The sequence below is a fragment of the Bacillus sp. GM2 genome, assembly GCF_056155945.1.
Genome location: NZ_JBRKSZ010000008.1, coordinates 344705 through 790000, shown reverse-complemented (window position 1 = coordinate 790000; position 445296 = coordinate 344705). Strand labels below are relative to the sequence as shown.

Here is a 445296-nt window from a genome sequence, read left to right as displayed (position 1 = left end):
TCGGAGGCGGACTAGTTGGTTTTGGTCAGTTAGAATACGTTTTACTGGATTTGGTTTTGCGATATTTTGCTTCTGACTTATTGAAATGTATAAAAGCAGGCTTAACGCCTGCTTTTACTGCTATACCCACTCATATAAAACGTTAATTGCGACTTCTAAGACAAGAAGGAACAACATATAACTCCCGTACTTTAACGTATCAGGTTCATGCTGTTTTGAGTCTTTAAAAGTCCATATAAATAATGCTGCAACGCCTATAATGGCCACGATTTTGCTAAGCGTTAATAATGACATGACGACCTTCCTTTATATTGAAAATTCATTTATCATCTATCTTCTACATTTATAATTAAGATCCCTTTTAGCTGTAAAAACTTTCTCTGCTATTCAAACAAGCCCTCTGTCATCCGAGTCAGAGAGCTTTTTTGAACATGTTTAAAATCCATTTAAAATAGAGAAGATCCGATTATTCACACTGCCAAAAGACTTAATGTTGTTTTGGATGTTTGAAAATAGGATGACGTACCTGCTTCCTGTCAGACTGAAGCTGTTTAATATGTTATAGCCGGGCATGACACCGTGGCTTGAATAGCTTCCCGGCGACACATAAAAGCCCATGCCGTATGTTGCTTTATTCGGTGTAAACATTTTCATAAAACTTTCATTGGAAATGATTTTTCTTTCGTAAAGCGCCTTATCAAACAAATACATATCATAAGCGGTCATATAAATATCACCGGCCCCGTAAAGCTGTGATAAATCCGGCATGTCAGGCGTATAAAGCTCTTTTTTCGGGTTTAATTTATACCCTGTCGACGGATTTGACTCTTTAGCAAATGTTTTATAAAAGCCTGCGTGTTTCATACCGGCAGGTTTAAAAACGTGCTTTTTGATGTATTGGTCGACTGGTTCACCGCTTACCATGGACACAATGTATGCCAGAACCGAGTAATTGGAGTCTCTATAATCCCATTTCCCAGTTGGGTATTTTACGCCCCGTTTTTCGATATCTTTAATTAAATCTTCCGGTGAAATATATCCGTGACCTTCTTTGTGTCCCCTAATCCCTGATGTATGTGTCAAGAAATGATAAAGGGTGATCTTTGAACCGTTTGGAAAGTCAGGAAGATACTTAGAAACAGGGTCATTTACTGACAGCAATCTTTTTTCCTCAAGCTGTAAAATTGCCGTTGCAATAATTGCTTTTTGTGATGACCCTACATAAAAGACGGTGTCCGGTGTATTGGGGACCATTTCCTCGCGGTTTGCATATAAATACCCTTTGCTTGTCACAACTTTTCCGTCTTCTACAATTAATGCTGTGCCGCTGAATCCAATGCTTTTTAAATATTGATCCAATTGAGCATTATCATTTTTTGTGATGATAGGGTTCTTTTTTGTTTCGTTTTGATTTGTCTTCTTCTTTGCTTCAGGCTGTTCTTTTTTTTCAGTTGCCTGCAGTTGGTTTTCCTGGTGATCTCGCATACCGCTTGGAAGTGCAAGATAAATTAATCCACAAACAAGCAGAAAGGAAAATATGATGAGCCTTCTTTTTGTTTTCTGCTTTTTTCTTTTCTTTATTCGCGTTCTGTATGTTCTTGCCATGGCGGGTACTCCTTCTTTTATATGTGACGTATTTACTGACGCAATAACCCCTTAAAAAGTTTCTTCAAAATGCTAATATTTTCATACATGGACTCGAATAATGCCAAAATTTACATATTGTTTACACTTGATTAGGAACAAACGTTCGTATAAAATAAAGATGAGAGGTGAGACGATGAATAAGCTGTTGTATCGTTCAATGGAAGACGGTTTTCCGGTAGAAATCATTTACATGAAAGAAAGCAGTTTTTCTAAACGGGCGATTCTCGTGAAAGAAATTAAAAACGGTTATGTGAAAGCATTTTGCTTCCAAAAACAGCAGGTTAGAATATTTAAGATGGAGGCCATTTTAACCGTGTTCCCCTATAAAAAAAGCTCAGCTCATTATGCCTAAAAGCTGCTTCTTCATCTTGCTGTCTTCTTCTGTATTCCCTTCCTGTTTTGATATTCCATCTTTTGTTATAATGAATGTAAATTCGATTTAAAGAGAGCGGGCGTTTTACATCTATGCTTCAGACGATCAATAAAACACTTGGTAAGATTATGCCTTTACTGACGCCTTTAAGTGTTGTCAGCGGGGTGTTGCTTGCGGATTACTTAAATGGGCTGGCGGGTCTTGTGCCGTGGATTTTTGCATTCATGACGTTTGCCGGCAGCCTTGGGGCAAATTTTCAGTCGCTGAAAACAGCGATGGTTCATCCCTTGCCGATGCTTCTCGCTTTATTTGTTTTACACTTATTTATGCCTGTTCTGGCATGGAGCACGGGGCATCTTGTGTTTAGCGGAGATTCATTGACGATTACAGGGCTTACCCTCGGTGTTGTCATTCCGACGGGGATTACGAGTATGATTTGGGCTGCCATGTATAAAGGAAACATCGGCTTAACCCTATCGATTATTTTAGTGGACACGATTCTTTCGCCTTTCATCGTTCCGTTCAGTCTTTCCATCCTGGCCGGGGCGCATGTTGAAATGGATGTAATCGGTATGATGAAAGGTTTAGTCGGAATGATTGTGATTCCTTCTTTATTAGGAATGCTCGTCAATCAATTTTCAATACCGGAGCGGACAGCGCGTTTAAGCGCAAATTGCGCTCCATTTTCGAAAATCGGGTTAGCCGCCGTGGTGGCGATTAACAGTTCAGTGGTCGCTCCTTACCTGAAAAACGTCGATTTAAAGTTTTTAACGATAGCCGTTACGGTTTTTTTGGTGGCATTTACAGGCTACCTGACAGCTTGGCTGATCGGTCGGCTGATGAAACGGCCCCAGGAGGAGATCGTGGCTTTAATTTTTACCGGAGGAATGCGGAATATTAGCGCGGGTGCTGTTTTGGCCACCGGGTTTTTTCCGCCGCAAGTGGCGGTGCCCGTTGTCATCGGCATGCTGTTTCAGCAGATCCTGGCTGCGCTATTTGGGCATTTGCTTGCAAGAAGCGAGCTGAAAAAAACGTATCATTTGGACAAAAAAACGGGTCTGCCCTCATAGTTGGCAGACTCAAACCTTACAGGAGTGAAAAACAATGAAAACCAATAGAGTAAGTGTGATGATTTGGACTTTAATTTCCGCATTTTTGTTTTGTTCTTTATTAGTGACAGCTTCACTTTCTCCGCTCGCTCATTCAGGCCCTCATGCTAATGAGTTTGGCACTTTGGGGATGTGGGCGGCAATCGGAACCGTTTTGCTCTTTTATATCCTGCCCCTCGCTGTTTATATGGCCGGGTTTGATGCGATGAAGTTTGTAATGGCTGTTCTTTGCGTAATTGGATTAATCATCATGCTGACCATGATTCCAGTGGTTATGTTGATTGGCGCTGTTGGCGGATATGCTTCTGCTTTATTGGGCGTCGCAGGCCTTTGCATTCTGTTAGCGATCGTGAATGTGATTTGGTTAGTCGCCGCTTTTCGCAGGCCGTCAGCGGTTTCTTCTTTTAATATTTAAAAACCGCTTTCCCGCGTTGTGTTCAAGTTCGCCAAGTTCCTTTTGCGATCAGGTGGACGTTGCCCCCGACGTGAATCTCTGTGCTGTTTTCCGTTGTGTGCGCTTCAATAAAAAGGAGGGAAGGCCGGTTTATTTCAAACCCTTGTTCAGCCCTTATACTGAGCTCATTTTGATTAAAATAACCGTGATGCAGTAAATATCCTGCGAGATCCCCGATTGCGCTGCCTGTTGCCGGATCTTCGGGAACGCTGAGACAGTCGCAAAAAACTCGTGTATTGATGTGACTTTGTTCATGATAGGTTTCCGTAGAAAAAACGAGCAGACTGGCTTCTGTTTCTTTCATAAAAGCTTCAAACTGCTCCTTGTTGATTTTGCATTTTTTTACTGCACTTAGCGAATTTAACGGGACGATAACTGCTGGCAGACCTGTGGAAACCTCTTGTATCGGGAAATTCGAATCCATATCACATGTGTCGATTCCGAGTACCTCTGCCATCATTTCTTTATTAAAAGTTCGTTTAAATACAGGCGGATTTTGCTTCATCCAAATGATCTGATCTTCACCTTTGTCAAACGTCACCGGTATTGCGCCTGCTCGTACATTTAAAATGACGTTTGAAGATGGTTCAGTTTCGATTTCATTTTTAATGATAAACGCTGTGCCCAGCGTCGGATGTCCTGCAAACGGAATTTCTTTTTCCGGGGTGAAGAATCGGACATCATACCCGCCGTTTTCCTGTTTTCCTAATATAAATGTTGTCTCGGAAAAATTGATTTCCCTGGCTATTTTTTGCATTTCATCACTTGATAGGTTTTTTTCTGTTTTAAAAACAGCGAGCTGGTTTCCTGTATATTTTCTTTCTGCAAACACATCCACAAGGTAAAATTCCATCTGATGTCTCTCCCCTTTAAAATGACCTTCCCGCCCTAAAGGCAGTTTTACATATCTTACATGAGATGAGAATCATTGAACAGTCTAAAAAAATAAAGAAGAGCGGATCCCGCTCTTCCTAATAAAGCAAATATTTCTTTCTGATATTCATAAACCGTTTTTGCTCTGCTTCGTATTTTTTGACGATTTCATCAATTGAAGCGCCTTGTTCAATCATGGTTTTGACCCATCCGTTCCCGATTAGACGGTTGAAATTTCCAGAAGGGAGGAATTCAAAGTCGTCCGGGTAGAGGTCATGGACGGTTTTGATGATCGCGATACCGGTATTTACAGGCTTAAAAGCGGACCTGTTGGTCACGTAAAGTTCCACCCCGTGGCACAGTTTATTTTGATGCTTGGAAAATGTCGGAGTGAACGAGGCGGCTCTGAATCGGACGCCAGGAAGCTTCAGACCGTTTAACTTTTCGGCGAGCTCCGTACTTTTCATGTAGGGCGCACCAATTAATTCAAATGGCTTTGTCGTGCCCCTTCCTTCTGACATATTGGTTCCTTCAATTAAACCTGTGCCCGGGTAGACGATGCTCGTATCCGGGGTCGGCATGTTCGGGGACGGCAGGACGAAAGGAAGACCAGTGTCTTCAAAGAACATCTGCCGCTTCCACCCTTTCATTTTAATGACGGTTAAATCGGCGCCGATGTTAAATTCATCATTAAACAGCTTTGCCAGTTCTCCTGCGGTCATTCCGTGCTTTAAAGGAATGGGATACATTCCGACAAATGAAGAATAATCCGGATCAAGGACAGGTCCTTCAACTTTTAAGCCGCTTTGCGGGTTTGGCCGGTCAAGAACCATGAATGGAATGCCGTTTTCTTTTGCCGCCTCCATCGCATATGCCATTGTGTAAATGTAAGTGTAAAACTGCGTTCCGACATCCTGGATGTCAAATAGCAGGACGTCAACGTTTTTCAACATCTCCGGTGTCGGTTTTCTCGTATCTCCGTAAAGGCTGTAGACGGGGAGACCGGTTTTTTCATCAATATAAGAGTCAACCTTATCGCCGGCTTGAGCGTCTCCCCTTACACCGTGCTCTGGACCATAGAGAGCGGTCAGTTCAATACCGGGGGCTTGTTGAAGCAAATCGATGCTGCTTATTAATGCTGAATTGACACCGGTTGGATTTGTGATGAGACCGACCCTTTTTCCTTTTAATATGCTTTTCTTTTTCATGATCACTTCAATACCCGGTGAGACCTTTGCCCTCTTTTCTTTGTCCGGAAAGGCCGCTGCTGCGGTTAATGTACTGAAGACAAACATTCCCGCAAGCAGCCAGATCGCTTTTTTTCTCATCATGACCCTCCTTTGTGAAGCGGCTTGCCGTTTTTAATATTCAACCCGTAGCCGAACGGGTAAAGGGTTTCTCCGGGGCGTGTGACCGAAGGAATGTCTACGGGCAATGTTCCTTTAGGCTTTGCCTTTCCGAAGATAACTTCCACCCCGGCCGGGATATTCGGCTGCCTGAAGCGCCCGTTTACATAGCCTTTAAAGCCGTATACTGCGATCACGGCAGAAGCTTCTTCAAAATTTGCCGTGTCATAAGGGTTTCGCAAGCTCATTAAGACAAATTTTTTCCCGTTTGCCTGAGCGTATTTCATGGCGGCGCGCGGAAAAGCAGTTGCCCACTTGCTTGAGTCTTGAATGCTGTCATCAATGACACCGTCATTTACAACAGGATCGTTTTTGATGACATATGATCCTGTGATGACATAATCGGCTTCGTCAATTTTCTTTTGAATCTCTTCATCAAACGTTTTTTCTGCAAATCGATATTCGACCACCTTAATGTTTTTCTTTATTTTGCTGATGGTTTTGGCGATTGCTGCTGTTTGCTCTTCGTATGGGGCGAGAATGAGGACGGTGTCTCCTTTTTTCGGTTTGAATGGCAAGGTGCTTTTGTCGTTTTTAAGGATGGTGACGCTTTCTCTTGCCATTTTCCTTTCGGATTTCACGTGTTTGTTGCTGCCGACTGTTTTCAAGGCGTATTTGATTTTTTTCTGAAGCGGTTCTGAGCCGGTGTGATCGATGATACCCCGGTTTATTTTTAATTGAAGGATTCGCTCCACCGACTGATCGATTTGTTCGATAGGGATCTCACCTTTTTTAACGGCTGCCAGAAGAGCTTCGAATACACGCGCCAGATTTTTTTCAGTCTCAAGCGATGTGACTTGCGCGGGCATGAGGGCGATGTCGACTCCTGCTTTGACAGCCATGACGACGGCTTCCTCCTGTCCGAAATTATCAGAAATGGCTTTCATATTTAAAGCGTCTGTTACGACAACGCCCTTAAAGCCGAGATCTTTGCGGAGAAGGTCTGTCATGACTTTTTTGGAAAGTGTTGCAGGCACCATGATGTCCTCGCCGTCTTTTTTGCTTTTATAGGTTGTATTGTCAAAGGCGGGGAACTGGACATGCGCTGTCATGATCATGTCAATTCCTGCATCGATCGCTTTTTGAAATGGCACAAGTTCAACACTTCTCAGCCTTTTTTCATCATGCGGAACAAGCGGCAATCCGTAATGACTGTCAACCACTGTATCGCCGTGTCCGGGAAAGTGCTTTGCTGTAGCGATCATTTGCTCGTCCTGCAGGCCTTTCATCATCTGGATGCCGAGCTTTGAAGTCAGCTCAGGCTTGGAACTGAAAGAACGAACACCGATGACAGGGTTGCCGGGATTGTTGTTAACATCAAGTACAGGACTGAAGTTCACATTGATGCCCAGTGATGATAATTCTTTTCCGATGATTTTTCCTGATCTGAAGGCGTTTTTGCTGCTTCTCGATGCTCCGACTGCCATATTGCCGGGCAGGTTTGTGCCTGATTCGAGTCTGGTGACAATCCCGCCTTCCTGATCGATCGTGATAAAGAGCGGAATGTCAGGACTCGCTTTTTGCAGGCCGTCTGTTAACCGTACAGTCTGCTCTGTGCCTGTGACGTTTTCAGCAAAAAGAATGACGCCGCCGAGCCGGTATTTTTCAATGATTCCCGCGACTTCGTCATTCATTTTCGTTAATCCTTTGGCGTTCGATTCCCCTTTTTTCTTCCAGTTTCTAAAATCAGGCATCAGCATTTGTCCGATTTTCTCTTCAAGCGACATGCTGCTGACCATTTGTTTGAGGTGTTGTTCAGGCTGCTGTTTCGCTTCTGCTTCGCGAGTGGCGGGCTGCAAAGCGAGAGACGATAATAGCAATGCAATCAACGCGCATTGAAGAAATCTTTTCATATAAGGGGTCGCCTCCTATTGGTGATGTAACGCCTCGTAAATAGCTGTAATGACGCTGCCGTACTTTCCGGTTGCAAATGCATCACCTTCGAATTGATTCGGGTTTTCTTTAGGATCGATGACAGGAGAGTGTTTTTTATTGGTTAACAACACAATGCCGATTTGATACACGGGATCGATGATAGTAACGGTTCCCGTCCAGCCGGTATGGCCGTATGCCTTGCTGCTGGCGTGCTTGCCGAACATCCACTCCATATCGGTATTGCCGTTAAGCCGCCATCCTAGTCCATATGTGGGATTTGTTTTTGACGGCTCAGTAAATTGTGAAATGACCGAACGGCTGAATAGCTGCTGTTTCTCGTAACCGCCGCCGTTCAGCATGACTTGAAGGAGCACTGCTGTGTCGTCAACAGTGGAAAACAGGCCGGCATGCCCAGAGACGCCTTCCATTGAATAGAACGCTTTTTCATCGTGGACTTCCCCTTGAAGCGTGTAAGTTCTGATATTTGGAAACGAGATGGTGCCGTCTCTAGTGTTTCCCATTCGTTCCGTAGCTGCAAAATGCGATGGTTTAAAGCCCTTTTGGAGCGGATTAAACAAAGTATGCCGCAACCCGAGAGGCCGGTAAAATTGGTTTTCAACAAAGGTATCTAAACGCTCGTTTGTGACTTTTTCTATGATCAGCCCGAGGAGCATATAGTCGATGTCACTGTAAATTTGTTTTGTGCCGGGTTCATATGACAAGGGGGTTTTGACAAGATATTCAAGCGTTTTGCTCCGTGACTGAGAGTAGAGGTGTCCGGCTGCTTTCGGGTCGTAATAGTTCCAGCTTGCAGGGAAGCCTGCGTTATGGTGGAGCAAATCAATGACGCGGAGCCGGTTTTTTCCCTTTACATCGTCTTCCGGGTGATCTTTGAAATCAGGAAGATAATGTGAAATGTTTTTGTTCAAGTCAAGCTTTCCGGTGCTCACTAAATGCTGCAAGGCAAAATTGACGGCATACATTTTTGTATTGGAGGCGAGGTCAAACATCGTGTTTGCTTTCATTTTTTTTGGATGTTTGAGCGTCGAGAGGCCGTTGTATTTCTGCTTGTAGCCGTATGCTTCTTTTTTGACGATTTTTCCGTCTTTTATCAAAATCAAGGCAGCCCCGGGAAAGCCCGCTTTGACATCCTGTTCGATCAGACGGTCCACGGCTTTAAGCTTTTCCGAAGAAAAACCGGCTTCTTCAGGCGTTTTCGCCTTCGTTAATACGGGATATGTCAGCAACCCTGTTGTCTCGTTCGCAATTGCAGTCTGTGCTGATGACGGAAGCGGGAAAAAGCATGTCAGCAACAATAGGGACGATGCTGCAGCGCTGATCATAAACTTTTTCAGCTTGCTTCACTCCTTTCTGTCAAAAAATGCATAGTGGGAATTTTAAACAAACGTTTAATCAAATTCAACTGCCATATCGTCTTTAAAACCAAAGAGATATGTTAAGGCAAAGCCGGCAGCATAGGAAATAAACAAACCGAGAATATACAAAAGAACTTGGTGGGTATGGACTAAAAATGACAAAGGAAGACCTGATACGCCTATCGATTCGGTCGCGATTTTGAAATACGCTTGAAAGGCTCCACCTACTCCGGCGCCGAGGCACGCGGTTAAAAACGGACGTCCGAGTGGAAGAGTCACACCGAATATGAGCGGTTCACCGATTCCGAGCAGGCCTGACGGCAGTCCGCCGGCAATGGCTCTTTTGAGCTTTGCTTTTTTTGTTTTGAATTAGATCGCAAAAGCGGCGCCTACTTGACCTGCGCCCCCCATGGCCAAAATCGGCAGCAGCGGGTCATCGCCGATTGAATGGATTAATTCCATATGAACGGGTGTCAATCCTTGGTGCAGTCCGGTTACGACGAGCGGAAGGAAGGTGGCCCCCAGTACAAAGCCGGCGATAATGCCGCCGAGATCTAAAATGGCGAGAAGTCCTGACGTTATGGCGTCGGATATCAAGCCGCCGACAGGCATGAAGACAACGTAAGTGACGATTCCTGTGATGAGAAGGGAGACTGTAGGTGTGATGATGATGTCGAGTGAATGGGGTACAAGGCGCCTGACCCGTTTTTCGAGAAAAGCGATAAAAGCAGCTGCGAATAAAATACCGATTAAACCGCCGCGTCCCGGCAAAAGCGCTTCACCGAAAAGCGAAATATCACCAACGGCCGGGTTAATGATTAAAATACCGGCTAATCCACCGAGTGCGGGGGAGCCGCCGAATTCTTTCGCCGTATTGACCCCGACCAGGATGCCCAAATACGTAAATAAACCTGAGCCTATTACCGTTAAAATAATGGCGGTTTGTGACGTTTCAGCAAGCCAGCCTGCTTGGATAACGGCTTTGGTGATTCCGGTAATCAAGCCTGAGGCGACCAAAGCGGGGATCAGCGGTATAAAAATGCTTGCGATCCGCCGAAGAAACAACTTAAAAGGCGTCGCATTTTTCTTGGAAACCTCCGCTTTATGTTTGGCTGCGGATTGTTTTAAGTCAACGTGTTCCGCAGATTGAAGCAGCTTCCCGAACTCGTCTGATACGTGCTGTACGACGCCAGTGCCGAGGATAATCTGAAGCGTTTCCTCCTCAACGACGCCAATCACGCCTTCAAGCGCTTTGATTGAGCCGATGTCGGTTTTTTGACTGTTGACAGGCGTGATGCGCAGGCGCGTCATACAATGGGTATAATCTGCGACGTTAGACGGACCGCCGATGTGTTGTAAGATCAGTTTTGCCAGGCCGGCATATTTTTTCTCATCGCTCATTTTATATCCCCCTTTTTTACAATTCGCTCATTCCCATCATGCGGATGGCCGCTTTTGTTTGATCAATATATTGAATGATGTCCTCGTAGCGCTCCGCGGCCATGCCTAAAAACAGAATGTCAATCATGTAAAGCTGAGTTAAACGAGAGGAGGTGGCGGCGCTGCGAAACGGCGCTTCATTTGAGCATGACGTATACAGGGCGATATCGCTTAATGAAGAGACAGCAGACTGTCCAAACCGCGTCAGTCCAATGGTTTTAATGCCATGTTTTTTGGCGAGTCTGACTGCATTGGCGATTTCATGCGTTTCTCCTGAATGAGATATGGCAAACAGAACGTCATTCTCGCCGGCATTGGCGATTAATGTCGCGACAAGATGCATATCACTAAAAGCGGTAGCTTTTTTATTGATGCGCAAAAATTTCTGCTGGGCATCTTGTGCGACGATTCCTGAAGCCCCGATCCCGCAAAAATGAACCGTTTCTGCGTTGATCAGTATTTGAATCGCTTTTTGAAGATCTTCGTGGTCAATGTTTTCAAAGGTATCGCGAATCGCCTGAATCGAATTGCTGGTTGTTTTTTGAACGATTGAATGGAGCGGCTCCTGCGGTTCGATATCGCGGTATCCCTGATCAGACGGTTTCATTAAATCGCCGGCGACCCTCATTTTTAAATCTTGAAAGCCTTTCAGCCCCAGAGATTTGCAGAGCCGTATTGCCGCCGCCCCGCTTGTCTTTGCCGAAGAGCTCACCTCTTGAATGGTGCCGTTTACGACCTCGTGTGGGTTTTTCAAAATGTATTCGGCAAGTTTTCGTTCAGATTGCGGCAATTTGTGAAGCATATTCTGAATGATTTCCAATCCTCCTGCAGCCATTGTTTCTTCCTTTCTTATTTAAGATTTTTCATAAATGGATAGGGCCTTTTCAATATCGCCTTCTGATTTCTCCAGCAGTTTTTCTGCAGCGGCTGCATCTTCGTTTGTTTTCAGCATGATGATGGCGGTTTTGACTTGGTTATTGGACATTTCCAATGCTTGCGCCGCTGTTTCTTTTGGCATACCTGTGACCGTTTGGATGATGCGGATCGCCCGCTCCTTTAATTTGTCATTGCTTACTTTTACATCTACCATGAGGTTTTCATAGACTTTCCCCATTTTGATCATGGCCGCCGTTGAGATCATGTTTAAAATCATTTTATGAGCGGTTGCGGCTTTCATTCTCGTCGATCCGGCAATGACTTCAGGGCCGACGACTACTTCTATGCTGTGATCTGCCGCCTGGCTGATCGCCGAGTTTTCATTGCATGTCAGCGATATGGCCTTGGCACCTGTTTTCTTGGCATACTTCAGGGCGCCTAGGACGTACGGAGTTCGGCCGCTGGCGGCGATTCCGATTACGGTATCATTGTTTGAGAGGTTAACGGCTTCTAAATCCCGTCTGCCAAAAGCCTCATGATCTTCAGCGCCTTCGACGGCATTGTACAAAGCTTTTTCTCCCCCTGCAATGATGCCTATGACCGACTCGGGAGATATGCTGAATGTCGGCGGGCATTCAGCTGCATCAAGTACGCCGAGCCTCCCGCTTGTACCGGCACCGATGTAGATGATCCGTCCCCCTTTCTTTAACGACCCGACGGCGTAGTCAACGGCGGTCTTAACATCGGGCAAGACTTCTTGTACAGCTTCGGCTACCGTTTTATCTTCATCATTCATGATTTTCAACATATCGATCGTTTCTGCCTGGTGAATGCGCTTGGATCTTTCATTGCGGCGTTCGGTTGTTAAGGAACCTAAATGGCTGTTTTCCATCGACAAATCCTCCTGATCATAAAATGCATATATTTCTTAATTTTCAGTATATTATGGCTGGAATATAATTTCAATGACAAAAGATAAATATTAAAATTTTGTTTCAATTAGGTTCTAAACATCTGAACGCCGAAATAAAATAAAGCGCAGATGAACTGCGCTTATGTCCTGGTACTACAGCTCGTCTATTTGATGTTCGGAAATCACACGGAAGCCTTCTTTTTTCAGAAGTGCCGACGTAAGGCCGTTGCCGGCTATTTTTTTGCTTGAGAAACTTCCATCGTATATATGGCTGCTGCCGCAAGACGGGCTGTTTTCCTTCAGCACGATCGTATCAGCCTTGATTTGCCTTGCCATCTCCAATGTTTGATATGCCCCTTTTATATATAGGTCTGTTACGTCATTTCCCGATTGTGTCTTGATCACCGCTTTGCCGTCTAAAACGTCTTCTCCCGTCCCGCCTATAATTTCGGCCGGTTCCCTTGGTGTTTGAAATCCGCCGAGCAGCTCGGGACAAGCCATCACCGCTTTTTTTTCTTCAACGAGCTTATTGATTTTTTCGACATAGCTGTGCGAACCGTTATAGCGGCATTCCACTCCGGCCAGACATGAACTTACCAGTATCATTATTCGGTCCCCTCTCTTGCACATCAGATAGCCCTATTTTAAACAAAATTTCCGCGCTTTTCTCAATCTCTATGAATAAAAAATTTGAAAATAAAAATTTTAATTTACCTCTTTACAAATGGGGAGGAACCTGTATATAATAACTTTTGTCAGCTTTACGAGAGCTGCTTGAAACACGGTGATGGCCCGTTGGTCAAGTGGTTAAGACACCGCCCTTTCACGGCGGTAACACGGGTTCGAATCCCGTACGGGTCACCATTCTTTTTTGGACGGCACGCTGGGAAAAGGAAGGCATGCTAAAGGGCGCAACATTCTGTTGCAACGCGCACTTGTACTTCAAAGGCAAGGAAGGCATGCTAAAAGCGCAACGTCCTGTTGCAACGCATGCACTTGTACGTCCTGTACTTCGGAGGATTAGCTCAGCTGGGAGAGCATCTGCCTTACAAGCAGAGGGTCGGCGGTTCGATCCCGTCATCCTCCACCATTTTTCGAAGCGGTTTTAGACACAACCGCGCCGGTAACTGCATAAGATACCGTATCATGCCGGTCTAGCTCAATTGGTAGAGCAACTGACTTGTAATCAGTAGGTTGGGGGTTCAAGTCCTCTGGCCGGCACTGTTTTTGGAGGGGTAGCGAAGTGGCTAAACGCGGCGGACTGTAAATCCGCTCCCTCAGGGTTCGGCGGTTCGAATCCGTCCCCCTCCACCATTATTGGGCTATAGCCAAGCGGTAAGGCAACGGACTTTGACTCCGTCATGCGCTGGTTCGAATCCAGCTAGCCCAGTTTTTGGACATCCTGTTCGGATGTCCTTTTTATTTTGTCTTTTTTGTATAACTATTCAAAAAAATGTCTTGTTGAGTCAATTCCGAATCGGAAGGTACAATGAAGGTCTGAAAGGGGGATATCATATGTTAAAACAGCAGATTTCAATGATCGGCGTGCCGATGGATCTTGGACAGCTGAGGCGGGGAGTCGATATGGGACCGAGCGCGATTCGCTGTGCAGGTGTTAATGAACGGCTGGAATGTCTTTGTCAGGATATTGAAGACCTCGGCGATATGACGATCGGGCAAAGAGAGGATGAGAAAGAAGGCGGGGAGCCGGCATCTGAAGAGCTAAGAAATTTGAAAGCGATTACAAAAACGAGTGTAAAACTTGCTGAGACTGTCGGTAATATCGTAGCTTCTGGCGCTTTTCCGCTCGTGCTGGGCGGTGACCACAGCATTGCGATCGGAACGCTTGCCGGCCTTGCGAAGCATTATCAAAACCTGGGTGTGATCTGGTATGACGCCCATGCCGATTTAAATACAAAAGAAACGTCTCCCTCAGGCAACATTCACGGCATGCCGCTCGCCATCAGCCTGGGAATCGGCCACGAAGGGCTGACCGCCATCTATGGAAAAGAAGCTAAAATTAAAGCGGAGAACATCGTCATCATCGGTGCGAGGTCACTTGATGACGGGGAAAAAGAATTGATTCGCGACAAAGGGATCAAAGTATATACGATGCATGAAATCGACCGCCTCGGCATGACAAGGGTGATGGAAGAAACGATAGACTATTTGCGAGGCAGGACGGACGGTGTCCATCTGTCACTCGATTTGGACGCGCTTGATCCGAACGATGCACCGGGTGTCGGAACTCCGGTAGCAGGAGGCATCAGCTACAGGGAAAGCCATCTGGCTATGGAAATGCTTGAGGAATCGAAGCTGATTACGTCCGCCGAGTTTGTCGAAGTAAACCCAATATTGGATGAGAAAAACAGGACGGCGGAAGCGGCTGTAGCCTTAATGGGATCGCTGTTTGGCGAAAAGCTGCTTTAGGTGCAGTTGAAGAGCGGCTTCAGGCTGCTCTTTTTTATGATAGAAGTCTCAACTTCATAATATTTATGATGTATAATAATTTTAAGCTAATATTAAGCGCATGAACCCTGTCAAAGCATCTACACCCTGCCAAAAATTTGATAAACTATTTTTATGAATTTAATGAAACCTTATAAAAACCAATTCGTATACATAAAGACCGGTGAAGGCAGAGGTTAGATAAATATGGAAACAATGATTAAAAAAAGAATCAAACAGGTGAAAAAAGGCGATCGTAACGCATTTGCAGACATTGTGGATATTTACAAAGACAAAATTTATCAGCTTTGCTACCGTATGCTCGGCAATGCGCATGAGGCGGAAGATATTGCGCAGGAAGCGTTTATCAGAGCATACGTGAATATCGACAGTTTTGATATCAACCGGAAATTTTCCACATGGCTTTATCGAATCGCAACCAATTTGACCATCGATCGTATCCGTAAAAAAAAGCCGGACTATTACTTGGATGCAGAGGTGGCGGGGACTGAAGGACTGACGATGTATTCCCAGGTTGCGGCGGATGTTGCGCTTCCAGAGGATGAAGTGGTTTCTTTGGAGCTGCACAGCACCATCCAGGAAAAAATCTTAAGGCTTCCCGATAAATACAGGACGGTCATCGTATTAAAGTACATTGATGAGCTCTCACTCATTGAGATCAGTGAAATCCTTAATATTCCCGTAGGTACGGTAAAAACGAGGATACACAGGGGCAGAGAGGCTCTCAGAAAACAATTAAGGGATCTTTAAGTGGGGTGATGAAATGAGCTGTCCGGAGGATATTGTTCAGCTTATGCATAAATACCTTGACGGAGACATACTGCCGGAAGATGAATCGCAATTAAAAGAGCACCTCCAATCATGTGAAGGCTGCAAAAAGCACCTTCATGAAATGGAAAAATCCATCGCTCTTGTCCAGAGCACGTCGCATCTTACAGCTCCGGCGAACTTTACAGCCGATGTGCTGGCGAACCTGCCGAAGGAAAAGCGGACGGCATCGATCAACAGGTGGCTTAAAGCCCATCCGTTTTTAGTGGCGGCAGCTTTATTTACAATTTTGATGGGCGGCAGCTTTTTCTCCAGCTGGAAAAACGATCAGGATTTCAGCGTATCCAGCCAGCCCAATCTCGTAGTAAAAAACAACACGGTCATCGTACCTGAAGGCGAAGTTGTCAAAGGCGATGTGACCGTGAAAAACGGAAAGCTGATTATAGAGGGCAAAGTCGACGGCGATGTCACGATTGTTAATGGCGAAAAATATACGGCTTCAGCAGGACAAGTCACCGGTCAGATCCATGAGATCAACGAGATGTTCGACTGGATGTGGTATAAGATCAAATCGACCGGAAAATCGGTTTTGGGCATGAAGGAGTCTAAAGAATAGAGCAAAGCGGGCGAATGAGCTTTGCTCTTTTTTTATGAGGGGCCGCCATTTCACTTGGAAAATCAATTTGTGCTATAATAGCCCCTGTATATATAAAAATAATAGATCATACCATTTTGAAACATATTAACCTTACTAATGACTGAATTCTTGGAGGACGAGGAAATGGCTTTTGAGGATATCCCTTTCTTGCAGTACCTCGGCGATGCCGTTGATATTCTCCTTGTTTGGTACGTAATATATAAATTAATGATGGTCATCCGCGGGACAAAGGCGGTTCAGCTTTTAAAGGGAATCGTGGTAATTGTTCTCGTCAGGCTGGCCAGTCAATATTTAGGATTAAGCACCCTGCAGTGGCTGGTTGACCAGGCGATCACATGGGGGTTCCTGGCGATTATTATCATCTTCCAGCCTGAATTGAGGAGAGCGCTGGAACAGCTGGGGCGGGGGCGCTTTTTTTCGAGGAGCGGAACACCTGAGGAAGAGCAGCAGCAGAAAACGATTGATGCGATTACAAAAGCGATTAAATATATGGCGAAACGCCGGATTGGCGCGCTTCTGACAATTGAACGGGAGACGGGAATGGGCGATTACATAGAAACGGGGATCCCTTTGAATGCAAAGGTCAGCTCTGAGCTATTGATCAACATCTTTATTCCGAACACTCCGCTTCATGACGGAGCCGTGATTATGAAAAACGATGAGGTTGCTGCAGCTGCCTGCTACCTTCCGCTTTCTGAAAGCCCTTTTATTTCAAAAGAGCTTGGAACGAGGCACAGAGCAGCAGTGGGAATCAGTGAAGTGACCGACAGTCTGACGGTTGTTGTATCCGAAGAGACGGGCGGCATCAGCGTCGCCAAAAACGGAGACCTTCACCGTGATTTATCGGAAGAGGCATTGAAAAATATGCTTGAAGCGGAATTTAAGAAAAATTCGCGGGAAACTTCCTCAAATCGCTGGTATTGGAGGGCGAAGAAAAATGGATAAGTTCTTAAACAATCCCTGGGCTGTCAAAGTTGTCGCGTTATTGTTCGCGTTTCTTCTTTACTTTGCGGTCCACAGCGCTCAGGCGCCGACTCCGAAGAAACCAGGTGAATCGTTTTTCCCGACATCGACAACAGACGAAGCGACGCTCACCGATATACCGGTCAAATCGTTTTATGATGATGAAAACTACGTCGTAACAGGCGTGCCGCAGACGGTGAATGTCACGATTAAAGGGCCGACCGGAACCGTCAAGAAGGTCAGACAAGTGAAGGATTTTGAGATTTATGCCGACATGCAAAACCTGAAAACAGGCAGGCATAAAGTCGAGCTGAAGGCCAGAAATGTTGCCGACGGCCTCACTCTGACCATCAATCCATCGGTGACAACCGTGACGATCGAAGAAAAAACGACGAAGGAATTCCCGGTCGAGGTTGATTTTTATAATAAAAACAAAATGAAAGACGGCTACACGCCGGAGCTGCCGATCATCAACCCGAAAAACGTCAGCGTCACCGGCTCAAAAGCCGTGATCGACAGAATCCAGAACATCAAGGCGACGATCAATTTAGAGGGCGTCGACCAGACGGTTGAAAAAGAAGCCAAGCTTACAGTATACGACAAGGACGGAAATGTCCTGCCGGTTGAAGTCAGCCCTTCCGTCGTTAAAATCACCGTTCCGGTGACGAGCCCGAGCAAAAAGATTCCGGTCAAAGTTGACCGGAAAGGCAGCCTTCCGGACGGCATCAGCATTTCCAGCCTCGATATAAGTCCGGGAGAGGTGACCGTCTACGGGCCGCAAAATGTTCTTGATTCGTTAGAATTTGTCGAGGCCGACGAGATTGATTTAAGTAAAATAAAGGATGATACTGAATTGGAAGCCGGCATTAAAGTGCCGGACGGCGCTAAAAAGGTGTCACCCGAAAAAGTGAAAATCAAGGTGAAAGTTGACAAGGAAGAAGAGAAAAAACTGAAAAACGTTTCAATTAAAACCGCGGGGCTGAATGACAGCCGGGATCTTGAATTTCTCGATCCGAAGTCAGGCAAGCTGGATATCACGGCAAAGGGCTCGACAGCCGCGATCGAAAAACTCCAGCCTTCCGACGTCGAGCTCTATGTCAATGTGGCGGATCTCGATGACGGCGAGCACAATATAAAGCTGGAAGTAAACGGTCCGCAGAACATGACATGGTCGCTGCCGCGGCAGAGCATTCGAGTGAAAATCTCATCTCAAACAACCCAAAACGAAAAAAATAATGGTCAGGATGAAAAAGAAGAGAATCATTCTGAAAAGGATTCACAACCTTCATGAATCAAAAAGGAGCGATATTAATGGGCAAGTATTTTGGTACAGACGGTGTAAGAGGCGTGGCAAACAGTGAACTTACACCTGAGCTGGCCTTTAAAGTCGGACGCTTTGGCGGATATGTCCTAACAAAAGATAAGGAGCGTCCCAAGGTTCTGATCGGCCGTGACACGCGCATTTCAGGGCATATGCTGGAAGGGGCCCTTGTAGCAGGCCTTCTTTCGATAGGAGCAGAAGTCATGCGTCTCGGCGTGATTTCGACGCCCGGAGTCGCATATTTGACGAAGGCTATGGACGCGGAGGCGGGTGTGATGATTTCCGCTTCCCACAACCCTGTCCAGGACAACGGAATTAAGTTTTTCGGCGGCGACGGCTTTAAGCTTTCCGATGAACAGGAGCTTGAAATCGAGCGTCTGATGGATCAGCCGGAAGATCACCTGCCAAGGCCTGTAGGCGCTGATCTGGGCATGGTGAACGACTACTTTGAAGGCGGACAGAAATATTTGCAGTTTCTTAAGCAGTCTGCTGATGAAGACTTCACAGGCATTCATGTCGCGCTTGACTGTGCGCACGGGGCGACATCTTCGCTGGCGACCCACCTGTTTGCCGATCTTGACGCAGATGTATCGACGATGGGGACTTCTCCGAACGGATTAAACATCAATGACGGAGTCGGATCAACCCACCCTGAAGCCCTGGCAGAATTTGTGAAGGAAAAGGGAGCTGACGTCGGCATGGCGTTTGACGGGGATGGCGACCGCTTAATCGCTGTCGACGAAAAAGGGAATATCGTAGACGGCGATCAAATCATGTACATATGCGCGAAGTACTTGAAGAGCGAGGGGCGCCTGACGGACAATACCGTTGTCTCCACGGTGATGAGCAACCTCGGTTTCTACAAAGCGCTTGAAGCGGAAGGCATTAAAAGCGTTCAGACAGCGGTCGGCGACCGCTATGTAGTGGAGGCGATGAAAAAGGGCGGATTTACCCTCGGCGGAGAACAGTCGGGACACTTGATTTTCCTTGATTACAATACGACAGGCGACGGACTGCTTTCTGCGATCATGCTGATGAACACGATTAAAATGACAGGCAAGCCGCTGTCTGAGCTTGCGGCAGAGATGCAGAAGTTTCCGCAGCTCCTCTTGAATGTGAAAGTAACCGATAAACATAAAGTAACGGAAAACGAAAAGGTAAAAGCGGTCATCGAAGAAGTTGAGAAGGAAATGAACGGTGACGGCCGCATCCTTGTGCGCCCATCCGGCACCGAGCCGCTTGTCCGTGTCATGGCTGAAGCGAAAACGAAGGAGCTTTGCGAGAAGTACGTAGGCCGCATTGCAGATGTCGTGAAAGCTGAAATGGGAGCAGAGTAATTTTCCGCAGAAGACTGAAGAACGAGACATGCTGATTTCACATAAGATAAAGGGAACCGTTCAATCTTGGAAAAAATGTGAACCATTTTGAAAAATGTTTGACGGTTCCTTTAGCGTATAGTAAAATCAGCTTGTCTTGTTTAATTTATAAGGAAAGGCAGGGCAGAAAAATTTTTATAGTTATAGCGCCCGGACTAAGCGTACGGATGAAACAGCTTAGTTGACGAGGATGGAGGTTTATCGAATTTTCGGCGGATGCCTCCCGGCTGACCTCAAAGATCACAGCCGCAAGGATTTCCTCAAACCAAAGAGGCGACTCTTTGAACAAAGGGAAATTGCATGATCTTCCATAAAAAACATGTAGGAGGGGACGATTGAAAGTCCCCGCCTGACAAGCAGACTTTCTTCGTCTCCTGCCTGCGACTTTAGGAGGAAGAAAATTATGTGTGGTATTGTAGGTTATATTGGCCAGCTTGATGCAAAGGAAATTTTACTTAAAGGTTTGGAGAAGCTGGAGTATCGCGGCTACGATTCAGCTGGAATCGCTGTAGCGAACGAAGACGGCGTACACGTGTTTAAAGAAAAAGGACGGATCGCCGATCTTCGCGCAGCCGTTGATGCAAACGTGAAGTCACAAGCGGGAATCGGACACACGCGCTGGGCGACTCACGGAAAACCGAGCCGTCTAAACGCTCATCCGCATCAAAGCGCATCAGGCCGTTTTACACTTGTTCATAACGGCGTCATCGAAAACTATGTTCAACTGACGCGCGAATATTTACACGATGTAACCCTTAAAAGCGATACGGATACAGAGGTTGTCGTTCAAGTGATCGAGCAATTCGTCAATAACGGCCTTGACACAGAAGAAGCGTTCCGCCAAACGCTCATGCTGCTCAAAGGCTCTTATGCGATTGCATTATTCGATCATGAAAACAAAGAAACAATCTATGTTGCGAAAAATAAAAGCCCGCTTCTTGTCGGCCTTGGAGACAATTTCAATGTTGTCGCGTCTGATGCGATGGCGATGCTTCAAGTGACAAACGAATACGTGGAGCTTATGGATAAAGAAATGGTGATTGTCACAGACAAAAAAGTCGTGATCAAAAACCTCGACGGAGAATTGATGTCACGTGCCTCATATATTGCAGAGCTTGATGCGAGCGATATCGAAAAAGGCACATACCCTCACTACATGTTAAAAGAAATCGATGAACAGCCGCTTGTCATGCGGAAAATCATTCAGACGTACCAAGATGAAAACGGCAAGCTCTCCATTCCTGGAGACATTTCAAACGCTGTTGCTGAAGCCGACCGCGTCTATATCATCGCCTGCGGAACTAGCTACCATGCAGGTCTTGTCGGCAAGCAATTTATTGAAACATGGGCGAAAGTTCCGGCTGAAGTCCATGTCGCAAGCGAATTCTCTTACAATATGCCATTGCTTTCTGAGAAGCCGCTGTTTATCTTTATTTCTCAAAGCGGAGAAACGGCTGACAGCCGCGCGGTTCTCGTACAGGTGAAAAAGCTCGGACACAAAGCGCTGACATTGACCAACGTACCGGGATCCACGCTTTCCCGTGAAGCGGACTACACGCTTTTACTGAATGCCGGCCCGGAAATCGCGGTTGCGTCAACAAAAGCATATACGGCGCAAATCGCAGTTCTCGCTATTTTGGCAGCCGTGACTGCGGAGAGCCGCGGAAAAGCACTCGGCTTTGATCTTGTCAAAGAGCTCGGCATCATCGGAAACGCGATGGAAGCCCTTTGCGACCAAAAAGACGAAATGGAAATGATCGCACGCGAATACTTGACGGTAACACGCAATGCTTTCTTCATCGGCCGCGGTCTCGACTATTTCGTCTGCCTCGAAGGATCCCTGAAGCTGAAAGAGATTTCTTACATTCAAGCTGAAGGCTTCGCCGGCGGCGAATTGAAGCACGGTACAATCGCATTGATCGAAGACGGCACACCGGTCATTGCCCTTGCGACACAAGAGCACGTCAACTTAAGCATCCGCGGAAACGTCAAAGAAGTGACAGCCCGCGGCGCCAACCCTTGCGTGATCTCGCTGAAAGGCCTGGAAGAAGCAGACGACCGCTTCGTCCTTCCGGAAGTGCATCCGGAGCTTGCGCCGCTCGTCTCCGTCATCCCGCTGCAGTTGATCGCATACTATGCTGCGCTGCACCGCGGCTGTGATGTTGATAAGCCGAGGAACTTGGCGAAGAGTGTGACGGTGGAGTAGGAGTCGTTTGAAATAAAAATTTGTACCCCTCTTGGATTGGATGATCTGGAGGGGTATTTTTATGTTTGAAAGAGGAATAAGTCTTATCAAAAATCGAAGTGCGCTAGATTGTAAGTGAAGCGCACAGCGGAATGCCGGGGCGGTTTGGACGATGCTCGTATATATACTTATCTTTTAAGGAAGTGTAACCATGAACAATGAAACGTACATTGAAGTTAACAGAACATCGCAGCTTATGAATAAAATGAGAAAATTTACAGTGCTGATTGATGGTGTCGAGGCTGGAAAAATCAAAGATGGCGGGAGACTGCGAATTGATTTGGAGCCTGGCGAACATGAGATCCAAGTGAAAATTGATTGGTGTGTAAGCCAAGCTTTGAGGTTTACTTTAGATGAAGGAGAAGTGTTAAAGTTTAGATGCGGAAGTCCGGTTCGTGGGTGGAAGATGTTCTTCGGACTTTTTTATGTATTGGCCGATCCAGAGAAATACTCGTTTATTGAACTGGAAGAATAGGCGATTGAAAGACGGCCTTGGTCTTCATCATCCCTATCAAACGCTGCACCGTAACAACCTGACTAGGAGTGTGACGGTGCAGTTTTTTTATCCGAGGATGAATATGAAGCGGTGTCAATGATGGAAAAAAGCCCTATCCTATTTAAAACACTTTATTTCTATAAATCCGAATCGACAGAAGCCATGAACACCCATACAGCGTAATAATTGATATGGCAACGATCAGATAGAGAAAAGTATTTTGTAAGGTTAGAAGCATGTGAATGAACTCTCTAATTTGATCGTTCAAATTTTGGACGAAAAAGTTAATCGTTAGCATATATAAGCCAAATGCAGCAATAGAAGCAATCACGAGATAGTTGCTTTTGAATTTATAACAGAATGGCAGCATGAATGAAGCAGCTGTCATCACAATGGCAACCATTAGCAAGATGTCTTTCCAGATCGTAAATTCCCGGTGAATGATGAAGTGTACGATAAATATGGCTGCAGCCACCATAGATGTAAAGAGAACGACGACAATATACTTTGAACTGACAATCTCCTTCCGTGTATAAGGCAAAGAATTGAGAAGGATATGTATAGAAGACTTTTCATCTATTGAAAAGGCATACATCGATATAACGATACTAAATACAACCCCAACCCAGATTGGAGAAATATCTAACATTAAATAAACACATAATACCAAAAACGAAGCCGCCAATGTTTTTTTCTGTAAGACAATGTCCTTACGTATTAAGTTGAACATGCTGCTTTAGCTCCTTTCTTCGTATAAAACATAATATCTTCCAGAGTCGGTTTTTCAATTAACACCATATCCCCAAAAATGTTTTCTGTTCGTGATTTATTCGCAGTCAATGCTTCAAATCCATGAGTTGATTTTCGAACCGCTATAAACTCCTGTTCGGTCTCCTGGTCTAACAACTCCATGCCGCCTTTTACAATTGCATATTGTTCTTCAATCTCGTAAAAGTCCTTTGTAAAGATATGCTCTCCTTTATGAATGAACGTGATATAATCTGCAATCTTATCTAAATCAGTTGTAATATGAGTCGAAAAAAAGATCGTCTTATCCCCATCTTGCATGAGCTGATGCAAGATATCCAACAGCTCCCGGCGGAAAATCGGGTCCAGTCCGGACGTCGGTTCATCCATAATAATTAATTCCGCACGATGGGACAAAGCGACGGCTAATGATGCTTTCATCATCATCCCTTTTGAGAATGTCTTGATTTTATTAGTGAGCGGCAAGTTAAATGTGTTCACATAATCATTAAATACATGTTCATCCCAATTGACATAGGATCTTTTCACAATATCCTTCATTTCAGCCAACGTTAAATGTTCATAAAATATGTTGGAATCAAATACAAAGCCAATTCGTTGTTTAATTTCCTTCTCATGCTCCTTGTAATTCAAGCCAAATACCGTAATCGTTCCGCTGTCAGGCTGCAATAAGTTCATGATCAGTTTAATCGTTGTCGATTTCCCCACGCCATTTCCGCCGATAAATCCGGTGACAAAACCTTTTTTTACATTCATTGAAAAGTCCTTTAGTTGAAAACCATCGAACGATTTATGAACATGCCGGAGTTCAATTACATTGTCCATCATTCTTCCTCCTGATATAAAATGGTAAGCAAATCTTTTAATTCTGTAAGGGGAACGCCAATGTCTTTGCTGTTTTTTATCGCTGCTGTCAACTGCTCTTCAATTGCTTTCATTTTTCCTTCTTTCATCATTTCGTCATTCTGATCTGATACAAAAGAGCCTTTCCCGACTACGGAATAAATGAAGCCATTCTTCTCAAGTTCTTCATAGGCGCGCTTTGACGTAATAAGACTAACATTCATGTCCTTTGCCAATTGGCGCATAGAAGGCAGCGGCTGTCCCGGTTTCAATTCATTCGCAAGAATATGATCTTTAATTTGGGTGTAAATTTGTTCATAAATGGGTTGCTTTGAACTATTCGAAATTATAATTTTCATTTCAAAACCTCTTTTGATTATATACAATATATACAATATGTACAATATGTACAATATACACAAAGATTGACTGAATGGCAACGATTTTTTTATGTACTCTTTGAATAACGGGAGTGAACTGTCAGCCAGGAAATGATATGAAGGATAAAAGGGCACCATACATATTGACAATTTGCGATATGAAGATATAATGATTGGTATGGAACCTATTGAAATTTTCAAAGCTTTATCAAATGAATCAAGGCTGCAAATTTTGCAATGGCTGAAGGAGCCTGATCGTCATTTTGAACCCCATGAAGGGATTGATATGAACACAATCGGGGTATGTGTCAGCCAAATCACAGACAAATTGAAAATGACGCAATCAACGGCTTCCCAATATCTCGCCATTCTTTTAAGAGCCGGCTTGATTAAGGCGGAACGAATCGGAAAGTATACGTACTACAAAAGAGACGAAGAGGCCATCAGAAAGCTTGCTGACTTTCTTAAAACAGAGATATGAGCATTCAAAAAATAAACATCATCAAGAGGTGTTTATTTTTACGCCATACATATCGACATATTCCGATGTGTTTATTTTTTTTGATTTACATATCGTTATTTCGTGATATGTAAATATATAAAGCGATGAAGGAGCGAACGATTATGTTTAGTGCTTGGAAAATTTATATTTTAGCGATCATCAGTTTTTTGGTAGGGACCTCAGAGTATATTATTTCCGGGATTTTGGATCAGATCGCCCACACACTCGGGATAACTTTAGCTGCCGCGGGCCAGCTGATTACGATCTTTTCACTTGTGTATGCAGTTTTCACACCGGTTCTCATGGCGTTGACGGCAAGTATGGATAGGCGCAAGTTAATGATGTATGCTCTCGGTTTGTTTGTGATAGGAAATATTCTGGCCTTTACCCTGCCTGGCTATGGCTGGTTTGTTGCAGCGCGGGTCATTATGGCATTGGGGGCAGGCATGGTTGTGGTCACGGCATTAACGATTGCCGCCAAAATCGCACCGGCGGGTAAACAGGGCAGTGCAATTGCTACAGTGGTCATGGGGTTTACCGCTTCTTTGATCATAGGTGTTCCACTCGGAAGAATGACGGCAGAAGCATTAGGCTGGAAGTCTGTATTTGGAGGAATTGCTTTATTGGGATTCATCGCAATGATTGTTATATTCTTAATCTTGCCGCATACTGAAGGCGATAAGCCCGTCCCTTTGCTTCAACAGCTTTCTCTTTTAAAGAACCGGAAAGTAGCAATGGGGTTATCAATCACTTTTTTCTGGCTCGGAGGATATTCCGTAGCATATACTTATCTGTCTCCTTACCTTCTGTCCGTTTCAGGGATAAGCGGCAATTTGCTAAGCGGCTTTTTGCTTATATTTGGAATCGCCAGCTTGGTTGGATCGAAGTTTGGCGGATATAGCACCGATAAATGGGGCGTTCCCTTTACACTCATTGGCGGGATGACACTGCATATCATCGCACTGATTTTGCTGTCGCTTGTCACCCATTCCTATGTCGGAGTACTGTTGATTCTCATATTATGGTCGTTTGCCGCATGGTCTACCGGCCCGACACAGCAATATCACTTAGCGACGCTCGAACCCGAATTGTCAGGTGTATTGCTCGGCATCAATCAATCGATGATGCAATTCGCCATGGCCGCAGGTGCAGGAATCGGAGGGATTTTTGTAGAAAAAATATCGCTGGCTTCTATTACATGGTTTGGGGCACTGGAGGTTACGATTGCGATTGTTGTTGTTTTGGTGACTTTCAGTTCGCATGCTAATCAAAGGGCTTCGAATTTAAAAGAAATAAATCAATAACGATGCCTTGATCAGCTTTGAAGGTTCCATGGTTTAGTTGAGGGTATTAACACACATAGGGTAAAGAATGTTCTTCCAAGCTAAGGCCGTAACATTCTCAATTTTAAGGTTGAAACTATACACTCGTGTCATTTATAATTGGAATATAAAAATGACACATGTGTATAGTTTTTGTTTGTGTTCTAAAAGGAAGGTGACATCTTTATGGCTCCGAAAGTCGATGAAGAATATAGGGAGGAAAAGAAAAGAACACTATTAAAAGCGGCAACAAAAGTATTTACAAAAAACGGCTATATTCACACTACGATGCAGGATATTATGGATGAGGCCAATGTTTCCAGAGGAACCCTTTATAATTACTTTGATAATATTGACCATATTTTTATGGAAGTTCTTAAATTAGACGATAAGGATCAAATTGATCTGTTTTTAGATGAGGGTCCGTTGTGGCCGGCATTTAAACGCTGGATTGGAGAGATGCAGACTCAAATTGAAGCAGTCGATCAATCGTTAATATTTGCTAGGGCCGAATTTTTCTTATCGTCAAAGTTTATGAAAAATAAAGGTGATTTTCCTTACATATCTGAACGCTATCAGCAAACAGCTGATGCTGTTGAAGAAGCTATTCATAAAGGGGCGGAACTGGGTGAATGTCAACCTAAGCTGCCCCCGTCATTGATTTCGCGATACCTCATTTCGTTCATTAACGGTTTAATGCTGGATACCTTTCAATTGGGGAATGAAAAAACAAAAGTAAAGGAGCAACTGTCTGTATTGCTTTTTTCTCTTGAACAAATGATTAACCCGCTGGAAAAGGAGTGAATCGTCATGCTATTCGAATCTTCCAAAGTTAGGCTGAGAAAAGTTACGGTAGAGGATGCAGAGCTTTATCATATATGGAGAAATGATATAGAAGTGATGCGAAATACAAATCCTTTTTTAGATATCTATTCCATTGAAGCAACGAGAGACTTTATTGAACAAGTGATTCTGGGCTCCAACACAGCCAAAAGCTATATGATTCTCGAGAGGGTAAATGAAAAACCGATTGGCATTACATCATTAATAAATATTGATCATAAGAACAGAAATGCTGAATGTATTATCGACATTGGAGAGAAGGATTTTTGGGGTAAAGGCTACGGAAGAGAAGCTTTGACCTTGCTGTTGAACTACGCATTTTTAGAAATGAATCTGCACCGGGTTTATCTTAGAGTGTTTTCATTCAATAAAAAAGCGATTCGTTTATATGAGAAACTAGGATTTAGCCATGAGGGAATCAGCCGGGAGGCGCTTTTCAGGGAAGGGGTATGGCATGATATTGTGCATATGGGTCAGTTGCAAAGTGAATATTTAAACAACATGGATAGTCAGACCAGTAAAAATGAGAAAGCCCCTTTGGTGTAGGCAGCCAAAGGGGAATTTTTATATCCAGAAGAACTTCCTAACATTAAATGCCGTTGCCCAGGTTTTGGAATATATGACAAATCGAGGGTTCAGCCATATGTTCGCCTAGTTTGTTATAGTCTAACAACGTTAATGAGTATCGTTTAGCTGTTTAAAATCCCCAAATAAGCCTTCCAAGGCCCGACATCGTCCTGATATCGCTTCGCCAGCACTCTTGCGATTTGCGAGATGTGAGTGAGATCGTGGGCAACCCATGTTGAGATCTGCTCTCTCAGCTTAACGATTCCGAATTCGGGGTGCACCCCCGTTTGTTCGAAGTCGGTTTCAGGATTAATGATCTGCCGCAATGTTTTCAGATTCGCCCGTCTGATTTCAGCAAATTCGTTAAGCAGCTGTTCCATCGTTTTCCCGTCGTTTTGATTCAACTGGCTGAAGCGGTCGAACGTCGGAAAAGGTTCCGTTGCTCCTTTTGTCACGATCATTTTGATCCGCGGCAACCAATTGTTTTTTTCTCCTTCAATCAGATGGCCGACGACATCAAAGGCGTTCCACGTGTCTTCGCCTTCATCGCAGCTGATCCAGGGGTTTGATAATCCGGTCAGCAGCTGACTCAACGTTTGTGGTGTGCGCTCTAGGATTTCGATTGCTTCCTCGAGTTGAAAGTTCATGTGAATGACCTCCTTTCATAAAAGTTCACGTCAACTGCCGCTCAGCAAACTCCCGATACAGCGCATGCGAAGCAATCAGCTCGTGGTGCCGCCCCCGCCCTGTAATCTCGCCTTTTTCGATAAATATAATTTGGTCCGCGTTCACGATTGTCGATAGCCGGTGGGCGATGACGAAGGTGGTGCGGCCTTCCATGAGGCGGGCAAGCGCCTGCTGGACGATGGCTTCTGATTGGCTGTCGAGGCTGGCTGTCGCTTCGTCCATCATTAAAATTTTCGGGTCGCGCAGGAAGGCGCGGGCGATGGCGATCCGCTGTCTCTGGCCGCCGGACAGCTTGACGCCGCGTTCACCGACTTCCGTATCAAGCTGCTCTGGAAATTGTTTAATAAATGTGTCGGCATACGCCATTTCCGCGACTTTCCACAGTTCTTGATCGTCAATGCTGTCGGCGTGATCCAAGCCGTAGCACAAGTTCTCACGGATGGTGCCGGACATCATCGGGCTGTCTTGAGATACGTAGCCGATCTGGCTGCGCCACGATTTCATCGACAGCTTGTTGATCGGTGTTTCCCCGATGTTAATGGCCCCTGAGTCCGGTTCGTAAAATCGTTCCAAGAGGCCGAACATCGTCGTTTTTCCGCCGCCGCTCGGACCGACAAATGCAATCATCTGCCCGGGATCGACGTCGAAAGATACCTCCCGCAAGACAGGCTCGTCATCGCCGTAAGAGAAAGATACATTCTCGACACGTATCGGCAGATTGGAGATATCCATCTCAAGTCCTTCCTAGCCTTCTTCCTCTTCAGTATGCAAAATCTCGATGATCCGCTCTGTTGCTCCTTTTGCTTTTTGCAGCTGAGTGAAAAACATTGTGAACGATGTGATCGGGAAGATGATTTGAAACAGATAAAGCAAAAAGGCGATCAGCGAGCCTGCCGACATCGTCCCCTCAGAGACGCGGATGCCGCCGTAGCCGATGATGGCGACGATCACAATCATAATGACAAGGTGCATAAACGGGGAGACGAGCGCAAATATACGGGCTTCCTTGAGGCCGTATTGAAAGAGCTTCGAAATGCCTGATAACCCTTTCATTTTTTCTGTATGCTCGGCGTTTGATGCTTTCATTAATCTGATTTCGCTTAATGTCTGCTGGACATGTCCTGTGAAGGAAGCTGTTTCATCCTGCAGCGTTTTGGAGATGCGCTGCATTTTCATGCCGAGCGGGATCATGATGAAGGTCGTGATCGGAACGGAGATCAGCATGAGCAGTGTCATTTTCCAATCCATGATCAGCAAAATGATTACCGATCCGACAATGGTGATGATCCCGGAAACAAACTGCGGAAAATGGTCGGAAATCAAGCTTTCAACAATGCCGGTGTCATTGACAACGCGGCTGACGGTTTCACCGCTCGTCTTTTCGTCAAAGTAGCGGACAGGCAGGCGCAGCAGCTTGAACCACATGCGCTCGCGCAGGGAAGCGACCACTTTTTGCCCGGCGTAGGAAAGAAAATAGGTCGAAAACCCGTCGCAGACCGCTTGAACGATAAAAACGAGCGCAAGGATTCCCGCTAAGGCCAGATTGATCGAATTGGCGGAAAAGCCGTCAACCATTTCTCTTGTCAACAGCGGAATGGACAGGCCGACCAATGTAGTGACGAGGCTTGCGGTCAAACCGACGGTTAAAGCCAGCCTGGGTACGCCGGATGTGAGAATCATGGAGAAAAACGGTTTCATGCTATTGTTGTTTTCTGTTTTCATTTGATAAACTCCTTATCGATATAATGTCAAAGAAGTGGATGGCGCAAGCTGTAACTCATCATATTACGATTTAAACAGCAGAAAGTTCCCGATCATTGCCGATTTTAGCTTCATGCTAAAAAGATTGACAGGAGAGATGATTGTAACTATTATTGTTACATATGGTTGATGGAATATAAGAAAGGAAGAAAAACATGACGATAAATATTAAAGTATACTCCGATTATGTCTGTCCATTTTGTTTCCTCGGAAAAGACCAATTCGAAAAAGCGATCGAAGGCAAAGATGTGGAAGTCGAGTGGCTGCCATTCGAACTGAGGCCGCGTCCATCTGAGCAGCTTGATCCGTTAAATGATCCATCAAAATTGGCAATGTGGGACGGCGCTATTAAGCCGCGAATCGAGGCTTGGGGCGTCAACATGAAGCTGCCGAATGTCTCTCCGCATCCTTATACAGATTTGGCTCATGAAGGCTATCACTTTGCAAAAGAACACGGTAAAGCGAAAGCGTACAATGACCGGGTTTATCAAGCCTTTTTCCAGGAAGATCAAAATATTGGCGACATCGACGTATTAACAGCGCTGGCTAAAGAAGCCGGACTGGATGAGCAGGCTTTTAAAGAAGCTTTAAACTCCAGAACATATCAGGACGTGCAGCGGACGGCGCTCCAACACGCTTACGAAGAAGCCGGCATCACGGCCGTTCCGACATTTATCATTGGCAATGAACGGATAGCCGGAGCCGCGGCAAGGGAAGTGTTTGAACAGGTGATTGAAGAGGAAAGACGAAACATTTCTGCTGATGTTTTGCAATGCGACATTGACGAGAAGTCTTGTTAACAAACACCAGCATACTTGGAACCCTTTAGATAAAAACAGTCTAAAGGGTTTTTTTCGCAGGTGGACAAATCATTGATTGGTGCAAAAGGGGGGAATTTGAATCAGAATAAAGAGGGAAAAAATAAAGTTAAGACAAGTTTAAATAAAGGTGAAAAATCACATATGAAAATATGAAAATAGGATCAAATCATTTACATATATTATTAAATATGGTATAGATTATATTGACATCAGTGTTATTACATATATTAGAATTTCATCATTTTTCAGGAAAGGAGGTTATAAAGATGGAAACGAAAAATAAGGACTTTGTAAGCAAAGTATCTGAAGAGGAATTAAAGAACTTAGCTGGAGGAAATGATGAGATTACTCCGCAAAGCACTGTTGTTTGTGTTAGCTTAAGAATTTGCAAATGGAGTATAAAGTACTGTCCAAGTTTTAAGAGAAAATGCTGGATGTAAAGTTCTGAATATTCTATCATATCACTGCCAATATAGAGAGTTAGAGATAACTCTCTATTTGGTCAGTGAATTTTTCTAAGAAGGGATTGGTTATATGGGAAAAATATTTGATCTTGATATTAAAGAAACCGTTCAAAGCAAATCATTGTATCCTTCAGAAAGAAGAAAAAAGACCGATGCCGATACACCCGTTAACGAGCTACTTTTAAATGAAAAATCAGGCGAATGGGTTCATCTGTGGCAACAGTATGGGGGTCATGAAGAATGTTTTAAGTCATATTTAGATGAAGAAAATATGTTCAGTGAATTTCAATCCTTCTATTCGGATTTTTTTAAGCTGTCTTTTGATTATTTGGAATCTAAATTAGACCAACTCAGTAAACAATGTGATTTGTCTATGATATGCGATATCGCAAATTTAAAAAAGAATATCATGTCGTATATACAAGAGCATGTAGGGTATTTAGGCATTAGAGCTTTAATACAAGATATAAATGAAGAAAGAGAAAAAGGAAGACTTGAAGGAGAAAATCCCAAGGAACGATATGAATATTACGTAAATCATTTGTTGTCAACCAAGGAAAAAAGGCTCGAAATACTTTGCCAATTTCCTGTCCTAACAAGAGTTTTGTGCGAATTTATATTAAATCATATAGACAGCATTACTGAAGCTGTTATGCGTTTTTCAAATGATAGGAACGAAATATTGGAAAAATTCAATTTTAAAGGGGAAGACAAGCTAGCATCTTTATCTTTGCAATTAGGCGACTCCCATAACGATGGCAGAAGTGTCATGGTGCTTCACTTTGAATCAAATAAAAAAATCGTTTATAAACCTAGGCCCCTCTCAGTTGATTTACACTTTCAGGAGCTTTTGCATTGGATAAATAATAAGGGGGGATGCAGGAATTTAAGAACATTAAAAATTTTAAGTAAAAACGAGTATGGGTGGCAGGAGTATGTAGAGTATAAACCCTGTCAATCTAATAGTGAAATTTCCCGTTTTTATGAAAGGCAAGGTGAATATATCGCAATATTATATTTGCTTAATGCCACCGATTTTCATTTTGAAAATTTAATTGCATGCGGGGAACATCCTGTATTGATTGACCTTGAAGGATTAGTGCAAAATACGGAAAAAGACTTGCAGGACGAATCTTCAGCATATAATATTGCATTCAATAAGTTAATAGACTCAGTATTATCTACAGGGATGCTACCTGTTACATATATTAAATCAAGTATATTAGGGTTTGATATTAGCGGCCTTGGCGGAGATGAAGGTCAGCCGACTGGACAACATACTTTTACTGTGAAAAATGTTCAAACAGATGAGATCAAGTTAGTTAAGGCTGAGGCTTTTTCGGAAGGCAGTAAAAATAAGCCCTTTCTTGATAGTGAGAAAGTGGCATCAGCTTCGCAGTTTTCTTCTGAAATTATTAAAGGTTTTCGAGACATCTATTCATTATTTCTTCACCATAAAAAAGAGCTATTGTCTTCAAACAGTCCGTTGAGCTGCTTTAAAAATGATCGAGTAAGGGTCATTTTAAGAAGTACACAAGTTTATTCTACCTTTTTAGACTCGAGTTATCACCCGGATTACTTAAAAGATGGATACAGCAGAGAACGGCTTATAAATATTCTATGGGTTGGCGGGAAAAGCCGGCCGGTACATCAAGATGTCATCATGTATGAATGCAGAGATATCATAAAAGGAGATATTCCTTATTTTTATTGTCAAACTAATTCAGTGGATTTGTATCATCCATTGGGTAAAGTGAAAAGCAATTTTTTTGAAAAGTCGAATTTTGAATGTCTAATGAAAAAAGCAAAATCGTTAAATAAAAGTGATATGGAAATGCAAATCGAATTTATTCAAAACTCTCTCGCTGCCCAATACCCGCACTATAATGACTCCCATAACAACACGAACAATAAAACCTATGCTTTTCATGATCAAACAACAGGCTATTCTCCTGAACAATTTTTAGATGTTGCAGAAATAATAGGCGATGAGATGAAAAAACACGCCATTTTCGGAAAGGAAGATGATGTTACATGGCTGGGGATCAATCAAAATTATAATGATCAACTGGCTTTTAGTCCGCTTGAATTTGATTTATATGATGGTTTGCTTGGAGTAGGACTGTTCTATGCGAACTTATATCATGTTACTAAGAAAGAGGACTATAAGAATATTGCTGACAAAGCATTGAATTCAGCCTTAAATTACGCGGAAAACTATCCATTAGAATTTCCGTTATCGGCCTTTTACGGTTATGGAGCATACGCATATGTACTAAGTAATTTCTCTTTTATTTTCCATTGCCGCGACTATTTAACACAAGCAAAAAAAATGCTGAATAGAGTTTTAGGCTCAATAGAAGAAGATCAATCGCTTGATTATCTAGGTGGTTCTGCCGGCCTGATCATAGTATGTATACACCTTTATAAAAGAACAGGAGAACCTTATTTATTGGATATTGCGAATAGGTGCGGGAAGCTGCTTGTGAACAAAAAAGAGCAGCAAATGAATGGTGCCGGATGGCGTTCAAATCAGCTTGACAAGCCACTTTCAGGACTTTCTCATGGTTCTTCAGGATTTACATGGGCCCTAATGGCATTATATAAGTTTACAAAAAATGAGGATTTCAAAAAAGCATTCATGGATTCCATGAATTATGAAAAATCCTTATTTAATAAAAAGGAAAAGAACTGGTTGGATTTACGGGATAATACCGAGCGTAATGGAAATTCCATGTGGTGCCATGGAGCGGCTGGAATTGGAATGAGCCGAATTATGATGGGCGATTATACGAATAATGTTGAGTTGCTGGATGAAATTGATGCGGCAGTCAATCAAACATTAAAAAGTGGATTTGGCATAACACATAGCTTATGCCATGGAGATTTAGGTAATTTAGATTTACTTCTTTTGGCAGCGAATAAATTCCAAAGTGAAAATTTAAAAGAAACAGCATTAAAAATTGGCAGCGATGTCGCCTGCAGCATTACCGAAGGGAATGTGAGGTTTGGGACTGTTTCAGGTGTCAAAAATCTAGGTTTAATGCTTGGACAAGCAGGTATAGGCTATGGTTTATTAAGGCTTGCTTTCCCGGAAAAGGTCCCTTCAATATTAACCCTTCAAATGAACGGGGGGGACTATAATTGAAAACCAGAATAAGAGTGCCGCTTAAAAGACAAATTGCTCAAACTGATTGTGCTTTATGTTGCCTAACCATGATAGTGTCTTATTACAAAAGCCATGTTGGTTTTCATGAACTGAAAGAAAGGCTGGGCGGCGGACGCGACGGAGTTACCCTCTTCGCTCTATCCAATACGGCCACCGGGATTGGATTTTCCGCAAATGTACTAAAAGCTGATCGTATCAGTTCGATTACTTCACCAGTTATTGTGTATTGGGATCATTTCCACTACGTTGTATTGGAGAAAATAAACAAAAAGGGCTACCATGTGCTTGATCCCGCATTAGGACGATGCACGTATTCAGAAGAGGCTTTTCTTGAACATTTTTCAGGTTATTATCTAGCTCTTGAACCTAATGAAAACTTTATACAAGTAAAGCCTAAAAGTGTATGGCTTCCCTATTTAAAAATAACTTTGGAAAAACCAAAATTACTTTTTTCTATTTTGGTATGGTCCCTGTCTATTCAATTGTTGACTGTTTCCATGCCGATTATCACTAAAATTGCAATAGATGAAATTGCCATTCCGAATCATTACGAATTTCTAACTGTTTTTTTCATTAGTATTTTTGGTTTGGTTATATTTAAGGGGATTATTTCTTACATGCGAGGCCGCTTTTTAACTAATTTAAGGTTGCATCTGGATTGGAGGTTGATGAGCAGGTTTTTTAGACATTTAATTCATCTGCCGTTTCAATATTTTCAGTTAAGGTCATTTGGCGAAATTGTTTATCGAGCCAACTCCCATATTATGATACGAGAGCTTTTTTCTCAGCAGACCATCATGAGTGTACTAGATTCAACTCTCGTTCTTATTATACTGGGATACATGGCGATGACTTCGCCTTGGTTAGCAGGTTGGGTGATTGCCTTTGGTATAGTAAACATATTATTGTTGACTTTTACTCAAAACGCAATTAAACAACGCGCTGAGGAAGAACTCTCTGAGCAGTCCAAATTCCAAGAAGTTCAGGTAGAAACGCTCTATGGAATTTTCGGAATTAAAATGGCCGGAGTTGAAAAACAAGTTTTACATCAATGGGAGCATTTGTTTAAAAAGGTATTGTATGCATTCAAAAAAAATGAATATTTTTCTAATACCATAAATTCGTACATAGTTAGTTTAGAGCTGGCTGCACCTTTGGTTATTTTAGGATTGTCATTACATCAGGTTCAACTTGGAAACATAACCACCGGCTCAATGGTGGCGATCTACTCATTGACAGGAGTATTTTTTGGTTTGGTTTCTTCTTTAGTTGAAACAGCAAAAAGCATGATCACTATGGACACCTATTTGCAAAGAATTAACGATGTGTTGGAAGCGCCAGTGGAAAAAACACCAAAAAACTCAATTAGACCAAAAGAATTAACTGGAAATATTAAACTGGAAAATGTAAGCTTTTCATATACCCAGTATAGTAAACCTGTACTTAAACATATTAGTGTGGAAATAAAAGCGGGGCAAAAAGTCGCTATCGTTGGTCCTTCAGGTTCTGGCAAAAGTACTTTGGCACGTATGCTGCTTGGTTTATATGAACCTACTGCCGGCAAAATCTTTTATGATGGAATCAATTTATTCGACTTAGACAAGCAATGGCTGCGTAGAAATATTGGTGTCGTACCACAAGATGCGACTCTTTTTAATAAATCCATTCTTCATAACATATCTGTTTATGATAAGAATCCTTCTATGGATAAAGTTGTTAAGGTGGCTAAAATTGCACAAATACACGACGAGATTATGGAAATGCCAATGGGTTACCACACTCCCGTATCAGAAATGTCGATGAATATTTCAGGTGGTCAAAAACAGAGAATCATGCTGGCGAGGGCTTTATTGCAAAGCCCTTCAATATTATTGCTGGATGAAGCAACCAGTTCTCTTGATAACTTAAATGAAAAGGTCATAGAACAACATTTAAATGAATTAAAGTGCACGCGCATTGTCATAGCTCACAGGCTAAGTACGATTAAGGATGCAGATCTCATATTAGTGCTAAAAGACGGAGAGATTCAAGAGATGGGCAACCATTTACAATTAATTCGCAACCAAGGATTTTACACCAAATTGTACAATTCAAACAATGACCAAGCGATTGTGGGAGGAGGCTAAAACAGTGAATGATTTATTTGATGAAATAAGAGATGAGTCGATTAATATTGGGGGGATTGATGGTTATAAATTCGGCTTCTTAAAAGAGATATTGCGAAATAAAAGATTTGTATTTCTTGGTGAAAGCAGCCATTGCGTCAAGGAGTACATTGAGGCGAAGGCAAGCTTGATCAAATATCTGCATCAGGAATTAGGATTTCGTATTCTTGCTTTCGAAAGTGAATTGGGAGATTGCAGCATAGGAAATTATCTTTCAGAAGAACTTAGTGCCAAAGAAAATATGTCCGGTTCCATCGGGAAAGTTTGGCAAAACGAATTTATGCTTGATTTGTTTGAGTATATGAAGGAAACTCGACAGCTGCAGCCTTTGCATTTAACAGGCGTTGATGTTCAGCAGAGCATGGATAAGCACTTTTCCTCCTACATGCGTTCGCATTTGACAGGGGATCTCAGGAAAATGTTTGTAACATTTGATACGCGCACAAATGAGATGCTCGATAAAGATTATATGTTAAAGCGGCGTTTTAGGAAAACAGTAGAAGAAATTGAAAGCATAGGCCAAGAACTGATAAGGGAGCTTGAAAAACAGACTTTCCCCTCTGCTATGCTTCGTGATGTCGTGTTACAGACGATGAAAAACAGACTCAATTATTTTAAGGCGAATTTTACAAAAGGTTTTTCAAAATTGTTTGAATATCGTGATGAATTAATGGCGAAGAATCTTGAATTTTTATCTCAGCATGTTTATCCTGATGAGAAATTTATCATTTGGGCTCACAACCTTCACATCAAAAAACAAAGCAGCGTCAATCGGTTTTCACCATATCGATCATTTGTAGAAAACCTTCCGCAATTTATGAAAGAGGACAGTTTTGTTATTGGTCTTTACGCGGGAGAAGGAAGAATGGGTGACAACCAAGGGGGCGATCATCCTATCAAAAAAGTTAACAAAAAGCACATGGAGTGGCTGCTCAGCAATTCACCCCATCCCAATTTTTTTATACCATGCACTTCAAGGTGGGGGGGAAAAAAGTGGAAGGCTTTTGAGGGAGGGGGCCTTCGTATTTCTTTCAAGCCGGTTCAACAGTATGACGGGGTTTTATTCTTTAAAAAAGTAACCCCAGCAGTTGTTAATGTTGAATAGGATGTTGAGGGGATAAGCATAACCTCTAAGGTGAAGATCTCTGCCTTGTTGGGAAAAGAACTTTTTCGTTATAGCTGGTGGCGGCCAAAGGGAGGCAAACTGAAAGCTGTTTTTTTGGTTTTCATCGAATGGTGAATGGGATTATTGCATGGAGTGCACAAGTCAGACCCAGGATAATTTCCTGGACGTATAACTTTTGGTAAAGGCGTTTATCAGGACACCCATGAAAAGATATGTTCGGCAGATGAGGAAGGGAATGCTGTTCCCGAGATGCCGGAGATGGTGGTTGAGGAGAAATTTGAAGAACTCCAAAGGTATGCAAAACTGGTAACGAGTTCCCCGTTTCTTGAGAGGAAGATCTTCAACAAATCATGATAAAGGGATGGCCGAAGGCTTTTCTTCACAGCTGGATCGCCTTGAAGACTACCTGAAAGCCATTCGCTAAAAGAGGGAGGATATATTGATGGCGTTTCTAGAGCATTTCATATAACCGTGTATTCGCGGACCTCCTCATCACCTTTTTCTATAACCATTAAAAAGAGGAGGTTTATATACATGCGTACAGAGCAGGAAATCATCGATTTGGTGCTGAAGGTCGCACGGGAGGACAGCCGTGTCAGAACGGTCGGCATGAACGGTTCGCGGACGAATCCGAACGTCCCGAAAGACCCTTTTCGCGATTATGATATAGTCTATGTTGTAACAGATATGAAGTCTTTTCTCGATCAGCCGGGCTGGGTGGACGTTTTTGGGGAGCGGATCATCATGCAGACGCCGGAAGCGATGGAGCTGTTTCCGAATGAGCTTGGCAACCGCTTTTCGTATTTGATGTTATTTACTGACGGCAGCCGCATTGATTTGATTCTTGTGCCTCTTGAAGAAAAGCTGGAATACTGCCGGGAAGACGGATTGACCGTAATCCTGCTTGATAAGGATCAGGACCTGCCCGTTATCCCGCCGCCGACGGATCGGGAATATTGGGTGCAAAAACCGTCCCCGCAATGCTTCGCCGACTGCTGCAATGAATTTTGGTGGACATCGACATATGTAGCCAAAGGGTTGTGGCGGCAGGAAATTCTTTATGCACTCGATCATTTAAACCTTGTCAGGGCCATGCTGCTGAAAATGCTCGAATGGAAGGTCGGTTTTGAAACGGGCTTTTCGCTGAGCATAGGCAAGAATGCAAAGTTTCTTGATCGCTATGTTGATCAAAATACGTGGGAAAGGCTTTTGGAGACGTATCCGCCAGCTGATTATGAGCGTGTATGGAACAGTTTGTTTAAGATGTGGGATCTGTTTGAAGAGACAGCGGCAGCAGTCGCTGAACATCTGGCTGAACAATATCTTTTTGCAGAAGCCGAGAAAGTCAAACAGTACGTGAGACGCGTTTAGCAGCTGAAACCTGATGCAAAGGTAATTGACTAATCAGATGATGGCCGCACTCCCGGCAGGTGAGCCGGGAGTGTGTTTTTTGCGGAGGTGAACGGAATGTTCAGTATTAAAAAAATGCTGCAGAACCATTATGGAATCGACAGTGTGAACATTTCTCCCGAGCAAGGCGGGTGGACAGCACTTGCTTATCAAGTAACCGACGGTGAAGCGGCTTTCTTTTTAAAAGTGTATGATAAAAATAGGGCATCGACAGCGAAATGGACAGATCTAATCGATGATTACATCCCCGTTCTCAAGTGGCTGGGGGATCACACCGCTCTCAACGGGAAGCTGCCTGTGCCGCTTTTAACAACAACTGGAGAATACAAGTGCGAAGATGATGATGCGGTTTATGTGCTTTATGAATACATCGCCGGGGAAACCATTGGAGGCCGGCCGCTCGACAAAGGCTGCGCGGAGAAGCTCGCCAGCATCATAGCGGAGCTGCACCGATATGACGAGACGATCCCGCTGAAGACAGAAGGAATCAAAGAAAACTATGATATTTCGTTTTTAGGCAAGATGAAACAATGGCTTGATCACCTCCCTTGTGAGCTGGCGACACTCATTCAACCCTACAGCGGAGCAATCCGCGAGATGATGGAGTCAGCCTTATCTCTGGCGGATGATTTGAAATGCAGCGGCAGAAGATTGGCTTTGTGCCATACAGATGTTCATGGCTGGAATTTGATGATGAAAACGGGCGGGGAATTGATTCTGATCGATTGGGAGGGCTTGAAACTGGCCCCTGTTGAAGCAGATCTGATGTTTTTTGCCAATCAGCCGTATGTACAAGAGTTTTTGCGGGTTTATCGCGAGATTCATAAAGGGTTTGAAATTGATCAGAACGCTTTGCGGTTTTATCAGATCAGGCGAAGACTGGAGGACATATGGGAGTTTACAGAGCAGCTGGCGTTTGACATTCAGACAGAGAAAGAAAAGGCAGAGACGATGAGCTTGCTGAAAAACGAGCTTGAGGCCATAGAGGACAGCAAGATCAACTACTAAAAAGCTAAACGGAGGAACCCCTGTGAAAAATTATCGTACTTTATTTTTTGATGTGGATGATACACTACTAGACTTCGGTGCGGCGGAAAAGTCAGCACTGCGGAATCTTTTTCAGGAACAGCAAATTCCTTTAACAGATGAAATAGAAGCGAATTATAGACGTATCAATCAAGGTTTATGGAGGTCGTTTGAAAAAGGGGAGATAGACCGCGGCCATGTGGTGAACACACGCTTCTCCCTTTTATTCAAAGAATATGGTCTAGAGGCTGACGGCGTTTTGCTTGAGGAGAAGTATCGCAGCTTCCTTGAAGAAGGGCATCAGCTGATAGACGGCGCTTTTGAATTAATTGAAAGCCTGCAGGATCAATATGATTTATATATCGTAACGAACGGTATTTCAAAAACGCAGTATAAGCGTCTGCAAGCTTCAGGATTATACCCGATGTTTAAAGGGATTTTTGTTTCAGAGGACACCGGTTTTCAAAAACCGATGAGAGAATACTTTGATTACGTTTTTGAACGAATTCCTCATTTTTCTGCCGATCAAGGGCTGATCATCGGGGATTCATTGACAGCGGACATAAAAGGGGGGCGGCTGGCCGGATTGGATACATGCTGGATGAATCCGGGCATGATAGCAAATGACACTGGTATTGTACCAACCTATCAAATACAAAAACTTGATGAGTTGTATTATATTTTAAACATTGAAAAAGAATCGGCCGCCGGCCATTGTTTATAAGGGAAAACGGGCGCATTTTGATTGGTTATTCAAGATGCGTACTGCTTTTTTATATTGTAAGAATATTCTTTATATTGGGATAGTTGTTTCTTAATAAATAGATAGAGTAAAATTTGTTTTCCTGGAAAAAACAATTGTATTTTTGGAGGGAATTTATTATGATGGAATAAGTGAATTTTGAGATATATACTTAATTGGAATTATCAGATTTTTATTACTACTTAATACGAGGAAGATGCTTTGTCATCATATAGTTTTTGGGTGACATCAGCCGTGTAAGAGGAGGAAAAGAAGTGGCGAACAAAGAATTGAAGAGAGGCCTGGGCGCGCGCCACATCCAAATGATTGCGCTTGGCGGCACTATCGGCGTCGGTTTATTTATGGGATCTTCTAGCACGATAAAGTGGACGGGACCTTCCGTCCTGCTTGCTTATGCCATTTGCGGAATTTTTATTTTTTTTATTATGCGTGCAATGGGGGAAATGCTATATATAGAGCCAAGCACCGGTTCATTTGCGACATTCGGCCATCAATATATACATCCGTTGGCTGGATATATGACCGCGTGGAGCAACTGGTTTCAGTGGGTGATTGTTGGGATGTCCGAGATCATCGCCGTCGGGGAGTACATGAAGTACTGGTTTCCGGATCTGCCCGCTTGGATACCGGGCATTATCGCAATGGCGATTCTCGGTGGAGCAAACCTTGTCTCTGTTAAATCATTTGGTGAGTTTGAATTTTGGTTTGCGATGATTAAAATCGTTACAATTGTATTAATGATTGCAGCGGGGCTCGGGATTATTTTCTTTGGATTCGGCTACGGCGGACAAGCGATCGGGTTTTCAAACCTTTGGTCGCACGGCGGTTTCTTTACAGGCGGCTTCTCAGGATTCTTCTTTGCGCTGTCACTGGTCATCGCCGCTTATCAAGGGGTCGAACTGATAGGAATTACGGCGGGGGAGGCAAAAGATCCGCAAAACACGCTGAGACACGCGATCCAAAGTATTATTTGGCGTATTTTAATTTTCTATATTGGCGCCATCTTCGTGATTGTCACAGTCTATCCTTGGGATGAGCTGAATGCAATTGGAAGTCCGTTTGTATCCACTTTTTCGAAAGTCGGAATTACGGCGGCAGCCGGCATTATTAACTTCGTCGTCATTACGGCGGCAATGTCCGGCTGCAACAGCGGCATTTTCAGTGCGGGCCGCATGCTTTATACATTGGGAGTAAACGGCCAAGCGCCAAAATTCTTTACGAAGATTTCCAGAAATGGCGTGCCGTTATACGGGACGATTGCCGTCCTGATCGGTTTGGCAATCGGCGTCGTTTTAAATTATATTGCGCCGCCTAATATTTTTGTGTATGTATACAGTGCGAGCGTGCTCCCGGGGATGATTCCGTGGTTTGTCATTCTGCTCAGCCATATCGGATTCAGAAAAGCAAAAGGAGCTGAAATTGACAAACATCCGTTCAAAATGCCTTTCGCCCCAGTGACGAACTATTTGACGATTGGTTTCCTGCTTATGGTACTGGTGGGCATGTGGTTCAACAATGACACACGCGTGTCTCTGATTGTCGGGGTTATTTTCCTTGCGGTTGTTGCCGCCAGCTATTATGTGTTTGGAATTGGCAAGCGTGCCTCAGCTGATGGGAATAAATAATGAAATTTTTAAGGGCTTGGGGCTGTCGAGATGTTATTGGCAGCCTTCTCAGGCGCTATGCTCAAGAACCAGCTCCTGGTTCTTTTTTTATAAGCTTGGCTGTGTTTCAATACGGGCGTCAATGATGGGCGGAAACCCGCCCACTCCGGCGCGCCTCTGGGTGCCATTTCAAGCAACGGCATATCCAACACCGGGTCCGAAAGATGTTGTGATTCATGAAGACGCCAAGCCACACAGTAAAGTCTTATGAAAAGGTATAAGGGAGATCTTTTTCCCTCCAAAAGAAAAAGCCCGCAGAAAACAGGAGTGTCTCTGCAAGCTGAAAAAAAGCTGCTATGTGAAAAGGTTTGACGCGATACGTGTATCGCCCTCATAAGGACATTGAAGCGATCAACACAATCAATAAATTGATATGGATCCTATGAGAAGCGCGCATCCTGTCATCACGATGACAGCGAGCACCGCCCACTTTATCGCAAATTTTTGATGATCGTCGATGGAAACCCCGACAAGCCCAACAAGCAAATGTGTTGAAGGCACAAGCGGGCTCAGCATGTGAATCGGCTGGCCGATGATGGAGGCTCTTGCAATTTCGACCTTATTAACACCGTATGCGACAGCGGTTTCTGATAAAATCGGGAGCACTCCGTAAAAATACGCGTCATTTGGCATTAGAAAAGTGAAAATGCCGCTTGTTAAGGCTACAATCATCGGAATAAAGCCGCCCATTTGTTCAGGAATCATAGATGCAAGCGAAATCGCCATTTCATCTACCATTTTTGTGCCTGTTAGTATTCCGGTAAAGACCCCTGCGGCAAATATCATGGAGCCGATAGCCAATACATTGCTCGAATGCGCCGAAATTCGCTGTCTCTGATGATCGAGGTTTGGATAATTGACAATCAATGCGAGGCAGAACGCGATAATAAACAGAACGGTCAAGCTTACTTTTCCTGATATAAGAAGCCCTATCAATGACAGCGTCAACAATAAGTTGAACCACCAAAGCTTCGGACGCTTCCACTCATCCTCCGCAGCAGCGGCCGTTTCATTGGCACCAGCCGGATGTTTGAGTTCAATCACGCCGAGGCGTTTTCGCTCCGCTTTTCCGAGCATATACGCAACTCCGATCATACAAAGCATGCCGCTTGCGATGACAGGTATCATCGGGCCGGTCAATTCAGCCGGGTCAACTCCGAGCGCACTCGCTGCCCGCGGTGTTGCGCCTCCCCATGGAATCGTATTCATAATCCCCATGCCGACTCCTGCGATTCCCGCTAATATAATCGGGCGGATGCCAAGCAGCAAATAGAGCGGGAGCATCGCGCTCGTTGTAATCATATATGTTGTTGATCCGTCTCCGTCCAATGCGACTAGCATCGTGAGCACCGCAGTGCCGACGACGATTTTTAACGGATCGCCTTTGACCATTTTTAATATTTTTGTGACCATTGGATCAAACAGGCCAGTATCAATCATAATCCCGAAATATAAAATTGCAAACATAATCATAACTGCGGTTGGCGCGACTTGCTGAATCCCAGAAACCATCATGTCGCCGACATCGCTGAATCCGAATCCGGCGATCAGCGCAAACACTATCGGTGTCAAGACCAATGCCGTCAGAACAGAAAGCCGTTTTGTCATGATCAATACCATAAACACAAGCATCATGAAAAAACCTAAAATTGCTAACACAGTTATCCCCCTCTCATATGAATCCGCTTACATTTTTTTCTCTCCGGTTCCCCTTAAGCCTTGCCTTTTTGTCATCATATGAGAAGAACTTTCTGAAGTAAATAATTTGGTTTTTATGTATTTTTAATTTTTTAAAACCATTTTGTTCTTTTTGACCATTTTTAAGTACATAAAAAAAGTATTCCGCAGACGCGAAATACCCGGTTAATCCCCAGCCATGATGTTTTGATAAAATGCTGATTGCTCCTCAAGGAATCGTTTCGTCTCCTTGCTGTTTAAATAATAGCTTTCCCATTCCTGTTCATTTATTTTCTGCTTCCATTCCGGCGAAGATGTGATCTTTTTAAACACTTGATCCCAGTAGGAGATTTCTTCTTTGGTCATATTTTTCGGGCCTAATACACCTCTCCAATGGGAAAATACAAACGGGATGCCCTGCTCTTTCCACGTCGGTACATGCGGATAAGCGGGAAGCCTTTTGTCTGAAGTAACAGCCCCAAGTGTGATGCTGCCGCTCCGTTCATATGTTTTAGCTTCTGATAGAGTCATTGAAGCGGCGTCAATTTCATGTCTGATAAGCGCCTGAATGAGCTCTTCGCTGCTTTCATACTGTAAATATTGAATGTTAAAAGGGTCAACTCCGTACATATCGGCCGCCCTGACGAATGACAGCTGGTCATCATTTCCAAGTCCGGGGGAAAAACCGATTTTTACCTTGCCGGGATTCTTTTTGATCTCATTCAGCAAACCCTTTCCGCTCTTTATTTCCGCTCCTTTTGGAAGAGCGATCGTCTGCCATTCTTTTGCAAGAATCGCCAGCGGGGTGAAATCGTCTGTTTTCAGTTTGCTCTGTCCGAGAATGTAATTGCTGAGCATTAAGCTGGATGTCATGCCGATGGTGTACGTATCGCTGTTATTTATATACTTCCAGCCTTTGTCACCTCCGCTTCCGGGTTTATAAACGATCTTCACGTCGCTTTTTATCACTTGTTTTTGTTTAAGGACTGATTGTATCGCCTGAGCCGTTAAATCCCAGCCGCCGGAAGGCTCAGCAGGTACGACGATTTCAACCGGCCCTTCCGGGGGACGCGGGGCGGACGATTGTCTTTCATCTCCCGAAATTAAGATCGATAGACATATCAATATGATCGCAAAGTTTTTCATGTTTATTCATCCGCCAAATAGTATTTTCTCTCCGGTCTGCCGATAATTCCATATTCCAGCTCAGCGCACGCTTCTTCTTTTGACACGAGATATTCGGCATAGCGGCGGGCTGTTGTACGTGAAGCCCCCATTTTTTCACCGAGTTCTTCGGCTGTCATTCCTTTGGCTGCGTCTTGCAGAACATCCCTGATTTTTTGCAGTGTAATCGAATTGATACCTGTCGGCAAATCCTCAGCTTGACGGGATCCGCTGGAGCAGCCTCCGAAGATTTGGTCAATCATTGATTGGCTGACCTGTGGCTGAGAAAGCAGTGTTTGCCTTTTTTTCTTATATTGAAGCAGCACCTGTTTGAATTTTTCGGCAGTCACAGGCTTAATCAAATAGTGCGCAATTCCTGCCCGGAGCGATTCCTGTAAATGACATGTTTCGGTTGCTGCTGTGATGATCATGATATCCACTTCCGGAAAGCGGTTTCGGATGACAGGAATCAATTCTGTGCCTATCTCATCCGGCATGTAAATATCCAATAGCAGCAAGTCGGCCTTTTGGACCTCGAGAATTTCCATTGTTTCTTTGGCATTGGCCGCTTTACCGATAATGTTGAATCCATCAAGCTGTTCGATCAATCTTTCATGAATTTGCGCTACACGGAAATCATCCTCTGCGATCAGGATATCAATCAAATGGATTCCCCCTTTCGTGTTTGCTTCTCCTTCGGTATAAAAACGGTAAACACCGCTCCGCCGCCTTTTTGATTGGACACTTCTATCCAACCGCCGAGTTCACGTAAAGATTCCTTTACGTTGGCCAGCCCGTAGCCTCTCTTCATTCCCTTTGAAGAATATCCTCTTTCAAAGATGGCTTTCATCTTATCAGGCGCCACGCCGCATCCTGTGTCAGACACTTCTATGACAATATCGCGGCCGATGTCCGTGATGAAAAATGAAACAAGCCGCACATTTTGCTCAGCTACGGCTTCGAAAGCGTTATCAATTAAATTCCCGATAATCGTAATGAGATGAGACATCCCGATATGCTCAGGAAGCGGCTCAAGCGTGCTGTTTTCATCAATGGACAACTTAACTTTTTTCTCTGAGGCCTTTCCCATTTTGCCCAACAGGATAGCCTGCACCTGCTGTGAATGAATGTTTTTGAATAAAATGTCGTGCTGTTCATTTTGAATGGCGTATTCCTCTTTAATCAGGTCGATCGCTGCTTCATACTCACCTAGCTCAAGCAGACCTAGGATCACATAAAGCTTATTTGAGAATTCATGTGTTTGCGCGCGGAGATCTTCAGAGTATTTTTGCACCTCTGTCAGCGTGTCAATGAGCCTTTTTAATTCGGTCTTTTGACGGAAACTTACGACAATTCCGTAAGTTTGCCCGTTTTGGAGCATCATTTTTGTATTTAAAATAAAGACTTGATCGTTGACGCAGACCTCCTGATTCAGCAACATCTGCTCCTGATGAAGGACAGACATTAGTCCGGCTCCGGGCATGATGTCATCAATTGGCCGGTTGACCACAGGTTCGGGAAGCTTAAGCATTTCTGATGCCGATACGTTCATCATTGTGACGACTCCTTCGCGGTTGGTGGCAATGATCCCTTCTTTAATCGCACGCAGCATCGCATTTCGTTCACGGTAAAGAGATGCGATCTCTTGGGGGTCAAGGCCAAGCGTATCCCTTCTAATGCTTTTGGCAAGAGCGGCGGCACCCGCAAATCCTAAAAGCAAAACGAGAACAGCCATGAAGCTCAATTTTCTTACATTCTCTTTAATGCCTTGTTCTGTCTCGTTTAATAGAAAATCAACAGACACACTGCCGATGACCTTGCTGTAACCACTTTGTTCCTGGATAATCGGCGCACTTCCTCTGATCACTATGCGGCCATCGTTTTTTGTTTCAGAGATGTGAGAGCCGCCGAACAAGATCTTTCTGCTTCTTGTCAGCTTCTTTTCTCCTCTCTTTTCCGAGGCGATTTTAATCTCTCCCTTTTCGTCGAGGACATAAATAGTATAGGCGTCAGTCTGTTCTTTCATCTGTTCAATGACTTCTTGCGCCTCTTCCTTATGCCCGCGCTTCTCTTGAAAGAGCTCTTTTACCGGAGGCATATAAGAAATGGTTTTTGCAGTCTGAACGGCAAGCTGTTCGGACTGTTTTCTTCCTTCTTTTGTTTGCTGAACGGCAAACGTGACTGTCAGCAAGCCGATTACTAAGATAAGCAGTGCTGCAATCAAGCCCATAATTTTTGTTTGCAGAGAAAAATTTACCCGTTTTTTGACCACAGGCACCAGCCGTCCTTTCTACCAAAAATCATACCACTTTTTATTCGGAAATTTTGGCATTTTTAAAAATATCCTTTGCAAGATAACGAAAAAGCCCAAGTATATCTTATAAGTGATGATTTCATAATGCAGGATCAGGCGTAGGACAGTGTGCTGTTAGTTTCTTAAGCTGGGATCCGGTTTTATTCCACATATAGGTCTAAATCCAGAAGAAAGTCTGCCTCCGGCCACAAGACGGAGCTTCGCATGACGATTGAAGGAAGCAGCTGTCCTCGCGAACACCGCCCCGAGAATAGCTGCTGGCTCCTTGTGTTGTTGTCATAAATTGAAAAACCATTGATTCACACATTGAGACGGCCCGTCTGCTGCTGTTGACTACTAAAACACCTCACCAAACATGCGCTCAATAATATTCAACAGTACAACCCCCGGCAGTTTACGGCGTTCCACAGCCGGTCGAGCTTTGTAAAGAACCCATTTAATGGAAATCGAGATGACGTCCGTTATAGAGGATATTCATCGGTCGAATCGATCATTTGAATAAAGTTAAGGGCAGATGGAGATAGATGGTCTTCCGTCCTTACACATAGCGAAATCGGGTTCTTTATTACGGCTTTATCAACATGAACCTTTGCGATGTCTCCGCGGGCGATATATTCGTTTACTTCAAGAGCGGATACGAATGTTACACCGTATCCTTCCATAACCGTTCTGATTGTTTCGTTTAATCCGTTTATTTGTACACCCATATTTGGTTTTCCCGCGTTATGCAGGTTGCACAGCGAAATCAATTTTTCCCGCGAAAAACTTCCTTCCTCGCGAAAGACGAAAGGTTCTTTTACAATCTCCTCTAATGCCACGTGTTTTGAGGCGAATTTATGTTTTTGATTGACTACGAATAACATGTCATCTTCCAAAAGCAGCGTTCCTTTTAAGAAGGGGCCGAATTCCGTTGTCCCGCCGATCAGGCCAATGTCCGCTTCGTAGTTGATCAGCTGTTCACAAGCTTTTTGAAAATTCGTTGTCGTGATTTCAACTTCCGTTTTCGGAAATTGCTGTTTAAATCGGCTGAGCCATCTTGGCAGCAAATAATTGGCGGGGAGGAAGGTGGAGGCAATACGCAGTTTTCCAATTGACCCTTCCCTTAACTGCTCCACGTACGATTCAATTTCTTTTTCAAGTGAAAACAGCCGCTTGGCCTGTTTTGCAAGCTCTGCGCCGGACTGTGTCAGCAGGATCCCTCTGCCTTTAGGAACGAATAAGGTGCAGTCGATCTCGCGTTCTAATTTCTTAATTTGCGAGGTGACGGCGGGCTGGCTGATACTTAACTGTTTGGCGGCTTGAGTGACACTGCCTGTTTCAGCGACCGAATAGAACAATCGCAGTGCATGGAGATTCATATTTCACACCTCTATTTATAAATAAAAGTTATTAATACTAGATAAAGATATATTAGAGTTATCTAAATACTTTTACTATTATAAAGTTGAAAAACATGTATTACAAGAAAGGAGAAATTGTTATGAGTACGCTTATCTTAAATAAAACAGCTTATAGCAAGTCTCCGTATGATGTATGGCTGAAGGGACTGGATGAACCGGTGGCGATGCTGACCTCAACCGATCGTGCGGATGAATGCAGGAATTATGATGTGATCGAAGCATTTGACGATTATCCGGTTAATGGATGCATCGAAATGCGCGCTTTGGAGCTGAATGAAACGTATCACTTTAAAACGATTATTGCATCCTCGGAATTTGATATGCTGAGGGCGGGGAAGCTGAGGTCGCTTTTGGGGATAAAAGGGCAGTCTTACAAAAGTGCTCTGCTGTTCCGCAACAAAATATTAATGAAAGAGCAAGTAAGAAAAGCCGGTGTGAAGGTTCCAGATTTTAAGAAAATCGACTCGGCGGCCGACTTATATAAGTTTGTTCAAACTTTCGGTTTTCCTGTGGTCGTTAAGCCTATTTACGGATCGGGGTCTGTTGATACAACCGTTTTAAGGAATCGGCAGGACGTGTGGAATTTTCTTGCGAAAGGTCTTCCCGATCATCTGGAAGTTGAGTCGTTTATCGAAGGGGATATGTATCATATAGACGGCCTCATCCTTGATGAAGAAATTGTCCTCAGCTGGCCGTCGCGTTATATCAACGGGTGTCTGGCGTTTCAAGATCATCAGTTTTTAGGCAGCCTCCAGCTTGAATTGAAAAATCCGCTTACCCGGCGGTTGACTGATTTTGTTCAAAAAGCGCTTGCTGCCCTTCCTGTTCCGAATACCACAACATTCCATGCTGAAGTGTTTCATACACCAGATGATGAACTGGTGTTTTGTGAAGTGGCCAGTAGAACCGGCGGCGCTATGGTCCGTGAAGCAACTGCGCAGACTTTCGGTTTTGATATCAATGAAGTGTGTGTTAAAGCGCAATGCGGCCTGGAATTTCATATACCGGAGGTGGACAACAATCCGGACCGCCTAAGCGGCTGGCTGTTGATTCCGCCGAAAGACGGCGTGCTGAAAGAAATCAAGCCTGCGCCAGCCGCAGACTGGATAGCGAAACAAAATATATCCGCTCAAGCCGGAGACAGGTTCCACGGCTCGTCTTCCAGTGTAGACGCAATTGCAAGCTGTTTAATTATCGGACGCACAGAAGCCGAATTGAGAGGCCGTATCAGCCGGCTTGCAACGTGGTTCCATGATCATACCGTATGGGAAAAGAATTCGGATGTTTGCGCAATTTAAAGCATTCAGCCGCCTTCATCCGTTGATCCGATTTTTGCTGATAGGCACGCTTGTCACGAAGGCGGCTAAGTCGATGACAACCCCGTTTTTGGCGCTCTATCTCCATATGAAAACGGGAGCCGATTTTGGAACCATCGGGCTTGTCATCGGTTTAGGCTATTTTTCAAGCACTGTAGGAGGGGTAGTCGGAGGAGCGCTTTCAGATAAAATCGGCAGAAAAAAAGTGATGCTTTCATCCATTTTCATCTGGAGCTTTGTATTCATTCTTTTTGGACTTGTTCATGATTTCATGTGGTTTTTATTGCTGAATATTTTAAGCGGGCTTTGCCATTCGTGTTTTGAACCTGTGTCAAAGGCTTTGATGGCTGAGTTATCAGAACGGGAGATGAGATTCCGCATTTTCTCTTTGCGGTATTTGGCCATCAATGTTGGAGCTGCTGTCGGCCCTTTACTGGGCGCTTATTTTGGTCTTGCCAAAACCGGAACGCCGTTTATCATCACAGGGCTGGTCTATTTTGGCTATGCCATACTTTTGAGCTTGATGATGATTCGGCTGACCACGGTGAAAGAGACAAAAATCGCTCCTGAAAAAGTCCAGGCAGGTTCAGTTTTGAAGACGTTAAAGCAAGACAAGGCTCTTCGATTATACATAGCCGGCGGCATCCTTTTTTTGTTCAGCTATTCGCAAATGGAAAGCACTTTGCTGCAGTATTTAAATAACGACTTTGCAAACGGAGTTAAAATATTTTCGACTTTAATCACGTTAAACGCGGTGACGGTCATCCTTTTACAAGTGCCGCTCACCCGTTTATTTGAGAGGTATAAATCCTTAACAACAATATCAATTGGAACCGTTTTTTGCATTTTGGGGAATATCGGTTTTTCTATCGCAAATGGCTGGATTGTTTTTATGCTTTCGATGTTTGTTCTGACAATCGGCGAAATTTTATGTTTTCCTTCAATGAATGTCCTTTTGGACGAGCTGGCTCCGGATCATATGAAGGGCGCGTATTACGGCATGCAAAACTTATACAACATCGGTGAGTTTTTAGGGCCTTGGCTGGGGGGGATGATGCTTGCCTTGTACGGGGGAAAAGCCGTCTTTCTTATTGCTGCGTGTTCAGTCTTTTTGGCTTTAGGCGCTTACCATGTGGGAAGGAGAAAGTTTTTATCTGCACAGCATTATGGTGTATCGCCTTTTTCTTATTGAAAATTTAGGCCGCTTATGCATGAATCATTAAGAATTACCCAACCTAAAAGGTAAAAAAGGAGTATGAATCATGGACACAACATTGGGCTACCTCCGTGAGTCACTGTCGAATCACCTTGAACACGGCATAGGACAAAACATTTACAGAAAAATCGTTTCCGGGCGATATGCCAATGAGGAAGAGTTTGTCGAGCACTTGGAGGAGCGGGAAATGGAATTTCTGAATCAAGTGCTTGAACATGAGATGAAATATGCGCTGAATGAACAGGACCATAAACGGACAAGAGAATTAAACGAAGTGTATGAACTGCTGTTTTGAAAGGCGGGAATGATCAATGGGTGCAATAGAGCGGAACGGATACACGTTTGAACCGGAATACAGCGTGACCAGACAAAACGGTGCGATCCATGTATACCGGCGCGGCCGGTTTGTCGAGGAGATTCCCTTTGAGTTTCACGGGGAGTTTCCAGAGCATGATTTAATTGAAGAGCTTGTCAATCATTATTGTTATGAAAATAAAATATAAGGCTTGAAGAGGCTGCCGACCGGGCGGCTTTTATTTTTGGATTTTTATATCTATAATCCGCTTGCAGTTTTTTAGAACGGCAGCAGAAAAGCTGCCATAAATATGACAGCTCATGCATCGCTATTTTTTCTTTTCGTCGTAGTATTGAACAGGGTACATGGATCCTTCCGATACCATTTTGTTATCTTCGATATCATGCGGAGACGGGTGTCCTGCTTTTTCAACCGGGAATGAATCTACGTTGTGTTTTTCCGAAAAGTAAGGGATCTTTTCTTTGACGTTTTGCAAGTACGATTTCAGTTTTTGTCTGTTTGTTTCGTCTTTGAGCATATATGCGGTGACTCCGGCGACAACGGCGAGACCTGAGATCAGATTCTTTTGCTTCATGGTCATAACCCCTTTCGATTAGGTGTTTGCAAATGTTATTCCCATGATTGCCGCCGGTTAAACCAGCTGATCGAGCGCTTCGTCTATATTCGTCGTCGGCTGCCTGCAGGCGAAATTTTCACAAATATAGACAGTCGTTTTGTTATCGACTGCTTTGTATTCGGCCGCAAAGTCGGCAATCCCTTTGAAATCGTCAGGCGATTCTGCGGCGAGGACGGCATAATTCGGCTGGAAGGCCTGCTGCAAAGCGCTTACGATCTTCTGTCTGTCCGGATCATTCCGTTTTCCGAGCACAACGATTTCCTTTTGCGGCATGAATTGGCTCAGCAAACCTTGGAGAAAGTTTGTATGGCCGCTCGGATAAGCAGAGACGTCTCCATGGAAGGCAGCAAACATTTTTGCCGCTTGATCATGGAGCGACAAGTCGCCAGTCAGCCTGCCCAGCCGGGACAGCTGCACGGCCAGGACGCCGTTTCCGGACGGGAGGGCGCCGTCGTATACTTCTTTATCCCGCACGATCAAAGCCTCGGCATCGCTTCCCGTAAAATAAAAACCGCCGTGCTCTTCATCCCAGAACAGCCCCTTCATGTCTGCTTCGAGCTTTTTGGCTTTTCGCAAATCGGTTAAATCAAGTGATGCTTCATACAATTCGATGTAGGCCCACAGCAGGAAGGCGTAGTCATCGATAAATCCTTTATTTTTCACCTCGCCGTCACGGTAGCGGACCATGATGCGACCGTCTTGAATCAATTTATTCTCGATAAACTCGGCTGCAGCTCGCGCCATCTCCAGGTATTCGGGCGCATTGTAGACTTTCGCCGCTTTGGCAAGACCCGCGATCATCAGAGCGTTCCAAGAAGTCAGCACTTTATCGTCGACATGAGGATACGTTCTTTCCTGACGTTTTTCAAAAAGCTTTGTTCTCGCTTCTTCAAGCTTGTTCTGAAGCTCTTCATCTGTCAGCGCGAATTCATCCTTGATGTCTTCCAGCCTGGTGTAGATCAAGTTTGGAATATTATGGCCTTCAAAATTCCCTTCTTGCGTGATGTTGTAGACCGCGCAATACAATTCGCCAAGTTCATCTCCAAGCGTTTCAAGGACTTCTTCTTTTGACCACACATAATATTTGCCCTCTACGCCTTCCGTGTCGGCATCAAGCGCTGAATAAAAAGCGCCTTTCTCATCGGTCATTTCGCGGCGGACAAATGTGATGATCTGCTCGGAAATCTGTTTATACCGTTCGTTTTTCGTGATTTGATAGGCTTCAGTATATGCGATCAGCAATAAAGCATTATCGTAAAGCATTTTTTCAAAGTGGGGAACAAGCCATTCGTCATCTGTCGAATAGCGGGCAAACCCGTAGCCGACATGGTCGTAAATGCCGCCGTTCGCCATGCTGTCCAACGTTTTCATCACGCTGTACAGCGCGTTCTCCTCGCCGCTGTATTGATGATAGCGAAGCAGAAATGTCAGCATATGGGGGATTGGAAATTTCGGCGCGCTGCCGAAACCGCCGTACGCCGCATCAAAGCTGTTGATCAGCTGCTGATACGTCCGCCTCAATATGTCTTCGCCGAGCGAATCGCCGGCATCGCTTTTCGCTTTGATTCTCAGGTTGTTGGCCGCTTTTTCGGCAATATCTTCAACATGCTCCCGGTTTTTCGCGAAGGTATCGGAAAGCTGCTTCACCACCTCAACAAACCCCGGACGGTTAAAACGGCTCGTCTTCGGAAAATATGTACCCGCATAAAACGGCTTCTGATCAGGGGTTAAAAACACATTCAGCGGCCAGCCGCCCTGCCCCGTCATCATCTGGCGGATCGTCATATAAATCGAATCCACATCAGGCCGCTCCTCGCGGTCCACTTTAATGGAGACGAATTTCTCATTCAGAAGCTTCGCAACTTCTTCATCTTCGAAGCTTTCATGAGCCATGACATGGCACCAAACGCAGGTATAATTTACTTCTTATTTTGAGGATTCCTTATTTTGAAACCCTTTTTCGGTCGATAACGTAGACTTTTAATAACATAAGGTTTTGTTATTGATTCTGGAAGGAGAATTAAAATGGATTACATCTATAAGGAAAAGAAAAATGGCAATCGTATAATATCAATCAGAGATAAATGGGAGAATGCTCTTATTGAATTTGAGGAAAAAGGTAATCAAATTGATATAGTAATCAATTATCGTAACGAGAAAACAACTAAGTTTTCGCTACCAATTGAGACTTTTGAGAAAGTGTATCAGGATATTAAAAAATAAATAGGAGAGACAGATAATGATAATAATTCGGTTTGAAAATTTTACTCGCACATCATAAGAATATAATTGCGTTGCAAATGAATTTTTTTATTTTTAACGACTTTCCTCATCTTTGTTCTGTAGTTAATTTTAAGGTGAGTGTTGTCAATAGAACAATAATGAAAAGGAAGGTAATATAAATTATGAAGTTAAGAATAAACTATGTAGTATTATTCATTATGTAATCTGAAGGGTTCTTTATAGCAGGTTTTGCATTAGAGAATGTCCTTGATTATTCATTGGTGATTGGAATCATCTTACAGATCATATTTGTTATTTTTTCCTCAATTTTAGCAATAAAAAAACAAAAGAATACAAACAGGACAAAGTAAGTAATTGCCGTGTTATTTAGTTAAGAGATGAATTAAGTTACGCGGCATCTATTGCAATCGAGTTAGGTTTTTATGGGTGGCAATGTCGAAGGTAAATGGTAAGGGGGTAAGAATGTCTTTTATTACAATAATTGAAATTATCTTAGTGTGATAACAGTATTGGGGTTATTTTCATGTACTTTTAAAAGGCAAAAAAGTGTTAATGATGATGTTGTTTTTAGTTATGCTAGATATATGATTTATTTGTTTGTAGCTGAAGTTGCAATATATGTCATATTTCAATTGTTTTAGTAAAGTTAGACCTTTTAAGGACTAACTTTTAAACCTTTTCAACTAACCTGTATCTTTTGCAATTTACACGCTTATAATAGATGAATACCTATATCATCGGGGGGAGAACCATTGAACGTACAAGCGTTTTCTGTGTTTAGTCGAAGAGTCCTAATTGTTCAGCAAACGGGTCTTTTAAGAAATGTTATCTAACGACGCTTGTGCAAAAATAATATTGTTGTTTAATTTACAATAAAGTCATTTAAAAAATAATATTAGTTGTTTAAAAATCCTTATTCCACGAACGGAGCAGGTTAGTGGAAGCAATAGTAATTTAGGTTTGACTGGGAAAATTGTCGATGATATTAAAAAAGACACCGAAGTGTCTTATGTTTTTCAAATTAAGCATACCGATAAATTGAAATTTAATTACTTAACATTATGCTTATCATGGGAGCGAGGTATTTTATCGGTGAGTGTATACAAACCATGTAATGCTTGCTGTTAATAATGCTGACGAAATCAAAGCTGTAAGAACACTATATGTTTGCCAAATAAGTATCGTTGACCAATCGAAAGCACAGCACAGTATACCTAGGGCAATCGTAGCGATCAGGAAAATAACTGTTACGATTATTCTCTTTTTTGTCATTGGCTGCCGCTCATTCGTTTTCCTTCTGTGTAATCCTAAGAGAAATAGGAGAACGGCCAATAGGCAAAGAATAATAGTGATAGACGACAAAATGATATCCAAAAGCTGTGTGCCGCTTATTTCATATGACTGAGTTAGATTACCGTCTAATATATCTTTAATTTTTAGTACCAGGTTTATATTGGTATTTGCGCCGTTGCTCAGCAAGCAGACGGCTGTTTGTTCATTTAGCAGTATGACTACTTCGGTTCTGAAATTTGGATTGCCCCCAGTGTGTTCTATAATCGTTTGGTCGGCGTTTACCGACCAGCCTGCCGCATAATACATATCGTTGACAGCCGAAACAGACCTATCACCCCTATGTGATTTTTCGATAACCGTGTGAAATATTTCGGGTATGTCCTGCACAATACCCATCTGTATGCCCATCCAACGCGCCATATCTTTTGTATTAGAAATGATGTAGCCTGCGGGCTTATTCCCAGCATAATCCGGAGCTTTAAATGGAGTTGTCATAAAAAAGGAAGAACGGTAGCCCTGTGCCAACTGTCCAGTGGCTTGAGCATCTTCTTTATAAACATACGTCTGGTGAAGACCTAACCGCTGAAATACCTGTTCCCTCATAAAGTCTTCATAGCTTTGTCGCGACACAATCTCAATAACCAAGCCCAATACGTCATAATTAACGGTTCCATAGTTATACTGTTCACCGGGAGGGAACGCCAATTCAGCATCTACGAGCATTTCCACAGTCTTTTGCAACATATCCGGTGTATTGCCTTGTGGAATACTTTGAGTATGCCTAATATTTGTTAGACCACTGGTATGGTGAAGAAAGTTATTTAGTGTAAGGCTTTGCATATCAACAGGTTTCCCTTGATACTTTAACGTAAACCAAGGTAAATATTTTTGGACAGGGTCAGTCATTGAGAGCAGCCCTTGCTCTTCCAACAGCATAATACCCATACCGGTAAAAGCTTTACTGACCGAGGCTAACTCATAGAGTGTATTTTCACTTGCAGACAACCCCTTTTCACGGTCAGCATACCCTGAAGAAAAGTAGAACACTTCATCATCAGCAAGTATTGAGATTGACATTCCCGGCACACCTGATATACGAGAGGCATCATCTAGCAACGCTTGTATTGCCGCAGATTTCGAATCAGACAACGCATAACTTTGTGTTGCGAATCCTGAGAATAATATAAATATCGTTAATACAAAAACAATAATCTTTTTCATAAACTCTCCTTTCCGAAAAATTATAATAGAATAATATAAATAACCTACTTTTACAAATACTAAACTAAATTTGTTTTATATTTCTATTAACCTATATAATATCAATTAATTGGGAAGAGTTACACTTAACGAACAGATGCGTTAGTTCAATAAGAAAAACGATCTTCAACAATCGGGCGCGATTGTTGAAAAGAATTACAAGGGTGATACATATTACACATGACTAATATGTATCACCCTTTATTTTTTATGACTTTTTGCGTTTTAGGTATTGATAATGTAAATCAGGGGATATAATTTTTTAGTTTGCTATGATATGTAAGATTAAAATGAAATGATTTAACATGAATTGTTTATTGGTTATTTTAAGAGTCATGGCACCAATGACAACAGCTGTATCCAATACTTACCAATATCGGTTTGTTTTCTTTTTTTGCTTTGTTGAAGGCTTCTTCTCCCCACGGGTGCCAGTCAACAGGATTGTGAGCGTGTTGAAGTAAGTAAGGAGACTTCTCAGCGATTAGTCTATTGGGTTTGTTGTTAGTTGGCATGGAATCACCTTCTTTCTATACAAATTTTTATTCAGTATTGTCTATACATTATTTAATATACCAAAAAACAAGAAGCTTTTGAGGTAATCTCTTCTTTTTTTTATGGATCTTCGGAATATACAGTGGCTAATGGCTTAATTAAACTATATTATAATCAGAATATTTTTAAAAAATAACTTGAAAAACATTTTAAATCGAATTACCTTATCTAAGAAAGGAGGACTAAAATTTGAAAATAACTATTGAAGAATTACCTGAATCAAGGATTGCTTATTTCAGAAATGTTGGGGAGTACGGTGAAAAGCAAAACAAAGAATTAATGGAGACTTTTAAAAAGTGGGCAAAATTGAATGATGTATTTGATAATTCTACAATTTTAGGCATACCGCAAGATAACCCAGAGATTACTCCTAAAGAGGAATGTCGTTATGATGTTTGTGTTGTTATAAATAAAGATTTGAATGTGAAAAAACCAGCTCATGTTGGAGAATTTTCTGGTGGGAAATATGCTGTTTTCTTGCTTGACCATACAAAAGAGGCAGTCAGAGACTTTTGGGGCAATATTTCTTCTGAGATAGAAAGAAATAATCTATCAATAAGAGAACAACCAATTATAGAAAGATATACTCCACAAATGATTGATAATCATTTGTGTGAAATATTAATTCCTATACAGTAAGGAAGCAGGGACATTTCTTTCCCACCTTCTATTTAAAGCGGACAACATTAGACCTACTATGTATTTCAGATCTAACCGCAATTGAAACACCACAAGTGAATGACACATATATGATGTTTGAAGTTTAAGCAGTGGTCCCACTTGAACGTTATCCTGAGCGTGGGTTTCGACATGTCTGAGGAAGATATTAAGGGTCATAGGTTAGAAAAAAGTTTTCAAACTAAGGTTTCTAAAAATTTGCATTAAATTTATTAAAAGGCAGCCGAAACTGGTTGCTTTTTGTGGTTATTTTAAGAGACATGGCACCAATGACAAGTCGAATAGCCGATGCTGACAAGTACCGGCTTGTTTTCGCGCTTTGCTTTTTCAAAGGCTTCTTCGCCCCACGGGTACCAGTCGACGGGGTTGTGTGCATGCTGGAGTAGGTATGGCGACTTCTCGTTGATTAATCTGTTCGTTGGCATGGGATCACCTGCTTTATAAACGAATTTTTATTCATTATTGTCTTTACATGATTTAATATACCAAATATCAAAAGAAGAGGTTTCTAAGGTTAACTTCTTCTATTTTATTTTATGGAAAGAGAAGCAGACCAACTGTTATTAAAAGAGCTCAGTTAATTCTTAAGATTTTTCGCCCCTCTTTCTTCAGGTTTTGAATTTAAAGTATGATTATAAATTATTCAAAACAAAGGAATGAGACAAATTGGGGCTATATATTGACGGAGAAATAGAAAAGCAGAAGAACCCCTCGCGCCGAAGCGTCTTGTTTGCCATTTTGGTTGTTAATCGTTGCCGATAACGTACTTGCATGCGGTAGTGCACGGACGATAATGCTATGCCGAAGCGACATACCGAATCAATGAAAAAATTCAATCAAGGCGTCGCCGCCCACCCCAATTAGAATCCCTGCTGATTCCGATCGGTGACGGACTGACCGTGTCGCAAGTCAAGAAATAAAAGCACATCATCTGACTAGTTACTGATTCGGTGACTAGTTTTTTTAATGCCCGCAATGCCGCCACAATCTAAAATCGGAATATGATAAATTCAGTTCATAAAATGTTGAAGGGGACATGCCCTTAGCAAATTGACAAAAGGTTCTTTTGTAGTAAAATTCAAACTATTCATAAACGAAAGGAACCGCCGTGATTGAAAGCGGGGACAAATTTTAAATAAGAAGGTGTTGAGGTGGCGGGGTATTCTGAACGAACGGTTGAGAGTTACATAGATTCTCCGGATCGATTAAAGAGATTGTACAAAAGAGTATTATTCATCGTGAGTCTGTCGCAGATTTTCGGCGGTGCGGGGCTGGCTGCCGGGATTACGGTAGGCGCCCTGTTAGCAAAGCAAATGCTTGGGACGGATGCGTTTTCAGGAGTCCCTTCTGCCTTATTTACTTTAGGATCGGCAGGAGCCGCTTTCGGCGTCGGGAGACTTTCTCAGCGTTACGGGCGCCGCACGGGCTTAACCGCCGGCTTTATGGTCGGCGGGATCGGCGCAATCGGGGTCGTTGCTGCGGCCGTGATCAACAGCATCATATTGTTGTTCGTTTCCCTGCTTATTTACGGAGCGGGCACAGCGACAAACTTGCAGGCGCGGTATGCCGGCACTGACTTGGCTGATAAAAAGCAGCGGGCTAAAGCGATCAGCGTCACAATGGTGATGACAACATTTGGAGCGGTTGCGGGCCCCAATTTGGTGGATGTCATGGGGAAATTTGCTTCGATCATCGGCGTTCCGCCACTTGCGGGACCGTTTATTTTATCGGCGGCAGCTTTTATTCTGGCAGGGCTTGTGCTTTATATTTTGCTTCGGCCGGATCCGTTGGAGATCGCCAAAAAAATCGAAACCTATAGACAAGAAAATAAATTAGCAGACGAATCGAAGTCTGCCGGTGCTTCGGACGATCAAAAGGGGATTACAATTGGTGCCGCTGTTATGGTGCTTACCCAAATTGTGATGGTTGCGATTATGACCATGACGCCCGTTCATATGCAGCACCACGGACACAGCTTGGGAGATGTCGGGATCGTGATAGGTTTTCATATCGGTTCAATGTATCTTCCGTCACTTGTCACAGGGATTCTTGTTGATAAAATTGGCCGGACAGCCATAAGCATCGCCTCAGGGGTGACCCTGCTGCTCGCTGGTGCAGTGGCGGCGCTGGCTCCCAGCGATTCGCTCGTTTTATTGATCGTTGCCCTTTCGCTGCTTGGATTGGGATGGAACTTTGGATTAATCAGCGGAACTGCACAAATTATCGATTCGACCGAGCCTTCAACACGTGCGAAAGTGCAGGGAACGCTTGATGTTTTGATCGCATTGGCGGGGGCTTCCGGCGGGGCTCTTTCCGGAATGGTTGTCGCTCATTCAAGCTATGCCGTGTTATCCTTGGCGGGCGGGCTGTTATCCTTGGCTCTGATTCCAGCCGTCATTTGGCCGCGAAGAAAAACAAATACTCAAAAAGGGTAGGAAAAGGTCTATCGGATTCGGGGCCTATCGGACATCGCCGCCGGGCTTTCTTAATTTAAAAACGATGAAATCGGGGCACCTGAGATCTTCTTCAAATGAAGGGTATTTTTTCAGCATCTCTTTTGACGGTCTCGGTTCCTCGACCGCTTCTAATTGAAAGCCGGCTTTGATGATCGTATTGATATAGCTTGTCAGTGTTCTGTGAAAAAGAAACATTTTCTCCTCGCCGCCCAGCGGCTGCTCATATGCGCCTTCGTAAAAATACCGATCAACGTTCCAATGGAGCTTTTGGCCGTCTTTGGTTCTTTCCCATCCGCTTTCCGGGGTGACGAAACAAGGGTGTAATATTGAAAAAATAAAGCATCCTCCATCTTTTAATAACCTGTGCATTTCCTGAAACGCTTTTTCATCATTTGCGAGGTCTTGGATGACCATATTCGATATGATGATATCAAAGCTTTGCTCATCTAAAAAATGCAAGTCCTCACAATTGCCGTGCCGATAATGAATGTGCAATCCGTCCGGCGTTCTTTCCTTGGCGATCTCAAGCATTCTTGTCGAATAGTCAACCGCCGTTACAACTGCTTCGCGGGCGGCCAGCATTCTGCTTAAATATCCTTCTCCGCACCCGGCATCCAGCACTTTTTGATTTTTCACCGTTTCAATGAGAGAAAAGATGACGGGGTTCAAAAAGACTTCTTTATGTATATCGCCTTGTTCAGTATGGTTTGCAGCATAGCTATCTGCAAACCGGTTCCATCTTTGAATGGCTTCTTCAGTGGCAGCGTTTTTTCTCATATCACTTCCTCCTTTTGACATGATCATACCACAAACCATATTACGTTTTAGCCAGGTTAAAGGACATTCCTGTTGACAAAGCAGCCTATTTGTAATTATGATAGTTACATCAAGTGTAACGAAATTTGTTACAGATCAAGATTAAAACATTCAGGAGGAATTCGAATATGAAAATGCTAGTAACGGGGGCAACCGGAAAATTAGGATCGAAAATTGTGGAAAAGCTGCTGGAAACTGTACCGGCGGATCAGCTGGCGGTCAGCGTGCGCAATCCGGAAAAAGCGGAAGCGCTGCGGGCGCGCGGGGTCGATGTGCGCCACGGGGATTTTGACCGCCCGGAAACATTGGAATCCGCATTTCGAGGCATTGACCGTCTGCTGATTATCTCTGCCGATGGAGACAATGAGACGAGAATCCGTCAGCACGGCAATGCGGTAGCTGCCGCAGAGCGCGCCGGAGTTCGGTTTATCGCTTATACGAGCATTGCGAATGCCCGCGAAAGCAAAAACTTCCTTGCGCCGACTCACAAAGCAACTGAAGAAGCGATTTTGCAAACGGGGATTCCATACTCCTTCTTGCGCAATAACTGGTACTTGGAAAATGAAATGTCGAGTATTCAAGGCGTTTTGGCGGGAGCCCCTTGGGTGACATCAGCAGAGAATGGCAAAGTGGGCTGGGCGCTGCAGCAGGATTACGCGGATGCAGCGGCAGCGGTTCTGTCCGGCGAAGGCCACGAAAACACCGTTTACGAACTTTCAGGCAAACTATTAACTCAGGAAGAAATCGCTTCAGCCCTTGGGGAAGTATTGGGCAAAGAAGTTCCCGTTCAGCATGTTGACGATGCTGCCTATCGCGATATCATGAAAAATGCGGGTGTGCCGGATTTTCTGATTCCGATGGTTGTCGATATCCAAAAAGGCATTCGTGAAGGCACACTTGAAGTCGAAAGCGATGATTTTGAAAAAGTGCTCGGCCGTCCGCTCACGCCAATTAAAGAAGGATTGGCTCAAATCGTTGCAAGAATCTCAGAAGCGAAATAATGATCAATAGGATTCGAAAGAGTGATGAACAGAATTACAGTGTTCATCACTCTTTTTTTAAAAGATAGATCAAAAAAGACTCGCCACAATCACCGCACATACTTTATAGCCTAAGTTACTTTTATTAAAATAAGTAAAATATCGACTGAATTCCAGAGCTAATGATGAAGGAATAAAAAGACAGGCATGTGCGGCTGCTTGAGAAGAAAAACTGAAAGCTGATGGCAGCGCATGAATTTGCAGTGTGTATTAACTTGTAAAGAGCCTCGATAGTAGCCTCTGTTTGGATTGCGGCTCATCCATCATCCCCCGCGACAGTTTCACTATTAAAACTCACAAATATGCACCTGACCGTTATTTGATTTTCCTTTGCTGTATTAAACCTATGGCCACAAGCATGACAGTGCCGAGTAAGGCAATCGGAAGAAACCACCCGCCAAATCCGCTTCCCCAGTCTAAAGCGATTGACACGGATTCAATTAATATGAGAGAAAAAATGATTAAGCATGCATTTTTTAAGCGGTTGATCAACTTTCGGCTGAGCAGGTAGAAGTGTTCAGCGTTTGTTTCATTCAGGCGCTTTGGATGATTGTGAATCTCAGGGTGCTTTTCTAGGAACTGCATGAACAGAAGGATAATTAATCCGATTCCCGGCAATATGAAAAGCTCCCATTTTGACCCCCAGCGATCCACTTCACCGAGTGCGTTGTAATGTGCAGGCACCTTTTCGGGGAGCGATCCCCAGACAGCGGCCAATAGAATGATCGATCCCAGGTAAAAGAAATAGCCAAATGCGTTCCAAACCCGTTCCCCTTTTGTCTTTTGAATGTTGATCTTAGAACCGTCGGCTCTGTTCTGCATATGTACCCCTCCTTAGTTTTAAATACGGTTTGACCTATGAAAAAGTTCGGGATTTTCGCCAGCTGGAATGGGGTATATTTGCGGTGAGTCCAGGCAATGTTAAGGGAATGTAAATCATCAGCCGGCAATGTTAAGTTATTGTAAATTTTCGATTTGAATCGTTTACATAGGCTTTAATCTCCATCATAATCATAGTGTTTGGTTTGTAGATTTATGTCGAATTAGGGGGGCACGACTTTGGAAATAGATGTGCAGAAATTGCTTTTTGAATTCATTGGAGGTCTCGGGATCTTTCTTCTCGGTATTAAGTTTATGGGAGAAGGACTTCAAAAATCAGCCGGAGATAAGCTGAGAGACATATTAGATCGTTTTACAAGCAACCCTCTGATGGGTGTTTTGGCAGGTATGATTGTCACGGTTTTAATTCAAAGCAGTTCCGGCACGACCGTTATCACTGTCGGTCTTGTCAGCGCCGGCTTTATGACCCTCCGCCAGGCGATCGGCGTCATTATGGGTGCGAACATCGGAACGACGGCCACAGCCTTTATTATCGGCTTTGACGTTGGGGCATATGCGCTTCCGATCATCGCCATTGGTTCATTTTTGCTGTTTTTCTTAAAGAGCAAAAAATTTCAGAACATCGGACAAATTCTGTTTGGATTTGGTGCGCTTTTCTACGGCTTGGAATTAATGAGCAGCGGGATGAAGCCGCTCCGGACGGTTGAAGCTTTTCATGATTTAACAGTCAGCATGAGTGCGAATCCTATTCTCGGCGTGCTCGTCGGCACCCTTTTCACCGTTCTCGTCCAAAGCTCAAGTGCAACGATCGGGATCCTGCAAGGGCTGTTTGCCGATTCATTAATAGATCTAAACGGCGCTCTGCCTGTATTATTCGGAGACAATATCGGTACGACGATTACCGCTGTACTGGCATCTCTTGGCGCCTCAGTGGCAGCCAAACGGGCCGCGGCCGTTCACGTATTGTTCAACCTGATTGGAACAGCGATTTTCCTGATCTTGCTGAAGCCGTTCACAGCTTTGATTTTAATGCTTCAATCCTCTTTAGGGCTGGACCCTAAGATGGTGATTGCGTTTGCCCACGGGATCTTTAATACGTCGAATACGCTGATTCAGCTTCCGTTTGTCGGCATATTGGCTTTGATCGTTACGAAGCTGATTCCAGGCAAAGATTCGGTTGTGGACTATAAAGCAACACATCTTGATCCGCTGTTCATTCAGCAGTCTCCTTCAATTGCGCTGGGACAGGCGAAAGAAGAAGTATTGCGCATGGGTGAATTTGCGGTAAAGGGACTTGAGGAAACAAAAGAGTTTTTTAATACAAAACAGGCAAAACATGCGCAAAGCGCTTTTCAAATAGAAGATGCGATCAACAATTTGGACAGGAAGATAACCGATTACTTGATCGAATTGTCCGCCACTACGCTTTCTGAACAAGAATCTGAAGAACATCATATGTTAATGGATACTGTCAGAGACATTGAAAGAATCGGCGATCACTTTGAAAACTTGGTTGAGCTTGGTGAGTACCAGCAATCCAACAGGGTGAAAATTTCCGAAGCGGCAATGGCTGATTTAACGGAAATGCTTGACCTGACCATTTCCACTGTTAAGGAGTCCATCACCGCTCTTGGGGAAAATAACGAAGATGCCGCAAGACGCGTAGTCGAAAAAGAAAATCAGATTGATAAAATGGAACGCAAGCTTCGCAAAAAGCACATTCTTCGCTTAAACGACGGATTATGCAGCGGACAAGCCGGCGTGATCTTCGTCGATATCACCAGCAACCTGGAAAGGATCGGCGACCATGCCGTCAATATTGCTGAAGCTGTTTTAGGCGAAGAAAAGCATTAAAAAACCGGGAGTCATTCCCGGTTTTTTATTTTGTAGGCCTTTTTTATTACGGTATGACATATTTACTAAATTGTGAGCAAAAAGGAAGAACATTCTTCTTCTGGAGACGCAAATCAAGTATAATAGTTTTATTCTTTAGGAGGTATTAAGATGCAGAAATACAGAAGAAGAAACACAACGGCCTTTACGGTTATGTCATATTTCACATTTTTTGCGGGGGTCTTTTTGTTCGGTATCGGCCTTTATAATGCGGACAACCTGCAGCTCAATGAAAAAGGCTATTACTTAGCTGTGATGATTTTAGTGGCGGTCGGCGCGATTTTGACGCAGAAAGTGACGAGAGACAACGCCGAGGACAATGAAATCATTGCGGAGCAGGAGAGAAGACAGAATTTGTCTAGTGGTGAGTAAGTATAAAAAAAAGGCATCTTTAGGGATACCTTTTTTAATTTGAAATATTTTTATATTTGTTTTCCAAAACGAAGTCAATCATTCCAATAATTTTTGTATGGTTCGATTTTTTTCTAAAGTGTAAGAAGTTTTGATCTTTGTTTCTTTGCGATTTAGTGATCGTGCCGAACACCCAGATGGAGCTGGCTAAAAGTAATATTGTTAATATCAAAGGAAAAAAATTATGCTCGATGTCATATGAAATGGAAACGACTTGACCAGAAAATATAGCAGTTATAATGCTGGCGGTGAAGGAGCTGTAAAGCGAAGCTTTGATCACATGGCTGATTTTTAGCGTAGGACCCGAAAAATAAACTTTCAACCGGTTTAACGTGGATAAATCTTGTTTTTCGAGGTATGCCATCAGCTCTTCATCGTTTTCAGATTTCGATAACAATAGAGTTTCAGCCGTTTGTTTTGTTTCTTCGAATAATTGTTTGTCTGTTTGCATGTCTTTTGCCCTTCTTTTTTATTAGATTGATAGAGAATCCAGGCAGAGGTGAATGTTCCTCTGCTTTCTAATTAAATTCTTTTTTAAAACGTTCATCTAAAATAAAATCAATCATACCCGTGATTCTGGAATATTCCGCTCTTTTTTGAAAGTGCAGAATTGTTTGCACTGGTCCTTTTCGCGAGGAGATCAGCATCTTGACGATCCAAACCAAAGAGAACATCAGATAGAACATGAAGCAGAATGAAAAAAACCTTGAAAGATCATGGGTGAAGGTGGAGACTTGACCAGATAAAAAGGCCGCCATAATTACAGCAGTCATACTGCTAAAAAAAATGCCCTTAATAAAATACGTTAATGTAAAACTTGGATTTGAAAAATAGATTTTTAGCTGATTTAATGTAACAGAATCTTGATTTGCAAGGTATGTAATCAGTTCTTCGTCACTTTTGTGAGACTCAAGGAGTTTGGCTGTTTGTTCAGCTTTTTCAAATAATTGTTTTTCTTTTATCATTGGAGTGTCACTCCTACTTCATAAAAAAACATGAGAATTTTATTGGTGCGGTATATTTTTCAATGCCTTTTTGTATTTTTGTTGTAAAACATAATCAATCATTTTTACGTTACGTGCAAACTCGGCTTTCTTGGAAAAGTGTGTAATAAATTGAATCGGCTTTTTTTTCAAGGTGACAAGCTGTTTAAGCACCCAAAATATACACCCCGCAAATATGACAGCTAATATTAGAATGGAGATGCCGGAAACGAAAGGGAATATCGAAGCTGCTTGACCAGAAAGAATTGCAGTTATGAAGGTAGCCAATATTATACTGAAAAATGCTGCACTGATGAAATAATGAAGTGCAAATGAAGGATCTGAGTAATAGACTTTCAGTTGATTTAAGGTTAATGAATCTTGTTTAGCGAGAAAGAATAATAACTCTTCGTCGCTCTTATCGCGGTAAGTTTTAAGGGTTTTGGCTGTTTTTTGCGTTTCAATGAATACTTGTTTGTCTGTGTTCAATGTTGATACCTCCACGATACTTTAATTTTGAAAAACTGAATAAATACATTATATTATGTATTTATTCAGCTTTCATTAAATAAGGAAATTAATGAGATATTAGTTATCTAAATATCACAGCAGACACTGCCGCGCCAATAGCGATTTCAGATGCTGAGTTCCAGCTAATTACACCAGCTGTTGTTATGATATTTCTTCCAACTGTAACCCCAATTGTTCCTCTTTTTACTATTGACATAAAAAAATACGGAAATTGACTCCTTCATAGCGAAGTCAATTTCCGTATCTTGTTTATCTCAACAGCCCCAAGCTTCCTGTCAGCCGCGCAACTTTTTTCTTATCGCCGCAAACGCCGATTCCAAAATAGTGGTAATCGGAAGCTGCGGTGCTTTGAAATGTTTCAATATATGCTTCATATGTATGAATGCCTTGCGCTACATCGGTGAAATCGACCGTCAGAATATCGTTGAATTCGTCGGTCAACAGCTTTTGTCTTAATTGATGAAGCAGCTCGGCGTTGCCTTTTAAAATGGGGATTGGAAGTTTGACGATACCCAAATGGTCGATTCCCGAGCCGTCCGTTACATTTTCTCCGAGCAGGCCGGGTTTGTTTTTGCCGAGTGCAGCCCCCAGGATTGCAGCTGTATTGGCAATTAGCCCGAGCGGCAGATTTTCATCGATAATCAGTGCGCATTTTGTTTCTTCTATCAAATTTGTTCCTCCTTCAGCTGCGGTTTTGGTTTTGTTTCAGAAATATAAAGACCGGCCAATGTGAGCGCTCCTCCGCAAAAAGCAACCCATGTCAGTTTTTCTTGCAGAATGACGACGGATGCGGCAATGGTGATGACGGGTACCATATAGATATAAGCGCTCGTTTTTACCGCCCCAAGCACACCGACCGACCAGTTCCATGTCACAAAGCAAAGCGCAGATGCGCCTGCGCCTAAGAACAGGATATTCAGCCAATTGGCGGGGGAGGCGAAAGGGCTTGCGTCGAAGCGGAAATCAAATAGAAACAGAGCGGGAACCATGAATAGCAAGCCGTACAGAAAGATCCGCTGTGTGCATTGGATTGTATGGTAACCGAATGTGCTGATTTTTTTCATTAAAATGGCATATGCCGCCCAGACGAATGCGGAGGCAGCAGCAAGAATGTCGCCGAGCGGATTCAGCTTGAGCATGATTTGTCCGTTAAAGAAAATGAGCGCAAGTCCTGTAAAAGCGGCGGCGGATCCAATGAAGAAGCGGGGTTCCAGCTTTTCGCCCGAAAGGAAAAAATGCGCCAAAACCGCGGTGATCATCGGAATAACCGCGACGATTATGCCGGCGTTTGAGGCGTAGGTAAGGGTAAGCGCGATGTTTTCCAACAGAAAATAAAGCGTCACCCCGCATAAGCCTGCTCCCGCAAACAGCGCTTCCTGCCTCCAGCTCCGGAATGTGAGCACATGCGGATGCACCATAATCAGCACGATCAATCCGATGAGAAACCGGTAAAACAATATATCTATGGGCGCAAAATCCTCGAGCAGCACCTTTGTCGAGACAAAAGTGGTACCCCAGATGATGATTGTGATGACAGCTGCGAGGTGTCCGGCGGTTTCGCGTCTTGTCTTCATCCTTTGATCTCCTGCCTGTCATATTCAAAGATTTTCATATATTGTTTCGGCGTCAGCCCGACCTGCCGCTTGAAAAATTTCGTCATATGGCTCTGATCGCTGAAGCCTGTTTGGAAAGCGGCATCGATTGGTTTGACGCCTTCTTCCAACAGCTTTTTCGCATGATTGATACGGACGGTTTCCAAGTAGCTGTAGGGGGAAATTCCTTTCTGCTTCGTAAACGACCGCAGGAGGTGGTACTTGCTCCAGCCTGCCAGCTTGCTTAAATGTTCAAGCGTAATGTTTTCCTGGTAATGGGATTCCAAATAACCGCACACCGCTTTGACTTCGTCGGACGGTTCAGGCGTATTTTCGAGAAACGCGACATCAGAATACGTCCGAATCAACTCCTCGAGAAGGTTGAGAAAAAGCTCCTCTTTTTTCAAGGCTTTTACTTTCTGCAATATTTGAATGTGAAGCTCCTTCAAGCTGGCGTTCAGCTCATGACGGAACAAGACATTCTCCGTGAAATATGGGAGGCTGTCGGTCCCGGTGATCTCCTTCACAAATCTTCTCATAACATCAGGCATCACATTTATGCAGCGATAATCGAGCGCCTTTCCGTCAATCTGCTCGCAACTGTGCGTGTCATAAGGATTGAAAAGCACGAGATCGCCCTGATTAATGATGTATTCTTCTCCCTTGCAAAGCAAATAGCGCTGCCCCTTCTCGATAAAACCAATCACAAAATACTCGTGAAAGTGATTCGGAAACTTCTGCATAATGCCTTTAAAGCGGTAGGCTTCAACATTCAGATCAGGGTCCAGAAAAAGCGTGCGGGTTTCATTTCGCATGTCGGGCCTCCTTGGTGTGATGATGTTTAAGTTTATCATGTTTTTGGGAGATTTCTTGTATGATGTTGCTTAATGAAAAAATCGTATTTTTTGTGAAAAGAATGAGCAATTTGAAGCTGTCGTGGAATGGAATCAGAATGGTGAAGATCATAAGGAGAGGGTGAAACTGACAGCAACTACAGGGGCATAAAAATTGAACCATTGTAACTTTTAGTGTAATATTACACCAAAAAGAACGTCGGAGGTTCCTCCATGGATAAAGAATACATAACCGAACTCATTTCTTCCAAGTTAAGATTAATCCGTGCGGAAAGCGGCTATACGCAGGAGAAAATGGCGAACGTGCTCGGGATGTCGAAGAAAACGCTCGTGCAAATTGAAAAGGGCAGGTCGGCAGCGGGGTGGGCGCATGTTGTCGCGGTATGCGCGCTTTTTCGGAACAGTGAAGTGCTGCAGGCCGTGCTCGGGGATGAGCCCCTTGAGGTGGTGGAGACTGTCGCTCATCGAAGCATCGACAGACCAAAAGGGAAGACGCTTGGCGGAAAAGTGTGGTGGCGGGACATTGAGAAAAAAGGCGAGTTTCGCCTTCAGCAAAACTTGATTTCTCACCATTACCGCATTTTGGATTCGTATGACGACCTATGGTTCAGCACGTTTGAAAAACAGGATGCTGTTGCGCGTTTGGACGAGCTGTTAAATGAACAGGACGGGGTGGAATGAAGAAAAAGTTAAGTCCTCTGAATTTGCCGGTCTTCATTCCTCCAAGACAAGACATAGTGAAAAACACTGCGTGTCTTGTCTGCGGAATCGGACGTGAGAACAGTTTTCCATCCGCCTTATTCTCACTCCAGCACATCATCAAGCAGCTTCCACATCAGCTCCCTCCGGTTTCCTGCGCCCGTCTTCAAAAAAATCGATTTCAAGTGGTCTTGAACGGTGTAAGCCGATATATGCAATTCGTCTCCGATGGCTTTTGTTGAAAGTCCGCGGATGACCCGGTAAACGATGTCTTTTTCCCGGTCGGACAGGCTGTAGGCTTCTGCTATCAGCGGTATGGTTTCTGCCGGTGAAGCAGGCTCGAATGAAACGGCGATCTGGCCTGACGGGCCAAAGCCGTCTAAACGGCTCGCTTTAATGGATAGGCAGGAATGACCCGGAATCGAGATGACTGTTTTTGCCGGATCGGCAGTTTCGGCCGCTGCCCGCGTGCAGACGGCCCGGACAGGTCTCGGCACGGCATCGCTGCCGATGCTTACCCAGCCGCGCAAGATGTTCAGCCAATGGAGGGCTGCTCGGTTGCATGGCAAGGGCTGCAGGTCTTCCGACAAAATCAGAATGCCTCCGACATGTTTCATGTGAAACATGTCTTTTTTTGACAGATGGTGTCTGAATTGCTGAAGGTACCGGCCGATAAGCGGTGCGAGTGAAGCAAGCAAGCTCTTATCCTTTTCTGTAAACAGCGGCTGTCCTCTTTTCCTCAACAGGGTAAGGTGTTTGAGCTTGAATGGGAAGGAAGAGAGTCTTGCTTAAAGGAGAAAGAAACCGGTGAGCGATTTGTGATATCGTTTGACATCTTGTTAGAAAGTGAGATGATAAATATTAGAAAATAATAGAAGGAGTGGGGAAATATGCAGCCTGAAGATATTGTCAGAAGCGGTCCGAACCAATACGTTTGCAGAGAGGGGATCGCGAAAGAACTGCCGTCATTTGCGAATACATTCGAACGTCCCGTCATCATTACTGGGGTCAAATCGTTTAAAGCTTTTACGAGTTATACGACGCCTCCAAACAATTGGAAAGTCGTTCAGCATACGGGCTGCAGTTCCCTAAATAAGATTAAAAAAGCAGCAGAAGAAGCAGAATCGGCAGATGTCATCATTGGGATAGGCGGGGGAACCGTCTTAGATACGGCGAAGGCAGCCGCCGATTTGTTGGACATTGAAGTCATGACGATTCCGACGATCCCGGGAACATGCGCGGCAAGCACGCCGTTAAGCGTCATCTATGATGATGACGGCAACTTTTCGGGCGTCCAATATCATAAGCGCTCCAGCTATTTGACGCTGGTCGATCCGCTTCTTCTCCTCTCTTCGCCGGTCGCTTATGTGAAAAGCGGAATCGGTGATACGCTTGCGAAATGGTATGAGGCCGAAGCGATCATCAGAAATACGGCCGATTCGCTTTCCATCATGGTTCAGACAGGGCTGAGGCAGTCTGTCTATATTCGGGATATTTTGTTGACAGAAAGCCTGAAAGCCATAGAAAGTCTTGAAAAAGGCGAATCCTCCTCATCTTTCGCAAATGTCCTCGAAGCGGTCATCGCGCTGGCTGGCACAGTAGGCGGATATGCGGGCCGCTACGGAAGAATGGCCGGAGCCCATGCCATTCACAACGGCTTAACGTTCATCCCTGAAACCCATCGTGTACTGCACGGCCAAAAGGTAGCCTACGGGATACTTGTGCAGCTTGCTTTAGAAGGGCGGACAGATGAAATCGCCGAACTCGTTCCCTTTTATGAAGGGCTCGGTTTTCCGAAAAGACTTAGCGATTTAGGCATTTTAGAAAACGTTGAAGAGGCAAAACGGACCATCGCCGCCCATGCCGTGCTTCCGGATGAATCTTTATGTTTGATGGGTTCTTTTCATGAAGCTGATGTGATGGCGGCGATAGAGTCGCTTGAATAAACCTGATAAATAAAACAAAATCAGCCATCCGTTACAGGATGGCTGATTTTGTTAAATTTCAACTTTCACATCGGCGTTTTTCTTCAGTTTTTCAACCTGCTGTCCGAGTTTTTCCTGTCGTTTTTGCTGTTTGAGCATGTCTTGGATTTGCTTCTTGACGTCGTCAAACGCAGGTGTGTTTTTCTGTCCGCTGTCTTTTTGCTGTGCGGCAAATTGATCATAGTAATCTTTGATTTCTTTGTCTGTGACCTGATCTGCCGGCAGTTCTTTGTCAATATATTTTTCTGTTTTGATGCTGTCGGCAATGTCGCTTTTCAGCGTGTTCATGTTTAAGCCGGCTTTTTTGACCGCTTCCTCAAAATCTTGATCGTTTTTATACTGCTTTTTGCTTTCGTCCAGCTGTTTTTCAATTTCTTTCTCAGATGCTTTGTAGCCTTTTTTGTCCGCTTCTTGAGTAATTAAAGCCTGTCCGACGAGGCTGTCGATCGCCTGCTTTTTGATTTGCTGTGCCGCATCTTTTGAAGTCGGATCCTGTCCTGTTTGCTGATACTGCATTTGTGCGGTTGATAATACACTGTTATAGTCCTTGCCTGTGATCTTTTCATCGTTAACGACAGCCACTGTTTTTGTTTCATCGACCTTTTGCTGATCAAGCTTTTTCTGCATGGCTTTCATTTGCTTTTCTTGATCCTGCTGCCCGCTTTGAGCTGTTTTTGCTTGATCTTTTGTCTGGGATTGTTGATCATCATGATTTGAAGCGCAGGCGCCCAATACGACAGCCAATAATCCAATCATGAGAGATGATATGCCTTTTTTCATAATATATCTCCTTTCTTCAAACAGAAGTGATTCTTAAAATGACCTTTAGTGGGCATTCTAAACGATCGTCTCTGAAAAAGAAACCATTTGGAATCAATTTTCCAAAATGTAATCGAATTGAAAGGAGATCGTAATGTAATGGCCGAGTTCCGGTTTACTTGATATGCTTCGGATCAAAGCCGTAGACTTCGAAGTCCTTCGCAAAAATCTCCTGCACCAACTCTTTTGTTTCGTCATTGTAAAAGCTATCAAAAGTCGGTAACACCCAGTCGAAGGTTGATATGGTCAAAACGGTGTCCGCGAACTTTCCTTTTTTAAGCATAGTATCGGAAAGATGGTGCGGTGATTTCGACAGCTGGGTTATCGGAGATTTCAATAATTTGTATTTGTTTTCAATCTCTCTGATGTGCGCGCTGAATTGCTCGAGGTAAATATAATTGGTGACAAACTCTTCTTCTCCTTCGAGATACTGAGGACCAAGGTGCCGGTCAATGGCGCTGATATCCGGCCCCAAATCTTTTAAATGATGCAAGAATTGGGTGAAAGACAGCCCTGTATTCATGTCACTGTTGAACAGACAGATAAAATTCGGGGAGCAAATCGCCGCCAGAAAGGAACTGACTGCTCTCCGGAAAGGATTGCGCACAAGCTTGTAAGTGTCCTTTTTTCCCTCTCTTAATTCTGCCAGAAGATCCTTCACATAATCCGGCTGCTGCGTATAGATCGTATTTCTGTAGTGATGAACCTCCCCCGCGCATCTTTGGCCAACATCTTCAAGCAATCCGTTTTGGAAAAAGAACCAACGATTCAGCGTCGTGCAGCCGCTTTTTGGAATCCAGAACAGAATGATCGGAAAATCTTTCGCAAAAAGAGGGGTATAAAGGTAAATCAAGCGATTCAGTCTCTCATCTTCAAACATGCAGAACACATCCACTTCTTTCTTTGTTTTGGTCCGCCTGAGACAGCGGTTGCCTTTATACACAAAGTATGCCGTCACCAATGAATTGATAGGGCGATAATATGAATATATTTCAAAATGATAAGATCCGACAGATGGTTCCTTATTGACCCATATATAGAAAAATAAGTTTATGATTTAAAACAATCTTATGATACTAGAGCATGCCTGTACAGTTATATTTAATGGAACTTTCTGTTTCACTGCATGCTCCGCCTGAGGTAACATGAAAATGAGAAATGCCTGGGAGCGTTCTGAAAGATCAGATGCTCAAGGAAAATAGAATAAAGGGAGGGTCGCTCATGCAGATTCGCATGTCTGAATATCACGTTCCCGACCCCGAATCGGGTCCGTACGGGATCGCCGTATGTACAAACGGGCGCATTTGGTTTACTGAACAAAAGGGAAACCGGATCGGTATGCTCACAGAGTCCGGAGATTTCACCGAATATACGATCCCGACGGAGAGCGCGGGCGCCTCGATTATCACTTCCGGGATTGGAGGCGAGCTATGGTTTACGGAGTATAAAGCGGGGAAAATCGGAAAAATGACGCCTCAAGGGGAAATAACCGAGTATGCCCTTCCTCCAGGTACTGCCCCGTTTGGGATCGCCGTAGGCTGTGACGATGCCATGTGGTATACCGATATGGCCGGACATCAAATCGGCAGGCTGTCATCTTCAGGCAAAATAACGGAATATAAACTGCCCAAACCGGGAGCCTTCCCGTCATTTATTACAAGGGGAGCAGACGATGCCCTCTGGTTTACACAAAATCAAAGCGGCTTCATCGGACGAATAACGGCAGATGGAGACATCAGCGAGTATCCGCTTCCTGGAGAACAATCCGGACCGGTCGGAATCACTGCTGGCCCGGACGGAGCTTTGTGGTTTACAGAAATAAACGAAAATCAAATTGGGCGAATAACGGTCTCAGGTAAGATCAGCGAATACCCGCTTCCGACAGCCAATGCCCGCCCGCACGCGATTACCCCCGGCGGCGATGGTGCCCTGTGGTTTACGGAATGGGGTGCGGGTCAAATCGGCCGCATTACAGTCAACGGAGATATTACGGAATATCCAATCCCGACGGCCGATTCTGAACCGCACGGGATAGCGGCCGGACCAGCCCAATCGATCTGGTTTGCAGAAGAGTGCGGCCGTATTGGGAAAATCTCTATTCTTGATTAAAAAACGTCCAGTTTGCTGGACGTTTTTTTTATAAATTATTCCGTTCTCGTTTCCATTCTGCGGTTGGGCGAGCCAAGGCCTTTATTCATCAAGTAAAAATGGAAAATGTATTCACCGATTGCCATAGCGACTGCTGAAAAAAACGCGGCCAATGCAGCGCTGCTTGCAGCCGTTCCCATCGCAAGAGCCATCAGCCAAACGATAAGAAAAGCGACGCCTAAATCGGCTAAAGTGGCCGTGATGTTATTGGTCTTCGGCAAAATAAACAAATCACCCAGCAAATAGGATACCGCGCCAAGAACAATCGTGATGAAGAGGGTGTTTTCAAAACTGAAACTAAACCCGAGCCCGAGAACAAGGTACAGAATCACAATTGTCATGATGCCTTTAATGGCAAGGGCTTTCACATGTTCCATAACAATTCGCTCCTTTATACGGGATTTTAGTTTTTCTTTTCCTCGTATTCAGAAAATGAAACATGCAAACTTGCTTTTTTAACGGGCTCAGACGTTTTTCCGCTATTCTTTCTGTTTCTTGCATAGTAGATGATATAGCATAACGCCATAAATGGAACGCCGCAAAAAAGGGCTATTCTTTGGTTCGGATCAAAGGCAATGCCGATGCATGATGCCAGACATAATAAAAAAGCGGCAATCGGTACTGCCGGATAAAACGGTGTCCGGTATTTTAAGCCGTCTGCGGTGTTTCCTTCAGCCAAAAAGCGTCTGCGGAACATGAACTGCGAGGCTGCAATGCTCATCCAGACGGCAACAACGGCAAAGCCTGAAATCGATACAAGAACAATATAGACGGAATCAGGCGCAAAAACGCTGGAGAGCAGCGACAGAATGCCGCCGATCATGCTGAAAATCAGCGCGTTCAACGGGATTCCCCGTGAAGTCAGCTTTTGAAAAACGGGGTGTAATGTTTTTTCTTTTGACAGTGACCAGAGCATCCGGGAGCAAGCATATAAGCCTGAGTTGGCCGCGGAAAGCAGAGCCGTCAGAATTACAAAATTCATAATATCGGCCGCGTATGGAACACCGATACGGTCAAAAACGACGACGAACGGGCTTTTGATCACACCGGCTTCTTTGACCGGAATGAGGCATGAGAGCACGAAAATCGTTCCGATGAAGAAAAGCACCAGTCTCCAGAGTGTTGTCTTGATCGCTTTTGGAATGTTCTTTTCCGGTTCGGCGCTTTCTCCGGCGGCAATCCCGATCAGCTCCGTACCCGAAAACGCAAAATTCACGGAGAGCATCGCCATAAAAATTGGAAGGAAACCGTTCGGAAAGAGCCCGCCTTCTCCTGCAAAGTTTGAAAGAAGCGGTGCGGAGTCTGTATTTTGTATCGGGATAATGCCGAATATCGCCGCTCCCCCTAAAATAATAAACAATATAATGGCAAGCACTTTAATGCTCGAAAACCAAAATTCAGATTCGGCAAAAAATCTCACTGAGACAGCATTGAACACGAAAATCAGTGCAGCGAAAACCGCGCTCCACATCCACACCGAAGTATCGGGGAACCAGCGCTGCATTAATAACCCGGCAGCGGTAAATTCCGAACCCAGCGCGACAGCCCAGGTCAGCCAGTAAAGCCAGGCGACGGTGAATCCGGTCCCCGGCCCGATGAATTTGGAGGCGTACATATGAAACGATCCGGTGACAGGCATGGCGACCGCTAATTCGCCGAGGCAGAGCATGACAAGGTAAACGATCAGAGCCCCGACTAAGTAGGCTAAAATCGTTCCGGCAGGACCCGCCTGTGAGATCGTATAACCGGAACTTAAGAAAAGACCCGTGCCGATAACGCCTCCCAAGGAGAGCATGATCAGGTGTCTCGTTTGCATTTTTCTTTGAAAGTTCTGACGATTGCTGTTTGACTGTTCCATCATACCTCCAGCTTTCTCGCCCAGTCGGCGACGGCTTTTATGTCTTCAGGTGTTGTTCTGCAGCAGCCGCCGATCAGCTTCGCCCCTTGGTTGTACCAGCTGCGGGCGCTTTCTCCGAAGGAAGCTTTGCATGCCGCACCATGCCATGTTTTTGTCTCCGGATCATACTGTTCACCGGAATTCGGATAGACGATAATCGGTTTAGCTGTATGCTTTTTGATGCCGCCGATGAGCGAAGAGACATACTCCAGCCGCGTACAGTTTACGCCAACTGCCGCAACCTGGTCATGCTGATCGAGCCATTTCGCGCATTCGCCGGCTTTCGTGCCGTCGCTGATATGGCGTCCGTCTTTAGCGCTGAAACTGATCCACGCATGTGTGTCAGGGAATTCTTTCAATAAATGAACGATTGCTTTTGCTTCTGAAAGGCACGGTATTGTTTCACAGGCCAAAATATCGGCGCCCGCTTCGATTAAAGCGCTCATTCGCCGCCTGTGAAAATCGGCCAATTCGTCTTCTGTGACGTCATAATCCCCCCGATATTCGGAACCATCCGCTAAAAAAGCGCCGTAAGGGCCTACTGAAGCGGCTACAAACGGTTTAGGCCGGCCTTCGCGGTTTTCCGGCACTGCCCAAAATTCATCGCGTGCTACTACAGCAAGACGTACAGACTCCCGGATGAGGTGGAGCGCTTCTTGTTCACTGAGGCCGCGTTTTGTGAAACCCTCAACCGTCGACTGATAGCTGGCTGTAATCGCGCAATCGGCGCCCGCATGGAAATAATCCAGATGCACTTGTTTGATAAGCTCGGGGTTTTCGATGAGCATTTTCGCAGACCACAGGCTGTCGTTCAAATCACAGCCGTACCGTTCAAGCTCGGTGGCCATCGCGCCGTCAAGTGTGATGATAGGAAATTGTTCTAAAATCGATTGGATCGGATTTGTCATCTCATTGTTGAGGATCTGTCGTTTGAGACCCCGGCCTCCTTTTTTAGAGTTTTTAAAAATATATGAAAAATAGTTTAAAAGACTTCAGTAGCTTTTGTCAATCTACCAAAAATCAATTTTTACTAGTAGCTTTTGTCGTTTTCTATTTAGGGTAAAACCGTCCGCCGCCGCATATTTTTTTTAAAAAAACAGATAAGGGGTATCAGATGGATGAAAAAACTGATTATCAATGCTGATGATTTTGGATATTCAAGAGGCGTGAACTACGGAATTATTGATGCCTATAAGCTGGGGATTTTAACATCAGCGACGTTCATGACAAATATGCCGGGCACAGGTCACGCGGCCCGGCTGGCTCGCGAATCGCCCGGACTTGGGATCGGCGTACATTTGGTGCTGACCTGCGGAAGGCCGCTTTTGTCTGACCACCGGACGATCGTCGATGCAAAGGGGAATTTTCGCAATCTCGCATTTTACCAAGGTGCTTTTACAATTGATACTGATGAAGTATACCGCGAGTGGAAAGCGCAGATTGAAACATGCATCAACATGGGCTTGGAACCCGATCATGTGGACAGCCACCATCACATCAACGCTTATCCAGACATCTCAGACGCATTTTTGACGCTCGCCAAAGAGTATAGCCTGCCTGTCAGACGCAATATGGAGAGTGCCATGATCACGGAAAAAGGAGTGAAAACAACAGACTCTTTTTCACCTGTCCTCGAAGCGGCTTTAAAGGACGAAGAAGCCGTCTCTGAACTGTTTGAAGAGCATGATACCGTGGAGGTCATGACCCACCCGGCATACCTCGATAAGGAGCTTTTGACGAATTCTTCTTATACTTATCCGAGAGTGGATGAACTTGAATTTTTAACCGATCCGGACGTTGTCATCCGTTTGAATAAGCTTACTGATGTCCAGCTCGTATCATTTAGGAATTTGACATAAGGAGAATGCCGGAATGAAACATATTCTTCAGCTGCTGGGAAAGTCTTTGCTGATTCCGATTACCGTTCTTCCGATCGCCGGCCTGCTGCTGCGGCTTTCTGCGGAAGATATGCTGAATATACCGCTTTTTCAAGCGTCAGGTGTGATATTGAACAATATGGATGTCCTGATCGCGATCGGCATCGCCATGGGCTTTGCCCGTTCAAAAGATAAAGGGATTCCTGCGCTGACAGGATATTTGGCGATTACCGTATTAAAAGAGGGGCTCGGCATCCTGAATCCCGACCTTGATATGAGCGTCTTCGGCGGGGTGCTCGCCGGCCTGATGGCGGCTTTCATTTATAACCGGTTTCAACATACGAAACTGCCAAGCATGTTTTCATTTTTTGGCGGAGAGAAGTTTCCGATTACGATGATCGTATTGGTGACGATTCCGGTGGCCGGCTTTTTTTCGGTCGTCTGGCCTTATGCAGAAGCGGCGATCGACACTTTTAGCCAGTCGCTTGTAGATCTTGGCGCTTTCGGGGTGTTTGTGTTCGGATTTCTGAATCGGTTTTTGCTGCCGTTCGGCCTTCACCATGTCATGAATACGTATATTTATTTTGGGCTTGGGCGCTATGAGGCGGCATCCGGAGAAGCGGTGACAGGGGAAATTACGCGGTTTTTGAATGGAGACCCGACAGCCGGCTACTTTCTCGGCGGCTTTTTTATCACGATGATGTTTGGCATTCCGGCGATCGCTTTGGCAATCGCGCATGCAGCCAGAACGAGAAAAAAAGAAACGAAAGCGCTCATGTCTTCCGGAGCAGCCACATCGCTGATCACCGGGATTACGGAACCGGTTGAATTCACGTTTTTATTTACTTCGCCTTTATTGTACTTTCTTCACTCGGTCTATACGGGACTTGCCGGAGCGGTGCTCTGTTTGCTGGGGATTCGTCACGGCTTCTCATGGGGAGCGGGCGCCATCGATTATTTGCTGAATCTTAATTTATCAGACGGCGGATTATGGATCATACCGGTCGGCCTTGCCTTTTTTGCTCTCTATTATGTTACATTTTACTTTGTGATTATAAAGCGAAACGTTCCGGTGATCGGAAGGGAACAGGAAACGCCTGAAGGAAACCGGCTGCATCAGTCTATGGCTGCAGGCATACTTAAGCATATCGGCGGCCGTGAGAATGTCGTGACTTGCGAAAACTGTATAACCCGTTTGCGAATGAAATTAAAAGACACATCCTTGGCGGATGAAGCGCAATTAAAGCAATTAGGAGCGCACGGTGTGGTCAAAATTGACCGGCATCATATCCAGATTGTGATCGGAACGGCTGCTGGGGATGTAAAAAAAGACTTGCAGAACTTGATCGGGGAGACTCCGCCGGATTAAAAACTGGAGTTGATTGTTCCGTACCTTTTGGGGAAAATCTCGAATCTGCGAAAAATAAGCTTGCACCTCCAGCAGCGTGAGGCTTTATGATGTGTATAAATCGTCAGTTGGAGGGGAAATTCATGGGAAAAGATGGGTATTATTCAATCGGTGTTTTTTCAGAAATGACAGGGACATCCATTCGGACGCTCCATTATTACGATGAAATCGGCCTGTTGAAGCCTGAAAAACAGCCGGAAACAGGCCGCCGTTTCTACACAGACAGAGATGCGAGAGATTTGCAGAAAATCACATGTTTTAAGTTTCTGGGGTACAGTCTTGAACAAATTCGCGCTTTCATGAAGGATGCATGCTTCGATGCCGGTCTGATTGAGGCGCTGCAGGAGCAGAAAAAGGTGCTGGAGGAGAAAAAGGAGCATATTGAAACAGGGCTGAAAGCGATCAACAGGACAATCGGTCTTCTGGAGGAGGAAGAGGAAATCGACAGTTCTGTTTTCATGAGCCTGCTGAACAGCATCCAGACTGAGAAGGAGCAGCGCATATGGCTTGAACAGCAGGTGTCCAAACGTTTTGCCGATGATGTATTCGGCAAATCAGAAGATGAGATGGCCAAATTGGATCAAGAGTATGTTCGTTTATCTAAAGAAGCCAAGCGGCTCATGGGAAAACCGGTTGATGACCCCGAAGTGCAGAAAATGGCGGACCGATATATGAAGACGAGTTTGGAATTTGTCGGAGAGGACGTGCTGTCGGCTTTAGGACAGATGGAGACAATCGAATCGCAGCAGCTGGCAGAGAAGTTTTCTTCACCTTTTACAAAAGAAGAGGAAGAGTGGCTGCAGCAGGTGTTCGAATATTACATGATTCACAACGATTTCTGTCCCGAAAACGGCCGATGAAAAAAATCCGTCGGAGCTTTTAATGCAAAAGCTCCGGCTCAATTTTCGCCGTTTCATTATCAAGCGAAACATGCAGTTCATGGTTTTGATTAACCGAAGCGAAAAAGATTTCATCCATTCGTTCAAGCCCTTTCTTTTTCAGCTGGTTTTTGAGCCAGCTTTCCGTTACATTCAATTGGTGAAGGACAGATGTGTACACTTTCCCTTCAACGATGACCGGATATGAAAATTTGCCGCTGCTTTTTTGAATTCCCATATCTTCAGCCGTGACTTCCATTTTATTTGGCTTTTTGTATACCGTTAAATTTCCGTTCGCCTCTACAAACGCCATTTCTACGTCGCTGACATTGAAAACATCTTTTTCACGAAGCATCTGCAGAATATTATCCACCGAATATTTGATTCGTTTCAAATTGCCAACAATAAACGTTCCATTTTTGATGACGATGGTCGGTTCAAATGTAATCAGACGTCCCAGCTTTCTGTTTTTGATCATGATTTTTGAAGCGATCCTCTGCAATAGTGCAATCGCAGCCACCGCAGCGGCGGTATGCAAATGTTCAATCCTCGGATCGGCTATGTCCGCTCCGACGACGGCTCCCAATGTAATAATAATTAAAAAATCAAACACAGGCATTTCCCCGATTGAGCGTTTTCCCATAAACAGTGTGACAATTAATAAAAGCGGGAGGATGGTGAAGATTCGCCCGTAGACAACCAAAATTTCTTTCACAGTTTCCATTTTCTTTCTTCCTTTTTGTAGCCTTTTGCCAATTCAAGGTTGACGGCCGTCATTTTCGAGTTGAGGTCATGATATGGATAAGAATCGCTTATTTCAGGAAGCCGGTTGGCATCCTCCTGGTTTGAAATCACACGACCCGCCGAAACAAACCGTTTTGGGGGAATTGTAACACCGATTACTTTTGCTCCCGGTTCGATCACCGTATTCTCTTGGATATAGGCATCAAAAACAAGGCTTTGCATTCCGACAAAAACATTGTTGTCTATTCGTACGGGGCCGTGAATTTGACATTGCGGGGCGAGTGATACTTTCTCGCCTATGTAAATGGAATACGATTCACGATCCTTAAAAACGGAATGTTCAGTAACAGGGTTGTTGTATTCATAGTTTTTCATACCGTGCAAAACAACACCGTCCTGGATATTGCAATCATGGCTGATGAAGATTTTTAATCCCGTGTCTCCTCTGATCGAAGAGAAGGGCCCGATGAAAACGTTGCGTCCGATGACCACACTGCCGATGACCGAGGCGAAATGATGGATGTATGAGGACGCATCAATATCCGGAATATCTGCTTCTTGATTAAATGACGCGGTAATATTGGGGCTGACATTGTCTTGGATCAGCAGCTTTTCAAGAAACTTCCCGGCGAGTGACGAAACCGTTAACCCGAGGATGAGTTTGTTGCTTAATTTCATATGACCTGCCTCCTTTATTCAGGTAGTCTGTCTAAAAAACGGGATAATATTTATGGGCGGCGGTCTGAAACTAAAAAAGAGGATATGGGGAGATAACGGCTAATAAAGCAATGGAATAGGTTTTAGGAAGCGTTCAAGACGATTACCATTTTCATCTCTGAAAAAACAAAGGAAATTCGCGGTCAGCTTGCCCTGGCTGACTCCTCGCCAGAGCTCTATTTTAAGGGAGGTTGAAACTTTGAACCTATCTTTGGCAGTTGCATTAGTTATATCTGTGTTTTTAAATATATTTCAGCTGGCACAGCTCAAATTCAACAACCGTAAAAACGTAAATTGGAATGAGAGTACAAAAAGGCCGCTCAACCCCTTTACTGCCATCCTTTGGACTTATTTCGCCATTATCATTCTTTTGATGTTGGCTGCATTAGTAACCGTTATCATACAGCTTAACGAATAATATTAGCGGCGCATCTGAATGCTTCTCTTCTGCTGCCGGCTTTTTATTATTGCCACAGTCATAACGAAAAATGCGCAGAAATTGCAAGGAGAAAAACCGATGAAAACGGGATCGCTCGCTTTGGCACACAAGGAAACGATTGCCCCGAAGGGATCTATTTTAAATGAAGAGACGTTCGAATTTGAAACTCAAAAAAGATGGGCAAATCGTAAAGCATGCGGTAGAAAATCATAAGGAAGAGACAAATACCGCAGCTCCTCCTGCCAAAAAGGATAGAGACATTGGACATGTCAAAAAACAGGAGGCAACCCGCTGCCGAATACAGGAAATAACGGCCTGTACCGTGCTTTACTCATTGGACCCATCCTTCTTATTATCGGACTTGCTATGTTTGTTTTAAACCGCAAAAAGACTCAAAATCAAAGTGCGTAAATATTCCTCAACAGACAGCGTTACGGCTGTCTTTTTCGTTTGCAGAACAGCATTTCGCCCGCGGCGCCTGCGGAAACGCCGAGCATATAAGCCAATAAATCGCTCCACAAAAATCCATAACCGAGAATGAGTCCGCCGAGCGGAACGGCTCTGATATCGTCAATCCATGGAGCGTGATACAGCTGGCTGCATTCGATTAAAATACAAAACGCCAGCGCAATCAGCGCCACTGAAGCTGTCTTCGTGTTTTTGAACAGAAAGCCTGCGCCGAAGAAAATCATCAGCGCCCACAGCGCATCCCCTAAATAGGCATTCACGATGTCCGGCAGCATATCGGCCGTCTTTCTTGAAGCAAGCCCCGCCGCCATCGCTGCGAATATCAGCGCAAGCCGGCGGATACGGCTTCTTTTCATATTCATGACTGAACCCCGTTTCTGCCAAAGCAGATTTAAGTAAACTTCGGAGACATGACGGATACAAGAGGTTAAACGTTTTATTATTTTGGGCGGTTTAAAATGAACGAAAAAAGCCGCCGTACCCGGCGGCTTGTGTTATATCGCATTTTTGCTTTCGGCTTTTTGTTCGGTGCCGGAGCGTTCCCAGCATTCGACGCCTTCATGGTTTTCAAGAACATCTTTATAAAAGACCGGATCTTTGCCCGCTTTTCGCTGTTTCACATAGTCTTTCAAGGCGGCAAATGCCACTTTTGACAGCAGGAAGATCGCGATTAAATTGACGATGACCATCAAGCCCATGAACAGGTCGGCCATATCCCAGACAAGCTGTACTTTTGCAACACAGCCGAAGATCACCATTCCGAGCACACCGATTCTGTATAGTAATAAGACTGCTTTGCTTTTGTTTAAGAAACCGATGTTTGTCTCTCCGTAGTAATAGTTTCCGATCAGCGCGCAGAAACCGAATAACAGGATTAAAATTGCAAGAAATCCCGACGCCCACGGTCCGACGTGTTCGCTCAGAGCGGCTTGCGTCAGCGGAATTCCGCTCAGTCCCGGCTGCTTATAAGCATCAGAGAACAAAATGATCAGGGCGGTGCTCGTACAAATGATTAATGTGTCCGTTAATACGCCGAACGCCTGGATCAGCCCCTGCTTGACGGGATGGCTTGTCGTTGCCGTTGCAGCAGCATTTGGCGCGCTTCCCATACCCGCTTCGTTTGAGAAAATTCCGCGTTTGATCCCGTGCATCAGTGCCGCGCCTAATGCTCCGCCCGCTGCCTGCTCAAATCCGAACGCATTTTTCACGATCAGTGCAAAAACGTCGGGCAGCTGCGAAATGTTTGTCAAAATGACGAAAAAAGCGACGCCGATATAGAGAACAGCTAAAAACATGACGATATATTCGGACAGCTTCGCAATCCGCTTCACGCCGCCGAAAATGATCGTTCCAAAAACAGTGATCAAAATGACGCCGAGCATGAAACGGTCCGTTCCAAATGCATTATTGAACGCGACGCTGATCGTATTCGATTGAACGGAGTTGAACACGATCCCGAATGACAGGGTGATTAAAACCGCAAACAGGGCGCCCATCCAGCGTTTTTTCAGCCCTTTTTCCATGTAGTAGGCGGGGCCGCCGCGGAATCCGTTTACATCTTTCACTTTATAAATTTGCGCCAGCGTGCTTTCGACAAAGCTTGAAGCTGAGCCGATAATAGCAATGATCCACATCCAGAAGATCGCTCCGGGGCCGCCGAGTGCAATCGCAATCGCGATTCCCGTAATATTTCCGGTGCCGACCCGGGCCGCCATGCTGATGCAAAACGCCTGGAATGGCGATATATCGTTTTTGGAACGGTTTGCCGCGCCTTCCTTTAAAACGCGGACCATCTCTTTCAGCATCCGAACCTGCAAAAATTTCAATCTGAACGTAAAGTATACTCCGACCGACAGAAGCAGCACGATTAATAGTTTTGACCAAAGAAAATCGTTTATAATTCCAATGACATACTGAAGAACTTCCTGCATGTTCTCACCTCTTAATTCATTATCTTCAAAAAATACTCAGATCCCACTCCTGTGCCAATTGTTTCAAAAGCATTCCGCCCGTCATGCTGTTGCCGTAATCGTCAATCGCCGGACCGTAGATGCCGATGCCGCATCCATGCTGAAAAGGCTGTTCCCTTTTCATGCTGGCGGGCACCGCGCACATGATTCCGCCGGAGACGCCGCTTTTTGCCGGAATGCCGACAAAGGCCGCGAATTTTCCTGAAGCATTGTACATTCCGCATGTCAGCATTAAAGCTTTTGTCAGCCTGGCAACATCCTTCGGGATCACCTGCTCCTGGCGGAGAGGGTGATATCCGTCATTTGCGAGAATCATGCCGATCAAGGCGATGTCTTCAGTGCTTCCTTCCATGGAGCATTGCTTCAGATAGACTTCAAGCGTTTCTTCCACGTTTGCTTCGAGAAAGCCGGTTTCCTTTAAATAATGGGCCAATGCTCTGTTCCGATGGGCGGTTTGCCACTCTGACCGAAATACTTCCTCATTGATTTCAAGCCGTTTTCCAATCATTTTTTCAATGACTTCATGAAGCGACTCCATTTTTTCCAGTGCCGATTCACCGGGTAGGATCGACGCAACGGTCAGCGCTCCGGCGTTGATCATCGGGTTAAACGGCTTTCCCGGCTTGTGCATTTCAAGGCGGATGATTGAATTGAACGCGTCTCCCGTCGGTTCTACATCAACACGGTCTAATACGTAAGAAATCCCTTTCGTCAAACACGCTGCGATAAAGCTGATCACCTTTGAGATGCTCTGGAGTGTGAATGATACGTCCCAAGTTCCTGCTTTGATCACCGTTTGATCAGAACCGATCACACAGATGCCGAGCTGGTTAGAGTCGATTTTTCCTAAAGCGGGAATGTATTCGGCGTTGCGTCCGCTTGCGGAAAAAGGACGGTAATGTTCGACCAAATCTTCAAGGCGGGATTGCCAGAAGCGGGCGTCATAGCGTTCTTCCAATACTTCATTCATCGAATTTCCTCCAATCTGACCTGTTAAAGCTTGCAGGTTTGCTGAAAAAATACGAGGCTCTAAAAAGCGGTGATTTGGGCATGGCGGCAGAAGGCAAAGGGGTATAAGCCTTTGCCGCACAAGTTGTTTTAAAGCCTTTTCTTTCCTGGGAAAAAGGGGTTTGGGTTGCACAAGGGAGTGAGTTGCGGGAAAATATAAGCGTTTTCAAATAGAGAAAATATACATTCAATTTATAATAGAACCTACATAAACCTACAAAAAGCGACAAAAATAATTAAAAAATAAGCCAATTGATTTAAAAATCAAATCGACTGTGGGTAAAATGGGAGTTGCGGAAAACGTGCGGTTAAAGTCAAAATAAAGCAACACGCTTTTAATGGAGGATCAGCATGATAGGTGGAAATTGGGGAAGCGTGATGAAAAAGGCGGCCCGGCTTGTAAAGAAAGACGGCTATATCTTAACAGTGATGATGTTAACGGTTCCGCTCGCAGGAGAGCTGAAGTTTTATCCGTTGAACGAGACCTTCCGGGTCAGCTTCGGCGTTCCGACTTTTTTCTTTTTTTTGCTGCTGCTGCGGAATGTCCCGACTGTGCTGTCCGGCTTTTTAACGGGAGCGGCCGTCGTCGGGTTTCGGGTGCTGCTTGATGCATTCGGCCCGGGGCAGATCGATTGGTTGTCATCCTTTTATCACCATTATCCGACTTTTTTCTTTTATTTCACATATGCGTTTCTATTCTACTTGGCAAAAGTGAAGCGATTTCAATTTCGCCCGCTCTACATCGGGTTTCTGGGCTTCGGAATCGAACTGATCGCCGATGGAGCCGAACTGGCCGTTCAATATATGATGTTCGAATCTACCGTCACCCCGGGAAAGATCCGCGACATGATGGCGATTGCTTTTTCCCACAGCTTTATTGTGCTGAGCTTTTTTAATGTCATGAAGCTGTATGAAACGCAATCGCGGGAAAAGCAGATCCGCGAACAAAATGAGCACATGCTGATGATCGTTTCAAATTTATATGAAGAAACCGTTCATTTGAAAAAGACGCTGAAGAATACTGAAGAGATTACGAACGAATCCTATCAGCTGTACAGGCTCTTAAATAGACAGAGCGATAACAATTCCTCTGTCCGGCAGATCAGCCAGAAGGTGCTGCGCCTCGCCGGTGAAATCCACGAGGTCAAAAAAGACAACCAGCGCATTTTCGCCGGACTTTCAAAACTAATTTCGAAAGAAAGCTTCAGAGACTACATGGCGGCAGAAGACCTGGTCCAGCTTGTGACCGGCATTAATCGAAAGTATGCCGAATCGCTCGAAAAAGACATTGACTTTCACTATTCGATAGGCGGAGAACATCCGAAATACCACGTGTATACCGTATTATCCGTGATTAATAATATTATGGCGAATGCGGTGGAAGCGATTCAAAAACAGGGCTCCATCCGCCTCAGCCTCTATAGGCGCGCCGATGACATGCTGGAATGCCGCGTGGAAGATGACGGACCTGGCATTCCCGAGAAAGTCGGGGATGTGGTGTTTGAGCCGGGATACACGTCAAAATATGATGAATTCGGAACCCCTTCAACCGGAATCGGTTTGTCTTATGTGAAGGAAACTGTCGAGGAGCTCGGGGGGAGCATTCGATTTCGGAGTGATGCAAGCGGTGTTGTGTTTACGATCAGACTTCCGGTTCAACAATTGATTCAGAAAGGGTGAAGGCCTGTGCGTTTTTTTATTGCAGATGATGACCGTGCTGTGCGATCGATTTTAAAACAAATCATTGAAGACGAAGATTTGGGAGAAGTGGCCGGAGAAGTGGAAGACGGCTGCGATTTGGAAGGCCACGTCCTGAATTTGCAGCAAATTGATATTTTATTTGTCGATCTTTTAATGCCGCTCCGCGACGGAATTGAGACGGTTCGTCATCTGCATGGCGCTTTCTCAGGGAAGATCATCATGATTTCCCAGGTGGAATCGAAGGAAATGATCGGTGAAGCCTATTCTTTGGGGATTGAATATTATATACATAAACCGATTAACCGCATTGAAATCCTGAACGTCATTCAAAAAGTCAAGGAACGCATCGAACTGGAAAGGTCGATCCATGATATACAATCTTCGCTGAACCGGCTTGTGAGTCTCGGCGGCGGACGAAAAAACGGCTTTAGGGAAAAAAGCATTCAGGAAACGGGTGAATTTCTCCTTTCTGAACTCGGAATCGTCGGGGAGAGCGGATCCCAGGATTTACTGGCCATCCTTCAGTATTTGTTTGATGATGAACAGACCTCACTATATGAAAAGGACTTTCCGCCGCTCAAACAGATTTTTCATCAGATTGCCGAGCAAAAGCTCGGGCCGGCTGCTTCACCCGTAGAGGTCAACAGGGAGATTAAAGCGTCCGAGCAGCGGATACGGCGGGCGGTCAGCCATTCGCTAAACCATTTCGCATCACTCGGTTTAACAGACTTTTCAAATCCGCGATTTGAAAGCTATGCGTCCCGTTTTTTTGACTTTACCGTCATCAGCAAAAAAATGAAAGAGCTGCAGAAAGACTCTGCCGCCGCCTTGCCGTCCGCCCGCGTCAACACGAAGAAATTCATTCAGGTTTTCTTTTTGGAAGCCAAGCGGTTGAGCGAAAGCGCCGGAAAAAGGGGTTAAAAAGAGCTTCCTCACCTAAGAGGAAGCTCTTCTGCATGCCGGTTACCCAGCGTATTCTCTTTTCAGCAGCGAAAACATGTATACGTCAATCAGTCTTCCTTTCGCTTTCTCGTAATCTCTTAACAGTCCTTCCTTTTGAAAGGATAACGAGTTGAGGAGTTTGATTGAAGGCGTGTTTTCGGGCTCTACCTTCGCTTCGATTCGGTTGAGATTCAAGCTTGTAAAGCCGTAATCGATCAGCTTTTGAACAGCTTCGGAAGCAAAGCCTTTTCCCCAATGATTTCTCCCTAAGTCATAGCCGATTTCAGCTCTCCCGTTTTCCTGGTCGATCATATTAAAGCCGCACGTCCCGATGACTTCATCCGTTTCTTTTACAACGATCGAAAAGCGGTTTGCCTGCCCTTCAAGGCTTAAATCATTGATCATTTGGATCATGTCCCGCGCTTGTGAGACGTCTGTAAAAGGCGTGATATTCATATGCTTTGTGACTTCCGGGTCTGACCAGTATTGACAGAGGACATCTGCATCCTCAAATTCCATTTTTCTCAAAGTCAATCTTTCTGTATAAAGGGTTTCCATGATCTTGCCTCCAAGTTCCGTTTTATTTAGGAAGGTGAAAGAACCATTCATCGATCTGCGCATCATTCATGTTCATAGAATAAAATGTAAACTGTTATCGGGAAACGGAGGGATAAATCCCTTTTTTATCTAAAATGGAAAGTGCAATTTCGGCAGCAGAGCTTCCGGCGGCCCGTTTTTCACCTTGAATATGAACAGCAAAGAAAAAAGTATTATCGGCAGCTTCTACATACCCGATAAACCAACCGGCATGGAGTTCCCCGTTGATAACCGAGGTTCCGGTTTTACCAGATAAAACCCTGCCATTTGATTCTTCTAAACGTATCGAATCTTTCACAGTTTGAATATTAGACTGTTTAAAATCAAATTCGTTATCATAAAACTTTTTTAATATATTGACCTGTTCAAGTGGGGAAATTTGAAGAGAGCCATCCAGCCAATAATCGGCCGGGTCTGAAAAATCCTCATTTCCATAATGTATAGATTTGAGATAATGACGTAAATGATCCTCCCCAATTTGCCGGTCCAGTTTTTGAAAATACCATGTTGCGGAGCTGCTCATCGCAGAGAATAAATCCTGGTCTTGATTCCATTCTTTATACGGATATTGAGTCCCGTCCCAAGTCATGTGAGAGTCGTTCTTCGTGATGATCCCGGATTCCAGTGCGAGCAATGCGCTAAACACCTTGTAGGTGGAAGCAGGTGCGAATCTGGAGGTGCTTTCTTTCCTATTGTATATTGTATACTTTTTCCTATTAGAATCAAACAGGACAAAGCCCCCTGAGGCTGAGAATTTATCAAAAAAGGTGCTGTAATCTTCGTATTCTACATTGGTGCCGGGTAAAAAGCGTGTTTCTTTTTGCATGGCCAATATAGACACAGAAGGAGTACCGGCTAATATGGCTCCAAGAACAAGGGTGAACACTAAGGCGCTTTTCGCCTTTAGCAAAGGTGATGCCGTCTGGAAGTTGACAACTGTAACAATCCGTCTTTTGATATGTTTGTATGAACTGCTGAATTCAGAAGCGGCTAACAAAGACGATGTTCTTTGCTTAAGTGAAGTGAATTTTAAAATCACCTCGCCATATTTGATGTGCAATTTTTTATCAAGCGTTTTTAATACGGCAAAGTCGCAAGAAATCTCCATCTCCGTTTTCGCTTCCTTTGATAAATACCACACGAGAGGATTAAACCAATAGACGATTTTCAACAGGCAAAGAAAATAGTTGATGAGCATATCTTTTCGTTTGCAATGGTACAGTTCATGAAGCAAAACACATTTCATTTCGTCGGCAGAAAACATTGAAATATCTTTTGGCAAGATAATATATGGACGAATGACCCCAAATGTAATGGGGGATTTTATCAATGGGGAACTGCCCAAAATGACTTTTTGATGAAAGCGTATTTCCTCTTTACATGTACGAAAAAGGGTTAATAGCTCTTTGCTGTTAACAATTTGCAGGCTCTTTTTTATTTTGCCGATTTTTAGATTGCTATAAAGAGTAGCTATAAGCATAACAGCAATACCCAATATCCAAACTGCGAAAAAGGCTGAATCTATCATTTTGAAAGACGATTGTTCAATCGACATCGAAAAGTCCTGCACCCAGTTTACATGTTGGCCGATTGCTTCTGTCGTCTTGTCTGTGGAGTGGGTTTGGGATAATGCCGATTGAGCTCCTCCTAAATTCAGAATCCAGTCAAAATGATGGCTTTTTAGAAAATGAAAGGGGATAAAAGGAGCGATCAAAGCCAAAAGAGAAATCACGCTAAGATGATAGTGGGTGCCTACAGTGATTTGAGCCTTGAGCAGTTTTTTAATGAGTATGATGATAGAAAAAAACAGAGACAATAGAATTTGACTAACTAAAAAGGGAATAAAGAAAGAACTGCTCATTTCATTCCTTCTTTCTGTTCTTATGTTCTTCTAATATTTGATACAACTCATTAATTTCTTCACCTGACAGCTGATCATTCTCCAAAAAGTTTAATACCATCGAATTAAGAGTGCCATTGTAAAACCGGTTTAAAAAACTGTGACTCTTCACCTCTATATAATCACTTTCGTCTATATTTGGTGTGTAAACGAAAACCCGTCCTTCTTTATGGTGGTTTAATGCTCCTTTTTTAATGAGGCGCAGCAGCATAGTTTGGATGGTTTTAGGGCTCCATTCACTGGTTTTGGATAACTCTTTAATCACCTCATTGGTATTGATCGAAGAATGCTTCCAGATGACTTTCATCACTTCTAATTCCGCATCAGAGATTTGAGGTATTTTTTTCATTTTAATCATCCTATACTTACAAATGTAATACTCTCATTATAGGTTTGCCATTTTAAGAAGTCAATTTAACTGGAGTGAACATGCTGTTTCTGCATTTTTAATTCCATCACTTCCCGTCCGTTCATTTGTCCCTGGTGGAAACGAGGTCATCATTCCGCCGGTATTTATGTCCTTTTCGATTTTTATTCGTTCCGAAAAAACGGTTGCATTTAAATCTTACATGTGTAATACTTTCAAAGACTACATTTGTAAGATTTGATGTTTGAGTCGGCTGAAAGATCGTACGTACCAATTATTCTTTCGTGTTCATTCAAGTCATAACACAGCAGGCATGGCGGAAAGACTGCTTCATTTGTCTATGTTTTAGGTGTAATGGGCACAGCTGGTTACGATCAATCAAATATTCAATCGAAGGGAGACGATTTTGATGAAATTATCGTTCAGTACTTTAAAACTGAAAAAGGCTGCAGCAGTGTTGATTTTCTCTTGCGTCGCGCTTGCAGGATGCGCTAACAATCAATCGAATGCCTCGCAACCTGCCGAGAAGAATGAAAAGACGGAGATGAAAGATGATTTTGCAAAACTTGAGGAGCAATTTGATGCAAAACTCGGGATCTTTGCATTAGATACAGGTACCAACCAGACGGTAGCGTATCGGCCGGATGAGCGTTTTGCTTTTGCTTCGACGATTAAGGCTTTAACTGTAGGGGTGCTTTTACAACAGAAATCAATAGAAGATCTGAACCAGAGAATAACATATACACGTGATGATCTTGTAAACTACAACCCGATTACCGAAAAGCACGTTGATACGGGAATGACGCTTAAAGAGCTTGCGGATGCTTCGCTTCGATACAGTGACAATACCGCACAGAATCTGATTCTAAAACAAATTGGCGGACCTGAAAGTTTGAAAAAGGAACTGAGGAAGATTGGTGATGAGGTTACAAATCCCGAACGATTCGAACCAGAGTTAAATGAAGTGAATCCGGGTGAAACTCAGGATACCAGTACAGCAAGAGCACTTGTCACAAGCCTTCGAGCTTTTGCTCTTGAAGATAAACTTCCAAGTGAAAAACGCGAGCTTTTAATCGATTGGATGAAACGAAATACCACTGGAGATGCCTTAATCCGTGCCGGTGTGCCGGACGGTTGGGAAGTGGCTGATAAAACTGGAGCGGCATCATATGGAACCCGGAATGACATTGCCATCATTTGGCCGCCAAAAGGAGATCCTGTCGTTCTTGCAGTATTATCCAGCAGGGATAAAAAGGATGCCAAGTATGATGATAAGCTTATTGCAGAAGCAACAAAGGTGGTCATGAAAGCCTTAAACATGAACGGCAAATAAAAACAATTGCGATGAATTCCGTCAAAACATCATCTTACATAAAGTCACTTGGTGAACAAGCTCATATCATTGTCCGGCAATGGTGTGGGCTTTTTTTGTTTTCTCTCTTTAAAGATCATGTGAAGAAAAACGGGAAAATCGGTCTGCGGGAAAGGACCGGGTTTTTGTCGAAATCATAGGCGAATGGGTTGGATTGTGACAAAATTCGACACATCTACAGGCGGTGCGACTTGATGGACCATCAACCGCGCCTCTCCTCTTGTTTACAATACTTTACAGTTCGTTAATAAACTCTGCCTATAATAGAACCCGATCAATCATTTGTATAGAGAGGGGTAATACGAATGACACATGAAGGACCGCTGGAGGAATGGATGAAAAAGCTGAGCGAGGAAAGCCTCAAGGACAATACGTTTGACCGCCGCCGTTTTATTCAAGGGGCCGGCAAAATAGCCGGGCTTTCGCTCGGACTTGCAATCGCGCAATCGATGGGGGCAATGGAAGTCAATGCAGCACCGACATTCTCCGAATATCCGTTTACACTTGGCGTTGCATCGGGAGATCCGCTTTCTGACAGCGTCGTATTGTGGACGAGGTTGGCTCCCGATCCGCTAAACGGGGGCGGGATGCCGAATGAAGCTGTATCCGTGAAATGGGAGATCGCGGAAGACGAACGCTTCCGCCGTATCGTCAAACGGGGAACCGAAAAAGCGACACCTCACCTTGCACATTCGGTACATGCCGAGGTATCCGGACTGAAACCGAATCATGTGTACTATTACCGCTTTAAATGCGGCAACCAGCTGAGCCCCGTCGGCAAGACAAAAACGCTTCCGGCGGCAGGGGCAGATGTGGCTAAATTCACATTCGCTTTTGCTTCATGTCAGCAGTACGAACACGGCTATTATACCGCCTATCAGCATATGGCGAAGGAAAAGCTCGATCTTGTTTTTCATCTCGGCGACTATATTTATGAGTACGGTCCGAATGAATATGTTTCAAAAACAGGCAATGTCAGAACACACAGCGGTCCTGAAATCATGTCGCTGCTTGATTACCGAAACCGCCATGCCCAATATCGTTCAGATGCAAACTTGAAAGCCGCACATGCCGCCTTCCCGTGGGTTGTCACATGGGACGACCATGAAGTGGAGAACAACTACGCGAATGTCATCCCTGAAAAAGGCCAGTCAGTAGAAGCGTTTATTAAACGGCGCGCCGCCGCATACCAAGCTTATTACGAGCATATGCCGCTCCGCCGCAAATCCCTGCCGAACGGTCCTGATATGCAATTGTACCGGAATTTTTCCTACGGCAATCTGGCGGACATTAGCGTGCTTGATACCCGTCAGTATCGCGATGACCAAGCCAACGGAGATGGCAATAAGCCTCCTTCTGATGAGTCGAATGATCCGAAGCGGACGCTGCTTGGAGCCGAACAGGAGGCTTGGCTGTTTGACAACCTGAGTCGTTCCGGAGCACACTGGAACATCATCGCACAGCAGATTTTCTTTGCGCAATGGAACTTTGGGACAAGCGCGGCGCCGATTTACAGCATGGATTCGTGGGACGGATATCCCGCTCAGCGAAAGCGGGTGATCGACTTCATCAAATCTCAAAAACTGAACAACATCGTCGTCCTCACCGGTGATGTGCATGCCAGCTGGGCAAATAATCTGCTCGTTGACTTTGACAATCCAAAATCGGACATCTTCGGCGTGGAATTCGTCGGGACGTCGATTACATCTGGAGGAAACGGCGCTGATAAAAGAGCGGATACAGATAAGATTTTATCGAACAATCCTCATATAAAGTTTTTCAATGATTACCGCGGCTATGTGCGCTGTACGGTCACACCGGAAGAATGGCGGACAGATTACCGCGTGGTCCCATATGTGACAGAACCGGGTGCCGCGATTTCGACAAGAGCTTCCTATGTTTATCATAAAGACTACACAGGGCTGAAACGGACCGCTTCCAACATTGTGCCTGGAGGCGTGAAGAAGTCAAACGAAGTCGAAGAAGACCGCTTCCTCGCACATACAAGAGCCCATCAGAAGCAAGTGAAGCAAAAGGAGAAAAAAGTAACCCAGTAATCAATGAAAGGATGACAGCAAAATGCTTTCAAATATCGGTATTCCGGGTCTCATCCTGGTTCTGGTAATTGCGCTGATCATTTTCGGGCCTTCAAAGCTTCCGGAAATCGGCCGGGCTTTTGGAAAAACGCTGACCGAATTCAAAAGCGCGACAAAGTCTTTAGTATCTGCCGATGACAATGAGATCGGACAGGGGTCTGATGCGAAGAAGCAAAACGATCCATCGGCACGATGATCAATAGAGCGGGCGGGTGAACCCGTCTGTTCTTTTTTCTGTTTAGCATGTGAAGGGGAGGAAGGCGAAGGTGAAAAAAAGGGAAACACATTTGATTGCCCATCTTGAAGAGCTGCGCCAGCGAATCATTAAAACGCTTCTTACGTTTATTCTGTTTCTCATCACCGGCTTTTTGTTTGTTCAGGATATCTACGACTGGCTGATTAAAGACCTCGATGAAAAGCTTGCTGTACTGGGGCCGGGGGATATTCTTTGGGTTTATATGATGATTGCGGGGGTGCTGGCGGTCGCTGCCACCATACCGGTGGCAGCTTTTCAGACATGGCGGTTTGTGGCGCCTGCGCTGACCGACCGCGAACGGAGGATGGCATTATTTTATATTCCGGGTCTTTTCACTTTTTTTATTTTGGGGATTGTATTCGGTTATGTTGTGCTCTTTCCGCTCGTTCTTCAGTTTTTGATCGGATTATCCGCCGGCCATTTTCAAACGATGTTTACGGCAGAGCATTATTTTCGCTTTATGATGAACCTGACACTGCCATTCGGGTTTTTGTTCGAAATGCCCCTCATCGTGATGTTTTTAACGAGCCTCGGGATTTTAAATCCGGCCAAGCTCAGTAAAATGAGAAAAATTTCTTATTTTGCGCTGATTGTCGTATCAGTTGTGATCACGCCGCCCGATTTTATCTCGGATGTGTTGGTGATCGTCCCGCTGCTTGTATTATACGAATTAAGCATCTCTTTATCGGCGTTTATTTACCGGAAAAAAACTGCTGCGCAACCAGGGGCTGAGGCCTAAGGCTGAAGACGGACCGTGTCTTCAGTCTCTTTTTTTTGCTTGAAATAAAAAAATCAGAAAATAATGATATTGACAATTTGTTTATTTGTCTTACAATTAAACAAAAAGATGAATGGAGGGATTTTCTAAAAACAGAAACATCGCATTTCAACTGAATGACAACGCTTTCTCAGGAAATGAACGACAGGGGGATGACGGAGATGAGTCAATTACGGAAGGCGCCGGAAGGCATATTAGGTTTCCCGGTGGCACCCTTCAACAGGGAAGGAAAACTGGAGGAAGAAGCACTTTACGAAAACATCCGCTTTTTATTGGATGAAGGGCTTGAGGCGGTTTTTATCGCTTGCGGCTCAGGAGAATTTCAGTCTCTCAGCGCAAAGGAATATGAGCAAATGGTCGAAATTGCCGTCTCGGCGGCGGGCGGGAAGGTGCCTGTTTACACAGGAGTGGGCAGCAACTTGAGCACCGCTTTGGAATGGGCGCGGATTTCCGAGGAAAAAGGGGCCGACGGCTATCTGATTCTCCCGCCATACTTGATACACGGAGAGCAGGAAGGCCTCTATCAGTATACGAAAACAATCATTGAAAGCACGGATTTAAACGCCATCATTTATCAGCGAGACAATGCGGTTTTGACGCTTGAACAGATTCAGCGGCTGACCGATCTCGAGCAGCTTGTCGGACTCAAAGACGGCATAGGGGATATGGCGTTGAATATCAGTTTGTCGTATACGATAGGAGACAGGCTGGGCTGGCTCAACGGAATGCCGATGGCTGAAGTCACGATGCCGGCTTATGCTCCAATTGGCTTTACGTCGTATTCTTCGGCGATATCCAATTATATTCCTCATATTTCAAGGATGTTTTATGAGGCATTATTAAACGGCAACGACCAGCTTGTCAAAGAGATTTATGAGCATGTCATCATGCCGATTAACGAGATCCGCAAACTTCGGAAGGGCTATGCCGTGTCTTTGATCAAAGCCGGTATGGAAATCATGGGCCTTCATGTGAAAAACACGGCGAGACCGCCGATCGTTCCGGTGGAAAAAGAACATTGCCGGCAGCTCGAAAACATTCTGAAAAACGCGATGGCGCGTTATCCGAAAACGACCGCTGCCCTATAAACAAAAGGAGGAATTTGAAGATGTCTGTTGCAGCTGAAAATAAAACGTATTTTAACTTTATCAACGGCCGCTGGGTGAAGGCTGAATCGGGCGGGATGGAACAGTGCTTGAACCCGGCAGATACACGGGATATCGTCGGGCTTGTGCAAAAGTCTTCGATTGCGGATGTAGACTGGGCGGTTGAAGCGGCCAAGCAGGCCAAAAAGGCTTGGAGAAAGCTGTCGGGAGCGGAGCGCGGTCAATTTCTTTACAAGGCTGCTGATATCATGGAACAGCGCCTCGATGAAATTGCCGAGTGTGCGACGCGTGAAATGGGGAAAACACTGCCTGAAGCAAAAGGGGAAACAGCGCGGGGAATCGCGATTCTCAGATACTATGCCGGAGAGGGGATGCGGAAAACAGGCGATGTGATTCCCTCGACCGACACATCCGCTTTCATGTACACCGACAGAGTGCCGCTCGGCGTCGTCGGCGTCATCTCGCCGTGGAATTTTCCCGTTGCCATCCCGATTTGGAAAATGGCGCCTGCCCTCATCTATGGAAACACGGTCGTCATCAAGCCGGCTACAGAAACCGCAGTCACCTGCCTTAAAATTATCTCGTGCTTTGAGGAAGCAGGGATTCCGTCAGGCGTGGTCAATGCGGTGACAGGACCGGGATCATCGGCCGGCCAAAGGCTTGCTGAACACCCGGATGTGAACGGAATTACGTTTACAGGGTCGAACCAAACCGGAAAAATCATCGGCCGGACGGCGTTTGAAAGAGGGGCGAAGTACCAGCTTGAGATGGGCGGCAAAAACCCGGTGATCATAGCAGATGACGCCGACCTTGATAGTGCGGTTGAAGCGGTCATCAGCGGAGCGTTCCGGTCGACGGGTCAAAAGTGTACGGCGACAAGCCGCGTCATCGTCTTAAACGGTGTTTATAACCGGTTTAAAGAAAAGCTGCTTCAACAAACGAAAGAAATTACAATCGGCGACAGCTTAAAAGAAGATGTCTGGATGGGACCGATTGCGAACAAACAGCAGCTTGACAACTGCCTGTCCTATATTGAAAAAGGAAAGAAAGAAGGCGCGGACCTCATTTTCGGCGGCGAGAGGCTGGCAGATGGAAAATACGAAAACGGCTATTATATCAGGCCGGCCATTTTTGACAACGTCACTTCCGGCATGACGATTGCCCAAGAAGAAATTTTCGGCCCGGTCATCGCTTTAATCAAGGCGGATACACTTGACGAAGCTTTGGAGACGGCCAATGACGTCAAATTTGGCCTGAGCGCTTCCATTTTTACGCAAAACATCGGCCGGATGCTGTCATTCATAGATGAAATCGAAGCGGGGCTCATTCGCGTCAACGCCGAAAGCGCCGGTGTCGAACTGCAGGCGCCATTCGGAGGTGTTAAACAATCGAGCTCGCATTCACGGGAACAGGGGGAGGCAGCAAAAGAATTTTTTACAGCCGTGAAAACCGTATTTGTCAAACCGTAAATCAATCGTTTCGGTACAAATGAATAAAGGAGAAGATGCTATGAAAAAAAATCGTGCAGCCTCCCCCCATACCGCGGGGAAAAGAAGTTCTGTCCGCTGGTTTGTCGTGTCTATGCTGTTTCTCGTCACATCCATTAATTATGCCGACCGTGCGACACTCTCGATCGTCGGCGATTCTGTGCAGCATGAGCTTGGGCTGAGTTCGGTGGCGATGGGGTATGTCTTTTCCGCATTTGGCTGGGCGTATGTTGTCGGCCAAATTCCCGGAGGCTGGCTGCTTGACCGCTTTGGGTCGAAAATCATCATCGCCGCCAGCATCTTCTTTTGGTCATTGTTTACCCTTTTGCAGGGAACGCTTGGCTTTTTCGCCGCGGGAACGGCCGTTATCCTTTTATTTGCGCTCCGGTTTCTCGTCGGTCTGTCAGAAGCGCCGTCCTTCCCGGGCAACGGCCGGGTGGTGGCTTCCTGGTTTCCAAGCTCTGAACGCGGAACAGCATCGGCGATCTTCAACTCGGCGCAGTACTTTGCACTTGTCATTTTTTCACCGCTGATGGGGTGGCTCGCCCACTCATTCAGCTGGCATACGGTTTTTGTCATTATGGGTGCTCTGGGGATTGCGATGTCGTTTATTTGGCTGAAAACGATTTACGAACCCAAAAAACACCCGAGAATCAATGCCGCCGAACTGGCGTACATCGAAGAAGGCGGCGCGCTTGTCTCGATGGATGAGGGAAAGAACGCGGAAAAGAAGGAAAAGGAGTCGCAATGGCCTTACATTAAGCAGCTTTTAAGAAGCAGGATGCTGCTCGGGGTGTATATCGCCCAATACTGCATCACAACGTTGACCTATTTCTTTCTGACCTGGTTTCCGGTCTATCTCGTTCAGGCACGCGGTATGTCGATCCTTGAAGCGGGTTTTGTCGCATCGCTTCCTGCAATCTGCGGATTTTTAGGAGGATTGCTGGGCGGGTTCGTGTCAGACTTCCTTTTGAAAAAGGGCTGCTCGATAACGGTTGCCAGAAAAACACCGATCATCCTCGGCATGCTGATGTCCTGCTCGATGATCGTATGCAACTATGCAGATTCATCTTGGCTGGTCGTTTCCATCATGTCGCTTGCCTTTTTCGGAAAAGGATTTGGCGCGCTGGGCTGGGCGGTTGTGTCAGATACCTCGCCAAAGGAGTGTGCCGGCTTGAGCGGCGGCATCTTCAACACCTTTGGAAATATTGCGTCCATCACGACGCCGATTATCATCGGATATATCGTGAATGCGACAGGCTCATTTAACGGAGCGCTTGTGTTTGTCGGTGCCAACGCGATTGCCGCGGTATTAAGTTATCTGTTTCTCGTCGGGCCGATCAAGCGCATCGAACTGCAGAAAGAGGAAGACCCTGCGGACACCACTTTATCCATATGAAATGTAAGCGCTTTAACAAGAGGGAGGCTAAATCGATATGAATACAAACATCCATGTAAAAGAGGAGCAAGCATCGCAAACACCGTCAATTGCTGATATGAAGGTCATACCCGTGGCAGGGCGCGACAGTATGCTTTTGAATTTAAGCGGAGCTCACGGCCCCTTTTTCACACGGAATATCGTGATTTTAAAAGATTCATCAGGCGCTCTCGGTGTCGGCGAAGTTCCGGGCGGCGAACGGATCCGCCAGACGCTGGAGCAGGCGAAGCCGCTTGTCATCGGTCAGCCGCTCGGCGCTGTTCAATCGATTTTGCAGTCTGTCAGGCGTCGTTTTAAAGACCGGGATGCCGGAGGACGCGGGATGCAGACCTTTGACCAGCGGACGACAATACACGCAGTGACCGCATTGGAAGCGGCTTTGCTCGATTTGCTCGGGAAATTTCTCGGCGTCCCTGTAGCGTCGCTCTTGGGGGAAGGCCAGCAGAGGGAAAAAGTGAAGATGCTCGGCTATTTGTTTTACATCGGCGACCGAAAGCGCACAACGCTTCCCTATATTAGTGAGCAAGAGGCAAGTGACGATTGGTTCCGCCTCCGCCGCGAAGAAGCGTTGACACCCGGGGCGATCGTCCGTCTTGCTGAAGCAGCTCAAGAACGATACGGTTTTCATGATTTTAAATTAAAAGGCGGCGTCCTTTCGGGAGAAGAAGAAATCGAGGCGGCATCCGCTTTGGCAAAACGGTTTCCCGAGGCGAGAATCACCCTTGACCCGAATGGCGCGTGGTCATTGGAAGAAGCGATTGCGCTTTGTAAGGGAAAACGGGATGTGCTCGCCTACGCGGAAGACCCTTGCGGAGCGGAAGCCGGATACTCGGGTCGGGAAATCATGGCCGAATTCCGCCGTGCGACAAGCATTCCGACAGCGACGAATATGATTGCGACAGACTGGCGGCAAATGGGGCACGCGATACAACTGCACGCTGTTGATATACCGCTGGCAGATCCGCATTTCTGGACGATGCAGGGATCTGTCCGCGTTGCCCAAATGTGCCATGAATGGGGGCTGACGTGGGGTTCTCACTCCAATAACCATTTTGACGTCTCATTGGCCATGTTCACCCACGTTGCCGCAGCAGCTCCCGGTGACATCACGGCGATTGATACGCATTGGATTTGGCAGGATGGACAGCGTCTGACAAAACAGCCTTTTTCAATTGCTGACGGATATGTCCAAGTTCCTGATCAGCCGGGGCTCGGCATTGAAATCGACATGGAACAGGTGGAAAAAGCAAATGAACGGTATGAGAAAATGAAAGCAGGCGAGCGGAATGATGCCGTTGCCATGCAGTTTTTGATTGAAAATTGGCGTTTCGACCCTAAACGTCCTTGTCTTGTTCGTTAATTGCGGAAACAGCGGTTTGAGAGGCCCCTAGCCGACATTGTCATACGCGATATTTTGTCTTACAATATGAACAACTGAAAGGGGGCCCACAGTCGTGGAAGAAGATATGGAAACATTGCAGGTCGAATCAGTCAATCGCAAGACATTGGCGAAACAGGTTGTAGAACGAATCGTCCATTTATTATCAAGCGGCCAATTGAAACCGGGGGACAAACTGCCGACGGAGATCGAGCTCATGGAAAAACTGAATGTGAGCAGACCCGTTCTCCGCGAAGCTTTAATATCACTCGAAACGCTCGGAATTATTAAAAGAAAAACCCGGGACGGCACGTATTTTAATGATAAAATTGGCATCCAGCCGTTTTCTGTCATGCTGGCTTTGGCGGTTGATAATTTGCCGGCCATTATTGAAGCGAGGATGGCGCTGGAACTCGGGCTTGTCACGATCGCCGCAGAAAAGATCAATGACAGTCAGCTCGAAAGGCTGCAGGAAACGATCGATATCATTGCAAACAGCACGGATAATCATTATGGAGAAGCAGATAAAGAATTTCACCGGATTATCGCTTTGAGCGCGAACAACCCGGTGCTTGAGGGCATGATTCAATCACTCTTGATCACACACGCCAAAATCGACAGCCAGATTCCATACAGGGAAAGGGACCGGACTGTCGAATATCATACGAATATTTTGAAAGCCCTTCAACAAAGGGACCCATATCAAGCCTATCACCATATGTATGAGCACTTAAAATTTGTACGTGACAAAATACTGAATGGTCTTCGTGATGAAAAAAACAATCATTAAGTTGTTTGACAGCGCTTTCTAACATGTGCCGCAGCGGGAGAAGGGCTGTGGAAAGGCGCTGATCGAAAAGGGGAGTTGATCAATACTTATGCTTGTCAATCAAACTGAAACCCCGCTGTACATTAAGGTGAACGAAAAAGACAATACCGCAATCATCGTCAATGCCGGCGGACTGCCGAAAGGGACGGTGTTTCCTTGCGGGCTTAAACTGCAGGAGCGGATACCTCAAGGTCATAAAGTGGCTTTAACGAACATTACACAGGGCGGAGCCGTTATTCGCTACGGTGAGGTTATCGGCTATGCCGTCAAACCAATCGAAAAAGGCGGGGGGATTTCCGAGTCGCATATCATGCTTCCGGAAGCTCCGCCGCTCGATGAACTGCCCATCGCCAACAAAGTTCCAAAACCCGCTCCCCCTCTTGAAGGGTACACATTTGAAGGATACCGGAATGAAGACGGGAGCGTCGGCACGAGAAACGTGCTTGGCATTATGACAAGCGTGCAATGCGTCGCAGGCGTTCTCGATTACGCAGTTAAACGAATTAAAGAGGAACTGCTTCCAAAATATCCGAACGTTGACGGTGTCGCTGCATTAAATCATCAGTACGGCTGCGGTGTGGCGATTAATGCGCCGGAAGCCAAAATCCCGATCCGAACGATTCAAAATATCGCCAGACACCCTAATTTCGGCGGGGAAGCGATGGTGATCGGACTCGGCTGCGAGAAGCTCCTTCCGACGAGGATAGAGCCGGAAGGAGACGCTGAAAACATTCTTTCATTGCAGGAACGGCGAGGGTTTGAGCAAATGATACAATCGATTATGGAAATGGCCGAAGAGCGCTTAAAAAGGCTGAATGAACGGAAGCGGACAACATGTCCCGCTTCAGACCTGGTGATTGGCCTTCAGTGCGGTGGCAGCGACGCTTTCTCAGGAGTGACCGCAAACCCCGCGGCGGGATATGCGGCCGACTTACTCGTCCGGGCAGGGGCCACGGTTTTATTTTCGGAAGTCACCGAAGTCCGCGATGCCGTTCATCTCTTAACACCGCGCGCTGTCAATGAAGAAGTCGGCCGCGCCCTGATTCGGGAAATGGCTTGGTATGACCGCTATCTGGAAAGAGGCGAATCAGACCGAAGCGCCAATCCGTCGCCAGGGAACAAAAGGGGCGGGCTGGCAAACGTGGTTGAGAAATCGCTCGGCTCGATCGCAAAATCGGGAAGCAGCCCGATCAATGCCGTACTCGCGCCAGGTGAAAGGGCTGTACAGAAGGGACTCACTTTTGCAGCGACACCTGCAAGCGATTTTGTATGCGGCACCCTGCAACTGGCTTCGGGCATGCATTTGCAAGTATTTACAACCGGAAGAGGAACGCCGTACGGCCTTGAAATGGCTCCGGTTATGAAAGTGGCAACCCGGCAGTCATTATCAGAAGATTGGCGCGATTTAATCGACGTTAACGCCGGACGGATCGCAACAGGTGAAGCTTCAATAGAAGAAGTCGGCTGGGAAATTTTCAGGACGATCCTTAACGTCGCAAGCGGAAGGAAAACATGGGCGGAACATTGGGGGCTCTCCAATGACTTGTGTTTGTTCAACCCCGCGCCTGTGACTTGATCGAAAAGCACCTTGATAAGGTGCTTTTTTAATTGTGAACTCGTTTTTAACAAGAAGTATAAAGTGGTTCTTTTTTCATATTTCCTCTTTGGTAAACTAAACCGCAGTACCTTTCGGAATCTTGGCGCATCAACCATACTGCCTGTTTTTTCAGAGGGCCGGCATACGATTTGCAGGGTGGTGATTCTTATTTCCTATTTATCTAATTTATTCCATGTTGTAACATAAAAAAGTATCATTTTCAAGCATGTCATTCGCATTAAAATGAAGTGCTTGCAGCTTAACTTAAAAGCCCTTGGAGGTTTAATAAAATGAAAAAGATGATGATATTGTGTTTTTCTATAATACTAATCTTTACAGGAGGATGCAGTATGAACGACAGCCAAAACGGCAAGAACGGCAATCAAGAAGAAGCGGTCAAGCCGAAAGATATGGACCCGAAAGACCTCCCGCAGGTTCCGGCGTTCCAGGATGAGAAAACAAGAGAATACATGGCATCAACAAAGGAAGTCGAGCCGGGCTATTATTTGCTTGAGTCTAAACTGAAAGGGTTTACGATGTTGTTTCCGGAGGATGGGGAGTATGAAGCAGAGCTATCCTCAAATAATGGAAAGAACATAGAGAGCCTCGCCTTTAATAGCTATGACAAAAAAACAAATATTGTTCTTAATGCTCAAGTTAAGTATTATTCTCAGCAATCGTATGTTAATAAACCCAAAACGATGCTTGAAATTATTAGCGGACAGAATGGATACAAAGGAAAATACCAAAAAATCGATCAGTCCGGAAAAGATATATATTTTGCTCATATGAAAGAGGTATTTGATGATATAGATCGAAAATACAATTTTTCATATAGTTATTTTGGTTATGTAAAGTCTACAGAAGAGGACTATTTAGGTGTTGAATATAACTTTACATTTGCATGCCATAAAGAAGATCAACCATGTTCCCTCTCAGAAGAAAAAGCGAGAAAAACCGCAAAGAAACTTGTTAATTCAATAACCTTCAGTACAGAAGGGGAAGAATAATGAGGAATAAAAATTTATTTGAAAATGAGAATGTGAAACTGCGTTTAATAAATTTAGAATACAGCTATAAAGAAAGATTTGCATCTGAAAATACAAATGAAGTGAAAAAAGCTAAAGAGGACTTTGTCGCTGATGTACGCAGAATCTATAAAGAAGAAACAAATAAAGAACTTCCCAAAAATATAAAAATTTATACCTCAAAGGAGATCTTACAGAATAAAGATTCTTCTGTTAAAAGATCAGGCTATGATGGTACTGCTATATATATTCAAGATAAAACTCATGACACCAATCAGCTTCAAATAATTTCTCAGGGAAGTGCTGATAATGAGGACTGGGTATATAACTTTTCAGGTCTTTTTCTGGGAATGGATGATAGTCAATACAAAGCAACTAAGGAATTTACCATCGAAACAAAGAAAAAAACGCAAGATGTAAAAAGTCTAAACACTTATGCAATGGGACATTCTCTTGCAAATAATAACCAAGTGCTAGTTCAGTTGGTTGATGGTGAATTTGATGAAGTTTATGGAGTGAATGGAGCGCAAATCAGTGTTGACCATATTTTAAAAGCAGACTATAAACTTACTAATTATCTTAAAAGAAAATTCAGCACAATAAAAATCAGTGAAATTCCTAAAAATGATCTAAAAAAAGCCATCATCAAATACTACAACGACAAAGGCGTCACAGCCAACATCACCCAGCGCATTTCCAGTGACGATCCGCTCTACGGTGTCAGCGGGAAGGCTGATTTTATTACGTTCGGCGATATGAAGATGACGAACACACACCCGGATATAAAAGGATTCCGAAGTGTCATTGATCATATTCCTGATGAAGATGTGAGCAAACTGAAAGGGTACTTTCAAAAATATGCTGCTGATTATCGAAAGGGCGGCATTCAGGGGTTTACTATGGAAGCAATCGGCGTAGATATGGATTTTTTAAACGGAATAATGAATGAAGAGGGTACAGCTCAGCAAATAGCATATTGCTTGAAACATCCGGCCCGCCTCTTGAATATGGTGGGTGCACTTGATAAAAAGCTGCCAGAGTTTAAAGCATTTTTTGCGAAAGTCAAGGCCTACAGCGGCCCTGTTCTCAATCAGCTTGAAGCAAACGGTTATATTGATGAAGCGAAAAAAAAGACCATTCAAAAAGACATTGCCGAAGTAGAGCGACTGACAGGAAGGCTTGACGTTTTATATGAAGAGATCAAATTTCTTGTCGACTGGAAGACTGTCATATTTACTCTAAATAATAGACAACTCTCTCAATCACTAATGAAAAATTTAATCGAATTTTATTCAACTTATAAAGCATTGGAAGAAGCCTTAGGCAAACTGGATCAAGACACAAAAGACCTTCTCAATCTTATTGGCGAAGGCCACAGCATCACCCCGCTTCTAAACGCCCTATCCAAAAAGAAAGGCATCAGCTACAAAGGAGGAGACATCTATTTTTCTAAGAAAGGCAAGGACGGAAAAGAGATAAAGGTCAATCTGTCATCTGCCATCAGGATTTACCAGGCGGGGATGGCTGCCATTTCAAAGATTGAGGCTGAAATTGAACGCTACCAACGTATTTTCCACCATGAAATCCACGATCATTTCGCAATTAAAAAATCTGAGTTGACAAAAGCCATTCATGACATGGAAGCCAATCCTTCCCGCTACCAATTCGACATTCAGTTCAAGCTCGCCTCAGGCTTCGCCGGATCAAACGGAAAGCTGAATAAAATCGTCGTCCACGACTCGTACCACACGGCCCCGCTTCCTCAGTGCGACGGCGTCGTCAGCGAATTAAAAAAACAAACCTCCAGCAAAAAGAAATTTGTAAAAAGCATTCGCGCCAGCATTGAAAAATTGTTCGATGAAGATGAGCAAATTTCGGCGCTGTTTGATTTTAAGGCATAGGGGAGGGGGATTAAGATGGTAAAATCGTTATTGGAGGAAACTGAAACAGTTTCAGCGACATATATGTTTTTAAGCAGTATTTCAGCAAAGGATAAAGCGGCCCGGCTGAACGCGCCGCTGAAAAGCGTTTTAAAAGAACTGAAAGAATTTGATAAAGTGCTAAAAAGCGAAATCGAAGGGCAAAAAGGTATGATGATCACGAAAATTAAAGAAGAATTAGATCACAAAAGTGAAAACCGCAAAACCGTCATCACCCGGATGAAATCAGACAACGAGCAGTTTGCAAACAGTTATCATGACATGATTGAAACTTTGCGGAAGCAAAACGTAACACTTTACTATAAAAAGAATAAGCCCCTTGATCAATAAAAGATGACCCCTGACATCAGAGGTCATTTTTTTGTTCCAATGACTTGTGTTTGTACAACCCCGCGCCTGTGACTTGATCCGTGTTAGTGGGAAAGTAGATTGGTATCAGTCAATAGATCCGGAAGCTACAAGAGGATTCAACTAGAAATATAAATAATTTTTGTAAAAAACACACGTTTTTCAATTACAATGAGTGTAATTGCACGTGTGTTTTTATGTTGAAAAGGATAGGTGAACAAGATGCAGCGCATATTGCTTATTGAAGATGATCATTCGATCAGTGAAATGGTCGATCATTATTTAACAAAAGAAGGGTTTGAGGTCGTGCTTGCTTTTGACGGAGAAGAGGGTGTTCGCTTGTTTCAGCAGGGCAATTATGATGTGATTCTGCTCGACATCATGCTTCCTAAACTGAACGGGATGGATTTTCTGAAATTGATCCGTGAACAGAGCAAGGTCCCGGTTTTAATGATTTCTGCAAAAGACGGGGATGTCGATAAAGCGCTGGGGCTGGGTTTTGGTGCGGATGATTATATTGCCAAGCCGTTTTCGATGATCGAACTGACTGCAAGAATAAAAGCCGCCATTCGGCGCGCAACGCAGTATTCCGCCAGTGAGCCGGCAAATCAAAAACTAGTACGTATTCACGAGCTTACGATTGATATAGAAAATGTATCCGTACAAAAAAATGGTGAACCGCTTCAGCTGACATCAACGGAATGGAAGATGCTGACCTTGTTTGTGACAAACCCTAAAAAAGTATTCACAAAAGAACAAATCTATCGTTCGGTTTGGAATGAGGATTATTTTGGCGATCAAAATATTATTAACGTCCATATGAGGCGCTTGAGGGAAAAGATAGAGGATGATCCTTCCTCTCCGCAATATATTAAAACGCTTTGGGGCATCGGTTATAAATTAGGAGAGTTTTAGCATGACAATGTTATGGATTGGCATGCTGATGATTTTGGCGTCTCTCAATATCGTTCAATATAAAATGAAAAAACAGCGGGACCAAAACTTGAAGTACATCACGGAAAAGCTCAGTATGATGCTAAATGAGCAGGCGGCTGATCAAATTTTATTAGGAACGGATGATAAAGTACTGCGGGATCTGCTCGTGCAAATGAACCTGTTTGTTGAGGAGCGTCAACGCATAACAGCCCGCTTTGCAAAAACGGAGCAGTCAATGAAACGAATGCTGACCAATATGTCCCATGATCTGAAAACCCCGCTGACTGTTGTGCTCGGATATATCGAGGCGATTCAAAATGACTCGGATATGGCGGAAGAAGAGCGTGAAAGGCTGCTGGAAAAACTTTATCAAAAAACAGGCGAAATCATTCAGCTGATGAATTCTTTCTTCGACTTGGCCAAACTCGAATCAGAAGATAAGCAAATACTGCTCACGAAAATACATATCAACGAAATATGCAGAAAAAACATTCTCCAACACTATGATGCCGTTCAGGCAAAAGGTTTTAAAGCTGTCATCGACATCCCGGATACCCCGGTTTATGCACATGGAAATGAAGAAGCGCTTGACCGGGTTCTGCAAAACCTTTTATCAAATGCGATTCAATATGGTGCAGATGGAAAGCTGATCGGATTGTCCCTTACATATGATGACACGCAGATTGTTATTACGGTTTGGGACCGTGGGAAAGGGATTGGCGAGTATGATCAGCAGCGGGTGTTCGAAAGGCTGTACACCCTTGAGGAATCGAGAAATAAAGCGTTCCAGGGAAGCGGGCTCGGCTTAACAATTACAAAAAGGCTCATTGAGAAAATGGGAGGGGGCATCTCTCTCCAAAGCAAGCCGTATGAACGGACAGCGTTTTCCATCACGCTAAAACGAATGACCTATTAGCAAACGTAAGAATTTCTTAAGAAACAAGAAATAAAAAAGACAGCGTCCATCGCTACAATAGACACATAGCAAAGACAGGAAAGGGGAAACAGAGTTGACTTACATCGTACAAACAAGCGGGCTTACCAAGACATTCAAAGGTCAAGAAGTTGTGTCAAATGTAAGCATGCATATACGAAAGGGAGAAATATACGGTTTTCTCGGCCCGAACGGAGCCGGGAAAACGACCGTCATGAAGATGCTGACGAGCCTCGTAAAACCGACAAGCGGGGAAATCAATATTCTCGGGCATAAGCTGACAAATCAATCATACGAGATTCTCGGCAAAATAGGCAGCATGATCGAATACCCGATTTTTTATGAAAATCTGACAGCCAATGAAAATTTAAATCTGCACTGTGAGTATATGGGATATCACAATAAAGCCAAGATTCAGGAAGTGCTGGACATGGTGAATTTAAAAAATATCGACAGCAAACCTGTCAAAACATTCTCGCTTGGTATGAAGCAGCGTCTTGGAATAGCGCGTGCCATTCTTACCAAACCCGACTTGCTCATCTTAGATGAACCGATTAATGGCCTTGATCCCATCGGGATTAAAGAAATCAGAAACTTATTTCAAGTATTGAGCAAAGAATATGGAATGACATTGCTCATCTCAAGCCATATCCTGAACGAAGTAGAGCAGATTGCAGATACAATCGGAGTGATTCGGGACGGCAGGCTTGTTGAAGAAGTATCGATGGAAAGCGTAAGAGGCCGGAACACAGAGTACATTGAACTCGTGACCCCGAATCAATTGCGGGCTTGCTTTGTGCTTGAACATGAGCTTCAGATTGCTAATTTTAAAATACTAAATGATAAAACGATCCGAATTTATGATGCCGAAGCTTCTCAAACAGCCATTTCTAAAGCTCTGATTTTAAATGATATAGAAATTGAGTCCATGAATAAAAAGCATACTTCGCTTGAGGACTACTTCCTCAGCTTAATCAACGGCAATGCGGCCAGCGCACAAGGAGGCGGAGATGCTTGCTGAATTTATTGAAAATCGAAATGAAAAAGATGAAGCTTGGCTGGTATGTACGCGGAGCCGCCTTTGCCAATTTTATCATCCTCGGTTTTCTGTGGATGGTGACCTTCACAGAAGGCAAGGATACGTTCCAAACGATTGATGAAACATTTCTTGTGATCGGCACTTTCGTCAGAGCGGTTTTTATCATTTTCGGAGCCGTGCTGATTTCAAAATTAATCATTTCAGAGTTTAAAAACAAGACAATACTTGTGATGTTTACGTACCCGATCAACCGAAAAAAACTGCTGGCTGCTAAACTGCTGATCGCAGCCGGGCTGACTTTCATTACGATATTGATATCAAATGCATGCGTTGCCGCTGCTTTTTTTCTGCTGAATTCAATCTATGGGGTCATCCCCGGCGAATTAACAGCTTCTATGGTTTCTCAGCAGGCTCTGAAAATGATCGTTTTTGCTTTTGGCGCCGCAGGAACGAGTTTAGTGCCCATCTTTTTCGGAATGCGGAAGCACTCCGCTGCGGCAACGATCATTTCGTCTGTCGTGATCAGCATGTTGATCAGTTCCACAAGCCCGGACTTTTCCATTTCTTCAATTGTTTATATTCCTTTATCTCTGGCCGCTGTCGGTCTGATTTTTTCCTTTTTGGCAGTAAGGCGGATCGAAAAAATAGATGTATTTTAACGGAGTTGAAGTTCAATGCTGAATTTAATTAAATTGGAGTTTAAAAAAACGAAACTAGGGTGGTATTACAAAGGTGCAGTGATTGCAAATCTATGTATACTCGGTTTTTTGTGCCTGATCGGATCGGAGGAAAAAAATCTTACTCAAGACCAAATGGCGATGGCTGACGCGGGATCCACGCTGCTGCTTCTCGGAACTTTTGTAAGGTCTGTGTTTATTGTCTTTGCAGGCGTGCTGATTGCCAAACTGATCATCGGAGAGTATAAAAACAGAACCATCACGGTCATGTTTACATATCCGGTCAGCCGAAAAAAACTGATCGCCGCAAAACTGCTGCTCACCGGCGGATTGACCTTCTTGACAATGATCGTGTCCGAACTGATTCTTGCGTTTATTTTCTCGCAGCTCAATGATATCTATCAATTCAGCCCGGAAAAACTGACGCTGCAAGCCATTGGAAATGAGATTGGCAGTATGCTCATTTACGCTGCTTCTTCGACAGGGTTGAGTTTTATTCCATTATACTTTGGGATGCGCAAACAATCCGTTCCTGCCACTATTGTGACATCCTGCATTTTGATTGCGCTGATCGGTCAGCAAAGTCCTGGATTCTCAATTGCATCTATTATTTATATTCCTGTTTCATTGGCTGTAATCGGGATTGTTATTGCGTTTTGGTCGATCCGAAAAATTGACCGGGAAGATGTATTATAATGGATCAATTATATAGTGAAGGTGCAAATTGACGGATTCCAGGCATTTACCTATACTTGAAGAACTGAAACAACAAGGAAAACGGGTGAACATGTCATGGAATTTGAAATTCGCTATATTTCTTTTTACGTCATTCAGGTCGACGGCAAGGATGAGCAGGCCAACAAGCAATATAAACATTTTCAGACGCTGGATACAGAGGAATTTGAAACCAGCGAACTGAAGGATTTCTTAGACGGGGAATTGAAAAAAATCGTGAAGCGGAAAGCCGAACGCCATCCGAAATCAGAGCAGGTGCCGACGAAAATCGGCCGCTTCATCACAGAGCCGGGGCATGAGCTTGATTCTAATCCGAACTACAATCTGTTTCACAAAACAAAACTGGCGGAGACAAAGGAAGAATTCAATGAGCTGAGCGAACAGTTCGTCCGCACATACCTCGACACGAGCGCCGTCAGGGGAGGCGTTTTTTTGGTGGCGACAGCCGTACCGCGCAAATACTTCGATGATACATTTGTCTTTGTCATGAAGTGCGACTTTGAACCGAAGGTCGCTTCGATCGCCGATGAATCATCGCTGATCCGCAAGGTCGAAATGGCGATCACGACGAAAAACATGAAATCGATCCAGTATCCGCACATGCCTGAAGAGGGCATGACAGAGGAAAGCGAAGTGAAAATCCACCAGGCCTCGCACGCCCGCTACTTTGAAGACTTCTTAAAATTCGTCGAGTACGGCGAGTCGATGCCGGAAATCATGAAGTCCCAAGTGATGAACATGGTGCAGGAGCATGTGTACGAAGCATTTGAAGACAAAAGCGAAGAACTCCAGCAGTTTGAACATGATCTCGAAATCTGGGAAGCGAGCGAAAAGCGGGAGATTCAGGAACGCCTCGACACCCATCAAGTCATCGAAGCCTCCGCCCAGATCGTTGAGCATATGCCTGAGGCAGAGCTGAAAATGAAGCTGGGAGCAACCGAGATTAAAGGACTGCTGGCTGAATTCGGAGATTCGATCCACCTTGCCAAGGTAAACGGGCGCTATGTCGCGCTGATAGAAGCCGAGACGATTTCCTTTGAAAAGGGCAGTTCTCCGGTGGAATTTTATAAACCTGAGGGACTGCATGAGGTGATTGAGCGGATACGGAATAAAAGTGACAGGGAAGATTAGAAATAAGGAATGGCATCCGTTTTTTCGGATGCCTTTTGATTTTTCATCAAAATTGATGAGGGTGCTATGTAAATTACTGTTTAATAAGGTTAATATAAACATAATCAAGCCGATATAGGGATTATAGAAAGAATTGAGGAGAGGTACCCAATGCGTCTCAATCGTCAATACATCCGTACACAGCTGATGATTCAGAATATGTTGAAAAGGAATGCGGCTGATACAACTGTAAAAAATGTCTCTTCCGATATCACTGCCTTTGCGAAGAAGGCCAGCAGTCAAGCGGGAAGACCATCGAAGGAAAGTTTGAGTAAGCTGAACTACTCAAAGGACAGTATTGTGAATCATGCCGAAGCTTTCAGGCGGGCATACAAAGCAGCAAATGATCAAACTGTGGAAGAAACGAAGATCAATGCCCAAAACCCCTATGAGTCAGAAAGTGATATCAGGAAAAAAATCTTAGATGAAAAATACAGCAAAATCAATGCAATGAACAAAACGAAACCTGATCCTTTAGGCTATATTAAGGATAAATACAAAAATTCCAATTCCCCTTATTTCAGAAATGACCTGTCGGCAGCAGAAAGACAAGCTGCATATGACAATGAAACTGAGTGGCTGTTCAAAGGAAAAGCGCAAAACTATAATATGCAGGATGCCGCGTTTCGAAATGTGAATTTTAATGGGGAAGTAGAGGCGGAGAATGAGAAAATATATCAGCGCAGCCAAGTCAACAAACAGCTTCAAGCGCTGCTGGATCAATATCATATTGCCATTCCTGCGGATACGGCGCTCACCTTTACAATTTCACCGATTGATTATCAAGTAAAAGTGAGCGGAACAGATGATGAGCAGCTCATCCATCAACTTGAACATATATTGCAATCAGGAGAAAACAGCAAACAGTTATTTCTGCATATCATGAAAAGCTTGAGCAGCGATTCAGCCCAATATTCCAAAGAAGCGCAGCAAAAATATCACACGGTTCGCGAGATATATGAGGTGACAGGCTATCACCTGAAGGACTTGGAAGTGGTTGATGGCCGATATGTAACACCTGACGGCCGTGATTTGTTAGATGTGTATAAAGAAGAGCTGGAGAAGGACCCTGTCCAAAAGAAAACGGCTCATTTCGCAATCGCTCATTATGGAGCAGAGCTGAACAGACTTGCAGAAGCCGGATATGATTCTGTTCCGGATTTTATCTTATCTATTGACTACAGCAACGGATCTTTGCGGGATACAGGGCAAAAGAAAAGCTATGGAACCGGGGATACGGCTTGGCTAAGAGAATTAAAGCGCCGAACGGGTGTTAATTATTAGTTAGGCAGGAACATATGGGTTTCCTCTATCAGGTTGATTTTCTTAATAATTGAATTTTGCGTTGCGGGTCACCCTGCCACCTGTTAAAATAAGGATAACTTTAAAGAACGGAGGGATTTCCCAAATGGCATACATCAGATTCCGATTGAACTTTGTCCTCGCTAACTAAATCGTGAACAAAGTCTCTGCCTGTGTGCAGGGTAATCGGGATCAGTCTGCCTGTTTTTAGGGGACCCTTTATGCAATAACAGAGGGAGAGGCGCGGATTCCAGCGCCTCTTTTTTTGCCTTTAAAAATAGCTGATCTGAAGCTTGCCTTCAAGTTTATTTGTCATATCTTTTTCCGTTTACTTTCCAGCGCAGGCAGACGACCTGTGCTTTTTTTTTATTAAAAACCTTCAGTAAAGGGGAAAATCGTATATGACAATTGTAAATGAACAAATTGAACAAATATTAAAACTTGCGGAAAAACACGGCCTTCGGCTGAAACGAAAGCATGCGGAAATCAACGAGTCCGGCATGGATTTTCAAGTCGTCTTTGCCGAAGATGAAGCAGGCAAGAGATGGGTGTTGAGAAAACCGCGGCGCAACGATGTGATTGAAAGAGCAGTGTATGAAGGGAAAGTGCTGAAGCTGCTGCAAAACCATCTTCCCGCCGCTGTGCCGGATTGGCGCATTCATACTCCCGAACTGATTGCATATCCGGAGCTTCCGGGGGTTCCTGCCGCGGTCATTGACATGGAGGTGAAGAATTACGTATGGAACATGGATCATGAGCCTCCGGCTGAAGCCTTTGTCAAGTCATTGGCGAAAACGCTCGCGCTATTGCACAGCATTGATCATAAAGCCGCAGAAGAAGCGGGCATGCATGTGATGAATCCGGATGGCGTCAGGCGGTCAAAAGCAGAGCAGATGGAACAGATCAAAAGAGAGCTCGGGGTTAGCGGCGAGCTCTGGGAAAGATGGCAAAAGTGGCTGTCCGACGACTCGTATTGGCCTGAACATACTGCGTTTATCCACGGCGACTTGCATCCCCCGCATATTTTAATTGACCAGCATCAGAGCATAACTGGGCTGTTGGATTGGACGGAAGCGAAAATCGCCGACCCGGCAAAAGATTTTCTATTATACGAGACGATTTTAGGAGAAGCCGAAACCGCCCGGCTCATCTCTTATTATGAAAAAGAAGGGGGCCGGGTCTGGCCGCGGATGAAAGAGCATATTACAGAATTGCAGGCCGCCTATGGCATTGAAATCGGCATGTTCGCCCTGCAGACAAAGCAAGAAGAGCACTTGAAGATGGCGCTGGACGCGCTTGGGGTCAGACAATAAAAAAAGGGCTGTCGATTTCGATCGACGGCCCGTTTTCACATCATAATTTTTTCAATCATAGCAAAAAAAACCTTTTTTTCTTCTTCTGACAACTTGCCGAAGAGCTTGTCGATCAAAGCCTGGCGGTTTTCCACCATTTGTGCGGCGATCCTCGTTCCTTCTTGCGACAGTTCGATCCAGACGGTGCGCCGGTCATCGTTATTTCTCGATCTGATCACAAGGCCCTCTTTCTCCAAATGGTTCAGAGCTGTTGTCGTTGCTGATGGAGACAGGGCGACCTCCTGTAAAATTTCCTTTATCGTACATGTTCCGTGTCTGTAAATGATACGCAAAATAAACCCTTTGCCGCTCGTGATACTTTTCGGAATCGTTTCTTCGTCCAATTTCTTTGAAGACCGCAAATATTTCGTGAAAGCATGATCCAATAGATTCGCTTCAATCCGATGGTGATTCATGAAGGTTTCCTCATTTCCGACATCGTGTAGTAGATCAGCCATTTCATGCTGACCAAACAAACATAGGTCCATTTTATCATAAGCGAATGCTCCGCAAAAAACGATTTTATGAATTTTAACATGAGCCATTTAATTTCTTTTATTATCAATTCATAAAGATAATAATTCTATTATGAAATAGTTTTACAATGGATATATTTTGTTTTAGAATGAATTTGTGCGTCACATAATCTCACCAGGTTTTGTGAGAAACAATGAAAATTTGGAGATGAAAATTTTGAGTACACTTCAGCAATTAATCAATCATCATATGGAAACGTCAGATGGGTTGGAAGCATTGTCCGGAGGAGATCGAACGTTTACGTTCAAAGCGTATCATCAACGGGTGAACCAGCTGGCTCATTATCTGCTGGAGGAGGGTGTTCAAAAAGGAGACCACATCGCGGTTTTATGTAAAAATAATCATCATTTTCCCGTCATTTTGCTGGCGTCTCTTAAAATCGGGGCGACAGTCGTGCCGTTAAGCTGGCAGCTGACATCGTATGAATTAAAAGGAATCTTGAACAACTGCCGGCCGAAGGTGATGTTTTATGACTTGGAATTTGCCGATATACTAACGCCGCTCCGCGAACAGCTTCAGTTCTGCCTGATGATTGAAGCGGGTGCGGGAATGAACACGACTGAACAGTTTGAGAGCTTATTTAAAAACAGGCCGCTGGAGGTGGAGGCCGACCAGGTGACTGAGCATGATTTGGCTTTAATGCTGTTCACCTCGGGCACGACCGGAAATCCGAAAGGCTGCATGGTCAACCACGGCAGTCTGGCCGCATACTTGACAGAGGTGAACGTGAAATCGAAACAGCTGAAAGGCACGCGCTTTTTAGCGAGCCATCCGCTTTATCATATGAGCTCGCTCAACCATGTTTTTCAGGCGGCTTTTGAAGGAATTGGCCTTCATTTCTTATGGGATCCCGAACCGTTTGAAATCCTGCAGGAGATCGAGAAGAAACGCATTCATATGATGATGGCGTTTCCTTCCGTCTACACTTACATGCTGGAGGAAATGAAAAGACATCCATTCGACCTGTCATCAGTGAAAATGCTTGTCTCCGGCGGCACCAAGGTGCCGGCGCGGCTGATTAAGGAGTACAATGACATGGGAATCCTGATGGTGCAGGGGTATGGCAGCACAGAAGCATGGACGGTCAGCGTATGGCGGCCTGACATGGGCTGGGATAAAGTCAATTCAGCCGGCAAGCCGATTCCGCAAGTCAGCATAAAAATCGAAGACCCTGATACACATGAAGAGCTGCCAAGAGGCGAAGTCGGAGAAGTCGTCGTCAAAAGCCCGTATGTTTTTGAAGGGTATTACCAAAATCCTTCCGCCACGCAAAAGGTGCTGAAAGACGGCTGGTTTTATATGGGGGACTCCGGCAAACTTGATGAAGACGGATTTTTATATATTACCGGCCGGTATAAAGACGTCATTGTCTACGGAGGCGACAACATTTATCCTGACCAGGTGGAGGAAATCATCGATCAAGTGCCCGGAGTCGTTGAATCGGCCGTCATCGGCGTCCCGGATGAAATGTACGGGGAAGTTCCGAGGGCGTATGTAGTGAAAAACGAAAGCTCCGGCCTCAAGAAGGAGGACATTATCGCGTATTGCAAAGAGCGCCTGTCCGACTATAAAATTCCTGAGATCGTCTTTACCGACAGCCTTCCGAAAAACAGGCTCGGCAAAATCGTCAAAAAGGATCTGCGCGAACTGGCTGTCAAAGGACAGTGAGCGCAGTAACAGAAAGCTTATTCAGCAGTGGATAAGCTTTTTTTTGCGGATTTCTTGCACCGGCTGCCGTTTTTTGTAACGTTTTCCAATGCTAAACCCACTACAACAGTAGGAGGTGTTGACAATTGAAATCGAAATGGAGTGCGATGGTGATATGGACCGGTCTTTTATTGCTGACCGGATGCGGAGTGCACAAGGAGGCCGATCCCCCGCCCGTCAGATCCGCGCAAAAAACGGACGCCTCGTTATCTGAAGCTGAACAGCGGTTTGCGCTTGCATTGTTTCAAGACATGATAAAAGAGGAAGGGAGCCGGAAAAACATCTTCCTCTCGCCTTACAGTATTCACCAGGCGCTTGTAATGACGGCAAACGGTGCCGCGGGAGACAGCAGAAAGGAGCTGCTCGGCACTTTAAACCTCAACCAGACAGATATGGCATCGATCAACAGGATGTCACAATCTGTGAACCGTTCGCTAGAAACGCTGCCTCACGGCGAATTTTCGTCGGCCAATTCGATATGGTCCAAAAGGGAGCTGAAAGAAAGCTTTCAAGACGCGATCAAAGGCCTTGGCGACGCCTATCAGCTTCATGATGATCCAAATCGGGCAGCAGAAGAAATCAACGGCTGGGTCAAAAAGAAAACGAAAGACCGCATCGATCAGATCGTTGACAAAGTCTCGTCGAATACGATTGCCTACATCATCAATGCCGTCTATTTTAAAGAAAGCTGGAAGCATCCATTTGATCCTCACATGACAGCGGAACAGCCATTTTATTCAGCGGACGGCTCCGCAAAAAAACACCCCATGATGACGCAGACAAACCGCTTTCCTTATCTGGAAAACAAACATTTTCAAGCCGTCAAGCTTCCCTTTCAAGACGAAGGTCTGTCATTAGCTGTTTTTCTGCCGAAAAAAGCGGCAAATCTTGAACAGCTTATGGCTGGCATGACGTATGATCAATGGCGCACCCTGCAAAAGGACTGGACGGTGAAACAGGTTGAGCTCAAGCTGCCGCGCTTTTCATTTCAAACAGACTATATGTTAAATGAACCGCTTAAACGGCTTGGAATGAAAACCGTGTTTAGCAGCGCGGATTTTTCAAATATGTTTTCCGGACATGGTGCCGCTCAAATTGATAAAGTCAGACATAAAACATTTATCAAAGTGGATGAAGCGGGTACCGAAGCATCCGCGGCAACAGCGGTTGAAATCATCGAATCAGCTCCCGTCCCTGAAGTGACGATGACTGCAGACCGCCCGTTTTATTTTGCGATTGTTGATGAAACATCCGGAATGATCCTTTTTGTGGGCAGTGTGGCAGAGCCGGCGGATGATTAAACCTGTTAAAAATTCTATAATTTGATTAAATATCATTAAACTTCCAGTTTTATTACCGATATTAGGAAGGGAGTTCCTTTATGGTGATGAATAAACGGGAGGCAAGGACAAATGAAAAAAAGTTTGTTTCTGTTCGTGTTCAGTGTGTTTTTGATGGCGGTTCCAGCATTTTCGGCTTCGGCAAATGTTTACGAAGATGAGTATGAACCCAACAATTCTTTCGCTGAGGCTTATGATTTAGGGTTGTGGAAATACAAGACGATTTCGGCGACGATTCACAGCGAAAGCGATAAAGATTATTATAAATTTTACGCGACAAAGGGAGAACAGCTTGCCATTCACCTAAAGAACATCCCGGCAAATACAGATTATGACCTTTACTTATTTAAAGATGCTTACGGCTATCCTGCAGTAGGATCTTCTGAAAGAACGGGAAACCAAAATGAAATCATCCGCTTGGATGTTCCGGAGACAGGCCGATACATTGCGGTCGTTATGTCTAAAGACGGTTCATATGACGGTTGGGGATTTTACAGACTTGAATTTATCGACAGAATGAAGAGCGGTGCTTATACGGCGAATTTGTCTCCATCAGCCATCTCAAGCCCGGGACAGGGAGTCGTTTCTCCGGTTGCCGCCGTCAATCTTGCCAATGTCTCGGCCATTCCCGAAGGAGCGACTGTGAAAAGCGTTTCCGCCGAGGGAACCATTTCTCCGAGCCTTGGACACACTTACAGGGAAGTTCTGAACAAGGATGAAGGCGTTTGGCACACATCAGTTTCCGGCGGCACACTGTTTCCGGATCTAAAGCCTGAACTTGCGCTTCCGGTCAAAACGACATGGAATGTGAGATACTATTCGCTCGCTTGGAGCAGTTCAACATGGAGATCGCCGCAGTTGAAGATCAATTATCAATACGATTCAACACACGGCTGGTAAACAGATCCAAATTCCGGCCGATATAAAAAGTAATAGAATGTAATTGGCATGAAAGGAGCTCCCATGAATATTAGAGACAGGGTAAAACTTTCGCTTTATTCCGAGCAGCTGATGAAGCCTGCCGCCGCAGAGATGCCGGCCAAGACCAAAGGCTCCAAGAGGATGGCCGCCAGTCAAACAGACACCCTCTCCATCAGCAAACAGGCTGAAGCGGCTCAAAAAAATGCACCGTCATTACGATCACAAATGAACGGCGTTCAATTTGAGATCTATAATCTTTATGTGGACAGGCAGCGTTTGAACAGCCAGATCGATGAGACGCTGCGCGAGAGCGGAATTTCTCTTTCCGAGAGTGAGCATCTGACATTGCATGTTGACGGACATAACCGGATTACAGTTGAAGGCATCGAAGACGAACAAAAAAGAACCCGGATCGAAACCGTTTTAAATGACAGTGATAAACGGTTTGGCGCGCGTCTGTTGAGCCATGCGGAACTGATCGGTGAACAAAATGGAACGCCGTTGGATAAAGAAGCTTATGAAAAATGGCATGTGAATGAGTTTTTGAAAACGATTGCCGGTCTGTCTTTGGCTGATGTCAGTTTGGATGAAAAAGGAGAGCTTGAAGGCGGAAATGAGAGGCTCATCAGAGTGATTGAATCTGCCAAAGACCCGAAAAGCGACTTGGAGAAGAGCTTTCAAAACATGCTGAAGAAGCTGAAGAATGTTCTGGCGAAAGGGCCGGACACCATTGCGGACAGATCGGCTTCTTTCGGCTATGCCGGCGGAACGCTCATCGATCTCAATGTATCAAAAGGATTCTCCGCGGGCCAGCTGAACGAGTGGCTGGATGATCCGTTTCTAAAAGAAGTCTTGCTGAACAATTCTTAAAAGACCTGGCAAAGCGATTTTGCCGGGTTTTTTGTTTGTATAAAAAATTGCGCAAAAAAATTTAAAATTTCGCATTGACCCTTACGTTGCGGGATACTTTATAGTCAATATCGAAGGGAGGTCAGATTAATGAAAATGAAAGTAAAGGAAGTGGCCGACTTAGTCGGCATCAGTGTGCGCACACTGCATCATTATGATGAAATCGGATTATTAGCTCCATCGGAGACAACCGAAGCCGGATATCGGCTGTATTCAGATGACGATCTGGAAAAGCTGCAGCAAATCCTGTTTTTCAGAGAGCTTGACTTCCCTTTAAAAAAGATTAAAAGCATTCTTGAGAACCCTTCATTTGACAGGAATGAGGCGCTTCAGCTCCATCGCAAAGCGCTGCTGGAGAAAAGAAGCCGGCTTGACCAAATGATTGCGACAATCGATAAAACGATCCAATTCGCGAAAGGAGAAATCAACATGACAAACGAGGAAAAGTTCGCGGGATTTGATTTCAGTCAAAACCCGTATGAGGAAGAAGCACGGGAACGCTGGGGCGATGAAGCCGTCGATAAATCGAAGACCTTTATCGAATCAATGTCCGAAGATGAACGAAAAAAAATGGAACAGCAATATGATGCCATTTACAGAAAAATCGCCGCCCTCAGAGAAGGCGCCCCTGACTCAGAAGAAGCGCAGGCGGCTATAAAGGATTGGTACGACTTTCTGAACAATAACACCGGCCACAGCTATTCGCTTGAAGCTTTCAAAGGTCTGGGACAAATGTATGTCGCTGACGAGCGCTTTACGAAAAACATCGATCAATACGGCGCCGGCTTGGCGAAGTTCATGTGCGACGCCATGACGGTGTTTGCTGACAGGAATAAGGAATAATCGCTGGAAACCGCCTGATAAGGTTGTGAAATGACCTTTTAGGCGGTTTTTTTAATTTTAATGTGAGCTATTCCTTTTGGGCAATAGCCTGTGCTCACTTATTTGATTTGCAGGGTAAATGCTGTGTTTGATTTGTGTCGAATCTTCTAATATGTTATTATATCGTAAGTCGATATATCGTAAGGCGATGTAAAATAAGGAGGCGAATGATTTGAATACACACTTTACCGGGATGTTATTTGTTTTGAGCGGAATTTTTTTATTAAATTTAGCGATTTTATCAGGAATAAACGGTGTATGGTGGGGACTAGCTCTTGGCGGCAGCATCATTTTCAATCTAATAGGTGTTGTACTGCTCATGAGATATATAAATGAAAAACGCCATACTTAAAATGAGGTGCGAAAAGTGAAGAAAAAAACGGTGGAAAGCTATTTACCGCTTACGCAGGCTACGTATTACATATTATTGTCATTAACTCAACCACTACATGGCTACGGCATTATGCAAAGGGTTGAGAGCATGAGTGAGGGTGAGGTCAAACTAGGGCCTGGCACTCTTTATGGTGCATTAAGCAAACTCGAAAAGCAGGGGCTCATTAGAAAGGAAGGCGAATCCGGCGATAATCGGCGAAAGCAGTATATTTTAACGAATGAAGGATGGCAGGTGATTGAACTCGAATTTAAACGCCTATCCAAATTAGTGGCGATCAGTCAATCTATTTTTCAAAAAGAGGGAGATACAAGTCATGAGTAAAAAAAGAAAGCGTAAATTCCGTTTTTTTCTTGCTTGGCAAGACCGGAAGGAGGAGAACTGGCTGAATGAAATGGCAAAACAGGGGTGGATGTTAAAGTCCTTCTTTTTATTTATCTATATATTTGAAAAGACAAAACCAAGCAATACAGTATATCGGCTCGACTATAAGACAACATCAAACCTGGATCAGGAAGAATATATTCATATATACGAGGATGCAGGCTGGAAGCATGTGACACAGTTTTTAAATTGGCATTACTTTGCGGCTGATCCCAGTCAAGTTCAAACAAATGCGATTTATACAGACCGCGAATCTGAAGCAGAAAAATATAATGGCTTACTAAAAGTGCTGTATGCTGCATTTGCCAGTGTATTTCTCAGCTTGGGACTACCGCTTCTCGTCATAGGCATCCCTGGATATTTTTATTGGATAGCAGCATTCAATCTCCTTGTTTTGTGTCTGTTGACCGTGTGTATATTAAAGGTTCGTAAAAAAACAAGAATTTAATGCTGATTGACACTTGCTAATTTTCAGAGTAATATATTTTTTACAAATCATGTACGGTTAAACGATATTGAGGAAGAGCAAGTACGTGTCAGAGCATGGGTTTAAGAGAGTCGGTGGCTGGTGTGAACCGATGCCCTTCTGACGCCGAATGGGCTTCTGAATCGCTTCGCTGAAACGGACAGTAGGCGAAGCCGGGATAGTTCTCTCCGTTATCAAGAGAAGCGTATCGAAAGGGCTGACTGTTCCCTTTCCGTATGTTCCAAGCGAATCGTTGATGCGATTAATAAAGGTGGTACCGCGAGACCCTCGTCCTTTTGTGACGGGGGTTTTTTGTATTTTTAAGGAGGTGGTGGCCATGGAGGAAGGCTGGCCGGAGTGGCCGCATCATGTTAAACGGAAACGGAGGTGTGATGGTAAATGGTGATTGCAACGGACGATTTGGAAACGACATGTCCAAATTGCAATGGAAGCGGAAGAGAAGAGCCGGAGCCTTGTCCAAAATGTTTGGGAAAAGGTGTGATTTTGACGGCCCAGGGAAGCACATTGCTCCATTTTATAAAAAAACATATCCACGAATAAAAAGGACGGGTGATACGAGTTGAGTCGAGCAGAGAAGAGTACAGCTGAGCAGAGCGGCCATATTCAAAGCGGCGTTCGAAAAGCGGCCGGGGTCGTTTTTATGGTCTTTGGGACGATGTGTTTTGCTTCAAAATCCATTTTTGTCAAATGGGCTTATGAACAAGGTGCACAGCCGGAAGCGGTGCTGTTGTACCGGCAATTATTTGCGGCGCCGCTGTTTTGGTTGATTTTTGTTGTGTATCGTTCAAAGCTTCCGGCTAAACCAGAAAAAGCGGAGATTTTTAAAGCTTATGCGGCCGGATTGCTTTGTTTTTTTCTGTCGCCATTGCTTGATTTTATCGGCCTTCATGATGTTTCGGCAATCGTTGAACGGATGATTGTGATGAGCTATCCCATGTTCGTATTGATCATCACTGCCTTTGTAAATAAAAAAATGATCTCGGGTCAAACGTTTGCTGCCATCTTGCTTGTGAATGCCGGGCTGTTCTTGGCTGTCGGCGGATGGGATGTGCAAGCATTTGAAGCGAACCTGTCAGGAGCTTTTTTGATCTTATTGTCCGCTGTCGCCTATGCGGTTTATCTTGTTGTGGCGGGAAGCCTTGTCCGTCAAATCGGCGGGATTCGGATGAATGCCTATGGAATGTCGGCGGCAAGTCTTGCGATGGCCGGTTATGCGCTGTTTCGCGCAACAGGAAAACAGCCGGGAATCCTGCTTTCTTATCCTCCCGCAATGTATGGTTTTTTTATGATCATTGCGGCGGTGACGACGGTCATTCCTTTTTTATTCATGCTGGAAGGCATGAAGCGGATAGGAGCGGAGCGGGGAGCCGTCATTTCTATGATCGGCCCCGTTCTTACCATCTTCGGAGGTGTTTTGTTTTTAAACGAACGTTTAACATCCATTCAGTGGCTGGGGTGCTTCCTTGTGCTCCTGACCATCAGTCTGCTGGAATACCGGAAATAGAAAAAGGGATTTATATCCCTTTTTCTGTATGCACTTAAATACATAAAGATCGTTTACTCAGTGTCGCCTGTTTTCATGACCCATGAGACGAAGTAGCGCACGAAAGCCTGCCATAGCTTCATCCGTCGGCCTGTATCATCAGTCTAAAAAGTGCTTTTCCAATGTGCATCGGAGCTTTGTCAGCGGCATCAAAAGCGGATACAAAACGTATACCAGCAGTGCTGTTGCACCGACCTCAGGAGATCCGTCTCCAAATCAATGCGGATGAAAAGTGTAATCTGACCGCCAATACACAATCGATCAACCATGCACCCGCTCTAACCCAAAAACCAGCGTATTGCAAAATGTATAACACCCTCTGTCATAAATGGATGATAAAAACACAGAACTAACCATTTTATAGTCTTTTTTTCTATTTGTCCTCTTTTATAAAATTTTACTTTTCAGCTAAATCATACTGATTTTCATTATCGGATTTCCCCCTCCTGAAAGTTTTGATAAAATAAATAAGTTGTAGTATAAGATACGGAGGTTTAAACGTGGGAAAAGTAAAGAGAAATATGCCTTGCCCCTGCGGCAGCGGGCTGAAATATAAAAAATGCTGCGGCAAAGCGGAGGGAGCGTTTCCGGCTGTCGCGGTGCAGGAATTGAAACAAATCCAGAAAGACGTCATGGAATTCGCTTTTACGGAACATAAAGACACAATCGATCAATTTCTTAATCAGTATTCTTTTCTGTCAGACTTGGAACAGTCTGCACAAAAGATATGTGTTTTTAACCTGGGCGTGTGGGGAGTATTTGCCCGCCCGCTGGCAGATGGAGGATTGACGATTTTTGAAGACTTTTTACAGAAAAAAGGATCTTCGATTCTCAGATCGCAGACAAAGGAAGCCGTTCAATCGTGGAAAGACCTCTCCCCTGCGTTGCTGCGTGTGAAACATATAACAGATGGCGGCATTCGCTTTGAGGATGCTGTAACGAATGAAGAGCTGACCGTGAGGATGAATGTGAAACGGGAAGGGCCTTTTGTAGGCGAGTACGTGCTCGGCTTTCCGATCAAGATCGGAAGCCATACCGAGTTCTTCTTGCAATTCACCATCTATCCTGCAAAAATGGCGGATGCTCTCAAAGACAGGCTAAGCGAGGCTTTGAACCGTTTTACAGAAGAAGGCGGGACGAAAGAGCAGCTGATGAGAGAGGATTTCCATCATGTGTTAATGCATCTTTGCCGGCAGGAAGAGAGTACACCGTCTGAACAAGTGTCCGAAGACATCGAATGGGCCAATGAGATGGAAAAAGAAACAGCGCTCGTTTTTGAGAAAGGTATGCTTGACGAAGGACATTCTGAACCATTTGTGTCCTGGGCGGTCGGCCTTTGGAAATCGTATTGTGCCAAAAAAGCACCGGTCATCAAAAAAACAGAAGCCTTTGCAGCTGCTTTGGAGTATTTTATCAATACGATCTCCAAATCGGAAAAATCGATATCCCAAGCAAAGCTTGCAAAAAAATACGGCGTCAGCGCTTCGACCGTATCGAATCGTTTTAAAGATATTGAAGCCGTCCTGCAGGATGAACTTGACCATCATCTTGAGCTTATGCCATCTTAAAAAAGCTCACACAACTGCTAAACCTTCCGGGGAACCGGAAGGTTTTTTGCGTTTGATTCTGATTAAATCTTGAGAAAGATATTTTAAGATATCGGTACGATCAGATCAAACAAGGAGAGATTATGATGAGTACAATTCTACTGGAAACAAGGCATCTTCAAAAAAAGTTCGGAAGATCGCAAGCGGTCTCAGACGTCTCATTGTCAGTTGAAAAGAACAGTATTTACGGATTGCTTGGACCGAATGGAGCAGGAAAATCAACGACTTTAAAACTTTTAACCGGAATCTTAAACCCAACTGCCGGGGATATTTTGTTTGAGGGGCGGCAATGGAAAAGGTCCGTATTAAAAGACATCGGTTCTTTAATAGAATCCCCGCCTCTGTATGATAATTTAACAGCCTACGAGAATGCCAAGGTGCATGCCGCATTATTGGGCCTTCCAGATGCGAGAATAACAGAGGTGCTTAAAACTGTTGATATGCATCATACCGGAAAGAAAAAGGCGGGGCAGTTTTCTATGGGGATGAGGCAGAGGCTGGGGATCGCCATCGCTCTTTTAAATCGCCCTAAACTACTCATACTTGATGAGCCTACTAACGGTCTTGATCCGATCGGTATACAAGAGTTGAGGGAACTCATCAGGTCATTTCCCGAACAGGGGATGACGGTCATTTTATCAAGCCACATTTTATCGGAAGTCGAGCAGATCGCAGACCATATCGGGATTATCAGCGGAGGGTATCTCGGATATCAGGGGAAAATCAATAAGGGAGACGATCTTGAGCGGCTTTTTATGGATGTTGTCAAATCAACGCGGGAGAAAGAGGGCGGAGAAAAGTGATCGGATATTATGTAAAAGCGGAAAACCTGAAGTTTAAAAGAACATTTTCGAGAAAAATGATCTTCATTGTGCCTTTGATTAATATTTGCTTCGCCTTTTTAATGAATCCGGGATTTTTTGTAGCAGGTACGTATAATTGGTGGTCTGTCATCTTAATGCCGGTCATGATCGCCTTGCTTTGTGCACAATCACACCAGAAAGAAAAGAAAGCGTCGAATTATAACGGCATTTTTTCTTCTCCTGTAGATTTGCATCAGATTTGGTATGCAAAAATAAGCGTCATTGCGCTCTATTCTTTAGCATCTCAAGCTGTTTTTTTAGGATTCATGGTTGGGATGCAGTTTGTCATTCCTCAATTTTCGAGCATTCATTTGACAGTCATTGCCGCGAATCTGCTGCTTTGGCTCACGACACTATGGGAGATCCCCGTCTGTTTATGGATAGCGCGAAAGTACGGGTTTATATCTGCCGTTTTGTTCAATATGCTGGGCACTATCATATTGGGCATCATGTCGGCATCAAGCCCTTTTTGGTGGCTGAATCCTTGGAGCTGGCCGATCAGGGTCATGTGCCCGACAATTGGCATCCATCCAAACGGTGTGCCTCTTGAGAATGGCGATCCTTTAACGAGCTGGGCAGTCGTTCCTCCGGCTGTTGTTCTATCTGTTCTGTTATTTGCTATTTTGGCGCGTCTGACTAGGCGGTCTTTTTCTCCTGCCGTTGATCGCAAATCGATAAAACGGGAGGCGGTTTAATTTGTTGTTATTTTTCAGATGCCTGGCGGCTGATTTTCAAAAAACAAAGCGTACGTCTTTTATTTGGCTTCACTTGAGTGTTCCGGTTATCTGTGCGGGTGTTTTTCTGCTTTATTTCTATAACAGACAGCCCGATCTATATCAATTATATCGCACGTATTTTGAAGCCATTGCGATTGCATTGCCGCTTCTGATTGGAATTGTGTGCGGAATGACGGCTTCCTTAGAGGAGCAGGCAGGCCGTTTTCAAGTGCTGTTGGGCGGCACGGCTCCCAAATTAACGGCTTATTTAAGCAAAGTCACGCTGCTTCTGATCATGAACATTTTTGCGGTATTCTTGGCTATTGGACTCTACTTATTGGGGCTCAGAGCTCTTTTTCATGTGCCGAACCTGCCAAGCTCCCTTTTTTTAGAGGCTGGGGCATGGCTGGCAGCCGGAAGTGTCACACTTTATTTCATATACTTTTTGATCAGCTGTACATTCGGAATGGGGGCTTCGATTTTAGCAGGCGGGGCAGGCCTTTTGATGACAGCGCTGATGAACACGGGATTGGGCGATGTCATTTGGAAATATAATCCCTGGGCATGGGGAATCAGGCTGACAGGGTATAAGGGGATTGACCGATTTGTCCAAATTGATCCGTCTCTCCGCTCTGTTCTAGATGGGGAAATCAAGCAGGGGGCTTTCATCATGGTGTTTGCTATAATAGCTGTATTCGCTCTAAGCATCATTTGGTTTATCCGCTGGGAAGGAAGAAAAGCTTTTGAATAATGAAAAAAGGGTGGTCAGCAAGTGGCGAAAATTTTGGCAGTAGATGATGAGAAAGATATTCTTGTACTCATACAAAATATTTTGCGCCGCGATCAGCATCAAGTTCATACGCTAAGTCAAGTTAACACCGAATCTCTCGACGTGTTTTCAGGGTATGATTTAATTTTGCTTGATGTGATGATGCCGGGGATGGACGGGTTTGAATTATGCGAGAAAATCCGGCCGCTGGTAGATTGTCCGATCCTGTTTCTCACCGCTAAGACGGAGGAAGAGGCCATCGTTAAAGGCCTCCTGACTGGGGGAGACGACTATATTTCAAAACCCTTCGGCGTTCTTGAGCTCAGTGCAAGAGTAAATGCACACCTGAGAAGGGAAAGAAGAGAGAAATACGAGACTAAACGGGTGATTTCCGGTTTTTTATTTCACTTTGACAGCAAAGAAGTATTTATTCATGATCAAAAGCTGAATTTAACAAAAAATGAATTTAAAATATGTGAGCTATTGGCTCAGCATAAAGGACGAACCTTTACAAGAGAAGAAATTTATGATCATGTATACGGGCTGGAAGGCAATGCTTTATATTCGACGATAACCGAATTTATCCGCACGATTCGGAAAAAATGCAAAGAACACAATAGAGATCCGATCAAAACGGTATGGGGCGTAGGATACAGATGGGAATAATCCGCAAAAAAAAGACACTGCGCAGAGAACTGATCAAATATATGCTCACTTTGAGCTTCAGCCTGATCGCGATCACGGCTTTATATGTTTTGGTCAATATGATAGGAATGAATGCAGGGCTGTTTTATCCTGCCAACTACAATGAAATCGAAGCTGAAAAGCTTAAGCCCAGGCTTCAATCGGCTGAACAGATAACGGAAGACATGATACCGGATACAATGCTGTACGCCATACTGGACAAAAAGTCGAAACAAAAGACAGCGGGAAACATGAAAGAGACGAATCTTTCGATTGTACGGAAAAAGATAGAGAGCAGGCCTTATGTCAGCTTTAGTCAAAAAGGCTATATGATTATCGAACGCAAAGACGAGTATTGTGTATTGGAGTATCCTTTGCGCGCTGAGTTTCGGTCTCCACTGCTGAGACGGTTTCTCCCGAACTATGAGCTGACAAGCATATGCATCATCGTTCTTCTTTTAATTACGGTCGTTTTTACGGTGACAACCCGATTTGCAAACAGATTAAAAGAACATTTTCAAACTTTAAACACCATTGCCGAGCAAATTAAAAAACAGAATTTAAATTTTACTCCGGAGTTCTCGAATATTAAGGAATTTGATCATGTAATCAGTTCCCTGATGGACATGAGGAATGCCCTCCAAGCCTCCCTACGGGCGCAGTGGCATTTAGAGAAAACGAAAAAAGAACAGATCGGCGCATTGGCTCATGATATTAAAATTCCAATGACCATCATCAAAGGAAATGCGGAGTTGCTGAGCTTATCTCCGCAAAATCAAGAGCAGTCGGAATATATCAGATACATCCTTGACGCGGGGCAAAAAATCGATCAGTACATTGACCAATTAATCCATCTCTCAAAAACTGAGGAAGCATTACATACCGAGTACAGAGAAGGCGCTGTGAAAACGCTAGTCGAAAGTGTTCTCCATGAGACTGAAGCATATATAGGGAACAAATCGATTGACATTGTGTTGAAGGAGCAGAACCTTGAAGGAAAAAAAGCAGTGTTTGACAAACAGCTGCTTCACCGAGCGTTGATGAACATCATGACGAACGCCGCAGATCACACACCAGAAGGCGGGAGAATCGATTTTGAAGCTGTGTGTACGGCTGATCAATTGATTTTCACAATCACTGACAGCGGAAAAGGGTTTTCTCAAGACGGCCTGCAGAAAGCTGCCGAGCTTTTCTATATGGAAGATAAAGCCCGGACATCGAATGGTCATTACGGGATGGGACTTACCTTTGCACTTCGTGTTGTTAAGCTTCATCAAGGCGATTTGGCGATTAAAAACAGCGAAGCAGGAGGCGGACAGGTACAAGTGACCATCCCCCTCTGAGACCAGATCATCATTTCCATATCTCGTCATTCTCATAATCAAAAACCTTCCGGCATCGGCCGGGAAGGTTTTTTACGGTTCTCCAAGTTCCTGTTTCAAATATTGGTACAGCTTTGTATCAGCCTGTTTCAGCGGAAACGCCGCGGTTTTGCAAAGGATGCCGAAGGTTACGCTGATCGGGTCATCGTCGATAAACCGGACAATCGTTCCGGGAGGAGGAGGGGAAACGATGCTTTTCGGAATCAGGGCAACGCCGAGTCCTGCGGCAACATAGTTTTTCAAAGCTGTCATGCTTCCGATCTCCATCGTGTTCATTTGGCTCCCCGGCAGCTCTTGAAACGCGATTTCGACTTTCTTCCGGTAGGTGCAATTGTTGGCCGTAATCAGCAGGCGGTGCTCCCTAATATCTTTCAGATGAATGCGTTCATTGTTTCCGGCGGGGTGTCCCTCAGGGAGCAGCACTACGAGTTCTTCAGCATAAAGCGGTTCAAAATAAAGATCTGTTCCCATTGCCGGAGTCGAACAGACGGCAAGATCCAGGCTTCCTTGAACCAGCCGTTCCCCCAATACCGACGAGTTGGCGATATCAACGGAAACCCGGATCTTCGGATAATCCGCTAAAAATCTCCCCAAAATCTGGGGCAATTCACAGCTCGCGATCGGTTCGACCGCTCCAAGGCGGATATTTCCCCCTTCGCCAAGCAATAAGTCGGCCATATGATGTTGAAGGTGATCTATATCCTTGACAATATGTCTGCTTTCTTCAAAAAAAAGCCTGCCGGCTTCAGTCAGACGGAATGTTTTCCCCCTCTCGAGCAAACGAATGCCGAGGTCTTCCTCGAGCTTTTTGATTTGCATTGTGACCGTGGACTGCGCATAATTCAGTTCTTCAGCCGCGCGGTTAAAGCTTCCGCAAGCCACGATTTTATGAAACGTCTTTAACGTTTTGAAATCCATCCCATCACCTAAGTTCAATAAAATTGAATGAAACCTTCAAATGATTCAATTATACAAAATGATATAACCGTTATACACTATTAAACAATACAAAGGAGGAATGAATATATGCCATTTGTCAGGATGGATCTTTTAAAAGGAAGATCAAAGGAAGAGCTTCGCCGGATCAGCAGATCAGTTCACCAGGCGATGACGGAGGCGATCGATGTTCCGGAAGACGATTATTTTCAGGTCATCACCCAGCACGATGAGGAAGAGTTCTTTTTCGATCCTAGCTATATGAACATCAAACGGACGAAGGATTTGATTTATATTCACATCACAATGAAAGAGAGACCGATCGAAAAAAAGCTGGCTCTGTACCAACGCATTGCAGAGCGTTTGCAAAAAAACGCCGGCATCCGCCAAGAGGACGTCATGATCATTGCAGCCGAAAACGTGAAAGAGAACTGGTCGTTTGGGAATGGAACAGCACAGCTTGCATCAGTTGAAAGGGAGCGTTGAAAAATGGAAATGAAAAATAAAACAGCCCTTGTCACAGGAGGCGGCACAGGGATCGGCAGAGCGGTATCGCTCTCTTTGGCAAACCGAGGGGCAGCGGTTGTTGTCAACTATTCGCGTTCCAAAGCGGAGGCTGAAGAGACGGTTGGAATGATTGAAAGTCAAGGCGGCCGCGCGCTCGCGGTGAAAGCCGATGTTTCTAAGATCAGTGAAGTTCAAGACATGTTTGATCGGGCGGTGGGCGAGTTCGGTACCGTCGATCTGCTCGTCAACAATGCAAGCATCACCAGGCATATCGAGCTTGATGACTTGGAAGGGGCTTCTGAAGAAGTCTGGGATGAACTGTATGCGGTAAATGTCAAAGGGATGTTTAATTGTGCGAGAGCGGCGGCACCTTTTATGAAGCGAAATAAACAAGGCGCCATCGTAAATGTCGGCAGCATCGCCGGGCTTACCGGTTCAGGCTCTTCGTTACCCTATGCCGTATCAAAAGCGGCGGTCCACGGTCTGACGAAATCATTGGCGCATGCGCTTGCTCCTGATATTAGAGTCAGCTGTGTGGCACCGGGCGCGGTATCAACGAGATGGTGGGAGGGGAATGAAGAGAAAATGAAGCGGCTCAGCCAAAAGCTCCCGCTTGAGCGGATAGCGGAACCGGAAGATATCGCCTTGCTCATTTGTGCGCTGCTCGAACAAGAAACAGTTACAGGCCAAATCTTAACGGCTGACTGCGGTCAAACATTATAGCGATTATAAGCCTATTATCCTATTTCTATATGAAACCATTTACCTTATGATAAATCATATCGAAATAGAAAAAAGAGGGAAGAACGTATGAGGCGTTTACAATCGTTAGAAGCCATTGAAAAAGTAAAAAACGGGGATTATCATGTTTTGCGGGATGCCGAATGGCTGAAGTATCTCGTTTTAACTGAAGAGCAAAATATCAACCTGGAGCGGATTTCTTCGCTAGAGAACATGCCTCAGAATCCCGTTTTTCTTTATGTTGAACAGACGCTCTCCATTTTGGAGAAAGCTGACATTCCTGAGCTGGAAAAAGAAATCATTGAAGAGGTTCTCATATGGAGTGAAGCGGCTAAGTGCGGCCAGCCTCATAAAAGAAAGGAATGGCGTGAAAAAGGTTTTCAGCTTGCGATCCATAATATCGGGTCGGCGCAGATTTATGCTGATCGAAGACAGGCGTACATGCCGGAACGGCAGGATATTGAAGAACTCATCCATATTTTGATTGTGACGCATGGACTCGTCGGACAGTATATCCGCGGGGAAACAAGGTATCGCCAATTCACTCCTCTTATCGATTGGATTGAAACATCTGAACTTCAGCACATCGATATCAGGCGGGTTCTATACGTGCTGAACAAATGTATCATTGAAGCGGTATCGCCGGCGCTTTGGGATTCGATAGAACGAGACGTGAACCGGGTAATCGGCCAAATCTGCACAGGAGAAAGAAATAAAGACTGGCCGTTTGCGGAAAGGATCAGAAAACTGCGGGGACAAGCGCTCGATTCCGGTGAAGACAGCAGCCGGTACGAGCGGTTTTTGAGGGAGCATTCGGCGGAAGATACGCTGAGACGCTTCTTTCAGCGGATTGATTTATGGTATGTGGAATCCGCCTTGTCATCATTCAGTTTTGAAGAGTTTGTCAAAATCTTTCTGCTCGTGCTTCGTTCTGTCAACCCTTTATCAGTCAAGCACATCAGCTTTGAGCCGCTGATGAAGGACATGTACCGTGATTACCAGGGTGTGAGGCATATAAATGTTTATAAAAAACGAATTATCGAAGCGTGCTTAAAAGAGATGTCGATCAGCGATTTGCTTTACGGCGAGGTGCCTGTAAATGAACACGTTTCGCTTGCTGTTCAGCCGTTTGATCAGGCTTCTGAGATTGTCGGCGTCACGTTTTCATTTTCGCAGGCAGGACTGAAGCTGATTGAATTTTGCCAGGAAGCGGAGAAATCGCCTTTATATGAACGGGCGATCGTGCTGCTTTATGATTTTTTTGAGTTTCGCAAGGATTCGTTTGACCGGCTGCAAAATGAAGCGGCTTATCTGTCTGATATGAACGGTGCTGAAGATTATAAAAAGAAGATTGCCGATTATGCCGTTGGAGAAAGAATGCTCGACATCGGAGCCGGAGGCGGCGTGATGCTTGATTTGCTGACAGACCAGCATCCAGAAGCAGAGGTCATCGGAATCGACCTTTCCGTCAATGTCATTGAGGAGCTCCAAAAAAGAAAAGTGCGCGAACATAAGCCCTGGCATGTGAAACAGGCTGATGCATTGAACCTGCCTGAGTACTTTGAGCAGGAAAGCGTCGACACCATCGTATTCTCATCGATATTGCACGAATTGTTTTCATACATTCCGTATGAAGGGAAAAAATTTAATCATCTCGTCATTGCCCAAGCGTTAAAAAGCTCCTTTGACATTCTGAAGCCGGGAGGCAGAATCATCATCAGGGACGGAATCATGACCGAAAACAAAGAGGAAACGCGGCGGATACGGTTTAAAGACCCGGATGGAATGGATTTCTTGAAGCGGTATGTCCATGATTTTAAAGGGAGAAAGGTGCAAATGCTTGAGGCTGAGAAGGACGCGGCTGTACTGTTTGTGAATGATGCAATGGAATTCCTCTATACATATACATGGGGAGAAGAAGCCTATCCGCATGAAGTGCAGGAGCAGTTCGGCTATTTTACGCCGTCTGAATTCCGCCGCTGTATCGAGAAAGAATTAGGGGAACGTGCGAACATTCTGGTGTTCGAACACTATGTGCAGGAAGGATATGAAGAACACCTTTACCCTAAAATCGAGCTGACAGACCGGCTCGGCCGGCGTGTGCCGCTGCCGGACAGCACTTGTTTTATTGTAATTGAAAAAAAGCACCTCTAGGGTGCTTTTTTTAGTTGTTGCTTTTAAGGAAGCTTGAGAAGTATTGTTCGGTCTTGTAATTATCAGCATCAATTTTCCATTTGTCATTTTTTGATTTTTCAAGTTTGACTTCAACGGTTTTCTCACTTGAAGTCGCCTCTGCTTTTTTGATTTCTTCACTCATGATGTCAATCGCAGGATTGATCAATTCATCTCTGGACATGAAGTCTTTGCCGCTGTCTTTCACATAGTCTTCCAGTCTTTTCTTCACTTTCTTTTGGACATCTGTATTATCGATTGGCGTAACGGTTGCCTCAACAGTTGCTTCATCGCCTGAAATTGATTTTGTAACTGCTTTGACTTGAGATTTTTCTTGATAGGCGTTTTGGATGGCGCTGATCAGTTTATTCAATTTCTTTTTATCCACATCTTCTTCATCATAATATCCTAAAGAGCGAACGATAGATTTTTGAGCGCCTTCAAGGTAATCGGTAACGACTTCACGTTTGTTTTCGTCGACCAGTTTATCAAAGTTATTATTGTCTTTGCCGAAAATCGTTACGTCTGTGTAAGCTAGCAAAGCTTTTGCCGGATCTTCAAGTTTTTTGGCCGTTTTCAGTAATTCGTCGCTGCCGCCGTCGATCTCGAATTTGACAGGATCGGCTTTATTTTCACCGTACATGTCAGGTGTGTATTCAAGCTGAAACTTTTTGCCTTTTTCAACGATGTAATAGATATTTCCGTCGACTTCTTTGTCAGAATTCAGCGTCGAAGAGCGAAGCCTTTTGTTTCTTTCATCATATACGCTGACGTCCGACATTTTTGAGTCGCCTTCGTAAAGGCTGAATTGGCTTTTATCAACCATTAATGGTTCTTTCCCTGTATTTTTCACGGAAACATTGATCTTTAGTATAAGTTCATTTTCGTGCAGGTTTGTTGATGAATCATCAGGAAGCGTATATTCGGAGCTTAGGATTTTAACTTCTGCATTATCTGCTTTTTTCGTATCTTCTTTCTCTCCGCTCGCGCTTTTGCTGCCTCCGCAGGCTGTTGACACGACTGCTACAATCATCAAAAGCATCATCAGAAAAAACTTTTTACTTCGCATGGTCTGTCTCCTTTTTATTATTTTTTTCAATGTTATGTAAATGAAAAGAATGAGGCGGCCAGGGCATAAAGGCCCTTCATCGGGACAAATCTTACTCAAGTCCCGGTCATTTCATTTATCTAACAGTGAAAATTTGATTATAATTCTTCCTTTTTCCTTAGTTTCTTTAAAAAAACAGAAACAACATCACTCATTTTAAGGTTTGAAGAATCATTAATAAATAGGTGTTAAATACTAATTTTGGTCAATGATTTGCAGGATTAGGCATGTTTTCAAACTTTGGATAGTAAGAAGAGACTAAAACTAATGACATGCACTTCGGTGCATTTAATTGAGGTTTATCCATTTTTTACTTTAGATCCTGGTCAGATCAGGTTAAAAATATAAGTATTTTGTTTAGGAGACGCCCTTATGTTGGTGAATTTCAAATTTGGGCCATAGTGAATAAAAAGTCCCGTTTTCGGGTTTCCTTAACCTGAGCTTAAAATTTAGTAGATCAATTGTCTTAGAAACGGCGGTTTTGATGGTGTAAGGCTTTTCTATAGTCAGAGAGATGGAGGCATATATGGGGGAATGCAGCCGGGGGCACCGGCTGCATATTGTGGACCGGATGTTTACTTAATACCAATTATCATAGCGATAACAATCGCAGCGGCGCCGATGATAATCCAGCCTGCGATCAGCTTCCAGACAAACTTGACCCAGCGTTCATAAGGGACGCCTGCGATTGACAGTGAAGCCATCAATACGCCGGAGGTCGGGATGATTGAGTTGGTGATCCCATCTCCGTATTGATAAGCGAATACGGCAATCTGACGTTCGAATCCCAATAAATCGGCCAGAGGCGCCATAAGCGGCATCGTTGTGGCTGCCTGTCCGCTTCCGGATGGAATAAACGTGTTAATCGCGATTTGTACGGCGAACATGCCGATGGCGCTGATTTCATTCGGAAGCGAGCTGATTGCTGAAGCAAGGCTGTTGATGATCGTATCGATAATATGTCCGTTTTCCAATACGATGACGATGGCACGGGCGAAGCCGACGATCAGCGCTCCGTATACAACCTGTTTCATGCCGTCGACAAACGAATGGAAGGTGTTGTTGATGCCGCGTCCTCCCGCAAGACCGGCGGCAAAGCCGATGATGAGAAAGCCGGCCGACAGCTCGCTTAAAAACCATCCCCATTGAAAAACACCGAACATATTGATGCCGAAGCCCAATGCTGTAATCAGCAGGACGAGGCCGTGTCTTCCGGTGAAGGAAAGATCAGCGTGTCCTGCGGCTGTCTCTTCATTTATCTCTGTTTCGCTTCCATACATCAAACCGGTATTCGGGTGCGCTTTGACTTGTTGAGCATAACGCATGACATAAAAAATGGAGAAACCGAGCATGGCGGCATAAACGGCCAGTCTATAACCGAAGGCGCTAAACACCGGGACTTCCGCAATTGTCTGTGCAATTCCGACTGTGAACGGATTCAACATGCCGCCGGTGAACCCTGCAGCCGCGCCTAGAGAAATCATCGCCAGCCCTGTCATTGAATCATAGCCAAGCGCTCTCGCAACAGCGATTCCGATCGGAATAAAAATAATCGTCTCTTCAGACAAACCGATCGTTGCGCCTCCGATGGAAAAGACGAACATGGTGACGGGGATCAGGAGGAAGCCGCGTTTCTTCAAGCGCTGCACGAGCACATGGACACCGGCGCGAATCATACCGGTCTGATGGATGATGCCAAAAGCTCCGCCTATTAAAAAGATATAAAAAATAATATCCGCCGATTGAATCATGCCCTCCGGTATGGCTTTAAACATCTCGAAAAAACCGACCGGACCTGCGTCAGTCTGCTTGTAGCTCCCTTGTACGATAACCGTTTGGCCGTCTTCTTCAACCCGCTTAAATTCTCCTGATGGAATGAAGTATGAAGCCAGTGCAGCTAAAATGATAATGAAAAAAATCAAAGCATAAGTATGTGGGAAGTGCAGTTTTGTTTTCTGTGGGGTGCCATTGCTCATTCCGTTCGTCTCCTTTATAATGTATTAATATTCAGATAATTATATATTTAAACATTTTGAGGATATGAGCTTTACTTTGTCAACCCTGGAAAAAACTTTCGGTAATCGAGAAGGGAGAACCGTTATGAAAAAACAAATTGAGAAAGAGATCGAAAATATTCGTGAAGAGCTGCTGCATATCAGCCAGTATATAGGCAATCATCCTGAACTGGGGCACGAAGAATTCAAAGCTTCAAAGATTCTGTCCGAGGAGCTGAAAAAACACGGTTTTCAGGTGGAATTAGGTACATGCGGCCTTGCGACGGCGTTTACGGCCGAGTTTGACAGCGGCCGTCCCGGTCCTTCCATTGGATTTATGGCTGAATATGATGCATTGCCTGACCTTGGCCATGCCTGCGGGCACAATTTGATCGGCACGATGGCGGTCGGCGCCGCAATCGGCGTCAGCAAAGTGATTGCATCGTGCGGAGGAAAAGTGTATGTTTACGGAACTCCTGCGGAGGAGACGAAAGGCGGAAAAGTAACCATGGCCGAACAAGGGGTTTTTGATCACTTGGACGCCGCTATGATGGTTCATCCGTATTGCAGGCATGAAAAAAGCGGGACATCGCTGGCGATGGATGCGATCCAATTCGAATTCTTCGGAAAGGCCTCGCATGCGGCGGGAGCACCTCACGAAGGAATCAATGCGCTCGATGCCGTCATTCAGACATTCAACGGCATTAATGCGCTCAGACAGCACATTCTCCCTGATGCCCGGATTCACGGGATTATTCCGGAGGGAGGGAAAGCGGCGAATGTTGTGCCGGATTACGCGGTTGCCCAGTTTTACGTCAGAGGAACGGAACGCGCTTATGTCAATGAACTGCTCGATAAAGTGAAAAATTGTGCAAAAGCGGCCGCACTTGCGACCGGAGCCCGGCTTGAGAGCTCTTTTTATGAGCTGTCTTACGGTGATTTGAAAACAAATGAAACGCTGTCAGACGCTTTTACACAAAACATGATCGAGTTGGGCGTCGATCCGGATTCGATTCATGAAAAAGCGGACGGAGGAGGTTCGGTTGATATGGGGAATGTCAGCCAGATCGCGCCTTCCATTCATCCTTATGTGCAAATTTGCGATGAGCCGTATGCGTGCCACACACCCGAGTTTCGTGAAGCGGCCATGAGCAGCCGGGGGTTCGAAGGCTTGATGCTCGGCGCAAAATCTATGGCATTCACCGCATATGATGTGCTCATCAATGAAGAGCTGCTGAAAAAAATAAAGGAAGAATTCAACCTTTTAAAGGCGCTGGCCTAAACGGATGATCCGAAAACGATCAAGTCCTGTTTTGATGAATATTGACGAGAAGCCGCCGGGGAGCCCGGCGGCTTCAGCGTGTCGACAAACCCTCGCATTCGTTGTCAGGCCTGCGCGCCGGTGCCTAGGAATTACAAACATTGGCTGTTCTAGACTGCAAGGATTGCGTTTCACGCTGAAAAGATGACAAAATCCCAAAACTAACAGTCGTTTACAGGTCGAGCGATAAGCGGATCATATCGATGCAGCGCATGCCGTTTTCGTATATCGGCTTCTCGTAATGTCTCAGGAAAAAGTTCCGGTCGATGCCGGTGATTCTAAATCCGCATTTTTGATAGAGCGCCAGCTGACCGATGCTTGAATTCCCGGTTCCGATTTCAATCGTCTTAAATCCTTGAGCTTTCGCTGTTTCAATCGCATGCATAACCAATTGTCTGCCGATTCCTTTTCCCTGCAGATCTTCTTTGACGGCGATATTGACGAGCTCTGCCGTTTCAGGCCTCGTCGGCAGCAGCACATAGACACCGGCAATCCGGCGGTCGATTTCGGCTGTATAGCACTGTCCCCGTTTGAGGTAATCGTTAACCAGTTTTTCGGAAGGGTCTGCCGTCAACAGCAAATCAAGCGGCGGCTCATGTTCTGGATGCAATCTCCGAATGTTCATTTCACTCATCTCCTTTTGATCTAAACAGAAATCGTTGAAATCCCCAAAAGGCTCATGCACAATAGTAAGCACAAGCGAACAGTAAAGTGAGGTACTGATATGAATATATCTGACTATGTAAAGCATGACGCGGTTGCTTTATCTAAGCTTATCAAACATGGGGAAGTAACGGTCAACGAATTAATCGACGCTGCTTTTTCCCGTCTTGAAGAAGTCAATCCAGAACTGAATGCAGTCATTCGGACAAGAAAAGAGCAGGTCAAAATTGAATCCAAACAGCTTGACATCAGACACCAGCCGTTTGCCGGGGTGCCGATTCTTTTAAAGGACATTTCCCAAGCGTTGAAAGGGGAGCCTCTCACAGCCGGCGCCAAGCTGCTTTCATCTTATAAACCAAAGCGCGATTCGAATTTCGTCGCGAAATTGCGCGGCGCCGGTTTTTTATTTCTCGGACAGACGAATACACCCGAATACGGATTAAAAAATATTTCTGAGCCTGAATTGTATGGGCCGTCGCGAAATCCTTGGAACACTGATTATTCACCCGGGGGTTCAAGCGGCGGTTCTGCGGCTGCGGTGGCGGCCGGAATCGTTCCACTTGCAGGGGCAAGCGACGGGGGAGGCTCCATCCGGATACCGGCTTCCTTTACCGGACTATTCGGTCTGAAACCGACCCGGGGCAGAACGCCTGTAGGACCGGGCGCCGGACGGCAGTGGCAGGGGGCATCGATCGATTTTGTGCTGTCCCGTACGGTCAGGGACAGCGCGGCGCTCCTGGATATTCTGCAAACCATTCAGCCTGAAGCCGCTTTTCAAACGCCTTTATTTCCAGGTCAGTATGAAGAGGATATGAAAAAAGGGCTGGAGCGCCCTTTGAAAATCGCATTCTCTGTAGAATCACCCGTCGGAACGCCTGTCAGCGATGAAGCCAAACAAGCCGTCCGCCGCACCGTTCGATGGCTGGAAGCGCAGGGACACCATGTCGAAGAGCAGACGAACGGCGTTGACGGAATCCGGTTAATGGAGAACTACTACTTAATGAACAGCGGTGAAATTTCCGCGATGATTCTTGGAATGGAAAAAACGCTTGGAAGAGCGATCACTGTTCAGGACGTTGAAATTGTCACATGGGTGCTGAATGAAGCAGGCAAAAAAGTGTCGGCAGCCGAATTTACAGCAAGCCTTGCTTCCTGGGATCGAGCAGCTGCACAAATGGCGGCGTTTCATGAGACCTATGATCTGTATGTGACCCCGGCAACGGCTTACCCCGCTCCAAAGGTCGGCGAGCTCACCCATACCGAAAAAGAAGCCGAAGCTCTCCTGAAAGTGAGTGAGCTGGAAAAAATCGAGCAGCAGTCGCTGATTTATCAAATGTTTTTGAAAAGCTTGACATATACACCATTCACACAGCTTGCCAACTTAACCGGACAGCCTGCAATGAGCGTCCCGGTCCATCTGACAAATGAAGGTTTGCCGCTGGGTGTTCAAGTGACGGCTCCGAAAGGAAAGGAACATTGGCTGCTGCGCACCGCCCATTTATTAGAGCAATCAGACTTATGGATCGGAATGAAAGGAAATCCAATGCTCGGCAGTCTGTAACCGTATAAGAGAGGACCGCCCGTTAATCAGGCCGGTCTTCTTTTGGATCATACAGTTTTTCGAGCTCGTCAACCAATGTTCCGACATACGCAACTGCCTGGCGTATCGGTTGATCCGTCGACATGTCAACACCCGCGTGTTTCAACAGGTCCAGCGGTTTCATTGTACCGCCTGTTTTTAAAACGTTCAGCCATCTCTCGACGGCAGGGCGACCTTCTTCTTTAATTTGCTGCGAGACGATTGTCGATGCTGTCAGCCCGGCTGAATAGGTGTAAGGGTATAACCCCATGTAGTAGTGCGGCTGACGCATCCATGTTAAACCTGCCCCTTCATCAAGCTTCACTCCGCTGCCCCAGAATTCGGACAGCACGGCGGTGGTTTGTTCAGACAGTACGGAAGCGGTAAGTGCGCACCCTTGTTCGGCGAGTTCGTAGACTCTCCGCTGATATTCCCCTTCAAGCAGATGGGTGACAAAATTGTGGTAATACGTGCCCATCAATTGGTTGATGACCCAGCGCTTCATTTTCGGGTCATTTGTTTTGGAAAACAAATGCTGGGCGAGAAGCATTTCGTTCATTGTAGAAGGCGCTTCGATGAAATATAGAGACGGTCTGACATTCATGATGCGCTGCTTGCGGTTTGCCAAGTAGAAATGACCGGCATGACCGAGTTCATGGGCAAGGGTAAAGGCGTCCCGCATCGTATCCGTCCATGTCATCAAAATGAAGGGATGCACTCCGTACGGACTTGAACAAAACGCACCCGTGGATTTGCCGATGTTGTCAGCGAGATCAACCCACCGCTCAGTCAATGCGGTTTCCATGACTTCCGCGTACTCGGGTCCCATCACTTGTAAAGCGTCCAAGATCATCCGGCCGGCCTGTTCGTAAGTCGTCTTTGGACTGAAGTCGTGATCAAGCGGAGCCTGCAAATCGCAGAAGCGCATGTCGTCGAGGTCTAATACGCGTTTTTTCAAGGCGGCATACTTGCGCATATGAGGTGCAAGTTCGTTTTTAATCACATCAAGCTGGTTGTGGTACATTTCGAGCGTGACGCTTTGCGGCTGAAGAAGCATATCGGTGGCGGATTGATATCCGCGAAGCCTTGACATGCCGACCTGTTTTTTGACTTCTGTTTCATAGACGGCGGCGATGGTATTTTTGTATGTTTGCAGGGTATTTGTAAAGGAGTCAAAGGCGGTTCTGCGAATATGCGTATCAGGAGAGAACATGTATTTTCCTTCATATAACGCGAACGAATTGGCCAACTCATTGCCGTTCCGGTCCTGAATCGGTGAAAATTGCATATCTGCAAGCTTCGCCATCCCGAAAATTTTGTACGGTGCATCATGCACTTCGCCTAAAACGGCTAACGCTTCCTCTGTTTCGGGAGCAAGCTTATACGGCTTGCGCTCCATTATCTCGGACAGCATTTTGCTGAAAGGCTCCAGTCCTTTCTCATTTTTTATGTACGTCTCCACTTGATTTTCGGGGAATTCGAGAATTTCCGATTGGATAAATGAAAGCCCGGCGTTTAGTTTTGCTTGAAGTGCGGCCATCCTTGAAGCGTCGGCTTGGTTGACGGGGTTTGTCAAATCTTCGGACTTTCTGAGGTGAGTATAGGCGGCGGCCCGGACTAGGCGCTCTAGCAGTTTTTCCTGCAGCATTAAACAATCGAGCAACACGTCAGCTCCTTCGTGAAGCCTTCCTTTAAATGAGCCGATGGATACGAGATCTTCCTCAATTTTCACAAGTGCGTCTTCCCAAGCTTCATAAGAAGGAAATAAATCAGTAAGATTCCAAGTCAGTTCCTGCGGCACCTCAGAGCGCTTCGGTCTTTTTTCTGCCACTTTTTCCAATGTACAGCCTCCCCTTGAAAATATTTCGTGTTTCTAATTAATTATATAAAAGACGGCAGCAGAATGAAATAAAAAACGACGGTTTCTAATGAAACCGTCGTAAATCATCCATTATTGAGCATTGCGGTTTCGTCCGCCCATACTTCTCATGACAAGACTGACGATGAAAATCAAAATGATCGCACCGATCAGAGCCGGAATGATATTAAATCCGCCGATCATCGGACCCCAGCGTCCCAAAATCATGGAGCCGAGCCATGAACCGATAAATCCCGCGATAATATTTCCAATGATTCCTCCGGGTACATCACGTCTGATAATGAGGCCGGCCAGCCAGCCTAAAATTCCGCCGATGATCAATGACCAAATAAATCCAAACATTGAACAAAACCTCCTTGTTTTTTAGACATTTTCAGCCTTATACCTATCTTTTGGAATTCGTGAATAAATATACAAATTTTCTCTAAATGAAACCATTCGGGCGAACAAACGTATGGAATACGGACACCTGGAACAGGCATAAGACGCTTAGATCAAGAGAGGAGAGTAAAATGAGACAGCCTATAAAGGAATTAAAAGGCTTTCGGGCATTTGCCCTGGAAAAAATGAAGGAGTGGAACGTTCCCGGAGCCGCTGTTGCAGTCATTAAGGAAGACGAGATCATCATGGCGGAAGGGTTTGGATTCAGGGATAAAGAACGGAAATTAAAAGTGAACCCGGAAACGGTATTTGCGATCGGTTCCGCTTCCAAGGCATTTACAACGGCGGCGATGGCGGTTTTGGCTGATGAAGGGAAAATGGAATGGGACAAGCCGGTAAGGGAATACCTCCCGGAGTTTAAGATGTATGATCCGGTGGCAACCGAACGGATGACTCCCCGTGATCTGGCGTGCAATCGTTCGGGCCTCCCAAGACACGAAATGATGTGGTACAATTCCTCCTTTTCAAGGGAAGAGCTTTTCAGACGGCTCCGCTACCTTGAGCCGAATCTGGATTTTCGATCAAAATGGCAGTATCAGAACCTGATGTACATGACGGCCGGTTATCTTGCAGGAAGAATAGCGGGAACGACATGGGAGGAGTTTGTTCATGAGCGGATTTTCAAACCCTTGCATATGACATCCAGCAGCTTCTCGGTCGAAGATATGCAAAAGCTTTCCGATTTTGCCTTTCCATATCAAGAGAAAAACGGAACAGTTGAAAAAATTCCTTTTCGCAATATCGATGTGATCGGGCCGGCTGGATCGATCAATTCCAATGCCTTGGATATGGCAAATTGGGTGCTGCTTCAGCTTGGCAGCGACAAATTCAGCGGTGTTCTATCAGAGGGAAGCCTTCATGAGCTGCATACGCCTTGCATTTCCTGCGACTCCATTCTTAAAGCGAAGGAACTCCCTGTCTGCAGCTATGGGCTCGGCTGGTTTGTTGAACCGTACCGTGGCCGTCATATGATTCATCATGGCGGAAATATTGACGGTTTTTCATCGCTTGTTGCTTTCATGCCTTATGAAAAAATCGGGATTGCCATTTTGACAAATATGAACGGCAGCTTTCTCCCAAATGTTCTGGCGTACAATATTTTTGACCGCTTGCTTGGATTGGAAGAGATTGATTGGAACGGCCGGCTGAAAGGCGAAGCGGAAAAAATAATGAAAGCGGCTTTAGGCGTGGATCGAACCGCGGATCTTACCAAAATTGAAGGAACGAAGCCTTCTCATGACCTGAAGGACTACACAGGTGTATACGAGCACCCCGGCTACGGTGAAATCAAAATAGAGTGTAAAGACGGTATGTTACAGGCGCTCTTCAATTCGTTTGTGATGCCTTTGAAGCATTATCATTACAATATATTCGAGATGAAAATGCCGCTCACGGAGATGGCGATGCTCTCATCTTTCAGCGCTGATATACACGGACATATCAGCCGCCTTTCCGTACCGTTTGAAATGGCGGAAGGCGCTGGAGAAATCGAATTTGTCAGGAAGCCGGATCAGCGGTTGTACGATCCTGAATTTCTTGCTTCTTTAACGGGCGAATATGCATTGGAAGACGGAACAGATGTCGTTGTGTCTTTCAGAAACAACCGGACGCTCTGGGTTTCATTGCCCGGTCAGCCTGATTACGAACTTGAGCCTTACCGTGAGTTGACATTTCAAATCAAAAACCTGCCGGGTTTCAGCGTCCGGTTCGAAGCCGGCGATTCCGGACAGGTAACAGGTTTGCGCTTCATCCAGCCGAATGGAGAATTTCCTGCTGTCCGGAAATAGCAGCAGAAGACATATTTCGATTTATTTCCCGAGAAATATACCAAATGTGAGCCGCCTAGTCACTCCTGGACGGCTTCCAGCAATAAATCCGCCAGATGAACAGCTCTCACTTGGTTTGTAAGCCCAGCTCGTTCAATGCCGAGCTTCATTTGCAGCAGACATCCGGGATTAGCTGTAACGATCGTAGCGGCCCGGGTCGCTGCTGCTGCTTCCATTTTTGTATCGAGAATTTTCATCGACATTTCGGATTCGACAATGTTATAAATACCGGCTGATCCACAGCAGCTTTCGGCATTTTTCATTTCCTTGAATTCAATGCCGTTGATGCTGCGAATAAGGTATCTCGGCTCAGCGGAGGTGTTCATGACATTTCGCAAATGGCACGAATCTTGGTAGGTGACGATTTGCTGCGGCAGTTCAAGGGATCGCTGATCAAAGTTCAGCTCCAACAGGACGGAAGAAAAGTCTTTCAGTTTCCCTGTAAAAACCGCTGCCCGTTTCCGCCATTCAGAGTCATCTTTCAGGAGATGATCATATTCCTTTAAAAATGCTCCGCATCCCCCTGCATTTGTCACGATAAAGTCCGCGTTTGAATCCTCGAATGCCTGAATATTTCGTTTTGCGAGCAGGACGGCCTCAGACTTTTCGCCGCTGTGTCCGTGGAGGGCACCACAGCAGGTCTGCTGTTCGGGAATGATGATCTCGCAGCCGGCCAGCCGCAGCAGCTCGATGGTTGCCATATTCGTATCTAAAAACAACGTATCCATGAGGCAGCCCGAGAAAAAGGCGGCCCGTTTTTTTCTCTCTCCGATCGCAGGGAGCAGGTGCGGCCGTTTTTTCAGCTGTTTCATATCGGGAACTTTCGGCAAAACAGCCTCCATTTTCGCGAGATGGTCCGGCAAAAGACGAAGTAAGCCCGATTTGCGAATCACATTTTGCATGCCGGAACGCTGATACACGCCGAGTATTCCAGTCAGCGCCCTGATTCTGTTTTGGTGGGGGAAAAGCCCTTTGAATACCGCGCGGCGAAGCACTTTAACCGGAAGGGTGTGTTTTTTGTTCTGCTGAATAATATCCCTCGCTTCTTCAAGCAAGCGCCCGTAGTTTACGCCTGAAGGACATACAGGTTCACACGCCCGGCAGCCGAGGCAAAGCTCCAGTGACCGTTCGACATCCTCATCAGGCTCAATCGCCCCATCGACGACCGCTTTCATGAGCGCGATGCGTCCGCGCGGTGAATGGCTTTCCTGAAAACCGGATTCGATATAGGTGGGGCATGACGGCAGACAAAAGCCGCAGCGCATGCAATTCAGCAGCTCTTCCTCGTCCATTCTTTTTTTAAACTGCTGTTCAATGACCTTTCTTTCGTTAGCTGTCGTCATTTTGTCACCACCACCCGCTTGCGGGAGTCTTTCGCAAATATCTTCCCGGGATTCATGATGCTGTTAGGATCCAGCGCCTGTTTTACCGCCTTCATGGCGGCGATTCCCGCTTTGCCCAGCTTCAGTTCCAGATAAGGAGCTTTCATTTCGCCGACCCCATGTTCTCCGGTGATTGTTCCTCCCAGCTCAACCGCTTTTTTAAAGATGTCTTCAAAAGCCTGTTCGACCCGTTTCATTTCTTCACTGTTTCTGACATCTGTCGTACAGGTCGGATGAAGGTTGCCGTCGCCTGCGTGCCCGAATGTACAAATCGATATTTTGTGCTTTTCGGCGATCGTATTAATTGCTTTTACCATTTCGGCAATTTCAGAGCGCGGTACCGTGGCATCCTCCAGAATGGTCGTCGGCTTTAAACGGGCTAAAGCGGAAAGTGCGGTGCGGCGGGCCTCCCGAAGATTTTCCGCTTCAGCTTCTGTTTGCGCGGTTTGAACGGACACAGCATTTCCTTTTGTGCAAATCTCTTCAATCAGGGCAATGTCACGGCGGACTGCTTCCTCGGTGCCGTCCTGTTCGATCAGGAGAACCGCTTTGGCATGGACGGGAAGGCCGATTTTCGCGAAGTCTTCGATCACCTGAATCGTGGGCTGATCGAGAAATTCGAGCGTCGTCGGAATGATTTTGTGTGCGATGATATTTGAAACCGTTTGGGCTGCAGAGTCGATATCTTGATAGAGGGCGAGGACGGTTTTTTTTGTTTCGGGTGCCGGGATGAGTTTCAATGTTGCTTCAGTAATGATGCCGAGCGTTCCTTCAGAACCGACGAAAAGACGCGTCAAATCATAGCCGGCAACGTCTTTGGCGAGTTTGCCGCCAGTGCGGATGATATCCCCGTTTGCGAGAACGACTTCAAGCGCCATGACATAATCGCGTGTCACTCCGTATTTCAGCCCGCGGAGGCCGCCCGAGTTTTCATTGATGTTGCCGCCGATTGTCGAGATCTTCATCGAGCTCGGATCGGGCGGATAAAATAATCCCTTTTCTTCAGCGGCGTGAATTAAATCAAGCGTGATCACGCCGGGCTGAACGGTTATCGTTAAGTTTTCTTCATCGATTTCTAAAATTCGATTCATATGCTTAAACAGGAGGACAATTCCTCCTTCAGTCGGGCATGTGCCGGCGCAAAGATTTGTACCTGAACCTCTCGGCACAATCGGAATGCGGTGCGTGTTGCAGATTTTCACGATTTGCGATACTTCTTCTGTGCTGCGCGGGGCTATGACCGCGTCAGGCATCGATTGAAACTGGGGTGTCGCATCATAAGAATAGACGAGCCGTCCGGCGTTCGAATCGTCATAATTGACAGAGCCGACAATTTCAATCAACTGGGATTTCACTTGTGAGGAAATCATGTATGATCACATCCTTTACCAATTATTATACAAAAACAAACGCTTTCAAAAAATCATTCTTTTAAACTTCAAAAAAAAGAACCCGTTTTCAAAGAAAACGCGGTTCTTTGCAGGAGGCATCAGGTTGCAAGGCTGATTGCCTGATTCAGCACTTTTGCACCGTCCATCATTCCATAAGCCATTTGATCAATGACGGCCACGGGCGTATGATAAGGCTCGGCACGCTCTGTCATTTGCCCTTTTAAATACCGGACCTGCGGACCAATCAGTATCACATCAATTTCATCCAGATGACTTGGCAAATCTGCCTCCGCATATGCATTAATTTCGGCCTTCAATGAACGGTTTTTCGCTTCTTCCCTCATTTTTTTGACCAGTATACTCGTAGACATTCCAGCTGAACATACAAGTGCGATCTTCATTTTTCTCTTCCTTTCTGAAGCTCTTGATATAAATGAATCAATTCTTTCGCCAAATCTTTTACAGTCATGGCTGTCATTAAATGGTCCTGCGCATGGATTAATAATAGATTGGGTGAAAGGCCTTCGCCTTGTGCTTCTTTTTGCAGAAGGCGGGTTTGTGCCTGATGAGCTTGGCTCAGCTCCGATTCTGCTTCTTGTATTTTTTGATATCCGGTTTCCCATTCGTGTTGTTTCACAAGCTGCAATGCTTCCATTGCAGAAGAACGCGCATTTCCGGCGTGAAGAATGATTTCAAATGAGACCTGTTCCAATTGTAGTGTATCTGCCATAACATTCACTCCTTACTTATTCGTTTTCTGTCTGGTGCAAGGCGGAACGTTCTGCTGCTTTTATAAACGGGAGGTAGAGCAGGGTGGCCAGCACCAGGTTGAAGATTTGCAATAAGACTCCCCGGACTGATCCTCCGGTGACGAGATACCCGCTGACAATCGGCGGCGTTGTCCACGGAAGGATCGCGACAGTTTTCGGGACGAGACCGGAAGCCAAAGCGACATATGACGTAATCGTTAAAATTAATGGAATCAAGATAAACGGAATGAACATGATCGGGTTTAATACAATAGGAAGTCCGAACAGAACGGGCTCATTGATGTTAAAAAGGCCGGGTGCGAGAGACACCTTCCCGATCGTTTTGTAGTGCTTCGATTTCACGGCAATTAAAATGCCGGCAAGCAGAGCCAATGTCGTTCCCGATCCCCCCATAAATACGTAAGAATCGAAGAAAGGCTTTGTCACAATATACGGCACTTCAAAAGCGCTCATTCCTTGCGAGAATAAGTGTTGATTTTCCTGAATAAGCGGGAGGTAGACGGATTCCATGATCGGCCCGAGGATATTTGTTCCATGCAATCCAAAGAACCAGAGCAAATGATTCAAGAAAGTGAAAATCAAGGCTGACCCAACCGTGTTGGAAAGACCTTGAAGCGGCTCTTGAATCGTGCTGAAAACAAGCTCATGGATGCTTTGTCCCGAATAATGAACAATCAGAGCATTACATAGCCCGGCAGTGGATAAGATGACGGCAGCCGGCAATAGAGCATTCAAGGATTTTGTGACGCCGTCAGGCACTCCTTCAGGCATTTTGATTTTCCATTTCTCATTTTGTGAAAACAGCCGGAAGACTTCCGTCGACAGCAAAGCCACGATTAAGCCGACGAACAGGCCTTGTGCTCCCAGCCAAGTCATTGAAAAGCCAAAGTCTTCAGTGGTCGGCGTAAGCACGGCGAATGCGCCAATCCCGATTAATGCGGCAGACAGGCCATCTGTGTGATAGGACTCGGCCAGCTTAAAGCTGACAGCCGCAACGGCTAAAAGGCTCAACAGAGCAAAAGAGCCATTCCATATCGCCCCGCCGACAGCAGTCCATCCCTCTCCGAACAGGCCGGTCATAAAGTTTTGAAACGCCGGTATTGGAAAATTATTAACCAGGATGGCGAGGGAACCGATGATAATAAGAGGCATAATGGCGATGAATCCGTCGCGTATTGCAATCAGGTGTCTTTGGGAACCGATCTTTCCGGCGATCGGCATGATGTTTGCTTCGATGAATGCCATCATTTTATTTTGTTTCATGTTCACAGACCTCCTCAAAAAATTGCGGGAGGTAACGTTTATGCGCCTCGAGCATTTCATCCAGTACCTTTTGAGCTTTGTGATCAGAGGAGACCAACGGATTGGTGATCATGGCTGAATATGCCGTATTGTAGTCGCCGGTGACCGCAGCTTCAATCACTAATTGTTCAAATTTTTTCATCAGGCAGATCGGCCCGCAAATGGCAGCAGGCAGTTTTCCGACGGTCAGAGGAATCGGTCCGCTTTTTGTAATGACACTGTTGACTTCGATCACCGCATCATCGGGAAGGTCTGGTATGCTTCCTTTATTCAGTGTGTTCACGGTCTGAATATCCATTGAATGATGATAAAGCGAGTTCATTAATGAGCAGGCTGATTCACTATAGTAAGCCCCGCCGCGGCCTTCCAGTTCTTTAGGCTTCTCATGGATCTCGGCGTCTTTGTATCTCTCAAACAGCTGCCGCTCCACTTCCATGACGGTTTCCGCTCGTGTTCCGTTGTTATTGTACGCTTCGATATCTTTTGCGAGCGCATCTTCATGTTGATAATAGTACTGATGGTACGGGCTCGGAAGCATACGTAAAGACCGCAGAAATTGGCGATTCCACGGCAACGCCGCAATATTGGAGGGCGAGTAGCCGAGGTGATCATTCAACAGATGCTCAATCGTCTCTTCCGTCCGGTCGATGCCGTCGATCCATACCCTTTTTCCGAAAACAAAATGGTTGAGGCCTGCGAATTCAATCATGACGCGGTTCACATCCACGCCGAATATTTCTGCAATGCTATTTTTCATGTTGTAAGGAATATTGCATACCCCGACGACCTTTTGATGAGGTCCGTGCTTCAGCAAAGCTTCCGTCACGATGCCGGCCGGATTGGTAAAGTTGATCAGCCATGCTTCGGGACAAATCTCTTGGATATCGCGAGCGATATCCAGCATGACGGGGATTGTGCGGAAAGCTTTAAACATGCCGCCGGCTCCGTTTGTTTCCTGCCCGATCTGACCGTGGCTGAGCGGAATTTTTTCGTCTAAAGCTCTCGCCTTCAGTCCGCCGACTCTGATTTGAACCGTGACGAAATCGGCACCTTTCAACGCTTCTGCCCGATCTATTGTATGGCTCAGTTCGATGGGAACCCCCGCATGCCTGATCATTCGCTTCGCGAGTTCTGAGACGATGCGAAGCTTTTCTTTGCCCTCCTCGATATCAACAAGTACAATCTCATTCACCGGAAATTGATGTTGCCGTTTGATGATGCCTTCAATGATTTCCGGTGTGTAGCTGGATCCTCCGCCTATAACAACTACTTTCAGCGCCATAATCCCCCTCCTTAATTCTCTTTTTATGAAAGCGCTTCACACAATTGAAACTTAACATGTCATAACAAATTTGTCCATACATATTTGTTATGACAAATTGTTTTTTTGGGAACCTTTTGTGTTATTCTATAATTACGAACTCACCCCAAAGGAGAACATGTATGGCGAACCAACCACTCCACAGTCAAATTAAACAAGATATTGTAGATAAGATTGAAAGCGGTTACTATCCGCCTGGCAGCCTGCTGCCGACGGAGTCCGAGTTTTGCAAACTGTATGATGTCAGCCGGACGACGCTGCGGACCGCGCTGAATCATTTGCTTATGGAAGGGGCCATTTACAGAAAGCAGGGAAAAGGGACATTTGTCGCCAAAGGAAAAGTAAAGCAGATCTTGAGCTCCAGCAGCCTCCGCTATGCAGAGCAATTGAAGGCTCAAGGCTTTAAACCGAAAATCAAAGTTGTTGATTTGCAAAAAATAAAGCCGGCTGAAAAAATCCAAACCCGCCTCGGAATCGACGCTGAACAAATGGTCTATCAAATCAAAAGAATCCGCTATGCTGACGATGAAGAAATCCAGTTTGAAACAGCCTATATCAGAACGGATCTCGTCCCAGAAGTAACGGAAGAAATGGCGAATATTTCACTTTACCAGTGCATCAGCAGGCAAGGAAACAACATAAAAAGAACAGAGGAACAAATCAAAATTGTGATTTCTGATGAGGAGATTGCACAACATTTAAATATTACACAAGGCACACCTTGCTTCCAGATATCGACGCAAACATTTTTGGCGTCTGAAGAAGTCGTTGAGTACTCTATGGCCTATTTTCGCGGTGACCGTGTTGAGTTCTTCATTGAACGTGATTATGGACAAAGGGGGAAATGAAAAATGAAATCTCTAATCATAAATGCGGATGATTTTGGATTTTCAAGGGGAGTCAACCTTGGAATCATTGAAGCTTTCCAGCACGGGGTGCTCACATCGACTACGCTCATGGTCAATATGCAAGAAGCGGAGCATGCCGTCGAACTCGCACGGCAAAATCGTAAACTCGGAGTCGGCGTCCACTTGACATTGACGGCCGGGCGCCCGATTCTCGGCGGACTGCATACGATAACGGATGAAGAAGGGAATTTTCGCAAGCTTTTGTACTACCAGGGTTTCTTCGACATTGACCTTGATGAAGTATACCGAGAGTGGAAAGCGCAAATAGAGAAAGCTTTGTCTTTCGGTTTAAATCCGACACATATCGACAGCCATCATCATATTCATACATACGGAAATCTCCCAGAGGTGTTTGTAAAGCTTGCGAAAGAGTATGACCTGCCATGCAGAAAGGTCAATCATGATCATCCTTCACTGTGGAAGGGTGTAAGGTCGAACGATGCTTTTGAGCTGAAAGTCGACCGATTGAAGGATCTTTCGAGCTTCTTTCGTGATTATCAAGACGCAGCAGTGATTGAAGTGATGTGCCATCCGGCTTACGTCGATACATGTCTGCTTGAAAAATCGTCTTTCCATTATCCTCGGGTATATGAACTTTCACTGCTGACGGAACCTTCTCTTAAATCGGTTTTGCAACAGTGTCCGGATATTCGCCTTACGTCTTACGCTAGTCTATGAAGAGGCTTGAGGCGCCGCTTCTATTCCTTAAATGGGGTAGAAAGCGGCGGTTGTGTAGTCAATTCTTCAGGTTGACAGTTCAGAAAATTCTGATTAATATAAATTTGTTATGACAAATTTAGCGAGCCTTTCACCATGAATAAGTCTTCTTTTATATGTGAATGTATAGACATCTATACGTGTTTCACCTGCACAACCAGCTCTCCCAAACGAACACGCCGAATGATGTCAAACCCGATTTTGTAAGCGTTTTCCCTTGTTGACTTCTGTGCAGCTGCAGCTATCAGATGACAAGGAAAAATATAAAACAAGCAAAAAAGGCGGTGAGGAATAGGAGATTTCTAGTTTTATGGTTTATCAAAAAAATTGGATGAAAAGGAGATGAACATCGTGTTGGTCAACAAAAGCAAAAAGTTTTTCGTTTTTTCTTTCATTTTTGTCATGTTGCTGAGCTTGTCATTTGTAAATGGGGAAGTTGCAAAAGCCGATTCCGGAAAAAACTATAAAATCATCGGTTACTATCCATCATGGGGGGCTTACGGAAGGAATTTTCAAGTTTGGGATATGGACGTTTCGAAAGTCAGCCACATTAATTATGCTTTTGCTGATATTTGCTGGGAGGGAAGGCATGGGAACCCCGATCCGACAGGTCCCAATCCCCAAACATGGTCATGTCAGGATGAAAACGGAGTGATCGACGCGCCAAATGGAACAATCGTAATGGGCGATCCCTGGATTGACGCGCAAAAGTCAAATCCCGGGGATGTCTGGGATGAACCGATCCGCGGCAACTTTAAACAATTGCTGAAGCTGAAAAAGAGCCACCCTCATTTGAAAACGTTCATCTCGGTCGGCGGATGGACTTGGTCTAACCGCTTTTCAGATGTCGCGGCAGATCCTGTGGCAAGGGGAAATTTCGCCGCTTCGGCCGTTGAATTTTTAAGGAAATACGGGTTTGACGGGGTCGATCTTGACTGGGAATATCCGGTCAGCGGAGGATTACCGGGGAACAGCACACGGCCGGAAGATAAAAGAAATTACACGCTGCTCCTGCAAGAGGTGCGTAAAAAACTTGACGCTGCAGAAGCAAAGGACGGCAAGGAATACTTGCTGACGATCGCATCCGGCGCAAGTCCGGAGTATGTGAGCAACACTGAGCTCGATAAAATCGCTCAAACCGTGGATTGGATTAACATCATGACCTATGACTTTAATGGCGGATGGCAAAGCATAAGCGCCCATAATGCGCCGCTGTTCTATGATCCAAAAGCGAAAGAAGCAGGCGTTCCAAATGCTGAGACCTACAACATTGAAAACACTGTGAAACGCTATAAGGAAGCCGGTGTCAAAGGGGACAAATTAGTGCTTGGAACACCGTTCTACGGAAGGGGCTGGAGCGGTTGTGAATCCGGCGGCCACGGAGAATATCAGAAGTGCGGACCGGCGAAAGAAGGGACATGGGAAAATGGAGTATTCGACTTTTCAGATCTTGAAAAGAACTATGTGAATCAAAACGGCTATAAAAGGTATTGGAACGATCAAGCGAAAGTGCCGTTTTTGTATAACGCGGAAAATGGCAATTTCATCACTTATGATGATGAACAATCATTCGGCCACAAAACGGATTTTATTAAAGCAAACGGATTAAGCGGAGCGATGTTCTGGGATTTCAGCGGCGATTCCAATCGGACGCTTCTCAATAAATTGGCAGCCGATTTAGATTTTGCGCCGGACGGAGGTAATCCGGAGCCGCCTTCATCGGCACCTGTGAATGTGCGTGTAACCGGAAAAACGGCTACAAGTGTCAGCCTGGCGTGGGATGCGCCGAGCAGCGGAGCAAACATTACGGAATATGTCGTGTCATTTGCAAGCCGGTCGATATCTGTAAAAGAAACATCAGCGGAAATCGGCAACTTGAAGCCGGGTACGGCCTACTCATTTACAGTTTCAGCAAAGGACTCGGATGGAGTGCTCCATACCGGACCAACAGTAGAGGTCACGACGAATTCTGACCAGGCATGTTCATATGACGAATGGAAAGAGACGAACGCATACACGGGCGGAGAGCGGGTTGCATTTAACGGAAAAGTGTATGAAGCGAAATGGTGGACGAAAGGCGACCGGCCGGATCAATCCGGTGAATGGGGCGTATGGCGGCTGGTCGGAGGCTGCGAATAAGAGAAAGTCAAATGGATAGAAAACGATAAAGAGAGATTTGGGAAACAGCTTCTCACGTCTCTCTTTATAGACAAAGGAGTCTGAATAAACATGAAGATAGCCGCTTCATCTATTTTATCCTGTGTGCTGCTCCTTGCGCTTTTTATCCCGAACCGGCATATTTCCGCAGAGACTTCAAACGAACAACCGGACTGCCGTCCTGAAGGGCTTTGGGACTCAGGCGTTGAACATGTGCCGTATTGCGATGTATACGACCGGGACGGCCGTGAAAAGCTTGCCAATCAGTTAGACCGGAGAATCATCGGGTACTTTACAAGCTGGCGGACTGGAAAAGGCAATCAAGATCGTTATTTAGTAAATGATATCCCATGGAATTACTTGAGCCACATTAATTATGCGTTTGCCCACATCGGGGAAGATCATCGGATTTCAGTCGGAGATGAGACAGATGAGAAAAACCCGTCCATCGGGATGACCTGGCCGGAGCATCCCGATGTAAAAATGGATCAAACCTTGCCGTATAAGGGGCATTTTAACCTTATCCATCAATATAAAGAGAAATATCCGAATGTAAAAGTGTTGGCGGCTGTCGGCGGTTGGGCCGAAACCGGCGGTTATGTCGACAAGGACGGGAAGCGGATTCCAAGCGGCGGCTTTTATTCGATGACAACGAATGGAGACGGATCTGTAAACCACAAGGGTATTCACACCTTTGCGGAATCGGTCGTTGCGTTTCTCAGAAAATACGAGATCGATGGAATCGATATTGACTATGAGTACCCTTCATCGATGCAGGATGCAGGGAATCCGGCAGATTGGAACATTGCCAATCCGAGGCGCAACGGGTTAAATAAAAGCTTTGAGGTATTGATGAAAATATTAAGAGAAAAGCTTGATCAAGCGTCTGCTGAAGATGGAAAGTACTACATGCTGACCATTGCAGCGCCATCATCGGCATATTTACTGAGAGGGATGGAAACGTTTAAGCCGCTTCGATATGTCGATTATGTCAATATCATGTCTTACGATCTTCATGGAGCCTGGAATGAGTTTGTCGGACCGAACGCTTCTTTATTCGATAACGGTGAAGATGCCGAACTCAAGCATTCCAACATATATACTACGCCGGAATACGAAGGGATCGGATATTTAAATACTGACTGGGCTTACCATTATTTTAGAGGAGCTATGGAATCGGGGCGAATCAATATCGGTGTTCCTTATTATACGAGAGGCTGGAAGAATGTGAACGGCGGAGTAAACGGGCTGTGGGGAACATCCAAAAGCGCAGATTGTCCTCAAGGACTCAGGCAATGCGGTGACGGAGCAACCGGAATCGATAATATTTGGCATGATAAAGATGAGCAGGGGAATGAAATTGGAGCAGGGACAAACCCGATGTGGCACGCCAAAAATCTTGAAAAGGGCATTGCCGGTTCTTATCTGGAAAGGTATGGATTGAGCAAAGCTGATTTGACAGGCGCTTATCAAAGGCATTATGACGCGTGGCTGGCAGCGCCTTGGCTTTGGAATCCAGAAAAGAAAGTGTTTCTATCGACAGAGGATGAGGAATCGATCAAAACGAAGGCGGATTATGTCGTTGATAAAGGAATCGGGGGTGTTATGTTTTGGGATTTGAGCGGTGATTATGACTGGTATCCCGAACGAAACGGCAATAAAGGAGAATACGATATCGGCAATACTTTAACGAGCACGCTGTATCACAAATTCTCGGATACAACACCATACGATAACCGGCTCAGCACATCGCCTTTGCCTGATGAATCACTGGATGCAGACATAGAGTTGACGAACTTTCCATTAGGAGATCAAAATTACCCGATCCACCCGGTCATGAAGCTGATCAATAACAGCGATGTCACGATTACGGGAGGTTCTGTTATCGAATTTGATGTGCCGACATCCACTTCCCCTCGGTTTGGAAGCTGGAGCGGCGATCAAGTTGAAGTGATTGCTAAAGGGCATACGGGACCGAACATTGGCGGACTGACGGGAGATTTCCACCGCATCAGAGTGACTCTATCAAGCTGGAAAACGATTAAACCTGGTGAGGCAGCGGAGTTTCAGCTTGTCTATTATTTGCCGATCAGCGGTCCTTCAAATTTCACGATATCAATAGATGGCAAAAAGTACACGCTTAAAGGGAATTAAGTTTTCAGCCGTAAGATATAACAGCCCCTTCCAAAAGGAAGCGGGCTGTCTTCGTGTGTTATTGGGCGCTGTTTTTCCAGTTGGTCAAATTGTCGAACACCTCTTTTGTAATCCGGGTGCCCCTGTTGTACGAAGAGCCGCCGTATACGCCATTTGTGTGGACGGCAAGCGAGCATGGACCGCTGCAGTTCGTTCTTGAACTGCTTTGTTCGAATACCGGTGAACCGCTTTGTCCTCCGTACGTGTCCATTGTATACTGCAATTTATACGTTTCGGAGATGGCAATCGGTCCTGAATGCTGCCATTGTGTGCCTGTTGTTTTATCGCCTGGATAACCGCTGATGGTAACAGTTGTCCCGACAAGTGATGAAGTGGTGTACGAGTATCCGAAGTATCCGACAGTATTGCCGATCGGTTCGCTTAGTTCAATTGCGCCGTAATCGTAGTTGGTGTTCCCGCTTCTCCATCCTGACGGAATAAAGTAGCGCGTTGATTTAACAGAGCCGTAAGGATAGCTTGTCCCGTTCCGTCCCGGCGAAACAGTAGCTGTCCCGGCAAATGTACCGCTTGATGTGTCATAGATGCAATGTCCGGCTGTTGCGACGGTTTTCGGACCGATCATCCATCCGGTGCACGAACCGATGCTGCTTGAAATATGAACGATCGCTCTGTACGGATATGCGGTTGTGTTGGTGACCCTTGTCCGATCATCAGGACCAATCACTGATTTAATGCTGTAAGGAGCTTTTGCGGAGGACTCTTTTGCCGTTTTTTCCTTTGTTTCATTCACTTTGCCGGTGCCTGTAAATGCCTTTGAATACGAGCCGTATTGATCGCTTTTCATGTTTGGATCATAGGTAACCGATGTTTCCGCTTTGTATGAAGGATCGCTTGAAATAGGAGTATGAGGCGATGGTGCGGCTTGGGCCGGGTGGATACCTAAAGAATAAATAGAAATACCAATGAGACCTGTGATCAAACCTCGTTTAACACTCTTTTTACTGACCAAATTGTATCACTTCCTTATTTTGTTGTAAGTACAAGTTAGATATTAACAAAATAATTCTGAATTTTCCATATAATTAAAAAAGATCATACTAAAGGTGTGAATTAGCATTTTGTTTGATCATATTGATACCGGGTAATGTACATGAAGAAAAGAAATTGAGGGGGATTTAGGTTGTATAGTGATTTAAAAGGAAAAACAGCAATTGTGACCGGTTCTTCAAAAGGTATAGGCAAGGCGGTTGCGGAACGATTTGGAAAAGAAAAAATGAATGTGGTTGTCAATTATCACAGTGATCGCGAAGGCGCACGGGAAGCCGTCGACAACATTCAAGCAGCGGGCGGAAACGCCCTTGCGGTAGAAGCTGACGTATCTTCTGAAGAGGATATAAAAAAGCTGATTAAATCAGCAGTTGAACACTTCGGCTCACTTGATGTCATGGTCAATAATTCAGGATTTAACGGCGCAGGCGCCTTCCCGCACGAACTTGAGCTTGATGAATGGCAGAAAGTGATCGACGTTAATTTAACCGGTGCGTTTCTCGGCGCACGCGAAGCCTTAAGATATATGGCGGACCGCCGCATGAAAGGAAGCATACTCAATATATCAAGCGTTCATCAGCAAATTCCGAGGCCGAAAAATGTTCATTACTCCGCTTCAAAAGGCGGAATGAAGCTTTTGACAGAAACGCTTGCCCTTGATTATGCGGACAAAGGAATCCGCGTCAATTCGATCGCGCCGGGAACGATCGCGACCGAAAGCAATGAAGACTTGGAGGGAAGCCGCAAGTCGGCACAGCTGAAAAAGATACCGATGAACGAATTTGGTGAGCCTGAACAAGTGGCTTCCGCAGCGGCATGGCTTGTGTCGAAAGAAGCCGCTTATGTAACGGGCGCGACTTTGTTCGTTGACGGCGGTATGACACTGTATCCGTCACAGCTGGAATAGCAAGCGTGTTTTTCAGCTCCCGTTCTGCCCTTTTTCGAATGGCAGAATGGGGGCTTTTTTATTGTGCTACCTTTTATATCCTGTTTTTGTATATAATAGTTAAAAAGACGAGTTTAATAGCTTTAATGCTATTACAACATTAAATAAAAGGAGATTAAGATGCAAAACCATGTCGTTCACATTGCCTTTGGCGAATCTGCCGGCGGCAGTATCAACATGATGCTCAAACAGACGGGAGGAACTCAGAAAAAACGTCTGATCGTCCTTCCTGAATTATTTTCCATCGGGCCGCTTCAAAACCTGGAAATCAAAGAAGGCAGGGTCAATCGTTATGAATGGTTGAAAACATATCTCAATGACCGATTTCACGAGCTTGGAGAGATATACAGCCGTTTTGAAGATGCGGTTTCTGCATTAAGCCGTATTCAGGAGCAAGCCGCCGTCTTTATGTGGACGGGCGATCATGCACATGAACAAACGGGCCTGAGATTTGTACATCATATCCTTCGGCAAATGAACCTGGCTGTTTTCCATCTGAATACGTCGAAGTTCTTTCCTCATACTCGAAGTTCTGGTGAGTTGAATGATGAAGAATTGAGATTCATTTATGAACAAGGGGATCAGTCGGCTTTGACAGCCGCTGAAAGACGGGGCCTTGCGGAGGAATGGACAGCGCTGTCTCAGCAGACAAGCGTGTTGCGAGTATGGGAAGACGGCAGAATCAAAAGCGTGAAAGAGGACTTTTATGATTCGTTCATCATCGGCAAGCTCGCACAGCTTCAAAAAAACCGTTCAACAAACACCTTTATCAACTGTCCCCGCCTGATCGGCGAAATCATTGGTCATCTGGAGGAAAACATCGGAGATGAATTCATCGAGTACCGCATTTTAGAGCTGATCCGCAAAGGTATTTTTGAGATGGAAGGCGTACCAAAAGGAATGAGGTATTTTAGCATCAGGTTAAAATCGCCATGTAAGTTCACCAGTTAAATCCAATTATCTCAATTTTCATGAAACGATTAATGATATATTTCGTATACATAAGGAGATGAAAATGAAAGAGAGGTAGACAGGATTTGGTTCGTGACCAGTTAAAGCAAAAAGCGCAATCCATTAGTAAGGTTCCCTCGCATTATCAGCTCATGATCGAAGATTACGGAGAAAAGGATGAAAAAGAGAGACGGGTTTTTTTCGTCTGGCAGGACGTTGAAGAGCCGGAGCGGGACATTTCGGTGGAGTTAGATCATCACGGCCGCTTAATCAATTTGACAAAAGAGTATGAACCGGTGATCGAGGAATCTCTTTCGGAGGAAAGGCTGCTGCAAATCGCCCTTCAGTTTACAGAACAGCATTACCCGAGTGCGTCTTATGAATTTGTTTTCCATGAAAAGAAGGAAACAGAACAATTCGTCCGTTTTACGTATGTTCAGACTGTCCTTGATCTTCCGCTGCCGCAAACAGGTTTTTACGTCAAGGTCGCCAAGAACGGAGAGGTGATGGAGTTTCGCTATAACGGCGGAACAAGCTCTTTCTCCATTCCAAAGCAGATCGCTGATAAGGAATCGGTGACAGCCGATTATCTTAAACATATTCAATTCGAATTGGCGGTCGAAAAAGTCCGCAGTGAGCTTTATGAAGGGGGAGATGATCGCCCGCATCTCATTTACGAAGCAGACTTGCCGTTTTTCAGCTATCCCGCCGATATCACGGAAAAACGCCAGATGAAGCCTGCGGCTGATGACGAGGAAGAAGAAGACACATTGCCGCTTCCTGTGCTGCCTGAGGCTGACCGTCATGCTGATATCGATGACATGATCGGCTTTGCTCCCTCGATGCGGAAAATCCGTGAAACCGATATGGGAGAGTCAATTGGAACGGTATGGCGCCTGGGAAACGATCCTGAGCCGAGAGACCGGAGTATAGCCGGCTACTTTGAAATAAGGAACCAAAATACGTTGAAAATCGTGAAAGATAAAAAGTCAGGGAAGCTCAAAGGGGTCGCTTCTTTCATCAAATCAGAAGGACAGTTTTTCTTGAGCGAGGAAGACTGCTTGAAACGGGCGCTGCAATTTTTGTACAAGCTTTATCCCGGTGCAGATCAGCTTTTTCGAATGCATCCGGCGGAAAATGACGGGGGCAGGCAAAACGCTTTTTTTCAATTTGATCTTCAATACAAAGAGGTGCCGTTAAGGCTTGGCTCTGCCAATATCAGTATCAGCCGGACAACCGGCAAGGTCGTCGGTTATCACGGTCCGGAAATCGAGCCGGAAGCGCTGGCCGATCTGAGTCCTTCGCCATCCATTTCAGAGGCAGAAGCGAAAGCCGCTTTTGCAGCGGCATTTGATGTGAAACTGCAATGGGAAAGGGATTACAGTCGGGAAAAGGATGACTTCTACAGGCTTATTTACCGGCCGGTCTACCCGTACTTTATCGATGCCCATGACGGAAAGGCGTTTATGAGCAAAAACATGTAATAAACGGCGGCTGGCTGAGGCGCAAAGGCCCCTGGCCGCCGTCTCTTGTAAGATCAGGTGTCGTCCTCTGTCCCAGTGGAGATCGGATGGTCGGGGTAGCTGATCCAATCGCTCCAGCTGCCGGCATACAGCTTCACATTTTCAAATCCGGCTTCTTTCAGGCCGAGCACATTTGGGCAGGCTGATACGCCCGATCCGCAATAGACGACAATTTCACTGTCCGGGTCTAAAACAGCATAGTGCTGTCTGAGTTGTTCTTTGCTTTTCCATAATCCGCTTACGGTCAGATTGCCTTTCCAAAAAAAGTTTTTGGCCCCGGGAATATGGCCGGCCCGATGATCGAGAGGCTCGGTTTCCCCGGTGTATCTTGAAGGATCGCGCGCATCGATCAGAATGGAGCCTTCTCTGCCGATTCGCTTCAGTACTTCTTTGGCATCGAGCAGTTCGTTTTCTCTGAGCGCCGGCTTAAATTCGCGCTCGCTAGGACGAGGATCCTCGGCGTTCACCTCGTAGCCCGCTTTGATCCAGTTGGACAGTCCCCCATCCATGATATAGACGCTGTCATGCCCGAGATAGTGAAGCTGCCACCAAAAGCGCGCTGCAAACATGCCGCCGCTGTCATCATAAACAACGACATCTGTTTGCCGGTCAATGCCGATTTTTCCAAGCTTCGCGGCCAGAAGGTCAGGGTCTTGAAGCGGGTGTCTGCCGCCGTGCTCTTCCGGGTTGCGCGACAGATCTTCTTTTAAATCAATGAAAACGGCTCCGGGCACATGGCCTTTCGTATACGCTTTTCGGCCTTCGTCCGGTTTTGTCAAATGAAACCTCACGTCGACAATAACTGTTTGGTCCGTTTTTTCCATTAATCGTTTGTATACCCATTCAGGGCTTTTTAATACTGACAATTCACGATCCCTCCGTTCCCCTTTGTTTTTTCTTGGGTTCTGATAATAGAAGAATAGCTTTCTTTCATGGGCAATGTCAAAGATAAATCCCGAAATCGTCATCACCTAAATGAAACAGAATATGATAAAGGTGACGACATCATGGGGGTGACTAAAAATGGCAGTCGTTCAGGCTTCTTCTAAAGATATCAGTCTTTTGGCAAGACTTTTGAGAGCGGAGGCTGAAGGCGAAGGCGTGCAAGGTATGCTTATGGTCGGAAATGTCGGAATCAATCGCATCAGGGCAAACTGTTCCGACTTTGTGGGACTTCGCACCATTCCGCAGATGATCCATCAGCCGCATGCCTTTGAAGCCGTGACGCACGGTTATTTCTATCAAAGGGCGCGGGAAAGCGAAAGGCGTTTGGCACGCAGGGCGGTCAACGGGGAGCGGCTTTGGCCGGCAAAGTTCAGTTTGTGGTATTTCAGACCGGCGGGGGCGTGTCCCGCACAGTGGTACAATCAGCCGCATGTCGGCCGCTTTAAATCGCATTGTTTTTACGAGCCGACAGCGGAAGAGTGTGAGAATGTCTATAATACGTTCTAACAAAAACATCCCTTTTCAAAGGTTTTTGAAAAGGGATGTTTTTCGTTCAAAATAATTCTGCCAGTCTTTCGTAAGACTGCTTCTTATCTTCAAACCGGTAGACGTTAGTTAAAATCATAAACTCATCTGTTTGATATCGTTCAGAAAGCTCGAGCAGTTTTCTTTTGACTGTTTGAGGAGACCCGATCACCATACGGCTGCGGTTTTGGGCAAGCTTCTTTTTATCGGCAGCTGTGTAAGCGGCCGATTTCGCCTCTTCAATGCTTGGGACAAGGCTGTCCAGCCCTTTTTCAACCCGGAGAAGCCATAAATCTTGGCTCAAGCAGAGCTCCTCGGCTTTTTCATCGGACTCCGCACAAACGACGAAAACGGCGGCCAATGATTGGTGGCGTTTAAAGAAAGGGGAAGGCCGAAAGCTTTCACGGTATGATTGAAAGGCGTTCTTTCCTCTCGCGGGAGAGATGAAATGGCCGAATACGTATCCCGCTCCCATGCTACCGGCCAATTTTGCGCTGTTTTCTCCCAGGCCTAAAAGCCACACCTCCGGGGGCGAATCCGTCAAAGGGGAGGCTTTAATTCCGAAGTAATCATGTCCGGAAGGCACGGAATCAGTCAGAAAGCTAACCAAGTCTTGTAACTGTCTCGGGAATTCGTGCAGGCTTTTATGAACCCCGTCTGTCAGCGCCAGCCTCGTTTTAGTTGTGCCTCCCGGAGAGCGGCCGATCCCCAGGTCAATTCTCCCGGGATAAAGGGCTTCAAGCTGCCGAAAGTTTTCAGCCACTTTAAAGGGACTGTATTGGGGCAGCAGAACGCCGCCCGAACCGACGCGAATATTCGCCGTCTTTGCCGCAATGTGTGCGATCATGATTTCTGGAGCAGTGCTGGCAAGCCCCCGTGTGCTGTGATGCTCGGCAAACCAATACCTTTTGTACCCCCATTGATCCGCAAGTTCCGCCAGCTCTGCAGAATGCTTTAGACCTGAATGCGCATCCGAGCCTTTTGATATAGGAACCTGGTCAAGAATGCTGAGCTGCATCAATTGTCACCGGCCTTCCTTTCGTTTTCTTGTTCAGTAAGACAAGCATATGAAAAACAGCAGATAGGGTCAAATCGAAGAGAATACGAGAGACAAAACATGATTAGTCAAAACATGACACCGTTGAAACAAAAACGAAATATAAATGTAATATAAATTGGCGCCTATTGTCGAAAATAGATGGTATAATAACGTCTGTACATTAGAAACGGATATATAAATCATAGGTCATAAGATTCATTTTTTAATAATGTTCAATCGAATTTACATAATGAAAAAACAAGAATACATAAAGGAAAGAGGAGTAGAAAGTGAAGAAAAAGGTTTATACTTTTGGTTTAGCGTCGATTCTCGGAACAGCTAGTCTATTTACCCCCTTTATGAACAACACGGCATCGGCAGAAACATCTCAGCAAAAACAAGAAATTCAGCAAAAGCGTTCTGAAGTGAATTCAGGCATCGAGAGCAAGCGGAAAGAAATCGCCAAGCTGCAAGACGAGCAGAAAAAGCTTGAAGGTAAAATCCAAGAGCTTGATAAAAAAGCACTTGAAACAAGCAACAAAATCGAAGACAAAGAAAAAGAAAACAAAAAAACGAAAAAAGAAGTGGAAGCTCTGAAAAAAGAAATCAAAGAAACCGAAAAACGGATTGAAGAGCGTTCAAAAGTGATTAAAAATCGCGTGCGCAGCCTGCAGGAAAACGGCGGATCCCAAAACTATTTGAATGTCCTTCTGGGCGCACAAAGCTTCGGAGATTTTATCACTCGTGCAACTGCTGTTTCAACAATTGTTGATGCGGACAAAGACCTGCTTGACGAGCAGGAGAAAGATAAAAACAAGCTTGAAAAAGCAATGTCTGATTTAAATACAAAACTGGACGAAATCCAAAAAACACTAGCCGATTTAAAAACGCTTAAATCGGATCTTGATAAACAGCTGAAAGAACAGGCAAACCTTTCTAAGCAGCTGCAAACGAAGCAAGCGGCAGCAGAATCAGAGCTGAGCGATCTGAAAAAAGAAGCGGGCTCTCTGACAAAAGAAGAAGCCGCTCTTGAACAAAAGCTTAAAGAAGAAAGAGCTGCGGCGGCTGCAGCAGCAAAAGCGAAAGAAGAATCTGCGACGGCTGAAAAGTCTGATTCAGGATCTTCATCAAGCTCAAATTCAGGTTCAGTCAGCAAATCTGACGGATCGTCCAACAGCGGTTCTTCAAGCAGCAAGAAAAGCAGCAGCCCGTCAAGAAACTACTCTTCCGGTTCTGTTGTAAGCAGCAATGGAAACGCGATTGAAGCTGCCATCAGCACAGGTTCAAGCATTGTCGGCAGATCTCCGTACAAATGGGGAGGCGGACGTTCACAAGCTGATATCGACAACCGCCGCTTCGACTGCTCATCATTCGTACGCTGGGCTTATGCATCAGCAGGCGTAGAGCTTGGATTCGGTGCGACAACAAGCACGCTTGTCGGCAAGGGACGAGCTGTCAGCGCGTCTGAAATGAAGCGCGGAGACTTGGTCTTCTTTGACACATACAAAACGAACGGCCACGTGGGCATTTATCTTGGCAATGGCACATTCCTGAACGATAACAGCTCACGCGGGGTATCCGTCGATTCTATGAGCAACCCGTACTGGAAGAAAGCTTTCAACGGAGTTGTAAGACGGGTCGTTGAATAAAATATTATACTGAGACAAACGCCGTTCCCGATCGGGAGCGGCGTTTTTATTTTACAGCGGCAAGTCGCGCTTTTTAAAAATGAGAATGCTGAGTGCGAAGGCGGCAAAACCGACTGCGGCGAGAACAAGAGACACTTGAGCGATGTCCGTGCTTCCGTTCACAATATCGCCCGGTCTGAATAAAGAGAAAACCGACAGGCTCCTCAGCCATTCTGTTTTTTCGCTTAATTTGCCTAGCAAGTCGAAGCTGAAGAATAAGAACGTGATGCCTCCGGAAAGTCCGAGGGCTCTTTTTTCATCATTTGAAATGGCCGAAAAGAGGAACGAAATGCCGCCGACTGCAAAGAAGAGCAGAAAGCCAAGCAGGTTCAGAACGAGGAACCTTGACACATTAAAATCGTAATCACCGCCCAGCATCAAATGGTAGCCGGCCAGTCCGGCCGCTGTCGTCACGGCCATAATGATCAAAAGACCTGTCGTTAAGACGGCTGCTTGGGTGAAAGCCACTTTTCCGCGCGTTGTCGGCGCAGACAGAATATAGGCCATTGACCCTTGATCCACCAGCTTTGCCAAAAGCTTTGTCGACAGCATGACAGAGAAGATCGATAAGATCACGATAAAGATTAATCCGTAATATTCTCCAGATATAAAATCTTCAAGATTCCCAAGTCCGTTTTCAAACCCAAAAGCATTGAGAAAGCCTTCCGGCATCGATTTAATCATTTTCTCAATATCCTCCGCATTGCCCGCGATGCTTGGATAAATGCCCAGTATCAAAAGGATATAAAATGCGGAGCCTACTCCGTAGCTCATGATTCCTTTCATGTTTGTTCTCATCATTTGTTTGTACAGGGAGAAGTTCATTTCACTGTCCCCTTTCTGTCATAGTAGTTCATGAAAATCTCTTCAAGGCTTTGTGAAGAAGCATCAATGTGCCGAATGTGATATTTGGCGGTTTCTTTAATAAAATGATCATGGTTCCCTAAAACGGCCACTTTGACACGATTATCCGTCCGGGATTCGATTTGCAGACCTGAATTCATGAAGGCGAGAATATCGCCAGTGTTTTCAAATGTAACTTCAAATACCTTTCGCTGCATCGACTGCAGTTCATGTATATCTTTGACGGCAATGATGATGCCGTCTTTTATAATGGCGGCTCTGTCACAGGTTCTTTCGATTTCCGGAAAGCTGTGGGAAGACATTAAAAACGTCGTTCCTTTCGCTTTTTCTTCGAGCACGATATCAATAAACACTTTTTGCATCAGCGGATCGAGGCCTGAGGTCGGTTCATCAAGAATGATGACTTCAGGGCTGTGCATAAAGGCAGCAACAATCCCGACTTTTTGCTTCATTCCTTTCGACATTTTTCTGATCGGCGTATGAACATCGAATTGGAGCCGTTCGATGAGTTCATTGCGCTTAGCTGTATCTTTTAAACTGTGCATGTCTGCCATGAAATTGAGAAATTGTTTTCCCGTCATTCCTTCGATAAATGCAATCTCTCCGGGAAGATAGCCGATATGCCGCTGAATGTCGCCTTGATGATTTCGAACGTTCATTCCGTTTACTTTGATATCGCCTTGATCAGGCTTCATAAACCCCATGATATGTCGAATGGTCGTCGATTTTCCGGCTCCGTTCGGCCCTAAAAACCCAAAAACTTCACCTTTTTGAACATGAAATGAAACATCAAATATACCTTTGCCATTGGAAAACTTTTTCGTAAGCCGTTCAACTGTCAGCATGTGACACCTCCAAAAATAAAAATTATGAAATAATAGTGATTGAAAATTACATAATTTATTTTAAGTTCTTATGAACTTTTTTGTCAACGGAAATTAGTGAAATATTTTTATGTTATAATTTCATTAAGAAAGATACGTAAGGATGGTTATATGAACGGATTTGAAAAAAGGGCTTTGCTGATTAAAGAGAAGATCAAAAAGACGGCTTTGGATATGCTCAAAACATGGGAGCCAAAGCGCATCCGGATAACCGATATCGCAAAAGAGGCAAATGTTTCGCAGGTGACGATCTATAATTACTTTGGAAGCAAAGAAGCGCTCCTGAAAGAGGTTTTCAAAGACTATATCGATCAGTCCATCAGCGATTTTGAAGAATATATGAACAAAGATATTTCTGTTAAAGAAAAGATTGAATTGATGATTTTGCAGAAAAGGGAAGCCAATAATCAAAAATTTGCTTTAACGGTCGTCAAAGAGGTGATGATCGAAGACAGTGAAATCATGGATTATGTAAAGCGGCAATACGATGAAAAAATCATTCCCCTTATGCTCCAAATGATTGAAGAAGGTCATCGGACAGGCGAAATCTCTCCCAAGATCACCGCGGAAGGCTTTCTCATCTTTATGAATATGATCATTGAACATTCAAAAACTCTGGGTGAAGCCTTTGAAAAAAACAGGCAGTTTACAGAGGAAATGATGCATATTTTCTTTTACGGCTTGTGCGGCAGACCGTAGATGTGCTTTTAGAATAAAATTGTCATCTCTGTCATTTCTGTGAACCGCTGAAACAATTTCCTTGCTTTTCCGTATATAAGGCAGATACAAAAAACGAAAGGATTTACTAAACGATGAAGCACTCCTTTTTCTTTTTTATGTTCATTGCCTTTTTTCTCGTCACAGGTTTTTCTGAAGCAGGCAAATCCTTTTCGATCGAGCGGGCTGATATACGCGCGACAGTAAAAGAAAACGGTGATTTAAGCGTAGAGGAAGTTTACACATACGATTTTAAAGGCTCTTTTGAAGGGGCGACAAGATCGTTCAGCGAAGAAACCGCGAGCCGCTTGAAGAATTTTAAAGCCTATCTCCTTCCCGATCACCAGAAAAAAGGCGATCAAGCCATCCCGTTGAAGACAAAGAAAGAAGACGGGACTTATTATGCTTATTCGGCATCAAAGGATGAAACAAAACATGTGATGTTTCGCTATGTGATCGAAGATGCCGCCCAAAAGTTTGAAGACACGTCGATTTTGATTCATTCATTTTACCAAAAGGCAAATACGGATTTCGGCCGGGTAAAGATTGAAGTGCATCTGCCTGATTCGGTAAAGGCACGGGATATTCATGCGTTTTTGCGTGAAAAAGGAAACGGAAAGATTACGAAGGTGAACGATTCATCAGTCATCTATGAGACAGGACTCTATCGCGCAGGCACGGGCTTGGAACTGAGGATATATTTTCCGCAAAGCGCCTTGAAAGAGGCGGTCCGGCACCCTTCTTATCAGACAAAGGATGAGCTGCTGAAGGAGGAGAGAGACGAGGCGAAACGCTACGCCGATCGGGATGAACGGATTGCCGGCGCAGACAGGATGATTTGGATATTTTCGGGGATTGTCGGGTTCATGGTCATCATGGCTGTCATGCTTTCGTTTTTGAAGAAGAGACGCCGTGCCATGCTTTCGTTTGAAGAACTCGAGTCCTTTGATCCTGTACTTGTCGCTTTTCTTTACAAAAAAGGCCGTTTCACAGACCGTGATCTCCTGGCCGGCATGCTTTCGCTTTATCAGCGGGGACTGGTCACTATCCGGAAGGTGCAGGCGGAAGAAAGGTTTCTTGACGATCCTGAGGCGCCTGATGACACATACCAATTCGAATTTTCCGGGAGCAAGGCGGATTTGCCCAAGCCTGATCAGCTCTTAATTGAAAAACTCTTTGAGCAAACGGGCAGCGATACCTATATGTTCAGGCTGGATTCCCTCAGCGGGCCGACTGAGGAGGAATGCAAGCATAAGGAACAGCTGGGCAAATATGAACGAAAGAGAATCATTCTTCAAAACGTGGTTCAAAAATGGACGGAAAGTGTCAGACAAGCGCCTGAATTCAGGGAGCTGTTTCAAGAAAACCGCTGGCTGAGAATGCTGTCGCTTTCACTGCTTTCTGTCCATACCGGACTCCTGCTCTTTATCCTGTATGCAGACGTGGTGCATCAGGCCGGATTCATGGCGGCTTGCGTCATATTTGGCTTTGCACTGTCGGCGGGCATTGTTCTTGCGAAATCAAAGCTGTATACGATTTTGTTTTTGGCCGGCTTGTTTTTAGCATCTGTGTTTATCGACAGCATTCATACTATTTTGTATTACGGCATATGCGTCGGGCTGTCTATCTTATTGATTGCCCTCATTCCGGCCGTAAAAGAAAACGGGTACGCTTCCATCTGCCGAAGATCGATTCTTTCTTGGAGAAACCATCTGAGAAAAGAAGATTTGTTTTCAGGGAGAAGCCTGTCTCAAAACGAAAAGACGATGATCTATGCAATTGTGCTTGAAGTTGAGGATGAATCTGCAGGATGGTTCAATCAATCAGCAAACAGGCTTGATTACGCTTCCCCTGTCCTTGGTATGGCCGCAGCAGGCTGTTTGCATTATCCGTTTTACAGCTGGCAGCTGCCGTCTTCGCAGGAGCATGCCGGGGCATATGATGCGGGCGGTCCCGGAGCGGGCGGGGGCGACGGGGCAGGAGCTTTTTAAGCAGAAAAGGGGCTTGTCGCAACCGATAAGGCCCCTTTCTGCTTGTTTCCCCGCTCTATCTGATCCCGCATTCGCTGCTCAGCGGTTTTGGTTCTGCGGTGACAGGTTGATGTCTGTACGCTTTTGCAAAGCCGAACAACGGCATGTTATGGTAAAAAGCCTTATCATCGCTACTATTGTCGTCTATATTTTGACGAGGATGAAAAGATGATAAAAAAATATCGAAAAACCGCGAAACTTTCCCCTGAATCTTTCCGTATATATAGTTAAGCAGGTTAAATAATGATTCATTGGTCTTGTAGTTGTGAAGATATGAATCACGCTGGCGTGATAATTGGATCTATCAAACTCTTATTCTCATCCAGCACTGTGATCTTGAAAGTCATGATTCAACGGAGGAGTGAACAGTTTGGCTATTTCTTTAGAGAAAGGTCAGCGGATTGATTTAACAAAAGGGAAAGCGGGGCTTTCGAAGATTTTGGTCGGTCTCGGCTGGGACCCGGTTGCGTCCGGAAGCGGCGGTTTTTTTGGAAAGCTGTTTGGAGGAGGAACCCCGAATATTGACTGTGACGCATCCGTGCTGATGCTGGAAAACGGAAGAGTCACGGAGAACAAGAACGTCATTTATTTCGGAAACTTGAAGAGCAGATGCGGCAGCATCGAACATACCGGAGATAATCTGACAGGGGAAGGCAGCGGAGATGATGAACAAATCATCGTAGATTTGCAAAAAGTTCCTTCGCATATTCATAAGCTTGTCTTTGTCGTGAATATATACGATTGCGTGAAACGAAGCCAGCATTTCGGAATGATCGAAAATGCATTCATACGCATCGTCAATATGAACGATCGCGTGGAGATGGTCAAATACAATCTGCGGGACGATTATTCTGGACGGACAAGCCTGATCGCGGGGGAGATTTACCGTGACGGCGCCGAGTGGAAATTCACCGCAGTCGGAGAAGGCACAAACGATACGAGCATTACGGAAATCGTCAAACGCTACGCCTGACATTTATAAAAGAAATGGGGAGATAACATGGCAATTTCATTAGCGAAAGGACAAAAGATCGATTTAACAAAAACAAATCCCGGATTGTCGAAAGTCGTCGTCGGCCTTGGCTGGGACGTCAATCAATATGACGGCGGCGCTGATTTTGACCTGGATGCGAGCGTATTTCTGCTCAATGCAGAAGGCAAATGCGCTTCTGAAAAGGACTTTATTTTCTATAATCAGACCGAAGGCGCAGGCGGAGCTGTCATACATACAGGCGATAACCGGACAGGGGAAGGCGAAGGAGACGATGAGCAGGTAAAAATCAATTTGAATGCAGTGCCTGCCGACATTCAAAAGATTTCTTTTGTGATTACGATTCATGAAGCGGAAGCGCGCCGCCAAAACTTTGGACAGGTGTCAAATGCTTACGTTCGCGTGATCAATGAAGACTCGAATGAAGAGTTAATCCGCTATGATCTGGGTGAAGATTTCTCGATTGAAACAGCGCTGATTACGGGAGAGCTGTACCGTCACGGAGAAGAATGGAAATTCTCAGCGATCGGCTCAGGCTATCAAGGCGGGCTGGCGAGGATCGCCACCGATTTCGGCCTGCAGGTCGGCTGATTTTGACGATCCGGACAGCAGTCGCCGCCCTGGCGTCCGTTTGTCCGGTGCCTGACATTTCTTAAAGGAGGTCCTATCGATGGCGATTCAATTATCTAAAGGACAACGGATCGATTTAACGAAAACGAACCCCGGTTTGACGAAAGCGCTGATCGGTTTAGGCTGGGATACAAACAAATATACCGGCGGCGCCGATTTTGATTTGGATGCGTCGGCTTTTCTTGTCGATCAGAACGATCGTTGCATCAATGAACGCGACTTCGTCTTTTACAACAACCTCGAGCATCCGAGCGGCGCCGTGATTCATACGGGTGATAACCGGACAGGGGAAGGTGAAGGCGATGACGAGCAAATCATCGTCGATTTCTCAAAAATACCCGCCCATATTGAAAAGATCGGCATCACGGTGACGATTCACGAGGCGGAAAGCCGCAGCCAAAACTTTGGACAAGTCTCAAATGCGTTTGTCCGGCTCGTTGATGAATCAACAAATGAGGAGCTGCTTCGCTTTGACTTGGGAGAGGATTTTTCGATTGAGACAGCGGTTGTTGTTTGCGAATTGTACCGTCACGGAGCCGATTGGAAATTCAATGCCATCGGCAGCGGATTTTCCGGCGGATTGGCATCGCTTTGCCGCAACTACGGCCTGCAAGTCTAGTTTTGCCGGCTGAATCACGTTTGCGTGGTTCAGTCTTGCTTTTTCATCATTAGGAGGTAACCAAAGTGGATTTATTTCATCATATTATGTCAGTTTACGCCTCATTTTTCGATTGGGAAATGTGGGTGGAAGTATTAACGGACCCCGTTTCCTGGGGGCTGATCGGCTCGCTGGTCGTGCTGGAAGGGCTTTTATCGGCGGATAACGCTCTCGTTCTCGCCGTCATGGTAAAGCACCTACCGGAAAAACAGCGCAAAAAAGCGTTGACGTACGGTTTAATCGGAGCCTACTTCTTTAGGTTTCTATTCATTGGACTTGGTATGATCCTGATTAAATTCTGGTGGATCAAACTGCTCGGAGCCGCATATCTGGCATGGCTCGTCATCAAGCACTTCTTCATCGGTGAGGGCGATGATGAAGCAAACGCCATCAAAAAAGACAGCTGGATGGTACGCGTTTTCGGGGTATTTTGGGCGACTGTCATTTCTGTAGAACTCATGGACCTCGCATTTTCGGTGGACAGCATCCTGGCGGCATTTGCCGTATCTGAAAAGGTATGGGTGCTTCTGATCGGCGGCATGCTCGGCATCTTAATGATGAGAACCGTTGCGAAATTCTTCCTGACGCTGATTGACAAAGTGCCTGAACTGGAAGCGACGGCATTCGTTTTAATCGGGATCATCGCACTGAAAATGGCTGCGAGTGTATGGCATATTGAAATGCCGCACAGCGTCTTCTTTATCATTCTGATTATCGCTTTTGCCGTGACATTCATCATTCACTATATGAACAAGCAAAAAGCTGTGAAAGAGCAAACGGCGGCGTCAAAGGAAGAATAACAAACTGCAAAACATAAAGGGGGGAGTATATCTGCTCCGCCCTTTTTTACATCAAAGGGGTGTATGATTCTTATTCAAAGAAGGTGACCCATATGCAATACTTTGATTTTTTATCCGCCTCTCAAAAAGAAGATGTCTTTTTCAAACTGCCGGGTTCGGTTACAAAAGACTCTCCGAAGCACATTCTGGAGCATGCGCTTGGAGCTGCGCTTTATGTTCCGGGGAACCGAAAAGATATAGCAGATGTCATGATCAATAACAAGTATCCTGAGCTGTGCTCGGTCGTTTTTTGCCTTGAAGATTCGATCGGCGATTGTGAGGTTCTCCAGGCTGAAAACAATCTTGTCAGTCAGGCCGACAGGATTTACCAGGCGCAAAAACTGCAGAACATCAGCGGCGATGTGCTGCCGCTGATGTTTATCCGGGTGCGGGAACCGGAGCAAATGCTCGAATTGGGCAACAAGCTCGGCCGCGCGCTTCACTTGTTTACCGGATTCGTATTTCCGAAGTTTTCGATGCTGAATGCGGAGCACTATCTTGATACTTTAACGAAACTGTCGCAAGAATCCGGCATTGTGCTGTATGGAATGCCGATCTTTGAGACACCCGATCTGCTGGCAATGGAAACGAGGGCGAAGGCGCTGCAGGAATTAAAATCAACGCTGGGCTTTTACCAAGATATCGTTCTGAATATCAGGATCGGCGCGACTGATTTGTGCGGTCTGTACGGGATAAGAAGAAAACCGGAAACGCCGATTTATGACGTTTTGGTCATCTCTGATTTCATCAAAGATATCGTCAATTATTTCGGCTTGCAATTCGTGATTTCGGGGCCTGTCTGGGAGTATTTTGAAGATGCTTCGCGAACGGTTCAGACTTTTGGGCCGAATTGGGCTGATGCGGGAGAATCTTCGCTTGAGATCAATCGGTATATAGACGGATTGATCAATGAAACGCTTCTTGATCTGGCCAACGGCATTCACGGCAAGAGCGTGATTCATCCGTCACAAATAAAAGCGGTCCAAAGCCTGCACGTTATATCAATGGAAGATTATCTGGATGCCCTGAGCATCGTCGAAAGTGCCGACGGCACCCGAGGCGTTGTGAAAAGCTCTTTTTCAAATAAAATGATCGAAATCAAGCCATACCTCAGCTGGGCCAAAAAAATATTATTAAAGGCTGAAATCTACGGTGTATATCATGAAAACCGCAGCTATACAGACATACTTAGAGCGTCCAAACCGCTTTCAAATCTTGGATCGTTCGGAAGTTAGGCCGGGCCGGGTGATGAGAAATGGGCAAAGCGCCTTTGCATCACTCCGGTCTCAAAAATAAGAGCCGCAGACGGCATTATATATTGTGAATATTCTCAGGAGAAAACAAATGAATGTTTAGGATGAACAGCCATGATGAAAATAGTCGATCTCACGAGCAGCGAGATTCTTAGTTCCCAGCAGGCTTGTGAAGAGTGGGGGATTGATTCGTCTACGCTCCGAAAGAGAGCGCATGATTTTCCTGCAGGAACAATCCGAAAGTTCGGGACAACCTATGCCGTAACAAGAGCGGGCATGTGTGCCGTATTTGGACGGAAAAGTGACACTGACTCAGAAGAAAGGGGAGACGGCTGAGCGCTATGAATCAAGAGATTAATATTCAAAACGCCCTGGTCAATGATGATGAATGGAAGCAGATCATCAAGAAGCCGCTGCCGGAGAGAACCCCGTATGAAAAAAACGGACATCTGACGATAAGCCGTCTGGCGGGACGGATTCTCGGAACGCCGCACGATGAAACGGATTACTACATATATCTCCATGAGCTGTATGAGTCCGGTGATGTGCATGTGTTAAGCGAGACGCTTGATAAGACCATTTCTCCGGAAAGGTTTCAGGCCATACAGCGCATCCATATGGTCAATCAGAAAGAAAATGGGCTTTCCGTCAATCGGTTTGCCGCTTTTCTCGACGGGGAGCAGCTCATTCCTAAGCACCCTGACGCCGCTATGCACCGCCATTTAAGGAAGGCACTTATCGAAGTGCTGCAGATGTTTCAGTCCTTTCATGAAAAAGGATTGAACGATCCGGATTTTCGCCGGGTCCTCCTCGACCTTGTCAAATGGATGGGCAATCATTTGGAGAAGTGGCTGAAAGAAGCCGACTGCGAAAATGTGATGCCGAAAGTGGTTTGGTATGGGGACACCACAAAAAGCCAACGGTATTTTTTATACTATTTGATGCTTGTTGGATGTGATGTGCTGCTGTTTCATCCGGAGGGAAAAGACGAATTTCGCCAGCTTGATCCCGAGCAAAAGCTTTCTTTTGTCTTCACATACCCGGGCACGTCTGCATTAGAGCCGTTCCCGACGGAAAAGCCTCAGCGAAAATCAACGGTGGCGTACCGTTCTGCGAAGGAGCTGGATACAGTTCTGCACAATGAGGATTCGCTCATGTACAAACCTTGGCAGTTCAGGGAGCATACGCCGGTCTCCGTGACTTTGAAGACCACGTATGATGAACTGTTTTTAATTGCGAAGGAACGCGCCTTTATCAGACCCGATTTTCAAGCGTCTCAATCAACGGTCAACATTCCGAACTTATTCGCGATGGTCATGGGCGTCTCCAGCAATGAAAAAGAGTACTGGGACCGTCTGCAGACGCTGACGGAGTATAAGGAGTCGCATACGATCCGGAGCTTCCCATTTACAAAGGAAGAGACGTCCAATTATCAATTCCATTACAGCCATGCGCTTGATCAAACGGGGATGATCGATCCGGACCGTTTGATGGAGAGCAATATATGGCGCTACAAGCATTTGCCTGAGGGAGTGCAGCGCGGCATTGCCCAAGCGGTTTCCAGGCTGTGCAAAAGCCCGAAGATGCTGGCCTTGAACAATGAAAAATCAGCCGATGTGCAGCTGTATTTGTTTACCCAGGCGGTACAGCTTCCGGCAGCGCTTTTGAATATGATTCAGACATTTGACTATTCACAGACAGTGCCGAAGCTGATCTTGTATCACACTGAACAGACGGGAACACTCACCCGTTCAGACGCGGCCGCCTTGCTTTTGTTAAATGAAATCGGCATCGACATCATCATCTATAATCCGCCGGGCTATAAGTGTATTGACCGCTATATCGACGGACAGCATTTCGATACCCATTGGCTTGATGACATGTCCTTCAACCAGGAGTTTAAAGAGCCGTCAATCGTCCGGAAGTTCATCAATAAAATCTTTTAAGGAGGGAGCCACTCTGATGGCAAATCCAAATGAAACAAGCATCATCAATATCAGCAAAGAGGAAGAGATCACGATTGAAAAAGCGGAAGACATCCGTGCCAAACTCCGCCGGGAGCCCGATGTGCAAGCTCTGACTCGGCAAATTGACGTAAAAAACCAAGTGGAGCTTTTAGAATTCGGAAAAGAGCCCGCTCTTGAAATATCCAAGTTCTCAGACCGCATTCTCTCTATGATGAGAACGAACAGTGTGACAGATTCAGGTGCGATGTTGACGCAGCTCGGAAAAATCATGGACCGCTTTGACAAGAATGACTTTGAAGAACAGAAAGGCCTGCTTTCCAAGTTATTTAAGCGCGGCAACAGCATGATCGAGAAAATATTCAAAAAATATCAAACGCTCGGCGGTGAAATCGAAAAAATCAACGTCGAAATTTCGAAATATAAAGATGAAATGACAAAATCGACCGTGACGCTTGATGAAATGTATGAAAGCAACCTCAATTACTATGTGGAGCTGGAGAAATACGTCGTAGCCGGCCAGATGAAAATAGAAGAATTGCAGCAGCTCATCCCTGAATATGAAGCGAAAGCGGCCAGCGGTAACCAAATGGCGCAGATGGAGCTTGATACGCTTCGAAACGGCATTCAAGCGCTGGAAGAACGGGTGTATGATCTCGATATGGCGCGGATGGTCGCGATTCAAACCGCGCCGCAAATCCGCCTGCTCCAGCGCGGAAACACAAAGCTGATCGGAAAAATCAACTCGGCATTCATCATTACGATTCCGATTTTCAAAAATGGCATCATCCAGGCCGTTACCGCCAAGCGCCAAAAGCTTGTCGCCGATTCAATGAGCGAACTCGACCGCCGCACTAACGAAATGCTGAAGCGGAACGCGGAAAATATTTCGAGCCAGTCCGTTGAAATCGCGAGAATGTCCGGAAGGCCGAGCATCGATATTGAAACGATCGAACAGTCTTGGAATACAATTGTCAAAGGCATGCAGGAGACGAAGCAGATTGAAGATGAGAACAAACGCCTGCGCGAAGAAGGGGCAAAACGCATATTGGAACTTCAGGACAATATGAAAAAAGCCGCTTTAAACGGTTAAAAAGGATAGTGAAGAAGCCGTCCGCCAGATAAGCTGGCGACGGCTTCAAATATACAAAAAATCACCGCCATGATAGGCGGTTTTTTATGTTATGCTAGAGAAAGAGAATTTCATGGTAAAAATTATATAAACATGAAGGGGATGGAAGTGTATGACCGCTTTATGGCTGGCATTCGGCGGCGGTTTCCTGTCGTTTATTTCTCCGTGCTGCCTGCCTTTGTATCCATCATTTATTTCCTACATCACCGGGATTTCGGTCAGCGATTTGAAAGACCGAAATGCAAAGCGCATCAAACAATCGGTGATGATTCACGCGGCGGCTTTTTTGGCCGGTTTTTCTGTGATTTTTTACATATTGGGTTTCTCCGCCAGCTCGTTTGGCCTGCTGTTTTTGCAATACCATAACTTGATCCGCATGCTGGGCGGAATATTTGTCGTCGTCATGGGCCTGTTCCTCCTCGGCGTTTTCCGGCCGGCTTTCATGATGAAGGAGCGGCGCCTTTCGTTTAGAAGAGGAAAAATAGGCTTGTTGAATTCAATGCTTGTCGGAATGATTTTTGCGGCGGGCTGGACGCCATGCATCGGACCTATATTCGGAACGATCGCATATGCAAATTTTCAGAACCCTGATTTTGGGAGCGCATTCATGATGATCACCGCATATTCTCTAGGTTTTGCCATTCCTTTTTTACTCATGGCGTTTTTTATCGGAAACATCAGGCCGCTTATGAAATATTCGAATATGCTCATGAAAATCGGCGGCGCGCTGATGATCGTCATCGGCATCCTGCTTTATACGGACAACATGATATGGGTGAATATCTGGTATTCGAATTTGACGAATCTTTTTTGAACAATATTATGTGAGTAAAATTGTGAAAAACAGCAAAATCGCGTTAAATAAACTATGGATGAGCATCGCAGGTATAATCGATTGTGTTTTTTCGTATGTCCAGGCAAACACAAGCCCTGTTGCAAAGTTAACGGCCAGGGTGTTATATGTGGGGATGTGAGCGATCATAAAGAGAGCGCTGCTTGCAACAAGTGCCCATACAACCCCGAATTCAGCCCGGAACCAGCGGTAAAGAAAGCCGCGGTAAAACATTTCTTCATAGATGGGAGAAACGATGCAGGCAGAAGCGAAAGACATGGCAATGTTTAACCATGAAAGATCGGCAGTAATCGTTTTTGTTTTTGTATTTTCGTAGCCTGCGCCGAACCAAGTCAGGATTTCCATAATGGCAGACGTCATCACAATTAAAAAAACCGTCCATCCCGCTATTTGAATCCAGTATGCAGGGGCGAACCGGGAGATTCCGATTTCCCGCCAGGACAGGCGGTCAGGCTTTAAGGCGATATCGTACAGGCTTAAAATAAAAGCGGCCGCCATTGCAATACCCATCAACATGGCTGAAGGCATGCCTTCGCCCAAAAGCAAATCCAAAGCGTTTTTTAATAGATACTCAATGAAAATCGGAACAGCTGCAAATGCGATTAAAAGCAAGCAGACCAGCTGCTTTTTGTTCCAAGGATTTTTCCATTCCATCACAAAACCCTCCTGTTTTTAAGATAAAATCATTTTAAATCGTGACGTAACGTAATCTTCAAGCGATATTTTGGGAGGGAGATATGGTGAAAGAAGAACTGACAACCGGGCGGGTGGCGAAGATGATGGGGATATCCGTAAGGACGCTCCGCTACTACGATCAAATCGGTTTATTAAAACCGAGCACGACACTGTCAAATGGGCGAAGGCAATATTCGAAGGAAGATATGTTAGAACTCGAAAAAATTTTGATCTTGAAATCTGCTCAATTTTCATTGGAGCATATCAAGACGTTAAGGTATCAATTGGATACCATCAATATCATTAAAATGCATAAAAGGCGCCTGAACTCGGAGATTGAACAGCTGACGAAGAGCCTGCAGCATACAAATACTTTGCTGAACATGTATCAAATCGAAGGAAGCTTGAGCTGGGAAGACCTTCTCAAGCTCGTCAGGCAGCCCCGGGATAAACCATGGAAGGAATCGTTCTCTGAAGAGGAGGCTGAGATTTTAGCAGAGAGGCTTCCGAAGGCGGAAAATGACGATTTTATCACAAAGCAATGGCTCTCCATCATCAAGCGGATTAAGCTGTGCTTAAAAGAAGAGGTGCCGCCTGAGTCTGAATGGGGAAAGCAAATTGCGGAGGATATCATGTGCCTGTCTGATCATTCATTTAAGGGACATGAGGACTTAGCCGATCGATTTTGGGAGGTTCGCAAATCTGAAGAGCCAAACGGGCTTTATCCGCTCGATAGCGGGATACTGGAATTCGCGGAAAAAGCGCTTGAATCTCCATCTCATCATTCAGGAGGATCAGGGTGACTTTTCACATGAGTCACGGTCCGGGCAGGATAACCAAAGGATCAAACAAACTTTGCCGAATAGAAAACCGCCCGAAAAGAATCGAGCGGCTTCCTTTATATTCGAATTGATTTCTCCTCGGTTTTCCACTGTTTTTTCCATCCGGCCTGAGCAAGCAAAAGCAGTCCGAGTGCCAAAAATGCGATAACGGTAAAGGTGAGGAATCCGCTTGAATACGTACCCGTGATTTGCTTCAGCGTTCCGAGAATATTCGGGAGGAAGAATCCGCCAATTCCCCCCGCAGCGCCCACGACCCCCGTTACCATCCCGATCTCTTGCTGAAATCGCTGCGGTACAAGCTGGAATATCGCGCCGTTCCCCATCCCGAGGCAGCCCATGCCGATAAATAATGCGGCTGTGACAACGCCAAGAGACGGGAGCATACTGACTGAGAACATGCACAGAGCCACCCCGATAAAGAGGAATTGCAGCAGACGCACGCCGCCGACTTTATCGGCAATCAAACCGCCGACAGGGCGGAGGCAGCTTCCCGATGCAACGACGATTGTGACAAATTCGCCGGCTCTTACCGCCGGAACGGCATACTGGGATGCAAAAAAGTAGCTTAAAAAGTTGGACAAGCCGACAAAACCCCCGAATGTCACGCTGTAGAGAAGGCAAAAATACCAAGTGTCCCTTTCTTTGAAAACAGCAAAATAGTCTTTGAGCGGTTTAGGCGCCGGCTGATTCGGAGGTTCTTTTGCCATAAGGAAATAGCTGAATAACACGAGTGTCAGAGGAATCAGCGCCAATCCCATGACGCCGTTCCACCCCACTTGCTCCGCCAGGCGAGGACCGAATAGCGTAGCGAGCAGTGTTCCGCTGTTTCCCGCTCCGGCGATCCCCATGGCAAGGCCTTGCAAGTGCGGCGGATACCAGCGGCTCGCCATAGGAAGGGATGCGGAAAAGCTTGCGCCTGCCACACCGAGTAAAATTCCGATGATATACAGCTCGGCGACCGATGAACCGAACTGCCACCCCCATATCAGCGGAATCATCGTCACCAGCATTCCGCCAATAGCCGTTTTTTTCGGTCCGAAACGGTCGGTTAAAATGCCGAGCACAATCCGGAAAAACGATCCGGCCAAAGTAGGTATGGCGACAATCAATCCGACCTGTGAAGGCGATAAATCAAAATCAGCCGTAATATAAACACCAAGCGCCCCCAGCAACACCCAAATCATAAAGCTGACATCAAAATATAAAAAAGATGACAACAAGGAAGGCGCGTGTCCGCTCTTCCTCAAATCCGCCAATTTCAATTGCAACACTCCCCATCCGATAGATTCTAGAATTTATCATGACAAAATAGAATAGGGTTGGCAGTATTTTTGTCAGCTTTACTAACAAACTAAAAGATTGAATATTTAAAATGTTAATTTGGATGGCATTATACCCGGCGATGATTGAATGTTGCTGAAGATTAGAGGTGTTATGACTGTTGAAAAGGGGAAAGATATATTGGAATGGGCCTGATGCACTTGCAGATAAAACAGTCTTTTGCAGCACGTTTACCAATTTTTCTTTAGCTGTAAGGAATATTTTTACCAGAAAATGTACAAATTTAAGGAAGAAATATGTGGAGACACAAAATAGACATAAATAAAAATGTATATCACTTGAAAAAGTATGTGAAGTATTGCACAATATTAATGTGAAGAATTTCACAAACAACTTAGTTTAAAACAAACGGCAAAGGAATGATGAGTCATGAGAAACCAAAAAGTCAACCGTACAGTTTTGATCGGTGCGGGTTTTGTTGGAAGCAGTTATGCATTTACGTTAATTAACCAAGGTATCACAGACGAACTTGTGATCATTGATTTAAATAAAGACAAAGCAATGGGCGATGTCATGGATTTAAACCACGGTAAAGCATTTGCCCCGCATCCTGTGAAAACATGGTACGGCACATATGAGGACTGCAAAGACGCCGACATTGTCTGCGTATGCGCCGGAGCAAACCAAAAGCCGGGTGAAACCCGTCTGGATCTTGTCGAAAAAAACTTGAGAATTTTCAAAGGAATTATCGGAGAAGTCATGGCCAGCGGTTTTGACGGCATCTTCCTTGTCGCTACAAACCCGGTCGACATCTTGACTTACGCAACTTGGAAATTCAGCGGACTTCCGAAAGAACGCGTTATCGGAAGCGGTACAACACTTGATACAGCCCGCTTCCGTTACTTGCTCAGCGAGTATTTCGGTGTCGCTGCCCACAATGCGCACGGCTACATCATTGGTGAACATGGAGATACAGAGCTGCCTGTGTGGAGCCACGCGAATATCGGCGGAGTTCCCGTCAGCGACTTGCTGAAAAGAAATGAGAAATACAAAGCGGAAGATCTTGATGAACTGTTTGACAATGTCAAAAACGCCGCTTACCACATTATCGAGAAAAAAGGTGCGACATACTACGGAGTTGCTATGAGCCTCGCGCGTATCACGAAAGCGATTTACCGCAATGAAGAAGCGATTTTGACCGTGAGCGCACATCTTGAAGGCGAATTTGGGGAAAATGATGTTTATATCGGAGTTCCGGCGGTTGTCGGCCGATGCGGAGCGAGGGAAATTATTGAGCTCGACCTGAATGAAAAGGAAAAACAGCAATTCAAGCATAGCGCAGGTGTGTTAAAAGCAATTTTAAAACCGCATTTTGAACTGCAGGCGTAACTGAACATCATGAAGATACTAACATCATGAAGATTGCGAGATGATGAAAATGTGGCAACAGATATACGATCCGTTTGGGAATCTGTTTATCAGCGCTTTTGCCGCCATTCTGCCGATTCTTTTCTTTCTCCTTGCATTGACCGTGCTGAAGATGAAAGGAATCATCGCGTCATTTTTGACGCTGGCGGTCAGCTTTATTGTAGCGGTGTTCTTTTTTCACATGCCGGCTGCGAAAGCTGTCTCCGCCGTTTTACTTGGAATTGCAAACGGCCTTTGGCCGATCGGATATATTGTCCTGATGGCTGTATGGCTTTACAAAATTTCTGTCAAAACCGGAAAGTTTAAAGTGATCAGAGCGAGCATTGCCGGGATTTCGTCTGACCAGCGGCTTCAGCTATTGCTGATCGGGTTCAGTTTTAACGCCTTTTTGGAAGGCGCGGCAGGCTTCGGCGTGCCGATTGCGATCAGCGCCGTTCTTCTTGTCGAGCTTGGTTTTAAACCTTTGAAAGCAGCATCCCTATGTTTAATTGCGAATGCGGCATCCGGCGCCTTTGGAGCGATCGGAATTCCGGTCATCACAGGAGCGCAGATGGGAGGCTTGACACCGGTTGAGCTTTCCAGAACGCTCGCTTTGATGCTGCCGTTCATCACTTTCTTTGTCCCGTTCCTGCTCGTTTTCATACTGGACGGGTTTAAAGGAATAAGGGAAACGCTGCCGGCTCTCCTTGTATTAAGCGGAAGCTATACGGCGGTGCAGACTTTAACGATGATTGCATTGGGGCCGGAGCTTGCAGACATTTTGGCCGCTTTAATCAGCATGGGAGCGCTGGCGCTGTTTTTGAAAAAATGGCAGCCGCGTCACATATACAGAGAAACCGGGAATGAACATGAACCCGCTGAAAAATATCATGCAGCAGACATTATGAAAGCCTGGTCTCCGTTTTATATCTTGACCGCTGTCATTGCGGTGTGGAGCCTGCCTGGTTTCAAAGGGCTTTTTCAGGAAGGCGGATGGCTGAAACAATCGACGATTTTATTCAATATGCCTTTTCTTCACCGGGAAGTGCTGAAAACGCCGCCGATAGCCCCGGCCCCGGCACCGCTTGATGCCGTGATGAAGCTTGACTTCATTTCAGCGACGGGTACGGCGATACTGATCGCCGTGATCATCACGATTGTGCTGAGCCGAAACCTCAGTTTCCGCGGAGGACTTTCCAGTTTGAAAGAGACGGTCAAGGAACTGTGGCTTCCCATTCTGACCATTTGCTTTGTGATGGGTTTCGCAAACCTGGCCAATTATGCCGGATTGAGTTCAACCATCGGACTGGCGCTCGCCAAAGCAGGGGATATTTTTCCGTTCGTCAGTCCCGTATTGGGCTGGATTGGCGTGTTTATCACAGGTTCAGTCGTCAGCAACAATGCATTATTCGGCCACCTGCAAGCTGTCACCGGAGCGCAAATCGGGACAAGTTCAGCGTTGCTGCTTGCCGCCAATACCGCGGGAGGCGTGATGGCTAAGCTGATCTCACCGCAGTCGATTGCGATTGCAACAGCCGCGGTTCAAGAGACAGGGCAGGAATCAAAGCTTTTCAGCCGAACCGTTAAATACAGCTTGGTCCTGCTTTTCATCATTTGCATTTGGACGTTTGCACTTTCAAAGCTTGGCATATAAAGAAGAGCCTTTTCCCATAACCGGGAAAAGGCTTCAGCGTGTCGAGAAACCCTCGCATTCGTTGTCAGGCCTGCGCGTCGGTGCTCACGAATTCCAACATTCGCTCCGCTCCGATGCTCGGCCTTCCTAGACTGCAAGGGTTTTCAATCACGCTGAAAGGTAGACAAAATCACAAAACTAAAAGTCGTTTTGAGATTTTGTCTACAATCTGAAACCTTTTCCCATAACGGGAAAAGGCTTTTTAAGCTGTTTGATCTATCATGTCCTCTTTTTGAATACATTGTACAAGTTATCCGCGGAAGGAGGACGCGATATGTTAAACATCTTCCTGAGTTATGTGTTGTTGGGCTTGTCTTTGGCCGCACCTGTCGGCCCTGTGAATGCGGCGCAGATCGACAGGGGTATGAAAGGCGGCTTCTTTCATGCCTGGCTGTTTGGACTTGGCGCTGTGACGGCGGATGTCTTATATATGGCTTTAATCTACTTTGGAGTCGCTCAATTTTTGACAGCGCCATTTTTAAAAACGTTTTTATGGCTGTTTGGTTTTTTTGTTTTAACCTATACAGGGATCGAGAGTCTGGTCAAGGCGAAGGATGTATCGCTGATGAGAGGTGCGGGAGAGAAAGGGTCATACCACAAATCTTTCTTGTCTGGGCTGGTGATCTCCCTTTCAAACCCGCTGAGCATCATGTTCTGGCTCGGCATTTACGGAAGCATTTTGGCGAAAACGGTAGAGACGTACGAATCATACCAGCTGCTGATCTGCAGTTCAGGCATTTTAATCGGGCTTTTTCTGTGGGACTTGGCCATGTCTTTTCTTGCAGGGACATTCAGAACATTTTTAAGCCCGCGGATGATCCAGGCAACGACTTGGCTCGCGGGCATCAGTCTGATTGTTTTCGGATGTTACTTCGGCTACCAGGGGATGCTCGAACTGCTGAAGGCGGGAGGCTGATTATGTCTGCCCGTTTTTCTGTTCCTGATGGGCCCACCTTTTTTTCATCAGCATCGTCACAACAGCAATAACGGCAAGAAACAGAAGGCTCACAAAAAAGCCGGGCCTGCTGTTTTTTTCAAATAACGTACCCGAAACGGCAAATAAAATCAGGACGAGTGCTGTGACAATCTGGACATTCCCTTTCATTTTCGGTTTTGTGAGCTTTTTGCTGGAAAGCAGGATGAACATCCAGTTATAGAGCAGCATTAAGCTGGCGGCCGTCGTCATATGTTCATAAAGCTGCTTCGGCAAAAGCAGCGACAGGACGATGGAAGCAGCGAGAACGAACACCGTCAAGCCGAGTGCCGGCCACGATACTTTCGCCTTTTCTTTTTTCGCAAAGCAGGCGGGAGCATCACCATTTTTCGCCATTGTTCCCATCAGTGTGGTGACAGCAAACAAGGAAGCAGTCAGCGTTGAAAAACCGGCGATAATAAAAATGCCGTTGAAAATATCCATGATCAAATCGAGATGAAAGTCTTTTAATGACGTAATAAACGGGCTGTTCTGTTCGGTAAATGTCCCGCGGGGTACAAGGAGCATGGCCAGCCCGATCGATGCGACGTAGATCACAGCAAGGATTATGAGCATCAGGCTGCCTGACTTTGATGAATCTTTCGGGTCTTTTAAGTGAATTGCCATCAGACCCATGACTTCGATTCCACCATAGGCGTAAAATGTGTAAATCAACCCCGTCCACAATCCCATGAAGCCGAAAGGAAACAATTCGTGAACCCGGTCAGGAAACTGTACTTCAGGCGTTTTCCCGGGCAGCAGCCCGCACAATGCCAAGACAGCGATGATGATAAACATTAAGATGGCCGCCGTTTTCAACACGGCCAGTATGTTTTCCGTTTTTTCAAAACTGCTGCGCCCTGTGAAAATGACGATCAGTCCGAGAATCGCATAAATGGAGGCGAACACCCACAACGGAACCTGGTTAAACCAATGGCGTGTAAACAGGGAGATCGCCGTCAGCTGACTCCCGATAATCAGCATTTCCGATGACCAGTAGACCCAGCCATTGCTAAACCCCGCCCAATTGCCGAAGGCCTCCCTGGCATAAGAACAAAAAGACCCTTCAACAGGATGATCCGCCGTTAATTTCGCCAGCTGCTGAAAGACGAGAAAAGTGCCGAGGGCAGCAAGAAGAAAGGCGGCTAATACGGAAAAGCCGCTTTTCTTAATGGCGATGCTTGAACCGAGAAAAAACCCCGTTCCAATTGTGCAGCCGACTCCGATCATGGAGAGCTGCCACCATTTTAAATCTCCTTTTTTCGCTTGTCGTTTCATCGTTTCAACCCCTCTAAATCTTCTTGTTATTTTGCCAGGGGACGCCTTTTTTATTCACGAAGAAAAGAGGGAGGAAAGGCTCTCTGCGCACCTCAATATTCACTTTGAAATAAAACATATGCTATAGTTAAAGACATAATCATTACGGTTCATTCAGTCAAAAGGAGGAATGACGGATGACTTTACAAGAAAAAATCATGCAGGAACTGAATGTAAAGCCTTCTATCGAACCGAAACAGGAAATTGAAAAAAGGGTCGGTTTTTTAAAAAGCTATTTGAAAAAAACGGGTGCCAAAGGTTTTGTTTTAGGCATTAGCGGAGGACAGGACTCGACATTGGCGGGCAGGCTTGCCCAGCTGGCTGTTGAAGAATTGAGAGAAGAAGGCGTTCAGGCGGAATTTATTGCGGTCCGCTTGCCTTACGGCGTTCAGCAGGATGAAGATGACGCCCAGCTGGCGCTGAAATTTATCCAGCCGGACAAATCTTTTGCTTTTGACATTGCTTCAACTGTAGGCTCATTTGCTGCTCAATATCAGTCAGTCACGGGAGAGGCGCTTGCCGATTTTCATAAAGGCAATGTAAAAGCAAGAGTCCGGATGATTGCCCAATATGCGATCGGGGGTCAAAATCAGCTGCTGGTGATCGGAACAGACCATGCTGCAGAAGCTGTTACCGGATTCTTCACAAAATACGGAGACGGAGGCGCAGACCTTTTGCCGCTGACAGGATTGACAAAGCGCCAGGGCAGACGCCTGCTGGAAGAACTGGGAGCGCCTGAGCGGCTTTATACGAAGTCTCCGACCGCCGATTTGCTTGATGAAAAACCTCAGCAATCCGATGAAACAGAGCTCGGCCTGACGTATGATAACATCGACGACTACCTTGAAGGAAAAGCTGTCTCCAGCGAGGTGGCAGAGGCTATCGAAAAACGCTATAAGGCATCCGAGCACAAACGCCAAGTCCCTGCTTCAATGTTTGACGACTGGTGGAAATAGCAAAAAAGAGGCTGACTTCAGCCTCTTTTTTATTAACAGGCACCCTATATCATTCCAGCTGGATTTGTCATATAATTAAGATATTTGATTCCTTTATGCAAGGAGGAGTATAAGCTGGAAATGAATGCCGCAATGAGAGATAAGAATATCGTGCTGATCGGGTTTATGGGCGTCGGGAAAACAACCATCGGTCAGCTTCTGTCAAAGAAATTAGACCGCGACTTTATCGATATCGACCAGCAGATCGAAAAAGACTTTCAAATGACTATTCCGGAGATGTTTAAACAAAAAGGGGAAGCGTTTTTCAGACAGACTGAAAAAGAATATATTTTTCAGATGTGCGAACATACAATGGGCAGCATCGTATCTTTAGGGGGAGGCGCTTTCCAACAGGAGGACATCAGAAAGAAGTGCCTCGAACACTGCTTTGTCATCTTTCTTGATTTAACATGGGAGAGTTGGAAGCAGCGGATGGATCTCTTGATTGAGAACAGGCCGGTTCTTCATAACCGCTCAATCGAAGAAATGAAACAGCTGTTCAATGAGAGAAAGAGCATCTATGCATTCCACAACTTGAAAGTGGAAACAGATAACCGGTCTGCCGAGGAAACGGCCGACTACATTGTGGAGATACTTGGGCTTGGTCAGTCTTAAACAAACGTTTAATTAAGCTGTTTCTATCGCTGTGTAAATATACTGGAATAAGCAAAGAGCCAATGATTTGTCTGATCATTGGCTCTTTCGGTCTTGTTTGACCGTTTGGCTCATGCTATCCGCCCCTCCGCCATAAAAACGGGCAGGCCAAAGAATGCACGGCAGCCACTTCTCTGGATAAGATATTTTCTGGCTCTGCGACCGCAAAAAAGTCGCTTATTGCCGGATCGAGCACTATAATGTAAATAATAAAACGATAGACTGGCGGTGCACTTATCATGAAAGAGCGAATTCAAGAAGAACTGAAAAACATTGAAGCGACATATGGTGTTAAAATCCTCTATGCGGTTGAATCGGGCAGTAGGGCCTGGGGCTTTCCCTCACAGGACAGTGATTACGACGTTAGATTTATTTATGTCCATCAAAAAGACTGGTATCTGTCAATTGATGCAAAGCGCGATGTGATTGAACTGCCGATTGACGATTCTCTCGATATCAGCGGCTGGGAGTTGACAAAAGCGTTAAGACTGTTTAGGAAATCAAACCCTCCGCTTCTCGAATGGCTTTCCTCGGGAACGGTTTATTATGAAGCCTATTCGCTGGCGGAAAAAATGAGGCAGCTGAAAAGCCGCGCCTTTTCTCCAGTCTCCTGCATGTATCATTATCTCAATATGGCATCAGGGAATTTCCGCCACTATCTGCAGCGGGAAGAAGTGAAAATCAAAAAATATTTTTATGTGCTCCGCCCAATTCTGGCTTGCCAGTGGATTGAAAGCCGCCGGACGGTTCCTCCGATTGAATTTCAGGTTTTGCTTGACGAACTTACGGAAGATGGACCGCTGAAAACGGAAATCCATCAGCTGCTTGAAAGGAAAAAGAAAGGGGAGGAGTTCAATCTTGAACCTCAAAACCCCATTCTCCACGCATTTATTGATCGTGAATTGGAGCGGCTTCAGACGGTAGCCAAAGCCTATAAAACGGATCATGAAGATCTGACGCAGGAGCTTGACCGGGTGTTTAGAGAAACGCTAGACGAGGTGTGGGCATAACATAGTATTCCCTTTAAGTATTCTTAAAGGGTTTTTTCTTTGCATTCATAGGGAAATGGTTGAGTATAACAGAAAGCGTTTTCAAACAAAGTGGCGCGGAACGGCAGAAAGGGCATTCGCAAAAAGGGGTTCGCCGAAAACGCATCCTGTTCTTTACCGAAGTTTCTTCCTAATTCTATTGTCGTATACCATACAAGTTTTAGGCAGAAAGTTTCTGAAAAAATCCCAGCAGATGTAAAACATTGTGGAAAAACCACAAAAATCGTCAGCTTTTTTGTTTTTTCGAAATATTGTGAATCGACCCTTAGCTCTTATAAAATTAAGAATATAAAGAAATATTTCATGAGATGGCGGGGTGTGAGTAATGGAAGTGATAACAAGAGACTTTTTCCTATTCTTATCTAAAAGCAGCATCCTGAATCGCCTGGCGAGAAATTGGGGGAGTTCCGTCGCGACCGGAAAAATTATCGGAGGAAAAGATTTTGAAGCTTCAATTCCGATTATTAAGGAGCTGAACGAACAAGGGTTGACTGTCACAGTTGATCACTTGGGCGAATTTGTAGACAGCAGGGAAGTCGCAAGGGAACGCACGCAGGAATGCATTCGGACCATTCAGCTGATTGCTCAGGAACAGCTTAATTCACATGTTTCATTAAAGATGACGTCACTGGGGCTCGATATTGACCTTGACCTTGTCAGGGATAATATGACCAGCATTCTGGAATGTGCCGAACAGCACAAAGTGATGGTCACAATCGATATGGAAGATGAAGTGCGCTGCCAAAAGACGCTTGACCTCTTTAAGGAGTTCAGGCAGAAATACGAGTATGTCAGCACGGTCCTGCAGGCTTACTTGTACCGGACCGAACAGGATTTGGAGGAGCTTAATCCGTATAATCCGTTTTTCCGTCTTGTGAAGGGAGCTTATAAAGAATCGCCGCAAGTGGCGTTTCCTGACAAAAAAGATGTGGATGAGAATTACAAAAAGCTCATTAAAAAGCAGCTGCTGAGCGGCCATTACACAGCCATCGCAACTCATGACGACAAGATGATTGATTACACCAAAGAAATTGCGAAAGAGCATCAAATCGGCAAAGACCGCTTCGAATTTCAAATGCTGTACGGGATGCGCAGCAAAACTCAGCTGGAACTGGTGAAGGAAGGCTACAATATGCGCGTGTATCTTCCTTACGGAGACGACTGGTACGGTTACTTTATGAGACGGCTTGCCGAACGGCCTGCCAACATCGCTTTTGCGTTTAAAGGCATGACGAAGAAATAAAACGATAAAAAGGGGAGATTAGCATGACAACACCTTACAAACACGAACCATTTACAAATTTCGGGATCGAAGAAAACCGGAAGGCATTCGAAAAAGCTCTGGAAACGGTAAATAACGAATGGCTGGGTCAGTCCTATCCTCTTGTTATCGATGGAGAAAGGTATGAAACGGAAGACAAGATCGTATCGATCAATCCTGCAAACAAAGAAGAAGTTGTAGGCACTGTATCCAAGGCTACTCAGGATCATGCGGAAAAGGCCATTCAGGCGGCTGCGAAAGCGTTTGAAACTTGGAGGTACACAGATCCTGAAGAAAGAGCGGCTGTTTTATTCCGCGCGGCTGCCAATGTGCGCCGCAAAAAGCATGAGTTTTCTGCGCTTTTAGTCAAAGAAGCAGGGAAACCTTGGAATGAAGCGGATGCGGATACGGCAGAAGCGATCGATTTTATGGAATACTATGCGCGGCAAATGATTGAGCTTGCGAAAGGAAAGCCGGTTAACAGCCGTGAAGGCGAACGCAATCAATATGTGTACACACCGACTGGTGTTACGGTTGTTATTCCGCCTTGGAACTTCCTCTTCGCGATCATGGCCGGAACGACGGTTGCGCCGATCGTGACAGGAAACACGGTTGTTCTGAAGCCCGCAAGCGCAGCGCCAGTCATTGCTGCCAAGTTCGTTGAAGTGCTCGAAGAAAGCGGACTTCCAAAAGGAGTAGTCAACTTTGTCCCTGGAAGCGGAGCTGAAGTCGGGGATTACCTGGTGGATCATCCGAAAACAAGCATCATTACGTTTACAGGTTCAAGGGAAGTCGGAACGCGCATTTTTGAGCGCGCAGCGAAGGTTCAGCCTGGTCAGACACACTTAAAACAAGTGATTGCTGAGATGGGCGGAAAAGATACGGTCGTCGTTGATGAGGACTGTGACATTGAATTGGCTGCACAATCAATTTTCACATCTGCCTTCGGCTTTGCAGGCCAAAAATGTTCAGCAGGTTCACGTGCTGTCGTGCATGAAAAGGTATATGACGAAGTATTGAAGCGTGTGATCGAAATTACGGAGTCCAAGAAAGTCGGAGAGCCTGACAGCGCGGACGTTTACATGGGACCTGTCATTGACCAGGCATCGTTTAATAAAATCATGGACTATATCGAAATCGGAAAAGAAGAAGGCCGTTTAGTCAGCGGAGGAAAAGGCGATGATTCAAAAGGGTACTTCATCGATCCGACGATCTTTGCCGATCTGGATCCGAAAGCCCGGTTAATGCAGGAAGAAATTTTCGGACCTGTTGTTGCTTTCTCGAAAGTCAGCAGCTTTGATGAGGCGCTGGAGGTTGCCAACAACACCGAATACGGCCTGACAGGCGCGGTCATTACTAAAAACCGCGACCATATCAACAGAGCAAAACAAGAATTCCATGTCGGAAATCTGTATTTCAACCGCAACTGTACAGGGGCGATCGTCGGCTACCATCCGTTTGGCGGTTTCAAAATGTCGGGAACCGATTCTAAAGCGGGCGGACCTGATTATCTTGCACTTCACATGCAGGCGAAGACGATCAGCGAAACGTTTTAAGGTGTAAGAAAAGGGGTTAAACAGGGGGACGAAGGCAGCCTTTCATAGGCTGCCTTCAAAAAAAGAGAAATTAGTCTAAAAATTTAGATAAACGGCAACTTGGGGGGAGATTCTTATTCAGAACGTACAATTGATCATTTCCATCGTGATTTACATGGTAGGGATGCTTTATATTGGGTATTACGCTTACAAACGGACAGCAAACCTCTCAGACTATATGCTTGGCGGACGAACGCTCGGGCCTGCTGTCACGGCGCTCAGCGCCGGCGCATCAGACATGAGCGGCTGGCTTTTGATGGGGCTGCCGGGCGCCATGTTTGCAACAGGCCTGAGCGGTTCGTGGATTGTCATCGGACTCGTACTCGGCGCTTGGGCGAACTGGATATTTGTAGCGCCGCGTCTAAGGTCATACACCGAAGTAGCGGGCAATTCAATCACTATCCCTGCATTTTTAGAAAACCGTTTTCATGACAAATCAAAGATCCTGTGAATATTTTCCGGAGTCGTCATTATTACCTTTTTTACGTTTTATGTATCATCTGGAATGGTTTCCGGGGGCGTTTTATTTAACAGCATATTTAATTTGGATTACCATGCAGGGCTGTGGATCATTTCAGGCGTTGTCGTGGCCTACACGCTTTTCGGCGGGTTTTTGGCAGTCAGCTGGACGGACTTTGTCCAAGGCATCATTATGTTTGTCGCGTTAATTCTTGTTCCGATTGTGACGGTCATTCAGACGGGAGGACCTGGAGAAGCCTTCAGCGAGATCCAGTCGATCGATCCAAACCTCCTCAATATTTTTAAAGGTACGAGCGTCCTCGGCATCATCTCCTTGTTCTCATGGGGCCTCGGCTATTTTGGACAGCCTCATATTATCGTGCGCTTTATGGCGATATCCTCCATCAAGGAAACGAAGAAAGCGCGCCGGATCGGCATGGGTTGGATGATCTTTTCAAGTGCGGGCGCACTGCTGACCGGATTGCTCGGTATTGCGTATTACTCGAAGAATGGGCTTCACTTGGATGATCCGGAGACCATCTTCATTCAATTGGGTAACATCCTGTTTCACCCTCTAATCACAGGATTTAATCTCGGCGATTTTGGCAGCGGTTATGAGTACAATTTCCTCCCAGCTGCTTGTGACATCAAGTTCTCTAACTGAAGATTTATACAAAACACTATTTAAGCGCTCTGCATCTGATAAAGAACTCGTCTTTTTCGGACGGCTTTCGGTTTTGGCGGTTTCCATTGTCGGACTCTGTCTCGCCTGGACAAAAAACAATACGATTCTCGGTCTTGTCAGCTATGCTTGGGCGGGTTTCGGAGCGTCGTTCGGCCCCGTGGTCATCTTAAGTTTGTTTTGGAAGAGGATGACAAAATGGGGGGCGCTTGCCGGAATGGTTGCCGGAGCGCTTACCGTCATCATTTGGGCGGAAGCCGGGCTTTCCGATGTTCTTTATGAAGTGATTCCGGGCTTTGCCGCCAGCTTGCTGTTTGTGTTTGTCGTCAGTCTATTGACGTCAAAACCGGAGCAGCAGGTGCTTGATGAATTCGAGCAATACAAACAAACGCTGTAACGATGACGGAGATGGGGAACCATTCTCCGTCTCTCTTTTTATAGGCCTTCTCCCCCTTCTAACAGGGGATTGATCCCATTTTTTTAAAAGTCGCATATAAGTCTATACAAGAGTGTAAAGGAGAAGTATGATTAAGTTAAAAACGAGTAGGAGAAAGGATATGGAAGAGCTATTAGAACAAGTTGTTTCTCTTTCAAACATTAATGAGATCATTGACTTTATCAGCGGGGAGCTGAAAAAGCCGGTCATACTGGAAAGCGCAGATTTTTTCTTATTAGCTTACAACTCCTATTATATTAACCATTTTGATGCAGCAAACCAGCAAACGATTTTCTCCAAAAAATGTCCGCTGCCGATCTTTGAAAAGTTCGTCGAAGAAGGCATTATTGATCAATTGAAAACGATTCCGACTCCTTTTCGGGTAAAACAGATTGAAGAAATCGGCTTAAACCAGCGGGTTGTCGTCAGCGCCAAGCATAAAGACGAAATAATGGGCTATATCTGGGTGCAGGAGATTGAAGACAACCTGTCTGATGAAGAGCTTGATTTCTTATATCAAGCTTCCTTTCATGTCGGGAAGATCATTTATAAGAAAAAACGCCTCAAACAAGAAAAAGAAGAACAGGCGGAAGAGCTTTACAAAAAGGCAATTAACGATCAGTTTCAAACGGAAAAAGAGCTGAAGGCCGCCGCCGATAAAGCGAACGTCGTCCTGCCGGCCGTGTTTACCGTCATGGTGCTTCAAGTCGTTGACGGGGAGGATGAACTGCTCGAAGATCTAAAGGAAACGATCCGGTCTTATTTAAACCTGAAAGACAACATCAGTCACGTACTGGAGGATCATTCGAATATCGCAATCATTGTCGGCAGTGTGTCGCGCAAGCGTTCCGCGCTGGCCGCTGCCTCAGAACTGATCAACCGTCTGTTGACCCATTTGCGCTCGCAAATGCTGCCTCTTATTTTAATCGGGGTCGGCAATGAGTACAGCAGCCCGCTGTCCCTTGGCAGAAGCTACAGAGAGGCGCTCCAAGTGACGAAAGCAGCGGAAATCACGGGAAGCCAGGAACACATTCCCTATGAATACCAAAAGCTCGGGCTTTTCAGGTATCTTGATCAAATCGCCGCAAAAAACGATCATCTGCAATATTTAAACCCGGACCTTCAGCTGCTGAAAGAAAAAGATAAAGAAAGCCACACCGAATTTTTGAGAACGCTTGAAATTTATCTCGTCAACAACTGCAAGGTCAAGCCATCCGCAGAACAGCTGTTTATCCACCAAAACACGCTCAACTACCGTATCAAACAAATATTGGAAATGACATCGATCGATCTCAATGATTTTAATACTAGATGTCAATTGTTTATCGATTTAATGCTGATGAAGAAAGCAGGCTACAAATCGTAAACAGAAAAAGAAAAGCCGGTGCATGAAGTGCCGGCTTTTAATATGTCCGATAAACGTAAGGATCTTTCGGCTCTTTTATAGGAGACCAATCCTTCACCTTCATCACAGGAATCGTAGATTTGAAAGGCTGATAGTATTCGGAAGACAGCGTTCCTTTTACATGGAGCCACTGATCGTCTTTAATATTCGTATGTTCAGGGAATTCGACCAGCATACCGTAGACTCCCGAGTCGGCGATGCAATGAATGATTCCGAAGCGGAGAACAAACAGCTGTTTATCATTGATCGCTTCCCCTTTAAAGGCAAAACCGTCGAATTCGATCGTTCGGTCAAGGAATTCTCCCGGATATTGATAGATCGTTTCCATGCCCTTCAAAAAATCATCGTCTTTTAATGAAATATGCTGTTTTCCTTTATAATTTTTCAGCGCTTTATTCATCAATTCATCGTACCCTTCCTCGCCGTAGTAGATGCTTGTATCAGGGCGCAGGTACTGGGTTTGGGCATAATGCTCCGGCTGTTCGATCGCTTTGAACGAGAAGCCCTTCGACTTGACGATATTGGAATCAAGCGTCGCTGCCGGCAGAAAAAGTCCGGTGCATAAAGGGAAGATGAACACGAAATAAATGAACATCCTTTTCAGAAAAGGCTTATCTTTTTCATGATCGTGATCATGGCCGCATCCGCAGTCGCGGTCACATCCTTTTTCGTCTGAGCCTTTCATATAAATGTAGAATTGCACCGCTGTCAAAATGGCCAGAAGAAAAATAGCGATGTATGAAAGGTAAGCATATTTCATATTAATATATTTTGTCAGATTGCCGGATGCATGAAGATGAAAAAAGAAAAACGTAAACAACATTAAAATGAATGTGCGAAACATGTTCTCACCCCTTTACCAACAGTGATCCGGCTAAGACAATAACGGCGATGTAGGCGACTAAGACAAACACAAAACGTTTTTTAAAGATGCCGAGCATCATCAGCAGATTTTTAATGTCCACCATCGCTCCGAATACAAGAAAGGCGATAAGTGAGCCGAGTGAAAACGTGCTGCTGAAAGAAGAAGCAATAAAAGCGTCGACCTCTGAACAAAGGGACAGCACAAATGACAACCCCATCATAACAAGGGATGAAGACACATCATTCTGCCCGATCGCCAAAAGAGTCGATGTTTTAATATACGTCTGCATCGCTGCTGCGACAAATGCGCCGATGATCAAATATTTTCCGACTGAGAAAAACTCGTCAACTGCATGGCGGAGCGTCCCGCCGAGCTTTTGCAGGAAAGACTGGCTCTCATGGACATGGTGGTGATGTCCGTGCGTCCCGTTTTCGATCAGCTGATTCCCTTTAAATTGATAAGAGATGATCAGCCCGGCAATGAGAGACACCGCAATCGCCAACCCGCCCCGGTAGAACACGACATCCCATTTGTTTCCGAAAGCGATGAATGTCGAGAATAATACAATCGGATTGATGATCGGGGCCGTCAGCATGAAGGCGACCGCCGCATGAAGCGGCACTCCCTTTAAAAGCAGCCTGCGGGCAATCGGAACGATGCCGCACTCGCAAGCCGGAAACAATACCCCGGCAAATGTTCCTGACAAAACGGCGAGAAATCGGTTTTTCGGAATGATTTTCGCCATCATCTCCTCCGTCACAAACATTTGAATCAAACCTGATATAAAAACCCCGATCAAGACGAACGGAATCGCTTCTATTAATATACTGATAAATATTGAGTTCAGCTGCAGAAAGGATTGTGAAGCCACAAAAAAACCTCCGCGCAAATCCATATTTTTAGTTTCAATCTAGCATTATAACATAAATTGAAAAAAGCGGTTTTGTGTGGCGGGGGTCAGATAATGGGAGGCGCATGAGTAACAGAATCAATACACAGCCTTGAAAGGGAATGTTATGATAAGAATATTCAAAAAATGAAAAGAAGAGGGGAAAGAAAAGATGCAGCAGCCTTATGATATGCCGCTTGAACAGCTTTATCAGTATAAACCTGAACGGACGGCACCGGCCGATTTTAAAGAGTTCTGGAAGGGTTCATTGGAGGAATTGGCAAATGAAAAAGCGGGACCGCAGCTTGAACCGCATGAATATCCGGCTGACGGGGTAAAAGTCTACTGGCTTACATACAGAAGCATCGGGGGAGCGCGAATTAAAGGCTGGTACGCAGTACCCGACCGCCAAGGGCCTCATCCTGCGATCGTCAAATACCACGGCTATAACGCAAGCTATGACGGAGACATTCACGATATTGTCAATTGGGCTCTTCACGGCTATGCGGCATTCGGTATGCTGGTCCGCGGACAGAACAGCAGTGAAGATACAGAGATCTCTCATCACGGACATGTACCCGGCTGGATGACAAAAGGAATCCTCGATCCGAAAACATATTACTACAGAGGGGTCTATTTAGATGCCGTACGAGCAGTCGAAGTGGTCAGCGGTTTTGCTGAAGTCGATGAAAAGCGGATCGGGGTGATCGGGGCAAGCCAAGGAGGCGGGCTGGCCGTCGCGGTTTCGGCGCTGTCCGATATTCCAAAAGCAGCCGTGTCAGAATACCCTTATTTAAGCAATTTTCAACGAGCGATCGATACAGCGATCGACCAGCCATATCTCGAAATCAACTCCTTTTTCAGAAGAAACACCAGTCCGGATATTGAGCAGGCGGCCATGCATACCCTGTCTTATTTCGATGTCATGAACCTTGCCCAATTGGTCAAAGCGACCGTACTCATGTCGATCGGACTGGTTGACACCATCACTCCGCCATCCACCGTCTTTGCGGCTTACAATCACTTGGAAACGGATAAAGAAATAAAAGTGTACCGTTATTTTGGACACGAATACATCCCGCCGTTCCAAACCGAAAAGCTGGCGTTTCTGAGAAAGCATCTGAAATAAATAAAAGCGAACACCCGGTGAAGACGGGTTTTTTTTATGTCTTGATTTAAGAATATATCGTATTATAAGATGTAATTAGAGAGGGTGATGAAAGTGAATACGGAACAAACCATAGAAGTGATGAATCAGAACTGGACGGATATTTACTACCATCTGCACATGAAACATGATGATCAATTGTCTCACCAAGCGGTTCGGATGCTTCAGCATATCGAAAAAAACCGCTTTGTGACCATTGGCCATTTAGCAAGATTGTTGGATGTCTCTCATAATACGGCATCAGAACATGTGAAAAGACTAATACAAAAAGGGCTTGTACAGAAAAACAGGGACAGCAGCGATGAACGCAAAGTCTACGTCACGTTAACGCCTGAAGGTGAAGAAGCAGTGAAACGGCATACGAGACTTAATCCGAAAAAACTGCAAAAGGTGCTGGAGCAATTAAATGAGGAAGAAGTCGAAATGGTTAAAACAGCATTTTCCTTGTTAAGCCGGGAGGCAAAATCATGTTTTTAATAGTAAAAATCGGGGTTTCTGCAATATTGATTGCCATTATAACCGAGATTGCACGAAAATCGCCTGAAATGGGCGGAATGATTGCGGCTTTGCCGCTTGTCAGTCTGCTGAGTTTATTTTGGCTGAGTGTACAAGGGGAATCTTTAAAGCATTTAAGCCAATTTGCGAAAGGCGTGCTATGGGGGTTTCCAGCCACAGCGGTTCTTCTTTTGATCGTGGTTTTGAGTTTAAAAGCATCATTCCCGGTTATCATTTCTGTTGTATTTGGAATATGCGGATGGGGCGGGTGTTTAATGCTGCAAAAGGCTCTCATCCATGCAATATTCGGGTGAAAGGCGGGTTGTCCTTTGGTATAAGGAGCTGCCTGTGCTGCCGCACAAGCAGCCTAAGAAGGTCCGGCGGGGGGATGGAACGGAATAACATTCCGGTCCGAGTCTACCACGTATAAAGCCTGGAGTAGTAAATCATCCTCGCCGGAAAAGGAGCGTCCCGGTATGCTCCGTCCGGCGGGATGGATGTCGACAGAAATCGGAAATAATTGCTCCCGAGTATTTTTAAGTTTATCGGATAAGTCTGGACGGTTTCAGGAGCGAGTTCGTAGGAGAATGCTTGAGCTTTAGTTTGACTGATCATGAACTCTTGATATTCTCCATTTTGAAAGTAATATAAATAGCCCTTTAAACGATGCGCTTCCTGGTTGACCAAAGAGATATACAGACCTTCTCGGCCGGATTTTTCAACGGGGTTTCCTGCTTTGTCAGACAGGTAAATCAATCCCGTTTGAGATGCGCTTCCGCTGTATATTTGACAGTTAACGGGTTCAATATAAGCAGGGTGTGCCGGCAGCCGGTCAGGATGCGGAGCATGTGAAATCAATTCAAAATAGTAGGGCGCTACATAGTCGGCATCCCGATTCCATTTGCAATCGCACTCAGCCTTTGGATCGAACATGAAGGTCTGGGTGATGATATAAACGATATGTCTGCCCGCGGGCACATGCTGGAGCCTGATGTTGATTTCCTTGGACGAATGAGCGGGAACGATGAATGGAAAGGTTTGCGAGGGCCGGTCATTTCCTTCAAAGAAGACGGATATATGAATTCGGTCTTCCTCATTCGCATGGTTGCAGTAGACGTATGAGGCTTGGAAATGGCCAGATGAATCGGTTTGATAGCTTACTTTGTTTCTGTCGATCGTATAAAGGTTTTCTGCGTGAAAATGAGTTGATCTGAGGAAATGAATAATACCGCCTCCGTTTCACAGTATAGTAAGCCGCCGGAGTACCCGGCAGCTTCATATTATTTTTTGATATAAACCTCTGTCCGCTTTTCCAGGAAATCCTGGAGCAAAGCGATCCCCGAGCAAATGGCCCAGTAAATCAAGGCAACTAAAATGTACATCGTCATATAGTCGAATTCCCGTCCGCCGACGATTTTTGCCTGCTGAAACAATTCAGGCACGGTGATCATGGCGGCCAGGGAAGACGCTTTAACGAGATCAAGCATCACGTTCGCAAGAGGCGGGAGCGCAATCCTAACCGATTGAGGGACAATCACGTGGCGCATCGTCTGCCAGTAGGAGAATCCGACCGATTTTGCAGCGTCCCACTGCCCTCTGTCAACGGACGACAGGGCCGAGCGGATAATCTCGGCAATGTATGCGGCGCTGTTGATGCTGAAGCCGATTAAGGCAGCAGCCAAAGCCGTAAATTGGATTCCGATATAAGGAAAACCGAAATAAAGGATAAATAGTATGACAAGGATCGGAACGCCTCTCATAAACGAGATATAGATTCTTGCCGGCCAACGAAGCAAAGCGAGCCCGGACATGCGCCCAAGCGCGATGAAAAAACCGAGAATTAAACCGGCAAACATGCTCGCAAAAGAAATGAAAAGCGTATTCCATATGCCTTGCATCACATAAGGAAACGATTTCGCAGCCAATTCTGCATTAAAAATATACTCCCATTGAATAGAGCCCAATTTAAATCCCTCTATTTATTCACATCGACATCGATATAGTCGATATCCTGCTTTTTCGAAACATCGGCACCGCCGAAAAACTTTTTCGAAATCTTTTTGATTGTGCCGTCCTTCAGCATTTCATCAATCGTTTTGTCGAATTGTTTTTTAAGTTCAGTGTTTCCTTTTTTCATGATCATGCCTTGCTGATGCGGATAGTATTTAAGATCGGGATGAATTGTCAGATCCAGATCAGGCATTGCGGCGAGCGCGAGCTTTTGAAGGTAGTAGTCGTTTAAGATGACGTCGGTTCTTCCATTCGCTACATCCTTTAAAAATTGATCATTTGTCGCGTTGTCGTAAATGACTTCCTCTGCTCCGTATTTGCGTGCGATATCCATGTAAACTGTCGTAGCTGCACCAGCGGCTTTCTTTCCTTTTAAGTCCTCAAGCGTGTGGATGCCTGATAAGTCTTTTTTGCGGACGATAGCCGTTCCGAATGAATATTTATAAGGCGTAGAGAACAAAAACTTTTCTTTGCGGTCGTCTGTCATCGTAATATCGTTGGCGGCAGCGTCTACTTGTCCGCTCCCCACCGCAGTCAGCATGCCGTCAAAGCCCATTTCTTTAAATTCGACATCCAGGTCGAGCCGTTCAGCCGCTTCACGGATGACTTCAACTTCGTAGCCGGTCAGCTTGTCCTTGCCGGAATCAGTGTCATGATATGAAGTGGGGTAAAGGGTTCCTGAAGTCGCTACCACGATCTTCCCTTTTTCCTTTATCTCATCCCAGGCCGTTTTTTTGTTTTCAGCCTTATTTTGAGCTGTGCTGCATGCAGCTGTTATAAGAGCAAGCGCCAACACAGTTATCAACAATGTAATGCGCTTATACGTATGCAATTTATTCACTTAAAACAATCCTCCTATTCCTTTAGTCAAGTAAACCATAGCACTGAAGTAGGGATTAGGCAATAAGATAATTAGTATTGGGAAAAAATAAAATGATTGATTGTGCAACCTGCTTTACTTTTTAAGGTGAAAGATGGAATCATAAAGGTATTGGCAAATTGAAACATAAGGAGGATAAGAAAGATGAAAAATATTTTAATCATCAACGGGCATGAAGCCTATCCCCATGCAAGAGGACAGCTCAATCACACTATTTTTACAGCGATGGCGGACAAGCTGAGCGAAAAATATGAAGTGAAAAAAACAGTGGTGGCAGACGGCTATCAAATCCCGGAGGAACACGAGAAATTCAAGTGGGCTGATGCCGTTATTTATCAGACGCCTGTTTACTGGTTCAGCGTTCCTGCTTTATTTAAAAAATATATTGATGAAATTTATGAGTACGGGCTTTTTTATCAAGGGTCTGAAGACTACGGAAGAGGCGGACTGTTTACCGATAAAAAGTATATGTTTTCAACCACATGGAACGCGCCGAAGGATGTATTCTCCAAGGCGGGGACATTCTTCGAAGGTAAAAGCCTTGATGAAGCGCTGTTTCATTTGCACAAAATGCAGGAATTCATCGGCATGAAGCCTTTAAAAACATTCTCTGTCCATGATGTAATCAGCAATCCGCAAGTGGATCAATATTTAGCTGATCTGGACGCCCATTTAAAAGAAGTATTTTCGATTTAAGTAAAGAGGTTTGTGCACAAGCGCAGACCTCTTTTTTTCGTTACCCTCCAAGAAAACGTGATACAGTTGAGTAAAAGCAAAGCAGGGGGTGTCCGCATGTTTTTAAAAAAGCTGACTTTACTTCGGGAAGGAGTTCCTTCTTATGCAAAATATCCATTTTCAATTCCTGCTATTCAACATTTAAAAGAACTGACGTTTCAAAAAAACGTAACATTTTTTGTCGGGGAAAACGGATCGGGCAAATCGACGCTGCTTGAAGCAATCGCAGATAAATGCGAATTTAACACAGCCGGCGGGGGAAGAAATAACACATATGAAGTGTACGGCTCCGGATCGGCTCTTGGAGACTATATCAGATTGTCGTGGCTTCCCAAAGTAACAAACGGCTTTTTTCTGCGCGCTGAATCTTTCTATCATTTTGCCACTCATATTGATGAAGTGGATATCACGGGATTTCGAAGCTACGGAGGCAGATCTCTTCACGAGCAGTCGCACGGCGAATCTTTTTTATCGCTTTTCAAGCATCGTTTTAAAGAAAAGGGGATTTATCTTCTAGATGAGCCTGAAGCGGCCTTATCTCCGGCAAGACAGCTGGCATTCTTGAAAATCATTCATGATTTGACGAAATCCAGCCAGGCTCAGTTTATCATCGCTTCCCACTCCCCCATTTTATTAGGGTATCCGGAAGCCGAAATCTTTAGTTTTGATGGTGAACAAATCGCTGAAGTGAACTATGAGGATACGGATCATTACACTTTAACCAAGTATTTTCTTCAGCACCGGGAAAAGCTTTTGGCGGAGCTGTTTTTAGATGACGTTTGATCTGAAACGCGTTTCATAGGATATGATAAGGAGCATCCGGATCAAAATATGAAACAGGAGTTGAGCTATATGATTCATCAGCGACTACGCCCATTTCCAGATCATTTCCTATGGGGATCAGCATCTGCAGCCTACCAGATCGAAGGAGCCTGGAATGAAGACGGCAAGGGGCTTTCGGTTTGGGATGTGTTCACAAAGATTCCCGGAAAAACGTTTAAAGGAAGCAATGGAGACATTGCGGTCGACCATTACCACCGTTTTAAAGAAGATGTTGCTTTAATGGCTGAGATGGGGTTAAAAGCATACCGCTTTTCAGTCAGCTGGCCGAGGATTTTTCCGCAGGGCAGGGGAGAAGCCAATGAAGCGGGTTTGAGATTTTACGATGACTTGATTAATGAGCTCCTTGCTCATGATATTGAACCTGTTTTGACGCTTTATCATTGGGATCTTCCCCAGGCTTTAATGGATGAATACGGCGGCTTTGAATCCAGAAGAATTATAGAGGATTTCAATGCGTATTGCGTTACGCTCTATAAGCGGTATGGAGGCAGGGTTAAATATTGGGTGTCCCTTAACGAGCAAAATTACAACTTTAATCACGGCTTTATCACAGCGATGCATCCCCCGGGTGTGAAGGATAGAAAACGCTTCTATGAGGCTAACCATATTGCATTTCTAGCGAATGCAAAGGCAATCGATTCTTTTCGCCGGTATGTTCCCGATGGAAAAATCGGACCGAGTTTTGCTTATTCGCCTGCATATCCCCTCTCCAGCCGTCCGGATGATATCCTCGCCTTCGAGAATGCCGAGGAATTTACAAACTATTGGTGGCTTGATATGTACTGCCGGGGAACATATCCGGACATCCCTTTAAAGTATCTGAAGGAAAAAGGCTGGGCGCCGACAATTGAAGATGGGGATATGGAGCTTTTAGCAAAAGGAAAACCCGATTTTGTCGGTGTGAATTATTATCAAACCATCACATATGAAATGAATCCTCTTGACGGGGTATCGGAAGGAAAGATGAATACGACCGGCCAAAAGGGAAGCAATCAGGAAACAGGCATGCCGGGTTTATACAAAACAAAAAGGAACCCTCATCTTGAGACATCGAATTGGGATTGGGCCATTGACCCGATCGGTCTAAGAATCGGACTTCGCAGGATTTCCAGCCGCTATGGGCTTCCGCTTTTCATAACGGAAAACGGGCTGGGGGAATTCGATAAGGTTGAAAATGACGGCACGATTCATGATGACTACAGAATTGCCTACTTGCGTGCGCACCTTGAACAATGCAGACAGGCTTTAAACGACGGAGTCGATTTAATCGGCTACTGCAGCTGGTCATTTACAGATTTATTGAGCTGGCTGAACGGCTACCAGAAAAGATACGGTTTCGTTTATATTAACCGTGATGAAGAGAATGTAAAGGACTTGAAGAGAATTAAAAAAGACAGCTTTTACTGGTACCAAAACGTCATTCAGACAAACGGGGAAGAGCTTTAGGAGGGGCGCCGGATGAAACCGGCGCCTTTATCCGTTGTTCAAGCCTGTTTAAAATCGAGAAGATAGGTGATCTGTGCAGTGCCGCTGTGATCAGGCATTATTGTATAGCATGTCAGCTGATAGGCGCCTTGCGGAATATCGCATGTCAATTTCTTGGATAGGACGCTTGCAATTTCTACCCCGTCATAAAGCACTTCGAAAGGAACGGTGACGCGCCTGTTGAAGGAGGGCACCTGTTTTTGGGCATTCAAACGGACTTCTACTGAAGATGCCGTGTTTTCGAGAGCTTCAAACGAGACCGCGTGCTCTCCCGTTGTATATCCTCTTTTAATATCCTCGTCTGTCCAATCCATAACGGGCGGCTTTCCGCCTTTCTGATAAACGGTAAACTGATGGTATGACATCGTCATTTCTTGTGCTTCCCACTTTTTGATCAAAGACCGTACCCCCAGTGTTAATTAATCTTGAAAAGTACTTTCGTCCCGTCCGGATAATCGCTTACCTGATTGCCCACCCAAGATCCTGCTCCACGGTTATCAGACGGGCTGATATACTCGACAGAAGCACCTGTTCCGCCTTCTTCGCACATGGCCATCGGCCACTCGTCGCGGTCATAGCCTGATTTGGAAGGAACATCTTTCAATGAATCCTTTCGGCGTTCGGCGGCTCCGTCCCTGTCGATCGTACAGATTTCGGAGTGCCCTTTTTTGATAGCCTTTCGAATGTGTGCGCCTGTTTCAGGATAGCGGTCCGAAGGAAAAATCAGCACTTCATCGTAGTTTGAGCCGTTTTGCCGGCCCGAAGGCTGGTGTTCTGAAGTGAAAAAGTCGCCAGATACAATACCGATGATCACGACGGCGACGGCGAGCAAGGTGATCAGCAAAGATTTAATCTTGTCCATTCTTGTTGTCCTGCTTTCTTATGTTAAATCATTCGGCCGCAGTGGACCGGAAGTAAATACAACTTTATTATCGTAAAAATGATTTGAGAAATAAAGGGGAGATTAATAAGTTTTTCCTCTTGAAATGCTGAGTTTCCGTCTATCAAATCGCTTTTTTTAAAATTTTGCCGGTCGTTTAGAAAGTTTTAGAGGTTCAAAATTTAAATTTTTCATATGAAAGAAAAACTTTCAGGCCCCCTTTATCAAGCCTTTCTGCGCGAATGATATGAAATACAAGACAGAAAAGGAGCTGATCGAGTTGCTTCGCAAGCTATTGAAGGCACTTCAAAACGGCAAAAACCGACGATACAGCAGCAGCGATTACGGACGGAAATCATACAAAAAGTACAGCAGCAGCGATTATAAAAGAAAAGGGTACGGTCATCGCCATTACAAAAGAAAGCACAAGAAATTTTTCGGCAGCAGCTAAATCACGTGAAAACATTGATAAGATGGCTGTTTGACCGCCCGCTCAAAAAAGGAACCGTCTTGGAGGGGAGATATCGAATCAACCGTGTGCTCGGGATGGGCAACTACGGCATCACATATCTTGCCGAAGAACTTGGAAGATCCGGTTTCCGCGTCATCAAGCAGCAGAGAAAAACAAAAGCATGGACATCAGCCGGCCGGCGGTCTTTCAACCGCGAGGCTGAAATTTTGCGGGAATTGGATCTGCCTGCCGCGCCCCGTCTATATGAGGTGCTTCGAGCGGCCGGCGAGCGGTTTATCGTAATGGAGTATATTGAAGGAAAAACGTTTGAAGATTTGCTCTTTTATGATGGGCGTGTCTTTGATGAACAGCAAACGATCAGCATATTGAAGGAGGTGCTTCACAGCGTTTCACTTCTTCACAGCCGGGGGATTATTCACCGGGACTTGAGGATCCCAAATTTGATTGTGAATCGAGGAACGATCCGCATCATAGATTTCGGACTGGCATGCCGCCTGACTGAGAGAGAACGCGTTGATAACCGGCACCCGGAAAAAAAGCTGATGCGTGCAGTTTCAGTCAAAAGTGACTTTTATGCGTTAGGGCATTTTGCATTGTTTCTCCTGTACTCCGGTTTTACCCCGTCCGACGAGGAAGAAAAATGCTGGGAAGAAGAGCTCAGCATATCGTCTGGGCTTAAATCTGTTCTGCGGAAGATGCTGCAGATTGATCTCCCGTATGAGCGTGCAGAAGACATTATCGGCGATTTGATTTCCTGTACGGCGGAAAAGAAGAAGCTGCCGTTTTAACGGCAGCCCTTTTTCCCTGCTATTTCATTTTGACTTCACCGATGAGCTGATGCAAATCTTCAGCCAGTTTGGAGAGTTCATTTGCAGAGGCGGTGACTTCTTCCATAGCCGCAAACTGCTCTTCTGTCAGACCTGCGACTTGTTGTGAATAATCAGATGTTTCGTGAACTTCTTTTGAGATTGCTGTAAATGATGTTGTGATGTTTTGAATGCTTTGCGATATATGCCGGGCGTCGGAAGACAAGTCGGAAATTCTTACGCTGAACTCTTCCATTAAGCCGTCAATAGATTCAAATGTCCTTTTGTTCTTTTCGATCATTTTGACGCCGTTGACCGCTTCCGTTTTCACTGTCATGATTGAATCGGTTGTGGTTGCGATTTCTGATTGAATCCCTGAAATGAGGTGGGAGATCTGATTGGCTGATTGCTGCGACTGTTCGGCAAGACGGCGAACTTCTTCCGCAACGACGGCGAATCCTTTTCCGTGTTCTCCTGCTCTTGCAGCTTCTATTGAAGCGTTCAAAGCGAGCAGGTTGGTTTGATCGGCAATCTCCGTGATCGCTTTTGAAATGCTGCCGATTTCATATGATCTTGTATTTTAAGCATTTCAATGATTTCTCCGCTTTCATGGACCGATTGATGCATCGTGTGAATTTGCCGCATCGTTTCGGAGATATCTTTTGCCCCCTGTTTTGCTTTTTTGCGGGCGTATTGGCTCTTTTCATTCAGGATCGCAGCGTTTTCTGATATGTTTTGAATATCGGCGGAAACTTGTTCAACGGCTTGTTTGCTGCCTGCTATCCCCGATGTCTGCATTTCCGATGAACTTGCGATATGCTGGACGGCTTCGGTGATTTTCTCAGAAGCGAGGCTTGTTTCTTCAGCTCCAGATGTCAGCTGATCAGAAGCGGCAGCTACACTGTGCGACGACTGTGAAATTTTTTGCATCAGCCGGTTTAGGCTGTCATTCATTTGATTGAAATGATGTGACAAGTCGCCCAGTTCATCTGTCGAATCATCCTGGATCTCGGTTGTCAAATTGCCGCTGCCCGCCTGTTCAAAAGCATGAGTCAGCATTCTGAGCCTTCCGCCTATCCTTTTGGTGAAAATGAGGACAAGCAAAATGGAGATGATGATTGAAGCAGTCAGAACGATAGCAAAAATTTTCAGGAACGATTGAAGAGTGCTTGTGATCATATCCTGGTCGGCCCCTGTATAAAAGATGCCGATAACTTCACCGCTCTTGTCTTTGATCGGCATATATGCCGTTTGATATGTTTTTCCCGCTACATCTGCTTTTCCATAAAAGTTTTTTCCTTCTTTTAAAACCGCATTTGCTACCTCCGAAGACACTTTCGTTCCGACAGCGCGTTTTCCGTCTACCGTCACATTTGTAGATACGCGCGTGTCATATTGAAAGATGGTGACAGTGTCTTTCGTATCATTGCCGATTTGGTCGACGAGTTCTTCATTTCCGTTGATAAGGGTCGAACCTTTGTAGAGCCTGTCTTCTTTGACTTCCCAATCACCTTCAAGAGATTCATTCAAATAACGGTAGCTCAATTTCAAATCGCTTTTGGCTTTCTCTGTCGCCATCTGTTCTAACTCTTTTGAAAGCTCTTTGATAATGAAAATCCCGAGTGCTGACGAAAAGATCAGAATAACGGCTAACACGAGAAGATTAATTTTCGTCCCCAATTTCAGCTTAAATCGCTTTCATGTTTCACCTGTATACAATATCGGTTAAAACGGAGGCGTGTTGACAAAATGAAAAAGAAAACCCCGCTTGTGAAAACGGGGTTTTGGACAATCTGAAAGCCTAAAGTTCCTCTGCTTTTTCGGCTTTTCCTGTTTCATACTGTTTTTGTTTATTTGCGATGTAGCTTCTTGCCTCTTGATGCATGCGATGTTTCATTTTATAGACTTCACTGTTTTGATAGATATGTGAATTGTAGTTTAACGGAGACGCATTTTTCCCTTTTCCTGTTGCGTCGATTAAGGCGGAATAGTCGGTCTGGATCATTTGCTGAATATGTTCAGAGGCCGAGTATTCTCTTTTGAGCAGTCTATCAAGATCTTCGACAGCCTTGATTGTGTCTTTTCTGTTTTGGTTTGCAGCGTCAAGCTGCTGTTTGATTTCATCGGATGAGAACGGCTGTAGCGATATTAAATCATCTATCTGTCCTAAAATATTCGACAGCTCTTGCTGCTGTGCGGAGACCATGTTTTGAGAGTGAATGTGGACATTTGCAAGCTCCTGTTCAAGAAATTGAACATCAACGAACGTATCCTCTGAAAGTCCGGCATTTTCGGCAGCAGAAGATACACCATTCAGAAACTGAATCTGCATATCGGTTAAATCCAGCCAGCCGTCTACGACTCCTGATAGGTCTCTGTAAAACGCTTTAATGGCATCGGCGCCTTTTCCTTGAAACTCATCAAGTTCTGCGACGCTGTTTAACGCTTTTTTTAAGCTGACGAGCTGTTCTCTCAAATTTTTATATTCATCAGATCTTTGCTTCATAGCTGAAATTAGGGTTTCCGCTTCGTAGACTTTCATTGGAAATCTGCCCTTCCTGCGACTTATATAGTACAGAGTGTACCACTTTGCCACAGGGAATTGGGCAATAAATCCTGAATATCCATGAAAATGAATCTTTATGATCAAATCTGCGAGACGTTTAGGTTTTTTGTCGCAACAGATGATCTTTGCTTTAGTAGTTAATTAGTCCTCTTTATGACAGGAATGTGTCGATGGACCGAAGAAAAGCTGAACACCAAAAATGTGAAATACTGTGAACAACACAATTGAAAATGTGATTTTATGGTATCTTAAAATAAAATATTAAACAAAAAAGACTTGGAATATTGTAATTAAACATAATTGACTACTTTCTCATGCTTGATTAGTATGATAGTAAAATATTTTAAAAAAAGGATATTTTTAAAAGGGGAGATCGGGATTGAATGAAGAAGGTTACCGGCTTGGAATTGATATTGGAGGAACTTTTACCGATCTTACATTGTTAAATCCGGCGGACGGAAGCATGACCGCAGTTAAAACGCCGACCGTTCCCGAAGATCCGGCCCGAGGAATCATCAACGGCTTGGCTCTCTTGAAAACTCGGGGTGTCCAGCCTTCAGAAATTCATCACTTTGTACACGGCATGACAATCGGTTTGAACACATTATTACAACGCAAAGGGGCTGATATTGCTTTATTCGTAACCGAAGGTTTCCGTGATATTCTTTCGCTTCAGCGTCTCCGGCTTCCGGTACCCTACGATTTTAGATCTAGAATGCCGGAGCCCCTCATTCCTCGGAAAAACGTGTTTCCCATTCAAGAAAGAATGCTTTATGACGGCTCTGAAAAGCTGCCGCTTCATATGGAAGATATCGATGAGGCGGTTGGACAAGCTTTAAGAAAAGGCTTAAAAGGAATCGTTGTTTCTTTTTTGCACAGCTATCGGAATCCGCTCCATGAACGCCAGGCTGCCGAACGGATCAGGCAAATAGCGCCCGAGCTTGAGGTGGCAACGTCTGCGGAGCTTTGGCCGCAAATGAGAGAATACGAACGAACGGTTATGTCCGTCGCAAATCTATACATCAAACCGAATATCCATCACTACTTTGGAACGCTGAAAGAGAGGCTTGTCCAGGAAGGAATATCGGCGCAGCCGTTTATCACCCAGTCCAACGGAGGACTGATGGACATTGAATCGGCTGCCGAGGCACCTGTCAAAACGCTTTTTTCCGGACCGGCAGCGGGGGTCATAGGATCCATCAGAACGGCGGAAGCCGCCGGCGAGGCCAATATCATCACCTTTGATGTCGGAGGAACCAGCGCAGATATTTCGATTGTTGAAAAAGGAGAGCCGACCTTTACCCAGTCAAATCAAATCTCGGGATTTCCGATTGCGATTCCATCTGTAGCAATGTATTCGATCGGTGCCGGCGGAGGATCGGTGGCATGGATTGACAGCGGCGGTCTCTTGAAAGTAGGGCCGGAGTCAGTTGGCTCTGATCCGGGGCCGGCCTGTTACGGAAAAGGAACAAAGGCCGCACTTACAGATGCGTTTCTTATATGTCATTATTTAAACCCAAACAGGTTTGCAGCAGGAAATATGAAACTGTACCGGGAAAGAGCCGAAAAAGCGCTCCTCCCGGTTGCCGAGTATTTAGGCACAGATGTGGAGCAAGCCGCGGATAAGATGATTCAAGTTGCGCTTGCCAATATGTACACGGAACTAAGCAATGTCATGGAGCAACACGGGTTTGACCCGCGTGAATTCAGCCTTATGGCTTTTGGAGGCGCAGGCCCGGTTACTGCTAATTTTTTGGCTGAGGAAATTCAGGCCAAAAATGTGCTGATCCCGCCGCATCCGGGAACTCTATCGGCTTTGGGCGCACTGACGGCTGATTTTATCTACGATGCTGTATGTTCAAGACAGGTGCTGCTTGAGCAAATAAAAACGGCTGAGTTAAAAGTGGAGTTTATGAGGCTGCAAGAACAGGCGGAAACATGGCTGCGGAAACAACGGGCGGACATGGTGACTGAAGCCTCTCTTCTTTACTTGCTTGATGCCCGTTATAAAGGTCAGGCGTATGAAATTGAGCTCCCTGTTTCACCGGAATGGCTGGAAGGCGAAAGTACGAGTGAAATCGCAGACTCCTTTCATCTCTTACATGGGAAGCAATATGGACACAGCGATGGGAAAGCAAGCATTGAATTGATGAATATGCGCGTCCGCATTATAGGCAAGACGCCGAAACCGCCAGGCGGAAAAGGATGTCAAAGTAATCTGCCCGAAGCTGAACCTGTCAGCCAAAGAAAGATCATCATGAAAGGCGGTACATATCAAGCCTCCGTATACCGCCGTCCAGATTTAAGGAGCGGGCAGAGAATAAATGGGCCGGCCATTGTTGAGCAGGACGATACAACGACGCTGATTTTGCCAAATTGGAGCGGGAAAACCGATCATGCCGGAAATTTGATCATTGAACGGAAGGAGAGCTGACCATGCGCACAGATCCTGCCCGGCTGGAAATGATGAGAAGCTACTTTAACGCGATAGCCGCGGGAATGGGGCACGTTATTGAACGGACGTCCTTTACCACATTTGTAAAAGAATCGGCTGATTTCGCTACTGCGCTTGCGACGCCGGAAGGGGAGTTTTTCGTTTATCCGAAAACGGTCGGCGTCACGATTTTTTTAGGGCTTTCATTAAAACGGGTCATCGAAGAAAGCGGCCCATTTGAACCGGGAGATATTATCCTCACAAACGATCCTTATACAACGGACGGATTGGCGACCCACTTGCCTGATATTCATGTGGTGAAGCCGATTTTCTTGGAGGGCGAGATAATCAGTTACGCGTGGTGCTTTGTCCATTGCAGCGATGTCGGCGGCCTTGTCCCGGCAAGCATTTCGCCGACCGCGACAGACATCCATCAGGAAGGCCTGAGAATACCGCCGGCAAGGATTTACAAAAAGGGGAGAGAAAATCGCGATATATTGAAGGTTTTGCGGGCAAACAGCAGGGTTCCCGACTTAAATGAAGGGGATATTCATGCGATGGTGGCCGCGGTCAATACGGCGGAGAATCGATTGACAGAAATGGTCGGAAAGTTTGGAAAAGAAGCGGTCCAACAAGGAATGGATGATTTGCTCGAACAAGCCGCGATGAGAGCCGGACGGGTAATCAGCAGGATTCCGGAAGGTTCATACAGTTTTTCAGATTATCTTGATGACGATATGGTTTCTGACGTTCCGATCCGCTTGGCTGTTACGGCAAACGTCTCGGGAGGGGAGATCACATTGGACTTTTCAGACTGTGATCCTCAGGTGAAGACCGCATTTAACCTTGTCACCAATGGAAGCAAACATTCATTTCTATATCAGGGCCTGATCAACTATATCATAAGTGAAGACCCGTATATTCCGATTAACGGGGGGCTGACACGGCCGATCCAAGTTATCGCTCCAAAGGGTACGCTGGTTCATCCGGAATATCCTGCGGCGGTCGGCATTCGTCATTCGATCACGATGAGACTTTATAATGCTGTAATGGGCGCATTGGCAAAGGCGCTTCCGAAAGCCGTGCCTGCAGCAGGCGCCGGTCAGTCAGCGATTGTCGTACTGTCGGTTCCCGATGAATCAACTGGCAGCAGGAAGATGTCGGTGGTCGAACCGATGGGAGGCGGAGGAGGCGGCCAGCATGACATGGACGGAGCAGATGGAATTGACCATGCCTCCGGATTTTTGAAAAATACGCCGATTGAAAGCCTTGAACAGCACATCGACATCCATGTTCGCCGCTATGAATTGATCAAAAATACAGCCGGAGCCGGTTTTCACAGGGGAGGCCATGCAATCGGGCTGGAGTTTGAAGCGGCGGCACCAGAATCAATTGTGACCGCAAGAGGGATGGAGAGGATGCGTTTTCATCCGTGGGGGCTCGCCGGGGGAACGGCAGGAGCGCTCGGGCGGGTGCGCCTTTATCCTGATCAGCCTCAGGAGAAAACGATGTCGAAGATCGATGTTCTAAAGCTCAATAAAGGGGATGTTATCAGCATTCATTCACCAGGCGGCGGAGGCTGGGGAAATCCCTTCCGCCGGGAAGCTGAATCGATTTTAGGAGAAGTTGAAGCGGGCTTGCTGAGCCCGGAAGCGGCATATCATCAATACGGCGTTGCTGTAAAAGAAAACGGCGCTGGCTCCTTCATTATTGATCTGGAAGAAACAGCTGAAATCAGAAAAAAGAAAGCAGGCGAACATCGGAAACAATGGGATTTCGGAATCGCCAGAGAAGAATACGAACGGTGCTGGACAGAAGAAGCCAGCAGCACATTGGCCCGGCTTCTGCGACAGCTTCCGGCTCATCAAAGGTCACATGTTAAACATTTAGTCCATCGTTATTTCTCAAAAGAACATAACGGTCCGATCAGTAAAAGCGAAGTTGCGGCCGCTGTGGAAAAACTGGCTGGAAAAAATAACACGGGAATGGTGAGATGACAATGAAAAGTAAAATTTCTGCTTTATTTATTCTGTCTCTTGCAGCGGTGCTCCTCCTTTCGGGATGCGGCGGAAACGGAAGTCAGGAAAGCAAACAATCAGATACAGTCGTTATCGGCGTCTATGGGGGCGATTGGGAAAAACATATCAAGCCGAGCCTCGAATCTTTTGAAAAAGAAACAGGACTGAAGGTCAAAGTTGTCGCAGGGACAGACTCTGAGTGGTTCACAAAACTCAAGGCATCGAATGGCAGAAATGCTCCCTATGATCTCTTAATTCTGCAGCCGGACACGATTCACAGAGCGCAGTCGGCGGGATTGCTGGCACCGATCGATCAGGAAAAGGTTCCGAATGTCCGCGATCTGTACCACTCTGTTCAGAAACGCTTCACCGATGATGGAAAGCAGTATGCGGCCGGTTTCAGTATGGGACAGCTTGGAATTGTCTACCGAAAGGATCTTGTACCACAGGAGCCTAAGCGCTGGACGGATCTTTGGAACAGCAGCTATAAAGGTCATGTCGCCATATCATCGCCGGCTTATTCGGCGGGGCTTCAGTTTTTTGTAGGATTAATCAATGCCCAGGGCGGCCTGGAGTCAAACGGGAAAGACGTGGATAAAGCGTTCAACAGCTTGGCTGATTTAAAGAACAACATAACGGCCTATCCCGATAATCCAGGCTCGATACAAACGCTTCTGGAACGTGGGGATGCATGGGTTGTTCCGTTTTGGGACGGCCGCGCTTTTTCTTTGCAGGATGCAGGTCTTGACCTGGGATTTGCATATCCCGAGGAAGGTGCAGTCGCAGCAGTTGCAAGCTGGGCTTTAATGAAAGGAAGTCCTAATCAGGATAATGCGTACAAGCTGTTAAATCATCTGCTCAGTCCAGAAGTGCAAGGAGATTTTGCCGATAGAACGTTTTACGGCATGGCCAATAAAAAAGTGAAATACAGCGATAAATTAAAAGGGAAGATCAAAGTAGGGGAGGATTATTACAGGAATTTAAAATGGGTTGACTATGAAGTCGCGGCAAAAGATCTAGGCGATTGGACAAATCGCTGGAATCAAGTACTTGGCGGAAAATAGGTGACAAACATGAGCGCAATTCAGATTAGGCATGTCAGCCGGCATTTCGGAAACACCATCGCATTGGAAGACGTACAGCTTGAAGTCAAAGAAGGGGAGTTTTTCTCCCTCCTTGGTCCGAGCGGCTGCGGAAAGTCAACGCTCCTGAATATTATTGCCGGGTTCCTTGAACCGACGTCAGGTTTTGTATATATAGGAGGACGAGATGTAACTGATTTGCCGCCATACGACCGACATATCGGAATGGTTTTTCAGGATTATGCTTTATTCCCGCATCTCAGCGTTTTTGACAATGTTGCATACGGCTTGAAAGTCCGAAAATGGCCCCGCCGCAAGATTGAAGAACGGGTGATGGAATGCCTCGCTCTTGTCAGGCTTGAAGCGTTTGCTAATCGCATGCCCCATCAGCTGAGCGGGGGTCAGCAGCAGCGGGTGGCGATTGCCCGGGCATTGGCCGTTCAGCCGTCTGTGCTTTTGCTAGACGAGCCGCTGAGCAACCTGGATGCGAAACTTCGAAAAGAAATGCAGACGGAGCTGCGCAGCATCCAAAAGCGCGTCGGCATTACAACGATTTTAGTGACGCACGACCAGGAGGAGGCTTTAAGCTTATCGGACAGGATTGGAATTCTCGGATGCGGGAGGCTTCAGCAGCTCGGCACTCCGTTGGACGTGTACCGCACGCCTGCCAATCAATTTGTGGCCGAATTTATCGGACAGGTCAATTTACTGAAAGCGCGTGCGTCGAAGATACAGCCTTCATCGGGCGGCTATGGATACGAAACGGTCGATTTCGAAGTGTATGAAGGCGTTCCGCTGACATTTGAAATCAACCAGGAACTCTCAAAAAAAACTTCTGTATTGTTCATGGTGCGGCCTGAGAGGATCTCAGTTTCCTTCGAGAAGCAAAAGAACAGGCTGATTGAAATGCCTGCAACAATTACCGAAGTCAGTTACGCCGGGCATGATCTCAGGCTGAAAGCCGCTGTTTCCAAAGGAGTATGGATCATTCAGGCGCCCGATCCTCAATTCCCTAGATTGCCGAAGGCGGGAGATCAAGTGTATCTTTCTTTGGAGCCGGGCGATTTTGTTCCGCTGGATGTTAAGGAGGATGCAGATGAGGGCTGTTGAACAAAAACGGTTTTATTGGTTTTTGCTAGTTCCTGTCCTTTTATTTCTCGGTGTTTTTCTTGTTTTGCCGCTTGTTCTGCTGCTGTTATTAAGTTTCAGAGACGTGGACGCTATGATGAATACGCTCGATACGTATAGTTTTTCTCAATATGTCGAGGTGTTCTCTTCAGACGTTTATTTGAAAACAATCGGTATAACAATTTGGACGGCGTTGAAGACCACTGTTTTATGCCTTGTGATGGCGTATCCGGCGGCATATTTACTCGTTAAGGCGCCAACCGGCAGGCTGCGGGCTTTGTTTTACATTTTGCTTGTTTCCCCTTTATTGACCAGTGTTGTCATTCGGACGTTTTCCTGGATTGTGCTGCTTTCGCAAAACGGGATCGTCAACGAGGCGCTTATCAGTATGAAGATGATTGAAAAGCCCCTGCCGCTTTTATGGAATATGAACGCAGTCATCATTGCATATGTCCAGGTTATGCTGCCGTTTGCAGTACTGCCGCTTGCCAGTTCTTTAAGCGAAGTGAAACCTGATCTTAAATTTGCTTCGATGAGCCTTGGAGCGGGCAGGCTGCGGACATTTTTTTTCGTTACCTTGCCGATGACGGTTCCGGGATTGCTGACAGGAGCAATGATCGTGTTTTCGCTTTCTGCCGGAAGCTATATTACGCCTCTTCTCGTCGGGGGAAGGATGCAGCCGCTCCTGCCGTTGTCCATCTATCAGCAGGTCATGCAAGTCTTTCATCTTCCTCTTGCAGCCGCAATGTCGATTACTTTATTAGCCGTTGTCAGCGTGGTTATTGGAATCCTTGGCATTTTCCAAAAGCGTTGGGAGGCGAGAATAAATGGGTAGGCGATTGCGACGTATGCGCAGGGGAAAATGGATTGATGCGTGTGTTTGGACAGCGGGTTTATTGGTATACTTCTTTTTGGCGCTGCCCGTCTTCGTGATCATACTGTCGGCATTCAGCCCGGACGAATATCCGAAGTTCCCGCCATCAGGCATCTCGCTGCGCTGGTTTGCCGGAGTTTTCAGCAGCAGCGGCTGGATGGAATCGATTTGGGTCAGCTTTATGCTGCTTCTCGTTGTAACGCCTCTTGCGGTGATCCTTGGAACAGTTGCAGCCTATGCATTGGCGCGGCTGAACTTTCCGGGAAAACAGGCGATTCAGGCTTTTGTTTTATCGCCGTTGATGATTCCCCAAATCGCATTAGGCGTATCATTTCTCTATTTATTGACAATGATTGGGGTAAACGGCACGTTTGCCGGGCTGGCCGCCGGGCATATGCTGATCAGCCTTCCGTATGTCGTTCGGACGGTCGGAGTCAGCATGGCAAACGTGGATCAGAAGCTTGAACTGGCATCCATGAATCTCGGCGCAGGTCCCTGGCATACCTTTTTTCATGTCATCTTGCCGCTTATTAAACCGGGAATCATTGCGGGAGCCGTTTTTGCCTCTGTAACGTCATTCGGAGAAATATCAATCAGTCTGTTTGTTTCTTCACCGGCTGTCACGCCTGTACCGGTTCGTACATTCAGCTATATTGACCAGACATTTGATCCGAGCGTTCATGCGATTTCGGTTATTTTTATCACGGTTTCAGTGATTGCGCTGATCATCATCGAACGGACGATCGGGCTCTCAAAAACCATGTAGCAGGCGAAACTCAGCCTGCTTTTTTGTATGGAGCATCGGAAGTATTTCAAGATACCGTTCAGAATGAGACAGTTCAGCAAATTTAACATTCTGCTTCAATGTTTTCGCAAGCCGGTTTGTCTTTTCTCGTCAGTTTAAACGGCCTGGTAAAAGAAACGTTTTAATTGAATGAACATTGTAAAAGGAAGCGCCGAAGCTTTAACAGGCCTTCATGATTTATTTATGAAGTCCATGCTGTTTTTTTAATATTTTAATATACTCTTTATCTAAGATTTGGAATTTTTTGCGGGTTTAAACGATTTTTTTCGTTTTCCCGCATATTTTTTTGTCAATTTCGGGATCGCGCATTAACATTCATGTACAACATTCGGTATCCCGCATGAAACTTTTCACCTATTTTTCGGTGAAAAAAACAAAATTTTCATTTAAAGTGAACTGTGAGCAGAAAATGAATTTATATCAAGAAAAGCAGATAAAGGCAAACCTGCGGAAACGCAGGGACGCAAAGCCATGGCCTAAGGTGCTGACGGTGCTACGGTTGACAGGTTGCCGAATAAACAGGGAGTTCGCCCGTTTTTATTCGGGCGGGCTCTTTTCTTTTTATTTCCAATATAATGTTTTATTGGAAACGACAAATCTGTGACAGCGTTTTTCGCTCATCGCAAAACCGCAACATTGCATTGCGGCTTGGCTGTTCGCATCGTCATACATAACAAGAGATAAAGGAGGAATAAAGAATGGGAAACACATTTTACCCGCTGACACATGCTCAAAGGCGAATTTGGTACACGGAAAAGTTCTATCCCGGTACAAGTGTTTCAAATTTGAGCGGCTTTGGAAAATTAAAATCTGCATCCGGAATCGATTCCGGGTTATTGACTGAAGCGATTCGCAAGTTTGTTCGTACGAATGACACGATGCGATTCAGGCTGATGTTTGAAGGAGAGGATGAGCCGAAGCAGTATATAGCGGAAGACGAACCTTTCCAAATTGAATATTTTGATGCTTCAGAAAGCGGAGGAGCAGACGGCGTTCTTAAATGGGGACAAGCTGAGGCGCGCCGGCCCCTGCCTTTGTATGACAGTCCGCTGTTTAAATTTGCCGTTGTTCGCATTAGTGAAGAAGAAAGCTGGTTTTTTGCAAAAGTTCATCATATCATTTCCGACGGCATTTCTATGACGATCCTAGGCAACCGGATTACAGATATTTATTTGAAGCTTGCCAAAGGGGAAACCGACCTTGAACCTGTACAGTCATCATTTACGGAACATATCCAGAGCGAATTGGAGTATGAAAATTCGAAGCGTTTCCAGAAGGATAAAGCATATTGGAACGCACAATATGAAGCGATTCCGGAGCCCGTATCGTTAAAAGCGAGCGATACGTATCAGATCCAATTGGATGCAGCCCGCTTTTCAAAAGAGATTTCCCCTGACCTGTATAAAAAAATTCAAACGTATTGTAATGAACACAACATCAGTGTACTCTCCCTGTTCCTATCCATTCTGCACATCTATATGCACCGGGTAACCGGACAAAAAGACGTCGTTCTCGGAACATTTATGGGTAACCGGACAAATGCAAAAGAAAAACAGATGCTCGGGATGTTTGTGTCGACGATTCCGATGAAAGCCTCCATTGAAGTACACCAAGACTTTAGTGCATTTGTGCAGGAAAGAATGAAGGACCAGCTGAAAATCATTCGGCATCAAAAGTATCCGTACAATCTGCTGATTAATGATTTGCGGGAAAGACAGCCGCATGTCAGCAAATTGTTCGCCGTCTCACTGGAATATCAGGTTATGCAATGGCAGCAAAAAGAAACGGTGTCGTTTCTTACCGAGCCGATTTTCAGCGGCAGTGAAGTAAACGATATTTCCATTCATGTGAAAGAGAGATGGGATACCGGGACGCTTGCGATTGATTTTGATTACAGGGAGGAGCTTTTTACTTCGGAAGAAATGGCCGTGTTATATGAACGGCTGATGACGCTGCTTGAAGATGCCCTGCTGTCTCCGCAAAAAACAATCGCTGAACTGGAGATTGTTCCCGCTTTTGAAAAAGAGCGGCTGTTAAAGCGTGCATCAAGCCAAACCATTGCATATGACAAGAACATGACCCTGCACGGTTTATTTGAACAAAAAGCAGCCGATCATCCCGAAAAAACAGCGGTTGTATATGAAGGACAAAAACTTTCGTACCGGGAGTTGAATGAACAATCGAGCCGCTTGGCAATGGCGCTTCGGAGAAGAGGCATCGGGCCTGATGCTCCGGCTGCGATAGTGATGGAGCGGTCAGAGCTGGTCATCACGGCGATGCTGGGCGTTTTGAAAGCCGGCGGAGCTTATGTACCGATCGATCCTGGATTTCCGGAAGAAAGAATCCGTTTTATGCTGGAGGATTCAAAGGCGAAAGCGGTTATCACAGACAGCGGGCTGACTTTTGAAACGGCTGAAACGGTGCAGTTCAGCGAAGCGCTTTCTGAATCGCGGGAAAACGGCTATCCGTCTTCAGCGGCAGGCGCCGGGCACCTTGCATACATCATTTATACTTCCGGTACAACGGGCCGTCCAAAAGGCGTCATGATTGAACACAGGCAGGTCCACCACCTTGTCAGAGGACTTCAACAGGCCGTTGGTACATACGATCAGGATGATTTGAAACTGGCGCTTCTGGCTCCATTTCATTTTGATGCTTCCGTTCAGCAGATTTTTACGTCTCTATTGCTCGGGCAAACGTTGTACATCGTACCGAAAAAGACGGTTTCCGACGGACGCGCTTTATCGGATTATTACCGCCGGCATCAAATCGATGTGACAGACGGTACACCGGCACATTTGCAGCTTTTGGCTGCGGCTGATGATCTTTCAGGCGTCAAACTGAGGCATATGCTTGTTGGAGGAGAGGCTTTATCAAGGGTTGCGACGGAAAGGCTGCTTCAGTTATTTGCAGAAACAGCTGAATCCGTGCCTGCTGTTACGAATGTTTACGGACCGACGGAAACTTGTGTGGATGCCTCTTCTTTTACGATTACAAACCGCACAGATCTTCAATACGATACGGCCTATGTACCGATTGGCCGGCCGATAGGAAATAACCGTTTTTATATTTTGGATGAAAACGGCGCACTCCTTCCTGATGGCGTCGAAGGGGAATTGTATATTGCAGGAGACGGAGTCGGGCGAGGCTATTTGAACTTGCCTGACATGACCAGAGACAGGTTCTTGAAAGACCCGTTTGTATCCGGAGGTCTCATGTATCGAACAGGGGATACTGCACGTTGGCTTCCTGACGGTACAGTTGATTTTATCGGCCGAAGAGACGATCAAGTGAAAATCCGCGGCTTCCGGATCGAGCTTGGCGAGATAGAGTCGGTGCTGCAAGGAGCCCCTGCTGTCGAAAAAGCAGTTGTCCTCGCGCGGCATGAAACCGGCGGCAGCCTTGAGGTTTGCGCTTATGTCGTTCCGAAACAAGGCGGAAAGATTCACATTCAGGGACTGAGGGAGCACTTATCCAAACACCTGCCTGATTATATGATCCCTTCCTGCTTTGTCGAGCTTAATGAAATACCGCTGACGGCAAGCGGAAAAGTCGACCGGAAAGCGCTGCTTCGCCATGAGGTGTCTGTCAGCGGGACTGCAGAATATGCGGCGCCGAGAAATGAATGTGAAGAAAAAATGGTGGGTATATGGCAGGAAGTGCTCGGAGCTGAACAAGTCGGAATCCACGACCAGTTTTTTGATCTGGGCGGCCACTCTCTCAAAGCGATGACCATGCTGGCAAAAATTCATAAAGCTTTCGGAGTCGAAGTTCCGTTGCAAGTCCTATTTGAAAAGCCGACAGTAGCGGCGCTGAGCGGCTTTGTTTCTGAAGCCGAGAAAGACGGATTCGCGGTAATTGAACCGGCGCCGGAAAGTGACGATTATCCTCTTTCATTGGCGCAGCAGCGAATCTATATCGTCAGCCAGCTGGAGGGTGCCGGAGTCGGCTACAATATGCCGGCCGCGGCGATGCTTGAAGGCACTCTTGACTCTGGGCGCCTTGAAGCTGCTTTTCAAAAACTGATTGATAGGCATGAGGCGCTGCGTACTTCGTTTACAGTTGTGGATGGCGAGCCGAGGCAGACCGTTCATCAAAGGGTTCAGTTCAAGATTGAGAAGGTTAAGGCGGAAGGCAAGCAGATCGAACAAATCGCGAAATCATTTGTCCGCCGCTTTGATCTCGCCAAAGCTCCGCTGATGAGAGCGGGTCTCGTCAGCCTTGCAGACGGCAGACATCTGCTGTTGTTCGATATGCATCATCTCGTATCTGACGGCGTGTCGATTTCGATCATATTGAATGAACTGGCCGCGCTGTATAACGGGGAGGAATTGCCGGAGCTGCGTTTGCATTACAAAGATTATGCCTTCTGGCAAAGGGCGCAGGCACAAGAAGGCTTTCAAAAAGAAGAGGCCTATTGGAAAAGCATGTTTGCCGGCGAGCTTCCCGTACTGCAGCTGATGACGGACGAGCCGAGGCCGCCTGTTCAAAGCTTTGAAGGAGACAGGGTATCCGCAGTCCTGCCAAAAGACCTGAAAGAAAAATTAGCCGTGCTGGCAGAGCAAAACGGCGCGACATTGTACATGGTCATGCTGTCTGCGTACAACATGCTTCTTGCAAAGTACTCCGGGCAGGAAGATGTGATCGTCGGGACGCCGGCGGCCGGCCGCAGACATTCCGATCTGGAAGGAATCATCGGCATGTTTGTCAATACGCTGGCGATCCGTTCAAAAGTGGACCCGGGCAGAACGTTCGCAGACTTCCTGAATGATGTAAAGAAAACGGTAATCGATGCTTTTGAGCATCAGGATTATCCGTTTGAGCGGCTTGCGGAGAAGTTTGGCGCATCGCGCGATTTAAGCCGTCATCCCATCTTTGACACGATGTTTATTTTGCAGAATGCATGGGAAGACATTCCGCTGCTCGGCGATTTGCACCTCTCGATTTATGAAACGAACTTCAATATTGCAAAATTCGACTTGACGCTGCAGGCAAAAGAAGAGCATGGAGAATTGATTCTCGATTTGGATTACAGCACGAAGCTGTTTAAAAAAGATACGGCTGAAAGGATGCTGAAAGCATACTTGAACCTTCTGGAGGACATGGCGGCTGATCCGATGCTCAGGATCGGCGAGTACAGCCTTTTGACAGAAGAAGAAACGAATCGCCAGCTCGTCGCGTTCAACCCCGCGGCAAGCGATTATCCGCGGGAGAAAACGATCGTTCAGCTATTCGAGGAACAGGCTGCAGAAAGAGGCGGTTATCCCGCCCTGCAATTTGAAGACAAAGTATGGTCATATGATGAGCTCAATCGGAAAGCGAACCAATTGGCAAGGCGCCTCCGCAAAAGTGGCGTGCAAGCCGGCACGACGGCGGCCATTCTTACGGCCAGGTCGGCTGAAATGGTCATCGGCATTCTCGCTGTGCTGAAAGCCGGCGGGGCTTATGTGCCGATCGATCCCGATCATCCGGAAAAGCGTGTGCAACATTTCTTCAAGGACAGCGGAGCGGCGGTTCTTTTAACGCAAAAGGCGATGAAGCCGCTCGCTGAGGCGGCGGAATTTGGCGGCGACATCCTATTTGTTGAGGATGAAAACCTTTATATGGGAGATGCGTCTGATTTGCGCCTTCCGATTTCTCCGGAAGCAATGGCAAATCTAACGTACACATCTGGAACGACAGGGACGCCGAAGGGCAATATGGTCTCTCACCGGAATATTTTGCGTACTGTAAAAAACGCGAATTACTTGGAAGTGATGGAATCCGATATCGTTCTTTCGATTTCAAATTATGTGTTCGACGCCTTTATGTTTGATGTGTTCGGTTCATTGCTGAACGGCGCCAAGCTGGTGATAGCTCCAAAAGACACGATTCTTGATATGAGCCGGCTCGCACATGTACTGGAAAAAGAAAAGATTACGATTTTAATGATCACGACCGCATTATTCAATCTGCTGACAGACATGCGGCCGGACAGTTTGAAGGGACTCCGCAGGGTTCTGTTCGGCGGCGAACGTGCATCTGTCGATCATGTCAGAAGAGCCCTGAAGACAGTTGGCAGAGGGCGGCTGCTTCATATGTACGGTCCGTCTGAGAGCACGGTCTTTACAACCTACCATCCAGTCAATGAAGTGCCGGACGATGCGCAGGCTATACCGATCGGAAAGCCTGTCAGCAATACGGAGGTTCTGATTCTTGATTCATTCGGCAATGTACAGCCGGCAGGGGTTGCGGGAGAATTATGCGTCGGCGGAGACGGCCTTGTCCGCGGCTATTTTAACCGCCCTGAACTGACGGCTGAAAAGTTTACGGCGCATCCGTTCAAAACCGGCGAAAAGATTTACCGGACGGGTGATATGGCGAGATGGCTTGCCGACGGATGCCTCGAATTTATCGGTCGGATTGATCATCAGGTCAAAATTCGCGGACAGAGAATCGAGCTGGGCGAAATCGAGCATCATCTCCTAACGCATGACATGGTTCAGGAAGCCGCTGTTCTTGCTGTTGACACCGGGGCGGGAGATCAAATGATCTGTGCATACTTTACGGCTGATCAGGAGCTTTCGAGCCAAGAGCTTCGCCGACATGCGGCAGAAGGTCTGCCAGGCTATATGATCCCGTCTGTGTTTATGCAGCTTGATGAGCTTCCGCTCACAGGCAATGGAAAGATCGACAGAAGGGCGCTGCCTGAACCGGATATCGCGCAGGCCGCGCAAAAGGAATATACGGCGCCAAGGAGCGGCACAGAAGCGCAGCTTGCCGATCTTTGGCAGGAGGTGCTCAATGTACCGAAAATCGGTGTGCATGACAATTTTTTTGAACTCGGCGGACACTCTTTACTCGGAATGACGCTCATCGCCCGCATCCAGCAAGAGATGAATGTTGACCTGCAGCTGAAAGACTTGTTCCAGGCGCCGACAATCGAAAGCCTGGCCCAGGCGGCGGCAAAATCTGAGAAAAAATCTGCCGTTTATATTGAAGCGGCGCCGGACCGGGAAACGTACCCCGTTTCGTCGGCGCAAAAACGGCTGTACGTTCTTCAGCAGATTGAAGGCGCTGAGAAAAGCTATAACATGCCGGCCGTTCTCCAACTTGAAGGAAAGCTTGACCTGAAGCGCCTGGAGTCTGCCGCGCAAATGCTGATCAAGCGCCATGAAGCGTTCCGCACGACGTTTGAAATCAGGAACGGCGAACCTGTTCAGCGGATTTGGGAAGCTGCGGAATTGACCATTGATGTCATCGATGCAGATGAACAAGAAGCGGAAAAGCTGATTAAAGAGTTCATCAGGCGGTTTGATTTAACAAAGGCTCCGTTATTTAGAATGAGCATCATACGTGTCACGGAAGAAAAACATCTTTTGCTTGTCGATATGCATCATATCATTTCCGACGGCGCTTCCGTCAGCGTGCTGATCGATGAGATGACAAGGCTTTATGCGGGAGAGGCGCTTGAACCGCTGAGGATTCAGTATAAAGACTATGCTGTATGGCAGCAGCACTTGCTCACTGAACGGCACCAAATGCAGGAGGAATACTGGCTCAAGGAGCTTGACGGCGAACTGCCTGTTTTGACGCTCCCGACAGACTATCCGCGTCCTTCTGTTCAAACGTTTGAAGGAAGCCGTATCAGCTTTTCTCTGAAACCGGAGCTTGTCCAGCAGCTCAGAAGACTGGCCAAGGAAACGGAAAGCACTTTATACATGGTGCTCGCTGCCTCATACAGTACGTTTTTATCGAAACTGAGCGGACAGAGCGAGGTCATTTTCGGCTCTCCGGCTGCCGGGCGGCCGCATGCAGATTTGAGCCGTATCATCGGCATGTTTGTCAATACGCTTGCGATAAGAACGCGTCCTGAAGGAGACAAGCCGTTTTCTGCATTCCTTGAGGAAGTAAAAGAAACGACGCTCGGCGCATTTGAGCATCAAGATTACCCGTTTGAAGAACTGATCGAGAAGCTGAACATCCAGCGCGACATGAGCCGAAACCCGTTATTTGATGCCGTCTTTTCAATGCAAAATGCCGATTTGAAAGACTTGTCAATGGAAGGAGTCACACTTAAACCGTATGATTTTGCCCATCAGACTGCGAAATTTGATCTGACGTTGACAGCGGCGGAAGAAGACGGACTTCTCGTTTTTGAAATGGAATACAATACAGCTCTCTTTAAGCGCGAATCGATCAAACGCTGGAGCGGGTACTGGGTCAACCTGCTCGAAGCGGTTGCCGAAACCCCGGATGCAAGCCTTTCAGACCTTTCGCTTCTGGATGAAGCGGAAAAACGGCGGATCGTCCAAAAGTGGAATGAGACGAAGCTCGCTGTGCCGCAGGACAAAACGGTCCATGAGCTGTTCGAAGCGCAAGTCCTCCGCACGCCTGACCGCGGGGCAGCGGTGTACAACGGCGTGAAGTGGACGTACAAAGAGCTGAACGCGCGCGCCAACCGTCTGGCCCGCCTGCTGATTGAAAAAGGAGCCGGTCCTGAGCAGCGGGTCGGAATCATGGTGAAGCCTTCGCTGGAAATGGCGGCCGGCGTACTTGCGATTTTGAAAGCGGGAGCGGCCTATGTACCGATCGATCCCGGCTATCCGGCCGAGCGGATCGGATACGTACTGAAAGACAGCGGTGCAGAACTGCTTCTGACGCAAACAAACTTAGCCGTACCTGAAGAATTCAGCGGTGAAACGCTTCTTCTCGATTCGATGCTGAGCGAAGAAATCACAAATGATGATGAAGTGAACCCGCAGGCAGGTACACAGCCAAACAACCTGGCATACTTGATTTACACATCGGGCACGACAGGCCAGCCGAAAGGCGTCATGGTCGAACATCAATCGCTCGTGAACTTGTGCTATTGGCATAACGATGCATTCACGGTCACCGAACAGGACAAAAGCGCGAAATATGCCGGCTTCGGCTTTGACGCTTCCGTCTGGGAGATGTTCCCGTACTGGATCGCCGGAGCGGAGCTTCATATCATTGATGAAGCGATCCGGATGGACATTACGCGTTTGAATGAATATTTCGAAGAGAACGGAATAACGATCACGTTCCTGCCGACACAGCTGTGCGAACAGTTCATGGAGCTCGACAACCAGTCGCTGCGCGTGCTGCTTACGGGCGGAGACAAGCTGAAGCGGATCGAAAAACGGAACTACACGCTCGTCAACAACTATGGGCCGACGGAAAACACAGTCGTTGCGACGAGCACAGCAATCGATCCTGATGAAGGCATGCTTTCGATCGGAAAGCCGATTGCCAATACGCGGGCGTATGTGCTTGGACAAAACAACGAAGTTCAGCCTGTCGGCGTCGCTGGCGAGCTGTGCATCGCCGGCCGCGGGCTTGCGCGCGGCTATCTGAACAAGCCGGAGGAAACGGCGAAGCGTTTTACGGAAGACCCGTTTGTGCCGGGCGAGCGCATGTACCGGACAGGGGATGCGGTCAAATGGCTGGAAGACGGGCGGCTTGAGTACATCGGCCGGATCGACCAGCAGGTGAAAATCCGCGGCTTCCGGATCGAGCTTTCTGAAATTGAAGTCCAGCTCGCGCGGCTCTCTGAAGTTCAGGAAGCAGTCGTCACCGACATCGAAGACGCCTACGGCAACAAAGCGCTGTGCGGCTATGTCGTTGCGGACGAACAGCTTGATACAGAAAGCCTCGCCCGTAAGCTGGGGCAGACGCTTCCGGACTACATGGTACCGGCGTATTGGGTGCAGCTTGATGAGCTTCCGGTTACGGCGAACGGAAAAGTCGACCGAAGGGCGCTGCCTCAGCCTGACGTCGAAGCGCAGACAGCCGAATACAAAGCGCCGCGCACAGAAACGGAACAGCTGTTGGCGGACATTTGGCAGGATGTTCTCGGCATAGACCGAATCGGAGTCACGGACAATTTCTTCGCGCTCGGCGGGGACTCGATCAAAGGAATTCAAATGGCAAGCCGCCTTCAGCAGCACGGTTGGAAGCTGGAGATGAAGGACTTGTTTCAGCACCCGACGATCGGGGAGCTCAGTGCTTATGTTCAAGCGGCTGACGATCAGCCGATCGATCAGAACCCTGTCGAAGGCGAAGTCACACTGACGCCGATCCAGCGCTGGTTCTTTGAGCGCAAATTTACGAACGAGCATCATTGGAACCAATCAGTTATGCTTCACGCCCCTTCAGGGTTTGACCCGGAAGCGGCAGGCAAGGCTTTAACCAAGATGATCGAACACCATGATGCACTTCGCATGGTTTATCAGCGAAATGGAGACGGGATTGTTCAGTACAACAGAGGGCTGGAAGAAACAGCGGTTCGTCCTGAAGTCATCCGCTTCAATGAATCGGGTGCTGAACTTGAAGCTGCCGTGTTAAAGGAATCAAACCGGATTCAAAGCAGTATCAATTTAACCGAAGGCCCGCTTTTGAAAGCGGCGATCTTTGAGACGGATCAAGGCGATCATCTTCTCATCGTCATTCATCATCTCGTTGTGGACGGAATTTCATGGAGAATCCTCCTTGAGGATTTCGCCGCCGGGTACGCCCAAGCTGAAAAAGGGGAGCCGATCATTCTTCAAGAAAAGACGCACTCTTTTGCTGAATATGCGGCTCGCCTGAAAGAATACGCAAGGTCAAAAGCTTTCGCGAAAGAAATCGGCTATTGGCAGGAAGTCGAGAAGGCGGAGACGGCATCGCTCCCTAAAGATGATGAAGCAGAGGACAAACGGATGCACCATACGAAAACGGCTGAGTTTTCTCTCTCGAAAGAAGAAACAGAACAGTTGATGACAAAAGTTCATGAAGCATATAACACGGAAATGAACGACATTTTGCTTACGGCGTTGGGCTTGGCGCTGAAAGAGTGGACCGGGCAGGAAGACTTTATCATCTGCTTGGAGGGACACGGCCGGGAGGACATCATGGAAGGCTTGAATATTTCCCGGACGGTCGGCTGGTTTACAAGCCAGTTCCCGGCGCTGATTCAACTGCGCCATTCCGAAGATATCGGCTATCAAATCAAACAGATCAAAGAAGAGTTGCGCCACATTCCGAATAAAGGAATCGGCTATGGCATTTATCGCTATTTGACCGAAGAAGGCAAAAAGGCGCAGCCGATCAAGCATGATATCAGCTTTAACTATTTGGGCCAGTTTGCAGAGATGGCGGATTCGGGTCTGTTCACGAGATCAGCTTTGCCGTCCGGCGATCCGCTCAGCCCGGAAACGGAAAAACCGAATGCGCTAGACATCGTCGGCTATATCGAAAACGGCATTTTGACAATGTCAATTGCCTATCATTCACTCGAATACAAAGAAAGCACCGTCGCCGCTGTCGCCGCAAGCTTTAAAACTTATTTGCTGCAATTGATCGATCATTGCTTAGAGCTGGATGGAGGCGAACTGACCCCGAGCGATCTTGGAGATGACGAACTAACGCTTGAAGAATTAGATAAACTGATGGAAATTTTCTAACAAAAAAACGAGGTGCCTTATGGGGAAACAAAAGATTCAAAAGGTGTATCCTTTGACACCGATGCAGGAAGGAATGCTGTACCACGCAATGCTTGATCCGGAATCTTCCTCTTACTTCACACAGCTGGAGCTTGTCATAGACGGGGAATTTGATTTGGGGATCTTTGAAAAAAGCGTGAATCAGCTCGTGCGTTCATACGATATTCTCAGAACGGTTTTTGTTCATCAGCAATTGCAAAAACCGCGCCAGGTTGTCCTGGCTGAACGGCAGGCAATAGTGGAATTTGAGGATCTTGCGGACTTGGATGAGGAAAGGCAAAAAACCCGCATTGACCGGTATAAACAAGAGGTACAGGCGGCCGGGTTTAATTTGGCGAAAGACATGCTGTTTAAAACGGCGGTCTTTCGGCTTGACCGGAAAAAATACCATCTCGTCTGGAGCAACCATCATATCGTGATGGACGGCTGGAGCATGGGGATATTGATGAAACGCCTTTTTCAAAACTATGAAGCGTTTCGAGCAAACCGGACGGTTCCGCTTGATCAGGGAAAACCGTATGCGGACTATATTAAATGGCTCGGCCGGCAGGATAAGGATGAAGCGGCATCCTACTGGGAACACCGCCTTTCGGGTTTAGAAAGCCCGAGCGTCATTCCCGGCGGAAAAACGCGGCCGGATTCAGGATCGTACCGGAACGAGGAGTTCACGTTTGTTTGGGACAAAGACATGGTGGATGCTCTTCAAAAGGCGGCAAACCGCTATCATGTCACAGCTCCCAATCTTTTTCAGGCGATTTGGGGAACAGTGCTTGCCAAATATAACAGAACAGATGATGTGGTGTTCGGCACAGTGGTGTCCGGGCGCCCGTCGGAAATTGACGGAATCGAACATATGACAGGGCTGTTCATCAACACGATCCCCGTCCGTTTAAAGATCGATAAAAACGCATCGTTTGCAGAGCTGTTTAAACAAGCACAGCAGCATGCAATTGACGCGGAACGGTACGACTATGTCCCGCTATATGAGATTCAGAAGCAATCGGCATTGGCCGGCCGCTTGATCAGCCACCTTGTCGCGTTTGAGAACTATCCGCTTGATAAAGAGCTGGAAAGCGGAACGATCCATGAGCGGCTCGGCTTTTCCATCAAGGCTGCCGGAGCTTTTGAACAAACGAATTACGACTTTAATTTGATCGTTTATCCGGGAGCGGAGTGGACGATCAAATTGAAATACAACGGCGAAGCTTTTGACGCGGCTTTCATTGAGCAGGCCGCAGGGCATTTAACGAGACTTGCAGAAGAGGCGATTGCAAATCCCGAATCAAAAGCAGGCAGCGCCGACATGTTATCAAAACAGGAGCAACAAACGCTGCTCGCTTTTAATCGAACGAAAACCGGTTATCCAAGAGAAAAGACGATTCCGGAGCTGTTTGAAGAACAGGTTGAAGCGTCTCCTGACAAAACGGCTGTTGCCGCTGACGGAAGAAGCCTGACTTACCGCAGGCTGAATGAGAAAGCCAATCAGCTCGCGAGAAGGCTGAAAGCAAGAGGCTTGATGCACGGAAATGCCGCCGCCATTATGATGGAGCGGTCGCTTGAAGCAGCCGTCAGCATGCTGGCGGTACTGAAAGCAGGAGGCGTGTACGTACCGATCGATCCCGGATATCCTGAAGAGCGGATTCGCTTTTTGCTCGAAGACAGCGGAGCAAAGATCGTCCTTACAAAAGACAGTACGCAGATTTCGCTGGAAGGGTATGAGGTACTCGCCGCAAATGCGGTGGATGCAGAAAAAGAAGATGCCGCCAACCTTGTACATGCCAACAAACCCGGAGATCTTGCCTATTACATTTATACATCCGGATCGACGGGCAAGCCGAAGGGCGTGATGGTCGAACACCGCAATATCGTCCGCCTTGTCAAAAATGCGGGCTACATCCCGCTGAAGAGCGACGTGAAGATGGCGCAGACGGGGGCTGTCAGCTTTGACGCCAGTACATTTGAAGTGTTCGGCGCACTGCTAAACGGGGGAACCCTTTATCCCGTCCCGAAAGAGACGCTCCTTGATGGAAAGCGGTTCAGAGTGTTCCTGGAAGAGACCGGAATCACAACAATGTGGCTGACTTCGCCTCTTTTTAATCAGCTCGCCCAGCAGGATCCGGGAATGTTTGCAACCCTAAATGATCTGATTATCGGCGGAGATGCCCTTGTTCCTGGAATCGTCAACAGAGTTAAACGCGAATCGCCGGAACTCTCGCTTTGGAATGGATACGGACCTACTGAAAATACAACATTTTCGACGTGTTTTTTCATCGATCAAGCATATGAGAGAACGATCCCGATTGGAAAGCCGATCGGAAATTCAACCGCCTATATCGTTGATGAACACGGCGCGCTTCAGCCGATCGGCGTGCCCGGCGAGCTGTGTGTCGGCGGAGACGGGGTGGCCCGCGGCTACTTGAACCAGCCTGAGCTGACAGATGAAAAGTTTGTCGGCGATCCTTTTGCCGAAGGGAAGCGGATGTACCGCACGGGCGACTTGGCAAAATGGCTTCCCGACGGGAATATCGAATTTCTCGGGCGGATCGATCATCAAGTGAAGGTTCGCGGCTTCCGGATCGAATTAGGCGAGGTTGAAGCGGCTTTGGCCCGCCTTGAGGGAATTTCAGAAGCGGCTGCTGTCATTCGGGAAAACAATACCGGAGAAACCGAGATTTGCGCCTACTACACTGCAGTTGGCGCGAGGCCGGCCGCACAGCTGCGGACAGAGCTGTCCCGGTCGCTTCCGGAGTATATGATTCCGGCTCATTTGATCGAACTCGACAGCATGCCGCTGACAGCCAACGGAAAGGTTGACAAACGGCAGCTGCCGGCTCCTATCGCTGAAGAGACTGACAGATTCGAAGCGCCGAAAAATGAAACGGAGAAAATTCTGGCGGCAATCTGGGAAGAGATTCTCGGCATCAAGCAGCCGGGAATCGATGACAACTTCTTTTCCATCGGCGGACACTCGCTGAAGGCGATGATGCTGACAGCCAAAATACAAGAGCAGCTCCAAAAAGAAGTGCCGATCAAAGTATTGTTTGAAAAACCGACGATCAGAGAGCTGGCCGAATTTCTTCAAGGGGAAACGAAAGAGAAAACCGCTCCGATTGCGCCGGCGCCGTCCCGTGCGAATTATCCGGTGTCATCCGCCCAACGGCGCATGTACATCCTCAATCAGCTCGAAGAAGCAAGCACGAGCTACAATGTGCCGGCGGTTCTGCTTCTGGAAGGCGAATTGGATAAGGAGCGTCTGGAAGACGCGTTTCGGGCCTTGATCAGCCGCCATGAAACATTGCGGACATCGTTCGAATTAATCGATGGAGAAATCGTTCAAACCATCCATCAAGACGCAGTTTTTCATCTGACGGAATCAGTGGCGGAGGAAGCGGAAGCCGAAGCGGCGATCAGAGAATTTATTCGGCCGTTTCAGCTGAATAAGGCGCCGCTCGTCCGGGCGGAGCTTGTAAAGCTTGAAGAAAAGCGCCATCTGCTGATGATCGATATGCACCACATTATTACGGACGGAAGCTCCACCGGCATATTGATTCGCGACCTGGCCAGCTTCTACCACGGTGAAGAGGCGCCTGCTCCTAAGCTCCACTATAAGGATTTCGCTGTGTGGCAAAACGGGCCGGAGCATCAGGAGAAATTGAAAGAACAGGAACAGTATTGGCTCGATATTTTCAAAGGCGAGCTGCCTGTTCTCGATCTGCCGTACGATTTTCCGCGGCCTTCAAAACGCAGCTTTGAAGGCGACCGTGTCGTCTTTGGAATCAATCGAAAACTGACGGCAGACGTTCAAAAGCTGCTTTCTGAAGCCGATGCGACACTTTATATGTTCCTGTTGGCCGCGTTTAATATTTTGCTGTCCAAGTATGCGTCTCAGGAAGATTTAATCGTCGGATCGCCTGTGGCCGGCAGAACCCATCCGGATCTGCACAACATTCCGGGCATGTTTGTCAATACGCTGGCGCTCCGCAATCGTCCCGAAGGGGAAAAAACGTTTAAGGAATTTTTGCAGGAAGTCAAAGAGACAAGTCTTCAGGGCTTTGCCAAGCAGGACTATCCGCTTGAAGAACTGATTGAAAAACTGCCATTGCTGCGGGATACAAGCCGGAATCCGCTGTTCAGCGTCTTTTTCAACATGCAGAACATGGAAATCCCGACGCTGAAACTCGGAGATTTGCAGATTTCGTCTTACTCGGTGCGCCATCGCACAGCGAAGTTTGATCTGTCGCTTGAGGCCGTGGAGCATGATGGGGAAATCGGTTTGAGCTTTGACTATGCCGTATCCTTATTTAAAGAAGAAACGATCAGGCGCTGGAGCGGCCACTTCTTAAATGTGATTAAAACAATCTGCGAAAATCCCGGCATTAAGCTCCGGGACATCGAACTGCTTTCAGACAAAGAGCGCGGACTTCTCCTGGAAGAAGTGAGGCGCAGCCGGGCAGAACGCCTAGAGGAGCGGCCGTTTCATGTACGGTTTGAAGAAAAGGCGGCCGAAATGCCTGATCAGCCGGCTGTTGTCTGCGGGGAAACAATCCTCACATACCGCGGGCTAGATGAAAGAGCAAATCAAATTGCAAATGTGCTGCGAAGTGAAGGCATCGGAAAAGACGACGTTGTCGGCATTATGCTGGATCGTTCTGCAGAGGTCGCCGCGGCAATTCTCGGCGTAATGAAATCAGGGGGCGCTTTTTTGCCGATTGATCCGGAAATGCCGACGAGCAGGATTCAATATATGCTGGAAGACAGCAAAGCCCGCTGGCTCTTAACAGAACATTCCCATCAAGCTGCTCTCGCAGATTGGTATAACGGGAGATTGATAGATGTCAGAAAAGACACGCTGATGGCGAGCAAAAAACGACCGCATCCAACCACGGACGGAGCGAGTCTGGCGTACATCATCTACACATCCGGAACGACGGGCCGGCCGAAAGGCGTCCAGCTCGAACACCGGAATCTGGCAAACTACGTTTCCTGGTTTATCAGTGAGGCGCGCCTGTCAGCTTCGGATAAAACGATGCTTTTGTCTTCCTATGCGTTCGATCTCGGATACACGAGCCTTTTCCCGGTGCTGCTTGCCGGAGGAGAGCTGCATATCGTCCCGAAAGAAACGTATACAGAACCGGAGGCATTTACTCATTATATCGGTGAACAAGGGATCACATATATTAAGCTGACGCCGTCGCTTTTCCATACGGTCGTTCAGCCGCAAAGCTTCGCTTTGGCAAAGGGGCTTCAGTCATTGAGATTGATTGTACTAGGGGGAGAAAAAATCAATCCGAAAGATGTGGCGCGGTTCCATTCCCGCTATCCGAACACCAGATTCATCAATCATTACGGTCCGACGGAAACGACGATCGGAGCCATCGCTAAACCGGTCGAGCCGGACATGATCGGACAATTCGCCGAGCGTCCGACGATTGGACGGCCGATTTCGGGCGCCGGGGCACTGGTATTGGACGCCTCCCGCCGGCTTGTTCCCGCCGGAGCAGCAGGCGAGCTGTATATAACGGGAAGCGGGCTTGCGAGAGGATATGTGAACAACCGGGAACTCACGGCTGCGAAGTTTATCGAAAATCCTTACACACCGGGCACATTCATGTACCGGACAGGGGATCTCGTCCGCCGTCTTCCGAATGGAGAGATTGAATTTTTGGGGCGGACGGATGATCAGGTGAAAATCCGCGGCTACAGAATCGAATTGAAAGAAATCGAAGAAGCCTTTATCGGACTTGATGATATAGAGCGAGCGGTCGTTCTTTCCTTTACGACTGACTCGGGGTTAGACGAACTGTGCGCTTATATTCAAGCGAAACGACAGCTGCCGGTTTCCGAACTGAGAGAGCGTCTTTCCGAGCGGCTGCCGTCGTATATGATCCCGTCATACTTCGTAACAGTGGATAAAATGCCGCTTTCGGCAAACGGAAAAGTGGACCGCAGCGCGCTCCCGGAGCCGCAAAGTCTAAACGGACGAAGCGATTCGTATAGAGCGCCGTCAACCGAAATTGAAAAAGCCCTCTGCGGCATTTGGGAAGAGGTGCTTGGCGTTCGGAAGGTCGGACTTGACGACAATTTCTTCGATCTTGGCGGACATTCATTAAAAGGAATGATGCTGACAGCGGAAATCCAATCCAGGCTCGGAAAAAAAGTACCGTTAAAAACGTTGTTCGATTGTTCGACCGCCGGCTTGCTCGCCCGCAGTATTGAAGCATCCGAAGGACAGTCACAACAAAGCTCGATTCAGCCTGCCGAAAAACGCGACTGGTATCCGGTTTCATCCGCTCAGCAACGGATGTATGCCCTCCATCATTTTGAAAAGAACGGAACGGGCTACAACATGCCGTCTGTCCTCATGATGGAAGGTGTACTTGATACGGATCGTTTAAAACGGGTGTTCGCCGACTTGGTGAACCGCCATGAATCATTGCGAACCGCATTTATTGAAATCGATGGCCGTACCGTTCAAATTGTCCATGAAAAAGCGGACATTGACTTAAAGGTTATTCATATTCGTGAAGAGGATGCAGAAGCGGAAATCAACCGCTTTATCAGACCGTTTGATCTTAGCACCGCTCCGCTGATCAGAGCCGAGCTGCTTTCTATCAGCTCTACGCGCCATCTGCTTTTGATTGATACACATCATATTATTGCGGACGGCGTTTCCAGAAGCCTTTTCGTCAAAGAAATCGCACAGCTTTATAAAGGCGCTTCGCTCCCTGAGCCGAAGCTGCACTACAAGGATTATGCGGTGTGGCAGCAACAACCTGACCAGCAAGAAAACATTCGGAAACAGGAAGATTTCTGGCTGCGTCAGTTTAAGGAAAGCGTTCCGGAACTCAGCCTTCCGCTCGACTTCCCGCGTCCTCCTGTCCAAAGCTTTGCCGGGGACCGTGTTCACTTTAAAGCATCAAAAGACGTTGCCCTTAAAATCCGCCGCTTGACGGCGGAAACGAACACGACGCTGAATATTGTGATGCTCGCCGTTTTTAACCTGTTTTTAAGCCGTCTATCCGGCCAAAACGATATTGTCGTCGGTACAGCGGCAGCGGGCAGAACGAATGCTGATCTGAAAGACATGCCGGGAATGTTCGTCAATTCGTTGGCGCTGAAAAACCATGTGCCTGATCAAGCATCATTCAGCGAGTTTTTGGAAGAGGTCAAAAACAACAGCCTCGCAGCCCTCGACCATCAGGACTATCCGTTTGAAGAGCTAATCGCCAAGCTTGATTTACCGCGCGATATGAGCCGGAATCCGCTGTTCAATGTCATGCTGACAACGGAAGATCCTGATAAAGAGACGCTCGATTTAGACGGTCTGACAATCAAGCCGTATGAGATTTCACATGCCGCTGCCAAGTTCGACCTGACACTTGGGGCTTTTGAAAAAGATCATGAAATTGGTCTTCAGTTCGAATATGCAACAGATTTGTTTAAGAAACAAACGATCGAGCGCTGGAGCGGATATTTGCTTAATCTGTTCGAAGCGGTTGCCGAAAATCCGGATGCCCGCCTTTCAGATATTTCGCTTCTGGATGAAGCGGAAAAACGGCGGATCGTCCAAAATTGGAATGAGACGAAGCTCGCTGTGCCGCAGGACAAAACGGTCCATGAGCTGTTCGAAGCACAAGTCCTCCGTACGCCTGACCGCGGGGCAGCGGTTTACAACGGCGTGAAGTGGACGTACAAAGAGCTGAACGCGCGGGCGAACCGTCTGGCCCGGCTGCTGATCGAAAAAGGGGCCCGCCCTGAACAGCGGATCGGGATCATGGTCAAGCCTTCGCTTGAAATGGCCGCTGGCGTGCTCGCAATTTTGAAAGCGGGAGCGGCCTATGTGCCGATCGATCCTAGCTATCCGGCTGAGCGGATCGGATACGTGCTGAAAGACAGCGGCGCAGAGCTGCTTTTGATGCAAACAAACTTAGCCGCACCTGAAGAATTCAGCGGTGAAACACTTCTTCTTGATTCGATGCTGAGCGAAGAAATCACAAAAGACGATGAGGTGAACCCGCAGGCAGGTACACACCCAAACAACCTGGCCTACTTGATCTACACATCGGGCACGACCGGCCAGCCGAAAGGCGTCATGGTCGAACACCAGTCGCTTGTGAATTTGTGTTATTGGCATAATGATGCATTTGCGGTCACTGAAGAGGACAAAAGCGCGAAATATGCCGGCTTTGGCTTTGATGCTTCCGTCTGGGAGATGTTCCCGTACTGGATCGCCGGAGCGGAGCTTCACATCATCGATGAAGCGATCCGGATGGATATTACGCGCTTAAATCAATACTTTGAAGAGAACAAAATAACGATCACGTTCCTGCCGACACAGCTGTGCGAACAGTTCATGGAGCTGGACAACCAGTCGCTGCGCGTGCTGCTTACGGGCGGAGACAAGCTGAAGCGGATCGCAAAACGCTCCTACACGCTCGTCAACAACTACGGGCCGACGGAAAACACGGTCGTCGCGACGAGCGCGGTGATTGACCCTGATGAAGGAATGCTTTCAATCGGAAAGCCGATCGCCAATACGCGGGCGTATGTGCTCGGACAAAACAACGAAGTCCGGCCTGTCGGCGTTGCGGGTGAGCTGTGCATCGCCGGCCGCGGGCTTGCGCGCGGCTACTTGAACAAACCGGAGGAAACGGCGAACCGTTTTACGGAAGACCCGTTTATGCCGGGCGAGCGCATGTACCGGACGGGGGATGCGGTCAAATGGCTGGAAGACGGACGGCTTGAGTACATCGGCCGAATCGACCAGCAGGTGAAAATCCGCGGCTTCCGGATCGAACTTTCTGAAATCGAAGTCCAGCTCGCGCGCCTCTCTGAAGTGCAGGAAGCTGTCGTCACCGACATCGAAGATGCCTGCGGCAACAAAGCGCTGTGCGGCTATGTCGTTGCGAATCAACAGCTTGATACAGAAAGCCTCGCCCGGAAGCTGGCACAGACGCTCCCGGACTATATGGTACCGGCGTATTGGGTGCAGCTTGAAGAGCTTCCGGTTACGGCGAACGGAAAAGTCGACCGAAGGGCGCTGCCTCAGCCTGACGTCGAAGCGCAGACAGCCGAATACAAAGCGCCGCGCACCGAAACGGAACAGCTGTTGGCGGACATTTGGCAGGATGTTCTCGGTCTGGACCGAATCGGAATCACAGATAATTTCTTCGCGCTCGGCGGAGACTCGATCAAAGGAATTCAAATGGCAAGCCGGCTTCAGCAGCACGGGTGGAAGCTGGAGATGAAGGACTTGTTTCAGCATCCGACGATCAGAGAGATCAGTTCGTATATTGAATGGGCCGATGCTAAACCGATCGATCAAGGACCTGTCGAAGGGGAAGTCACATTGACGCCGATTCAGCGCTGGTTCTTTGAACGCAAATTTACGAACGAGCATCACTGGAATCAGTCGGTTATGCTTCACGCGCCTTCAGGATTTGACTCGGAGCTCGTCGAACAGACATTGGCGGCATTGACAGAGCATCATGATGCCTTGCGCATGGTGTATCAAAAGAAAAACGGCCGCCTCATTCAATATAACCGCGGGCCGGGCGACCGTTCGTTCGCCTTTCGAGTGGTTGACCTTCGATATGTCACCGACATTAAAACGGAAATCACCGCCCAGGCAAACCGTCTTCAGGCAAGCCTTGATCTCGAAAACGGGCCGCTTGTAAAAGCTGAACAGTATCAAACTGCGGAAGGCGACCATTTGCTGATCGTCATTCACCATTTGGTGATCGACGGCGTGTCATGGCGGATCCTGCTGGAAGACTTTGAATCAGGCTACTCGCAAGCCGCACAGCAGCATGACATTGTCTTCCCTGACAAAACCAATTCGTTTAAAGATTGGGCAAAAGAGCTTGAGGCATATGCGCAAACTGAACGCTTTCTTAAAACGGCCGATTATTGGCGCAGCCTTGAACAAGAGCGCATTTGCGAGCTGCCGAAAGATCGGGCTGCCGCAGAAAGAAAAGCGGAAAACACTTCTGCTGTTACGTTTGAATTAAGCGAAGCGGAGACGCGTCTGCTGCTGACGAAAGTGCATGAGCCGTATGGAACGGATATCAACGACATCCTGCTTTCCGCCCTCAGCCTGACGATCAGAGAATGGACGAACGGCTCCAATATTTGCATCAATATGGAAGGACACGGCAGGGAGGAAATCATTCCGGGGATGAATATTTCGAGAACGGCGGGATGGTTTACCGCACAATATCCGGTTATTTTAAAAAGCGAAGCAGCGGCAGGATTGCCTGAGACCATTAAAAACGTCAAAGAAACCATTCGGCGCATTCCTGACAAAGGAATCGGCTACGGCATTCTTCGCTACTTAACAGACCGGAAAAAATCCGGTGCCGATTTCTCGATCAAGCCTGACATCCGCTTTAACTACCTGGGGCAGATCGACAGGGAGGTGCAGACCGATTTCTTCGGACCTTCTTCTTATGATATGGGCAGACAGGTTTCTGAAAGGTCTGAAGCACTCTATGCGCTGAGCTTCAGCGGCATCATCAGCAAGGAAAAATTCATCCTGTCATGTTCATTCAATACAGAGGAATATGACAGACAGACCGTACAAGGGCTGATGGACAGATTCAAAGCTTCCCTAACGGCATTGATCGACCATTGTACAGCTAAAGAGGAGCGCGAATTTACACCGAGTGATTTTTCTGCCGGCGATCTTGAGATGGAAGAAATGGGCGACCTGTTTGACGTCCTTGAAGAAAACTTGAAATAAACACCGAGGACTTGCCCGCTTGTTAAGCGGGCGAGCCTATGAAAGGGGGATACGATCTTGAGCCAGTTCAAAAAAGAACATGTCCAGGACATATACTATTTGTCGCCGATGCAGGAAGGGATGCTGTTTCATACGCTGCTGCATCCGGGGCAAGGCTTTTATATTGAACAAATCAGCATGCAGGTGAAAGGCTCTTTTCAAAAAGATATATTGGAAAAAAGCATGAATGTCATCATCGGCAGGTATGATATATTCCGAACCGTTTTCGTTCATGAAAAAATGAAACGTCCGGTTCAAGTCGTTTTAAAGGAAAGGTCATTTCAGGCAGAAGAAATTGATCTATCAGGACTTTCTGAAGCAGAACAAAATGAGAGAATCGAAGATTATAAACGAAAAGATAAAGAAAAAGGGTTTAACCTCTCAAAAGACATTCCGATGAGAACCGCGGTTTTTAAAAAGGGACAGGACCGTTACGAATGGGTGTGGAGCTATCATCATATTCTTCTGGACGGATGGTGCTTCGGCATTGTCGTACAGGAACTGTTTGAAGTGTACAACGCGCTCCGCGAAAACAAGCCATACAGCCTCGGGCCCGTCAAACCTTACAAAGACTATATTAAATGGCTTGAAAGTCAGGACAAACAAAGATCGCTGGCTTACTGGGAACATCATTTAGACGGATTCGAAGGGCAGACGACGTTCAGCGAACAGCGGAAAAAACCGGAGCAAGCCGGCAATCAGCCGGGAGAACTGCTGTTTACACTTCCAAAAGAAGATACAGAAGTGTTCACACAGCTTGCAAAAGCGCATCATACCACGTTGAGCACGGCTCTTCAGGCGGTGTGGTCGGTGCTGCTCAGCCGCTATCAGCGATCCCGCGATCTGATCTTCGGTACAGTTGTGTCAGGCCGCCCCGCTGACATTCAAGGTGTCGAGCACATGGTCGGTTTGTTTATCAATGTCGTCCCGAAACGGGTAACCTTTGGCGCGCAAACGACCTTTACGGAGCTGGTCGCTGAATTGCAGAAGCAGGCGCTTGAAGCTGAGCCGCATCAATATATGCCGCTCTATGATATCCAAAGTCATATAGCAGCGCCGAACTTGATCGACCACATTATCGTTTTTGAAAATTATCCGCTGCAAGAAGCCAACAAACAGCACGAAGAAAAAAATCTCGGCTTCACAATGGATGATATCACCGTTTTTGAAAAATCGAATTATGATCTGAATTTGCTCGCCTCACCGGGGAAGAAATGCTGCTGAAACTCGCATACAACAGGAATGTCTTCGAACCATCTTTCATCTTGCAGCTAAAAGAACAGCTATTGACAGCTATTCGCGAGATCATCACAAATCCGGAGCAGCCGCTTGACGACATTTGTGTCGTATCCAAAAAGGAAAAAGAGCGCCTTCTCCATGAATTTAACGGCCAAGTCCAACGGAAGCAAACCGGGCTGACGATCCCGCAACGGTTTGAGCAATGTGCTGAAGCGCTCCCGGAACAACCCGCGGTATCAGCGGCCGGGCGGACGCTGACATATCGGGAATTGAACGAACAGGCGAACAAGGTCGCGCATCTTTTGCGCAAAAAGAACGTCGGCCGCGGCGAACCTGTCGCTCTTTTGTTCCGCCGTTCGCCGGAAATGGTCATCGCGATACTCGCCGTCTTAAAAGCAGGGGGCGCCTATCTGCCGATTGACCCGGAATATCCTGAAGCGCGGATTCAGTATATGCTGGAGGACAGCGGGGCTGTTTGCATGTTGACACAAGAAGAGCTTGCCGGACAGGCGGCGGCGCTTTCTTTTCATCAGAATACGATCTTGATCGACGATCCGGCGGTGTCTGCAGAAAGCGGGCGAAACCTTGAAATTGCCGTCGAACCGGACGACCTTGCTTATATCATGTATACGTCAGGCACAACGGGAAAACCGAAAGGCAATCTGACGACACATGCCAATATTACAAGAGTTGTAAAAGAGACAAACTACATCAGCCTTTCCGAGAAAGACACCTTGCTGTCCCTTTCAAACTATGCGTTTGACGGCTTCACATTTGATGTGTACGGCGCGCTTTTAAACGGAGCAAAGCTGGTAGTGGCCGATCAGGCGACGATTCTCCATATCGGCAAGCTGACAGAAACGATTCAGAAGGAAAACATCACGGTCATGTTTGTGACAACGGCGCTGTTCAACCTCCTGGTCGATGCGGGAACAGAGTGGATGAAAGGGATTCGCAAAGTTCTGTTCGGCGGAGAGCGCTCATCTGTCAGCCATGTCAAGAAAGCATTTGCCGCCATGGGACCGGACAGGATCATTCATGTATACGGGCCGACGGAAACGACCGTCTTCGCGACGTTCTATCCGGTCAACCGCATTGAGGACAGCGCGGTTTCCATTCCGATCGGCAAGCCGATAAACGAAACCAATGCATACATTCTGACGGAAAATAACCGGCTTCAACCGATTGGAGCGGTAGGTGAATTGTGTCTGAGCGGTACAGGGGTATCGCGCGGCTATTTAAACAGGCCGGAACTGACTGCGGAAAAATTCGCGCCGCATCCGTTCAACAGCGGTGAAACGATGTACAGGACAGGGGATCTGGCCCGCTGGCTGCCGGACGGCAATATCGACTTCATCGGCCGGATCGATGATCAAGTGAAAATCCGCGGCCACCGAATTGAGCTCGGTGAAATCGAAGAGGAGCTGATGCGCTGTCAAGGCGTAAAGGAAGCCGTTGTAATCGCCAAGAAAAGCGGGAATGGGGATGCGGCGCTCACCGCCTATGTCGTCCCGGTGCGGGGAGCTGTGGTTTCGAACGAGGAGGTTCGCCGCCAACTGGCTCGGAATCTCCCGGCTTACATGGTGCCGGATGCATATATGATGCTTGAAGAGCTGCCGCTCACCGCAAACGGAAAAGTCAACCGCCGCCTTCTTCCTGAAGCAGATGGCCGGCCGAATCCAACAGAGCACCGTGCACCTCGCAATATGACGGAAGAAAAGCTTGCGATCATTTGGTCTGAGGTTCTCGGCAGACAGCAGATTGGAATAGACGAGAACTTTTTTGAAATCGGGGGACATTCATTGAAAGCTATGGCTGTCACCTCCCGGATGCTGAAAGACCTCGCCATCGATGTTCCGGTGAATGTGTTGTTTGAAATGCCCACAATCGAGGGCCTCGCGGCTTATATCGACCAGGGCGGACATGCGGATGACGTGAAAAAAACCGTCTTCAATCAGGAAAGCACCCGCCATTTGTTCGCATTCCCGCCTGTCCTCGGCTATGGCATCGTGTACGGCAAACTGGCCGAACAAATGCCGGAATATAAGATTCATGCGTTTGACTTTATAGAAAGCGATGACCGCGCCGTGCGCTACGCAGAAGCCATCTCCGGCCTTCAGCCAGAAGGGCCGCTGACATTGATCGGCTATTCGGCCGGCTGCGGACTCGCCTTTGAAGTGGCGCAAACACTCGAAAAGAACGGGCGGAAAGTCGAAAAGCTGCTGATGATCGATTCATATATGAAGAACGGTGTCAGCGATTTAGAAGGGCGGTCAATTGAAGCTGATACAGCTGCTCTGATGGAAGCCAACAAGGACAATGAATATATGAAAATCAAGACGGTTGCCGATGGCATCGCCAAAAAGATGGCAGCCTATTATTCTTACTTTGTTAACCTTGTCCATCAAGGAACGGTCAGCTGCGAGATTCACTTGATCAAATCAGAGCACGCGAAACCGCTCCCGGAATGGCTTTCGACGTGGAAAGAAGGAACGGAGTCTTCTTATGATGAATATCAAGGTGCTGGAAGACATGATGAAATGCTCGCGGACGTCTTTGTCAAAACCAATGCAGATCTGATCAGACAGATTTTGGGCGAACGTGCCGCTGTAATCGGGGGTGCATGATAAATGAACGAGATCATTAAGCAGTTTGGAGCGCCGGCAGGCGGCACGCAGTTGATCTGTTTCCCGTTTGCCGGGGGATATTCGGCATCATTCGGACCGCTTTATGAACATTTAAAAGCAGATTTTGAAGTACTGGCCATCGAACCGCCTGGACACGGAACAAATCGAATGGCGTTTGTCGACAATTTGGAAGAACTCGTCGATCTGTATATAGCGGTGCTCAAGCCGAGGCTCTCCGCTCCATTCGTACTGTTCGGCCACAGCATGGGCGGGATGGTTGTTTACAGGTTGACGCAAAAGCTTGAACAAGAAGGCATCTTTCCGGCAGCTGCGGTGATTTCAGCGATTCAGCCGCCTCATATTCAGCGGCAAAAAGTGTCCCACAAAAATGATGACGCATTTCTCGACCATCTCATCCAGCTTGGCGGAATACCCCAACAACTGAAAGATAACAGGGAAGTCATGAACTTTTTCCTGCCGTCATTCAGAGCGGACTACAGAGCGCTTGAGACGTTCTGCCATACGGATCATACGCCGCTCATGTCGCCTGTTCATATCCTGAACGGAGATCGCGATGAGAAATGCATGAAGGATGCGCATGGCTGGAAAAAGTGGGCGCGTACGATCGATTTCCACTATTTCAAAGGCGGCCATATGTATCTTTTAGCAAAAACGGAACAAGTAGCCGCGAAGATCAAAACGATTGCCGCGGCCAGCCGCAAGGAGGCCCCGCCCGGCAATATAAAGAAAAACGGAAAATCGGTGTGTTGAAACAGCCGATTTTCCGTTTTTTAGCCTTTTTTCAGCCGACTTTCCGGCCTGACCATCGTCGCTCCGATCAGTCCGGCAATAATCATCCCCGTTCCTGCGAAGTGAAACCATTCAAGTGATTCTCCCAGCCATATGATCCCAGCCAAAATCGTCACCAGTGTCGCCAGATGATTAAACATGCTGATTTTCGCAGCTTCTATTTTTGAGAGAGCATAATTAGATAAAAATGATGTCGCAAACGATGACAACACGCCCAAATACAAAACCGAAAGAATAAACACCGGATCAGTGAAGGGAGCAAAAAATCCGCTCAGCGTGCCGTCTGCCATGTGACTGATCCCGGCGATGCCGTTGAAAAAGAGAAATCCCGCACCAGTGGTCACATATGTTAATTCAAGCGAATTGAAGGTGCGTGTCATCTTTCTAGCGAGCACACTGTAGCCCGCCGATGAAAGCGCCGAAAGCAAAATCAGCGCCGCCCCTCTCAAATCGGAGCTTCCGGTGCCTGCGCTTTTCATCATAAAGATGCAGGCCACCCCCGCCCGCTGACAAGACGGTGAAAAAGAATTGCCGCTTCGTAAACCGTTCATTTAAAAAATAAGCGGCGAATATCATCGTAAAGATCGGGATCGCCGCTTGAATGATGCCGGCTTCAGACGAAGACGTGTAGACGAGCCCAAACACTTGAAAAGCAAAAAACATGACAGGATAAAATAAAGCTAAAGGCAGTACCTTCAGCGCATCTTTCATGCTGATGCCGATCTTTACCCATCCAAGCAGAAGGGGAAAAAGCGCGGCCAAAAAAGCGACCGTAAAGCGATGGGCCAGAATATCGACCGGATTCGCTGCAGTGAGAGCCAATTTGACAAAGAAAAAAGAAAACCCAATGATAAAAGCATAGAGCAAAGCTGCCGCATAAGCAGATTTGTTCAAAGTCGATCATCTCCGTTAAAGTATGCATGCAATACAGATATTTTACCGGCTTCTGTCATCTTATACGGAAGCGAAATCTGATACAATACAAAAAAACGGAATCTGTACCGTTACAGATTGGCGAAGGAGACGAACATGCACAAATATGTAGCGCTGATGAACGAATTGGAGGATATGATCGAAGACAAATCCTTTCAGGAAGGGGACAGGCTGCCGTCCATCCGCGAGCTGTCCGTACGCTTCAAAGTAAGCAAAAGCACGGTCATCAGGGCGTTTAGCGAGCTGGAGAGACAGCACCTCATCTACTCAGTGCCGAAAAGCGGCTATTACGTCGTGAAAAAAACGAATCAGCGACCAAATCCCGGAAAGGCTGTGATCGATTTCTCAGCATCTGCTCCTGATCCTGATGTCTTTCCATACATCGATTTTCAGCATTGCATCAATAAAGCCATTGACACATACAAAAACGATCTGTTTATCTATGGGACGCCGAAAGGTCTTCCGTCATTAATCGAGGCCATACAAAAAGAGCTTGCCAACGGCCAGGTGTTTGCGAAAGAGGAACACATTTTTATTACATCAGGCGTGCAGCAGGCCCTCGCTCTGCTCGCTTCAATGCCTTTTCCCAACAGGAAGCGGAAAATTCTGATCGAACAGCCGAGCTATCATTTACTGATTCAATACCTTGAAGTTCACGGCATACCCGCAATCGGCATCGAGAGAACCGCTGAGGGCATCGATATGGACGAGCTGGAGCAAATTTTCCAAACCGAAGACATCAAATTCTTTTATACGATGCCGAGATTCCACAATCCGCTCGGGACTTCCTATACGGAACGGGAAAAAATGGCCATCGTCAAGCTGGCGGAAAAGTATGACGTCTATATCGCCGAGGATGATTTTTTAGGAGATTTGGAGAATCATAAAAAGGCGGACCCGTTACATTATTATGACGTTTCTTCACACGTCATTTATTTGAAAAGTTTCTCCAAGATTATTTTTCCGGGTCTGCGGGTCGGAGCCGCTGTGCTGCCCGATTCTCTGACAGATGTGTTCAACCGGTACAAACAGCTGCTCGACATTGACAGTTCCATGCTGTCTCAGGCCGCTTTGGAGATCTATTTGAAGAGCGGGATGTTTGAAAAGCATAAGCAAAAGATCCGTTCTTCCTATCAAAAAAGATCATGCCTTCTGCATGATCTGCTAAAAGAATGTGCCGCGTCACTGGGGGATGTGCTTGAATTTCATCCACACGGCCATCCGGCCATCCACACCCACATCGAATTTGACCGGACGATCCCGGCGTCCCGTCTGATCAAAATCTTACAAAAACGGAACGTCCTGCTCGAACCGGTAAACGCTCATTATATGTCGGCCTTTCCAAAAAGAAATCTATTAAAAATCAATACGTCCAATGTAAAGGAAGACGACATCCGCCGCGGCATCGACCGCTTGCGGCAAGCGGTGGAAACCGCTTATTTTTAGAGCGGAACTTTTTAAAGCGTTGACAGTTCAGCGCAGCTTTTCATCACAATGCGGTCTGGAAATTCAGGTGCGGCGGAACACACCGCCATTTTATAGCCTGGGTCAATTTCATAGGCTTGGATATAGCAAGGCGGATAGCCTGGGGGAGTTTCCACCGAAGCGCGTCCTTGTTCGTTCAGTTTGACGGAGAAGGAATCAAGCGGCAGAGACAGGCCTTTTCCCGCCTGTTTGATAAAGCTTTCTTTCATCGTCCACAAATGATAGAAATACGACAGGCGCTCTGAGTCGTCCTTTTCCATGAGATCATGGTGCTCTGAAGGAGAAAAAAACCGCTCGGCAATGTCGAAATTGATCGGCTTGATTTTTTCGACATCCACTCCGATCGGCTTGGTGCCAGCTCCGCACACGATCCAGTTTCCGGAGTGGGAAATGTTGAAATGAAAGTCGTTCAGACCTTCAGCAGCCGGTTTGCCGTACCTTCCTTCCGTAAAACGGATCTGATCGTTCGGTAAATGAAACGTTTCACTGATGATGTGCCTCGCCAGCACTTCCCCGATCAGCGTCCTGCTGGCATCTTCGGGATATCTGTATCTGCCCACTTTTTTGCGCTTTTCTTCAGACACCATGGCCATCATTCGGTTAAATTGGCCGGCTTCCGGCAGCTGATCCATATAAACGGCGTAAATCTTCATCAAATGCAACCTCTTCACATGATATTTTTTCTGCTTTCATTTTAGCAAACAGGCAGCAGGAAAGATAGGCATGATACCTGTGCAGAATGGAGTGATGAACATGATAGACGGAACATTGATAAAAGATACATACTTCGGGAGGGAGCTTTTGATCTATCTTCCTCCTTCATACGGAAGCAGTAATAACCGCTATCCCGTCCTATACGTACACGATCTGGGCGATTTGTTCGATCCGGCACACAGCGGCAGTTTGCCCTCAATCGAAAAGCTGTTTTCGAATCAGGAAGTGCCGGAATTGCTGCTGGTCGGAGTGGCTCCGAAAGACAGGGAAAGCGAATACACGCCTTTTCCCAAACCGCATTTGCTGCCGAATAAACGGGCGTACGGCGGGAAGGGCAACGAATATGCCGCTTTTTTGGCCAATCGGCTTAAGCCCTATATCGACAGGCGCTACCGAACAAATCCAAGCCGTGAACATACAGGAATCATCGGAAAGTCGTTCGGCGGATTGATCTCGGTTTACACGGCGTATTTAGCATCTAAGACATTTGGGAAAATCGGATCTTTGTCAGGGTCTTTCTGGTTTGAAGGAATGACCGAATTTATGAAGAATAACCGCTTTGAAAATGAGCATCTGCGCATTTATATGGATGTCGGAAGCGCAGAAGGGGCAGACAGGGATAATCTGCAGAAGGAGATGATACCGAGGACGAAGGAAGCCTTCAGCCTGTTAACCGAAAGCACCGCCTTCGAAAAAGAACTGAAGTTTGTCATTGATGAAGGAGGCTTACATCGGCTTGAGAGGTTTGCGAACCGTTTTCCGGAAGCCGTCAAATGGCTGTTCGGCTCCTGTCACAACAACGCACGGAATGACAGGAATGTCTGATTGGCATGAAGTATCGTTGTAAACGAGAGGAGCGGAAGCAATGGACATTCTGAATCGTTTGGCTGAAAGCATCGATTATATTGAAAAGCACTTGGATCAGCCGCTGAAACACGAAGAAATCGCCAAAATCGCATACTGTTCGAAATTTCATTATCAGCGGATGTTCTACATGCTGACGGGTGTCACGCTTGCCGATTATATTCGGAAAAGAAGGCTGACAGTCGCCGCGCAGGAGCTGGCTGCTTCACAAATAAAAGTGATTGATGCTGCTTTTAAGTACGGCTACAACACACCGGAATCATTTTCAAAGGCATTCAGCCGCCTTCATGGCATCAGCCCTTCACAGGCCCGTGAAAAAGGCCGGACGCTCAGGGCATTTCCGCGTCTTTCCTTTCATATTCAAATAAAAGGAGTGGAGGATATGAATTATAAGGTTGTTGAAAAAGAATCGTTTCAGGTGATCGGCAAAGCGTTGGAGGTTACGGTGAGGAATGGTCAAAACAAAAAAGATATTCCGGCTTTTTGGAACGAATTAAATCACAACGGCTTTACCGATTCTTTGAAGCCGCATATCGGCCAACTCGGCTTCCTTGGCGTCTGCATGGATTTTAATGATCAAGCTGATACGTTCCATTATGTCATCGGGGTCGAAAAAACAACGGCTGACACGCCTGACGGCTGTGTCGAAAAACCGATTCCTGCCGCAACATGGGCCGTATTTGAGGCCGTCGGTCCCGTCAATCCCGCTGTTCAAGCCACATGGGAAAGGATCTTCTCGGAGTGGTTTCCGGCAACGGGCTATGAACTGGCAAACGCTCCGCAATTTGAAGCTTATCCGAAAGACGGGGACATTATGGCGCAAGAACATATCACAGAGATTTGGATACCAGTAGTAAAGAAATAAGTCTGAATGAAAAAAACGGATGAAACGCTCATCCGTTTTTTTTCAGCGACATATGTACAGGCTTGGCAGTTCTGATGCGCCTTCCTGTCATTGCTGCTTTTAAAAGCTGTTTGGACTGCGGCAAAGAAAACCGCAAAATCAGGCCTGTTAAAATGGCGGTTAAAACAGTGCCGATGCCGATCGGCCCGCCAAGCAGCCAGCCGATCAGTAAAATCGTCAGCTCCATTCCGTTGCGGACCCACTGAACATTCCAGCCCGTTTTCTCGGAAATCAAAAGCATCAAGGAGTCGCGCGGACCCGCACCAAGATCGGCCGACACATAAATGCCGACTCCGTAACCGATAAAAATGACGCCGATCACGAATACGACAGTGCTTGAAATATACGTTTCCGGGTCTGGAAGAATATAAGTAAAGAAATCTATAAAAATACCGATTAACAGCATATTAAGCACGGCGCCGATTTTCGGCCATGCTTTTGTAAATAAGGACGTTAAACCTACAATAACCGCCCCGACAATAATCGCCCATTGGCCGACCGTAAGGCCCAAAAGCATATACAGCCCGTAGTGAAACGCATCCCAAGGACCGATGCCGAGCACTTTCCCTTCAATCGTAAGAGAAACCCCAAAAGACAAAACAATCAATCCGACAAAATAAAAAAGCCAGCGCAAAACAAGTTCCCGCTTCAATGGATTCCCCTCTTTTCAAAAAAAACAATCGATTGTCATTGTATCACATTCTTCAGAACGGATAAATGCGGATTTCGGAATGCGGCTCTTCGATTTACATAATTATGATGATATTCCAATTGATGAAAATGATGTATGATAGCTGTGGAGATACATTTTCCATTATGGAGGGGAGAAATTCAGAGTTTGATAGCGGATCCTGACCCGTTTGTTTCTTTCGACGAGCATCATTGGCCAGCTCTATTTGACAGAGCCGATGGGCGAACGGAGCGCTTGGGCCGTTCTTGTATGCTGGCTCTTTGCTGTCATTGCGGTTCAGCAGTTTGCAGCGAAAAAACAGCAGATGTTATGAAAAAAGGAGGGGAATGGCGTTGATTTTTTTAGTAAGGCTGATCTGCCTTGCCTTTTTAGCCTGTCTCGCGCTGTTGCTTATATTGAACTATGCACCTTTTCTGGCGATGCCCGTTTGGATCGCTTTGATCATTGCCTTAATCGTCTGCCTGTATCTTGCCTTTATAGAGGAAATGAAGGAATGGAGAAGACGAAAGCACTGATCTTTTCTTCAACGTTTTTTCTTGGATGAAAGAACATTTGCCAAAACGAAATAGATGACGGCCGTCCCGGACACAAACAATAAAAATTCTTTCCACTCTCTTGCCGTCATGTATACAAGGCGGCGGATTTCGAGATGTTCATCCAAGTAAAAAGCCTGGGTATATGCGCTGACTATCATGCCGGTAAAGGCGAATAGACCGAACACATTGAGCACCATTCTCATACTGAAAGTCTTTTTCTCTGTTCCGTGTTTCATTTTAAAGAAATCCTTTCCAATATGAATTTATTATTCTATTGTACGGAAATATCGATAAAATGTTTCGAAAACTTCTTAATCTATCGTTAAGAAGTTTTTTTATTTAAAAGAAAATGTAAAAGATAAAACAATTTCATGAACTTTTTGAGCGAAAGCCTAAAAATATAGGAATATTATACCGATATGGTAAGTGAAAACTTTTTCCGAAATATTAAAGACAAGGCAGGAGAGAAAATCATGCAGCAACGCAATACACCGGATGTACAGAGATGGTTTCCGAGCGAGGACGGAAATGAAGCAAAACGAAACGAGTTCCTATCATTGATCGAGCAGCTGATCGAGGGAGTGGACAACCTGAAAAATCCGGATCAGGTCAACCTTGGCGGCGAGAAGAACCGAGAGGGCTTCTTTTATGAAAAGCTGGTTGCAGAGAGTCGGATTCCGCATGAAGGTGCGCCGATGAAAGAGGTTAACGAAGAGCTGTTGAAGCTGTTGCACGGCCATCCGTATCACACCAAATACTTTTTCACGAACATTCTGCCGATGGCCAGCATCCCGGGGATATTAGGCATGCTTACGGCGTTTATGGTCAATGGCAACAACCTGTGGGATGTGTACGGTCCAGCCGGAGCGGAGGCGGAAGTGAAGGTTACAGCGATGATGTCAAAGCTTGCTGGGTATGATGCCGAAACAAGCGGAGGATATACAACGTGGGGAGGACAAGGGGCGGTATACAGCGGCCTCAGAATCGCGATTGCCAAAATGGCTCCGTCATCCCTAAAAGAAGGGGTTCCCGGCAATTTCTATGCGTTTTGTTCTGAAGCGGCTCATTACAGCTTGTATAAGTCGATGGAAGCCGCAGGACTCGGCAGCGATCATTTAATTAAAGTCAAAACAAATCTCGACCATTCCATGGATACGGAAGATTTGCGAGAGAAGCTTAGACAAGTATGCGAAGCCGGGGGCATTCCCGTCTATATCGTAGCCACGACGGGAACGACAGATGCGATCGGCATCGATGATGTGAGCGCTGTCCGCCGTGCAGCTGAAGAAACCGCGAAGAGCTTCGGGCTGCCGGTTCCGCATATCCACGCCGATTCCGCCCTGGGAGGATTTTTTGCCTTTTTTAATGAGTACGATCTGAATGAGAACGCTTTATCCTTCAGTCCCGGTGTCCTCAGCATGATCAAACCGATTCAGGAAAAAATGAGACAACTGCACGCAGCAGATTCGCTTTGCTTTGATTTTCAGAAGCTCGGACAGACGCCTTATGTGACAAGCCTGTTTCTTGTGAAGGATCGCAATGACTTAAAACGGATCGATCTGGATCCCGATGAGACGCCGTATGTCGGCCACCGCGGCTATGGGGACTACCATACGGGCTACACGCTGGAATGTTCGCGCATGGCCAGTTCGATCAGTATGTACAGCGCATTGATGGCATTTGGCTATGAAGGCTATCAAAAGCTGCTTGCCCAGTTCCTTGAAGTCAACCTGCATTTTAGGGAACAGCTGTCTCGGCAGATTCCGGAGGCCGATATTGTGAACCCGGACAACTGCGGCATGTCTACGCTGTTTCGCATTTATCCTGAAGGGGCGCCTAGATTTGAAGACGAAATTTCGGGAGCATGCACCATTGAAGAGCTGGAAAGAAACAATGCGCTTACTGAAAAATTATTTGAAAAGCTCGGAACAAAAAGGGACAAGATGTTTTTTGGCGATACGAAAAAACACTTGCTTGTGAAGTCCTGTGAAGGGGTTGAATTACCGCTTTGCGTCAGCAAATTTTTCGTCATTTCTCCGTATACCATGCCTGAACATGTCCCGGGAATTATCGATTATTTAAAAGAAACTATTGAGGAAGTCTTCCGGGAGCATGGGTCTCTCATGACAAATTAAAGGGGATATAGACGATGAAAACGTTGAAGAAAAAGCTAACAGAACACATTTCAGTCAAAATTATGATTGGCGTCGCCTTAGTGCTTTTAATCACGATCGCATCATTTTCAGCCGTGTTTACTTTTATCAGCAAAGACTTGTCAGAGCAGCTGAAACAGCAGTTCCAAAACCGCCTTTATACCGATATTCATCTTGCTGAAAATCAAATCAAACGTCTGGACGGGAATCCGCTTGAGATCGATTCCGCAGACGGTCCGCTTTACAAGCAGACAAAAATGGCTGTGGACAGCCTGAAAAAGAAAAACAAACTTGAGAATATTTATATCCTTTCCAATGAAGGCGGGAAGGAGCGGATTCTCGTGCTGTCGGATACGCCCGATGATTTCGGCACGGATTACAGCTTTTCTCCTGAAATGAAAGAAGCCTTGACGACAAACAAAGAGACGGTAAGCGACGTGTATGAGGACGAATACGGCATCCACCAGTCGATTTTTCTGCCGCTTGAGAACGGCTCAGGAGAAAAGGTGGGAATTTTGGGGATCGACCTTGATGCTTCCGTGATTCCGGAGACAGCGGCAAAAGCGAAATGGTATACAATTGCGATCTCAGCATTTGTCTTGCTGCTCGGAATGGTCATGGCTTATTTTCTCGGTTCTTACATCGCGAAGCCGATCAGGCAGCTGATGAAGGCTTCAGAAAAAATTGCCGACGGCGATCTATCGGCCGACATTTCTGTCAAGAGCCGGGACGAAGCAGGAAAGCTTGCCGAATCGTTCAAGCGGATGAGCGAAAATTTACAACAATTGATTGGACATATTTCAGCTTCCTCTGAAGAGGTATCCAAGACGAGCCTGCAGCTGAAAAATGTATCGGCTGAATCGAGCGAAAGCGCAGCTCAAGTGGCTGAATCGATGAACAGCATGAGCGAGGGAATCAACGAGGTTGTCTCTTCAGTTTCGGATTGTCATACATCGGCTGCCGAAATCGATCAGCAGCTTACACATGTCACAGAAAAAGTGAACGAGATGAAGAACGTTGCCGAGGGCGTCAGCAAGGATTCCAAGACGGGGCAGGAGCTTGTCGAAGAAACATTGCGGCAGACCCAGACGATTAAAAACGTGATGGAAGAGTCCAAACAAGCGGCATCAGAGATGCAAAACCATACAGAAGAAATTGAAAAAGTCATCGGAATGATTTCCTCTATTGCTGAACAGACGAATTTGCTGGCGCTCAATGCTTCCATTGAAGCCGCCCGGGTCGGTGAGGAAGGCCAGGGCTTTGCGGTTGTTGCCGGAGAAGTCAGAAAGCTTTCTGAACGTTCGGCAGATGCCGCTTTATCCGTTTCCCAGCTTGTGGCGGGCACGCAGGAGAGCAGCCGGCTTGTCATGGAACGCATTCAGGAAGGAAACGAAGCGGTTGACAAAGGGCAGATTTTAATCAATGGCACATATGAGAATTTTTCAGGAATTTTTAAAGGAATTTCTCAATTCGCCGAACGCACAGATCAATTGCTTCAGTCCTTGTTAAAAGTCGAAAAATCGTATCAAACCATTTCGTCTGCGATGGAGCAGATTTCCGCCGTTACCGAAGAGCAGGCGGCAGGCTCTGAAGAAGTCGCTGCGGCAGCGGAGCAGCAAAGCGCCGGCATGCAGGAAATAGCATCGGCCATTCAGCAGCTCTCCGCTTTGTCGGAAGAATTGAATCAGGCGGCATCCAAGTTTAAACTGGCCGCTGAATAAAAAGAACAGCCTGATCTCTCTTGATCAGGCTGTTTTGTTTATACAGGATTCAAAATCCGGTTTAAAAACTGTTTTGTTCGTTCTTCCTTAGGGGCTGAGAAAATTTGTTCAGGCGGGCCCTGTTCGACGATGACGCCGCCGTCGATAAAGACGACTTCGTCTGCGACATCCTGCGCGAATTTGATTTCGTGGGTGACGACAACCATCGTCCAGCCCTCATTTGCAAGGTCTTTCATGACTTTCAGCACTTCGCCGACCAGCTCGGGGTCCAGAGCCGATGTGGGCTCGTCAAAAAGCATCAGCTCAGGCTTGATGGCCAGGGCGCGGGCGATCCCGACGCGCTGCTGCTGTCCCCCGGAAAGCTGGAATGGATAAAGGTCCATTTTGTCTTCTAGGCCGACCTTTTGCAGAAGCTGAACGGCTTCCTTTTTGACTTCTTCTTTATTGCGCTTTTGCACTTTTACCGGCCCTTCCATCACATTTTCAAGCACGGTGCGGTGCGGGAACAGGTGATAGGCCTGAAACACCATTCCCGACTTTCTCCGCAGTCGAAGGAGGTCAGCCGGTTTATTTTTCTTGGAAAAATCGATGGTAAAATCGTCAAAAGAAAGAATGCCGCGGTTCGGAATTTCCAAAGCGTTCAGGCAGCGAAGCAGCGTCGTCTTGCCGGAACCGGAAGGCCCTAAGATGGCGATCACTTTTCCTTTTTCGATGTTCAGGTCGATTTTTTTTAAGATCTCGTTTTCGCCGAAGGATTTATTCAGCCCTTTGATCGCAAGCATTGTCTATTTCCCTCCTTACCTGGCCACATACCGGTCCAATCGCCGTTCAATCTGCTGCTGAACAAGCGCGAGAACAAAGCAGATGATCCAATAGATGAATGCGGCTTCCATATAAATGATTAAAATTTGGTCTAGATTGCTGGCCCCGATTTCCTGGGCCTTCCGGAATAATTCAGCAACAAGAATCTGTGACGCAAGCGATGTATCTTTAACCAAGCTGATGAATGTATTGGATAATGGCGGAATTGACACGCGCACAGCCTGCGGCAGGATGACCCTGGTAAGCGCCGTTTTTTGAGTCATTCCAATCGAATAAGCCGCCTCCCACTGTCCTTTCGGAACGGAAAGGATGGAAGCCCTGATGATTTCCGACGCATAAGCGCCGACATTTAATGAAAAGGCAATGATTGCGCTCGGAAACGGGTCGATCGTGACTTGAAACGCTGGAAACAAGTAAAAAATAATGAACAGCTGAACGAGCAGCGGCGTTCCGCGGATCGCTGAGACATAAATGCCGAAAACCGCTCTTAAAATGCGGGATTTGGACATTCTCGCCAGCGCCGTGATCAATGCGATGATCATACCGAATATAAAAGAGAGAATGGCAAGGGGAATCGAGTAATAGATTCCCCTTAAAAAGATCGGCCAAAATGACTCACGCACAAGATCCCACGGGATCGCCTGGCCGATGGCCGCCGCTTGTATATTACTTAGAAACATCTTCGCCAAACCATTTCTTCGCTATTTTCGCGAGTGTGCCATCCTCTTTCATGTCCTTCAGCGCGGAGTTGACCTTGTCAACCAGTTCGCCGCTTCCTTTGCGGAAAGCAAAATGCGTAGTTTGCGGCTCGCCTGTTTCAAAAGCGATTTTCAGGTTTTTGTTTCCTGACGTCTTCAAATAGTTCAGCACCGCCAGTTTATCGTTATAGGTGAGGTCGACACGGCCCTGCTGAATCAGCTGAAACGCTTGAGCCATTCCTTCTACGCCTTCGATTTCAGCGCCGGCGTTTTTCGCAAGGTCATTATAGTTGCTTGTCAAAGACTGCGCGGCTTTTTTCCCTTTGACATCTCCTTCAGACTTTACATCGTTGTTGTCCGCTTTTGTGACAACGACGGCTTGGGAAGTTGTATATGAATCAGAAAAATCGTACTGATCTTCACGGTCTTTTTTCCCGACTTGGTTGGCAACGACGTCAAAACGCTTTGAGTTGAGTCCGGCAAACATGCTGTCCCACTGCGTTTCTTTAAATTCAGCTTTCAGGTTGAGGCGCTTGGCGACTTCCTGCATCACTTCGACATCATAACCTGTTAATTTATCTGTTTTTTTATCGTGGAATGTAAAAGGTTCGTACGTTCCTTCAGTACCGACTGTCAATACGCCTTTATCTTTAATTGAAGACCAGAGGCTGTCGCCGGCTGCGTTTTTATCCTTGGAATTGTCCCCTGACGCGCCGCATGCGGCCATCACGGTGATCAACAGCGTCAATAATACAGCGAATATTGCTTTCTTCATTTTATTCCCCACTTTACTGATTGGATTTAGTTGATATGATTTTACTTAAGGCTCTTACAAAAGTAAAGCATAAACCTTTTTTAGTATGAGTCAAGAAATACGTTTTTAGTGATGAAAGGGAGAGAAGATCATTCTGATTCCTGATCGAAGCGGATCTTCCATTTTTTAAGCCTGTATTGCAGGCTTTGCCTGCTGATCCCCAGCACCCGAGCCGCTTGTGACACATTGTAATTGCATTTTTTAACGGTTTTTTGAATATAATACTTTTCGGCATTCTCGATTTGTTCCTTTAAAGGAGCGGCCGAGGCGGAAGGAAGCGGGGCGAACAGATCATAGCCCTGCTGCGGCAGCTGCTCTTTTGCCGCTGGTTTCGTCCTGTATTGCAATGGAAGGTGCGTCAGCTCGATTTTGTCTTCGTAGGACATCAAATTCATGGCGCCTTCAATTAAATGTTCAAGCTCCCTGACGTTTCCCGGCCAATCGTATGAAAGCAGGAACCGCCGCACCTCTTCTTCAAAACCTTTGACCTCCATTTGGAACAATGCGTTGTATTTGTCGATAAAATGCTGCGTGAGCGGCATAATATCTTCCTTCCGGTCTTTTAATGGAGGAATAAACAAGGTGACGACGCTCAGCCTGTAATACAAATCTTTTCGCAGCCTCTGGCCGCTGACAGCGTCGACTGGATCTTCGTTCATCGTCGCGATGATCCTGACGTCGATCGGAGTATCCTTTGAAGCGCCGATCCGCCTGATCGTTTTTTCTTGAATCGCGCGCAAAAGCTTTGCCTGCAATCTGAAGTCCAAAGAATTGATTTCGTCAAGGAGCAGTGTTCCGCCGTCAGCTTGTTCGAAAAGACCCGGACGATCCACGGCTCCCGTGAATGCGCCTTTGACCGTGCCGAATAATAGGCCTTCGACAAGGCTTTCCGGGAGGGCTGCACAGTTTTGCGAGATGAATGGGCCCGTTGAGCGCTGGCTTCCGTTATGTATACTTTGGGCGAACAGTTCTTTTCCGGTTCCGGTGTCGCCAACGATCAGAATGGAGGAAGAGGTCCGGGTCGCCCGCTTTGCATGTTCAATGACTTCCTTGAACGCCGGACTGACGCCGATCAGGCTGTCAAACGTATACTTTGTGCTTTCTGTTTTGTTCATATTTTCTCTGATCAGGCGTTCAAGCTTTGTGACATCTTTGGCAATCTCGACCGCTCCTTTCGTATTCCCGTTTTCCATAATGGGGAATGTATGATTGACGGTCGTAATTTCCTGTCCTTTGTTATTAAAGTAAGTCTGTTTGACGTTTTTGTTCGTTTTCCCGTGATGCAGCGCCTGCAGGAGGGTGCTGTCATGCTGGCTGGCAAACGTAAACACGTCCAGCACGTTTTTGCCGAGCACATCGCCGACATCCATCCCTTCAATCTGGCTCATCTTTTTGTTATAGACAACAGATGTGCCGTTTTCATCGACGACATGCAAGCCGATATCGATTTCATCTATAATTCCTTGAAAAATAAGTTTCAGAAAATCATAATCCTTCAGCAATTGATATCCCCCTTTGTTCGTATCTGTCTCCATTTTAAGTGAAGACTTGATAAGGGTGCAAAAAAATATGCTTTTAATTTTTGCACCTTTGCATAAAAACCGCAAAATTTTTTGCGAGTTACACATGCAATGTTCTGAAAATTTGCGGTATTAAGAGTTGGCACGATACTTGCATATAAGATAGTGTGAAACAAAATACGACATCTGGCATGTATGTCCAAAAATAAGAAGGAGGAATCAGAATGACGGTTCTATCAAAGTCCGAGAAAATTATGAAGCAAACCGCACATTTTGGCGCGAATAACTATCATCCTCTGCCGATCGTGATTTCTGAAGCGGAAGGCGCGTGGGTGAAAGATCCGGAAGGCAACCGATACATGGATATGCTGAGCGCTTATTCCGCAGTGAATCAAGGGCACAGGCACCCGAAAATCATCCAGGCGTTAAAAGATCAGGCAGACAAAATCACCCTGACTTCGAGAGCTTTTCACAATGACCAGCTTGGTCCTTTTTATGAAAAGGTCGCTTCATTAACGGGGAAGGACATGGTTCTGCCGATGAACACCGGTGCGGAAGCGGTTGAGTCCGCAGTTAAAGCAGCGCGGCGCTGGGCTTATGATGTAAAAGGCGTTCCGGACAATCAGGCGGAAATTATCGCATGTGAAGGCAATTTTCACGGCCGGACGATGCTGGCTGTGTCGCTATCTTCAGAAGAAGAGTATAAACGCGGTTTCGGACCGATGCTTCCCGGCATCAAGCTGATTCCATACGGGGATCTGGAAGCGCTGAAACAGGCGATCACACCGAATACAGCCGCTTTTTTAATTGAGCCGATTCAAGGTGAAGCGGGAATTGTCATTCCGCCGGAAGGCTTTTTGAAGCAGGCTGCTGAAGTCTGCAAAGAGCGCAATGTCTTGTTTATCGCCGATGAAATACAGTCAGGGCTTGCACGTACAGGGAAAATGTTCGCCTCTGATTGGGAGGACGTCACACCGGATATGTACATTTTAGGTAAAGCGCTCGGAGGCGGCGTGTTCCCGATATCGTGCATTGCAGCAAACCGGGATGTGCTTGGCGTGTTTAATCCGGGCTCACACGGATCGACCTTTGGAGGGAACCCGCTTGCATGCGCCGTATCGATCGCAGCTCTTGAAGTGCTGGAAGACGAGCGGCTCGCTGAACGGTCGCTGGAGCTTGGGGAATACTTTAAAGAAAAGCTCTCGCAAATTGATAATCCTAAAATCAAAGAAGTGCGCGGCAGGGGGCTGTTCATCGGGGTAGAGCTGACCGAGGCGGCGCGTCCGTATTGCGAGCGCCTGAAAGAAGAAGGGCTGCTCTGCAAAGAAACGCATGAGACGGTAATTCGCTTTGCACCTCCTCTTGTCATTTCTCATGAGGATCTGGATTGGGCGATTGAAAAGATTACCCGTGTTTTGTCGAAGTAAAGCGAACGGCTGAACAATAAGGGGATTGTTCAGCCCGTTTTTTCGCTGTCTGTGCGAAGTTTGTCAAAAATTGAAATATCAGGAAAATGTTCAGAAGATTTAAAAAATAGTCTATATGTCATAGGGGGAGCTGACATTAGGGAGAATTGAAACGGAAGGGGTGAAGGCGGTTTGAATCATGAAAACCGTGAACAATATACACTGAAACGAACGATGAAATCCCGCCATTTGTTTATGATCTCGCTTGGCGGCGTCATCGGAACCGGCTTTTTTCTCGGAACAGGTTATACGATTAATGAAGCCGGACCGATCGGCGCGATTCTTTCCTATTTAGCGGGCGGAATGATCATGTATTTTACGATGCTCTGCCTTGGGGAGCTCGCTGTGGCAATGCCGGTTTCAGGCTCTTTTCAGACGTACGCGACAAAATTTATCGGGCCTGCTACAGGGTTTGCCGTCGGCTGGATCTATTGGCTCGGCTGGTCGGTTACTGTTGCTTTGGAATTTTTGTCAGCGGGGCAGCTGATGAAAAGATGGTTTCCCGATGTCGGCGTCTGGATATGGTGCTTGATTTTCGGGCTGCTGCTTTTTTCACTCAATGCTTTATCGGCAAAGGCTTTCGGGGAATCGGAATTTTGGCTGTCCGGCATCAAAATTATCGTCATTCTTCTGTTTATTATTCTCGGCGGAGGCGCGATGTTCGGACTCATCGACTTGAAAGACGGACAGGCTGCACCGTTCTTTTCCAATCTGATTGGAGACGGAATTTTTCCAAACGGATTCGGCGCGATCTTTATCACGATGATCACCGTCAACTTTGCCTTTCAGGGGACGGAGCTGATCGGGATCGCGGCGGGGGAAAGCGAAAATCCGGAAAAAACGGTGCCCCGCTCCATCAAACAGACGGTCTGGCGGACACTGGTGTTTTTCGGCCTGTCCGTATTTGTACTGGCGGGATTGATTCCATGGGAAAAAGCGGGGGTTGTTGAAAGTCCGTTCGTTGTGGTATTTGAACAAATCGGCATTCCGTATGCCGCCGATCTGATGAACTTTGTTATTTTAATTGCTTTGTTATCGGTGGCGAATTCGGGCTTGTACGCATCGACGAGGATGCTTTATTCCCTGGCGAAAGAGGGAATGGCCGCTCAGGCTTTAAGCCGGGTCAATAAAAGAGGTATTCCGATGAATGCGCTTTGGATCACGCTCGGTTTTGCGGGTTTGTCCCTCATCTCAAGCGTAGTCGCAGCAGAAACGCTCTACATTTGGCTTTTGTCTCTAGCCGGTTTAAGCGCGCAAGTCGGCTGGATCACGATTACGGTATCACAGCTGCTATTTCGCAGACGATATGTCAAAGAAGGCGGAAAGGTTGAAGACTTAAAATTTAAAACGCCTCTTTATCCTTATTTGCCGCTGACGGGATTTATTTTAAACAGCGCCGTCCTTGTGAGCCTCGCTTTTGATTCAGAGCAGAGGATGGCATTGTACTGCGGGATTTTATTCATGTCGGCCTGCTACTTTGTTTATCACGTATTTGTGAAAAAACGCCAGGGTCTTGAGCGACAAGAAGCATTGATCTATCAAAACAAAACGAACGATGAGGTGGTTATTGATGAATAAGCAAGTTTCTCTGATTGGAATGCCGATGGACTTGGGACAGGCGCGGCGCGGTGTGGATATGGGACCGAGCGCGATTCGCTACGCTCATATCGTGGAACGTCTGACCGAGCTTGGCTATGATATCGATGATCTGGGCGATGTGCCGATCAATCGCGATCAGCCAAAAGGAGACGAAGGGCTGAAAAATTTAGTTTCCGTACTCGAAGGAAACCGCAAGCTGGCCGATATCGTCGACAATGTCATCGAGCAGCGCCGCTTCCCGCTCGTGTTGGGCGGAGACCACAGCATAGCCATCGGGACATTGGCGGGGGTAGCCAAGCATTATCAACAACTCGGCGTGATTTGGTATGACGCACACGGCGACTTAAATACGCTGGAGACATCGCCGTCAGGCAACATCCACGGTATGCCGCTGGCGGTAAGTCTCGGTGTCGGCCACGAAAAGCTGGTCAACCTTCACGGCTATACGCCGAAAGTCAAGCCGGAGCATGTCGTCATCATTGGTGCGCGCTCGCTTGATGAAGGAGAGCGCAAATATATCCGTGAAACCGGCATGAAAGTCTACACCATGCACGAAATCGACAGGCTTGGCATGACGAAGGTGATAGAGGAAACGATCGAGTATCTGTCAGCAAATTGCGACGGGATTCATCTGAGCCTCGATCTGGACGGTCTTGATCCGAGCGACGCTCCGGGAGTCGGCACCCCTGTCGTCGGAGGCATCAGCTACAGGGAAAGCCATTTGGCGATGGAAATGCTTTATGACGCAGATATCATTACTTCTGCCGAGTTTGTTGAAGTCAACCCGATACTTGATCATAAAAATAAAACCGGTGAGGCGGCCGTCGAACTGATCGAATCGCTGTTAGGGAAGAAGCTGCTATAACCAATGAAAAGGAGAAGGCATCGGCATGATGCCTTTTCTTTTTTATTATTAAAATAAAGCCAAAAACTCTCTTACGGGCTTCGGCAGAAAACTGCCGGCCCGCCAAACGACAGATGGCTGCAGAATAAACGGATTGTCTTGAATCTCCAATGTCTGAACATGACGCGCAAAATGCGCCGGCAGCATGGACAGCGGCAGAATCGTTGCTCCGAATCCCGAGGTGACAAGGCTGAGGAGCGTTGTAGAATCATGGCACTCACAGACGACCCTCGGCTCAAGGTCCAATGAGTGAAAGTGATGGACGACCTCATCATAAATCCCTTTTCCGTGCGACGGTCTGAGCAGAATCAGCGGCAGACCGGCAATTTCTTTCATTCCGGCTTCCCCTTTTAAGCCATACGACTGATTCCCCGGAAGAACGAGCTTGCATGGGACCTCCGGCAGGCTCTTTGCTTCGATATTTTTGCTGTGGAAAGGCGTTGTCGTGACCGCCGCATCGATCTGCCGGTTTTCCAAGAGCCCGCTCAGCCGTGAAGGCTCACCTTCCCAAATGTTAAACATTAAATTCGGGTACATTTCCCTGATCTTCGAGACTTTTGAGAGCAATAGAGCCGCACAGTAAATCGTTGAACCGACGGCAAGGGTTCCGTTGACTTCTTCACGCAGCTCCCGAACCTCCAAGATGGAATCCTCAAGCTTGTGCAGGATTTCTTTTGCTCTTTTCAAAAACACTTCTCCTTCATAGGTCAGCGTCAGGTTTTTCTTTTTGTTCCGGTCAAATAAAACGACTCCGAGCTCCTCTTCCATCTGCTTCAACTGTCTGGAGAGGGGCGGCTGGGCGATATGAAGCCGTTTCGCCGCCGTTGTAATCTTTCCTTCCTGTGCGATCGTAACAAAGTACTTTAACTGGCGAATATCCATTTTCTCGGCACTCCTTTTTATACCTTTAAAGTATTATATATAGATTTAACAGATATTTTCAATATGGTAAATAGAGGCGTATCATTTTAACTGAAGCACCAAGAGGGAAAGGGGGGCGCATATGAACATCATCGTCGGAATTACGGGCGCGACCGGCGCGATATTTGGCGTGCGGATGCTGGAGTGGCTGAAGAAAACCGACGCAGAGACACACCTAGTCATCTCTCCGTGGGCAGCGGCAACGATTCTGCACGAAACGGGATATACGATGAAAGACGTAGAAAAGCTCGCATCTTTTACGTATTCCCACAAAGACCAGGCTGCCCGCATTTCAAGCGGTTCCTTTCAAACGGACGGAATGATTGTCGCACCGTGCAGCATGAAGACGTTGGCGGGCATTCGCACCGGTATGGCGGATAACCTGTTGACCCGTTCGGCGGACGTCATGCTGAAGGAACGGAAAAAGCTTGTGCTGTTAACAAGGGAGACGCCGCTGAACCAGATTCATCTTGAAAACATGCTTGAGCTGACAAAAATGGGCGCGGTGATCCTGCCGCCGATGCCGGCTTTTTATAATCATCCCCAAAATCTGACCGAAATGGTCGACCATATCGTATTCCGGACGCTGGACCAATTTGGAATCCATCTGTCTGAAGCGAAGCGCTGGGAAGGAATGAAACAGAAGAAATAAGGAGGATAACAGAATGGCTTATCAAGATTTTAGAGATTTTTTAAACACGCTGAAAAAAGAAGGACAGCTTCTTGAAGTTCAGGAAGAGGTGAAGCCGGAACCCGATTTGGGTGCCGCTGCACGCGCCGCCAATAACCTCGGAGACAAATCACCCGCTCTTTTATTCAACAACATTTACGGCTATAACAATGCCCAAATCGCCCTGAATGTCATCGGCTCCTGGCCGAACCACGCGTTAATGCTCGGCCTTCCGAAAGACACGCCGGTCAAAGAACAGTTCTTTGAATTCGCACGCCGCTATGATCAATTTCCTGTAAAAGTGCAAAGAGAGGAGACAGCGCCGTTTCACGAAAACGACATCACAGAAGACATCAACCTGTTTGACATTCTGCCGCTCTTCCGCATCAATCAGGGCGACGGCGGCTTTTATTTAGACAAGGCATGCGTCATTTCCAGAGATGTCGAGGATCCGGAACACTTCGGCAAACAAAATGTCGGCATGTACAGATTGCAAGTAAAAGGAAAAGACCGCCTCGGCATTCAGCCCGTCCCGCAGCATGACATTGCAATCCACCTGCGCCAGGCTGAAGAGCGCGGCGAAAACCTGCCTGTCACGATTGCGCTCGGCTGCGAACCGGTCATTGCAACGGCGGCATCCACACCGCTCTTATACGATCAATCAGAATACGAAATGGCAGGGGCCTTGCAAGGCGAACCTTATAAAATCGTCAAATCAAAACTGTCTGACTTAGATATCCCATGGGGCGCGGAAGTGGTTCTCGAAGGCGAGATCCTGGCGGGCGAACGTGAGTATGAAGGCCCGTTCGGCGAGTTTACCGGCCACTATTCAGGCGGAAGAAGCATGCCAATCATCAAAATCAAGCGCGTCTGCCACCGCAACAACCCGATTTTTGAACACCTGTATTTAGGCATGCCTTGGACTGAGGTTGACTACATGGTCGGGATTAATACATGTGTGCCGCTTTACCAGCAGCTAAAAGAGGCCTATCCGAATGAAATTGTCGCGGTAAACGCGATGTATACACACGGCTTGATCGCCATTGTATCAACGAAAAGCCGCTACGGTGGATTCGCCAAAGCCGTCGGCATGCGCGCGCTGACGACCCCGCACGGCCTCGGCTACTGCAAAATGGTGATTCTCGTTGACGAAGACGTCGATCCGTTTAACCTTCCGCAAGTGATGTGGGCAATTTCAACGAAAATGCATCCAAAACACGATGCAGTCATCATCCCGGATTTATCCGTTCTGGCGCTTGATCCGGGTTCTGAACCGGCGGGAATCACCCACAAAATGATCCTGGACGCGACAACGCCTGCGGCCCCGGAAACAAGAGGACACTATTCACAGCCGCTCGATTCCCCTATAGGAACGAAAGAGTGGGAAGCGAAATTAATGAATCTGCTAAATCAATAAAAGAGGAGAGTGTTTCATCATGCATACATGTCCGCGCTGCGAATTAAAAAAAGCGGAAACCGTCAGCAAGTCACCCGTTGAAGGAGCCTGGGAAGTTTATCAATGTCAGCACTGCTTTTTCACTTGGAGATCATCGGAGCCGGAGACGATCACAAATCCTGAAAAATACAATCCGGCCTTTAAAATCGACCCTTCTGAAGTCGAAACAGCCGTACAAGTGCCAGCGGTTCCAGACCGGAAAATCTAAAGGGAGGCATCCGGCATGGCTCAGCTATCAAACGAATTATTTCAGCTGTTAAACGGAGAGAAACTCGCCGGAAAGCGGCGCGAAGCGATGATGCTCCAGACCGTCACAGAAGACGGCTGGCCGCACACAGCGATGATCAGCGCCGGCGAAATCCTCGCTTTGAACAAAACCGACATCCGCCTGGCTCTCTGGCAAGGCACAACGACAACCGCGAACATCGCGAGAGCAGGCCGGGCGCTCCTCGTCACCTGCTGGAAAGGCAAAGCACATTATGTGAGGCTGTCTTTAAAGAAACTGCCCGAATTAAAAGACGCCAAACACCCGAGAGCGCGCTTCGCCGGCACGGTCGAAGCGGCACGGGAAGATATCGCAAAATACGCTGATATCATCTCCGGCGTTCAGATTGAGCTGAAGGATGAAGCGGCGGTTTTGCGGCGGTGGGAAGAGACGCTGGAGGAGCTGAGGAACTGAAGAAAAGGACCATGGCGAACCATGGTCCTTTCAATTATTTCTGCAGCATCTTATTCGTCACTTTATAAGCCAAGGTACAGCCAATTGTAATGAAAATAATCGCGATCGAAAGGATCACGAGCTTTTCAGCAACGGTATATATCGACATGGGAATAATAACAGCGCAGACGGAAAACACGCCGCCAAAATAAACAAACAGGATCAGCGGCTTTTTGTATTTTTTCCAAATCACTTGATTAATCCCGTTTCTTTCGGGGGCTGCCGGGTGTTTGCGGTCTTCATCTTTCATCAATTTATTTAGCAGCACATAAATGAGAAATGCGAATAAAGTTGCCGAGAAAATATTAAAACAGAGGATAAACAGTTTTTCTCCGATGCTCATCTTCGGAATCAGAACAGTGCTGAGAATGGAGCCGCATACGAAAAATAGGTAGACGATTAAGATGGCTTTGTTTCTTGGTTTTTGTAGAAATTTAGACATTCGGACCTCTCCAATCGTAAATGATTAAACGCTGAAAATGAGATGGATCAGAAAAGAAAAAATATAAAAGATGATGATGCTTAAAATACCTCTGCTCACAAGATAAAGGGCGAAATACAGTTTTCTCAGGAACCAGTTGTATCTTAATAGCCGTTTGTAGACGAAGTAACCGGTGCCGACAAGAAGAAAAACGAATGTATTCGTGATTTTGTGGGACCATTTTTCAGGTTTTAAAAAGATCATTTTTTCATATTCAATGATCATGTGACTCGCTATGATTAAAAAACCCAAACTGTAAGCGAAATGAGCGGCCAACATACCGGCGATGAAGTATTCGGTATATTCAACAAGAGTTTCTGGTGACATCATAACTCCTTTATGAATGGCGGACTCCAGCGTTTTTTTTCTGATATAAAAAGCTTCTCATTCTTCGTCAGGCATTCTTTCCAAACAAGACCGGTTCAGCATTTGATTCCCCGCTTGATAAACCGCAAAAAAGCCGCACGATATCGCGGCACACAAAACCGTGAACACAGCGGATTTCCATAAGAAAGTGAGTCCGGTCATTGAAAACACGGATGTTCCCACAATCAGGATGCCGACGAAGTAGAAAGAGAGCGTGAACGGCTTTCTATATTTCTTCCAAAAGATTTTCGCGACGATGTTGCATCTGGGCGCGCTTTGATCTTTCTTCGGTTTATTTATGAACACATAAATGATGAATGCGAATAAAGAAATTAAAACGAACATAAAGCCAATGACGGCAAGCTTTTCCTTCCATTTCATTGAAGGTTTGGCAAGACCGGTCAAAATAATGATTGTTGCAAGTAGGGAATAAACTGAGAGAATGATTTTATTTCTGCCTTTCAAACATGACCTCTCCTTGTGCCTTAAATCCTATGTCTGACGATATCTTGATTCGCTTTGATGAAGAAGTATTTGTGGATGAATTTGACCCCCATCATAGAAAATAAACAAGCCATAAGCAGATAGACGGTACTCATCAACAAATAAACGGCAGACTCGGAAACTCGCAAAACGGCATGACTTATCATAAAACAGGTTGCCGGAACAGCCGCGAGGAACATCCCTGTCGGAGCTGCTGTCTCCCTTTTGTCTCTGCTAGAATACGGGAATACAATCAAGTAATACCGAATGACGAGGAGGATAAAGGCGGCAAAAATGAATAGTGACAGACTGATCAGCGGTACATGAAAACCGATGGCAGAAACCATCATTTTTTGCGCCGTGATCAGCTGGCAATATGACATACCGCTGAAAGATACACCCATAAACCGAACATATTGAAGGTGATGATGGCATCCGGTCATGCTTTTGGTATTCATGATGATCATCCATATATTGATCAGGATAGCAACAGGGACAGCGGCGAATGTGAAAAAATCAACTTTGTTCGCCAGCGCAGGTAATATGCATAAAATATCCAGCATCAACACGATAAAACACGCCATTCCCCATTTCGTTTCCCGGCTGGCGGGAACTGTCAAATGAGATTGAATATTGTAAGGTAAATCTTTGTATGTAACCGTTTCTTTTAATCTCAGCAAAGCTTGTATTCCTCCGCTTATCCCTCTGAATTTTTATAATTCTGCATGTATTTTTTCAGCCAGACCTTTTTTCTGTAGATATGCAATAGGAGTGGAGGAACGAAAAAAAACAAGCTGATAACGGAAACAAACAAGGGAATTTCTGAAGGGGCTTTTGCTCCTATCGCCCATATCGTCATGATGACTAAAAAGATACCGCCTACAGGAAATAAAATAGAGAAGATGATCATTGCTTCGTTTATTTTTTTATATAGAAAATGTTTTTCGTTTTTCATAAGAAGCTCTCTTTCTTAGCACCTTGGAAACTATAATGTCCAGATAATTTAAAGCAAAGGTCTACGCTTGTTGCTAACCACGTTCAGATTTCTTTCTTATTTTTATTAATGGGAAAGCGATAAGGTAATATCGAACCTTTTATAAAATCACAATCACTACCCTAATAAAGAAGACGAATAAGATTATAAACAAGCAAAACGTAAACGAGTTCAGGGGATAATCTCAAAGATATACTCGAGCGAATCTTGATTTAGCATCTTTTTCACTTGCCTTTTCTTTCATTTCAGTAGAATTGAACTCTCATATCCACGACAAGCGATGCTTATATAAAACTACTTTCAAATGCATACAACGATCTCTTATCCAAAAAGGAAGCGTCCCATGTATGAGACGCTTCCTTTTCTAATCGATGGCTGCTTCTTTTAAAACATGTTGAAATTCTCGTTCCTCTTCATCCTCATAACCTTCGAAAATCACTTTCTCAATATCTGAATGGTTAAAAGCAAAAGTGTATTCTTGATTAATGTAGCCCTCGGGGTAAAAAACGCCGATATAGTCAAACATTTTCGGATCTTCGCTCACGACGATCTGTTTTCTTCCGTAAATCATTAATTTTTTTGTTCCACCTTCTAGTAAGACGATTGAGCCGGATGGTAGTAATTTATTTTCGGTCATGACCGTTATTTCCCCTTTCTTAAATGCTTATCAATGATGTCTTTGTTGGCTTTGATAAAATAGAATTTGTGGATGAATTTAACTCCCATCCAAGACCAAATACAAGCAAACAACAGAAATACATAGCTCATAAACAAATCGACCACTGAGTCAGAAAATCGAAAGACGAATTGTGAAACAATGTATCCTCCTGCAGGGCCTATCGTTAATAAGTATGTTCCCCAAGCAGGGCTGTCTTTCTTTTTTCTATTATTATCTGGAAAGATGACCAGGTAGTATCGAATTAAACCAACAATCACAATGAGATAAGTTAAAAAAGAAGTCATGATAAATAAAGAATTAGAACCAATTACAGAATAAGCATATTTCTGTGATAGTACAAAGTAACAAAATGATACTACAGCTCCGGTTGCACCTTTATACAAAGTATAGAACAAATTATTACGTTCATCTGGTCGCATAAACAAAACAATAATGGTCCATATATTAATAATGATCATAAAAGGTAACGCTATAAGGGTAAACAATATTTCTCCATCTACCAATAAAGGGATGGCGCATAATAGATCTAAAAATAAAATTACAATAGTTAAAATACCCTGTTTCTCGCTACCTGATGGATTATCAGCATGCAGGTGCCGATGTATATCGTCTGAAAACTTTCTGAAATCAACATTATCATCCAATTTCAACAATTATTTCACCAACTCCCTATGCTTTACTTAAACCAGCCTGCAATTGTTTTTAATCCCGACTCTACCCCGTCTTTAGCCATATCTGTTATACTTTTTTTATCTTTCCCCCATTTGACACCGCCTAAGAGTTCAGACACAATCATTGAGGCAGCGAATGCTGCAACTCCTCCTGCTAAAACTGGAAGTCCTACAGTCCCAATTACTACAGCACTTGCAGCAGCACCTACTCCTAATGTTGCTGCACCGATTCCTACATCCACAGCAACATCACCAACCGTTTTTTCAACAGAAGTATCTGGATCATTTATATTGTGAATAAGATCTTCACCTGTAGTAATAGCAACACCAGCCCAACCAATCTTGCTTCTCATTGAATCTTTTACTGCAGATGAAACTCTGGTTTGCCTAGCAATTTCGGGTGTATGGCCGGCTTTCATCTGTGAATTAATCCATGTGTCAGGATAATTCTTCGCCTTAATTCCAATAGCTTTCCCATTGGTCACTTGATATCCTTCTATTACTTTACCACTTTTAGTTTTAATACCTCTTTTGATCTTAACCCCATCTTTTTTAACATGTTTCACACTCTTCCCTAGATCCGTCGCAGCAGTAGAAGTGCTATACAAACTTCCCGCACTCGATACAGGATACATCCAATCGATCTCAAATGGAAGGTCTTCTTTTGTTGTGTCGTCGATTTTGCCTTTTTCGTCTTTTTCGCTAAACCGCCCAAGCATCTTCTCCATCGGCGTTTCGCCGGGGTTTTGCAGGTCGTTTTGCAGGCCGCCGGGAGCTTGACTGATTGTTGAGTCATTTTGCGGCTTTAAAATTGAACCGCTTTTATATTCCGATATTTCAATCTTCGGCCCCGTATACATTTTCTCCAGCTGCTGGATGTACTGCTTCATCGTGTCAAGGTCTTCCTTCGCCGCTTTTAGCGCATTTGTCTGTTCGCGGTCGAAGGTGTGAAGCTTTTCGAGCGTCTCGCTGATTTGTCTTTGGGCTTTTTTGGCGTTTTCGTTGACGGCTGAATCGTCGAGGTCGGGCAGGTCGACGATGTGGCTGACAGTTGCCATCGTCTGATTGGCTTTTGACGTCAATCTGCCTGTCAGCGATTCAGCTTGACTGACGCCGTCATGGAGTTCGTTCTCAAGAAAGCTTTGCGAGATAAAGCCGTTTTGGTTCGGTTCAAGGGAATGAAGTGCGCTTTTCGTCTTTTCTAAAAGTCCTTTATAATCGGAAATAAAAGATTCATAAAAAAGAAGAAAAGTGGTGTGGCACTCTTCATAGAACGAGCGGATCGCTTCACCGCCCGCGCCTTTTAAGGCGTCGTCAAGGGAGGTGAGGCCTTTGACGCTTTGTTTGACTTTTGAAATCTCGTCAGTCTGGTTTTTTAATTCGGTCAGCGTTTTGTCTAGGCCGGTTTGAAAAGCCTGAACATCTAGAGTTTTCAATGCGTAGTCCCTTCCTTCTACTTGGCTTTGATCGATGACGACAGCTTTTTGTCGGCGTCTTTTATGGCGTTGACAGCCTGTTCGGTTTGCGCAATTTGTTTAGCTAGAGCTGATGCGTATGCTTTTGTCAGGCTTTTCAAATCTTTGTTCATGCTTTCGATTTTTTTGACGACGTCAAGGTTGTTTTTGCCGCTGATATCTGTCGGCACATTCGGTTTCACAGCTTGGGCTGAATGCTTCAGCTTCGAGAGCGCCTGTTTGACTTCGCCTGTTTTGACTTTGATTTCTTGACCCATCGTAATCACTCCTTTAGCGGCGGGCTTCTCTTTCTTCTTTTTCCAGTTTTTCAATTTTCGTTTTTAATGAGCTGATATCCTTACCTAGTGAATCAATGTCATCATTTAAGGAAGAGATTTTCTCTTTTAATTGTTTAAACACTTCATTTAACTGTTTTCCGCAAATATCATTGTAGGCCGTTTTCATATCGCTTCTGACGTTTTTAAAAGAATCAGCAAGGCTGCCCTGCCATGTTGTCGGCGACAGTTCGGGCTTTTTGATGCTGTCTTTTGAATCGTCAAATTCCTTTTTATCTGCTTCTAATTCAGTTTGGCAATTTTTCAGTTGTTCGAGCTGTTGTTTTTTGATGAGAAGTGTACCTTGCAGCCCGTATAAAACTGTTTTTTCCCAGATCATGTTACTGCCACCTCCCGGAAAATTTGATTCAAATGACCTGTTGGGATCCGTTCGTTAAAGGACCTTATTAATGTTACAACATGGTATAAATGAGTTGAATAGGAAAAATGTACCGTGATTAAAGAATCGAGTCGAGCGGCTAAGCAGGGAATTCCTTATTGTGACTGCGATTTTGCACTTTTCTCCATTTTCCTCCAAGGGCAAAAGACATGGTTCTTAGGGCTGTGTTTTTTATGATATTTATTTTTTGTTTCACAAACTTTAAGGTAATTTTAAGAAAGAGGCGATCTTGTCGAATACTAAACAGGGTTTTTCGAACAAAATGTCAAATAGATTAGATATTTCATATAAACAAGGGGGGAAATTGTCTGTTTGTGATGAAAAAAGGGGACGGGCGGAATTTCTGTCAGGATGCCTCAGCTGGATTCTAAGAAAAATATGCGGCTAAATATATACTTTATGATAGATTGTAAACGCTGTCTTGTCCTCTGACCAACAGGGGGATGAAGATGAAGAAGCTGTTAGTTGTTTATGCCGTGATGCTCTGTTTGTTTTTTCTGTATGTCTACGACTATTCCCGGGGCGATAAAACAGGATCTACAGAAGCAAGCAGAAGGCCGGCGGCCGGAAGTCTGTCCGAAAAATATGTGATGGTTACGTTTCAATCGGGAATCGAATATTGGAAGAGCGGCCTGAAAGGCTTTGAGGATGCCGCGCAGCTTTTCAACGTCTCTGTCGAGTATCGGGGGGCGGCCCATTATGATGTCCATGAGCAGACGACCGTCCTTGAGCAGGTGATTGCAAAAAAGCCGGCGGGGATCGCGCTTTCGGCAATAGATCCGAAAGCTTTAAACCTTGTCATCGACAAGGCGCACGAGCAGGGCATTCCGATCGTTTTATTCGATTCAGACGCTCCGCTCAGCAAAGCCTCTACATATGTCGGCACAAATAATATGGAAGCGGGTGCTGAGGCCGCAAGGCGAATGGCCGAGTTTTTAGATGGAAAGGGAGAGACCGCCATCATTACCCAGCCGCGTCAGTACAATCACCAGGAAAGGACGAAGGGCTTTGAACAAACGATCAAGCAAAAGTACCCGAACATGAAGGTCGCCGCGGTTTTGGACGGAAAAGGGGATGAGCTGACGTCGAAAAAAGAAGCGGCGAAGATTCTGGAAAAAAATCCGTCCATCAAAGGAATTTTCACGACAGAAGCCAATGGGGCGAGCGGTGTGGCCCGCGCTGTGAAGGCGGCGGGACTTGAAGGGGAAGTATGCATCATCGGCTTTGATAAAGACAAGAAAACGCTGGACGGCATCAAAAGCGGATCGATTTCCGCGACAATGGGTCAGGACACATGGCAAATGGGCTATTGGTCGCTGCACATGCTGTTTTTCTCAAATCACCATCTGAAGCATGAACGCCCGCTTCCGGCAGCGATCGATACAGGCATTACGATCATAACGAAAGAAAATGTGGCAGCCTATTATGCGAATGATTAAACGTTTGATTAACAATGCGCCGATCCGTCATAAGCTGATCAGCCTTCTCTTATTAATCAGCATGCTGCCGACGATCGGCCTCGGCATTTTATCGGGATGGGCCGTTGAAAATATTATTGAAAAACAGGTGATCGACCAAACGCTGCAGCTGATCGGCGAAGTGAACAAGACGGCTGAAGTATATGTCAGCCACATGCAAAACCTGACATATTTAATATCAATGAATGAAGAAATGGAAGCGTTTTTTAATCACGAAAAGGAGGACGGAGAGGCGGATTATAAGCGAAGGACGTTTTTGCAGGGCCTGACTTCTTTATATTCTGAAGCCGCAGGCATTCTCGTCGTCAATGATAAGGGTGAGATGATCAGCAATGAGATGTATGAACGCACGCCGACAGATTTGACAAAAGAACCGTGGTATCTGGTGGCTGTCGCTAATGAAGGAATTTTCAAGATGATCGGAAAGTCTGTCAATCGGAATATCAGAAGCCATGTGCATTACAGGGAAGACGAGGTCGTTTCTGCCGTCAGAGCTGTTATCGATCCTGAGACACAGCGTGTGAAAGGCGTTGTGCTCATCGATTTGAAGCTGCGCGTCCTCGCAGAAGCGACAAAAAATATCCGCTTGGGGAAAACGGGTTATTTGATGATCATGGATGAGAATGGCGGCAATATTTATGCACCGGAGACCTCAAAGCTGTTTCTGCCGAAAAAGTGGTTCAGTCAAGACCGGTCCGGCTATTTTTCGAAGCGGATTAAGGGAGAGGAGTATCAGTTCATTTATGAGACGTCTTCCTTTACGAACTGGACAACGGTCGGCGTTTTTAAAGCGGGTGAACCGGTATTCGAAGTGAAGGAAATCCACTTGTATGTGCTTTTGTTTTTACTGACGGCGGCGTTTCTCGGAATGTCCGCTTCCTATTATTTGTCCCATTCCATGTCGCGGCCGATTTTGAAGCTGAATGCTGTCATGAAAACGGCGGAAAGCGGGAATTTTTCAACATGTTATCAGGAGGAAAGGGAAGATGAAATCGGGCTATTGGGAAAAAGCTTCAATCGCCTGATGTTGAGAATCAGGGAGCTGATGTCGGTCACAGAAAGACAAGAGCGCCAAAAAAGGGAAGCTGAATTAAGGGCGCTGCAGGCACAGATCAACCCTCATTTTCTCTACAACACACTGGATACAATCAATTGGATGGCGAGGAAGAAAGGAGCGGAAGAGGTCAGCGGTCTCGTGCAGGCTTTATCCAAGCTGTTCCGCATCTCCTTGAGCAAAGGGAAAGATATCATTCCGCTGTCTGATGAATTTGCACATGTTGAAAACTATTTGAAAATCCAAAAAGCGCGGTACCGCGATAAATTAAACTACTCAATCGAAATGACCGGGCTTTGTGATGATCGCCTGATATTAAAGCTCGTGCTTCAGCCGATTGTCGAAAATGCGATTTATCATGGAATTAAAGAAAAAAAGGGGCAGGGGCATATTACGATCAAAGGCATGGAGGAAGACGGCTCGCTGATCATCAAAATTGAGGATGACGGAGCCGGAATGGATGAAGAGACGCTAAAGCAAATAACCGATCAATTCAAACACAGGGACGATACAGCGGGCTACGGCATGATCAACGTCCATGAACGGATCGCCCTTACATTTGGCGAGCCGTACGGTTTAACGGTTGAAAGCCGAAAAGGAGCCGGAACCGCCGTCACAATACGGCTTCCAATTTTAACAAAAGGGGGAACAAGCCTTGAGTGAATGTTGGCGCGTACTGATTGCCGATGATGAACCATGGATTCGGGAAGGAATACGGGATGCCGTCTCTTGGGAGCGCTATCAAATGTCGGTGTCAGCTGAAGCGGAGAATGGTGAAGAGGCATTTGAGCTCGCTCTCAAACACGGCATCGACTTATTGATTGTCGACTTGAATATGCCGATCGTCAACGGAATCACGCTGATGAAAAAGCTCCGCGGCGTCCTGCCGCAGTGCCGCTTTGTCATCGTGACGGGCTACGATCAGTTTGCATACGCGCAAGAAGCGATCCGGCTGAATGTCGATGATTATTTGTTAAAGCCGGTCGATCCCGCTCATCTGGAACAAGTGCTCGAAAAGATCAGCGTGTCGCTGGCAGCTGAAAAAAAGAAGCTCAGCGAGCAAAAGCTTGCCGAGCAGCATATTCAACAAAACCTCGGTCTTTTGAAAGAGCATGTTTTCAGAAGCTGGATCGAAGGCCGGGCAGACGAAGAAGACGTTTACCGGCAGCTCGAATGCCTTCGGCTGCCGGCCCGTTATCCTGAGACGCTCGGTGTCATCGCGGCCGGGCATGTATGGAACAAGCCGTCTGAAGCCGACAGTCTGAAAGAAAAAGTAGAACGCTTCTTTATCGATGAGCGGGATAAGGCTGTTTTTTTCGATGGAGACCGTCTGATCGCCGCCTGCCTGTGGCGTTCTGTTACAGAAGCTGAACAGCGGGCGCTTGCTGAGATGATCGAAGCTGAAATGCAGGCAGGCGCCGCCGTCTGCTTCGCGAAGCTTGCCGAAAACGGCCGCTCAGCTGCGCAATGCTATCAGCATTGCAGACAGCAAGTCTCGAAAGCATTTAATATCTTGCCGGTTGTCACGAGGGCCAAAGAATATATGAAAAAGCATTTCACTGAAAGGGAGTTTTCTTTAAAACAGACGGCGGATGCACTTCAAGTCTCGCCCGTCTATTTGAGCAGGATCATGAAGAAGGAGCTCGGCATCACATTTGTTCAGCTTTTGACAGAGATGCGCATGGACCAAGCGGTTCATCTATTAGAGACAACCCCGCTTTCGATTCATGATGTTGCCGAACAAACGGGCTATGATACACAGCACTATTTCAGCACGGTATTTAAAAAAACGAAGGGGGTATCCCCCAATCAGTACCGACGCATGTCGGGAATTGAACGAACAGGGAGAAAATTGTAATGTGAGCGCTTTATAAAAGTCTGATTTTTATAAAAATAGTTAATTAATTCAAAAGACGGACATTCGAAAGACATGGTACAGTTGGCATGATTCATGATGGGAGAAATCAAAAGGGGGATACCAAGCATGAAAAAATGCTGGCTGTTGATCACTGCAATGCTATTCTGTCTCATTGTTTCCGCCTGTTCGGGGAATCAGGCGAGCGGAGGGGGAGACAAAGGCTACGTCGGAATCTCAATGCCGACAAAGTCATCGGAACGCTGGGTGTATGACGGGAAATACATGGTGAAAGAGTTTGAAAAGCTCGGGTATAAAACGGATCTGCAGTATGCGGAAGATGTCGTTGAAAACCAAGTCTCACAAATCGAAAACATGATTACAAAAGGCGTCAATGTGCTCGTCATTGCTTCGATTGACGGGGAAGCGCTGACAGACGTCCTTGAAAAAGCAAATAAGCAGGATATTAAAGTCATTTCCTATGACAGGCTGCTTATGAACAGCAAACATGTCGACTATTATGCGACATTTGACAATCATAAAGTCGGTGAACTCCAAGGGAAATATATTGAAGAAAAGCTTGGCTTAAAAGACAAAAAAGGACCGTTCAACATCGAATTATTCGCGGGATCGCCTGACGACAACAACGCGCATTTCTTTTTTGACGGCGCCATGTCTGTTTTGAAGCCTTATATCGATTCGGGCAAGTTAAAGGTATTGAGCGGCCAGACTTCATTTGAGCAAGGCGCGACGCTCAGATGGGACGGCGCAACCGCGCAATCCCGGATGGACAATTTGCTGAGCGCGCATTATACAAAAGCGAAGCTTGATGCGGTGCTTTCACCGTATGACGGGATCAGCATCGGAATCATTTCCTCTTTAAAAGGCGCGGGCTACGGATCGGACAAGAAGCCGCTGCCGGTTATTACGGGACAGGATGCGGAGCTTGCTTCCGTGAATTCGATCATTAAAGGGGAGCAGACCTCAACCATTTTCAAAGATACGAGAGAGCTGGCGAAAAAAGCCGTTGAGATGGCGACATCCGTCTTAAAAGGCGAAAAAGCGGAAGTCAATGATACAAAGACGTATGACAACGGAGAGAAGGTCGTTCCGTCCTACCTGCTTGAGCCGGTCGTCGTCGATAAAGAGAACTATAAAAAAGTGCTCGTTGACGGCGGTTACTATAAAGAATCGGAATTAGGGAAGTGATCCGATGTCCGATTGCATTTTGGAGATGAGAGGCATCACGAAGGAGTTTCCCGGCGTCAAAGCGCTCGACAATGTCCACCTCCGCGTTAAAGCGGGCGAAATCCATGCCCTCTGCGGTGAAAACGGGGCGGGCAAGTCGACTTTGATGAAGGTGCTGAGCGGTGTATATCCGTACGGTACGTATACGGGCGACATTTTGTATAAAGGGGAAGTATGCCAATTCAAAAATATTAAGCAAAGCGAGGAAGCGGGGATTGTCATCATCCATCAGGAGCTGGCGCTCGTCCCCCAGCTTTCCATTGCGGAAAATCTTTTTTTGGGCAATGAACAGGCGAGACGCGGCGTCATCAATTGGCGAAAAACAAAGCTGGAAACACTCGAGTTAATGAAAAAAGTCGGGCTTCATGAATCTCCGGATACGCTTGTTTCCCAAATCGGCGTCGGAAAGCAGCAGCTTGTTGAAATCGCCAAAGCTTTGGCAAAAAAGGTGCAGCTTTTGATTTTGGATGAACCGACTGCGGCTTTAAATGAAGCGGACAGCGAGAATCTGCTGCGGCTCTTACTCGAACTGAAAAAACAGGGGATCTCTTCAATTATGATTTCCCATAAATTAAATGAGGTCACGAACGTCGCAGATTCGATTACCGTGCTCCGTGACGGACAAACGATCGAAACGCTTGATGTGCAAAGCGGGCAATTGACCGAAAACCGGATCATCAGAGGCATGGTCGGCAGGGAGCTGCAAAACCGCTATCCTGACAGAAGCGCCAAGATCGGGGACGTCATCTTTGAAGTGAAGGATTGGACAGTTCATCATCCTCTTCAACAGGACCGCAAAGTGGTAAACATGGCGGCCCTTTCCGTCAAAAGAGGCGAGATCGCAGGAATTGCCGGCCTGATGGGCTCCGGAAGGACGGAGCTGGCGATGAGCATTTTTGGAAGATCATACGGAAAAAACATCTCCGGCACAATCGAAAAAGACGGGCGGGAGCTTTACATCCGCCACCCTGAGGAAGCCATTAAAAACGGCATCGTCTATGTGACGGAGGACCGGAAAGGAAACGGTCTGATTCTGGATGACAGCATTAAAGAAAACATTACGCTGTCCAAACTGGAGAAGGTGTCGAGCCGATTGGTGATGGACGAGCGCCGCGAAAAACATGAAGCGGAGGATTTTCGCAGGAAATTGAACATCAAGACGCCCGATATCGGCCAGCGGACCGGAAATTTAAGCGGAGGCAACCAGCAGAAGGTCATGCTGAGCAAGTGGATTTTTGCTGAGCCTGACATTTTAATTTTGGATGAACCGACGCGCGGCATCGATGTCGGCGCCAAATACGAAATCTACGGCGTCATCAATCAGCTTGCCGAAGCAGGTAAAGCGGTTATTATGATCTCTTCGGAGCTTCCCGAGCTGCTGGGGATGTGCGACAGAATCTATACGATGTGTGAAGGGGAAATCACCGCCGAATTTTCCAAAGAAGAAGCTGATCAGGAGAAGCTGATGAAATATATGACCATCCGCATGAAGAGAGGGGGAGAGGCGTATGCAGACACCGGTGCAAACGGATAAAGACCGCGCTCAGCCCGGTTACTTTCAGCTGTTTCGCGACATGTATAAACAGAACATCCGGAAATACAGCATGGTTATTGCGCTCGTGTTTATTATGCTGCTGTTTCAAATACTGACGGACGGAATTTTGCTGAGACCGCTGAACATTACGAACCTGATTTTGCAAAACAGCTACATTCTCATTTTAGCCATCGGGATGATGCTCGTCATCATTACGGGACACATTGATTTATCAGTCGGTTCAGTCGCCGCTTTTGTCGGCGCCGTCTCCGCGATGATGATCATCGAGAACGATATGCCGCTGTTTGCGGCGGTCGTCCTGTCGTTGCTTCTGGGAGCGGCAATCGGCGCCTGGCAGGGATTTTGGATCGCTTATGTCAAGATTCCGGCCTTCATCGTGACGCTGGCGGGTATGCTATTGTTCAGAGGACTCACGATGATCGTGCTTGAAGGGAAATCGATCGCTCCATTTCCCGTGTCCTTTCAAAAAATGGCGTCCGGCTTTATCCCGGACTGGCTGAACGGAGACGCACTCCATATGACGACGATTGTCGCCGGAGCGGGAGTGTCGATTCTTTATCTCGTGTATCAGCTTCAGCAGAGAAACATGCAGAAGAAATTCCAATTTGACTTGCAGGGAAAAGGTCTGTTTGCAGTTAAGGTGTTTTTTATCATCGCCATTATCAACCTTTTTACCTACATTCTCGCGACGTACGAAGGCATACCTCTCATTTTGATCACATTGTTCATCTTAATCGCCGGGTATACATTCGTTATGAAAAAAACCGTCATCGGGCGGAGAATCTACGCAATCGGCGGCAATGAAAAAGCGGCCGAGCTTTCAGGAATCAAAACAAAACGGCTTACCTTTATGGTTTTCGTCAATATGGGCGTCTTAGCCGCTCTTTCCGGCTTGATTTTTGCCGCCCGTTTAAACGCGGCCACTCCGAAAGCAGGAAACCTATTTGAACTTGACGCCATTGCGGCCTGCTTCATCGGCGGTGCTTCGGCTTACGGCGGAATCGGCACGATCGGCGGGGCCATCATCGGCGGCCTTGTCATGGGGGTCATGAACAACGGCATGTCGCTGCTCGGTCTGGGCATCGACTGGCAGCAAGCAATTAAAGGCCTCGTCCTTCTGATTGCCGTTGCATTTGATATTTACAATAAAAATAAAACTTCTTAATTTATAAAGAAAAACCTGTTTTTGACGTTCAAAAACAGGTTTTTTCATTATTGCTGAACGGAACGCCCTTCCTGATTGAGTGTTGGGTTTATTTTTTTAGGTTCCGGCAGCAGGATGTTCAAAATGCTTGCTGCCGCCAAAATAACGATTGAAAGGTAGAAAGACATGTTATAGTTGCCTGTTTGGCTGTACCAGACGCCGGGCAAATAAGCGCCGAGCGCCGAACCGATCTGGTGGCTGAGGAACAGCCAGCCGAGAATGAACCCGACGGAGTACTGCCTGAAATACTGGGTTGCGAGCATTTGCGTCGGGGCGACGGTCGCAAAGTCGACCAAACCGAACAAAACCGCGAAGCAAAGCAGGAGCATCGAGTTGTGGCTCGACAACAGAATGACAAGCGACAGCGCCCTTACGGCATATAAAAAGCACAAAATTTTCCGGCTGCTCCAGCGGTCAGCGACGACGCCGGAAATCAAAATGCCGATGATGTTAAAGCCGGCCAGCAGGCTGACAGCAGCGCTTGTTACTTCGGTCGAAAACCCGTGGTCATGCGAAAAAGGGATAAGATGGGTATCCATTAACCCTGTCGTTGTAAATCCGCAAATGAAAAACGGCAAGACGAGGAACCAAAACGTCCTTTTGAGAAAAACGGCTTTGTATGGAATCTTTTTAGGCTGAGCGTCTGGCTCTTCTTTTATCTCGCCGCCCTGAGTGCCGCCGATCGGCTCTGCATTCTTTTCCGAAGGATGGTTCCGCAATAACAAGATGACGATCGGAAATACGATAACAGCTAAAAACAATCCGAGAACGATGACGGTCACTTTCCAGTTAAACCAGTGGATCAACATGAGCGATCCAGGGACAAGCAGCATCTGCCCCGCGCCGAATCCGGCTTCCATAATGCCGAATGCAAGCCCCCGCTTCTCATTGAACCAGTTGGTCACGATCACGGTCGATGCGACATTCGAGGCACCGCCGACGCCGAGAGAAACGATGATGCCGTACAAAATAAACAGCTGCCACGGAGAAGTCACGAGATATGTAAAAAAGATGCTCAAGCCGACCAGAAGCGTGCTGAGAGATAAAATGATCCGCGGTCCGAACCGGTCGACAAGCCTGCCGATCACCGGCTGGGATACGCCGTAGACAATGAAGCTCAACATGGAAATAAGCGAAATCGTGCCCCTGTCCATTGAAAATTCCTCTTCCCAAGGCTGAATAAAAGCCCCGAAAGAAAGGCGCACCCCTTGAACGGCCAAAAGCGTCAAAAACGTCACAAAAACGATAATCCAGGCGTAGTGTATTTTCCGTTTCATAGATCCTCCATTTCGTCAGCCTAACTCGGCATCCCAGCGTTCTTCCCGGAGCCGCTGTCCCCATAATAAAGTCTCGTCTTTCACTTCCGTCAGTCTGAATCCGAATTTTTCATACAAAGGCCGCGCTTCAGCCATCGTACTTACAGTCCATAGAAAAATCCGCTCAAATTGATTGTCTTTGCAATAATCGATGAGATGCTTCAAAAGGCGCGTGCCGACTCCCTGATGCCGAAAAGCGGCGTCGACCAGAAACCATCTGAGCTGTACGGTTTGGCCGGGATGTTTGACGAGCCCGACGCATCCCGCAAACCTTCCGGCGCTCTCCGCGATCCAGATGTTTTCGATATCGGCATCAAATGTTTCGTGAAGGTAATCCAAAAATGAATCGTCCCAGCCGTGTGTCTCCGCGTAAAACGCACGCTGTTTTTCGATCATCAGTTTGGTATCGTCCGATATATAGTAATCTCTTATGGAAATGTCCGATTTTTCGGGCGGCAGGTGTTCCGACAATATGGATTCAATTGTATTCATCGCCTCCGTCAGCTTTTCCTGATGGGGGCCGTCGATATGCTTCAGCATGTATTCGATTTGCTGATTGGCTTTTGCCTCCAGCTTCTTATAAATGGATTCGCCGAAGCTTGTTAAATAGATATAGTGGTTGCGGCTGTCCTCCTCGCTTCTCTTTTTATAGACCATATTTTCCTTTTCGAACCGCTTCAGGATCCGGCTGACATAGCCCCGGTCCAAGCCGAGCGTATCTTGAATCAGTTTGGCTGTACAATCGGCCGTATTGTGAATTTCGAATAATATCCGGGTTTCCGTCAATGAAAAAGGGCTGTCATAAATATGTTCATTCAGAAAACCGAGCACATTTGTGTAGAATCGATTGAACTTTCTGAATTTTAATGTGATAGAATGATTGATTTCTGTCATCTCAAAACCTCTCTCCCTATAAATCGTTGCTTTAATCAATTATAATAAAATAGTTGATTTAGTCAAGTGTAAGGAAATAAAGTTAAAAATGTTAATGTTAGATTATATTTTACAAATAAAGAAAGATAAATTCAATCATACAGGAAAATTCATCCACCAGGCAGGAAAGAGGGAAGAAAACAGAGTATATAATCTAACAATCTGTTTTTGAAAGCGTTTAATATCTGTCTCCGCGTCATATGAAAACGAGGAAGAGAGGATGAAACTTTACGATGGTCAAACCGTATCCCCCGATCAGCCGGAAAGTTCCCCGACTGTTGCATGGAGCCGATTACAACCCTGATCAATGGCTTGAATATCCGGAAGTTTTAAAAGAAGATATCCGCCTGATGAAGCTGTCCCGCTGCAATGTGATGTCTGTCGGCATTTTCTCCTGGGTTTCGCTCGAGCCTGAAGAAGGAAGATTTACATTTGATTGGCTCGATCAGGTTCTTGATACTTTCAAGGAAAACGGAATTTATGCGTTCTTGGCTACACCGAGCGGCGCCAGACCGGCTTGGATGTCCAAAAAGTATCCCGAGGTGCTGAGAACGGAGCGCAACAGGGTCAGAAACCTTCATGGAAAGCGGCACAATCATTGCTATACGTCGCCTGTCTACCGCAGGAAAACGGCGATCATAAACGGAAAGCTTGCGGAGCGCTATGCGCATCACCCGGCTGTCATCGGCTGGCATATCTCCAATGAATACGGCGGAGAGTGTCATTGTGAACTTTGCCAAGATAAGTTCAGAGAGTGGCTGCTCGCGAAATACAAAACGCTGGACCGCCTTAATCATGCGTGGTGGACATCGTTTTGGAGCCACACCTATACAGATTGGGACGAGATCGAGTCGCCGGCTTCGCACGGCGAGGATGCCGTTCACGGTTTGAATTTGGACTGGAAGCGTTTTGTCACAGATCAAACGGTTGATTTTTGCCGGCATGAAATTGCCCATGTCCGTTCTTTTAACCCCGACCTGCCCGTGACGACGAATTTTATGGGAACATACGCCGGTTTGAATTATTGGAAGTTCGCCGACTTGCTTGATGTCATCTCGTGGGATTCTTATCCGGCATGGCACAGCAGCCGGCAGGAAGACAGCCGGCTTGGAGCCGATATTGCTTTTGTTCATGACATCAATCGCTCTCTTAAAGGCGGCCGGCCGTTCATGCTGATGGAAAGCACGCCGAGCATGACGAACTGGCAGGATGTCAGCAAGCTGAAGCGCCCCGGTATGCATGAATTGTCGTCATTACAGGCAGTCGCTCACGGATCGGACACCGTTCAGTATTTTCAATGGCGGAAAAGCCGCGGGTCAAGCGAAAAATTTCACGGAGCAGTCGTTGATCATGAAGGATCAGAGCATACGCGCGTTTTTCAGGAAGTGAAAAAGCTCGGGGAAAAGCTCGAAAAGCTGGAGGACGTCGCAGGGACGACAGTGGAACCCGAGGCCGCGATTATATTTGACTGGGAGAATCGCTGGGCTTTGGAAGATGCCCAAGGTCCGCGCAATATCGGAAAGCATTATGAACGGACCGCCAAATCGTTTTATGAACCGTTTTGGCGGGAAGGCGTACCGGTTGATGTGATTCACATGGAGGCTGATTTCTCCCGCTATAAGCTTTTGGTCGCCCCGATGCTCTACATGCTGAAGGAAGGCACCGCTGAAAGGATTGAACAGTTTGTTCAAAACGGAGGGACATTTGTCGCCACTTATTGGTCGGGCATTGTTGATGAGAATGATCTTACGTTCCTGGGAGGGTTTCCTGGGGGCTTAAGAAAAACGCTCGGCATTTGGTCTGAGGAGATCGATGCTCTTCATGACGGACAGAAAAATACCATTGTGATGGATGAAGAAAACAGGCTCGGATTAAGCGGAAGCTATGAAGCCAGCGAGCTTTGCGATCTGATTCATTTAGAAGGGGCCGAAGCGCTCGCTGCGTACGAGGATGATTTTTACGCGGGCCGGCCGGCGCTGACGGTCAATTTGTTCGGAGACGGGAAGGCCTACTATATCGCTTCAAGGAATGAGGCGGCGTTCCAAGAGGCGTTTATATCTAGGCTCATTGAAGAGTGCGGGATTGCCAAAGTGCTCGATACAGAGCTCCCGAAAGGCGTCACCGCCCAGCTCCGCACAGACGGCCGCCACGATTATATTTTCGTGATGAATTTTACAGCGGAAAGCAGAAGTGTCTCGCTTCCGGAGGAAACATACACGGACGTTTTAAAGGGAACCCAGAAAAAAGGCGCGCTCAAACTGCCGCCTTACGGAACGAGCATTTTACGGAGAAGCCATAAGGCCTAGGAAGCCTTACTTTTCAGGCCGACGCTTCGTGCAAAATGCAGCTGCAAGCAGGAAGATGACAGCAGAAGTGTACGCCAATACACCTTGATTAAAAACGCAGAGAAACATGATAAAACCGCCAACATGATAAACACTACGGCATAGAGATTTAAACGCAATACCATCCCTCCATTAATAGTTATCTTAACATAAAGGAATGTGAAAAATCCGCGGGCATTTCCCGCGGATCCGTCGTTATTTGGCTCGTTTTTTCAGTTTTCGGGGATTGACCTGATCATCGATATCAGGCTTGTCGTCCAGCGCGTCAGCAATTTTTTCCCAGGAGACAATTTTGAAGTTCTGATTGGCTGGCTGTCCATTTTCCGTATTTTCGCCGTCTTGGGCGACAAAGATGCCGTATGGATATTTTTTGCCGAGGCCGAAGCCGATGACGTCGATTCCATCGGTATCGCTTGTCCCGTTGATTTCTTTACCGTCATCAATTGAAAAATCGGTGACATAGTCGTTTTTCCCGCGCCGGTCATAGATGGCATAACGGTTATCGCCCTGACTGGACGCGATCAAATATCCTTCGCCGTCTTCTCCGTAGTAAATCGTCAGCCCTTCAATATCAGCGGTTAAATGCGTTCCGCCTGCGCGATCGACAATTTTTCCTTTATCTCCGCCGTTTGGCTCGGCGCTGAAAGACCAAATCGCAGCGTCTTCTTCAGCGATGTACATTTTGCCGTATTCATCATCTGCTGCAAGCCCTTCTGTTTGAGAGCTCATTTTGAATGAGCGGACCTTTTTGCCTTCGACTTGTCCTTTTCCGTTGTCAAACAGTTCGTATTGCTCGAATTCTACGTTCTTTCCGGTCACCATGGCGTAGAACTTGCCGGTTTTCTGGCTGTGATACAGGCTGAAACCATACACCTCCTCAATATCGGTTTGAATAGGTTTTTGAGGATTGACGATGTTTTTCAGCTTGTTTTTTTCGCCGTCAAAGGCGTATATTTCAACCGTGTTTTTGCCGTCTGACCGGTTTGAGGCCCCGGCAATATCAATTTTTTTGCCATCGAGCGGAAAATTGTAGCGGAGATCGACGTTGTTTAATTTGCCAAACGGATAGGCTGCCAGCTGTTTTCCGTTTAAATCGTAAACGATCAAGCCAGATTTTTTATTTGTTGTGATCAGCCGGCTTTTTTCAGGCTGCTTCGGATGAACCCAAATCGCCGGGTCATCTGCCGCGTCGTCAGGGGTATCCACCGGCTCTGTCTCTGCATCGGCAGTCACCGAGAAGTCCTTATAAGCTGAAGCTTCGGCACGGGGGAGAATGCTCCATGAGGGAGACAATAAGGATGCCGCAAGAGTTGATAAGGCGAGCGTTTTGTAAAAGTTCATATATTAACCTCCTTTTGATAACACTTATACTAGCAAATCAATGAAAACTATCATTTGAGGAAATGTAAACTTTTGTTAAAAAAGCGGTGGTTTAAAGGGGCTGTGAGATTTAGCATACGAAGCCGCAGAGAAAACCCCCGGAATTCTTTCCGGGGGTTTTGCTTTAACAGGTATTCCCTATCTCTCATTAAATCGAAATGTATATATCCTGCGAAAAAACAGAAGAAAAGGAGTATCAGCCTATTGCTTTTTAATTAACACCCTTCATAAATTTCTGAATTTTCGGTGACAGCAGCATCAAAATGATCCCGAGCAGGATGGATACACCGCCGATGATGCCGAAGTAGGCGATCTCGGTATCAACGCTGTAAAATCTGACGATCTGTGCGTTGATGGCCTGTGCAGAAGCGTTTGACAGGAACCATAGACTCATCGTCTGCGCTGAGAAAGCAGCAGGAGCCAGCTTTGACGTTGCGGATAACCCGACTGGAGACAAGCACAATTCCCCGAGAACGACGATCAGGAAGCTGAGCACAAGCCACATTGGATTGGCAAGCGATTCAGTGCCGTTGATGTAAGCAGGGAAAATCATGACGACAAATGACAGTCCGGCTAAAATCAACCCGAGTGAAAACTTCGTCGGCGTTGACGGCTGACGGTTTCCGAGCCTCATCCAAATCCATGCGAAAACCGGTGCAAGCACAACGATGAACAACGGATTCAGCGACTGGAACCAAGAAGAGTGCAATTGGACACCTAAAAATTCCAAATGAGTGCGTTTATCTGCATAGGTGGCTAAAATATTGGCGCCTTGTTCCTGAATCGCCCAAAACATCATCGATGCGACAAACAGCGGAATGTAAGCTGTGAGACGGGAACGTTCATCACTCGTCGTTTTGGAGCTTTTAAACATGACGATGAAATAAATCAGCGGGATCAAAATACCGAGACAGCTGACGATCATCGTAAACAGCTCGATTGTCATCCAGCCCATAAAGGCGGAATAGCCAAAGATGGCAGCAATCACCAAAACACCGATTCCAATCCGTCCGAACACCATTTTTCTTTCAGCGGGTGTCAGCGGATTCGGCACCGTTCTTCCGGCAGATCCGAGGTTTTTCTTCCGCGTCGCTAAATAGGTCAGCAGTCCGAACAACATGCCGATGGCAGCAAGGCTGAAGCCGAGATGGTAGTTGTATGTCTGACCGACTGTGCCGACGATAATCGGCGCGAGAAATCCGCCAAGGTTGATTCCCATATAGAAGATGCTGAAACCAGAATCGCGGCGGGTGTCTTCAGGGCTGTACAAATCGCCGACAACGCTTGATACGTTAGGTTTTAAAAGGCCTGTCCCAATGATGATCAAGAACATGCTGATGAAGAAAGCGGGGACGCTTCCCGGGAATGACAAAAGAATGTGTCCGAACATAATGAGCACGCCGCCGTAAAACACGGTGTTTGCAGTTCCGAGGAGCCTGTCCGCTATCCAGCCCCCGATAATGCCGGACATATAGACGAGGGAACCATATACGGCCATAATCGAGTTCGCTGTCGTTTGATCAAACCCGAGGCCGCCTTTTGTCACCTCTGTATACAAATAATAGATAAGGATGGCTCTCATGCCGTAGTATGAAAAGCGCTCCCAAAATTCAGTGAAGAATAAGGTGAAGAGTCCGCGGGGATGTCCAAAAAACCCCTTTTGCGGAATGTTTTGAAAAGTTTCTTTTTGATGGTTTGACATTCGCAATACTCCTTCTCTTTCTATGTCTATTATAAAAATCATATTCTTATATAATGTTCGTGTCAATACACCTTCAATCGATTTGAATTTTTGATCGATGATGCCACAAGTTGTGAAGCGCTTTACAAGCGGATAGAAAAAAATTTTGGGAGAAAATTTGGATTGAAAGATTTTTTAATAAAATTTTATCTATTTATGTACAAGCGGATTTTACTAGATTGGCATATATATAAAGCAAACCGTTTTACAAAAGGAGGCTGAAAACAGCGTGCAGCAGCAACCTGATGAAATGAGAATGACAGTGGTTGACGCGACAAAGTTCGGCGCTGTCGGCGACGGCAAAACAGACTCCACAAATGCGATCAACGAATGTTTGGCATGGACAAAGTCGATGGGATACAACACGGTGTGGATACCGAACGGCACGTACATGATTGACGGGACGAAAAACGGCGACCCGCGGGCTCCGTTTCGCGGCGCCGGCATCAATGTTCCCGGCAATATTGAAATTTTGATGGACGCGGAGGCTGTCATCAAGGTAAAGCCGAACAGTTCATGGGGATACGCTGCTTTTTATATAGGCGGAACATCCGATATAAAAATATCCGGAGGCAGCATCATTGGTGAAAGAGATGAACACACATATACACCGGCCCCGAGGCCGACCCATGAATGGGGATTCGGAATTTGCATCGAAGGGGCGTCAAATGTCGTCATTGAAAACGTGAGAATAGCCGATTTTACAGGAGACGGAATCATTATCAGCAACGGAGGAGAAGGGTATAGACCGTCAGAGCGTATTCAGGTAACCAATTGCGATATCAGGCGCTCCAGAAGAAATAACTTGTCCATCACAGGGTGCGACAATGTTCTTGTAGAAGGATGCGAAATTGCAGATGCGGGAACAGGAAACGGAACCGCTCCTTGCTTTGGCATTGATATAGAAGGCTATAGTGAAGGAAGCATCGTCTATGAAGAACCCGTCAATGTCATCATCAGAAACAACGTGTTAAAAGGCAATGTCAATCATGCCGTTTCCAACTTCAACGGTACTTCTGTCATCATCGAAGGCAATGTTGCAGACGGTACCATTTCATACGGCTATGGAACGGGGACGACGATTGCAAACAATATCATCAAGAAAAATCCCGAATTCACCGGGCAGAGCACTGGAATTAACGGCCTCGGTGTAGGGGCTTTGGAAGAAAGAAGCGATGCCGTAATAAAGGGAAATTTGATTTCCGGTTTTACGACAGGCATAGATATCCGCGGAAAAAGCGTTTTTGCTGCGGGGAATAAAATCCGTGATTTTGTAAATGCCGGAATTCTTGCTTATCAAGCGTCGCAAGTCTTCATTGAAGGAAATTATATTGAAAACGACGTACCTGAACAAAGGTCCGGCACCGCTTTCAGCATCACGCAATCAGACAATGTAACATGTTCCGGCAATCAAATTGCAAATGTCGTTCTTGCTGTCAGGAGCACAGGGAACGACGTCCAAATCAAGCATAACGTCATTAAGCAATTTTCCAGAGGCATATGGATATCTCAAGGAAATGCTGTAATAGAAGGAAACTTTATTTCGCCGAACGGCTTTCAAACGGTGCCGGAGTCATATGCTGTATCCGTCACAAACACAGCTTCGGCAGTTATTCAACAAAACACCATCACACGCTTCAGAAACTTTCCAATATACAGCTCGACAAATCAGCATACAAAAATTATCGGAAACTATATTGAAGATTCACCGCTGATCGTCACGGTGTTTCTCACCCGCGGAACACACGAGGTTATCGGCAATACGATAACGCTCAGCAGGCCGTCCTTGCCGGCTGTCCTCATTTATCTTGACCAATCGTCGGACTCGGCGATCCTCAACAACACGCTTCGAAGCAATACGGAAGCAAGAGTAACGGCCATTCAAACCAATACGTCAAGGCAAACGCTCATCATCGGCAATACGATTGTCAAAGGAATGATCCATTCCCACCAAACAGATACAGTCAATGGAAATATCGAAGTTTAAGCTCCCTTTGGACAGGGAGCCTTTTATGTCCTTTTTCTCTTTTTGCGAAAGCTTTCCGAGGCTTCGAGAAAAATGATAAACAAAAATAAAAGGATGATGATCCACTCGCCCACTTCCAGGGTGGCAAACGTCAGGGAGTTTACAATGGCTCTTTGCAAGGTCATGCCTTGAAATACATCCAGCATGACGGCAAAAGCCTCTAAGGAAGCTAATAATAAAAGCCCGATTCCGATTAATTTCAACTTTGCACCACTCTCCGTTCCCCGTTATTTTTTCTCCTTTCATAAAGCACTATTCACCCGGGAATAGTATAAATGTGCTTGCGCAAGGAAAAATATGAAAAACGAAAAGGGGAATCTGACAGCCATGCCATTCTTTTTTAAAGGTCGTCATCAAAAAGATAACAAACAAGAATCTCTAATGAGCGGAGATAAATACCCGGAAACCGTAAAGTTGTCTGGGTTTGTGCGTCCCTTGCTTGCCGAAAACCTGAGCCTGATTAAAGAAATGACCGGAAACAGCTCCGATATTGTCATCCGTAAGTTAAAAACGGGCGCTGGCGAAAAAATTGAAATAGCCGTCGTTTATGTCGGCGGCATTACAGATGATAAAGCGATTCACGATTTTTTGCTGGAATCGATCATGAACTCCGAAGAATTGGCGAAAAAGGAGTACGGCAGGGAGGTTCTTGAGACGATTGCAAGTGATGCCGTTGCCCTGGGCGGTGTCGAAAAAGAAAAGCGATTGGACAAAGTGCTCGAATCTTTGATGGCAGGAAATACGATCATTTTGGCCGAGGGGACGGCAAAAGCGGTTATTACGACCACGAAAGGCGGTGAAAAACGCTCGATCAAGGAGCCTGAGAATCAGCAGGCATTCCGCGGTTCACGTGAAGGATTTATCGAATCGCTCGACACGAATATTTCTTTGGTGCGCAGAATTATTAAAAACCCGAATCTATGGGTTGAAAAAACGACGATGGGAAGCGTCACAAAAACCGATGTAGCGATCATGTATATCAATGGGGTATGCGACCCGAAAACGGTGAAAGAAGTCAAAAAAAGGATGGAAAGCATTGAGATCGACAGCATCCTTGAATCGGGTTATATTGAACAGTTTATTGAAGACGCCGTATTTACGACTTTTCCGACGGTATATCATACTGAAAGGCCGGATATGGTCGCAGGAAACCTGCTTGAAGGAAGAATCGCCATTTTTGTTGACGGTACACCGTTTGTTCTGCTTGTCCCTGCCGTTTTTATTCAATTTTTTCAATCTGTTGAAGATTACTATTCACGCTTTGACATTGCGACGTTTATCCGCTTTTTACGCGTATTGATCTTTTTTATTTCGCTGATTGCGCCTGCCGTCTATGTCGGTGCGACGACGTTTCACCAGGAAATGATCCCGACGGAGCTTTTGATCGTAATTGCCGCGCAGCGTGAAATCGTTCCGTTCCCGGCTGTGGTGGAAGCCCTGATCATGGAAATTTCGTTTGAAATTTTGCGGGAGGCTGGAATCCGCCTTCCGAAAGCGATAGGTTCAGCCGTTTCGATTGTGGGAGCGATCGTCATTGGGCAGGCGGCCGTTCAGGCCGGGATTGTGTCGCCGGCGATGGTCATCATTGTAGCGATCACAGCGATTTCAAGTTTTGCTACACCTTCTTTCGCCATGGCGATTTCCGCCAGGCTCGTCCGGTTTTTCTTCATATTAGCCGCGGCGACGACAGGTTTTTACGGCATTATTCTTGGACTGATCATCATGTTTGTCCATTTATGCAGCCTGCGTTCCTTCGGTGTTCCGTATATGACTCCTTTTGCGCCGTTTATTTTGAAAAATTGGGGCGACGCCATCGTTCGCTTGCCTTTGTGGACACATGAGAAGCGGCCTGAACTGATCGGCAACGACAATAAGGTGCGTCAAGGAGAGTACCAGAAACCCGAACCGCCGGAGTCAGGCGATATGAAGACAAAACAAGAAGATGGTGATCAAAATGAGACGAAGCGTTAAGATTGTACTCCTGCTTGCCGCCACTGTCCTTCTTCAAGGGTGCTGGGATAAAAGAGAACTGACGGATCTGCTGCTGATCACTGCTGTTGGTATTGATAAAGGAAAAGATACTGAATACGAATTAAGCTTTCAAATCGTCAACCCGATCAATGTGACAGGAGGCCTTCAAGGCGGACAGGGAGGAGACAGGCCGCCGATTTCGAGCTATTCTGTGACGGGAAACAATCTGACGGAAATGAGCAGACATGCGTCAGCAAAAATGTCGCGCGAGATTTATTACTCCAACACCAACTTGTTGGTTGTTGACGAAAAACTCGCCAAGGAAGAAGGCTTGATTAAAATTCTTGATGTTCTTGACCGGGACACCGATTTTCGTACAACGGCGACGATTATTATTTCCCGCGGCCAAAAAGCGAAAACATTTATCCGGACGCTGACTGCGATCGATAAGATCCCGTCAAATAAAGTAAACAAAACGCTGCAATTTACTGAAAAGCATTTAGGAGAAAATATGAAAACGAGCGTCCAGGATGTCATCAAATGCTTGACTTCGAAGGCAAAGCACCCGATTATTTCTTCTTTTAAAGTAACCGGAAATAAGGAAAAGGGTGAAAAAATGGAAAACGTGCAGTCTACATCTCCTGAGGCAATAGTCGAAGCGGACGGCTTGGCGGTCATTAAAGAGGGAAAGCTCGTCAATTGGCTTGAAGGCAAAACGGCGAGAGGCGTTTTATGGCTGCGCAATAAAATCAGCAGAACGTATTTGACAATTCCAATGAATCATGAGAGAGATGCCGTCACATTTGAAGTCATCCGCCAAAAAACAAAAATCGGATCTCACCTGAAAAACGGCAAACCGGCGATTTCGGTTGACGTCGACATGGAAGGGGACATCGGCGAAACAACTGTACCGATTCACCTGGATGATCCAAAAGTGCTGAGCGACATCGAAAGGAAGGTGGCAAAGGAACTGAAAAATGAATTGCAGAATACGATTGACATTGTTAAGCGGAACAAGACGGATGTTCTGCAATTCGGTGATGTTGTGTATCGCACCCACCCCGAAGCGTGGAAAAAGATGGAGGGCGAGTGGAGCAATCGGTATTTTCCTGACACAGATGTCGACATTACGGTTAATGCATATGTACGAAGAACAGGTTTAAGGAACAACCCGAACATTTGAATCATCGTGAAGGGCGTTCTTGAATGAAAGAGAGAGGAGGGCTTTAAATGGAGAAAGCAAAAATCAGTGCTGCACAGCTGTTCGTGCTGATTGTTCTGTTTGAACTCAGCAGCTCTCTGCTGATTTTTCCAGGGCAATCTGCAGAACAGGACGCCTGGATCGCGATCTTGTTCGGAACAGTCGGAGGGCTGGCTTTGTTTATGATGCACCACTTTTTCTACCAGGTGAATCCCGACGCCTCTCCCTATAAAACGCTGATGAATATTTTTGGAAAACCGGTTGGCTGGAGCATGACATTTATCTACATTGTTTATTATTGTTACATTGCGGCAAGGGTTTTGCGCGATTTTGGAGAAATGCTGCTGACATCTGCTTATCCGAACACGCCGATTATCTTCGCTAATGGATTGTTGATTGCAGTTTGTATTTTTACTGTGAGGAAGGGAATCGAGGTCCTTGCCCGTTCAGGCGAGCTGTTGTTTGGCATCATGTTTTGGCTTGCTGTCACAGGCCTTATCCTGATAGTTTCGTCAGGAATGATCAAACCGAAAGAGCTTTTGCCCATTCTTGGAAACGGACCCGGTCCGATGTTTCATGCCGTGTTCACGCAAACGCTGTATTTTCCGTTTGGAGAAATTATCGCCTTTACATTGATCCTGCCGTATTTAAAGGAAAAGAAACTAGCGAAAAAAGCCGGGTTGTTGGGAATTGCCATCAGCGGCCTCATCCTGGCTTTTAATGTCGCATTGAACATCAGCGTGCTTGGCGTCGATCTCAATATGCGGTCGCGCTTCCCATTGCTGAGTACGATCCAGACGATTCAAGTCGCCGAATTCTTGGTCAGGCTTGATGTATTTTTCATGCTCGTGCTGGTGATTGGCGTTTTTTTTAAGATGAGCATTTTCATGTATGCCGTAACCGAAGGCGTGACCGTTTTATTCAAGCTTAAAAACCCCTCCAAAGTTGTTCATGTCATCGGCATTATTATTTTGATTTTGTCCGTCTCCATTGCCAGCAATATTTCAGAGCATGTTAAAGAAGGAATCGAGTTTGTTCCATTATATGTCCATTTGCCGATGCAGGTGATCCTTCCCGCTTTTATTTGCATAGTCACTTATGTGAAAATGAAAAAAAATAAAAAAAAGGCCATGTAATGGATTGACCCCGCCCTTAGGGCACCCTTTAACATGACAGACGAGGTGAGGTTTGATGCTCTATACGGTAAAAGAAGTGGCTCGCTTGGCGAATATCACGATCAAAACGCTGTACCACTATCATAAAATCGGCCTTCTATGCCCCGCAGAAGTGACGGATGCCGGCTATCGCCTTTACGGGGTAAAAGAGCTGGAACGGCTGCAGCACATCTTGTTTTATCGGGAGCTCGAATTTCCGCTCAAGGCAATTAAGCAAATACTGGACGGCAAAGCTGATCGACTGACGATTTTGTCTGAGCAGAAACGTCTTTTCACTGCCCGTTTGGACAGAATTAAACAGCTTATTTCTACGATCGATCTTTCGATTCAGCAGGCCGGGAAAGGAGAAGCAATGGATCAATCAAGCATGTTCAAAGGGTTTTCAAGCAGCAGGGAATGGGAGGATGCGCTCGCTGAACAAAACCGCTATTTGAAGGAGGCGTATGATGTCGATTTGCTGAAAGGAGAACCAGTCATAGCGGAAGAAATGAATGAAAAAGCTGAAGAGGCGGCCCGTTTTATGAATGGAATGGCCGAAGCGCTCAGAGACGGAGTCAAACACGACCATGAACAAGTGAAGACTGCAATTAAACGGCACCTCAAGTTTTTGGGAATTACGCCCGACGATTTTCAGTCCCAGACACGCTTCTTTATCGAAGACGATTTTCATCGCGGAATGCTTGAAAATCAGCAAACAGGCCTCTCGTATTATTTGGCTGCTGCTGCAGAAGCATTTGCTTCATAATAAAAGAAGGGGAACGGCTCATGCCGCTCCCCTTATCCTGCTGATATGCGTTTTTTGACGGTAAAGCCGCCCCTTGAAAGCGTGATGTTGACATCGGATACCTTTGCGATCTGTTCATCATGGGTGACCATGATGACGCATTTGTTTTCTTGGTGGGCAAGGTTTTGAAAGAGCCGGACGATGTCTTTTGATGTATCTTCATCCAAGTTGCCTGTCGGTTCATCGGCGACGATTAAATCCGTGTCACAGCAGAACGCTCTGATGATGGAGACACGCTGCTGCTGGCCGCCGCTTAATGTCAATACTTTCTGTCTGGCCTGCTTTTCGCCGATGCCGACCTTTTCGAGCATCTCCAAAGCGTATTGTTCCTTGTTTTTGACCTGAGATCCGGTGATTTCCATGGCCGACGTGATATTTTGGAGAGCCGTCATATACGGCAGCAGGTTATAGGACTGAAAAACGATCGATACATATTGATTGCGGAAGCTGGTCAGTCCGATTTTTGAAATGTTTTCTCCTTTGTAGAGGATGTTCCCCTCTTTTGGCGCGTCAAGTCCGCCCGCCAACGATAAAAAGGTGGTTTTGCCGGAACCGGAAGTCCCGACAATCGTATATAAGAGTCCTTGGCTGAATTGAATGCTGATATCCTCGAATAGAGGCTGATCCTGATTTTTATACCAATAGCCGACATTCTGAAATTCTAAAATACTGCCCATAATCTTCACTTCTTTCTATTCTTGTTTTGTTAAAATCGTTTTCGGATGGAGCCTTAAAACAGATATGGACGGAAGGAGTGTCGCGAACATCGCAATTAAAAGGCCGATTCCGCCAAGTGCCATTAAGTTCCCGAAGGATACTTGAATGTCGAGCTGATCAATGGCTGAGACTTGAGCAGTACTTTGTCCGAAGAAGCCTCCGCCGCCTGGGCCCATCATTCCGCCTGCAGACTGGCTAGCTGACGTTTGTTCGATTTGCTGGCTCAAGAGCTGGTTCCCGATTTGCTTTGCAATCAGGCTGCCGGTTAATGCTGAGATCCCGATGGCAAGCACTGCGATCATTAAGATTTCGGTTAAAAACTGTCCGGTGAGTTTCCGGCGTTTTTCGCCGATCGCCATCAGAACACCCATTTCGTATTTTCTCTCCCTGATTGACATCATGACGATCAGTCCGAGAATCACCGCCCCGGCGACCGTGACAAGATAGACGACATTTTTCGAGAAGGAGGCGACATTTTCAATCGGGCCGACCATCTGCTGGTACAACTGGTCATTGGCGTCCAATGTGAATGTATCCAAATCAATGCCTGTTTTCTTGGCAGCCGCAATGAAAGCGTCGATGTTGGAGGCGTCGTCCATATTGTAGACCGCTTCATCTATCGCGTTTTGATAATCGTCGCCTTTTAAGGCCGATGCCGCCGTATATGGTGTATAGATTTTGTTATAAGGGTTTAAAAAGGCGAAGTTTTGCGCTTGATTGTCTCCGGATGAAGTCGTTTTATAGATTCCGACGATTTTTAAATTGATCGTTGCATCTTCATCGCTGCTCGCTTTGACTTTGATCGTATCGCCGACCTTCAGCTCGTTTTCTTCGGCAAGCGTTTCTTCAATCACGGCGACTTTTTCATTCACATCATCCTTTGTTAAAGCACGGCCTTCCGTGATCTTGGACGTCCCGTCGGCAAATTCGTCGACGAGGGCTGTGCTTGTCACACCTTCGATTGATACGTCAGCCTGCATCATTTGCCGGCCGCCCTGTTCATTGCCGCCCGATCCGGCCGGCTGATCGCTGTTTGAGTCCGTTGAATCCTCGTCACCGCTTTCGATCGGATCGAAGTTGTCCGCTAAAGCAGATGTTGAGGAGATGAAGTTATAGCTTTTGACATGGTAAAGGCTCGCAAGTTTCTCGGCTGATTTGAGAGAAACGGGGGTCGATTCAAACCTTTTCCGGTCTCCTGAGTCCTGCTGTTCTTTCATCATTTTTTCCCTGTCAACTTTGAGCGTGACGCTGCCTCCAAGCTGTTCCCTCGCCAGTTCGCTCGATTTCACGGCTGCCGACTGGATCGTAATTCCTGTCAGCACGAGCACGCAAATCATCGTGAAAACAAACAATTGTAAAAGTGTTTTTCCTTTTTTCGCTTTCATGCTCCAAAAGGCTCGTTTGAAAAAATTCATAACGCGTGATTCCTCCGTATCTATTTCATTTATTATTGCTGCCAAATCTAACGGCAGCAGGACTTTTGCCTTATGCTTGATTTCATCTTAGCCGCTACTTATGAATAAATTATGACCAAACTGTTGCCAGACCTTTAAATGTTCAGAATGGAATTGAGAAATGGCTGGGCCCTATGTAAAATGAATCTAACGTTTGTCTAGCGGAGGCACTTTTACGATGAAAATATTAATGATTGAAGATAATTTAAGCGTATGTACTATGACAGAGATGTTTTTTGCAAAAGAAGGATTTGAAACAGAGTTCGTCCATGACGGACTCGAAGGATATAACCGTTTTAAATCAGGTGATTGGGATTTGCTGATCATCGATATCATGCTGCCGTCGATGGATGGGGTCACGATCTGCAAAAAGGTCAGAGAAGAGAGCACGGTTCCGATTATTATGCTGACGGCAAAGGATACGGAATCAGACCAGGTGCTCGGTTTTGAGCTCGGGGCTGATGATTATGTGACCAAGCCGTTCAGCCCTTTGGCGCTTGTGGCGAGAATCAAAGCGGTGAGCCGGAGATATCAAAACGCCGGCCGGCAGGATTCCGCTGACAGCGACACGCTTGAAACGGAACATTTTAAAATCAATAAAAAAACGAGAGAAGTGTTTTTGGACGGCGTTCAAATTCAAAATTTGACGCCTAAGGAGTTCGATTTATTGTATTACTTGGTGCAAAGCCCGAAACAGGTTTTTTCAAGGGAGCAGCTGCTTGAGCAGGTTTGGGGATACCAATTCTACGGAGACGAGCGGACTGTGGATGTTCATATTAAACGGCTGAGAAAAAAGCTTGGCAGCGACTCGCGGCCGTTTCTTTACACCGTATGGGGAGTAGGGTACAAGTTCGATGAAGATTAAGTATCTCTATCAGCTGCTGGCCAGTCACATCAGTATATTAGTCTTGGCTTTTCTCATCACGGGGGCGCTGTTTTCACACTTTGCCAAAGACTTTGCATACGAGAGCAAAGTCGATGAGCTGTCTTCCTACGGCTACCGCATCATGGGCGAAATGGAGATGCGGCCGAAAGGAGCGCCGGCCATTATGAAGCCGTTTGAGGAAATTTTGCGAAGCAGGAAGATCAGCTTTTTTCTGTTTAATGAAAAGAAAGAGATCTTGATGACGCCGGCCGATTTGCGGCCGCGAAAACTGCTGCTCAGTGATGAAGAATGGAAAGAGCTTAAAGATGGAAAGGCCGTTGTCGTCAAAACCGACTTTAACCGTTTTAATGAGGAAGTATCGGTCGTCGCTCTGCCCAACATCGTCAACAATGAATTTCAGGGAGGCATTCTGCTGACCGCTCCGATCAGCGGGACCGAAGAAATGATCAGCGACATGAACCGCTTTATGCTCTTTACGGCGGCGGGTGTCATCTTAGTCGCTATTCTCTTAAGCTGGCTGACGTCGAAATTCCATGTCGCCCGCATTCAGAAGCTCCGCGACGCCACGAAAAAAGTCGCGGCCGGGGATTATGACATCCATATCGAAAACCGCAATAAGGATGAAATCGGTGATTTGGGCGACGACTTTAACATTATGGCCCGCAAGCTAAAAAGCTCAAGCGAGGAAATCGACCGGCTCGAAAAGCGGAGAAGGCAGTTTATCACTGACGTTTCACATGAGCTGAAGACGCCGCTGACGACGATCAGCGGTTTAGTGGAAGGGATGAACAGCCAGACGATACCCGAAGACCAGCAGGATAAATGTATGAAGCTGATCACGGAGGAGACAAAAAGGCTGATTCGCCTCGTCAACGAAAACCTTGATTATGAAAAAATCCGCTCCAACCAGATTACATTGCAAAAGCTGCATTATCCGCTGATCGAAGTGTTTGAAATCATTAAAGAGCAGCTGGCGCTTCAGGCGGAGGAGAGACAGAATCAGCTGATCCTCGATGTGGAAGATCATGTAATGGTCAATGCCGATTACGACCGGCTCATCCAGATTCTCGTCAATATTACGAAGAACAGCATTCAATTCACAACGAACGGAACCGTTTGGCTGAGAGGCCGGGAAGACTACAAGGAGACGGTGATCGAAGTAGAGGATACCGGAATCGGCATTGATGAAAATGATATCGAAAACATTTGGGATCGTTTTTATAAAGCGGATTTATCACGGACAAACACACCTTACGGAGAATACGGGCTGGGGCTGTCGATCGTCAGACAGCTCGTCTCCCTTCACAACGGCACGGTAGAGATTGAAAGCGAGAAAAACAAAGGAACAAAATTTATCATCCGCCTGCCGCTGACGGCGAGAGATGATGATGAATAGAAACCCGCCAGACAGCGTCTGGCGGGTTTTTGTTAATCTTTAATTTTGAATTTCTGAATCAGGTGCTGCAGCTCTTCGGCGTTTTGCGCGAGGATCTGTGATGCGGCGGCGATTTCTTCCATTGAAGCAAGCTGCTCCTGGGTTGCCGCACTAACCGTTTGCGTGCTTCCCGCTGCAGTCTCGGCTACTTCTTTGACGCCGGAAATCGCGGTTTCGATTTCGCTTGTGCCGGCTGTCAGGTTTTTCACCAAGTTTGTCACATCATTGATCTGTGTGACAACCTCAGTTATCGAGTTTTCGATTTTTTGGAAAGCGCCTCCGGCTTCATGAACGACGACAAGTCCTTCTTTGACTTCGCCGGTTGCCGAAATGACCGAGTTCATCGTCTGCTTTGTATCGTTTTGAATGATCGTAATCAACCTTGTAATCTGTTCTGCTGACTGGGCCGATTGCTCGGCTAATTTTCTGACTTCATCCGCGACGACGGCAAAGCCTTTTCCTTGTTCTCCAGCCCTGGCCGCTTCAATGGCCGCGTTTAAAGCTAGCAGGTTCGTTTGTTCAGCGATGCTCGTAATCACTTCGGTAATATTCCCGATCTCATTTGAACGTTCTGTTAAATGTTTAAATGCTTCTGAAAGAGAAACGACCGTTTCATTAATAGACTGCATTTGTGCGCTCACTTTATCAATGGCTTTCGTGCCTTCAAGCGACATCAGCGCCGTCTGGTCTGCGGTGGCGGCTGCCTTTTCGGCGCTAGAAGAAATTCTTCCGGCAAACTCGGTCATTCCCTTAATAACGGTTCTGCTGTTTTCAACGCTTTCCACCTGCTGATCAGAGCCTACCGCAAGCTCCTGGATCGTCGTTGAGCCTTTGTGCTTTCATCAGCGCTGGCGCTCAATTCTTGTGATGATGAAGCAACTTGGTGGGACGTTTCGCCGACCGTTTCAATGATCGAACGGACGCCTGCTACCATTTTGTTAAACGATGCGGTCAGCAATCCCAATTCATCCTTCGATTGATATGTTCCTTTGACAGTAAAATCTCCTTGCTCTGTTTCTGCGAACAGCGCCTGAATGTCTTTGATCGGCTTTGTGATCAACCTTGTCATTAAGAGTCCAATCGAGATGGATAAAACAAGCGATGCTGCGATCACAATGATGAGAAGCGTGATGATGGAACCGGCTTCTTTAGAATCCCGCTGATAGATCGTTTTGGCGTTATCAGCATTTAGCGTTTGAATGTCTTCAATCAGCTGGTTGACCGTTTCTCTTTGAGGATCCATCTCTTTTAGATAGACATCATATGCTTTGTCATTTTCGTTCTTCACCGCCAAGCTGAGCATCTCGCTGCTGATATCTTGCAATTTCTTGTATTCGCTTTTGAAGCTCTCGTATTTTTCAGAGACGTTGTCCATTAATTTTAGCTGATCGATCTTTTCCATTAAGGTGTTGTTTTCTTCGTTTTTTTCCTTGATGTTTTTTTGCAAAGTATCATTTCGATCGTTGTCTTTCGTCACCATTAACTCGAATTTGTACGTATCAAGATCGAGGTTGTTCGCTTTTAATCTTGCAAACAACTGGTTGGGAATCAATTGATCTTGATAGATCATCTCGGAACCTTTGGAAAGCTTGCTCAGTCCGCCTACCCCCTGGATGCCGACAATTGACAAAGCCAGCGCCGAAATGATAATGATGACAAACAGTTTGCTTCTGATTTTTATATTTCTCAACAGATTCATATGGTGTTCTCCCATCAATTTATTTACTTTACATATCGGCTTTCAAAACGGTTTTGTGAATCAATTTATGGCAGGTATTTTAAGGGAAGGGGATATTTTCTGACAACAAAAAAACCCCATAAAAAAGGGGTTTTTTTAAACGAGAACTTTTGCGAAAAATTCCTGGTATAATGCGCGGACCGCTTGTTTTTCCTGAGCTTCCTTAACGCCGAACATCATGCTGACTTCCGAGGAGCCCTGGTTGATCATTTCGATGTTGACGCCGGCTTCAGACAATGCTTTTGACGCTCTTGCCGTCGTTCCGACGTTATGGCGCATGGCTTCGCCGACGACCATGATCAGGGCAATATTGTGTTCAATCGCTACTTCATCAGCATCCAACTCTTCCTTGATCCGTTTGATCATCCGTTTTTCTGCTGCTTGATCCATTTGATTCTGCCTTAAAATGATCGTAATATCGTCAATGCCGGACGGAATGTGTTCATACGTCAGCTCTTCATCTTCAAGGATTTGCAGGACGCGGCGGCCGAAGCCGATTTCTCGGTTCATCAAATATTTGCTGATGTAAATGCTGCAAAATCCGCTGTCGCCGGCGATCCCGACGACAGGTCCGTTCGTGTTGTCGCGTGTGGCGACAACTCTTGTCCCTTCCGCGTCCGGGTTGTTTGTATTTTTGATCTGAACCGGTATGCGCGCCCGGAAAGCAGGAATCAATGCTTCATCATGAAAGACGGAAAAGCCGGCATACGACAGCTCTCTCATTTCCCGGTATGTCAGCTCGCGGATTTCTTTCGGGTTGGATACGATCGCCGGGTTGACAGAATAAACGGCGTCAACGTCAGTGAAGTTTTCATACAACTCGGCTTTCAATCCATTCGCTAAAATGGAGCCCGTAATGTCAGAGCCGCTGCGCGAAAACGTCATCACTTCTCCTTCCTGGCTGAATCCGAAGAAGCCGGGAAAGATAATGATGCCCTTTTGCTGTCTCAGCTGAAACAGATTGTCGTAGGACTCGGGCAGCACTTGTGCGTTGCCGGGTTCGCTCGTCACGAACAGCCCGGCGTCTTTTGGACTGACATAATGTGCTTCAACTCCCCGGTGCCTGAAGTAGGCCGCTACCAGTTTGGCATTGTTATCTTCGCCGCTTGCTTTGATCGCATCAATAAACCGTTCCGGATTTGTTTTATCACCTTCGAGCAGCTGAAGCAGGTCTGCCCGGATCCGGTTGATCACGTCATCGGCAAGCCCGAGCTCTAGCGCGATATCGGCATACCGTCCGACAATCGCCTCAACCAGGCCGGTTGCTTCTTTCGATAATAAGTACTGTTGGGCGCATTCGATTAACAGGTCAGTTACTTTCGTATCCTCGGGATGCCGTTTTCCGGGTGCCGATACGACGACGGCCCTCCTTTCCGGATCGGAAGTGACGATTTGAAATACTTTCTCTAGCTGGGCTCCTGATGCGAGCGAGCTGCCTCCAAATTTAACGACTTTCATTTGTTACATCTCCTAAAGTTTAAATTTTCGAAATAAATTTAATTTTAATTATTGCGCTTTTTACAAGAAGAATCAAGGTTTTTCTTTCAGGAAAGAACAAATGTGTTTTTGAGAAGGACTCATCATAGGGAAATCGCATGACTTCAACCTTTGTATCTATTAATCTTATTGACTCTGTCAGAAAAAATGGTAAGATATATAAAGGCCCTTATTGATAATGATAATCATTAACGTCGGCGGAGGGGTTGCTTTGTTGTGCAAGGAGGCTACTGCAGCATGAAATTACGATACTTATTGCTAATGCTCATCATTCTTTCATTCAGCTCGATATTCATCGGCGTTAAGGAGCTTTCGCCTCTTGACCTTTTCCGCTTTAATGAGGACGAAATTCAAACGCTTTACATAAGCAGAATCCCGCGCTTGATCAGCATCGTGCTTGCGGGAATGAGCTTGAGCATCTGCGGGCTGATCATGCAGCAGCTGACGCGCAATAAATTTGTTTCACCAACCACCGCTGGAACGATGGATTGGGCTCGGCTCGGCGTGATCATTGCGATCGTGCTTTTTTCGTCTGCAGGAATTGTAGTCAAAATACTGTTTGCCTTTGTTTTTGCACTGTTTGGCAGCTTTTTGTTCGTCAAAATTTTGGACAGAATCAAGTTCAAAGATGCGATTTTCATCCCTCTCGTCGGAATGATGCTCGGGAGCGTTGTCAGCGCCATCTCTACTTTCATGGCTTATCAGTACAATATTATTCAAAACGTCAATGCATGGTTTGAAGGGAATTTTTCGCTGGTCATGAAGGGGAGGTATGAGCTCTTATTTCTGAGTATACCGCTCGTTATCATTGCCTATCTGTTCGCCAATAAATTCACGTTGGCCGGGATGGGGGAGTCATTTTCCATCAATCTTGGATTGAAATACAAGCGGGTGGTCAATATCGGGCTGATCATTGTATCTATTATATCGTCCGTCGTCATCCTGACGATCGGCACGCTTCCCTTTTTGGGATTGATCATCCCGAACATCGTGTCCATTTACAGGGGAGATCATTTGAAAAACAGCCTGCCTCACACGGCGGTTCTCGGAGCCGTTTTCGTCTTGTTTTGCGATATAGCGGGACGTCTCGTCATTTACCCGTACGAAATTTCGGTTGGTTTGATGGTCGGCATCATCGGGAGCGGCGTTTTTCTTTACTTGCTTTTAAGGAGAAAAGCCTATGCGTCATAAACAGAAAATGCTTGTACTCATCGTGATAGCAGCAGTCTGCATCGGGCTGTTTCTGTTCTACGGTTTGCCGTCTGTATGGGAATATGCGCTTCCGCGGAGGTTTGCCAAGGTATTTGCGATCATCATTGTCGGGACAGCGATTGCGTATTCGTCGATGATTTTCCAAACGATCACAAACAACAGAATTTTGACGCCGAGCATCCTCGGACTCGATTCTCTCTATGTTCTGCTGCAAACCGGGATTATTTTCTTTTTCGGTGCAGCCAAACTCGCTGACCTCGGCAAAAACGGCAATTTTCTATTGTCTACCGGTTTGATGGTCTGCTTTTCATTTGTGCTGTTTTTCCTGATGTTCCGCCGGGGGGGAAGGCACATCTTCCTGCTGCTGCTCGTTGGAATTGTGTTCGGCACATTGTTCAGAAGCCTGTCATCCTTTATGCAGATGCTGATCGATCCGAACGAGTTCCAAGTCGTTCAAAACAAGATGTTTGCCAGCTTCAACAATTTGAATACGGACATTTTAGTGCTTGCTTCGCTCGTCATTCTGGCGATTCTCGTTTACGCTTGGCGGTTTAATCCGTACTTTGACGTGATTTCGCTCGGCAGGGATCAAGCCGTCAACCTCGGAATCGATTACGACCGGACGGTAAAGAAAATGCTGATCGTCGTCGCCGTTCTCGTTTCCGTGTCTACTGCCCTCGTGGGTCCGATCACATTTTTGGGGCTTCTCGTCGTCAATGTGGCGCGGGAGGTATTTAAAACGTATAAGCACAGCGTCCTGATTCCCGGAGCGGTTTTGTTCAGCATCATTGCGCTTGTCGGGGGCCACTTCATTGTTGAAAAGCTGTTTGGTTTAACGGTAACGCTCGTGGTGATCATTGATTTTATCGGCGGGATTTATTTTATTTACCTGTTGCTGAAGGAGCGTAAATGATGATAGAAGTACGAGATATCATGAAACAATTCGGAGAGCAGACCGTTGTTCATCCCACGACTTTAACGATACAAAAAGGAATGATCACGTCCTTCATCGGACCGAACGGAGCGGGGAAAAGCACGCTTTTGTCCATCATCAGCAGGCTGATCGGCATGGACGCCGGAAAAGTGCTGATTGACGGCAAAGAAATCGGAGCTTACAAAAGCAATGATTTAGCAAAAAAAATCAGCATTTTAAAGCAGTCCAACCAGATCAACATCAGGCTGACTGTCAGGGAGCTCGTCAGCTTCGGCAGGTTTCCTTATTCACAGGGAAGGCTCTCGAAAGAGGACTGGGCATATGTCGATGAAGCGATTGATTATATGAAGCTGAGAGACATTGAGCATAAACACCTTGATCAGTTAAGCGGCGGCCAGTGCCAGCGCGCTTTCATCGCGATGGTCATTGCTCAGGATACCGACTATATATTGCTTGATGAACCATTGAATAATCTCGATATGAAACACTCAGTAGAGATTATGAAGCTCTTGAAAGACCTTGTCGAAAATCGCGGAAAAACGATCGTTATTGTCATTCATGACATTAATTTCGCCTCGGTTTATTCCGACAGAATCGCAGCCCTGAAAAACGGGCGGATTGTAAAAGAGGGGCCGGCGGAAGACATTATCCAAACGCCGGTGCTGAAAGACATCTATGATATGGACATTCCGATCCAACAAATCGGAGATCAAAAAATCTGTGTATATTTTAAATGATGAGGTGACCTGAATTGAAAAAACTATCTTTATTGATTATGGCATTGATAACCGTTCTTGTCGTAGCCGCCTGCGGAAATAAAGCTGCTGATACAGATGCAAAATCTTCCTCTAAAAAAGAAACCGTCACAATTAAACACAACAGCGACACAACAGATGTACCGAAAAATCCGAAAAAAGTCGTTGTCTTCAACTTTGGAATGCTTGACACGCTTGATGAGCTTGGTTTAAGCGACCGCGTTGTCGGCCTTCCGAAACAAACCCTTCCGTCTTACTTGAAAAAATATAAAGACAGCAAATTTGAAAGCGTCGGCGGACTAAAAGAGCCAGATTTTGAAAAAATTGCAGAGCTTGAGCCTGATTTGATCATCATCGAAGGCAGACAGTCTGAACAGTATGACGAGTTTAAAAAGATCGCTCCAACGATCGACATTGAGCTTGACCAGAAGAACTACATGAACAGTTTTAAAGAAAATACCGAAAACATTGGAAAAATCTTCGGCAAAGAAGATGCTGTCAAAGAAGCCCTTGCGAAAATCGATGAAAAAGTAGAGAAAGCCAACAAGCTGGCGAAAGAAAAAGGCGGCAAAGGATTGGTCGTCTTAACGAGCGATAAGCAAATCAGCGCGTATGGAAGCGGCTCAAGATTCGGCTTGATCCACGATGTGCTCGGCGTTGAACCTGTCGATAAAAACATCGAGGTTTCCCTTCACGGCCAAAGCGTCTCTTCAGAATATATCTCTGAAAAGAATCCTGATTACCTGTTTGTCATCGACCGAAGCGCTGCCATCGGCGAAAAAGGAACAGCAAAAGAAGTCATCGAAAATGAAATTGTAAAATCAACAAAGGCCTATAAAAACGGCCATATCACATACCTTGATCCAGGCTACTGGTACCTGTCAGGCGGAGGCCTTGAATCCGTATCTGAAATGGTGAAAGAAGTCGAAAATGGATTGAAATAAAAGAGCGAGGCTGCCGGTTCTTATCCGGCAGCCTTTTTTGTCTGTTCAAGGAGAAGAGGGCAGAGAGATGCAAAGCGGGTTTTCATGCTCATAACGCCGCAAGGGCCCCAGACTCAGTTAAGCGAATATAAAAAAACACGCCAGTTCGATTGAACTGGCGTGACATGATCAGCGGGCCGGCTGGCCTTGTTTGTCGGCCTGCGGCTTCTTTTTCAATGTAAACGAAAGGATAAATCCGATCAGCGCCAAGACAGCGGCCACGATAAAGGCGGAATTCATGCCGTGAATGAGCGCATTTAACGGATGAGATGTCGCGGCGTTTTTGGCTGAATTACTCATGACGGAAATCAGAACAGCCGTGCCGATCGAACCGCCGATCTGGCGCATCGTATTGTTCATCGCTGTTCCGTGCGGAATGAGATGCGCCGGAAGGGCATTGATGCCCGCCGTTGTGAGAGGCATCATAATCATGGAAGTTCCCATCATCCGCAGCGTATAAATGACGATAATAAATGTCAGCGAAGTATCCATTTGCAGGTCCGCAAACGGGATGGACGTCAGCAGCAAGACGGCAAACCCGATAATCGCAAGGCCTTTTCCGCCGATCTTGTCAAAAATCCGGCCGATGATCGGCGACATGATGCCCATTGCTATCGCGCCCGGCAGAAGCATCAAACCCGAATCGAAAGCTGTCACGTCTCTGACGTTTTGCGTGTACAGCGGCAAAATGGTCTCAGTACCGATCATTAATGCAAAAACGATCATACCAAGTAGCGTTGTTATCGTAAAAGTCCACGATTGGAAAACGCGAAACTCGAGTATCGGCCTTTTGATTTTCAATTGTCTAGAGATAAAGAAGAACAGGGCGACCGCACCGACTGCAAAGGAAATTAAAACAGTATTGCTCCCCCAGCCTTCTGATCCGGCGTTGCTGAAGCCGTACAATAAACCGCCGAAACCCAGGCTGGACAGGATAATAGATATGATGTCCACTGATGTTTCTCTCAATTTCGTGACGTTTTTCATCAGCAAGATGACAAGCACAAGATCAATCAGTGCAATTGGCAGAATAATATAAAATAAGTATCTCCATGTAAAGCTGTCGACGATCCAGCCTGACAATGTCGGTCCGATGGCCGGTGCAAATGCGATCACCAAGCCGACCATGCCCATTGCAGCCCCGCGTTTTTCAACCGGGAAAATCGTTAAAAAGATCGTCTGCATGAGCGGCATCATAATTCCGGCGCCTGCGGCCTGAATGATCCGCGCCGCCAGGAGAACCGGAAAGTTAGGCGCCACCGCACCGACGACTGTTCCCGCCGCAAAGATGCTCATCGCCGCGATGACGAGCGCGCGGCTCGAGAATTTTTCGATCAAAAAGGCGGTAATCGGAATGAGAATCCCGTTTGTCAGCATGAACGCCGTTGTCAGCCATTGAGCTTTTGTAGCGTCTATGTTCAAGTCTGCCATAATATGCGGCAGTGCGGTAACCAGGAGCGTTTGGTTCAAGATCGCGATAAACGCCCCGGCAATAAGCAAACCTACGATGATATTTCTGTTGTATGTCTGTTGTTCAGTTCCTGTACTCATATCAATCACTCTTATTCTTTTATACTAATCGTTTGTATTTGTGAAACATCGTATTGGATGGCCTCGATTTTTCCAAGGTAATCAAGGAGAGCCTTAATTAAATACGTGCGGGGCTCTTTGCTGAAAAGCTCTTCGCTCAGCAAATCTGCCGCTGACAGCAGTTCTGTCACGGCAAAGTCGTCTTGTGACAGCGAAGAAATCTTGGTTTTCAGTTTTTGCAAAAGGTCTTCAAGCAATTCCTCTTTTTTGGGCGGTGCCCAGCATGATGAGAAATTCGTATAGGAGGCAATAATGTCTTCATTTAATGAACTTTTCTGATCTTCGTTCAGCTTTTTCTCTATGAAGAGGTCCAGAACTGACATAATGAATGGCGGAATCGTTTTAACGTCAGGCTGCGCTTTTCCAGTGCCGACTAAAAACAGGAATTCCCTCATCAGCCCGTGGAAAATGATGACGATATCCCATATAAACGGCTCGACCTCTTCGCCGTACGCTTGAATGATAGAGTCTTTATGCCAGCTGATAATCATTGATTTTGTTTCTTTCAGATGCTTTTTAAATACTGCGGTATCCGGAGATGATCCCTCATTGGAGATGAAATTGATAAATTGGCGGTTTTCCCTGAATTCCGTAATCTCCAAAGCGATTTTTTTAGCGAATCTTTCTTTCGGCGTCAGCGAGGTTTCCGTATTGATGACGGCGCTTTTGTTCAGCATTTCATGCTTTCTGAACTTGATCAATGCCAGCAGAAGATCTTCTTTAGATTGAAACAGTTTATAAATAGATGCTTTTGACATTTTGCATTCTTCAGCGATCGCTTGCATTGCAACATTGTGATAGCCTTTTTGGGCAAACAGCTTTTTGGCGGCCCTTAAGACTGCTGCTTTTTTTTCGTTCATTCCGGCTCCTTCTTTCGCAATGATAAAACTCATGGGTCACTAAAAAACCCATGAGTTTTCATAAATGAAATATTAACAGACCGTACTGTTTCGGTCAACGATTTTGTTTTGGGTCACGATGAAGGCTGATCCAATCAGCCGCTTCTCCGTATGAAAGCACGCCGTCCGTCATACGATTGAAGGCGCCGCGGCGGATGATGTCTTCACCGATCTTTTTCACCAGTGACAGTGCAGCTCTGAAAGGGGCGGATCCGCAGCTGATCCTTTCAATCCCCAGTTCGGAAAGAATCTGTAAAGAGGGGGTGTGTGAGCCGGCCAGCACGTTGATCGGCCCGGATATACCTTTTCTCAGCCCGGCAATTGTGCCTGCATCATCGGCTCCGGGGATAAAAATGCAGTCCGCGCCTGCTTGACTGTACCGATTTGCCCGCCGGACTGCTGCTTGAAGACGGGAGCCGGGGGCGTCAGCATTGAGCCAGTACACATCCGTACGGCCATTGATTAAAACAGGAAGGTTCAGTTTTTTAACAGCCGTTATTTTTTCTTCCATTAATGTTTCATCACACAGCGGCCGACAGGGTTCTTTCGTTCCGTCTTCAATATTAATACCGACAACCCCGGCAGCTGCGGCTTTTTTTGCGTTTTCAGCGACTGTTTCCGGTGTTTGGCCGTAACCCGCTTCAAGATCTGCACTGACGGGAATATCGACGGCATCCGTGATGGTTTTCAGTACGGAAAGCAATGTTTCAAAGGGGAGATGTTCGCCGTCGGGATAGCCGAGGGACATAGCGATTCCGGCGCTGGTTGTCCCGACTGCTTTAAAACCGCAGTTTTGAAATGCTTTGGCGCTGGCTGCATCCCATGCATTTGGCAGAACGAATGGGTCTGACTGATGATGGAGGTCTAGAAATGCTTTATATTTTGCAAATGGTTTCATGTGTTCCACTCCTTTTTACATAGTGTAAATGTAAAGACCTTCGATGCTCATCGAAATGTGGAATGGAACGCATGGAAAAAGGCTATCGATCACCGATAGCCTAAAGCATCTATTCGAGTTTAAATCCTTGTTTCTCAAGCATTTCACGGATGTGAGGATAGTACACTTTATTGTAATAAGCGGATATGCCCTGAGACCAGTTTCTTGTTTCCTGTCCGTTAGTCCGTTTTGTCATGTATTCGGATATTTCTTCATCGTACGCGTCGATCAGCGGTTTTAAATCCGGTTGATACGTTTCGCTGTGCCTTACCGCTTGTTCCGGGAGGCGCGGCTTTTTGGCGGAGCGGTCCGCCGGATGGCCGACGACAAGTCCTGCGACAGGGAAGACGTATTCAGGAATATTGAGCAGTTTGATCAACTCTTCTGCACGGCCGCGGACCGCGCCGATCGGCACAGTGCCAAGTCCCATCGATTCAGCGGCTGCTGTGGCCGTCCCGAGGGCGATGCCTGCGTCGACAGCTCCGACAAGCACGGATTCCATTCCGTCTGTGATCGCAAGCGTTTCGCCGTTTTTCTCAAGGGCGATTTTCGCACGGTTGAAGTCCGCGCAGAACAAAAGGAAAACAGGGGCCTGCTCGATCCAGACCTGTCCGCCGGCCAGTTCGGCAATTTTCTTTTTCCGTTCCTCATCCTGAACCGTAATCACGGTGACCTGCTGGCCGTTAATGGAATTCGGCGCGGCTTGAACGGCTTGAATAATGTCGTCCAGCTGTTCAGGGCTCACGGGCTCATCTGTATAGCTGCGGATTGATCTATGGTCTTTCAATGTTTTCAATACTTCATTCATTAGAAACCCATCCTTTCTTTAATCCGTTGTGTGCGTTTTAACCACATTCAGGGGTTCTGATAAAAGGTCGCCCGCGGCTTGAACGAAAGCTTGAAAATGCTCTGTCTGATTATGGGCGTCAAGCGCGTCTTGATCCTTCCATTGCTCAAGCATGACAAATGTATTGGCATGTTCGGTATCTTCAAACAGCTGGTACTGGGCATTGCCGGCTTCAGCTCTTGAATGTTTAAGAAGCGGTTGTACGCTTTCGAGAAAGGCGTCTCGTTTTTCTGGTTTTACTTTCATATAGGCTTGCAATACGATCATTGGATCAAACCTCCATTATGTCATTTAGAATTCCTTTTCGTGTGCGTTGTATACACAGGGAATTGATTGTTCGAAAATCTTCGAACAATTGAATCGTAACATGTCCTTGCATTGCCGGCAACCCATTTGCCTCCTTGATGAATTGTCTTGAAGTTAGGATTATGATACATTTAACCCATGAAAACAAATGAAATGAAGTTAACAGCCGTTCTCCAAGCCTTGAGTGATCCTTACAGGCTTGAGATTGTCAAAGCATTGGCTGACACAGCCGAGAAAACGTGCGGTACGTGCACAAATCTCAATATTGCAAAGTCTACGCTGTCCCACCACTTCAAGGTGCTGAGGGAAGCGGGTCTGCTCAAAGTCCGCATCGAAGGGAAGCATCATTATTACTCCCTCTGCAAACGGGAATTGGAGGAGCAGTTTCCGGGACTGATCGAGGCGGTTCTCAAGGTAGAAAAGGAACGGTGGTAAACGGACCAGATGTCGGCTTTTTAAAGCCAGGCTGATACCGGCAGGAAAGAACCTGCCGGTATTTTTAAAGCTTCTCATCACCGCATACCGCTTCATAAAGCTTGGCAGTCCCTTCGTCGATCTGATCGGCAGCGATTTTGGCGAATCCGAGCACGAGCGATACCGTTCCTTCATGTTTTGTCTGCTCTTTCTTTAACGTAAACCGACTCATGCCGTAAACCTCGACCCGCCTTTCCTTTGCTCTTAATAAAACCTCTTCTTCACTTCTATCCGTTTCAAAATCGGCCACAAAGTGAAGGCCTGCGCTCTCGCCTTTAATTTTGACCCGGCCGTTAAAGTGTTTGACAAGGCTTCCGATCAGCCTTGTCCGCTTTTTTTCGTAAATCTGGTTCATTTTCTTAATGTGCTTTTGGTACTCCCCCGATTCGATCAGTTCCTGCAGGGCGAGCTGCGTTAAGACGCTGCTCGATTGAATCGAGAAATGGTGCCTTTTTCTGTATCGCTTCAGCAGCTTTTGCGGCAGTACCATATAGCTGATTCTCAGGCCCGGAAGAAGCGATTTTGAAAAAGTGCCGATGTAGATGACTTTTTCAGAGCGGTCAAGGCTTTGCAGGGCGGGGATCGTATCGCTCCCGTATTTAAATTCGCTGTCATAATCATCTTCCACAATATAGCGGTTTGCCCCGTCGGAAACCCAGTTTAAAAGCTGAATCCTCCTCGATACCGGCATAATGATTCCTGTTGGAAACTGGTGTGAAGGCGTGACAAATAAAACGTCCGGATTCAGACGGTGAATCTCGCTGATCCGCATTCCTTTATGGTCGAGCTGAATCGTGGCGACTTCTTTTCCTTCATTTTTCAGCAGTCGATAAATGCGGCTGTATCCCGGCTCCTCCATCGCATAGACGGCTGAGGCGGGGAGAAGGTCCTGGAGCGTGTGAATTAAGGACTGCGTCCCTGCGCTGATCACGATTTGTTCGGGGAGACATTTGACGCCTCTCGTTAAAGCGATAAAGCGTGCGATCGTTTGGCGCACTTCGTAGACGCCTTGCGGGTGCGTCATTTCTCCGAGTTCGTCAACATGTGAAGAAACCGCTTTCTGTTCGCAGCGAAGCCATGTTTTAAACGGAAAATGCGCCGTATCGACGCTCATATGGGAAAACGAGATCCAGCCGTCTTTGCTTTCAGGCTCTTCAACCAGTTCTTTTTCCAATTGAAGGGGACCGGGGTGACGGCTGGCGTGGAACGTTTCGATCTGCTCTACAAAAAAGCCTTTTCTTTCACGCGAATAAAGATAACCTTCTGCCAGAAGCTGCTGGTAGGCGGCGTTGACCGAATTGATGCTGACGTTCAATGTTTCGGCGAGCTCTCGCTTGGATGGGAGCTTTTTCCCCGGCAAAAGGTTGCGGCTGAAAATTTCTTCTTTAATCCGTTGATAGATTTGGTGATAAATATATTCCGCGCCCTTGGAGCGGTCAATCGGTATTGTGATCATAGCGCCTCCCTCTGGTACCATCAAAAATTAATGATTGGTACTTTTCATCATACCAAAAAATATTCAGAATTATAAGAAATAAAAGTGGGGGAGAGATTTTTTATGAGTCGGAACACAAAAGCATTCACAACGGAAGATTGGCAGGCCAAACGGGATCAATTCGTGGCAAGGGGTGTCTCCAACGGAAATCGTCATCTGGCCGCTAAAGGGGAAGGTGCCGTTTTATATGATATTGACGGACGCCGTTTTATCGATTTTGCCGGGGCGATCGGCACATTAAATGTCGGGCATTCACATCCGAAAGTTGTAGAAGCTGTCAAGCGGCAGGCCGAACAGCTCATCCATCCCGGTTTTAACGTCATGATGTATCCGGCCTATTTGGAATTGGCGGAAAAGCTTTGCCGGCTTGCGCCGGGCGCCCATGAGAAAAAAGCGATTTTCCTGAACTCGGGTGCGGAAGCCGTAGAAAACGCCGTGAAAATCGCCAGAAAATATACGAAGCGTCAAGCCGTCGTTTCTTTTACCCGCGGATTCCACGGACGCACAAACATGACGATGAGCATGACGAGCAAGGTGAAGCCGTACAAATTCGGATTCGGTCCTTTTGCACCCGAGGTATATCAGGCGCCGTTTCCTTACTACTATAGAAAGCCTGAAGGGATGACTGATGAAAGCTATGATGACATGGTTATTCAGGCGTTTGACGATTTCTTCGTCTCGTCTGTTGCTCCGGAGACGGTTGCTTGCGTCGTCATGGAGCCGGTACAGGGAGAAGGCGGTTTTATCATTCCTTCAAAACGGTTTGTGCAGCATGTCGCAGCCTTCTGCCAAAAACACGGCATCGTTTTTGTCGCTGATGAGATTCAAACAGGCTTTGCCAGAACGGGCAAATATTTTGCGATTGAGCATTTTGATGTCGTTCCTGATCTTGTGACAGTGTCAAAATCGCTGGCTGCCGGCGTTCCGCTCAGCGGCGTCATCGGCCGGGCGGAAATGCTCGATGCGGCGGATCCGGGTGAACTCGGGGGCACCTACGCCGGAAGTCCGCTTGGATGCGTAGCCGCTTTGGCAGTGCTCGATATTATCGAATCGGAACAGCTCAACAAGCGCTCTGAAGAAATCGGCAAAGCCATCGAAGAGCGGGCGCTTGAATGGAAGATGAAATATCCGCAGATTGGGGAAGTCCGCCGACTTGGCGCAATGGCTGCGATTGAAATTGTCCGGGACGAAAAGACGCGGGAGCCGGACAAAGCAGCTGCGGCCAAGATTGCCAAGTACGCCAATGAACACGGTCTGCTCTTGTTGACGGCAGGGATCAATGGCAACATTATCCGTTTTCTGTCTCCGCTCGTCATTACTGATGAATTACTTGAGGAAGGGTTCGGCATCATTGAAGAAGCGCTGGAACAGCTCTAGTTTGACATCTTCTAAAAGAAGGAGCGGATTTTGATGGGTAAACAGCAAATGAAAAAAACGATGTCGCAGACGGATGTGCTATTTTTAGCGATCGGAGCTATGCTCGGCTGGGGCTGGGTCGTCCTTTCCGGCGACTGGATTTCGACAGCCGGCTTTTTGGGCAGCACGATCGCGTTTATCATCGGCGGCATACTCGTCATCTTAATCGGGTTAACGTACGCGGAGCTGTCTTCTGCCATCCCTGAAACGGGTGGCGGCTTGATTTTCGTCTACAGGGCGTTCGGACGAAAAACGGCTTTTGTCGCCGCTTGGGGTGTGCTGTTCGGCTATGTTTCGGTGATTACATTTGAGGCGGTCGCATTGCCGACCGTCATCGATTACGTCCTGCCTGTCGAACATCAGGGGTTTCTCTGGTCGCTAAGCGGCTGGGACGTGTATGTCACTTGGGTGTTGATCGGTTCGGGAGGTGCGGTCGTCCTGACAGCGCTCAATTACTTCGGCGTCAAGCCGGCCGCGATTTTTCAGTCGGTCTTTACGATTGCGATTATCGCCACGGGCTTTCTCCTTTTGGGCGGCGCCTTGGTAAACGGTGATTTCGAACATGTACAGCCCCTTTTTAAAGACGGGTTTTCCGGTATGATGTCCGTCCTTGTCATGATTCCGTTTCTATTTGTCGGATTTGACGTCATCCCTCAGGTTGCGGCTGAAATTAATGCCCCGAAAAAAATCATCGGCAAAATTTTGATTATTTCGATTATCAGTGCGGTCGTGTTTTATTTGCTGATTGTATTCGGCGTAACGATGGGTCTGTCAGAAAGCGAGCTTGCGACGACTTCTTTGGCAACCGCGGATGCAATGGTCAATCTGCTCGGGAACCAGCTATTCGGCACGGTGCTTGTCCTCGGCGGCGTCGCCGGAATCATTACGAGCTGGAACGCATTTATCATCGGCGCGAGCCGGATTCTGTTTGCAATGTCGGAAAAGGGCATGGTGCCGAAATGGTTCGGCTTCATCCATCCGAAGTATAAAACGCCGACTAATGCAATTTTATTTCTGGGTGCGCTGGCGTTTTTTGCCCCGCTGCTCGGACGCCCTGCCCTTGTTTGGATCGTCAATGCAGGGGGAACAGGTATTATAGTCGGATATTTGATCGTCTCGATTGCATTCATGAAGCTGAGAAAAACAGAGCCGGATTTACACAGGCCGTATAAAATCAATAAGTGGAAAACAACGGGTATATCTGCTATCCTCTTAAGTGTTATCTTCCTTGCCTTTTATTTGCCAGGCATGCCGGCCGCGCTCACATGGCCGTATGAGTGGCTGATCTTGGCGGGATGGACATTGATCGGTTTTCTTTTATACAACAGCAGTTCAAAACGTAAAGGGGAGGAGATTCAACATGACCAGCATGCTAGAAGTATATAATCCTGCGACTGGAGAAAAAATCAAATCGGTTCCCCAGCAATCCGCAAAGGAAGTCGAAGAAGCTGTCGTACGCTCGCATGAGGCATTTCAAAAATGGTCGAAAACATCGGCTGCAGAACGAGCGGGCTTGCTGAAAAAATGGTTTGATTTAATTGTGGAGCAGAAGGACGAGCTGGCAAAATTGATTACGCTTGAAAACGGCAAGCCGTACGCTGAAGCGCAGGGCGAAGTCTTATATAGCGCAGGCTATATCGAATGGTATGCGGAGGAAGCGAAGCGCATCTACGGAAGAACGGTTCCCGCCTCTGTGACGAACAAGCGCATCATCGTCACACGCCAGGGAGTCGGACCTGTTGCGGCAATTACCCCGTGGAATTTTCCGGCGGCGATGATCACGAGAAAAGCGGCGCCGGCTTTGGCGGCGGGCTGTACCTTTATCATCAAGCCGGCGCCTGATACGCCTTTAACGGCGCTTGAGCTCGTCCGTCTCGGGCACGAAGCGGGCATTCCGAAAGACGTCCTTCAATGTGTGATCGGCGACGGACAAGAGATCGGCTCTATTTTTACAAGCCATCCGCTGATCCGCAAGATTACGTTCACCGGGTCAACACCTGTCGGCAAACATTTAATGAAAAACAGCGCCGAGACGGTGAAGCATGTGTCAATGGAGCTCGGCGGCCATGCCCCGCTGATCGTTGATGAAGATGCCAACATTGACCTCGCCGTTAAGCAGACGATGCTTTCGAAATACAGGAATGCCGGACAAACGTGCGTCTGTGCAAACCGTCTGATCGTTCATGAATCGGTTAAGGATGAATTTGCAGAAAAACTCCGCGCGGAAGTCGCCAAGCTGAAAGTCGGGAACGGACTCGAAGAAGGTGTATCAATCGGGCCGATCATCAATAAAAACGGCTTCCAAAAAATCGTCGATCAAATCAATGACGCGGTGAATAAAGGGGCGAAAGTTCTCATCGGCGCCGAATACGAAAGCGATGACGAGAAATCATGCTACTTTGTCCATCCGACAGTGCTGACGGATGTTGATCCTTCAATGACGATCATGCATGAGGAAACATTCGGCCCCGTTGCGCCGATTACGTCTTTTAAAACGCTGGACGAAGCGGTCAAGCTCGCCAATGATACGCCTTACGGTTTAGCGGCATACTTCTTTACGGAAAACTACCGCCGCGGCATCTATTTATCCGAAAACCTTGATTACGGCATTCTCGGCTGGAATGACGGCGGACCGTCAACCGTTCAGGCGCCTTTCGGCGGCATGAAGGAAAGCGGTATCGGACGCGAAGGCGGACTGGAAGGCATCGAGCCGTATTTGGAAACAAAATATTTGTCCATCGGTTTGGATGAATAACAAGACAACATGAAAACCCGCCCGTATATCCCCGGGCGGGTTTTTTTTACGCTTTCATCTGTTCAGCGTTTATTTTATCCTTTTTGGGCTGATAGGAAATATAAAAAATGCCTAAAAGAAGCAGGGCGATCCCGGCCCAGGAAACAAGAGGCAGCGATTCCCTGACAAGCACGGTTCCCAACAGCGACGCTGTAAGCGGTTCAGCAAGCGACAGCGTCACCGCCGTTGAGGCGGGCACTTTTGCCAATCCTGTCGTAAATAACAGGTACGCGGCTCCGGTTGCAATGACCCCGATATAGAGGCTGACAGCCATTCCCTGAACCGATGAGATCCAGCCGAGATCGTACAGAAACAACAACGGGGCAAGCAATACAGCGCTTAAAAAGAATACGGTGCCTGTGACAGCCTCCGGCTTTTGCTTTTGCAGGAGTTTCTTGCTTGTCAGCGTGTAGACGGCAAAGGAAAGACCGGCGCCAAGTGCGAGCAGTATGCCGAGAAAGCTCCCCCCGATGAGGCGGAGGGAATGAATAATAAGGCTACGCCTGCTATCGCTGCAGCAGTTGCGATCCACCATTTCGTCTGCGGAACCTTTTTGAACACCAGCCATTCGAGGCAGCCGGCAATAATCGGAGCGCTGCCGATGGCGACGACCGTTCCGACGGCGATTCCTGACAGGCTGACGGCTGAAAAAAAGAAAGGCTGGTAAAATGCCATGCTCAATGCTGCGATGATCAGCGTTTTAACGGGCCAGCCGCTTCGTTTCAATTGACCGCGGAAAGCCGCGAACAAGAGCAGGGTGATGCCGCCGACAGCCATTCTGACAGCGCCGAACACAAGAGGTGCCGCCTCTTTCGGCGCAAATGCCTGGGTTGTTCCCGTCGTTCCCCATAAAATTGCCGCAAGCAAGACAAACAGAACCGATACTTTCATACTAACGATCTCTCCCTACTCGATCATTCAGAACTTTTTCTATTGTAAGATAAGTATGCGGATTTTTGAATCGCCGCTTCGGAAATTTCCCTGAAAAGAGGAAATATTCAACGCTGGCCGAATTCATATAATGGCCAAAAAACAATTAAAGTCGGAGGAAGCGGATGAAAAAACGAACAGTTTTATTCTTCTTGTTGATCTGGCTCGCCGGATGTGCGAGCGCCCAAGAGGCTGAGGAACAAACCAAATGGGTGAACAGCGAACAGAAAGCGATTGAGAACGGCATTCGTTATGAAAGCATTACAAAAGACGATATTATAGACAAAATCGATTTAAACGGTGAACAAGTCGTCGTTTTTCGATTCGGCGATTCGGAGGGAGAGGGGATTGGCCTCGCACACATCAAAAGGGAAAACGGCAACTATCAATGGTACCGCGACTTAAATTACGCAATTGTAAAATCGGACCACCCGAAAACGGAGAATGCGGAAGCTTCCGCGCCGTTCACAACACCTAAGGGAAGAAAGTACACGTTATATACAGGGGATGCAGATCGCCTGAATGGTACATTTGAGACTGATGACGGGCTTCATTTGGAGCCGGTGGTCGATCAAAAAACGGGCATGTATTATCAGATCGTGCAGGATTCGGACTGAAATGAAACAAAAATGCTGTCGGGTTGTTCCCGACAGCATTTCATTTTTTACGATTTCTTTTTCCGCACTGTCAAGAGCAGCGCAGCACCTCCAAGAAGCACGGCGAGGATCGACAGGATCAGGGAAGCGGTTTGAATCCCTTGTCCTCCTTGACTGTCTTCATTTTCTGCGGCAGCGTTTTGTTTCGTTGAAGCGCCGTGTGCATCAACCGTTTCGTGTCCGAGTTTTGCAGCGTCGACAATGCTTGTGATTGCATGCGGGGTATCGGCGTCATCATCACCGGTCCACTCGACAATTGTGCCGTCCTTATAATATTGGTATGCGTTCCAGGCGGCCTTTTGTTCTTTGTCAGGGTTTTTGGCGGTGAAGGTAAACTGCTGGAATTCACCAGGCTGAATGCCGCCGTTTTCGGCTTCCCACGTCACCCTTGTTACTTTTTCGTTTTTGCCGGTTTCAGTGCTCGTTTTCCAGCCCGGCACCGGTTCATACTGCTGAAATTCAACACCGTCCGGCATGATGAGAACGACCTTGGTTGTGGCGTTGTCTTTTTCAACCGGTACTTTAACCGTGTATGTTTCCCATGAGCCTGCTGCTGATTCGGTCGGTTTTACCGTGACATGTGCGCTGACCGGCACGGAGAAAAGCAAAAATGATGCTAGGATTGCACCCATCCATAATGTCTTTTTCAACATAATCAAAACTCCTTTTTATTAATTTTTGCATTGAAAACTGTTCTGATTTCCTCAAATGACGCCGTTAATCCGTGAACGCGGATCTTCCAGATGCCGTCTTCGCTTAAATTTAAATTTTTCGTTTGGAAAACACCGTCTTTATTTTTGCTGAGGCTGAACGTGCTTTCCTTGTCATCCCCGAAAAGCCCGGTTTTCTCAACGGTTAATTCAATTTTTTGGATATCTTTGACGACGTCTCCTTTTCTGTTTCTGACGGTGACTTCAAACGTATTTGAGCCCGGCATGTTTGGGCTGATTCGGAGTGACAGCGTATTTCCTTCCGTCAGCTGCTTCGTCTCACTGAAAGGCTGCGGCAGCGGCGCGGGCGGACTTGGAATATTGGTGAAAACCGCCGTGGTCAGCAGAATGAGAAGCCCGACCGCCCATTCAGCTTTCATCGAACGGCCGCCCTGCTGTTTCGGCGCTTTTCTAAAACGGAAATAGTGAAATGCTCCGAGTCCGATCATGAGAAGAACGAGCGCCGCTTTCACAAGGAGCGCTTTTCCGTAAGCTGTCCCGAGCAGGTTATCCAGTGTGTGAACAATAAAGAAGCTGTTGAAAAGGCCCGAGAATATAAGAAGCCCTGCAGAAGCGAGCGCCCATGGCGAGAAGCGCCGAATGGTTTCCCATATCAAACTTTTGTCAGGCTTCAGCCAGTCTTTTCCGAAAAACAGCACAATCATCGCGAGTCCGCCCGTCCAAATGGAAGCGGCATTCAGATGGATGAAGTTCATCGCGATCGTCATATAGCCGGCGCTCGTCGAAGCGGCATGGCCGTCGAGCGATTTGACGAACAAAAGCCCGGCAAAAAGGAACAGGCTCAAGATCGCGCTCTTCAGACCTTTTCTGTTCGAACAAAAAACAAGCAAGGCGATGATGGCGATGTTGATCAGCCACAGCATTCCGCCCGTCGTATTCAAAAGCGTTTCTTGTAAAAGCGAAGGCTGAAAAGCCCCGCTCCACGAAACGCCTGCGTTTACTTTGGTTTGCAGGGGCAGCTGAATGATGATGGCGGCCCCTGTCAATATGAGCGCCGCATTCTTGATCCGCATCAGCCGGCGCCGTTTGTCACCCGGCCATCCGTTTTCAGGGCGGTGCCATACGAGTTGCAAAAGAGCGGCTCCCATGAACAGGGAGAAACCGGTATACAAAAGGACGCGTTCCATGACGGTATCGGCTGCCGGCAGGCCTGATGCTTGATTTTGCTGCTCTTTCGGCAGCCCGCCTTGAATGTTTCCGATGCTGAAAGGGATCGTGCCTGATACGGGATGCCCGTCTGCGGATACGGCTCTCCATTCGGCCGAGTAGATATCATCCTTTAACTTCGGTTTCAGCGTGACGGTCATGATTTTAGCGTTTTGCGGGTCGATTTCCGTTTTGCCGGAATCAACGCGCTCACCTGACGAATTTCTGACCGTTATCGAATGAAACCCGTTCTGAATCGCTTCATTGAATTCGATCTTGATTTCTGCAGGCGCTTTTTTCAGCTCCTGATTTTCAGCTGGAGTTGATTTTACGATATATGCGTGAGCAAAAGCGGCTTTTGGCAGCAAAATGATACAAAGAACAGCGAGAACTGTCCAGAGTGTTGCTCTTTTCATCACATTCATCCAATCTTTTAACAAAATTTCACGTCTTCAGGCTGCAGCAGCTGTTCTTCATCGTTTTCTGGACGAGAAGCGCGGCATCGTCAAACGATAACAGCTGTCCGCCAAAGCCTTTTTTGAATTTCCGCGCATCCGCTTCAGAAGCGAAAGGGATCGCCTGCGGCTCGCAGCAGTTCAAATGAAGATCCGTATCCAGCAAAAAGACGGCGGCTTTGGCGCTGATCGTCGTATCCAGCAAAAAATCCCTGCAGATTATCTGTGACACGTCATCTTTCACTTTCTCATAGCGGAGCATTGCGCAATGGGCGCAGCAAAATTGTTCAATTTGACTGTCGTTTTTTACAATTTGCACGGAAAGCCTCGAACCTGCCCCTTTTCCGCAAACGACGCAAAGCTGCCCAAGCTGCTGTTTCGGCTTGTTTAGCGCAATTCCGCCTGCCGTCTTGATGACCTGTCCGTTTTCAACAAGCGGTTTAATGTCGCGGTAAACGGTCATTTCAGAGACGTTCAGCCTTTTCGAAATGTCCGAAATGCGCAGAGATTCTTCTTCTTTGACCCACGCCAATATCTGCTGTCTTCTTTTAATCGGTAGCATTCTCCTCCTCCATTTCTTATGTTCTTTATTTTAAGCCTAGTAGATTCCAGGAAAAGAAACAAGCAGAACGTGATAAAAAATGTGATAAAATGTTGAACTTTAACATCGGCAGCAAAAGCCGTCAAAGCGTCAGCAATGAGTACTGGTCAAACCGTCCTGTTTCTAAAATTTTTTGTCAGGAAATGTAACAGGTTTGAACGCTTTAGCGATGCAATGTGAAATAATAATCCAGAGCAAAGCTGCAGAGGGGAGGGGAGAAAATGGGGAAACAAAGGCTGGTTTTAATAGGAAACGGCATGGCCGGAGTTCGCACTGCGGAAGAAATTTTACAACACGGCGGGAGCCGGTTTGAGATCGTCATCATCGGCAGCGAACCACACCTCAGCTATAATCGGATTCTGCTGTCTTCTGTGCTTCAGGGGGAAACGGATTGGAACGATGTGATGACAAAAAGCCGGAGCTGGTATGAAGATAACGGGATTACACTTTATACAGGGGAAACGGCTGTCGCAATCGATACGGAGAAACAGACGGTGGCGACAGATCAAAACCGCGAAATCGCTTATGACAAACTGATCATTGCGACGGGCTCTTCCCCGTTTATCCTCCCGGTTCATGGTGCGGATAAAGAAGGGGTATATGGTTTTAGAACAATAGACGATTGCCGGGCATTGATAAAGGCATCAAAGCGGTTTGAAAAAGCGGCCGTCATCGGCGCGGGAATTTTGGGCCTTGAGGCGGCGCGAGGATTGGCAAACCTCGGGATGAAGGTTGATGTGATTCACCACTCTTCCTGCATCATGCAGAACCAGCTTGATCCGCCGGCATCTGCCATGCTCCAGAAAGAGCTGGAGCGTCAAGGGATCCATTTTCTTTTGGATAAAGATACAGAGGCGATTTTAGGAAGATCCCGCGCCGAGGGTGTGCGGTTTAAAGACGGGACGGAGGTCAGCGCCGATCTCATCGTCATGGCTGCCGGTGTCAGACCGAATATCGAATTGGCCAAGACGAGCGGTATTGCAACAAACCGGGCGATTATCGTCAGCGACTATATGGAGACAAATATTCCAAATGTCTACGCCGTCGGTGAATGTGCGGAGCATAACGGAACGGTCTATGGTCTAGTCAAGCCATTGTATGAACAGGGGAAAGTGCTGGCCAGACATATTTGCGGGCTCGAATGTGCCGGTTATCAGGGCTCCGTTCAGTCCGCAGCTCTAAAAATTTCCGGCATCGACGTCTTTTCGGCAGGGAAAATCACAGAGGACGACTCGACAACGGCTATTAAACTTTTAGACGAAGCGTCAGGAGTCTATAAAAAAGCCGTCTTTCAAGGGGATAAAATGGCCGGTGTGATTTTATACGGAGACACCTGCGGCAGCCAACGGCTGTTGGAAAGCATCATCAAACAAAGGGATATTACCGTTGTCAAAAAAGAGTTGTTTCAATCGGAAGAAGACAGTGCAGTCACTTCTATGGCGCTTAGTGAAACGATCTGCCAATGCAACGCGGTTTCCAAAGGCGCGATCATGGAAGCCATACAGACGCACGGTTTAAAGACGGCCGAGGAGGTCAAAGGCTGTACAAATGCTTCCGGATCATGCGGCGGCTGCAGGCCGTTGCTTGAAGAACTGCTGCTCCATACCGCTGAACAGGATGATTACGTATCTGCGGCGGAACAGCCGATGTGCGCCTGCACTTCATTCGCGGAAGATGAAGTCGTGAACGAAATACAGATAAGAAATCTTTCTTCCGTTCACGAAGTCATCTCGGCGCTTGGCTGGAAAAACAGCAGCGGCTGCCGGATTTGCGTGCCCGCGATTCACTACTATTTAAAAATGATCCGTCCGGACATCCTCTATGAGGAGCACGAAGAGGAGACAGATACAATCATTCCGCAAATGTACGGAGGCCGAACGAATGCCGAAGAGCTGATGCGCATTGCAGAAGTGATTGAAAAATATCAAATTCAAGAGGTGTGCATGACACACCATCAGAGATTAAAGCTTGCTGGTATCAAGCCGGAGTATATAGAGCGGGTGAAAGAAGAACTCGGCATGCCGCATTGCCCGCCGCCGCACAAGCGGATTGCCGCGGTTAAAACGTGCACGTGCGGATCACCGCAGATTCAAACATTGGCAGCAGACTTGGAAAAAGCGGCAGAATCCCTCCTCATTCCGGCCAAGGTCTCGATCGGGGTGTCGGGCTGTTTGGACGATTGCGTGTACGCTTCAGTTCATGACATTGGACTTCTCAAAGTAAACGGGGGCTGGGAGATTTATGCGGGCGGCCAAGGAGGACAGCATGCTTCTCCGGGAGAGCTGCTTTCAGTAGCCGACTCGGCGGAGGAAGCGGGGGAATTCATGAAAGGCCTGCTTCAATATTACCGCGAAACAGCAAATTATCTCGAGAAGGTCGGGCATTGGATTGAACGCGCCGGCATCATTCATATCCGGGAAGTTTTATTTGACAACGGACTTCGCGGCCAGCTGATCGAACGGCTTGAAAAAGAGAAGCGGCTGGCTCAGCAAGAAACGATAAAAGGGCTGATGTGAATTGACAGAACGATTGCTAAAGTACTTTCGCACAAAGCAAAAAGAAGTGCAATCCGAAAAAACGTATGACACCCAATGTCCATTTTGCAGCATGCAGTGCAAAATGCAGCTCATTGAACAGACGATTGTGACAAGAAAAAAATACACGGCGGTCGGAAAAGACAATCCGACGACAAAAGGACGGCTGTGCATGAAAGGGATGAACGCCCACCAGCACGCGTTTCATTCAGAGAGGATCACCCATCCGCTGATCAAAAAAAACGGCGAATTCGTCCGTGTGACATGGGAAGAAGCGCTTCAGTACATTAAAGAGCAAGTCAAAGCGATCCAGCATGAAGATGGCCGTGATGCTTTTGGTGTATACGGCAGCGCGTCCATTACAAACGAAGAAGCGTATTTGCTGGGGAAGTTCGCCCGCGTCGCCTTGAAGACGAAGCATATTGACTACAACGGCAGGCTTTGCATGTCGGCGGCCGCCACAGCTGCAAATCAAACCTTTGGAATGGACCGGGGGCTGACAAATGCCCTTTCCGAGATCCCCCATGCAAGGGTCATCATCCTCGCAGGTACGAATATCGCAGAGTGCCAGCCGACGATCATGCCGTATTTTGAAGAAGCGAAGCAAAACGGGGCCTACATCATTGTCATCGATCCCCGCGAAACGGCAACGGCCAAGATCGCCGATCTGCATTTGAAAATCAAGCCGGGGACAGACGCCGCGCTCGCAAACGGAATGCTGAAAGTCATCATTGAAGAACAGCTGACAGACGGAGCTTTTCTCAGAGAGAGAGCGGAAGGTTTTGAAGAGGTCAAGCGCCATGTGGCGTCTTTATCACTTGAAGACATTGCGGACAAAACCGGGATACAAATCGAGCAGATCAAAAAAGCTGCAGTAAAATTTGCCCGCGAGGAGACGGGAATGCTGTTTACGGCAAGAGGGGTTGAACAGCAAACAGACGGAACGGCTGCTGCCAGAAATTTACTGAATATTCTAATATCAACTGGGAAAATCGGCAAATTTGCTTGCGGCTACGGCGCCGTCACCGGACAAGGAAACGGACAGGGGGCGCGGGAGCACGGCCAGAAAGCAGATCAGCTGCCCGGGTACCGGTCGATTGAAAACGAAGCCGACCGCGCCTATATTGCGGATGTTTGGGGCATAAAAGCTGAAGACCTTCCGGGAAAAGGTGTATCCGCTTATGAAATGATGGAGAAAGTTCATGAAGGGGAAATTACAGGGATATTTTTAATGTGTTCAAACCCTGTTGTATCCAGCCCGAACGCTGGCTTTGTCAAATCCGCTTTGGGAAAATTAAAGTTTTTTGCAGCCGTTGATTTGTTTCTTTCTGAAACGGCTAGACTCGCGGACGTCATTCTCCCCGCATCATCCTATCTCGAGGACGAAGGAACGATGACCAATCTGGAAGGCAGAGTGACATTAAGGGAAGCCTCAAAGCCGTGCCTTGGTGAAGCGAGGCATGACTGGCAAATTATTTGCGATATCGCCGCAGCTCTTGGAAAAGGCCGTTATTTCTCATATCGATCGGCAGAGGATGTTTTTAATGAATTAAGAAAAGCGAGCCGCGGCGGAATTGCCGACTATTCGGGGATCACTTATGAACGTCTGAGAAAGGAAGGCGGCATTTTATGGCCTTGTCCCAAACAGGGGCACCCCGGGACACAGCGTCTGTTTGAATCATCCTTTGCCCACCCGGACAAAAAAGCGAAAATGTGCGTCGTCCCGAACGAACCAAAGATCAAAAAAGATGAACCGACTGAAGAGTATCCCCTTTATCTGACGACCGGAAGGGTGATGTCTCACTATTTAACCGGCGTACAGACGAGAAGGAGCGCTGCACTCAAGGCCAGACACTTTGAATCATTTATGGAAATCCATCCGAAAACGGCGGAAAAGTACAACATTGGCGACAGGATGCTGGTCAGGGTGGAGTCGAAAAGAGGCAGCATCATTGTCAGGAGCAAATTATCGGAAGCCATCAGGCCGAATACCGTTTTTGTGCCGATGCATTGGGCAGATTCGCAAAATGTGAATGATTTGATAGCGGATACGCTCGATCCGTCTTGCAGAATGCCGGGATTTAAGGTTTGCTCCGTGAAAATTCGTCCGCAGGTTGACAATTTTGTGAATGAATTGTCATAAAAAGTCATAAAAAGTTTACAAAATTAACTATAATTTGTGATAGTTTTAAAGATGTAAACAGAATACTTGTTTAGAGCGTATAGTGAATTGTTTTGAAAAAGGGGAGGATCATAGTGGAAAAAAAGCAGCTAGTCCTTGTAGGGAACGGTATGGCCGGGGTCAGGGCCGTTGAAGAAATTCTTAAAATTTCAAACGAAGAGTTTCAGATCACGATTTTCGGAAACGAACCGCACCCAAACTATAACCGGATTCTTCTTTCCAAAGTGCTTCAAGGAGATACGGATGTTAAGGACATTACACTGAATGATTGGGATTGGTATGAAGAAAACGGGATTCAGCTGTATACAGGTGAAGAAGTCGTTAAAGTTGATCCGGAGTCCAAAACCGTCATCACGGATGCGGGAAGAGTCCAGCCGTATGATGAACTGATTTTGGCGACAGGTTCTCTCCCTTTTATTCTGCCATTGCCCGGAGCGGATAAAGAAGGTGTAACAGCATTCCGTGATATCAAGGATACGGATATCATGCTCGAAGCTTCCAAAACGTACAAAAAAGCAGCCGTTATCGGCGGCGGATTGCTGGGACTGGAAGCAGCGCGCGGACTTCTTAACCTTGGCATGGATGTTACCGTTATCCACCTCGCGCCATATTTGATGGAGCGTCAGCTTGATGCAACCGCGGGACGGCTTTTGCAAAAAGAGCTTGAAAAGCAGGGCATGAAATTTTTGCTGGAAAAGCAGACAGAAGAAATTTACGGAGAAACACGTGTCGAAGGCTTAAAATTCAAAGACGGCTCAATGCTTGAAGCCGATTTGGTCGTCATGGCGGTCGGAATCAAGCCGAACGTTCAGCTCGGCAAAGACTGCGGCCTTCCGGTAAACAGAGGAATCGTCGTCAATGATTACATGGAAACCGAAGTTCCCAACATTTACGCTGTCGGAGAATGTGCGGAACATAGAGGCATTGCCTACGGACTTGTCGCGCCTCTTTATGAACAGGCAAAAGTGCTTGCCAAAAAAATCTGCGGCGTTGAAACGGCTCCGTATGAAGGATCTGTTTTATCAACCCAGCTGAAGGTTTCCGGTGTTGAGGTCTTTTCCGCCGGTGACTTTAATGAGGATGATGGAGAAGACAAAAAAGCGCTCAAAGTGTTTGACGAACAGGACGGAATCTACAAGAAAATCGTTCTGCGCGGCAATCAGGTGATCGGAGCCGTACTGTTCGGAGACAGCAGCGAAGGCAACAGGTTGTTTTCCATGATTCAAAAAGGAGCGGATATTTCAGATACTTCTAAAATTTCAATCTTGCAGCCTTTGAATCAGGAAGAAGGCATGAGCTTGACCGCTGCGATGAGCGACGATGAGATCGTATGCGGCTGCAACGGCGTTTCGAAAGGGATGATCATTCAAGCGATCAAAGAGCAGGGCTGCACGTCGACGGATGAAATTAAAGCCTGCACAGGCGCATCACGCTCTTGCGGAGGATGTAAGCCGCTTGTCGCTGAGATTCTGCAGCATACGCTCGGCTCAGAGTTCGATGCTTCAGCACAAAAAGAAGCGATTTGCGGATGTACGGACCTTTCAAGAGACGAAATCGTGGCCGAAATCAGAGAAAAAGGGCTGACCCATACGAAAGAAGTCATGAACGTGCTCGGCTGGAAAACGGCGGAAGGCTGTTCCAAATGCCGCCCTGCGCTTAACTACTACCTCGGCATGATCAATCCGAAGGAATATGAAGATGAAAGAGAGTCCCGCTTCGTCAATGAACGGATGCACGCCAACATTCAAAAAGACGGCACATATTCAGTCGTACCGCGGATGTACGGCGGGGTTACCAATTCGAATGATTTGCGGCGCATCGCTGATGTCGTCGACAAATATGAAATTCCGCTTGTGAAAATGACCGGCGGCCAGCGGATCGACCTGATCGGCGTCAAAAAAGAAGATCTTCCGAAAGTATGGAGTGATCTTGATATGCCTTCAGGATTTGCTTACGGAAAAACGCTCAGAACCGTAAAAACGTGTGTAGGCGAACAGTTCTGCCGCTTCGGCACGCAAGACTCAATGGCCCTCGGAATTGACCTTGAGAAAAAATTTGAAGGGCTCTACACGCCTCACAAAATTAAAATGGCGGTTTCCGCTTGTCCGAGAAACTGCGCCGAATCCGGCATTAAAGATATCGGCGTCGTCGGCATCGACGGCGGCTGGGAAATTTACGTCGGCGGAAACGGAGGCACGCATTTGCGCGCAGGCGATCTGTTAATGAAAGTCAAAACGGCTGAAGAAGTCATCGAAATTACAGGCGCGTATCTTCAATACTATCGTGAAACAGCCAACTATTTAGAGCGGACATCTGCATGGGTTGAACGTGTCGGCTTGTCCCACGTCCAATCCGTATTGAATGATAAAGAAAAACGCAAAGAGCTGAATGACCGCATCAATCAAGCCCTGTCTGTCCATAAAGACCCGTGGAAAGACTTTTTGGAAGACGAAAAGACAACAAAACAGCTATTCGAGAATGTTGTCACTTCTTAAAATGAGAAATCAACTTGAGGAGGAATTCACATGGTGAACAAGAACTTAACAAAGGTGTTTGTTTCGAAGATCGGGGATTTGCCGAATCAGCTTGGGAAGACAGTGCTTATCGAGGACAAGGAAATCGCGGTATTCAAGCTTTCTAACGGCAATGTCCGCGCGATTGAAAACCGCTGCCCCCACAAAGGGGGCGTGCTTGCCGAAGGAATGGTAAGCGGCAAATTCGTCTTCTGTCCGATGCACGACTGGAAGATCAGCCTTGAAGACGGCAAAGTCCAAGAGCCTGACACAGGGTGTGTTCAGACATACGAAACGATCGTTGAAGGCGAAGATTTGTATATCGTTTATTAAACGGCTGAACAAGCGATATCGAACGTGTCACGATTTTTGTCAACAGGGTCGCTCAATGTGATCCCTCTTTATTTTAAAAAACAAACGCGTTCACAGAATCGGCAGATGGAAGGATGACAGTTGATGGGGAATGGGAAAGTATATTTTGTCGGGGCCGGACCGGGCGATTCAGGATTGATCACATTAAAAGGAAGAACACTGCTCGAGACGGCGGATGTCATATTGTATGACAGGCTCGTCAATTCCCGGCTGCTTGAGCATGCAAAAGCATCATGTGAATTTGTCTACTGCGGCAAGCTCCCGGACCGCCATTATATGAAACAAAGTGAAATCAATGCACTGCTCATTGAAAAGGGGCTGAAAGGCCTCAAAGTGGTCCGGCTGAAAGGAGGAGACCCGAGCGTGTTCGGCAGAGTCGGAGAAGAAGCGGCAGCCGTCAGCGAACACGGCATCCCGTACGAAATGGTGCCCGGCATTACATCGGGAATCGCCGCTCCTCTTTATGCCGGACTGCCTGTGACCCACCGCGATTTCGCTTCATCCTTTGCCGTAGTCACCGCCCATGATAAATCGGGCAAACCGGAGATGAATTGGGAAGGGCTGGCCAAAGGCGTCCAAACCCTCGTCTTTTACATGGGGATCAAAAACCTTGGTTATATATGCGAGCAGCTGATGAAACACGGCAAGTCTCCCCTTGTTCCCGCGATGGTCATCCAATGGGGCACATGGGGCAGGCAGCGGAGCGTGAAAGGGACATTGCAGAATATCAGGGAAAAAATAACCGAGCATCAAATCAAAAATCCCGCGATCATCGTCATCGGCGACATCGTATCATTCAGGCAGAACAGCTGGTTTGAAGAAAAGCCTTTGATCGGGCTGAACATCATGGCAGTCAAAAGCTGTGAAGAAGAACGAGTCCCGGTGGAGACGCTTCGTGAACAAGGCGCTGAAGTTGTTGAATGGCCGAAATGGAAATCAGCCGAAACGGTGCCTGACGATACGGTTTTAGATCGAATTGCTTCTTTTGACAGCCTGCTGTTCACGTCAAGTGCATCACTGCGCAGATTTTTCAGCCGGCTTGCCGCTTTGAAGATCGATGTCAGGGAAATGCTCGGCCGGCTCTACGCTTCAGATCTGCATGTAAAAGCAGCTCTTGAAGAACGGGGATTTTCCGCTTTTCTGCAGGCGGAAATGCCGGTTTCGGGCAGCTGTTTGCTGATCGGCAGCAGGGAAGCCGTGCAACATCAACCGCACTCCGGGTGTGAGATATTGATTACACATGACAGGATGATCGACAGCCGCTTTACATCGATCATTAAACGGGAGATCGAGGAGTTTCCTGTTGATATCGTGATGTTTGCGAATCGCACATGCGTCGAGCTGTTCATAAACGAGGCGGAGACAATCGGCCTCCATCCGGAAAAAACGGCTGCCCGCCTGCAGGCGGTCTGCCTCACGGAAGAAGCGGGGAAGAAGGCTGCAGCCGCAGGGTTTCAGCGCGTTCATGTTGTGAATGAACGTGACCGCCTTCCGGATATCATCAAAGGGATCAACCGCACAGCCGAATTTGTCTGCCAGAGCTGAAAAAAGCAGGGGTAACCCTGCTTTTTTAGCGTGCGGAACTGCTTCCGAACAACACCTCTTTTAAATAGCAAAGGTCTGCCTCTATATGCTTCCACATTGATTCGGCAGCCTTGGCGTCATTTCTGTCCTGCATGTGACGCAGAATCTCCTCGTGCTGATTGATGATGTCAAGGGTGCGTTCCGGTTTTTCAAGGTTTTTGCTCCGGTAAAAAAAGGTCAGCGACCGCAAATCAAGCAGCTGTTTTTGCAGGCGTTCGTTTTCGCTCGTTTCGATGATGAGATCATGAAATTGCGTATTTAGGAGAAGCAGCGCATTGGCAGACTCCGGACTTTGACTTTCTTGGTGTTTACGCGCTTCAGAGAGCGTTTCGGAAATGTGCTCCAGTGTTGCATTTGAAGCAAGGCGGGTTGCCAATGAAACGGCCAGGGATTCGAGCGCCTGGCGGCATTGGTATATTTCTTCAAGGTCTTTGATTGTCGGTTCATAAACTGTAATTTTTGATTTATCATCTATCAATAACAGACCTTCTTGTTCAAGTGTCCGAATCGCCTCCCTGACAGGGCTGCGGCTCACTTGCAGCTCCTTGGCGATTTTGGATTCGTAGATCCGTTCGCCGGGCCGATACCCTCCTTTAATAATCATATCTTTTAAATAATGATGGACTTGATCATGATAAGAGACTGCACGTTGGATCGAAAACTTCACGCTGTTCACCTCGTTTATTTTTCACTGCGGAAATCACTAATAGTCTAGCAAAAAGAGAAAAATACCACCAACCTAAAATTACCATAATATTGAGTATTTTGTGACAAAAAAGTGTTGACTGCCATTAGCTGTCCGTTATAATGAAGTTATAACTGTCGACAGTCGGCAGCTTACTTTTTAGTTACTATTGTAAGCGCTTTATCGATAGAGGGGAAGGGGGATTTTTGATGAAATCAAGCGTTGTGTCAGCATGGGATATGCTTTGGAGATCACACCGGGAAGCAAAGAGGCTGCTTTTATTCGCCATGCCTGTCAGGGCGGGAAAAGATGCCGATTTAAAGATCAAGTCTGAGCAAACCATGAAGGAAGAAAAACCGCCGAGCTATAAAACGCCTCAGAAAATCGGGCTGCTGCTTGGTCCTGCATTGTTTTTCGCTGTCCTTTTGTTCTTTTTTCCCGAGGGGCTGAGCTATGAAGGAAGAATGGTATTGGCGACCACGTTGTGGGTTGCGGTATGGTGGATTACAGAAGCTGTTCCGATTCCGGCTGCATCATTGCTGCCGATCGTGCTGCTTCCGCTGACCGGGGCGCTGGAAGGGGCAGCTGTCACGTCAAGCTATGGCGATCCGATCGTCTTTTTATTTTTAGGAGGCTTCTTAATTGCACTTGCGATGGAGCGCTGGAATCTTCATAAACGGATCGCGCTCAATATCATTTCTGTAGTGGGTACGAGCACGTCAAGGATCGTCCTCGGTTTTATGGCTGCCACAGGGTTTTTGTCGATGTGGGTCTCAAATACGGCCGCGGTGATGATGATGCTTCCGATTGGGACTGCTATCATTCATCAGGTATCAGCCGTCATGAAATCTGAAAGAAAAGATTTAGCCGGAGAAGAAGCGAAATTTTCAAAAGCGCTGATCTTCAGCATCGGGTATGCGGGAACGATCGGCGGACTCGGTACGCTGATCGGCACACCGCCGAACATTATTTTGGCGGCCAATATTAAGAAGCTGTACGGAGTTGAAGTGTCTTTCGGTGGATGGATGGCTTTTGCCGTTCCGGTCGTTGTCATTTTGCTTGTAGCGGTATGGCTGTACTTGACGAAAGTGGCGCATCCGATCAAGATGAAGGAGCTTCCGGGCGGAAAAGAACTGATTCTCGAAGAAAAAAGAAAGCTCGGAAAGATGAGCTTTGAAGAAACAATGGTTCTGCTCGTCTTCGGGTTTGCCGCGTTTATGTGGGTGACGAGGACGTTTTTATGGGATGACAAAATACCGGGTATTGACGATACGATGATTGCGATATTCGCAGCTTCATTGCTCTTCTTGATCCCTTCGCTCAATAAAGGGGGCAGGGTATTGGACTGGTCGGTATCGAAGGACTTGCCGTGGGGGATTCTCCTTTTATTCGGAGGAGGCCTGGCACTCGCAACCGGTTTTAAAGAAACGGGTCTGGCCGAGTGGATCGGCGGAAGGCTTACGGTATTGGATGGATTTAACTTTGTGGTCATTGTTGTCATCTCAGCGGCATTGGTGCTGTTTTTGACGGAGATTACGTCGAATACGGCTACGGCGACTATGATTCTGCCTGTACTGGCCTCGCTCGCTTTAGCGCTGAATGTCCATCCGTACGCATTGATGGTGCCTGCTGCAATGGCGGCAAACTGCGCCTTCATGCTGCCGGTCGGCACGCCGCCGAATGCAATTATTTTCGCATCGGGCAAATTGAAGATCAGCGAGATGGTTCGAACCGGCTTTGTCATTAATATTTTCACACTGATTTTAATCGTCGGAGCTGTGTTCTACATTTTGCCGAATTTATGGGGAGTGGATCTGACCGTCTTCCCGGACAATCTGAAATCGAATGGATGAAGCAAAGCCGGGGGCTTAGGCCCCGGCTTTTTGTCTTGGTGGAATTTTTGGGCGCTCAGCAGCTTCATTCTGTGTCATCGCGCTAATTAAAAGAGTAAGGTATAATCATGTAAAAAAGGATGATCAGCGTGAACAATTCTGTACTGCCGCATCAATACCCGTTTCTATTCATTGACCGCGTAGTAGAAAGCGAGCCGGGAAAATGGGTGAAAGGATATAAATTTATAACGGAAAACGACTGGTTTATGACGGGAAACCAAAAGGAAATGCCATTTTCCATCATCATTGAAGCGCTGGCTCAGACCGCTGCATTTACTGCGCTCAAAGACTCAGCTGAGATCGGCTTTCTGTCTTCGGTGAAAAAAGCTGAATACATCGGCAAGGTCGTTGTGGGAGACAAACTTGATCTTTATTTTGAAGTTTCCCGCTTTAAAAGAGGGTTTTTATTCGGCAACGGAACCGCCTCAGTAAACGGAAAACCGGCAGCGAAAGCGGAGATCGGGATTTTTATGGAAGCGAAGTGAAAGCGGGGGATAAATTTGATAGAAATAAAGCCTGTCGCGTTTGTGAAAAACTTGCGGACTGTGCCGAAGGATGATCATTGGGGCGATGTGATTTCTGAAATTGAATTGGCTGAAGATATCCATCCGGACGCTTTAAAAGGGATCGAAGCATTTTCCCATTTGGACATTATCTTTTACTTTCATCAAGTAAAAGAGGATCAAATACAATATCAAGCGAGGCGCCCGAGAAACAATCAAAACTATCCTGAGACAGGAATTTTCGCCCAGCGCGGAAAAAACAGGCCGAACAGGCTCGGCGCGACTGTTGTCACCCTTCTTGAAAAATCGGAGAGCAAGCTTGTAGTAAAAGGGTTGGATGCGATTGACGGAACACCTGTAATCGATATCAAACCGGTGATGAAAGAGTTTCTTCCGAAAGGGCAAATCATACAGCCGAAGTGGTCGGAAGATTTGATGAAAGCATATTGGCATGACAGCTGATTGATAGAAAAAAACCTCTCAACATCTTTTGAGAGGTTTTTTCATGCTTGTACGATAAAAAAGAAGGATATCAGACCAATCTTGAAGATCGGAAGTCCCATGAATTGTACCCAATCGGCAAACAAAATGAAAACGCTTTATTATATGATGACAATAAGGGGGGCGCAAAAATGATCAACGAGAAACGTCCGGCTCAATTGCTCCAATATTTGCTGCGTGTCAGAGAAGCGACAATGCATCAGCTGCTTGATCATTTTCAATTATCAAAACGGCAAATCTGCTATGACCTGGACAAAATCAATCATTGGCTGACCGGCAAGCAGCTGCCTGAAATCGAATATAAAAGAAAAAACCGGCTGGCCGTTCCGGAAAAATTGCTTGAATTGCGGTTCTCCGAAGCCTGTTCAGACATCGGCCGCTCGTTTATTTTTACACAGGAAGAGCGGATCAAAGCCTTGTACATGTTCCTGTTTGTCCGCAGGGAGCCGATTTCATCCGCTCATCTGACACAGTTATTGCAGGTCAGCAAAAATACGGTCATGAATGATGTGAAAAAAGCGAATGAAGCGCTGACTCCGTTTTTGGTGGCGATCAGATATACAAGACAGCGCGGCTATCATTTAATAGGAAGCGAGTTTGATAAAAGAGTTCCGGTCATGCACCACCTTTCTTACTTTTTACAAAAGCCTTACGGCAAAGAAATCCTTCATTATATTTTAAAAGTTTCCGGCTCATGCGATCACACACAACAAGAAACGAAAAGAGCGGTTGAACTTGTCTCGAAAGAATACAGGATTCAACTCGTTGAAGAAAGGCTCAATGAATTTGTTTACTTTCTGATGATGTATTCGATCAGAGTGGCCGAAGGGAAAATTGTCCGTTTTCACCAGGAGGAGGGGGAGCTTTTAAAGCAAAGTCCGCTGAAAAACGCAGCCGTAAGGCTTGTGAATGAACTTCGGATTCCCGTCCATGAAACCGAACTTTGCTACATTTTGATCCAGCTGCTCGGGCTTTCATTCGGACAACAGCCGGCGCATGATCCGCTTTATCAGCTGTGTGAAAAGCTTGTGTTTGAATTTGAATCAAGGGCATGCATCACATTTCCAAGGAGACGCGAGGTGGCGGAATCTCTTTACCGTCACTTGAAGCCGGCATATTTCAGAATGAAATACCGCATCCCGATTCACAATCCCCTGCTCAGCAAAATTAAGAAAGAGCACAAAGAACTGTTTACCATCGTTCAAAAGCTGATGCGGCACCTTGAAGCGCTGCTGAACAAACCGGTTCCAGAAGAAGAAATCGGCTTTATCACGATTCACTTTGGTGCATTGCTTGAGCAGCCGGTAAAATCCGGATCATCGAAAAAGACGGCTGTCGTCATTTGCCCGAGCGGCGTCAGCTCATCCTTGATGGTCAGGCGCCAGCTTGAATCGCTATTTTCAGAGATTGTCGTTGAGAAGGCGATGTCTTTGCAGGAATTCACACCTGACGTCTTTGACCGTTATGATGCCGTGTTTTCCACCGTTGAGCTTAAAACTAAAAAGCGATACTACATGGTCGGGCCGCTGATGACGCCCGCTGAAAAAAGCAGGCTTGTCAATGAAGTGTATCAGGAACTGTTCGGCGTGAAGCAAAAGGAGCTTTTGACAGACGAATTTCTTCACATCCTCAAGAAGCATGCCAAAATCATAGACGAAAAAGGCCTAAGAGAAGCATTGGAAAATATTGTATTTATTCAAAAAGTGACGGAAACAAGGGGGAAACGACCAGTGCTGAAAGATCTGCTGACAGACGAAACCATTCAAATGGCTGACCAAATCAAAAGCTGGGAAGAAGCGATTCAAACAGCGGCAAAGCCTTTGCTTGATAAGGAGGTGATCTTGAAGGAATACACAGATGCCATGATTGACAATGTCAAAAAAATGGGACCTTATATGATCATCGGCCCCGAGATTGCCGTCCCGCATGCAAGACCTGAAAAGGGCGTCCGAAAGGTGGGAATGAGTCTCCTGAAACTGAAGGAACCGGTCTATTTTTTGGATGATGAACAGTACCCGGTCAGGCTTTTGTTTTGCATTGCGGCGGTTGACCATACGACACATCTGAAAGCACTTTCCCAACTGACCCGGCTTCTCAGCAATAAGGAAAATCAGGAGTCCTTAAAGGAAACCGAGTCGTTGGAGCATATCAAACGTTTAATCGAAGCCTATTCATCCAATTAAAAACAGGAGGGGTACCATGAAGATATTGGCCGTTTGCGGATCAGGACTCGGAAGCAGTTTTATGCTGGAAATGAATATTAAGGATATTTTGCAGGAAATGGGGTTAATGGAGATCGAGGTGGATCATTCGGATTTGAGCTCAGCGTCTCCTGATCAAGCGGATTTGTTTGTCGTTGCCAAAGATATTGCGGAAGGAGCAGCCCACCTGCGGGATATCGTCGTGCTTGAAAGCATTATAGACATGGATGAACTGAAAACAAAACTGGTTAAAACATTGCAGGAAAAAGGAGTGCTTTAATCACAGAAAAGGAGGAACTGCAAATGGGTGAAAGAGCGCTAAAGCTGATGATGGATGTGTTAAGCCAGCCAGCTGTATTAATTGCAGCTATTTCTCTTATCGGTCTTCTGCTTCAAAAAAAGCCGGCTAATGAAATCGTGAAAGGGACGACGAAATCGTTTTTAGGTTTTATCGTGATTTCAGCCGGGGCGGGTATTCTTGTTGGTTCGCTTGAGCCGTTCGGAAAGATGTTTCAAGCGGCCTTTCATGTGAACGGCGTCGTTCCGAACAATGAAGCGATTGTCGCGATGGCGCTCAATGAATACGGGACGGCGACAGCGCTGATTATGTTTTTCGGGATGCTGTCCAACATCTTAATCGCCCGTTTTACGAGATTAAAATACATTTTTTTGACGGGCCATCACACATTGTATATGGCTTGTTTAATCGCCGTCATACTGGCGGTGGCGGGTTTGAAGGGTCCGTTTTTGATCGGCGTCGGAGCGGTTTCGCTCGGCTTGACAATGAGTGTGTTTCCGGCGATGGTTCAGCCTTTTATGAAAAAGATAACCGGCAATGATAAGGTCGCTTTCGGCCACTTTTCTTCAATCGGTTACGCTGTGTCCGGGTTAATCGGCAAAGCAGCAGGCAAGGGCTCGCGCTCGACTGAAAAAATCCGGTTTCCGAAGGGCCTCGGATTTTTAAGGGACAGTTCTGTCAGCATTGCGCTCACCATGACCATCTTGTACGTTTTGATAGCCTTATTTGCAGGGGCGGGCTATGTGGAGCGCGAGTTGAGCGGCGGTACACATTACCTTGTCTTCTCCGTTATTCAAGCGGTCACATTTGCGGCAGGGGTGTTTATTATTCTTTCGGGAGTCAGACTCGTGCTTGCAGAGATCGTTCCGGCTTTTAAAGGCATATCTGACAAACTTGTGCCGGATTCCAAGCCGGCACTGGATTGTCCGATCATTTTTCCGTACGCGCCAAACGCCGTATTAATCGGCTTTTTTTGCAGCTTCATTGGCGGCATTACCGGCATGTTGATTCTCGGAGCAGCCGGAGCCGTCATCGTTCTTCCCGGAGTGGTTCCCCACTTTTTCACAGGAGCCTCGGCCGGCGTCTTCGGAAACGCTGCAGGGGGGATACGGGGAGCGGTCTTGGGGTCTTTTGTCAACGGTCTGATCATTACGTTTTTCCCTGTGTTTCTGCTGCCGGTCATGGGTGATTTAGGCTTTGCCAATACGACATTTTCCGATACCGACTTTGCCGCGACAGGAATCGTGCTTGGCCATGCGTTGAAACTGCTGGGGGCCGGAGGAGTTGTAATTGGAATCGCAGCGGTATTGGCTGGTGCGGTCTTACTGGGCTTTAAACGCGGAAAGGCGGAGAAGTCCGATCATAAAGCTGAAGCGTAAAGGAGTGGGCAATCAGTGAGGGAAATCGATATGGAACGTTTTCGTGATCAAATCAGGCTGCTGATACTGAAACAGCTTCATCACCTCGGTTTTGGGCATTATGGGGGCAGTTTGTCAATCGCCGATGTGTTGGCCGTTTTGTATGGAAAGGTGATGAAAATAGATCCCGCCAATCCGTCGTGGGAAGATCGGGACTTCTTGATCCTTTCAAAAGGGCACGGCGGCCCCGCCTTGTATGCAGCGCTTCATCTTACCGGCTATTTTGAAGAAGATGTGCTCTATACGCTAAACCGAAACGGCACGGCTCTTCCGTCGCATCCTGACCGGAATTTAACCCCGGGAGTCGATATGACGACCGGGTCGCTGGGCCAGGGAATCTCGGCTGCGACAGGAGTCGCGCTGTCGCACAAGCTTTCAGGACGCACTAACCGGACCTTTGTCATTGTCGGCGACGGAGAGCTGAACGAAGGTCAATGCTGGGAAGCGATCCAATTCGCGGCACACCATAAGCTCCACAATCTTTATGTGTTTGTGGATGATAATAAACAACAGCTGGACGGTCCGACTAAAGACATTATCGATCCGCTGGATTTTGTCAGCAAATTTTCAGCCTTACGGGTTTTATTCCGAACGGGTAAACGGACATGAACCTGATGCGATTTATCAAGCGGTCAAAAGAGGAGAAGCCCAGCGGGAAAGGCCGGTTGCCGTCATCCTTGATACGGTGAAGGGAAAGGGCATCCCTTATTTTGAAAATATGGAGAACAGCCACCATATTAGAGCGAATGATGAACAAAACCGCATCATCGAAAAGATCATCATGACGCTTAAAGAAAAGGAAGTGAGGGCATGAATGAGGCGGCAGCAAATCTAAAGCTGGATGCTGTCGAAATGAGGCAGGCATACAGCTCGGCCGTTTATGAACTGGCTCAGGAAAACGCGGACATCGTGGCGTTGGAAGCGGATTTGATGAGCTCGATTTCCATGGACAAAATTAAACGGCGCATTCCTGAGCAAGTGATCAATTGCGGGGTTATGGAAGCCAATATGATAGGGATTGCGGCCGGGCTTTCGTTAACCGGAAGAATCCCGTTTGTTCACACGTTCGCCCAGTTTGCGACAAGACGCTGCTTTGATCAGCTGTTTGTTTCAGGTGCCTATGCCAAAACAAACATCAAGATTCTCGGTTCAGATTCGGGAATTACGGCTGAACATAACGGCGGAACCCACATGGCCTTTGAAGATTTGGGACTCGCCCGGCTAATCCCGAATGCCTTTGTTTATGAAGCGAGCGATGCAGCAATGCTCCAATTTTTGATCAAAAAGGCTGCGGCAGAGTACGGCATTCACTATATCAGGACGATCAGAAAAAAGGCGGTCAGACTTTATGATGAACATGAAACATTTGCAGACGGAAAAGCAAAAATTCTCATAGACGGCAGCGATGCGGCATTGTTTGCCAGCGGCATCATGGTCGCCGAAGCTTTGCAGGCGGCGGAACTGCTAAAAGAAAAAGGGATCGATGCAGCGGTCATCGATATGTATTGCATCAAGCCGATCGATCAAGAAACCGTGATTCGTTACGCACAAAAAACGAATGCGATTGTCACGGCAGAAAACCATAATGTTATAGGCGGATTGGGAAGCGCAGTCGCGGAAGTGCTGAGTGAACATCATCCCGCTCCGCTCAAGAGAATCGGGGTTCATGAAGCATTCGGACAAGTCGGGACGATCGATTATTTGAAAAAATATTACCGTTTGACCGCAGAACATATCGCACGGGCGGCGGAACAGCTCGTTTAAGTTTTCTTTGTCCTGGCCGATTTTTATATTAGAATAGATAAAAGCCTAAAAAAAGTGAGGTATCTTAAATATCGTGTCAGTCAGTCAAAGAGATCGAATCGATGTGAAGCTAGTAGCTCTGGATATGGATGGAACACTTTTAAATGATGAACAGACCATTTCTGATGAAAACAGAAATGCGATTAAAGAAGCCGAGGAAAAAGGGATTTATGTCGTGCTCAGCACCGGCCGGACGCTGATGACGTGCCGGGAGTTGGCGGAGTCGCTCGAACTGTCTTCTTTTTTGATCACGGCAAACGGCAGTGAAATCTGGGATTCGTCTTTTAACCTGGTCGAGCGCCAGCTGCTTCATCCCGATCATGTCCAAATGATGTGGGATTTGCGAAATCTGCACAACACCGATTTCTGGGCCGCCAGCGTCGATAAAGTGTGGAGAGGCGAGTTTCCTGAGGATATTCAGGCGTATGAATGGCTGAAATTCGGCTTTGATATTCCGGATGACGACGTCAGAAACCGGGTCCTGGAAGAGCTGAAAAAGAACAAAGAATTGGAAGTCAGCAATTCAAGCCCGACCAATATTGAAGTCAACGCCATCGGGATCAATAAAGCGGCCGCTTTGGCAAAAGTATGCGAGCGCCTCGGCTTTACGATGGAACATGTGATGGCGGTCGGAGACAGTTTAAATGATATCGCCATGATCAAAGAAGCGGGTTTAGGCGTTGCCATGGGGAACGCCCAGGAAATCGTCAAAGAAACCGCAGACTGGATCACGGATTCCAATATCGAACACGGAGTCGCAAAAGCGATCAGGCATTGGGTGTTGTCCTAGCCGAAAAAAGAGCCGATTTGCGGCTCTTTTTTTTGTGCAAAATAAAAAATATTCATGGACTGAAGCAAGCTGAAAAAACCTTGTGAAATCAGGTTTTTCAGCTAAAACTTTTTAGGAAAAATGATTTATTTTATGTGAGGTTTTCTAACAATATGATGCCAAGCGGGCAAATCCTTGATATAATCTATTCAAGTTTGATTATTCGGAATTAAGGTTCCGAAAATCGGAACAAAATGAGGGATATACTAAAATTCGACCGAATGTGCATCAATATATAGGGGGGATTTGATGAATCAAGTTGATTTAAACTGCGATCTTGGAGAAAGCTTCGGCGCTTATAAAATCGGGCTCGATGAGGAGATTCTCGAATTTGTTACATCAGCCAACATCGCTTGCGGATTTCATGCCGGAGACCCTGGTGTCATGCGCAAAACCGTCAAAATGGCGGCGGAAAAAGGCGTGAAAATCGGCGCGCATCCGGGACTTCCCGATTTAGCGGGATTCGGGCGCCGCAATATGGCGATTTCGCCTGAAGAAGCATACGATCTTGTCGTGTATCAAATCGGTGCGCTTTCAGGATTTTTAAAAGCAGAAGGCGTGACCATGCAGCATGTGAAACCCCATGGCGCACTGTATAATATGGCGGCGCAAAGCCGGGAACTGTCGGATGCGATCGCGCGTGCCGTTTATCAAACGGACCCGGAACTGATTTTATTCGGTTTGGCGGGAAGCGAACTTGTGCTTGCCGGTGAAAGAGCCGGTTTGAAAACGGCTCACGAAGTGTTCGCCGACCGTACATATCAGGAAGACGGAACGCTGACTTCCCGCCGCCAGAATGATGCGCTGATTCATGATGATGATGAAGCCGTCGGTCAGGTGATCCGCATGGTCAAAGAAGGCAAAGTCCGCAGCCTGCAAGGAACGGATGTCAGCCTTAAAGCAGATACGGTGTGCATTCACGGAGATGGTGCACACGCGCTTCAGTTTGCGAAAAAAATCCGCCGCGAACTCAGAGCAGCAGATATTAAAATACAAGCTTTTTCTACATGATGTTGACAAAAGGAGGAATACCATTTGAAACAAAATAAAAAAACAAAAGCGCCAGCAGGCAACTGGACGTTGCTTTTGGGCGCCGCTTTTTTAATGGCCACATCTGCAATCGGGCCGGGATTTTTAACACAAACCACAGTATTTACACAATCTTTGGCCGCAAGCTTCGGCTTTGTCATCCTCGTTTCCATCATTTTAGATATTTTCGCCCAAACCAATGTGTGGAGAATTATTGCGGTTTCTGAAAAAAGAGGGCAGGAAATCGCCAACCTCGTCTTACCGGGACTCGGCTATTTTATCGCCTTTCTTGTCGTTCTGGGCGGGCTTGCCTTCAACATCGGCAATATCGGAGGCGCCGGTCTCGGCCTTCAGGTTTTATTCGGCATTTCGCCGCAGATGGGAGCCATCATCAGCGCCGTCATCGCGATTTTGATCTTTGTCATTAAAGAAGCGGGAAAAGCGATGGACAGGTTTACGCTGATCGCAGGCTTTGTCATGATTTTACTGACGGTGTACGTCGCTGTCACCACCGGACCTCCGGTAGGGGAAGCGATAACGAAGACAGTCATGCCTGATAACATTGATTATCTTGCGATTATAACGCTTGTCGGCGGTACGGTCGGCGGGTACATTACATTTGCCGGCGGACACCGATTGCTTGATGCGGGTGTTAAAGGGAAGGATTCAATCCCTGAAGTAACGAAAAGTTCTGTTTCCGGCATTTTGATCACGTCTGTCATGAGGATTGCGCTTTTCCTTGCCGTACTTGGAGTCGTCTCAAAAGGCCTGCACATTAATCCGGATAACCCGCCGGCATCAGTATTCCAGCATGCCGCAGGAAATGTCGGATACAAAATCTTCGGCCTCGTCATGTGGGGAGCTGCCGTTACATCTGTAATCGGCGCTGCTTATACGTCCGTATCTTTCTTTAAAACGTTTTCTCCGAAAATTGAAAAGAATTCGCGCGGCATTATTAATGTCTTTATTATTGTATCAACGATTTGCTTTGTAACAATTGGAAAGCCGGTCAACCTTCTCGTGCTTGCCGGCGCATTAAACGGCTTAATCTTACCGATCGCACTCGGCTCCCTTTTGATCGGCGCGTATAAGAAGAATATCGTCGGCGACTACAGGCATCCGATCTGGCTTACAATTCCGGGTATTCTGGTCGTTATTGTCATGGCGGTCATGGGAGGCTATACGTTAATCACTGAAATTCCTAAGTTATGGGGATGATATCGTTGCGTCATGTAAATGAAATGCGCCCTGACGAAGTCAGGGCCCTGATTCGAAAAGGGGAAATAACGGGTCCAACAGCCGGTATGGCCGGGGGTTTTACCCAGGTAAACCTGGTGATTTTGAAAAAAGAGCTCGCTTTTGAATTTTTGCTGTTTTGCCAGCGCAATCAAAAGCCGTGTCCGATTCTCGATGTCACAGATCCCGGATCTCCGGTTCCGTTCATCACGGCGCCGGACGACGATATCCGCACCGATTTTCCGAAATACTGCGTATACAGGCGTGGCGAATTGGCGGATGAAGTGACCGATATCCATTCTTTATGGGAAAACGACATGGTCGGTTTTTTAATCGGCTGCAGCTTTACGTTTGAACAAGCGTTAATCAATAACGGAATCCCTGTCAGACACATTGAAGAAAAGCGAAATGTTCCGATGTATCAAACGAATATTCCTTGTGTCCCGGCAGGCCGTTTTCAAGGGCCGATGGTCGTCAGTATGAGGCCGGTTCCGGAAGAGCAGGCGGTGCGTGCCGTTCAGGTTACATCAAGGTTTCCCGCCGTTCACGGAGGGCCTGTCCATATCGGCAGTCCTGAAGCCATCGGTATAACAGACATCGCAAAACCCGTTTTCGGCGATGCGGTCACGATAAAAAAAGGGGAAGTTCCGGTATTTTGGGCTTGCGGCGTCACCCCTCAGGCCGTCGCAATGCACGTAAAGCCGGAGCTGATGATCACGCATTCGCCCGGCCATATGCTGGTTACCGATGTTCGGGACGAACAATTTGGCGTGTTATAGGATCTCAAAATCAATACAGAGGAGTTTATCTGTATTGATTTTTGATTTAAGGGGATGAAAGGCAAGGTGAAACAGAATTGAAAAATCTATCGAATGTGACAATGTCTCCGCTCGGCGACTCTGCGGTTATCATTCAGCTCGTAGAGGGGATAAGCGAACAGACGCATCGTGTCGTCAGCGCGCTGACAAAGCGGATTGAAAACGATCCGTTTCCCGGTTTTATTGAGTGTGTGCCGGCTTTCACGAGTGTGACCGTTTTCTATCAGCCATTTGAAGTATACCGCAAGATGGAGAGCGGCAAGGCTGTTGATTCTCCGTATAAAAAGGTAAAAGCCCTCATCGAACATCATCTCCAAGAGCTCACAATGGAAGAAGAAACAAATCAGCGTACGGTGGAAATTCCGGTTTGTTACGGCGGCCGTTTCGGCCCTGATTTGGAGGAAGTGGCCGACATCAACGGACTGACTGCTCAGGAAGTCATCGATATTCACACCTCGGGTGAGTACCTCGTTTATATGATCGGCTTTGCGCCGGGCTTCCCTTACTTAGGCGGAATGTCTGAAAAGATAGCCGCGCCGCGGCGGTCCTCTCCGCGGACTTCGATTCCCGCCGGCTCAGTGGGAATCGCCGGCATGCAAACAGGCGTCTATCCCCTTTCAACGCCGGGCGGCTGGCAGCTGATCGGCAATACGCCGCTTGAATTATTCAAGCCTTATGAACAGCCTCCGAGCCTTCTGAGAGCAGGGGATATCGTGAAATTTGTCAGCGTGACAGAAGAGGAGTATCACGCGCTGAAGGAGGGAAAATCTTGAGCATAGAAGTGTTAAAGCCGGGTCTGATGACGACGGTTCAAGACTTGGGCCGTGCAGGTTTTCAAAAATACGGCGTGCTTGTCAGCGGGGCCATGGATGCCGATTCTTTGCGGATTGCCAATCTCCTCGCGGGAAACAGCCAGAACGAAGCTGCGCTTGAAGTGACGCTAATGGGACCGGGGCCGTCTCTCCGCTTTCAAAAACCGGCTCTTATAGCGGTGACGGGCGCTGACTTTTCACTGATGGTAAATGATGAAGAAGTCCCGCTTTGGCGTCCGGTTTTCATCAAAGAAGGCAGCGTGTTGACATTCGGCATGTGCAAGCGCGGCAGCCGTGCATATATGGCGGTAGCCGGGGGGATTGATGTGCCGCCTGTGATGGAAAGCAAAAGCACATATGTCAGAGCAGGGCTCGGCGGCTTTCAAGGAAGGGCGCTTCAAAAGGGAGACGTGTTATCGCCAGGCAGCCCGGCGCCGTTGTCGGAAGCGATGTGCAAAAAGCTTGCAGACCATGGCAATGGCTTGGGCTTTGCGGCTCCGAAGTGGGCTGTCGACCGCAAATATTTTCTCCCGTTAAAAAAGAACCCGGTCATTCGTGTCATTAAAGGCGATCAGTTCGCTTGCTTCACCTCATCATCGCAAGAACGCTTTTTCGCGGACACATTCCGGGTGACGGCCAAATCCGACCGGATGGGGTACCGACTTCAAGGAGAAGCGCTCGAACTCACTCAGCCGCTGGAAATGATCTCTGAAGCTGTATCGTTCGGAACGATTCAGGTGCCGCCTGACGGCAATCCGATCGTTCTTCTCGCAGACAGACAGACAGCGGGCGGATATCCGAGAATCGCCCATATCGTATCCGCCGATTTTTCGCAGGTGACGCAGATGATGCCGGGCGAGCAGGTGCAGTTTCAGCTTGTCAGCCTTCAGGAAGCAGAGCGCATGTACATCGAACGGGAGACAAAAATCAGCGAACTTTCCGCCCGGTTGAAGCTTGAATACATGTTATGATAGGTGTGATGTGTATCAGGAGGGGAAGGCATGGAACATAAAAACAAAACAGTTGTCAAAGCTATGACCCTGCTCAATCTGTTCCTGACGAGAGAAAGGCTCTCACTGGGCGACATGATTGAGTTGACAGGCATGCCGAAAACATCTGTCTACCGCATGGTTTGTTCTCTCGAAGAAATGGGTTTTCTCGACCGTGACGAGAACGGGATGTATGCTTTAGGACTGCTGTTTTTGCAATACGGCCACCTTGTTTCAGAAAGGCTTGATATTCGAAAAATCGCTCTGCCTATCATGGAAAAACTCCGCGATGACGTGGATGAAGCCGTCCATTTGATCGTGAGGCAGGGAAATGAAGCGATGTATATCGAAAAAATTGAGGGCACGCAGACTGTTCGCCTCTATACAGCGATCGGGAGGCGGTCCCCTTTATATGCCGGAGCCTGCGCGAGAAGCATTCTGACGTTTTTGCCTGAAGAGGAGCGGGATGCCTATATCAAGAAAACAGAGCTGGTGCCGATCGCTTCCGGTACGATCCGGGATAAGACCGAGCTGCTCCGCATTTTGAATGAGTCGTACCGGAGCGGATGCACGGTCAGTCATTCGGAGCTCGAAGACTACACCTCCGCGATCGCCGCGCCGATTTTCAATCATAAGCGCGAAGTCGTGGCGGGGATCAGCATCGCCGGGTTTGAAGCCCGCTTTCAGAAAGACCGTCTTCCTTACTTGACCGAAAGAGTGAAAAAGGCGGCGCTTGATATTTCGAGAAAGTTAGGTTTTTAGGAAAAAAGAAAAGTATCCTTTCGAGCCTCTCCCGAGTACATATATGGTAGCTGCCGCGAAAAAACGGCATACCGGAGGGGGAAAGGATATGACGCTTCAATATACGGCTCTCGGCGATTCTCTAACCGTCGGGGTCGGTGCAGGTTTGTTTGAGCCGGGGTTTGTCCAGCGCTATAAAAGGAAAATGGAAGAGGATTTGAACGAAGACGTTTCTTTGCTTGTATTTGCGAAATCGGGTCTTGAAACGTCGGACATTCTGGCGATGCTGAACGAGCCGTTCATCATGGAACAGGTCAAAAAAGCGGACGTCATCACGATAACGGGCTGCGGCAATGACCTTCTGCAATCGCTGGAGATATATGAAAAAGAAAAGGATGAACACGTCTTTTTGGAAGCTTCCTCACACTGTCAGAAAAACTACTCAGGCATGCTTGAGAAAATCGGAGACATAAAGGGAGACAAAGATACGCGTTACCTCGTCCGTCTTCTCAATTTATACAACCCTTTTCCGTCGATCGAATTAGCGGACAGATGGATTTCCGGCTTTAACAGGCATTTAAAGCAGCTCGAGTCCGCTCCGCAAATCAAGGTGATCGATACTTATGCTGTCTTTAAAGGACGCGAAAAAGAATATTTGTCAATTGACCGCGTACATCCAAACAGCAGAGGGTATGAAGCGATGGCGGAAAATTTGAGAGCGGCGGGCTACGGGCCGCTGAAAAGCTGAATATGATGAAGAAAGACCATTCCAATCAGGAATGGTCTTTTTTTATGCAATGCTTCAGCGAGCCTTTATTTTCCTCGAGTCGGCCGCAGCAGCCGAAACCAGACTAAAAAATGAAACTATTAAATTTTGTCACACGGCTCCTGCCAAAGTGCCGTTTTCTTTCAATTGAGCAGTCATCTGTAAGCGTTTTAATATAAAGATAAGGAGCCGACATTATTCGACATCATTTTTTTATCAGAGGCTTGAAAGGACAACAAAGGAGGGTTATGAAAAATGGAAGAAAGACAAAATCCAGATTTCAAAGTAAAGATTCAACGTTTCGGAAGCTATTTGAGCGGAATGATCATGCCGAATATCGGTGCATTTATCGCATGGGGGATCATTACCGCCCTGTTTATTCCGACGGGATGGAGGCCGAATGAGGCGCTAGCTTCATTGGTTGATCCGATGATCAAATTTTTGCTGCCGCTCTTGATCGGATACACGGGCGGTAAGATGGTGTACGACCACCGCGGAGGCGTCGTCGGTGCGACTGCAGCGATAGGCGTTATTGTCGGCGCGGACATTCCGATGTTCCTCGGCGCGATGATCATGGGGCCGCTGGGCGGCTACCTGATGAAATTGACGGACAGGCTTTTCAAAGATAAGGTCCGTTCCGGATTTGAAATGCTGATCAACAACTTTACAGCTGGAATTCTCGGTTTCATTTTGGCAGTGCTCGGCTTTCTTGCGATCGGTCCGGTGGTGCTCGGCTTGAACAAAACATTGGCGGCCGGCGTGGAAGTGATCGTCAATGCGAATCTGCTTCCATTGGCAAGTATTTTTGTAGAGCCTGCGAAAGTTCTTTTCCTTAACAATGCGATTAACCACGGTATTTTGAGCCCGATTGGTATTGAACAGGCCGCCCAGACAGGAAAATCGATTTTATTCCTTTTGGAGGCGAACCCAGGTCCGGGTCTCGGGATTCTTTTAGCTTACATGATTTTCGGAAAAGGCACATCAAAGCAGACCGCACCGGGCGCTGCAGTGATTCACTTCCTTGGCGGGATTCACGAAATTTATTTCCCTTACATTCTGATGAAACCGCTGTTAATCCTGGCTGCAATAGCGGGCGGAGCGAGCGGTGTGCTGACATTCTCCATCTTTAATGCGGGGCTGGCGGCTGTTCCTTCACCGGGAAGCATTATTGCGGTGCTGGCGATGACGCCGAAAGGCAACCACATCGGTGTGATCCTTGGTGTTCTCGTCGCGGCAGCCGTTTCATTCATTGTAGCTTCTTTGATTTTGAAAACGTCTAAAGCCGGCGAAGAAGATTTAACAGCCGCAGCAGAAAAAATGCAGCAAATGAAAGGGAAGAAGAGCCAAGCCGTTTCTGCATTGACTTCGGCTGATGAAGCGGAAGAATCAGCGGCTCCTTACGAAAATGTCGGCAAGATCATTTTCGCGTGTGATGCCGGAATGGGCTCAAGTGCGATGGGGGCATCCATTTTGAAAAACAAAGTCAAAAAAGCAGAACTCGATATCGACGTATCCAATACATCGATCAATAATCTGCCGGGAGATGCCGACATCGTCATCACGCATAAAGACTTAACGGAACGGGCAAAAGCGAAGCTTCCAAACGCCAGACACATATCGGTGGAAAATTTCCTTAACAGTCCAAAATACGATGAACTGATCAATCAGCTAAAAAAGTAAAGTTTGAGAACCCGTGAGCCTGTTATTCAGGCTCACACAACATGTATGAAAGAGAGTGATTTCCCAATGAAACCAGTACTTGCAAAAGAAAACATTCATCTCAATCAATCTGCCGCAACGCAGGAAGAAGCGATCAGGCTGGCCGGAAAGGCGCTGGTTGACGCCGGCTATGTGACCGCGGATTATATCGAGAAAATGTTGGAGAGGGAAGGCCTCACTTCCACTTACATGGGGAACGCAATTGCTATTCCGCATGGTACGGAAGACAGCAAGCGCGATGTTCTTCATTCCGGAATATCCGTGATCCAGCTTCCGGAAGGTGTTGAATACGGCGATGGCAATATCGCTAAAGTGATTTTTGGCATTGCCGGGAAAAATGATGAGCATTTGGAGATTTTGTCAAAGATTGCGATCGTTTGCTCAGAAGCGGACAATGTCGAACGAATCATCAATGCGAAAAATGAAGACGAGTTAATGGCGGTTTTTGAAGAAGGTGACCAAATATGATTGCACTGCATTTCGGTGCGGGGAACATCGGCCGCGGATTTATCGGAGCCTTGCTCTGCAAATCGGGGTATGATGTTGTGTTCGCCGATGTAAACGATGCCATGATCAAGGAACTGAACGACAAGGGCCGCTATATCGTCGAATTGGCCGATGCCGGAAGGAAGCAGGAAACGATTGGCCCGGTTCGGGCGATCAACAGTGCGACCCAGCTTGACGAATTGTATGATTTGATAGCGAAAGCCGACCTTGTCACCACAGCGGTGGGCCCTGCGGTGCTTAAGCTGATCGCAGAGCCGATTGCAGAAGGTTTGAAGCGCCGGATGAAAATAAATACCCAGCCTTTAAATATCATAGCTTGCGAGAATATGATCGGAGGCAGCGCTCATCTTCGCGAGGAAATTTTTGCCCGCTTAACTGAAACAGAGCGCGCCGCAATCAGCGATTCAGTCGGCTTTCCGAACTCGGCAGTCGACAGAATTGTGCCGATCCAGCATCATGATGATCTGTTGAAAGTAACGGTGGAGCCTTTTTTCGAATGGGCCGTCGATCAAACGGAATTCGCCGGAAAAGTGCCGGATATTGAAGGTGTGACATATGTACCGGATCTCGCGCCATTCATCGAAAGAAAGCTGTTTACGGTCAATACCGGACATGCCATGGCGGCGTATGCCGGCTATAAGAAAGGTTTGAAGACGATAAAAGACGCCATTCATCACCCGGAGGTCCGCCAAACGGTGGCAGGAGCGCTTGAAGAAACAGGCCAGTACCTTGTTCAAACATACGATTTTACACAGGAAGAGCACCGGGCATATATGACAAAAATTATCGGGCGCTTTGAAAATGAATGCCTATCAGACGATGTCACCCGTGTGGCCAGGTCGCCGCTTCGCAAGCTTGGCAGGGATGACCGTCTTGTCGGCCCGGCCAGGAAGCTTTGCGACCTCGGCTTTGAACCTGTCCGCCTTGCAGAAGGTATTGCCTTGGCGCTGCAGTTTGATTGTGCCGATGATCCGGAAGCCGTTCAGCTTCAAAGCATGATCGCTGAAAAAGGCTATGAAGGCGTGCTTCGGGACGTATGCGGACTAAAAGAGGATCATTCTTTATTCAAACTGGTGATCAGCCATTTGAAAGCATAGTTTCAGATAGAATCGGGAAAAGTTCGGCAGCTGGGCGGGGGCTGCCGAAACAGAATGTATGAACAGGGCGGCGCAGATGCAACCTAACCTTGAAACATCAGCTAGGGCTGGTGTTTTTTCACTTCTTGAAGATTTTAATAAAAAATTAATTAGTTCGAATTGAAGATTTCTTAACAGCGTTTTATGATAGGGATACCGTTTCAACCGCCGGACCCCCTTTCACTCCCGCAAAAACGACAACACCGGAGGCGGCGTTTTATGTATATGACAGCAAGGGAACAAAAATTGATGAAATACCTTTTGCATCAAAACCGTTATGTCAAGGTCAATGAAATTGCCGACTATATTGAAGTCAGCACAAGAACGGTCCACCGTGAGCTCAAAGCGGTTAAATCCGTTCTGGACAAGTACAGTCTTCAGCTTGATAAGCAGCCGGGAAAGGGCTTGAAACTGGTCGGTGTCTACAGAGACAAACAGCGGCTTCTTGAAGATCTGTCCCGGGACAGCCATGTCGAATACAGTGCCGATGAACGAAAGCTTTTGATTTTATGCGCGATGATTGAAGCGGGAGAGCCGATCAAGCTTTATACAATCGCCAATGACTTGCAGGTGACGACGGCAACGATCAGCAACGATCTTGACGAGCTGGAGAAGTGGATCGCTCCGTTCGGCCTGTCGCTGATCAGAAAAAGAGGCTACGGCATAGAGCTGAGGGGGCCGGAGGATGCCAAGCGAAAAATCGTCGGAAACTTGATGGCCGACAAACTCGATGTTCAGCAGTTTCTGGAAACGATCGAAATGAATATTAAAGGCAAGAACGAAGCGCCGGAGAAAATATTCGGTGTCGTCAGCAGGGGGAAATTGCTGAAAGCGGAAAAAGTGCTGTTTCAGATGAAAGAAAAGTATGAACTTTCCCTTTCCGACAGTGCATACATCGCTCTCGTCGTCCACTTGACGTTTGCGATCGAGCGGATACAGCTCGGTGAAATGATCAATATGAATGAAGAAGAATTGACGGACCTGAAGCGTACGAAAGAGTTTGAACTTGCGATTGCGCTTGCAAAGGCGCTTGAAGATGCGTTTCACGTGAAGATTCCCGAAGCTGAGGCGGGGTATATTACGATGCATTTAAGAAGTGCCAACAAAAGCTTCAAAATCGACTACAGAGTGGAAGATATCGAGCTGGATACCGCGCTCAGGACGAAAAAGCTGATCGATTTCATCTCGCAAAAAACGGGCACGAATTTAACAGGCAACCATTCGCTTTATGAAGGATTAATCGCCCACCTTGAACCGGCGATCATCCGGATCAAAGAAAAGATGTCGGTGCATAATCCGTTAACAGAACAGGTCAAAAAAGATTATTTTCTCTTATATATGGCCATAGAGGAGGGCGTCGAAACATTTTTTCCGGAAATCCGGTTTCCAGATGAAGAAATTGCTTTTATCGTCCTTCACTTTGGATCGGCGCTTGAGATGAGCAAACAAAAAGTAGACATCAGCGCGCTCGTGATTTGTTCGAGCGGAATCGGTTCATCAAAGATGCTGGCCTCGCGGCTGAAAAAAGAGCTTCCTGAAATCGCTTCCTTTGAGATATCCTCTCTGATGGAGCTGAAATCGAAAAATACCGGCGCCTATGACATCATCGTTTCAACCGTGCCGATCCCATATGAAAACATTGACTGCGTCACCGTCAGTCCGCTCCTTGACACAGAAGATGTGAAACAGATCAAACACCAGCTCACCCGGAAAATCCCGCTCATCCTTCGGAAAAAGCGGATGGCTCCCAAAAAACCGGAGCCGTTTCCCGATATGCTTCAAATTGCGCGGAAAATCGGCCATTACGCAGCCGGCATTCAACATTTACTGAGCCATTTTACAGTTGAAACGCTGGAAGCTGAATCAAGCCTGGAACATACGGTCAAACGCATTTGCAGCACCCTTGAAGATCAAGGTCTGGTTACAGATGCAGGGCAGATGGCCGGCGGGCTGATGACAAGAGAAGCACAGGGGGGCCTCGGCATTCCCGGAACCACCTTCGCACTGTTCCATTTAAAAAGCGAAGCGGCCACGATTCCCCTCTTTAAAGCTTATGATCTGTCCAAACCGTTCGAGATCAAAGGGATGGACGGAAGCGCCATGAAGATGACGCGGATGCTCATCATGCTGGCGCCGGCCGATCTGTCTCCGGAAGGTTCTGAGATTTTGAGCTTGATCAGCTCTTCGATGATTGAAAGTGACGAAAGTATAAAAGCGTACCAGACCGGAGACCGCGAGCAGCTGTACGGCAGGCTGAACGTGTTGTTTCACCGGTTTATACAGGATAAAGAGTGGTAAAAGCCAAGCCCCGGTCACCCCGGGGCTTTCAGCTTGTCGACAAAGTCACAAAAAAGTGGCTTGATCGACAAGCTTTTTTTGTTAAAATGTGTGTGGAATCTAATTTTTGGAGGTTTTACCATGTTGACCAAACACTCTAAAGATCAGCGTGAACAGCTTGAAGTCGTTGCCTTAAGTGAGCTTGTACCTGAAGACCATTTGGTCAGGAAGATGGAAGAAGCCATTGATTTTTCATTTATTTATCAAAAAGTTGCCCCTCTTTATTCTTCAAAAGGGCGTCCAAGTATTGATCCTGTTGTACTGATTAAAATGGTGCTCATTCAATACGTGTTTGGTCATCGCTCCATGCGCGAAACCATTAAGCGAATCGAAACTGATGTAGCCTATCGCTGGTTTATTGGATATGGATTCTCTGAAAAAATCCCTCACTTTTCAACCTTCAGTAAAAACTATGAACGTCGCTTTCATGACACAGACCTATTTGAAACAATCTTCTATAGGATTTTACGTCAGGCCATGGATCTCGGCCTCGTCGATCCTTCGGTTGCCTTCATCGACAGCACACATGTCAAAGCGAATGCCAATAAGAAAAAGTTTGTGAAAAAGATCGTAAGAAAAGAAACAAGAGCTTATCAGGAACAGTTAGATCAAGAAATTAATGCCGATCGCGAAGCCAACGGCAAAAAGCCCTTAAAGCCCAGGCAATGCTCAGAAGAACGAGAAATAAAAGAAAGTACAACAGATCCTGAGAGCGGCTATTTTGTAAAGGGTGAACGGGAACGCCTTTTTGCTTATGGTTTTCATACAGCTTGTGACCGGAACGGATTTGTGCTGGGGACGGTTGTTGAGCCTGCCAATATTCATGACAGCCAAGTGTTCACGACCCTGTTTCAACAAGTGAAAGAGCGCGTCGCCAAGCCTCATACGGTCGCAGTTGATGCCGGATACAAAACACCGGTTATCGCAAAATTTCTTCATGAAGAAAACGTTCGCCCTGTTATGCCTTACACGCGTCCGCAAACCAAAAAAGGATTCATGAGAAAACACGAGTATGTTTACGATGAATTTTATGATGTCTATATCTGCCCGCAAGACCATATTCTCTCCTATCGCACAACCAATCGGCAAGGTTATCGAGAGTATGCTTCAGATCCAAATCGATGTAAACAATGTCCATTACTACATACGTGTACAGAAAGTAGAGATCATCGAAAGATGATTCACAGACATATCTGGCAGGATCATTTAGACGAAGCTGATCATCTTCGGCATACGGAAGAGAATAAACAAATCTATGCCAAACGTAAAGAGACGATCGAACGAGTTTTTGCCGATTTAAAACATAAGCATGGCTTGCGCTGGACAACCTTACGGGGAAAGAAAAAATTGTCCATGCAGGCGATGCTTGTTTTCGCTGCCATGAATCTGAAAAAGCTGGCGAATTGGACCTGGAAAGGTCCTAACCGCCAGCCTTCTGATCGAAATAATAGAATAAAATGGACAAAAACAGGTCGGATTTTTAAAATCCGACCTGTTTTGTCAACGGTCTGCAAGCCCCGGTCACCCCGGGGCTTTCTTCATTTTTCGCGCACACGGTCATGTTTAAACAAAAATTTCTCCGGTTAAAAGTCTAGTAACATCAGCTAAAGGGAGGAATCACAAATGGATTTGCGCAATCAGCAGACAAACGGACAGCCGGCACAGACGCAAGACCGTCAGCCCGGCATCGAAAGCGTCATGAACCCGCGTCCGATCTATGAAGATGAAAATGACAAAGGGACGGATAAACTGAAAGGAAAGGTCGCGCTGATTACAGGAGGCGACAGCGGAATCGGCAGGGCAGTTGCCGTTGCCTATGCTAAAGAAGGCGCGGATATCTCGATTGTCTACTTAAATGAACACGAGGACGCTCAGGAGACGAAAGCGCGGGTTGAAAAAGAAGGCGTCAAATGCCTGCTGCTTCCCGGAGACGTCAGAGACGAAGCATTTTGCAATGACGCGGTTGAACAAACTGTAAAGGAGCTGGGCCGTCTTGATATTCTTGTCAATAATGCGGCCGAACAGCATCCTAAAGACAGCATTAAAGAGATTTCCAGTGAACAGCTTGAGAAAACATTTAAAACAAATTTCTTCTCTTATTTCTACTTTACAAAAAAAGCGATCGATTATTTGGAGCCGGGCAGTGCGATCATCAATACAACATCGATCAACCCTTACCGGGGCAATCCGCAGCTGATTGACTACACGGCAACAAAAGGTGCGATCAATGCGTTTACAAGGTCGATGTCACAGGCGCTCGTCAAAGACGGCATCCGCGTCAATGCCGTTGCACCCGGACCGATTTGGACGCCGCTGATCCCATCCACATTTTCAGGGGAGGAAGTGGCGAAGTTCGGTACAGATACCCCGATGGGCCGTCCGGGTCAGCCGGTGGACCATGTGGGCTGCTATGTGCTTTTAGCATCTGACGATTCTTCGTATATGACAGGGCAGACCCTCCACGTCAACGGCGGAGACTTTATCACGACATAAAAGGGGGGAGCTCGTGTGAAGGTGACAAAGGAGGATGTAATCGAATACTACGAAAAAGCGGGCATCACGCTGAGCGACGATGATAAAGAAAACATCCAAATCATGGACTACGGATTAAATAAGCTGAATAAGCTGGGGCTCCAGCTGTTCGTCTATGTCAACACAAACCGCTACTGCGCCAAAGAGCTTGTATTATTCCCTGAACAAACATGCCCCGAACACCGGCATCCTCCCGTAGACGGGCAGGAAGGGAAGGAAGAGACATTCAGGTGCAGATACGGAAAAGTGTATTTGTATGTAGAAGGAGAAAAAACGGAAGTCCCGGCCGTTCTGCCGCCGCACGAGGATATCGAGCATTTCACCGTTTGGCACGAAATTCAGCTCACACCCGGCGAACAGTACACGATTCCGCCGGATACGAAACATTGGTTCAAAGCGGGGAGTGAGGGTGCTGTGGTTACGGAGTTTTCTTCAACAAGCACCGATGATCACGATGTGTTCACAGACCCGAGAATTTAGCGAATGGGAGCCGATCTCATTCGCTTTTTTCCGTTCGATCAAGCACATCAAAGCCGATAAAGCGCTGTCCGTCATAATCGGCAAAATAAAATTGAACACCGTTCACACAAAGTGTTTTGACCGCTTCCTGTGCCGTCGGTCGAAATCGCTGAACGCGGGCGCCGTTTAGGAAAGCCGGTTCAAGTTTGTGTTTTCTGCCGGTGAGCGTTCCAAGCCGCGCTATTTCCGGAGCCGCTTTCCCCGGAAATTCGACACCGATAATCCGCTGATGGCGGTCAAAGTCTGCAGCCAAAGCCGTATTGCCGATATCATCTGTTGCTGCGGCAGATCCGGCACGGTTTTCCGTCAAAGCAATGTAGCCCATATCAGCCTCCGCATCAAACGATATGAAAATATTCACGTCAAAAACCTCCTTTCAATTGTTTAATATACAAAACATTGTGGAAAAGTAACAGTGGAGACGATACAAAGGAGGGAACTCAAAATGGATCAGCAGCAATTGAAGAACAAGGTGCTCGACATTCTCGATCATCATAAAATCGGTTCGCTTGCAACGGTCGAAAGCGGCAAGCCTCATTCCCGCTACATGACCTTTTTCCACGACGGGCTGACGCTTTATACACCGACAAGCGATGAGACGCACAAGGCGGAAGAAATTGATAACAATCCGAACGTCCATGTGCTGTTGGGTTATAACGGTGAAGGATTAGGCGATGCATACCTTGAAATCACAGGTACGGCAAAGCTCAACCATTCTCAAGATTTAAAGGACAAAATCTGGGATGAAAGGCTTGAGCGATGGTTTGACGGAAAGGACGATCCGAACTTAACCGTGCTTGAGATCGAGCCTTCGGAAATCAGACTGATGAATGAAGGCGAAAGCACCCCGGTCACGCTTGACCTGTAGCGCTGTGCTCAATCAGTTTGTCATGAAGGACGAACTGTAGTATAATAAAAAACAGGAACACGCAAAAGAGCAAATAAATGGAAAGTAGACTTCTTTTTTCTTTCTTAGAAGATACTGATTTCTTCCTCTGACCCGCCCCTAACAGGATAGAGGGAAAAAAGACTTTTTGTTTCACAATTCACACTGGCGCGGCTTCGGAGCCGCAAGGACGAATGAGAGGTAGGGCTTTCGTTGTCTTGTATCAGAAATTCCATGGTGTTTACTTTCAACTCGGAACGATAGATGCTGATCTTTTACGAAATTCAAATGACCGCCTTTGGCAGCGGATAGATTTATTTGCTCGAATAAATATGATAATTGAGACCGCTTCGGCTTTTGCCGGGGCGGTTTTTGATTTGCCGAAACGTTTGCGTTTTGAAAACAGTCTTACCTATAGACTGGAGGAAGAGAAATGGACTTTTTAACATCTAAGGTACTATTGATTTTTTGTTTTCTGTTGCTGATCCATTCCATCGAAACGCTCGCATATGCCGCCCGTCTGTCAGGCGCGAGAGTCGGATTTATCGCATCAGCGCTATCATTATTTAATGTGATGGTCATCGTCTCAAGAATGTCAAACATGGTTCAGCAGCCTGTGACGGGGAAGCTTGTCGATGTTGCGGGTGCGGACGCACTTTCCCTCGTCGGCAGCCAATTTCGGTTTTTAATCTTTGGTTCAACTGTCGGCACCATTTTCGGAATGCTGCTTCTGCCGACGTTCGTCGCCGTATTTACGAGAGCGATTGTTCATTTGGCAGGGGAAAACGGCTCCGTTTTGCAAGTGTTTCGCAAGGCGTTCTCAAAAAATATCTTCAAGCATGCCAAGCATTATTCGAGAAGACCGAGCCTGGAATATGTGAAAGACTTTCGGTTCCGCTATATACCGAAGCGGCTGTTTGTCTTGAACATGGCCATCACGGCGATTTATACAATCGGTGTTCTTGCCGCTCTTTATGCGGGTGTCCTCGTGCCCGAAAGGCATACGACCGCGGTGATGGCTTCAGGCCTTGTCAACGGGGTTGCAACGATGCTGCTGGCGCTGTTTGTCGATCCGAAGGTGTCGGTACTTGCAGATGATGTAGCAAAAGGGAAGCGGAGCTATACTTATTTGAAATGGGCTTCGATCACGATGGCAACATCGAGGGTGGCCGGGACGATTTTTGCCCAAGTTCTGTTTATCCCGGCTTCTTACTATATCGCATGGATGACGAAGTGGATGTAGTCGTTTTTTGACGAAAAGAACAAAATTCGATCATTTTTCTTTCATAATGAAACAAATGAAAACAAAAGGTTATCTTTTTCGACACGATTAGACGGCTTGATCTTTCTTTTATTAATTGCCCGCTGTTTGATCCTGTGATAGTCTTATGTGTGGCGGTGATAAAAGTGGAGAGGGTTAGAGTAAGAGTAAGAAAACCGAAAAGAAAAAGGCGAAAAATCATAAAGCGCCTGTTTACATTAACGTTGCTGGTTATCATAGCAGCAGCGGGTTATACCTACTTTGAATACAAAAAAGGCTTATCCGAATCTGACGGAGATTTTAAAGAAGACGGTCAGTTTGAATTTAACGGGGAAGGCTCTGATCTTGATGAAGTGAACATCCTCGTACTGGGGATCGATTCAAGAGGGGAAGACCATTCAAGGTCTGACTCGATGATGGTGATCCATTATAATAAAAAGCAGAAACAGCCTAAATTGATATCGATTATGCGGGACAGCTATGTCGACATACCGGGATATGACAAGCAAAAAGTCAACGCGGCTTATGCATACGGAGGCCCGGAACTCGTCAGAAAAACATTAAAAGAATCCTTTGATTTGGACATTAACTATTACGCCGTCATCGATTTTAAAGGTTTTGCCAAAATCGTGGATGCGGTGGCGCCTGACGGGATCGAAGTCGACGTTCCGAAAAAAATGTCGTACGGAATCGGCATGACACTGCAGCCGGGAAAACAAGTTCTTCACGGTGAAAGACTGCTGGGCTATGTCCGGTTCAGGCATGACAGAGAAAGCGATTTTGGACGGGTCAGAAGACAGCAGGAAGTCTTTTCAAAACTTCAAAAAGAAGCGGTGAGCATCGGGAATATCGCCCAGCTTCCGAAGCTTTGGGGGCTCGTCGATCCGTATATTGAAACAAACATACCGAACGGCGTCATATTGTCCGTCGGCAAAGACTTTTTACTCGGAAGCGTAAAAGAAACCAAAAGCTTCAGGCTCCCGGTTGACGGATCATTCACGAACAAAGACGATCCAAAATACGGGGCGGTCCTCGATTTAGACCTTGAACAAAACAAGGAAGAGCTGAAACGCTTTTTAAATGAGTGATCAAAAAATCCGCCGGAAAACCCGGCGGATTTTACTGATCATATTTTTTTAGTCCCCGGTCATAAAGGAAATTGCCGAACGGAACAAATGCGGCCACAAGACCGGCAGCCGGCCATTTCACAGACCACCTCAGCACAAAAGTCGCATACAACAGAACAAACAAATACAAAATAAACAATCCGCCGTGAAGCGATCCGACAATCGTAACGGCCATCGGATAATCCGCCCAATATTTAAGCGGCATGGCGATAAACAGCAGGACTAAAAGCGACATGCCTTCAATAAAACCCATCAACCGAAGGCGGCCAATCGGCGTTTGCAGCATAGTATACCTCCTGTGGAGTGATAGTCTACCTTTATACTATAAACCAAAAGGGGACAAATATGACAGGTTTTTTCTCCGTTGGATTTATGCGTCTGCCGGAAGCTTCATTAAAGCGCCGAAGTATTGCTGGGCAGTCGTAAAACAAATAAATGCGGTCAATTCCGTTATTTCTTCTTCTGAAAACACTTCTTTTAAAACATCAAACTGCCTGTCTGACACGCGCTCCCTCTGCGCCAAAAAGACCTCTGCAAACCCCATTGCAAAGCTCGTTTTCTGCTGATTCGGGATCTCGGGTTTCCCCTTTGCCTTGCAATATTCGCATCCGTTTCCCTGAGCCAGCACGCGGCGCACCTGCTCCTTTAGTTCCTTTGATAAAAAGCCGTCTCCTGACAGCTCCTCAGCTAAAGCCGTCCAGTTTGACATCAGGCTTTCGGAGTGTCCGAGCAGCCGCTGAAACGGCGTCTCTCCTCTGTCTGAAAAATTGATTCTTGTCATATGATGATCACCTCTTCATAATCATATATAAGCAGAAGTGAAAAATGAATTTCGAACGAAAGAATTTTCATGATAATATTAAAATGATGAAATAGAATGAAGGGAATAAAGTTACATATGAAAATTGATGACCTCGATTTTAAAATCATAGCCGAATTAAAGAAAGACAGCCGTTTATCGATGCGGGAGCTGGGCAGGAAGATCAGCCTTTCCGCGCCGTCTGTGACCGAAAGAGTCAGGCGGCTCGAATCGTTCGGCGTCATTAAAAAATATACGCTGGACATCGATTACCAAAAGGTCGGTCTTCCCGTATCCTGCATCATTGAAGCAACGGTGAAAAACGGGGAATACGAAAGGTTTAAAGCGTATATCGAACGCCTCCCGAACATTGAATTCTGCTACCGGATCGCGGGAGCCGCCTGCTACATGCTGAAGATCAATGCAGAGAGCCTGGCGCAGATCGAAGCGTTTATCAATGAAACATCACCATATGCCCAAACCGTGACACACGTCATTTTTTCTGAAATTGAAATAAAGGAATCGTGAACATTAGAGATGCCTCTGTATCATCTGTTATAATAAAAGGATGCATGAACAAGAAAGTGATGTGATGGACTTGTCTAAAACAGTCGTTTTAGCAGAAAAACCTTCAGTCGGCCGTGACTTGGCCCGCGTGCTGAAGTGTCATAAAAAAGGAAACGGATATCTTGAAGGCGACCGCTATATCGTGACATGGGCGCTCGGCCATCTGGTCACATTGGCGGACCCTGAAGGATACGGAAAGGAATTCCAGTCTTGGCGGCTTGAAGATCTGCCGATCATCCCCGAGCCTTTAAAGCTCGTCGTCATTAAAAAGACCGGAAAGCAGTTTCAGGCGGTTAAATCGCAGCTGATCAGAAAAGACGTCAAAGACATCGTTATTGCAACCGATGCCGGCCGGGAAGGCGAGCTTGTCGCCCGCTGGATCATCGAAAAAGCAAAGGTCACGAAGCCATTGAAGCGACTGTGGATTTCATCGGTCACAGACAAAGCGATCAAAGACGGATTTAAAAACTTAAAGAACGGCAAAGACTTTGAAAACCTTTACCATTCAGCCGTAGCTCGAGCTGAAGCCGATTGGATCGTCGGCATCAACGCGACGAGGGCGCTGACAACGAAATTCAACGCCCAGCTTTCCTGCGGACGCGTACAGACGCCGACATTGGCGATGATCGCGAAAAGAGAGGAAGATATCAAGAACTTTCAACCCGTCCCTTATTTCGGCTTGCGTGCAGCGGTTGACGGTATGACGCTGACATGGCAGGACAAGAAGACAAAGCAGACCCGCACTTTCAACGCGTCTGTGACGTCACAGCTTGCAGGAGCGCTGCAAGGCAAACCGGCCGCCATTGTCGACTTGAAAAAAACGGCGAAAAAAAGCTTTGCCCCCGGTCTTTATGATCTGACCGAGCTGCAGAGGGACGCCCATAAACGCTTCGGATTTTCCGCAAAAGAAACGCTGTCCGTTTTACAGAAGCTCTATGAGCAGCACAAGCTCGTCACCTATCCGCGGACGGACTCAAGATTTCTTTCCAATGATATCGTCCCTACGCTGAAAGACCGTTTGGAAGGCATGCAGGTGAAGCCTTATGCTCAGCATGTGACCCGGATCTTAAAGCGTGGCGTTAAAGCCAATAAAAGCTTTGTCAACGATGCGAAAGTGTCTGATCACCACGCGATTATTCCGACGGAAGAGCCGCTTGCGCTCGGCGCGTTAAGCGAAAAGGAAAGAAAGCTTTACGATTTGATCGCGAAGCGCTTCCTCGCCGTTTTAATGCCGCCGTTTGAATATGAAGAAACTAAAGTGTTTGCCGAAATCGGCGGAGAAACCTTTACGGCAAAAGGGAAAACCGTTCAGTCGCAAGGCTGGAAAGCGGTGTACGATTTCGCAGATGAAGATGATGACGAGGAAGAAAAGGATCAAACCCTGCCAAAACTCGCAAAAGGCGACACGCTGTCCGTCCGGTCTTTGACAGAGACGAAGGGTGAAACAAAACCGCCGGCGCGGTTTAATGAAGGAACATTGCTGTCTGCGATGGAGAATCCGGCCGCATTTATGCAGGGAGAAGAAAAAAACCTTGTGAAAACTCTCGGAGAGACGGGTGGACTCGGGACGGTGGCAACACGCGCCGACATTATCGAAAAGCTGTTCAACACGTTCCTGATCGAGAAAAAAGGAAAAGATATCTATATCACCTCAAAAGGAAAACAGCTCCTTGAGCTTGTTCCGTCAGATTTAAAATCTCCTGCCCTCACCGCCGAATGGGAGCAGAAGCTGTCAGGCATTGCGAAAGGAAAACTGAAATCCTCCGCCTTCATCAAAGAAATGAAGGAGTACGCAAAGCAGACGATCAGAGAAATCAAAAGCAGCAATCAAACGTTTAAGCACGACAATATCACAGGAACCCATTGCCCTGATTGCGGAAAACTGATGCTGAAAGTAAACGGCAAACGCGGCACAATGCTCGTCTGCCAGGACAGGGAGTGCGGCCACCGCAAAACAGTCGCCAAACAGACGAACGCCCGCTGCCCGAACTGCCATAAGCGAATGGAACTGCGCGGACACGGAGAAGGCCAGACATTCGCCTGCGTCTGCGGCCACAGAGAAAAGCTCTCCGTATTCGAAAAGCGCAGGGCAAAAGACAAAAATTCAAAAGCATCAAAACGCGATGTACACTCCTACATGAAAAAGCAAAACAAGGATGAGCCGATCAACAACGCGCTCGCCGAACAGCTGAAGAAGCTGAAGCTTGATCAATAATCATCAGACAGCCTGCCGGAAACGGCAGGCTGTTTTAATGTGACCAAATATCACCAAAACTAGCTGTTATGAAGAAGAACTTGTCAGTGAAAAGTCGCGAATCTACACGACATTTTCATACTTCTATTTGTCCCGGAAAGCTGTTCCCTGTTCAAAGGAATCAGTTGTTTTTAAAATCCTTGATTCTACTCAATTAACCGGGTGGTTGGTTTGGCTGTGCTTTCCCTCCTTTGGTGCGATTGGACCTTCAAAGATACTAGTACAGAGATCTTGATAATGGGCTATTTCAGATCCAAATACCTCTCGGGATTTACGCAGCAGTTCGATGAATAAGGACTTATCACTCACCGATTCATTCAACGATCCAACTGCTTCAGCCAGTGCAGCACGCGCCGCCATTGCTTGGTGGTTCACGGATTGGACGTCCCAATACACATCCGGTGTTCCAGAACTAATCCGTGCCAGTAGCGCAAGCATAGTTGCATGCGGAGGGGGTGCAAGAGAACTAAGTTTTGCAATGTCAACATCTAATTCTGCGAGCGCCAATCCAAAGGTGAGTACCGCTGAATGAGTGAGTGCCTGCATAGCCGCGGCCAATTGATCATGCTCCTCAGCTTCTAATAGCACAGGACGACCTTTCCAATCTAAAATCATCTGAATCAAACGATTTCCTTTAGGCCCATCGTTTTGAACGATGACAGCTACCGGTCTACCCGCGATACTAAGACTGGGAGCAAACATAGGGTTAAGACCTATGCTTTCGAAAGGCAAACCCAAAGCGTGTATTTTTTTAAATATGGGTGACTGGACAGAAAGAGTGTGCGCCAAGAGAGAATCAGGCTTCATTAACGACCCGACAACTTTTACTGCATGAAGAGCCGCGGTCTCTGGTAAAGCGAGCATCACCATGTCCGCCTTTTGGATCATATCTTTGGCCTGTGGAGTCGGAACAGTGATGTCACACTTCTTGAATTGTCGACGAACGGAAGGAGGATTTATATCGATAATACATACTTCAACACCAGATCTTTCAAGGAGGTCTGCAAACATCCCGCCAACGCCGCCGGCTCCCCCCGCAATCACACACTGCCTTATTTCCTGACTCATCTTGAACCTCCCACTGCAGAGACTTCCGCTGCTGCGATAGCTGAGACCATAGCTCGCGCTTTAACCTGAGTTTCTTCGAACTCTTCTTCTGGATCTGACAATGCTACGATCGCTCCTCCGACACCAAAAGTCGCCTTGTCATCGGTCACAACAACTGTACGAATAACAATACTAAGATCCGCAGCGCCACTCAGTCCGAACCAGCCGAGGCTGCCCGAGTAGACACCGCGGGGGCCATCCTCGAGGCGGTCTATAATTTCCATCGTCCGAATTTTCGGAGCACCGGTCATAGAACCGCCTGGAAAAGCAGCACGGACGCAATCAACCGTTGATTTGTCCGGACGTATAGTGCCGCGAATCGTCGAGATCAACTGGTGGACTGGTGCATATGTTTCTACATCGAACAGCTTAGGGACATGAACAGATCCTATTTCACAAACAGTGTTAAGGTCATTTCTGACTAAGTCAACGATCATTAAGTTCTCTGCGAGATCTTTTTCATCATTTAGTAACTCATTTCGTAATTGAAGATCTTCAGCAGAAGTCCTGCCTCTCATACGAGTACCCTTGATCGGTTTGGACTCAACGATACGATCAGCACTGATTGAGAGGAACCGTTCCGGAGAGGCACTTAGTACTGCCGCATCCGCAAAGTTTAAAAATGCCCCATAGGGAACCGGACTGATTCTTCGCAGGTGCGTATACGTAATCCAAGGATCTATAGGGGTATAAACAGTTGCGGAATTAGTCAAGCATATCTCATAGGATTCACCATTGCGGATTTCTTCTAAGCAATTGTTGATCAGTTGAAGATAAGAAGGCCGGTTATGCCGAAACTCGATTGGGATATTGTGGTCTGGCACGGATGTAAGTACTGAATCCTTGTCCGAATCGTTTGCTGCAGCAGGAATGTCATCCAAGATTCGCTCTGCAGCATTTAGCCAGTTGAGTGCTTGCTTATTCTCATCCCCAGTCGAAAGACACAACAGATAGGCTTCCTGTTCAAGATGATCAAAAACAAGCATGCGGTCTGCGAAAAGCAAGGCCGCATCAGGGATCTCAGATTGATACCGGCTGCTCCCGCAAGTTTCAGCTTTTAGCTCATAGCCAATGTAACCCACATAGCCGAGATTGAAGTCAAAGGGAAGGCCTTCCGGAGCAGATGTTGCCCGACGGCGGATTTGCTCATCAAGATAATCATAAAATGACTGTTGAATGAACTGAGTCTCTTGACCCGAACGTTGTACTTTTACAACACCCTCTGCTACGCTATACGTAATATATTCAGCATTCTCCCCGGTACCATCGCCGAGATATGAAAATCGCGACAAGCCTTCGATGACACTGCTGCTGTCAAGCCAGAATCCATGAGGTGCATCAGCAAATAGTGCCTGGTAACTTGACTGAGCGTCAGGAAATCCCGATAATTTTCGAAAATGGATCCGGTAGAAATCGCTTTTAGAATGAGAAGGCTCCTTTAATTTGGGAGACGGTCTTGATCGTCCAGTGCGCTTCGGAGTCAGGTCTCGAAAGTTGGCAAGCAACTCATGACCATAATGACTGCAGATTGACTCGGGGTGGAATTGCACACCCCAAATCGGCAGATTGCGGTGTCGAAGCCCCATAATCAAACCATCTTTAGTCCACGCTATCGCTTCCACACCATCACCCAGATCAGTAACGACAAGGGAGTGATAGCGTACGACAGAGAACTCAGGAGGAAGCCCGTCAAAGATATCAACCCCTGAATGGTGAATGACTGATGTTCGTCCATGCATGGGCTCAGAAGCGTGGTTCACCTTCCCGCCAAATAAATGAGCTATGCCTTGATGTCCAAGACAGACTCCGAGAACTGGCAGCTTAGCTTCTTGAATAACAGTTGCATTAATACCAAAGTCCTCAACCCGTTCCGGTCGACCGGGGCCTGGGGAGATCACGATGTTGTCAATCTCATCAATCGGCACTTGTGACCAGTCTACATCATTACGGACAACTATTGGCGGTCGGCCATTTACTTCGCCGATCAATTGATAGAGGTTGTAAGTAAATGAATCATAGTTGTCAATTAGAAGTGTTTGTATCCCTGCCCCCATTAAACAATTCCTCCCTTTTTCCTTTTTGGCCGGCCAGGCTTGAAGAAATGTCCTGTCTGCGATTTTCTGAATTGTCAATTACGATATCCTCAACCCTGCACGTTTCAGAAATAATGAGCTCATAAAGGTTACGCAAAAACTCTTGACTTAAACCATTCTCGTCAGCGTATCGAGCTGCCCGTTCCTGGACAAAGTTAATTCGGTGCGGCTGCATCATCGGAATATTATACTCGCGTTTGTACAATCCAATCCTAATGCAGCATTCTAAACGTTCTTTCAATGTATCCAACAGTTGTTCATCAATACGATCAAGTTTTACACGCAGGCCCTCAAGCCCCTTTTCAATTTCTGATAACATGTAAATTTCCTCCAATTCTAAATTCTTTTGATAAAAGAGAGGGACTTTACCTATTGACGATCCGTGTATCCTCTTTCCGCCGAAAACTTAGACAATTAAGGGTTATTAAGGATAAGACTCATAAGATAAGAAGATTCTTAGTGTATCGACTATAGTTTCAGTGAAAATACCAGCAGATAGCAACAACCGAATCTCGAAGGTAGATGGCTTCCGTAGCACTTGACAATTTACAGCATTATGAATTCCTAGTGTGTGAGGAGACTCAACAAGTGGGTTAAGATTGTCATGGTATCTACATTAATAGATAGACCAGCTTGTCCTTCTAAAATGGAGCAACCTTGATACACTGCCACATGACAGGTTGAAGTATGCAAACAAACGGAATAACGCCATGCCAGAGTCGTTCAATGGTGTAACCGCAATATCCAAATCAACTATTTCTACAATGACAACATCCTCGTGAACATCAGGTGTTAAATCACCTCCGCACGAGCACTGCTATCCAATCAGTGCAGGCTCATTGGATGAATAATCCAGTGATATGGAGCAACAGCCGCGAGATTGCACCTGTGATGCTCGATTTTATAAAAGAAGATTATAAAAAAGTGTCGCCACGAACACCCCTGTGTTTGACGAAGGATTTAACAACCTTAACTTGGATTGAAGTTATGAAAATTCGGTTTGTTTTTCTGTTAAATTATAACTCCGAACCTAAATAATAACAATTAAAATATTAAAAAAGTTTCAACACTTGTGTGAATGAACTGCACCCCAGGACACCATCTAACAGCGCTGCTTCAACCGGCTCGAATACCGTGCAGTACGTATTATTACTGGGGACCGAATATTTTAAAAAAGAACTCGCAGAGTATTTGGATTACCTCAATCACAAACGGATTAAGATCAAATGAAAAGGCATGAATCCAGTACAATACCGGATTCATGCCAGGCAAACTGCTTCATGACGTTTTATTGTCTGATTTTTGGGGTTATATCAAAATGAGCGGCAGTTTACATGAGTGGTGTTTAGGATCGGATGGTTTGAAGCAGAAGAATTACTTTATGAAAACCGGCATTCTTTTTCGAACTTGGAGGGCCATTTTACTATGGAATACGAGCCTCGGAGGGAGCGGAATCAAAATCGCTGCCAAGACGGAGGCCTAACGACAGATCCGGATATGATCAATCGGAGCTTTGGGGCATATCCGTCTGCCGAATAAGATATTCAACAATCCATTCAGACCTACTTGCCATAAGGTGTGGGACGATTTTCAAAAGGCGGAGTCGGCCTTTATACAAGAACGGCTGACGAAGATTTCATCATTGATCATCATCCGGAATATCCTCATGTTTCGATTCGGATTTTCCGGGCGCTGCTTCAAGTTCAGCAGTGTGGTGGGGAGATATTAAGCGAGACGAGCACGGCTGGGAACACGAAGCATGATATCTCGATTTTCTCTTTAGCTCTGCCGGGTTTAAGAAAGGGAATGATGTACAATCAATAGGTCAGAAAGCCTATCTTCTGACGGTTTTTTTTATATTAAAAAAGTATTTACAATGCTCGTAAACGGGAGTATGATCTCTCTATAAAACGTATATTTCAAATTCGCTTAGTCTGTATCAGAGCGGGGGAACCATTTTGGGGCATAACATTGCCTCTAGGGGTGAATCCTTTTAAAGGTAGGGCAAACTCTCGTGAGCCCGAATCCGTCAGCTAACCTCGTAAGCGTTAAGAGAGAGGGAGATAACCTGGGAATAAAATCCGATTCCGCAGGGGCTTTTGCCTCTGTGCTTTTTTGTACGGGAAAATATGGAAATTGACAGTAAAAAGGAGAAGTTAAAATCATGTACAGTACAATAAAGCGGTTTTTAATCGGTAAACCATTGAAATCAAAAGAGCTGGGAGAACAAAAGATCACAAAGACGAAGGCCCTTGCTTTATTGTCTTCTGATGCCTTGTCTTCTGTCGCTTACGGTACAGAGCAAATTTTGATCGTGTTGGCTGCCGTCAGCACGGCTGCTCTATGGTATTCGCTGCCGATAGCGGTGGGCGTTTTGATTCTTTTGACGGCTTTGATCCTTTCCTACCGGCAGATTATATTTTCTTATCCGCATGGTGGAGGGGCGTATGTCGTTTCAAGGGAAAACCTTGGGGTAAATCCGGGGCTTGTCGCAGGCGGGTCCCTGCTCGTCGATTACATTCTGACGGTAGCGGTCAGCGTGTCGGCGGGAACAGATGCCATCACATCGGCGCTTCCGTCTCTGCATCCGTACCACCTGATCATCGCGGTCGTCCTTGTTCTATTCATCATGATATTAAATTTGCGCGGGTTAACGGAATCGGCTTCGATCTTGGCCTATCCGGTTTACTTGTTTGTCGCGGCTCTCTTGATTCTCATCGGGGTAGGGATTTTTAAATTGATGACCGGACAAGTTGAACCCGCTGAGCATGCGGCAATCGGGACGCCTGTCGCCGGATTGTCCCTGTTTTTGCTGCTCAAAGCTTTTTCATCAGGCTGTTCAGCTTTGACCGGGGTTGAGGCGATCTCAAACGCGATCCCGGCTTTCAGGGATCCGGCGCCGAAAAACGCCGCAAACACGCTTTTGATGATGGGAATCCTGCTTGCCGTTCTGTTTTCGGGAATTACGGTGCTCGCCTTCGGCTACGGCATCATGCCGAAAGGCGAAGAAACGGTCGTGTCCCAGATCGCATCGGAAACGTTCGGGCGCTCATTCCTTTACTTTTTCATACAGGGAACGACGTCGATGATTTTAGTATTGGCCGCCAACACCGGATTTTCAGCCTTCCCGCAGCTTGCGTTTAACCTGGCCCGTGATAAATACATGCCGAGAATGTTTACGGTCAGAGGAGACCGCTTAGGCTATTCAAACGGAATCATCTTTCTCGGCTTTGCTTCGATTTTGCTGATTCTTTTGTTTAACGGACAGACAGAACATTTAATTCCTTTATACGCGGTCGGCGTGTTCATCCCGTTTACGCTTTCTCAAACGGGTATGTGCCTGAAATGGATCAGACAAAAGCCGGAAGGCTGGGTATTGAAAATGATCATTAATGCAACAGGCACGGCGATCTCTGCAGTTGTTTTGCTCATTCTGTTTATCACGAAGTTTCATGTTGTATGGCCGATCGTTGTTTTCATGCCGATCGTCATCTGGATCTTCTATGTGGTCAAAAGGCACTATGATGCCGTCGGCGAACAGCTTAGAATGACAGGTAAGCCTTTGGAGCCGATCGAAGGGAACGTCGTCATTGTCCCTGTCGCCGGTGTGACGCACGTCGTCGAAAAGTCGATCCAATACGCCAAAACGTTGTCAGACCAGGTCATCGCGGTTCACGTATCGTTTGACAAAGAAGAAGAGAAAAAGATCGAAAAAAAATGGGAGGAGCTGCAAAACGGCGTCAGACTCGTTACCCTGCACTCCTCATACCGAAGCTTAATTCATCCTTTGGAAAAATTCCTGGAAACGGTGGAAGCGAAAGCGGCGAGCTACAACTATTCTGTCATGGTTCTCGTTCCGCAGTTCATTCCGAAAAAAAGCTGGCACAATATTCTTCACAATCAGTCAGCATTTTTGCTGCGCTTGAGGCTGCTGTGGAAAAAAGACATCGTCATCGCCACGCTCCCATACCATTTTAAAAAGTAAAAAGCTTGCAGAGCATGAGTCTCTGCAAGCTTTTTTTGCCTGCAGTATGCCGCGGAACGTTTGAACAGAAAAGGGAGGTGGTAACCAGACAGAAAAAGGAGGACGTGATATGGCAAACAAAACCGCAGGAAAAATAGCTGCAGAACTGCTGAAGGAATGGAATATTGATCATGTTTACGGCATGCCGGGGGACAGCGTCAACGAATTTATCGATGAATTGCGGCATGAAGAAAGCAGCCTCCGCTTCATTCAAGTGCGCCATGAAGAAACCGCTGCTCTCGCTGCCGCAGCTGATGCGAAGCTGACAGGCAAAATCGGCGTCTGCCTTTCGATAGCGGGCCCGGGCGCCGTTCATCTGCTGAACGGCTTGTATGACGCGAAAGCTGACGGGGCGCCTGTGCTGGCGATTACAGGGCAGGTGTCTTCGAATGAAATCGGAAGAGATTACTTTCAGGAGATCGGTCTTGAACGAATGTTTGAGGATGTGGCTGTCTTTAATCAGCAGGTTCATTCGGCCGAAGCCCTGCCTGACCTTTTAAATCAGGCGATCCGTACCGCATACAGCCAAAAAGGGGTCGCCGTACTGAGCGTATCCGATGATCTGTTTGCGGAAAAGATTAAGCGGAAGCCGGTTTATACGTCTGCGCTTTATATCGAGGGCGATCTTCAACCGAAGCAAAGCCAGCTGATGCAGTGTGCACAATTGATTAATCATGCGAAAAAGCCGGTGATTTTAGCGGGAAAAGGAATGAAATCGGCAAGAGATGAGCTGCTCGAGTTTGCAGATAAAGCGGCCGCCCCGATCATCGTTACGCTCCCCGGGAAAGGAGTCGTACCCGATCGGCACCCGCACATGCTCGGGAACCTCGGACACATCGGCACAAAACCCGCATATGAAGCGATGGAGGAAAGCGATCTGTTGATCATGCTGGGGACTTCTTTTCCGTACCGCGATTATCTGCCGGAAGATGCGCCGGCTATTCAGCTTGATAACAACCCGGCGAAAATCGGCAAACGGTATCCTGTCACCGCCGGCCTTGTCTGCGATGCGAAAAAAGGGCTTTTGGAACTGACGAAAACCATTGAACGGAAATCGAACCGCGCATTTTTGGAAAGCTGTATACAACATATGAGGAAGTGGCGCTATGAAATTGAAAAAGACGAACAGGTGGCGACAGCACCGCTTAAGCCTCAGCAGGTGATTGCAAGGCTTGAGGATGCAGTCGCCGATGATGCGGTCCTATCCGTTGACGTCGGAAATGTGACGGTTTGGACGGCGCGCCATTTTAATATGACCAATCAAGATTTTCTGATTTCAAGCTGGCTTGGCACGATGGGATGCGGTCTTCCAGGCGCGATTTCGGCAAAGCTTTCCAATCCGGAGCGCCAAGCTGTAGCCGTGTGCGGAGACGGCGGCTTCAGCATGTCCATGCACGATTTTCCGACTGCTGTCAAATATGAACTGCCCATTGTTGTCGTGATCTTAAATAATCAGAACTTGGGAATGATTCAATATGAACAGCAGGAAAAAGGGCATGTTAATTATGCGACAGCGCTCGAAAACGTCGATTATGCCAAGTTTGCCGAGGCCTGCGGCGGGAAGGGCTTCAGCGTGACAAAGCACGAAGAGCTCATACCGGCTTTGAAAAATGCCTTTCAATCACAAAAACCGTCGATTATCGATGTGGCAATAGCAGATGAACCGCCGCTTCCGGGAAAAATATCCTATACACAAGCTGTAAACTACAGCAAATATATGATCAAAAAACTGGTTGAGAAAAAAGAGCTCGACTTGCCGCCGCTGAAAAAAAGTTTGAAAAGGATTTTTTAGTATGATGCCAAGGGAGATCGTCCCTTGGCTTTATCATGTTCAGATGTTAAAATTTGATGGATAGTATTGGAATGTCCGCGTTTTTTCTTTTTGCATCAAAACCCGTCTCAACACAATAAAAAGAGAGGGGATTGAAACGTGGATTATTTTATGAAAAGTACCTTCAGTACAGCTTTCATACTAGCAGCCGGATTGTTGTTGATGTCAATCGTTCCTCAGCACGCCTTCGCTCATGGTTTTGTCGAAAAACCGGGGAGCAGAGCGGCTCTGTGCAGTGAGGCTTACGGACTTCTCAATCTGAACTGCGGAAGCGTGATGTATGAGCCGCAAAGCCTGGAAGCGAAAAAGGGTTTTCCGCATGACGGCCCGGCAGACGGACAAATAGCATCCGCGGGCGGACTGTTCGGCGGGATTCTTGATCAACAGTCGGAAAATCGCTGGTTTAAACATATCATGACCGGCGGGGAACACACCTTTACCTGGACATATACCGCCCCCCACAACACCAGCCAATGGCACTACTATATCACCAAAAAAGGCTGGGATCCTGACAAACCGCTAAAGCGTGCAGATTTCGAACGGATTGGAACCGTTCCGCATGATGGTTCCCCTGCATCCAGCCATTTATCTCACCAAATTTACATTCCAGAAGACCGCTCCGGGTATCATGTCATATTGGCCGTTTGGGATGTAGCTGATACTGAAAACGCTTTCTATCAGGTGATCGACGTTGATCTAGTGAACAAATAAAGCCCAGTCGTCTGAAAATCGGTTTGTGAATCAGCGGGTTTTGGTGCAAACAGAGAAAATAAGTAATCAAAAACCCCGGCTTTCCCAAAACATGCCGGGGTTTTTGATATTTGTTATTTCTTTTTCTTCATTGCGGCAGCCATGAACGGCAGCAGGGTGCCGAACAGCATTGTGCCGCCGAAGAAATTCCCGAGATAAGGCTGTCCGATCAGGTAGCAGACGGCAAATACAGCCGCAGCAAGACCGATCATGATATAGCCTGGATAAAACCTTTTTTTAAAGCTTGTCCGCTGGGTCACCCGAAAAAATATCAGCCCGATGACGAGCGGGACAATCCATAGGTAAAACAGTATAAATACTTTCATGATCAAAACTCCATATTTTTTTATCTATCATACCAGATTGCAGTGTAAAATGCGTGTGACAAATCCCGAACTTATTTGCTGCGGGCGAGGTATTCCTCCTTCAGGAGCCCGTATACGAAATGGTCGGCGAAGTGATCGTGGAGCCACTCGCATTGCCTGAGGCAGCCTTCTTTCGTAAAGCCGAGCCTTTCCGGAATCGCCTGGCTTTTTACGTTTTGAACAGCGGCTCTGATTTCAACACGGTTTAAATCGTATTCGTTGAACAACGTGTCGATCAGCGCCCGGCAGACATCTGTCATGATGCCTTTTCCGTGAAAAGGCTCGCCGAGCCAATAGCCGATCGAAGTCGTACGGTTAATCCAATTGATATAGTGGAGTCCGATGATTCCGGCAAATTGGCCTTGATGCCATATTCCCGCTTGAAACCCGTTGTTTGCAGCGGCCTGTTTCATGCTTTCTTCGATAAAAGCTTCGGTATCTTCCAGCTGCTTTGTGCCGTCCACCCAAAACAGCCATTTCCGCAACACATCTTTAGACTGTTGGATCTGCATATAAACGGCCCTGGCATCTTTTGGTTCGAGCATTTTTAAATACAGATCATCACGTACCATTAATTTAAACATCCAGAATCCCCCTTTTTCTCAGTATAATATAAAAAAGCCGACCGAGGCCGACTTTTAACCAGAAAATGTATCGTAAATCAGGAAAATATTGAGGGCGACGATTAAGGCAGCGATCAGCCATGAGACGGCTGTTATCCACTTTGCATTTTTCAGGCTCCCCATAATGCGTTTATTGCTCGTAAATAAGATAAGCGGGATAAGGGCAAAGGCGATGCCGAATGACAGGACGACCTGGCTCAAGACAAGAGCGGTTGTCGGATTCACCCCTGAAGCAATAATAGCGATCGGCGGCAAAATCGTAATGAACCGTCTTAAATAAAGCGGAATCCTGAAATTAATGAAGCCCTGCATGATAATATCTCCTGAAAGCGTTCCGACAGACGAACTTGATAAACCGGCTGTTAACAGGCCGACGCCGAACAATACGGCGGAAAGCGGACTGACCATGCTGCTGAAGTGGCTGAAGGCCACATCAAGGTCTTCGACGAAAATGCCGTTCTTATAAAACAGTGCAGCGGCTACGATCAGCATGCTCGCATTGATTGCTCCGGCAATCAGCATGGCGATCAAAATGTCGATGAACTCAAAGCGGAATATCTTTTTCTTTTCCGCTTCCGTTTTTCCGACCACTCTTCGCTGTGTGAGAGCGGAATGAAGATAGATGGCATGCGGCATCACCGTCGCTCCCAAGATTCCCGCCGCCAGCAGGATGCTGTCAGCACCATCGAAGCGGGGGACAAACATGCCCTCCAAAACCGATCCGATATCAGGTTTTGCAAAAAACGTTTGAAAGGCAAATGCGATCACGACGATGAAAAGCATTCCTGTTATCGCCGCTTCAAGCGGTCTGACGCCGCGCCTTTGCAGTTCCAAAATGGCGAAAGATCCGGCGGCAGCAATAATCGATGCTTCAAGCATCGGTATGCCGAACAGCAAGTAGAGCCCGAGAGCAGCTCCGATAAATTCGGCCAAGTCCGTCGCGATCACGACAAGCTCTCCCTGAATCCACAAGCCGATGGAGACCGGTTTGGGGAATTCTTCCCGGGCGACTTCGGGCAGGTTTTTACCCGTTGCAATTCCCAGTTTGGCTGACAATGACTGAATCAGCAAAGCCATAATATTTGAAAAAAGGATTACCCATAAAAGCAAGTAGCCGTATTTCGAACCAGCCGCGATATTTGTGGCGAAATTGCCTGGATCAATATAGGCTATAGCCGCGATAAACGCCGGACCCAAAAAAGGGAGCAGCCTTTTGAAGCCTTTGCTTTTTCCATCCAGTGCATCTTGGGCTTCTTTTGATATTTGCGAGTGTTTGGACAAATCGTGACTGACCATTTTATTCACCTATATTCTCAGTTGTTTTTCCTTGTACATAAAAGTTTCCTTAGTGCAAATTTATATCATCATCATATGCCCGCAATGATCAATTGTCAACCATAAGATGCTATAGTATATGCGAGAATGGTTTCGGCCAAACAAAAAAACCAGCACCGCTTTCGGGCGATGCTGGCTGGAAGTTATGCTTGAGAACCCATTCTTCCGCGGAAGATCAGGTTTAAAATGAAGACGAGAATTGCGGCTCCGATAATCGCCGGAAAGATGGCGAATCCCGCAATATCAGGCCCCCACGTACCAAACAGCCCGTGGCCGATCCAAGCTCCGATAAAGCCGATGACCATGGAGCCCGGTGCACCGTGGCCTCCGATTGCACCTCCGATTAATCCGATGACAATGGCTACGATTAAAGAAACGAGAAATCCTAACATTGTCTTTCCACCCTCTTTCAATTGATTTATATTAAATGTTTAGCCCGTCTCGGGCGTCTATAAACGCTTGAAAGCATATTGAGAAAGACGGATGGCTATTCCTCGAGAAGCGAAGCGCCTGCGATGCCCGGATGCGTCATTTCATAAGGATCCAGAATGAGATCCAATTCTTCCTCTGTTAAAACATCATGGAGCAAACACAGCTCGCGCACTGATCGTCCTGTGGCGATCGCTTCTTTCGCAATTCGTGCGGCGGCTTCATAGCCAAGGTGCGGATTGACAGCCGTAATGGTCCCTACGCTTTTTTCAACGAATTCCTTCAGCCTGATCTCATTCGCTTCAATCCCGGTGATGCAGTAATCGGTAAATACGCGAAATCCGTTGTTCATGATTTTAATCGACTGCAGCAAATTAAAGACAAGCACGGGCTCCATCACGTTTAACTCAAGCTGACCCGCCTCTGATGCAAGGCAGATGGTATTATCGTTGCCGATCACCTGAAATGCGATCTGGTTCATCAGCTCAGGCATCACCGGATTTACTTTGCCGGGCATGATAGAGGAGCCGGGCTGGCGGGGCGGCAGCCGGATCTCGGCTAGACCTGCCCTCGGGCCAGACGCCATTAAACGTAAATCGTTGGCGATCTTGGACATGTTCATCATGCCGACTTTCAAAGCAGCCGATACTTCTGTGTAGGCATCCGTGTTTTGTGTGGCATCGACAAGATGGTCTGCGCCGGTCAGCTGATAGCCGCTAATATCTGACAGGTGTGCGACAACGCTTTGAATATATCTCGGATCGGCGTTTAAACCTGTGCCGACTGCGGTGGCTCCCATATTGACTTCATAGAGATGATGCTGCGACTGCTTGATCCGCTGAATATCGCGTTCGATCACCCGGGAATAGGCTTCGAATTCCTGGCCGAGCCTGATCGGAACAGCATCCTGAAGATGGGTGCGGCCCATTTTAATAACGGAATCGAACTCCTCCGCTTTTTTGCGGAAGGCATCCAGCATATGCTCCATCGTCGATATGAGCTGTCTTAAGTGATTCAATGTGGCCAGATGAATGGCTGTCGGAAACACATCATTTGTAGATTGGGCCATATTGACATGCGTGTTCGGGCTTAAATGGAAGTAATCACCTTTTTCTTTTCCTAAAAGCTCCAAACCTCTGTTTGCGATCACTTCATTTGTATTCATATTCATTGAAGTGCCGGCGCCGCCTTGAATGGGGTCGACAATAAAATGATCGTGCCAGAGCCCTTCCGCTATTTCGCCGGCCGCTTTTACAATGACTTCGCCGAGCTCTTTATATAAACGTTTAATATCCATATTGGCGAGAGCCGCCGCTTTTTTGACCATTGCCAAAGCTTTAATCAGCTCTTCATCAATCTGGTAGCCTGTAATCGGAAAGTTCTCCACGGCCCTCATGGTTTGTACGCCGTAATAGGCGTCAGCCGGAACTTCTTTTTCGCCTAGAAAATCCTTTTCGATCCTGGTTGCTTTCGTATCCATGGCAAAACCTCCGTAGGTTGTTTCTTATGATGTATTGTGCCTCGATCGGCCGTGTTTTAATTTACTTTTAAAAAAAGGAAAATCGTCTTCTGATTGGGGCTGTCAAGTAATAAAGAGCCTGTTTTCTCTAATAATATACGCTCATTTGAATGGCAAAAAAATTTAAAGGAAAGATATGCAGAAACAGACAAATGGTTATATAGTTATGTTTATGTATTATTAACTTAATTAAATTTCTTTACTTCATTTGTCTTTTTGTAGTAAATTTCCTTATATAAATTTTCGTATGAGAAAGGAAGAGCTGTGATGGGACATGTACTGATGATCAATTTCCCGGGGGAGGGGCACATCAATCCCTCTCTTGGCGTCACAAAGGAGCTGCAAAGACGAGGAGAAAGCATCGTCTATTATGCAGTTGAGGAATACGCTGAAAAAATTAAAAAAACAGGGGCGGAAGTCCGTTTATACCCGGATTTCAGAGAGGCTTTATCACCCGGGAAAGAAAGAGAAAAGATGGACTTTGCCGAGTTGGTATACAATATGTCAGGTAAAGTCGATGAGATCGTTCAGCTCATCTGCCAGGAAGTCAGGGACGAGTCTTATGATTATGTGATATATGACCATCACTTTTTGGCGGGGAAAATCATTGCTGAAATGCTTGGGCTGCCGAGTGTTTCGTTATGTACGACATTTGCAATGGACGAGACGTTCGCAAAAACGTTTACCCTGCAAGGCGACCTTGAAAGCTCGCCGTATTTTGAAAAATTGAAGCAATCCCTTGGCGAATTAAGTGAGCGGTACCCCGTCAGTCTCGACAAGCCGTTTGACGTATTCTCCTGTCCGGGGGACATTACGATTGTCTTTACCTCCAGGGAGTTTCAGCCTCATGCCGAGCGATTTGGAAATGACTATTTGTTTGTCGGGCCGTCGATTACGAGCAGACAGGATCCAGGCAGCTTCCCGTTCGCTGAGCTGGAGGGGGAAACCGTCATCGTGATCTCGATGGGCACGATCTTTAATCAGCAAAAAGAGCTGTATCATATGTGTATCGAAGCGTTGAAAGACTTTGACGGCAAGGTGGTTATGGCTGTTGGGAAATCAACGGATCCCGCGGATCTCGGCACCATACCGGATCATTTTATCGTGAGGCCGTATATCCCGCAATTGGAGGTTTTGAAAAAAGCCGATGTATTTGTCACCCACGGCGGCATGAACAGTACAAATGAAGGCCTGTATTTTGATACGCCGCTCATCGTCATTCCGATGGGTGCTGACCAGTTTTTCGTCGCAGCTCAGGTGGAACGGACAGGGGCCGGGATCAAGCTTGATAAAAATGAACTTTCTCCGGCTGTTTTACAAAAAACGATTGAAGATATGCTTGAAAACCGCTCCTATAAAGACGGCGCCGCCAAAATCGGCCGCTCGCTCCGCGATGCCGGCGGCTATCAAAAAGCAGCTGATGCTGTATTGGAGTTGGCGGGGAAAAAAGTAAGACGCTCCAAAAACGGAGCGCCCCGTTAATTCATCCTGATCTTCCGCTCCACACTGCCGTCTTTTTTATGGACGATGCCGGCAGTGCCTTTGTTTTCGGCTATTTCTTTCGCCCGTTCGACGGCTTCTGCTTTTGTATCCTTTACTTCGCTGGCCCGCTTGGCGTCTTCGGCTTTGACTGCCCAGCCTTTTTCGTGTTTAATGACATGCTCGCACTTTTCCGCAAGCTCCGGCCTGCTGCTCGAACCGCTGTCACCGCGTACCGTTTCATCAGCTTCCTCCGCATAGGATTTGAGTTCGCTTTTGCTCCTGTTATCCGCCCATTCCTTCGCCTGACTCGTCGCGATCGGAATCGCCCGGCTTTCGTCGTATCCTTCGTCTACCATTGCATTCGCAATTTCAATGGCTTTCTTTTTTACCGGTTTGTCCAAATGTTTCAATGAAGCGGGATAGTCTTCCATTGACCATGGCATTTGATCATTCCTCCTTTTACATAAAGGTTTACCCTCCGGCTGCCGATTAAATAACACGGATTCATAAAGTGAATCATTGTATACTATAAAAAAACACGATTGAGAGGGCGAACCTTCTGTGCGCAACGATAAAACAGATTTGGAAAACGAACTGAAAAAAATTGAAAAATGGGAAAAAGAGCAGCAGAAAGCGTGGTTTTGGGAAAGGATCGGGCGGCTGCCGTTCAAGGTTCTGGACAAGCTTACACCGGCATTCATTCAAGATAAAATCGGTCTCTTGCTCGACGAAATCGGCGGCTTTATTCAAAATGGCGGCCAATATTTGACGTCCGAAAAACATCTGATCCGCCAGTTTCAAAAAAAGCTGCCGGATGAAACGATCGAAACGGTCGAAGATATTCAAAGGGCTCCTTTGGAAGTGATGGATCAAATGTGTGAAAACCTCGGAAAAAACAGGGCGAATACCGCGGCTGTCCAAGGAGCGACAACAGGTGTCGGCGGCTTATTCACGCTTGCCGTCGATATTCCCGCCATCCTCGGCCTTTCATTGAAGACATTACAGGACATCGCGGTGTCTTACGGCTACGATCCTAAAGAAAAAACGGAGCGGATGTTCATTATTAAATGCCTGCAGCTCAGCGCCGCTGATATTGTCGGGAAAAGGGCGATCATTCAGGAACTCAGCCGATACCATCTACAGTCAGGCTCACGGGAAAATATGATTTCGCAAATTCAAGGCTGGCGGGAGGTTGTTTATACATACCGCGATTCTTTCGGATGGAAAAAGCTGTTTCAAATGGTGCCCGTCGCAGGCATCCTCTTTGGCGCAATCTCAAACCGTTCAATGGTGAACGGCGTTGCCGAAACAGGAATGATGATGTATAAAAAGCGGAGGATCATGGAAAGGCTTGCGGAGCTGGACGCCGCAGAAACAGAGTGATAAAAAGGCTGCCGTTTCGATAACGGCAGCCTTTTTCATAGAGTTACGCTTTTTCCGTAAAGCGAGGCAGTCTGAAGATAATCGCGCATATGCCGCAGACGCCGATCAAAATCGGATAAAAAGAATAAGGAAGAATGCTGACAGGCGATATTTTCGCGATTTGTGCAGCTGACAGCATTTGCGCGCCGTAAGGAATCAATCCTTGTATCACACAGGAAAAGATATCGAGGATGCTCGCCGATTTCCTATTGTCGATTCCGTACCGGTCGGATAAATCTTTTGCCAGCGGCCCCGCTGTAATGATGGCAATCGTATTGTTGGCCGTCGCCAGGTTTGCCGCGCTGACAAGGCCGGCAATGCCCGCTTCCGCTCCTTTTTTTGAACGGATTCTCCGTGATACAAATTGAAGGAGAAATGCGATCCCGCCGTTTCGCTTCATCATTTCCGCCATTCCGCCAATCAGAAGCGATAAAATGATCAGTTCGGACATCCCGCCGATGCCTTCGGTGATCGAGGTTAAATACGTATGAAGCGTCAGGCTGCCTTCGGAAATACCGATTACTCCGGCTAACACGATGCCGCCGAAAATAACGGCCATAACATTAAATCCGAGAAGGGCGAATATCAGAACACCGAGATACGGCAGCACCTTCACCCAGCTGTAAGTCCCGGCTTGTGCGGCAGGATGCCCTCCGGCTGAAAACACCATCAGCAGGATGACCGTGGCAACCGCGGCAGGCAGGACGATCAGGAAATTCGTTTTAAACTTGTCCGACATTTTCGTCTTTTGTGTGCGGACAGCGGCAATGGTCGTATCGGAAATAAATGATAAGTTATCACCGAACATCGCGCCCCCCACAACCGCAGCAACCGAATAGGCCGCCGGAACGCCGATTTCGGCGCTGATCCCTGCTGCGATCGGAGCGAGCGCAGCAATCGTTCCGGTTGACGTGCCCATCGACACAGAGATAAACGCAGCGATGATAAATAAACCGGCAACCATAAACTGCCCCGGTACAAACGAAAGCGCAAGATTAACGGTTGATTCAACGGCCCCCATCGCCTTTGCGGCTGATGAAAACGCGCCGGCCAAAATAAAGATCATCACCATGATCATAATATCGGGGTGTCCGGCGCCTCTCGCAAACCACTCCGTCTTTTGGCTGAGCTTCTCCTTACGGTTCATCGCCAGTGAGACAACCGATGCCGCAAGCGCCGCGGCCACGATTGGCAGGCTGTAAAAATCGCCTGTGATCAAGCCTGATCCAACGAATAAACAAACAAATAAAAACAGCGGCAAAAGCCCTGAAGCTTTTCCGTTTTGATTTTGCATGATGTACACCTCTTCTATAGGTTCAAACCGTTTTTTCACCAATATCCAACACTTTAAAAGGCGAACGCTCAAAAGTCAAATGGTAAAATAAGTTCGGGAGAAAATCAAATGAAAGAGGAGTGAAGCTGATGGATCGCAAAACGAGTCTTCTTGAATTGACAAAGGAAGTCACAGAAAAGCACGCCAATTTTTCCGTTTCGGAAGTGAACGACCATTGTATGCGAATTGCTGTTTTGGAGGGCGAATACGTATGGCATTTCCATCCCGGCTCAGATGAGCTGTTTATTGTTTTGGAAGGAGAGCTGTTGATCGACTTTCAGGACCGTCCCGCAGAAGTCCTGAAAGCGAACGATTCCCTGCTGATTCCGAAAGGCGTCATTCACCGGACGCGCGCTGATGTAAGGTCGGTTAACCTTTGTATAGAAAAAACTAATGCGGAAACCGTCCCGTTCGCGGAAGGGAATGTGCTGAAGCTGATACGGTGCAAACCAGCCGGACAACAGCTTCATGCATTCAGCGAGGCGCAGGCCAAATGGGCTCCGCTGCAAAACGTCAGCGGATTCATCAGACAGTGGGGCGGATGGATGGAAACAGAAAACGGGCCGGAAGCCCTTGTCCTCGTGCTTTGGAAATCAAAGCGCGATTATTTGAACTTTATGGCCGATCATCATGATGCAATATATGAAAGAACGAATCAGAAAGGTACGTTCGAATCCATCAACATTACCCTGTTTGAAGAGCCTGCCGAGATATCTAAGACGCTGCAGAATAATACGCCGGCTCCGGTACCGGAATGGACGGTAAAAGGCAGCGGATGATTGCATGATTCCCGGACTCTTTCGTGAATGTGCTATTTGTGTTTACTCTTTTTGAAATGTGGAATGTAAAAACCATAACACTTCAAAAGGAGGAATCGAAAATGGCAAACAATAATGACAACAACAAAATGAGCAGGGAAGAAGCAGGCAGAAAAGGCGGAGAAAAAACAAGCCAAAACCATGATAAAGAATTCTACCAAGAGATCGGTCAAAAAGGCGGAGAAGCCACAAGCAAAAATCATGACAAAGAATTCTACCAGGAAATCGGCGAAAAAGGCGGGGAAGCCACAAGCCGTAATCATGACAAAGAATTCTACCAGGAAATCGGTGAAAAGGGCGGAGAAGCCACAAGCCGAAACCATGATAAAGAATTCTACCAGGAAATCGGTGAAAAGGGCGGAGAAGCCACAAGCAAAAACCATGACAAAGAATTCTACAAGGAGATCGGTCAAAAAGGCGGAGAAGCCACAAGCCGAAACCATGACAAGGAGTTCTATCAAGAAAACGGTGAAAAAGGCGGACGCCAAAGAAGAAGCGGTTAATGTACGGTGAAGAGAGGGGCTGACAAACAGTCCCTCTCAGCGTGTCGACAAACCCTCGCATTCGTTGTCAGGCCTGCGTCGGTGCTCACGAATTGCAACATTCGCTCCGCCCCAATGCTCGGCCTTCCTAGACTGCAAGGGTTGAGGGTCACGCTGAAAGGATGACAAAATCCTAAAACTAAAAATCGTTTTAGGATTTTGTCAATAATCTGGAGGGGCTGAACATCAGCCCCTCTCTTTTTTTGGAAGATGCCTGCCGCTGCCGCACGAGCGCTCATATTAAAATATTATTAATTATTGATCTTCTGAAGAGATTTCCGGTCTGTTTTGTTATATAATTTACAGATGATGCATCAAATTGTAATTATAAAAGTTTGAATGCTAAAAGTTAAGGACTAAAGTACTGGTGGGAGTGTACCGAATGGCAGCGTTGATTAAATTTTTTCAGCATCCTGGGGTCAGGCGTTTTTCAGTTTTTGTTGTATTGGCGGGAGTTTTATATCTGTTCCGCAGCATGATGAATCTCATATTGCTCACATTTATCTTTACGTTTTTGATGAACCGTCTGGAAAATGTGATCCGCGGTTTTTTAAACCGCTTTATTAAAGTCAGCCAGAGACTGATTATTTCCTGTTTGTATGCGGCTCTTGCCATCGCGCTTTCGATCGGCGGTGTGGTCTATTACCCCGTGATCGTCACCCAGATTCAGCAGCTGATCAAACAAGGAAAGTATATTGCTTCTCACCCTGACAGCATTCCTTTTCTCGATATGATCACCGGTATGTTCGGCGATATCAATTTGACATCCTATTTGGAAAAAGGTCTTAACTTTATCTATACATATATCACAGATATTAGCGCGTTTGGCCTGCAGGTGGTTATGTCATTGGTTCTCAGCATGTTCTTATTGATCGAAAAAGACAAGGTCTTGAGCTTAATGGATAAATTTAAGACGAGCAAAATAGCCATTTTCTACGAGGAAATTGCTTACTTTGGTAAAAAATTCACGAGAACGTTCGGAAAGGTGCTTGAGGCTCAGTTTATTATCGCCTCCATCAATTGCGCATTGACGACCATTGCCCTCGCGATTATGGGTTTTCCTCAGCTATTCGGCCTTGCTGTCATGGTGTTTTTCCTCGGGCTGGTTCCGGTCGCAGGCGTTGTGCTCTCCCTTATTCCGTTAAGCATTATCGCCTACAGTATCGGCGGAATCGCTTATATCGTATCACTGGTATTGGTCATCATGATCGTCCATGCGATAGAGGCCTATTTCCTCAATCCGAAACTGATGTCCGCCAAGACGGAGCTGCCGATTTTCTTCACGTTTATCGTGCTGATTTTTTCTGAACATTTCATAGGGATTTGGGGTTTAATTATCGGTATTCCGATATTTGTTTTCCTGCTTGATATCCTTGATGTCACAAGTCAAGAGAAAAGCCGAACAGCGGGCACCCGAAAATAGCATATATTTGTAAATCAGAAAATTTGGTTTACATATTTCGAATTTTCAGGTATAACTGTTATATAACGAAATAGCGCCACACGTTTAATCCTTTAGTAGGAGTGGGGGACCCGATCATTTGGGGTGAATTTTTCTGTTCCCGTGCGAACTGAAAGACGGACATCTCTTCGTCCGAACCCGTCAGCTAACCTCATCAACGTGAAGAGAGTCATGTGGAACCAATTTTAATGGTAAAAGCCCATGGGAGATCTCTCATGGGCTTTTTTTGGAAAGGGGAGATATGTTATATGAAGTTAGCAACAAAAATTATTATCGCTCTATTACTCGGTGCAGCCGTCGGTATTATACTGAACGTCACTTCGCCGGATTTATTTAGCAAGCTTAATACATTTTTATTCGGGCCGCTCGGCACGATCTTCCTCAACTTAATTAAAATGCTCGTTGTACCGATTGTTTTCTTTTCTCTCACTTTAGGGGTAGCAGGACTTGGAGATCCAAAGAAACTGGGCAGAATCGGTGCCAAAACGATTTCTTTCTTTTTAATAACTACTGCAATTGCCATTATTATCGGACTTGTTTTAGCGTTGGTCATCAAACCTGGAACGATCGGAACATATGATACAAGCGCTGCGGAATATTCAGCCCAGAAAGCGCCAAGCATTTCTGACACGCTTTTGAATATCATTCCGACAAACCCGGTTCAGGCAATGGCTGAAGGAAATATGCTGCAAATCATTGCTTTCTCCATTTTGGTCGGTCTCGGAATTACGATGCTGGGCAAAAAAGCGGACGCTCTTCTCAAAGTGGTTGAACAGGGTAACGATCTGATGATGTACCTGGTCAATCTTGTCATGAAGTTCGCGCCGTACGGTACGTTCGGCTTGATTGCCGGGGCAATCGGAAGCCAGGGCTGGGACGCCATTAAAGCAATGGGGCTTTATATGATCGTCGTTATTCTGGCGCTGTTCATTCATACCATCGTCACATACGGCGCAGCGATTGCGCTTCTGGCAAAGCGGAACCCGCTCACATTCTTTAAAGATTTTTCAGAGGTTATGCTTGTTGCCTTCAGTACGTCCAGCAGCAACGCGACGCTTCCGGTTTCGATGGATGTCGCTCAAAGAAAGCTGAAAGTTCCAGAGCCGATCTCAAGCTTTGTCCAGCCGCTCGGAGCTACGATCAACATGGACGGAACGGCGATCATGCAAGGGGTGGCAACAGTCTTTATCGCTCAGGTGTACGGCAATGACCTGTCGCTCACACAGCTGTTGATGGTTGTTCTCACGGCAGTGCTTGCCAGCATCGGAACAGCGGGTGTTCCGGGTGTCGGACTCATTATGCTCGCCATGGTTCTTCAAACAGTTGGCCTTCCAGTTGAGGGAATTGCGCTAATATTGGGAATTGACCGACTTCTGGACATGATTCGTACGGCTGTCAATACAACAGGCGATGCAGCATGTGCGGTCATCGTCACCGAGACGGAAAAGAAACACGGCAAAATCGAAGCCCCTCATAGTGAAGTGTCCGTGTAACTTAAGAAATGATATAATCAAACAGTGCCTTTTCGGCACTGTTTATTTTTTTGGAAAGAGGAGGGGGCTATGACAAAGCAGCCTGTTTTACATATAGAAAATGTTGATAAAATCATAGACGGCAAAACGATATTGAAAGATATCCGCTTAACGGCGGATGAAGGGGAGATCATCGGTCTGCTTGGTCCGAACGGATCAGGAAAAACGACCCTCATCAAATTGATCACCGGTTTAATCAAAATGAAGAGCGGATCAATTGTCATAAACGGCTTTCCGATTGACCGCCAATTTGAAAAAGCGATCCAGTCCGTCGGAGCCATTGTAGAAAATCCTGAATTCTATCCGTATCTGACAGGCTATGAAAATCTGAAGCACTATGCAAATATGCACGCTGGAATCGGACGGGAAAGACTGGAGGAAGTCATCAGCAGAGTCGGCCTTGAAGATGCCGCAGAAGACAAGGTCAAAACATACTCGCTTGGAATGAAACAGCGCCTCGGTATTGCCCAGGCGATTCTTCACCGGCCAAAACTGCTGATTTTGGACGAGCCGACGAACGGATTGGACCCGGCGGGAATGAAAGATTTCCGCGAACACTTGCGTGAACTCGCCGAAGAAGAAGGAACGGCGATCCTGTTTGCGACTCACTTGCTGAAGGAAGTGGAAGATTTATGCGACCGGGTCGTCATCCTTCAAAAAGGGAAAATCAAATCAACTGTCGTCCTTAATCAAGCGGACGAGAAACAGGAAAAGGCGATGCTGGAGGTACAGCCTCATGACAAAGCGCTTCAGTGGCTGAAAGACCAAGGATACGAAGCTCGCACCGAAAAAGGCCTGCTTGCCGTAAAGGTGGAGAAAGCGCAAATTCCGGCTTTAAATCAACAGCTTGTCGCCAATGATATTGACGTCTATTCGATCGCTCCGTTTAAGCAGTCTCTTGAGGATGAATATATGGCGCGGACGAATGGAATAGAAGAGAGGAATGCTGATGTTTAAACTGATTCAAAACGAGCATGTTAAATTGCTGAAGCGCAAAGTAACATTTGTATCGCTGGCGCTGATTGTAGTCTTTCAATTTCTCCTCGCGCTCATCACCAAAAGAATCCTGATGGGCGCCGGGGCAGAGGATCATTTTATCGGCTATTTTTCATTCACCCCAAACCTGAATATCCTCTTGCAGGGGCTTTCGATTGTGGTGGCGGCTTCAATTATATCCTTTGAATATGATAAAAAGACGATCAAGTTTTTGCTGATCCGCCCTATCAGAAGAGAAAAGATTCTCGTTTCTAAATACGTGACGAGCGTGCTCGCAAGCATTTGGCTTTTTATTATTTACTACGGATTTTCTATATTGTTCGGCCTGCTCTTTTTCGGCGTGAAGCTCGACGAAAAAGCGGAGCCGCTCTTTATCAATACGGTGAAAATGATCGGGACGCAGTGGTTTGAAGTATGGATGATGGTTTCATTTGCGTTTTTATGCTCGGCATTATTCAAAAGCAGCGCGCTCAGCATCATGGTGTCGATTGTCGTGCTGTACGGCGCCAAAATGCTTGTGACGATTATGGCGTATTTGGAAAAGCCGCTCGGCAAGTTTTTATTGTTCGCCAATACCGATTTAACGCAGTACGCCGGAGAGGCAAAGCCGCTTTTTGCCGGGATGACGCCTTTATTCTCGCTCTTCATCGTCTTTATCCATCTCGTGTTTTTTCTCGGAACGGCATGGTGGGGCTTTTGCAAACGCGATATGAAGGTATAAATAATTGTCCAAAGTGTGACAAAAGGAATGACATTTTTGTGAAATATGTCGTAATTACCGTGTGAATCTCCTATTCTCAATTATAATTTTAGGAAGGGAATGGGGGATGAGACATCTATGAAAAAGTTTATTACGGCGTTGCCGATTGTATTGCTGCTGTCATTTTCATTTGTTTCTTTTGCCTTTAACTTTGATCATCTCGTATATTTTAGACTTGCGCTCGGACTATTTTCGCTTGCAGGTTTGTTTCTGTTATATAAATTGAAAAACGGCGTCCGCCTCTTTATGGCATACCTTTATGGAAGCTGGATCGTGCTGGCCGGAATCGCCGCATATGAAGAACCGCTTTTTTCCGATTTCTTCTTCGGCGGCCTCACGATCACGATGGGCTACTTAACCTACATGCTGATTTATCTCGGTATGAAGGTTGACCGCCGCGGCGGTCAAGCCGTTTAGTCAAAAGCGCACCTCGCTGAAGGTGGGCTTTTTTGTTTTGCCAAGGCTATCATTTGCACAACGAGCCGAGAACGAACTATAATACTTATTAAATCTATCGGAATTTGGTCAGGAGGATGCCGGCGTGTGTTCAATATTTGTGAAAACGGAAAGGCAGCAGGAATGGCTCGATAAAATCGGAAAATTGGCGGATGAATTTGAGAAAACAGCAGCGTACTATGACGAACATGCACAATTTCCCGCAGAACATATTCAAAAGCTGCGGGATTCAGGCTACACAGCGCTGACGGTCGGAAAAGATTACGGAGGAGAAGGCATTTCGCTCTACGATATGCTTTTGTTTCAGGAACGGCTTGCCAAAGGAGACGGACCGACGGCTCTCAGCATCGGCTGGCACTTAAGCGTGATGGGGGAACTGGCGGAGGGAAACAGCTGGGACCGGGATGTGTTTTCATCGCTTTCCCATGAAGCATTAAAGGGCGCGCTGATCAACAGAGCTGCAAGTGAAGCGCAGACAGGCAGCCCGACAAGAGGAGGACGCCCCGGAACCCATGCAGTCAAAAAGAACGGCGGCTGGATTGTAAACGGCCGTAAAACATTCACAACGATGTCTCCGGTTCTCGACTATTTTCTTGTCACCGCTTGGATTGAAGAGAAGCAAATGATCGGCGTTTTCTTGATCCATAAAGATGCGGAAGGCTTGGCAATAGAAGAAACGTGGGATATGGCGGCGATGAGGGGCACGGGAAGCCACGATTTGGTGCTGACCGATGTCCGTCTGGACGAATCCATGCTTGTTGAACTGTTGGCTGGTAAAAGAACCGATAAAATCAACGGCTGGCTGCTTCATATACCGGCTGTCTATTTAGGGATCGCACAAGCAGCGAGAGACTATGCTGTCCAATTTGCAAAAGACTATCAGCCGAACAGCTTGAAAGGTCCGATCAAAGAGGTGCCCGCTGTTCAGCGCCATATCGGCGAAATCGATCTGGAACTCATGAAAGCCCGCCACTTTATGTATCATGTTGCAGAGCTTTATGATGATCCGGAGCGCCGCGCCCTTTTGACAGGTGAGCTTGGAGCGGTTAAGCACACGGTAACGAATACGGCCATTGCTGTCGTAGACAAGGCGATGAGAGTCGTCGGAGCGAAAAGTCTCGCAAGAACGAACCCGCTCCAAAGATTCTACCGCGATGTCCGGGCGGGCCTCCACAACCCGCCGATGGATGATGCGACAATCGCCAAGCTTGCTGGCATTGCATTCAGTGAATAGTAAAAAAGAAGCCGTTCAAAATGAGCGGCTTCTTTTTTAAGTTTGTTTTGCTTTAGACATTGCCAAAAGGCGGTTCTCGTGTCTGCGGTCGATCTTGTCATAAATGACTTCCATTTCTTTCGGGTTCTTGGCGATTTCTTTCTTATATTCTTCGACAAGCTGATGAAAGGTTTTAATCTTCCGTTTTGACATGATTATCCGCCTTTCTTGTTGGATTGGTATTCGCTTTCGAGTTCGCTTAAAGACAATTCGTAAAGGTGGCGCTCTTCTTTTTTATATATGCCAAGCTGGATAAGCCGCTGAATGAGTTGTTTCTTTCTCATTTCCACCGCTTTCTTTAATTGAGGGGCCATGTGATCACCTCGTCAACCATTAGTGATATTGATAATCATTATCAATAAAGGATATTATACTAAATAGTATCACCAAATGTAAAGAGACATCCTTAAAATAATATTGAAATAAATTGAAAAATATGAATTATTATCCAAAAACGTATATAAAAAAAGAAGCCGACAAGGGCTTCACAACTAGAAAAAATAATTGCAAAATAGGAACAAAAAACATTCTACCTGAATATAAAAAACGAATCAAGAACTTTTTGCGAAATTTCGACATTTTCGTTTCCCGGGAAATACTCGTGTCGAATTATTAATGAAAGCTCACTTTTATGAAACAAATATTGCTGCTGTCCCGTCTTGTATAAAAAGGACATGGGCGTTCCCATGTCCTGCGGTTCAGACAAAAAATCAGAACTTTAAACGAATTAGCTAATATGTTCAGCCAGGAACTCGTTCACTTCTTCAGGTGTTTTGGCATTTGCACTGTGAAGGTGACCCGTTTTTTCGCCGTTTTTGAAAATCAACAGGCTTGGAATGCCCATGACCTGATACTTATCGGCAAGTTCAGGAAGATCGTCTTTATTCAGCTCATACCAGTCATTTTCCTGATAAGCCTCAAGAATGTCTCCAATGAACATGTTCATGCGTGTACAGTCCGGGCACCAGTCAGCATAAAATTTGACGATGATTTCTTTATCGGATTGGATCAGTTCATTAAATTGTGCTTCTGTTGTGATTTTTTTCAATTGCAACCTCTCCTTTTCAATGCCATTTTAATATAAAATGAAAAGGATTTACATACAAATGCTTTTTATATGCTGTTTTTAGACCGTATTAAAATAATTAGATCATTTTCCCGGGAAAGTGATAAGATAGTAAAGATGAATCCAGTGGGGGGAGTACGAATTGAAGACAAGATTAGGATTGGTATACGGCGGAAAATCAGCGGAGCATAACGTTTCTCTGCAAACCGCGCTGGCCGTCACGAAAGCATTAGATACTGAAAAATTTGATATACACCCGATTTATATAACAGAAAAAGGCGAGTGGGTGAGAGGGCCGCAACTGACAGAACCGGTTTCAAATGTGAAAATGCTTCAGTTTGAACAGACGGGCCAGACATTTTCTCCGGCATTGCTGAACCGCGATATGTTTCCGGGCGAAGCTGATGTAAAAGAAGACTCGATTGATGTTGTTTTCCCGCTTTTGCACGGACCGAATGGGGAAGACGGCACCATTCAAGGCATGCTTGAACTATTGAATGTGCCATATGTGGGCAACGGAGTCTTAGCTTCCTCTGCGGGCATGGATAAAGTGGTCATGAAGCATCTATTTGCACAGGCAGGGCTTGACCAGGCGAAATACGTTTCATTTGTGAAAAAAACATGGAGTCACTCCAAAGAAGAAAGCTATGATCAAGTGGAAGCTGAGCTTGGTTATCCGTGCTTCGTAAAACCGGCTAACCTTGGATCAAGCGTCGGGATCAGCAAATGCAGAAACCGTGAAGAGCTTGACCAAGCCTTTGAGCTTGCATTTCAATATGACCGGAAAATTGTCGTTGAAGAGGGCGTCATCGGACGCGAAATAGAACTCGGCGTTCTGGGGAATGATGAACCTGTCTGCTCAGTCGCGGGGGAAATTGCTCCGAAGAAAGATTTTTATGACTATAAAGCAAAATATGAAGACGGCGACACTGATTTGATTATTCCGGCTTCCCTGACAGAGGACGAATACGAAACAATGCGCAGCATGGCGGTCAAAGCGTTTCAGGCGATTGACGGCTCAGGCCTTGTGAGAGCGGACTTTTTCCTTACAAACGAAGGCAGGGTCCTGATCAATGAAGTCAATACGATGCCGGGATTCACACCGTTCAGCATGTTCCCGCTTCTCTGGAAGCAATCAGGGGTTGAGTATGCTGAACTGATTGAAAAACTTGTCGCTTTGGCAATCGATCGGCACGAAGAAAAACAGCAGATCAAACATACATTTTAACGGGACGGAGCGGACCGAATCCGGGGGAAAGCGGTTCGCCCTTATATACAGCTGCAGACACTATCCTTATTTGTGGTAGTGTCTCTTTTCCTTGCTGGAGAAAGAGAGGGACATACATGATAACGAGAACGGTAAAAGAAATTGCTGAAATGTCGGAAGGCGTTTTGACGAATGAAGCTTTTGAAGGGCGTCTCGTCAAAGGCGTTTCAACCGATTCGAGAAAACTGGCGAAAGACCAACTGTTTATTCCGCTTGCAGGCGAGCGGTTCAATGGTCACGTTTTTGCAGAGCAGGCTTTTCAGGAAGGCGTCGCAGCCGTGCTGTGGAACCGGAGCGAACCGAATCCTCCGGAAGGGAAGCCGGTCATTTTAGTTGACGATACGCTGGAAGCGCTGCAGAAGCTTGCGAAGGCATACAGGCATCAGCTGGACGTGAAAATCGTCGGCGTGACCGGTTCAAATGGGAAAACGACGACAAAAGACATGATTCATGCTGTGTTGGGCACCGAGTATAAAGTGCATAAGACAGAAGGAAACTATAATAACCACATCGGCCTGCCCCTGACGATTCTGGCGATGCCGGAAGATACGGAAATCGCCATTTTGGAGATGGGGATGAGCGCCAAAGGGGAAATTGATTTTCTGACACGTCTGGCGCGTCCTGATATCGCCGTCATCACAAACATCGGCGAATCGCACCTCCTTGAACTCGGATCAAGAGAAGGAATTGCAGAGGCAAAGCTCGAAATTGTCAATGGGCTTTCAAAAGAGGGCACACTCATTTATATCGGAGATGAACCGCTGCTCGCTGAAAGGCTGAACCAGCCGCCTTACGAGACAAAGACGTTTGGAGAGGATCCGGCTTTCGACTATCAGCTTGAGGATATGACGCAGACGGAAGAGGGCACGGCATTCCGCGTCAGAGGGATCGAAAACCGGTTCTTCATCCCGGTGCTCGGAAAGCATAATGTGAAAAACGCTTTAGCTGCGATTGCGGCCGGAGACCTTCTGAATGTCAGCAGGACTCATATTGCAGAAGGGCTGACGAAACTGAAAGTGACCGGTATGCGGCTTGAGCTTGTAAAGACACGGGCCGGCGTTGCGATCATTAATGACGCCTATAATGCAAGTCCGACATCCATGAAAGCGGCGATCGAGCTTGTCGACCAGATGAAGGGATACGGCAAGAAAATGCTCGTTCTCGGCGATATGCTGGAGCTCGGCGAAGGAGAGAAAGCGTTTCATGAAGACATCGGGCAGGCAGTCAATCCGGACTCAATCGACTTTTTATTTACGTACGGGGATCTCGGTGCATATATTGCAAAAGGGGCGCTTAAACATTTTCCCGAACACCGCGTCCTTCATTTCAACCCGGAAAACAAAGACGGTTTGAAAAAGACATTGAAAGAAAAAGCGAATACAGGGGATCTGATCCTTGTCAAAGCGTCCAGAGGCATGCGTCTTGAGGATGTTATAAAAGATTTGTAAGGGAACATTGAATCATAAAGTCGTTTTTTATGTGATCATCAGTAAAAGAAAACGGGTGAATGGTCATGATAGGATGTTTATGCATTCACGGATTTACCGGAGCACCGTATGAATTGGAACCGCTGGCTTCTCATTTAAAACAAACGGCCGATTGGCGAGTCGAAATGATCACGCTGCCCGGGCACGGGGAGATGCCGGTTTTAAAAGGCGTCTGTTTTCAGGAATGGATCGCTTGCGCAGAAGTGGAGCTTGTCCGTTTGTTGAAAACGTGTGATACGGTATTTTTAATCGGATTTTCAATGGGCGGGATGATTGCCGCCTATTTAGCCGGAAAATATCCGGTCAACCGCCTTGTCCTGTTGAGCGCGGCTGCCCAGTACATCAGCCCGGGACAGCTGATCCAGGATTTGAAGAATGTGATCAAAGATTCTTTGCAAGGCAAGCTTGAGGATAATCTGCTTTACAAAAGGTACAAACAAAAGCTGACAAGCACCCCGGTGTCTTCAGCATTTCAGTTTCGCAAGCTCGTTAAGATGACAAAGCCTGCTTTGAAAAACCTCCGCATCCCTGTGCTCATTGTTCAGGGGGAATGCGATTCAATCGTGCCGCTGTCAAGCGCGTATTATCTTTATGAAACCATACCTTCCGAAGAGAAAGAGCTGTGCCTCTTGCCGGAATCCAAGCACCATGTCTGCCTTGAAGAAAACTCCGCTGTCCTCTTTCAAACCGTTGAGGCGTTTCTCAAAAAAACGCCGATTGAATCCATAAAAAAATAAATAATTGAACGGCAATCTGCAAAAAATAATCGGGGATGCGGGCAGAGAAAAATGAGTGTATGCTGTCGAAAGCCGCACAAGCCTGTGTTACAATGTGTAAAAGACGTCAACAGGCGGGCTTGACGTTTCGCGGACGGTTGTCCCAGAGGTCTATAGATGGCTGCCGAACCGGCGAGAGAGCACACTGCTCATTTTCATCTTGTTGAAAAACGTATAACGGAATGGTAATATAACATGTAAAGTAATTCGGGCTTTGCATAAGTATGGACCTGTCCTTTGCACAAAGGGCAGTTTTTATTGATAAAACACGATTACTGAAACAGTAAGCAGAAGGAGTTTGAATACATTGACAATAACGTTTCAAGATTTTCAATTAAGTTCTGATCTCACAAAAGCGATCAAGCGTATGGGATTTGAAGAGGCAACACCGATTCAGGCACAAACGATTCCGCTCGGCCTTGCAAATAAAGATGTGATCGGACAAGCGCAAACGGGAACAGGAAAAACGGCTGCATTTGGCATCCCCCTTGTTGAGAAAATCAACCCCGAGTCTCCTAACATTCAAGCCATTGTTATCGCACCTACTCGTGAATTAGCCATTCAAGTTTCTGAAGAGCTATATAAAATTGGACAGGATAAACGCGCTCGCGTGCTGCCGATTTACGGTGGACAGGATATCGGACGCCAGATTCGCGCGCTTAAGAAAAATCCTCATATTATCGTCGGAACACCTGGCCGTTTGCTTGACCATATCAACCGCCGCACAATGCGTCTTCAAACAGTGAACACCGTTGTGCTTGATGAAGCGGATGAAATGCTGAACATGGGATTCATCGAAGATATCGAATCCATCCTTTCCAATGTGCCCGCTGAGCATCAAACATTGCTGTTTTCTGCAACAATGCCTGCTCCAATTAAACGGATTGCAGAACGTTTCATGACCAACCCGGAGCACGTGAAAGTGAAAGCGAAGGAAATGACAGTATCAAACATTCAGCAGTTCTACCTTGAAGTACATGAACGCAAAAAGTTTGATACGCTGACACGTCTTCTTGACATCCAGTCTCCTGAACTGGCGATTGTATTCGGCCGGACAAAGCGCCGCGTCGATGAACTGACAGAAGCGCTTAATCTGCGCGGTTATACAGCTGAAGGAATCCACGGCGATTTGACTCAGGCGAAGCGGATGGTGGCACTCCGGAAATTTAAGCAAGGCGCAATTGAAGTGCTCGTTGCGACAGACGTTGCGGCGCGTGGCCTTGATATTTCAGGGGTAACGCACGTCTACAACTTCGATGTGCCGCAAGATCCTGAAAGCTATGTTCACCGCATCGGAAGAACGGGACGCGCAGGCAAAACAGGAATGGCGATGACCTTCATTACACCGCGCGAAAAAGACATGCTCCGCGCCATCGAGCAGACGACAAAACGCAAAATGGACCGCATGAAAGCACCGACTCTAGATGAGGCGATTGAAGGACAGCAGCAGGTGACGGTTGACCGCCTCCGGACGATCATCGAGGAAAATAACCTAAACTTCTATATGACGGCTGCAGCGGAATTATTGGAAGACCATGATTCTGTGACAGTTGTTGCGGCTGCCATTAAAATGATGACCAAAGAGCCGGACAACACGCCTGTCCGTTTGACGGAAGAGGCTCCGCTCAGAACGAAGCGAAATAAAAGTCACCACCCCCGTTCATCAAAACGCAGAGACGGCGGCGGCTACAGAGGAAAGAACAATCGTTCATCTTATGATAAAAAGCGTTCTTCGAATGACAGACGCCAAAAAAAATCATATAATTCATAATCAAAAGGCGGATCCTTTTTTACGGATTCGCCTTTTTTTAAAAACGAAAGCCTATATCCGAAACATTTTCAGCCTTAGACCGTAAATAGAACTAGATTGGGGGAATCGAGTTTTGAGAAGCGAGCCGAAAAATCAAATTAGCCGCGATGGCGTAAAAGTCTGGAGAATCACAGCTTGTATCACATCATTCGTTTTAATGCTGGCTGCAGCAGGCCTTGTTGCCGCAGGGTTGATATTTAAATGGCCGGTATGGACCGGCATTTTGTCAGCGGCCGTTTGGCTGGTGATTTCATTTGTCATCATTATTATTATTCCGAATATCCGCCACAGAATATGGCGCTACCAAGTCCATGAGAACGAAATCGATATTCAGCACGGCATCTTTGTGGTGACCCGCGTGATCGTTCCGATGGTCAGAGTCCAGCATGTTGATACATCGCAGGGCCCCATCCTCAGAAAATATAATCTCGCCTCCGTGCAAATTTCAACAGCCGCGACGACCCATTCCATTCCCGCTCTGGATGTTGAAGAGGCGGATCAGCTCAGGGACTCCATTTCCAGGCTGGCAAGGGTGACTGAAGATGATGTCTGAACCGAGACGCATGCACCCCGCCGCCGTCATTCTCAACTTTATCAAAGGCCTTGTTGAGACCGTTAAAAACTTTATCATTCCATTTGGTGTAGTGCTTTTTTTAAATCAGTCGCACACAGTCAAAATGCTGGCGATCGCCGCGGCCGTGCTGTTTTTCATTGCTTTGGTCGTGACGAGCATCATTAAGTGGAGCAAATTTACATACCGTATCGAAGAGGATGAATTGCGAATAGAGGAAGGCCTGATCAATAAGAAAAAAAGGTATATTCCGATCGAACGGATTCAAACGATCAACACGAGCGCAGGCCTCATTCAGCAAATATTCAAGCTGGTGAAGCTTCAAGTCGAAACGGCAAGCGGAGGAACGGAAGCGGAAGTTTCCTTGGTCGCCATTACCCAGGCAGAAGCCGAACGTATTCAGCAAGCGCTTTTCGAAAGGAAAAAAGCGGCGGAAAGCACTGGAGCCGATGTCACGGATCCGCAGGAAGAGACTGCTGCAGAGGCGGAGGAAACAGCGGAAGAACCGCAAATGATGTACAAAATGACCGGGCAGGAGCTATTAACTGCAGCGTCAACATCAAGCGGGATCGGCGTCATTATTTCAGGGGTATTCGCTTTTTTCACTCAAGTCGACGACTTCTTTGATTTGGACTGGCTGTATGACCGTTTTGCTTTTTTGAATAGCGCTGGAGCGACTGTCATCGCCTTAGCTGCTTTTGTTGCCCTTTTCATTGCATGGCTTCTCAGCATTGTCGGGATGCTTTTGAAATACGCGAATTTTACAGTCGTGCGTAAAGAGAAAGAAATCGTCATTTCCAGAGGGCTGATTGAAAAGCATCAAATCACGATTCCGCTGCAGCGGATTCAAGCGATTAAAATTAAGGAGAGTCTGATCAGGCAGCCTTTTGGACTTGCAGCCGTCACGATCGTCAGCGCAGGCGGAAACGTTTTGGAAGAAGATAAATCAGCCGTCCTATTTCCGATTATCAGCAAAAAAATGATCAAACAGCACCTCGGAGAACTCATTCCGGATTATGCGCCGGAAGACGATTTGAACCGCTTGCCGAAACGCGCACTGCGCCGTTATATCCTGCGCGCATCCTGGCCGGTCCTCGCCGTCGTTCCGCTTTCTATTCTGTTTCCGCCGTGGGGCTATTTGTCCGCTGTATTGATTCCTTTTTACTGGATCATCGGCTACTTATCATACCGCGATGCCGGCTGGAAGATCAGCGGCAGCAAAATCATCATGTCATCGCGCTTCATCGGCAGAACAACCGCTGTCATTCAGCGCAGGCGCATGCAGGTGTACGAAGTCAGCCGCTCGTATTTCCAGCGCAGAAGACAGCTTGTTTCGATCCATACATCAACAAAATCATCTGCTTTAATGGAGAAGTTTTCGGTGGCTGATGTCGAGGAGAAAGATTCGGACGATATTTTTGCATGGTATTCTTATGAAAAAAGAGTGAACGGTTAAAAGCCGTTCACTCTTTTATTTAACAACGGAGGAGCCAGAGCGAGTCCGCCCAGCAGTCCGAAGATGTGCGCCATGATATTGATATTTTGGTTGACAAACGTCATCAAAACCGAAATGGCGAGGATGGTGACGATGATTTGGGAATTGGCGCTTCCCAACAGCTCTTTTCTAAACAGCACGATGTACAGGTACACACCGAACAATCCGAATATCGCTCCTGAAGCACCGACATGCATATACTCCAGCGGTTCGATGAAATACGTGCCGATATTGCCGATTACTCCTGTCCCAATATAAACGATGAGAAACTTGAGTTTCCCGAGCATTCGTTCCAGCCCGGGGGCAAATAAAAAGATCGACATCGAATTAAAGAGCAGATGGCCGAACCCGGCGTGAATAAAGATCGGTGTCACAAACCTCCACCATTCTCCATTCGCTATCCCCCAGTTAAATCCAATCAATAAATCAGACCACATCTGTACGGCCGTCAACGGAAGTAAAAAAAGAATCCAGATGGCAAGCTGCAGGGCCAGTATGGCGGATGTGACCGGGTAGAGCCTGATAAACGTCTGAAAATTTTCTGTTCTGATAAACATGCTTATGATTTAAGCCCCTTTACAATGATCTCGTACATATATAGTAACACGTTTATGAACAGGCAGCGGTGATTAGTACGGAGGAGAAAAATGATTTTGAAAGGTTGTCATGCTAGTCTGCATATTGTCTGAGACACGCTCATATATTGGGTAGTGCAATAAGGGAGACGAGTCGTTGCAGGCTTTTATGGTACGCACGCCGATACAGCCGGCCCTGTTCTTATGGCGTACCGTTAAAGTCGAACAAGCGGTTTCTTCCTTTTTACATCAATGATTAAAAAGGGGTTGAAAAAAGGTGAGAAAAAGCTTTGTTTTGCTTTTAACGGGGCTGCTTGTAATCCTTATGCTTTCTGCCTGCGGCCAAAAATCGCAAGAAGATGTTGTGACGGGGCTCGACAAGAAGGCAAAAGAATACACGTCCTATAAGGCAAAAGCGAAAATGACGATTGAAACGGGAAATGAACCGCAGGAGTACAATGTGGAAATCTGGCATAAAAAACCTTCTCTTTACCGGGTCTATTTGGAAAACCCGAAAAAAGACCAGAGCCAGGTGATCTTGCGCAATGAAAACGGCGTGTTTGTTTTGACTCCGTCGCTGAATAAAAGCTTCCGCTTTCACAGCGACTGGCCCAATAACAGCAGCCAAGTATACTTATTCGAATCGCTCGTAAAAGATGTCAAAAATGATGGGGAAGCTTCTTTTTCCGCAAAGGATTCAAAATACATTTTTGAAACGAAAACGAATTATCAGCATAATCAGATGCTGCCGATCCAGGAAATCGTTTTCCATAAAAAGACCATGGCTCCTTCATCGGTTAAAGTGATGGATACGGACCGCAAACCGATGGTAAAGGTTGAGTTTACAAGCTTTGAATTCGATAAGCCGCTCGATAAAGACGCATTTGATGAAAAGAAAAATATGACGCTGTCTCAAATTGACGTAGCGACAAGCGCGGACGTGTCAGACTCTTTCGCCGTCAAAACGCCGCTCGATGTGCCTCAGGGCGTGAAAAAGCTTGAGGAGAAAGAAATGGCGACTGAAGACGGCAAACGAATCGTCATCACATACGGCGGTGAAAAATCCTTTACATTGATTCAGGAAAAAGCCCGCGTCGCCAAAACGTCCACTTCCGTGTCCATGAACGGAGAGCCGGTTGACCTCGGCTTCACGGTCGGCGCACTGACGGATAAATCGTTGTCATGGACTTATGACGGAGTCGACTATTTCATCTCATCAGAAGACCTTTCTCAAGATGAACTTCTGATGGTTGCCAAAAGCATGCAGGGCCAGTCTTCAAAATAGACTGTGCCGTATCCGGCAGCCTGTTTTCCGCCCGGAAGCGGAAAGCAGGCTGTTTTTATATTTGCGGCGCAAGCGTATGTTTTCGACAGCTTTTCCGTAAAATGTATAGCGTGCCAGCAATTTTTCTCTTGTTCTGGGCAGTTGTTCCCGTACAAAATTTCCCTTTCTCCGAACTTTTTAGTATGATGGGAAGGACGATTGAAACAAGGAACAGGAAGTGTCATGATGAGCTTAAAACCATTCTATAGAAAGACATGGGCCGAAATCGATTTAACGGCATTAAAAGAAAACGTTCGCAATATGAAGCGGCACATCGGTGAGCATGTCCACTTGATGGCCGTCGTTAAAGCGAATGCCTACGGACACGGGGATGCACAGGTAGCGAAGGCGGCTCTTGCAGAAGGGGCGTCCATTCTTGCTGTGGCTTTACTGGATGAAGCGCTTTCGCTGAGAGCGCAGGGGATTGAAGAACCGATTCTTGTCCTCGGTGCAGTGCCGCCCGAATATGCTGGCATTGCCGCGGAAAAGCGCATTACCGTGACGGGCTACTCCGCCGGCTGGCTGCAAGACGTGCTCGGTTTTCTCGGTGAGACCGAAGCTGCTCTTGAATATCATTTGAAGATCGACACGGGCATGGGCCGCCTTGGCTGCAAAACGGAAGAAGAGATCAAAGAAATGATGGAGATGACCGAATCGAGCGATAAACTCAATTGTACGGGCGTGTTCACTCATTTCGCGACGGCGGACGAAAAGGACACCGATTATTTCGACATGCAGCTTGACCGCTTTAAAGAACTGATCAGCCCTCTCCCGCTTGACCGTTTAATGGTGCATTCGTCAAACAGCGCTGCGGGTCTGCGCTTCAGGGAACAGCTCTTTAATGCCGTCCGCTTCGGCATCGGCATGTACGGTTTGGCGCCGTCAACCGAAATAAAAGACGAGCTGCCGTTCCGTCTGCGGGAAGTGTTTTCGCTTCATACCGAACTCACCCATGTGAAAAAAATCAAAAAAGGCGAGAGCGTCAGCTACGGGGCGACATATACGGCCAAGCGCGACGAATGGATCGGGACAGTCCCCGTCGGGTATGCTGACGGATGGCTGAGGCGTCTGGCCGGAACGGAAGTGCTGATCGACGGAAAACGCCAAAAAATAGCAGGGAGAATCTGCATGGACCAGTTCATGATTTCCCTTGCCGAAGAATATCCTGTCGGCACAAAGGTTACCTTGATCGGGAAGCAAAAAGACGAATGGATTTCGGTCGACGAAATCGCCCAACATTTGCAGACGATCAATTATGAAATTACCTGTATGATAAGTTCAAGGGTGCCCCGTATGTTTTTGGAAAATGGGAGTATAATGGAAATAAGGAATCCGATCTTGCCTGATCAATCCTGAAAATTGATGAATTAGCGGAAAAACAACTTTGCTTGCGAAAAGAATAATGATATCATTATGGATGGAATGGATAGAGTGTTGTATCCGTAAGTTTGGTGGAGGTGTATGTTTTTGTCTGAATCCAGCGCAACAACTGAAATATTGATTCGCTTGCCAGAAGCTTTAGTATCAGAACTGGATGGTGTCGTCATGCAAGATAACGGGAGCAGAAATGAACTGATTTACCAAGCCACAAAAATGTATTTGCGCGAGCGCAAAAATCGACAAATTCGGGAATCGATGAGACGCGGTTATATGGAGATGGCCAAGATTAATTTGAACATCTCTTCTGAGGCTCAATTTGCAGAGTATGAGGCTGAAAACACAGTAGAGCGCTTAGTAAGCGGAGGATAATCATTTGATTGTTAAACGCGGCGATGTTTATTTTGCTGACCTATCTCCTGTTGTTGGCTCAGAACAAGGCGGGGTGCGCCCGGTTTTAGTGATTCAAAACAACATCGGCAATCGCTTCAGCCCAACTGCTATTGTTGCAGCCATAACAGCCCAAATACAGAAAGCAAAATTACCTACCCACGTCGAAATTGATGCGAAACGCTACGGTTTTGAAAGAGATTCCGTTATATTGCTCGAACAAATTCGGACGATTGACAAGCAAAGATTAACGGACAAAATCACCCATCTCGATGATGAAATGATGGAAAAGGTCAACGAAGCCTTACAAATCAGTTTGGCACTCATTGATTTTTAATATGGATGAAAGTTGCTCGAGGCGAAAGAGCAACTTTTTTTGTGTTCAAAAATAACAAACGATATAATGGAACTGTTAGTCCAAAAAATGTTATGAGATGTAGTTAGGGGGATGAACATGTCGAATCAAGCAGTGTTAAAATTTATCTCGGAACACCAAAATGTACTCGCCGAGAATTTGGCTGATATTCTGAAAGACTTAAACAGCAACATGACAAACGTGAAGCTGACTGAACACATGTACGAGACGATCAGCAATGAATACATTCATATCCTCATGAATGAGTCCGGAGACGGGAATGAAAAATCGATCGACACCATCTACCAGTTTTCTTCAAAAGCCGTACAGCTCGGCGTTCCGCTGAAGCTTCTGTCGTCGGGATTATCAGCTTTTTGGAAGCACCTGTACTATGAAATGAACAAGGACGTCCCGGAAGATCAGCAGTGCTATGATCTGATTTGGGAAATCGATAGATTTATTGAACCGATCAACAGCGAAATCTTGAATCAGTATGCGATCTCCTGGGAGAAAACCGTTGCTATGCAAAAGGTCGCATTACAGGAGCTTTCGGCGCCGCTGATCCCGGTTTTTGAAAATATTACGGTGATGCCTCTCGTCGGCACGATCGACACGGAGCGGGCCAAAAAGATTATGGAAAACCTGTTGAGCGGCGTCGTCAAACACCGGTCTGAAGTCGTCCTCATTGACATTACGGGCGTGCCTGTCGTCGATACGATGGTCGCACACCACATCATGCAGGCTTCCGAAGCCGTCAGACTGGTCGGCGCTAAATGCCTGCTCGTCGGAATCCGCCCGGAAATCGCGCAGACGATTGTGAATTTGGGAATCGATTTATCTCAGGTTATTACAAAAAATACCCTGCAAAAAGGAATTCAAACCGCATTGGAAATGACAGACAGAAAAATCGTTTCATTGGAGGAATAATCTTTGAGGGTACCTAACATTCCAATTTTGAAGTTATATAACTGTTTATTGGTATCCATTCAAGTGGAGCTCGATGACCAAACCGCTCTGAAATTTCAAGAGGACCTGCTGAACAAAATATATGAAACTGGTTCGAACGGAGTGGTGATCGATCTGACTTCGGTGGACATCATCGATTCATTCATCGCCAAAGTACTTGGCGATGTTATTGCAATGTCAAAACTGATGGGCGCCAAAGTCGTTCTGACTGGCATCCAGCCGGCTGTTGCGGTGACATTGATTGAACTCGGCATTTCTTTGGATGAGATCGAGACGGCGCTCGATCTCGAAAAGGGGCTCGAGACATTGCAGCGGGAATTGGAGGAATAATTATGGCAGACCAATCCTGTGTAAAGATTTTGACAGAATGGGACATAGTGGCCGCCAGACAGCTCGGGCGAAATGTCGCAAAAGAACTGGGGTTCGGCACAGTGGACCAGGCCAGAATCACAACAGCCATCTCAGAGTTGGCGCGTAATATTTATTTGTATGCCGGAAAAGGCCGAATCTGCATCGAACAGGTTCAGGAAGAAGGAAAAAAGGGGTTGAAAATCGTAGCGGAGGATGAGGGGCCGGGAATCGCTGACATCAAAAAAGTGATGGAAGATGGTTTTTCAACCTCTGGCGGTCTCGGAGCGGGCCTGCCGGGAGTAAAGCGTTTGATGGACCAATTTGGATTGCATTCGGACGCGGAAAATGGAACGGATATACAAGCCATAAAGTGGCTGCGGTAGGAGGGAAGGAATGGATTTCAGGGAAGTGATTGAGCAGCGCTATCGACAGCTGCTTAGCCGTTATATATCTGAATTAACAGAGACATCCCTTTATCAGGGACAGAAATTCAGCAGAAAAACGATTGAACATCAAGTGCCGCCGGAAGAGATTATCAGCATACACCGAAAAGTTCTGTCTGAATTATATCCGGATCTTCCGGACCATGTGTTCCATTCTCTCGATTTTTTAATTGAAGTGATGATTGGATACGGTTTGGCCTATCAAGAACATCAGACATTAAGAGGAATTCAGCAGGAAATTAAATCGGAAATCGAAATTGCTGCAAATGTTCAGCAAACGCTGCTCGAGACGAAGATCCCGAAAGTTGAAGCGCTCGAAATCGGAGCGGTCAGTGTTCCGGCTAAGCAAATGAGCGGTGATTATTATCATTTTGTACGGGACAAGGAATCGATTAACATCGCCATTGCAGATGTGATCGGAAAAGGAATACCGGCCGCGTTATGCATGTCGATGATCAAATATGCGATGGACTCTCTGCCGGATTCGGGCACGTCTCCTTCACAGGTGCTGAAAAACCTGAACAGGGTCGTCGAACAAAATGTGGACCCTAGCATGTTTATTACAATGTTTTACGGTAATTATCATCTCCAAAAACACCTATTTACGTTTTCATCTGCCGGTCATGAACCTGGCTTTTATTATTCTTGCAGGGAAAATAAATGTTACGATTTAAACGCAAAAGGCCTCGTTCTTGGCATTTCATCACAATACGACTATGAGCAGTACGAGCAAAAACTGGATATTGGCGATATGATCGTTCTTTTTTCAGATGGTGTAACCGAATGCCGGACAGACAGCGGATTTTTGGAGCGGTCTGACTTGCAGAACCTAATCACTGTACATATGGAGAAACCGGCTCAGCAAATGGTTGACTGTATATACGAACATCTGCTCAAGCTTCAGGATTTTCAGCTTCATGACGATTTTACTCTCATTGTTTTCAAAAGAAAGGTTTAAAGTTTCTCTTCGCTGGGTAATAAACCAGTAGCTCATTAAGAGAACCAGAGGTGATATTGTGAATTTGGCAGTTGATACGAAAAAAAATGATCATGTGATAGAAGTAAAAGTGGCGGGCGAAATTGATGTGCATACGGCCCCGGCATTGCGGGATGAGCTGATGCCGCTCGCGGAAGAAGGAAAAGATCTCAAAGTTTGTCTGAAAGACGTTTCATATATGGACAGTACAGGGCTGGGTGTATTTGTCGGCATTTACAAAGCGGTAAACAGAACTGGGGGTTCTTTAGTGCTTGAAAATCTGTCAGAGCGTTTGATCCGTTTGTTTGATATTACAGGCTTAAAGGACATCATTGATATTTCTGGAAAGTCAGAGGGTGGATTATAATGAAGAGAGCAGCTGATTACATTGAAATGAAGTCACCTGCCAAACCTGAATACGTAGGAATCATTCGTTTAACCCTGTCGGGGATTGCAAGCAAGATGGGGTATTCTTATGATGACATCGAAGATTTGAAAATTGCGGTCAGCGAAGCGTGCACAAACGCTGTGCAGCATGCTTATAAAGCAGACAAAACTGGAGAGGTCTCCGTCAGATTCGGCGTGTTTGAAGACCGCCTCGAAATCATCGTCGCAGATCAGGGAGACAGTTTTGACATTCACGATAAACAGAAAGGGCTGGGGCCATATTCCCCTGAACATACGGTAGATCAATTGTCAGAAGGAGGGCTCGGTTTATATTTAATGGAGACGCTCATGGATGAAGTGCGTGTCCAGATTGACTCAGGCGTAACCGTCTCGATGACAAAGTTCTTAAACAGGGAGCGAGTTGATGATGGCACAACCGTCCAAAACTACGAAACTAACTAAAACCGAAGTCGACACGCTGATCAAAAAATATCAGGATAGCCAGGATGAAGACGCTCAGCTGACCCTTGTTCAGACATATAAAAATCTGGTGGAAACACTCGCCAAAAAATACTCAAAAGGAAAAAGCTTTCATGAAGATTTATGCCAGGTTGGGATGCTCGGATTGCTTGGAGCCATCAAACGCTATGATCCCGATGTGGGAAAATCGTTTGAAGCGTTTGCGATTCCGACCATTATCGGAGAAATCAAACGGTTTCTCCGTGATAAAACCTGGAGCGTCCACGTCCCGAGAAGGATCAAGGAGCTCGGGCCGAGAATTAAAATGGCGGTGGATCATTTAACGAATGAAACGCAAAGGTCCCCAAAAGTCGATGAGATTGCCGAGTTTCTTGACGTCACAGAAGAAGAAGTGCTGGAAACAATGGAGATGGGCAAAAGCTATCAGGCGCTTTCCGTCGACCACAGCATTGAAGCGGATGCAGACGGCAGCACGGTGACGATCCTCGACATCGTCGGCTCGCAGGAGGAAGGCTATGAAAAGGTGAACCAAAAGCTGATGCTTGAAAGCGTATTGCACGTACTGTCCGACCGCGAAAAGCAAATCATTGAGCTGACTTACATTCAAAACAAAAGCCAAAAAGAAACCGGTGACATGCTGGGCATATCGCAAATGCACGTCTCACGTCTGCAGCGCAAAGCTGTCAAAAAGCTGCGGGAAGCGTTGGCTGAAGATCCGTTTATGGAGCTTAAACCATGATTTGGACTGAGTCGAATGAACATATGCAAGCGCTTGTTTATCAGCTTCCTAAAGAAGGAAGAGCCGTCTGCGGAGACAGTTTTTATTTCCATGCGACTGACGAAACTATGGTGTGCGCGCTGGCCGACGGGCTTGGCAGCGGTGCGATGGCACAAGAATCCTCCGCGGTTATCAGCGAAGTTGTCGAAGCGCACGGTCATGAAGAAGTCGCAAGCTTGATGGAACGGTGCAATCAAGAGCTGAAACATAAGCGCGGCGCAACTGTGGCGATTTTAAAAGCCGATTTTCGAACAAGAACGATTGCTTACAGCTCTGTAGGCAATATCCGCTTTATCTTGTACGCTCCTTCGGACAAATATATCCACCCTCTCCCTGTGACGGGATACATGTCGGGAAAGCCGCAAACATACAAAACATTCACCTACACGTATGAAAAAGGGTCAAGATTCATCATTTATTCAGACGGATTGGAAGTACCCGCTCTCCGGTCTTATTTAAAACAGCACCACACACCTGGAGATATATCGAATCAGCTTGAATCATACACACTAATGGGAAAAGACGATCTCACCTATATCATCGGACAGCTTTTTTAAAGAAGCTGCCCTTTGATATAGGTGTTTTTCTGTTTGTTTTGGTACACTAAGAAGACAACATTCTTTTGGAGGCTACAATGGATACTTTAGCGTTAATCGTCAAACAAATCGCAAAAGAAACAGAGCTTGCGTCAAAGCATGTCGAGAGTGTCATTCAATTGTTAGAGGACGGAAACACCGTTCCCTTTATCGCGAGATACCGCAAAGAACAAACGGGCTCCATGGATGAAGTCCAAATTCAAACAATCTCCGAACGCTGGGGATACATCCAGCATTTAAATCAGCGGAAAGACGAAGTCATCCGGCTGATCGACGAACAGGGTAAGCTGACCGGACAGCTGAAGCTCGATATCGAAAAAGCGGACAAGCTCCAGGAAGTTGAAGACTTATACAGACCATTTAAACAAAAACGAAAAACGAAGGCGACGATCGCCAAAAGCAAAGGCCTTGAACCTTTGGCTGATTTCATCATCGCGCTCCCGCGCAACGAAGACGTAATAGCCGAAGCACGCAAGTACATAAATGAAGAAAAGGAAGTCATGAGCGCCGAAGAAGCGCTTGAAGGAGCAAAAAACATACTGGCTGAACGGATCTCAGACGAACCGGAATACAGAAAGTGGATCCGGCAGGAGACTTTTAAAAGAGGAACGCTGAAATCCGCGGTGAAAGACGCCGAAGCCGATGAGAAGAAAATCTATGAAATGTATTATGAATATGAAGAGCCGATTCAAAAAATCGTTCCTCATCGCGTGCTTGCGGTTAACCGCGGCGAAAAAGAGGAGATTTTGAGAGTGTCGGTCGAGCCGCCGGCAGACCGCATTCAAGCTTACTTGGAAAAACGAATTTTACAACACAAGCAAACAAGTGCTCAAGATGTGCTGAAAAGCGCAATCGAAGACGGCTATAAGCGCCTCATTCAGCCGTCCATCGAAAGAGAAATCAGAAAAGAATTGACGGAAAAGGCGGAAGATCAAGCGATTCACATTTTTGCCGAGAATCTGCGCAAGCTGCTGCTGCAGCCGCCGATGAAAGGAAAGCTCGTTCTCGGCGTCGATCCGGCATTCCGCACAGGCTGCAAGCTTGCAGTTGTCGATGAGACGGGAAAGATGCTCAAGATCGATGTCATATATCCGCACCCTCCCGTCAATAAAAAAAGCGCGGCCATTGAAAAAGTGAAACGCATCATCGAAGATTTTCAAATTGAGGTCATCGCCATCGGGAACGGAACGGCATCAAGAGAGACGGAACAATTTATCGCCGATCTTTTGAAGGACATCGACAGAAAGGTGTACTATCTGATCGTCAATGAAGCGGGAGCCAGCGTCTACTCGGCATCAGAGCTTGCGAGGGAAGAATTCCCGGATCTGCAGGTTGAAGAACGGAGCGCCGTGTCGATCGCACGCAGACTCCAGGACCCGCTCGCCGAACTTGTCAAAATCGATCCCAAGTCGGTCGGTGTCGGCCAGTACCAGCACGATGTCAGCCAGAAAAAACTAAACGACTCGCTCCGCTTCGTGGTGGAAACCGTCGTCAACCAAGTCGGCGTCAACGTGAATACGGCGTCAGCCGCGCTCTTGCAATATGTAGCCGGACTATCGAAAACAGTCGCGGCCAACATCGTCAAAAAGCGGGATGAAATCGGAAAATTCACGAGCCGGAAAGAGCTGAAAGACATTCCGCGCCTGGGCGCGAAAACGTATGAGCAATGCATCGGCTTTTTAAGGGTGCCTGACGGCGGTGAACCGCTCGACCGCACAGGCATCCACCCTGAGAGCTATAAGGAGACGAGAGAGCTTCTGAAAAAGCTCGGCCTATCAACAGCCGACATCGGTACAAGAGAGCTTCAGGACAAAATCAACGAACTGAATATTTCCGAAGCAGCAGAACAGCTTGGAATCGGGGAAATCACTCTGAAAGACATTTGCGCCCAGCTGACAAGGCCTGAGCGCGATCCGAGGGATGAAGTCCCTAAACCGCTCTTAAAAACCGATGTACTTCAATTGGAGGACTTAAAAGAAGGGATGGAACTGCAGGGGACAGTGCGGAACGTCGTTGACTTCGGGGCATTTGTCGACATCGGCGTGAAACAGGACGGGCTCGTCCACATTTCCAAGCTCAGCCATTCCTTCGTCAAGCATCCGCTTGACGTGGTATCGGTCGGGGACATTGTTACCGTATGGGTGGAAGATGTCGATGCTGCAAAAGGAAGGGTATCCTTATCAATGGTGAGGGATCGATAGTCCAGCTTGCCGGAGCTTTGTTTCTCCGGCGGGCTGATCTTTTACACTCCGATTTTTAACAGAATGCGGTGGATGACGCCAGCCACATGAGCCGGCGTCTGAACCATCCCTTCATTGATCCATTCCTCCAAAACGCCGACTACTCCTGAGACGACAAATGATATTTCCATTTCATCGCATGTAACCTCGTTTTCCGATTGCTCTATCATGCTCAATTCTTCAAAAATTTTCCTCTGGAAAAAGTCTTTAAATTTATTGATGGTCAAAATGTTTCCTTTCGGTTTCGTCAATAAAGTGAAAATCGCAGCGTTTTGATAAATATATTCGGTCGTTTTTTCGATGAAGGTGAGCAAATTGTGCGGATCTTCGCTCGGAAAATAATCATCGTAAAATCTCCCCAGCTGATCAAACAATTCATTTTCTATTTGTTCATACAAGTCAAAAATATCTTTATAATGAAGATAAAAGGTTCCGCGTCCTAAATCCGCGCGCCTCGATAAATCAGAAACGGTGATTTTATTGATTTCTTTCTCATGGAGCAGTTTTAAAAAAGCCTCTTTTATCGCTCTTTTCGTCTTGATTGATCTTCTGTCCTCCATCGTTTTGCCCTCCGTTTATAGACAAATTTTCATGTGTTGTTCATTATTGAACAGCTTAATCACGATTGCCGATTGAACATTGCTTTTGCTTCAAATTATAATGAACATGTGTTTATTAATCAATAGCTGTTCATATTTTCGAGGAGGTTTTCAATGATTCAATATCGTCTGGCTTCAGCTGATCACTTGGACGAGGTGGCACAACTGTTTCATGAGTCTTTTGACAACTATCCGTTTATGGATTTGCTTGTAAGACCCGAAAAGAAAAACCCCGAATTCTTTTATGAACTGCATAAAGTCATCACTCAGGCATATATAAATAGGCGGGGGTGCTTTATCGGTGTTGTGAATGGTGAGATCGTCACCGCGGCCCTCTTAAAACATCGGGATGATCCAGACGTTGGAGTGATGGATTATATATCAGCTGGAGGAATAAAGTTGTTTATAAAAGGGGGCCTTTCCGCGGTATGGAATATGGTGAATGTGGCGGAAGAGGCGAAAAGATCGTACAAGGGCATCAAACAGCAGAAATGGTATTTGGAGGCGTTGGGGGTCTCCTGCTTCCATCAGGGCAAAAGTTTCGGCAGCAAGATGATCAATGACTGCCTGGTCCCTTTCATCCGAAGAAACGGAGGCGGGATCCTCGCTTTAATCACCAACACGAATTTAAATCGATCGTTTTACAAAAAGAACGGATTCGATGAATTTAGTGCATTTCCCCTTAAGCGATTCGGCCGTGAAATAGGAAATTGGAGTTTCAAAAGAACAATTTACTAATGTATTAGAAAGCCGATATAAAAAGTACGACGGCTTTCATGTTGATCAGCAAAACACGAATGTTTTGTCTGACGGCAGCAACCAGCCGTCTTTTTTTAATGAAAAACCCGCACAGCTCATAGAGGAGGAATAAAACGTCAATGAGAACGATTATAAAGGCGAGATGGATCATTGCGGCGCTCTGGATTGCAATGGCCGCCGTCTTATTCATCACGGCGCCTGATATGGGGCAATTAACAAAGGAGAAGGGCCAGATAGCGGTCCCTGAAGGCTATCCGTCTTCTTACGCGAACAAGCTTCTCGAACAAATGTCAAAAGACGGGGATACGGACAAATCGGTTGTCGTCGTATTTCAGGACAAACAGCTCCTGCCGAACCGGGAGGCGGCTTTAAAAAAAGCGATCACCATTTTAGAAAAGGATTCCTCCCTTCACGTCTCAGATATTACATCATACTTTGATGCGGAGGAGGATATTCAAAAGCAGCTGTTGTCAAAGGATCGAACGACGCTGCTTGTACCTGTCACATTTGATGCGAACAAAATCAGTGCGGCCGATTTTAAAGCAAAGGTAAATGAAAAGCTCAAACCTTTAAAGCTTGACGACGAGATGACCGGACAGCCGCTCATTGATGATGATGTTATAACAAGTTCACAGGAAGGCCTGAAGAAGACCGAATATATCACGGTCGGTTTTATTTTAATCGTATTGATTCTCGTCTTCCGTTCTGCGGTTGCGCCTTTTGTTCCGCTTTTGGCGGTCGCGCTTTCATACCTTGTGAGCCAGTCCGTCGTCGCCTATCTAGTCAAATACGCTGATTTTCCGCTGTCCACGTTTACGCAAATCTTTATGGTGGCGATCATGTTCGGAATCGGCACGGATTACTGCATTCTTCTTTTAAGCCGTTTTAAGGAAGAGATCGCCCGCGGGAAAGACAAGATCGAAGCCATTCTGACAACGTATAAAACGGCGGGGAGAACCGTTCTGTTCAGCGGAATCGCCGTTTTGATCGGTTTTACTTGCATCGGCTTTGCCGAATTCCAGCTTTACAAGTCTGCGGTCGCAGTAGCGGTGGGTGTCGCGGTCTTGATTTTGGCGCTTCTGTCGATCGTGCCGTTTTTCATGGCTGTTTTGGGGAAAGTGCTGTTTTGGCCTGTCAGAGGAAATATCGGGCACCCGCAGTCAAAGCTATGGGAAACCGCCGGCCGTTTCGCTTTCAGTAAGCCGCTGATCAGCCTGTTGATCGTAGCGGCCGTGGCCGTGCCGCCGATCTTGATGTATAAAGGAACGCTTTCCTACAACAGCCTTGACGAAATCGGAGATCAATACGAATCCGTCAGCGCATTTAACTCCATTTCCGACAAGTTCGGGCCGGGAGAATCTTTGCCGGTCACGGTCGTGCTCAAAACATCGGATGCGCTCGATACCAATGACGGGCTGATCGCGATTGAAAAAATCAGCCGCGCCATTGAACAGACAAACGGCGTCAGCAAAGTTCGCAGTGCGACCCGGCCGGTCGGAAAAGGGCTGAGCGACCTGTACGTCAAAACACAGGCGAACGAGCTGAATAAAGGCCTTGAAAGCGGCAATAAAGGTCTGAAAAAGATTAAAGACGGGCTTGCAGAAGCGAGCAAGTCAATCGCGGATCAAAATCCGCAAATCGAAGCGTCCGGAAAAGGAATCAACCAGCTGATCAAAGGAACCGAATCGATCCAAGCCGGAATCAGCGACGTTGAAGCCAACATGAGAAAGCTGAAGGAAGGAACAGACCAAAGCAAACAAGGCGTCGCCCAGGCGAAAAAAGAAATCCAAACTGCGAAAAAACAGCTGACGGCGCAGGTCGATCAATTAAATGGACAAATCGAAAACTACAAAGAAATATCGAAAGTCTTGAAAGCAGCATTGTCACAAGCAGAAAGTGCCCAAGGCATAACGGCTGACGTGCAAAAGATGATCGAGCAGACAAATCAAAATTTCAAAAATCTTGAAAACGAAATTCCCGAAGTGAAGGAGAATCCTTCTTATTTAGCGATCAAAGGCTCTTACACAGAGCTTGCATCGGCAATCAAGCAGGGATCGCAGAAAGCGGCCGTTTACACGAAGCAGGCGGCAAACGCGAAAAAGCAGCTTGAAGCAGCAGATGCATTTATCGCAAAAGCGCAGGAAGAGCAAAAAGTGTACACAAGCAAAATCGATGCTCTGATCAACGGCCTCGGCCAAATCGAAAAAGGACTTGAAGAGACATCGAAGGGGCAGGGACAGCTCGCCGATTCGCTGCCTAAGCTCGAATCAGGAGCGGGCGATGTCGCTGAAGGCCAAAAGCAGATGAAGGAAAAAGTCGGAGAATTCGCCGGCCAGCTCGATCAATTAACAAAAGGTTTGAATTCAAGCGTGGACGGCCTCGAAAAAATTTCAAGCGGTCTGATGGGGGCAGGCGACTACCTGGATCAGCTGAAAAACGCATCGGATCAAGAAATGTCCGGTTGGTTTGTCCCTAAAGAAGTCCTGAAAAACAAGCAGTTTCAGCAGGTGTTTAATTCCTATATGTCAGACGACCGCCATATCACGACGATCGATGTGATATTGGAAGGCAATCCGTACGGAAACGGAGCAATTGCTAATGTTAAAGATATTGAAGCGTCCGTAAAACGGGCTCTTCCCGATACGCATTTGAAAGATGCATCATTTGGCGTCGGCGGCGTTTCCAGCATCAATGCCGATCTGAAGCAGCTGTCAGACCAGGATTTCAGCAACACGGTGATCTATATGATGATCGGAATTTTCCTGATCCTCGTCCTGCTGTTCCGTTCTATTGTCATGCCGGTGTATTTGGTCGGATCGTTGATCTTGACGTACTTTGCGTCCATCGGTATAACCGAGTTTATTTTCACGGCGTTTTTCGGCTATCCCGGCCTCAACTGGGCGGTGCCTTTCTTTGGCTTTGTGATTTTAATGGCGCTTGGTGTGGACTATTCGATCTTCCTGATGGAACGGTTTAACGAATACCGGGGAACGGATATTATGACGGCGATGACGGAATCGATGAAAAATATGGGATCGGTTATTATTTCAGCCGCTGTCATCTTGGCGGGAACCTTCGCGGCGATGCTGCCGTCCGGCGTTTTATCGCTTCTGCAAATCGCCACCCTTGTGCTGACGGGTCTTTTGCTGTATGCATTCGTCATGCTGCCGCTGTTCGTCCCTGTAATGGTTCAGATCTTCGGCTCAGCCAACTGGTTTCCGTTTAAAAGAAAAGAATAAACGGCTCGTCCATCCGCAGAAGAACCATTCGCCCATGCTCCCCGAAATCGGGCGGTCAGCTCCATTTGGGGAGTAACGGGCGCCATTGTGTGAGATGATAAAAGGACCGGTGAAGATGATGAGGAAACAGAAGAAAATTCCATTCGGACTCGGATGAACACTGCTCATCAGCAGTGTTTTTTTCTGTAAAAATACCAGCACTGATTCAGCAATTTAATCTGGTAATGATCTTTTTCATAAAAAGCTCTCTGCATCTGGTTTTTGAGCCAATTCGGCATTGCTCATCCCTCCTCAGGCTCTTATCATAAGAGTATGGGTGTCGTGTATTAGTTTATGCCGCCCGGAATTTGTCCTGTTCAATGTTTTTAAAAATGAGGTGGACCGAAGCAATGGACGAACAACAACTGCAGCAGCTGACAGAACAGCTTTCGCTCACATACTTTAAAAAACCGTTCCGGCACCGCGCTTACTTCAACAGCCGCCTGAAAACGACAGGAGGCAGGTATTTGCTGAATTCCCACAATATCGAGCTGAATAAAAAATACCTGACAGAACACGGGCAAAAAGAGCTTGAAGGCATCATCAAGCATGAATTGTGCCATTACCACCTCCATCTTGAAGGAAAAGGCTACAAGCACCGCGACAAGGATTTTAGAACGCTATTAAAGGAAGTCGGTGCGCCGCGGTTCTGCACGCCGCTCGAAAAAGAGAAAAAGCCGCAAAGAAAAGTACGCACATACAAGTGTGAAGCATGCGGACAAACGTTTCTCCGAAAGCGGAAAATGGATACAAGCCGTTACGTTTGCGGCAAGTGCGGAGGGAAAATAAAAGAAATCATAAAAAAGGGTTGACTGATCAGGCTTGTCTATGATAAATTATAAAAGCCGTCGCAAGACGAGCCACAAAGACAAATTGTTCTTCTTGACACATTTTGTCGACATATTTATAATAAAATGAGTCTGATCATTCCACAGTAGCTCAGTGGTAGAGCTATCGGCTGTTAACCGATCGGTCGCAGGTTCGAATCCTGCCTGTGGAGCCAATGGAGAAGTACTCAAGTGGCTGAAGAGGCGCCCCTGCTAAGGGTGTAGGTCGCGTAAGCGGCGCGAGGGTTCAAATCCCTCCTTCTCCGCCATTAGGAAAATATGATGCTGACTTCATATGGCCCGTTGGTCAAGTGGTTAAGACACCGCCCTTTCACGGCGGTAACACGGGTTCGAATCCCGTACGGGTCATTTCTCATATGTTGGGCTATAGCCAAGCGGTAAGGCAACGGACTTTGACTCCGTCATGCGTTGGTTCGAATCCAGCTAGCCCAGCCATTATATTTGAGCCATTAGCTCAGTTGGTAGAGCATCTGACTTTTAATCAGAGGGTCGAAGGTTCGAGTCCTTCATGGCTCACCATTGTTTTTTCACGCGGGTGTGGCGGAATTGGCAGACGCGCTAGACTTAGGATCTAGTGTCTTTACGGCGTGGGGGTTCGAGTCCCTTCACCCGCACTTTAAAAACAACATATCATGCGGTCGTGGCGGAATGGCAGACGCGCTAGGTTGAGGGCCTAGTGGGTGAATAACCCGTGGAGGTTCAAGTCCTCTCGGCCGCATCATAGGAATACCAAGGGTTTAAGCGCCCTTGGTATTTTTTATATTCATCTAGTTTTTTGTCTCCTGTGCCCACACCGTGCCCACTTACTTAAAATAAGTCGTCTAACTTGTCCGTCATTTCTTTCTTTTTATTGGGATATAGGTGTCCGTATACATCTATTGTTGTTTTTACAGAAGTATTTAATTTTACGACTGAAAATGTCCTTTGATGATGGAGTGTCTTTATATTGAAAAATATAGGACTCATCTGAATGAAGAATATTGAGTTTTTTAAATAAATCCTCTTGTTTCTCTCTCCAATAGTCTAGGAGAGAGAAAAGTTTTCTATTAATGCTTATGCGTCGAATAGAATTTTTTGTTTTGGGTAACGTCACTATAAAATCTTTGTTTAAATATGTTGCAGATTTGCGAACATCTATTTCCATTAATATTCGGTCTATGTCTTTCCATTGGAGGGCTAACATTTCACCGCACCTCATTCCGGTGAAAAAGGCTAGTGCATAAAATGTTTTAAAAATGACTTGATCGTCAGGAATTAAGTTGATGAATTTTTTAAATTCCTCCGGTCTCCAAAATTTCATCTTTTTTCGATCAAGAGGGAGTTTTTTGATTTTGCTGCATGGATTGTTTTGAATAAATTTTTCATTTTGGGCTGTCTCGAATATTTTATTTAAAGTGGATATGATATTATTTATGGATTTATTGCTCAGTTTCTTATCGAGTAAGTGATTTCTAAAATCGATGATATGGGTGTGCGAGATCTTTTGTAGATCAGCATTTTTGAAATATTCTCGAATGTGTTTATTTATTGTGTATTGCTGAATTGAGTAATAATTTGGCTTGCTGTCGACCTTGCAGTTTTTTAAATGCTGATAAACTCTCTGTTCCTAAAGCTGTAGCATTATAATGAAATTTTGAAAATCCAAAACAAAGATTATGTTGCATTTATTGATGCTGAGGAAGGAACATGTCACTTTAAAGACAGGATTTTTTTGATTCAATAAAACCTATTTTTCTTGAGCAGAATGGAAACACCATCCACGCAATACTTGATTACTTAAAGTAAAATTAGCTGTTGATTTTCATACCATATATTGATATATTTGGAATAAAAATAATTAACTAGGAGGTCAAATATGGCGAAAAAGTTTATTAAAACTATTGTCTCACTTTTGGTCTTTGTGTTGGTTATGGGTGTTCTAAGTCCATTATCTCAAGCAATTGAAGAGGGGAAAGAGGATGAAAGCATTGATTTCAACTCAACTCTCAATACATTGAATGAGATTTTTCCAAAAAACATTGATGGAATATCATCAATTTCAACAATCAATAAAAAGGACATTCAAAGTTTGGATAATGAAGAGTTTGAAAAAGAGTTTGATTTTTTAATAGAAGACACAGTATTTCAGCAGTTAGAACAGGTGCTTGCCGAACAAGAGGTTAAGGACGCTGAAATAAAGCCGATGTGGGTGCCAATTGTTGCTACAGCTTTAAGGGTCTTAATTAGCAAAGTTGGCAGGTCTGGAATGAAAAAAGGTTGGGCAATCGCGAGACCATATGTTGAAAAAGCTTTAAAGGCGCCGAGTAAATACAAGATTGATGGCCCCGGTGGTGGTGGCAGAATTATTCAAGTTCGTTTAAAATCTACCGGAAAACCAATTTTCAGATTAGATTATTATCCAGTTAAGACGGGAGGCCCCTATAAACTTCATTACCATGTGCCGCCTAACATGAAAAAACATCATATCATTTTCTAAAGGGAGGGTTTCCTAATGAATTATGATGAAACGCAACATCTACATATTAGTTACGATAAAAATGGATTAGATCTTGAAGCAGTAGGATTAAAGAGACTAGATGTTGATGTTTGGGACGTGTATTTTAACTTTCAGGATCATGCAATTGATGAGCCGCCTTTGAAGTTTTCAAAAATCGATCCATTCGGTTGTAAGATATTCTCGATAACAAGTAAAGATTTAAGTGAAGATGAAGCTACTCAATACTTCGAACTTTGGATTAAACATGAGTTAAATAAAGCTCTCTAATTTAAGCTCCCTTGCTACGAGGGAGCTTTATTGTACGCTAAGAAAGAATAAGCACAGCATAGCAATATATATGTATCTTGAGCAGAAGGGAAGAGGTAGCGGTTATTCTTTATTCAATGCCTCAACAAAACGCCACCCGTACAATTCTTTTCTCATTTCAAGGTCATCAGTACCATCACCACCTTGGCTTAAAAGAATCAATTCAGCAGAAAACCACTCTTCAAGAACCTCTTCAAATATTTCACAATAGTTTTTCAAGGGCTTTTCACCTATTCTTTGGTGTATTAATTCTTGTTCATGAAAAAAAAGGGGGGATTTATTCTATGCAGGATGCGCTCTATTTGCTTGATGAAGCAGAACAGGCCATGATAAAGCTTTAACTTCTGAAGATTTGCAACATACCTTAGCCTTTAAAATTAAAAAATCTTTAGCTGCTTTAAACATGGATAGACCTTGTTAAATAAAGAGGGAATAGAGAACCACTTTGGTAAGTTAGTACTCCATTTTTACTCCATAATTAATAAAAAACAATCAAATTTTGTGTAATCAACGATGTAATGAAAATAAGCCTTCATAAGCAGTGATAAGCTTCCACTTTATTGAGGGCCTAGTGGGTGAATAACCCGTGGAGGTTCAAGTCCTCTCGGCCGCATCATAGGAATACCAAGAGTTTTGACACCCTTGGTATTTTTTGTTTTGTTGTTGTATTTTTACTTTAATGAAAAATAGGCTCAATAAATACATATTCATCAGATTCAGACTTTACTTGTTTCATAGAGTGGAACTTACTTCGTTCTGCATGTGGCATGAATTCCATAAACCCAGCTGCAGTTCTATCGGGATGGGGTAGAAAATTTTATATCCGTTTTGGTGTGCCGGTAATAACGACTTCGGTGTAATGATAATTGATCACTTTCAGCCAATAATGAGAACGTGTATTAATTTCATCAGGCGAGTCAGCTTTCTTGAGCACGATTCCCTCTGAAATTTTTTCTTTGACCACGGCAAAGTAAGCTAGTCCGTTTCCTTGAATTCCTTCGATAGGATGATTCAGTTCAAGTGAATTCAGAACTGTCTTACGCCACAGTGAGCGGCTTGTTGGCGATTGACCGACTGTCTTTGTAGAAACATCGAAAACACAGTAAACAATCTGATGAGCTGACTTTTTGGACATGAAACGTTCCATTACAGCTTCAAAGTCAGGAGCACCACCTGGGGCAGCTACAATGACTTCACAATCTCTCATGTATATCTCCTTTATACGAAATGGTATAAATGGTTATGAATTACAAATATTACACCGTCAGATTTATGATTCTGCGAAAAGAGGATAAGGCTATAGTTTTACAAGAACACTTATAATGTGATTTTTTAGGTCTTTGTAATTAAATTACATTTATTTATGATATTCACTCATGAATTCATGGTATTATATTGAAGGGAACGATCAAAAGCTTTGGCATTAGTAATTATTAATGTTTTTAATCTATACGAGTGCCACCTCATGTCAAAGTCAGAATAATTTTTATAGGAGATAACATATGTTTAAGTTTAAAAAGAATTTTTTAGTTGGATTAACGGCAGCTTTAATGAGTATTAGCTTGTTTTCGGCAACCGCCTCTGCAGCTAGTACAGACTACTGGCAAAATTGGACCGATGGGGGCGGAACAGTAAACGCGGTCAATGGGTCTGGCGGGAATTACAGTGTTAATTGGTCTAATACCGGAAATTTCGTTGTTGGTAAAGGTTGGACTAAAGGTTCGCCATCTAGAACAATAAATTATAATGCCGGAGTTTGGGCGCCGAATGGCAATGGATATTTGGCTTTATATGGTTGGACGAGATCACCGCTCATAGAATATTATGTAGTGGATTCATGGGGTACTTATAGACCTACTGGAACGTATAAGGGTACTGTATACAGTGATGGGGGTACATATGACATATATACAACTAAACGTTATAACGCACCTTCCATTGAGGGCCAACATTCTACTTTTACGCAATATTGGAGTGTTCGCCGGTCTAAGAGACCAACTGGAAACAACGCTAAAATCACTTTCAGCAATCATGTTAAAGCATGGAAGAGTCATGGAATGAATCTGGGGAGTATTTGGTCTTACCAAGTCTTAGCGACAGAGGGATATCAAAGTAGTGGAAGTTCTAACGTAACAGTGTGGTAACAGATCATCTTTAATCAGGGGTAGCGGCTGTTGATCGTTCCTTGAGACATTTTATAATCATTGTTAATGTGAGTGACTAAGAAGCGCCGGTCTTTTAGTTGGGATTCCAATGTATTCCTCGGAGTGGGGAAAACGATTGTTTAGGCCTTGATAGGAAAACACTGGATTAAAGGGAAAGCAAGGTTATAGAATTTGAACCAGTATAAATTTTAAAGCAGGCATATGCCTGCTTTATTTTAATGCGCTATTAATGATTTTTGCATGTATTCTATCTGATTTGTACCCTGCAAGTATTTCCTCAGTTGCTTCATTCGTAAAGTGAGGAATTCCTTTTATTTCGGCTAATTTTTCTCTAAAATTTTCAACCGAAGAGCAAATTGATAAATACAAAGAACGAGCAAGAAGTACAGAATACGATCATTGGAAGGATTGAATTATATTTAGACTTTTCTGTTGTGAAGGCACGAGCTTTTACAACAAATATAAAAGGGTTCAATCGAGGATTCCGTCAAATAAAAATAACTCCAGGATATTGGTCGAGGGTCCGAATTAACGAAAAAAAAAGACAATAGTGAAACCTTTTTTTTGTTATCAATCTCATGGATAGACCATTTTAAAAAACAAAAAAATCTTAAGAACCACTTTGGTAAGCTTTACGAAATTCGTTTGAAAAGCTTACTCCATTTTTACTTCATCATTCTTAAAAACAATGAAGTTTTATGTAATTGGTGTAAAGAGATACCATGAAAACAAGCTTTCATAAATCGTGATAAGCTTCCACTTTATCGAGGGCCTAGTGGAGGCAACCCCGTGAGGGTCAAGTCCTCTCGGCCGCATACCAATCATACCGAGGGTTTAACTACCTTTAGTATTATTTTTTTGCAGAAAATACGGCAATAAATGTACCGTGTGGTGAAGTATGCAAGTATATTTGGCACTAAAAAAGTGCTGACCTCTGCACAAAACCGTTGTGCGAGTCTGCACTTTTATTTTGCAAGATACACTGCCTGCTATCATCGATTATGGGGAGTTGTTTAATCCTTTCTTAGGTGTGCTGATATTTGGTTTTTAGAAGCTTTTTTTAAGTGGCTAAAACCAACAAATTTTTTGCTTTCTTCATCCCACAGGCGGAACTTTAATGACTTAAGACTTGTTGCCAGTGTAATGGTCGGAACGTTTTGCAATGGTTTAATGTTGTTATGCACTTCTTCAAGCTTATAGTTTGGGACTCTCGGGCTTAAATGATGAACATGATGGAAACCGATATTGCCTGTTAGCCATTGCATGACTTTTGGAAGCTTATAAAAAGAGCTTCCTTCAACTGCTGCTTTTACATATTCCCAATGCTCATCTTCTTCAAAATAAGAATCCTCAAACGTATGCTGAATATAAAACATCCAAATTCCGAGAGATCCCGATATCATAAAAATTGGCGCCTGAACCAGCAGGAAGTTTTGCCAGCCAATAGCCCAGCATAAAAGTGCTGTCAAAGCGACGATTCCCACGTTCGTTACATACGTATTCATCCGTTCTTTGCGTTTTGCCCCTTTACGATTAAAACGATTGGTAATCCCGAAGACGTAAATCGGCCCAATCATAAACATAACAAACGGATTTCTGTACAAACGGTACATTATTTTTGTCTTAGTTGAGGCTTCCTTATATTCTTCAACGGTCAGTACCCAAATATCGCCTGTACCGCGTTTGTCCAAGTTGCTGCTTGTCGCATGGTGGACAGAATGGTCGCGTCCCCAGTGATCAAAAGGATGCAAAGTCAGAATTCCTGTAATTGTTCCAAGGATTCGATTCGCCATTTTGTTTTTAAAAAAGGAGTAGTGGCAGCAATCATGAAAGATTATGAAGGTTCTCACTAAAAAACCTGCCGCAACAACAGAAATCGCTAATGTAAGGAAATAAGAAATCGACAAGCTCTTATATGCCAAACACCATAACAGGAAAAATGGCACCAATGTGTTAATGATTTGAGAAATACTTTTTTGTAAATCGGACTTTTCATAAGGTGTAACCAGTTTTCTCAAAGTCCTTAGGTTTTGCTCATTCATTTTTTAATGTTTCCCTCCTATGATGATCTAGAAAACGTTTTATTGCCTTTGAAGTCCCTGCGTCATCCACTATAAATGACAAGTATCTTTCCTATTCTTCTATAAAATCATTGGAAATGAGAAGCTGATTTCCAGCTCGATTAAATGTTTATTAGCAGAGCCAGCCGGGATACAAATGCGTATGAAAATTATACCCGGCTCTTTATCGGGCCAAACGCTCTCCCTGCTCCCCTAGGGAATCGGTTTATTTAGTCCGTGAGCATTGATTGTTTGAGGACATTACTAGTAAGGTTTGAAGACACTCTGATTCATTTTCACGGTGTTTTTAAACCATGGTTATTAGACCTGTTAGACATGTTATAAATTCAATGCAGAATTATTGAGACTCCGCTTCTGCACTGACATCCACATTTAGGAAATAATGCCATGAATAAAACAAAAATATGAATTGCAATTATTTCCGTTTCCTGTTATGATAAAGAAGAATTATTTTTGTTCGGTGTAAAGGATAGTATGAATATTGACTTTTCGTCTTGATGATACTTTGGGCAAGGATAGTAATACAATGTGCGGTAACGCACTAGGAGGCAACAAAAATGGAACAAGGTACAGTTAAATGGTTTAATGCAGAAAAAGGTTTTGGATTTATCGAACGTGAAAATGGAGACGATGTATTCGTACACTTTTCTGCAATCCAAAGTGACGGATTCAAATCATTAGACGAAGGTCAAAAAGTAACATTTGACGTTGAGCAAGGTCCTCGCGGAGCTCAAGCTGCTAACGTTCAAAAAACTGCTTAATCTTCAATCGTTTATACAAACAGGCTCTATATATAGGGCCTGTTTTTTTATGTTCTCTGTATAATGCTTAATAAAAAACCCTACTCAACGTTCGAGTAGGGAGGTGGTAAAAGGTAATAGAAAAAGATTTAACGCTTCAAAGGTTGTTTACAGTATAACATACTGGATTGACAATATGCGGAATGTATATAAATTATTTATTTTTTTTCGAATGCAATTACTTTTTATTTTTTTTCACTAACTTGCTCGTTAATTTAAGTACAAGACTTCGCAATCTAAGTCCTACAAATCACTGGCATCAAACATCAAACAAAAAGCATCCCTTTTCGTAAAGAATCATCCTTTTCTTCGTTCATTCAACAATTTTTAGATATTTTGGATCAATGAAAATAACAGCTGGTCCATCTACAAGAATTCTGCCAACTTCAATTTTTACATAAGACTCAATCTTAATAGAAGTAATCTAGTTATAGAAATTCCATCATTTTTTATTGTTGTCCATATATTTAGATGTTACCAACTCGCGTATCTCTTTTATGGAAGGAAGATAAACGATTCACTGCCGAAGTGAATAAAAAAAATTCTTAAAGATAAAGGTGAGATTGATTGTTCTTTCTTCTAGAAATCATCACTTAGATATACCTAAAACAATGGAAGCCCTGCCTCTCTTCCATCCTTACGGCTCCTTGTCCGTGCCAGTGTGAATCAGGATTACAAAAATCAAGTGACGATTTAATCGGGTTTTTTGATTCGTAAAAGAAATTTAAGTAATAAAAATGGATTAATTGTAGGAATAACAAAAGAGGTTAATGTTCTAAAAATAAGTTGAAGAAGTTAAACGTCTTTGAAATGATTTACTTTTAATTATCATAATGTTACCGGAAATTACAGGATGTTTTTTTGGATGCAATATATTATCTATAATGAACTTTAACTGAAACTTTTTATTTGATTTTCAGTGATTCCTTTAATTACTTCCAGTTCACTAATCAAAAATTCATATGCATTATCCAACATTTTTTTTTCGCTTGCATTAAGTGCTTTTTCTTTATTCATACGCATTAAATCACGTACAACTTCAGCGCCTTCTTGTATTTTACCCGTTTTTATTTTGTTCGTGTTTACTTTAAACCTTTGTTTCCACGGCAGTAACCGATCTGATTCTCCATGCTGGAAAATGTGTATAATGTGTTTTAATGCAAGTATATCAGTAACAGGTCTTATACCTGAACTCAATATTTTACCCGTTGGAATCATAACTTGCATATTACTGATTGACATTTTTATGACATAATACTGTTGTTTTTCCCCTAAGAATTCTTTTTCTTCTATGGCTTCAATTATACCTGCTCCTTGCATTGGATAAATAATGTTATCGCCAATTTGAAACATATCATCCACCTCCATATATGGTATCCTTCTTAAGATTACCATATATTCGTTTTTTCATCAAATATTTAATAATAACATGATCATATTTTTGATGTCAATAAATTTCTTTAAAAAATTAGATTAAGCAAAAACAACAAAGCAATAGTGAACGTGTCGTATCGCAAAAAGGAAAGGTCACCTCGTTCTTTTTCTATTTTTATATTTTTCGCCTGTATATCTTCTACAGTTTCTCTTTTAACCTCATTACGAAGTTTAAATTTATCAGCAGAAACCTCTACCTACGATAAAATTGGTGAAATTTTTGTCAGCTTTTTTACATAACGTGACTGGTGGCAAGTCTGTTAAAATAACCAACTTTAATTAGCTTTTTGTTCCTTTATGAAAAAATAGTTGCCACCTTTCACTTTCGGTACTTCCATATTAAGGATATGCAATGTTTCTGTTTTCTTGAGTCATCATTGATCATATGTAGTCAGATCAACGTCAGGAGCTAACATATGCGCAGTCATTCCCTTCACCGAGGAAGAAGTACACAGTATCCCGTTCGGAATTGACCTCAGATTTGTATTTATGGAACTGTATTTTGTTGAGCTCGATCGACAAAAGGAATGGGGCAATTGCATTTTCTCCTCCCACATCTCGAATTTGTTAATGAAAATCAATCAAGTGTTACATCTTCTTCTTCACTGCAAAGTTCAACAGTATTTTTCCATTCAAATCCGGCTGTTCATAATGCTTCAACGCATCATAGAAATCTTCAAAATCATATACTTTTTCTGAAGCATTGATGACCATTCTTCCGCTCTCAACGAGCTTAATCACCTGCGAGAAGCGATTGCGGTATTCAGAAACGGAATGTCTCTCGTTCCAAAGTCTTAAGGCGAATAATTGTGGTGACACATGGTATACATTGTGTAACTTTCGCCAATCGTTTGGTATACCTGACAACAGACCATAACTGACAAACGTTCCTTCAGGTTTTAACGTCCTCGCCAGCAGTTCGCCGCTTTCTCCTCCAATAGAGTCAATTGCATGGTCAACACCGATGTCGCAAGCATCAGAAATCTGTTCATATATAGAACCGTTGGAAGCGTCGATGACTCTCCATGCCCCAAGTTTTTGAAGTTTTTCTATCTTGCGGCTGTTTCTTGTAATGACAATTAAACGGAATCCCAGTATAGTAGAAATTTGCGCAAACAAACCTGCAATAGATGTACCTCCGCCATTCATTAACACAATTTCATTCGGCTGAACACGCAATGATTCCGTACAAATTAGCCAGGCTGTTAATGGATTAATATACAGTTGACTGGCGTCGTTATCACTTATTGATGGAGGCAGCTCTATTGCATAATCGGCTTTGGTGGTTACATATTGTTGCCAAGTTCCCTCTCCTCTTACAGGGAGGACCCTTTTTCCAATCAGTGATGATGATACATATTTGCCCTGATCTATGACAATTCCCACACCATCATATCCTGCAACAGCCGGCAGCTTAATTCTATGAGAATAGGCCCCTCTAATTGGAAGCAAATCTGATGGATTAATTGGACTGGCAATCATTTTGACAAGAATTTCATTTGGCTGAATAGGAAGCTTTTCTCCGGTATATAGCTGTAATTTTTGAAGCGGATCACCAAATTCCTTATATATTAATGAAACATTATTCATGATTTGTTATTGGCTCCTTAGGTTAATACTTCTATAAATAAACTTGCACTCTTTTGAGATTATGTCAATATTGTCTTTGTTTTTAGCTCCTAGTGTAAGTGCAACTTCTACTACAGCGCAGACACAACAAAGAAATATCACCCAGACTGTTAGCTATCCATCTGTAGGACAACTGTCTCAAAAAGAAATTCATATTATGGCGCTCATGATAATCCTAAACATCAAAGAGTTTCCATACTCAGCACTGGGCTTCGGCGTTAGCCAAAAAACTAGCTGAACAAGCACTCCGGTACATACTTGGAAAAGCCGTGATTGCTAAAAAATTATGCCAAAAAGGCGAAAAACGGTTTTTATAAAGTAGCAAACTACATTGAAAAAGTTCAACATTCAAGAAAAATGAATTGCTGCATTTATAAAAGCCGGACTTCCACCTGATGTTGTCGATTTAGTACCTATTACTTAATAGTCGCCGTCTAACTTGTCCGTCATTTCTTATAATTGTTTTATAAACAGCACAACCATATAATAGAACGAAAAAAGGATGGCGTATCATGCCGATCAATTCTTTTGAAAACTATCCGATGAGCTGGAAGCCATCGATTGATAAAACTGAAAAGCCCATTTATAAAGCACTTGCAAGGCAATTGGAGCAGGATATAGTAAACGGAGTTTTATTGCCTGGAACAAAGCTTCCTCCTCAGCGGGAACTGGCTGATTATTTGGATTTAAATTTGAGTACCATTTCAAAGGCGTTTAAAATGTGTGAGTTAAAGGGCCTGTTAAGTGCAACTGTGGGGAGCGGCACATTTGTATCGTATGATGCGTTATCAAATGCGTATTTACTTGAGGATACAAAGCCAAAGCTCATTGAAATGGGCGCAACACTGCCGGATCATGCTTCTTACGAGCCACTCATGCTCCATTTGAGCAGCATGCTGCAAGAGACAGATTATGAAAAATGGTTTGGTTATGGCCGGGCGGGCGAAAGCCTTTGGCAAAAGGATGCAGCTGTAAAGCTAATTCGAAGAGGCGGTTTTGAAACAACCGTTGAGCACATTTTATTTGCAAATGGGGGACAAAATGCGATCGCTGCCGCATTGGCGGGTCTTTGTAAGCCTGGAGACCGCATTGGTGTTGATCATCATACATATCCCGGATTAAAAACTGTTGCATCAATGCTAAGTGTGCAAATCGTACCGATAAAATCCGAGAACGGTGAAATGAAGCCGGAGTCACTTGAATATGCTTATAAAAATGAAAACATTACAGGCATTTATTTGATCCCGGATTACCATAACCCGACAGCTTCCTTTATGTCTGTAGAGAATCGAAAGGTCATTGCAGAAATTGCAAAAAAGTATAATTTGTTTGTTATTGAAGATGCATCGTACCATCTTCTTGGCAAAAATCCACTTCCAGCCCTTGGATCATTCGCGCCGGAACAGGTGATCCATATCGCAAGTTTATCTAAATCATTGGCACCGGGGCTGCGACTGGCGTATGTTGCAGTGCCGTATCAATTTAAGGAGCCGGTTTCGAGGGCGCTTTATAATTTAAATATAACGGTTTCCCCGCTATTAGCAGAACTTGCTGCGCGCACGATTGTATCAAATCAATTTGAAGTCTTAATTGAGGGGCATCGTGAACAAACAATTTGCAGAAACCAAATCGCAAATCGATATTTTGCTGATTATACGTGTTTAGGTGGTGAAACAGGCATCTTTCGGTGGTTGTTGTTACCGGGTGGGATTACAGGTGCTGAATTTGAAAAATTAGCTGCTGAACATGGAGTGCAAGTGTATGCGGCTGAACGCTTCGTAGTTGGGAATAGTTGTCCGGAAAGGGCGGTAAGGGTTTCTGTATGTGCACCAGAAACGCTCGAAGAGCTTGAAAAAGGATTAATAATCCTTAGGCGCTTGCTAAACGATCTTGCCTAATTATTGTCCGCCATACAATTTCAATATTGTATGGTTTTTTTGCGCGTGTTATGATGATTCAAATCTAGTTGGAGGTTGATCAAGGAAGGCAGGTTAGATCATGCTGCACAAAGAAAGTGTAAAATCGTTAGACGTTCAATCAGCTTCATTAAAAAGCTACATTGGTTCCCCAGAAAAACAAAAAACGTTATACAAGCGTACATTATTTGTTGTAAGTGTTTCACAAATTTTTGGCGGTGCAGGGCTGGCGGCAGGAATTACTGTCGGTGCCCTTATTGCTCAGCAAATGCTCGGAACGGATGCTTACGCAGGGGTCCCGACAGCTTTATTTACTTTAGGATCAGCGGGGGCAGCCTTATTTGTAGGCAGACTTTCTCAACGCTATGGTCGTCGTGCAGGCCTTTCAGCCGGTTTTGTGATTGGCGGTCTTGGAGCAATAGGAGTTATCATTGCAGCAATCATAAATAGTATTTTCTTGTTATTTGCTTCATTGCTTATTTACGGTGCTGGAACAGCGACAAATTTACAAGCTCGTTATGCGGGTACGGACTTGGCAAATCGTAAGCAGCGGGCGACTGCTGTCAGTGTGACGATGGTTATGACAACATTTGGCGCGGTTGCGGGTCCGAATTTAGTGAATGTGATGGGGGATTTCGCCCATTCTATCGGTGTTCCGTCATTAGCGGGCCCTTTCATTTTAGCCGCGGCGGCATATATCTTAGCAGGTGTTGTCCTATTCATCATGCTTCGTCCAGATCCATTAGTTATCGCAAGAACAATCGAATCGATCAAGCAAGAACCAAGTGATAAAGGACATTTGACAACAACTGAACACACAGAAAACAAAAGAGGCGTAATCGTTGGTGCGGCCGTTATGGTTCTTACCCAAATTGTAATGGTCGCTATTATGACAATGACACCGGTTCATATGAGACATCATGGACATGACTTGGGTGCTGTTGGTCTTGTTATTGGCTTTCATATAGGTGCCATGTATCTCCCTTCACTTGTTACAGGGGTTCTTGTTGATAAGTTGGGACGTACTGCAATGGCGATTGCATCTGGAACTACGCTGCTTCTGGCAGGCTTAATAGCAGCATTTGCACCGGGAGATTCTATGGTTCTTATCGTAATTGCTCTTTCTTTGCTGGGATTAGGGTGGAATTTTGGTTTGATAAGCGGGACTGCACTGATAGTTGATTCAACTGAAACGGCCACACGGGCGAAAACACAAGGTACGGTGGATGTTCTGATTGCATTGTCAGGAGCTGCCGGCGGAGCATTGTCCGGAATGGTTGTGGCAGGCTCAAGTTATCTAACATTATCACTTACTGGAGGAATTTTATCCTTATTACTCATTCCTGTGGTGGCATGGTCTCGTGGAGGTAAAAGATAAGCCGGATGCATTCAATTCGGGAGTCCAAGACAAAAACTTAGTATAAATCCCTCATTCGTTTCGATAAGAACACATTCATGTTGCTTGAACAGTAACATTTTATGCCCAAAATACAAATTTCAAATGCTTGAAATAACTTTTGTAACGGACAAAATACTTTCACTTTTATTGAAGTCCTTATGGGGGAACCCCCCATGAAGGTTCAAGTTTTCTCGGCAGTATCACCGAATACCAAGGGTTATGAGTCCTTGGTATTTTTTTCTTTTTTGTTTTTAACTATGTTAGGCTTTTGTAAAAGGTCGAATAGATAACAAGGAGGCGCAAAATGGGGAAACTCTCAACTTATCTATTGAAAGTTTGGCTCGCAATACCTAGATGGTTCAGAATGTTTACTTTAAGTGCAATCACCATATATGTTTTATGGTCATTGTTCATTAATGGAGTGAAAAATATATTTAGATTATCTCTCTCTTCCTTGATTGTAAGTCTAATAGCATCCGGAATCATATTGATAATTTTCAATAAAAGTTCTGTGAAAAAGTAGGGAGTGGCATTAAAAACATTTCTTATCGTAATATACGAGCGTCTGTAAAGCGGCCTAATACTTTTCCAGCAAACGGCATAAAAAAATGAAGAACAAGCCCTCCTAAACAAACGGTTAAAAAAGTTCCGATGCCAATCGGTCCTTTGAAGATGACGGCCGCTGTCAAGAAGACGAGGTAAATGATGGTTCTCGAAACAAATATGTTGGTTCTCGTTAATTCTTTTATGATGAATGTGAATCGGTCAATTGGCATCGGAGCAAAATTTGTGTATAAGTATGTCGCGGTTCCTAAACCTGTAACAACCAAGCCGATTCCAAAACAAATCACTTTGCTCCACCATTGTTCTGGTGTGATAAAAAAGTGCAGGAAAAAAAGCCACATATCAATGCCGATCCCCGTTATAAACGCCGTTAGCATCCCTGAAACTTCCGGTCTTTGGCTTTTTAAAAAAGAATTGCAGCCTATGAATAGCAAAGCAATGATGACTTCCCAACTTCCCACAGTAAGCCCCACGTGTATGGACAGTCCCACCAAAAGTGCGTCAAAAGGCGAAGCGCCAAGATCTGATTGAATCGTAAAAGCAATCCCAAGGGTTAAGATTAAAATTCCTAATACATAAAAAACATATTTCACTTAACTCGCCCTCTTTATTTTTATTGCAAATACAACAAAATTTCGGTATATTTAATGTACGCCATTTATGTTGTATTTGCAACAAAAACATGTTCGAAAGGAGTTTATGATGAAGGATATTCTTCGTGAAATTGGAATGATTGCCCGGGCTTTGGATTCTATAAGCAATATCGAATTTAAAGAACATGACCTGACAAAAGGGCAATATTTGTACCTTGTCCGAATATGCGAAAACCCGGGAATCATTCAGGAGAAGTTAGCTGAAATGATTAAAGTGGACCGGACCACCGCAGCCCGCGCTATAAAAAAACTTGAAATGAAAGGCTTTATTGAACGGAGAGATGATGAATATAACAAAAAAATAAAAAAACTCTTTCCGACGGAAAAGGGGAATGAGGTATTTCCTTTTATAAAAAGAGAAAATGATCATTCGAATTGTGTGGCATTAGAGGGGTTTTCCGAGGGGGAAGCGGAGACCATCTTCAATCTTCTTCAAAGAGTAAGAAAAAATGTAGAAAAAGACTGGGAGTTCGTGAAAAAGGGGAACAAGAGAAATTATTGACGGCATAAAGGAGCGGCAGATTGAAATGACAGTAAAGATAAAAAAGTGCACCCTTGAAGACTTAATCAAACTTCAAGAAATGAGTTATGAAACGTTTAATGAGACATTTAAAGATCAGAATTCTCCAGAAAATATGAAAGCCTATTTGGAAAAGGCATTTCACTTAAAACAATTAGAAAAAGAACTGGCCAACAGCGCTTCGCAATTCTTTTTTGTTTATTGTAACAATGAAGCCGCTGGATATTTAAAGGTCAATACTGATGAGGCCCAAACTGAAAAAATGGGTGATGAATCACTTGAAATTGAGAGAATTTATATCAAGAACGAGTTTCAAAAACATGGGCTTGGCAAATATCTGTTCAATAAAGCTTTGGAAATTGCAAAGGAACTGAATAAAAAGAAAATCTGGCTGGGCGTATGGGAAAAAAACGAAAATGCGATTGCTTTTTATAAGAAAATGGGGTTTGTGCAAACCGGTGCCCACTCTTTTTATATGGGTGATGAAGAGCAAACGGACTTTATCATGACCAAAACACTCCTATAACTTTTCTAAAAGGAGGATGACGATGTATATTCCAAAATATTTTAAAGTCGATAATGTTAATGAAATTTTGGATTTTGTTCAAAAAAACTCTTTTGGCACGATCGTTACGACAGAACAGGGGAAGCCAATTGCCACTCATTTGCCCTTGGGGTTCAATAAAAAAGGTGATGATTACTATATCACCGGCCATGTCGCTTATGGAAATCCGCAATGGAGAACTTTTGAAACCTGTCAAGATGTGCTTGTTATGTTTCAGGGTCCGCACTCATACATTTCTTCTTCCTGGTATGCGCAAGAAGAAGTGCCAACATGGAATTATCAAGCCGTCCATATATACGGTCAAGCAAGCATTTTAGAGAGAGATGAATTAATAGAAGAATTAACAGTCATGATGGAAAAATACGAGAAGCATCGAGAACATCCAATTTTATGGGATAACCTTTCTCCTCAACTATTAGAAAATCAACTGAAAGCGATTGTCGGGTTTAAGATTCGGGTGGGAAACATTCAGGCTGCATATAAATTAAGTCAGAACCGAAGTGATACAGACTATATGAACATCATTGATCAATTGCAAAATGAAGGAGATCCCAATGCGGAGCAATTGGCGGCAGTCATGAAAAAGAGGCTTGAAAATTAAATATAAATCCACCTTCAACCCCATGCAGGAATTAAAGGTCGCCGTCATTTATGCAGCATCTTAAAGATCGAGCGGGAAATGAAAAGGCAGGCCGAATGGTTTGCTTTTTTGATGTTGTGCAGAGTTGTCTATTGTGAAAAGGTCGAATCAACCTAAGGGGGGATAACCCCGCGGAAGTTCGAGTTCTTTCGGCCGCACTATCAGAATACCAAGGGTTTATGAGCCCTTGGTATTTATTTCTTCCTCTTGATTCTAGTGAGCAACATGTGAATGTAACATTACAGGCGATATGGAGAGTTTCGACTCCATTATTTTGTTGTTGTCCAGTTTATGAAATTATTGATTTAAAATGGGGATTTCACTAAGCAATTTCTTCAAATGAATAGAATCCCACGGCAAATGCTCGGTTATACCTAATCCAACTACATCCGTTTCGGAAGAGAGTTCTTTCAGAAGATAAAGCAGGTGAGGCATTTGCATTGTTCCCTCAGGAGAAAAATATACAGGTGCTTCAGGATTGGCGAATAATAAAGAACGAAACGCCTTCGGATCAAGCACGTCTAAATCAAGGTGTATTGCCAGATACTTGATGTTGCTTTCGTTTATCCATTCTTTTATAGATTCGGTACTGGTCATTAACTCTTTAGTTCCGGCAGTTCTAATTCCAAGTCTTTGAATCACTTCAATGTCTGGTTCTGTGAAAACTATACCCTGTCTTTGAAGTTCTTTTGATATCACGTTTGTTTCTTCTTCTGTAGGAGCTGCTAATCCCGCAATAAAGACATTTTCAGGTTTAAGAGGAATTTTCACATGTTTTGCGAACTCCTCATCTCCTTCCCCCAAAAGATTTCCGAGCGGTAATGTATGTCCGTTATCATATCCGACATATCTGACTAAATCGCTGTGAGCGTCAATCCAAATTAACCCCAAGTCCCCGCCGTATCTTTCGTTTAAATAAGCAAATGGTGCTTGTTCGACTAAGCAGTCACCGCCAAACATGACAATGCGATCCGGCTTATGAGCATGAATGAGATGCTGAGCAGCCTCCAATTGTTCCAGCAGTTGTTTTCTCCCGTTTATCCCGTTTTCGTTTTCAAGCGGAGTCCCATCATAAGCTTGAACCGGAACATGAATAAGGGGCTGATCATTTTCAGGAGCCAGCCAAGCAAGCAGTTCCGCTCCAAAAGAATAGTTGGGATTGTTTCCCCCTTGCCATTGCGGCATCAACAGACGTATCGTTTTTTTATCCATGTTATCGTCTCCTTTACTTCAAAGTAAGGTTAGTATAAAATGAGCGCAAACAAAAAAATAGTACGCACTTTAATGACAGGTACTATCCAAAAGGAGAGCGTAAATATGAGTATGGCTGAATATAAAGGCAAAGTTAAAAATATTCAAGATACACCTTTTGGCTACACATTGTCCGTGATCGGCGGCAAATGGAAAATGGTTATTATTTACCTCCTCGCGGAAAATCAACCGGTGCGCTTTAATGAGCTGAAAAGACAAATAGGGGCTATTACTTATAAAACATTGAGCTCACAACTTAAAGAATTGGAAGCGGATGGTCTGGTGAAACGGAAAGAGTACCCTCAAGTTCCCCCAAAGGTCGAGTACAGTCTCACTGGTAAAGCGGAATCACTATTGCCGGTTTTAGAAGGGTTATGTGAATGGGGTTTAAAAAACCAATAAAGTTAAGGTTTTATTCATCTTGGAGAGGGAAGAATCCAAAAACTTCGTTCGATTGCCGACAATCCTTTTGTCTGGCCGGAAATGTCCATAAACATTAGGGCCTTTATTTGTTATTCACCAGTTGCTAAAACGGGGTGCTTGCAATATAACCGAATGTTCCAAGTCTAAAAGGGTTACCTTAATTCAAGGCAAAGAGCGGTTTTGCAGCAGCCGTCTTACCAAAATGACATGACTGAACTTTTTAACTTAAAAATTTATTATGGTATATTTAAATATAACGTAAAATTTGAAATGAGGAATGGCATGAATAAAATCGAAAAACATAAGAAATTTAAAGCGAAAATGATTTTCAAAGTTATAATGGTCATGATCGGAGGAATCATAGCGGCATATGGATTGGAAACAGTGCTGATTCCAAACAATGTATCTGATGGCGGAGTGACAGGACTCAGCATTGTTGGTTCACAACTGTTTGACTTGCCGCTTGGGATACTTATCGCGGCTTTAAACATCCCGTTTGTCTGGCTGGGATATAAGCAAATCGGGAAAAGCTTTGCGTTATTATCGATTATCGGAATCGCATCACTTGCAGCAGGTACAAGTTTTATGCACCACACTCCGGCTATAATCGAAGGGGACACCTTGTTAGTCACTGTTGTCGGAGGGATCATCCTTGGTTTTGGAATGGGGCTGGCGCTGCGTAATGGCGGAGCATTGGACGGAATTGATATGCTTGCTGTGCTGTTATCGCGCAAATTGCCATTTGGAACGAGCGATCTCATTCTATTCTTTAACCTTTTTGTGTTTATTTTTGTTTCCGCTGTATTTGGCTTGCAAGGGGCATTGCTATCAGTCATCGCCTACTACATTGCGTCCAAAGTCATTCATGTTGTCGAGGAGGGGTTAAGCGGTTCTAAAACCTTTCAAATTATTACAACAGAACCTGAGTTGATGGTGGAGACAATTCGTGATCAATTGGGCCGAAGTGCTACATATAAAGAAGCTTACGGTGGTTTTTCCCACGAAAAGTTTAAAGAAATTACATGTGTCATCAATCGCTTAGAAGACACCAAATTAAAGGAAATCATTAATGAAGTTGATAAAAATGCTTTTGTCACTGTATATGACGTAGCTGAAGTTAAGGGCAGTAATTTTAGAAAGCCTAATATTCATTAATTAGGGATTTCCTAAGAAAAAACATACCAAATCTTGTTGGTATGTTTTTTTATATCATGTGGGTTTCCGGACAATTTGCTAATGCTGGACAGGCATGTGCCAGGGCAAAGATATACGGTTCTTACTCAATTTATTAAGAGTACTTTTTTGCCGATCTTTGCCGATTTCCGAACGGCGTCTAACAACCGGTGCAGTTTGACAGCGTCATGAAAGTTTGGGGTTTGGCTTTTATGTTCAAATATATCTTCCGCCAAAATAGTATAGGCAGTTTCAACATAGCCTTTTGCACCATTATCCTTCACTGGGGATATTTTCACTTCTTCAGAATAAACATCTTCAGCATTTAACAAATCATGAGGATGCGTAATCTTTTTGACTTTGAGATTGCCAAATTGTACGTGTCCTGAGGAATGATGCTGTGTTAAACGCAAAACACCTTTTTCCCCTCTAATCTCTAATTGAAAAGCTGGATAAACTCCGCCCTGAATATGGACAGAGGCCGAAGCGCCATTAACGAGCGTCCCCTGGATTAAAATTTGGTCAGCTGTGTTTTTTGGTATCTTTATCCCTGTTTCTTGTATGACGGCTTCTGTATAATGGCTGTTCATTGCAGCTGATAGTTCTTTAAAATCACCCAGGATATAACAAAGAACATCAAGCGAGTGACCACCGTTGATTGTAAGAAGGTTCGCCCCATTTTCTCTTTTTAAAAGGTAACTGCTTTTTTCATCTGTTATTCCTCCCTTTCCTTGTGTTGCTACCTGCATCGTGCAGGAGATGACTTTGCCGATCTCCCCCTCTTTGATTGCCCGCTTTAAATAATTGACTTCTGGAGATTGCCTTCCCTGTAATCCAATCGCATGATGAATGTTTGCGTCATCTGCCAATTTTGCCAGTTTTTCAGCCTGCACAGTATCTATGCCTAAAGGCCATTCACAATATATATGTTTATTTTCTTCTATGGCTGCAAGCGAAGCTTCATAATGGAAAGGAACCTTTATACTAACGACTACCAAATCAACATCTTTTGATTGCGCTAATTCCTTATAATCTGTAAAAGCAGAGGAAGCCTTAAGCATCATAGCACTTTTTTTTGCGGTTTCCATTTTTGATGTTCCAATCGCCGTTATTTGATAAAAAGGATTTTCCTTCAATACCGGAATATGTGTTTGACTAGCCCATTGATTATTCAAAGATCCGCCTATAATCCCTACTTTTATCACGTCGTTCTTCATTAGCTATCCCTCCAAAACTCTTTAAACCGAGTATAATTAAAATTAGAGATCATTTTAAATGTTAAGTTATGATGGTTATATCACTTTTTTTGATGGGAGTTGAAATATGAATGGATATTGAAAACATGAAAGCTTTTGTTTCAGTGGCGGAATTAAAAAGCATATCTGCTGCTGCAATTAAACTGAATCACCTTCAATCCAATATGACTGCAAAAATAAAAAAAATCGAAACTCATTATCATCAACAACTGTTTGTCAGAAATTCAAAAGGAGTAAAACTAACGAAAGAGGGAGAAAAATTATATCATCAATACAAGAAAATATTGTTCGTTTGGGAAGAAACCGAAAACATCATGAAAAAACACGATGAAAAACTCCGTATTGGCACGATGATATCTGTCGGTGGAACTCAATTCTCAAGTGCGTTAAATAAACTTTATCATACATATCCTGATTTATCGGTAACATTAAAAACAGGTTCAACAGAATATATTGAAAATCAAGTTCTTCTTGGAAAAATTGATGTTGCTTATACGATTGGATCGCTAAACAATAAAAAAATAAGTTATAAAAAAGTGGGATATGAAGAATTGGTTATCATAGGCCAAGGTATAGATCAATATACGAGATTTGATGATTATATAAGCGGAAAAAACGTACTTGTATTATCAGATAAGTGCTTGTATCTCTCATTATTACGTAATATTTTTAAAGATTTGAACATTCAACAGGGGGAAATCATTGAAGTGGGCGACCCGGAATCCTTAGTGCAATTTGCAATGATGGGTATGGGGATTTCCTTAGTATCAAAGCGCATAGCAAGTCGCTACAATATCCATCATTATTTAGAAGTTCCATCACCTTATAGATACGTCGATTTATATTTCATTACACGACTAAATCATAAATTTACACCTATAGAAAAACAGTTTATTGAATTAAATAACTCGTTTAGCGACATTATTGAAGGAATGTAAGGTTGATAAAAAAGTTACGCTCTCTTCAAAGCCGATTTTCCTTGCACTAAGGAATCGGCTTATTTGCTTATCACATTTTCAGGTATTGGTTTCTTGGTAAAATTGTATATATTTTATCAGTTCTGCGATGCCTTTCAATTGATTTAATAGTTGGTTATTCAAATTTTGTAAAGCCAACTGAAAGGAATGTTCGATTTTGCCATAGTTTTGTGTGTCCAATTCATATAATAAACTCTTCATATTTTCTATATAATAAACGGTTTTTCTCAAGCTGCTGATAACCAGTATTTTACGCAGTTCAGATATTGAAAACATTCTATAGCCGTTTTCTTTATTTCTTTCTGAATGGACTAAACCTTCATGTTCCCAATGACGGATCGCTGAAGTATTCACGCCCGCTATTTTTGCAGCCTCTCCAATATTCATATATTCTTTTAATTTAACATTTTTATATTTAGCAAAATCGGCATTTTGTATCATCGTTAGTATTTCTTCGACCCTCTGTTTCTCCGCTTGAATATGAAATTGCTGTTCATTAACCAGCCAAAGGGCTTCTTCAACTTTTGCATTTTTACTCATTCTCATAACTTCGTAAACAATGGGTATGTCATATCCTTTTAATAAAGCTCTAATGGTGGTAAAAGCTTGGAAGTGTATCGGTGTATAGAAACGGTGATTACTTTTCGTTCTTGGGACAACAGGAATAAGACCTTGTTCTTCATATCTTCTCAAAGTGGTGGTGCTAACCTTTAAGATATTTGCCATTTGTTTAGGGGTGTATGTCTTCATTTACTGTTAGCTCCTTTTTAAAGTAAAACCTTCAAGTGCTACAATAACATACTTCAAACGAATCCCCTATATATAAAGGGCGGGAAGCAGAAATCCGAAAGATTGCATGAATGTTATATGATGATTGTATAAACAGTTCAGGAGTGGTGAAAATGGAAAAAAACATAAAACTGACCGATCAATCAGAGATAAACGTTGGCTTAGCCGGGAACCCCGACTCTCCAGCAATCATGCTTCCCGTTGCTAAAGAATCTGTATATGGACAAGAAGCTGAAAACTTAAAGTTATGGGGAGTAGACCCTGAATCAGGAAAACATTTTGTCGAGGAACTCATGGACAAGTTTCAGGTTTTATATTTCGACTACGAAGGACATCGTCTGCAACAGCCGAATCCAGAGAGCCTCACACCTGAAAGCATAGTGAAAGATCTACTCACAATTGCTAATGAAATGAACGTTAAAAAGTTTAGCTATTATGGATACTCTTGGTTGGCTTTAGTTGGTTTACAATTAGCCATTCGGACAGACAGGTTAGAAAGCTTGATCATGGGTGGGTTTCCGCCAATAGATGGTCCATATAAAGAAATGATGGTAGTGACAAATCAAACATACGAACAAACATTAAGTAAACAACATTCTTCTGTTATTGATGAACAAAACCTTATCAGTCCAGAAAAGGTTGATTGGGATAACATACAAGTAAGAATCGGCACGAATCAAACAAAACAGTTTGTTACAATGTACGAAAATTTGATGGAATTTGATGATCGGAGCATTCAACATAAATTAGAGATTCCGAGATTGGCGTTTGCTGGGGAAAAAGACACAATTGTTTATGGAGAAAACTTCGGCAATGTAACAGTTGATATTATCGGTATACTTCAAAAAAACAAACAAGAATTAGAACACCTTGGATGGGATATAAAAATCTTAAGCGGAAATGATATGGATCACACAAAAGCTATGCAGCCTGTAACGGTTCTGTCATTGATAAAACCCTGGTTGGTTAAAAATTTGAATATAACCCGTTAAATGACAGACCACTTCAAGATAGGGAACTTTGGAGCTGATTTTTTCAAGACTTATTAAGAAATTGGAGAAGGGCGGCTTCTAAGCTTTTTGCCGCCACAAAATCCGAATATCCTTTACTGTTTTTAGCAAGTTTCTTTTGAGAAATAAGAGTTTAAAACATCATAAACAATCGGCAAAGAAGTAAATCCGTCAGTTTCTAAAAAGTGCCCCCCGTGTTGAACTTCGTAAAGCTTAGCGTCAATTTGTTGCGCCAGATCTTTGCTCCATGCAAATGGCACAATTTGATCGTCTCTAGAGGCAATGACAGCACGATGCTTAGCTGACTCAATGATGTTTTGAAAATCAAACGATTCCTCGGTAAATTCATCTAACATCTTTAAATCGGGCAGTGACTTGGCAAAGCCGGAAACGAGCAAGATTCCGCCAAGTGGTTGACGCAATTGCGTTTGTTCCAAAAACCTCAAAACGGCGGCGCACCCCAGGCTGTGTGCAACCAGATAAGTATGTTTATTTAATGTGTGCTTATTTAAAGAGAGCGTATCAAGCCAATCTTTAAGCCTTGGCTGGTGAGGATTAGGCATGTCTAAAATTTCTGCGTGTATTCCGTCTGCAAGCAGACGTTTTTTCAGCCAAGGAAACCAGTGGTTGGTTGAGGAGGCTCTGTAGCCATGAATGATATAAATTTGTTTTGTCATCCTGTTCTCCTTACAAATAATTTTTATTCAGTATAAAATCCCTCCCGTTGGGAAACAAGTACGCACTTTTTAGTAAGTATTTTTTACTCATAAGGCAAACCTTCTCTTTGTCCCCATCTGCACATTTCATCTATGAGAGGGTATAAAGACAGTCCTCTGTCTGATAACGAATACTCCACTCTGAGGGGATTTTGAGAAATCTCCACCCGGTGAATCAGACCGTCAGTTTGCAACTCCTTCAGCTGGGAACTTAACATTTTATGGGTGATTAACGGCATAGCCCGTTTGAGCTCCCCGTATCTCATCGTTTTTTCACACGCCAGCTCATAGAGGATTCTCATTTTCCATTTACCACCTATAAGAGATAAGGTGTATTCAAATGGAGCTTGTTTGCTGCGGCATAAGGTATTCATGGTAATCAAACCTCCTTTTTTAAGATCATAACAAAAATCAATATTGAGCCTGGCTTCAACATGAATAGCAAAAGATTCACTTGTTTTCCTTATTTTGTTGAGGAGATGTGATATGATACAAAAAAAGGGAGCGGATTTCTTCTGAAAAAGGGCGGGAATACTTTTGCGCGAATTTGCACCTCAAGTTTTTCAAACGATAGGGATTATTGGTTTTATTTTAGCTTTTGTCCAGATTCCAATCGGCTGGTTTATCGGATTTTTCTTTTCCGGTTTGTTCTTCATGATGTTGAAATCAAACAATGAAAAATCGGGAACCTTCAATGTGATGGCTGGAGCCGCGTGTTTCTTGTATTCATTTCATTGTTTGTTTACGCAAGTGTTGTGACTGAATATAAAACAAAAATAAAAGCAGGCTGATGTCTGCTTTTATTTTTGTTATCTGTCTAGCCGGCATCCCCACAAACGAAAAGCTGCTGACGTTCTTATGCGTTTTCACCGCTAAGAATCGCAACCGGGCGCGCCCAGCCGGCAGACGCTTTTTCAACTTTTACCGGAAAAGCCATGACGTAAAATCCAGTGGAAGGCAATTGATCAAGGTTGGCGAGCTTTTCAATTTGGCAGTAAGGAATGGTGCTGCCTGAATAATGACCTTCCCAAATAATGGATGGGTCTTTTTCCTGTTCAAAGCGCTTGGCGGTCATGCTGAATGGAGCGTCCCAGCTCCAGGCGTCAGTTCCGACAAGGCGTACGCCGCGCTCCGTTAAAAATAGAGTGGCTTCACGCCCCATCCCGCAGCCGCTGTGCAGGTAATCGTTTTGTCCGTATTTGGCGCCAGCCGACGTATTCACAAGAACAATGTCGCCGGGCGCGAGTTTATGATTGATGCGGTGAAGCTCCTGTTCGATTTCTTCAGGGGTAACGATATGCCCGTCTTTCAAATGTCTGAAATCCAGCTTAACGCCAGGGCCATGAAACCAGTCAAGCGGCACTTCATCAATCGTCATCATCCGCTTGCCGTCGTCTGTAACAGAACGGTAATGATATGGAGCGTCGATATGCGTTCCGGCATGCGTAGACATCTTCACTTTTTCCAGCGACCAGCCTTCTCCCCCGGGAAGATCTTGCGAGGAAAGGCCGGGAAAGCTCTGGACCATTTGTTTAGCTCCTTGCTTATGATCCGCATATTCGATTTCAGGGACAAACCCCGGCGGATCAGACGGTATATCACCTCTTAACGATACCGACAAATCTACAATTTGATTGATTTTCATCTGTTTTCCCCTTTCTGCCTAGGCGGCTGACCATTGAAATTGTAGGCGATCAAGCTGTTATCTTTTTTATTTTACATGATGAGCCATACAAAAAGCCTGCAGAACATTCTGCAGGCGATTCGCATTTTTCTACACTTGCTGTGACTTAGGTTTCCTCAGCTTGTAAATCGCGATCAGCATGATAAACCAAACCGGCGTGACAAATAAGGCAACGCGGGTGTCCTGCGCCAGTGCAAGGACGATGAGGATAAACGTAAGAAAACCGAGAACCACATAATTTGAAAACGGGTAAAGCGGCATCTTGAATTTGTTTGTTTTCGCTAAATCCGGTCTTGTTTTGCGGTATTTCAAATGGCAAATGACGGTGATTCCCCAAATAAAGATGAAGCATATCGTCGAGATGCTTGTAATCAGCGTAAACACTTGTTCAGGCATGATATAGTTCAGCATGATGCCAATCAGAATCACGACCGCTGAGAAAAACAACGCATTGCTCGGCACTTTGCGGGAGGTCAGTTTGGTCATAGCGCCGGGTGCATTATGTTCTTTCGCAAGCGAGTATATCATCCGGCTCGTGCTGAAAACCGCGCTGTTGCTTGCCGAAGCTGCCGATGTCAGCACCACAAAATTGATGATGCTTGCAGCCGCAATGATGCCGACCGCTGCAAAGACTTGGACGAACGGACTCTCATTAGGATTGATGACATTCCACGGATAGATGCTCATGATCACAAGGAGCGCACCGATATAAAAAAGCAAAACACGGACGGGGATATTGTTGATCGCTTTAGGAATGACTTTTTCCGGATCTTTCGTTTCCCCCGCTGTCAGTCCCACAAGTTCGAGGTAGTTTGCGTGGAAGTAGACTGATCCTTCTTTTTGTAACCAGATTTTTATACAATGGTCGTTGTTAATTCATCATATTTGGTTCGGATTAAGAAGCGGGAATGAATCCGTCCGTAAGTATTGTCATACCTGTGTACAATGCTGCAAAATACATATCCGTCTGTTTGGACAGCGTGCTGAGGCAAACCCTTGAAATTGTTGAAGCCATTGTCATCGATGACGGTTCTCGCGATTTCAGCAGAGACATCATTCAAAAGTATGCCGCAAAAGATGACAGAATTATTCCGGCTTTCCGGAAAAACGCAGAAATCGTACCCGGCCTGTTTTTAATGGGAAAGGTTTTGTCATTGAGGGCTTAAAATGCCAAGCTGCTGCGCTCGTTCGCTTTCGTGATACAATATAGGCATTGAGAGAGCATGATGTTTTAGGAGGAACAAAAGCTGAACAAAAGGAAATTTCAACGCAGTCAATCGGTTTTTTCGACAATGCTGATCGTCATCGCGGTGTATGTTCTGTATACCTTGTTTGAAAATTTAATTCTTGATCCGCAATCAACAGCTTTTCTCAGCCATAAATCTCACCTGCGGGACTCCTTTCATCTCCCGGTCTGGCTGAAGGTGATGTATGTTCACGTTGTTGCCGCTTGTTTAGCGATGGCTTCGGGCGCTGTCAACTTCTCCAGCGCCTTGTTGACCAAAAGCCGCAACATCCACCGTTTTAACGGCTGGGTCTACATCGTTTGCGTGATGATTGTAACGCTGTCGTCAGGCTATATGGCACCGCATTCTACCGGAGGGAAGGCCGTCAGCATAGCCTTTAACATGGTGAATATGTATTGGCCTGCCGCCACGGTTATTTCCGTCATCAAAGCCCGGCGAAATCAGTTTAGCAAGCACCGGAATTGGATGATTCGCAGCTATCTATTCTGTTTTACCAATATGTTCATTCATTTGATTACTTTCGTGTGCCATAAAGGACTCGGCCTGATATATGACATCAGCTACACGATAGGCGTTTTCGGAGCG

The 445296-nt window shown here is 45.9% G+C and carries 395 protein-coding genes, 12 tRNA genes, 16 pseudogenes, 3 riboswitches and 1 other annotated feature (1 of these 427 running past the window's edge); of the genes and pseudogenes, 274 read left to right on the top strand and 149 right to left on the bottom strand.

Annotation, left to right across the window (positions count from 1 at the left end; translation table 11 throughout):
- Positions 1 to 435 precede the first annotated feature (435 nt).
- Complete coding sequence (locus ACVC9U_RS18595) at positions 436 to 1605, bottom strand: serine hydrolase domain-containing protein (protein WP_441391381.1); 1170 nt, start codon at positions 1603 to 1605, stop codon at positions 436 to 438.
- Positions 1606 to 1780: 175 nt separating this feature from the next.
- Here ACVC9U_RS18595 and ACVC9U_RS18590 point away from each other — a divergent pair, with 175 nt between their 5' ends.
- The 3 genes from ACVC9U_RS18590 (at position 1781) to ACVC9U_RS18580 (ending at position 3544) form a co-directional block, all read left to right on the top strand.
- Entirely contained in the window at positions 1781 to 1999 is a 219-nt protein-coding gene (locus ACVC9U_RS18590; protein ID WP_075753511.1) for a hypothetical protein, read from the top strand.
- 149 nt (positions 2000 to 2148) lie between these two features.
- Entirely contained in the window at positions 2149 to 3090 is a 942-nt protein-coding gene (locus ACVC9U_RS18585) for a bile acid:sodium symporter family protein (RefSeq protein ID WP_142238624.1), read from the top strand.
- A 34-nt stretch (positions 3091 to 3124) separates the two neighbouring features.
- Positions 3125 to 3544, top strand: a complete 420-nt coding sequence (locus ACVC9U_RS18580; RefSeq protein ID WP_441391380.1) for a DUF5391 family protein — start codon at positions 3125 to 3127, stop codon at positions 3542 to 3544.
- Between the two features lie 22 nt (positions 3545 to 3566).
- Here the strand turns inward: ACVC9U_RS18580 and ACVC9U_RS18575 are convergent, their stop codons facing one another.
- The 8 genes and pseudogenes from ACVC9U_RS18575 to ACVC9U_RS18540 form a co-directional block, all read right to left on the bottom strand.
- Positions 3567 to 4436, bottom strand: coding sequence for a PhzF family phenazine biosynthesis protein (locus ACVC9U_RS18575; protein WP_441391379.1), 870 nt, complete (start codon positions 4434 to 4436; stop codon positions 3567 to 3569).
- 118 nt (positions 4437 to 4554) lie between these two features.
- On the bottom strand, positions 4555 to 5784 hold the full coding sequence (locus ACVC9U_RS18570) for an exo-beta-N-acetylmuramidase NamZ family protein (RefSeq protein WP_075753519.1): 1230 nt from the start codon (positions 5782 to 5784) through the stop codon (positions 4555 to 4557).
- Positions 5784 to 7715, bottom strand: coding sequence for a glycoside hydrolase family 3 protein (locus tag ACVC9U_RS18565; RefSeq protein ID WP_075753521.1), 1932 nt, complete (start codon positions 7713 to 7715; stop codon positions 5784 to 5786). The genes ACVC9U_RS18570 and ACVC9U_RS18565 overlap by 1 nt, the downstream gene beginning before the upstream one ends.
- 15 nt (positions 7716 to 7730) lie before the next feature.
- On the bottom strand, positions 7731 to 9080 hold the full coding sequence (gene pbp4b, locus ACVC9U_RS18560) for a penicillin binding protein PBP4B (RefSeq protein ID WP_075753523.1): 1350 nt from the start codon (positions 9078 to 9080) through the stop codon (positions 7731 to 7733).
- 66 nt (positions 9081 to 9146) lie between these two features.
- Positions 9147 to 10514, bottom strand: a pseudogene (locus ACVC9U_RS18555) (PTS transporter subunit EIIC).
- Between the two features lie 16 nt (positions 10515 to 10530).
- The gene (locus tag ACVC9U_RS18550) at positions 10531 to 11388 is read right to left on the bottom strand and encodes a MurR/RpiR family transcriptional regulator (RefSeq protein ID WP_075753527.1); all 858 of its coding nucleotides are present in this window, start codon (positions 11386 to 11388) and stop codon (positions 10531 to 10533) included.
- Positions 11389 to 11406: 18 nt separating this feature from the next.
- Complete coding sequence (gene murQ / locus ACVC9U_RS18545) at positions 11407 to 12321, bottom strand: N-acetylmuramic acid 6-phosphate etherase (RefSeq protein ID WP_003178433.1); 915 nt, start codon at positions 12319 to 12321, stop codon at positions 11407 to 11409.
- 174 nt (positions 12322 to 12495) lie between these two features.
- Complete coding sequence (locus ACVC9U_RS18540; protein WP_003178435.1) at positions 12496 to 12948, bottom strand: 2-thiouracil desulfurase family protein; 453 nt, start codon at positions 12946 to 12948, stop codon at positions 12496 to 12498.
- Positions 12949 to 13131: 183 nt separating this feature from the next.
- Here ACVC9U_RS18540 and ACVC9U_RS18535 point away from each other — a divergent pair.
- The 13 genes from ACVC9U_RS18535 (at position 13132) to ACVC9U_RS18475 (ending at position 22617) form a co-directional block, all read left to right on the top strand.
- Positions 13132 to 13206 (top strand) — tRNA-Glu (locus ACVC9U_RS18535).
- Positions 13207 to 13356: 150 nt separating this feature from the next.
- A tRNA-Val gene (locus tag ACVC9U_RS18530) sits at positions 13357 to 13432 on the top strand.
- A 58-nt stretch (positions 13433 to 13490) separates the two neighbouring features.
- Positions 13491 to 13563, top strand: a tRNA-Thr gene (locus ACVC9U_RS18525).
- Between the two features lie 8 nt (positions 13564 to 13571).
- Positions 13572 to 13656: transfer RNA gene (locus tag ACVC9U_RS18520), tRNA-Tyr, on the top strand.
- A 4-nt stretch (positions 13657 to 13660) separates the two neighbouring features.
- A tRNA-Gln gene (locus ACVC9U_RS18515) sits at positions 13661 to 13732 on the top strand.
- Positions 13733 to 13857: 125 nt separating this feature from the next.
- Complete coding sequence (rocF, locus tag ACVC9U_RS18510; protein WP_441391378.1) at positions 13858 to 14772, top strand: arginase; 915 nt, start codon at positions 13858 to 13860, stop codon at positions 14770 to 14772.
- Positions 14773 to 14997: 225 nt separating this feature from the next.
- The gene (gene sigW, locus ACVC9U_RS18505; protein WP_003178438.1) at positions 14998 to 15561 is read left to right on the top strand and encodes an RNA polymerase sigma factor SigW; all 564 of its coding nucleotides are present in this window, start codon (positions 14998 to 15000) and stop codon (positions 15559 to 15561) included.
- Positions 15562 to 15574: 13 nt separating this feature from the next.
- Positions 15575 to 16195: an anti-sigma-W factor RsiW gene (gene rsiW, locus ACVC9U_RS18500; RefSeq protein ID WP_020449920.1), complete on the top strand. Its 621-nt coding sequence runs from the start codon at positions 15575 to 15577 to the stop codon at positions 16193 to 16195.
- Positions 16196 to 16360: 165 nt separating this feature from the next.
- Positions 16361 to 17182, top strand: coding sequence for a diadenylate cyclase CdaA (cdaA, locus tag ACVC9U_RS18495; protein WP_003178443.1), 822 nt, complete (start codon positions 16361 to 16363; stop codon positions 17180 to 17182).
- Positions 17175 to 18491 carry a CdaR family protein gene (locus ACVC9U_RS18490; protein WP_441391377.1) on the top strand — a complete coding sequence of 439 codons (1317 nt, stop codon included), beginning with the start codon at positions 17175 to 17177 and terminating at the stop codon, positions 18489 to 18491. Before cdaA ends, ACVC9U_RS18490 begins: the two co-directional genes overlap by 8 nt.
- 20 nt (positions 18492 to 18511) lie before the next feature.
- Positions 18512 to 19858: a phosphoglucosamine mutase gene (gene glmM / locus ACVC9U_RS18485; protein WP_011197484.1), complete on the top strand. Its 1347-nt coding sequence runs from the start codon at positions 18512 to 18514 to the stop codon at positions 19856 to 19858.
- Positions 19859 to 20300: 442 nt separating this feature from the next.
- Complete coding sequence (glmS, locus tag ACVC9U_RS18480) at positions 20301 to 22103, top strand: glutamine--fructose-6-phosphate transaminase (isomerizing) (protein WP_441391376.1); 1803 nt, start codon at positions 20301 to 20303, stop codon at positions 22101 to 22103.
- Positions 22104 to 22293: 190 nt separating this feature from the next.
- Complete coding sequence (locus tag ACVC9U_RS18475; protein WP_003178452.1) at positions 22294 to 22617, top strand: hypothetical protein; 324 nt, start codon at positions 22294 to 22296, stop codon at positions 22615 to 22617.
- Positions 22618 to 22759: 142 nt separating this feature from the next.
- On the opposite strand, the gene ACVC9U_RS18470 is transcribed toward ACVC9U_RS18475, so the two are convergent.
- From ACVC9U_RS18470 to ACVC9U_RS18460, 3 genes are read right to left on the bottom strand one after another with little or no spacing between them, the layout of a single operon-like run.
- Positions 22760 to 23368 carry an ABC-2 transporter permease gene (locus tag ACVC9U_RS18470; RefSeq protein ID WP_441391375.1) on the bottom strand — a complete coding sequence of 203 codons (609 nt, stop codon included), beginning with the start codon at positions 23366 to 23368 and terminating at the stop codon, positions 22760 to 22762.
- On the bottom strand, positions 23356 to 24231 hold the full coding sequence (locus ACVC9U_RS18465; RefSeq protein WP_075753535.1) for an ABC transporter ATP-binding protein: 876 nt from the start codon (positions 24229 to 24231) through the stop codon (positions 23356 to 23358). Before ACVC9U_RS18465 ends, ACVC9U_RS18470 begins: the two co-directional genes overlap by 13 nt.
- The gene (locus ACVC9U_RS18460; protein ID WP_020449927.1) at positions 24231 to 24608 is read right to left on the bottom strand and encodes a GntR family transcriptional regulator; all 378 of its coding nucleotides are present in this window, start codon (positions 24606 to 24608) and stop codon (positions 24231 to 24233) included. Before ACVC9U_RS18460 ends, ACVC9U_RS18465 begins: the two co-directional genes overlap by 1 nt.
- A 199-nt stretch (positions 24609 to 24807) precedes the next feature.
- Here ACVC9U_RS18460 and ACVC9U_RS18455 point away from each other — a divergent pair, with 199 nt between their 5' ends.
- From ACVC9U_RS18455 to ACVC9U_RS18440, 4 genes are all read left to right on the top strand, one after another.
- Positions 24808 to 25110: an ArsR/SmtB family transcription factor gene (locus ACVC9U_RS18455; RefSeq protein WP_041817139.1), complete on the top strand. Its 303-nt coding sequence runs from the start codon at positions 24808 to 24810 to the stop codon at positions 25108 to 25110.
- Between the two features lie 143 nt (positions 25111 to 25253).
- Entirely contained in the window at positions 25254 to 26435 is a 1182-nt protein-coding gene (locus ACVC9U_RS18450; protein WP_075753537.1) for an MFS transporter, read from the top strand.
- 204 nt (positions 26436 to 26639) lie between these two features.
- Positions 26640 to 27257 (top strand): TetR/AcrR family transcriptional regulator, encoded by a 618-nt coding sequence (locus ACVC9U_RS18445; RefSeq protein ID WP_020449930.1) that lies wholly within the window; start codon positions 26640 to 26642, stop codon positions 27255 to 27257.
- Between the two features lie 6 nt (positions 27258 to 27263).
- Complete coding sequence (locus ACVC9U_RS18440) at positions 27264 to 27842, top strand: GNAT family N-acetyltransferase (protein WP_075753539.1); 579 nt, start codon at positions 27264 to 27266, stop codon at positions 27840 to 27842.
- A 143-nt stretch (positions 27843 to 27985) separates the two neighbouring features.
- On the opposite strand, the gene ACVC9U_RS18435 is transcribed toward ACVC9U_RS18440, so the two are convergent.
- Together ACVC9U_RS18435 and ACVC9U_RS18430 are read right to left on the bottom strand one after the other, a co-directional pair.
- Positions 27986 to 28510: a DinB family protein gene (locus tag ACVC9U_RS18435; RefSeq protein WP_020449932.1), complete on the bottom strand. Its 525-nt coding sequence runs from the start codon at positions 28508 to 28510 to the stop codon at positions 27986 to 27988.
- A gap of 25 nt (positions 28511 to 28535) precedes the next feature.
- Positions 28536 to 30272 (bottom strand): annotated as a pseudogene (locus tag ACVC9U_RS18430) (ABC transporter ATP-binding protein).
- 194 nt (positions 30273 to 30466) lie between these two features.
- On the opposite strand from ACVC9U_RS18430, the gene ACVC9U_RS18425 reads away from it, so the two are divergent.
- From ACVC9U_RS18425 to ACVC9U_RS18385, 9 genes are all read left to right on the top strand, one after another.
- Positions 30467 to 31111 carry a DsbA family oxidoreductase gene (locus ACVC9U_RS18425; protein WP_075753543.1) on the top strand — a complete coding sequence of 215 codons (645 nt, stop codon included), beginning with the start codon at positions 30467 to 30469 and terminating at the stop codon, positions 31109 to 31111.
- A gap of 287 nt (positions 31112 to 31398) precedes the next feature.
- Positions 31399 to 31572 carry a class II lanthipeptide, LchA2/BrtA2 family gene (locus tag ACVC9U_RS18420; RefSeq protein ID WP_154495770.1) on the top strand — a complete coding sequence of 58 codons (174 nt, stop codon included), beginning with the start codon at positions 31399 to 31401 and terminating at the stop codon, positions 31570 to 31572.
- Positions 31573 to 31666: 94 nt separating this feature from the next.
- Positions 31667 to 34744, top strand: coding sequence for a type 2 lanthipeptide synthetase LanM family protein (locus tag ACVC9U_RS18415; protein ID WP_075753545.1), 3078 nt, complete (start codon positions 31667 to 31669; stop codon positions 34742 to 34744).
- Positions 34741 to 36891 (top strand): peptidase domain-containing ABC transporter, encoded by a 2151-nt coding sequence (locus ACVC9U_RS18410; protein WP_075753547.1) that lies wholly within the window; start codon positions 34741 to 34743, stop codon positions 36889 to 36891. The genes ACVC9U_RS18415 and ACVC9U_RS18410 overlap by 4 nt, the downstream gene beginning before the upstream one ends.
- A 4-nt stretch (positions 36892 to 36895) precedes the next feature.
- Positions 36896 to 38035 carry an erythromycin esterase family protein gene (locus tag ACVC9U_RS18405; protein WP_142238621.1) on the top strand — a complete coding sequence of 380 codons (1140 nt, stop codon included), beginning with the start codon at positions 36896 to 36898 and terminating at the stop codon, positions 38033 to 38035.
- Between the two features lie 555 nt (positions 38036 to 38590).
- Positions 38591 to 39427 carry an aminoglycoside 6-adenylyltransferase gene (locus tag ACVC9U_RS18400; protein WP_441391374.1) on the top strand — a complete coding sequence of 279 codons (837 nt, stop codon included), beginning with the start codon at positions 38591 to 38593 and terminating at the stop codon, positions 39425 to 39427.
- Between the two features lie 96 nt (positions 39428 to 39523).
- Positions 39524 to 40474, top strand: a complete 951-nt coding sequence (locus ACVC9U_RS18395; RefSeq protein ID WP_441391373.1) for an aminoglycoside phosphotransferase family protein — start codon at positions 39524 to 39526, stop codon at positions 40472 to 40474.
- A 22-nt stretch (positions 40475 to 40496) separates the two neighbouring features.
- The gene (locus ACVC9U_RS18390; RefSeq protein WP_441391372.1) at positions 40497 to 41216 is read left to right on the top strand and encodes a YjjG family noncanonical pyrimidine nucleotidase; all 720 of its coding nucleotides are present in this window, start codon (positions 40497 to 40499) and stop codon (positions 41214 to 41216) included.
- A gap of 293 nt (positions 41217 to 41509) precedes the next feature.
- Positions 41510 to 42880, top strand: a complete 1371-nt coding sequence (locus ACVC9U_RS18385) for an amino acid permease (protein WP_441391371.1) — start codon at positions 41510 to 41512, stop codon at positions 42878 to 42880.
- Positions 42881 to 43279: 399 nt separating this feature from the next.
- Here ACVC9U_RS18385 and ACVC9U_RS18380 read toward each other — a convergent pair whose 3' ends face one another.
- From ACVC9U_RS18380 to ACVC9U_RS18360, 5 genes are all read right to left on the bottom strand, one after another.
- Positions 43280 to 44578, bottom strand: a complete 1299-nt coding sequence (locus ACVC9U_RS18380) for a citrate:proton symporter (protein ID WP_096747851.1) — start codon at positions 44576 to 44578, stop codon at positions 43280 to 43282.
- Positions 44579 to 44782: 204 nt separating this feature from the next.
- Positions 44783 to 45742, bottom strand: a complete 960-nt coding sequence (locus ACVC9U_RS18375) for a tripartite tricarboxylate transporter substrate binding protein (RefSeq protein ID WP_096747852.1) — start codon at positions 45740 to 45742, stop codon at positions 44783 to 44785.
- A gap of 2 nt (positions 45743 to 45744) precedes the next feature.
- Positions 45745 to 46425, bottom strand: a complete 681-nt coding sequence (locus tag ACVC9U_RS18370; protein WP_096747853.1) for a response regulator — start codon at positions 46423 to 46425, stop codon at positions 45745 to 45747.
- Complete coding sequence (locus ACVC9U_RS18365) at positions 46422 to 48032, bottom strand: sensor histidine kinase (protein ID WP_096747854.1); 1611 nt, start codon at positions 48030 to 48032, stop codon at positions 46422 to 46424. Before ACVC9U_RS18365 ends, ACVC9U_RS18370 begins: the two co-directional genes overlap by 4 nt.
- A gap of 503 nt (positions 48033 to 48535) precedes the next feature.
- Positions 48536 to 49432: a LysR family transcriptional regulator gene (locus ACVC9U_RS18360; RefSeq protein WP_003178493.1), complete on the bottom strand. Its 897-nt coding sequence runs from the start codon at positions 49430 to 49432 to the stop codon at positions 48536 to 48538.
- 122 nt (positions 49433 to 49554) lie between these two features.
- Here ACVC9U_RS18360 and ACVC9U_RS18355 point away from each other — a divergent pair, with 122 nt between their 5' ends.
- The 4 genes from ACVC9U_RS18355 (at position 49555) to ACVC9U_RS18340 (ending at position 52509) form a co-directional block, all read left to right on the top strand.
- Positions 49555 to 50772 carry an ATP-grasp domain-containing protein gene (locus ACVC9U_RS18355; RefSeq protein WP_003178495.1) on the top strand — a complete coding sequence of 406 codons (1218 nt, stop codon included), beginning with the start codon at positions 49555 to 49557 and terminating at the stop codon, positions 50770 to 50772.
- Entirely contained in the window at positions 50756 to 51982 is a 1227-nt protein-coding gene (locus tag ACVC9U_RS18350) for an MDR family MFS transporter (RefSeq protein WP_009330322.1), read from the top strand. The genes ACVC9U_RS18355 and ACVC9U_RS18350 overlap by 17 nt, the downstream gene beginning before the upstream one ends.
- Before the next feature lie 70 nt (positions 51983 to 52052).
- On the top strand, positions 52053 to 52301 hold the full coding sequence (locus ACVC9U_RS18345; RefSeq protein ID WP_003178498.1) for a sigma-G-dependent sporulation-specific acid-soluble spore protein CsgA: 249 nt from the start codon (positions 52053 to 52055) through the stop codon (positions 52299 to 52301).
- A 16-nt stretch (positions 52302 to 52317) separates the two neighbouring features.
- A complete protein-coding gene (locus ACVC9U_RS18340) occupies positions 52318 to 52509 on the top strand; it encodes a YbxH family protein (protein WP_003178500.1) in 192 nt (63 codons plus the stop codon).
- Positions 52510 to 52629: 120 nt separating this feature from the next.
- Here the strand turns inward: ACVC9U_RS18340 and ACVC9U_RS18335 are convergent, their stop codons facing one another.
- Complete coding sequence (locus ACVC9U_RS18335; protein WP_003178502.1) at positions 52630 to 52896, bottom strand: hypothetical protein; 267 nt, start codon at positions 52894 to 52896, stop codon at positions 52630 to 52632.
- A gap of 57 nt (positions 52897 to 52953) precedes the next feature.
- Positions 52954 to 54852 (bottom strand): annotated as a pseudogene (locus ACVC9U_RS18330) (thioredoxin domain-containing protein); the annotation flags it as partial.
- 111 nt (positions 54853 to 54963) lie between these two features.
- Here ACVC9U_RS18330 and ACVC9U_RS18325 point away from each other — a divergent pair.
- Positions 54964 to 55161, top strand: a complete 198-nt coding sequence (locus ACVC9U_RS18325) for a hypothetical protein (protein ID WP_006640006.1) — start codon at positions 54964 to 54966, stop codon at positions 55159 to 55161.
- A 1107-nt stretch (positions 55162 to 56268) separates the two neighbouring features.
- On the opposite strand, the gene ACVC9U_RS18320 is transcribed toward ACVC9U_RS18325, so the two are convergent.
- On the bottom strand, positions 56269 to 57696 hold the full coding sequence (locus ACVC9U_RS18320; RefSeq protein ID WP_006640007.1) for a serine hydrolase domain-containing protein: 1428 nt from the start codon (positions 57694 to 57696) through the stop codon (positions 56269 to 56271).
- Between the two features lie 374 nt (positions 57697 to 58070).
- Positions 58071 to 58247, bottom strand: a pseudogene (locus ACVC9U_RS18315) (DUF255 domain-containing protein); the annotation flags it as partial.
- A gap of 229 nt (positions 58248 to 58476) precedes the next feature.
- Here ACVC9U_RS18315 and ACVC9U_RS18310 point away from each other — a divergent pair.
- A complete protein-coding gene (locus ACVC9U_RS18310; protein ID WP_006640009.1) occupies positions 58477 to 58926 on the top strand; it encodes an AraC family transcriptional regulator in 450 nt (149 codons plus the stop codon).
- A gap of 290 nt (positions 58927 to 59216) precedes the next feature.
- Here ACVC9U_RS18310 and ACVC9U_RS18305 read toward each other — a convergent pair whose 3' ends face one another.
- The gene (locus ACVC9U_RS18305; protein WP_080627072.1) at positions 59217 to 59390 is read right to left on the bottom strand and encodes a DUF255 domain-containing protein; all 174 of its coding nucleotides are present in this window, start codon (positions 59388 to 59390) and stop codon (positions 59217 to 59219) included.
- 320 nt (positions 59391 to 59710) lie between these two features.
- Between ACVC9U_RS18305 and ACVC9U_RS18300 the strand changes: the two are divergent.
- A pseudogene (locus ACVC9U_RS18300) lies at positions 59711 to 59885 on the top strand (O-methyltransferase); the annotation flags it as partial.
- Between the two features lie 231 nt (positions 59886 to 60116).
- Positions 60117 to 61400, top strand: a complete 1284-nt coding sequence (locus ACVC9U_RS18295) for an MFS transporter (protein ID WP_003178506.1) — start codon at positions 60117 to 60119, stop codon at positions 61398 to 61400.
- A gap of 24 nt (positions 61401 to 61424) precedes the next feature.
- Here ACVC9U_RS18295 and ACVC9U_RS18290 read toward each other — a convergent pair whose 3' ends face one another.
- On the bottom strand, positions 61425 to 62198 hold the full coding sequence (locus ACVC9U_RS18290; RefSeq protein ID WP_003178508.1) for a class I SAM-dependent methyltransferase: 774 nt from the start codon (positions 62196 to 62198) through the stop codon (positions 61425 to 61427).
- 167 nt (positions 62199 to 62365) lie between these two features.
- On the opposite strand from ACVC9U_RS18290, the gene ACVC9U_RS18285 reads away from it, so the two are divergent.
- Positions 62366 to 63238: an SDR family oxidoreductase gene (locus ACVC9U_RS18285; protein WP_003178510.1), complete on the top strand. Its 873-nt coding sequence runs from the start codon at positions 62366 to 62368 to the stop codon at positions 63236 to 63238.
- Positions 63239 to 63592: 354 nt separating this feature from the next.
- On the opposite strand, the gene ACVC9U_RS18280 is transcribed toward ACVC9U_RS18285, so the two are convergent.
- Positions 63593 to 64099: a DUF1648 domain-containing protein gene (locus ACVC9U_RS18280; RefSeq protein ID WP_003178512.1), complete on the bottom strand. Its 507-nt coding sequence runs from the start codon at positions 64097 to 64099 to the stop codon at positions 63593 to 63595.
- Between the two features lie 237 nt (positions 64100 to 64336).
- Between ACVC9U_RS18280 and ACVC9U_RS18275 the strand changes: the two genes are divergently transcribed.
- Positions 64337 to 65971 (top strand): Na/Pi cotransporter family protein, encoded by a 1635-nt coding sequence (locus tag ACVC9U_RS18275; protein WP_003178514.1) that lies wholly within the window; start codon positions 64337 to 64339, stop codon positions 65969 to 65971.
- A 150-nt stretch (positions 65972 to 66121) separates the two neighbouring features.
- Positions 66122 to 66382, top strand: coding sequence for a YiaA/YiaB family inner membrane protein (locus ACVC9U_RS18270; RefSeq protein WP_075753591.1), 261 nt, complete (start codon positions 66122 to 66124; stop codon positions 66380 to 66382).
- 34 nt (positions 66383 to 66416) lie between these two features.
- Here the strand turns inward: ACVC9U_RS18270 and ACVC9U_RS18265 are convergent, their stop codons facing one another.
- The 6 genes from ACVC9U_RS18265 to ACVC9U_RS18240 form a co-directional block, all read right to left on the bottom strand.
- Positions 66417 to 66872, bottom strand: a complete 456-nt coding sequence (locus tag ACVC9U_RS18265) for a hypothetical protein (protein WP_075753593.1) — start codon at positions 66870 to 66872, stop codon at positions 66417 to 66419.
- 67 nt (positions 66873 to 66939) lie between these two features.
- Positions 66940 to 67386, bottom strand: a complete 447-nt coding sequence (locus ACVC9U_RS18260; protein ID WP_075753595.1) for a hypothetical protein — start codon at positions 67384 to 67386, stop codon at positions 66940 to 66942.
- Between the two features lie 39 nt (positions 67387 to 67425).
- Positions 67426 to 67893: a hypothetical protein gene (locus tag ACVC9U_RS18255; protein WP_075753597.1), complete on the bottom strand. Its 468-nt coding sequence runs from the start codon at positions 67891 to 67893 to the stop codon at positions 67426 to 67428.
- Positions 67894 to 68184: 291 nt separating this feature from the next.
- Positions 68185 to 68604 (bottom strand): DUF2000 domain-containing protein, encoded by a 420-nt coding sequence (locus ACVC9U_RS18250; RefSeq protein WP_075753599.1) that lies wholly within the window; start codon positions 68602 to 68604, stop codon positions 68185 to 68187.
- Complete coding sequence (locus tag ACVC9U_RS18245; RefSeq protein ID WP_075753601.1) at positions 68601 to 69509, bottom strand: DMT family transporter; 909 nt, start codon at positions 69507 to 69509, stop codon at positions 68601 to 68603. The genes ACVC9U_RS18250 and ACVC9U_RS18245 overlap by 4 nt, the downstream gene beginning before the upstream one ends.
- Positions 69506 to 70342, bottom strand: coding sequence for an AraC family ligand binding domain-containing protein (locus ACVC9U_RS18240; RefSeq protein WP_075753603.1), 837 nt, complete (start codon positions 70340 to 70342; stop codon positions 69506 to 69508). The genes ACVC9U_RS18245 and ACVC9U_RS18240 overlap by 4 nt, the downstream gene beginning before the upstream one ends.
- A 252-nt stretch (positions 70343 to 70594) precedes the next feature.
- Here ACVC9U_RS18240 and ACVC9U_RS18235 point away from each other — a divergent pair, with 252 nt between their 5' ends.
- The gene (locus ACVC9U_RS18235) at positions 70595 to 71062 is read left to right on the top strand and encodes a helix-turn-helix transcriptional regulator (protein WP_003178531.1); all 468 of its coding nucleotides are present in this window, start codon (positions 70595 to 70597) and stop codon (positions 71060 to 71062) included.
- Between the two features lie 122 nt (positions 71063 to 71184).
- On the opposite strand, the gene ACVC9U_RS18230 is transcribed toward ACVC9U_RS18235, so the two are convergent.
- Positions 71185 to 71778, bottom strand: a complete 594-nt coding sequence (locus ACVC9U_RS18230) for a helix-turn-helix transcriptional regulator (protein ID WP_237562693.1) — start codon at positions 71776 to 71778, stop codon at positions 71185 to 71187.
- Between the two features lie 192 nt (positions 71779 to 71970).
- On the opposite strand from ACVC9U_RS18230, the gene ACVC9U_RS18225 reads away from it, so the two are divergent.
- Positions 71971 to 73026 (top strand): iron-containing alcohol dehydrogenase family protein, encoded by a 1056-nt coding sequence (locus ACVC9U_RS18225; RefSeq protein ID WP_441391370.1) that lies wholly within the window; start codon positions 71971 to 71973, stop codon positions 73024 to 73026.
- Between the two features lie 51 nt (positions 73027 to 73077).
- Here ACVC9U_RS18225 and ACVC9U_RS18220 read toward each other — a convergent pair whose 3' ends face one another.
- Entirely contained in the window at positions 73078 to 73845 is a 768-nt protein-coding gene (locus tag ACVC9U_RS18220; RefSeq protein ID WP_075753607.1) for a SurA N-terminal domain-containing protein, read from the bottom strand.
- A 154-nt stretch (positions 73846 to 73999) separates the two neighbouring features.
- On the bottom strand, positions 74000 to 74764 hold the full coding sequence (locus ACVC9U_RS18215; RefSeq protein ID WP_075753609.1) for a sulfotransferase family 2 domain-containing protein: 765 nt from the start codon (positions 74762 to 74764) through the stop codon (positions 74000 to 74002).
- 341 nt (positions 74765 to 75105) lie between these two features.
- On the opposite strand from ACVC9U_RS18215, the gene ACVC9U_RS18210 reads away from it, so the two are divergent.
- Positions 75106 to 75993, top strand: a complete 888-nt coding sequence (locus ACVC9U_RS18210) for a Vgb family protein (protein WP_075753611.1) — start codon at positions 75106 to 75108, stop codon at positions 75991 to 75993.
- Positions 75994 to 76028: 35 nt separating this feature from the next.
- Here the strand turns inward: ACVC9U_RS18210 and ACVC9U_RS18205 are convergent, their stop codons facing one another.
- From ACVC9U_RS18205 to mmuM, 3 genes are read right to left on the bottom strand one after another with little or no spacing between them, the layout of a single operon-like run.
- On the bottom strand, positions 76029 to 76409 hold the full coding sequence (locus ACVC9U_RS18205; RefSeq protein WP_075753613.1) for a DUF2512 family protein: 381 nt from the start codon (positions 76407 to 76409) through the stop codon (positions 76029 to 76031).
- Positions 76410 to 76435: 26 nt separating this feature from the next.
- Positions 76436 to 77890, bottom strand: a complete 1455-nt coding sequence (gene mmuP, locus ACVC9U_RS18200; RefSeq protein ID WP_075753615.1) for an S-methylmethionine permease — start codon at positions 77888 to 77890, stop codon at positions 76436 to 76438.
- Positions 77890 to 78837 carry a homocysteine S-methyltransferase gene (gene mmuM / locus ACVC9U_RS18195; protein WP_441391369.1) on the bottom strand — a complete coding sequence of 316 codons (948 nt, stop codon included), beginning with the start codon at positions 78835 to 78837 and terminating at the stop codon, positions 77890 to 77892. The genes mmuP and mmuM overlap by 1 nt, the downstream gene beginning before the upstream one ends.
- A 210-nt stretch (positions 78838 to 79047) precedes the next feature.
- Between mmuM and chbG (ACVC9U_RS18190) the strand changes: the two genes are divergently transcribed.
- From chbG (ACVC9U_RS18190) to ACVC9U_RS18180, 3 genes are all read left to right on the top strand, one after another.
- Complete coding sequence (gene chbG, locus ACVC9U_RS18190; RefSeq protein ID WP_075753619.1) at positions 79048 to 79788, top strand: chitin disaccharide deacetylase; 741 nt, start codon at positions 79048 to 79050, stop codon at positions 79786 to 79788.
- Between the two features lie 13 nt (positions 79789 to 79801).
- Positions 79802 to 81175, top strand: coding sequence for a PTS transporter subunit EIIC (locus ACVC9U_RS18185; RefSeq protein ID WP_075753621.1), 1374 nt, complete (start codon positions 79802 to 79804; stop codon positions 81173 to 81175).
- Between the two features lie 122 nt (positions 81176 to 81297).
- Positions 81298 to 82074 (top strand): MerR family transcriptional regulator, encoded by a 777-nt coding sequence (locus tag ACVC9U_RS18180; RefSeq protein ID WP_075753623.1) that lies wholly within the window; start codon positions 81298 to 81300, stop codon positions 82072 to 82074.
- A gap of 19 nt (positions 82075 to 82093) precedes the next feature.
- On the opposite strand, the gene ACVC9U_RS18175 is transcribed toward ACVC9U_RS18180, so the two are convergent.
- Both ACVC9U_RS18175 and ACVC9U_RS18170 read right to left on the bottom strand, forming a co-directional pair.
- A complete protein-coding gene (locus ACVC9U_RS18175; RefSeq protein ID WP_075753625.1) occupies positions 82094 to 82816 on the bottom strand; it encodes a DUF421 domain-containing protein in 723 nt (240 codons plus the stop codon).
- A complete protein-coding gene (locus tag ACVC9U_RS18170; protein ID WP_075753627.1) occupies positions 82804 to 83514 on the bottom strand; it encodes a gamma carbonic anhydrase family protein in 711 nt (236 codons plus the stop codon). Before ACVC9U_RS18170 ends, ACVC9U_RS18175 begins: the two co-directional genes overlap by 13 nt.
- A gap of 238 nt (positions 83515 to 83752) precedes the next feature.
- Here ACVC9U_RS18170 and ACVC9U_RS18165 point away from each other — a divergent pair, with 238 nt between their 5' ends.
- The 3 genes and pseudogenes from ACVC9U_RS18165 to ACVC9U_RS18155 all read left to right on the top strand — a co-directional run.
- A complete protein-coding gene (locus ACVC9U_RS18165; RefSeq protein WP_075753629.1) occupies positions 83753 to 83971 on the top strand; it encodes a hypothetical protein in 219 nt (72 codons plus the stop codon).
- A gap of 99 nt (positions 83972 to 84070) precedes the next feature.
- Complete coding sequence (locus tag ACVC9U_RS18160; RefSeq protein WP_256700703.1) at positions 84071 to 84205, top strand: hypothetical protein; 135 nt, start codon at positions 84071 to 84073, stop codon at positions 84203 to 84205.
- Between the two features lie 75 nt (positions 84206 to 84280).
- A pseudogene (locus ACVC9U_RS18155) lies at positions 84281 to 84403 on the top strand (LPXTG cell wall anchor domain-containing protein); the annotation flags it as partial.
- Between the two features lie 20 nt (positions 84404 to 84423).
- Here the strand turns inward: ACVC9U_RS18155 and ACVC9U_RS18150 are convergent.
- From ACVC9U_RS18150 to ACVC9U_RS18140, 3 genes are all read right to left on the bottom strand, one after another.
- Positions 84424 to 84822 carry a ribosomal maturation YjgA family protein gene (locus tag ACVC9U_RS18150; protein WP_075753633.1) on the bottom strand — a complete coding sequence of 133 codons (399 nt, stop codon included), beginning with the start codon at positions 84820 to 84822 and terminating at the stop codon, positions 84424 to 84426.
- Positions 84823 to 84954: 132 nt separating this feature from the next.
- Entirely contained in the window at positions 84955 to 86391 is a 1437-nt protein-coding gene (locus tag ACVC9U_RS18145; RefSeq protein ID WP_075753635.1) for an alanine/glycine:cation symporter family protein, read from the bottom strand.
- Between the two features lie 25 nt (positions 86392 to 86416).
- Complete coding sequence (locus ACVC9U_RS18140; RefSeq protein ID WP_075753637.1) at positions 86417 to 87400, bottom strand: glutaminase; 984 nt, start codon at positions 87398 to 87400, stop codon at positions 86417 to 86419.
- A 389-nt stretch (positions 87401 to 87789) separates the two neighbouring features.
- On the opposite strand from ACVC9U_RS18140, the gene ACVC9U_RS18135 reads away from it, so the two are divergent.
- Complete coding sequence (locus ACVC9U_RS18135) at positions 87790 to 89118, top strand: sensor histidine kinase (protein WP_075753639.1); 1329 nt, start codon at positions 87790 to 87792, stop codon at positions 89116 to 89118.
- A gap of 6 nt (positions 89119 to 89124) precedes the next feature.
- Positions 89125 to 90060, top strand: a complete 936-nt coding sequence (locus ACVC9U_RS18130; protein WP_075753641.1) for a response regulator — start codon at positions 89125 to 89127, stop codon at positions 90058 to 90060.
- A gap of 42 nt (positions 90061 to 90102) precedes the next feature.
- On the opposite strand, the gene ACVC9U_RS18125 is transcribed toward ACVC9U_RS18130, so the two are convergent.
- The 3 genes from ACVC9U_RS18125 to ACVC9U_RS18115 form a co-directional block, all read right to left on the bottom strand.
- Positions 90103 to 90639: a GNAT family N-acetyltransferase gene (locus tag ACVC9U_RS18125; RefSeq protein ID WP_075753643.1), complete on the bottom strand. Its 537-nt coding sequence runs from the start codon at positions 90637 to 90639 to the stop codon at positions 90103 to 90105.
- A gap of 94 nt (positions 90640 to 90733) precedes the next feature.
- Entirely contained in the window at positions 90734 to 92539 is a 1806-nt protein-coding gene (locus ACVC9U_RS18120) for a BlaR1 family beta-lactam sensor/signal transducer (RefSeq protein WP_075753645.1), read from the bottom strand.
- Position 92540: 1 nt separating this feature from the next.
- Positions 92541 to 92927 carry a BlaI/MecI/CopY family transcriptional regulator gene (locus tag ACVC9U_RS18115; protein WP_075753647.1) on the bottom strand — a complete coding sequence of 129 codons (387 nt, stop codon included), beginning with the start codon at positions 92925 to 92927 and terminating at the stop codon, positions 92541 to 92543.
- A gap of 427 nt (positions 92928 to 93354) precedes the next feature.
- On the opposite strand from ACVC9U_RS18115, the gene blaP reads away from it, so the two are divergent.
- From blaP to ACVC9U_RS18010, 21 genes are all read left to right on the top strand, one after another.
- The gene (gene blaP / locus ACVC9U_RS18110) at positions 93355 to 94278 is read left to right on the top strand and encodes a class A beta-lactamase BlaP (protein WP_075753649.1); all 924 of its coding nucleotides are present in this window, start codon (positions 93355 to 93357) and stop codon (positions 94276 to 94278) included.
- 344 nt (positions 94279 to 94622) lie between these two features.
- Positions 94623 to 96374 carry an alkaline phosphatase D family protein gene (locus ACVC9U_RS18105; RefSeq protein ID WP_075753651.1) on the top strand — a complete coding sequence of 584 codons (1752 nt, stop codon included), beginning with the start codon at positions 94623 to 94625 and terminating at the stop codon, positions 96372 to 96374.
- Between the two features lie 22 nt (positions 96375 to 96396).
- Positions 96397 to 96609: a twin-arginine translocase TatA/TatE family subunit gene (locus ACVC9U_RS18100; protein WP_075753653.1), complete on the top strand. Its 213-nt coding sequence runs from the start codon at positions 96397 to 96399 to the stop codon at positions 96607 to 96609.
- 70 nt (positions 96610 to 96679) lie between these two features.
- Positions 96680 to 97408: a twin-arginine translocase subunit TatC gene (gene tatC / locus ACVC9U_RS18095; protein WP_075753655.1), complete on the top strand. Its 729-nt coding sequence runs from the start codon at positions 96680 to 96682 to the stop codon at positions 97406 to 97408.
- A gap of 200 nt (positions 97409 to 97608) precedes the next feature.
- Complete coding sequence (kdgD, locus tag ACVC9U_RS18090; RefSeq protein WP_441391368.1) at positions 97609 to 98535, top strand: 5-dehydro-4-deoxyglucarate dehydratase; 927 nt, start codon at positions 97609 to 97611, stop codon at positions 98533 to 98535.
- Between the two features lie 20 nt (positions 98536 to 98555).
- Positions 98556 to 100022 (top strand): alpha-ketoglutaric semialdehyde dehydrogenase GucD, encoded by a 1467-nt coding sequence (gucD, locus tag ACVC9U_RS18085; protein ID WP_441391367.1) that lies wholly within the window; start codon positions 98556 to 98558, stop codon positions 100020 to 100022.
- Between the two features lie 40 nt (positions 100023 to 100062).
- Complete coding sequence (locus ACVC9U_RS18080; protein WP_035337354.1) at positions 100063 to 101439, top strand: MFS transporter; 1377 nt, start codon at positions 100063 to 100065, stop codon at positions 101437 to 101439.
- A 37-nt stretch (positions 101440 to 101476) separates the two neighbouring features.
- The gene (gene gudD / locus ACVC9U_RS18075; RefSeq protein ID WP_059230736.1) at positions 101477 to 102838 is read left to right on the top strand and encodes a glucarate dehydratase; all 1362 of its coding nucleotides are present in this window, start codon (positions 101477 to 101479) and stop codon (positions 102836 to 102838) included.
- A gap of 106 nt (positions 102839 to 102944) precedes the next feature.
- Positions 102945 to 103646: a FadR/GntR family transcriptional regulator gene (locus ACVC9U_RS18070; RefSeq protein WP_154495802.1), complete on the top strand. Its 702-nt coding sequence runs from the start codon at positions 102945 to 102947 to the stop codon at positions 103644 to 103646.
- 88 nt (positions 103647 to 103734) lie between these two features.
- Positions 103735 to 105261 (top strand): galactarate dehydratase, encoded by a 1527-nt coding sequence (gene garD, locus ACVC9U_RS18065; RefSeq protein ID WP_033155080.1) that lies wholly within the window; start codon positions 103735 to 103737, stop codon positions 105259 to 105261.
- Between the two features lie 311 nt (positions 105262 to 105572).
- Positions 105573 to 106292, top strand: coding sequence for a lipoprotein YvcA (locus ACVC9U_RS18060; RefSeq protein ID WP_441391366.1), 720 nt, complete (start codon positions 105573 to 105575; stop codon positions 106290 to 106292).
- Complete coding sequence (locus ACVC9U_RS18055; protein WP_059230734.1) at positions 106292 to 108211, top strand: DUF6792 domain-containing protein; 1920 nt, start codon at positions 106292 to 106294, stop codon at positions 108209 to 108211. Before ACVC9U_RS18060 ends, ACVC9U_RS18055 begins: the two co-directional genes overlap by 1 nt.
- A gap of 15 nt (positions 108212 to 108226) precedes the next feature.
- Positions 108227 to 108580 (top strand): hypothetical protein, encoded by a 354-nt coding sequence (locus ACVC9U_RS18050; RefSeq protein WP_081303478.1) that lies wholly within the window; start codon positions 108227 to 108229, stop codon positions 108578 to 108580.
- A 252-nt stretch (positions 108581 to 108832) separates the two neighbouring features.
- Positions 108833 to 109513, top strand: a complete 681-nt coding sequence (locus ACVC9U_RS18045) for a response regulator transcription factor (RefSeq protein WP_095323705.1) — start codon at positions 108833 to 108835, stop codon at positions 109511 to 109513.
- Between the two features lies 1 nt (position 109514).
- Positions 109515 to 110450 carry a HAMP domain-containing histidine kinase gene (locus tag ACVC9U_RS18040; RefSeq protein ID WP_023857761.1) on the top strand — a complete coding sequence of 312 codons (936 nt, stop codon included), beginning with the start codon at positions 109515 to 109517 and terminating at the stop codon, positions 110448 to 110450.
- Between the two features lie 94 nt (positions 110451 to 110544).
- Positions 110545 to 111489 carry an ABC transporter ATP-binding protein gene (locus ACVC9U_RS18035; RefSeq protein WP_025810825.1) on the top strand — a complete coding sequence of 315 codons (945 nt, stop codon included), beginning with the start codon at positions 110545 to 110547 and terminating at the stop codon, positions 111487 to 111489.
- Positions 111483 to 112166 (top strand): ABC transporter permease, encoded by a 684-nt coding sequence (locus tag ACVC9U_RS18030; RefSeq protein ID WP_026580469.1) that lies wholly within the window; start codon positions 111483 to 111485, stop codon positions 112164 to 112166. The genes ACVC9U_RS18035 and ACVC9U_RS18030 overlap by 7 nt, the downstream gene beginning before the upstream one ends.
- Positions 112167 to 112181: 15 nt before the next feature.
- Entirely contained in the window at positions 112182 to 112880 is a 699-nt protein-coding gene (locus ACVC9U_RS18025) for an ABC transporter permease (RefSeq protein ID WP_023857763.1), read from the top strand.
- Between the two features lie 96 nt (positions 112881 to 112976).
- The gene (locus ACVC9U_RS18020; RefSeq protein ID WP_020450009.1) at positions 112977 to 114050 is read left to right on the top strand and encodes a DUF3900 domain-containing protein; all 1074 of its coding nucleotides are present in this window, start codon (positions 112977 to 112979) and stop codon (positions 114048 to 114050) included.
- A 150-nt stretch (positions 114051 to 114200) separates the two neighbouring features.
- Positions 114201 to 115373: a DUF4885 domain-containing protein gene (locus ACVC9U_RS18015; RefSeq protein WP_149169563.1), complete on the top strand. Its 1173-nt coding sequence runs from the start codon at positions 114201 to 114203 to the stop codon at positions 115371 to 115373.
- Positions 115374 to 115792: 419 nt separating this feature from the next.
- Entirely contained in the window at positions 115793 to 116704 is a 912-nt protein-coding gene (locus ACVC9U_RS18010; RefSeq protein ID WP_059230730.1) for a macrolide 2'-phosphotransferase, read from the top strand.
- Between the two features lie 35 nt (positions 116705 to 116739).
- Here the strand turns inward: ACVC9U_RS18010 and ACVC9U_RS18005 are convergent, their stop codons facing one another.
- A complete protein-coding gene (locus ACVC9U_RS18005; RefSeq protein ID WP_075754035.1) occupies positions 116740 to 117159 on the bottom strand; it encodes a MarR family winged helix-turn-helix transcriptional regulator in 420 nt (139 codons plus the stop codon).
- A 277-nt stretch (positions 117160 to 117436) separates the two neighbouring features.
- Here ACVC9U_RS18005 and ACVC9U_RS18000 point away from each other — a divergent pair, with 277 nt between their 5' ends.
- The 16 genes from ACVC9U_RS18000 (at position 117437) to ACVC9U_RS17925 (ending at position 131826) form a co-directional block, all read left to right on the top strand.
- On the top strand, positions 117437 to 118948 hold the full coding sequence (locus ACVC9U_RS18000; RefSeq protein ID WP_075753687.1) for a class I adenylate-forming enzyme family protein: 1512 nt from the start codon (positions 117437 to 117439) through the stop codon (positions 118946 to 118948).
- Between the two features lie 125 nt (positions 118949 to 119073).
- Positions 119074 to 120288 (top strand): serpin family protein, encoded by a 1215-nt coding sequence (locus ACVC9U_RS17995; RefSeq protein WP_075753689.1) that lies wholly within the window; start codon positions 119074 to 119076, stop codon positions 120286 to 120288.
- Between the two features lie 111 nt (positions 120289 to 120399).
- On the top strand, positions 120400 to 121227 hold the full coding sequence (locus ACVC9U_RS17990) for a PPC domain-containing protein (RefSeq protein ID WP_075753691.1): 828 nt from the start codon (positions 120400 to 120402) through the stop codon (positions 121225 to 121227).
- Between the two features lie 63 nt (positions 121228 to 121290).
- Complete coding sequence (locus tag ACVC9U_RS17985) at positions 121291 to 122118, top strand: DUF4885 family protein (protein ID WP_075753693.1); 828 nt, start codon at positions 121291 to 121293, stop codon at positions 122116 to 122118.
- A gap of 129 nt (positions 122119 to 122247) precedes the next feature.
- Positions 122248 to 123000: a MerR family transcriptional regulator gene (locus ACVC9U_RS17980; protein ID WP_075753695.1), complete on the top strand. Its 753-nt coding sequence runs from the start codon at positions 122248 to 122250 to the stop codon at positions 122998 to 123000.
- A gap of 211 nt (positions 123001 to 123211) precedes the next feature.
- Positions 123212 to 123391: a hypothetical protein gene (locus ACVC9U_RS17975; protein ID WP_023857771.1), complete on the top strand. Its 180-nt coding sequence runs from the start codon at positions 123212 to 123214 to the stop codon at positions 123389 to 123391.
- A 15-nt stretch (positions 123392 to 123406) separates the two neighbouring features.
- The gene (locus tag ACVC9U_RS17970; RefSeq protein ID WP_059230724.1) at positions 123407 to 123754 is read left to right on the top strand and encodes a PadR family transcriptional regulator; all 348 of its coding nucleotides are present in this window, start codon (positions 123407 to 123409) and stop codon (positions 123752 to 123754) included.
- Positions 123747 to 124262 (top strand): DUF2812 domain-containing protein, encoded by a 516-nt coding sequence (locus tag ACVC9U_RS17965; protein WP_020450019.1) that lies wholly within the window; start codon positions 123747 to 123749, stop codon positions 124260 to 124262. The genes ACVC9U_RS17970 and ACVC9U_RS17965 overlap by 8 nt, the downstream gene beginning before the upstream one ends.
- Positions 124263 to 124320: 58 nt before the next feature.
- Positions 124321 to 124579 (top strand) — a binding site (T-box leader).
- Between the two features lie 100 nt (positions 124580 to 124679).
- The gene (locus ACVC9U_RS17960; RefSeq protein WP_020450020.1) at positions 124680 to 124841 is read left to right on the top strand and encodes an anti-TRAP regulator RtpA; all 162 of its coding nucleotides are present in this window, start codon (positions 124680 to 124682) and stop codon (positions 124839 to 124841) included.
- Positions 124842 to 124860: 19 nt separating this feature from the next.
- Positions 124861 to 125805 carry a DMT family transporter gene (locus tag ACVC9U_RS17955; protein WP_041817142.1) on the top strand — a complete coding sequence of 315 codons (945 nt, stop codon included), beginning with the start codon at positions 124861 to 124863 and terminating at the stop codon, positions 125803 to 125805.
- Between the two features lie 539 nt (positions 125806 to 126344).
- On the top strand, positions 126345 to 127412 hold the full coding sequence (locus tag ACVC9U_RS17950; RefSeq protein WP_441391365.1) for a YecA family protein: 1068 nt from the start codon (positions 126345 to 126347) through the stop codon (positions 127410 to 127412).
- A gap of 125 nt (positions 127413 to 127537) precedes the next feature.
- Positions 127538 to 128254 carry a lantibiotic protection ABC transporter ATP-binding protein gene (locus ACVC9U_RS17945; RefSeq protein WP_011197516.1) on the top strand — a complete coding sequence of 239 codons (717 nt, stop codon included), beginning with the start codon at positions 127538 to 127540 and terminating at the stop codon, positions 128252 to 128254.
- On the top strand, positions 128251 to 129009 hold the full coding sequence (locus tag ACVC9U_RS17940) for a lantibiotic immunity ABC transporter MutE/EpiE family permease subunit (RefSeq protein ID WP_003178630.1): 759 nt from the start codon (positions 128251 to 128253) through the stop codon (positions 129007 to 129009). The genes ACVC9U_RS17945 and ACVC9U_RS17940 overlap by 4 nt, the downstream gene beginning before the upstream one ends.
- 1 nt (position 129010) lies before the next feature.
- The gene (locus ACVC9U_RS17935) at positions 129011 to 129781 is read left to right on the top strand and encodes a lantibiotic immunity ABC transporter MutG family permease subunit (RefSeq protein WP_441391364.1); all 771 of its coding nucleotides are present in this window, start codon (positions 129011 to 129013) and stop codon (positions 129779 to 129781) included.
- A gap of 21 nt (positions 129782 to 129802) precedes the next feature.
- Positions 129803 to 130465, top strand: a complete 663-nt coding sequence (locus tag ACVC9U_RS17930; protein ID WP_003178632.1) for a response regulator transcription factor — start codon at positions 129803 to 129805, stop codon at positions 130463 to 130465.
- Complete coding sequence (locus ACVC9U_RS17925; RefSeq protein WP_061576417.1) at positions 130456 to 131826, top strand: sensor histidine kinase; 1371 nt, start codon at positions 130456 to 130458, stop codon at positions 131824 to 131826. Before ACVC9U_RS17930 ends, ACVC9U_RS17925 begins: the two co-directional genes overlap by 10 nt.
- Positions 131827 to 131898: 72 nt before the next feature.
- Here ACVC9U_RS17925 and ACVC9U_RS17920 read toward each other — a convergent pair whose 3' ends face one another.
- The gene (locus tag ACVC9U_RS17920) at positions 131899 to 132783 is read right to left on the bottom strand and encodes a LysR family transcriptional regulator (RefSeq protein ID WP_069500216.1); all 885 of its coding nucleotides are present in this window, start codon (positions 132781 to 132783) and stop codon (positions 131899 to 131901) included.
- A 108-nt stretch (positions 132784 to 132891) separates the two neighbouring features.
- Between ACVC9U_RS17920 and ACVC9U_RS17915 the strand changes: the two genes are divergently transcribed.
- The 3 genes from ACVC9U_RS17915 to ACVC9U_RS17905 all read left to right on the top strand — a co-directional run bounded on the left by ACVC9U_RS17915 (position 132892) and on the right by ACVC9U_RS17905 (position 136203).
- Positions 132892 to 133287, top strand: coding sequence for a tautomerase family protein (locus ACVC9U_RS17915; RefSeq protein WP_009330268.1), 396 nt, complete (start codon positions 132892 to 132894; stop codon positions 133285 to 133287).
- 3 nt (positions 133288 to 133290) lie between these two features.
- A complete protein-coding gene (locus tag ACVC9U_RS17910; protein ID WP_003178641.1) occupies positions 133291 to 134031 on the top strand; it encodes an SDR family NAD(P)-dependent oxidoreductase in 741 nt (246 codons plus the stop codon).
- 87 nt (positions 134032 to 134118) lie between these two features.
- Complete coding sequence (locus tag ACVC9U_RS17905; RefSeq protein ID WP_069500217.1) at positions 134119 to 136203, top strand: class I SAM-dependent methyltransferase; 2085 nt, start codon at positions 134119 to 134121, stop codon at positions 136201 to 136203.
- A 10-nt stretch (positions 136204 to 136213) separates the two neighbouring features.
- Here ACVC9U_RS17905 and ACVC9U_RS17900 read toward each other — a convergent pair whose 3' ends face one another.
- Both ACVC9U_RS17900 and ACVC9U_RS17895 read right to left on the bottom strand, forming a co-directional pair.
- Positions 136214 to 137290 (bottom strand): DUF4352 domain-containing protein, encoded by a 1077-nt coding sequence (locus ACVC9U_RS17900; protein WP_003178644.1) that lies wholly within the window; start codon positions 137288 to 137290, stop codon positions 136214 to 136216.
- A 614-nt stretch (positions 137291 to 137904) separates the two neighbouring features.
- Positions 137905 to 139305: a YfcC family protein gene (locus ACVC9U_RS17895; RefSeq protein ID WP_003178646.1), complete on the bottom strand. Its 1401-nt coding sequence runs from the start codon at positions 139303 to 139305 to the stop codon at positions 137905 to 137907.
- A gap of 124 nt (positions 139306 to 139429) precedes the next feature.
- On the opposite strand from ACVC9U_RS17895, the gene ACVC9U_RS17890 reads away from it, so the two are divergent.
- Positions 139430 to 140605, top strand: a complete 1176-nt coding sequence (locus ACVC9U_RS17890) for a M20 family metallopeptidase (RefSeq protein ID WP_441391363.1) — start codon at positions 139430 to 139432, stop codon at positions 140603 to 140605.
- Positions 140606 to 140816: 211 nt separating this feature from the next.
- On the opposite strand, the gene ACVC9U_RS17885 is transcribed toward ACVC9U_RS17890, so the two are convergent.
- Entirely contained in the window at positions 140817 to 141269 is a 453-nt protein-coding gene (locus tag ACVC9U_RS17885) for a GNAT family N-acetyltransferase (protein ID WP_003178651.1), read from the bottom strand.
- 99 nt (positions 141270 to 141368) lie between these two features.
- Between ACVC9U_RS17885 and ACVC9U_RS17880 the strand changes: the two genes are divergently transcribed.
- Entirely contained in the window at positions 141369 to 142868 is a 1500-nt protein-coding gene (locus ACVC9U_RS17880) for an amidase (protein ID WP_003178655.1), read from the top strand.
- 22 nt (positions 142869 to 142890) lie between these two features.
- Here ACVC9U_RS17880 and pepF read toward each other — a convergent pair whose 3' ends face one another.
- Both pepF and ACVC9U_RS17870 read right to left on the bottom strand, forming a co-directional pair.
- On the bottom strand, positions 142891 to 144726 hold the full coding sequence (pepF, locus tag ACVC9U_RS17875) for an oligoendopeptidase F (protein WP_048350147.1): 1836 nt from the start codon (positions 144724 to 144726) through the stop codon (positions 142891 to 142893).
- Positions 144727 to 144837: 111 nt separating this feature from the next.
- Positions 144838 to 145107: a GlsB/YeaQ/YmgE family stress response membrane protein gene (locus ACVC9U_RS17870; RefSeq protein WP_017474015.1), complete on the bottom strand. Its 270-nt coding sequence runs from the start codon at positions 145105 to 145107 to the stop codon at positions 144838 to 144840.
- Positions 145108 to 145277: 170 nt separating this feature from the next.
- Between ACVC9U_RS17870 and ACVC9U_RS17865 the strand changes: the two genes are divergently transcribed.
- Entirely contained in the window at positions 145278 to 146993 is a 1716-nt protein-coding gene (locus tag ACVC9U_RS17865) for a serine hydrolase (RefSeq protein WP_048350146.1), read from the top strand.
- A gap of 59 nt (positions 146994 to 147052) precedes the next feature.
- On the opposite strand, the gene ACVC9U_RS17860 is transcribed toward ACVC9U_RS17865, so the two are convergent.
- From ACVC9U_RS17860 to ACVC9U_RS17835, 6 genes are all read right to left on the bottom strand, one after another.
- The gene (locus ACVC9U_RS17860; protein WP_025810806.1) at positions 147053 to 148375 is read right to left on the bottom strand and encodes a (Fe-S)-binding protein; all 1323 of its coding nucleotides are present in this window, start codon (positions 148373 to 148375) and stop codon (positions 147053 to 147055) included.
- Positions 148372 to 149784 carry a glycolate oxidase subunit GlcD gene (gene glcD, locus ACVC9U_RS17855; RefSeq protein WP_023857785.1) on the bottom strand — a complete coding sequence of 471 codons (1413 nt, stop codon included), beginning with the start codon at positions 149782 to 149784 and terminating at the stop codon, positions 148372 to 148374. Before glcD ends, ACVC9U_RS17860 begins: the two co-directional genes overlap by 4 nt.
- A gap of 119 nt (positions 149785 to 149903) precedes the next feature.
- Positions 149904 to 150206: a PTS sugar transporter subunit IIB gene (locus tag ACVC9U_RS17850; protein WP_023857786.1), complete on the bottom strand. Its 303-nt coding sequence runs from the start codon at positions 150204 to 150206 to the stop codon at positions 149904 to 149906.
- The gene (locus ACVC9U_RS17845) at positions 150203 to 150535 is read right to left on the bottom strand and encodes a PTS lactose/cellobiose transporter subunit IIA (protein ID WP_020450044.1); all 333 of its coding nucleotides are present in this window, start codon (positions 150533 to 150535) and stop codon (positions 150203 to 150205) included. The genes ACVC9U_RS17850 and ACVC9U_RS17845 overlap by 4 nt, the downstream gene beginning before the upstream one ends.
- 16 nt (positions 150536 to 150551) lie before the next feature.
- Positions 150552 to 151838, bottom strand: a complete 1287-nt coding sequence (gene celB, locus ACVC9U_RS17840; protein WP_020450045.1) for a PTS cellobiose transporter subunit IIC — start codon at positions 151836 to 151838, stop codon at positions 150552 to 150554.
- Positions 151825 to 153159, bottom strand: a complete 1335-nt coding sequence (locus ACVC9U_RS17835; protein WP_441391362.1) for a 6-phospho-beta-glucosidase — start codon at positions 153157 to 153159, stop codon at positions 151825 to 151827. Before ACVC9U_RS17835 ends, celB begins: the two co-directional genes overlap by 14 nt.
- A 161-nt stretch (positions 153160 to 153320) precedes the next feature.
- On the opposite strand from ACVC9U_RS17835, the gene ACVC9U_RS17830 reads away from it, so the two are divergent.
- The 4 genes from ACVC9U_RS17830 (at position 153321) to ACVC9U_RS17815 (ending at position 159134) form a co-directional block, all read left to right on the top strand.
- Positions 153321 to 154046 (top strand): GntR family transcriptional regulator, encoded by a 726-nt coding sequence (locus tag ACVC9U_RS17830; protein ID WP_441391361.1) that lies wholly within the window; start codon positions 153321 to 153323, stop codon positions 154044 to 154046.
- A 3-nt stretch (positions 154047 to 154049) separates the two neighbouring features.
- A complete protein-coding gene (chbG, locus tag ACVC9U_RS17825; RefSeq protein ID WP_441391360.1) occupies positions 154050 to 154784 on the top strand; it encodes a chitin disaccharide deacetylase in 735 nt (244 codons plus the stop codon).
- A 381-nt stretch (positions 154785 to 155165) separates the two neighbouring features.
- Positions 155166 to 156962 carry a glycosyl hydrolase family 18 protein gene (locus tag ACVC9U_RS17820; RefSeq protein WP_154495778.1) on the top strand — a complete coding sequence of 599 codons (1797 nt, stop codon included), beginning with the start codon at positions 155166 to 155168 and terminating at the stop codon, positions 156960 to 156962.
- Positions 156963 to 157052: 90 nt separating this feature from the next.
- Positions 157053 to 159134: a glycosyl hydrolase family 18 protein gene (locus tag ACVC9U_RS17815; RefSeq protein ID WP_075753749.1), complete on the top strand. Its 2082-nt coding sequence runs from the start codon at positions 157053 to 157055 to the stop codon at positions 159132 to 159134.
- A 58-nt stretch (positions 159135 to 159192) separates the two neighbouring features.
- On the opposite strand, the gene ACVC9U_RS17810 is transcribed toward ACVC9U_RS17815, so the two are convergent.
- Entirely contained in the window at positions 159193 to 160143 is a 951-nt protein-coding gene (locus ACVC9U_RS17810) for a trypsin-like serine peptidase (protein ID WP_441391359.1), read from the bottom strand.
- Between the two features lie 171 nt (positions 160144 to 160314).
- Between ACVC9U_RS17810 and ACVC9U_RS17805 the strand changes: the two genes are divergently transcribed.
- The 3 genes from ACVC9U_RS17805 (at position 160315) to ACVC9U_RS17795 (ending at position 163562) form a co-directional block, all read left to right on the top strand.
- Entirely contained in the window at positions 160315 to 161088 is a 774-nt protein-coding gene (locus ACVC9U_RS17805) for a glucose 1-dehydrogenase (RefSeq protein ID WP_075753753.1), read from the top strand.
- A 159-nt stretch (positions 161089 to 161247) separates the two neighbouring features.
- Positions 161248 to 162078: a DUF1835 domain-containing protein gene (locus ACVC9U_RS17800; protein WP_441391358.1), complete on the top strand. Its 831-nt coding sequence runs from the start codon at positions 161248 to 161250 to the stop codon at positions 162076 to 162078.
- 86 nt (positions 162079 to 162164) lie between these two features.
- Positions 162165 to 163562 carry a YcdB/YcdC domain-containing protein gene (locus tag ACVC9U_RS17795; RefSeq protein WP_441391357.1) on the top strand — a complete coding sequence of 466 codons (1398 nt, stop codon included), beginning with the start codon at positions 162165 to 162167 and terminating at the stop codon, positions 163560 to 163562.
- Positions 163563 to 163615: 53 nt separating this feature from the next.
- Here the strand turns inward: ACVC9U_RS17795 and ACVC9U_RS17790 are convergent, their stop codons facing one another.
- Positions 163616 to 164569 carry a sulfurtransferase gene (locus ACVC9U_RS17790; RefSeq protein ID WP_048350135.1) on the bottom strand — a complete coding sequence of 318 codons (954 nt, stop codon included), beginning with the start codon at positions 164567 to 164569 and terminating at the stop codon, positions 163616 to 163618.
- Between the two features lie 55 nt (positions 164570 to 164624).
- Here ACVC9U_RS17790 and ACVC9U_RS17785 point away from each other — a divergent pair, with 55 nt between their 5' ends.
- Positions 164625 to 165053 (top strand): cell wall hydrolase, encoded by a 429-nt coding sequence (locus ACVC9U_RS17785; protein WP_003178702.1) that lies wholly within the window; start codon positions 164625 to 164627, stop codon positions 165051 to 165053.
- A gap of 46 nt (positions 165054 to 165099) precedes the next feature.
- Here the strand turns inward: ACVC9U_RS17785 and ACVC9U_RS17780 are convergent, their stop codons facing one another.
- Positions 165100 to 166092 carry an LLM class flavin-dependent oxidoreductase gene (locus ACVC9U_RS17780; RefSeq protein WP_338399912.1) on the bottom strand — a complete coding sequence of 331 codons (993 nt, stop codon included), beginning with the start codon at positions 166090 to 166092 and terminating at the stop codon, positions 165100 to 165102.
- 308 nt (positions 166093 to 166400) lie between these two features.
- Here ACVC9U_RS17780 and ACVC9U_RS17775 point away from each other — a divergent pair, with 308 nt between their 5' ends.
- Positions 166401 to 167759, top strand: a complete 1359-nt coding sequence (locus tag ACVC9U_RS17775; protein ID WP_003178705.1) for a C40 family peptidase — start codon at positions 166401 to 166403, stop codon at positions 167757 to 167759.
- Between the two features lie 51 nt (positions 167760 to 167810).
- Here the strand turns inward: ACVC9U_RS17775 and ACVC9U_RS17770 are convergent, their stop codons facing one another.
- Positions 167811 to 168623 carry an ABC transporter permease subunit gene (locus ACVC9U_RS17770; RefSeq protein WP_048350136.1) on the bottom strand — a complete coding sequence of 271 codons (813 nt, stop codon included), beginning with the start codon at positions 168621 to 168623 and terminating at the stop codon, positions 167811 to 167813.
- A complete protein-coding gene (locus ACVC9U_RS17765; RefSeq protein ID WP_441391356.1) occupies positions 168620 to 169507 on the bottom strand; it encodes an ABC transporter ATP-binding protein in 888 nt (295 codons plus the stop codon). The genes ACVC9U_RS17770 and ACVC9U_RS17765 overlap by 4 nt, the downstream gene beginning before the upstream one ends.
- Positions 169508 to 169657: 150 nt before the next feature.
- Between ACVC9U_RS17765 and ACVC9U_RS17760 the strand changes: the two genes are divergently transcribed.
- The 11 genes from ACVC9U_RS17760 (at position 169658) to ACVC9U_RS17710 (ending at position 180574) form a co-directional block, all read left to right on the top strand.
- On the top strand, positions 169658 to 170245 hold the full coding sequence (locus ACVC9U_RS17760) for a TetR/AcrR family transcriptional regulator (RefSeq protein WP_441391355.1): 588 nt from the start codon (positions 169658 to 169660) through the stop codon (positions 170243 to 170245).
- Between the two features lie 113 nt (positions 170246 to 170358).
- A complete protein-coding gene (locus tag ACVC9U_RS17755) occupies positions 170359 to 172254 on the top strand; it encodes a DUF2207 domain-containing protein (protein ID WP_441391354.1) in 1896 nt (631 codons plus the stop codon).
- A gap of 409 nt (positions 172255 to 172663) precedes the next feature.
- A complete protein-coding gene (locus ACVC9U_RS17750; protein ID WP_075753771.1) occupies positions 172664 to 173266 on the top strand; it encodes a TerD family protein in 603 nt (200 codons plus the stop codon).
- 27 nt (positions 173267 to 173293) lie between these two features.
- Entirely contained in the window at positions 173294 to 173875 is a 582-nt protein-coding gene (locus tag ACVC9U_RS17745) for a TerD family protein (protein ID WP_020450064.1), read from the top strand.
- A 79-nt stretch (positions 173876 to 173954) separates the two neighbouring features.
- On the top strand, positions 173955 to 174533 hold the full coding sequence (locus ACVC9U_RS17740; RefSeq protein WP_075753773.1) for a TerD family protein: 579 nt from the start codon (positions 173955 to 173957) through the stop codon (positions 174531 to 174533).
- A gap of 65 nt (positions 174534 to 174598) precedes the next feature.
- Positions 174599 to 175372 carry a TerC family protein gene (locus ACVC9U_RS17735; protein WP_075753775.1) on the top strand — a complete coding sequence of 258 codons (774 nt, stop codon included), beginning with the start codon at positions 174599 to 174601 and terminating at the stop codon, positions 175370 to 175372.
- 92 nt (positions 175373 to 175464) lie between these two features.
- Complete coding sequence (locus tag ACVC9U_RS17730) at positions 175465 to 176646, top strand: HpcH/HpaI aldolase/citrate lyase family protein (RefSeq protein WP_075753777.1); 1182 nt, start codon at positions 175465 to 175467, stop codon at positions 176644 to 176646.
- A 132-nt stretch (positions 176647 to 176778) separates the two neighbouring features.
- Positions 176779 to 177000 carry a helix-turn-helix domain-containing protein gene (locus ACVC9U_RS17725; RefSeq protein WP_003178729.1) on the top strand — a complete coding sequence of 74 codons (222 nt, stop codon included), beginning with the start codon at positions 176779 to 176781 and terminating at the stop codon, positions 176998 to 177000.
- Between the two features lie 5 nt (positions 177001 to 177005).
- Positions 177006 to 178610, top strand: coding sequence for a YceG family protein (locus tag ACVC9U_RS17720; RefSeq protein ID WP_057957822.1), 1605 nt, complete (start codon positions 177006 to 177008; stop codon positions 178608 to 178610).
- A 16-nt stretch (positions 178611 to 178626) separates the two neighbouring features.
- The gene (locus tag ACVC9U_RS17715; RefSeq protein ID WP_048350465.1) at positions 178627 to 179721 is read left to right on the top strand and encodes a toxic anion resistance protein; all 1095 of its coding nucleotides are present in this window, start codon (positions 178627 to 178629) and stop codon (positions 179719 to 179721) included.
- A 151-nt stretch (positions 179722 to 179872) separates the two neighbouring features.
- Entirely contained in the window at positions 179873 to 180574 is a 702-nt protein-coding gene (locus ACVC9U_RS17710; RefSeq protein WP_057957821.1) for a cytochrome c biogenesis CcdA family protein, read from the top strand.
- 6 nt (positions 180575 to 180580) lie between these two features.
- Here ACVC9U_RS17710 and ACVC9U_RS17705 read toward each other — a convergent pair whose 3' ends face one another.
- Positions 180581 to 181267: a CPBP family intramembrane glutamic endopeptidase gene (locus tag ACVC9U_RS17705; RefSeq protein WP_048350466.1), complete on the bottom strand. Its 687-nt coding sequence runs from the start codon at positions 181265 to 181267 to the stop codon at positions 180581 to 180583.
- An 83-nt stretch (positions 181268 to 181350) separates the two neighbouring features.
- On the opposite strand from ACVC9U_RS17705, the gene ACVC9U_RS17700 reads away from it, so the two are divergent.
- Positions 181351 to 182091, top strand: a complete 741-nt coding sequence (locus ACVC9U_RS17700; protein ID WP_048350467.1) for a MerR family transcriptional regulator — start codon at positions 181351 to 181353, stop codon at positions 182089 to 182091.
- Between the two features lie 95 nt (positions 182092 to 182186).
- On the opposite strand, the gene ACVC9U_RS17695 is transcribed toward ACVC9U_RS17700, so the two are convergent.
- On the bottom strand, positions 182187 to 183392 hold the full coding sequence (locus ACVC9U_RS17695; protein WP_048350468.1) for a nitrate/nitrite transporter: 1206 nt from the start codon (positions 183390 to 183392) through the stop codon (positions 182187 to 182189).
- Between the two features lie 448 nt (positions 183393 to 183840).
- Here ACVC9U_RS17695 and ACVC9U_RS17690 point away from each other — a divergent pair, with 448 nt between their 5' ends.
- From ACVC9U_RS17690 to ACVC9U_RS17680, 3 genes are all read left to right on the top strand, one after another.
- A complete protein-coding gene (locus tag ACVC9U_RS17690) occupies positions 183841 to 184800 on the top strand; it encodes an L-lactate dehydrogenase (protein WP_048350469.1) in 960 nt (319 codons plus the stop codon).
- A 49-nt stretch (positions 184801 to 184849) separates the two neighbouring features.
- Entirely contained in the window at positions 184850 to 186472 is a 1623-nt protein-coding gene (locus ACVC9U_RS17685; RefSeq protein ID WP_075754042.1) for an L-lactate permease, read from the top strand.
- Positions 186473 to 186785: 313 nt separating this feature from the next.
- Complete coding sequence (locus ACVC9U_RS17680) at positions 186786 to 187427, top strand: LysE family translocator (RefSeq protein ID WP_075753783.1); 642 nt, start codon at positions 186786 to 186788, stop codon at positions 187425 to 187427.
- Here the strand turns inward: ACVC9U_RS17680 and ACVC9U_RS17675 are convergent, their stop codons facing one another.
- Entirely contained in the window at positions 187428 to 188762 is a 1335-nt protein-coding gene (locus ACVC9U_RS17675) for an amino acid permease (protein WP_075753785.1), read from the bottom strand.
- Positions 188763 to 188938: 176 nt separating this feature from the next.
- On the opposite strand from ACVC9U_RS17675, the gene nadE reads away from it, so the two are divergent.
- The 7 genes and pseudogenes from nadE to ACVC9U_RS17640 all read left to right on the top strand — a co-directional run bounded on the left by nadE (position 188939) and on the right by ACVC9U_RS17640 (position 197298).
- Complete coding sequence (gene nadE / locus ACVC9U_RS17670; RefSeq protein ID WP_075753787.1) at positions 188939 to 189757, top strand: ammonia-dependent NAD(+) synthetase; 819 nt, start codon at positions 188939 to 188941, stop codon at positions 189755 to 189757.
- Between the two features lie 120 nt (positions 189758 to 189877).
- Positions 189878 to 190411 carry a shikimate kinase gene (locus ACVC9U_RS17665; RefSeq protein WP_075753789.1) on the top strand — a complete coding sequence of 178 codons (534 nt, stop codon included), beginning with the start codon at positions 189878 to 189880 and terminating at the stop codon, positions 190409 to 190411.
- A gap of 278 nt (positions 190412 to 190689) precedes the next feature.
- Positions 190690 to 191460, top strand: coding sequence for a nucleotidyltransferase domain-containing protein (locus ACVC9U_RS17660; RefSeq protein WP_075753791.1), 771 nt, complete (start codon positions 190690 to 190692; stop codon positions 191458 to 191460).
- Positions 191461 to 191830: 370 nt separating this feature from the next.
- The gene (locus ACVC9U_RS17655) at positions 191831 to 192742 is read left to right on the top strand and encodes a proline dehydrogenase family protein (RefSeq protein ID WP_178388318.1); all 912 of its coding nucleotides are present in this window, start codon (positions 191831 to 191833) and stop codon (positions 192740 to 192742) included.
- A 23-nt stretch (positions 192743 to 192765) separates the two neighbouring features.
- A complete protein-coding gene (gene pruA, locus ACVC9U_RS17650; RefSeq protein WP_075753795.1) occupies positions 192766 to 194316 on the top strand; it encodes an L-glutamate gamma-semialdehyde dehydrogenase in 1551 nt (516 codons plus the stop codon).
- 163 nt (positions 194317 to 194479) lie between these two features.
- Positions 194480 to 195893, top strand: a pseudogene (gene putP / locus ACVC9U_RS17645) (sodium/proline symporter PutP).
- Between the two features lie 160 nt (positions 195894 to 196053).
- Complete coding sequence (locus tag ACVC9U_RS17640) at positions 196054 to 197298, top strand: PucR family transcriptional regulator (protein ID WP_441391353.1); 1245 nt, start codon at positions 196054 to 196056, stop codon at positions 197296 to 197298.
- Positions 197299 to 197335: 37 nt separating this feature from the next.
- Here the strand turns inward: ACVC9U_RS17640 and ACVC9U_RS17635 are convergent, their stop codons facing one another.
- Positions 197336 to 198181 (bottom strand): TIGR03943 family putative permease subunit, encoded by an 846-nt coding sequence (locus ACVC9U_RS17635; protein WP_023855678.1) that lies wholly within the window; start codon positions 198179 to 198181, stop codon positions 197336 to 197338.
- 4 nt (positions 198182 to 198185) lie between these two features.
- The gene (locus ACVC9U_RS17630; RefSeq protein ID WP_441391352.1) at positions 198186 to 199097 is read right to left on the bottom strand and encodes a permease; all 912 of its coding nucleotides are present in this window, start codon (positions 199095 to 199097) and stop codon (positions 198186 to 198188) included.
- A gap of 166 nt (positions 199098 to 199263) precedes the next feature.
- On the opposite strand from ACVC9U_RS17630, the gene ACVC9U_RS17625 reads away from it, so the two are divergent.
- The 3 genes from ACVC9U_RS17625 (at position 199264) to ACVC9U_RS17615 (ending at position 201068) form a co-directional block, all read left to right on the top strand.
- On the top strand, positions 199264 to 200220 hold the full coding sequence (locus tag ACVC9U_RS17625) for an acetylxylan esterase (protein ID WP_003178789.1): 957 nt from the start codon (positions 199264 to 199266) through the stop codon (positions 200218 to 200220).
- An 87-nt stretch (positions 200221 to 200307) separates the two neighbouring features.
- Positions 200308 to 200736: a MarR family winged helix-turn-helix transcriptional regulator gene (locus ACVC9U_RS17620; RefSeq protein ID WP_003178790.1), complete on the top strand. Its 429-nt coding sequence runs from the start codon at positions 200308 to 200310 to the stop codon at positions 200734 to 200736.
- Positions 200727 to 201068, top strand: a complete 342-nt coding sequence (locus ACVC9U_RS17615; protein ID WP_003178792.1) for a DUF3147 family protein — start codon at positions 200727 to 200729, stop codon at positions 201066 to 201068. The genes ACVC9U_RS17620 and ACVC9U_RS17615 overlap by 10 nt, the downstream gene beginning before the upstream one ends.
- A gap of 103 nt (positions 201069 to 201171) precedes the next feature.
- On the opposite strand, the gene ACVC9U_RS17610 is transcribed toward ACVC9U_RS17615, so the two are convergent.
- The 3 genes from ACVC9U_RS17610 to ACVC9U_RS17600 all read right to left on the bottom strand — a co-directional run bounded on the left by ACVC9U_RS17610 (position 201172) and on the right by ACVC9U_RS17600 (position 203605).
- Positions 201172 to 201732, bottom strand: coding sequence for a hypothetical protein (locus ACVC9U_RS17610; protein ID WP_003178794.1), 561 nt, complete (start codon positions 201730 to 201732; stop codon positions 201172 to 201174).
- A 302-nt stretch (positions 201733 to 202034) separates the two neighbouring features.
- Positions 202035 to 202718, bottom strand: coding sequence for an amino acid ABC transporter permease (locus tag ACVC9U_RS17605; protein WP_003178799.1), 684 nt, complete (start codon positions 202716 to 202718; stop codon positions 202035 to 202037).
- 11 nt (positions 202719 to 202729) lie between these two features.
- Positions 202730 to 203605, bottom strand: coding sequence for a transporter substrate-binding domain-containing protein (locus ACVC9U_RS17600; RefSeq protein WP_003178801.1), 876 nt, complete (start codon positions 203603 to 203605; stop codon positions 202730 to 202732).
- Between the two features lie 183 nt (positions 203606 to 203788).
- On the opposite strand from ACVC9U_RS17600, the gene ACVC9U_RS17595 reads away from it, so the two are divergent.
- The 3 genes from ACVC9U_RS17595 (at position 203789) to ACVC9U_RS17585 (ending at position 206668) form a co-directional block, all read left to right on the top strand.
- Positions 203789 to 204340: an NAD(P)H-dependent oxidoreductase gene (locus ACVC9U_RS17595; RefSeq protein WP_003178803.1), complete on the top strand. Its 552-nt coding sequence runs from the start codon at positions 203789 to 203791 to the stop codon at positions 204338 to 204340.
- 96 nt (positions 204341 to 204436) lie between these two features.
- Positions 204437 to 205162 carry an AAA family ATPase gene (locus ACVC9U_RS17590; RefSeq protein ID WP_003178804.1) on the top strand — a complete coding sequence of 242 codons (726 nt, stop codon included), beginning with the start codon at positions 204437 to 204439 and terminating at the stop codon, positions 205160 to 205162.
- Positions 205163 to 205231: 69 nt separating this feature from the next.
- Positions 205232 to 206668 (top strand): glycoside hydrolase family 1 protein, encoded by a 1437-nt coding sequence (locus ACVC9U_RS17585; protein ID WP_003178806.1) that lies wholly within the window; start codon positions 205232 to 205234, stop codon positions 206666 to 206668.
- Between the two features lie 38 nt (positions 206669 to 206706).
- On the opposite strand, the gene ACVC9U_RS17580 is transcribed toward ACVC9U_RS17585, so the two are convergent.
- Both ACVC9U_RS17580 and ACVC9U_RS17575 read right to left on the bottom strand, forming a co-directional pair.
- Positions 206707 to 207105 carry a competence protein ComJ gene (locus tag ACVC9U_RS17580; RefSeq protein WP_003178808.1) on the bottom strand — a complete coding sequence of 133 codons (399 nt, stop codon included), beginning with the start codon at positions 207103 to 207105 and terminating at the stop codon, positions 206707 to 206709.
- 17 nt (positions 207106 to 207122) lie between these two features.
- A complete protein-coding gene (locus ACVC9U_RS17575; protein ID WP_009330244.1) occupies positions 207123 to 207569 on the bottom strand; it encodes a NucA/NucB deoxyribonuclease domain-containing protein in 447 nt (148 codons plus the stop codon).
- A 265-nt stretch (positions 207570 to 207834) separates the two neighbouring features.
- On the opposite strand from ACVC9U_RS17575, the gene ACVC9U_RS17570 reads away from it, so the two are divergent.
- Together ACVC9U_RS17570 and ACVC9U_RS17565 are read left to right on the top strand one after the other, a co-directional pair.
- Positions 207835 to 208038, top strand: a complete 204-nt coding sequence (locus ACVC9U_RS17570) for a hypothetical protein (protein WP_003178812.1) — start codon at positions 207835 to 207837, stop codon at positions 208036 to 208038.
- Between the two features lie 5 nt (positions 208039 to 208043).
- Positions 208044 to 208847, top strand: coding sequence for a serine/threonine protein kinase (locus tag ACVC9U_RS17565; RefSeq protein WP_009330243.1), 804 nt, complete (start codon positions 208044 to 208046; stop codon positions 208845 to 208847).
- Positions 208848 to 208866: 19 nt separating this feature from the next.
- Here the strand turns inward: ACVC9U_RS17565 and ACVC9U_RS17560 are convergent.
- A pseudogene (locus tag ACVC9U_RS17560) lies at positions 208867 to 210551 on the bottom strand (methyl-accepting chemotaxis protein).
- Positions 210552 to 210666: 115 nt separating this feature from the next.
- Positions 210667 to 211407, bottom strand: coding sequence for a ribonuclease YeeF family protein (locus tag ACVC9U_RS17555; protein ID WP_441391351.1), 741 nt, complete (start codon positions 211405 to 211407; stop codon positions 210667 to 210669).
- A 403-nt stretch (positions 211408 to 211810) separates the two neighbouring features.
- On the opposite strand from ACVC9U_RS17555, the gene ACVC9U_RS17550 reads away from it, so the two are divergent.
- The 10 genes and pseudogenes from ACVC9U_RS17550 to licTE all read left to right on the top strand — a co-directional run bounded on the left by ACVC9U_RS17550 (position 211811) and on the right by licTE (position 246675).
- Positions 211811 to 213865, top strand: coding sequence for a hydantoinase/oxoprolinase family protein (locus ACVC9U_RS17550; protein WP_016886075.1), 2055 nt, complete (start codon positions 211811 to 211813; stop codon positions 213863 to 213865).
- 2 nt (positions 213866 to 213867) lie between these two features.
- Positions 213868 to 215862, top strand: coding sequence for a hydantoinase B/oxoprolinase family protein (locus ACVC9U_RS17545; RefSeq protein ID WP_441391350.1), 1995 nt, complete (start codon positions 213868 to 213870; stop codon positions 215860 to 215862).
- A gap of 2 nt (positions 215863 to 215864) precedes the next feature.
- The gene (locus ACVC9U_RS17540) at positions 215865 to 216947 is read left to right on the top strand and encodes an ABC transporter substrate-binding protein (protein WP_003178823.1); all 1083 of its coding nucleotides are present in this window, start codon (positions 215865 to 215867) and stop codon (positions 216945 to 216947) included.
- A 9-nt stretch (positions 216948 to 216956) separates the two neighbouring features.
- Positions 216957 to 218075 (top strand): ABC transporter ATP-binding protein, encoded by a 1119-nt coding sequence (locus ACVC9U_RS17535; protein ID WP_441391349.1) that lies wholly within the window; start codon positions 216957 to 216959, stop codon positions 218073 to 218075.
- Positions 218062 to 218928, top strand: a complete 867-nt coding sequence (locus ACVC9U_RS17530; protein ID WP_003178827.1) for an ABC transporter permease — start codon at positions 218062 to 218064, stop codon at positions 218926 to 218928. The genes ACVC9U_RS17535 and ACVC9U_RS17530 overlap by 14 nt, the downstream gene beginning before the upstream one ends.
- Positions 218921 to 219733: an ABC transporter permease gene (locus tag ACVC9U_RS17525; RefSeq protein WP_016886078.1), complete on the top strand. Its 813-nt coding sequence runs from the start codon at positions 218921 to 218923 to the stop codon at positions 219731 to 219733. Before ACVC9U_RS17530 ends, ACVC9U_RS17525 begins: the two co-directional genes overlap by 8 nt.
- Positions 219734 to 220200: 467 nt before the next feature.
- Positions 220201 to 220287: riboswitch (cyclic di-GMP riboswitch) on the top strand.
- A gap of 183 nt (positions 220288 to 220470) precedes the next feature.
- A complete protein-coding gene (gene licA, locus ACVC9U_RS17520; RefSeq protein ID WP_441391348.1) occupies positions 220471 to 231219 on the top strand; it encodes a lichenysin non-ribosomal peptide synthetase LicA in 10749 nt (3582 codons plus the stop codon).
- A 19-nt stretch (positions 231220 to 231238) separates the two neighbouring features.
- Positions 231239 to 241999: a lichenysin non-ribosomal peptide synthetase LicB gene (licB, locus tag ACVC9U_RS17515; RefSeq protein WP_441391347.1), complete on the top strand. Its 10761-nt coding sequence runs from the start codon at positions 231239 to 231241 to the stop codon at positions 241997 to 241999.
- A gap of 57 nt (positions 242000 to 242056) precedes the next feature.
- Positions 242057 to 245904, top strand: a pseudogene (gene licC, locus ACVC9U_RS17510) (lichenysin non-ribosomal peptide synthetase LicC).
- Positions 245905 to 245907: 3 nt separating this feature from the next.
- A complete protein-coding gene (gene licTE, locus ACVC9U_RS17505; RefSeq protein WP_025809495.1) occupies positions 245908 to 246675 on the top strand; it encodes a lichenysin biosynthesis thioesterase LicTE in 768 nt (255 codons plus the stop codon).
- Positions 246676 to 246695: 20 nt separating this feature from the next.
- Here licTE and ACVC9U_RS17500 read toward each other — a convergent pair.
- A pseudogene (locus ACVC9U_RS17500) lies at positions 246696 to 247608 on the bottom strand (DMT family transporter).
- A 135-nt stretch (positions 247609 to 247743) separates the two neighbouring features.
- On the opposite strand from ACVC9U_RS17500, the gene ACVC9U_RS17495 reads away from it, so the two are divergent.
- Positions 247744 to 249093 carry an aminotransferase-like domain-containing protein gene (locus ACVC9U_RS17495; protein WP_025809497.1) on the top strand — a complete coding sequence of 450 codons (1350 nt, stop codon included), beginning with the start codon at positions 247744 to 247746 and terminating at the stop codon, positions 249091 to 249093.
- Positions 249094 to 249104: 11 nt separating this feature from the next.
- Here the strand turns inward: ACVC9U_RS17495 and ACVC9U_RS17490 are convergent, their stop codons facing one another.
- A complete protein-coding gene (locus ACVC9U_RS17490) occupies positions 249105 to 249785 on the bottom strand; it encodes a 4'-phosphopantetheinyl transferase family protein (RefSeq protein ID WP_020450111.1) in 681 nt (226 codons plus the stop codon).
- Positions 249786 to 249855: 70 nt separating this feature from the next.
- Between ACVC9U_RS17490 and ACVC9U_RS17485 the strand changes: the two genes are divergently transcribed.
- Together ACVC9U_RS17485 and ACVC9U_RS17480 are read left to right on the top strand one after the other, a co-directional pair.
- Entirely contained in the window at positions 249856 to 250671 is an 816-nt protein-coding gene (locus ACVC9U_RS17485) for an alpha/beta hydrolase (RefSeq protein ID WP_441391346.1), read from the top strand.
- A 40-nt stretch (positions 250672 to 250711) separates the two neighbouring features.
- A complete protein-coding gene (locus ACVC9U_RS17480; protein ID WP_165768811.1) occupies positions 250712 to 251575 on the top strand; it encodes an AraC family transcriptional regulator in 864 nt (287 codons plus the stop codon).
- A gap of 28 nt (positions 251576 to 251603) precedes the next feature.
- Here the strand turns inward: ACVC9U_RS17480 and ACVC9U_RS17475 are convergent, their stop codons facing one another.
- Positions 251604 to 252266: a YczE/YyaS/YitT family protein gene (locus ACVC9U_RS17475; protein WP_080131238.1), complete on the bottom strand. Its 663-nt coding sequence runs from the start codon at positions 252264 to 252266 to the stop codon at positions 251604 to 251606.
- A gap of 208 nt (positions 252267 to 252474) precedes the next feature.
- Between ACVC9U_RS17475 and ACVC9U_RS17470 the strand changes: the two genes are divergently transcribed.
- Both ACVC9U_RS17470 and ACVC9U_RS17465 read left to right on the top strand, forming a co-directional pair.
- Positions 252475 to 252618: a hypothetical protein gene (locus ACVC9U_RS17470; protein WP_441391345.1), complete on the top strand. Its 144-nt coding sequence runs from the start codon at positions 252475 to 252477 to the stop codon at positions 252616 to 252618.
- A 13-nt stretch (positions 252619 to 252631) separates the two neighbouring features.
- Positions 252632 to 252820: a hypothetical protein gene (locus tag ACVC9U_RS17465; protein ID WP_243943576.1), complete on the top strand. Its 189-nt coding sequence runs from the start codon at positions 252632 to 252634 to the stop codon at positions 252818 to 252820.
- Positions 252821 to 252828: 8 nt separating this feature from the next.
- Here ACVC9U_RS17465 and ACVC9U_RS17460 read toward each other — a convergent pair whose 3' ends face one another.
- Positions 252829 to 253077, bottom strand: coding sequence for a hypothetical protein (locus ACVC9U_RS17460; protein ID WP_441391344.1), 249 nt, complete (start codon positions 253075 to 253077; stop codon positions 252829 to 252831).
- Between the two features lie 237 nt (positions 253078 to 253314).
- Between ACVC9U_RS17460 and ACVC9U_RS17455 the strand changes: the two genes are divergently transcribed.
- Both ACVC9U_RS17455 and ACVC9U_RS17450 read left to right on the top strand, forming a co-directional pair.
- Positions 253315 to 254976, top strand: coding sequence for a pyridoxal phosphate-dependent decarboxylase family protein (locus ACVC9U_RS17455; RefSeq protein WP_414847822.1), 1662 nt, complete (start codon positions 253315 to 253317; stop codon positions 254974 to 254976).
- A gap of 14 nt (positions 254977 to 254990) precedes the next feature.
- Positions 254991 to 256715: a methyl-accepting chemotaxis protein gene (locus tag ACVC9U_RS17450; RefSeq protein ID WP_003178861.1), complete on the top strand. Its 1725-nt coding sequence runs from the start codon at positions 254991 to 254993 to the stop codon at positions 256713 to 256715.
- A 38-nt stretch (positions 256716 to 256753) separates the two neighbouring features.
- Here ACVC9U_RS17450 and ACVC9U_RS17445 read toward each other — a convergent pair whose 3' ends face one another.
- From ACVC9U_RS17445 to ACVC9U_RS17430, 4 genes are all read right to left on the bottom strand, one after another.
- Positions 256754 to 257497: an amino acid ABC transporter ATP-binding protein gene (locus tag ACVC9U_RS17445; protein WP_003178866.1), complete on the bottom strand. Its 744-nt coding sequence runs from the start codon at positions 257495 to 257497 to the stop codon at positions 256754 to 256756.
- A 15-nt stretch (positions 257498 to 257512) separates the two neighbouring features.
- Entirely contained in the window at positions 257513 to 258217 is a 705-nt protein-coding gene (locus ACVC9U_RS17440; protein ID WP_441391343.1) for an amino acid ABC transporter permease, read from the bottom strand.
- The gene (gene tcyA / locus ACVC9U_RS17435; protein WP_009330207.1) at positions 258204 to 259010 is read right to left on the bottom strand and encodes a cystine ABC transporter substrate-binding lipoprotein TcyA; all 807 of its coding nucleotides are present in this window, start codon (positions 259008 to 259010) and stop codon (positions 258204 to 258206) included. Before tcyA ends, ACVC9U_RS17440 begins: the two co-directional genes overlap by 14 nt.
- A gap of 128 nt (positions 259011 to 259138) precedes the next feature.
- Positions 259139 to 260551: a sigma-54 interaction domain-containing protein gene (locus ACVC9U_RS17430; RefSeq protein WP_003178873.1), complete on the bottom strand. Its 1413-nt coding sequence runs from the start codon at positions 260549 to 260551 to the stop codon at positions 259139 to 259141.
- A gap of 242 nt (positions 260552 to 260793) precedes the next feature.
- On the opposite strand from ACVC9U_RS17430, the gene ACVC9U_RS17425 reads away from it, so the two are divergent.
- The 3 genes from ACVC9U_RS17425 (at position 260794) to rocF (ACVC9U_RS17415) (ending at position 264499) form a co-directional block, all read left to right on the top strand.
- Positions 260794 to 261996, top strand: a complete 1203-nt coding sequence (locus tag ACVC9U_RS17425) for an ornithine--oxo-acid transaminase (RefSeq protein WP_003178876.1) — start codon at positions 260794 to 260796, stop codon at positions 261994 to 261996.
- A gap of 213 nt (positions 261997 to 262209) precedes the next feature.
- Positions 262210 to 263613, top strand: a complete 1404-nt coding sequence (locus ACVC9U_RS17420) for an amino acid permease (RefSeq protein WP_441391631.1) — start codon at positions 262210 to 262212, stop codon at positions 263611 to 263613.
- Positions 263606 to 264499 (top strand): arginase, encoded by an 894-nt coding sequence (gene rocF / locus ACVC9U_RS17415; protein ID WP_020450126.1) that lies wholly within the window; start codon positions 263606 to 263608, stop codon positions 264497 to 264499. The genes ACVC9U_RS17420 and rocF (ACVC9U_RS17415) overlap by 8 nt, the downstream gene beginning before the upstream one ends.
- 48 nt (positions 264500 to 264547) lie before the next feature.
- Here the strand turns inward: rocF (ACVC9U_RS17415) and ACVC9U_RS17410 are convergent, their stop codons facing one another.
- Positions 264548 to 265420: a LysR family transcriptional regulator gene (locus ACVC9U_RS17410; protein WP_026580522.1), complete on the bottom strand. Its 873-nt coding sequence runs from the start codon at positions 265418 to 265420 to the stop codon at positions 264548 to 264550.
- Positions 265421 to 265541: 121 nt separating this feature from the next.
- Here ACVC9U_RS17410 and ACVC9U_RS17405 point away from each other — a divergent pair, with 121 nt between their 5' ends.
- Genes ACVC9U_RS17405 through ACVC9U_RS17390 form a run of 4 tightly spaced genes read left to right on the top strand, consistent with a single transcriptional unit; the run spans position 265542 to position 268264 of the window.
- On the top strand, positions 265542 to 266111 hold the full coding sequence (locus ACVC9U_RS17405) for a non-oxidative hydroxyarylic acid decarboxylases subunit B (RefSeq protein WP_020450128.1): 570 nt from the start codon (positions 265542 to 265544) through the stop codon (positions 266109 to 266111).
- 13 nt (positions 266112 to 266124) lie between these two features.
- Positions 266125 to 267546, top strand: a complete 1422-nt coding sequence (locus ACVC9U_RS17400; protein WP_025809512.1) for a non-oxidative hydroxyarylic acid decarboxylases subunit C — start codon at positions 266125 to 266127, stop codon at positions 267544 to 267546.
- A 19-nt stretch (positions 267547 to 267565) separates the two neighbouring features.
- The gene (locus tag ACVC9U_RS17395) at positions 267566 to 267793 is read left to right on the top strand and encodes a non-oxidative hydroxyarylic acid decarboxylases subunit D (protein WP_020450130.1); all 228 of its coding nucleotides are present in this window, start codon (positions 267566 to 267568) and stop codon (positions 267791 to 267793) included.
- Positions 267794 to 267808: 15 nt separating this feature from the next.
- On the top strand, positions 267809 to 268264 hold the full coding sequence (locus tag ACVC9U_RS17390) for a pyridoxamine 5'-phosphate oxidase family protein (protein WP_025809514.1): 456 nt from the start codon (positions 267809 to 267811) through the stop codon (positions 268262 to 268264).
- A gap of 34 nt (positions 268265 to 268298) precedes the next feature.
- Here ACVC9U_RS17390 and ACVC9U_RS17385 read toward each other — a convergent pair whose 3' ends face one another.
- The 10 genes from ACVC9U_RS17385 to ACVC9U_RS17340 form a co-directional block, all read right to left on the bottom strand.
- On the bottom strand, positions 268299 to 268745 hold the full coding sequence (locus tag ACVC9U_RS17385; RefSeq protein WP_441391342.1) for a hypothetical protein: 447 nt from the start codon (positions 268743 to 268745) through the stop codon (positions 268299 to 268301).
- A 24-nt stretch (positions 268746 to 268769) separates the two neighbouring features.
- A complete protein-coding gene (locus tag ACVC9U_RS17380; RefSeq protein WP_025809518.1) occupies positions 268770 to 269111 on the bottom strand; it encodes a hypothetical protein in 342 nt (113 codons plus the stop codon).
- 57 nt (positions 269112 to 269168) lie between these two features.
- Positions 269169 to 269615 (bottom strand): hypothetical protein, encoded by a 447-nt coding sequence (locus ACVC9U_RS17375; RefSeq protein WP_441391341.1) that lies wholly within the window; start codon positions 269613 to 269615, stop codon positions 269169 to 269171.
- Between the two features lie 20 nt (positions 269616 to 269635).
- Positions 269636 to 270313, bottom strand: a complete 678-nt coding sequence (locus tag ACVC9U_RS17370) for a hypothetical protein (RefSeq protein ID WP_441391340.1) — start codon at positions 270311 to 270313, stop codon at positions 269636 to 269638.
- Positions 270314 to 270330: 17 nt separating this feature from the next.
- Positions 270331 to 270588 (bottom strand): hypothetical protein, encoded by a 258-nt coding sequence (locus ACVC9U_RS17365; protein WP_025809523.1) that lies wholly within the window; start codon positions 270586 to 270588, stop codon positions 270331 to 270333.
- Between the two features lie 403 nt (positions 270589 to 270991).
- Entirely contained in the window at positions 270992 to 271264 is a 273-nt protein-coding gene (locus ACVC9U_RS17360; protein ID WP_025809525.1) for a DUF4176 domain-containing protein, read from the bottom strand.
- A gap of 5 nt (positions 271265 to 271269) precedes the next feature.
- Entirely contained in the window at positions 271270 to 271956 is a 687-nt protein-coding gene (locus tag ACVC9U_RS17355) for a hypothetical protein (RefSeq protein ID WP_126430385.1), read from the bottom strand.
- Positions 271957 to 271982: 26 nt separating this feature from the next.
- Positions 271983 to 273413 carry a ribonuclease YeeF family protein gene (locus tag ACVC9U_RS17350; RefSeq protein ID WP_441391339.1) on the bottom strand — a complete coding sequence of 477 codons (1431 nt, stop codon included), beginning with the start codon at positions 273411 to 273413 and terminating at the stop codon, positions 271983 to 271985.
- A gap of 17 nt (positions 273414 to 273430) precedes the next feature.
- On the bottom strand, positions 273431 to 273709 hold the full coding sequence (locus ACVC9U_RS17345) for a YwqI/YxiC family protein (protein ID WP_020450144.1): 279 nt from the start codon (positions 273707 to 273709) through the stop codon (positions 273431 to 273433).
- A gap of 13 nt (positions 273710 to 273722) precedes the next feature.
- A complete protein-coding gene (locus tag ACVC9U_RS17340; RefSeq protein WP_003178893.1) occupies positions 273723 to 274106 on the bottom strand; it encodes a YwqH-like family protein in 384 nt (127 codons plus the stop codon).
- 509 nt (positions 274107 to 274615) lie between these two features.
- Here ACVC9U_RS17340 and ACVC9U_RS17335 point away from each other — a divergent pair.
- From ACVC9U_RS17335 to mmsB, 6 genes are all read left to right on the top strand, one after another.
- Positions 274616 to 275605, top strand: coding sequence for a substrate-binding domain-containing protein (locus ACVC9U_RS17335; RefSeq protein WP_035337235.1), 990 nt, complete (start codon positions 274616 to 274618; stop codon positions 275603 to 275605).
- A complete protein-coding gene (locus ACVC9U_RS17330; protein ID WP_441391338.1) occupies positions 275598 to 277361 on the top strand; it encodes a sensor histidine kinase in 1764 nt (587 codons plus the stop codon). Before ACVC9U_RS17335 ends, ACVC9U_RS17330 begins: the two co-directional genes overlap by 8 nt.
- The gene (locus ACVC9U_RS17325; RefSeq protein WP_035337231.1) at positions 277354 to 278556 is read left to right on the top strand and encodes a response regulator transcription factor; all 1203 of its coding nucleotides are present in this window, start codon (positions 277354 to 277356) and stop codon (positions 278554 to 278556) included. Before ACVC9U_RS17330 ends, ACVC9U_RS17325 begins: the two co-directional genes overlap by 8 nt.
- A 126-nt stretch (positions 278557 to 278682) precedes the next feature.
- Positions 278683 to 279762, top strand: coding sequence for a multiple monosaccharide ABC transporter substrate-binding protein (chvE, locus tag ACVC9U_RS17320; RefSeq protein ID WP_025809534.1), 1080 nt, complete (start codon positions 278683 to 278685; stop codon positions 279760 to 279762).
- Positions 279763 to 279766: 4 nt separating this feature from the next.
- Complete coding sequence (gene mmsA, locus ACVC9U_RS17315; RefSeq protein WP_441391337.1) at positions 279767 to 281335, top strand: multiple monosaccharide ABC transporter ATP-binding protein; 1569 nt, start codon at positions 279767 to 279769, stop codon at positions 281333 to 281335.
- The gene (gene mmsB, locus ACVC9U_RS17310; protein WP_145652820.1) at positions 281310 to 282521 is read left to right on the top strand and encodes a multiple monosaccharide ABC transporter permease; all 1212 of its coding nucleotides are present in this window, start codon (positions 281310 to 281312) and stop codon (positions 282519 to 282521) included. Before mmsA ends, mmsB begins: the two co-directional genes overlap by 26 nt.
- Before the next feature lie 47 nt (positions 282522 to 282568).
- On the opposite strand, the gene ACVC9U_RS17305 is transcribed toward mmsB, so the two are convergent.
- Both ACVC9U_RS17305 and ACVC9U_RS17300 read right to left on the bottom strand, forming a co-directional pair.
- Positions 282569 to 283837: an MFS transporter gene (locus ACVC9U_RS17305; RefSeq protein WP_441391336.1), complete on the bottom strand. Its 1269-nt coding sequence runs from the start codon at positions 283835 to 283837 to the stop codon at positions 282569 to 282571.
- A gap of 15 nt (positions 283838 to 283852) precedes the next feature.
- Positions 283853 to 284770, bottom strand: coding sequence for a bifunctional helix-turn-helix transcriptional regulator/GNAT family N-acetyltransferase (locus tag ACVC9U_RS17300; RefSeq protein ID WP_441391335.1), 918 nt, complete (start codon positions 284768 to 284770; stop codon positions 283853 to 283855).
- Between the two features lie 272 nt (positions 284771 to 285042).
- On the opposite strand from ACVC9U_RS17300, the gene ACVC9U_RS17295 reads away from it, so the two are divergent.
- The gene (locus ACVC9U_RS17295; RefSeq protein ID WP_441391334.1) at positions 285043 to 287115 is read left to right on the top strand and encodes a beta-galactosidase; all 2073 of its coding nucleotides are present in this window, start codon (positions 285043 to 285045) and stop codon (positions 287113 to 287115) included.
- A gap of 234 nt (positions 287116 to 287349) precedes the next feature.
- Here the strand turns inward: ACVC9U_RS17295 and ACVC9U_RS17290 are convergent, their stop codons facing one another.
- Positions 287350 to 288495, bottom strand: a complete 1146-nt coding sequence (locus tag ACVC9U_RS17290) for a phytase (RefSeq protein WP_441391333.1) — start codon at positions 288493 to 288495, stop codon at positions 287350 to 287352.
- 250 nt (positions 288496 to 288745) lie between these two features.
- Entirely contained in the window at positions 288746 to 290236 is a 1491-nt protein-coding gene (locus ACVC9U_RS17285) for a peptide MFS transporter (protein WP_016886090.1), read from the bottom strand.
- Positions 290237 to 290525: 289 nt separating this feature from the next.
- Between ACVC9U_RS17285 and ACVC9U_RS17280 the strand changes: the two genes are divergently transcribed.
- On the top strand, positions 290526 to 292262 hold the full coding sequence (locus ACVC9U_RS17280; protein WP_441391629.1) for a right-handed parallel beta-helix repeat-containing protein: 1737 nt from the start codon (positions 290526 to 290528) through the stop codon (positions 292260 to 292262).
- Between the two features lie 23 nt (positions 292263 to 292285).
- Here ACVC9U_RS17280 and ACVC9U_RS17275 read toward each other — a convergent pair whose 3' ends face one another.
- Positions 292286 to 292504 (bottom strand): YczF family membrane protein, encoded by a 219-nt coding sequence (locus ACVC9U_RS17275; protein WP_017473985.1) that lies wholly within the window; start codon positions 292502 to 292504, stop codon positions 292286 to 292288.
- 124 nt (positions 292505 to 292628) lie between these two features.
- On the opposite strand from ACVC9U_RS17275, the gene ACVC9U_RS17270 reads away from it, so the two are divergent.
- The 4 genes and pseudogenes from ACVC9U_RS17270 (at position 292629) to ACVC9U_RS17255 (ending at position 297393) form a co-directional block, all read left to right on the top strand.
- Positions 292629 to 294272 carry a spore germination protein gene (locus ACVC9U_RS17270; RefSeq protein ID WP_441391627.1) on the top strand — a complete coding sequence of 548 codons (1644 nt, stop codon included), beginning with the start codon at positions 292629 to 292631 and terminating at the stop codon, positions 294270 to 294272.
- Positions 294256 to 295478: pseudogene (locus tag ACVC9U_RS17265) on the top strand (Ger(x)C family spore germination protein). The gene ACVC9U_RS17270 and the pseudogene ACVC9U_RS17265 overlap by 17 nt, the downstream one beginning before the upstream one ends.
- A gap of 24 nt (positions 295479 to 295502) precedes the next feature.
- Complete coding sequence (locus ACVC9U_RS17260; protein WP_017473982.1) at positions 295503 to 296609, top strand: GerAB/ArcD/ProY family transporter; 1107 nt, start codon at positions 295503 to 295505, stop codon at positions 296607 to 296609.
- 55 nt (positions 296610 to 296664) lie between these two features.
- Positions 296665 to 297393: a MerR family transcriptional regulator gene (locus ACVC9U_RS17255; RefSeq protein ID WP_009330188.1), complete on the top strand. Its 729-nt coding sequence runs from the start codon at positions 296665 to 296667 to the stop codon at positions 297391 to 297393.
- Between the two features lie 32 nt (positions 297394 to 297425).
- On the opposite strand, the gene ACVC9U_RS17250 is transcribed toward ACVC9U_RS17255, so the two are convergent.
- Both ACVC9U_RS17250 and ACVC9U_RS17245 read right to left on the bottom strand, forming a co-directional pair.
- The gene (locus ACVC9U_RS17250; RefSeq protein WP_003178925.1) at positions 297426 to 298109 is read right to left on the bottom strand and encodes an ABC transporter ATP-binding protein; all 684 of its coding nucleotides are present in this window, start codon (positions 298107 to 298109) and stop codon (positions 297426 to 297428) included.
- A gap of 15 nt (positions 298110 to 298124) precedes the next feature.
- Complete coding sequence (locus tag ACVC9U_RS17245; RefSeq protein WP_017473981.1) at positions 298125 to 299564, bottom strand: ABC transporter permease; 1440 nt, start codon at positions 299562 to 299564, stop codon at positions 298125 to 298127.
- 217 nt (positions 299565 to 299781) lie between these two features.
- On the opposite strand from ACVC9U_RS17245, the gene ACVC9U_RS17240 reads away from it, so the two are divergent.
- Both ACVC9U_RS17240 and ACVC9U_RS17235 read left to right on the top strand, forming a co-directional pair.
- Positions 299782 to 300468: a response regulator transcription factor gene (locus tag ACVC9U_RS17240; RefSeq protein WP_003178929.1), complete on the top strand. Its 687-nt coding sequence runs from the start codon at positions 299782 to 299784 to the stop codon at positions 300466 to 300468.
- Positions 300458 to 301885, top strand: coding sequence for a sensor histidine kinase (locus ACVC9U_RS17235; protein ID WP_009330185.1), 1428 nt, complete (start codon positions 300458 to 300460; stop codon positions 301883 to 301885). The genes ACVC9U_RS17240 and ACVC9U_RS17235 overlap by 11 nt, the downstream gene beginning before the upstream one ends.
- Positions 301886 to 301917: 32 nt before the next feature.
- Here ACVC9U_RS17235 and ACVC9U_RS17230 read toward each other — a convergent pair.
- Positions 301918 to 303623, bottom strand: a pseudogene (locus ACVC9U_RS17230) (methyl-accepting chemotaxis protein).
- 135 nt (positions 303624 to 303758) lie between these two features.
- Positions 303759 to 305120: an aspartate kinase gene (locus ACVC9U_RS17225; protein ID WP_009330182.1), complete on the bottom strand. Its 1362-nt coding sequence runs from the start codon at positions 305118 to 305120 to the stop codon at positions 303759 to 303761.
- Between the two features lie 276 nt (positions 305121 to 305396).
- Here ACVC9U_RS17225 and ACVC9U_RS17220 point away from each other — a divergent pair, with 276 nt between their 5' ends.
- Genes ACVC9U_RS17220 through ACVC9U_RS17205 form a run of 4 tightly spaced genes read left to right on the top strand, consistent with a single transcriptional unit; the run spans position 305397 to position 309004 of the window.
- A complete protein-coding gene (locus tag ACVC9U_RS17220) occupies positions 305397 to 306350 on the top strand; it encodes an ABC transporter permease (protein WP_003178937.1) in 954 nt (317 codons plus the stop codon).
- Positions 306340 to 307284 (top strand): iron chelate uptake ABC transporter family permease subunit, encoded by a 945-nt coding sequence (locus ACVC9U_RS17215; RefSeq protein ID WP_441391332.1) that lies wholly within the window; start codon positions 306340 to 306342, stop codon positions 307282 to 307284. Before ACVC9U_RS17220 ends, ACVC9U_RS17215 begins: the two co-directional genes overlap by 11 nt.
- A complete protein-coding gene (locus tag ACVC9U_RS17210; protein ID WP_003178940.1) occupies positions 307284 to 308042 on the top strand; it encodes an iron ABC transporter ATP-binding protein in 759 nt (252 codons plus the stop codon). Before ACVC9U_RS17215 ends, ACVC9U_RS17210 begins: the two co-directional genes overlap by 1 nt.
- 14 nt (positions 308043 to 308056) lie before the next feature.
- Positions 308057 to 309004 (top strand): siderophore ABC transporter substrate-binding protein, encoded by a 948-nt coding sequence (locus ACVC9U_RS17205; RefSeq protein ID WP_003178942.1) that lies wholly within the window; start codon positions 308057 to 308059, stop codon positions 309002 to 309004.
- Between the two features lie 168 nt (positions 309005 to 309172).
- Here ACVC9U_RS17205 and ACVC9U_RS17200 read toward each other — a convergent pair whose 3' ends face one another.
- From ACVC9U_RS17200 to ACVC9U_RS17180, 5 genes are all read right to left on the bottom strand, one after another.
- Positions 309173 to 310594: an MDR family MFS transporter gene (locus ACVC9U_RS17200; RefSeq protein ID WP_003178944.1), complete on the bottom strand. Its 1422-nt coding sequence runs from the start codon at positions 310592 to 310594 to the stop codon at positions 309173 to 309175.
- A gap of 11 nt (positions 310595 to 310605) precedes the next feature.
- Positions 310606 to 311493: a TetR/AcrR family transcriptional regulator gene (locus ACVC9U_RS17195; RefSeq protein WP_229098775.1), complete on the bottom strand. Its 888-nt coding sequence runs from the start codon at positions 311491 to 311493 to the stop codon at positions 310606 to 310608.
- A gap of 94 nt (positions 311494 to 311587) precedes the next feature.
- On the bottom strand, positions 311588 to 312430 hold the full coding sequence (locus tag ACVC9U_RS17190) for an isocitrate lyase/PEP mutase family protein (protein ID WP_441391331.1): 843 nt from the start codon (positions 312428 to 312430) through the stop codon (positions 311588 to 311590).
- Positions 312431 to 312539: 109 nt separating this feature from the next.
- Positions 312540 to 313277 (bottom strand): NADPH-dependent oxidoreductase, encoded by a 738-nt coding sequence (locus tag ACVC9U_RS17185; protein WP_003178951.1) that lies wholly within the window; start codon positions 313275 to 313277, stop codon positions 312540 to 312542.
- A gap of 18 nt (positions 313278 to 313295) precedes the next feature.
- Complete coding sequence (locus ACVC9U_RS17180; RefSeq protein ID WP_003178953.1) at positions 313296 to 313583, bottom strand: putative quinol monooxygenase; 288 nt, start codon at positions 313581 to 313583, stop codon at positions 313296 to 313298.
- Between the two features lie 177 nt (positions 313584 to 313760).
- Here ACVC9U_RS17180 and ACVC9U_RS17175 point away from each other — a divergent pair, with 177 nt between their 5' ends.
- The gene (locus tag ACVC9U_RS17175) at positions 313761 to 314057 is read left to right on the top strand and encodes an ArsR/SmtB family transcription factor (RefSeq protein WP_003178955.1); all 297 of its coding nucleotides are present in this window, start codon (positions 313761 to 313763) and stop codon (positions 314055 to 314057) included.
- Positions 314058 to 314121: 64 nt separating this feature from the next.
- Here ACVC9U_RS17175 and gabR read toward each other — a convergent pair whose 3' ends face one another.
- Complete coding sequence (gene gabR / locus ACVC9U_RS17170; RefSeq protein ID WP_009330178.1) at positions 314122 to 315552, bottom strand: MocR-like transcriptional regulator GabR; 1431 nt, start codon at positions 315550 to 315552, stop codon at positions 314122 to 314124.
- Positions 315553 to 315654: 102 nt separating this feature from the next.
- Here gabR and gabT point away from each other — a divergent pair, with 102 nt between their 5' ends.
- From gabT to gabD, 3 genes are read left to right on the top strand one after another with little or no spacing between them, the layout of a single operon-like run.
- The gene (gabT, locus tag ACVC9U_RS17165; RefSeq protein ID WP_011197548.1) at positions 315655 to 316968 is read left to right on the top strand and encodes a 4-aminobutyrate--2-oxoglutarate transaminase; all 1314 of its coding nucleotides are present in this window, start codon (positions 315655 to 315657) and stop codon (positions 316966 to 316968) included.
- 33 nt (positions 316969 to 317001) lie between these two features.
- Positions 317002 to 318393, top strand: a complete 1392-nt coding sequence (locus tag ACVC9U_RS17160) for an APC family permease (RefSeq protein ID WP_003178960.1) — start codon at positions 317002 to 317004, stop codon at positions 318391 to 318393.
- Positions 318368 to 319762: a succinate-semialdehyde dehydrogenase gene (gene gabD / locus ACVC9U_RS17155; protein ID WP_009330176.1), complete on the top strand. Its 1395-nt coding sequence runs from the start codon at positions 318368 to 318370 to the stop codon at positions 319760 to 319762. The genes ACVC9U_RS17160 and gabD overlap by 26 nt, the downstream gene beginning before the upstream one ends.
- Positions 319763 to 319808: 46 nt before the next feature.
- On the opposite strand, the pseudogene ACVC9U_RS17150 reads toward gabD, so the two are convergent.
- Positions 319809 to 320692 (bottom strand): annotated as a pseudogene (locus ACVC9U_RS17150) (EamA family transporter).
- A gap of 164 nt (positions 320693 to 320856) precedes the next feature.
- Here ACVC9U_RS17150 and ACVC9U_RS17145 point away from each other — a divergent pair.
- A complete protein-coding gene (locus ACVC9U_RS17145; RefSeq protein WP_003178968.1) occupies positions 320857 to 321348 on the top strand; it encodes a hypothetical protein in 492 nt (163 codons plus the stop codon).
- Between the two features lie 47 nt (positions 321349 to 321395).
- Here ACVC9U_RS17145 and ACVC9U_RS17140 read toward each other — a convergent pair whose 3' ends face one another.
- Genes ACVC9U_RS17140 through ACVC9U_RS17130 form a run of 3 tightly spaced genes read right to left on the bottom strand, consistent with a single transcriptional unit; the run spans position 321396 to position 324281 of the window.
- The gene (locus ACVC9U_RS17140) at positions 321396 to 322040 is read right to left on the bottom strand and encodes a YcnI family copper-binding membrane protein (protein ID WP_017473977.1); all 645 of its coding nucleotides are present in this window, start codon (positions 322038 to 322040) and stop codon (positions 321396 to 321398) included.
- A 2-nt stretch (positions 322041 to 322042) separates the two neighbouring features.
- The gene (locus ACVC9U_RS17135; protein ID WP_441391625.1) at positions 322043 to 323689 is read right to left on the bottom strand and encodes a copper resistance protein CopC; all 1647 of its coding nucleotides are present in this window, start codon (positions 323687 to 323689) and stop codon (positions 322043 to 322045) included.
- A gap of 19 nt (positions 323690 to 323708) precedes the next feature.
- Positions 323709 to 324281, bottom strand: a complete 573-nt coding sequence (locus ACVC9U_RS17130) for a DeoR family transcriptional regulator (RefSeq protein ID WP_441391330.1) — start codon at positions 324279 to 324281, stop codon at positions 323709 to 323711.
- 260 nt (positions 324282 to 324541) lie between these two features.
- Here ACVC9U_RS17130 and nirB (ACVC9U_RS17125) point away from each other — a divergent pair, with 260 nt between their 5' ends.
- From nirB (ACVC9U_RS17125) to cobA, 5 genes are all read left to right on the top strand, one after another.
- Positions 324542 to 326836: a nitrite reductase large subunit NirB gene (gene nirB, locus ACVC9U_RS17125; RefSeq protein WP_441391329.1), complete on the top strand. Its 2295-nt coding sequence runs from the start codon at positions 324542 to 324544 to the stop codon at positions 326834 to 326836.
- 1 nt (position 326837) lies between these two features.
- A complete protein-coding gene (gene nasC / locus ACVC9U_RS17120) occupies positions 326838 to 328997 on the top strand; it encodes an assimilatory nitrate reductase catalytic subunit NasC (protein WP_441391328.1) in 2160 nt (719 codons plus the stop codon).
- Positions 328998 to 329110: 113 nt separating this feature from the next.
- Complete coding sequence (nirB, locus tag ACVC9U_RS17115) at positions 329111 to 331531, top strand: nitrite reductase large subunit NirB (protein WP_377903431.1); 2421 nt, start codon at positions 329111 to 329113, stop codon at positions 331529 to 331531.
- 30 nt (positions 331532 to 331561) lie between these two features.
- Positions 331562 to 331882 (top strand): nitrite reductase small subunit NirD, encoded by a 321-nt coding sequence (gene nirD / locus ACVC9U_RS17110; RefSeq protein WP_059231878.1) that lies wholly within the window; start codon positions 331562 to 331564, stop codon positions 331880 to 331882.
- Between the two features lie 123 nt (positions 331883 to 332005).
- Positions 332006 to 333466 (top strand): uroporphyrinogen-III C-methyltransferase, encoded by a 1461-nt coding sequence (gene cobA / locus ACVC9U_RS17105; RefSeq protein WP_441391327.1) that lies wholly within the window; start codon positions 332006 to 332008, stop codon positions 333464 to 333466.
- A 25-nt stretch (positions 333467 to 333491) separates the two neighbouring features.
- On the opposite strand, the gene ACVC9U_RS17100 is transcribed toward cobA, so the two are convergent.
- On the bottom strand, positions 333492 to 334172 hold the full coding sequence (locus ACVC9U_RS17100) for a GntR family transcriptional regulator (RefSeq protein ID WP_441391326.1): 681 nt from the start codon (positions 334170 to 334172) through the stop codon (positions 333492 to 333494).
- A gap of 227 nt (positions 334173 to 334399) precedes the next feature.
- On the opposite strand from ACVC9U_RS17100, the gene ACVC9U_RS17095 reads away from it, so the two are divergent.
- The 24 genes from ACVC9U_RS17095 (at position 334400) to ACVC9U_RS16980 (ending at position 358737) form a co-directional block, all read left to right on the top strand.
- Positions 334400 to 336043 carry an SLC13 family permease gene (locus ACVC9U_RS17095; protein WP_441391325.1) on the top strand — a complete coding sequence of 548 codons (1644 nt, stop codon included), beginning with the start codon at positions 334400 to 334402 and terminating at the stop codon, positions 336041 to 336043.
- Between the two features lie 128 nt (positions 336044 to 336171).
- Positions 336172 to 336567, top strand: coding sequence for a 3-hydroxyacyl-ACP dehydratase FabZ family protein (locus tag ACVC9U_RS17090; RefSeq protein ID WP_165426065.1), 396 nt, complete (start codon positions 336172 to 336174; stop codon positions 336565 to 336567).
- Between the two features lie 15 nt (positions 336568 to 336582).
- Positions 336583 to 337047, top strand: a complete 465-nt coding sequence (tsaA, locus tag ACVC9U_RS17085; protein ID WP_243943464.1) for a tRNA (N6-threonylcarbamoyladenosine(37)-N6)-methyltransferase TrmO — start codon at positions 336583 to 336585, stop codon at positions 337045 to 337047.
- A gap of 170 nt (positions 337048 to 337217) precedes the next feature.
- The gene (locus ACVC9U_RS17080; RefSeq protein ID WP_441391324.1) at positions 337218 to 339269 is read left to right on the top strand and encodes a BglG family transcription antiterminator; all 2052 of its coding nucleotides are present in this window, start codon (positions 337218 to 337220) and stop codon (positions 339267 to 339269) included.
- A gap of 16 nt (positions 339270 to 339285) precedes the next feature.
- Entirely contained in the window at positions 339286 to 339567 is a 282-nt protein-coding gene (locus tag ACVC9U_RS17075; RefSeq protein ID WP_003179002.1) for a PTS sugar transporter subunit IIB, read from the top strand.
- A gap of 23 nt (positions 339568 to 339590) precedes the next feature.
- Positions 339591 to 340964 (top strand): PTS ascorbate transporter subunit IIC, encoded by a 1374-nt coding sequence (locus ACVC9U_RS17070; protein WP_145608015.1) that lies wholly within the window; start codon positions 339591 to 339593, stop codon positions 340962 to 340964.
- Positions 340965 to 340979: 15 nt separating this feature from the next.
- Positions 340980 to 341612 (top strand): transketolase, encoded by a 633-nt coding sequence (locus ACVC9U_RS17065; protein WP_441391323.1) that lies wholly within the window; start codon positions 340980 to 340982, stop codon positions 341610 to 341612.
- Positions 341557 to 341817: a thiamine pyrophosphate-dependent enzyme gene (locus ACVC9U_RS17060; RefSeq protein WP_441391322.1), complete on the top strand. Its 261-nt coding sequence runs from the start codon at positions 341557 to 341559 to the stop codon at positions 341815 to 341817. The genes ACVC9U_RS17065 and ACVC9U_RS17060 overlap by 56 nt, the downstream gene beginning before the upstream one ends.
- Complete coding sequence (locus tag ACVC9U_RS17055; protein ID WP_441391321.1) at positions 341814 to 342767, top strand: transketolase family protein; 954 nt, start codon at positions 341814 to 341816, stop codon at positions 342765 to 342767. Before ACVC9U_RS17060 ends, ACVC9U_RS17055 begins: the two co-directional genes overlap by 4 nt.
- Positions 342768 to 342840: 73 nt before the next feature.
- Positions 342841 to 343596 (top strand): Cof-type HAD-IIB family hydrolase, encoded by a 756-nt coding sequence (locus tag ACVC9U_RS17050; RefSeq protein WP_020450202.1) that lies wholly within the window; start codon positions 342841 to 342843, stop codon positions 343594 to 343596.
- A gap of 288 nt (positions 343597 to 343884) precedes the next feature.
- Positions 343885 to 344646, top strand: coding sequence for a 5-oxoprolinase subunit PxpA (pxpA, locus tag ACVC9U_RS17045; protein ID WP_048350569.1), 762 nt, complete (start codon positions 343885 to 343887; stop codon positions 344644 to 344646).
- A 24-nt stretch (positions 344647 to 344670) separates the two neighbouring features.
- Positions 344671 to 345882 (top strand): NRAMP family divalent metal transporter, encoded by a 1212-nt coding sequence (locus ACVC9U_RS17040; RefSeq protein WP_441391320.1) that lies wholly within the window; start codon positions 344671 to 344673, stop codon positions 345880 to 345882.
- A complete protein-coding gene (locus tag ACVC9U_RS17035; RefSeq protein WP_441391319.1) occupies positions 345873 to 346679 on the top strand; it encodes a putative hydro-lyase in 807 nt (268 codons plus the stop codon). The genes ACVC9U_RS17040 and ACVC9U_RS17035 overlap by 10 nt, the downstream gene beginning before the upstream one ends.
- A gap of 101 nt (positions 346680 to 346780) precedes the next feature.
- The gene (gene pxpB, locus ACVC9U_RS17030; protein WP_441391623.1) at positions 346781 to 347491 is read left to right on the top strand and encodes a 5-oxoprolinase subunit PxpB; all 711 of its coding nucleotides are present in this window, start codon (positions 346781 to 346783) and stop codon (positions 347489 to 347491) included.
- Positions 347488 to 348501, top strand: a complete 1014-nt coding sequence (locus ACVC9U_RS17025) for a 5-oxoprolinase subunit C family protein (RefSeq protein ID WP_279600124.1) — start codon at positions 347488 to 347490, stop codon at positions 348499 to 348501. Before pxpB ends, ACVC9U_RS17025 begins: the two co-directional genes overlap by 4 nt.
- 30 nt (positions 348502 to 348531) lie before the next feature.
- Positions 348532 to 349281 (top strand): IclR family transcriptional regulator, encoded by a 750-nt coding sequence (locus tag ACVC9U_RS17020; protein WP_075753900.1) that lies wholly within the window; start codon positions 348532 to 348534, stop codon positions 349279 to 349281.
- A gap of 88 nt (positions 349282 to 349369) precedes the next feature.
- The gene (locus ACVC9U_RS17015) at positions 349370 to 350008 is read left to right on the top strand and encodes a GDSL-type esterase/lipase family protein (RefSeq protein WP_075753902.1); all 639 of its coding nucleotides are present in this window, start codon (positions 349370 to 349372) and stop codon (positions 350006 to 350008) included.
- A 273-nt stretch (positions 350009 to 350281) separates the two neighbouring features.
- Complete coding sequence (locus ACVC9U_RS17010) at positions 350282 to 351706, top strand: PTS mannitol transporter subunit IIBC (protein ID WP_075753904.1); 1425 nt, start codon at positions 350282 to 350284, stop codon at positions 351704 to 351706.
- 66 nt (positions 351707 to 351772) lie between these two features.
- Positions 351773 to 352213 (top strand): PTS mannitol transporter subunit IIA, encoded by a 441-nt coding sequence (locus ACVC9U_RS17005; RefSeq protein ID WP_020450212.1) that lies wholly within the window; start codon positions 351773 to 351775, stop codon positions 352211 to 352213.
- Entirely contained in the window at positions 352210 to 353349 is a 1140-nt protein-coding gene (locus tag ACVC9U_RS17000; protein ID WP_075753906.1) for a mannitol-1-phosphate 5-dehydrogenase, read from the top strand. Before ACVC9U_RS17005 ends, ACVC9U_RS17000 begins: the two co-directional genes overlap by 4 nt.
- 258 nt (positions 353350 to 353607) lie before the next feature.
- Entirely contained in the window at positions 353608 to 355686 is a 2079-nt protein-coding gene (locus ACVC9U_RS16995; RefSeq protein WP_441391318.1) for a BglG family transcription antiterminator, read from the top strand.
- 120 nt (positions 355687 to 355806) lie between these two features.
- A complete protein-coding gene (locus tag ACVC9U_RS16990) occupies positions 355807 to 357312 on the top strand; it encodes an IS1182 family transposase (protein WP_441391317.1) in 1506 nt (501 codons plus the stop codon).
- Between the two features lie 36 nt (positions 357313 to 357348).
- The gene (locus ACVC9U_RS16985) at positions 357349 to 358218 is read left to right on the top strand and encodes an SDR family oxidoreductase (RefSeq protein ID WP_075753910.1); all 870 of its coding nucleotides are present in this window, start codon (positions 357349 to 357351) and stop codon (positions 358216 to 358218) included.
- Between the two features lie 15 nt (positions 358219 to 358233).
- Positions 358234 to 358737, top strand: a complete 504-nt coding sequence (locus ACVC9U_RS16980) for a D-lyxose/D-mannose family sugar isomerase (protein ID WP_441391316.1) — start codon at positions 358234 to 358236, stop codon at positions 358735 to 358737.
- A gap of 16 nt (positions 358738 to 358753) precedes the next feature.
- On the opposite strand, the gene ACVC9U_RS16975 is transcribed toward ACVC9U_RS16980, so the two are convergent.
- The gene (locus tag ACVC9U_RS16975) at positions 358754 to 359137 is read right to left on the bottom strand and encodes a DUF2283 domain-containing protein (protein ID WP_075753914.1); all 384 of its coding nucleotides are present in this window, start codon (positions 359135 to 359137) and stop codon (positions 358754 to 358756) included.
- A gap of 84 nt (positions 359138 to 359221) precedes the next feature.
- On the opposite strand from ACVC9U_RS16975, the gene ACVC9U_RS16970 reads away from it, so the two are divergent.
- From ACVC9U_RS16970 to ACVC9U_RS16960, 3 genes are all read left to right on the top strand, one after another.
- Positions 359222 to 359644, top strand: a complete 423-nt coding sequence (locus ACVC9U_RS16970; RefSeq protein WP_075753916.1) for a pyridoxamine 5'-phosphate oxidase family protein — start codon at positions 359222 to 359224, stop codon at positions 359642 to 359644.
- A 451-nt stretch (positions 359645 to 360095) separates the two neighbouring features.
- The gene (locus ACVC9U_RS16965; RefSeq protein WP_441391315.1) at positions 360096 to 360905 is read left to right on the top strand and encodes a lipid II flippase Amj family protein; all 810 of its coding nucleotides are present in this window, start codon (positions 360096 to 360098) and stop codon (positions 360903 to 360905) included.
- A gap of 164 nt (positions 360906 to 361069) precedes the next feature.
- Positions 361070 to 362011, top strand: coding sequence for an LCP family protein (locus tag ACVC9U_RS16960; protein WP_003179044.1), 942 nt, complete (start codon positions 361070 to 361072; stop codon positions 362009 to 362011).
- 31 nt (positions 362012 to 362042) lie between these two features.
- Here ACVC9U_RS16960 and ACVC9U_RS16955 read toward each other — a convergent pair whose 3' ends face one another.
- Complete coding sequence (locus ACVC9U_RS16955; RefSeq protein ID WP_075753922.1) at positions 362043 to 362336, bottom strand: DUF3817 domain-containing protein; 294 nt, start codon at positions 362334 to 362336, stop codon at positions 362043 to 362045.
- Positions 362337 to 362420: 84 nt separating this feature from the next.
- Entirely contained in the window at positions 362421 to 362831 is a 411-nt protein-coding gene (locus ACVC9U_RS16950) for a carboxymuconolactone decarboxylase family protein (RefSeq protein WP_020450223.1), read from the bottom strand.
- 117 nt (positions 362832 to 362948) lie between these two features.
- Between ACVC9U_RS16950 and ACVC9U_RS16945 the strand changes: the two genes are divergently transcribed.
- Complete coding sequence (locus ACVC9U_RS16945) at positions 362949 to 363377, top strand: Lrp/AsnC family transcriptional regulator (protein ID WP_023857895.1); 429 nt, start codon at positions 362949 to 362951, stop codon at positions 363375 to 363377.
- A 70-nt stretch (positions 363378 to 363447) separates the two neighbouring features.
- Positions 363448 to 365631, top strand: a complete 2184-nt coding sequence (locus tag ACVC9U_RS16940; RefSeq protein WP_142238628.1) for a DNA topoisomerase III — start codon at positions 363448 to 363450, stop codon at positions 365629 to 365631.
- 189 nt (positions 365632 to 365820) lie between these two features.
- Here the strand turns inward: ACVC9U_RS16940 and ACVC9U_RS16935 are convergent, their stop codons facing one another.
- Genes ACVC9U_RS16935 through ACVC9U_RS16925 form a run of 3 tightly spaced genes read right to left on the bottom strand, consistent with a single transcriptional unit; the run spans position 365821 to position 369189 of the window.
- Complete coding sequence (locus tag ACVC9U_RS16935; protein ID WP_075753926.1) at positions 365821 to 366738, bottom strand: prephenate dehydrogenase dimerization domain-containing protein; 918 nt, start codon at positions 366736 to 366738, stop codon at positions 365821 to 365823.
- The gene (pabB, locus tag ACVC9U_RS16930; protein ID WP_075753928.1) at positions 366735 to 368831 is read right to left on the bottom strand and encodes an aminodeoxychorismate synthase component I; all 2097 of its coding nucleotides are present in this window, start codon (positions 368829 to 368831) and stop codon (positions 366735 to 366737) included. Before pabB ends, ACVC9U_RS16935 begins: the two co-directional genes overlap by 4 nt.
- The gene (locus ACVC9U_RS16925; RefSeq protein WP_075753930.1) at positions 368800 to 369189 is read right to left on the bottom strand and encodes a chorismate mutase family protein; all 390 of its coding nucleotides are present in this window, start codon (positions 369187 to 369189) and stop codon (positions 368800 to 368802) included. Before ACVC9U_RS16925 ends, pabB begins: the two co-directional genes overlap by 32 nt.
- Before the next feature lie 999 nt (positions 369190 to 370188).
- On the opposite strand from ACVC9U_RS16925, the gene ACVC9U_RS16920 reads away from it, so the two are divergent.
- From ACVC9U_RS16920 to ACVC9U_RS16900, 5 genes and pseudogenes are all read left to right on the top strand, one after another.
- Positions 370189 to 370353: a hypothetical protein gene (locus tag ACVC9U_RS16920; protein ID WP_154495786.1), complete on the top strand. Its 165-nt coding sequence runs from the start codon at positions 370189 to 370191 to the stop codon at positions 370351 to 370353.
- Between the two features lie 95 nt (positions 370354 to 370448).
- Positions 370449 to 370694: a hypothetical protein gene (locus ACVC9U_RS16915; RefSeq protein WP_075753932.1), complete on the top strand. Its 246-nt coding sequence runs from the start codon at positions 370449 to 370451 to the stop codon at positions 370692 to 370694.
- A 92-nt stretch (positions 370695 to 370786) separates the two neighbouring features.
- Positions 370787 to 370934, top strand: a riboswitch (cyclic di-AMP (ydaO/yuaA leader).
- 100 nt (positions 370935 to 371034) lie between these two features.
- A complete protein-coding gene (locus ACVC9U_RS16910; protein WP_075753934.1) occupies positions 371035 to 372855 on the top strand; it encodes an APC family permease in 1821 nt (606 codons plus the stop codon).
- A 109-nt stretch (positions 372856 to 372964) separates the two neighbouring features.
- Positions 372965 to 374686 carry a pyruvate oxidase gene (locus tag ACVC9U_RS16905; protein ID WP_145653667.1) on the top strand — a complete coding sequence of 574 codons (1722 nt, stop codon included), beginning with the start codon at positions 372965 to 372967 and terminating at the stop codon, positions 374684 to 374686.
- Between the two features lie 150 nt (positions 374687 to 374836).
- Positions 374837 to 375430, top strand: a pseudogene (locus ACVC9U_RS16900) (lytic polysaccharide monooxygenase auxiliary activity family 9 protein); the annotation flags it as partial.
- A gap of 119 nt (positions 375431 to 375549) precedes the next feature.
- On the opposite strand, the gene ACVC9U_RS16895 reads toward ACVC9U_RS16900, so the two are convergent.
- The 5 genes from ACVC9U_RS16895 to aspA all read right to left on the bottom strand — a co-directional run bounded on the left by ACVC9U_RS16895 (position 375550) and on the right by aspA (position 379707).
- Positions 375550 to 375801 carry a hypothetical protein gene (locus ACVC9U_RS16895; protein ID WP_020450232.1) on the bottom strand — a complete coding sequence of 84 codons (252 nt, stop codon included), beginning with the start codon at positions 375799 to 375801 and terminating at the stop codon, positions 375550 to 375552.
- Positions 375802 to 375872: 71 nt separating this feature from the next.
- Positions 375873 to 376424 carry a GNAT family N-acetyltransferase gene (locus ACVC9U_RS16890; protein ID WP_441391314.1) on the bottom strand — a complete coding sequence of 184 codons (552 nt, stop codon included), beginning with the start codon at positions 376422 to 376424 and terminating at the stop codon, positions 375873 to 375875.
- Between the two features lie 54 nt (positions 376425 to 376478).
- Positions 376479 to 377759: an Nramp family divalent metal transporter gene (locus tag ACVC9U_RS16885; RefSeq protein ID WP_003179070.1), complete on the bottom strand. Its 1281-nt coding sequence runs from the start codon at positions 377757 to 377759 to the stop codon at positions 376479 to 376481.
- A 182-nt stretch (positions 377760 to 377941) separates the two neighbouring features.
- A complete protein-coding gene (locus tag ACVC9U_RS16880) occupies positions 377942 to 378190 on the bottom strand; it encodes a GlsB/YeaQ/YmgE family stress response membrane protein (RefSeq protein ID WP_003179074.1) in 249 nt (82 codons plus the stop codon).
- A gap of 95 nt (positions 378191 to 378285) precedes the next feature.
- Positions 378286 to 379707, bottom strand: coding sequence for an aspartate ammonia-lyase (gene aspA / locus ACVC9U_RS16875; protein ID WP_441391313.1), 1422 nt, complete (start codon positions 379705 to 379707; stop codon positions 378286 to 378288).
- Between the two features lie 306 nt (positions 379708 to 380013).
- On the opposite strand from aspA, the gene ACVC9U_RS16870 reads away from it, so the two are divergent.
- Positions 380014 to 381228 (top strand): macrolide family glycosyltransferase, encoded by a 1215-nt coding sequence (locus ACVC9U_RS16870; protein WP_035337170.1) that lies wholly within the window; start codon positions 380014 to 380016, stop codon positions 381226 to 381228.
- Here ACVC9U_RS16870 and ACVC9U_RS16865 read toward each other — a convergent pair.
- Positions 381225 to 381671, bottom strand: coding sequence for a DUF2188 domain-containing protein (locus tag ACVC9U_RS16865; RefSeq protein WP_441391312.1), 447 nt, complete (start codon positions 381669 to 381671; stop codon positions 381225 to 381227). The genes ACVC9U_RS16870 and ACVC9U_RS16865 overlap by 4 nt on opposite strands.
- Before the next feature lie 118 nt (positions 381672 to 381789).
- Between ACVC9U_RS16865 and ACVC9U_RS16860 the strand changes: the two genes are divergently transcribed.
- Complete coding sequence (locus ACVC9U_RS16860) at positions 381790 to 382611, top strand: EcsC family protein (RefSeq protein ID WP_023857886.1); 822 nt, start codon at positions 381790 to 381792, stop codon at positions 382609 to 382611.
- 43 nt (positions 382612 to 382654) lie between these two features.
- On the opposite strand, the gene ACVC9U_RS16855 is transcribed toward ACVC9U_RS16860, so the two are convergent.
- Complete coding sequence (locus tag ACVC9U_RS16855) at positions 382655 to 383944, bottom strand: Na+/H+ antiporter NhaC family protein (protein WP_441391311.1); 1290 nt, start codon at positions 383942 to 383944, stop codon at positions 382655 to 382657.
- Positions 383945 to 384072: 128 nt separating this feature from the next.
- Here ACVC9U_RS16855 and ACVC9U_RS16850 point away from each other — a divergent pair.
- From ACVC9U_RS16850 to ACVC9U_RS16810, 9 genes and pseudogenes are all read left to right on the top strand, one after another.
- Positions 384073 to 384402, top strand: a pseudogene (locus ACVC9U_RS16850) (cupin domain-containing protein); the annotation flags it as partial.
- A gap of 6 nt (positions 384403 to 384408) precedes the next feature.
- A complete protein-coding gene (locus tag ACVC9U_RS16845) occupies positions 384409 to 384762 on the top strand; it encodes a YdbC family protein (protein ID WP_306419670.1) in 354 nt (117 codons plus the stop codon).
- 101 nt (positions 384763 to 384863) lie between these two features.
- On the top strand, positions 384864 to 385304 hold the full coding sequence (gene gsiB / locus ACVC9U_RS16840) for a glucose starvation-inducible protein GsiB (RefSeq protein WP_075753956.1): 441 nt from the start codon (positions 384864 to 384866) through the stop codon (positions 385302 to 385304).
- Positions 385305 to 385725: 421 nt separating this feature from the next.
- Positions 385726 to 386766, top strand: a complete 1041-nt coding sequence (locus tag ACVC9U_RS16835; RefSeq protein WP_023857882.1) for an AI-2E family transporter — start codon at positions 385726 to 385728, stop codon at positions 386764 to 386766.
- A 71-nt stretch (positions 386767 to 386837) separates the two neighbouring features.
- Positions 386838 to 386979, top strand: a riboswitch (cyclic di-AMP (ydaO/yuaA leader).
- A gap of 74 nt (positions 386980 to 387053) precedes the next feature.
- Positions 387054 to 388298 (top strand): dicarboxylate/amino acid:cation symporter, encoded by a 1245-nt coding sequence (locus tag ACVC9U_RS16830; RefSeq protein WP_441391310.1) that lies wholly within the window; start codon positions 387054 to 387056, stop codon positions 388296 to 388298.
- Positions 388299 to 388367: 69 nt separating this feature from the next.
- Positions 388368 to 389294 carry an ABC transporter ATP-binding protein gene (locus ACVC9U_RS16825; RefSeq protein ID WP_003179091.1) on the top strand — a complete coding sequence of 309 codons (927 nt, stop codon included), beginning with the start codon at positions 388368 to 388370 and terminating at the stop codon, positions 389292 to 389294.
- A complete protein-coding gene (locus ACVC9U_RS16820; RefSeq protein ID WP_441391309.1) occupies positions 389287 to 390054 on the top strand; it encodes an ABC transporter permease in 768 nt (255 codons plus the stop codon). Before ACVC9U_RS16825 ends, ACVC9U_RS16820 begins: the two co-directional genes overlap by 8 nt.
- A gap of 117 nt (positions 390055 to 390171) precedes the next feature.
- Complete coding sequence (locus tag ACVC9U_RS16815) at positions 390172 to 390510, top strand: hypothetical protein (RefSeq protein ID WP_009330142.1); 339 nt, start codon at positions 390172 to 390174, stop codon at positions 390508 to 390510.
- Positions 390511 to 390634: 124 nt separating this feature from the next.
- The gene (locus ACVC9U_RS16810) at positions 390635 to 391783 is read left to right on the top strand and encodes an acyl-CoA dehydrogenase family protein (RefSeq protein ID WP_003179097.1); all 1149 of its coding nucleotides are present in this window, start codon (positions 390635 to 390637) and stop codon (positions 391781 to 391783) included.
- Positions 391784 to 391819: 36 nt separating this feature from the next.
- Here the strand turns inward: ACVC9U_RS16810 and fbpB are convergent, their stop codons facing one another.
- The 3 genes from fbpB to ACVC9U_RS16795 form a co-directional block, all read right to left on the bottom strand.
- Positions 391820 to 391975 carry a Fur-regulated basic protein FbpB gene (fbpB, locus tag ACVC9U_RS16805; protein WP_023857876.1) on the bottom strand — a complete coding sequence of 52 codons (156 nt, stop codon included), beginning with the start codon at positions 391973 to 391975 and terminating at the stop codon, positions 391820 to 391822.
- Between the two features lie 2 nt (positions 391976 to 391977).
- Positions 391978 to 392136 carry a Fur-regulated basic protein FbpA gene (gene fbpA, locus ACVC9U_RS16800; RefSeq protein WP_023857875.1) on the bottom strand — a complete coding sequence of 53 codons (159 nt, stop codon included), beginning with the start codon at positions 392134 to 392136 and terminating at the stop codon, positions 391978 to 391980.
- A 413-nt stretch (positions 392137 to 392549) separates the two neighbouring features.
- A complete protein-coding gene (locus tag ACVC9U_RS16795) occupies positions 392550 to 392870 on the bottom strand; it encodes a thioredoxin family protein (protein WP_003179104.1) in 321 nt (106 codons plus the stop codon).
- Positions 392871 to 393030: 160 nt separating this feature from the next.
- Between ACVC9U_RS16795 and ACVC9U_RS16790 the strand changes: the two genes are divergently transcribed.
- The 6 genes from ACVC9U_RS16790 (at position 393031) to ACVC9U_RS16765 (ending at position 400255) form a co-directional block, all read left to right on the top strand.
- Entirely contained in the window at positions 393031 to 394116 is a 1086-nt protein-coding gene (locus tag ACVC9U_RS16790) for a D-alanine--D-alanine ligase (RefSeq protein WP_023857873.1), read from the top strand.
- A 116-nt stretch (positions 394117 to 394232) separates the two neighbouring features.
- Positions 394233 to 395603, top strand: coding sequence for a UDP-N-acetylmuramoyl-tripeptide--D-alanyl-D-alanine ligase (locus ACVC9U_RS16785; RefSeq protein WP_025810070.1), 1371 nt, complete (start codon positions 394233 to 394235; stop codon positions 395601 to 395603).
- Positions 395604 to 395668: 65 nt separating this feature from the next.
- Complete coding sequence (locus ACVC9U_RS16780; protein WP_256164235.1) at positions 395669 to 396379, top strand: alpha/beta hydrolase; 711 nt, start codon at positions 395669 to 395671, stop codon at positions 396377 to 396379.
- 346 nt (positions 396380 to 396725) lie between these two features.
- Positions 396726 to 398189, top strand: coding sequence for a degradosome RNA helicase CshA (gene cshA / locus ACVC9U_RS16775; RefSeq protein ID WP_023857870.1), 1464 nt, complete (start codon positions 396726 to 396728; stop codon positions 398187 to 398189).
- A 112-nt stretch (positions 398190 to 398301) separates the two neighbouring features.
- Positions 398302 to 398781, top strand: a complete 480-nt coding sequence (locus ACVC9U_RS16770; protein WP_026580585.1) for a PH domain-containing protein — start codon at positions 398302 to 398304, stop codon at positions 398779 to 398781.
- Positions 398771 to 400255 carry a PH domain-containing protein gene (locus ACVC9U_RS16765; RefSeq protein WP_441391308.1) on the top strand — a complete coding sequence of 495 codons (1485 nt, stop codon included), beginning with the start codon at positions 398771 to 398773 and terminating at the stop codon, positions 400253 to 400255. Before ACVC9U_RS16770 ends, ACVC9U_RS16765 begins: the two co-directional genes overlap by 11 nt.
- Here the strand turns inward: ACVC9U_RS16765 and ACVC9U_RS16760 are convergent.
- Complete coding sequence (locus tag ACVC9U_RS16760; protein ID WP_039073239.1) at positions 400252 to 400851, bottom strand: rhomboid family intramembrane serine protease; 600 nt, start codon at positions 400849 to 400851, stop codon at positions 400252 to 400254. The genes ACVC9U_RS16765 and ACVC9U_RS16760 overlap by 4 nt on opposite strands.
- Before the next feature lie 343 nt (positions 400852 to 401194).
- Between ACVC9U_RS16760 and ACVC9U_RS16755 the strand changes: the two genes are divergently transcribed.
- The 13 genes from ACVC9U_RS16755 (at position 401195) to ACVC9U_RS16695 (ending at position 411493) form a co-directional block, all read left to right on the top strand.
- The gene (locus ACVC9U_RS16755; RefSeq protein WP_441391620.1) at positions 401195 to 402154 is read left to right on the top strand and encodes a LolA family protein; all 960 of its coding nucleotides are present in this window, start codon (positions 401195 to 401197) and stop codon (positions 402152 to 402154) included.
- A 225-nt stretch (positions 402155 to 402379) separates the two neighbouring features.
- A complete protein-coding gene (gene alr / locus ACVC9U_RS16750) occupies positions 402380 to 403549 on the top strand; it encodes an alanine racemase (protein ID WP_441391307.1) in 1170 nt (389 codons plus the stop codon).
- Between the two features lie 111 nt (positions 403550 to 403660).
- On the top strand, positions 403661 to 403942 hold the full coding sequence (locus ACVC9U_RS16745) for a CopG family ribbon-helix-helix protein (protein ID WP_006638778.1): 282 nt from the start codon (positions 403661 to 403663) through the stop codon (positions 403940 to 403942).
- Positions 403943 to 403946: 4 nt separating this feature from the next.
- Complete coding sequence (gene ndoA / locus ACVC9U_RS16740) at positions 403947 to 404297, top strand: type II toxin-antitoxin system endoribonuclease NdoA (protein WP_003179128.1); 351 nt, start codon at positions 403947 to 403949, stop codon at positions 404295 to 404297.
- 117 nt (positions 404298 to 404414) lie between these two features.
- Positions 404415 to 405242 (top strand): RsbT co-antagonist protein RsbRA, encoded by an 828-nt coding sequence (locus ACVC9U_RS16735; protein ID WP_441391306.1) that lies wholly within the window; start codon positions 404415 to 404417, stop codon positions 405240 to 405242.
- Positions 405243 to 405245: 3 nt separating this feature from the next.
- Entirely contained in the window at positions 405246 to 405611 is a 366-nt protein-coding gene (locus ACVC9U_RS16730; protein ID WP_065643251.1) for an STAS domain-containing protein, read from the top strand.
- Positions 405612 to 405613: 2 nt separating this feature from the next.
- Positions 405614 to 406015 (top strand): anti-sigma regulatory factor, encoded by a 402-nt coding sequence (locus ACVC9U_RS16725; RefSeq protein ID WP_441391305.1) that lies wholly within the window; start codon positions 405614 to 405616, stop codon positions 406013 to 406015.
- A 10-nt stretch (positions 406016 to 406025) separates the two neighbouring features.
- Positions 406026 to 407033 (top strand): PP2C family protein-serine/threonine phosphatase, encoded by a 1008-nt coding sequence (locus ACVC9U_RS16720; protein ID WP_441391304.1) that lies wholly within the window; start codon positions 406026 to 406028, stop codon positions 407031 to 407033.
- A gap of 58 nt (positions 407034 to 407091) precedes the next feature.
- Complete coding sequence (locus ACVC9U_RS16715) at positions 407092 to 407418, top strand: anti-sigma factor antagonist (RefSeq protein WP_130569504.1); 327 nt, start codon at positions 407092 to 407094, stop codon at positions 407416 to 407418.
- The gene (gene rsbW, locus ACVC9U_RS16710) at positions 407418 to 407900 is read left to right on the top strand and encodes an anti-sigma B factor RsbW (RefSeq protein WP_020450263.1); all 483 of its coding nucleotides are present in this window, start codon (positions 407418 to 407420) and stop codon (positions 407898 to 407900) included. Before ACVC9U_RS16715 ends, rsbW begins: the two co-directional genes overlap by 1 nt.
- Positions 407866 to 408657 (top strand): RNA polymerase sigma factor SigB, encoded by a 792-nt coding sequence (sigB, locus tag ACVC9U_RS16705; RefSeq protein WP_023857858.1) that lies wholly within the window; start codon positions 407866 to 407868, stop codon positions 408655 to 408657. Before rsbW ends, sigB begins: the two co-directional genes overlap by 35 nt.
- The gene (locus ACVC9U_RS16700; protein ID WP_441391303.1) at positions 408654 to 409253 is read left to right on the top strand and encodes a PP2C family serine/threonine-protein phosphatase; all 600 of its coding nucleotides are present in this window, start codon (positions 408654 to 408656) and stop codon (positions 409251 to 409253) included. Before sigB ends, ACVC9U_RS16700 begins: the two co-directional genes overlap by 4 nt.
- A gap of 77 nt (positions 409254 to 409330) precedes the next feature.
- The gene (locus ACVC9U_RS16695; protein WP_026580592.1) at positions 409331 to 411493 is read left to right on the top strand and encodes a Tex family protein; all 2163 of its coding nucleotides are present in this window, start codon (positions 409331 to 409333) and stop codon (positions 411491 to 411493) included.
- A 41-nt stretch (positions 411494 to 411534) separates the two neighbouring features.
- On the opposite strand, the gene ACVC9U_RS16690 is transcribed toward ACVC9U_RS16695, so the two are convergent.
- Positions 411535 to 412092, bottom strand: coding sequence for a TetR/AcrR family transcriptional regulator (locus ACVC9U_RS16690; RefSeq protein WP_020450267.1), 558 nt, complete (start codon positions 412090 to 412092; stop codon positions 411535 to 411537).
- Between the two features lie 153 nt (positions 412093 to 412245).
- On the opposite strand from ACVC9U_RS16690, the gene ACVC9U_RS16685 reads away from it, so the two are divergent.
- Together ACVC9U_RS16685 and ACVC9U_RS16680 are read left to right on the top strand one after the other, a co-directional pair.
- Positions 412246 to 412869 (top strand): GNAT family N-acetyltransferase, encoded by a 624-nt coding sequence (locus ACVC9U_RS16685; protein ID WP_023857855.1) that lies wholly within the window; start codon positions 412246 to 412248, stop codon positions 412867 to 412869.
- A 140-nt stretch (positions 412870 to 413009) separates the two neighbouring features.
- Positions 413010 to 416129: an MMPL family transporter gene (locus ACVC9U_RS16680; RefSeq protein WP_441391302.1), complete on the top strand. Its 3120-nt coding sequence runs from the start codon at positions 413010 to 413012 to the stop codon at positions 416127 to 416129.
- A gap of 167 nt (positions 416130 to 416296) precedes the next feature.
- Here the strand turns inward: ACVC9U_RS16680 and cmpA are convergent, their stop codons facing one another.
- Positions 416297 to 416407 carry a cortex morphogenetic protein CmpA gene (cmpA, locus tag ACVC9U_RS16675; RefSeq protein ID WP_003179153.1) on the bottom strand — a complete coding sequence of 37 codons (111 nt, stop codon included), beginning with the start codon at positions 416405 to 416407 and terminating at the stop codon, positions 416297 to 416299.
- A 111-nt stretch (positions 416408 to 416518) separates the two neighbouring features.
- On the opposite strand from cmpA, the gene ACVC9U_RS16670 reads away from it, so the two are divergent.
- The 8 genes from ACVC9U_RS16670 to ACVC9U_RS16635 all read left to right on the top strand — a co-directional run bounded on the left by ACVC9U_RS16670 (position 416519) and on the right by ACVC9U_RS16635 (position 417734).
- A complete protein-coding gene (locus ACVC9U_RS16670) occupies positions 416519 to 416980 on the top strand; it encodes a SprT family protein (protein ID WP_003179155.1) in 462 nt (153 codons plus the stop codon).
- 116 nt (positions 416981 to 417096) lie between these two features.
- Positions 417097 to 417171, top strand: a tRNA-Asn gene (locus ACVC9U_RS16665).
- Between the two features lie 2 nt (positions 417172 to 417173).
- A tRNA-Ser gene (locus tag ACVC9U_RS16660) sits at positions 417174 to 417264 on the top strand.
- Between the two features lie 28 nt (positions 417265 to 417292).
- Positions 417293 to 417364, top strand: a tRNA-Glu gene (locus ACVC9U_RS16655).
- Between the two features lie 12 nt (positions 417365 to 417376).
- Positions 417377 to 417451: transfer RNA gene (locus ACVC9U_RS16650), tRNA-Gln, on the top strand.
- Between the two features lie 8 nt (positions 417452 to 417459).
- Positions 417460 to 417535: transfer RNA gene (locus tag ACVC9U_RS16645), tRNA-Lys, on the top strand.
- Between the two features lie 12 nt (positions 417536 to 417547).
- Positions 417548 to 417630, top strand: a tRNA-Leu gene (locus tag ACVC9U_RS16640).
- Positions 417631 to 417650: 20 nt separating this feature from the next.
- Positions 417651 to 417734: transfer RNA gene (locus ACVC9U_RS16635), tRNA-Leu, on the top strand.
- A 129-nt stretch (positions 417735 to 417863) separates the two neighbouring features.
- On the opposite strand, the gene ACVC9U_RS16630 is transcribed toward ACVC9U_RS16635, so the two are convergent.
- Complete coding sequence (locus ACVC9U_RS16630) at positions 417864 to 418559, bottom strand: tyrosine-type recombinase/integrase (RefSeq protein WP_260188373.1); 696 nt, start codon at positions 418557 to 418559, stop codon at positions 417864 to 417866.
- A 312-nt stretch (positions 418560 to 418871) separates the two neighbouring features.
- On the opposite strand from ACVC9U_RS16630, the gene ACVC9U_RS16625 reads away from it, so the two are divergent.
- Together ACVC9U_RS16625 and ACVC9U_RS16620 are read left to right on the top strand one after the other, a co-directional pair.
- Positions 418872 to 419492 (top strand): hypothetical protein, encoded by a 621-nt coding sequence (locus ACVC9U_RS16625; protein WP_441391301.1) that lies wholly within the window; start codon positions 418872 to 418874, stop codon positions 419490 to 419492.
- Positions 419493 to 419507: 15 nt separating this feature from the next.
- Positions 419508 to 419780 (top strand): DUF3986 family protein, encoded by a 273-nt coding sequence (locus tag ACVC9U_RS16620; protein ID WP_025810055.1) that lies wholly within the window; start codon positions 419508 to 419510, stop codon positions 419778 to 419780.
- A gap of 102 nt (positions 419781 to 419882) precedes the next feature.
- Here ACVC9U_RS16620 and ACVC9U_RS16615 read toward each other — a convergent pair whose 3' ends face one another.
- Together ACVC9U_RS16615 and ACVC9U_RS16610 are read right to left on the bottom strand one after the other, a co-directional pair.
- Complete coding sequence (locus tag ACVC9U_RS16615) at positions 419883 to 420038, bottom strand: hypothetical protein (RefSeq protein ID WP_023857847.1); 156 nt, start codon at positions 420036 to 420038, stop codon at positions 419883 to 419885.
- 466 nt (positions 420039 to 420504) lie between these two features.
- Positions 420505 to 421020 (bottom strand): annotated as a pseudogene (locus tag ACVC9U_RS16610) (ATP-dependent DNA ligase); the annotation flags it as partial.
- A gap of 301 nt (positions 421021 to 421321) precedes the next feature.
- On the opposite strand from ACVC9U_RS16610, the gene ACVC9U_RS16605 reads away from it, so the two are divergent.
- Positions 421322 to 421963, top strand: coding sequence for a glycoside hydrolase family 11 protein (locus ACVC9U_RS16605; protein WP_023857845.1), 642 nt, complete (start codon positions 421322 to 421324; stop codon positions 421961 to 421963).
- 1034 nt (positions 421964 to 422997) lie between these two features.
- On the opposite strand, the gene desA is transcribed toward ACVC9U_RS16605, so the two are convergent.
- Positions 422998 to 424026: a Delta(5) desaturase DesA gene (desA, locus tag ACVC9U_RS16600; protein WP_441391300.1), complete on the bottom strand. Its 1029-nt coding sequence runs from the start codon at positions 424024 to 424026 to the stop codon at positions 422998 to 423000.
- 596 nt (positions 424027 to 424622) lie between these two features.
- Between desA and cspC the strand changes: the two genes are divergently transcribed.
- Positions 424623 to 424826 (top strand): cold shock protein CspC, encoded by a 204-nt coding sequence (gene cspC, locus ACVC9U_RS16595; RefSeq protein ID WP_003179166.1) that lies wholly within the window; start codon positions 424623 to 424625, stop codon positions 424824 to 424826.
- A gap of 352 nt (positions 424827 to 425178) precedes the next feature.
- On the opposite strand, the gene ACVC9U_RS16590 is transcribed toward cspC, so the two are convergent.
- The 3 genes from ACVC9U_RS16590 to ACVC9U_RS16580 form a co-directional block, all read right to left on the bottom strand.
- Entirely contained in the window at positions 425179 to 425280 is a 102-nt protein-coding gene (locus tag ACVC9U_RS16590) for a BC1881 family protein (RefSeq protein WP_312019189.1), read from the bottom strand.
- A gap of 476 nt (positions 425281 to 425756) precedes the next feature.
- On the bottom strand, positions 425757 to 426218 hold the full coding sequence (locus tag ACVC9U_RS16585; protein ID WP_023857841.1) for a CarD family transcriptional regulator: 462 nt from the start codon (positions 426216 to 426218) through the stop codon (positions 425757 to 425759).
- 669 nt (positions 426219 to 426887) lie between these two features.
- Positions 426888 to 427889 (bottom strand): zinc-dependent alcohol dehydrogenase family protein, encoded by a 1002-nt coding sequence (locus ACVC9U_RS16580; protein ID WP_441391299.1) that lies wholly within the window; start codon positions 427887 to 427889, stop codon positions 426888 to 426890.
- A gap of 551 nt (positions 427890 to 428440) precedes the next feature.
- Between ACVC9U_RS16580 and ACVC9U_RS16575 the strand changes: the two genes are divergently transcribed.
- Both ACVC9U_RS16575 and ACVC9U_RS16570 read left to right on the top strand, forming a co-directional pair.
- Positions 428441 to 429826 carry an aminotransferase-like domain-containing protein gene (locus ACVC9U_RS16575; protein WP_249727079.1) on the top strand — a complete coding sequence of 462 codons (1386 nt, stop codon included), beginning with the start codon at positions 428441 to 428443 and terminating at the stop codon, positions 429824 to 429826.
- Between the two features lie 97 nt (positions 429827 to 429923).
- Complete coding sequence (locus ACVC9U_RS16570; protein ID WP_249727110.1) at positions 429924 to 431222, top strand: MFS transporter; 1299 nt, start codon at positions 429924 to 429926, stop codon at positions 431220 to 431222.
- Positions 431223 to 431788: 566 nt separating this feature from the next.
- On the opposite strand, the gene ACVC9U_RS16565 is transcribed toward ACVC9U_RS16570, so the two are convergent.
- On the bottom strand, positions 431789 to 432400 hold the full coding sequence (locus ACVC9U_RS16565; RefSeq protein ID WP_020450284.1) for a YczE/YyaS/YitT family protein: 612 nt from the start codon (positions 432398 to 432400) through the stop codon (positions 431789 to 431791).
- 109 nt (positions 432401 to 432509) lie between these two features.
- Between ACVC9U_RS16565 and ACVC9U_RS16560 the strand changes: the two genes are divergently transcribed.
- The 3 genes from ACVC9U_RS16560 to ACVC9U_RS16550 are packed head-to-tail and all read left to right on the top strand — an operon-like array spanning position 432510 to position 434146.
- Positions 432510 to 432962 carry a MarR family winged helix-turn-helix transcriptional regulator gene (locus ACVC9U_RS16560; RefSeq protein ID WP_023857834.1) on the top strand — a complete coding sequence of 151 codons (453 nt, stop codon included), beginning with the start codon at positions 432510 to 432512 and terminating at the stop codon, positions 432960 to 432962.
- 25 nt (positions 432963 to 432987) lie between these two features.
- Positions 432988 to 433506, top strand: coding sequence for a spermidine/spermine N(1)-acetyltransferase (paiA, locus tag ACVC9U_RS16555; protein ID WP_075753994.1), 519 nt, complete (start codon positions 432988 to 432990; stop codon positions 433504 to 433506).
- 22 nt (positions 433507 to 433528) lie between these two features.
- On the top strand, positions 433529 to 434146 hold the full coding sequence (locus tag ACVC9U_RS16550; protein WP_065643226.1) for an FMN-binding negative transcriptional regulator: 618 nt from the start codon (positions 433529 to 433531) through the stop codon (positions 434144 to 434146).
- 336 nt (positions 434147 to 434482) lie between these two features.
- On the opposite strand, the gene ACVC9U_RS16545 is transcribed toward ACVC9U_RS16550, so the two are convergent.
- A complete protein-coding gene (locus ACVC9U_RS16545; protein ID WP_441391298.1) occupies positions 434483 to 435397 on the bottom strand; it encodes an arginase family protein in 915 nt (304 codons plus the stop codon).
- Positions 435398 to 435502: 105 nt separating this feature from the next.
- Here ACVC9U_RS16545 and ACVC9U_RS16540 point away from each other — a divergent pair, with 105 nt between their 5' ends.
- Positions 435503 to 435838 (top strand): winged helix-turn-helix transcriptional regulator, encoded by a 336-nt coding sequence (locus ACVC9U_RS16540; RefSeq protein ID WP_065643224.1) that lies wholly within the window; start codon positions 435503 to 435505, stop codon positions 435836 to 435838.
- 303 nt (positions 435839 to 436141) lie between these two features.
- Complete coding sequence (locus tag ACVC9U_RS16535; RefSeq protein WP_025810048.1) at positions 436142 to 437014, top strand: YitT family protein; 873 nt, start codon at positions 436142 to 436144, stop codon at positions 437012 to 437014.
- Positions 437015 to 437139: 125 nt separating this feature from the next.
- Here ACVC9U_RS16535 and ACVC9U_RS16530 read toward each other — a convergent pair whose 3' ends face one another.
- Positions 437140 to 438249, bottom strand: coding sequence for a Gfo/Idh/MocA family protein (locus ACVC9U_RS16530; RefSeq protein ID WP_075753998.1), 1110 nt, complete (start codon positions 438247 to 438249; stop codon positions 437140 to 437142).
- 110 nt (positions 438250 to 438359) lie between these two features.
- Here ACVC9U_RS16530 and ACVC9U_RS16525 point away from each other — a divergent pair, with 110 nt between their 5' ends.
- A complete protein-coding gene (locus ACVC9U_RS16525; protein ID WP_065643222.1) occupies positions 438360 to 439226 on the top strand; it encodes a LysR family transcriptional regulator in 867 nt (288 codons plus the stop codon).
- A gap of 78 nt (positions 439227 to 439304) precedes the next feature.
- Here ACVC9U_RS16525 and ACVC9U_RS16520 read toward each other — a convergent pair whose 3' ends face one another.
- Positions 439305 to 440015 carry a MerR family DNA-binding transcriptional regulator gene (locus ACVC9U_RS16520; protein WP_065643221.1) on the bottom strand — a complete coding sequence of 237 codons (711 nt, stop codon included), beginning with the start codon at positions 440013 to 440015 and terminating at the stop codon, positions 439305 to 439307.
- Between the two features lie 152 nt (positions 440016 to 440167).
- On the opposite strand from ACVC9U_RS16520, the gene ACVC9U_RS16515 reads away from it, so the two are divergent.
- Complete coding sequence (locus ACVC9U_RS16515) at positions 440168 to 441046, top strand: alpha/beta fold hydrolase (protein ID WP_075754000.1); 879 nt, start codon at positions 440168 to 440170, stop codon at positions 441044 to 441046.
- Between the two features lie 122 nt (positions 441047 to 441168).
- On the opposite strand, the gene ACVC9U_RS16510 is transcribed toward ACVC9U_RS16515, so the two are convergent.
- The 4 genes from ACVC9U_RS16510 to ACVC9U_RS16495 all read right to left on the bottom strand — a co-directional run bounded on the left by ACVC9U_RS16510 (position 441169) and on the right by ACVC9U_RS16495 (position 444340).
- Positions 441169 to 441741 (bottom strand): RBBP9/YdeN family alpha/beta hydrolase, encoded by a 573-nt coding sequence (locus ACVC9U_RS16510; protein WP_020450297.1) that lies wholly within the window; start codon positions 441739 to 441741, stop codon positions 441169 to 441171.
- A gap of 83 nt (positions 441742 to 441824) precedes the next feature.
- Positions 441825 to 442154: a winged helix-turn-helix transcriptional regulator gene (locus tag ACVC9U_RS16505; RefSeq protein ID WP_023857826.1), complete on the bottom strand. Its 330-nt coding sequence runs from the start codon at positions 442152 to 442154 to the stop codon at positions 441825 to 441827.
- Positions 442155 to 442636: 482 nt separating this feature from the next.
- Positions 442637 to 443425, bottom strand: coding sequence for a cyclase family protein (locus ACVC9U_RS16500; protein ID WP_025810039.1), 789 nt, complete (start codon positions 443423 to 443425; stop codon positions 442637 to 442639).
- A gap of 129 nt (positions 443426 to 443554) precedes the next feature.
- Positions 443555 to 444340, bottom strand: coding sequence for an amino acid permease (locus ACVC9U_RS16495; RefSeq protein WP_441391616.1), 786 nt, complete (start codon positions 444338 to 444340; stop codon positions 443555 to 443557).
- Between the two features lie 32 nt (positions 444341 to 444372).
- On the opposite strand from ACVC9U_RS16495, the gene ACVC9U_RS16490 reads away from it, so the two are divergent.
- Positions 444373 to 444630, top strand: coding sequence for a glycosyltransferase family 2 protein (locus tag ACVC9U_RS16490; protein WP_075754009.1), 258 nt, complete (start codon positions 444373 to 444375; stop codon positions 444628 to 444630).
- 126 nt (positions 444631 to 444756) lie between these two features.
- A protein-coding gene (locus ACVC9U_RS16485; RefSeq protein WP_075754011.1) for a DUF2306 domain-containing protein crosses the window boundary here: on the top strand, positions 444757 to 445296 show its 5' portion. Its footprint extends 93 nt past the window's final position; the window shows 540 of its 633 coding nt (coding positions 1-540); its start codon is at positions 444757 to 444759; its stop codon lies beyond the right edge, outside the window.

Coding starts and splice junctions, on each gene's coding strand:
- ACVC9U_RS18595 (WP_441391381.1), bottom strand. CDS start 1,605: ATGGCAAGAACATACAGAACGCGAATAAAGAAAAGAAAAAAGCAGAAA.
- ACVC9U_RS18590 (WP_075753511.1), top strand. CDS start 1,781: ATGAATAAGCTGTTGTATCGTTCAATGGAAGACGGTTTTCCGGTAGAA.
- ACVC9U_RS18585 (WP_142238624.1), top strand. CDS start 2,149: ATGCCTTTACTGACGCCTTTAAGTGTTGTCAGCGGGGTGTTGCTTGCG.
- ACVC9U_RS18580 (WP_441391380.1), top strand. CDS start 3,125: ATGAAAACCAATAGAGTAAGTGTGATGATTTGGACTTTAATTTCCGCA.
- ACVC9U_RS18575 (WP_441391379.1), bottom strand. CDS start 4,436: ATGGAATTTTACCTTGTGGATGTGTTTGCAGAAAGAAAATATACAGGA.
- ACVC9U_RS18570 (WP_075753519.1), bottom strand. CDS start 5,784: ATGAGAAAAAAAGCGATCTGGCTGCTTGCGGGAATGTTTGTCTTCAGT.
- ACVC9U_RS18565 (WP_075753521.1), bottom strand. CDS start 7,715: ATGAAAAGATTTCTTCAATGCGCGTTGATTGCATTGCTATTATCGTCT.
- pbp4b (WP_075753523.1), bottom strand. CDS start 9,080: ATGATCAGCGCTGCAGCATCGTCCCTATTGTTGCTGACATGCTTTTTC.
- ACVC9U_RS18550 (WP_075753527.1), bottom strand. CDS start 11,388: ATGGCTGCAGGAGGATTGGAAATCATTCAGAATATGCTTCACAAATTG.
- murQ (WP_003178433.1), bottom strand. CDS start 12,321: ATGGAAAACAGCCATTTAGGTTCCTTAACAACCGAACGCCGCAATGAA.
- ACVC9U_RS18540 (WP_003178435.1), bottom strand. CDS start 12,948: ATGATACTGGTAAGTTCATGTCTGGCCGGAGTGGAATGCCGCTATAAC.
- rocF (WP_441391378.1), top strand. CDS start 13,858: ATGTTAAAACAGCAGATTTCAATGATCGGCGTGCCGATGGATCTTGGA.
- sigW (WP_003178438.1), top strand. CDS start 14,998: ATGGAAACAATGATTAAAAAAAGAATCAAACAGGTGAAAAAAGGCGAT.
- rsiW (WP_020449920.1), top strand. CDS start 15,575: ATGAGCTGTCCGGAGGATATTGTTCAGCTTATGCATAAATACCTTGAC.
- cdaA (WP_003178443.1), top strand. CDS start 16,361: ATGGCTTTTGAGGATATCCCTTTCTTGCAGTACCTCGGCGATGCCGTT.
- ACVC9U_RS18490 (WP_441391377.1), top strand. CDS start 17,175: ATGGATAAGTTCTTAAACAATCCCTGGGCTGTCAAAGTTGTCGCGTTA.
- glmM (WP_011197484.1), top strand. CDS start 18,512: ATGGGCAAGTATTTTGGTACAGACGGTGTAAGAGGCGTGGCAAACAGT.
- glmS (WP_441391376.1), top strand. CDS start 20,301: ATGTGTGGTATTGTAGGTTATATTGGCCAGCTTGATGCAAAGGAAATT.
- ACVC9U_RS18475 (WP_003178452.1), top strand. CDS start 22,294: ATGAACAATGAAACGTACATTGAAGTTAACAGAACATCGCAGCTTATG.
- ACVC9U_RS18470 (WP_441391375.1), bottom strand. CDS start 23,368: ATGTTCAACTTAATACGTAAGGACATTGTCTTACAGAAAAAAACATTG.
- ACVC9U_RS18465 (WP_075753535.1), bottom strand. CDS start 24,231: ATGGACAATGTAATTGAACTCCGGCATGTTCATAAATCGTTCGATGGT.
- ACVC9U_RS18460 (WP_020449927.1), bottom strand. CDS start 24,608: ATGAAAATTATAATTTCGAATAGTTCAAAGCAACCCATTTATGAACAA.
- ACVC9U_RS18455 (WP_041817139.1), top strand. CDS start 24,808: ATGGAACCTATTGAAATTTTCAAAGCTTTATCAAATGAATCAAGGCTG.
- ACVC9U_RS18450 (WP_075753537.1), top strand. CDS start 25,254: ATGTTTAGTGCTTGGAAAATTTATATTTTAGCGATCATCAGTTTTTTG.
- ACVC9U_RS18445 (WP_020449930.1), top strand. CDS start 26,640: ATGGCTCCGAAAGTCGATGAAGAATATAGGGAGGAAAAGAAAAGAACA.
- ACVC9U_RS18440 (WP_075753539.1), top strand. CDS start 27,264: ATGCTATTCGAATCTTCCAAAGTTAGGCTGAGAAAAGTTACGGTAGAG.
- ACVC9U_RS18435 (WP_020449932.1), bottom strand. CDS start 28,510: ATGAACTTTCAACTCGAGGAAGCAATCGAAATCCTAGAGCGCACACCA.
- ACVC9U_RS18425 (WP_075753543.1), top strand. CDS start 30,467: ATGACGATAAATATTAAAGTATACTCCGATTATGTCTGTCCATTTTGT.
- ACVC9U_RS18420 (WP_154495770.1), top strand. CDS start 31,399: ATGGAAACGAAAAATAAGGACTTTGTAAGCAAAGTATCTGAAGAGGAA.
- ACVC9U_RS18415 (WP_075753545.1), top strand. CDS start 31,667: ATGGGAAAAATATTTGATCTTGATATTAAAGAAACCGTTCAAAGCAAA.
- ACVC9U_RS18400 (WP_441391374.1), top strand. CDS start 38,591: ATGCGTACAGAGCAGGAAATCATCGATTTGGTGCTGAAGGTCGCACGG.
- ACVC9U_RS18395 (WP_441391373.1), top strand. CDS start 39,524: ATGTTCAGTATTAAAAAAATGCTGCAGAACCATTATGGAATCGACAGT.
- ACVC9U_RS18375 (WP_096747852.1), bottom strand. CDS start 45,742: ATGAAAAACTTTGCGATCATATTGATATGTCTATCGATCTTAATTTCG.
- ACVC9U_RS18360 (WP_003178493.1), bottom strand. CDS start 49,432: ATGAATCTCCATGCACTGCGATTGTTCTATTCGGTCGCTGAAACAGGC.
- ACVC9U_RS18355 (WP_003178495.1), top strand. CDS start 49,555: ATGAGTACGCTTATCTTAAATAAAACAGCTTATAGCAAGTCTCCGTAT.
- ACVC9U_RS18350 (WP_009330322.1), top strand. CDS start 50,756: ATGTTTGCGCAATTTAAAGCATTCAGCCGCCTTCATCCGTTGATCCGA.
- ACVC9U_RS18345 (WP_003178498.1), top strand. CDS start 52,053: ATGGACACAACATTGGGCTACCTCCGTGAGTCACTGTCGAATCACCTT.
- ACVC9U_RS18340 (WP_003178500.1), top strand. CDS start 52,318: ATGGGTGCAATAGAGCGGAACGGATACACGTTTGAACCGGAATACAGC.
- ACVC9U_RS18335 (WP_003178502.1), bottom strand. CDS start 52,896: ATGAAGCAAAAGAATCTGATCTCAGGTCTCGCCGTTGTCGCCGGAGTC.
- ACVC9U_RS18325 (WP_006640006.1), top strand. CDS start 54,964: ATGGATTACATCTATAAGGAAAAGAAAAATGGCAATCGTATAATATCA.
- ACVC9U_RS18320 (WP_006640007.1), bottom strand. CDS start 57,696: ATGAAAAAGATTATTGTTTTTGTATTAACGATATTTATATTATTCTCA.
- ACVC9U_RS18305 (WP_080627072.1), bottom strand. CDS start 59,390: ATGCCAACGAACAGATTAATCAACGAGAAGTCGCCATACCTACTCCAG.
- ACVC9U_RS18290 (WP_003178508.1), bottom strand. CDS start 62,198: ATGAGAAAAAACGCTGCCACTGAAGAAGCCATTCAAAGATGGAACCGG.
- ACVC9U_RS18285 (WP_003178510.1), top strand. CDS start 62,366: ATGAAAATGCTAGTAACGGGGGCAACCGGAAAATTAGGATCGAAAATT.
- ACVC9U_RS18280 (WP_003178512.1), bottom strand. CDS start 64,099: ATGCAGAACAGAGCCGACGGTTCTAAGATCAACATTCAAAAGACAAAA.
- ACVC9U_RS18270 (WP_075753591.1), top strand. CDS start 66,122: ATGCAGAAATACAGAAGAAGAAACACAACGGCCTTTACGGTTATGTCA.
- ACVC9U_RS18265 (WP_075753593.1), bottom strand. CDS start 66,872: ATGCAAACAGACAAACAATTATTCGAAGAAACAAAACAAACGGCTGAA.
- ACVC9U_RS18260 (WP_075753595.1), bottom strand. CDS start 67,386: ATGATAAAAGAAAAACAATTATTTGAAAAAGCTGAACAAACAGCCAAA.
- ACVC9U_RS18245 (WP_075753601.1), bottom strand. CDS start 69,509: ATGAAGACAAGACGCGAAACCGCCGGACACCTCGCAGCTGTCATCACA.
- ACVC9U_RS18240 (WP_075753603.1), bottom strand. CDS start 70,342: ATGCGAAATGAAACCCGCACGCTTTTTCTGGACCCTGATCTGAATGTT.
- ACVC9U_RS18235 (WP_003178531.1), top strand. CDS start 70,595: ATGGATAAAGAATACATAACCGAACTCATTTCTTCCAAGTTAAGATTA.
- ACVC9U_RS18225 (WP_441391370.1), top strand. CDS start 71,971: ATGCAGCCTGAAGATATTGTCAGAAGCGGTCCGAACCAATACGTTTGC.
- ACVC9U_RS18220 (WP_075753607.1), bottom strand. CDS start 73,845: ATGAAAAAAGGCATATCATCTCTCATGATTGGATTATTGGCTGTCGTA.
- ACVC9U_RS18215 (WP_075753609.1), bottom strand. CDS start 74,764: ATGTTTGAAGATGAGAGACTGAATCGCTTGATTTACCTTTATACCCCT.
- ACVC9U_RS18210 (WP_075753611.1), top strand. CDS start 75,106: ATGCAGATTCGCATGTCTGAATATCACGTTCCCGACCCCGAATCGGGT.
- ACVC9U_RS18205 (WP_075753613.1), bottom strand. CDS start 76,409: ATGGAACATGTGAAAGCCCTTGCCATTAAAGGCATCATGACAATTGTG.
- mmuP (WP_075753615.1), bottom strand. CDS start 77,890: ATGGAACAGTCAAACAGCAATCGTCAGAACTTTCAAAGAAAAATGCAA.
- mmuM (WP_441391369.1), bottom strand. CDS start 78,837: ATGACAAATCCGATCCAATCGATTTTAGAACAATTTCCTATCATCACA.
- chbG (WP_075753619.1), top strand. CDS start 79,048: ATGAAAAAACTGATTATCAATGCTGATGATTTTGGATATTCAAGAGGC.
- ACVC9U_RS18185 (WP_075753621.1), top strand. CDS start 79,802: ATGAAACATATTCTTCAGCTGCTGGGAAAGTCTTTGCTGATTCCGATT.
- ACVC9U_RS18180 (WP_075753623.1), top strand. CDS start 81,298: ATGGGAAAAGATGGGTATTATTCAATCGGTGTTTTTTCAGAAATGACA.
- ACVC9U_RS18175 (WP_075753625.1), bottom strand. CDS start 82,816: ATGGAAACTGTGAAAGAAATTTTGGTTGTCTACGGGCGAATCTTCACC.
- ACVC9U_RS18170 (WP_075753627.1), bottom strand. CDS start 83,514: ATGAAATTAAGCAACAAACTCATCCTCGGGTTAACGGTTTCGTCACTC.
- ACVC9U_RS18160 (WP_256700703.1), top strand. CDS start 84,071: ATGAAAACGGGATCGCTCGCTTTGGCACACAAGGAAACGATTGCCCCG.
- ACVC9U_RS18150 (WP_075753633.1), bottom strand. CDS start 84,822: ATGAATATGAAAAGAAGCCGTATCCGCCGGCTTGCGCTGATATTCGCA.
- ACVC9U_RS18145 (WP_075753635.1), bottom strand. CDS start 86,391: ATGCAGGAAGTTCTTCAGTATGTCATTGGAATTATAAACGATTTTCTT.
- ACVC9U_RS18140 (WP_075753637.1), bottom strand. CDS start 87,400: ATGAATGAAGTATTGGAAGAACGCTATGACGCCCGCTTCTGGCAATCC.
- ACVC9U_RS18135 (WP_075753639.1), top strand. CDS start 87,790: ATGATAGGTGGAAATTGGGGAAGCGTGATGAAAAAGGCGGCCCGGCTT.
- ACVC9U_RS18125 (WP_075753643.1), bottom strand. CDS start 90,639: ATGGAAACCCTTTATACAGAAAGATTGACTTTGAGAAAAATGGAATTT.
- ACVC9U_RS18120 (WP_075753645.1), bottom strand. CDS start 92,539: ATGAGCAGTTCTTTCTTTATTCCCTTTTTAGTTAGTCAAATTCTATTG.
- ACVC9U_RS18115 (WP_075753647.1), bottom strand. CDS start 92,927: ATGAAAAAAATACCTCAAATCTCTGATGCGGAATTAGAAGTGATGAAA.
- blaP (WP_075753649.1), top strand. CDS start 93,355: ATGAAATTATCGTTCAGTACTTTAAAACTGAAAAAGGCTGCAGCAGTG.
- ACVC9U_RS18105 (WP_075753651.1), top strand. CDS start 94,623: ATGACACATGAAGGACCGCTGGAGGAATGGATGAAAAAGCTGAGCGAG.
- ACVC9U_RS18100 (WP_075753653.1), top strand. CDS start 96,397: ATGCTTTCAAATATCGGTATTCCGGGTCTCATCCTGGTTCTGGTAATT.
- kdgD (WP_441391368.1), top strand. CDS start 97,609: ATGAGTCAATTACGGAAGGCGCCGGAAGGCATATTAGGTTTCCCGGTG.
- gucD (WP_441391367.1), top strand. CDS start 98,556: ATGTCTGTTGCAGCTGAAAATAAAACGTATTTTAACTTTATCAACGGC.
- ACVC9U_RS18080 (WP_035337354.1), top strand. CDS start 100,063: ATGAAAAAAAATCGTGCAGCCTCCCCCCATACCGCGGGGAAAAGAAGT.
- gudD (WP_059230736.1), top strand. CDS start 101,477: ATGAATACAAACATCCATGTAAAAGAGGAGCAAGCATCGCAAACACCG.
- ACVC9U_RS18070 (WP_154495802.1), top strand. CDS start 102,945: ATGGAAACATTGCAGGTCGAATCAGTCAATCGCAAGACATTGGCGAAA.
- garD (WP_033155080.1), top strand. CDS start 103,735: ATGCTTGTCAATCAAACTGAAACCCCGCTGTACATTAAGGTGAACGAA.
- ACVC9U_RS18060 (WP_441391366.1), top strand. CDS start 105,573: ATGAAAAAGATGATGATATTGTGTTTTTCTATAATACTAATCTTTACA.
- ACVC9U_RS18055 (WP_059230734.1), top strand. CDS start 106,292: ATGAGGAATAAAAATTTATTTGAAAATGAGAATGTGAAACTGCGTTTA.
- ACVC9U_RS18050 (WP_081303478.1), top strand. CDS start 108,227: ATGGTAAAATCGTTATTGGAGGAAACTGAAACAGTTTCAGCGACATAT.
- ACVC9U_RS18040 (WP_023857761.1), top strand. CDS start 109,515: ATGACAATGTTATGGATTGGCATGCTGATGATTTTGGCGTCTCTCAAT.
- ACVC9U_RS18025 (WP_023857763.1), top strand. CDS start 112,182: ATGCTGAATTTAATTAAATTGGAGTTTAAAAAAACGAAACTAGGGTGG.
- ACVC9U_RS18020 (WP_020450009.1), top strand. CDS start 112,977: ATGGAATTTGAAATTCGCTATATTTCTTTTTACGTCATTCAGGTCGAC.
- ACVC9U_RS18015 (WP_149169563.1), top strand. CDS start 114,201: ATGCGTCTCAATCGTCAATACATCCGTACACAGCTGATGATTCAGAAT.
- ACVC9U_RS18010 (WP_059230730.1), top strand. CDS start 115,793: ATGACAATTGTAAATGAACAAATTGAACAAATATTAAAACTTGCGGAA.
- ACVC9U_RS18005 (WP_075754035.1), bottom strand. CDS start 117,159: ATGAATCACCATCGGATTGAAGCGAATCTATTGGATCATGCTTTCACG.
- ACVC9U_RS17990 (WP_075753691.1), top strand. CDS start 120,400: ATGAAAAAAAGTTTGTTTCTGTTCGTGTTCAGTGTGTTTTTGATGGCG.
- ACVC9U_RS17985 (WP_075753693.1), top strand. CDS start 121,291: ATGAATATTAGAGACAGGGTAAAACTTTCGCTTTATTCCGAGCAGCTG.
- ACVC9U_RS17980 (WP_075753695.1), top strand. CDS start 122,248: ATGAAAATGAAAGTAAAGGAAGTGGCCGACTTAGTCGGCATCAGTGTG.
- ACVC9U_RS17965 (WP_020450019.1), top strand. CDS start 123,747: ATGAGTAAAAAAAGAAAGCGTAAATTCCGTTTTTTTCTTGCTTGGCAA.
- ACVC9U_RS17960 (WP_020450020.1), top strand. CDS start 124,680: ATGGTGATTGCAACGGACGATTTGGAAACGACATGTCCAAATTGCAAT.
- ACVC9U_RS17945 (WP_011197516.1), top strand. CDS start 127,538: ATGAGTACAATTCTACTGGAAACAAGGCATCTTCAAAAAAAGTTCGGA.
- ACVC9U_RS17925 (WP_061576417.1), top strand. CDS start 130,456: ATGGGAATAATCCGCAAAAAAAAGACACTGCGCAGAGAACTGATCAAA.
- ACVC9U_RS17920 (WP_069500216.1), bottom strand. CDS start 132,783: ATGGATTTCAAAACGTTAAAGACGTTTCATAAAATCGTGGCTTGCGGA.
- ACVC9U_RS17915 (WP_009330268.1), top strand. CDS start 132,892: ATGCCATTTGTCAGGATGGATCTTTTAAAAGGAAGATCAAAGGAAGAG.
- ACVC9U_RS17910 (WP_003178641.1), top strand. CDS start 133,291: ATGGAAATGAAAAATAAAACAGCCCTTGTCACAGGAGGCGGCACAGGG.
- ACVC9U_RS17905 (WP_069500217.1), top strand. CDS start 134,119: ATGAGGCGTTTACAATCGTTAGAAGCCATTGAAAAAGTAAAAAACGGG.
- ACVC9U_RS17900 (WP_003178644.1), bottom strand. CDS start 137,290: ATGCGAAGTAAAAAGTTTTTTCTGATGATGCTTTTGATGATTGTAGCA.
- ACVC9U_RS17895 (WP_003178646.1), bottom strand. CDS start 139,305: ATGAGCAATGGCACCCCACAGAAAACAAAACTGCACTTCCCACATACT.
- ACVC9U_RS17890 (WP_441391363.1), top strand. CDS start 139,430: ATGAAAAAACAAATTGAGAAAGAGATCGAAAATATTCGTGAAGAGCTG.
- ACVC9U_RS17885 (WP_003178651.1), bottom strand. CDS start 141,269: ATGAACATTCGGAGATTGCATCCAGAACATGAGCCGCCGCTTGATTTG.
- ACVC9U_RS17880 (WP_003178655.1), top strand. CDS start 141,369: ATGAATATATCTGACTATGTAAAGCATGACGCGGTTGCTTTATCTAAG.
- ACVC9U_RS17870 (WP_017474015.1), bottom strand. CDS start 145,107: ATGTTTGGATTTATTTGGTCATTGATCATCGGCGGAATTTTAGGCTGG.
- ACVC9U_RS17865 (WP_048350146.1), top strand. CDS start 145,278: ATGAGACAGCCTATAAAGGAATTAAAAGGCTTTCGGGCATTTGCCCTG.
- ACVC9U_RS17860 (WP_025810806.1), bottom strand. CDS start 148,375: ATGACGACAGCTAACGAAAGAAAGGTCATTGAACAGCAGTTTAAAAAA.
- glcD (WP_023857785.1), bottom strand. CDS start 149,784: ATGATTTCCTCACAAGTGAAATCCCAGTTGATTGAAATTGTCGGCTCT.
- ACVC9U_RS17850 (WP_023857786.1), bottom strand. CDS start 150,206: ATGAAGATCGCACTTGTATGTTCAGCTGGAATGTCTACGAGTATACTG.
- ACVC9U_RS17845 (WP_020450044.1), bottom strand. CDS start 150,535: ATGGCAGATACACTACAATTGGAACAGGTCTCATTTGAAATCATTCTT.
- celB (WP_020450045.1), bottom strand. CDS start 151,838: ATGAAACAAAATAAAATGATGGCATTCATCGAAGCAAACATCATGCCG.
- ACVC9U_RS17835 (WP_441391362.1), bottom strand. CDS start 153,159: ATGGCGCTGAAAGTAGTTGTTATAGGCGGAGGATCCAGCTACACACCG.
- ACVC9U_RS17830 (WP_441391361.1), top strand. CDS start 153,321: ATGGCGAACCAACCACTCCACAGTCAAATTAAACAAGATATTGTAGAT.
- chbG (WP_441391360.1), top strand. CDS start 154,050: ATGAAATCTCTAATCATAAATGCGGATGATTTTGGATTTTCAAGGGGA.
- ACVC9U_RS17820 (WP_154495778.1), top strand. CDS start 155,166: ATGAACATCGTGTTGGTCAACAAAAGCAAAAAGTTTTTCGTTTTTTCT.
- ACVC9U_RS17815 (WP_075753749.1), top strand. CDS start 157,053: ATGAAGATAGCCGCTTCATCTATTTTATCCTGTGTGCTGCTCCTTGCG.
- ACVC9U_RS17800 (WP_441391358.1), top strand. CDS start 161,248: ATGCAAAACCATGTCGTTCACATTGCCTTTGGCGAATCTGCCGGCGGC.
- ACVC9U_RS17790 (WP_048350135.1), bottom strand. CDS start 164,569: ATGACGATTTCGGGATTTATCTTTGACATTGCCCATGAAAGAAAGCTA.
- ACVC9U_RS17785 (WP_003178702.1), top strand. CDS start 164,625: ATGGCAGTCGTTCAGGCTTCTTCTAAAGATATCAGTCTTTTGGCAAGA.
- ACVC9U_RS17770 (WP_048350136.1), bottom strand. CDS start 168,623: ATGAACTTCTCCCTGTACAAACAAATGATGAGAACAAACATGAAAGGA.
- ACVC9U_RS17765 (WP_441391356.1), bottom strand. CDS start 169,507: ATGCTGACAGTTGAACGGCTTACGAAAAAGTTTTCCAATGGCAAAGGT.
- ACVC9U_RS17760 (WP_441391355.1), top strand. CDS start 169,658: ATGAACGGATTTGAAAAAAGGGCTTTGCTGATTAAAGAGAAGATCAAA.
- ACVC9U_RS17755 (WP_441391354.1), top strand. CDS start 170,359: ATGAAGCACTCCTTTTTCTTTTTTATGTTCATTGCCTTTTTTCTCGTC.
- ACVC9U_RS17745 (WP_020450064.1), top strand. CDS start 173,294: ATGGCAATTTCATTAGCGAAAGGACAAAAGATCGATTTAACAAAAACA.
- ACVC9U_RS17740 (WP_075753773.1), top strand. CDS start 173,955: ATGGCGATTCAATTATCTAAAGGACAACGGATCGATTTAACGAAAACG.
- ACVC9U_RS17730 (WP_075753777.1), top strand. CDS start 175,465: ATGCAATACTTTGATTTTTTATCCGCCTCTCAAAAAGAAGATGTCTTT.
- ACVC9U_RS17725 (WP_003178729.1), top strand. CDS start 176,779: ATGATGAAAATAGTCGATCTCACGAGCAGCGAGATTCTTAGTTCCCAG.
- ACVC9U_RS17720 (WP_057957822.1), top strand. CDS start 177,006: ATGAATCAAGAGATTAATATTCAAAACGCCCTGGTCAATGATGATGAA.
- ACVC9U_RS17715 (WP_048350465.1), top strand. CDS start 178,627: ATGGCAAATCCAAATGAAACAAGCATCATCAATATCAGCAAAGAGGAA.
- ACVC9U_RS17710 (WP_057957821.1), top strand. CDS start 179,873: ATGACCGCTTTATGGCTGGCATTCGGCGGCGGTTTCCTGTCGTTTATT.
- ACVC9U_RS17705 (WP_048350466.1), bottom strand. CDS start 181,267: ATGGAATGGAAAAATCCTTGGAACAAAAAGCAGCTGGTCTGCTTGCTT.
- ACVC9U_RS17700 (WP_048350467.1), top strand. CDS start 181,351: ATGGTGAAAGAAGAACTGACAACCGGGCGGGTGGCGAAGATGATGGGG.
- ACVC9U_RS17690 (WP_048350469.1), top strand. CDS start 183,841: ATGAGAAACCAAAAAGTCAACCGTACAGTTTTGATCGGTGCGGGTTTT.
- ACVC9U_RS17685 (WP_075754042.1), top strand. CDS start 184,850: ATGTGGCAACAGATATACGATCCGTTTGGGAATCTGTTTATCAGCGCT.
- ACVC9U_RS17680 (WP_075753783.1), top strand. CDS start 186,786: ATGTTAAACATCTTCCTGAGTTATGTGTTGTTGGGCTTGTCTTTGGCC.
- ACVC9U_RS17675 (WP_075753785.1), bottom strand. CDS start 188,762: ATGAAACGACAAGCGAAAAAAGGAGATTTAAAATGGTGGCAGCTCTCC.
- nadE (WP_075753787.1), top strand. CDS start 188,939: ATGACTTTACAAGAAAAAATCATGCAGGAACTGAATGTAAAGCCTTCT.
- ACVC9U_RS17665 (WP_075753789.1), top strand. CDS start 189,878: ATGAATGCCGCAATGAGAGATAAGAATATCGTGCTGATCGGGTTTATG.
- ACVC9U_RS17660 (WP_075753791.1), top strand. CDS start 190,690: ATGAAAGAGCGAATTCAAGAAGAACTGAAAAACATTGAAGCGACATAT.
- pruA (WP_075753795.1), top strand. CDS start 192,766: ATGACAACACCTTACAAACACGAACCATTTACAAATTTCGGGATCGAA.
- ACVC9U_RS17640 (WP_441391353.1), top strand. CDS start 196,054: ATGGAAGAGCTATTAGAACAAGTTGTTTCTCTTTCAAACATTAATGAG.
- ACVC9U_RS17635 (WP_023855678.1), bottom strand. CDS start 198,181: ATGTTTCGCACATTCATTTTAATGTTGTTTACGTTTTTCTTTTTTCAT.
- ACVC9U_RS17630 (WP_441391352.1), bottom strand. CDS start 199,097: ATGGATTTGCGCGGAGGTTTTTTTGTGGCTTCACAATCCTTTCTGCAG.
- ACVC9U_RS17625 (WP_003178789.1), top strand. CDS start 199,264: ATGCAGCAGCCTTATGATATGCCGCTTGAACAGCTTTATCAGTATAAA.
- ACVC9U_RS17620 (WP_003178790.1), top strand. CDS start 200,308: ATGAAAGTGAATACGGAACAAACCATAGAAGTGATGAATCAGAACTGG.
- ACVC9U_RS17615 (WP_003178792.1), top strand. CDS start 200,727: ATGTTTTTAATAGTAAAAATCGGGGTTTCTGCAATATTGATTGCCATT.
- ACVC9U_RS17595 (WP_003178803.1), top strand. CDS start 203,789: ATGAAAAATATTTTAATCATCAACGGGCATGAAGCCTATCCCCATGCA.
- ACVC9U_RS17590 (WP_003178804.1), top strand. CDS start 204,437: ATGTTTTTAAAAAAGCTGACTTTACTTCGGGAAGGAGTTCCTTCTTAT.
- ACVC9U_RS17585 (WP_003178806.1), top strand. CDS start 205,232: ATGATTCATCAGCGACTACGCCCATTTCCAGATCATTTCCTATGGGGA.
- ACVC9U_RS17575 (WP_009330244.1), bottom strand. CDS start 207,569: ATGGACAAGATTAAATCTTTGCTGATCACCTTGCTCGCCGTCGCCGTC.
- ACVC9U_RS17570 (WP_003178812.1), top strand. CDS start 207,835: ATGAAATACAAGACAGAAAAGGAGCTGATCGAGTTGCTTCGCAAGCTA.
- ACVC9U_RS17555 (WP_441391351.1), bottom strand. CDS start 211,407: ATGAAAGTCTACGAAGCGGAAACCCTAATTTCAGCTATGAAGCAAAGA.
- ACVC9U_RS17545 (WP_441391350.1), top strand. CDS start 213,868: ATGCGCACAGATCCTGCCCGGCTGGAAATGATGAGAAGCTACTTTAAC.
- ACVC9U_RS17540 (WP_003178823.1), top strand. CDS start 215,865: ATGAAAAGTAAAATTTCTGCTTTATTTATTCTGTCTCTTGCAGCGGTG.
- ACVC9U_RS17535 (WP_441391349.1), top strand. CDS start 216,957: ATGAGCGCAATTCAGATTAGGCATGTCAGCCGGCATTTCGGAAACACC.
- ACVC9U_RS17530 (WP_003178827.1), top strand. CDS start 218,062: ATGAGGGCTGTTGAACAAAAACGGTTTTATTGGTTTTTGCTAGTTCCT.
- ACVC9U_RS17525 (WP_016886078.1), top strand. CDS start 218,921: ATGGGTAGGCGATTGCGACGTATGCGCAGGGGAAAATGGATTGATGCG.
- licA (WP_441391348.1), top strand. CDS start 220,471: ATGGGAAACACATTTTACCCGCTGACACATGCTCAAAGGCGAATTTGG.
- licB (WP_441391347.1), top strand. CDS start 231,239: ATGGGGAAACAAAAGATTCAAAAGGTGTATCCTTTGACACCGATGCAG.
- licTE (WP_025809495.1), top strand. CDS start 245,908: ATGAACGAGATCATTAAGCAGTTTGGAGCGCCGGCAGGCGGCACGCAG.
- ACVC9U_RS17495 (WP_025809497.1), top strand. CDS start 247,744: ATGCACAAATATGTAGCGCTGATGAACGAATTGGAGGATATGATCGAA.
- ACVC9U_RS17490 (WP_020450111.1), bottom strand. CDS start 249,785: ATGAAGATTTACGCCGTTTATATGGATCAGCTGCCGGAAGCCGGCCAA.
- ACVC9U_RS17485 (WP_441391346.1), top strand. CDS start 249,856: ATGATACCTGTGCAGAATGGAGTGATGAACATGATAGACGGAACATTG.
- ACVC9U_RS17480 (WP_165768811.1), top strand. CDS start 250,712: ATGGACATTCTGAATCGTTTGGCTGAAAGCATCGATTATATTGAAAAG.
- ACVC9U_RS17465 (WP_243943576.1), top strand. CDS start 252,632: ATGGCGTTGATTTTTTTAGTAAGGCTGATCTGCCTTGCCTTTTTAGCC.
- ACVC9U_RS17460 (WP_441391344.1), bottom strand. CDS start 253,077: ATGAAACACGGAACAGAGAAAAAGACTTTCAGTATGAGAATGGTGCTC.
- ACVC9U_RS17455 (WP_414847822.1), top strand. CDS start 253,315: ATGCAGCAACGCAATACACCGGATGTACAGAGATGGTTTCCGAGCGAG.
- ACVC9U_RS17450 (WP_003178861.1), top strand. CDS start 254,991: ATGAAAACGTTGAAGAAAAAGCTAACAGAACACATTTCAGTCAAAATT.
- ACVC9U_RS17445 (WP_003178866.1), bottom strand. CDS start 257,497: ATGCTTGCGATCAAAGGGCTGAATAAATCCTTCGGCGAAAACGAGATC.
- ACVC9U_RS17440 (WP_441391343.1), bottom strand. CDS start 258,217: ATGTTTCTAAGTAATATACAAGCGGCGGCCATCGGCCAGGCGATCCCG.
- tcyA (WP_009330207.1), bottom strand. CDS start 259,010: ATGAAGAAAGCAATATTCGCTGTATTATTGACGCTGTTGATCACCGTG.
- ACVC9U_RS17425 (WP_003178876.1), top strand. CDS start 260,794: ATGACGGTTCTATCAAAGTCCGAGAAAATTATGAAGCAAACCGCACAT.
- ACVC9U_RS17420 (WP_441391631.1), top strand. CDS start 262,210: ATGAAATCCCGCCATTTGTTTATGATCTCGCTTGGCGGCGTCATCGGA.
- rocF (WP_020450126.1), top strand. CDS start 263,606: ATGAATAAGCAAGTTTCTCTGATTGGAATGCCGATGGACTTGGGACAG.
- ACVC9U_RS17410 (WP_026580522.1), bottom strand. CDS start 265,420: ATGGATATTCGCCAGTTAAAGTACTTTGTTACGATCGCACAGGAAGGA.
- ACVC9U_RS17405 (WP_020450128.1), top strand. CDS start 265,542: ATGAACATCATCGTCGGAATTACGGGCGCGACCGGCGCGATATTTGGC.
- ACVC9U_RS17400 (WP_025809512.1), top strand. CDS start 266,125: ATGGCTTATCAAGATTTTAGAGATTTTTTAAACACGCTGAAAAAAGAA.
- ACVC9U_RS17395 (WP_020450130.1), top strand. CDS start 267,566: ATGCATACATGTCCGCGCTGCGAATTAAAAAAAGCGGAAACCGTCAGC.
- ACVC9U_RS17390 (WP_025809514.1), top strand. CDS start 267,809: ATGGCTCAGCTATCAAACGAATTATTTCAGCTGTTAAACGGAGAGAAA.
- ACVC9U_RS17385 (WP_441391342.1), bottom strand. CDS start 268,745: ATGTCTAAATTTCTACAAAAACCAAGAAACAAAGCCATCTTAATCGTC.
- ACVC9U_RS17380 (WP_025809518.1), bottom strand. CDS start 269,111: ATGTCACCAGAAACTCTTGTTGAATATACCGAATACTTCATCGCCGGT.
- ACVC9U_RS17365 (WP_025809523.1), bottom strand. CDS start 270,588: ATGAAAAACGAAAAACATTTTCTATATAAAAAAATAAACGAAGCAATG.
- ACVC9U_RS17360 (WP_025809525.1), bottom strand. CDS start 271,264: ATGACCGAAAATAAATTACTACCATCCGGCTCAATCGTCTTACTAGAA.
- ACVC9U_RS17345 (WP_020450144.1), bottom strand. CDS start 273,709: ATGGGTCAAGAAATCAAAGTCAAAACAGGCGAAGTCAAACAGGCGCTC.
- ACVC9U_RS17340 (WP_003178893.1), bottom strand. CDS start 274,106: ATGATCTGGGAAAAAACAGTTTTATACGGGCTGCAAGGTACACTTCTC.
- ACVC9U_RS17335 (WP_035337235.1), top strand. CDS start 274,616: ATGAAGAAGCTGTTAGTTGTTTATGCCGTGATGCTCTGTTTGTTTTTT.
- ACVC9U_RS17330 (WP_441391338.1), top strand. CDS start 275,598: ATGATTAAACGTTTGATTAACAATGCGCCGATCCGTCATAAGCTGATC.
- chvE (WP_025809534.1), top strand. CDS start 278,683: ATGAAAAAATGCTGGCTGTTGATCACTGCAATGCTATTCTGTCTCATT.
- mmsA (WP_441391337.1), top strand. CDS start 279,767: ATGTCCGATTGCATTTTGGAGATGAGAGGCATCACGAAGGAGTTTCCC.
- mmsB (WP_145652820.1), top strand. CDS start 281,310: ATGCAGACACCGGTGCAAACGGATAAAGACCGCGCTCAGCCCGGTTAC.
- ACVC9U_RS17305 (WP_441391336.1), bottom strand. CDS start 283,837: ATGAAACGGAAAATACACTACGCCTGGATTATCGTTTTTGTGACGTTT.
- ACVC9U_RS17300 (WP_441391335.1), bottom strand. CDS start 284,770: ATGACAGAAATCAATCATTCTATCACATTAAAATTCAGAAAGTTCAAT.
- ACVC9U_RS17295 (WP_441391334.1), top strand. CDS start 285,043: ATGGTCAAACCGTATCCCCCGATCAGCCGGAAAGTTCCCCGACTGTTG.
- ACVC9U_RS17290 (WP_441391333.1), bottom strand. CDS start 288,495: ATGAACTTTTACAAAACGCTCGCCTTATCAACTCTTGCGGCATCCTTA.
- ACVC9U_RS17285 (WP_016886090.1), bottom strand. CDS start 290,236: ATGTCAAACCATCAAAAAGAAACTTTTCAAAACATTCCGCAAAAGGGG.
- ACVC9U_RS17280 (WP_441391629.1), top strand. CDS start 290,526: ATGAGAATGACAGTGGTTGACGCGACAAAGTTCGGCGCTGTCGGCGAC.
- ACVC9U_RS17270 (WP_441391627.1), top strand. CDS start 292,629: ATGCCATTCTTTTTTAAAGGTCGTCATCAAAAAGATAACAAACAAGAA.
- ACVC9U_RS17260 (WP_017473982.1), top strand. CDS start 295,503: ATGGAGAAAGCAAAAATCAGTGCTGCACAGCTGTTCGTGCTGATTGTT.
- ACVC9U_RS17255 (WP_009330188.1), top strand. CDS start 296,665: ATGCTCTATACGGTAAAAGAAGTGGCTCGCTTGGCGAATATCACGATC.
- ACVC9U_RS17250 (WP_003178925.1), bottom strand. CDS start 298,109: ATGGGCAGTATTTTAGAATTTCAGAATGTCGGCTATTGGTATAAAAAT.
- ACVC9U_RS17245 (WP_017473981.1), bottom strand. CDS start 299,564: ATGAATTTTTTCAAACGAGCCTTTTGGAGCATGAAAGCGAAAAAAGGA.
- ACVC9U_RS17240 (WP_003178929.1), top strand. CDS start 299,782: ATGAAAATATTAATGATTGAAGATAATTTAAGCGTATGTACTATGACA.
- ACVC9U_RS17235 (WP_009330185.1), top strand. CDS start 300,458: ATGAAGATTAAGTATCTCTATCAGCTGCTGGCCAGTCACATCAGTATA.
- ACVC9U_RS17225 (WP_009330182.1), bottom strand. CDS start 305,120: ATGAAAGTCGTTAAATTTGGAGGCAGCTCGCTCGCATCAGGAGCCCAG.
- ACVC9U_RS17220 (WP_003178937.1), top strand. CDS start 305,397: ATGAAATTACGATACTTATTGCTAATGCTCATCATTCTTTCATTCAGC.
- ACVC9U_RS17215 (WP_441391332.1), top strand. CDS start 306,340: ATGCGTCATAAACAGAAAATGCTTGTACTCATCGTGATAGCAGCAGTC.
- ACVC9U_RS17210 (WP_003178940.1), top strand. CDS start 307,284: ATGATAGAAGTACGAGATATCATGAAACAATTCGGAGAGCAGACCGTT.
- ACVC9U_RS17200 (WP_003178944.1), bottom strand. CDS start 310,594: ATGAGTACAGGAACTGAACAACAGACATACAACAGAAATATCATCGTA.
- ACVC9U_RS17195 (WP_229098775.1), bottom strand. CDS start 311,493: ATGAACGAAAAAAAAGCAGCAGTCTTAAGGGCCGCCAAAAAGCTGTTT.
- ACVC9U_RS17190 (WP_441391331.1), bottom strand. CDS start 312,430: ATGAAACCATTTGCAAAATATAAAGCATTTCTAGACCTCCATCATCAG.
- ACVC9U_RS17185 (WP_003178951.1), bottom strand. CDS start 313,277: ATGAATGAAGTATTGAAAACATTGAAAGACCATAGATCAATCCGCAGC.
- ACVC9U_RS17180 (WP_003178953.1), bottom strand. CDS start 313,583: ATGATCGTATTGCAAGCCTATATGAAAGTAAAACCAGAAAAACGAGAC.
- ACVC9U_RS17175 (WP_003178955.1), top strand. CDS start 313,761: ATGAAAACAAATGAAATGAAGTTAACAGCCGTTCTCCAAGCCTTGAGT.
- gabR (WP_009330178.1), bottom strand. CDS start 315,552: ATGATCACAATACCGATTGACCGCTCCAAGGGCGCGGAATATATTTAT.
- gabT (WP_011197548.1), top strand. CDS start 315,655: ATGAGTCGGAACACAAAAGCATTCACAACGGAAGATTGGCAGGCCAAA.
- ACVC9U_RS17160 (WP_003178960.1), top strand. CDS start 317,002: ATGGGTAAACAGCAAATGAAAAAAACGATGTCGCAGACGGATGTGCTA.
- gabD (WP_009330176.1), top strand. CDS start 318,368: ATGACCAGCATGCTAGAAGTATATAATCCTGCGACTGGAGAAAAAATC.
- ACVC9U_RS17145 (WP_003178968.1), top strand. CDS start 320,857: ATGAAAAAACGAACAGTTTTATTCTTCTTGTTGATCTGGCTCGCCGGA.
- ACVC9U_RS17140 (WP_017473977.1), bottom strand. CDS start 322,040: ATGTTGAAAAAGACATTATGGATGGGTGCAATCCTAGCATCATTTTTG.
- ACVC9U_RS17135 (WP_441391625.1), bottom strand. CDS start 323,689: ATGAATGTGATGAAAAGAGCAACACTCTGGACAGTTCTCGCTGTTCTT.
- ACVC9U_RS17130 (WP_441391330.1), bottom strand. CDS start 324,281: ATGCTACCGATTAAAAGAAGACAGCAGATATTGGCGTGGGTCAAAGAA.
- nirB (WP_441391329.1), top strand. CDS start 324,542: ATGGGGAAACAAAGGCTGGTTTTAATAGGAAACGGCATGGCCGGAGTT.
- nirD (WP_059231878.1), top strand. CDS start 331,562: ATGGTGAACAAGAACTTAACAAAGGTGTTTGTTTCGAAGATCGGGGAT.
- cobA (WP_441391327.1), top strand. CDS start 332,006: ATGGGGAATGGGAAAGTATATTTTGTCGGGGCCGGACCGGGCGATTCA.
- ACVC9U_RS17095 (WP_441391325.1), top strand. CDS start 334,400: ATGAAATCAAGCGTTGTGTCAGCATGGGATATGCTTTGGAGATCACAC.
- ACVC9U_RS17080 (WP_441391324.1), top strand. CDS start 337,218: ATGATCAACGAGAAACGTCCGGCTCAATTGCTCCAATATTTGCTGCGT.
- ACVC9U_RS17075 (WP_003179002.1), top strand. CDS start 339,286: ATGAAGATATTGGCCGTTTGCGGATCAGGACTCGGAAGCAGTTTTATG.
- ACVC9U_RS17070 (WP_145608015.1), top strand. CDS start 339,591: ATGGGTGAAAGAGCGCTAAAGCTGATGATGGATGTGTTAAGCCAGCCA.
- ACVC9U_RS17055 (WP_441391321.1), top strand. CDS start 341,814: ATGAATGAGGCGGCAGCAAATCTAAAGCTGGATGCTGTCGAAATGAGG.
- pxpA (WP_048350569.1), top strand. CDS start 343,885: ATGAATCAAGTTGATTTAAACTGCGATCTTGGAGAAAGCTTCGGCGCT.
- ACVC9U_RS17035 (WP_441391319.1), top strand. CDS start 345,873: ATGGGGATGATATCGTTGCGTCATGTAAATGAAATGCGCCCTGACGAA.
- pxpB (WP_441391623.1), top strand. CDS start 346,781: ATGTCTCCGCTCGGCGACTCTGCGGTTATCATTCAGCTCGTAGAGGGG.
- ACVC9U_RS17020 (WP_075753900.1), top strand. CDS start 348,532: ATGGAACATAAAAACAAAACAGTTGTCAAAGCTATGACCCTGCTCAAT.
- ACVC9U_RS17015 (WP_075753902.1), top strand. CDS start 349,370: ATGACGCTTCAATATACGGCTCTCGGCGATTCTCTAACCGTCGGGGTC.
- ACVC9U_RS17010 (WP_075753904.1), top strand. CDS start 350,282: ATGGAAGAAAGACAAAATCCAGATTTCAAAGTAAAGATTCAACGTTTC.
- ACVC9U_RS17005 (WP_020450212.1), top strand. CDS start 351,773: ATGAAACCAGTACTTGCAAAAGAAAACATTCATCTCAATCAATCTGCC.
- ACVC9U_RS17000 (WP_075753906.1), top strand. CDS start 352,210: ATGATTGCACTGCATTTCGGTGCGGGGAACATCGGCCGCGGATTTATC.
- ACVC9U_RS16995 (WP_441391318.1), top strand. CDS start 353,608: ATGTATATGACAGCAAGGGAACAAAAATTGATGAAATACCTTTTGCAT.
- ACVC9U_RS16990 (WP_441391317.1), top strand. CDS start 355,807: ATGTTGACCAAACACTCTAAAGATCAGCGTGAACAGCTTGAAGTCGTT.
- ACVC9U_RS16985 (WP_075753910.1), top strand. CDS start 357,349: ATGGATTTGCGCAATCAGCAGACAAACGGACAGCCGGCACAGACGCAA.
- ACVC9U_RS16970 (WP_075753916.1), top strand. CDS start 359,222: ATGGATCAGCAGCAATTGAAGAACAAGGTGCTCGACATTCTCGATCAT.
- ACVC9U_RS16965 (WP_441391315.1), top strand. CDS start 360,096: ATGGACTTTTTAACATCTAAGGTACTATTGATTTTTTGTTTTCTGTTG.
- ACVC9U_RS16955 (WP_075753922.1), bottom strand. CDS start 362,336: ATGCTGCAAACGCCGATTGGCCGCCTTCGGTTGATGGGTTTTATTGAA.
- ACVC9U_RS16950 (WP_020450223.1), bottom strand. CDS start 362,831: ATGACAAGAATCAATTTTTCAGACAGAGGAGAGACGCCGTTTCAGCGG.
- ACVC9U_RS16945 (WP_023857895.1), top strand. CDS start 362,949: ATGAAAATTGATGACCTCGATTTTAAAATCATAGCCGAATTAAAGAAA.
- ACVC9U_RS16935 (WP_075753926.1), bottom strand. CDS start 366,738: ATGAGTCAGGAAATAAGGCAGTGTGTGATTGCGGGGGGAGCCGGCGGC.
- pabB (WP_075753928.1), bottom strand. CDS start 368,831: ATGGGGGCAGGGATACAAACACTTCTAATTGACAACTATGATTCATTT.
- ACVC9U_RS16925 (WP_075753930.1), bottom strand. CDS start 369,189: ATGTTATCAGAAATTGAAAAGGGGCTTGAGGGCCTGCGTGTAAAACTT.
- ACVC9U_RS16920 (WP_154495786.1), top strand. CDS start 370,189: ATGAGCGGCAGTTTACATGAGTGGTGTTTAGGATCGGATGGTTTGAAG.
- ACVC9U_RS16910 (WP_075753934.1), top strand. CDS start 371,035: ATGTACAGTACAATAAAGCGGTTTTTAATCGGTAAACCATTGAAATCA.
- ACVC9U_RS16905 (WP_145653667.1), top strand. CDS start 372,965: ATGGCAAACAAAACCGCAGGAAAAATAGCTGCAGAACTGCTGAAGGAA.
- ACVC9U_RS16895 (WP_020450232.1), bottom strand. CDS start 375,801: ATGAAAGTATTTATACTGTTTTACCTATGGATTGTCCCGCTCGTCATC.
- ACVC9U_RS16890 (WP_441391314.1), bottom strand. CDS start 376,424: ATGTTTAAATTAATGGTACGTGATGATCTGTATTTAAAAATGCTCGAA.
- ACVC9U_RS16885 (WP_003179070.1), bottom strand. CDS start 377,759: ATGGTCAGTCACGATTTGTCCAAACACTCGCAAATATCAAAAGAAGCC.
- ACVC9U_RS16880 (WP_003179074.1), bottom strand. CDS start 378,190: ATGTTAGGATTTCTCGTTTCTTTAATCGTAGCCATTGTCATCGGATTA.
- aspA (WP_441391313.1), bottom strand. CDS start 379,707: ATGGATACGAAAGCAACCAGGATCGAAAAGGATTTTCTAGGCGAAAAA.
- ACVC9U_RS16870 (WP_035337170.1), top strand. CDS start 380,014: ATGGGACATGTACTGATGATCAATTTCCCGGGGGAGGGGCACATCAAT.
- ACVC9U_RS16865 (WP_441391312.1), bottom strand. CDS start 381,671: ATGCCATGGTCAATGGAAGACTATCCCGCTTCATTGAAACATTTGGAC.
- ACVC9U_RS16855 (WP_441391311.1), bottom strand. CDS start 383,944: ATGCAAAATCAAAACGGAAAAGCTTCAGGGCTTTTGCCGCTGTTTTTA.
- gsiB (WP_075753956.1), top strand. CDS start 384,864: ATGGCAAACAATAATGACAACAACAAAATGAGCAGGGAAGAAGCAGGC.
- ACVC9U_RS16835 (WP_023857882.1), top strand. CDS start 385,726: ATGGCAGCGTTGATTAAATTTTTTCAGCATCCTGGGGTCAGGCGTTTT.
- ACVC9U_RS16830 (WP_441391310.1), top strand. CDS start 387,054: ATGAAGTTAGCAACAAAAATTATTATCGCTCTATTACTCGGTGCAGCC.
- ACVC9U_RS16825 (WP_003179091.1), top strand. CDS start 388,368: ATGACAAAGCAGCCTGTTTTACATATAGAAAATGTTGATAAAATCATA.
- ACVC9U_RS16820 (WP_441391309.1), top strand. CDS start 389,287: ATGTTTAAACTGATTCAAAACGAGCATGTTAAATTGCTGAAGCGCAAA.
- ACVC9U_RS16815 (WP_009330142.1), top strand. CDS start 390,172: ATGAAAAAGTTTATTACGGCGTTGCCGATTGTATTGCTGCTGTCATTT.
- fbpB (WP_023857876.1), bottom strand. CDS start 391,975: ATGTCAAAACGGAAGATTAAAACCTTTCATCAGCTTGTCGAAGAATAT.
- fbpA (WP_023857875.1), bottom strand. CDS start 392,136: ATGGCCCCTCAATTAAAGAAAGCGGTGGAAATGAGAAAGAAACAACTC.
- ACVC9U_RS16785 (WP_025810070.1), top strand. CDS start 394,233: ATGATAACGAGAACGGTAAAAGAAATTGCTGAAATGTCGGAAGGCGTT.
- ACVC9U_RS16780 (WP_256164235.1), top strand. CDS start 395,669: ATGATAGGATGTTTATGCATTCACGGATTTACCGGAGCACCGTATGAA.
- ACVC9U_RS16765 (WP_441391308.1), top strand. CDS start 398,771: ATGATGTCTGAACCGAGACGCATGCACCCCGCCGCCGTCATTCTCAAC.
- ACVC9U_RS16760 (WP_039073239.1), bottom strand. CDS start 400,851: ATGTTTATCAGAACAGAAAATTTTCAGACGTTTATCAGGCTCTACCCG.
- ACVC9U_RS16755 (WP_441391620.1), top strand. CDS start 401,195: ATGCTTTCTGCCTGCGGCCAAAAATCGCAAGAAGATGTTGTGACGGGG.
- alr (WP_441391307.1), top strand. CDS start 402,380: ATGAGCTTAAAACCATTCTATAGAAAGACATGGGCCGAAATCGATTTA.
- ACVC9U_RS16735 (WP_441391306.1), top strand. CDS start 404,415: ATGTCGAATCAAGCAGTGTTAAAATTTATCTCGGAACACCAAAATGTA.
- ACVC9U_RS16725 (WP_441391305.1), top strand. CDS start 405,614: ATGGCAGACCAATCCTGTGTAAAGATTTTGACAGAATGGGACATAGTG.
- ACVC9U_RS16720 (WP_441391304.1), top strand. CDS start 406,026: ATGGATTTCAGGGAAGTGATTGAGCAGCGCTATCGACAGCTGCTTAGC.
- rsbW (WP_020450263.1), top strand. CDS start 407,418: ATGAAGAGAGCAGCTGATTACATTGAAATGAAGTCACCTGCCAAACCT.
- sigB (WP_023857858.1), top strand. CDS start 407,866: ATGGCACAACCGTCCAAAACTACGAAACTAACTAAAACCGAAGTCGAC.
- ACVC9U_RS16700 (WP_441391303.1), top strand. CDS start 408,654: ATGATTTGGACTGAGTCGAATGAACATATGCAAGCGCTTGTTTATCAG.
- ACVC9U_RS16695 (WP_026580592.1), top strand. CDS start 409,331: ATGGATACTTTAGCGTTAATCGTCAAACAAATCGCAAAAGAAACAGAG.
- ACVC9U_RS16690 (WP_020450267.1), bottom strand. CDS start 412,092: ATGGAGGACAGAAGATCAATCAAGACGAAAAGAGCGATAAAAGAGGCT.
- ACVC9U_RS16685 (WP_023857855.1), top strand. CDS start 412,246: ATGATTCAATATCGTCTGGCTTCAGCTGATCACTTGGACGAGGTGGCA.
- ACVC9U_RS16680 (WP_441391302.1), top strand. CDS start 413,010: ATGAGAACGATTATAAAGGCGAGATGGATCATTGCGGCGCTCTGGATT.
- cmpA (WP_003179153.1), bottom strand. CDS start 416,407: ATGCCGAATTGGCTCAAAAACCAGATGCAGAGAGCTTTTTATGAAAAA.
- ACVC9U_RS16670 (WP_003179155.1), top strand. CDS start 416,519: ATGGACGAACAACAACTGCAGCAGCTGACAGAACAGCTTTCGCTCACA.
- ACVC9U_RS16625 (WP_441391301.1), top strand. CDS start 418,872: ATGGCGAAAAAGTTTATTAAAACTATTGTCTCACTTTTGGTCTTTGTG.
- ACVC9U_RS16620 (WP_025810055.1), top strand. CDS start 419,508: ATGAATTATGATGAAACGCAACATCTACATATTAGTTACGATAAAAAT.
- ACVC9U_RS16605 (WP_023857845.1), top strand. CDS start 421,322: ATGTTTAAGTTTAAAAAGAATTTTTTAGTTGGATTAACGGCAGCTTTA.
- desA (WP_441391300.1), bottom strand. CDS start 424,026: ATGAATGAGCAAAACCTAAGGACTTTGAGAAAACTGGTTACACCTTAT.
- cspC (WP_003179166.1), top strand. CDS start 424,623: ATGGAACAAGGTACAGTTAAATGGTTTAATGCAGAAAAAGGTTTTGGA.
- ACVC9U_RS16585 (WP_023857841.1), bottom strand. CDS start 426,218: ATGTTTCAAATTGGCGATAACATTATTTATCCAATGCAAGGAGCAGGT.
- ACVC9U_RS16580 (WP_441391299.1), bottom strand. CDS start 427,889: ATGAATAATGTTTCATTAATATATAAGGAATTTGGTGATCCGCTTCAA.
- ACVC9U_RS16575 (WP_249727079.1), top strand. CDS start 428,441: ATGCCGATCAATTCTTTTGAAAACTATCCGATGAGCTGGAAGCCATCG.
- ACVC9U_RS16560 (WP_023857834.1), top strand. CDS start 432,510: ATGAAGGATATTCTTCGTGAAATTGGAATGATTGCCCGGGCTTTGGAT.
- paiA (WP_075753994.1), top strand. CDS start 432,988: ATGACAGTAAAGATAAAAAAGTGCACCCTTGAAGACTTAATCAAACTT.
- ACVC9U_RS16550 (WP_065643226.1), top strand. CDS start 433,529: ATGTATATTCCAAAATATTTTAAAGTCGATAATGTTAATGAAATTTTG.
- ACVC9U_RS16545 (WP_441391298.1), bottom strand. CDS start 435,397: ATGGATAAAAAAACGATACGTCTGTTGATGCCGCAATGGCAAGGGGGA.
- ACVC9U_RS16540 (WP_065643224.1), top strand. CDS start 435,503: ATGAGTATGGCTGAATATAAAGGCAAAGTTAAAAATATTCAAGATACA.
- ACVC9U_RS16535 (WP_025810048.1), top strand. CDS start 436,142: ATGAATAAAATCGAAAAACATAAGAAATTTAAAGCGAAAATGATTTTC.
- ACVC9U_RS16530 (WP_075753998.1), bottom strand. CDS start 438,249: ATGAAGAACGACGTGATAAAAGTAGGGATTATAGGCGGATCTTTGAAT.
- ACVC9U_RS16525 (WP_065643222.1), top strand. CDS start 438,360: ATGGATATTGAAAACATGAAAGCTTTTGTTTCAGTGGCGGAATTAAAA.
- ACVC9U_RS16520 (WP_065643221.1), bottom strand. CDS start 440,015: ATGAAGACATACACCCCTAAACAAATGGCAAATATCTTAAAGGTTAGC.
- ACVC9U_RS16515 (WP_075754000.1), top strand. CDS start 440,168: ATGGAAAAAAACATAAAACTGACCGATCAATCAGAGATAAACGTTGGC.
- ACVC9U_RS16510 (WP_020450297.1), bottom strand. CDS start 441,741: ATGACAAAACAAATTTATATCATTCATGGCTACAGAGCCTCCTCAACC.
- ACVC9U_RS16505 (WP_023857826.1), bottom strand. CDS start 442,154: ATGAATACCTTATGCCGCAGCAAACAAGCTCCATTTGAATACACCTTA.
- ACVC9U_RS16500 (WP_025810039.1), bottom strand. CDS start 443,425: ATGAAAATCAATCAAATTGTAGATTTGTCGGTATCGTTAAGAGGTGAT.
- ACVC9U_RS16490 (WP_075754009.1), top strand. CDS start 444,373: ATGAATCCGTCCGTAAGTATTGTCATACCTGTGTACAATGCTGCAAAA.